This is a genomic window from Flavobacterium sp. AC274, assembly GCF_979258275.1.
In genome coordinates this window covers 922,743-1,384,115 of the sequence record NZ_OZ409852.1, presented here as the reverse complement: position 1 = coordinate 1,384,115, position 461,373 = coordinate 922,743, and the positions used below count along the sequence as shown (strand labels likewise).

Annotated in this window: 388 protein-coding genes, 5 tRNA genes, 3 rRNA genes and 26 pseudogenes (1 of these 422 cut by a window edge); 143 read left to right on the top strand and 279 right to left on the bottom strand. The window is 33.8% G+C overall.

The window, feature by feature from the left end; all coding sequences use genetic code 11:
• The 5 genes and pseudogenes from radC to ACZZZT_RS06205 all read right to left on the bottom strand — a co-directional run.
• Positions 1 to 678, bottom strand: the 5' portion of a protein-coding gene (gene radC / locus ACZZZT_RS06225) for a RadC family protein (protein WP_302093571.1). The gene continues 15 nt to the left of window position 1, outside the view; the window shows 678 of its 693 coding nt (coding positions 1–678); its start codon is at positions 676 to 678; its stop codon lies beyond the left edge, outside the window.
• A gap of 4 nt (positions 679 to 682) precedes the next feature.
• Complete coding sequence (locus ACZZZT_RS06220; RefSeq protein ID WP_463459792.1) at positions 683 to 1,144, bottom strand: GNAT family N-acetyltransferase; 462 nt, start codon at positions 1,142 to 1,144, stop codon at positions 683 to 685.
• 131 nt (positions 1,145 to 1,275) lie between these two features.
• Positions 1,276 to 2,630 (bottom strand): annotated as a pseudogene (locus ACZZZT_RS06215) (UDP-N-acetylmuramate--L-alanine ligase).
• Positions 2,631 to 2,709: 79 nt separating this feature from the next.
• Positions 2,710 to 3,396, bottom strand: coding sequence for a tetratricopeptide repeat protein (locus ACZZZT_RS06210; protein ID WP_042565860.1), 687 nt, complete (start codon positions 3,394 to 3,396; stop codon positions 2,710 to 2,712).
• A gap of 114 nt (positions 3,397 to 3,510) precedes the next feature.
• On the bottom strand, positions 3,511 to 5,655 hold the full coding sequence (locus tag ACZZZT_RS06205; RefSeq protein WP_463459791.1) for a S46 family peptidase: 2,145 nt from the start codon (positions 5,653 to 5,655) through the stop codon (positions 3,511 to 3,513).
• A gap of 311 nt (positions 5,656 to 5,966) precedes the next feature.
• Here ACZZZT_RS06205 and ACZZZT_RS06200 point away from each other — a divergent pair, with 311 nt between their 5' ends.
• The gene (locus ACZZZT_RS06200) at positions 5,967 to 6,497 is read left to right on the top strand and encodes an outer membrane beta-barrel protein (RefSeq protein ID WP_463459790.1); all 531 of its coding nucleotides are present in this window, start codon (positions 5,967 to 5,969) and stop codon (positions 6,495 to 6,497) included.
• Positions 6,498 to 6,604: 107 nt separating this feature from the next.
• Here the strand turns inward: ACZZZT_RS06200 and obgE are convergent, their stop codons facing one another.
• The 4 genes from obgE to hpt form a co-directional block, all read right to left on the bottom strand.
• Positions 6,605 to 7,606, bottom strand: coding sequence for a GTPase ObgE (gene obgE, locus ACZZZT_RS06195; protein WP_073395746.1), 1,002 nt, complete (start codon positions 7,604 to 7,606; stop codon positions 6,605 to 6,607).
• Positions 7,607 to 7,702: 96 nt separating this feature from the next.
• Entirely contained in the window at positions 7,703 to 8,977 is a 1,275-nt protein-coding gene (locus ACZZZT_RS06190; protein WP_073395744.1) for a hemolysin family protein, read from the bottom strand.
• Between the two features lie 225 nt (positions 8,978 to 9,202).
• Positions 9,203 to 9,775, bottom strand: coding sequence for an adenylate kinase (locus ACZZZT_RS06185; RefSeq protein ID WP_042565855.1), 573 nt, complete (start codon positions 9,773 to 9,775; stop codon positions 9,203 to 9,205).
• A 76-nt stretch (positions 9,776 to 9,851) separates the two neighbouring features.
• Entirely contained in the window at positions 9,852 to 10,382 is a 531-nt protein-coding gene (gene hpt, locus ACZZZT_RS06180; protein ID WP_073395742.1) for a hypoxanthine phosphoribosyltransferase, read from the bottom strand.
• Positions 10,383 to 10,568: 186 nt separating this feature from the next.
• Here hpt and ACZZZT_RS06175 point away from each other — a divergent pair, with 186 nt between their 5' ends.
• The 3 genes from ACZZZT_RS06175 to ACZZZT_RS06165 all read left to right on the top strand — a co-directional run bounded on the left by ACZZZT_RS06175 (position 10,569) and on the right by ACZZZT_RS06165 (position 14,698).
• Positions 10,569 to 11,843: a PQQ-dependent sugar dehydrogenase gene (locus ACZZZT_RS06175; RefSeq protein WP_463459789.1), complete on the top strand. Its 1,275-nt coding sequence runs from the start codon at positions 10,569 to 10,571 to the stop codon at positions 11,841 to 11,843.
• A 185-nt stretch (positions 11,844 to 12,028) separates the two neighbouring features.
• Positions 12,029 to 14,116 carry a TonB-dependent receptor gene (locus ACZZZT_RS06170; RefSeq protein WP_463459788.1) on the top strand — a complete coding sequence of 696 codons (2,088 nt, stop codon included), beginning with the start codon at positions 12,029 to 12,031 and terminating at the stop codon, positions 14,114 to 14,116.
• Positions 14,117 to 14,146: 30 nt separating this feature from the next.
• Positions 14,147 to 14,698 (top strand): hypothetical protein, encoded by a 552-nt coding sequence (locus ACZZZT_RS06165; RefSeq protein ID WP_463459787.1) that lies wholly within the window; start codon positions 14,147 to 14,149, stop codon positions 14,696 to 14,698.
• A gap of 62 nt (positions 14,699 to 14,760) precedes the next feature.
• On the opposite strand, the gene ACZZZT_RS06160 is transcribed toward ACZZZT_RS06165, so the two are convergent.
• From ACZZZT_RS06160 to ACZZZT_RS06145, 4 genes are all read right to left on the bottom strand, one after another.
• A complete protein-coding gene (locus ACZZZT_RS06160; protein WP_463459786.1) occupies positions 14,761 to 15,678 on the bottom strand; it encodes a PorP/SprF family type IX secretion system membrane protein in 918 nt (305 codons plus the stop codon).
• A 23-nt stretch (positions 15,679 to 15,701) separates the two neighbouring features.
• Positions 15,702 to 18,800 carry a T9SS type B sorting domain-containing protein gene (locus ACZZZT_RS06155; RefSeq protein ID WP_463459785.1) on the bottom strand — a complete coding sequence of 1,033 codons (3,099 nt, stop codon included), beginning with the start codon at positions 18,798 to 18,800 and terminating at the stop codon, positions 15,702 to 15,704.
• Between the two features lie 503 nt (positions 18,801 to 19,303).
• On the bottom strand, positions 19,304 to 20,365 hold the full coding sequence (locus tag ACZZZT_RS06150) for a helix-turn-helix domain-containing protein (protein WP_463459784.1): 1,062 nt from the start codon (positions 20,363 to 20,365) through the stop codon (positions 19,304 to 19,306).
• A 14-nt stretch (positions 20,366 to 20,379) separates the two neighbouring features.
• Positions 20,380 to 21,438 carry a helix-turn-helix domain-containing protein gene (locus tag ACZZZT_RS06145; RefSeq protein ID WP_463459783.1) on the bottom strand — a complete coding sequence of 353 codons (1,059 nt, stop codon included), beginning with the start codon at positions 21,436 to 21,438 and terminating at the stop codon, positions 20,380 to 20,382.
• Between the two features lie 208 nt (positions 21,439 to 21,646).
• Between ACZZZT_RS06145 and ACZZZT_RS06140 the strand changes: the two genes are divergently transcribed.
• A complete protein-coding gene (locus ACZZZT_RS06140; RefSeq protein WP_463459782.1) occupies positions 21,647 to 22,804 on the top strand; it encodes a 5-(carboxyamino)imidazole ribonucleotide synthase in 1,158 nt (385 codons plus the stop codon).
• A gap of 89 nt (positions 22,805 to 22,893) precedes the next feature.
• A complete protein-coding gene (gene purE / locus ACZZZT_RS06135; RefSeq protein WP_039117314.1) occupies positions 22,894 to 23,379 on the top strand; it encodes a 5-(carboxyamino)imidazole ribonucleotide mutase in 486 nt (161 codons plus the stop codon).
• A 178-nt stretch (positions 23,380 to 23,557) separates the two neighbouring features.
• Here the strand turns inward: purE and ACZZZT_RS06130 are convergent, their stop codons facing one another.
• Entirely contained in the window at positions 23,558 to 24,226 is a 669-nt protein-coding gene (locus ACZZZT_RS06130) for a hypothetical protein (RefSeq protein ID WP_302093588.1), read from the bottom strand.
• A gap of 218 nt (positions 24,227 to 24,444) precedes the next feature.
• On the opposite strand from ACZZZT_RS06130, the gene ACZZZT_RS06125 reads away from it, so the two are divergent.
• Both ACZZZT_RS06125 and ACZZZT_RS06120 read left to right on the top strand, forming a co-directional pair.
• Positions 24,445 to 26,472, top strand: coding sequence for a M3 family metallopeptidase (locus ACZZZT_RS06125; RefSeq protein WP_463462386.1), 2,028 nt, complete (start codon positions 24,445 to 24,447; stop codon positions 26,470 to 26,472).
• Positions 26,473 to 26,614: 142 nt separating this feature from the next.
• A complete protein-coding gene (locus tag ACZZZT_RS06120; RefSeq protein WP_463459781.1) occupies positions 26,615 to 27,274 on the top strand; it encodes a SanA/YdcF family protein in 660 nt (219 codons plus the stop codon).
• Between the two features lie 53 nt (positions 27,275 to 27,327).
• Here ACZZZT_RS06120 and ACZZZT_RS06115 read toward each other — a convergent pair whose 3' ends face one another.
• From ACZZZT_RS06115 to ACZZZT_RS06045, 15 genes are all read right to left on the bottom strand, one after another.
• Positions 27,328 to 28,722: a hypothetical protein gene (locus tag ACZZZT_RS06115; RefSeq protein ID WP_463459780.1), complete on the bottom strand. Its 1,395-nt coding sequence runs from the start codon at positions 28,720 to 28,722 to the stop codon at positions 27,328 to 27,330.
• A gap of 236 nt (positions 28,723 to 28,958) precedes the next feature.
• A complete protein-coding gene (locus ACZZZT_RS06110; RefSeq protein WP_463459779.1) occupies positions 28,959 to 29,372 on the bottom strand; it encodes a DUF1842 domain-containing protein in 414 nt (137 codons plus the stop codon).
• A 307-nt stretch (positions 29,373 to 29,679) separates the two neighbouring features.
• A complete protein-coding gene (locus tag ACZZZT_RS06105) occupies positions 29,680 to 30,876 on the bottom strand; it encodes a phenylacetate--CoA ligase family protein (protein WP_463459778.1) in 1,197 nt (398 codons plus the stop codon).
• Complete coding sequence (locus ACZZZT_RS06100; RefSeq protein WP_463459777.1) at positions 30,842 to 31,750, bottom strand: glycosyltransferase family 2 protein; 909 nt, start codon at positions 31,748 to 31,750, stop codon at positions 30,842 to 30,844. Before ACZZZT_RS06100 ends, ACZZZT_RS06105 begins: the two co-directional genes overlap by 35 nt.
• Positions 31,751 to 31,804: 54 nt before the next feature.
• Positions 31,805 to 32,638 (bottom strand): hypothetical protein, encoded by an 834-nt coding sequence (locus ACZZZT_RS06095; RefSeq protein ID WP_463459776.1) that lies wholly within the window; start codon positions 32,636 to 32,638, stop codon positions 31,805 to 31,807.
• Between the two features lie 26 nt (positions 32,639 to 32,664).
• Positions 32,665 to 33,021, bottom strand: coding sequence for a hypothetical protein (locus tag ACZZZT_RS06090; protein ID WP_463459775.1), 357 nt, complete (start codon positions 33,019 to 33,021; stop codon positions 32,665 to 32,667).
• A 38-nt stretch (positions 33,022 to 33,059) separates the two neighbouring features.
• Complete coding sequence (locus ACZZZT_RS06085) at positions 33,060 to 33,872, bottom strand: hypothetical protein (protein WP_463459774.1); 813 nt, start codon at positions 33,870 to 33,872, stop codon at positions 33,060 to 33,062.
• Positions 33,873 to 33,935: 63 nt separating this feature from the next.
• On the bottom strand, positions 33,936 to 34,508 hold the full coding sequence (locus ACZZZT_RS06080) for a class I SAM-dependent methyltransferase (protein ID WP_073395703.1): 573 nt from the start codon (positions 34,506 to 34,508) through the stop codon (positions 33,936 to 33,938).
• Between the two features lie 2 nt (positions 34,509 to 34,510).
• The gene (locus ACZZZT_RS06075) at positions 34,511 to 35,941 is read right to left on the bottom strand and encodes a radical SAM protein (protein ID WP_463459773.1); all 1,431 of its coding nucleotides are present in this window, start codon (positions 35,939 to 35,941) and stop codon (positions 34,511 to 34,513) included.
• 78 nt (positions 35,942 to 36,019) lie between these two features.
• Positions 36,020 to 36,190 carry a DUF1843 domain-containing protein gene (locus ACZZZT_RS06070; protein ID WP_073395700.1) on the bottom strand — a complete coding sequence of 57 codons (171 nt, stop codon included), beginning with the start codon at positions 36,188 to 36,190 and terminating at the stop codon, positions 36,020 to 36,022.
• An 84-nt stretch (positions 36,191 to 36,274) separates the two neighbouring features.
• Positions 36,275 to 36,451, bottom strand: a complete 177-nt coding sequence (locus ACZZZT_RS06065) for a DUF1843 domain-containing protein (protein ID WP_073395697.1) — start codon at positions 36,449 to 36,451, stop codon at positions 36,275 to 36,277.
• Between the two features lie 75 nt (positions 36,452 to 36,526).
• Positions 36,527 to 36,703 carry a DUF1843 domain-containing protein gene (locus ACZZZT_RS06060; RefSeq protein ID WP_073395694.1) on the bottom strand — a complete coding sequence of 59 codons (177 nt, stop codon included), beginning with the start codon at positions 36,701 to 36,703 and terminating at the stop codon, positions 36,527 to 36,529.
• A 36-nt stretch (positions 36,704 to 36,739) separates the two neighbouring features.
• A complete protein-coding gene (locus ACZZZT_RS06055) occupies positions 36,740 to 37,396 on the bottom strand; it encodes a hypothetical protein (protein WP_463459772.1) in 657 nt (218 codons plus the stop codon).
• 516 nt (positions 37,397 to 37,912) lie between these two features.
• The gene (locus ACZZZT_RS06050; RefSeq protein WP_463459771.1) at positions 37,913 to 38,662 is read right to left on the bottom strand and encodes a copper chaperone; all 750 of its coding nucleotides are present in this window, start codon (positions 38,660 to 38,662) and stop codon (positions 37,913 to 37,915) included.
• Between the two features lie 14 nt (positions 38,663 to 38,676).
• Positions 38,677 to 40,191: a tyrosinase family protein gene (locus tag ACZZZT_RS06045; RefSeq protein WP_463459770.1), complete on the bottom strand. Its 1,515-nt coding sequence runs from the start codon at positions 40,189 to 40,191 to the stop codon at positions 38,677 to 38,679.
• 679 nt (positions 40,192 to 40,870) lie between these two features.
• Between ACZZZT_RS06045 and ACZZZT_RS06040 the strand changes: the two genes are divergently transcribed.
• From ACZZZT_RS06040 to ACZZZT_RS06010, 7 genes are all read left to right on the top strand, one after another.
• Positions 40,871 to 41,377 carry a GbsR/MarR family transcriptional regulator gene (locus ACZZZT_RS06040; protein ID WP_042565834.1) on the top strand — a complete coding sequence of 169 codons (507 nt, stop codon included), beginning with the start codon at positions 40,871 to 40,873 and terminating at the stop codon, positions 41,375 to 41,377.
• A gap of 55 nt (positions 41,378 to 41,432) precedes the next feature.
• Complete coding sequence (locus ACZZZT_RS06035; RefSeq protein ID WP_463459769.1) at positions 41,433 to 41,771, top strand: hypothetical protein; 339 nt, start codon at positions 41,433 to 41,435, stop codon at positions 41,769 to 41,771.
• Between the two features lie 29 nt (positions 41,772 to 41,800).
• Positions 41,801 to 42,883, top strand: a complete 1,083-nt coding sequence (locus tag ACZZZT_RS06030) for a YqjF family protein (RefSeq protein ID WP_463459768.1) — start codon at positions 41,801 to 41,803, stop codon at positions 42,881 to 42,883.
• A gap of 17 nt (positions 42,884 to 42,900) precedes the next feature.
• Positions 42,901 to 43,248 carry a hypothetical protein gene (locus tag ACZZZT_RS06025; protein WP_463459767.1) on the top strand — a complete coding sequence of 116 codons (348 nt, stop codon included), beginning with the start codon at positions 42,901 to 42,903 and terminating at the stop codon, positions 43,246 to 43,248.
• An 18-nt stretch (positions 43,249 to 43,266) separates the two neighbouring features.
• Entirely contained in the window at positions 43,267 to 43,653 is a 387-nt protein-coding gene (locus ACZZZT_RS06020) for a hypothetical protein (RefSeq protein WP_042565831.1), read from the top strand.
• Between the two features lie 120 nt (positions 43,654 to 43,773).
• Complete coding sequence (locus ACZZZT_RS06015; protein ID WP_463459766.1) at positions 43,774 to 44,685, top strand: TIGR01777 family oxidoreductase; 912 nt, start codon at positions 43,774 to 43,776, stop codon at positions 44,683 to 44,685.
• A 201-nt stretch (positions 44,686 to 44,886) separates the two neighbouring features.
• A complete protein-coding gene (locus ACZZZT_RS06010) occupies positions 44,887 to 45,336 on the top strand; it encodes an SRPBCC family protein (RefSeq protein WP_463459765.1) in 450 nt (149 codons plus the stop codon).
• 273 nt (positions 45,337 to 45,609) lie between these two features.
• On the opposite strand, the pseudogene ACZZZT_RS06005 reads toward ACZZZT_RS06010, so the two are convergent.
• Positions 45,610 to 46,415: pseudogene (locus ACZZZT_RS06005) on the bottom strand (UbiA prenyltransferase family protein).
• A 217-nt stretch (positions 46,416 to 46,632) separates the two neighbouring features.
• Here ACZZZT_RS06005 and gcvP point away from each other — a divergent pair.
• The 6 genes and pseudogenes from gcvP to ACZZZT_RS05975 all read left to right on the top strand — a co-directional run bounded on the left by gcvP (position 46,633) and on the right by ACZZZT_RS05975 (position 54,526).
• Entirely contained in the window at positions 46,633 to 49,482 is a 2,850-nt protein-coding gene (gcvP, locus tag ACZZZT_RS06000; protein ID WP_463459764.1) for an aminomethyl-transferring glycine dehydrogenase, read from the top strand.
• Positions 49,483 to 50,037: 555 nt separating this feature from the next.
• Positions 50,038 to 51,098: pseudogene (locus ACZZZT_RS05995) on the top strand (3-oxoacyl-ACP synthase III family protein).
• A gap of 315 nt (positions 51,099 to 51,413) precedes the next feature.
• Positions 51,414 to 51,941, top strand: coding sequence for a methyltransferase (locus tag ACZZZT_RS05990; protein WP_463459763.1), 528 nt, complete (start codon positions 51,414 to 51,416; stop codon positions 51,939 to 51,941).
• A 144-nt stretch (positions 51,942 to 52,085) separates the two neighbouring features.
• The gene (locus tag ACZZZT_RS05985; RefSeq protein WP_463459762.1) at positions 52,086 to 52,934 is read left to right on the top strand and encodes a glycosyltransferase family 2 protein; all 849 of its coding nucleotides are present in this window, start codon (positions 52,086 to 52,088) and stop codon (positions 52,932 to 52,934) included.
• 81 nt (positions 52,935 to 53,015) lie between these two features.
• A complete protein-coding gene (locus tag ACZZZT_RS05980) occupies positions 53,016 to 53,765 on the top strand; it encodes an MlaE family ABC transporter permease (RefSeq protein ID WP_042565824.1) in 750 nt (249 codons plus the stop codon).
• A complete protein-coding gene (locus ACZZZT_RS05975; protein WP_042565823.1) occupies positions 53,762 to 54,526 on the top strand; it encodes an ABC transporter ATP-binding protein in 765 nt (254 codons plus the stop codon). Before ACZZZT_RS05980 ends, ACZZZT_RS05975 begins: the two co-directional genes overlap by 4 nt.
• Before the next feature lie 138 nt (positions 54,527 to 54,664).
• Here ACZZZT_RS05975 and ACZZZT_RS05970 read toward each other — a convergent pair whose 3' ends face one another.
• The 13 genes from ACZZZT_RS05970 to ACZZZT_RS05910 form a co-directional block, all read right to left on the bottom strand.
• Positions 54,665 to 55,267 (bottom strand): SprT-like domain-containing protein, encoded by a 603-nt coding sequence (locus tag ACZZZT_RS05970; protein ID WP_463459761.1) that lies wholly within the window; start codon positions 55,265 to 55,267, stop codon positions 54,665 to 54,667.
• Between the two features lie 89 nt (positions 55,268 to 55,356).
• Positions 55,357 to 56,034 carry an SDR family NAD(P)-dependent oxidoreductase gene (locus ACZZZT_RS05965; protein WP_463459760.1) on the bottom strand — a complete coding sequence of 226 codons (678 nt, stop codon included), beginning with the start codon at positions 56,032 to 56,034 and terminating at the stop codon, positions 55,357 to 55,359.
• A 37-nt stretch (positions 56,035 to 56,071) separates the two neighbouring features.
• Positions 56,072 to 57,043, bottom strand: a complete 972-nt coding sequence (locus ACZZZT_RS05960; protein ID WP_463459759.1) for a M20/M25/M40 family metallo-hydrolase — start codon at positions 57,041 to 57,043, stop codon at positions 56,072 to 56,074.
• Positions 57,044 to 57,068: 25 nt separating this feature from the next.
• Positions 57,069 to 57,725 carry a hypothetical protein gene (locus ACZZZT_RS05955; protein ID WP_463459758.1) on the bottom strand — a complete coding sequence of 219 codons (657 nt, stop codon included), beginning with the start codon at positions 57,723 to 57,725 and terminating at the stop codon, positions 57,069 to 57,071.
• A gap of 2 nt (positions 57,726 to 57,727) precedes the next feature.
• On the bottom strand, positions 57,728 to 58,360 hold the full coding sequence (locus tag ACZZZT_RS05950; protein ID WP_463459757.1) for a hypothetical protein: 633 nt from the start codon (positions 58,358 to 58,360) through the stop codon (positions 57,728 to 57,730).
• Positions 58,361 to 58,422: 62 nt separating this feature from the next.
• Complete coding sequence (locus tag ACZZZT_RS05945) at positions 58,423 to 58,761, bottom strand: hypothetical protein (RefSeq protein WP_463459756.1); 339 nt, start codon at positions 58,759 to 58,761, stop codon at positions 58,423 to 58,425.
• A 9-nt stretch (positions 58,762 to 58,770) separates the two neighbouring features.
• The gene (locus tag ACZZZT_RS05940) at positions 58,771 to 59,481 is read right to left on the bottom strand and encodes an NRDE family protein (protein WP_463459755.1); all 711 of its coding nucleotides are present in this window, start codon (positions 59,479 to 59,481) and stop codon (positions 58,771 to 58,773) included.
• Positions 59,469 to 59,957 carry a DinB family protein gene (locus tag ACZZZT_RS05935; protein WP_463459754.1) on the bottom strand — a complete coding sequence of 163 codons (489 nt, stop codon included), beginning with the start codon at positions 59,955 to 59,957 and terminating at the stop codon, positions 59,469 to 59,471. The genes ACZZZT_RS05940 and ACZZZT_RS05935 overlap by 13 nt, the downstream gene beginning before the upstream one ends.
• Positions 59,958 to 59,959: 2 nt before the next feature.
• The gene (locus ACZZZT_RS05930; protein ID WP_463459753.1) at positions 59,960 to 60,346 is read right to left on the bottom strand and encodes a DoxX family protein; all 387 of its coding nucleotides are present in this window, start codon (positions 60,344 to 60,346) and stop codon (positions 59,960 to 59,962) included.
• An 8-nt stretch (positions 60,347 to 60,354) separates the two neighbouring features.
• The gene (locus tag ACZZZT_RS05925; RefSeq protein WP_073395653.1) at positions 60,355 to 60,813 is read right to left on the bottom strand and encodes a YHS domain-containing (seleno)protein; all 459 of its coding nucleotides are present in this window, start codon (positions 60,811 to 60,813) and stop codon (positions 60,355 to 60,357) included.
• A 1-nt stretch (position 60,814) separates the two neighbouring features.
• Positions 60,815 to 61,417 (bottom strand): peroxiredoxin-like family protein, encoded by a 603-nt coding sequence (locus ACZZZT_RS05920; protein ID WP_463459752.1) that lies wholly within the window; start codon positions 61,415 to 61,417, stop codon positions 60,815 to 60,817.
• Positions 61,418 to 61,505: 88 nt separating this feature from the next.
• Positions 61,506 to 62,183, bottom strand: a complete 678-nt coding sequence (locus ACZZZT_RS05915) for a Crp/Fnr family transcriptional regulator (RefSeq protein ID WP_463459751.1) — start codon at positions 62,181 to 62,183, stop codon at positions 61,506 to 61,508.
• 99 nt (positions 62,184 to 62,282) lie between these two features.
• On the bottom strand, positions 62,283 to 63,425 hold the full coding sequence (locus tag ACZZZT_RS05910; protein ID WP_042565810.1) for an acyl-CoA dehydrogenase family protein: 1,143 nt from the start codon (positions 63,423 to 63,425) through the stop codon (positions 62,283 to 62,285).
• Between the two features lie 464 nt (positions 63,426 to 63,889).
• On the opposite strand from ACZZZT_RS05910, the gene ACZZZT_RS05905 reads away from it, so the two are divergent.
• From ACZZZT_RS05905 to ACZZZT_RS05895, 3 genes are all read left to right on the top strand, one after another.
• Positions 63,890 to 64,465 (top strand): chalcone isomerase family protein, encoded by a 576-nt coding sequence (locus tag ACZZZT_RS05905; protein ID WP_042565809.1) that lies wholly within the window; start codon positions 63,890 to 63,892, stop codon positions 64,463 to 64,465.
• A 146-nt stretch (positions 64,466 to 64,611) separates the two neighbouring features.
• Positions 64,612 to 65,838, top strand: a complete 1,227-nt coding sequence (locus tag ACZZZT_RS05900) for a Glu/Leu/Phe/Val dehydrogenase dimerization domain-containing protein (protein WP_463459750.1) — start codon at positions 64,612 to 64,614, stop codon at positions 65,836 to 65,838.
• Positions 65,839 to 66,181: 343 nt separating this feature from the next.
• The gene (locus tag ACZZZT_RS05895) at positions 66,182 to 67,084 is read left to right on the top strand and encodes an energy transducer TonB (protein ID WP_463459749.1); all 903 of its coding nucleotides are present in this window, start codon (positions 66,182 to 66,184) and stop codon (positions 67,082 to 67,084) included.
• Positions 67,085 to 67,467: 383 nt separating this feature from the next.
• Here the strand turns inward: ACZZZT_RS05895 and ACZZZT_RS05890 are convergent, their stop codons facing one another.
• Complete coding sequence (locus tag ACZZZT_RS05890; protein ID WP_073395636.1) at positions 67,468 to 67,863, bottom strand: ExbD/TolR family protein; 396 nt, start codon at positions 67,861 to 67,863, stop codon at positions 67,468 to 67,470.
• A 3-nt stretch (positions 67,864 to 67,866) separates the two neighbouring features.
• A complete protein-coding gene (locus ACZZZT_RS05885; protein ID WP_042565805.1) occupies positions 67,867 to 68,562 on the bottom strand; it encodes a MotA/TolQ/ExbB proton channel family protein in 696 nt (231 codons plus the stop codon).
• 130 nt (positions 68,563 to 68,692) lie between these two features.
• Between ACZZZT_RS05885 and ACZZZT_RS05880 the strand changes: the two genes are divergently transcribed.
• From ACZZZT_RS05880 to ACZZZT_RS05860, 5 genes are all read left to right on the top strand, one after another.
• Entirely contained in the window at positions 68,693 to 69,919 is a 1,227-nt protein-coding gene (locus ACZZZT_RS05880) for a bifunctional folylpolyglutamate synthase/dihydrofolate synthase (protein WP_463459748.1), read from the top strand.
• 178 nt (positions 69,920 to 70,097) lie between these two features.
• Positions 70,098 to 70,172, top strand: a tRNA-Val gene (locus ACZZZT_RS05875).
• 291 nt (positions 70,173 to 70,463) lie between these two features.
• Complete coding sequence (locus tag ACZZZT_RS05870) at positions 70,464 to 70,871, top strand: helix-turn-helix domain-containing protein (protein WP_463459747.1); 408 nt, start codon at positions 70,464 to 70,466, stop codon at positions 70,869 to 70,871.
• Between the two features lie 353 nt (positions 70,872 to 71,224).
• Entirely contained in the window at positions 71,225 to 72,124 is a 900-nt protein-coding gene (locus ACZZZT_RS05865) for an SDR family oxidoreductase (RefSeq protein WP_463459746.1), read from the top strand.
• 43 nt (positions 72,125 to 72,167) lie between these two features.
• Positions 72,168 to 73,082 carry a helix-turn-helix domain-containing protein gene (locus ACZZZT_RS05860; protein ID WP_463459745.1) on the top strand — a complete coding sequence of 305 codons (915 nt, stop codon included), beginning with the start codon at positions 72,168 to 72,170 and terminating at the stop codon, positions 73,080 to 73,082.
• 170 nt (positions 73,083 to 73,252) lie between these two features.
• Here ACZZZT_RS05860 and ACZZZT_RS05855 read toward each other — a convergent pair whose 3' ends face one another.
• Together ACZZZT_RS05855 and ACZZZT_RS05850 are read right to left on the bottom strand one after the other, a co-directional pair.
• Positions 73,253 to 73,960: a DUF6090 family protein gene (locus ACZZZT_RS05855; protein ID WP_463459744.1), complete on the bottom strand. Its 708-nt coding sequence runs from the start codon at positions 73,958 to 73,960 to the stop codon at positions 73,253 to 73,255.
• A 41-nt stretch (positions 73,961 to 74,001) separates the two neighbouring features.
• Positions 74,002 to 74,820 carry a DUF5694 domain-containing protein gene (locus ACZZZT_RS05850; protein ID WP_463459743.1) on the bottom strand — a complete coding sequence of 273 codons (819 nt, stop codon included), beginning with the start codon at positions 74,818 to 74,820 and terminating at the stop codon, positions 74,002 to 74,004.
• Positions 74,821 to 75,662: 842 nt separating this feature from the next.
• Here ACZZZT_RS05850 and ACZZZT_RS05845 point away from each other — a divergent pair.
• From ACZZZT_RS05845 to ACZZZT_RS05835, 3 genes are all read left to right on the top strand, one after another.
• On the top strand, positions 75,663 to 76,112 hold the full coding sequence (locus ACZZZT_RS05845; RefSeq protein WP_463459742.1) for a helix-turn-helix domain-containing protein: 450 nt from the start codon (positions 75,663 to 75,665) through the stop codon (positions 76,110 to 76,112).
• A gap of 73 nt (positions 76,113 to 76,185) precedes the next feature.
• Positions 76,186 to 77,058 carry an SDR family NAD(P)-dependent oxidoreductase gene (locus ACZZZT_RS05840; protein WP_463459741.1) on the top strand — a complete coding sequence of 291 codons (873 nt, stop codon included), beginning with the start codon at positions 76,186 to 76,188 and terminating at the stop codon, positions 77,056 to 77,058.
• 467 nt (positions 77,059 to 77,525) lie between these two features.
• Positions 77,526 to 78,110, top strand: coding sequence for an HD domain-containing protein (locus ACZZZT_RS05835; RefSeq protein ID WP_463459740.1), 585 nt, complete (start codon positions 77,526 to 77,528; stop codon positions 78,108 to 78,110).
• Positions 78,111 to 78,466: 356 nt separating this feature from the next.
• Here the strand turns inward: ACZZZT_RS05835 and ACZZZT_RS05830 are convergent, their stop codons facing one another.
• Together ACZZZT_RS05830 and ACZZZT_RS05825 are read right to left on the bottom strand one after the other, a co-directional pair.
• Positions 78,467 to 79,798 carry a sensor histidine kinase gene (locus ACZZZT_RS05830; protein WP_463459739.1) on the bottom strand — a complete coding sequence of 444 codons (1,332 nt, stop codon included), beginning with the start codon at positions 79,796 to 79,798 and terminating at the stop codon, positions 78,467 to 78,469.
• Positions 79,799 to 80,059: 261 nt separating this feature from the next.
• Complete coding sequence (locus ACZZZT_RS05825; protein WP_463459738.1) at positions 80,060 to 81,415, bottom strand: sigma-54-dependent transcriptional regulator; 1,356 nt, start codon at positions 81,413 to 81,415, stop codon at positions 80,060 to 80,062.
• Positions 81,416 to 81,690: 275 nt separating this feature from the next.
• Between ACZZZT_RS05825 and ACZZZT_RS05820 the strand changes: the two genes are divergently transcribed.
• The 9 genes from ACZZZT_RS05820 (at position 81,691) to ACZZZT_RS05780 (ending at position 92,110) form a co-directional block, all read left to right on the top strand.
• Positions 81,691 to 82,401 (top strand): ABC transporter ATP-binding protein, encoded by a 711-nt coding sequence (locus tag ACZZZT_RS05820; protein WP_082036973.1) that lies wholly within the window; start codon positions 81,691 to 81,693, stop codon positions 82,399 to 82,401.
• A 4-nt stretch (positions 82,402 to 82,405) separates the two neighbouring features.
• Positions 82,406 to 84,184: an ABC transporter permease gene (locus tag ACZZZT_RS05815; RefSeq protein ID WP_463459737.1), complete on the top strand. Its 1,779-nt coding sequence runs from the start codon at positions 82,406 to 82,408 to the stop codon at positions 84,182 to 84,184.
• 59 nt (positions 84,185 to 84,243) lie between these two features.
• Entirely contained in the window at positions 84,244 to 84,828 is a 585-nt protein-coding gene (locus tag ACZZZT_RS05810; protein ID WP_463459736.1) for an ABC transporter permease, read from the top strand.
• Positions 84,829 to 85,218: 390 nt separating this feature from the next.
• Positions 85,219 to 85,509 carry an ABC transporter permease gene (locus ACZZZT_RS05805; protein ID WP_463462385.1) on the top strand — a complete coding sequence of 97 codons (291 nt, stop codon included), beginning with the start codon at positions 85,219 to 85,221 and terminating at the stop codon, positions 85,507 to 85,509.
• Positions 85,466 to 87,238 carry an ABC transporter permease gene (locus tag ACZZZT_RS05800; RefSeq protein WP_463459735.1) on the top strand — a complete coding sequence of 591 codons (1,773 nt, stop codon included), beginning with the start codon at positions 85,466 to 85,468 and terminating at the stop codon, positions 87,236 to 87,238. Before ACZZZT_RS05805 ends, ACZZZT_RS05800 begins: the two co-directional genes overlap by 44 nt.
• Positions 87,239 to 87,285: 47 nt before the next feature.
• Positions 87,286 to 87,783 carry a hypothetical protein gene (locus ACZZZT_RS05795; RefSeq protein ID WP_463459734.1) on the top strand — a complete coding sequence of 166 codons (498 nt, stop codon included), beginning with the start codon at positions 87,286 to 87,288 and terminating at the stop codon, positions 87,781 to 87,783.
• Complete coding sequence (locus ACZZZT_RS05790) at positions 87,717 to 89,693, top strand: FtsX-like permease family protein (protein ID WP_463462384.1); 1,977 nt, start codon at positions 87,717 to 87,719, stop codon at positions 89,691 to 89,693. The genes ACZZZT_RS05795 and ACZZZT_RS05790 overlap by 67 nt, the downstream gene beginning before the upstream one ends.
• On the top strand, positions 89,694 to 90,107 hold the full coding sequence (locus ACZZZT_RS05785) for a hypothetical protein (RefSeq protein WP_463459733.1): 414 nt from the start codon (positions 89,694 to 89,696) through the stop codon (positions 90,105 to 90,107).
• Between the two features lie 95 nt (positions 90,108 to 90,202).
• Positions 90,203 to 92,110 carry an ABC transporter permease gene (locus tag ACZZZT_RS05780; RefSeq protein ID WP_463459732.1) on the top strand — a complete coding sequence of 636 codons (1,908 nt, stop codon included), beginning with the start codon at positions 90,203 to 90,205 and terminating at the stop codon, positions 92,108 to 92,110.
• Between the two features lie 110 nt (positions 92,111 to 92,220).
• On the opposite strand, the gene ACZZZT_RS05775 is transcribed toward ACZZZT_RS05780, so the two are convergent.
• The 4 genes from ACZZZT_RS05775 to ACZZZT_RS05760 are packed head-to-tail and all read right to left on the bottom strand — an operon-like array spanning position 92,221 to position 94,599.
• Positions 92,221 to 92,541, bottom strand: coding sequence for a MazG-like protein (locus ACZZZT_RS05775; protein ID WP_042565784.1), 321 nt, complete (start codon positions 92,539 to 92,541; stop codon positions 92,221 to 92,223).
• A gap of 3 nt (positions 92,542 to 92,544) precedes the next feature.
• Positions 92,545 to 93,459 carry a helix-turn-helix domain-containing protein gene (locus ACZZZT_RS05770; protein WP_463459731.1) on the bottom strand — a complete coding sequence of 305 codons (915 nt, stop codon included), beginning with the start codon at positions 93,457 to 93,459 and terminating at the stop codon, positions 92,545 to 92,547.
• The gene (locus ACZZZT_RS05765) at positions 93,443 to 93,781 is read right to left on the bottom strand and encodes a hypothetical protein (RefSeq protein WP_463459730.1); all 339 of its coding nucleotides are present in this window, start codon (positions 93,779 to 93,781) and stop codon (positions 93,443 to 93,445) included. The genes ACZZZT_RS05770 and ACZZZT_RS05765 overlap by 17 nt, the downstream gene beginning before the upstream one ends.
• An 11-nt stretch (positions 93,782 to 93,792) precedes the next feature.
• Positions 93,793 to 94,599 carry an SDR family oxidoreductase gene (locus ACZZZT_RS05760; protein WP_463459729.1) on the bottom strand — a complete coding sequence of 269 codons (807 nt, stop codon included), beginning with the start codon at positions 94,597 to 94,599 and terminating at the stop codon, positions 93,793 to 93,795.
• A gap of 375 nt (positions 94,600 to 94,974) precedes the next feature.
• Here ACZZZT_RS05760 and ACZZZT_RS05755 point away from each other — a divergent pair, with 375 nt between their 5' ends.
• Positions 94,975 to 96,132: an MFS transporter gene (locus tag ACZZZT_RS05755; RefSeq protein ID WP_463459728.1), complete on the top strand. Its 1,158-nt coding sequence runs from the start codon at positions 94,975 to 94,977 to the stop codon at positions 96,130 to 96,132.
• Positions 96,133 to 96,352: 220 nt separating this feature from the next.
• On the opposite strand, the gene ACZZZT_RS05750 is transcribed toward ACZZZT_RS05755, so the two are convergent.
• The 43 genes and pseudogenes from ACZZZT_RS05750 to ACZZZT_RS05540 form a co-directional block, all read right to left on the bottom strand.
• Entirely contained in the window at positions 96,353 to 96,835 is a 483-nt protein-coding gene (locus ACZZZT_RS05750) for a hypothetical protein (RefSeq protein WP_463459727.1), read from the bottom strand.
• Between the two features lie 21 nt (positions 96,836 to 96,856).
• Positions 96,857 to 97,375, bottom strand: coding sequence for a hypothetical protein (locus ACZZZT_RS05745; RefSeq protein WP_463459726.1), 519 nt, complete (start codon positions 97,373 to 97,375; stop codon positions 96,857 to 96,859).
• A 26-nt stretch (positions 97,376 to 97,401) separates the two neighbouring features.
• Positions 97,402 to 98,625, bottom strand: coding sequence for a DUF4272 domain-containing protein (locus ACZZZT_RS05740; RefSeq protein ID WP_463459725.1), 1,224 nt, complete (start codon positions 98,623 to 98,625; stop codon positions 97,402 to 97,404).
• Positions 98,626 to 99,025: 400 nt separating this feature from the next.
• On the bottom strand, positions 99,026 to 100,690 hold the full coding sequence (locus tag ACZZZT_RS05735; RefSeq protein ID WP_463462383.1) for a glycoside hydrolase family 2 TIM barrel-domain containing protein: 1,665 nt from the start codon (positions 100,688 to 100,690) through the stop codon (positions 99,026 to 99,028).
• Positions 100,672 to 101,307, bottom strand: coding sequence for a sugar-binding domain-containing protein (locus ACZZZT_RS05730; RefSeq protein ID WP_463462382.1), 636 nt, complete (start codon positions 101,305 to 101,307; stop codon positions 100,672 to 100,674). Before ACZZZT_RS05730 ends, ACZZZT_RS05735 begins: the two co-directional genes overlap by 19 nt.
• Positions 101,308 to 101,677: 370 nt before the next feature.
• Positions 101,678 to 105,151: a malectin domain-containing carbohydrate-binding protein gene (locus tag ACZZZT_RS05725; protein WP_463459724.1), complete on the bottom strand. Its 3,474-nt coding sequence runs from the start codon at positions 105,149 to 105,151 to the stop codon at positions 101,678 to 101,680.
• 351 nt (positions 105,152 to 105,502) lie between these two features.
• Positions 105,503 to 108,136, bottom strand: coding sequence for an alpha-d-galacturonidase (locus ACZZZT_RS05720; RefSeq protein WP_463459723.1), 2,634 nt, complete (start codon positions 108,134 to 108,136; stop codon positions 105,503 to 105,505).
• A gap of 267 nt (positions 108,137 to 108,403) precedes the next feature.
• Entirely contained in the window at positions 108,404 to 109,297 is an 894-nt protein-coding gene (locus ACZZZT_RS05715; RefSeq protein WP_463459722.1) for a sugar phosphate isomerase/epimerase family protein, read from the bottom strand.
• A gap of 125 nt (positions 109,298 to 109,422) precedes the next feature.
• Positions 109,423 to 110,568, bottom strand: a complete 1,146-nt coding sequence (locus ACZZZT_RS05710; protein WP_463459721.1) for a sialidase family protein — start codon at positions 110,566 to 110,568, stop codon at positions 109,423 to 109,425.
• A gap of 137 nt (positions 110,569 to 110,705) precedes the next feature.
• The gene (locus ACZZZT_RS05705) at positions 110,706 to 112,679 is read right to left on the bottom strand and encodes a family 78 glycoside hydrolase catalytic domain (RefSeq protein WP_463459720.1); all 1,974 of its coding nucleotides are present in this window, start codon (positions 112,677 to 112,679) and stop codon (positions 110,706 to 110,708) included.
• The gene (locus tag ACZZZT_RS05700; RefSeq protein ID WP_463459719.1) at positions 112,631 to 113,425 is read right to left on the bottom strand and encodes a glycoside hydrolase family 78 protein; all 795 of its coding nucleotides are present in this window, start codon (positions 113,423 to 113,425) and stop codon (positions 112,631 to 112,633) included. Before ACZZZT_RS05700 ends, ACZZZT_RS05705 begins: the two co-directional genes overlap by 49 nt.
• Positions 113,426 to 113,662: 237 nt before the next feature.
• Positions 113,663 to 115,228: an MGH1-like glycoside hydrolase domain-containing protein gene (locus tag ACZZZT_RS05695; protein WP_463459718.1), complete on the bottom strand. Its 1,566-nt coding sequence runs from the start codon at positions 115,226 to 115,228 to the stop codon at positions 113,663 to 113,665.
• Positions 115,229 to 115,569: 341 nt separating this feature from the next.
• Positions 115,570 to 118,026 carry a glycoside hydrolase family 95 protein gene (locus tag ACZZZT_RS05690; RefSeq protein WP_463459717.1) on the bottom strand — a complete coding sequence of 819 codons (2,457 nt, stop codon included), beginning with the start codon at positions 118,024 to 118,026 and terminating at the stop codon, positions 115,570 to 115,572.
• A gap of 91 nt (positions 118,027 to 118,117) precedes the next feature.
• Entirely contained in the window at positions 118,118 to 119,545 is a 1,428-nt protein-coding gene (locus ACZZZT_RS05685) for an alpha/beta hydrolase family protein (protein WP_463459716.1), read from the bottom strand.
• A gap of 118 nt (positions 119,546 to 119,663) precedes the next feature.
• Entirely contained in the window at positions 119,664 to 121,058 is a 1,395-nt protein-coding gene (locus ACZZZT_RS05680; RefSeq protein WP_463459715.1) for an alpha-L-rhamnosidase-related protein, read from the bottom strand.
• Between the two features lie 24 nt (positions 121,059 to 121,082).
• Positions 121,083 to 121,244 (bottom strand): annotated as a pseudogene (locus ACZZZT_RS05675) (family 78 glycoside hydrolase catalytic domain); the annotation flags it as partial.
• Positions 121,178 to 121,879 carry an alpha-L-rhamnosidase N-terminal domain-containing protein gene (locus ACZZZT_RS05670; protein ID WP_463459714.1) on the bottom strand — a complete coding sequence of 234 codons (702 nt, stop codon included), beginning with the start codon at positions 121,877 to 121,879 and terminating at the stop codon, positions 121,178 to 121,180. The gene ACZZZT_RS05670 and the pseudogene ACZZZT_RS05675, both read right to left, overlap by 67 nt.
• The gene (locus ACZZZT_RS05665; protein WP_463459713.1) at positions 121,842 to 122,411 is read right to left on the bottom strand and encodes a glycoside hydrolase family 78 protein; all 570 of its coding nucleotides are present in this window, start codon (positions 122,409 to 122,411) and stop codon (positions 121,842 to 121,844) included. The genes ACZZZT_RS05670 and ACZZZT_RS05665 overlap by 38 nt, the downstream gene beginning before the upstream one ends.
• Before the next feature lie 168 nt (positions 122,412 to 122,579).
• Complete coding sequence (locus ACZZZT_RS05660) at positions 122,580 to 123,239, bottom strand: hypothetical protein (protein ID WP_463459712.1); 660 nt, start codon at positions 123,237 to 123,239, stop codon at positions 122,580 to 122,582.
• Positions 123,240 to 123,268: 29 nt separating this feature from the next.
• The gene (locus ACZZZT_RS05655; protein WP_463459711.1) at positions 123,269 to 124,441 is read right to left on the bottom strand and encodes an exo-alpha-sialidase; all 1,173 of its coding nucleotides are present in this window, start codon (positions 124,439 to 124,441) and stop codon (positions 123,269 to 123,271) included.
• Positions 124,442 to 124,622: 181 nt separating this feature from the next.
• A complete protein-coding gene (locus ACZZZT_RS05650; RefSeq protein WP_463459710.1) occupies positions 124,623 to 125,540 on the bottom strand; it encodes a glycoside hydrolase family 43 protein in 918 nt (305 codons plus the stop codon).
• An 82-nt stretch (positions 125,541 to 125,622) separates the two neighbouring features.
• Positions 125,623 to 126,939 carry a glycoside hydrolase family 28 protein gene (locus ACZZZT_RS05645; RefSeq protein ID WP_463459709.1) on the bottom strand — a complete coding sequence of 439 codons (1,317 nt, stop codon included), beginning with the start codon at positions 126,937 to 126,939 and terminating at the stop codon, positions 125,623 to 125,625.
• 56 nt (positions 126,940 to 126,995) lie between these two features.
• Complete coding sequence (locus ACZZZT_RS05640; RefSeq protein ID WP_463459708.1) at positions 126,996 to 127,190, bottom strand: hypothetical protein; 195 nt, start codon at positions 127,188 to 127,190, stop codon at positions 126,996 to 126,998.
• 103 nt (positions 127,191 to 127,293) lie between these two features.
• The gene (locus ACZZZT_RS05635; RefSeq protein ID WP_463459707.1) at positions 127,294 to 128,700 is read right to left on the bottom strand and encodes a glycoside hydrolase family 140 protein; all 1,407 of its coding nucleotides are present in this window, start codon (positions 128,698 to 128,700) and stop codon (positions 127,294 to 127,296) included.
• 172 nt (positions 128,701 to 128,872) lie between these two features.
• Positions 128,873 to 132,028 carry a DUF6298 domain-containing protein gene (locus ACZZZT_RS05630; RefSeq protein WP_463459706.1) on the bottom strand — a complete coding sequence of 1,052 codons (3,156 nt, stop codon included), beginning with the start codon at positions 132,026 to 132,028 and terminating at the stop codon, positions 128,873 to 128,875.
• Positions 132,029 to 132,220: 192 nt separating this feature from the next.
• Positions 132,221 to 133,921 (bottom strand): polysaccharide lyase, encoded by a 1,701-nt coding sequence (locus tag ACZZZT_RS05625; protein WP_463459705.1) that lies wholly within the window; start codon positions 133,919 to 133,921, stop codon positions 132,221 to 132,223.
• A 61-nt stretch (positions 133,922 to 133,982) separates the two neighbouring features.
• Positions 133,983 to 134,636: a DUF3826 domain-containing protein gene (locus ACZZZT_RS05620; protein WP_463459704.1), complete on the bottom strand. Its 654-nt coding sequence runs from the start codon at positions 134,634 to 134,636 to the stop codon at positions 133,983 to 133,985.
• A 145-nt stretch (positions 134,637 to 134,781) separates the two neighbouring features.
• On the bottom strand, positions 134,782 to 136,485 hold the full coding sequence (locus ACZZZT_RS05615) for a polysaccharide lyase (RefSeq protein WP_073395538.1): 1,704 nt from the start codon (positions 136,483 to 136,485) through the stop codon (positions 134,782 to 134,784).
• 98 nt (positions 136,486 to 136,583) lie between these two features.
• Positions 136,584 to 138,581 (bottom strand): RagB/SusD family nutrient uptake outer membrane protein, encoded by a 1,998-nt coding sequence (locus ACZZZT_RS05610; RefSeq protein WP_463459703.1) that lies wholly within the window; start codon positions 138,579 to 138,581, stop codon positions 136,584 to 136,586.
• Positions 138,582 to 138,600: 19 nt separating this feature from the next.
• A complete protein-coding gene (locus ACZZZT_RS05605) occupies positions 138,601 to 141,945 on the bottom strand; it encodes a SusC/RagA family TonB-linked outer membrane protein (RefSeq protein ID WP_463459702.1) in 3,345 nt (1,114 codons plus the stop codon).
• A gap of 573 nt (positions 141,946 to 142,518) precedes the next feature.
• On the bottom strand, positions 142,519 to 144,537 hold the full coding sequence (locus tag ACZZZT_RS05600) for an aceric acid hydrolase (RefSeq protein ID WP_463459701.1): 2,019 nt from the start codon (positions 144,535 to 144,537) through the stop codon (positions 142,519 to 142,521).
• Between the two features lie 211 nt (positions 144,538 to 144,748).
• Positions 144,749 to 147,196, bottom strand: a complete 2,448-nt coding sequence (locus ACZZZT_RS05595; protein ID WP_463459700.1) for a pectate lyase family protein — start codon at positions 147,194 to 147,196, stop codon at positions 144,749 to 144,751.
• 18 nt (positions 147,197 to 147,214) lie between these two features.
• On the bottom strand, positions 147,215 to 149,548 hold the full coding sequence (locus ACZZZT_RS05590) for a DUF5703 domain-containing protein (protein ID WP_463459699.1): 2,334 nt from the start codon (positions 149,546 to 149,548) through the stop codon (positions 147,215 to 147,217).
• Positions 149,549 to 149,673: 125 nt separating this feature from the next.
• Positions 149,674 to 150,165, bottom strand: coding sequence for a hypothetical protein (locus tag ACZZZT_RS05585; protein WP_463459698.1), 492 nt, complete (start codon positions 150,163 to 150,165; stop codon positions 149,674 to 149,676).
• A 59-nt stretch (positions 150,166 to 150,224) separates the two neighbouring features.
• On the bottom strand, positions 150,225 to 151,658 hold the full coding sequence (locus ACZZZT_RS05580; RefSeq protein WP_463459697.1) for a sialate O-acetylesterase: 1,434 nt from the start codon (positions 151,656 to 151,658) through the stop codon (positions 150,225 to 150,227).
• A 25-nt stretch (positions 151,659 to 151,683) separates the two neighbouring features.
• Positions 151,684 to 152,394 (bottom strand): glycosylhydrolase-like jelly roll fold domain-containing protein, encoded by a 711-nt coding sequence (locus ACZZZT_RS05575; protein WP_463459696.1) that lies wholly within the window; start codon positions 152,392 to 152,394, stop codon positions 151,684 to 151,686.
• A gap of 17 nt (positions 152,395 to 152,411) precedes the next feature.
• On the bottom strand, positions 152,412 to 155,144 hold the full coding sequence (locus ACZZZT_RS05570) for a glycosyl hydrolase (protein ID WP_463459695.1): 2,733 nt from the start codon (positions 155,142 to 155,144) through the stop codon (positions 152,412 to 152,414).
• A gap of 331 nt (positions 155,145 to 155,475) precedes the next feature.
• Positions 155,476 to 158,757, bottom strand: coding sequence for a glycoside hydrolase family 2 TIM barrel-domain containing protein (locus tag ACZZZT_RS05565; protein ID WP_463459694.1), 3,282 nt, complete (start codon positions 158,755 to 158,757; stop codon positions 155,476 to 155,478).
• Positions 158,757 to 159,884, bottom strand: a complete 1,128-nt coding sequence (locus tag ACZZZT_RS05560) for a glycoside hydrolase family protein (RefSeq protein ID WP_463459693.1) — start codon at positions 159,882 to 159,884, stop codon at positions 158,757 to 158,759. The genes ACZZZT_RS05565 and ACZZZT_RS05560 overlap by 1 nt, the downstream gene beginning before the upstream one ends.
• 164 nt (positions 159,885 to 160,048) lie before the next feature.
• Positions 160,049 to 160,612, bottom strand: coding sequence for a hypothetical protein (locus ACZZZT_RS05555; RefSeq protein WP_463459692.1), 564 nt, complete (start codon positions 160,610 to 160,612; stop codon positions 160,049 to 160,051).
• A complete protein-coding gene (locus ACZZZT_RS05550; protein ID WP_463459691.1) occupies positions 160,567 to 161,727 on the bottom strand; it encodes a hypothetical protein in 1,161 nt (386 codons plus the stop codon). Before ACZZZT_RS05550 ends, ACZZZT_RS05555 begins: the two co-directional genes overlap by 46 nt.
• Before the next feature lie 179 nt (positions 161,728 to 161,906).
• Positions 161,907 to 164,093, bottom strand: coding sequence for an alpha-L-rhamnosidase-related protein (locus tag ACZZZT_RS05545; protein ID WP_463459690.1), 2,187 nt, complete (start codon positions 164,091 to 164,093; stop codon positions 161,907 to 161,909).
• A 356-nt stretch (positions 164,094 to 164,449) separates the two neighbouring features.
• Positions 164,450 to 165,268, bottom strand: a complete 819-nt coding sequence (locus ACZZZT_RS05540; RefSeq protein WP_463459689.1) for an AraC family transcriptional regulator — start codon at positions 165,266 to 165,268, stop codon at positions 164,450 to 164,452.
• A 99-nt stretch (positions 165,269 to 165,367) separates the two neighbouring features.
• On the opposite strand from ACZZZT_RS05540, the gene ACZZZT_RS05535 reads away from it, so the two are divergent.
• The gene (locus ACZZZT_RS05535; RefSeq protein WP_463459688.1) at positions 165,368 to 166,582 is read left to right on the top strand and encodes an MFS transporter; all 1,215 of its coding nucleotides are present in this window, start codon (positions 165,368 to 165,370) and stop codon (positions 166,580 to 166,582) included.
• 287 nt (positions 166,583 to 166,869) lie between these two features.
• On the opposite strand, the gene ACZZZT_RS05530 is transcribed toward ACZZZT_RS05535, so the two are convergent.
• Positions 166,870 to 167,073 (bottom strand): SymE family type I addiction module toxin, encoded by a 204-nt coding sequence (locus ACZZZT_RS05530; protein WP_463459687.1) that lies wholly within the window; start codon positions 167,071 to 167,073, stop codon positions 166,870 to 166,872.
• 163 nt (positions 167,074 to 167,236) lie between these two features.
• Here ACZZZT_RS05530 and ACZZZT_RS05525 point away from each other — a divergent pair, with 163 nt between their 5' ends.
• Positions 167,237 to 167,452, top strand: coding sequence for a helix-turn-helix transcriptional regulator (locus tag ACZZZT_RS05525; RefSeq protein WP_463459686.1), 216 nt, complete (start codon positions 167,237 to 167,239; stop codon positions 167,450 to 167,452).
• 65 nt (positions 167,453 to 167,517) lie between these two features.
• Here the strand turns inward: ACZZZT_RS05525 and ACZZZT_RS05520 are convergent, their stop codons facing one another.
• The 11 genes and pseudogenes from ACZZZT_RS05520 to ACZZZT_RS05470 all read right to left on the bottom strand — a co-directional run bounded on the left by ACZZZT_RS05520 (position 167,518) and on the right by ACZZZT_RS05470 (position 182,048).
• Positions 167,518 to 168,006, bottom strand: a complete 489-nt coding sequence (locus ACZZZT_RS05520) for a hypothetical protein (RefSeq protein ID WP_463459685.1) — start codon at positions 168,004 to 168,006, stop codon at positions 167,518 to 167,520.
• Positions 168,007 to 168,022: 16 nt separating this feature from the next.
• On the bottom strand, positions 168,023 to 169,012 hold the full coding sequence (locus tag ACZZZT_RS05515) for a PIN domain-containing protein (RefSeq protein ID WP_463459684.1): 990 nt from the start codon (positions 169,010 to 169,012) through the stop codon (positions 168,023 to 168,025).
• A gap of 191 nt (positions 169,013 to 169,203) precedes the next feature.
• Positions 169,204 to 170,784, bottom strand: coding sequence for a sodium:solute symporter (locus ACZZZT_RS05510; RefSeq protein WP_463459683.1), 1,581 nt, complete (start codon positions 170,782 to 170,784; stop codon positions 169,204 to 169,206).
• The gene (locus tag ACZZZT_RS05505; protein ID WP_463459682.1) at positions 170,781 to 171,845 is read right to left on the bottom strand and encodes a Gfo/Idh/MocA family protein; all 1,065 of its coding nucleotides are present in this window, start codon (positions 171,843 to 171,845) and stop codon (positions 170,781 to 170,783) included. Before ACZZZT_RS05505 ends, ACZZZT_RS05510 begins: the two co-directional genes overlap by 4 nt.
• Before the next feature lie 146 nt (positions 171,846 to 171,991).
• On the bottom strand, positions 171,992 to 174,499 hold the full coding sequence (locus ACZZZT_RS05500) for an L-rhamnose mutarotase (protein WP_463459681.1): 2,508 nt from the start codon (positions 174,497 to 174,499) through the stop codon (positions 171,992 to 171,994).
• Between the two features lie 428 nt (positions 174,500 to 174,927).
• Positions 174,928 to 177,068, bottom strand: a pseudogene (locus ACZZZT_RS05495) (bifunctional aldolase/short-chain dehydrogenase).
• A 381-nt stretch (positions 177,069 to 177,449) separates the two neighbouring features.
• The gene (locus ACZZZT_RS05490) at positions 177,450 to 178,280 is read right to left on the bottom strand and encodes an amidohydrolase family protein (RefSeq protein WP_463459680.1); all 831 of its coding nucleotides are present in this window, start codon (positions 178,278 to 178,280) and stop codon (positions 177,450 to 177,452) included.
• A gap of 6 nt (positions 178,281 to 178,286) precedes the next feature.
• On the bottom strand, positions 178,287 to 179,084 hold the full coding sequence (locus tag ACZZZT_RS05485) for an SDR family oxidoreductase (RefSeq protein ID WP_463459679.1): 798 nt from the start codon (positions 179,082 to 179,084) through the stop codon (positions 178,287 to 178,289).
• An 86-nt stretch (positions 179,085 to 179,170) separates the two neighbouring features.
• The gene (locus tag ACZZZT_RS05480) at positions 179,171 to 180,184 is read right to left on the bottom strand and encodes a zinc-binding alcohol dehydrogenase family protein (protein WP_463459678.1); all 1,014 of its coding nucleotides are present in this window, start codon (positions 180,182 to 180,184) and stop codon (positions 179,171 to 179,173) included.
• Between the two features lie 15 nt (positions 180,185 to 180,199).
• Positions 180,200 to 181,054 (bottom strand): fumarylacetoacetate hydrolase family protein, encoded by an 855-nt coding sequence (locus tag ACZZZT_RS05475; protein ID WP_463459677.1) that lies wholly within the window; start codon positions 181,052 to 181,054, stop codon positions 180,200 to 180,202.
• A 229-nt stretch (positions 181,055 to 181,283) separates the two neighbouring features.
• Positions 181,284 to 182,048, bottom strand: coding sequence for an SDR family NAD(P)-dependent oxidoreductase (locus ACZZZT_RS05470; protein ID WP_073398373.1), 765 nt, complete (start codon positions 182,046 to 182,048; stop codon positions 181,284 to 181,286).
• A 342-nt stretch (positions 182,049 to 182,390) separates the two neighbouring features.
• Between ACZZZT_RS05470 and ACZZZT_RS05465 the strand changes: the two genes are divergently transcribed.
• The 9 genes from ACZZZT_RS05465 to ACZZZT_RS05425 all read left to right on the top strand — a co-directional run bounded on the left by ACZZZT_RS05465 (position 182,391) and on the right by ACZZZT_RS05425 (position 191,411).
• The gene (locus ACZZZT_RS05465) at positions 182,391 to 183,539 is read left to right on the top strand and encodes an ABC transporter substrate-binding protein (protein ID WP_463459676.1); all 1,149 of its coding nucleotides are present in this window, start codon (positions 182,391 to 182,393) and stop codon (positions 183,537 to 183,539) included.
• Positions 183,536 to 184,681: a CaiB/BaiF CoA transferase family protein gene (locus ACZZZT_RS05460; RefSeq protein ID WP_463459675.1), complete on the top strand. Its 1,146-nt coding sequence runs from the start codon at positions 183,536 to 183,538 to the stop codon at positions 184,679 to 184,681. Before ACZZZT_RS05465 ends, ACZZZT_RS05460 begins: the two co-directional genes overlap by 4 nt.
• A gap of 5 nt (positions 184,682 to 184,686) precedes the next feature.
• The gene (locus ACZZZT_RS05455; protein ID WP_463459674.1) at positions 184,687 to 185,826 is read left to right on the top strand and encodes a CaiB/BaiF CoA transferase family protein; all 1,140 of its coding nucleotides are present in this window, start codon (positions 184,687 to 184,689) and stop codon (positions 185,824 to 185,826) included.
• Entirely contained in the window at positions 185,826 to 187,052 is a 1,227-nt protein-coding gene (locus ACZZZT_RS05450; RefSeq protein ID WP_463459673.1) for an ABC transporter substrate-binding protein, read from the top strand. Before ACZZZT_RS05455 ends, ACZZZT_RS05450 begins: the two co-directional genes overlap by 1 nt.
• 72 nt (positions 187,053 to 187,124) lie before the next feature.
• Entirely contained in the window at positions 187,125 to 187,505 is a 381-nt protein-coding gene (locus tag ACZZZT_RS05445) for a Gfo/Idh/MocA family oxidoreductase (RefSeq protein ID WP_463459672.1), read from the top strand.
• Positions 187,506 to 187,525: 20 nt separating this feature from the next.
• Positions 187,526 to 188,203: a Gfo/Idh/MocA family oxidoreductase gene (locus ACZZZT_RS05440; RefSeq protein WP_463459671.1), complete on the top strand. Its 678-nt coding sequence runs from the start codon at positions 187,526 to 187,528 to the stop codon at positions 188,201 to 188,203.
• Between the two features lie 152 nt (positions 188,204 to 188,355).
• A complete protein-coding gene (locus ACZZZT_RS05435) occupies positions 188,356 to 188,799 on the top strand; it encodes a MaoC/PaaZ C-terminal domain-containing protein (RefSeq protein WP_463459670.1) in 444 nt (147 codons plus the stop codon).
• A 121-nt stretch (positions 188,800 to 188,920) separates the two neighbouring features.
• Positions 188,921 to 190,225 carry an L-fucose:H+ symporter permease gene (fucP, locus tag ACZZZT_RS05430; protein WP_463459669.1) on the top strand — a complete coding sequence of 435 codons (1,305 nt, stop codon included), beginning with the start codon at positions 188,921 to 188,923 and terminating at the stop codon, positions 190,223 to 190,225.
• A gap of 79 nt (positions 190,226 to 190,304) precedes the next feature.
• The gene (locus ACZZZT_RS05425; RefSeq protein WP_463459668.1) at positions 190,305 to 191,411 is read left to right on the top strand and encodes a pectinesterase family protein; all 1,107 of its coding nucleotides are present in this window, start codon (positions 190,305 to 190,307) and stop codon (positions 191,409 to 191,411) included.
• Between the two features lie 4 nt (positions 191,412 to 191,415).
• Here ACZZZT_RS05425 and lpxA read toward each other — a convergent pair whose 3' ends face one another.
• The 9 genes and pseudogenes from lpxA to ACZZZT_RS05380 form a co-directional block, all read right to left on the bottom strand.
• Entirely contained in the window at positions 191,416 to 192,189 is a 774-nt protein-coding gene (lpxA, locus tag ACZZZT_RS05420) for an acyl-ACP--UDP-N-acetylglucosamine O-acyltransferase (protein WP_463459667.1), read from the bottom strand.
• A 62-nt stretch (positions 192,190 to 192,251) separates the two neighbouring features.
• Entirely contained in the window at positions 192,252 to 192,815 is a 564-nt protein-coding gene (locus ACZZZT_RS05415; RefSeq protein ID WP_463459666.1) for a Crp/Fnr family transcriptional regulator, read from the bottom strand.
• 134 nt (positions 192,816 to 192,949) lie between these two features.
• Positions 192,950 to 193,059: ribosomal RNA gene (gene rrf / locus ACZZZT_RS05410) — 5S ribosomal RNA — on the bottom strand.
• A gap of 150 nt (positions 193,060 to 193,209) precedes the next feature.
• Positions 193,210 to 196,088: ribosomal RNA gene (locus ACZZZT_RS05405) — 23S ribosomal RNA — on the bottom strand.
• Positions 196,089 to 196,235: 147 nt separating this feature from the next.
• Positions 196,236 to 196,309 (bottom strand) — tRNA-Ala (locus ACZZZT_RS05400).
• An 86-nt stretch (positions 196,310 to 196,395) separates the two neighbouring features.
• Positions 196,396 to 196,469: transfer RNA gene (locus ACZZZT_RS05395), tRNA-Ile, on the bottom strand.
• A gap of 124 nt (positions 196,470 to 196,593) precedes the next feature.
• Positions 196,594 to 198,107: ribosomal RNA gene (locus ACZZZT_RS05390) — 16S ribosomal RNA — on the bottom strand.
• Together the 16S, 23S and 5S rRNA genes with 2 tRNA genes alongside form the textbook arrangement of a ribosomal RNA operon.
• Before the next feature lie 1,034 nt (positions 198,108 to 199,141).
• Entirely contained in the window at positions 199,142 to 200,377 is a 1,236-nt protein-coding gene (locus ACZZZT_RS05385; RefSeq protein ID WP_042563699.1) for an ABC transporter permease, read from the bottom strand.
• A gap of 113 nt (positions 200,378 to 200,490) precedes the next feature.
• A pseudogene (locus tag ACZZZT_RS05380) lies at positions 200,491 to 200,984 on the bottom strand (YkgJ family cysteine cluster protein).
• A 74-nt stretch (positions 200,985 to 201,058) separates the two neighbouring features.
• Between ACZZZT_RS05380 and ACZZZT_RS05375 the strand changes: the two are divergent.
• Together ACZZZT_RS05375 and ACZZZT_RS05370 are read left to right on the top strand one after the other, a co-directional pair.
• Positions 201,059 to 201,766, top strand: coding sequence for a class I SAM-dependent methyltransferase (locus ACZZZT_RS05375; protein ID WP_463459665.1), 708 nt, complete (start codon positions 201,059 to 201,061; stop codon positions 201,764 to 201,766).
• Positions 201,767 to 201,781: 15 nt separating this feature from the next.
• Positions 201,782 to 202,327: a YfiT family bacillithiol transferase gene (locus tag ACZZZT_RS05370; RefSeq protein WP_463459664.1), complete on the top strand. Its 546-nt coding sequence runs from the start codon at positions 201,782 to 201,784 to the stop codon at positions 202,325 to 202,327.
• A gap of 98 nt (positions 202,328 to 202,425) precedes the next feature.
• Here ACZZZT_RS05370 and ACZZZT_RS05365 read toward each other — a convergent pair whose 3' ends face one another.
• The 8 genes and pseudogenes from ACZZZT_RS05365 to ACZZZT_RS05330 form a co-directional block, all read right to left on the bottom strand.
• Positions 202,426 to 203,058, bottom strand: coding sequence for a 7-carboxy-7-deazaguanine synthase QueE (locus tag ACZZZT_RS05365; protein WP_042563696.1), 633 nt, complete (start codon positions 203,056 to 203,058; stop codon positions 202,426 to 202,428).
• Positions 203,059 to 203,157: 99 nt separating this feature from the next.
• A complete protein-coding gene (locus tag ACZZZT_RS05360) occupies positions 203,158 to 204,828 on the bottom strand; it encodes a tetratricopeptide repeat protein (RefSeq protein ID WP_463459663.1) in 1,671 nt (556 codons plus the stop codon).
• Positions 204,829 to 204,844: 16 nt separating this feature from the next.
• On the bottom strand, positions 204,845 to 205,765 hold the full coding sequence (locus ACZZZT_RS05355) for a PstS family phosphate ABC transporter substrate-binding protein (protein WP_463459662.1): 921 nt from the start codon (positions 205,763 to 205,765) through the stop codon (positions 204,845 to 204,847).
• Between the two features lie 2 nt (positions 205,766 to 205,767).
• Positions 205,768 to 205,997 (bottom strand): annotated as a pseudogene (locus tag ACZZZT_RS05350) (hypothetical protein).
• On the bottom strand, positions 205,997 to 206,797 hold the full coding sequence (locus tag ACZZZT_RS05345) for an energy transducer TonB (RefSeq protein ID WP_463459661.1): 801 nt from the start codon (positions 206,795 to 206,797) through the stop codon (positions 205,997 to 205,999). Before ACZZZT_RS05345 ends, ACZZZT_RS05350 begins: the two are co-directional and overlap by 1 nt.
• 31 nt (positions 206,798 to 206,828) lie before the next feature.
• Entirely contained in the window at positions 206,829 to 207,389 is a 561-nt protein-coding gene (locus ACZZZT_RS05340; protein WP_463459660.1) for an ExbD/TolR family protein, read from the bottom strand.
• A 19-nt stretch (positions 207,390 to 207,408) separates the two neighbouring features.
• Positions 207,409 to 207,993 carry an ExbD/TolR family protein gene (locus ACZZZT_RS05335; RefSeq protein ID WP_463459659.1) on the bottom strand — a complete coding sequence of 195 codons (585 nt, stop codon included), beginning with the start codon at positions 207,991 to 207,993 and terminating at the stop codon, positions 207,409 to 207,411.
• A gap of 92 nt (positions 207,994 to 208,085) precedes the next feature.
• Complete coding sequence (locus ACZZZT_RS05330; RefSeq protein WP_042563690.1) at positions 208,086 to 208,910, bottom strand: MotA/TolQ/ExbB proton channel family protein; 825 nt, start codon at positions 208,908 to 208,910, stop codon at positions 208,086 to 208,088.
• A 380-nt stretch (positions 208,911 to 209,290) separates the two neighbouring features.
• Here ACZZZT_RS05330 and ACZZZT_RS05325 point away from each other — a divergent pair, with 380 nt between their 5' ends.
• Complete coding sequence (locus ACZZZT_RS05325) at positions 209,291 to 210,808, top strand: helicase HerA-like domain-containing protein (RefSeq protein WP_463459658.1); 1,518 nt, start codon at positions 209,291 to 209,293, stop codon at positions 210,806 to 210,808.
• Between the two features lie 91 nt (positions 210,809 to 210,899).
• Here ACZZZT_RS05325 and ACZZZT_RS05320 read toward each other — a convergent pair whose 3' ends face one another.
• Positions 210,900 to 212,240 (bottom strand): FAD-dependent oxidoreductase, encoded by a 1,341-nt coding sequence (locus tag ACZZZT_RS05320; protein ID WP_463459657.1) that lies wholly within the window; start codon positions 212,238 to 212,240, stop codon positions 210,900 to 210,902.
• A 289-nt stretch (positions 212,241 to 212,529) separates the two neighbouring features.
• Between ACZZZT_RS05320 and ACZZZT_RS05315 the strand changes: the two genes are divergently transcribed.
• From ACZZZT_RS05315 to ACZZZT_RS05285, 7 genes are all read left to right on the top strand, one after another.
• Entirely contained in the window at positions 212,530 to 213,123 is a 594-nt protein-coding gene (locus ACZZZT_RS05315) for a GNAT family N-acetyltransferase (RefSeq protein ID WP_463459656.1), read from the top strand.
• A gap of 87 nt (positions 213,124 to 213,210) precedes the next feature.
• The gene (locus ACZZZT_RS05310) at positions 213,211 to 214,044 is read left to right on the top strand and encodes an alpha/beta fold hydrolase (protein ID WP_463459655.1); all 834 of its coding nucleotides are present in this window, start codon (positions 213,211 to 213,213) and stop codon (positions 214,042 to 214,044) included.
• A 33-nt stretch (positions 214,045 to 214,077) separates the two neighbouring features.
• Positions 214,078 to 216,513, top strand: a complete 2,436-nt coding sequence (locus ACZZZT_RS05305) for a serine hydrolase (protein WP_463459654.1) — start codon at positions 214,078 to 214,080, stop codon at positions 216,511 to 216,513.
• Positions 216,514 to 216,518: 5 nt separating this feature from the next.
• A complete protein-coding gene (locus ACZZZT_RS05300; RefSeq protein ID WP_463459653.1) occupies positions 216,519 to 216,995 on the top strand; it encodes a nuclear transport factor 2 family protein in 477 nt (158 codons plus the stop codon).
• Positions 216,996 to 217,154: 159 nt separating this feature from the next.
• Complete coding sequence (locus tag ACZZZT_RS05295) at positions 217,155 to 218,606, top strand: serine hydrolase (RefSeq protein ID WP_463459652.1); 1,452 nt, start codon at positions 217,155 to 217,157, stop codon at positions 218,604 to 218,606.
• A 119-nt stretch (positions 218,607 to 218,725) separates the two neighbouring features.
• On the top strand, positions 218,726 to 219,142 hold the full coding sequence (locus ACZZZT_RS05290) for a DUF6157 family protein (protein ID WP_463459651.1): 417 nt from the start codon (positions 218,726 to 218,728) through the stop codon (positions 219,140 to 219,142).
• 214 nt (positions 219,143 to 219,356) lie between these two features.
• Positions 219,357 to 219,800: a hypothetical protein gene (locus ACZZZT_RS05285; RefSeq protein WP_463459650.1), complete on the top strand. Its 444-nt coding sequence runs from the start codon at positions 219,357 to 219,359 to the stop codon at positions 219,798 to 219,800.
• Positions 219,801 to 219,879: 79 nt separating this feature from the next.
• Here the strand turns inward: ACZZZT_RS05285 and ACZZZT_RS05280 are convergent.
• Positions 219,880 to 222,269, bottom strand: a pseudogene (locus ACZZZT_RS05280) (penicillin acylase family protein).
• A gap of 114 nt (positions 222,270 to 222,383) precedes the next feature.
• On the opposite strand from ACZZZT_RS05280, the gene ACZZZT_RS05275 reads away from it, so the two are divergent.
• Positions 222,384 to 223,940, top strand: coding sequence for a hypothetical protein (locus tag ACZZZT_RS05275; RefSeq protein ID WP_463459649.1), 1,557 nt, complete (start codon positions 222,384 to 222,386; stop codon positions 223,938 to 223,940).
• A gap of 210 nt (positions 223,941 to 224,150) precedes the next feature.
• Positions 224,151 to 225,961 (top strand): annotated as a pseudogene (locus ACZZZT_RS05270) (hypothetical protein).
• A gap of 57 nt (positions 225,962 to 226,018) precedes the next feature.
• Here the strand turns inward: ACZZZT_RS05270 and ACZZZT_RS05265 are convergent.
• From ACZZZT_RS05265 to ACZZZT_RS05140, 26 genes and pseudogenes are all read right to left on the bottom strand, one after another.
• Positions 226,019 to 226,453 (bottom strand): YMGG-like glycine zipper-containing protein, encoded by a 435-nt coding sequence (locus ACZZZT_RS05265; RefSeq protein ID WP_042563676.1) that lies wholly within the window; start codon positions 226,451 to 226,453, stop codon positions 226,019 to 226,021.
• A gap of 277 nt (positions 226,454 to 226,730) precedes the next feature.
• Positions 226,731 to 228,008 carry a kynureninase gene (kynU, locus tag ACZZZT_RS05260; RefSeq protein WP_318804581.1) on the bottom strand — a complete coding sequence of 426 codons (1,278 nt, stop codon included), beginning with the start codon at positions 228,006 to 228,008 and terminating at the stop codon, positions 226,731 to 226,733.
• Positions 228,009 to 228,191: 183 nt separating this feature from the next.
• Positions 228,192 to 229,241, bottom strand: coding sequence for a tRNA preQ1(34) S-adenosylmethionine ribosyltransferase-isomerase QueA (gene queA / locus ACZZZT_RS05255; protein ID WP_073397792.1), 1,050 nt, complete (start codon positions 229,239 to 229,241; stop codon positions 228,192 to 228,194).
• 350 nt (positions 229,242 to 229,591) lie between these two features.
• Positions 229,592 to 230,821, bottom strand: a complete 1,230-nt coding sequence (gene aroA, locus ACZZZT_RS05250) for a 3-phosphoshikimate 1-carboxyvinyltransferase (protein WP_463459648.1) — start codon at positions 230,819 to 230,821, stop codon at positions 229,592 to 229,594.
• Positions 230,822 to 230,953: 132 nt separating this feature from the next.
• Positions 230,954 to 231,280 carry a nucleotide pyrophosphohydrolase gene (locus tag ACZZZT_RS05245; protein ID WP_243231461.1) on the bottom strand — a complete coding sequence of 109 codons (327 nt, stop codon included), beginning with the start codon at positions 231,278 to 231,280 and terminating at the stop codon, positions 230,954 to 230,956.
• 43 nt (positions 231,281 to 231,323) lie between these two features.
• A complete protein-coding gene (locus tag ACZZZT_RS05240; protein ID WP_463459647.1) occupies positions 231,324 to 232,913 on the bottom strand; it encodes a transglutaminase domain-containing protein in 1,590 nt (529 codons plus the stop codon).
• On the bottom strand, positions 232,882 to 233,340 hold the full coding sequence (locus ACZZZT_RS05235; RefSeq protein ID WP_463459646.1) for a hypothetical protein: 459 nt from the start codon (positions 233,338 to 233,340) through the stop codon (positions 232,882 to 232,884). Before ACZZZT_RS05235 ends, ACZZZT_RS05240 begins: the two co-directional genes overlap by 32 nt.
• 33 nt (positions 233,341 to 233,373) lie before the next feature.
• Positions 233,374 to 234,336 (bottom strand): DUF3858 domain-containing protein, encoded by a 963-nt coding sequence (locus ACZZZT_RS05230; protein WP_463459645.1) that lies wholly within the window; start codon positions 234,334 to 234,336, stop codon positions 233,374 to 233,376.
• On the bottom strand, positions 234,309 to 234,587 hold the full coding sequence (locus tag ACZZZT_RS05225; protein ID WP_463459644.1) for a hypothetical protein: 279 nt from the start codon (positions 234,585 to 234,587) through the stop codon (positions 234,309 to 234,311). The genes ACZZZT_RS05230 and ACZZZT_RS05225 overlap by 28 nt, the downstream gene beginning before the upstream one ends.
• Entirely contained in the window at positions 234,584 to 235,279 is a 696-nt protein-coding gene (locus tag ACZZZT_RS05220) for a DUF3857 domain-containing protein (RefSeq protein ID WP_463459643.1), read from the bottom strand. Before ACZZZT_RS05220 ends, ACZZZT_RS05225 begins: the two co-directional genes overlap by 4 nt.
• Before the next feature lie 63 nt (positions 235,280 to 235,342).
• Positions 235,343 to 235,795 carry a D-aminoacyl-tRNA deacylase gene (dtd, locus tag ACZZZT_RS05215; RefSeq protein WP_463459642.1) on the bottom strand — a complete coding sequence of 151 codons (453 nt, stop codon included), beginning with the start codon at positions 235,793 to 235,795 and terminating at the stop codon, positions 235,343 to 235,345.
• Positions 235,796 to 235,925: 130 nt separating this feature from the next.
• Positions 235,926 to 236,909, bottom strand: a complete 984-nt coding sequence (gene rsgA / locus ACZZZT_RS05210) for a ribosome small subunit-dependent GTPase A (RefSeq protein WP_463459641.1) — start codon at positions 236,907 to 236,909, stop codon at positions 235,926 to 235,928.
• A 314-nt stretch (positions 236,910 to 237,223) separates the two neighbouring features.
• Positions 237,224 to 238,306, bottom strand: coding sequence for a bifunctional 3-deoxy-7-phosphoheptulonate synthase/chorismate mutase type II (locus ACZZZT_RS05205; protein WP_115847983.1), 1,083 nt, complete (start codon positions 238,304 to 238,306; stop codon positions 237,224 to 237,226).
• 12 nt (positions 238,307 to 238,318) lie between these two features.
• On the bottom strand, positions 238,319 to 239,179 hold the full coding sequence (locus ACZZZT_RS05200; protein WP_042563667.1) for a prephenate dehydrogenase: 861 nt from the start codon (positions 239,177 to 239,179) through the stop codon (positions 238,319 to 238,321).
• Between the two features lie 214 nt (positions 239,180 to 239,393).
• Positions 239,394 to 240,539: a pyridoxal phosphate-dependent aminotransferase gene (locus tag ACZZZT_RS05195; protein ID WP_463459640.1), complete on the bottom strand. Its 1,146-nt coding sequence runs from the start codon at positions 240,537 to 240,539 to the stop codon at positions 239,394 to 239,396.
• Positions 240,540 to 240,621: 82 nt separating this feature from the next.
• Entirely contained in the window at positions 240,622 to 241,458 is an 837-nt protein-coding gene (locus ACZZZT_RS05190; protein ID WP_042563665.1) for a prephenate dehydratase, read from the bottom strand.
• Between the two features lie 361 nt (positions 241,459 to 241,819).
• Complete coding sequence (locus ACZZZT_RS05185; RefSeq protein WP_463459639.1) at positions 241,820 to 242,119, bottom strand: type II toxin-antitoxin system RelE/ParE family toxin; 300 nt, start codon at positions 242,117 to 242,119, stop codon at positions 241,820 to 241,822.
• The gene (locus tag ACZZZT_RS05180; RefSeq protein WP_302093728.1) at positions 242,119 to 242,325 is read right to left on the bottom strand and encodes an addiction module protein; all 207 of its coding nucleotides are present in this window, start codon (positions 242,323 to 242,325) and stop codon (positions 242,119 to 242,121) included. The genes ACZZZT_RS05185 and ACZZZT_RS05180 overlap by 1 nt, the downstream gene beginning before the upstream one ends.
• A gap of 101 nt (positions 242,326 to 242,426) precedes the next feature.
• Positions 242,427 to 243,593 (bottom strand): DUF1501 domain-containing protein, encoded by a 1,167-nt coding sequence (locus tag ACZZZT_RS05175; RefSeq protein ID WP_463459638.1) that lies wholly within the window; start codon positions 243,591 to 243,593, stop codon positions 242,427 to 242,429.
• A gap of 10 nt (positions 243,594 to 243,603) precedes the next feature.
• Entirely contained in the window at positions 243,604 to 244,794 is a 1,191-nt protein-coding gene (locus tag ACZZZT_RS05170) for a DUF1800 family protein (protein ID WP_463459637.1), read from the bottom strand.
• Positions 244,795 to 244,798: 4 nt separating this feature from the next.
• Complete coding sequence (locus tag ACZZZT_RS05165) at positions 244,799 to 244,987, bottom strand: hypothetical protein (protein WP_463459636.1); 189 nt, start codon at positions 244,985 to 244,987, stop codon at positions 244,799 to 244,801.
• A gap of 160 nt (positions 244,988 to 245,147) precedes the next feature.
• On the bottom strand, positions 245,148 to 245,414 hold the full coding sequence (locus ACZZZT_RS05160; RefSeq protein WP_302093731.1) for a hypothetical protein: 267 nt from the start codon (positions 245,412 to 245,414) through the stop codon (positions 245,148 to 245,150).
• Between the two features lie 3 nt (positions 245,415 to 245,417).
• Entirely contained in the window at positions 245,418 to 245,642 is a 225-nt protein-coding gene (locus ACZZZT_RS05155) for a hypothetical protein (RefSeq protein ID WP_463459635.1), read from the bottom strand.
• 147 nt (positions 245,643 to 245,789) lie between these two features.
• On the bottom strand, positions 245,790 to 248,180 hold the full coding sequence (locus ACZZZT_RS05150; protein WP_463459634.1) for a ribonucleoside-diphosphate reductase subunit alpha: 2,391 nt from the start codon (positions 248,178 to 248,180) through the stop codon (positions 245,790 to 245,792).
• A 265-nt stretch (positions 248,181 to 248,445) separates the two neighbouring features.
• Positions 248,446 to 249,422: pseudogene (locus ACZZZT_RS05145) on the bottom strand (ribonucleotide-diphosphate reductase subunit beta).
• Between the two features lie 335 nt (positions 249,423 to 249,757).
• Positions 249,758 to 250,327, bottom strand: a complete 570-nt coding sequence (locus ACZZZT_RS05140) for a DUF3109 family protein (protein ID WP_042563658.1) — start codon at positions 250,325 to 250,327, stop codon at positions 249,758 to 249,760.
• Positions 250,328 to 250,789: 462 nt separating this feature from the next.
• Here ACZZZT_RS05140 and ACZZZT_RS05135 point away from each other — a divergent pair, with 462 nt between their 5' ends.
• The 3 genes from ACZZZT_RS05135 to ACZZZT_RS05125 all read left to right on the top strand — a co-directional run bounded on the left by ACZZZT_RS05135 (position 250,790) and on the right by ACZZZT_RS05125 (position 252,282).
• Positions 250,790 to 251,368: a MarC family protein gene (locus ACZZZT_RS05135; protein ID WP_042563657.1), complete on the top strand. Its 579-nt coding sequence runs from the start codon at positions 250,790 to 250,792 to the stop codon at positions 251,366 to 251,368.
• Positions 251,369 to 251,474: 106 nt separating this feature from the next.
• Positions 251,475 to 251,675 (top strand): hypothetical protein, encoded by a 201-nt coding sequence (locus ACZZZT_RS05130; protein ID WP_042563701.1) that lies wholly within the window; start codon positions 251,475 to 251,477, stop codon positions 251,673 to 251,675.
• Position 251,676: 1 nt separating this feature from the next.
• Positions 251,677 to 252,282: an FAD-dependent oxidoreductase gene (locus ACZZZT_RS05125; RefSeq protein ID WP_463459633.1), complete on the top strand. Its 606-nt coding sequence runs from the start codon at positions 251,677 to 251,679 to the stop codon at positions 252,280 to 252,282.
• Between the two features lie 193 nt (positions 252,283 to 252,475).
• Here ACZZZT_RS05125 and ACZZZT_RS05120 read toward each other — a convergent pair whose 3' ends face one another.
• From ACZZZT_RS05120 to ACZZZT_RS05100, 5 genes are all read right to left on the bottom strand, one after another.
• Positions 252,476 to 252,790, bottom strand: coding sequence for a hypothetical protein (locus tag ACZZZT_RS05120; RefSeq protein ID WP_042563655.1), 315 nt, complete (start codon positions 252,788 to 252,790; stop codon positions 252,476 to 252,478).
• 161 nt (positions 252,791 to 252,951) lie between these two features.
• The gene (locus ACZZZT_RS05115) at positions 252,952 to 253,317 is read right to left on the bottom strand and encodes a nuclear transport factor 2 family protein (protein WP_463459632.1); all 366 of its coding nucleotides are present in this window, start codon (positions 253,315 to 253,317) and stop codon (positions 252,952 to 252,954) included.
• Between the two features lie 16 nt (positions 253,318 to 253,333).
• A complete protein-coding gene (locus tag ACZZZT_RS05110; RefSeq protein ID WP_463459631.1) occupies positions 253,334 to 254,914 on the bottom strand; it encodes a S41 family peptidase in 1,581 nt (526 codons plus the stop codon).
• A complete protein-coding gene (locus ACZZZT_RS05105; RefSeq protein WP_042563652.1) occupies positions 254,915 to 255,343 on the bottom strand; it encodes a deoxycytidylate deaminase in 429 nt (142 codons plus the stop codon). It abuts the gene before it with no gap.
• A 6-nt stretch (positions 255,344 to 255,349) separates the two neighbouring features.
• Entirely contained in the window at positions 255,350 to 255,943 is a 594-nt protein-coding gene (locus ACZZZT_RS05100) for a HupE/UreJ family protein (protein WP_463459630.1), read from the bottom strand.
• A 172-nt stretch (positions 255,944 to 256,115) separates the two neighbouring features.
• Between ACZZZT_RS05100 and ACZZZT_RS05095 the strand changes: the two genes are divergently transcribed.
• Positions 256,116 to 256,547 carry a tellurite resistance TerB family protein gene (locus ACZZZT_RS05095; protein WP_042563650.1) on the top strand — a complete coding sequence of 144 codons (432 nt, stop codon included), beginning with the start codon at positions 256,116 to 256,118 and terminating at the stop codon, positions 256,545 to 256,547.
• Positions 256,548 to 256,674: 127 nt separating this feature from the next.
• On the opposite strand, the pseudogene fbp reads toward ACZZZT_RS05095, so the two are convergent.
• Positions 256,675 to 257,681: pseudogene (fbp, locus tag ACZZZT_RS05090) on the bottom strand (class 1 fructose-bisphosphatase).
• Between the two features lie 170 nt (positions 257,682 to 257,851).
• Between fbp and ACZZZT_RS05085 the strand changes: the two are divergent.
• Both ACZZZT_RS05085 and ACZZZT_RS05080 read left to right on the top strand, forming a co-directional pair.
• On the top strand, positions 257,852 to 258,340 hold the full coding sequence (locus ACZZZT_RS05085; RefSeq protein WP_463459629.1) for an N-acetyltransferase family protein: 489 nt from the start codon (positions 257,852 to 257,854) through the stop codon (positions 258,338 to 258,340).
• A 131-nt stretch (positions 258,341 to 258,471) separates the two neighbouring features.
• Positions 258,472 to 259,731 carry an aspartate kinase gene (locus ACZZZT_RS05080; protein ID WP_463459628.1) on the top strand — a complete coding sequence of 420 codons (1,260 nt, stop codon included), beginning with the start codon at positions 258,472 to 258,474 and terminating at the stop codon, positions 259,729 to 259,731.
• A 68-nt stretch (positions 259,732 to 259,799) separates the two neighbouring features.
• Here ACZZZT_RS05080 and ACZZZT_RS05075 read toward each other — a convergent pair whose 3' ends face one another.
• The 3 genes from ACZZZT_RS05075 to ACZZZT_RS05065 form a co-directional block, all read right to left on the bottom strand.
• The gene (locus tag ACZZZT_RS05075) at positions 259,800 to 261,977 is read right to left on the bottom strand and encodes a TonB-dependent receptor domain-containing protein (RefSeq protein WP_463459627.1); all 2,178 of its coding nucleotides are present in this window, start codon (positions 261,975 to 261,977) and stop codon (positions 259,800 to 259,802) included.
• Positions 261,978 to 262,092: 115 nt separating this feature from the next.
• On the bottom strand, positions 262,093 to 263,022 hold the full coding sequence (locus ACZZZT_RS05070; protein WP_463459626.1) for a helix-turn-helix domain-containing protein: 930 nt from the start codon (positions 263,020 to 263,022) through the stop codon (positions 262,093 to 262,095).
• Between the two features lie 128 nt (positions 263,023 to 263,150).
• Complete coding sequence (locus tag ACZZZT_RS05065) at positions 263,151 to 264,212, bottom strand: helix-turn-helix domain-containing protein (protein ID WP_463459625.1); 1,062 nt, start codon at positions 264,210 to 264,212, stop codon at positions 263,151 to 263,153.
• 176 nt (positions 264,213 to 264,388) lie between these two features.
• On the opposite strand from ACZZZT_RS05065, the gene ACZZZT_RS05060 reads away from it, so the two are divergent.
• From ACZZZT_RS05060 to ACZZZT_RS05045, 4 genes and pseudogenes are all read left to right on the top strand, one after another.
• The gene (locus ACZZZT_RS05060) at positions 264,389 to 264,616 is read left to right on the top strand and encodes a hypothetical protein (protein WP_302093748.1); all 228 of its coding nucleotides are present in this window, start codon (positions 264,389 to 264,391) and stop codon (positions 264,614 to 264,616) included.
• Between the two features lie 101 nt (positions 264,617 to 264,717).
• Complete coding sequence (locus tag ACZZZT_RS05055; RefSeq protein WP_463459624.1) at positions 264,718 to 268,152, top strand: hypothetical protein; 3,435 nt, start codon at positions 264,718 to 264,720, stop codon at positions 268,150 to 268,152.
• A 63-nt stretch (positions 268,153 to 268,215) separates the two neighbouring features.
• On the top strand, positions 268,216 to 268,767 hold the full coding sequence (locus ACZZZT_RS05050) for a hypothetical protein (protein WP_463459623.1): 552 nt from the start codon (positions 268,216 to 268,218) through the stop codon (positions 268,765 to 268,767).
• 175 nt (positions 268,768 to 268,942) lie between these two features.
• Positions 268,943 to 270,018 (top strand): annotated as a pseudogene (locus ACZZZT_RS05045) (glycosyltransferase).
• Here ACZZZT_RS05045 and ACZZZT_RS05040 read toward each other — a convergent pair.
• The 3 genes from ACZZZT_RS05040 to ACZZZT_RS05030 form a co-directional block, all read right to left on the bottom strand.
• A complete protein-coding gene (locus ACZZZT_RS05040; RefSeq protein WP_463459622.1) occupies positions 270,015 to 271,310 on the bottom strand; it encodes a porin in 1,296 nt (431 codons plus the stop codon). The pseudogene ACZZZT_RS05045 and the gene ACZZZT_RS05040 overlap by 4 nt on opposite strands.
• Positions 271,311 to 271,472: 162 nt before the next feature.
• Positions 271,473 to 272,558 carry a sensor histidine kinase gene (locus ACZZZT_RS05035; RefSeq protein ID WP_042564702.1) on the bottom strand — a complete coding sequence of 362 codons (1,086 nt, stop codon included), beginning with the start codon at positions 272,556 to 272,558 and terminating at the stop codon, positions 271,473 to 271,475.
• 232 nt (positions 272,559 to 272,790) lie between these two features.
• Positions 272,791 to 273,474: a response regulator transcription factor gene (locus tag ACZZZT_RS05030; RefSeq protein ID WP_042564703.1), complete on the bottom strand. Its 684-nt coding sequence runs from the start codon at positions 273,472 to 273,474 to the stop codon at positions 272,791 to 272,793.
• Positions 273,475 to 273,704: 230 nt separating this feature from the next.
• Here ACZZZT_RS05030 and ACZZZT_RS05025 point away from each other — a divergent pair, with 230 nt between their 5' ends.
• From ACZZZT_RS05025 to ACZZZT_RS05005, 5 genes and pseudogenes are all read left to right on the top strand, one after another.
• Positions 273,705 to 276,482 (top strand): TonB-dependent receptor, encoded by a 2,778-nt coding sequence (locus ACZZZT_RS05025; protein WP_463459621.1) that lies wholly within the window; start codon positions 273,705 to 273,707, stop codon positions 276,480 to 276,482.
• A 203-nt stretch (positions 276,483 to 276,685) separates the two neighbouring features.
• A complete protein-coding gene (locus ACZZZT_RS05020) occupies positions 276,686 to 277,819 on the top strand; it encodes a hypothetical protein (protein WP_463459620.1) in 1,134 nt (377 codons plus the stop codon).
• A 127-nt stretch (positions 277,820 to 277,946) separates the two neighbouring features.
• Complete coding sequence (locus tag ACZZZT_RS05015) at positions 277,947 to 278,291, top strand: T9SS type A sorting domain-containing protein (RefSeq protein WP_073397743.1); 345 nt, start codon at positions 277,947 to 277,949, stop codon at positions 278,289 to 278,291.
• 162 nt (positions 278,292 to 278,453) lie between these two features.
• Positions 278,454 to 279,433: pseudogene (locus ACZZZT_RS05010) on the top strand (LuxE/PaaK family acyltransferase).
• A 129-nt stretch (positions 279,434 to 279,562) separates the two neighbouring features.
• Positions 279,563 to 281,197 (top strand): CARDB domain-containing protein, encoded by a 1,635-nt coding sequence (locus ACZZZT_RS05005; RefSeq protein ID WP_463459619.1) that lies wholly within the window; start codon positions 279,563 to 279,565, stop codon positions 281,195 to 281,197.
• 71 nt (positions 281,198 to 281,268) lie between these two features.
• Here ACZZZT_RS05005 and tyrS read toward each other — a convergent pair whose 3' ends face one another.
• Entirely contained in the window at positions 281,269 to 282,564 is a 1,296-nt protein-coding gene (tyrS, locus tag ACZZZT_RS05000; RefSeq protein ID WP_463459618.1) for a tyrosine--tRNA ligase, read from the bottom strand.
• 152 nt (positions 282,565 to 282,716) lie between these two features.
• Between tyrS and ACZZZT_RS04995 the strand changes: the two genes are divergently transcribed.
• Entirely contained in the window at positions 282,717 to 283,718 is a 1,002-nt protein-coding gene (locus ACZZZT_RS04995; RefSeq protein ID WP_463459617.1) for an NAD-dependent epimerase/dehydratase family protein, read from the top strand.
• On the opposite strand, the gene ACZZZT_RS04990 is transcribed toward ACZZZT_RS04995, so the two are convergent.
• The 3 genes from ACZZZT_RS04990 to ACZZZT_RS04980 are packed head-to-tail and all read right to left on the bottom strand — an operon-like array spanning position 283,719 to position 286,290.
• Entirely contained in the window at positions 283,719 to 284,204 is a 486-nt protein-coding gene (locus tag ACZZZT_RS04990) for a DUF4296 domain-containing protein (protein WP_463459616.1), read from the bottom strand.
• Between the two features lie 9 nt (positions 284,205 to 284,213).
• Positions 284,214 to 285,554, bottom strand: a complete 1,341-nt coding sequence (locus ACZZZT_RS04985; protein WP_463459615.1) for a dihydroorotase — start codon at positions 285,552 to 285,554, stop codon at positions 284,214 to 284,216.
• Between the two features lie 10 nt (positions 285,555 to 285,564).
• Positions 285,565 to 286,290, bottom strand: coding sequence for a polyprenol monophosphomannose synthase (locus tag ACZZZT_RS04980; RefSeq protein ID WP_073397856.1), 726 nt, complete (start codon positions 286,288 to 286,290; stop codon positions 285,565 to 285,567).
• 105 nt (positions 286,291 to 286,395) lie between these two features.
• On the opposite strand from ACZZZT_RS04980, the gene ACZZZT_RS04975 reads away from it, so the two are divergent.
• The 3 genes from ACZZZT_RS04975 to ACZZZT_RS04965 all read left to right on the top strand — a co-directional run bounded on the left by ACZZZT_RS04975 (position 286,396) and on the right by ACZZZT_RS04965 (position 288,678).
• The gene (locus ACZZZT_RS04975) at positions 286,396 to 287,064 is read left to right on the top strand and encodes a DUF4271 domain-containing protein (protein ID WP_042564713.1); all 669 of its coding nucleotides are present in this window, start codon (positions 286,396 to 286,398) and stop codon (positions 287,062 to 287,064) included.
• 14 nt (positions 287,065 to 287,078) lie between these two features.
• Positions 287,079 to 287,828 (top strand): uroporphyrinogen-III synthase, encoded by a 750-nt coding sequence (locus tag ACZZZT_RS04970; RefSeq protein WP_073397855.1) that lies wholly within the window; start codon positions 287,079 to 287,081, stop codon positions 287,826 to 287,828.
• Positions 287,829 to 288,207: 379 nt separating this feature from the next.
• A complete protein-coding gene (locus ACZZZT_RS04965; protein WP_035681816.1) occupies positions 288,208 to 288,678 on the top strand; it encodes an Lrp/AsnC family transcriptional regulator in 471 nt (156 codons plus the stop codon).
• Positions 288,679 to 288,831: 153 nt separating this feature from the next.
• Here ACZZZT_RS04965 and ACZZZT_RS04960 read toward each other — a convergent pair whose 3' ends face one another.
• From ACZZZT_RS04960 to ACZZZT_RS04945, 4 genes are all read right to left on the bottom strand, one after another.
• A complete protein-coding gene (locus ACZZZT_RS04960) occupies positions 288,832 to 289,518 on the bottom strand; it encodes a zinc metallopeptidase (RefSeq protein WP_042564714.1) in 687 nt (228 codons plus the stop codon).
• A 96-nt stretch (positions 289,519 to 289,614) separates the two neighbouring features.
• Entirely contained in the window at positions 289,615 to 290,250 is a 636-nt protein-coding gene (locus ACZZZT_RS04955) for a response regulator (RefSeq protein ID WP_463459614.1), read from the bottom strand.
• Entirely contained in the window at positions 290,243 to 291,355 is a 1,113-nt protein-coding gene (locus tag ACZZZT_RS04950) for a sensor histidine kinase (RefSeq protein WP_463459613.1), read from the bottom strand. The genes ACZZZT_RS04955 and ACZZZT_RS04950 overlap by 8 nt, the downstream gene beginning before the upstream one ends.
• Positions 291,356 to 291,483: 128 nt before the next feature.
• Positions 291,484 to 292,245, bottom strand: a complete 762-nt coding sequence (locus tag ACZZZT_RS04945; protein ID WP_463459612.1) for a hypothetical protein — start codon at positions 292,243 to 292,245, stop codon at positions 291,484 to 291,486.
• A 167-nt stretch (positions 292,246 to 292,412) separates the two neighbouring features.
• On the opposite strand from ACZZZT_RS04945, the gene ACZZZT_RS04940 reads away from it, so the two are divergent.
• Positions 292,413 to 292,817: an MmpS family transport accessory protein gene (locus ACZZZT_RS04940; protein WP_463459611.1), complete on the top strand. Its 405-nt coding sequence runs from the start codon at positions 292,413 to 292,415 to the stop codon at positions 292,815 to 292,817.
• Between the two features lie 65 nt (positions 292,818 to 292,882).
• Here ACZZZT_RS04940 and ACZZZT_RS04935 read toward each other — a convergent pair whose 3' ends face one another.
• The 3 genes from ACZZZT_RS04935 to ACZZZT_RS04925 form a co-directional block, all read right to left on the bottom strand.
• The gene (locus ACZZZT_RS04935) at positions 292,883 to 293,479 is read right to left on the bottom strand and encodes a hypothetical protein (RefSeq protein WP_463459610.1); all 597 of its coding nucleotides are present in this window, start codon (positions 293,477 to 293,479) and stop codon (positions 292,883 to 292,885) included.
• Complete coding sequence (locus ACZZZT_RS04930) at positions 293,466 to 293,939, bottom strand: RNA polymerase sigma factor (protein ID WP_463459609.1); 474 nt, start codon at positions 293,937 to 293,939, stop codon at positions 293,466 to 293,468. The genes ACZZZT_RS04935 and ACZZZT_RS04930 overlap by 14 nt, the downstream gene beginning before the upstream one ends.
• Positions 293,940 to 294,384: 445 nt before the next feature.
• A complete protein-coding gene (locus ACZZZT_RS04925) occupies positions 294,385 to 297,468 on the bottom strand; it encodes a leucine--tRNA ligase (RefSeq protein WP_463459608.1) in 3,084 nt (1,027 codons plus the stop codon).
• 307 nt (positions 297,469 to 297,775) lie between these two features.
• Here ACZZZT_RS04925 and ACZZZT_RS04920 point away from each other — a divergent pair, with 307 nt between their 5' ends.
• The 7 genes and pseudogenes from ACZZZT_RS04920 (at position 297,776) to ACZZZT_RS04890 (ending at position 304,817) form a co-directional block, all read left to right on the top strand.
• On the top strand, positions 297,776 to 298,123 hold the full coding sequence (locus tag ACZZZT_RS04920) for a winged helix-turn-helix domain-containing protein (RefSeq protein WP_463459607.1): 348 nt from the start codon (positions 297,776 to 297,778) through the stop codon (positions 298,121 to 298,123).
• A 242-nt stretch (positions 298,124 to 298,365) separates the two neighbouring features.
• Positions 298,366 to 300,774 (top strand): TonB-dependent receptor, encoded by a 2,409-nt coding sequence (locus tag ACZZZT_RS04915; protein ID WP_463459606.1) that lies wholly within the window; start codon positions 298,366 to 298,368, stop codon positions 300,772 to 300,774.
• 684 nt (positions 300,775 to 301,458) lie between these two features.
• Positions 301,459 to 302,334, top strand: coding sequence for a cell division protein FtsX (locus ACZZZT_RS04910; protein ID WP_042564723.1), 876 nt, complete (start codon positions 301,459 to 301,461; stop codon positions 302,332 to 302,334).
• 92 nt (positions 302,335 to 302,426) lie between these two features.
• The gene (locus ACZZZT_RS04905; RefSeq protein WP_073397702.1) at positions 302,427 to 302,681 is read left to right on the top strand and encodes a DUF3098 domain-containing protein; all 255 of its coding nucleotides are present in this window, start codon (positions 302,427 to 302,429) and stop codon (positions 302,679 to 302,681) included.
• 93 nt (positions 302,682 to 302,774) lie between these two features.
• Positions 302,775 to 303,571, top strand: a pseudogene (locus tag ACZZZT_RS04900) (undecaprenyl-diphosphate phosphatase).
• Positions 303,571 to 304,266: a tRNA pseudouridine(55) synthase TruB gene (gene truB / locus ACZZZT_RS04895; protein WP_463459605.1), complete on the top strand. Its 696-nt coding sequence runs from the start codon at positions 303,571 to 303,573 to the stop codon at positions 304,264 to 304,266. The pseudogene ACZZZT_RS04900 and the gene truB overlap by 1 nt, the downstream one beginning before the upstream one ends.
• Before the next feature lie 11 nt (positions 304,267 to 304,277).
• On the top strand, positions 304,278 to 304,817 hold the full coding sequence (locus ACZZZT_RS04890) for a hypothetical protein (protein WP_463459604.1): 540 nt from the start codon (positions 304,278 to 304,280) through the stop codon (positions 304,815 to 304,817).
• A gap of 372 nt (positions 304,818 to 305,189) precedes the next feature.
• Here ACZZZT_RS04890 and ACZZZT_RS04885 read toward each other — a convergent pair whose 3' ends face one another.
• Positions 305,190 to 305,807, bottom strand: a complete 618-nt coding sequence (locus tag ACZZZT_RS04885) for a thioredoxin family protein (protein WP_463459603.1) — start codon at positions 305,805 to 305,807, stop codon at positions 305,190 to 305,192.
• Between the two features lie 183 nt (positions 305,808 to 305,990).
• Between ACZZZT_RS04885 and pyrH the strand changes: the two genes are divergently transcribed.
• The 4 genes from pyrH (at position 305,991) to ACZZZT_RS04865 (ending at position 310,028) form a co-directional block, all read left to right on the top strand.
• Positions 305,991 to 306,698 (top strand): UMP kinase, encoded by a 708-nt coding sequence (pyrH, locus tag ACZZZT_RS04880; RefSeq protein ID WP_318804473.1) that lies wholly within the window; start codon positions 305,991 to 305,993, stop codon positions 306,696 to 306,698.
• 155 nt (positions 306,699 to 306,853) lie between these two features.
• Complete coding sequence (gene frr, locus ACZZZT_RS04875; RefSeq protein WP_042564729.1) at positions 306,854 to 307,417, top strand: ribosome recycling factor; 564 nt, start codon at positions 306,854 to 306,856, stop codon at positions 307,415 to 307,417.
• Between the two features lie 117 nt (positions 307,418 to 307,534).
• Positions 307,535 to 309,697, top strand: coding sequence for a DUF5686 family protein (locus tag ACZZZT_RS04870; protein ID WP_463459602.1), 2,163 nt, complete (start codon positions 307,535 to 307,537; stop codon positions 309,695 to 309,697).
• Positions 309,698 to 309,701: 4 nt separating this feature from the next.
• Positions 309,702 to 310,028, top strand: a complete 327-nt coding sequence (locus tag ACZZZT_RS04865; protein WP_463459601.1) for a hypothetical protein — start codon at positions 309,702 to 309,704, stop codon at positions 310,026 to 310,028.
• 133 nt (positions 310,029 to 310,161) lie between these two features.
• Here ACZZZT_RS04865 and ACZZZT_RS04860 read toward each other — a convergent pair whose 3' ends face one another.
• From ACZZZT_RS04860 to ACZZZT_RS04845, 4 genes are all read right to left on the bottom strand, one after another.
• Positions 310,162 to 312,432, bottom strand: a complete 2,271-nt coding sequence (locus tag ACZZZT_RS04860) for a cation:proton antiporter (protein ID WP_463459600.1) — start codon at positions 312,430 to 312,432, stop codon at positions 310,162 to 310,164.
• Between the two features lie 113 nt (positions 312,433 to 312,545).
• Entirely contained in the window at positions 312,546 to 313,265 is a 720-nt protein-coding gene (locus ACZZZT_RS04855) for a LytR/AlgR family response regulator transcription factor (RefSeq protein ID WP_463459599.1), read from the bottom strand.
• The gene (locus ACZZZT_RS04850) at positions 313,228 to 313,989 is read right to left on the bottom strand and encodes a sensor histidine kinase (protein WP_463459598.1); all 762 of its coding nucleotides are present in this window, start codon (positions 313,987 to 313,989) and stop codon (positions 313,228 to 313,230) included. The genes ACZZZT_RS04855 and ACZZZT_RS04850 overlap by 38 nt, the downstream gene beginning before the upstream one ends.
• Before the next feature lie 219 nt (positions 313,990 to 314,208).
• A complete protein-coding gene (locus tag ACZZZT_RS04845; RefSeq protein WP_042564735.1) occupies positions 314,209 to 314,538 on the bottom strand; it encodes a DMT family transporter in 330 nt (109 codons plus the stop codon).
• Between the two features lie 181 nt (positions 314,539 to 314,719).
• Between ACZZZT_RS04845 and ACZZZT_RS04840 the strand changes: the two genes are divergently transcribed.
• The 3 genes from ACZZZT_RS04840 (at position 314,720) to rpoN (ending at position 320,448) form a co-directional block, all read left to right on the top strand.
• Positions 314,720 to 317,104 (top strand): efflux RND transporter permease subunit, encoded by a 2,385-nt coding sequence (locus ACZZZT_RS04840; protein ID WP_463459597.1) that lies wholly within the window; start codon positions 314,720 to 314,722, stop codon positions 317,102 to 317,104.
• A 344-nt stretch (positions 317,105 to 317,448) separates the two neighbouring features.
• Positions 317,449 to 318,894 (top strand): asparagine--tRNA ligase, encoded by a 1,446-nt coding sequence (gene asnS, locus ACZZZT_RS04835; RefSeq protein WP_302093775.1) that lies wholly within the window; start codon positions 317,449 to 317,451, stop codon positions 318,892 to 318,894.
• Positions 318,895 to 318,987: 93 nt separating this feature from the next.
• Positions 318,988 to 320,448 (top strand): RNA polymerase factor sigma-54, encoded by a 1,461-nt coding sequence (gene rpoN, locus ACZZZT_RS04830; RefSeq protein ID WP_042565607.1) that lies wholly within the window; start codon positions 318,988 to 318,990, stop codon positions 320,446 to 320,448.
• Between the two features lie 325 nt (positions 320,449 to 320,773).
• Here the strand turns inward: rpoN and ACZZZT_RS04825 are convergent, their stop codons facing one another.
• Both ACZZZT_RS04825 and ACZZZT_RS04820 read right to left on the bottom strand, forming a co-directional pair.
• Positions 320,774 to 321,220: a hypothetical protein gene (locus tag ACZZZT_RS04825; RefSeq protein ID WP_463459596.1), complete on the bottom strand. Its 447-nt coding sequence runs from the start codon at positions 321,218 to 321,220 to the stop codon at positions 320,774 to 320,776.
• The gene (locus ACZZZT_RS04820; RefSeq protein ID WP_463459595.1) at positions 321,169 to 321,834 is read right to left on the bottom strand and encodes a thymidine kinase; all 666 of its coding nucleotides are present in this window, start codon (positions 321,832 to 321,834) and stop codon (positions 321,169 to 321,171) included. Before ACZZZT_RS04820 ends, ACZZZT_RS04825 begins: the two co-directional genes overlap by 52 nt.
• A 250-nt stretch (positions 321,835 to 322,084) precedes the next feature.
• Here ACZZZT_RS04820 and ACZZZT_RS04815 point away from each other — a divergent pair, with 250 nt between their 5' ends.
• The 9 genes and pseudogenes from ACZZZT_RS04815 to ACZZZT_RS04775 all read left to right on the top strand — a co-directional run bounded on the left by ACZZZT_RS04815 (position 322,085) and on the right by ACZZZT_RS04775 (position 330,620).
• Entirely contained in the window at positions 322,085 to 323,116 is a 1,032-nt protein-coding gene (locus ACZZZT_RS04815) for a hypothetical protein (RefSeq protein ID WP_463459594.1), read from the top strand.
• 102 nt (positions 323,117 to 323,218) lie between these two features.
• Positions 323,219 to 323,938: a 16S rRNA (cytidine(1402)-2'-O)-methyltransferase gene (gene rsmI, locus ACZZZT_RS04810; protein WP_463459593.1), complete on the top strand. Its 720-nt coding sequence runs from the start codon at positions 323,219 to 323,221 to the stop codon at positions 323,936 to 323,938.
• Entirely contained in the window at positions 323,939 to 324,340 is a 402-nt protein-coding gene (locus ACZZZT_RS04805) for a hypothetical protein (protein ID WP_463459592.1), read from the top strand.
• A 15-nt stretch (positions 324,341 to 324,355) separates the two neighbouring features.
• Positions 324,356 to 324,700: a HopJ type III effector protein gene (locus tag ACZZZT_RS04800; protein ID WP_463459591.1), complete on the top strand. Its 345-nt coding sequence runs from the start codon at positions 324,356 to 324,358 to the stop codon at positions 324,698 to 324,700.
• A gap of 229 nt (positions 324,701 to 324,929) precedes the next feature.
• Positions 324,930 to 326,630 carry a single-stranded-DNA-specific exonuclease RecJ gene (gene recJ, locus ACZZZT_RS04795; protein WP_463459590.1) on the top strand — a complete coding sequence of 567 codons (1,701 nt, stop codon included), beginning with the start codon at positions 324,930 to 324,932 and terminating at the stop codon, positions 326,628 to 326,630.
• Positions 326,620 to 327,899: pseudogene (locus ACZZZT_RS04790) on the top strand (MFS transporter). Before recJ ends, ACZZZT_RS04790 begins: the two are co-directional and overlap by 11 nt.
• Positions 327,899 to 328,804: an alpha/beta fold hydrolase gene (locus ACZZZT_RS04785; protein WP_463459589.1), complete on the top strand. Its 906-nt coding sequence runs from the start codon at positions 327,899 to 327,901 to the stop codon at positions 328,802 to 328,804. Before ACZZZT_RS04790 ends, ACZZZT_RS04785 begins: the two are co-directional and overlap by 1 nt.
• A gap of 164 nt (positions 328,805 to 328,968) precedes the next feature.
• Complete coding sequence (locus ACZZZT_RS04780) at positions 328,969 to 329,325, top strand: hypothetical protein (protein ID WP_042565618.1); 357 nt, start codon at positions 328,969 to 328,971, stop codon at positions 329,323 to 329,325.
• 83 nt (positions 329,326 to 329,408) lie between these two features.
• On the top strand, positions 329,409 to 330,620 hold the full coding sequence (locus tag ACZZZT_RS04775) for a cytochrome c3 family protein (protein ID WP_463459588.1): 1,212 nt from the start codon (positions 329,409 to 329,411) through the stop codon (positions 330,618 to 330,620).
• Here ACZZZT_RS04775 and ACZZZT_RS04770 read toward each other — a convergent pair.
• The 3 genes and pseudogenes from ACZZZT_RS04770 to ACZZZT_RS04760 all read right to left on the bottom strand — a co-directional run.
• Positions 330,621 to 331,361 (bottom strand): annotated as a pseudogene (locus ACZZZT_RS04770) (UDP-2,3-diacylglucosamine diphosphatase); the annotation flags it as partial.
• 85 nt (positions 331,362 to 331,446) lie between these two features.
• The gene (locus ACZZZT_RS04765) at positions 331,447 to 331,899 is read right to left on the bottom strand and encodes a 6-pyruvoyl trahydropterin synthase family protein (RefSeq protein ID WP_042565621.1); all 453 of its coding nucleotides are present in this window, start codon (positions 331,897 to 331,899) and stop codon (positions 331,447 to 331,449) included.
• 129 nt (positions 331,900 to 332,028) lie between these two features.
• Positions 332,029 to 332,792: pseudogene (locus ACZZZT_RS04760) on the bottom strand (enoyl-CoA hydratase/isomerase family protein).
• Positions 332,793 to 332,982: 190 nt separating this feature from the next.
• On the opposite strand from ACZZZT_RS04760, the gene ACZZZT_RS04755 reads away from it, so the two are divergent.
• Together ACZZZT_RS04755 and ACZZZT_RS04750 are read left to right on the top strand one after the other, a co-directional pair.
• Positions 332,983 to 333,056: transfer RNA gene (locus ACZZZT_RS04755), tRNA-Ala, on the top strand.
• A 66-nt stretch (positions 333,057 to 333,122) separates the two neighbouring features.
• Positions 333,123 to 333,371, top strand: coding sequence for a GIY-YIG nuclease family protein (locus ACZZZT_RS04750; RefSeq protein ID WP_463459587.1), 249 nt, complete (start codon positions 333,123 to 333,125; stop codon positions 333,369 to 333,371).
• Positions 333,372 to 333,644: 273 nt separating this feature from the next.
• On the opposite strand, the gene ACZZZT_RS04745 is transcribed toward ACZZZT_RS04750, so the two are convergent.
• From ACZZZT_RS04745 to ACZZZT_RS04730, 4 genes are all read right to left on the bottom strand, one after another.
• Complete coding sequence (locus ACZZZT_RS04745) at positions 333,645 to 333,938, bottom strand: superinfection immunity protein (RefSeq protein WP_463459586.1); 294 nt, start codon at positions 333,936 to 333,938, stop codon at positions 333,645 to 333,647.
• A gap of 173 nt (positions 333,939 to 334,111) precedes the next feature.
• On the bottom strand, positions 334,112 to 335,062 hold the full coding sequence (locus tag ACZZZT_RS04740) for a lipid A deacylase LpxR family protein (RefSeq protein ID WP_463459585.1): 951 nt from the start codon (positions 335,060 to 335,062) through the stop codon (positions 334,112 to 334,114).
• Positions 335,049 to 335,702: a monofunctional biosynthetic peptidoglycan transglycosylase gene (gene mtgA, locus ACZZZT_RS04735; RefSeq protein ID WP_463459584.1), complete on the bottom strand. Its 654-nt coding sequence runs from the start codon at positions 335,700 to 335,702 to the stop codon at positions 335,049 to 335,051. The genes ACZZZT_RS04740 and mtgA overlap by 14 nt, the downstream gene beginning before the upstream one ends.
• Before the next feature lie 118 nt (positions 335,703 to 335,820).
• Positions 335,821 to 336,933, bottom strand: a complete 1,113-nt coding sequence (locus tag ACZZZT_RS04730; protein ID WP_073397626.1) for an NAD(P)/FAD-dependent oxidoreductase — start codon at positions 336,931 to 336,933, stop codon at positions 335,821 to 335,823.
• A 316-nt stretch (positions 336,934 to 337,249) separates the two neighbouring features.
• Here ACZZZT_RS04730 and ACZZZT_RS04725 point away from each other — a divergent pair, with 316 nt between their 5' ends.
• Both ACZZZT_RS04725 and ACZZZT_RS04720 read left to right on the top strand, forming a co-directional pair.
• Positions 337,250 to 339,151, top strand: a complete 1,902-nt coding sequence (locus ACZZZT_RS04725) for a S9 family peptidase (protein ID WP_463459583.1) — start codon at positions 337,250 to 337,252, stop codon at positions 339,149 to 339,151.
• A gap of 191 nt (positions 339,152 to 339,342) precedes the next feature.
• Positions 339,343 to 341,781, top strand: coding sequence for a hybrid sensor histidine kinase/response regulator (locus tag ACZZZT_RS04720; RefSeq protein ID WP_463459582.1), 2,439 nt, complete (start codon positions 339,343 to 339,345; stop codon positions 341,779 to 341,781).
• Here ACZZZT_RS04720 and ACZZZT_RS04715 read toward each other — a convergent pair.
• The 13 genes and pseudogenes from ACZZZT_RS04715 to pdxA form a co-directional block, all read right to left on the bottom strand.
• Positions 341,778 to 343,126 (bottom strand): annotated as a pseudogene (locus tag ACZZZT_RS04715) (sigma-54-dependent transcriptional regulator). The gene ACZZZT_RS04720 and the pseudogene ACZZZT_RS04715 overlap by 4 nt on opposite strands.
• A gap of 127 nt (positions 343,127 to 343,253) precedes the next feature.
• On the bottom strand, positions 343,254 to 343,550 hold the full coding sequence (locus tag ACZZZT_RS04710) for a PepSY-like domain-containing protein (RefSeq protein WP_073397618.1): 297 nt from the start codon (positions 343,548 to 343,550) through the stop codon (positions 343,254 to 343,256).
• A gap of 5 nt (positions 343,551 to 343,555) precedes the next feature.
• The gene (locus ACZZZT_RS04705) at positions 343,556 to 343,855 is read right to left on the bottom strand and encodes a PepSY-like domain-containing protein (protein WP_042565568.1); all 300 of its coding nucleotides are present in this window, start codon (positions 343,853 to 343,855) and stop codon (positions 343,556 to 343,558) included.
• A 33-nt stretch (positions 343,856 to 343,888) separates the two neighbouring features.
• Positions 343,889 to 344,179: a hypothetical protein gene (locus ACZZZT_RS04700; RefSeq protein ID WP_463459581.1), complete on the bottom strand. Its 291-nt coding sequence runs from the start codon at positions 344,177 to 344,179 to the stop codon at positions 343,889 to 343,891.
• A 50-nt stretch (positions 344,180 to 344,229) separates the two neighbouring features.
• Positions 344,230 to 344,526, bottom strand: coding sequence for a hypothetical protein (locus ACZZZT_RS04695; RefSeq protein ID WP_042565566.1), 297 nt, complete (start codon positions 344,524 to 344,526; stop codon positions 344,230 to 344,232).
• A 62-nt stretch (positions 344,527 to 344,588) separates the two neighbouring features.
• Entirely contained in the window at positions 344,589 to 344,885 is a 297-nt protein-coding gene (locus ACZZZT_RS04690) for a hypothetical protein (RefSeq protein WP_073397614.1), read from the bottom strand.
• Positions 344,886 to 344,957: 72 nt separating this feature from the next.
• On the bottom strand, positions 344,958 to 345,254 hold the full coding sequence (locus ACZZZT_RS04685) for a hypothetical protein (RefSeq protein ID WP_042565565.1): 297 nt from the start codon (positions 345,252 to 345,254) through the stop codon (positions 344,958 to 344,960).
• 538 nt (positions 345,255 to 345,792) lie between these two features.
• On the bottom strand, positions 345,793 to 347,142 hold the full coding sequence (gene accC, locus ACZZZT_RS04680; protein ID WP_042565563.1) for an acetyl-CoA carboxylase biotin carboxylase subunit: 1,350 nt from the start codon (positions 347,140 to 347,142) through the stop codon (positions 345,793 to 345,795).
• A 110-nt stretch (positions 347,143 to 347,252) separates the two neighbouring features.
• Positions 347,253 to 347,738, bottom strand: coding sequence for an acetyl-CoA carboxylase biotin carboxyl carrier protein (gene accB, locus ACZZZT_RS04675; RefSeq protein ID WP_042565562.1), 486 nt, complete (start codon positions 347,736 to 347,738; stop codon positions 347,253 to 347,255).
• A gap of 23 nt (positions 347,739 to 347,761) precedes the next feature.
• Positions 347,762 to 348,760: a beta-ketoacyl-ACP synthase III gene (locus tag ACZZZT_RS04670; protein ID WP_042565561.1), complete on the bottom strand. Its 999-nt coding sequence runs from the start codon at positions 348,758 to 348,760 to the stop codon at positions 347,762 to 347,764.
• A 171-nt stretch (positions 348,761 to 348,931) separates the two neighbouring features.
• Positions 348,932 to 349,126, bottom strand: a complete 195-nt coding sequence (gene rpmF / locus ACZZZT_RS04665) for a 50S ribosomal protein L32 (protein ID WP_031455170.1) — start codon at positions 349,124 to 349,126, stop codon at positions 348,932 to 348,934.
• Positions 349,127 to 349,135: 9 nt separating this feature from the next.
• A complete protein-coding gene (locus ACZZZT_RS04660) occupies positions 349,136 to 349,678 on the bottom strand; it encodes a YceD family protein (RefSeq protein WP_042565560.1) in 543 nt (180 codons plus the stop codon).
• A 104-nt stretch (positions 349,679 to 349,782) separates the two neighbouring features.
• Complete coding sequence (gene pdxA / locus ACZZZT_RS04655) at positions 349,783 to 350,832, bottom strand: 4-hydroxythreonine-4-phosphate dehydrogenase PdxA (RefSeq protein WP_463459580.1); 1,050 nt, start codon at positions 350,830 to 350,832, stop codon at positions 349,783 to 349,785.
• A 57-nt stretch (positions 350,833 to 350,889) separates the two neighbouring features.
• Here pdxA and ACZZZT_RS04650 point away from each other — a divergent pair, with 57 nt between their 5' ends.
• Entirely contained in the window at positions 350,890 to 351,480 is a 591-nt protein-coding gene (locus tag ACZZZT_RS04650; RefSeq protein WP_042565558.1) for a riboflavin synthase, read from the top strand.
• Positions 351,481 to 351,542: 62 nt separating this feature from the next.
• On the opposite strand, the gene ACZZZT_RS04645 is transcribed toward ACZZZT_RS04650, so the two are convergent.
• From ACZZZT_RS04645 to ACZZZT_RS04465, 37 genes and pseudogenes are all read right to left on the bottom strand, one after another.
• A complete protein-coding gene (locus ACZZZT_RS04645) occupies positions 351,543 to 352,394 on the bottom strand; it encodes an IS3 family transposase (RefSeq protein ID WP_463459579.1) in 852 nt (283 codons plus the stop codon).
• Positions 352,395 to 352,408: 14 nt separating this feature from the next.
• On the bottom strand, positions 352,409 to 352,837 hold the full coding sequence (locus tag ACZZZT_RS04640; protein WP_463459578.1) for a transposase: 429 nt from the start codon (positions 352,835 to 352,837) through the stop codon (positions 352,409 to 352,411).
• Positions 352,838 to 352,902: 65 nt separating this feature from the next.
• Complete coding sequence (locus tag ACZZZT_RS04635) at positions 352,903 to 353,139, bottom strand: hypothetical protein (protein ID WP_463459577.1); 237 nt, start codon at positions 353,137 to 353,139, stop codon at positions 352,903 to 352,905.
• 568 nt (positions 353,140 to 353,707) lie between these two features.
• Positions 353,708 to 354,142, bottom strand: a complete 435-nt coding sequence (locus ACZZZT_RS04630; protein WP_463459576.1) for a hypothetical protein — start codon at positions 354,140 to 354,142, stop codon at positions 353,708 to 353,710.
• Positions 354,142 to 354,576 (bottom strand): hypothetical protein, encoded by a 435-nt coding sequence (locus ACZZZT_RS04625; RefSeq protein ID WP_463459575.1) that lies wholly within the window; start codon positions 354,574 to 354,576, stop codon positions 354,142 to 354,144. The genes ACZZZT_RS04630 and ACZZZT_RS04625 overlap by 1 nt, the downstream gene beginning before the upstream one ends.
• Before the next feature lie 155 nt (positions 354,577 to 354,731).
• A complete protein-coding gene (locus ACZZZT_RS04620) occupies positions 354,732 to 355,484 on the bottom strand; it encodes a hypothetical protein (RefSeq protein WP_463459574.1) in 753 nt (250 codons plus the stop codon).
• Between the two features lie 59 nt (positions 355,485 to 355,543).
• Positions 355,544 to 355,771: a hypothetical protein gene (locus tag ACZZZT_RS04615; protein ID WP_463459573.1), complete on the bottom strand. Its 228-nt coding sequence runs from the start codon at positions 355,769 to 355,771 to the stop codon at positions 355,544 to 355,546.
• Positions 355,772 to 355,869: 98 nt separating this feature from the next.
• Positions 355,870 to 356,364, bottom strand: coding sequence for a hypothetical protein (locus tag ACZZZT_RS04610; protein ID WP_463459572.1), 495 nt, complete (start codon positions 356,362 to 356,364; stop codon positions 355,870 to 355,872).
• A 187-nt stretch (positions 356,365 to 356,551) separates the two neighbouring features.
• Entirely contained in the window at positions 356,552 to 356,737 is a 186-nt protein-coding gene (locus ACZZZT_RS04605; RefSeq protein WP_463459571.1) for a hypothetical protein, read from the bottom strand.
• A 26-nt stretch (positions 356,738 to 356,763) separates the two neighbouring features.
• Entirely contained in the window at positions 356,764 to 357,501 is a 738-nt protein-coding gene (locus ACZZZT_RS04600; protein WP_463459570.1) for a hypothetical protein, read from the bottom strand.
• A gap of 2 nt (positions 357,502 to 357,503) precedes the next feature.
• A complete protein-coding gene (locus ACZZZT_RS04595; RefSeq protein WP_463459569.1) occupies positions 357,504 to 358,451 on the bottom strand; it encodes a hypothetical protein in 948 nt (315 codons plus the stop codon).
• 2 nt (positions 358,452 to 358,453) lie between these two features.
• Positions 358,454 to 359,323 carry a hypothetical protein gene (locus tag ACZZZT_RS04590; protein ID WP_463459568.1) on the bottom strand — a complete coding sequence of 290 codons (870 nt, stop codon included), beginning with the start codon at positions 359,321 to 359,323 and terminating at the stop codon, positions 358,454 to 358,456.
• 89 nt (positions 359,324 to 359,412) lie between these two features.
• Positions 359,413 to 360,366, bottom strand: a complete 954-nt coding sequence (locus tag ACZZZT_RS04585) for a hypothetical protein (RefSeq protein WP_463459567.1) — start codon at positions 360,364 to 360,366, stop codon at positions 359,413 to 359,415.
• Positions 360,367 to 360,371: 5 nt separating this feature from the next.
• Complete coding sequence (locus tag ACZZZT_RS04580) at positions 360,372 to 361,739, bottom strand: hypothetical protein (protein ID WP_463459566.1); 1,368 nt, start codon at positions 361,737 to 361,739, stop codon at positions 360,372 to 360,374.
• 198 nt (positions 361,740 to 361,937) lie between these two features.
• The gene (locus tag ACZZZT_RS04575; RefSeq protein WP_463459565.1) at positions 361,938 to 362,420 is read right to left on the bottom strand and encodes a hypothetical protein; all 483 of its coding nucleotides are present in this window, start codon (positions 362,418 to 362,420) and stop codon (positions 361,938 to 361,940) included.
• 266 nt (positions 362,421 to 362,686) lie between these two features.
• Positions 362,687 to 363,640, bottom strand: coding sequence for a hypothetical protein (locus tag ACZZZT_RS04570; protein ID WP_463459564.1), 954 nt, complete (start codon positions 363,638 to 363,640; stop codon positions 362,687 to 362,689).
• The gene (locus ACZZZT_RS04565) at positions 363,637 to 364,239 is read right to left on the bottom strand and encodes a hypothetical protein (protein ID WP_463459563.1); all 603 of its coding nucleotides are present in this window, start codon (positions 364,237 to 364,239) and stop codon (positions 363,637 to 363,639) included. Before ACZZZT_RS04565 ends, ACZZZT_RS04570 begins: the two co-directional genes overlap by 4 nt.
• 14 nt (positions 364,240 to 364,253) lie before the next feature.
• Complete coding sequence (locus tag ACZZZT_RS04560) at positions 364,254 to 365,126, bottom strand: hypothetical protein (RefSeq protein ID WP_463459562.1); 873 nt, start codon at positions 365,124 to 365,126, stop codon at positions 364,254 to 364,256.
• A gap of 170 nt (positions 365,127 to 365,296) precedes the next feature.
• Positions 365,297 to 366,496 carry a hypothetical protein gene (locus ACZZZT_RS04555; protein ID WP_463459561.1) on the bottom strand — a complete coding sequence of 400 codons (1,200 nt, stop codon included), beginning with the start codon at positions 366,494 to 366,496 and terminating at the stop codon, positions 365,297 to 365,299.
• A gap of 9 nt (positions 366,497 to 366,505) precedes the next feature.
• Positions 366,506 to 366,994, bottom strand: a complete 489-nt coding sequence (locus ACZZZT_RS04550; RefSeq protein WP_463459560.1) for a DUF4280 domain-containing protein — start codon at positions 366,992 to 366,994, stop codon at positions 366,506 to 366,508.
• A gap of 31 nt (positions 366,995 to 367,025) precedes the next feature.
• Entirely contained in the window at positions 367,026 to 367,883 is an 858-nt protein-coding gene (locus ACZZZT_RS04545) for a hypothetical protein (RefSeq protein ID WP_463459559.1), read from the bottom strand.
• Positions 367,807 to 368,064 carry a hypothetical protein gene (locus ACZZZT_RS04540; protein WP_463459558.1) on the bottom strand — a complete coding sequence of 86 codons (258 nt, stop codon included), beginning with the start codon at positions 368,062 to 368,064 and terminating at the stop codon, positions 367,807 to 367,809. The genes ACZZZT_RS04545 and ACZZZT_RS04540 overlap by 77 nt, the downstream gene beginning before the upstream one ends.
• 87 nt (positions 368,065 to 368,151) lie before the next feature.
• Entirely contained in the window at positions 368,152 to 368,454 is a 303-nt protein-coding gene (locus ACZZZT_RS04535; RefSeq protein WP_463459557.1) for a hypothetical protein, read from the bottom strand.
• A gap of 791 nt (positions 368,455 to 369,245) precedes the next feature.
• Entirely contained in the window at positions 369,246 to 369,542 is a 297-nt protein-coding gene (locus tag ACZZZT_RS04530; protein WP_463459556.1) for a hypothetical protein, read from the bottom strand.
• A 60-nt stretch (positions 369,543 to 369,602) separates the two neighbouring features.
• On the bottom strand, positions 369,603 to 370,742 hold the full coding sequence (locus tag ACZZZT_RS04525; RefSeq protein WP_463459555.1) for a DUF2931 family protein: 1,140 nt from the start codon (positions 370,740 to 370,742) through the stop codon (positions 369,603 to 369,605).
• Positions 370,735 to 371,640, bottom strand: coding sequence for a phospholipase effector Tle1 domain-containing protein (locus ACZZZT_RS04520; protein ID WP_463459554.1), 906 nt, complete (start codon positions 371,638 to 371,640; stop codon positions 370,735 to 370,737). The genes ACZZZT_RS04525 and ACZZZT_RS04520 overlap by 8 nt, the downstream gene beginning before the upstream one ends.
• Complete coding sequence (locus ACZZZT_RS04515) at positions 371,561 to 372,004, bottom strand: hypothetical protein (protein ID WP_463459553.1); 444 nt, start codon at positions 372,002 to 372,004, stop codon at positions 371,561 to 371,563. Before ACZZZT_RS04515 ends, ACZZZT_RS04520 begins: the two co-directional genes overlap by 80 nt.
• 17 nt (positions 372,005 to 372,021) lie before the next feature.
• Positions 372,022 to 372,198, bottom strand: a complete 177-nt coding sequence (locus ACZZZT_RS04510) for a hypothetical protein (protein WP_463459552.1) — start codon at positions 372,196 to 372,198, stop codon at positions 372,022 to 372,024.
• On the bottom strand, positions 372,182 to 372,355 hold the full coding sequence (locus ACZZZT_RS04505) for a hypothetical protein (RefSeq protein ID WP_463459551.1): 174 nt from the start codon (positions 372,353 to 372,355) through the stop codon (positions 372,182 to 372,184). The genes ACZZZT_RS04510 and ACZZZT_RS04505 overlap by 17 nt, the downstream gene beginning before the upstream one ends.
• Before the next feature lie 4 nt (positions 372,356 to 372,359).
• Positions 372,360 to 373,712, bottom strand: coding sequence for a phage baseplate assembly protein V (locus ACZZZT_RS04500; RefSeq protein ID WP_463459550.1), 1,353 nt, complete (start codon positions 373,710 to 373,712; stop codon positions 372,360 to 372,362).
• Positions 373,648 to 374,223, bottom strand: coding sequence for a contractile injection system protein, VgrG/Pvc8 family (locus ACZZZT_RS04495; RefSeq protein ID WP_463459549.1), 576 nt, complete (start codon positions 374,221 to 374,223; stop codon positions 373,648 to 373,650). The genes ACZZZT_RS04500 and ACZZZT_RS04495 overlap by 65 nt, the downstream gene beginning before the upstream one ends.
• A 216-nt stretch (positions 374,224 to 374,439) precedes the next feature.
• Positions 374,440 to 374,835 (bottom strand): type VI secretion system tube protein TssD, encoded by a 396-nt coding sequence (gene tssD / locus ACZZZT_RS04490; protein ID WP_042563897.1) that lies wholly within the window; start codon positions 374,833 to 374,835, stop codon positions 374,440 to 374,442.
• A 798-nt stretch (positions 374,836 to 375,633) separates the two neighbouring features.
• A tRNA-Ile gene (locus ACZZZT_RS04485) sits at positions 375,634 to 375,707 on the bottom strand.
• Positions 375,708 to 375,853: 146 nt separating this feature from the next.
• Positions 375,854 to 376,257, bottom strand: a pseudogene (gene mce / locus ACZZZT_RS04480) (methylmalonyl-CoA epimerase).
• 9 nt (positions 376,258 to 376,266) lie between these two features.
• Positions 376,267 to 378,240 carry a hypothetical protein gene (locus ACZZZT_RS04475; RefSeq protein ID WP_463459548.1) on the bottom strand — a complete coding sequence of 658 codons (1,974 nt, stop codon included), beginning with the start codon at positions 378,238 to 378,240 and terminating at the stop codon, positions 376,267 to 376,269.
• Positions 378,237 to 378,620 carry a hypothetical protein gene (locus ACZZZT_RS04470; protein ID WP_463459547.1) on the bottom strand — a complete coding sequence of 128 codons (384 nt, stop codon included), beginning with the start codon at positions 378,618 to 378,620 and terminating at the stop codon, positions 378,237 to 378,239. The genes ACZZZT_RS04475 and ACZZZT_RS04470 overlap by 4 nt, the downstream gene beginning before the upstream one ends.
• A complete protein-coding gene (locus ACZZZT_RS04465) occupies positions 378,580 to 379,584 on the bottom strand; it encodes a hypothetical protein (RefSeq protein WP_463459546.1) in 1,005 nt (334 codons plus the stop codon). Before ACZZZT_RS04465 ends, ACZZZT_RS04470 begins: the two co-directional genes overlap by 41 nt.
• Positions 379,585 to 379,753: 169 nt before the next feature.
• Here ACZZZT_RS04465 and ACZZZT_RS04460 point away from each other — a divergent pair, with 169 nt between their 5' ends.
• Positions 379,754 to 381,442: an Ig-like domain-containing domain gene (locus tag ACZZZT_RS04460; protein WP_463459545.1), complete on the top strand. Its 1,689-nt coding sequence runs from the start codon at positions 379,754 to 379,756 to the stop codon at positions 381,440 to 381,442.
• Positions 381,443 to 381,620: 178 nt separating this feature from the next.
• Here the strand turns inward: ACZZZT_RS04460 and ACZZZT_RS04455 are convergent, their stop codons facing one another.
• The gene (locus ACZZZT_RS04455; RefSeq protein WP_463459544.1) at positions 381,621 to 382,388 is read right to left on the bottom strand and encodes a nitrilase family protein; all 768 of its coding nucleotides are present in this window, start codon (positions 382,386 to 382,388) and stop codon (positions 381,621 to 381,623) included.
• 235 nt (positions 382,389 to 382,623) lie between these two features.
• On the opposite strand from ACZZZT_RS04455, the gene ACZZZT_RS04450 reads away from it, so the two are divergent.
• From ACZZZT_RS04450 to ACZZZT_RS04410, 9 genes are all read left to right on the top strand, one after another.
• Entirely contained in the window at positions 382,624 to 385,779 is a 3,156-nt protein-coding gene (locus ACZZZT_RS04450; RefSeq protein WP_463459543.1) for a SusC/RagA family TonB-linked outer membrane protein, read from the top strand.
• 11 nt (positions 385,780 to 385,790) lie between these two features.
• Positions 385,791 to 387,320: a SusD/RagB family nutrient-binding outer membrane lipoprotein gene (locus ACZZZT_RS04445; protein ID WP_463459542.1), complete on the top strand. Its 1,530-nt coding sequence runs from the start codon at positions 385,791 to 385,793 to the stop codon at positions 387,318 to 387,320.
• 195 nt (positions 387,321 to 387,515) lie between these two features.
• Positions 387,516 to 388,835: a GntP family permease gene (locus tag ACZZZT_RS04440; RefSeq protein ID WP_463459541.1), complete on the top strand. Its 1,320-nt coding sequence runs from the start codon at positions 387,516 to 387,518 to the stop codon at positions 388,833 to 388,835.
• 4 nt (positions 388,836 to 388,839) lie between these two features.
• Positions 388,840 to 389,307 carry a RidA family protein gene (locus tag ACZZZT_RS04435; RefSeq protein WP_042565550.1) on the top strand — a complete coding sequence of 156 codons (468 nt, stop codon included), beginning with the start codon at positions 388,840 to 388,842 and terminating at the stop codon, positions 389,305 to 389,307.
• 172 nt (positions 389,308 to 389,479) lie between these two features.
• Positions 389,480 to 390,511 carry a PfkB family carbohydrate kinase gene (locus ACZZZT_RS04430; RefSeq protein WP_463459540.1) on the top strand — a complete coding sequence of 344 codons (1,032 nt, stop codon included), beginning with the start codon at positions 389,480 to 389,482 and terminating at the stop codon, positions 390,509 to 390,511.
• A 16-nt stretch (positions 390,512 to 390,527) separates the two neighbouring features.
• Complete coding sequence (locus tag ACZZZT_RS04425; protein ID WP_463459539.1) at positions 390,528 to 391,175, top strand: beta/alpha barrel domain-containing protein; 648 nt, start codon at positions 390,528 to 390,530, stop codon at positions 391,173 to 391,175.
• A 3-nt stretch (positions 391,176 to 391,178) separates the two neighbouring features.
• On the top strand, positions 391,179 to 391,538 hold the full coding sequence (locus ACZZZT_RS04420) for a hypothetical protein (protein ID WP_463459538.1): 360 nt from the start codon (positions 391,179 to 391,181) through the stop codon (positions 391,536 to 391,538).
• Complete coding sequence (locus ACZZZT_RS04415; RefSeq protein ID WP_463462381.1) at positions 391,508 to 392,293, top strand: alanine racemase; 786 nt, start codon at positions 391,508 to 391,510, stop codon at positions 392,291 to 392,293. The genes ACZZZT_RS04420 and ACZZZT_RS04415 overlap by 31 nt, the downstream gene beginning before the upstream one ends.
• 119 nt (positions 392,294 to 392,412) lie before the next feature.
• Positions 392,413 to 393,483, top strand: coding sequence for a dipeptidase (locus ACZZZT_RS04410; protein WP_463459537.1), 1,071 nt, complete (start codon positions 392,413 to 392,415; stop codon positions 393,481 to 393,483).
• A 179-nt stretch (positions 393,484 to 393,662) separates the two neighbouring features.
• Here the strand turns inward: ACZZZT_RS04410 and ACZZZT_RS04405 are convergent, their stop codons facing one another.
• On the bottom strand, positions 393,663 to 394,439 hold the full coding sequence (locus tag ACZZZT_RS04405) for a DeoR/GlpR family DNA-binding transcription regulator (protein WP_463459536.1): 777 nt from the start codon (positions 394,437 to 394,439) through the stop codon (positions 393,663 to 393,665).
• Positions 394,440 to 394,625: 186 nt separating this feature from the next.
• Here ACZZZT_RS04405 and ACZZZT_RS04400 point away from each other — a divergent pair, with 186 nt between their 5' ends.
• Positions 394,626 to 396,929, top strand: coding sequence for a family 20 glycosylhydrolase (locus tag ACZZZT_RS04400; protein ID WP_463459535.1), 2,304 nt, complete (start codon positions 394,626 to 394,628; stop codon positions 396,927 to 396,929).
• Between the two features lie 50 nt (positions 396,930 to 396,979).
• Here the strand turns inward: ACZZZT_RS04400 and ACZZZT_RS04395 are convergent, their stop codons facing one another.
• From ACZZZT_RS04395 to ACZZZT_RS04380, 4 genes and pseudogenes are all read right to left on the bottom strand, one after another.
• A complete protein-coding gene (locus ACZZZT_RS04395; protein WP_463459534.1) occupies positions 396,980 to 397,999 on the bottom strand; it encodes a hypothetical protein in 1,020 nt (339 codons plus the stop codon).
• 122 nt (positions 398,000 to 398,121) lie between these two features.
• On the bottom strand, positions 398,122 to 398,868 hold the full coding sequence (locus tag ACZZZT_RS04390) for a succinate dehydrogenase/fumarate reductase iron-sulfur subunit (protein ID WP_042565543.1): 747 nt from the start codon (positions 398,866 to 398,868) through the stop codon (positions 398,122 to 398,124).
• 52 nt (positions 398,869 to 398,920) lie between these two features.
• A pseudogene (locus ACZZZT_RS04385) lies at positions 398,921 to 400,920 on the bottom strand (fumarate reductase/succinate dehydrogenase flavoprotein subunit).
• A gap of 11 nt (positions 400,921 to 400,931) precedes the next feature.
• On the bottom strand, positions 400,932 to 401,597 hold the full coding sequence (locus tag ACZZZT_RS04380; protein ID WP_073397546.1) for a succinate dehydrogenase cytochrome b subunit: 666 nt from the start codon (positions 401,595 to 401,597) through the stop codon (positions 400,932 to 400,934).
• Between the two features lie 361 nt (positions 401,598 to 401,958).
• On the opposite strand from ACZZZT_RS04380, the gene ACZZZT_RS04375 reads away from it, so the two are divergent.
• Positions 401,959 to 403,320, top strand: a complete 1,362-nt coding sequence (locus ACZZZT_RS04375; protein ID WP_463459533.1) for a hydroxymethylglutaryl-CoA synthase family protein — start codon at positions 401,959 to 401,961, stop codon at positions 403,318 to 403,320.
• Positions 403,321 to 403,578: 258 nt separating this feature from the next.
• Here ACZZZT_RS04375 and ACZZZT_RS04370 read toward each other — a convergent pair whose 3' ends face one another.
• The 4 genes from ACZZZT_RS04370 to ACZZZT_RS04355 form a co-directional block, all read right to left on the bottom strand.
• On the bottom strand, positions 403,579 to 403,758 hold the full coding sequence (locus tag ACZZZT_RS04370; protein WP_463459532.1) for a hypothetical protein: 180 nt from the start codon (positions 403,756 to 403,758) through the stop codon (positions 403,579 to 403,581).
• 71 nt (positions 403,759 to 403,829) lie between these two features.
• On the bottom strand, positions 403,830 to 404,201 hold the full coding sequence (locus tag ACZZZT_RS04365; RefSeq protein WP_463459531.1) for a hypothetical protein: 372 nt from the start codon (positions 404,199 to 404,201) through the stop codon (positions 403,830 to 403,832).
• A gap of 70 nt (positions 404,202 to 404,271) precedes the next feature.
• Complete coding sequence (locus ACZZZT_RS04360) at positions 404,272 to 404,832, bottom strand: hypothetical protein (RefSeq protein ID WP_463459530.1); 561 nt, start codon at positions 404,830 to 404,832, stop codon at positions 404,272 to 404,274.
• 101 nt (positions 404,833 to 404,933) lie between these two features.
• Positions 404,934 to 405,674 (bottom strand): LytTR family transcriptional regulator DNA-binding domain-containing protein, encoded by a 741-nt coding sequence (locus ACZZZT_RS04355; protein ID WP_463459529.1) that lies wholly within the window; start codon positions 405,672 to 405,674, stop codon positions 404,934 to 404,936.
• A 295-nt stretch (positions 405,675 to 405,969) separates the two neighbouring features.
• On the opposite strand from ACZZZT_RS04355, the gene ACZZZT_RS04350 reads away from it, so the two are divergent.
• Entirely contained in the window at positions 405,970 to 406,170 is a 201-nt protein-coding gene (locus ACZZZT_RS04350; protein WP_042565535.1) for a hypothetical protein, read from the top strand.
• A gap of 63 nt (positions 406,171 to 406,233) precedes the next feature.
• Positions 406,234 to 406,428: a bacteriocin-like protein gene (locus ACZZZT_RS04345; RefSeq protein WP_042565534.1), complete on the top strand. Its 195-nt coding sequence runs from the start codon at positions 406,234 to 406,236 to the stop codon at positions 406,426 to 406,428.
• A gap of 82 nt (positions 406,429 to 406,510) precedes the next feature.
• On the opposite strand, the gene ACZZZT_RS04340 is transcribed toward ACZZZT_RS04345, so the two are convergent.
• The 5 genes from ACZZZT_RS04340 to ACZZZT_RS04320 form a co-directional block, all read right to left on the bottom strand.
• Positions 406,511 to 406,948, bottom strand: a complete 438-nt coding sequence (locus ACZZZT_RS04340; RefSeq protein ID WP_463459528.1) for a GNAT family N-acetyltransferase — start codon at positions 406,946 to 406,948, stop codon at positions 406,511 to 406,513.
• Positions 406,949 to 406,992: 44 nt separating this feature from the next.
• Complete coding sequence (locus tag ACZZZT_RS04335) at positions 406,993 to 407,604, bottom strand: hypothetical protein (RefSeq protein WP_463459527.1); 612 nt, start codon at positions 407,602 to 407,604, stop codon at positions 406,993 to 406,995.
• 16 nt (positions 407,605 to 407,620) lie between these two features.
• Positions 407,621 to 408,964, bottom strand: coding sequence for a polymer-forming cytoskeletal protein (locus ACZZZT_RS04330; protein ID WP_463459526.1), 1,344 nt, complete (start codon positions 408,962 to 408,964; stop codon positions 407,621 to 407,623).
• On the bottom strand, positions 408,957 to 409,385 hold the full coding sequence (locus tag ACZZZT_RS04325) for a GNAT family N-acetyltransferase (RefSeq protein ID WP_463462380.1): 429 nt from the start codon (positions 409,383 to 409,385) through the stop codon (positions 408,957 to 408,959). Before ACZZZT_RS04325 ends, ACZZZT_RS04330 begins: the two co-directional genes overlap by 8 nt.
• 91 nt (positions 409,386 to 409,476) lie before the next feature.
• Positions 409,477 to 410,400, bottom strand: a complete 924-nt coding sequence (locus ACZZZT_RS04320; protein WP_463459525.1) for a hypothetical protein — start codon at positions 410,398 to 410,400, stop codon at positions 409,477 to 409,479.
• Between the two features lie 476 nt (positions 410,401 to 410,876).
• Between ACZZZT_RS04320 and ACZZZT_RS04315 the strand changes: the two genes are divergently transcribed.
• Positions 410,877 to 412,169 (top strand): aminopeptidase P family protein, encoded by a 1,293-nt coding sequence (locus ACZZZT_RS04315; protein WP_463459524.1) that lies wholly within the window; start codon positions 410,877 to 410,879, stop codon positions 412,167 to 412,169.
• A gap of 41 nt (positions 412,170 to 412,210) precedes the next feature.
• Positions 412,211 to 413,074 carry an alpha/beta fold hydrolase gene (locus tag ACZZZT_RS04310; RefSeq protein ID WP_463459523.1) on the top strand — a complete coding sequence of 288 codons (864 nt, stop codon included), beginning with the start codon at positions 412,211 to 412,213 and terminating at the stop codon, positions 413,072 to 413,074.
• Positions 413,075 to 413,128: 54 nt separating this feature from the next.
• Here the strand turns inward: ACZZZT_RS04310 and ACZZZT_RS04305 are convergent, their stop codons facing one another.
• Positions 413,129 to 413,647 carry a ferritin gene (locus tag ACZZZT_RS04305; RefSeq protein ID WP_042565527.1) on the bottom strand — a complete coding sequence of 173 codons (519 nt, stop codon included), beginning with the start codon at positions 413,645 to 413,647 and terminating at the stop codon, positions 413,129 to 413,131.
• A gap of 88 nt (positions 413,648 to 413,735) precedes the next feature.
• A complete protein-coding gene (locus ACZZZT_RS04300; protein WP_463459522.1) occupies positions 413,736 to 414,092 on the bottom strand; it encodes a hypothetical protein in 357 nt (118 codons plus the stop codon).
• A 178-nt stretch (positions 414,093 to 414,270) separates the two neighbouring features.
• Here ACZZZT_RS04300 and ACZZZT_RS04295 point away from each other — a divergent pair, with 178 nt between their 5' ends.
• Positions 414,271 to 415,074 (top strand): TIGR00266 family protein, encoded by an 804-nt coding sequence (locus ACZZZT_RS04295; protein WP_073397516.1) that lies wholly within the window; start codon positions 414,271 to 414,273, stop codon positions 415,072 to 415,074.
• 174 nt (positions 415,075 to 415,248) lie between these two features.
• Positions 415,249 to 416,028, top strand: coding sequence for an alpha/beta fold hydrolase (locus tag ACZZZT_RS04290; RefSeq protein ID WP_463459521.1), 780 nt, complete (start codon positions 415,249 to 415,251; stop codon positions 416,026 to 416,028).
• Between the two features lie 87 nt (positions 416,029 to 416,115).
• Here the strand turns inward: ACZZZT_RS04290 and ACZZZT_RS04285 are convergent, their stop codons facing one another.
• From ACZZZT_RS04285 to gdhA, 15 genes and pseudogenes are all read right to left on the bottom strand, one after another.
• Entirely contained in the window at positions 416,116 to 418,881 is a 2,766-nt protein-coding gene (locus tag ACZZZT_RS04285; RefSeq protein ID WP_463459520.1) for a PD-(D/E)XK nuclease family protein, read from the bottom strand.
• A 63-nt stretch (positions 418,882 to 418,944) separates the two neighbouring features.
• Entirely contained in the window at positions 418,945 to 420,408 is a 1,464-nt protein-coding gene (locus tag ACZZZT_RS04280; RefSeq protein WP_463459519.1) for an OmpA family protein, read from the bottom strand.
• A gap of 111 nt (positions 420,409 to 420,519) precedes the next feature.
• Positions 420,520 to 421,712, bottom strand: a pseudogene (kbl, locus tag ACZZZT_RS04275) (glycine C-acetyltransferase).
• A 70-nt stretch (positions 421,713 to 421,782) separates the two neighbouring features.
• Positions 421,783 to 424,940: pseudogene (locus tag ACZZZT_RS04270) on the bottom strand (UvrD-helicase domain-containing protein).
• 185 nt (positions 424,941 to 425,125) lie between these two features.
• Positions 425,126 to 425,722: a lipoprotein signal peptidase gene (locus ACZZZT_RS04265; protein WP_463459518.1), complete on the bottom strand. Its 597-nt coding sequence runs from the start codon at positions 425,720 to 425,722 to the stop codon at positions 425,126 to 425,128.
• A gap of 187 nt (positions 425,723 to 425,909) precedes the next feature.
• A complete protein-coding gene (locus ACZZZT_RS04260) occupies positions 425,910 to 426,290 on the bottom strand; it encodes a TraR/DksA family transcriptional regulator (protein WP_026983623.1) in 381 nt (126 codons plus the stop codon).
• A 10-nt stretch (positions 426,291 to 426,300) separates the two neighbouring features.
• Positions 426,301 to 429,701: pseudogene (gene ileS, locus ACZZZT_RS04255) on the bottom strand (isoleucine--tRNA ligase).
• 201 nt (positions 429,702 to 429,902) lie between these two features.
• Positions 429,903 to 430,463 carry a hypothetical protein gene (locus ACZZZT_RS04250; RefSeq protein ID WP_463459517.1) on the bottom strand — a complete coding sequence of 187 codons (561 nt, stop codon included), beginning with the start codon at positions 430,461 to 430,463 and terminating at the stop codon, positions 429,903 to 429,905.
• Positions 430,391 to 430,669, bottom strand: coding sequence for a hypothetical protein (locus ACZZZT_RS04245; RefSeq protein ID WP_463459516.1), 279 nt, complete (start codon positions 430,667 to 430,669; stop codon positions 430,391 to 430,393). Before ACZZZT_RS04245 ends, ACZZZT_RS04250 begins: the two co-directional genes overlap by 73 nt.
• A gap of 11 nt (positions 430,670 to 430,680) precedes the next feature.
• The gene (locus ACZZZT_RS04240) at positions 430,681 to 431,448 is read right to left on the bottom strand and encodes a hypothetical protein (RefSeq protein ID WP_463459515.1); all 768 of its coding nucleotides are present in this window, start codon (positions 431,446 to 431,448) and stop codon (positions 430,681 to 430,683) included.
• Between the two features lie 8 nt (positions 431,449 to 431,456).
• On the bottom strand, positions 431,457 to 431,819 hold the full coding sequence (locus tag ACZZZT_RS04235; protein ID WP_463459514.1) for a hypothetical protein: 363 nt from the start codon (positions 431,817 to 431,819) through the stop codon (positions 431,457 to 431,459).
• 52 nt (positions 431,820 to 431,871) lie between these two features.
• Positions 431,872 to 433,764 carry an outer membrane protein assembly factor BamB family protein gene (locus ACZZZT_RS04230; protein WP_042565517.1) on the bottom strand — a complete coding sequence of 631 codons (1,893 nt, stop codon included), beginning with the start codon at positions 433,762 to 433,764 and terminating at the stop codon, positions 431,872 to 431,874.
• Positions 433,765 to 433,853: 89 nt separating this feature from the next.
• Positions 433,854 to 434,566, bottom strand: a pseudogene (gene recO / locus ACZZZT_RS04225) (DNA repair protein RecO).
• Positions 434,567 to 434,685: 119 nt separating this feature from the next.
• Positions 434,686 to 436,965 carry a type IX secretion system anionic LPS delivery protein PorZ gene (porZ, locus tag ACZZZT_RS04220; RefSeq protein WP_463462379.1) on the bottom strand — a complete coding sequence of 760 codons (2,280 nt, stop codon included), beginning with the start codon at positions 436,963 to 436,965 and terminating at the stop codon, positions 434,686 to 434,688.
• A gap of 202 nt (positions 436,966 to 437,167) precedes the next feature.
• A complete protein-coding gene (gdhA, locus tag ACZZZT_RS04215; RefSeq protein ID WP_042565514.1) occupies positions 437,168 to 438,511 on the bottom strand; it encodes an NADP-specific glutamate dehydrogenase in 1,344 nt (447 codons plus the stop codon).
• Between the two features lie 322 nt (positions 438,512 to 438,833).
• Between gdhA and ACZZZT_RS04210 the strand changes: the two genes are divergently transcribed.
• Positions 438,834 to 439,625 carry a THC0290_0291 family protein gene (locus ACZZZT_RS04210; RefSeq protein WP_042565574.1) on the top strand — a complete coding sequence of 264 codons (792 nt, stop codon included), beginning with the start codon at positions 438,834 to 438,836 and terminating at the stop codon, positions 439,623 to 439,625.
• 78 nt (positions 439,626 to 439,703) lie between these two features.
• Here the strand turns inward: ACZZZT_RS04210 and ACZZZT_RS04205 are convergent, their stop codons facing one another.
• Positions 439,704 to 440,846 carry a cystathionine gamma-synthase gene (locus tag ACZZZT_RS04205; protein ID WP_463459513.1) on the bottom strand — a complete coding sequence of 381 codons (1,143 nt, stop codon included), beginning with the start codon at positions 440,844 to 440,846 and terminating at the stop codon, positions 439,704 to 439,706.
• 105 nt (positions 440,847 to 440,951) lie between these two features.
• On the opposite strand from ACZZZT_RS04205, the gene ACZZZT_RS04200 reads away from it, so the two are divergent.
• Positions 440,952 to 441,695 carry a DUF3298 and DUF4163 domain-containing protein gene (locus ACZZZT_RS04200; RefSeq protein WP_463459512.1) on the top strand — a complete coding sequence of 248 codons (744 nt, stop codon included), beginning with the start codon at positions 440,952 to 440,954 and terminating at the stop codon, positions 441,693 to 441,695.
• A gap of 117 nt (positions 441,696 to 441,812) precedes the next feature.
• Here the strand turns inward: ACZZZT_RS04200 and ACZZZT_RS04195 are convergent, their stop codons facing one another.
• The 4 genes from ACZZZT_RS04195 to ACZZZT_RS04180 all read right to left on the bottom strand — a co-directional run bounded on the left by ACZZZT_RS04195 (position 441,813) and on the right by ACZZZT_RS04180 (position 445,548).
• Positions 441,813 to 442,964, bottom strand: coding sequence for a DUF5929 domain-containing protein (locus ACZZZT_RS04195; RefSeq protein ID WP_463459511.1), 1,152 nt, complete (start codon positions 442,962 to 442,964; stop codon positions 441,813 to 441,815).
• Positions 442,965 to 443,299: 335 nt separating this feature from the next.
• Entirely contained in the window at positions 443,300 to 444,055 is a 756-nt protein-coding gene (locus ACZZZT_RS04190; RefSeq protein ID WP_463459510.1) for an SDR family NAD(P)-dependent oxidoreductase, read from the bottom strand.
• Positions 444,056 to 444,147: 92 nt separating this feature from the next.
• Positions 444,148 to 444,654, bottom strand: a complete 507-nt coding sequence (locus ACZZZT_RS04185; RefSeq protein WP_463459509.1) for a GNAT family N-acetyltransferase — start codon at positions 444,652 to 444,654, stop codon at positions 444,148 to 444,150.
• Positions 444,655 to 444,672: 18 nt separating this feature from the next.
• On the bottom strand, positions 444,673 to 445,548 hold the full coding sequence (locus ACZZZT_RS04180) for an aldo/keto reductase (protein ID WP_073397486.1): 876 nt from the start codon (positions 445,546 to 445,548) through the stop codon (positions 444,673 to 444,675).
• Between the two features lie 224 nt (positions 445,549 to 445,772).
• On the opposite strand from ACZZZT_RS04180, the gene ACZZZT_RS04175 reads away from it, so the two are divergent.
• The 8 genes from ACZZZT_RS04175 (at position 445,773) to ACZZZT_RS04140 (ending at position 455,262) form a co-directional block, all read left to right on the top strand.
• Entirely contained in the window at positions 445,773 to 446,777 is a 1,005-nt protein-coding gene (locus tag ACZZZT_RS04175; protein ID WP_007807095.1) for an AAA family ATPase, read from the top strand.
• An 80-nt stretch (positions 446,778 to 446,857) separates the two neighbouring features.
• On the top strand, positions 446,858 to 447,721 hold the full coding sequence (locus ACZZZT_RS04170; protein WP_302093882.1) for a DUF58 domain-containing protein: 864 nt from the start codon (positions 446,858 to 446,860) through the stop codon (positions 447,719 to 447,721).
• A gap of 130 nt (positions 447,722 to 447,851) precedes the next feature.
• A complete protein-coding gene (locus ACZZZT_RS04165) occupies positions 447,852 to 449,486 on the top strand; it encodes a hypothetical protein (RefSeq protein ID WP_463459508.1) in 1,635 nt (544 codons plus the stop codon).
• A complete protein-coding gene (locus ACZZZT_RS04160) occupies positions 449,486 to 450,487 on the top strand; it encodes a vWA domain-containing protein (RefSeq protein WP_463459507.1) in 1,002 nt (333 codons plus the stop codon). The genes ACZZZT_RS04165 and ACZZZT_RS04160 overlap by 1 nt, the downstream gene beginning before the upstream one ends.
• 168 nt (positions 450,488 to 450,655) lie before the next feature.
• The gene (locus ACZZZT_RS04155; RefSeq protein ID WP_042565573.1) at positions 450,656 to 451,690 is read left to right on the top strand and encodes a VWA domain-containing protein; all 1,035 of its coding nucleotides are present in this window, start codon (positions 450,656 to 450,658) and stop codon (positions 451,688 to 451,690) included.
• Positions 451,691 to 451,733: 43 nt separating this feature from the next.
• Positions 451,734 to 452,510 (top strand): tetratricopeptide repeat protein, encoded by a 777-nt coding sequence (locus tag ACZZZT_RS04150; protein WP_463459506.1) that lies wholly within the window; start codon positions 451,734 to 451,736, stop codon positions 452,508 to 452,510.
• A gap of 130 nt (positions 452,511 to 452,640) precedes the next feature.
• Complete coding sequence (locus tag ACZZZT_RS04145) at positions 452,641 to 454,389, top strand: BatD family protein (RefSeq protein ID WP_463459505.1); 1,749 nt, start codon at positions 452,641 to 452,643, stop codon at positions 454,387 to 454,389.
• Positions 454,390 to 454,515: 126 nt separating this feature from the next.
• Positions 454,516 to 455,262 (top strand): tetratricopeptide repeat protein, encoded by a 747-nt coding sequence (locus ACZZZT_RS04140; RefSeq protein ID WP_463459504.1) that lies wholly within the window; start codon positions 454,516 to 454,518, stop codon positions 455,260 to 455,262.
• A 196-nt stretch (positions 455,263 to 455,458) separates the two neighbouring features.
• On the opposite strand, the gene ACZZZT_RS04135 is transcribed toward ACZZZT_RS04140, so the two are convergent.
• Positions 455,459 to 456,028 (bottom strand): 5-formyltetrahydrofolate cyclo-ligase, encoded by a 570-nt coding sequence (locus ACZZZT_RS04135; RefSeq protein ID WP_463459503.1) that lies wholly within the window; start codon positions 456,026 to 456,028, stop codon positions 455,459 to 455,461.
• Complete coding sequence (locus ACZZZT_RS04130; protein WP_463459502.1) at positions 456,015 to 457,001, bottom strand: succinylglutamate desuccinylase/aspartoacylase family protein; 987 nt, start codon at positions 456,999 to 457,001, stop codon at positions 456,015 to 456,017. Before ACZZZT_RS04130 ends, ACZZZT_RS04135 begins: the two co-directional genes overlap by 14 nt.
• A 136-nt stretch (positions 457,002 to 457,137) precedes the next feature.
• Between ACZZZT_RS04130 and uvrC the strand changes: the two are divergent.
• Positions 457,138 to 458,930, top strand: a pseudogene (uvrC, locus tag ACZZZT_RS04125) (excinuclease ABC subunit UvrC).
• Between the two features lie 9 nt (positions 458,931 to 458,939).
• Positions 458,940 to 461,215 (top strand): annotated as a pseudogene (locus tag ACZZZT_RS04120) (patatin-like phospholipase family protein).
• Positions 461,216 to 461,373 lie beyond the last annotated feature (158 nt).

Sequence of the window (461,373 nt, the reverse complement as noted above, 5' to 3'; positions counted from 1 at the left end):
ATCTACAAAACTATAATATTTTGTTTCAGTAATAATCAAATGGTCTAAAACTTTAACATCTAAACTATCACCTGCTAATTTTAATTTCATTGTAATTTCTTTATCAGCATCACTCGGATTAAGATTTCCAGAGGGATGATTATGGCACAAAATCAGGCCTGTTGCGCCACTTTCAAGTGCTAATTTAAACACCAATCGTACATCTACAATAGTTCCTGTAATTCCTCCTTTGCTTAATTGCGATTTTGAAATTACCTTATTCGAATTATTCAGAAAAAGCACCCAAAATTCTTCGTGAGGAAGTTCACCAATAATGGGCTGCATGATTTCAAAAACGACTTTACTGGATGTTATCTTATTTTTGAATTGTAACGCATCTTCACTCCTTTGCCTCCTTCCTAATTCTAAAGCCGAAACAATAGTAATTGCTTTTGCCTCTCCTATTCCTTTAAAATTCATTAATTGAGAAATTGACATTTTTCCCAACATATTAAGATTGTCTACACTTGCCAAAATCCTTTTGCTTAATGCAACTGCAGATTCATTTCGGCTTCCTGAACCAATCAAAATAGCAATTAATTCAGCATTGCTTAAAGCTTCTTTACCTTTAAGCATTAATTTTTCACGCGGACGATCATCTTCTGACCAATTTGTAATTGGAAAATGAGTTGCTTCCATAAGACTAAATTATGGATTTGCTCATGCAAATACTATTCGTTAAACCTACATAAGGTTCGTAGTTATCTACTATCTCAAATCCTACTTTTTGATACAAATTAATAGCTTCAATCTGTTTATATAAGGTTTCTAAAATCATGATTTCAAAACCTTGATTTTTCGCTTCAACTTCTAACTCTCCAATTATCATTTGCGCCAACCCCAAACCTCTGGCTTTGGGCGAAACAAACATTCTTTTTAATTCGACTGCATTTTTATTATATTTCTTAAAACAGCCACAAGCGACAGGCTCATCATCTAAATAAATAATAAAAACATTAGAATTAAATTCAATTATATTATTTCCCCAATATTCCTTCTTTAATTCCGGATAACGTTCCCACAAAAAGGTATCGAATGTTTCGATCAAAAATAAAAAATCAGGATTTTCACTAGTTGTTTTTACAACTTTTATAGTTGGATTCATTTATAAAATCTTAAAAGGCTAATATATGAAAAATAAGAAAAATCACTCAATAAAATTTAAAGAAATAAAAAAGAGAAATCATCGCTTTTTGCATTTGCAGTGATTTCTCTTTTAATATAAGTCCATTACGTTTATTCAATTAATGCTTTCACTTCGTCAAAGTTCAATCCACCATAATTACCTGAACTCATCAATAATAAAGCAGAATTTTCAAGATTTAAATTGAATAGATATTCTTTAAATTCCACAGGATTTGTGTAAATAATTAAATCTTTTCTATTAAAAGAAGTTGCAATTTGTTCGTAGGTTACTTCTTCTAATTGCTTAATTTTTACTGCATCCGGAGAGTAGAATACTACAGCTACATCAGCATATTCAAGCGCTCCTTCGTATTCTTTTAAAAACTCAGCATTTAAACTACTATACGTATGTAATTCTAAACAAGCTACCAAAGTCCTGTTCGGGTATTGTTCTTTTACAGCTTTTGTTGTTGCTGCCACTTTACTTGGCGAATGGGCAAAATCTTTATAAGCAACCTTTCCTTTGCCTTCTGCAATTTTTTCAAGTCGTTTTGATGCTCCTTTAAAACTTGCAATTGCCTCATAAAAATCTGCTTCATCGACACCCATATTTTGGCAGATCCATTTTGCTCCTGCTAAATTGTTTAAATTGTGGGCTCCAAAAACTTCAATTGGCATATCACCTTCTGGGGTTTTGAGCAAAGTTACACCATCGCTAACTGTATATTCGGGCGTATTATAAGGCAGTTTACGAATTGGATTTGTAGCTGCCTCTGAAACTCGTTTTACTTCAGGATCATTTTCATTGTAGACTAAAATTCCTCCATTTGTAATTTTACCAATGAAAATTTCAAACTGTTCTACATAATTTTCATAGGTTGGAAAAACATTAATATGATCCCAGGCAATACCTGAAATTAAAGCAATATTTGGCTGATATAAATGAAATTTCGGACGTCTGTCTATTGGAGAAGATAAATACTCATCACCTTCCAAAACCATAAAATCATTTTCTTCAGTCAGATGAACCATTGTATCAAAACCTTCTAATTGTGCACCAACCATATAATCCACTTCGATATTATGATAATGCATTACGTGCAAAATCATCGAGGTAATAGTTGTTTTTCCGTGAGAACCTCCAATTACAACACGTGTTTTATTTTTAGACTGCTCATACAAAAATTCAGGATACGAATAAATTTTCAACCCTAATTCCTGAGCTTTTAACAATTCAGGATTATCAGCTTTAGCGTGCATTCCTAAAATTACAGCATCGATATCTGATGTTATTTTTTCAGAAAACCAACCCATTTCAGCAGGTAAAATTCCTTTTTTTCTAATCTTGATTTAGATGGTTCAAAAATAGCATCATCACTGCCTGTTACCTTATATCCTTTGTTATGCAATGCTAATGCTAAATTGTGCATGGCACTTCCGCCTATAGCGATAAAATGTGTTCTCATTTAAATTCCAATTTTTATCCCGAAGCATCGGGACCAAATTCCAATTATATTTCAGAATTCAGTATTTAATATTTGCTTATTACGGTTCAAATTTTTGTTTTAATTCCCTGGCTTTTTTAGGGTCATTTAATTTATTCAAATATAAATTATATAATTTTTGAAATGTGTTTTTTGATTTACCAATTTCATGCGCTTTTATAAAGTTTTTTTCGGCTGCTGTATATCTTTTAAAATAAACATCTATTCTTCCTCTCGACAAATAACCATCAACCGGCGATAATTGTGCTAACTGATTGGAGTACGAAATCGCTTTTGATTCACTTCCGCCAAAAATTCCCGGCAATTGCAAATATATTTCGATTAATGCCCATCTGGCCGGAATATGTTTTGGATCTAAAGCAATCGCTTTTTCAAATGCTTCTTTCATATCACCCACCATTCCCAAAGCTTTAATCCTGTTCACTTCCATGGCCCGCATGGCCAGACAGCCGCCGTATTTATAAAAATAATCTGCTGTAGTAGGCTTAAGTTCTTTTAGTTTTTTAAAATAAACAGCGCCACTTTCCCAGGCCTTATGATGCGCTTCAATTTCGCCTAAATATTCAAGTGTTTTTATATCCGAGGGCTTCGTTTTTAAAATCTCTTCAAAAATAACCTGAGCTTCATCATACTTTTTTGAGTGAAATAATTTCTCTCCTTTTTCAAAATTAGTTTGTGACCAAAGTATAAGCGGTACAAACAAAAAAAGGAATAGCAGTTTTTTCATGTCTCAAAAATAAGGAAATATAACGTGCATCATTTAGTTTTAATTGCAAATTAATATTCAAAAAAATCCGTCCTGTAAAAAACAAGACGGATTTTTAAATGTTATTAAATTCGATTATTTTACAATCGTCATTTCATCAATAATATTTTTAGCACCTGCATATTTGTCAATAATCCAAAGTACATAACGAATATCCACATTGATTGTTCTTTGTAATTTAGGATCAAAAATAACATCACCGGCCATAGCTTCGATGTTACCATCAAAAGCAATTCCTATTAACTCTCCTTTTCCGTTAAGAACCGGAGAACCGGAATTTCCTCCTGTAATATCATTATCTGTTAAAAAGTTTACTGGCATATATCCTGCTTTATCAGCATATTGACCGTAATCTTTTGCTTTATTCAATTCTAACAAACGCGCTGGCAAATCAAATTCCTGATCTCCTGCTTTATACTTTTTCACCATACTTTCCATGGTTGTATAATTGTTTATTGTAGCATCATTACGAGTATCAGCAGGCAATGCGCGAACTTTTCCGTAAGTAAGTCTCAACGTTGAGTTTGCATCCGGATATTGAATCGTATTTAATTTTGATGCTCTTAAACCTTCAACCAATTCGCGGTAAGCAATTGCAAAACCATCATCAGCTTTTGCCTGATCATCTGTTTTAGAACGGTATTTTGTCAACAAATCGTTAGAAATAATATACAAAGGATCATGTACAATAGCTAATGGTTTCGGATTAGCCATAAATGCCAATACTTTCTCTTTAGTTGTAAAATAACTTATTTCAGTTGCCTTTGCTACATCTGCAGTAAAATCACCATTATTCTCTGATTTCATTTTAGCAATTTGTGTAGCTAAACCATATTCAGCAGCTTTAGAAGCATACAAATTTAATTGCGCTGTTAATATATCTTTTTCAAGAGGCGCATGAAATTCACCGTAAATATTATCAATCATCGTGTTGATTTTTGGTAACATTTCTGCTTTTTTAGCATCATTTTCGTTATAATAAGCAATCAATGCATTTCCTAAATTTGCAGGACCAGCTGCGTAAGCAGAAGTACGTAAAAGCTGCATCAAATAATTATCATGACGTGCTTTTAAATTGGTCTCTCTGTAATAATCATTGATTGTTGGAATTACATTTTCATATTTTTCGCTATTTGCTGGTTTAGTCGCCCATTCGTAGAATTTGTCTTCTTGTGCCGTTTTAGCATCTACCGTTCCTGCTTTTGTCAAAGCATCGATCATACCCTGGCGGTTTTTCCAGTAATTAGCTGTCGAAGCATATTTAGATGCATATTGCAAACGCACTGTAGCATCTTTATCCATATACTTTTTCATTTGGTCCATTCCGGTTTTTGCACCTTCAACCCATGCAGGATAAGCGTACTTAATATTTTGCTCAATTCCGCCAGCCGGCATCCAACGGTTTGTTCTTCCCGGATATCCAAGAATCATAGCAAAGTCATTTTCTTTTACACCTTTAATACTTACAGGTAAAAAATGTTTTGGTTTCAAAGGCACATTCTCTTTAGAATATGTTGCCGGATTTCCGTCTTTATCAGCATAAACTCTAAACATAGAGAAATCTCCTGTTTGACGTGGCCATTCCCAGTTATCAGTATCTCCACCAAATTTACCAACACTTTCAGGAGGTGTTCCAACTAAACGAACGTCTGTATAATCCTGGTAAACGAAATAATAATATTCATTTCCCTGAAAGAAAGGACGAACAGAAACAGTGTATTTTCCACCTTCATTATTCTCTTTTTCAATCAAAGCAATTTCTTGTTGAATAATTTTGTTTCTTTCTGTTTCCGTCATCGTATCATTTACTTTCGATAAGATTCTTTTAGAAACATCGTCCATACGAACAAAGAAACGAACGTATAATGATTTTGGTTTCATCTCGGCACTTCTCTCTTTTGCCCAAAAACCATCTTTTAGATAATTTTGTTCTGCTGTAGAAAGCTCAGCAATTGCATTATATCCACAATGGTGATTTGTTAAAACCAGACCGTCTTTAGATACAATTTCGGCAGTACAACCTCCATTAAACTGAACAACAGCATCTTTTAAACTATGATGATTGATACTGTAAATTTCTTCGGACGTTAATTGCAAGCCCATTTTTTCCATATCTCTATGGTTTAACCTTTCGATGAACATCAAAAACCACATTCCTTCATCAGCTCTTACAGGAAAAGCCATTAAGCACATGGTCAAGAATAAAACTATTTTTTTCATGTTATTTTGTTTAAGTATGCGAATATAGCGCATTTTCGCAACAATACACAAAATAAGCATCTAAATACAAAACATATTAAATATATTCCATCCTAGGATTGCGAAATTCATAATTTACAAAAGATAAAATTTAAATCAATTTTGAAGATCAAAAATCAAGTAAATTATTAAAATCTAAAAGAAAACAAAAAAAAATATCAAGAACCAAAATAATTTGTAAAAATTAACTTTCAATTAAAAATAAATAATATAAATTATTTCTTACAATTATGTTTGTCTAAATTTGCTTTAAATTTAAAACAAATACAAAAATGAAAAAATTTTTACTGGCATTAGCCTTATTAGTAGTTACTATTTCTAATGCACAAAAAGGATCAATGTTATTAGGTGGGAATGTTGGGTTTTCTTCAGAAAAACTAGGAGACAACAAATCAGAAAATTTTGAATTTTCTCCAAAAATTGGTTATCAATTTGCAGATAAATGGACTGCAGGAGTTGAAGGTTCTATTAAGACTTTTAAAAACACAGGATCAGACAGCGCAGAGAAATATAAAATTGGAGGTTTTGTACGTTATGCTACACCACTTTCTGAATTATTCTCAGTATATGCTGATTTAGGTGCAGGTTACCAAAATGCATCTGTAAATAATGCAAAAGGAATGTATGTAAATCTTACTCCTGCTTTGTTTATTAATATGAAAAGAGGATTTGGTTTAAACTTCTCTATCGGAGGTGTTAACTATGACAACATTGATGGCAAAAATGATCCAAGACAAGAACGTTTAGGTTTTGATTTTGGAAAAACATTTAACATTGGTGTATCAAAAAATTTCGGACTTTAATCTTTAAATAAAAAGATAAAACCCGAGATGCTTTTGTTATTCGCTAAAAGCAAAAACCCGACAAGCTATTAACTGTCGGGTTTTTTATTTTATTTTAAATAAAGATTTTAATCATTTAGCATTTTCCAAAGTTTATCTTTTAAATCTGTCAAACCTTGCTGTGCAACAGATGAAATAAACATATACGGAACATCTTTAAAGGCAACATCTAATTCTAGTTTTAATTCTGCTTTTAATTCGTCATCCAGCATATCACATTTTGATATTACTAACAAACGTTCTTTGTCTAACATTTCAGGATTATACTTCGTTAATTCATTAACTAAAATATCATACTCTCCTTTAATATCCGGTGTATCAACAGGAACCAAAAACAATAATGTAGAATTACGCTCAATATGACGCAGGAAATAATGTCCTAAACCTTTTCCTTCGGCGGCTCCTTCAATAATTCCAGGAATATCAGCAATTACAAAAGATTGAAAATCTCTGTAAGCTACAATTCCTAAATTTGGTTTTAAGGTTGTAAAAGGATAATCGGCAATTTTTGGTTTTGCTGAAGTTAATACAGACAATAAAGTTGATTTTCCAGCATTTGGAAAACCTACTAAACCAACATCTGCCAGAACTTTAAGTTCCAGGATTACATCCATTTCTACACCCGGTAAACCTGGCTGTGCATATCTTGGAGTTTGATTTGTTGAACTTCTAAAATGCCAGTTTCCTAATCCTCCTTTTCCTCCTTTTGAAAGGATTCTTTTTTCTCCGTCTTCCGTAATTTCGAATAAAGTTTCTCCGGTTTCCTTGTCTTTTACAACAGTTCCCAAAGGCACTTCAATAAATTTATCTTCTCCATCTGCGCCCGTACTACGATCTCCTCCTCCATCTCCACCGTGACCAGCTTTAATATGACGAGCAAATTTTAAGTGAAATAATGTCCACAAACCTTTATTTCCAACCAAATATACGTGTCCACCGCGACCACCATCACCTCCGTCAGGCCCACCTTTTTCAATAAATTTCTCTCTATGTAAATGTGTAGATCCTTTTCCTCCCTTTCCGGAAGAAACATATATCTTAACGTAATCTACAAAATTTCCTTCTGTCATTTTTCCTTGTTTATATATAGTTTCAAGTTTCAGGCTTCAGGTTAATCAACAGAACGTCAACAAACTTGAAACCTGAAACTTGAAACAAATTTTCTTTTACTCTTTAAGCGCTTTTACCAGCACTTTATCAATCTTTACACCGTCCATATCCAATACTTCAAGTACAAACTTTTGCCAGATTAATTTTTCGCCTTCTTTTGGAATATGTGAAAGCTCGGTCATAATCATTCCGCTTACAGTATTTACTTCATAATCGTTTGTTAGTTCATCTAACTCAAAATAAGTTAAAAAATCGTGCAACGAATAATGCCCGTCAACCAACCAGGAACCATCTTCTCTTTCGATTAACTGAAACTCATCTTTATAAAACTCAGATGCATCACCTACTAATGCTTCAAGAATATCATTCAGTGTAATTATTCCCTGAAAAACTCCATATTCATCTGAAACCAAAGCATAATGAACACCCGTTCTTTTAAAATTTTCCAACGCTTTATAAGCCGTTGTCTGCTCCATTAAATAAGGAGGATCTGTCATGATCGCCGACAAATCAAAATGATCGCTTTCGATATTGGCAAATATATTTTTTAGTGTTACGATACCCACAATATCATCGTAGTTATCGCTATAAACCGGGTAAACAGTGTGCAAATCCATTAAAACCAATTCTTTAATTTTGGCTCTTTCTGCATTTAATGGCAACATATCAACCGATTTACGGTGTGTCATTAACGAGTTTACTTTTCTGTCGCCAATATGAAAAACACGTTCTACAATATCTTGTTCAATTTCCTGAACTTCTCCAACTTCAGTTCCTTCTTTAATAATGGCCTTAATTTCTTCTTCGGTAACTTTTCCGTCAGCTGTTGGTTTTATCTGAAAAACATTCAATAAAAAATCTGTTGAAGATGTTAACAACCAAATAAATGGCGCTGTAATAATCGAAATTACTTTCATTGGCATTGCTACCATTTTTGCAATCGATTCCGGATAATTTAATCCGATGCGTTTTGGAAGTAATTCTCCTAAAACCAAAGAGAAAAAAGTTAAAACTACAACTACAATTCCTACTGCAACTGAATGTGCGTAAGGCTTTAAAACTTCGAATCCGTTTACAAAAGTTTCAACATCTACTGTGATTTTATCTCCACTATAAATACCTGTTAAAATACCAATTAAGGTAATTCCGATTTGTACGGTTGATAAAAACTTATTTGGAGAGTTGGCTAAATCCAAAGCTGTTCTGGCGCTTTTATTTCCTTTTTTTGCGGCCGTTTCCAATCTGTTTTTTCTAGCCGAAATCAGTGCAATCTCTGACATTGAGAAAACTCCGTTTAATAGAATTAGAAAAAATATTATTAGTATTTCCAATTTGTGGTTTATTCGTTATATAATAGTTCGTTAAATGTAATTTGTAACCTCAATGTATTTTATAGCCCAGATGAAAGAGAAAAGCCCGGAGCTAAAAAAACTAATTTTTCTTGCCAGAAAACAGCTGACTTCCGAAGCGTCGGGAGAAGCTTGTTTTGTGGTTAGAAAAATAGTTTTTTTAGCGTCCCGAAGCTTCGGGATGTAACGTACAGCCGGAAAAAGCTTCTACAAATTATCTATAACTGACGTTAATCGCTCTGTAATTTCTTCGATAGTTCCGATACCATTTACGGCATGAAACTTACCTTGTTCTTTATAATAACCAATTAATGGTGCTGTTTTTTCGTTGTATTCCTGATATCTCACACGAATTTTCTCTTCATCCTGATCATCTGCTCTGCCACTTGTTTTACCTCTTTCCAGTAAACGTGCTACTAAAATTTCGTCATCGGCTTCTAATGCTATTGTTGCCGTAACACTTGAACCAATTGTTGGTAAAAATTTATCTAAAGCTTCTGCCTGATCTAATGTTCTTGGATAACCATCAAATAAAAACCCTTCAGTATCAGGGTGTTTTTTTACTTCATCGATTAACATTGCTGTGGTAACTTCGCAAGGAACCAATTCGCCATTATCCATAAAAACTCTGGCTTTTTTTCCTAATTCGGTATCATTTTTTAAATTAAAACGAAATATATCTCCAGTTGAAAGATGTGTTAATTTATATTTTTCTTTTAAAAATTCTGCCTGAGTCCCTTTTCCTGCTCCTGGCTTTCCAAATAAAACGATGTTAATCATAATGTTAGTGTTTCTTGACTTCCTGACTGTAATTCGAGAAGTTTAAAATGAATATATAGTTGTGTTTTGTTTAAATTTATTCTGCTAATTTGTAAACTTCAGATAAATTACGCCCTAAACCATCGTAATCTAAACCGTAACCTACAATGAATTTATTTGGAATTCTGATTCCAACGTAATCAATCTTAATATCTTTTTTATACGCCTCTGGTTTAAAAAATAAAGTAGCCACTTTAAAATGTTTTACATTTTGCGCTTTAAAAAGATGTTTTAATTCTTCTATAGTATTTCCTGTATCAATAATATCTTCAATAATAACAACCGATCTGCCGGATAAATCCTGATTGATACCAATTAATTGTTTTACTTCATTGGTACTTTCTGTTCCTTCATAAGATGCCATTTTTATAAATGAAACTTCGCAGGGACTTTTGTATTTTTTCAGAAAATCGGCAACAACCATAAAAGCACCATTTAAAACGCCGATAAAAATTGGCGTATCGTCTCCAAAATCATCTTCAACCTGAGCTACTATTTTGGTTAAGGCAAAATCAATTTCTTTAGCCGAAATAAACGGAACAAATTGTTTATCGTGAAGTTGTATCATTATTTTTACTGTTTTAAAACAATGGACAAAGATACAGAATTAGAAACAAAATCTTAGTATCAAAATAAGCGGTTGATTTATTTTTTTGTTAATGTTAAATATCAGTTAATGTTTACAAAATTCAATTTAACATTATTTTTAAATTTATTAAATTGTTATAGTATAAATATTTAACTAGAGAGCGTAATGAAAACAGCGACACAATTATTTTCTATATCATTATTAATTTCAATGACAGCTTGCAACGGTCAGGTAAAAAAAGAAGAGAAAGAAGCTCTGGCAAAACAACCCGGAAATGTTGTAAAAACGGCAGTGGGAGAAATTACTTTACCACCGCCTTATGCTACAGAATCTAAAACAAAAAACAGTAAAGTGATAGGCTGGCCGGAAGGCAAAACCCCTACTGCACCGGAAGGTTTTACAGTTACAAAATTTGCTGATGGTTTTGAAAACCCCCGTTGGACTTATATTGCACCAAACAATGACATTTTTGTTGTAGAAAGCGGAACAAGAAGCAGTAAAAATCAAATTACAGTTTTACGGGACAAAGATAAAGACGGCAAATTTGAGACTCGTGAAGTTTTTATAGATGGCTTAAACAAACCTTTTGGAATGTTGGTTTTAAAAGACTTTTTCTATATCGCGAATACGGATGGTTTGTATCAATATCCATATAAAAACAATCCGTTAAAATTAGAAACAAAAGGTGTAAAAATTCTTGAACTTCCTGCCGGAGGTTACAACAATCACTGGACAAGAAATTTACTTGCCAACGCCGACGGAACAAAAATTTACGTTTCTGTTGGATCTGGAAGTAATGTAGCAGAAAACGGAATCGATAAAGAAATTCGTCGCGCTTGTATTCTGGAAATTAATCCTGACGGAACGGGTGAAAAAATCTACGCATCGGGACTTAGAAACCCGGTTGGTATGGATTGGAATCCGGCAAACAAGGAACTTTGGACAGCGGTTAATGAACGTGATGAATTGGGCGATGATTTAGTTCCGGATTATATTACAAGTGTAAAAAAAGATGGTTTTTATGGCTGGCCGTATTCTTATTTTGGTAATATTTTAGATCCAAGAATGAAAGGACAAGGTAAAGATCTTGCTGCAAAAGCAATTGTTCCCGATGTTCCGGTTGGTTCTCATACGGCATCTTTAGGATTGGCTTTTTATAATAAAAGTGCTTTTCCGGCAAAATATAAAAACGGCGCTTTTGTGGGTCAGCATGGTTCATGGAATCGCTCGAAAATATCGGGTTATAAAGTCCTTTTTGTTCCTTTTGCAAATGGAAAACCGTCTGGAAAACCGGAAGATTTTTTAACCGGTTTTATTTCAAATGATGAAAAAGCAGAAGTTTACGGGCGTCCGGTTGCGGTTACGGTTATGAATGACGGATCGCTTTTGGTAAATGACGATAGCGGAAATACGGTTTGGAAGGTTTCGGCGAATAAATAAAATTTTAAAATTCTAAACTAGAAATTCCAAATTCCAAAACTTAAAAAATTAAATTCCAAAACTTGAAATTCCAAATTCCAATTGCTTGTGAATATTAAACACATAGATTCTATCTTTAAAGAAAAGTATTGCATCCAGAATTATTTTTTAATTTTTAATTCTCAATTTTTAATTAAAAAAACTTTATGATCTTAAAAAAACATTGTCTTTTTCTTGTTACGATTTTTGTTTCTCTAAACACTTTCGCACAAGAAAAAGGCAAAACTATTGATTCTCTTAAAACAGAAAAACTGGAGGAAGTGGTTATTAGTCCGCTTCATATAAATACCAATATTTTGGATGCTCCGGCTTCGATCGGGATTTTATCCAAAAGTCAGCTTTTGCAAAATAACACCACAGATATTACAACGGTTATCAATACAATTCCCGGCGTTTTTATGCAATCGTCGAATTTTACGACTAGCCGAATTTCGATTCGCGGAATTGGTGCGCGAACTACTTATGGAACCAACAAAATCAGGGCATTTTACGGCAGTATTCCGTTAACTTCTGGGAACAGCGAAACGGTAATTGATGATATTGATCTTGAAAACCTCAACCAAATCGAAATTATAAAAGGTCCGCTTTCGAGTATTTACGGCGCAGGTTTAGGCGGTGCGATTTTAATTTCACCACAGCTTTCCAAATCAAAAGGACAAAATGCCGGTATGAGTTCAGTCTTCGGTTCTTACGGTTTATTAAAAAATAGTTTGAATTATAGTTTAAACGAAAATGAAGGCAGTTTAAACATCAGTTATCATAATTTAAAAACAGATGGCTGGCGCGAAAACAGTGCGTACAATCGGGAAGGAATTACGCTTGCGGGTGAATTGTTTCGAAAACAAAACAGCAAACTGACTTATTTTACCAATTATACGTATTTAAAAGCTTTTATTCCGAGTTCGATTAACAAAGATGCTTTTGAAAACAATCCCGAATCTGGTGCTCCAACCTGGGTGGCTTCAAAAGGATTTAAGGAATACAAATCGACTTTGGGCGGATTAGCGTATGATTTCAAAATCGGTGATAACCTTAATAATTCAACTTCTGTTTTTATTAATTATAAAGACAGTAACGAACCAAGACCTTTTGATATTTTGCGTCAATATACTTTTGCAACCGGAGCGAGAACGCAATTTTCCGGTAATTTTAAAATTAAGGAAACCGGAATTGATTTCATCGCCGGAGTTGAATATTTTACGGATACGTATAGCGGAAATACTTTCGAAAATTTATACCAGCAAAATAATGGTCAGGGAAGTCTGCAGGGAAATCAGCTTACAGAAACCGATCAAAAAAGGCACTTTTATAATATATTCTCGCAGCTTAAAGGTTCACTTTCTGAACATTTTGAAATTCAGGCGGGAATCAATTACAACAAAACTCAATTTGAATTAACTAATTATACTGAAAACTCAAATCAGAAATATAGTTATGATGGTATTTTCTCTCCGCAATTGTCTTTCCTTTTCAAACCAAATAAAGAACAAACGATTTATTTTTCTGCAAGTCGGGGATTTTCTCTTCCAGCTACCGAGGAAACCCTTACCAGCGAAGGCACAATTAATCCGGATATAAAACCTGAAAACGGTTATAATTTTGAACTTGGCGGAAAGTTCTATTTTTTCAATAAAAAACTTTATACTGAAATTGCAATTTATCGAATGGAAATTAAAGATTTACTAGTTGCAAAAAGAGTTGGCGACGATCAATATGTAGGTGCAAATGCCGGAAAAACTTTTCATGAAGGAATTGAAGTTACGCTAAATTATAATTGGCAAATTAATCGGTTTTTTGGGCTGAATTCTTATTTGGGAGCGTCTATTGGAAATTATGAGTTTAAAGAATTTATTGATAACGGAAATGATTTTTCGGGAAATAAACTAACCGGAGTTCCTGCCAATAAAATAAATGCAGGTTTGAGTTTTAATACCCGTTTGGGAATTTATTTTAATGCCGATTATCAGTTTGTAGACGAAGTTCCGATGAACGATGCTAATTCAGCTTTTTCAGATTCATATACTATTATTAATCTGAAAACGGGATATCGATTTGAGATTCTGCAAAATCTAACTTCTCATATTGCTGCGGGAATAAATAATGTAACTAATGAAAAATATGCTTCGTTAATTTTACCAAATGCGGTTGCAAATGGCAATACAGCGCCCAGATATTACTATCCTGGTTTGCCTGTAAATTATTACGGCAGTGTTTCATTAAATTACTTATTTTAGATGTTTATTTCAAATCGAAAATTAAAAAAAATGTCTTCTGAATTGCAAAAAAAACTCGACTATGTTAGTCCTTGCAGAGCAAGCCGATCGCTGCTTTCAGGTGAAATTTTAGAAAACCATTCTTTATTTGATGAGCTGGTTGCTGCCTGTTTTTTAACTTCGGATAAAAATCATCACAGAGCTTGTTGGGTTTTAGAATTTGTTTGTTACGAAGAATTACTTTGGATGCAGCCTCATGTAGATTTTTTCTGTTCGAATCTGAAACATTTGAAAGAAGAAAGCGCCATTAGACCGATTGCAAAAGTGATCCAGCTTTTAATAAAATCTCATTATAAAAAAGCCGAAAACTGCATTCTCCTTTCTGAAGAAAATCTGCAAAATTGCATCGAAGCTTCTTTCGACTGGCTGATAAATGATGTAAAAGTAGCTACAAAAGCTTATTCTATAAGAACTTTATATGTTTTGGGAAATCATTACGAGTGGATTCATCCTGAACTGCAAATTATTCTGAACAAAGATTTTTCAAATCATTCTGCAGCTTACAAAGCGGTTGCCAAAGAAGTATTGAAGAAAATAGAATAGCATTGAAGTAATCTGGATATTTGTAAAATAAATAAGGGCAGCTGTGATAGCTGCCCTTATTTCTAATATTCTGAATTTGATTTTTTTGAGTTATTAAATTTAAACCTCAAGAAAAATTCATTTGAGTTTTTGGCACTTGCCATAACTTTACCTGTATTTGTTTCATAAGCATAACCGAATGTCAAATGCTTACTAATTGTTATACCGGCCATTGCTGCGTAAGCATTGTCTACTCTGTAACTTCCTCCAATTTCTAAAAATTCTTCAATTTGAAGCATCAAATTTAGATCTACAGAAAGCGGCGCACCATTAACATAACGCATCATAAAAGATGGTTTTAAAATTAAAAGTGTTGTTGTTTCAAGATCGAAATTATAACCACTGCTTAAATAAACATGTGGTCTGTCTGTAGCAACAGCCGTGTAACCATCTTTGTTTTTTGCTCGTTCAGTATTCAAAATTCTTGGGACAGAAAGGGATACGAAATATTTGTCGCTTTTTAATAAGGCTCCAACACCAACGTTTGGATTAAACTGATTGATGTTTGCCAAAGCAGGATCTGACTGATTTGAATAGGTTTCAAGACCAGCAGCATTGACATTGTAAAAATTTCCACCGGCTTTTATTCCGAAATACAAATCAGTAAGTTCACCAACCTGCATTTTGTATGAAAGGTCAATTCCTAATTGGGTTTGTTTTTCAACGAATGTCTTATCGTAAACCATAGAAACTCCTAATCCTATGTTACCTCCAACCGGTGTACCAAAAGATACAGCTTGTGTTTCGGGAGCATTTTCAATTCCTGTCCATTGTTTACGAAATGTAGTTGCCAAAGCAGTTTCGTTATCTACACCTACATAAGCCGGGTTTACCAAATTCATGTGGTAACGGTATGTTGTAAGTATGGTTTCTTGTTGGGCAAAAAGCATACTACTAAAAAGTAGTAATGCTCCCGCCGATATATTTTTAATTATTTTCATTTCTAAAATTTTAATTTTTACAATTACCTGTTTATGTATATCCAACCTTGTCTGTCAATTGTTCCGTTACCATCTAAATCGATTTGATAGTAATAAGAACTTGCTGCAGGTAAAGTGCTTGACTGACCTTTCGCTTGTCCGTCCCAATTATTTTGGTAATTTCTTGCAGTAAATACTTCTGCTCCCCAACGATTGAAAACACGAACTACAGAAGCAGGATGATTTTCTATATTAGAAATAACCCACGTATCGTTTATACCATCTCCGTTTGGAGTGAAGGCTTCAGAAATGTTCATTTGGTCTTTATCGCAGGCATCTCCAATACCATTATTGTTACGATCTTCCTGATATGGATTTGCTGTAATTGGGCAATTGTCTTTTGGATCTAAAACTCCGTCATTGTCATCATCAGGATCGCAATTGTCTAAAATTCCATCATTGTCATTATCTCCAAATTTGTTTACAACAGTTACTTTTGCAGTTGCAGTTGCTGTGTTTCCACTTTTATCTACTACTGTTAAAACAACTGTATTGGCTCCAACATTGGTACAATCAAAAGAAGTTTTACTAAGAGTCATGGTACCGATAGCACAATTGTCTGAACTTCCGTTGTTAACCTGGTTTGCAGTAACCGAAACGTTTCCTGCCTCATCAAGTTCAACTGTTATATCCTGAGTCTGAACTATTGGTGCAATGTTTTCAAGTACGGTTACTATTGCCGTTTCTGAAGAAATTTCTCCGTTTGTACCAGTTGCAGTAAGCGTTACTGTATTGGCTCCGGCATTGGCACAAGTAAATGATGATGGAGAAACTGCTAAAGTTAGCGATCCGCCACAAACAGTTATTGAACCATTATCAACATCTGCCGCTGCGATTGAAGCATTTCCTAAAGTATCAAATTGAATTGTGATGTTTTTTGTTAAAACAATTGGCGCCGTTTTATCTTCAATTGTCACTGTTGCAGTTGCTGTATCAAAATTTCCGCTGGCATCTGTAACGGTTAAAGTCACTGTATTGGCTCCAACATTTGTACAATTAAAAGTATTTGGTGAAACTGAATACGTTAATGTTCCATTACAAACATCTGAAGATGCATTATCAACATCATTTCCTGTTATTGAAGCATTTCCTGTTACATCAAGTTGAATTGTGATATTTTTTGTTGAAACAATTGGTGCCTCAGCATCAACTACAACAACATCATAATTACAAGTCTCCGTATTTCCGGCAGCATCTGTTACTGTCCAGATTACATTTGTTGTTCCAACCGGAAATACTGCTCCGTTTAGTGTAGCTGAATTATTAAAATTATTTAAAACTGATACTGTACTACAATTATCTGCAGCAACAGGATCTAAACTATTGTCTACTACTGTAAAACTACAAACACCTAGGTCATTATTATAAGAAGCCGCAGGAACAGCGCACGTAATAGTTGGTTTTTCTGCATCAATTATAACAATATCATACGTACAAGTGGCAGTATTTCCGGCAGCATCAGTTGCTGTCCAGATTACAGTTGTTGTTCCAAGAGGAAAAATTGCTCCGCTTAATGTAGCTGAATTATTAAAATCATTTGAAACTGTTACTGAACAATTGTCTGCCACAACAGGATCTAAACTTGTGTCTGATAGTGTATAACTGCAAACACCTGCATCATTATTATAAGAAGAAGCAATAGCAGCACATGTAATAGTTGGCAGAGCTGTATCTTCAACTGTTATAGTTGCATTTACCGAAGAAACATTTCCACTATTGTCTGTAACATATAAAATCACATCATGATCACCAAGATCTGCACAAGAATAAGTTATTGATGCTGTTGCAGATGAACTTGAAGGTCCATAAGCTGCTTCAACAGCTAATCTTTTTTGTGTTCCGTTACAAGGATCTCCAAATGTAGAATTACTTGAATAAATAGTTGCACTGTTTTGCCCAAGTAAGGCCGATGATACGACACTTAAGCTATTAGCTGCATTGCAAAAACCTGAAACAAAATTTCCACAAGTTCCTGTAGAATTTCCAAAGCTAGCAAATACAATATTATTAAAAATACTTCCTGCCGGTGCAGTAAGTACTAAATAGTCCTCTTCGCCAACAACATTACAAACAGTACCTGAAATTTCAGGCGTGATTTTATAATTGTTAATTCCGCAATTATCTGTACTATTATCATCCAATTGATCTGCATTTACGATAACACTTCCAGTTGCATCTAATTGAACTGTGATGTTTTTGGCAATTGCAACGGGATTTACGTTATCTAAACCGGTTCCCTGAACAGTAAAACTATACGGATTCTCATCTGCATCATCACTTGCAATGCTAACAATAGCAGTTTGCAAACCTACAGTTGTGCAGGTTGGATTGAAACGAACTGCAAATGTTTGTGAACCTAAACCTGCAACTGTTGCAGAAGCTGGCTGGGTTTGAATTGTAAATGCAGAACTCCCACTAATACTTACAATTGGAGTACCTGATAAAGTCAAGTCGTTAGTACCTCTATTTCGGATCGTAAAAGTGTGATCTAACGCACTTTCGCTAACTACTGTTCCAAATTCTGTATCATTAGCAGCTATTGGTGTAGTATTTCCACTTGCGATAGAAAGAGATCCACCTTTAACACTGATTTCCGGATCAGGTCCGGGAGGCGGATAATTTACAGTTACTTTGGCATAAATACCTGGCTGTCCAGGAAGGTTATCAATACCTTCAGAGCTCCCTGTTGTGTTAATATTTATAGTGTTTAAACCCTCTTCATTATAATTCGAAGGATCTACGGTCCATGTGGAAATATATGGACCAGGGTAAGAACAGCTGCAATTATAAGGAACGTTAACCAACGCAGATTGATTGCCATTGTTTAGAGTTATTCCTTTTGCTGTTGAAATACAATTGATAATAAAATTTACTTCTACTGTAATACTCGTTGGAATTCCTACTCCTGTTGAGTTCCAGTGAAATTGCATATCTCTCGCATAATTGTATTTGCTTGTTGCTCCACAAGTCGAGGAAAAAGATTCAAAATCCGATAAGGGCACATCATAAACCTTAGTCTGGGCAAACGATGTAAACGTCTGCAGCAATGTGACTATTATAATTAATAAAATTTGTTTTTTCATATTCTAATATGATTTTTGTTTTTTTTGAGTTGATTATTAATCTCTTTATTTTTATTTCGAAAACAACAATAAATTTCCTGTTCCAATTGCTAAGAACAATGGAACTTTACTTGTCTCGAAGACAAATTATTTAGTAAAAGGAAAATTTAAAAACTGCCAGAAATAACGGTTTGCATTATTTATGCAAAATCGAAATAAGAAGTTTTTTGAAAATTGCGAAGCTTATTCGCATTGAAGCGTAATTTTATTATCATATTGGTTAGGTTAAAATTATCCAACAAAAATATATTGAAATAAAACCGCTCAAATAGCCCATTCGGACACATCAATAGCCCGAAACGACCAACTCAATTTTACAAAAAATTATTGTAAGGATTGGATTTCTTTGCGAAAATTAAAACATTGAAAATCAGTCAAATAAAACTTATACAGAAATAAGATAAATTATAAAAAAGTATTTATTATAAAAGAAAAAACATGAAAAAGAAAGAATTTTACAGCGCTTAAAGCCTTATTTCTGAAGGCATTTTTCCAAAACGCTTTTTAAAATTTGCTGTAAACTTGCTGGAACTTTTATAACCCGTTGCCAAAGCAATATTTTTTATCTGCATATCGGTGTTTTCAATCATCTGCATGGCAAGCAATAATTTCTTTTCTTTATGGTATTGCATCATCGAAACACCATGAACTAATTTAAAAGTTAACTTGAGTTTTGTAGGCGACATGCCGACTTTTTCTGCTATATATTCTACGCCCAAAAACGGACTTGTTATAGTGTCTAAAAGCATTTTTTCGGCTTTTGAAATTTTTCTGTAATTAGGAGTTTCCTGAAGGGTGTAACTTCCAATTCTCTGATCTAAAGAAGCATTCTTGAAAAAAGTAGAAATAAGCTGAAAAGCCTGGGTTTTTAAAAGTGCTTTGCTTAAAATATCTTGTTTATTGTCTTCTAAAATAACCAAAATTTCTTTGGACAATTGCTCGGCATTCGGAACAATGTTTTGGTAGGTAATAAATCCGTTATCTGAATTCAGGAATTTTTTAATCTGATTATCTTCAGAAAGTGTTTCAAAAGAAAAATTACGTTCGGCCCAGTCTTTACTAAACGCAAACAAATTAAATTCACATTCAGAACCTTTATAAAAATAGGCCCCAACTGGCGTTCCTGGTTTTTTGAATCCCCAATATTTGCTCGAAAAAGGCGTTTTATCTGCAAATGTGTTTTGCAGTTTTACTTCACTCTCAAAAACCGAAAATGTCAGTGTATAATAATCAATAGGATAATCTTCATCATAAATCGCTTTCAGCATTACGTTTTTCTTAAAAGTAATACTCGTTACAATAACCCACAAACCTTCTTCAATTTCGCGGTATCGCATGACACCTTTAGAAAAAGGATTATTTCTGTAAACAGCCTGCTCTTCCTCAACATGTTTTACCGATGGAGAATTGACAATACTTTTTATAATTACCTGAGGCGAATTAGACAAATAAGGCAACTCAAAAAAACCATCTCTATAAAAGTTTATGTTGTCTTTTATAAATTTAACCCATCTTCCTACGTTCATATATGAAACCCAATTTAATTTTCCCTAAAAACAGAAGGCAATTCCTTAAAACGTTTTTTAAATGCCGCTGTAAATTTACTTGCGCTTTCAAAACCTGTAATTATCGCAATTATCTGAACTTCAATTTCTGAATTTTGAAGCAATTGCTTTGCCAAAAGCATATTTTTTTCTTTATGATATTGCAACATCGAAAATCCAAAAACGGTTTTAAAATTGGCTTTTAATTTTGTTGGCGATGTATTTACTTCAAAAGCAATTTTATCAATTCCCAAAAAAGTTGATTGCAGATTGTGCAGAATCATTTTTTCGGCTTTGGCCACATTAAAATAATCCAGATTGCACAACGAAATATTATCTTCAATCCTACTGTCTTCAAAAGCATTGCTAAAAAACTCGGCAATTAACTTCATACAATGTTTGCGCAATTCAGGCGTATTTTGATGAATATTAGCTTCGTCTTCTAAAATATTTGAAAGTTTTTTGGATATTGAGTGTGCTTTTGGAGCAATATCAAGCCAGGTATAAAATCCCTTTTGTCCGTTGAAGAAATTTTCAAGAATTCCTTTTTCGCAAAATTTATCTGACTTTATATGCTTGTCAACCCATTCTTTATTCATGGCAATATTAAAAAACTTGCCTTTTGTACCTTTATAAAAATAAGTAGCCACTTCAGTATCGGGTTTGTAAAAAGTCCAGCACGTACTTAGCAGGACTATATCCTCTGAACCGGGGAATGGAAATCGATACTCAAAAACCGAAAAAGACAGAATATAATAATCCTTAATATGATCTTGAGTATAAGTTGCTTTGGCCAATATATTCTCGTTCATCGTAAGGTTGGTTTCCAGAATCCAGAACCCGTCTTCGATGGTGCGGTAGCGCATTGTACCTTTCCAAAAAGCATTATCTGTAACGATTAATTGCTTTGTTGGTGTATGTTTTGTAATAGGCAATTTGATAAGGCTGTCTAACATTACCTGAGGCGAATTAGACAGATAAGGCAATTCAAAAAAATCATCTTTTAATAAAAAAAGATATTTCTGAATATGGTTCGCCCAATTATTTGTGGTCATTATATTACGAAATGGATAATGGTTGAAAATCAGATCAAACCTAAGGAATTCAGGCATATAAAACAAAATATTTAAACCACTTCTTTAAAAAAATACATTATTTTAACAAATTATTTTTTGCTTTTGAAATTTTAAAAAACAGCAATTCCATACACAATAAATTGGCATTTCTATTTTATCAATTATCTTTGCACAAACACACTACAAAATGAATTATTTTTCTTCTGATTTTAAATTAGGAATATTAGGCGGCGGACAATTGGGTAAAATGTTATTGTCTGACACCAGAAAATTTGATATACAAACTTATGTTTTAGATCCGAGCGACGAAGCGCCGAGTAAAATTGCCTGTAACAAATTCTTTAAAGGCGATTTGATGGATTATGAAACAGTTTACAATTTTGGAAAACAAGTTGATGTTCTTACTTTTGAAATTGAATTGGTTAATCTTGAAGCTTTAACACAATTAGAAAACGAAGGCGTAAAAGTATATCCGTCTCCAAAAACATTAAAAGGAATTCAGAATAAAGGCATCCAAAAAGCTTTTTATACCGAAAGTAATATACCAACCGCAGCTTTTTTACGATTTGATTCTCCTGAACATCTTCAAAAATCGATAGGGAATAACGAAATCACAATTCCGTTTGTGTGGAAATGTACTGAATTTGGTTACGATGGAAATGGCGTAAAAGTAATTCGCCAGATTTCTGATTTGGATGATCTTCCAAATGTAGAATGTATTGCAGAAACTATGGTTCCGTTCAAGAATGAATTGGCCGTTATTGTTTGCCGAAATCCATCGGGAGAAATAAAAACGTATCCGGTTGTAGAAATGGAATTTCACCCGGAAGCCAATCAGGTAGAATATGTAATTTGTCCGGCAAGAATTGACGAAAAAGTAGCCGAAAAAGCCAGAGCAATTGCTTTGAATGTTTCAGAAAAATTTAATCACGTTGGTCTTTTAGCGGTTGAAATGTTTCAAACCAACGAAGATGAAATTCTGGTAAACGAAGTGGCTCCCCGCCCACACAATTCTGGTCATTATTCTATTGAAGCCAGTTATACATCTCAATTCGAAAATCACTTGCGAGCGATTCTCGATCTTCCTTTAGGAAATACAGACAGTAAAGTGGCCGGAGTTATGGTCAATTTAGTTGGCGCCGAAGGTTTCTCCGGAGATGTAGTTTACGAAAACATCGAAACTATTTTAGGATGGAATGGCGTTACACCCCACATTTACGGAAAAAAACAAACACGCCCTTTTAGAAAAATGGGTCACGTTACCATCGTAAATGAAGATATGACCGAAGCAAGAAAGATTGCAGAGAAAGTAAAGAATACTATTAAGGTGATTAGTATTCAATAAATTAAACAATTACAGTTTTTAGTCACAGTTCAAAACCTGAAACTTGAAACCTGAAACAAAAAAACAGTTTCCAAACAAACAAAAACCACATGAGCAAAGTAGCCATCATAATGGGAAGCATCTCAGACATGCCAGTCATGCAGGATGCCATCGACATATTAAAACAATTTAATATTGAAGTTGAAGTAGATATCGTTTCGGCACACAGAACGCCGGAAAAATTATTTGATTTCAGTAAAAATGCACACACTCGCGGAATTTCGGTTATTATTGCCGGAGCCGGAGGTGCAGCACATTTACCAGGAATGGTTGCTTCGATGTCGCCGCTTCCTGTAATTGGAGTTCCGGTAAAATCAAGCAATTCTATTGATGGCTGGGATTCAGTTTTATCTATTCTGCAAATGCCAGGTGGCGTTCCTGTTGCAACTGTTGCACTAAACGGAGCAAAAAATGCCGGAATTCTAGCAGCACAAATTATTGGAAGTCACGATAAAAAAGTGCTTGATACTATTATTGCATACAAAGAAGAATTGAAAGCAGCTGTTAATAAAGCGGCAGAAGGTTTAAAGAAATAAGAAGTTACGGTTCCTGCAAGGTTTTCAAAACCTTGTAGGTTTAATTATAGAAATCGAATTTAAAACTTCAAAATACCTACAAGGTTTTGAAAACCTTGCAGGATAAAATACAATATGGATATTTCAACACAAAGGCTTCCCATTACGGAAGCCTTTGTGTTTTTAGAATCTTTTTTAATTATGCTTCTTCTTCAATATCCTCCAGAACAGACTCAAACTCATATTCAGTTATATCTTCTTTATTTATCCAGTTTTCTGAAGTAACCAGATTATAATTTACATTATCTTCTGTTGTCAATTCCCATATAATAGCTTCGGCTTCAGGAAACGGAATGTTTTGAGATATTTGATTTTCAAACAATCTCTTAATAAGATTTCTGTCAGACAAACCATTGTTCAATAATTTCAGGACATTTTCCGCTGTCAATTTTCTTAGTTCACCATCCATTGGAGTCATTGAAAAATGAACAACCGACGCTTTTGCATTTGGAAATTTTCCGTTGTAAGCTTTAAAAAGCAATTGATTTACATTAAACAAAATTCCTTGCATGTGTATTTCTGGATATTCTTCACAAACTTTATCGATCAACATATTATTTGATATTTGCTCAATCTGCCCTTCGCTCAATTGATCTCCCAATTTATAATCCAGCACTATTGCCGCAGCTTCATTTGGCTCATAATCAGAAATGGCCATTTCTAATAATTCCGGCAAACTGCTTTTCTCCGCTGTTGCGCCATCAGGATAATTGAATTTTCCCAGTAACTGAATAAAATCCTGATCAGACCAATATCCTTCTACTTCATTAACAGTATCTATATTCTTTATTGCAATTTGATAGTTCATTGTTTTTTATTTTAATTATGATCAATTTTATAATTCTAATCGATTTTTTCAATTTACGCTTTTAAAACCGCATGCAGTAATAAATAACATATCTATAACACAATTTAAGAGGATTTTATGCTGCCAATTCATTTTGTATAGATGATTAGATTTTTATAAATTGCTATCTTTGGAATTCAAAAATATTGACTTCAATTAATAAAAATAATTACATCATAATGAACGTTTTACTTTCAAAATTTAATACCAAACATAACACAGCACCTTTTTCGCAAATTAAAATCGAAGATTATGTTCCGGCTTTCAACGAAGGAATTACTTTGGCTAAAGCCGAAATCGATGCTATCGTAAACAATACAGATGCACCAACTTTTGAAAACACTGTTGTCGCAATGGATTTTGCAGGCGATATTTTAGATCGCCTTTCAAGTGTTTTCTTCAATTTGAATTCGGCAGAAACGAATGACGAAATGCAAAAAATCGCTCAGGAAGTTTCGCCTTTATTGTCTGAATTTGGAAATGACATTACGCTAAACGCTGCTTTATTTGCAAAAATAAAATCGGTTTACGAACAAAAAGAAAATCTGAATTTAACTCCGGAGCAAACTAAGCTTTTAGACAAAAAATACAAAAGCTTTTCGAGAAACGGAGCCAATTTACCGGAAGACAAAAAAGATCAATTAAGAGAAATCGATAAAGAATTATCAAAATTGAGTTTGCAGTTTGGCGAGAATGTTTTGGCAGAAACCAATGCTTTTGAATTGCATTTGACAAATGAAAATGATTTGGCCGGATTACCGGAAGGAACAATTGAAGCAGCAAGATTATTGGCGAAAGAAAAAGGAAAAGAAGGCTGGATTTTTACACTAGATCATCCAAGTTACGTTCCGTTTTTGACTTATGCGGATAATCGCGAATTGCGTAAAAAAATGGCGATTGCTTTTGGAGCAAGATCTTTTCAGAATAATGAATTTGACAATCAGCAAAATGTTTTAAAAATTGCAAAATTACGTTTTGAAAGAGCCAATTTATTAGGATACAAAACACACGCACATTTTGTTTTAGAAGAAAGAATGGCGCAAAGCCCTGAAAAAGTTTTTTCTTTCTTAAATGATTTATTGGCAAAAGCAAAACCTGCAGCTCAAAAAGAATTTGCTGAATTAACGGCTTTTGCAAAAGAACTGGACGGAATTGAACAACTTGAAAAATGGGACGGCGCTTATTATTCTGAAAAATTAAAACAACAGCTTTTTAATTTAGATGATGAAAAACTAAAGCCTTATTTTCAGTTAGAAAAAGTTTTAGACGGCGCTTTTACAGTTGCCCAAAAATTATACGGATTAACTTTTACAGAAGTTTTTGACATTGATAAATACCACGAAGAAGTTACGACTTATGAAGTAACAGATGCTGAAAACAATTTAGTTTCGGTTTTCTATGCCGATTTCTTCCCAAGAAAAGGAAAAAGAAACGGTGCGTGGATGACTTCATTCAAATCTCAATCCATAAAAGACGGCGTAAACGAAAGACCGCATATTTCTAACGTTTGTAATTTTACAAAACCTACAGAAACAAAACCATCTTTATTGACTTTTAATGAAGTGACAACTTTATTTCACGAATTTGGTCACGGTTTACACGGAATGCTGGCAAACACAACTTATCCGAGTTTATCGGGAACTTCTGTTTACTGGGATTTTGTAGAATTACCAAGTCAGATTATGGAAAACTGGTGTTACGAGCCGGAAGCTTTGGCTTTGTTTGCCAATCATTATGAAACCGGAGAAATTATTCCGATTGAATATGTTCAAAAAATCAAGGAAAGTGCCAGTTTTCAGGAAGGAATGGCGACTTTGCGTCAGTTGAGTTTTGGATTATTGGATATGGCGTGGCACGGGCAGGATCCGACAAGCATAACCGATTTAAAAGCTTTTGAAACAGAACAATTTGCCAATACGCAATTGTATCCTGATGTTAAGGAAAATGCAATGAGTACGGCTTTTTCACATATTTTTCAAGGCGGATATTCTTCTGGATATTACAGCTACAAATGGGCAGAAGTTCTGGATGCAGATGCTTTTGAATATTTTCAGGAAAAAGGAATTTTCAATGCTGAGGTTGCTGTGAAATTCAAAGAAAATGTACTTTCAAAAGGAGGCACAGAACACCCAATGACTTTATACAAACGTTTTAGAGGTCAGGAACCAAAACCTGAAGCTTTATTGAAGAGAGCAGGATTATTGTAAATTTTAGATTTCTGATTTTAGATTTTAGATTAAGGCCGAAGATTTGCTTCGGCTTTTTTTATTTATTTTTGATGGAATTTTTTATCTATAAATTTACTTATATTCGTGTTTTTTTTAAACTTAATCTTACAAAAACTGTATTTTGAAAAAATATCTAAAACCAATTCTTTATCTTTTTATTCTTGGATTAATTTCGATTATAGCTGTAAATATATATGTGAAATCTTCGACTAAAAAACACATTTCTTATTCACTTAAAAGATTCCCGAAAAATGATGTCGGAATTATTTTTGGTGCAGGAATAAACGGAAATCAGCCAAGCAAATATTTAAAAGACCGACTTGACGCCGGAATTTTATTGTATAAAGCAAAAAGAATCAATAAAATTTTGCTTTCGGGAGATAATGGCCGTCAGGAATATGATGAACTAACTGTGATGAAAAATTACTGTTTTTCGCATGGTGTTGACACAACTAAAATATTCATCGATTATGCAGGTTTCGATACTTATTCGACAATGTATCGGGCAAAACATATTTTTAAAATTAAGAAAGCAACATTAATTTCTCAGGAATACCATTTAAACCGTGCTATTTATATCGGACAAAAACTCGGAATAAAATCGGTTGGTTACTCTGCCAACAACGGAGAATATTTGGGATACAAATATGTTACTTTTAGAGAATATCTTTCTGTTTTTAAATCCTTCTTTGATGTTTTAAGAAATCGGGAACCTCGTTTTTTAGGAAATCCAATTAATATCAATGGACCTTCAAATTATTCTAAAGAAGATAAACGATAAACAAAAAATCCGAAGTAAAAATTACTTCGGATTTTTTTGAATTAGTGAGCCTTTTATTTTTTTGAATTAATAAATTCTTCAAACTGTTTTATTTTCAATGCTTCGATTTCTTCAATACGTTTTGCTCTTGAGTTGCTTAAATTATTTGCGTTTTTAGCACTAACATTTGTTGGTGGTTTGGTAAACAATAAATAATCACCAAATAAATGGCTTAAAAACAAAGGAGATTTGCCTGGTCTGGTTGTATCAAAGTTTGCAGATGTATGGCAAGAAAGGCAATTTACCAAATTACTATTATTGATGGCATGTATATCTTTTTGAGAAGCCTGGGTGTAGGTTTCCATAGTAATGTTTGACAAATTAGCCGAGCCTCTGGCCAGTGAATCAGGAAGCGCACTTGAAATATCTCTTGTAACAATTGCTTTTACTTGATTTTCAGGAGAAACACCATCAAAATTTAACCAGATCGAGCCATTGTAGAAATAATTTCTAAAAACATCTTTCAAATTCGCCGCAACACACTTATTGATATTGTCTATGTTATTAAAATTATCAGGTTCTTTTTGGCTTGTAGCCATAAAATTTCCGGTTTTTAAATCCCTTGGCACTCCATATTCATAAAGGATAAATGCTTTATTAGGAACTACGGGTGAAGTTCCTTTTTTAATCCATGTTATACCATCTAAACCTGTAGTTGTTCCTTTTTCGTAAAATAACTTTTCATTTGCAGAAGTTACTGAATTATTTTTTTTATCGTAAACAGGTGCCATATCCTGATGTTCAAAAGTTGCCCAGATAAATTCAGGATGATTTTTTACAACTCCTACCACGTGCATGCCTAATAAGGCCATGGTTTTTTCGACATATTGTCCGTTGCTGTTTAGGACAGCGGCTTTAGTTGTAAAATAATTTTGCTGCTGCGTTTTTGCAATTGCATCTATATTAATCCAAGAAACTTTTAATTCTAAAGCCCCAACAGGAAATGTCTCGGAATTATTAACAGGCAACTTTTTACCGTTGATTAACGACGCCATTGTAACTGCTTTGTCTTTTAGCAGCGCATTAACGTGAATGGAATAATATACCGTATCTGCAGCATTATTAAATTTAGGATTAGAACGCAAAACACCGTGAGATCCTGCCTGGTTGATAGAACTCAGAGTTAGTTTCATACCCAACTGTGGTACAACATCTTCCATTTGCGGACTTACTAAATCCAGAGAATCTAAAAAGAACGGATTTCCGCTTGGTAGTGGTTTTGTAACCCATAAAAACTTTTGCCACGACCATTGATGAAAATCACAATTTGTTGTAGATGTATTATCAAACGGACTTCCATCGCCTTCTGACGGTGCCGGGGTTTGCTCGTGCGGAAACCAGCTGGTTTCACAATCACATGAATCAGTTGCTGAAGCTGTATAGCCTGAAGAAACTCCAAGCTTTTCCATTATTTTTTCCTTATTGAAAAAAACAATGTAACCGCTGCTATTATGAAAACAACTAATAAACTAATTATAATCGGTTTTCTTTTCATTTTGTTTTTGGTGATTAATTATTGAGGACTGAATAATTGTAGATGAAATAGATGTTTTTTTTAGATTTTCCAAAAGAAAATACTTAACAAAAAAGGCCGCCTAAAACAGACGAGCCTTTTAATCAGAATTGTTTTTCAGAGAAATTGGTTTTATGCCAATTGTTCTTGTAATTTTTTTGCTGCAGCCACAGGTACATTTTCAATTTGGTGTTTGAAATATGAAAATCCTCCAGTTCCGTTCCATGCATTATCGATAGCAAAATGAGCATCAAAATCAGCCAAGAAAGCACCAAGTGCCGGAGGTGGGAAAGACTGAACATATTGTCCGTGTAAACTAACTACCTGAGTAAATTGTCCAAATCCGGTTGCATATATTTTTCCTTTTACAGAAACAACTATATGACTATCAGGACCGTTTACAGCCTGTGTAATAACTACTGTACCAGATACTGTATGTTGTGATGGTACTACTACTAAACTAAATGTTGCAATTGGAGCGCCTGACATTCCAACATTTCCGATTGTGCCTTCTGCTAAATAAGCTCCTTCTAATAAATTTTCCATGGTGATAGTTTTTTGGTGTTGTTTTCTTACTCGTAAGGCTTTTCAGAAACCGCCTCGTTTATTTTAGTGGTTTCTGCTCCACTTTCATTTTATTTTTCAAAGTATATTTTTGTAACAAACCATTTTTTGGTTCAACAGTTATATATTTCTACTGTCATTTTTATTTTCATGATTAAAATTACAATGCAGATGAAATCACGAATAAAAAAATGTCATGAGACAGGTTTTTTTATCCATAAAGCGAATAATATGTGGAATGAAAATTTTTAGAAAACTTATAAAAATCAAAAATTTAGAAAAAGACCGTTTATCTTAAATCCAACAACATTGGGGTTTTAGTTGTATTGGGATCTGTGTACAATTCTGAAGCGCTAACAAGCAGAACTTCTACTTCCATAGATCTTCTATCGTAGTTTAGCAGTTTTTTTAATTCTAAAACTTTTTTCTGAATATAACCCACTCTTTTATCTGTAGAGACATACTGTACCATTAACAGCCGAACAACTTCCTTAAAACTTTCATTGGTAGATAATTGAATTTGAAAAGCATCTGCTTCAGTGGTAACAGAAAGAAATTCGTCTAAATCAAAGTGTTGTTCGCAAACGATAAAAGATTTTGTTTCCCTGGATTTTAATTCTAAAAATGATTTTCCATTTACCTCAACCCATCGTCCTAAATCGCCAATTGCATATCTAAAAACCGGAAATCTTTTGCGGAAAGTATTCGTAACAGCAATTGTACCATATCCGTCCTGATCAGGATTGATAATTTCGACGATAATACCTTTAATAACTGAAAACAAAGATAGTTTTTTAGTAAAATCTGACCACGCCCAAATTCCGGTTTCGGCAGAACCGTACATCGAATATATTTGTCGAAAACCAAATACTTTTTGTAAAAGCTTTTGAACATTCGGTCTTAAAAATTCGCCCGCATAAAACAGGTTTTCTATCGCTAGTTTTTTATTGTTCGCTTCTAAAAATTGTGCAAAACATAATAATTTTGATGGCGTTCCCATTATAAAATCAGGTTTAAAATAATGAGCCGCCTGTTCCATATCCGTATAACTTGCATGTGAACTTAACGCTAATGTTGTGGCCTGGCATTTTTCTAAAATATCATCCATTATGGCAGCTGTGCGGTACATATCTGAATAACCAAAAATATTCAAAGCGATCGTTTTAGAAGTAAAGAAATTGTTTCTGGTAAGTTCTTCTGCCAATGCAAAACGTTGTTTTTGATTTTCCTGTATATCAACCGGAAAAACCAAAGGCTTTTGCGTACTTCCGCCCGAGCGAACCAAATAAACACCTGTTTTTTCTTCCTGAAGTTTAAAATTGGTATCTAAAATCGGCATCAATTCTTTTTTACTGAGCATTGGTGCTTCGGTTGCCAGATCATTTCCTTTATAAAATTCGATGTATAAAGGATTCTTTCTGGCTAATTCAAAATATTCCTGCAATACTGAATTATCTATTTCTGAAGAAATACAAGCTGAATACATAATTGATGGGTTTATTTATTTCTTTTTTGAAATAATAGCGGTTTCTAATTAAGGTCCTGAAATGATGTAAAATAAATAACGCTTTTTGCCGCAACGAAGGCAATCGTTCCATTGCGTGCTCCAACCAGCGTTGAGACAACATTCCCATTAATTGCTGATCGTATAGATTAGCACTTTTTTGATATCGTTTTACAGAAACCGGAATTTCTAATTGTTTCCAATTCGTATAATTCTGGCGGGATAAACTTCCTTTCACTTCTCTTACTTCAATACACGCTTTATTCAGTAATCCAACCATCGCGTTTTTATTACTTTTTAAAACACGATACCAAAAATCAATGCCTTCATTTAAGGAAACATTAGTTTCATAGCGAATGTGTTTCAGATATTTTTTGCGAATGACAACATTGCTGCCAACTCCCATAATAAAATCCGGCGAACTAATGGTATGCAATACATTGGGAATCAAAAACAAGTCATCAGAAAGAGAAACCAATTCTGTCTCGAACGATTTAATTTTTGGCAGATAATATTCAGATGGAAACAATAGAATACCGAGTATTAAAACATCTATATTTTCGTTTTGCATAATGGAATCAACCTCGCTTAAACACGAAAAAGTATAACAATCATCTGCGTCCAGAAAACTAATAAGTTCTCCGGTTGCCAGTTCTATACCAATATTTCTTGCATTACCGGGACCTTTATTTTCTTTTAGTTCAATAATTTGAATATCCGTTTGCAAAAATTGCGGTGCAAAAAACGATATTGCATCTTCCAGATAAAAAAGGCTTTCATCTGTACTGCAATCATCAATGATAATAATTTGCCATGCTTTTTTTCCTGAAAAGCCAGCGAACGAATGGTGTCCCATATATATTCCTCCTTGTTATAAAGCGGTATAATAACTGTATGTTTCATAGATTTATTAGTCTAAAATTGGATAAATCAAAGCTCGCCCCTGATGCACATTTACCACCGTTTCATCTGAACCGCGAAATAAACCGGATCCATAATTTTTATCGTCTTTACACAATAACATCCCTACTAAATGAATCTGACGATTATTCTCGACATCGGTAAATTCTTGCTGGTCAACAAAGTGCTGAATCAGGTATTTATTCCAGTTTTCTCTAATAATTTTCTCCCATTCCTGAGTTGTACAATCCTTTTTAACATACGCACCAATGCCTCTTCCGCCGCTGTTTAATTTTAAAATCAAATTCTCTTCGCCATTTATAAAAATGTCGCAGCCGGAAGGTTCTGTAATCACAAAACTCGGAATGAGATACTTTTGCAAAAAGCCATAATCTTCTTTGCTTAAATAATCATTCATAATTGGAGCATCATACATGACGGCCAAAACTCTTTTATCATGAATTAAAATTAAAGTTCGAATATCATTAAAGTATGACTTTTCGTCGATGAGCTTATCCAGTACTTCAGGTCTTATTTTCTTTAATTCTTCCCGATCCATTTCTAATATAAATTGCGAAACCGGTTCTCCATTTATAGATATCGAATCATTTGAAAGAATTAAATCCTGAGGTTTTGCAGATATTAATTCGATTTCAAGTCTTGCCAATTCCTTTTGCAGATAAAAAATTTCCGTTCCTTTTTCATCATCATGAAGGAGAGCTATTTTTTGATGAGGAACAAATTGATTGTATAAATCGTCAATAAGATTTTCTAAATTATTTTCAATTCTGTCTTTATTTGTATTTGCCTGATTGTTTATTAATTGCAAATAATAACTAATCATCCAGCCGTTTAAAGGATATCGGGCGCCTATCTCGCAAATTTTGGGATGATCGTTTTTGTCATATAAAAAATCAGGGCGATAAAAACCCTGATTGTATGCTGCATTATTACTTTTTTCAATAAAGTTTCCAGGTCATCATCAAGCTGATAGTATTTCCGAATCCTCTCATCTTCAAAATAATTCAGAACAATTGCCGTACAAGCTTTATTCAAAATAGAACACAATTGATTCATTTCCTCACTATATTCTGAAGATAGAATTACAGAAGAACTGGCAAAATAATCGCCGTTTAATCCTGTCTCTTTCTGAAAATATTCTGAAAATAACTGATTCCATTTTTCTTGTTTTTCGGCTTGGTTTGGCTGCAACTTAATTTTAGACATAGTCACTTGGGAATTTCTTTCTGGTAATAATTTTATTTTTAAAAACTCAATTCTTCAACTTCTAAAAGATCTTCCATCACAGCCGATTTTTTAGCCAAATAATCTTTAATAATTACTTCTAAATCATACGCTTCGAGATTAACATTCATTGCTTTTGCATAATGAAAGATTGAGCTAACGGCAAAAAAGAAATGATTTTTTTCTGTTGGACCACAATGAACACTTATCCATGCCAATGTTTTATCACATTCTTCTTCAGAAAAACCGTAATCGTTTAACAGCCATGATTGAAATTTTGGAAGTATTAATTCTACTTCGCCATGCGTATAAATTTCATGGATCAAAGTGGTCAATAATGCGATCATAATATCTTTATTTCGTAATGAATTTTGATCTTTCCATGCTTTAAAATCACAAGCGCTTTGGTTTAAATATTTACGCGAAAGCCAGTCATCATCTGTACAAATAGTCGTTGCCATGGTATAAAACATTTGCGAATGCAGAATTCTGCCCACAACTGCCAAATCTTCATCAACAATTCTGTTTAAACTTGTGATAGAATGCAATAACGCTTTTTCGTCTGCAATGGGTTGGTTTTTATGAACCAGCATTGTCATACGGTTGCTAATTCCTGCAACGGTCATAGCGCTGTTATTGGTCTGGCTCCAACTATGAAAAAAGCGCTGCAATCTTTCCTTATCCTGAACTTTTGAAGTAAGCTGATTAAAACTTTTTTCAATTTTTGAAAATGATTCTTCCTGATTAGGCAAGAATTTTAGTAATTGATCTTTTAAATGTGATTCTTCCATTCCCTGAAGAACAGGAAGAATGATGGAACTTAAATTGGTCATGATTATTTTGGGTTTTAAATTGGTTACTATTTTATTTTCCTTTTGATATTTATTAGTCTGATCTCAAGGTTTAGAGCGATAATATTTGATTTTTCTAATCACATCAATATCCTTAAGATGGTATTGTTCTAACCAGTGGGCTTCATCAAAAAAATTGCATCGGGACTCAGCGATTACAACTATATTTTTGTTTAATGAAATCTGATATAGCTTATCTAATAATGTTTTGTATTGAAAATTAAAAAGAGGATTATAGAGGTAAAAAACAGTACCGTCAGAAATATCAGTTTTTAAAATATCGCCTGTAATTGCGGTAACATTTGGTATTTGTTCTTTTTCTATTAAATCCATACAAACCTGATTTCGTTCTTCCAGAATTTCAATTCCTATAAATTTTGCTTCCGGGTATTTTACAGCTCCGTATAAAATGATATTTCCGTAACCTGAACCCAAATCATAAAAAACCGTTTCATGAGTTATTTGAATGGGATCAAAAAGATCATCCAAAAAACTGGAAGATCCATATCTGTATGAATTAAGACCGTATTTAATGGTAATATCCGGCAGACTTAAATTGTCTTCAATAGTATTCGAATACTGATCAATTTCTGATTGGATTTTTTTAAGTAATTCCATAATTATTTCATCATTAATAATTCGAGTTTCTCCAGCGATCGTTTTGCTCTTTCCATTTTAATGGCATATTCATCATTTACTTTCTGAACATCGGCATTACAAAAAGTGCAGGTAGTTTCTTCTTCATACACATAATTATCACAGCCATTGCATAATTTTAGTGCTTTGGGAATTCTGGGAACTCTGTCTGTATTGTTTGAAACCGGAAGCAATGGAGTATCGTTAGGAGATTGTATTTCTACGATTTCTCCCTTTTCATTTTCAACAATAATTTCAAAAAGTCCCTGATCAAAAGAAAGTCCGGGCGCTTCTTGTGTTTTTCTGATACGTTCTCTAAGACCTTTCTTTTTTAATTCTAAAGCACGGTAATGACAAAACGGGTTGTTTCCTCTTTTGCCAAACAACACATGACTAGTCCAAGTGCAGCCCGCCAAACAAGAAGATTCATAGTAACAGCCTTTACAGCCTCCCCATAATTCTTCTTTATTTCTATATCTGGAAAAAACCATTTCTTCACTGTATTTCCAGATGTCTTCCAGATCCATGTCTTTTACATTTCCTCCGGTATATGCGTTTGTTGGCAATGACGGGCAGCCTTTTATTTTACCGTCGGCTTCGATACCAATTCCGGTATGTCCTGCTGAACAGCCTGTATAATATTTTTCATTGCCCTGTCTCCAAATATGTTCGTATGGACCAAAATATCCAATGTTGTTTCCTGCTTGTATCAAAACATTATTGGCTAATGCTTTTCTGTAGATTACAATAAGATTTTCGTAAAAATCATTTAATTCATAAGGTTGCAGAATCAATTCGTCTGAATTATCAACGGCATTTCCCATGGCAACGGCAAGTTGTATTTGCCAGTTTTTCACACCATTTTCAATCAGAACATCCACTAATTCATTCAGCTCATTTTTATTGGTTTTTGTAATCACTGTATTTACGCTTGACGGAATATTGTGCTTTTTTAAAAGCTGAAGACAATGAATTACATGTTCAAATGAATCTCTTCTTCCTCTGATTTTATTATGTGTATCCGGTAATCCATCAATAGAAACACCAATATTTCTTATTCCTGCTTTTTTGGCATCAATAATTCTTTCTTCATTTAAATTGTATGCTCCCGACTGCATCGAACATTCAATGCCGCTTTGGCTTATTCTTTCAATTATTTCCAGCCAGTCTTTTCTTAAAAAAGCCTCGCCGCCAATAATTGTAATTTCTCTTGTACCAAGACGTTTAAGACTATCAATAACTCCGAAACATTGTTCTGTCGTTAATTCACCAGGCCTTACTTTTCCAGCTCTTGATCCGCAATGCGAGCATTTCAAATTACAGGCTAAAGTAATTTCCCATACTACATGAACCGGCGTGGCAGTTTTATAATCGTCTCTTACTCTGTATCGTGTTGAAGTCTTAATCGTATCCATCTTAATTTTATTTAGGGTTTGGTCATTATTTAAAAAAACGGTTTAAAAAGCGAATCTTAATAAACCGTCTTTTTTAGATTACTTTCTCAATGATTCAATTGCTTCTAACAATTCTATCAATGCTGAGCTTAAGTCTCCTTGTTCTCTTACAGTTTGTTTCGCCTGTTCGGCTACTGCTTTCATTTTTTCTAAATCATTTGAAGCAATCGCTTCTCTGATTCCTGCTGCGTAAAGCATTGTTACTCCCATAATATTGTTGTTTTAAGTTATTCCTACTCTTAAGGTTTTTCGGATCCACCCTTGTTTTACTTAACAAGACAGCTCGTTATTTTTTTATCTTTTATTTTTTAAAGCATCAATTGCATCCAGCAATTCTACCAAAGCAGCACTTAAATCCCCTTGTTCCTTTACGGTTTGTTTGGCCTGTTCTGCAATAGCTTCCATTTTAGATAAATCGTTTGAAGCGATAGCATCCCGAATCGCCACTCCGTACATTGGTATAAATCCCATGATATTTGTGTTTTAAATTATTCCTACTCTTTTAGGTTTTTCGGATACACCTTTATTTCTACAAGACAACACAAACTATTTTTTAGTTTTTAGTGCAGCAATTGCTTCAATCAATTCTAAGTACGCTGCAGTAAGATCTCCTTGTTGTTTTATTGTTTGTTTTGCTTGCTCGGCAATAGCTTCCATCTTTGTTAGATCGTTCGAAGCCAAAGCTTCTCTAATGGCGGCGCCATATGGCATCATTACTCCCATAATTTTTATTTTTATGATTAATATTTGATTATTGTTTTAATTAAAAGGTCCAAACTGACGTAAGAAAATTGCCGGTTCATTTGGATTTAAACAAGTTAAATCACCCATCGTAACTGTTTTTCCGTCCTGGTTTTTTCCGGTAATAATGATGTTTTTTGCTCCTGCCGATAAATTTCCAAAACGTTTACCGCCTTTTACTTCAACTCCCATTTCGTGAGGCGTACCGGTTCTTGTTGCAATAACATTTCCCGAACCATTTTCAATAAGCAATATTTGCCCAATTGCCGGCGGTGGAAATAACTGACTAACTGTAATATCCGTAAGCGGACCAAGTGTAATATAAGGAGGCACACTTCCTACGCTATTTGCTTCAGAGTTTGGCTGATTAAGTGTAATAGTTCTTCCAAATTCCGGCTGATTACTTGCGTTTGTGCAATACATCCACGGAGTCGTAAAAGGAGTTCCGTCTTCTGTTTCGCCCATTGCTACATATCTTTGGTGAATGCCCAGTTTAGGTTTTTCGGTTACATTCAGATCAAGATTATAGAATACAGACATAATAAGTGTTCCAACAGCATAAGTTCCGCTGGCTCCTTCGATAACCGGAAGAATTACAGGTCCAACTCCTCCTCCATGCCATTCGACATAAGGATATACATTTACATTTTTAACTTTTACAGGTATTGGTTGCATAACAATTAATTTTTGTCCTACTCGTTTGGCTTTTCAGATCCGCCTTCGCATTTTACTGTGCGAAACAGTTCGTTTTTTAAGTGGTTTCTGCTCCACTTTCTAAATTTTGTTGTTTCCCTATAATTTGTCTTTCTCACCTAACAAACTTTTATAAATCATATCAACTTATTAAGGCAGACTTATGAGAAATCAATTAGAAACAAATCCTAAAAACAAATGGTGTTATTTTTTATTTTCTGTAGTAAAATTACCTCAGAAGTAAAGTCCTGAATAAAAAAATGATATAAGAGAGGGATTATTATGTATGGGAGCCTTAAAAATTAACATGAGTCATTTTTTTCATAACATACTCATTATCAGAGTTAAAAAAATACACAAAACGGAGTTCAGTGAATACCAATAGAATAGTCCCCATGAACTAATACTTCTGAATTTTAATATAAAAAGGAGTATTAGTTCTTGAAGAAAAGTCTAATTGAAGTAATAATGTGGATTCTGGGTTTAGGCTCTATAATATCAAAAGGTCATCAATCTGATTTTTGTTTGCACAACAATGATTCTTAATAATTTCATACGAGGAATAAAGAGCCACTTAGGGAATCTTGGATATTCCAGGTGCTCACTAATCATAATAAAAGTTACAACTAACATCGCTAAATTGTGCCCTTTGGGTAAAAGCATAGGAAATAGCATCAATGCCCATCCAGAACCAATGCACCAAACACCGTGGGTAAGTCCAAAAAACAATGAATCCCTAAAGGCCTTCCATCCAAAGGCTGACAGAATTCGATGATCATGACCGAGGTTTAAAAAACGCTGCTTTATTGGCGAAATCTCCCATACTAATGCAATGACAAACAATCCAAATGCAGGCATATAAGACATGGGTAGTAAAAGGTTAACTCCCATTATTATTTCTATCATAAAAACACCAACAACCATCCATACTAATATATAGCCAAACACAAATAATAAAGAACACAAGAAACGATAGCGTTTGAAGCTCTGCTGGTAAATAAACTGAATGGGCAGAATTAATTTAGGAAGCATCATTGCAACCACCATAAGCCCCCAACCAATTAATTGAGATGAAAAAAGCTTCATCTCTAGCAACATCTGAAATGATGTTGCAGAGGGACAAGAAGCAAAGACATGACAGTATTTCATTGCCATAATATGTCCAGGGTTTACCAAAAGTAATGTCCAGACAAAAATGCTGATAATTACTAAATTAATTGCAATACGCTTATTTTGTGAAAGTTTCATATATCTTTTTTGACTTATTGCCCTGAACGGTAAATGCCTATTCGCTCTACTGTGATTTCATCACCATCGAGAGGGGCATCTTTACTCTTTATTTGAACATCTAGTGAATTAATATCAATAGCACTCTCCAGATGTAATTCATCAACAATACTTGTGATATTGAATTTAAAAGTAAGTCCTGAACCGCCATGAGCAGTATTTTTAAGAGATGCACCAAGGAGTCCAAAAAGAGAAACAGACTTAATAAATGTATTATTTACATAAACTGAAAGAAAATTGGAGTCAGCGCCTCCTTTTACACCTTCTAGCTGAAGATACACCTCATCAGGGATATCAGAAACAGAAGCTTTTAAAAGACTATTCTTTACTGATTTCCATGCCGTTTTATCCAATTGAACAGTAGCTTTGGTTTCTTTATCCTTTAATGTAATTGAACCACTACTTGCTCCAACTAATTCATTATTTTGTTTACTAGCCATCTTAATTCCTGTTTCTAAATTTATCGCACTCAGTTTATTTAATCTAAGAGATAAGTTCTCTTTCAAAAAACCCGGTTGAATTGTGTCATAAGAAGTTAAAGAGAGATCGCTATATGTATAAGAATAATAAGATCCGTTATACTTCAAATTATTTGTCGTTTGAACATCTGCAGGTGTGTAATACCAGGCAGTACCCTGTGCATCCAAAGGCATAGCAAATTGTGAATTGCCATTAGCAGTTGGTCCGGCCAGCCAATTTACATCCGAAGGATTGTTATTTTGTCCTGTTACATTCCAGGCATCCCACATACGGTCAATATTAGAATGATGCAAGAAAAATATAGGATCTAGTCCTGCTGTTGCCGGCACGCCCATCAAACCTATTTGTCCCGCAGCATTTTGTCCACCTACCATACCATGAACGAAATTATGAGGATTCTGCTCAAGATCTCCTGTTTCTGAACCACTATGTGAAAATCCGGTTTCTCCGCCACCATAAAAATAGCCATTTAAATCACCTGCTCCAAGTTTTGCAGGGGCAGCCCCTTCACTGTAAATGGTATCCCATTGACATTGATCATTTGCTGAATTCTCTCCATTACCTACTTGTACATTAGGCCCATAACGCTCAGGTACGTACAAAGGGTTTGGTGTGTTATCCGGTAAAACAGCGACAGTAAATGCTGGAGGGATATGAGATTCAATATAGACAGTAGATTGGTTTAGATAATTCCAATAGGGCAATGCCCAGTCCGAAGGGCCATTTAATTGAGATATAATGGTACGAAGAATATTTTCGAGTGCTACCAAATAACCTCTGTGCCAAGGAGGGAAAAACCAGGTACCATGCTGACATTGATCCCAAAAAATAGTTGTTAATGCATTGGATGGAACCACACTTAAATTTGCAGCCGCTCCTATGTAGTTAACATTCTTCCAGTTTAGATATTGGTATGGCTTTGGATATAAAGATCCTGGCAATAGTAATTCACCATGGATTGCAGCATAAAACCACCAGCTGGTAGGATCGCTTATTGGGCGGGATTGCATTACGTTAACAGCTTTTGCATACCAATAAAGGTCGGTATAATTGCCAGACTTATCTATAAATTGACCACCGTTGTTGTCATCCCATGCATTTTTTCTTAAATAAACTAATTGTTTCCAAGTTGTCCCATTATCCCAATTTATATCAGAATTGTTATTTGACAGCGTACCTGTTTTATTTCCTCCATCATCCGTAAAGTTTACGGTAATTACTGATGGATTAGAAGCGTTTAGAGTACCTTGAAAAGGGCCGCGTCCGTTGCCGTAAGCTACACTAATGCTAGTTTTAGATCCGGTAATTGTGATTAACACATTTTGTTGATCTACCCATTTTCCAATAAATGAATTCATATCTTAATGATTTAATTATTTGTCTTACTCATAAGGCTTTTCAGATGACACCTTCGCATTTTACTGAGCGAAACAGTTCGTTTTTTAAGTGGGTTCTGCTCCACGACTTGATTATTTATTAATAATGAGGATATTAAAAAATAATTTTAAAAATTTATACCCAAAGCTATTTTAGAACTACAGATTTAATTAGGAAAATGTTACAGAAAGAAGATTCTTTGTCATAAAACACAAAAAACAATACATAAGACTATTCTTAAAAAATAATATATTTTGAAAATAAGTTTCATTTATTTTTGAAAGTTTAAAAACTTTTATTTACATTTGATCTATGGAATTCAAAGAAGCAAAAAATAAGTTTGTACAAACCTGGGGAGCATTAGGTTCTCAGTGGGGAATTAATAAAACCATGGCGCAAATCCATGCTTTATTAATGGTCTCCAACGAAGCTGTTTCGATGGAAGATATTATGGAGGAATTGCAAATTTCGCGCGGAAACGCCAGCATGAACCTAAGAGCTTTAATGGATTGGGGAATTGTTTATAAAGAATACAAAGCCGGAGAAAGAAGAGAGTTTTTTACTGCCGAAAAAGATTTGGACGAATTGGCCGTAAAAATTTCGAGAGAAAGAAGCAAAAGAGAAATCAAACCTGCCCTTAAAATTCTAAAAGAAGTTTCGACAATTGAAGCAAAAGAATCTTCTGCAGAAGAAAAACACTTTGTTGATCAGACTTCTAAATTATATGATTTTGTTTTAAAAGCAGATAATATGTTAGACAAAATAACAGAGTTCAACGAAAACTGGTTGGGACGTTTGGTTCTAAAAATCATGAAGTAAAAAAATTTAAATAAAACTTTCATTTTTTTCTGAAAGTTTAAAATACTCAATAACTATGAAAACTATAAAACAACTCAATACGTTTGCAATTGGACTTCCATTTTTGATATTGCTAACTTATCCTATTGCGAAAGATGAAGCTTTTATTAACGCTTTGGTTTCAACTAGTATAACAGGGTTCATTCAAGTGATTTTGGCAGTAAAAATGATATTTTCCGAACCTCGTAATACCTATCTTCAAATTTATATTGCTGGAGTTATCTTGTTTTTTTACATCTATCTCTTTAATCTAAATATTTATTATATCAACAACATTGGCGATGTATTATTTTGTCTTCCTCTGCTTCTTGCCATTTACCTTTCAGTAATAATCTATAAAAAAACCAGCAAATGAATTTCTCAAAATTCAAAAATAAATATATCATGACATTTACCACATTGCATAAAATCAACAAAATATTTTATTTCACAACTCTTGGACTTTATCTTCTAGTCTATTTTGGAATGCTCTTTCAAATCGTATTAGGGATTGTACAAGTAACAATAGGAATTATTTTACTCGTAAAAATGAAGGAACTCAGCAAAGAAAAAAAGAGAAAAATTCGACTTTACTGGATTTTGGTTTTGATTGATTTTTTTCTGATCCTTACCAATTCTGCATTAGGAAATGATTTCGGAAATCTTATTAGTTTTTTTCTGTTTCCAATGGTAATAGCAACTTACTTCTACTTTTTGACAGCCAATATTACTTCTGATTCATTTCTAAAAGCAGAATGGAAAAACTTAGCTCTTTTTAATTACGAGGTAGATGCTAAAATCTTAGAAAAATATATTCCTGCAGGAACAGAAATCGATAGTTGGAACAACAAATGCTATGTAAGTCTGGTTGGTTTTATGTTTAAAAACACAAAAGTTTTGGGAGTAAAAATTCCGTTTCATGTAAATTTTGAAGAAGTAAATCTTAGATTTTATGTAAAACGATTTGAAAACGGAGAATGGAAACGCGGCGTAGTTTTCATCAAAGAAATTGTTCCCAAAAAAGCGATCACATTTATTGCAAATACTTTGTATCAGGAACATTATGAAACTCAGAGAATGAAACATGAAATTATTGAAGATGATAATACGCAAACTTTCATTTATCAATGGAAAAATAAGGAACAATGGAATACAATTCAGTTAGAAACGGAAAAGAATCCAATAGAAATTGAAATCGGTTCTGAAGCTGAATTTATTACGGAACATTATTTTGGATATACTAAAATTGATAACGAAACCACTTTTGAATATGAAGTTCAACACCCGAGATGGGAACAATTTAAAATACTAAATCATAAAGTTGATATCGAGTTTCAGGAAAATTATGGTAATGATTTTGAGTTTTTAGAAACTACTATTCCAACTTCAGTTTTCCTTGCAAAAGGATCAGCAATTCAAGTAAAAAACAAACGCAAATTGGAAATTGCAGACCTTTTTACACAACGCAGTTTAAATTATGAATATTAACCCTAAAAATAATCGTCATGAATTTTAACATCATCGGCTATTTTATCTATCTCAGCATTACGGTTTTTATCATTTTAAAAGTTGGAAAAATATGCTACCGAAACGGAAATATTTATGTCGCAGAACTGATCCCCAATCATGCGGATATCTGCCAAAAAATCAATCAGGTTTTGCTTTTGGGATATTATCTTTTAAACATTGGTTATTGCGCAATGACGCTTATTTCCTGGCAAAAAATTTCATCTTCGACGCAATTAATTGAAACCATCGGAACAAAAACAGCAATCATAATTTTCATCATTTCGATATTGCATTATCTCAATATCATTATTCTAACCAAGTACATTCATAAATTAATTAAATAATACCTTAAATTAAATATCATGGAAACTACAAAAATCTTAATCGGTTACGGACTTTATTTACCAATCGCTTTATTTCTTACTTATTATGTTTCTAAAACTCTTTTTAAAAACGGAAAAATATTTATGCTGGACATTTTTAAAGGCCGCGAAGATATTGCAGAAGCCACCAACAAACTTTTTGAAACCGGATTTTATCTTCTAAATATTGGTTTCGCTTTAATGATTCTGGAAATGCAATTAAGCAACAACAGTTATCAGGAATTGATCGAAAGATTAAGCTATAAAATTGGCGGATTTTCTATTTATTTGGGAGTAATGTTATTCTTCAATTTGTATTTCTTCTTTAGAGGAAAAAGAAAAGCCAAAGAAGCGCAACAAGAAGAAAGATTGGTTTTTAAAGCGTAATTATCATTAAAAAGTTCGCCACGAATTTCACGAATTTTCACCAATTAACTTTTAGCACTAAAATTGCACATTTAAAAATTAGTGTAATTCGTGCAATTCGTGGCAAAAAAATATACTCAAATGAACAAACTTATAATCGCAGCCGGAACAGGTTTTTTAGGACAGGTTTTAATCCATCATTTCAAAGACAAATTTGATGAAATTATAATTCTGACCAGAGGAAAATCTAAAACAATTGACGGAATTAAATATATAAACTGGAACGCAAAGAGTTTTTCCGGCTGGGAAAACGAACTCGAAAATGCAACCGTTCTAATTAATCTTGCAGGAAAATCGGTTGATTGCCGTTATACGAAAGAAAACAAAAAAGAGATTTTATGGTCAAGAATTCAAAGCACAAGAATTTTAAACAAAGCGGTTTTAAATTGTGCTAATCCGCCAAAACACTGGCTGAATTCATCAACTTCTACTATTTATAGATTTTCTCTTGACAAACAAATGGATGAGGTTGATGGCGAAATTGGAAATGATTTTTCTATTAATGTTGCGCTTTCATGGGAAAAAGCATTTTTTAAAATCGAAACGCCAAATACTTTAAAAACGGCTTTGCGAACTTCGATTGTTTTGGGTAAAGATGGCGGTGCTTTTATTCCGTTAAAAACTTTGGCAAAAACCGGTTTTGGAGGAAAACAAGGAAAAGGAAATCAGTTTATAAGCTGGATTCATGAAGAAGATTTTGCCAATGCAATTGATTTTATTATTCAAAAAGAAATGAACGGAATTGTGAATGTTGTTTCTCCGGAACCAGTTCGTAATGCTAATTTTATGCAAAAACTTAGAAAAGCAGTTGGTTTTCCTTTCGGAATTCCGTTGAATACTTTTTTGTTAGAAATTGGCTCATTCATTATTCGTACTCAACCGGAGTTGGTTTTGAAAAGCAGAAATGTGATTCCGAAACGACTTTTGGATAATGAGTTTAAGTTTAAGTTTGGAGATATTGATGAGGCTTTTAAAGATTTGTTACGCAAATAATTTATTATTTTCTGATAGCTCCAGCGGAGCGTAATATTTATAGAAAACATAAAAATGCGTCGTTCTTTTAAGCTCCAGCGGAGCGATATATTTGCTTTCTGATTATTCCTAAACATTCCACCCCGCTGGGGTTCAAAAACCTTTTTTTCATGGTTCTATAAACATAACGTCCCGTTGGGACTTGTAATATGCTGATTAATTATGACAACAATAAACCTCACAACAAAAATAAAAGCACCAAAACAAATCGTTTTTGATGCTTCACGAAATATCGATATTCATCAGAAATCTGCGAGTAAAACAAGTGAAAAAGCAATTGCGGGCGTAACATCAGGATTAATAAATTTTGACGAAACCGTAACCTGGCGCGGTAAACATTTTGGTTTTTATCTCACACATAAAAGTCGAATTACCGCAATGACATTTAATGATTATTTTGTCGATGAAATGGAAAGAGGCAAATTCAAATCTTTCAAACATCAGCATTTTTTTGAAGAAGTAAATGGTTTAACAATTATGAAAGATAAATTGGAATATGAAACACCTTTCGGAATTTTTGGAGAATTATTTGATATTTTATTTCTCGAAAAACATATGACCCAATTTCTTTTGGAAAGAAATAAAGTTCTAAAAGATGTTTCTGAAAAATAGCATAATTTAAATAAAGAATATAATATTTGGCTAAAGCCACTTTTATTCTGTCATTTTTACCTCCAGCTAAAGCTGGAGGCAATTCAAATAAATCATCTAAAATTCTTTAAAAAATGAATTTTCTCGCTTTACGGTTTGCGTGAGGGATAGAAGTGGAAAGCCCACAGCCTGACGAAGGAAGTGCGAGGACTTGCAGCGGATAGCCCGACCCGGAGGGACACGCCCAAAATATTATTATTTAGAATCCGATGTTGAACGCATCGGTTTTTTTATTTACAAAAACACTATCATCAGCCACCAAAAAATGGGTACGCTTTCGACCCAAAAAGAAGTATAATATTTTGATCGATTTGTATTGGCGAATAGAATAAACAACATCAAAGTAAGAACCATTACAAGATTGATAATAAGATCATGAAGTGTAAAACTTAAAATTCCTAAAACCCAAAACGGAACTAATAATGAAAAGCCTAAAATTTTTGTACGCTTAACGCCAATTGTCTGCGGAACGGTTTGCAAATGCGGATCATCATTGGCTAAATCTAAAATCTCGAAAACCAGAATCAGCACAAAAACTAAGACAAAACGCTGAATGCATTTGATAAAAAAGTTGCCTGTAAAAGGAATTTCGGCATTTATATAAGGTAAAACCAGCGTTGCTCCTACCCAACAAAGCGCCACAATATAAATTTTTACTCCGGCCCAGTTTCTGGCATTTTTACGATTTGGAAAAAACGGAAGTGTGTAGAGCGCGGTTATGGCAAATATTCCAAAGGAGACTATTTGGGTAATCCTTTTTAACTGAAAAAAATAATAGCCAACTAAAATCAGTGAAACAAAACTCAAAACTGCTATAATTTTTAACTGATTCCCGATTGGTTTTTTTTCACCCGAACCAAAGCATCGTATTTAACAAAATTATACCCCACAATTGTTCCGAAAAAAACGAACAAAGCCATTTGTTCATCATATTGAATATGAAAGAAATAAAATGTTATATGAACTAATGCATAACACGACAAAGCCACATGAATACTACTATGGAGGTAAAAATCGAATATTTGTTTCAACACTTTCATTCCTTAAATCTAATCAATTATTAACAAATCAACTCTTTAGTTAGAAATTTCATAAAAATTGAAGTTAAAAATACCTATTAAATTATTAATAATACTTAATTTTGCGCCACAAAAAACAACACATTTACTATAAAATGTAATAAACCTTGTGTACACTGCTTAAATTGAAGTTTACGCTTTGTTAATTGCATTGCCCTTAAAAAATAGATAGCTACAAATGAGAACAGATGCTTTTGCTTTAAGACACATTGGCCCAAGAGAAACAGATCTTCAACACATGTTAAAGACTATTGGAGTGGAATCGATTGAACAACTTGTTTATGAAACTCTTCCGGATGACATTCGTTTAAAAGCGCCTTTGAATTTAGATCCTGCAATGACGGAGTACGAATTCGCAAATCACATTCAGGAATTAGGAAAGAAAAATAAGGTATTCAAATCGTATATTGGTTTGGGTTATCACCCAACTATTGTTCCTGCGCCAATTCAAAGAAATATCTTCGAAAATCCAGGATGGTATACGGCTTACACACCTTATCAGGCAGAAATTGCTCAAGGTCGTTTGGAAGCTATTTTGAATTTCCAGACTACAGTTATTGAATTAACAGGAATGGAAATTGCAAACGCATCTTTACTTGACGAAGGTACTGCAGCTGCAGAAGCTATGGCTTTGTTATTTGATGTTCGTACACGTGACCAAAAGAAAAACAATACAAATAAATTCTTCGTTTCTGAAGAAATTTTACCACAAACTTTATCTATACTTCAAACACGTTCAACTCCTATTGGAATTGAATTAGTTGTTGGAAACCACGAAACGTTTGATTTTTCAAATGAGTTCTTCGGAGCTATTTTACAATATCCGGGTAAATATGGTCAGGTAAACGATTATAGTGCTTTTGTTGCTAAAGCAAAAGAAAATGAAATCAAAGTAGCTTTTGCTGCCGATATTTTATCATTAGCTGCCTTAACTTCTCCGGGAGAAATGGGAGCTGCAGTTGTTGTTGGAACTACACAACGTTTTGGTGTACCAATGGGTTATGGTGGCCCACACGCTGCTTTTTTTGCAACTAAAGACGAATACAAACGATCTATGCCAGGTCGTATTATTGGAGTTTCTATCGACGTAAACGGAAATCGCGCTTTACGTATGGCTTTAGGAACTCGTGAGCAACACATTAAACGTGAAAAAGCAACTTCAAATATTTGTACAGCTCAGGTTTTATTAGCCGTTATGGCCGGAATGTATGCCGTTTACCACGGACCAAAAGGATTACAATATATTGCAGGTAAAGTTCACGCATCGGCAGTTACTGCTGCTGAAGCTTTAAATAAATTAGGCGTTTACCAAACTAATACGGCTTACTTTGATACTATTTTAGTAAAAGCTGATGCTCAAAAAGTAAAAGCGATTGCTGAGAAAAATGAAGTAAACTTCTACTATGTTGATGCCGATACCATTTCTATCTCATTCAACGAAACAACTTCAATTGCTGACATTAATCAAATTATTGCGATTTTTGCTGAAGCTTTAGGAAAAGAAACTTTTACTGTTTCTGAATTAACTGAGGCTAGTCAATTACCGGCTTCATTAGAAAGAACGTCGTCTTTCTTAACGCATGATGTATTTAACAATCATCATTCAGAAAGTCAGATCATGCGTTACATCAAAAAGTTAGAGCGTAAAGATTTATCATTGAATCATTCGATGATTTCATTAGGTTCTTGTACAATGAAATTAAACGCAGCTTCAGAAATGTTGCCTTTATCGATGCCTAACTGGAACAGCATTCACCCTTTTGCACCAGTTGAGCAAGCTGAAGGTTATATCACGATGCTTAAAAAATTGGAGGAGCAATTAAATGTAATTACCGGTTTTGCCGGAACAACATTGCAGCCTAACTCTGGAGCTCAGGGAGAATATGCAGGTTTAATGGCTATCCGAGCTTACCACTTGTCAAGAAACGAAGGTCACCGTAATGTATGTTTAATTCCTTCATCTGCGCACGGAACAAATCCTGCTTCTGCAGCGATGGCTGGAATGAAAATTATCGTTACTAAAACGACTCCGGAAGGAAATATTGACGTAGAAGATTTAAGAGAAAAAGCGATTGAGCATAAAGATGATTTATCTTGTTTAATGGTAACGTATCCTTCTACTCACGGAGTTTTTGAATCTTCAATTATTGAAATCACGAAATTAATCCACGATAATGGCGGATTAGTATATATGGATGGTGCTAATATGAATGCTCAGGTTGGTTTAACTAACCCGGCTACAATTGGCGCTGACGTTTGTCACTTAAACTTACACAAAACATTCGCTATTCCTCACGGTGGTGGTGGACCTGGAGTTGGACCAATTTGTGTGAACGAAAAATTAGTTCCATTTTTACCAACAAACCCAATCTTAAAAGTTGGTGGAGAACAAGCTATTACAGCCATTTCATCTGCACCTTACGGATCGGCTTTGGTATGTTTAATTTCTTACGGTTACATCACAATGATGGGTGCTGAAGGATTAAAAAGTGCTACAGAACACGCTATCTTAAATGCTAACTACATGAAAGCCCGTTTCGAAGGACACTACCCAATTCTTTATACAGGAGAATGTGGAAGAGCAGCTCACGAAATGATTTTAGATTGTCGTTCGTTTAAAGAAAACGGAATCGAAGTTGGTGATATCGCAAAACGTTTAATGGATTACGGTTTCCACGCGCCAACGGTTTCTTTCCCTGTAGCTGGAACTTTAATGATTGAACCAACTGAATCTGAAGATTTAGCAGAATTAGATCGTTTTTGTGATGCTCTTATCTCAATTAGAAAAGAGATTGAAGCTTCAACAGCCGATGATAAAAACAATGTATTGAAAAATGCACCTCACACATTGGCAATGTTAACTACTGATAATTGGGATTTCCCTTACTCAAGAGAAAAAGCGGCTTATCCATTAGAGTATATTGCTGAAAATAAATTCTGGCCATCTGTTCGTCGTGTAGACGATGCATACGGTGACAGAAACTTAATCTGCAGCTGTGCTCCTATTGAAGCTTATATGGAAAACTAAGAAATAAGTTTTCTTTTATTATAAATTCCAAACCCGACAGATTTTAAAAATCTTTCGGGTTTATTTTTTGTTTCAGGTTTAAGGTTTCAAGTTATTTGAACCTGAAACTTTCTAAACAATTATAAGTTGGGCGTGCCACCATCCCGATGAGAGGGCAAATATACTTGGGCTGCATACGCCCTCTCATCGGGGTGCTGTCGGGCTATCCGGGCTACTTCGGTAGCTTCCTTCTATCCCTCACGCGACTCGTTTTCAAAACCACTTTAATACTTCAAAGTAAAACAGGACTTTCTATTTTAACACTTTTAAAATCTTCCGTTTCATTTATAACAAAATCGAAATGACTTTAAGAATTTTGCAAAATAAAAATAAGTTCTCAAACAATTCGCAAACGTTTGAAATCTCGATAAAATCACAAAATCATTAGAAAATAAACAATATATCTATAAAAAAAATTACTATTTCATAATTATATGCATGCATAGTATTTTTTATGATAGTTATCATAAATTTATTTATAATTTAGCAATAAATTTATCGGATAATTAAGGAATAATGAAAATAAAAATAATTGGTATAGGAAGTTACATTCCTAATAAAGAAGTTAAGAATACTGACTTTGATAAACATATTTTTTTAAATGAAGACGGAACTCCTTTTGGATACCCGAATGAAGTTGTAATTAAAAAATTTAAAGGCATTACCGGAATCGAAAACCGTCGTTATGCCGAAGATCATCATACTTCATCTGATTTAGCTTTTTTTGCTGCTGAAAGAGCGCTTGAAAATGCTAATATAGATCGTGAAACTTTAGATTACATCATTTTTGCCCATAATTTTGGCGACGTAAAAACAGGTACGCATCAAACTGATATTTTACCAAGTTTGGCCACTCGTGTAAAAAACAAACTGGATATAAAAAACCCTAAATGTGTGGCTTATGACATTCTTTTTGGATGTCCGGGCTGGATCGAAGGTGTTTTGCAAGCCAATGCATTTATTAAATCCGGAATGGCAAAAAGAGTTTTGGTTATTGGAGCTGAAACTTTATCAAGAGTTGTAGACGCTCACGATCGTGATTCTATGATTTATTCTGATGGTGCCGGTGCTTCTATTTTAGAGGCTTCTGAAGATGACGAAACTGGTTTACTATCTTACGAAAGTGCTACTTATGCTAATGATGAAGCTAATTTTTTATACTTCGGAAAATCATATAATCCAGATTTAGATCCGGATATAAAATACATTAAAATGTACGGTCGTAAAATCTACGAGTTTGCATTAATTCAGGTTCCTTGCGCAATGAAAAGCTGTTTAGACAAAAGCGGAATTGGAATCGATGAGGTAAAAAAATCCTGATACATCAGGCAAATGAAAAAATGGACGAAGCTATTGTCGATCGTTTTTATAAACTATACGACAAAACTGCACCTAAAGATATTATGCCAATGAGTATTCATGATTTAGGAAACTCAAGCGTAGCAACCGTACCAACTTTGTATGATCTTTTGATACAAGGAAAATTAGAAAATCACGAAATTAATAAAGGCGATGTTGTCATTTTTGCTTCCGTTGGAGCCGGAATGAACGTTAATGCCTTTGTTTACCGATATTAATTAAGTTATATAATAAGTCCCAGTGGGACGTCACATTTATAGAACAAATAATTCATTTTGGGAAAAGCTCCATCGGAGCGATATTTTGGCAAGTGCAAAACATATCGCTCCGATGGAGCTCTAAAAATCCATTACCTAATTATCTATAAAGATTACGCTTCTACGAAGCTATTAGTAAATCACATAAAGTATAAAGTTATAGTCCGCATTTGAAAACATATTTTAAATGCGGACTTTTGATTTTCATTCTAATTAAAAAATACAAAAAAGAAGATAACTTTGTATATTTGCGCCTTTGCCGATAAAAAATAAAAAATGTACGAAAAAACGTTTCCCAATAAAAGATTCAAACTTACTTTAGAATTTTTACAAAAACATGTCAAGACATCAGAAACCATTTTTGATTTTGGTGTTCCCAATCCGTTCTCTAAAATAATGGAGGAAAATGGCTATACCGTAAAAAACACAAAAGGTGAAGATTTAGATAACGATCAAACGGCTTTGCAAACAGAAGAATATACTGTTTTTACGGCATTTGAAATTTTCGAACATTTATTAAATCCGTACACTATTTTACAAAACGTAAAATGTGACAAATTGCTAATTTCGATTCCGTTACGTTTATGGTTTTCTCCGGCATATCGCTCAAAAACAGATATGTGGGACAGACATTATCATGAATTTGAAGATTGGCAATTAGACTGGCTTTTAGAAAAAACAGGCTGGAAAATAACCGATCGCCAAAAATTCACACATCCTGTAAAAAAGTTTGGTTTTAGACCACTTTTAAGATATTTCACTCCGAGATATTATATTGTTGTTGCCGAGAAAATAAAAGCCTAAGGGCAAATTCCAAAAAATAAATTCCAAATTCCAATTTTAACCTTATCGGTAAGATTGGAATTTGGAATTTAAAAAAGATTGGAATTTATTTTTAATTGTTGGAATTTGGTCCCGAGGCTTCGGGATAAAAAAATGGAATTTAAAATGAAGTATTACATCGTTATTCCCGCGCACAACGAGCAAGACCTGATTGGTTTGACCTTACAATCTTTGGTTTCGCAAACTGTTTTACCTTCTAAAATTGTGGTTGTAAACGACAATTCAACAGATAAAACAGAAGAAATCGTGTTGGGTTTTTCAAAAGAAAATCCGTTTATTTCTGTGGTTAATAAAACTTCAGATGCGATTCACATGCCGGGAAGTAAAGTAATTCAGGCTTTTCAGAAAGGTTTTGAAACATTGGATTCAGAATATGATATTATTGTAAAAATAGACGGCGATTTAATTTTTCCTTCCAATTATTTCGAGACCATTATCAACCATTTCCAATCTGATCCTAAAATTGGAATGGTGGGCGGATTTTGTTACATTGAAAAAAATGGCGATTGGGTTTTAGAAAACCTGACAGATAAAGATCATATTCGCGGCGCATTAAAAGCCTACAGAAAAGAAACTTTTCAGCAAATTGGAGGTTTAAAACCCGCTATGGGCTGGGACACAGTAGATGAATTACTTTGTAAATACTATAACTGGAAAATAGTTACAGACACTTCTTTACATGTAAAACATCTTAAACCTACTGGCGCAAACTACAATAAAACAGCACGTTATAAACAAGGCGAAGCTTTTTATACCTTAGGATACGGTTTTTGGATTACCGCAATTGCTTCGGCAAAACTGGCGATGATGAAGAAAAAACCATTCTTGTTTTTCGATTATATCACAGGATTCTGGAAAGCAAAAAAAGCAAAAACACCTTTATTAGTTACACCCGAACAGGCTAAATTTATAAGAAAATATCGTTTTGAGAAAATGAAACAAAAGTTAATTTGATTCGAAAAACAACCGAAAATCGGTAACTCATAACCCAAAACTCATAACTTATTTTTACCTTAGCCAATATTTGTAAAACTTATGATGCTAATTCGTTACTTATCTCAGATAGGAAGATATTTTTTAATGCTAAAAGAAATTTTTAATAAACAGACAAAATGGTCTGTTATGAGAAATTTAATTTTCAAAGAAATCGATGATTTGATTATCGACTCACTAGGTATCGTTTGTTTTATCTCTTTCTTCGTAGGAGGAGTTGTTGCCATTCAGACCGCACTAAACTTAACAAATCCGTTAATTCCAAAATATTTAATTGGTTTTGCTACACGTCAATCTGTAATTTTAGAGTTTGCCCCTACTTTTATTTCGGTTATTATGGCCGGAAAAATGGGATCGTTCATCACGTCAAGTATTGGTACAATGCGGGTTACAGAGCAAATTGATGCTTTAGAAGTAATGGGTGTAAATTCATTAAACTATTTAGTTTTTCCTAAAATTATTGCTTTGCTATTATATCCTTTTGTTATTGGTATCAGTATGTTTTTAGGGATTTTTGGAGGATGGCTTGCCGGAGTTTATGGAGGTTTTACAACAAGTGCCGCTTTTATTGATGGTGCACAAATGGAATTTATTCCGTTTCATATTGTTTATGCCTTTATCAAAACGCTAATTTTCGCAATGTTATTGGCAACAATCCCATCTTTTCATGGTTATTATATGAAAGGTGGAGCACTAGAGGTTGGTAAAGCCAGTACAGTTTCATTTGTTTGGACGTCGGTTTGTATCATTCTTTTTAATTATATACTAACACAATTGTTACTAGGATCATGATAGAAGTAAAAAATTTAGAAAAATCATTTGGAGATAGCAAAGTTCTAAAAGGGGTTTCGACAGTTTTTGAAACTGGAAAAACCAACTTAATTATTGGACAAAGTGGATCCGGAAAAACAGTTTTATTAAAAAGTTTATTAGGAATTCATACTCCTGATTCTGGAACTATTGAGTTTGACGGAAGAGTTTATGCTGATTTAGATCCGGATGAAAAAAGAGAATTAAGAACTGAAATTGGAATGGTTTTTCAGGGAAGTGCCTTATTTGATTCGATGACTGTTGAAGAGAATGTTGCTTTCCCTCTAAAAATGTTTACCAACGATAATAGAGCAAAAATCAAAGAACGTGTTGATTTTGTTTTGGAAAGAGTTAATCTAGTTGATGCTCATAGAAAATTACCTTCAGAGATTTCCGGAGGAATGCAAAAACGTGTGGCTATTGCCCGTGCTATTGTAAACAATCCGAAATATTTGTTTTGTGATGAACCAAACTCTGGTTTAGATCCAAATACTTCAACTTTGATTGATAATCTGATTCAGGAAATCACTAAAGAATATAATATTACCACCGTAATTAATACGCACGATATGAACTCGGTTATGGAAATCGGCGAGAATATCGTATTCCTTAAAAAAGGTTTAAAAGCGTGGCAGGGAACCAAAGAAGAAATCTTTAGAACAGACAATAAAGATATTGTGAAGTTTGTTTATTCTTCAAACCTGTTTAAAAAAGTAAGAGAAGCGTATTTGAGAGAAGGGTAAACTTTTTCAAATTCCAAACTTGTGGAAAAATTCCAAAAAATAAATCCCAAATTCCAAAACTAAGCAAGTTGGAATTTGGGATTTATTTTTTGGAATTTTTCCACAAGTTTGGAATTTGGATTTTTTTTATTGGAATTTCTACTTGATGTTGATCAATTCAACCTCAGCATTTGGATTAAAAAGATAGGTTCTTCCTGAGCTTATTTCAATGCATTCAAAACGTTTTGTTCTCACTGCAAGTTTCTTGAATATTTTTCCGTTTTTAATTCTGAAAACACTTCCGTATGGAATCTCAAAAACATAGTTTTTATCGTTTTCCTTGTCGTATTGTTTTAAAGCCAGAGACAAAGTCGTATCTGTATCACTACTTGCTGTAGGATTCTTAAAATGCCTCGCTAACAACGGCAATAATTGCCCCGGGAAAATCTCCGGACGAATAAAGGGAACCATTAATCTTTGAAAAGTAAATTTCCATTCGTCGCCGTGCGGTTTTATATTTCGCCCAAACTTTTCAAAAGCAACCAAATGCGCAATCTCGTGAATTAACGTCATTAAAAAACGATATTTATTTAAACTTGCATTTACCGTAATTTCATGCTTGCCCGTATGTCCGCGTCTGTAATCGCCATGACGCGTTTGGCGCTCATTGACAATTTTGAGATGAACCTGATTGGCAACAATCAAATCAAATGCAGGTTTTACTGCATATTCCGGTAAATATTTAGCTAAGGTTTCGTTCAATTTTTTGAGTTAAATGTTATTCGTAAGAAGTTAAAAGTTTATTCGTTCAAAATTGGAATTTGGAATTTAAAAAATTGGAATTTATAATTTTAAGGATTCGTCGAAGAAACTTCCAAAACCTTCCCATTAAAATATTTATTTCCGTTTAAAGTAAAATCATAAATATAATTTGCCATTCCTTCGGCAGAAATTGGCGCCTGATAACCCGGGAAAGCTTCTTGCAACATTTCGGTTTGCACAGAACCTAAAGCCAGAACATTAAATGAAATTCCTTTTTCTTTATATTCTTCGGCTAATAATTCGGTTAAAGTAATTACGGCCCCTTTGCTTGAACTATAAGCTGCCAATCCGGCAAATTTAAGACTTCCCCTAACGCCGCCAATTGAACTTATGGTTACAACGTGGCTTCCGCTTTGAAGATAAGGTAAACAGATCCTCGTAAGATTTGCCACTCCAAAAACATTTACTTTATAAATACTTTCAAAATCAGCTTGCGTTGTTTCTGCAAATGGTTTTAATAATAAAGCCCCGGCATTATGCACAACGGCATCAACTTTTTTCCATGTTGACGAAAGAAAATCTTCAACAACAGCCAAAGCCGATTCGTTTGCCAAATCAACCGAAAGACAAGTTATATTTTGATGTTGTAAAAGTGCCTGAGGTGTATTTCTCGAGATAGCCAAAACCTGATGACCTGCATTGGCAAACTGCAAAGCAAGTTCATAACCAATTCCCCTGCTCGTTCCGGTAATAATAATATTTTTCATGTGGCAAAAATAAGCAATCCAACAAAAAGAGTAATTATTATTTCATTGTAATTTCCTCTGTTGGTGTATCTGCCATTTCAGTTACAGCAGGTAAAAATTCCTGTATAAAAGCAGTCATGTGTGGAATATCCATTAGTTTAAATTCATCTGAAACATGATGATAGAATTCGAAATTTTCAAAATCAAAAGTACTTATCGATTGACATGGTTTTTTGAATGCTTCATAAAAAGAGAAATTGTCAGATCTGTAAAACAATTTATACTCTGCTTCTTTTGGTAAAAACCCAATCGTATTTTTCCCTGTATATTGGTTTATTTTCTCAGCCATATTCGATTTATCAAAACCAGTTATATAAGCCAGATAATCGCGTTTCATTGGAACTCCAATCATTTCGATATTCAATTGTGCATATAAATTAAAATCCTGTGCTTTTAGTTTTTGAACTAAACTTTTAGAACCCAAAAGTCCTTTTTCTTCTCCGGCAAAAAACACAACCAAAATACTTCGTTTATTCGATTTTGTTTCTGTAAAATATTTTGCCATTTGAGCCACAGCTGTTACGCCCGAAGCATCATCATTTGCTCCATTATTTACAACATCATCTTGTTTCTTTTTCTCTAAACCAATATGATCGTAGTGTGCGCTTAAAACCACAAACTCTTTTTTAAGTACGGGATCTGTTCCTTCAATAACCCCAACGATATTAAAAGCCGGCAATTTAAAATTGGTAAGTGTATCGCGATAGGTTTTAAAATACGGTTTTACGTTATTCTTTTTTAAGAAATCTTCCAAAAATACTGCTGCTTTTTCTATTCCTCTGGTTCCGGTTTCGCGGCCTTCTAGTTCATCTGAAGAAAGATATTTTAAGAAATCCGAAACCTCAGTTTCCTGAACCTTGTATGTTATTTCAATTGGTTTGGATGCTTCTTTTGAAGATTTATCGCCTACTGTTGTATTCGATTTACATGCCAATAAAACAAATGGAAGAAGAAAGTATAGTTTTTTCATGGATGAAGAGTTTTAGCTTTAGAACCTAAATCCCTAAAGCAGATGATTTAAAATATTTTTTATACACTTTAAATACCTGAATACTCCCCAATAGAATGAAAAACAACGGAATAAAAACAGGCATTACATACTTTAAAAATGGGTTTGTTTTTTGAAATAAGGTTTGCAATGTAACTATCAAACTCAACATTCCTAAAAAAACACCAATCAAAGTTCCTGCAATATAATAATATTTTAGCTGTTTTTCGGTTGCAATATACTTTCCATTAATTAAATACAGATTCCAGCTGGTCCAGAATGGCACTTGCAAAAAATTAAAACAATTTAAAAAAACGCCAATTACAAACGGCGAATACATCAAAAATTGATTTATATGATTATTTGCAAGTGTCGTTTGATTGGAATTTGAATAAAATAAGTAAGCCAGAACAAACATAAACCCGACGGCAAAAAAATCAATAATCTTTATTAATTTCTTATTATTAACCAATTGTCTGGCAAAAAGCAGCGTAAAATAAATCACAAAAGTTTCAACGAAAACAACTCCGAATAAAAATAAAACTAAATGATGAAAGCCCGATCTTGAATAAATCTCTAATCCGGCGAGATTTAAATATCCAAGCGGAATTGAACCGATGAAACTCACCAGAAAACCAACACAGATATTTTTTAATCTTTTCATTTTTAAAAATTTATAATCTTATTATTCTGGGCAAGATGTAGTTTATATTCCCGCATTCCTACTTTATAATCTAAATACGGAACGCCCATTTTATGATTCACAACGCTTATTTCATACATATATGTAATATGTCTGGCGAGTTCTTTCCAGGCAAACCAAACGGAATGTTTGGGATCATAAATATGTGTTGGTTCGCTCGCGGCGCCATTAAGTTCTACAATTAAAAAGTTTTCTCCTCTTTCTAATTCTTCAAAAGTGTTGTACATAATATCAAAACGCCCGAAATAAAATTCCGGAATTTGAGTCGCAATATGATCTATCATTGCGGTTAGTTTTGGTGTAATTAAATCACTTCCATCCAAAAATTTAGCGCCGCGTGCATGATTACCAAACGGAACTAAGTTTATGCTTTCATCCTTTCTTAAAACTCGTTTCAATTGATCTCCATATTGTTCTTTTAAAGTTTCAAACTGAAATTTAAACCGTGGTGTTTTATGAATTAAATCTTCAATTGATGAAACGCCGTCGCCTTTTACAATTAAGAATTCTTTTGAAACTATTCCCGTAATTTTTCCATTCTTTTGATGTGGATGGCGTACGTAAAAAACGCCAACTTCATTTTTAAAGGGAATCAAATCCTGTAATAAAAAATCAAAATTTGCTTTTTCTGCGTAGTTTTTTAATTCAGAAACTGTTTTTATTTTTTTACACCAGAACCTCGCAAACCAATATCCGGTTTTGCGATTAATGGAAAATAGATTCCTTTCTCGACAACGGTTTCTATTATCTTTTTCAAATCTGTATTTTCCTTAATCAAAATAGTTTTAGGATAATATTTTTTGGGCAGTAAATCGTAAATCTGTTTTTTGCTTTCCATCATAAATCCTCCATTTTTAATTTTCGGATTTGAGGCATTAAAGAAAAAAATAGATCTTGCTTTGATGGCATAATAAGCCCAAAGAAAATAAATCGGAATGTACAAAACCTGAAATGGCCAATATTCCCAATTGGTGATTTTATGAAAAAATAGCTTCATGATACTTTATTAAATACTAATAAATGTTGTTGAAAAATCTTCTGCATTAATCAAATCATAATGCCTCATAATCCCTTTGTTTTGTTCTATTGTAACTTGTGTAATACTTAATGTTTTTAAAACATTCTGTCTGTTGATTACTAAACCATTTTCGGTATCGTCATCTTGTGTATTTCGATGAAAACGGAACATATCCTGTGGTGAAATTTCACTTTTGTCCTTTAAAAACTGCGTGAACCAATCAGAACGTTTTTTCCTTATTTCGTCTGGATATAAAGTAACCGACGACCAAATATGATTTTTATTTTGGTCTAACTTCGTCATCCTTTTTCCAAAACCGTTCCAGATAAGTTCATATAGTTTTTCTTCCTGATACAAAACCAATGTAAATGGCTCGATGTTTTCAAGGTTAATCTGAGTCCAAAAATCTTTGGGAGACTTACTGTACATAACATCCAGGGCAATTAATCCGCGGCTTTTTCTATAGGAGAAAGCCGCTTCATGTTTTTCCAAACCTCCATTTAAAAGCACTAAAACCGTCTTATCCGCATCAACAGCAAACCAGGTTCCTCCCGCTTTTGGATCTTTTGGATATATAACATTCTTACCGTTTTGATTGTAATTTTTTGGTGCGATTGCACCTGGCCGAACAACTTGTTCATCACGGTTCGAAGTAATCATTACAACTCCATTATTATTTACAAAACTTACTGTACACATTGTTTTCTATATTCTATTGTAGAGCGTGCAACTCCAAAATTCTCGTGTACCATAACATTTTTATATTGTAGAACAGCCACTTTTATCAAAGCCTGATGGTGAACGCAATGTTCCAGATTATATAATAACTCTCTATAATAATTGGTCTGAATTCGCATGGTAAGTCCATCAATAAACTGCTCCAGATAAAGTATTTTATTTTCGGTTTTCAAACTTCTTTTTATTTCAAAAATGCATTGTTTTGCGTAATCTGTCTCGGTTTGAATTTGTATATTTCTTTCTCTTTGATCATAATTTAAAACTCCTGAATCATAGCTTTTATCAAGACATTGAAACATTTCAAGAATATGTCTGGTGTGTTCTCCAATACTTGAATTGCTTAAAGCTTCGCATGGTTTTGAATAATCATGATCTGATAGCTGACCTAATAAATTAATTAGCTCATCTAAACTGCGATGTATCGATTTTATCAACATAATTATTTCGCTTTTAAAAGGTTAAAAAAATTATTTCTACTCATATTAATTAATTCTATGCAACTCAATAACACGATCAACGCCAATACAAAAAGTAATCCTCCGTCGTTTTCAACCGCTATTCCTAAAACAAATAAATGCGAGAGAATAGCACCAGTCATAATTCCGCAGGCTAATAAAGCGCCCATCCAGGTTGTTTTTGGTATTAAGATTAAAATGACGGCAATTAATTCGGCAATTCCCGAACCAATTCTTCCGTAAGGTTCCATTCCTAATTTGGAGAAAATATAGACACTTTCTTCGGCTCCGCTGAATTTAAAAAATAGTGTCTGCAATAAAATAGCTGCGGCAACTATTCTTAAAAACCAAACTAATTTTTTCCTTTTCATGATTTCTTTCATTTATAAAATTTCTTCCAGTTATTATCTGCTTTCGATTTTAAATTACTCTCATCTTTATTCCAGCTTTTCAATGTATTATTTAAATAAGCGTTGTAATACAAATAGAGTTTTCCGTCAATAATTTTAAAAGTCTCGGGGTTTATTTCGACTTTTTCTCCGGCGCTTCCCATTGCGTAAGCGCACCAACCTCCATATTGAGGTTCATATTTGGAAGGATTTTTTACAAAAGCATCTTTGTTTTCGTTAGATGAAAATTTATAAATCACTCCCTGATAGTTGGCTGCTATTTCTTTTTTGCCTTTTACAGCTTTTCCCACATTAAAATAGGCAACGGGATCGTAACCCAGAATAGCAACTTTGTTTTCTAAATTATATTGGGCAATGCGTTTCGAATCGTTTTGAGCAAATGAAGCAATTGAAACAAATAGTAATACGAATAATGTTAGCTTTTTCATCTTAGTTTATTTTTAAATTTTTTAATACAGAAATCAATAATTCAGATGAAATCCGATGTTTAAAATCTGGTGAAATATATTCGAATAAAATGTCACTATCAGCATTTACCACAAAAACAGAAGGAACAGGTAAAAAACTCGTATTCACTCCATTAGAATATACGTTAATTGTTGATTTATAGTTTTCAGGAGCTTCAAAAGCAATTCCTGCCGCTTTTATCAAATCTCCTTTTGAGTCAGAAAGCAAAGTGTATTTTACTTTATCTTTTTCTGCTGTAATTTTTAAGTTTTCGGGAGTATCAGTACTTATCGCAATAATTTGATATCCTAAATCAAGAATTTGTTTTTCGGCTTCAGCCAAAGCAGAAAGATGCATATTGCAATACGGACACCAGCCACCGCGATAAAAAACCAAAACGGTCTTTTTGTTTTTAAATAAATCAGAAAGCTGAACAGCTGCATTTTTAGCTGTCTTTAAAGTAATATCCGGAATTTTTTCTCCTATTAACAGTGGAGCAATATCATTCGCAGTTTTAGGCACTGCGGTTTGAGCATTAGCAACGAAACTTATTGTTGCCAAAAGCATAAAGAGTAGTTTTTTCATAGTTTTACATTTATCATTATTGATGATGTAAAACTACTTTACTATGAAAAAACAAAATGTCAGCTAATTTACACTTAGCTTAAAATAATTATAATTTGGTAATATCCTGAATCACAATCTCACTTCTGCTATAATGCAAAAGATTATTATTTTCCATTTCATTTAATAACTGAGTGGCGGTTTGCCGTGAAGTACAAATAATTTGCGCGATATCTGTTTGGGTTAGATAATTTTCGATGGCCACCATATTTCCTTTTCGAACACCTTCTTTCTCGGCCCAGTCTTTTAGAAATTGGTACATTCTGGTTTTGGCATCTTTAGAAATTAAATTAGCATAGCTATTTTTGATACGCTTCATTTTTAAACCAACAAATTTGGTATATGAAAGTGCCAACGAGGGATTTCGAAGCAATAAATCTTCAAAGTCTGACATCAAAAAACTGCAAATCGCCACGTCGTCAGAAAGTACTTTGGCATATTCTTCGACTTTATCATCGGTTTCCAGAGTCAATTCGCCAAACAAATCTCCTTTTTGAATAATATCTTTTATAGTTTCATTGCCAACTTCGTCAATAGCCACAATTTTGATGTTTCCTTTTTTCAATAAAAATATACGCGGAACATCCGAAGAGGAAAAATAAATAATCTCGCCTTTTGATGCTTTTTTAAAACCTGTAATAATGCACAATTGTTTAATTTGAGAAAAACTCAACGTTCTAAACAATTTGTGATCACGCAAATACCAATATTTTAAATCTTCGTACATAAAAATACTTTTTGTAAATGTAGCAAAATTAAAAAGCAAACAAAAAAACCCTTTCGAAGCCAAAGCCTGAAAGGGTTTATAATATATTTTGAAGGAAATTTATCCCGCAATAACCGATCTTGAAATTACAATTTTCTGAATTTCAGAAGTTCCTTCGTAAATCTGAGTGATTTTTGCGTCACGCATAAAACGTTCAACGTGATATTCTTTTACATAGCCATTCCCACCATGAATCTGAACAGCCTCAACAGCTGTATCCATTGCAACCTGTGAAGCAAATAATTTTGCCATTGCACCACTTACATCATAGTTTTTGTGCTGATCTTTATCCCAGGCCGCTTTCATACATAAATGACGCGCCGCTTCGATATTTACTGCCATGTCTGCCAATTTAAAAGCAATTGCCTGATGGTTGCAGATTTCAGTTCCAAAAGCTTTTCTTTCTTTCGAATATTTTAATGCCAGTTCGTAAGCTCCAGATGCAATCCCTAAAGCCTGAGAAGCAATTCCGATACGTCCTCCGGCAAGGGTTTTCATTGCAAATTTAAATCCGAAACCATCTTCGCCAATTCTATTTTCTTTTGGAACTTTTACATCATTAAACATTAAAGAGTGTGTATCAGAACCGCGAATTCCCATTTTTTGTTCTTTTGGACCAACCGAAAAACCAGGCATATCTTTGGTCATAATCAACGCATTGATTCCTTTGTGTTTTTTCTCAGCATGTGTTTGGGCAATTACTAAATAAACAGATGCCGTGTTACCGTTAGTAATCCAGTTTTTTGTTCCGTTTACCAAATAATGGTCGCCCATATCAATGGCAGTTGTTTTTTGCGAAGTGGCATCACTACCCGCTTCCGGCTCGCTTAAACAGAAAGCTCCGTGTATTTCACCTGAAGCTAATCCCGGTAAATATTTTTGTTTTTGCTCTTCGGTTCCAAATTCCTGTAAACCCCAGCAAACTAATGAATTATTAACAGACATTACTACAGAAGCCGAAGCATCAACTTTTGAAATTTCTTCCATTGCAATTACGTACGAAATTGTATCTAAACCGCTTCCGCCGTATTTAGGATCAACCATCATTCCCATGAATCCCAGTTGTCCCATTTTTTTTACTTGTTCTGTTGGAAAAATTTGTTTTTCATCGCGTTCGATAACTCCCGCCAACAATTCGTTTTGGGCAAAATCTCTCGCAGCTTGTTGAATCATTAAATGTTCTTCGGTAAGATTGAAATCCATAGTGTCGTTTATTTTTTGTTTTTGCTAAACCAAAATTAAAAATAGTAGTTCAGCTAGTGGTTTTTTTGTGTTTTTGAATTGCTTTTTCTTCACCTGAATAAAGGCTTCCAAAGATAATTTTTAAAGTCGAATTAACAATGCGTGCATATAATTTTAAGATATTAGCAAGAATCACGATAACGTTTTCGTGATTATGTTGAATTTTAGTCTCTATAACGTGAAATTTGCAACATTTTCTTCAAAATTTAAGAATTAAGTTATCGATAAAAAAGTACTATTTATAAAGGTTTAAATAATTCAGGACGCAAAAAAACCAAAAGCCATAAAACCACGTATATGTACGTAAAACAAGTCTTACTAATTTGATTATGAATAAACTAGATCAAAAAAAATAATTTCAATATGTTAAAAAATCGGAAAATTAACATTAATTTTGCCTAAAAAAAATAAACTATCGATAGAGTATGAAAAAGATTTTACTATTATTTGCATTCATTTTAAGCCTTCAGTTTTCAACAGTTTCTGCACAAACCCACCTTGAGGTAAACGGTGTTACTGTACCTAGAAAAATTGAATTTCAAAACAAAACTTTACAGCTTAATGGCGCGGGCGGAAGATCTAAAATGTGGTTAGAAGTTTATGTTCAGGCTTTATATTTATCTCAATTAAGCCAGGATCCAAAATTTATTATTGACAGCGATACTGAAATGGCGATTCGAATTGAAATTACCTCATCAATGGTTTCTTCAAACAAACTAACAAAAGCAATGAATGCAGGTTTTGAAAAATCTGCCGGAAGCAATTTTGAGGAATTAAAACCGAGAATTGAAGATTTTAAAAAATTATTAAGTGATGTAATTACAGAAAAAGATGTTTTTGTTTTGGCATACAATCCTTTTGATCAAACGATCAACGTAATTAAAAATGATGTTGTAAAAGGAAAAATTCCTGGGTTTGATTTCAAAAAAGCATTATTCGGAATCTGGTTATCTGACAAACCGGTTGACGATACATTAAAAAAACATTTATTGGGGCAATAATTTAATTACCTGAATTATATAAATTTCAAAGCCGAAAACTATTACGTTTTCGGCTTTTTCATTTTGTTGAATAAAATTGCCTTGAAATACATTATTCGCATTATTCTATTTTATACTTTTACGCAAAATAAACATATCTTAACAAAATGAAAGATTTATTACAGCAATTTGAAAATAAGGAACCTGAAATTGTTTTTAACTGGAAAGATTCTGAAACAGAAGCCGAAGGTTGGACAGTAATTAATTCACTTCGTGGAGGAGCTGCGGGTGGTGGAACAAGAATGAGAAAAGGCTTGGATATGAACGAAGTTTTATCACTGGCCAAAACTATGGAAGTAAAATTCTCGGTTTCAGGTCCTGCAATTGGCGGTGCTAAATCCGGAATTAATTTTGACCCGAACGATCCTCGTAAAAAAGGTGTTTTACAACGTTGGTACAAAGCGGTTTCGCCTTTATTAAAAAGTTATTACGGAACTGGTGGAGATTTGAACGTGGATGAAATTCACGAAGTGATCCCGATGACAGAAGAATGTGGTGTATGGCATCCGCAGGAAGGTGTTTTTAACGGACATTTTAAACCAACAGAAGCTGATAAAATCAATAGAATTGGTCAATTACGTCAGGGTGTAATTAAGGTAATCGAAAATCCTAAATTTTCACCGGATGTAACCAGAAAATATACTGTTGCCGATATGATTACAGGTTACGGTGTTGCCGAAGCTGTTCGTCATTTCTACGCAACTTACGGCGGAGACATTAAAGGTAAAAAAGCAATTGTACAGGGATTTGGAAACGTAGGTTCTGCAGCTGCTTTCTATTTAGCCGAAATGGGCGCAAAAGTGATCGGAATTATTGATCGCGATGGAGGTTTAATTAAAGAAGAAGGTTTTTCGTTTGAAGAAATCAGAACTTTATTTTTAAACAAAGACGGAAACAAATTAGTTGCCGATAATATGATTCCGTTTGAGGAAATCAACTCAAAAATATGGACTATTGGTGCTGAAATTTTCACACCTTGCGCTGCTTCAAGACTGGTACAACAAACGCAAATTGACAGTTTAATTGCAAACGGATTAGAAGTTATTTCATGTGGGGCGAATGTTCCTTTTGCTGACAAAGAAATTTTCTTCGGATCGATCATGGAAGAAGTGGATCGTAAAGTCAGCTTGATTCCTGATTTTATTTCAAACTGCGGAATGGCAAGGGTTTTTGCTTATTTCATGGAGAAAAAAGTGCAAATGACAGATGAAGCGATCTTTAATGATACTTCAGACATTATAAAAAATGCGATTGTTAAGGCTCACGCTTTAAATCCATCGAAAACAAATATTAGTGCAACTGCTTTTGAGATTGCATTGAAACAATTAGTATAATTTTTTATACTTTATTTCTAAAACGGATCAAATACTTTTTGGTTCGTTTTTTTTTACCGCAGAGTTCGCAAAGGTTTTTCGCAAAGTTCGCAAAGGTTAATTTGAGTTGATTCTCAAGGGAAGTTCGCAAAGCTGTTTGTTTTAATATCGCGCAAAGGCGCAGAGTGGCAAAGAAAAACTTAAAAAAGAAAAACTTTGCGACTCTGCGCCTTTGCGAGAAATTAATTAGCGTTCCTTGCGTAAATCCTTGCGGACTTTGCGGTTAAATTCTCTCCCATATTCTAAACAATTTTTAGTACTTTTAAACGTTTTTATTAAATACATTATAAAATTCAGAATCAAAATGAGTTCCACAGATTCTTCAGATAAAAAGAAATCATTATTACTCACCACTGCGATATATGCGGTAATAATACTATTGCTGTTTTTTATACGTTTTTGGCCTCCATATAATCCGGAGAACAACGCAGCGCTTGCAGAAGGCGGTGGCGGTGGCGGCGTGACTATAAACTTTGGAGACAGCGATGTAGGATCTGGGGCAAATTATAAAAGTGAAGTTTTAAACGTTAAAAACGAAGCAAAAGCGACGCCTGCAAAAGCAACTCCTGAAGAAGCAATTATTACTCAGGAAAATACAGCAGATGACGATAATGACGTCGTTATTCCCGTAAAGGAAAAACCTAAAAAACCTGTTCCTGTTGAAAAACCGGAAACAAAACCTGTACCTCAAAAACCAAAAGTTTCGAATTCTACAAACGATGCTTTATCAAGTATTTTAAAAGGATCAAACAAAGGCGGAGACGGAGACGATAAAGCTGCAGGAAACAAAGGAAAAGCAAACGGAAGTTTAGGCTCAAACGGCTATTATGGAACCGGAGGTTCTGGTGGCGGAACTGGCGGAGGAAACGGAACCGGAAATGGGATTGGTACCGGAAGCGGTTACGGAGCCGGAAGCGGCGGAGGTTCTGGTGGCGGATCAGGATATTCGTTAGGAAACCGAAAAGCATTATCGAAACCTGCACCAAAATATACGTGTAACGAAGAAGGAAAAGTTGTTGTTGAAGTTACAGTTGACCAAAACGGAAAGACAATAAGCGCAACGGCAGGAATAAAAGGAACAACCAATACAGCAAGTTGTTTATTAGAACAAGCTAAAATTGCTGCCATGAATACAAAATGGTCGCCTGATGATAATGCGGCAGCCAAACAGGTTGGTAAGATTGTTTATAATTTTAGTTTAAATTAAAACACGAATTGCACTAATTTTCACGAATTATATTGATAATAAAAAGGCTTTCTGAAATATTTCAGAAAGCCTTTTTTGTGTGTTTTTATTTCACCAGTATGTCATTTCGAGGAACGAGAAATCACATACAGAGAGCGACGTACTGTGTGTCTTCTCTTTATGTGATTTCTCGTTCCTCGAAATGACATACTTTATAGCTACTTTTTCTTTCCTCTTTAATCTTTCCTCTATACTCTATACTCTATACTCTCTTTTTTCCGCGTGAGGGATAGGAGCTGGCTACCGAAGTAGCGCGGATAGCCCGACCGCAATAAAAAAATGGGCGAATCAACGCAATGCTGATTGGCCCATTTTTTTATTGTGGTCACGCCCTAATGATAAATCTATTTCGGACTCGTAGCAATTACAAACTTCAAATTGTTCTTCACTCCTATTTGCAATACATCAACTAAATCCTGAACCTGCAAATTAAACGGAATTCTTACTACAACGGTTTGTTGTTTGTCTGCTCCTATTTTCGCCATCAAACTCGTTTCCAGTTCTTCAAATTCAACGGGCTGTTTGTCGATGTAGAATTTTTTATCTTCTGTAACCGATAAACTGATTAATTGTTTATTGGTTTTTTCATTTGATTTCGCTTTTGGCAATGTCATTTTAATAACATTAGGATTTGCAAGCGTTGATATAATTAAGAAAAACAACAGCAAGAAAAACATAATATCACTAAGTGAGGAAGTCGCCACTTCGGCATGAAATCTTCTTTTTCTTTTAATAGACATACTTTATGCTCTTTGAATTATATTGACAAATTCTAATATTTGTTTCTGAATTTTCAAGGCAAAATCATCAATTTTTCCGTTCAATAAGTGGTAAGCGCTATAAGCAATAATACCCACAATTAATCCGGAACCTGAACTGATCATTTTTTCGTATAAACCTCCTGAGATATTTCCGATACTAATATTTTCGGTTACAGAAATACTGTAGAAAATCTTGATAACCCCAGAAATAGTTCCGATGAAACCTAACGTTGGCGCGATACCGGCAATAAGTCCCAAGTGACCTAAATGTCTTTCCATTTCGCCAATTTCGATATCGGCTGCACGGTCCATGTTTGATTCGATTTCAGCAATTGGTCTTCCAATTACCAAAACTCCTTCTTTTAAAATATTTCCTGCAGCTGTATTGCTTCTTTCTACAATTGTTCTCGCTAATTCTATGTTTCCTGCATTTAATTTATCGGCAACATCCTGCATTAATCTTGCATCAATTTTCGATGCTTTGCTGATATACATATAACGTTCAAAAATGACATAAATCGTGTAAAAAAGTAAAATGGCAATTGGTATTAAGAAAAAACCTCCTTTTAAGATAAATCCTAAAACAGAGATTTCGGTATTTGGTGCAATTTTTTCGATAACTACGTTAGATGCAGCGTTTGCGATAGTATCTGCTTGTAATTGAATGAAGCTAAACATATTTTAATTCTTGTTTTTAATAATTAATTCTAAAAAATATTTCAATTTTGCATTAAAGATAATTTCACTGTAATATTAAACTAAAAAAACCGGAAATTATTTCAATCGACAACTATTTTATCCAAATATAATGAACTATCAGGAAACAACAAATTGGATGTTTAACCAATTGCCCATGTATCAACTTCAGGGTGCTTCGGCTTATAAAGAAGATTTAACCAACATTAAGTTGCTTGCGGCGCATCTTGATAATCCACAAAATCAACTAAAGTGTATTCATGTTGCGGGAACAAATGGCAAAGGTTCTACGTCGCACATGCTGGCTTCGGTTTTGCAGGAAGCGGGATATAAGGTTGGATTGTACACTTCACCACATTTAAAAGATTTTAGAGAAAGAATAAAAATCAACGGCCAGGACATTTCTGAAGATTTTGTGATTGAATTTGTTGCAAAACACAAAGACTTTTTTGAAGCAAATGACATGAGTTTCTTCGAAATGTCTGTTGGTTTGGCATTTGATTATTTTGCTGCAGAAAAAACAGATATTGCGATTATAGAAGTTGGTCTGGGCGGAAGACTGGACGCTACAAATATTATTACGCCATTAGTTTCGGTTATTACCAATATCGATCTGGATCATATGCAATTTTTAGGAAATACAACTACTGAAATTGCCGGAGAAAAGGCCGGAATTATTAAACCGAATGTTCCCGTTGTAATTGGAGAATATACGGAGGAAACGGAGGCTGTATTTTTAGCCAAAGCAAAAGAAAACGATGCGCCAATTTATTTTGCTGCCGATTTAATTTCGGGAGTTTTTCCTTCTGATTTATTGGGCGATTATCAGTTTCACAATAAAAAAACGGTTCAGCAGGTTGTTGTTGTTTTAAACTCACAAACCGATTTTAAAGTTTCGATTGATAATCTAAAAAGCGGTTTGTTAAATACCGTAAAAAATACAGGTTTACAAGGAAGATGGCAACAGTTGGGAGAAAACCCAAAAATAATCTGCGATACGGCGCACAATAAACATGGTTTGGCGGTTGTAATGAATCAGATTCAGAAAGAAACTTTTGAGAATCTTCATATTGTTTTGGGAGTTGTAAATGACAAAGACCTCGATTCTATCTTGCCACTTTTTCCTCAGAAAGCGCAATATTATTTCTGCAGACCCAATTCGTCTAGAGGATTAAGTACTGAAATTCTCCAGGATGCAGCCAAAAAGTATAATTTGTTTGGAGAAAAATACGAATCGGTTGAGCTCGCTTTCGCGGAAGCAAAGAAAAATGCCTCATCAAATGATTTTATTTATGTTGGAGGAAGCACTTTTGTTGTTGCTGAATTGCCTTTGAACTAAGGAAAAGGAAATTTGCAGAAAAAAGTTTAAAAAAATCATTTTAATAACAAATTCATAAACAGCAAGATATAATGAATTTAAAAAAAAGTTTTCTTTTTTATTCTATTTTCTTTGCAGAACTCAAAAACTAGCGTATATTTGCACTCGCAATCACAAACGATAGCAACCTAGTAAAATAGGGCGATTAGCTCAGCTGGTTCAGAGCACCTCGTTTACACCGAGGGGGTCGGGGGTTCGAACCCCTCATCGCCCACAAAAAAACTCCTTAAGAAATTAAGGAGTTTTTTTATGTCGTTTTTTGCCACAAGTCTTTCTATTGATTTAAATAAACACAAAGTATTTGTCATTTCAACCAAAGGGAGAAATCACACAAGAATCTCTACAAAGATTGGCGATTTTCGTTGCGGAGTTACTTGTGAAGATTTCTCGTTCCTCGAAATGACAAGATTGTGTACATATCTTTGTCTAAGATTTATCTGTGAAATTCAGCATTTTTAATACAAATGGTTTTATCTTTGAGCCTGTAGAAAAATTGATATTCATTATGGAACAGAAAATACATCAGGGAAGAAACGTAAAACGCTTCAGAGAAATGTTAGGCATCAAACAAGAAGCATTGGCTTTTGATCTGGGAAATGATTGGAATCAGAAGAAAATTTCTATGCTGGAACAAAAAGATGTAATTGAAGATAATATTCTTAATCAAATCTCGCACGCATTAAAAATTCCAGTGGAAGCTTTTCAGAATTTTGATGAAGAGCAAGCAGTAAATATTATTTCTAATACTTTTTCAGATTTTAAAGAGGGGGCTTCTGCAATCAACATTCATCCAACATTTAGCCCTGTAAAAGAGGTTTTAAAACTTCACGAAGAAAAGATTGCTTTATACGAGCGTATGTTGAAAGAGAAAGATGAAATAATGGCAAGGCTTGAAAAATTATTGAATAAATAACCACAATTAAACGAATATATTAAAACAAAAAAGAGACTCGAAAGTCTCTTTTTTGTTTTACGAAGAAAAGATAAAGTTGAATATCTCGAAAAAATAATAAAAGGGAAATAAACTTTTCAAAAAACAAAAACTCCTTAAGAAATTAAGGAGTTTTTGTTATGTCTTGTTTCTCGTAGATTTTGCGTTCACAAGCGAAACACTCACACCAGCAGGCGAAAGATTATCCATTTTTTTTGATATATAAGACATCCTTTTTCCTCATTTAATTAAATTTTTCGGCTACAAGAAAATACTTTTCGGCTACAAGAATACATAAACGAAATCTGAACTTTGCTTCATTAAATTATATCAAAATGAAAGTATTTGTTACAGGCGCTACAGGTTTTATAGGAACTGCCGTAGTAGAGGAATTATTAGCCAATGGACACCAGGTTTTGGGATTGGCTCGTTCGGAAAAATCAGCAAACAAATTGATTGCCGCCGGCGCAGAAGTACAGCGCGGAGATTTAAACGATTTTGAAAGTTTGAAATCAGGAACTATCGCTTCAGATGCAGTGGTTCACTTAGGATTTGTTCACGATTTTACAAGATTTGAAGAAATGTGTGTACTTGATGGAAAAGTGATTGAAACAATAGGCGAAGCTTTATTGGGAACAAACAAACCTTTTCTCATTACTTCAGGAACGGCACTTTTTTCAAAAGACGGAATCACAACTGAAAAAGATCTTTCCGCAAACAATCCACATCCCAGAATTGCAACAGAAAATGCAGCTGATGCCGTAGCCGCAAAAGGCGTGAAAGTTGCCGTTGTAAGACTCTCTCCATCTGTTCACGGCAAGGGAGATATAATTGGTTTTGTTCCAACCTCTATTAATATTGCAAAAGAAAAAAGAAAAGCTGCGATTATTAATGGTGGCAGTAATTTATGGCCTGCTGTTCACAGATTAGATGCAGCAAAATTGTACCGATTAGCTTTGGAAAAACCTTTCGTAAGCGGAACAAGATATCACGCAGTTGCAGAACAGGGAATTCCGTTTAAAGACATTGCAGCTTTTATTGCTGAAAAATTGCAGATTCAGGTTGTTTCGCTAACAAACGATGAAGCAGCAGAACATTTCGGCTGGTTTGCACATTTTGCAAAGCTTAATAATCCTACTTCAAGCGAAGAAACTAAGAAGGCATTAGGCTGGGATCCTCAACACCCAACTTTGATGGAAGATTTGCAAAATGTTTATTTCTCTGAGGTAGAATAGTCTGTACCCTTATATTCACTAAATTTGATTAAATACTAAAACGATGTCTGATTCGCCGATAAGAATAAAAACAATCTCTCAATTCCATACTTTGCGTGGTTTGCCAAAGCCGAAACATCCGCTCATCAGTGTGATAAATTTTGAAGATATGGCGGTGGCTTTGGAAAGTGGAAAGCAGAGTTTGATATTTGATTTTTATATGATTTCTGTCAAAAGAGATATGAATCATAAATATAGATACGGACAGCAGGATTACGATTTTGATGAAGGCGTGATGTTTTGTATGGCTCCAAATCAGATTCTGAGCATCGTCCGGGAAGAACACGGCAAAAATCCGTCTGGATGGATGATGATGATTCATCCGGATTTTCTTTGGAATACGCCAATGGCAAGCACAATCAAGAAATGTGAATTCTTTGATTATTCTGTTAATGAAGCATTATTTTTATCTGAAGATGAGGAAATAAAAATCCAGCAAATCACTGATAATATCAAGCAGGAATATCAAACCAACATTGACAAATTCAGTCAGAACATTATTATTTCTCAGCTGGAAACGCTTTTGAATTATTCTGAAAGATTTTATCAGCGACAGTTTATTACACGACACAAAGCGCATCATCAATTTTTAGAAAAATTAGAAATCCTGCTTAATGATTATTACGAAAGAGATGATTTCAAAACAAAAGGATTGCCGAGCGTACAATATCTCGCTGATGAATTCAATATGTCGCCTCATTATATGCGAGGTCTTTTGAAAACTTTGACCGGAAAAACAACTCAGCAACACATCCACGAAAAACTGATTGAAAAAGCCAAGGAAAAACTTTCCACAACAGAACTTTCTGTAAGTGAAATTGCTTATGAATTGGGATTTGAACATTCTCAGTCTTTCAGTAAATTATTTAAAGCTAAAACTGATATTTCGCCCCTGGAATTCAGGAAGTCGTTTAATTAAAATTTCGAAAGTTATTTTTAAGTCTTCTTTATTTCAGTAAGTTTTATTTACAAGAACAAAAAAACTCCTTAAGAAATTAAGGAGTTTTTTTGTTCTTGTAAATTCTCTTTGTGTTCACGAGGGGATACGCTCGCGCCAACAGGCAAAACCACGAACGGTGTGTGCCGTTTTTATTTATTCAACTCTTTTTCAATATCTTTAATAAGTTCAACTGCTAGTGGTTTTGTGTTTTCATTATAAACCCTTATGTTATTCTTACCTAGTTTGACAAGAAATTCGATTGTCTTTTTAAATTTTGGGTCTGAATACATTTCCGCTTCTGGTTTATCTGCATTTTCTATCATTTTGTCAAAACACTTAAACAGAAAATCATTGTACATTTTATCAACTTCGTCTTGTGCCGGTACAAATATTTGGTAATAACTTAACATTTTCTGTTTTAATTTTTCGTCTTCAATGTAGCCAATTTTACCACTTGATTTAAAACCTTCATAATTACCAATATTCATTGTATGACCATGTGAATGAATTGGAAAATTAACCTTATTTTTAGACTTGTAAATACTGTCAAGTTGAAGAGGCGTTAATGCTAAAATTTTTTCATAGGCTATGTTTGACTTTTGGTAGGCTTCCTTTTCATTCTCGATGTTTTGTATGTCAATCTTTAAATCATTCTTTAAATTAACTAGAAACACGGATACCTCTTCTTGTTGATGCCTGTGTTCACTCCAGCCGTGTAACCCTATTGATAGTGTTACTGCAAAAACGATTATGCATATTTCTATAATGATTTCTTTTACTTTCTCTCCCAATGTGTGTTCTGAATTTTTCACAGTTTTATAAATTTTTTCTGAATGTTTGGTTATTTCTTCTTGCATATTATAGTTTTGTAATTTTGACTCTGATGGTTGGTGGCAGTTTATTTTAGTACGCTATTTACTTCAACGACTTCAAAATCGTCATTGTTTTGTAACAGGTGTTTTAATATCGGAATATGTCCTTGTCCAAATATTAGTATAACGTATTTGTCATTTGCATTTATTTGAGTTATTACATTAGAATAAATTGCTAAATTCCTCAAATACCAATCAGACACTGCTTCTGCACCAATATAATTTTCTCCTGCTCCAACTTTTGCAATATATTTTAAGTACAATGATAAATTTTTCTGCAAAAGTTCTTTTTTGTTTATATATTTTAGTACTTCGGTTATTGAATTTCGTTTTACTATATTATCAAATTCAAGTTTTAAGTTATTTGCATTAGTACCTAATTCTTTTAATAAATACAACTGATTTTTTTCTTTAGCAGTTACAGAAAGTAAACTGTCATGTTTCATTCCATAAAAAATATCTACACAATTTATCTCTTTTAAATTTAATTTTTTAGCTAATCTAAAACCAATTTGCTCTCGCTCAGAAACGGTTAACTTATACTTATTTTGTAAATACGCCTTATACAAACTATCAATTTGCTTTTGTTGATTAAATGGTTTTTCTATCATCACTTTATCAGCATTTGTTTGTTTTAAAATTCCAGTCAATTCTTCCAGTTCTTGTTGTCTTTTGGGAGCTAAAAAATCGTCTGTTTTTAATTCATGTGCATCTAAATGAGGCGTTTCGAAGTGAATTGTCCCGATTAATAAAATTTTGGTTTTATGTTTAGATTTTTGCGCAAAAGTATTGGTTACTAATAAAAGTGTAATTAAAAATGTAGAAATTGTTTTAATGAAAGTCATTTTTTAAATTTATTTTTTATCGTTGTCGCTCTCGCTAGAAAGCGATACACAACTTTCTATATAAGCCATAAAACGGCTTCAATGAGATTAATTACGGCTGGATTTATACCGTAAACTGGATTTTTATTTAAAAGCGAATATAAGACTATTTGTACAACGTTTTATTAATTTTTTAAATACTATATAAAAAAAATTAACATTTCTATTAGAAAGTTTCTTCAAATCCTACATGAAATGGTTTCGTAAATAGTTCTGTAAGAACCACCAGAAACCCCTTAAGAAAATTAAGGTTTTTTGATGGCTATATTTTTTGTCAAACTTAGGGCACGGATTGAAAATCTGCTCTATCAGATTTATTTTTTGAGTAATATTGTAAAAACTTAACGGGCACATCATAATGTAAATACACTTTTATAAAGTTAACGGCAACCTTGACAAAGCATAGTATGAAAAAAACATTCCGACAATTTCTTTAAATGAGTTTACAAATCAGGAAACAAGTGTTTTTCATTTTGTTGCTACAGAAGATAATAGTGCTTTATATCAAAAAATACCACATCGAAGAGATGACCATTTCTTGTTCATTCTTCAAAAAAAGGATATAGCAAAATTGTGATTGATTTTAAAGAAATTACCTTAACAGAAAATTCCATAATCTGTATTTTACCAGGACAAGTTCATTACGTTACTTTGGTTGATTCTGGTACGCAAGCATCTTTATTGATTGTTGATTCAAAGCTAATAAGCAAAAAAACAGAGGTATCTTTGAAGAAAACTACTTTGATTACCTGTCTGTTAGCATAAATTCAACCACCAGCCATTTTTTAAATTCTTGTATAGAATTGGTAAAAGCTTCTCAAAAATTAAGTACAAGTTCTGAAGTAATTTATTCGCTGACAAATACTTGTGTTTGCCTATTTGCAGATGCTTATGAGCAAATAAAAGTTAGTGAAACTGCTATTTCACGAAAGCATATCATTACAAAACAATTTAAGAGTTTGTTATTAAAGGATTTTAGAACTCATAAAAGTGCGGTAAACTATGCAAATGAATTAAATATTTCTTCTGCTTACCTGAATGAGGCTGTTAAATTAACGACCGGTTTAACTGTTAGCTATTGGATACAACAAATGATATTAACAGAAGCTAAACGATTACTCTACGCTACAGATAATACAGTAAAGGAAATTGCTTATGAACTTGGTTATGATGATCACGCCTATTTTAATCGTTTTTTCTCTAATTTAGAAAAGATGACTCCGCTGCAATTTAGGGTAAGTTACCGCAAATAGTCCAATCATTGCCATTGTATTTCCATTGCTTTTACAAGAGAGCTCAAATAGTTTTGTATCAAAAATAAAAACTATGATAAATCAGCTTATTTGGAGTTTTGGAATTCTCACATTGACAGTATTATTTTTTCAACTTTTTAAATTCATAATACTCTATTTACGTCCCTCCCAACTACTTAAATATAAAACAGGCGGTGCCTACGCTTTAATAACAGGAGCAACTGACGGTATTGGCAAAGCAATTGCATTAGAACTTGCCAATAATGGGTTTAATGTGATAATTCACGGAAGAAACGTGGAAAAATTAAAACTGGCAGAAAACGAGATTATAACAAAAAACCCAACTTGTAACGTTATAAATTTGGCACATGATGGAAGTAAAAGCAGTAAAATGGATCTATCATCTATTTCCCATTTACCGATCACCATTTTAGTCAACAATGTTGGTGTTGGCCCCATTTCTGAATTTACTGAAATGAGTAATCAGGAAATTGACGAAACAATTATGCTAAACACTACATTTCCTTCACAACTGACACATGATTTAATCCCTTTTTTCAAAAAGCCCGCTTTAATACTCAATGTATCTTCTTATGCCGGACTTTTACCTCCGCCATATTTAGCCGTATATGCCGGAACAAAAGCCTATAATAATGCTTTCTCTATTTCTTTGGCTCGTGAACTTGAAAATATAGAAGTGATTTCATTGCTCACGGGAAGTGTAAATACCGGAAGTAACAGAAAGCCCGTTTCCTTTATGCGCCCAAGTGCCGAAACTTATGCAAAATGTGTTTTAAACAGAATAGGCTGCGGCAGGCAAAGTATAATGCCTTACTGGCAACATGCAATACAGACTTTTTTGATTTCACTATTACCACAGAAATTTATAGATAAAGCTACCAAAAATGCATTAAGAAAAGAACTTACAACAATGAGAAATAGCTAAGTATTATTTCAGTGTAGAAAGCAGTTGAACACAAAACTTAGAAGCATTTTAAAAATAACGAGTACTCATAATCAGAGATTTTGAAAAAAATTGAGTAAATTTAAACCGCATTTCAAAAACATTAAATCATGATAAAATTTTGGTTAATTACAATTTTGATCTTTATCATTTCAACATTTATACTTGCGAAATTAACTTTAAAATCAAACCGGGAAGAAACTGGCGAAAGGATTTGGCGATTTGGATATGGAAGATCTACTTATTGGCGCATTCTAACTTTGTGCAGTATTGGAATAACTATTGCACTAATTTTTATATTTCATTGGATAGGAGTTCCTATTGTATAGAAGAACCGGAAAACAACTTATTAAAGGATACATATTTCGAAAACTACACAATTACTTAATAATAATTCCAAATATTTTTGTATTTTACCATAAACATACAAGCCTTAATTTATTATACATATGGAAAAACAAAAATATTGGTCAATAGATGAAATCCAGGAAATTTGGCAGCTAGCTTCGAAATTACATAATGGACAAAAATATGGTGGCCTTAAGGATGGAGAACAAGTTGAATACATAAATCATATTGGAAGTGTTGTCTTTGAAATTCTAAATGCTATTCAATCAACAGAAAATATGAATTCTGGTTTAGCTATTAAATGCGCAATTCTACACGATACCATTGAAGATACTGCAGCGACCTATGAAAAAATAAATGAACTTTTTGGTCATGAAGTTGCCAGTGGAGTTCTCGCTCTTACAAAAAATGATAAAATCGAGGGACAAATTGAAAAAATGCTTGACAGCCTTAAAAGAATCAAAGAGCAACCTATAGAGATTTGGGCTGTTAAAATGGCCGATCGAATTTCAAATTTGTATCAACCTCCATATTATTGGGAAGACGAAAAAAAGTTAAAATACATAGAAGAAGCCGAAATTATATTCAATGAATTAAAAGACGGAAACAAGTATTTGGCTGAAAGACTAAAAACTAAAATTAAAGAATATTATCGTTTTCTAAGTACTTCTGAAATTAACTCGTGAGGATAAAAAAGTAGATTTAATCATTTATTTCAAACCTCGTTCCTTCAAAAGATTTTCTAATTCTTCTTTCTCGTATTTTGAATTGTTAATCAATTTATAAGCAAGAAACAAAGGAATCAGCGTAAGAAATCCCCATGTATTTTTTACAACACTATAAAATACAACTCCAATCAAAAAACCAATTAAAAATGCATTGGTAATTGAAGCTGATTTTCTTTTTTTGCTTCTTGTAATAATTCCTGGTCTGTTAAATCTGATAGTGGTTTTTTATCCATTGGTTATTTGTTTATCATAAATAGCTTTTAATCAATCTAATATAATAAAAAAATTACTACAATTAATTGAAATTAAAATACTTATTCTACCAAACAAATCTCAAAAACAGTTCTCCCCTCTTCCGTTTTAAACGAAATATAACCACCGTGCGCTTCGATAATATTTTTAGATAAAGTCAAACCAATTCCGGCACCTTCATTTCTGGTGGTAAAAAACGGAAGGAAAATTTTGTTTTCGATTTCCTTTTCGATTCCGTTTCCGCTATCTGAGATTCTGATGAAAATTCGATTTTCTTTGGCTTCCGCCGAAATGATAATCTGTTTTAATTCGGCATTTTTTACAGCGTAAATACAATTTGTCAGCAAATTGATCAAAACTTGTTCTACTTGCTGTGAATCGACATTTATCCAACGTTTAAACGCTATATTACTTAAAACTTCAATCTGATTTTCCTTAAATAACGGATTCATGATTTGTAAACAATTATCTATCAAGTCTTGTAATTCTATTTCTTCCTTTTTAGGCGAAGGCAGCATGGCGAGTTTTCGATATCCTTCTACAAATTTTTGCAAATGGTCACTTCTTCTCAACATCGTTTCAACACTGTTTTTAATATCTTCTAAATCTTCTGCAGACAAAGAATCCTGCTCTACCAAATCCTGCAAATTCTGGCAAATAGAACGAATTGGTGTTATCGAATTCAAAAGTTCATGCGAAATCACTTTCATCAAATTTACCCAGGCGTCTTTCTCTTTTTTCTCGACCACATTCTGAATCGAATCTAGCAAAACAATAAAATAATCTTTCTCAAAAATTTCTGTTCGCGAAGCCTGCAAAACAAACGTTTGCTTATTTTGTTCATTGATACTGATCTCTATAGATGTTTTTATTTCCTGAAAATTATCTTCTTCAATAATTTCACATAACGAAGGCAATTGATTTTTGAGGTATTTCCATTTTGAAACTTTCGGAACATTAAATTGTTTCGAAAAATATTCGTTCATTAAAAAAATATTCCAATCTGAATCTTGTTTTTGCAAAATGATGATTCCTGTTTCAATATTATTTAGAATCGAGCGGTAAATTATATCTTTTGAAACCTCTTCGTTTTGCTTGTTTTTTAAGGTGTCGTATAAATGAAATAAATCATTATAACTTCTATTGAATTTATGTTTGGTAAAATCGGATGTAAAATCATTTTGCAAGATCGAAGAGATGGTTTTATCGTAAAGCAAAACAAAATTTCGAACATAAAAATACATTTCGCGAATAAGCAGAAAAACAATAAAAAGACCAAATATGCCCGTAAAAATCAAATCGATTTTAAAAAAATAAATCGAAATTTCTATCGCTGCAATAATTAGAATTAATCGTACAAACAAAAGTTTATAGGTTTGAAATGTTTTAAACATATTTTTAAAATTAAAAATTTGGAATTAAAAATTAAAAATCCTGAACTGTAATTTTTCTCATAGCTATGCTACCATCTGGAAACAAATATTATAAATCAATTTTAAACACAAATTTACTTCGTCCGTTCGCTATCGCTCGGGTCACGAATTTGCACAAATTTTAATAGTCAGTTTAGTTGTGAAATTAATTTCACAAACTAAAATTAGTGTCAATTCGTGAAATTCGTGTTTGTTTTTATACTTATGTGATTTATTTTTAAATTACAACTCATCTGTTTTGATATTATATTTCTCTAAACGTCGATACAAAGAACCACGTGACAATCCTAATTCATCGGCGGTTTTGCTGATATTACTATTGTGTTTCAACAATGCTTTTTCGATTGTCGCTTTTTCTATAGAAGAAAGCTGAATATCATCCGGATTTTCATCGTAAAGAGTTACGGTTTCGAGATCTAAATCAGAAACTGTTATTTTGTTGTTTTCGCAAAGAATAACGGCGCGTTCAATTTTATTTTCCATTTCGCGGATGTTTCCGTTCCAGGCATGTTTCTCGATTTGTTCCAATACTTTTTTATCGAAAGTAATTTCATCCCTGCCGTATTTTTCGATCATTTTTCCCAGAAGATATTCGGCCAACGGAATTTTATCCGCGTTTCTTTCTCGCAACGGCGGCAGAATAATTTCCATCGTATTAATACGATAATATAAATCTTCCCTGAAGTTTTTATCGGCAACTTCCAGTTTTAAATTCAAATTCGTTGCCGTAATAATGCGCACATTCAAAGCTCTGGGTTTAGTTTCTCCCAATCTTGTTACGGTTTTGGTTTGAATAACCTGCAATAGTTTAGATTGCAAATGCAGCGGAACATTTCCTATTTCATCCAGAAAAATAGTTCCGTTTTGCGCCATTTCAAAACGGCCGGGAGTATCAACTTTTGCATCTGTAAAAGCGCCTTTTGCATAACCGAATAATTCGCTTTCGAAAATATTAGAATTTAGAGATCCTAAATCAACCGCAATAAATGGATTATTTTTTCTTTCAGATTGAGAATAAATATGATGCGCGAGAACAAATTTTCCGGTTCCGTTTTCTCCGAGAATTAAAACATTAGCATCGGTTTTTGCTACTTTATCTGCCAGAGAATATGCTTTTTTTATATTTTCAGAAGTTCCTATAAAAAAGTCATTCTGTATTTCAACATTCTTATCTTTTTTCTGTTCTTTTCTGGATTTATCAACGGCTTGTTTTACAGATTCGAGTAGTTTTTTGTTTTCCCACGGTTTCAGGATATAATCAAAAGCGCCCGATTTTAAACCTTCAACAGCCGTTTCAACTTTTCCAAAAGCGGTCATTAAAATCACAACAGTTTTTGGCGAAAGCGTTTTTATTTCTTTCAATAAATACAAACCTTCCCTTCCGTCTTCAAAACCTATTCTGTAATTCATGTCTAACAAAACAACATCGATGGTGTTTTTCGACAATAATTCGATAACATTTTTGGGATTATTAAGTGTATAAATGTTTTCAAAATACTTTTTCAGAAACACTTTCGATGCAAAAAGGATGTCTTCCTGATCGTCGATGATTAATATTGAAGCATTTGTCTTTTTCATATTTGTTCGGTTTTGGACGAAAGCTGTCCAATAATGGACACTTCTGGTTTTTTATAAAAAATAAAAACGTAAAAATAAGGCAGTTACAATCTTTAAGTTTTTGGCACGAAAATCACATTTAGACTATCAAATCATCAAATATGTGAACCATTATTGCTGGTAAAAGTAACAAAATTTGATAGCTAACAACTATATTGTTAATTATCTTAATTTCGGGCCTGTTTCTATTACTTCGGCAATAAAAAAATTAAAAACATCAATCTAAAACAACAATTATGATCAACATTAACAAACTTTCAAAAATTTTCAGAACCGAAGAAGTAGAAACAAATGCATTAAGTGAAATCTCATTAACCATAAACGAAGGCGATTTTGTCTCAATTATGGGACCATCCGGAAGCGGAAAATCAACTTTATTAAATATTATCGGATTGCTGGACAGCGCTTCGGGAGGAAGTTATCAATTGTTAGGTCAGGAAATGATTGGCTTAAAAGAGAATCTAAAATCAAAAGCCAGAAAAGAGAACATAGGTTTCATTTTTCAGAATTTCAACCTGATTGATGAACTTTCTGTTTTTGATAATATAGAATTGCCCCTTATTTACAATGACGTCCCGGCTTCTGAAAGAAAGAAAAAAGTACAGAATATCGCCAATATATTAGGTATTTCGCATCGACTAAAACATTATCCGCAACAACTTTCCGGAGGTCAGCAACAACGTGTGGCGGTTGCAAGAGCTTTAATTAACGATCCAAAAATTATTCTTGCCGATGAACCAACAGGAAATCTGGATAGTAAAAATGGTAATGAAGTAATGGAATTATTGACGGATCTTCATGCTGGCGGCGCCACAATTTTAATGGTGACGCACTCAGATTACGATGCTTCATTCTCTCAAAAAACTATTTTAATGAAAGACGGAATTATTCTTTCTGAAAAAATAAACAATAGAAATGTTGATGTTTTGGTAACTTCTAAAAACTAGAATAATGCTAAAAAACTGGACAAACATATTTATATACCACATCAAAAACAACAAGCTCTTTACGGCTTTGAATGTTTTGGGTTTGAGTATTGGAATTGCAGGATTGATTTTTGCAATTTTATATTGGAATGACGAGCAAAGTTACGATCAATGGAATCCAAACAAAGACAACGTATTTTTAGTAGCCAATCAAATGGATGCAACGACATATTGGGCTTCAAGTTCATCGCCAATAGGATCTGCTATAAAAACAGCAAGCCCTCAAGTCGAATCATATTGCTATTTAAGCGGCGATTATAATAATGATATTATTCGTTTTAATAATAAAAAAGTACAGTCAGACAAGATAGTTTCGGCTCAAAAGAACTTTTTTGATTATTTCCCTTATTCTTTTATCGAAGGAAATGCAAAAACAGCATTGCCGGATGTAAACAGTATTTGTTTATCGCAGGATTTAGCCGTTCAGCTTTTTGGAAACCAAAGCGCTTTGGGAAAACAGGTGGTTTTACAAAATAAAAATCTGATTGTAAGAGGTGTTTATAAACTGGACAAAAAATCAGTTTACAACCCGTCATGCGTAGTTAATTTTATGGATGCAAGAATAAATAAAACGATTCAGGAATGGGGAAATTTTCATTCTGTTCTTTTATTAAAACTTAAAAATGCAAACAGTCAAAAACAAGTAACGGATAATCTTAAGAATTTGTATTATGAAAATATGTCCGTTCGCTTTGCACAACAACAAGGTATCACGCCAGAAGAATTTATCAAAAAATTTGGCGAGATAAAACCTTCTTTAGAGCCATTAGCATCGCTTCGTTTACACTCAAAAACCGGCAGTTTGATTGAAGCAAAAGGCAATTTTCAATTTTTACTGATCATGGTTGGATTATCTATTTTAATTCTAACCCTGTCCATTGTCAATTATGTCAATTCTGCTACGGCAAATGCTATAAAGAGAGCCAAAGAAGTTGGGGTTCGAAAAATTATCGGAGCTTCAAAGTCGGCTATAATTAAGCAATTCATCTTTGAAACCGCAATAATTTCATTGCTTTCTATTTTGATATCCCTTGTTATTGTAGAACTTTCTTTGCCTTTTTATAATGCCTTTTTAGAGAAAACACTCGCTTTGCAAAGTGGTCAGTTCTTTTTGCAGCTTGTCGTGATATTTATTGTAACTGTAGTTATCGCAGGAATATTTCCGGCGGTTTATGTTTCAAATTTTGAATCCTTAAAAGTATTAAAAGGAAATTTTGGCAGAAGTAAAAGCGGTGTCTGGCTTAGAAACGGAATGTTGATTTTTCAGTTTGCTGTTGCCTCTTTTTTTATTGTTGGATCTTATATTGTTTACGAGCAGATAGATCTTATGAATTCTAAAGAATTAGGTTTTAACGGAAATCAAATTCTAAACATTTCATACAGAAATATCTATGGAGAAGGAATTACAGACAAACATCGCCTTGAACGATACAACATTATTAAAAATCAATTACAGCACATAAAAGGAGTAAAACAAGTAGCAGGCGCAGGTTTTGTTTTTGGACATGGTGCAAAATCTGTAATAGCCTATCATTATAAAGATATAAATGTTGATGGCAGTAATATGCCAATCGATTTTGGACTATTGGAAATGATGAAAATAAAAATGGTGAAAGGACGTTATTTTAACCCAAAATTCGCACAGGACACTATAAGTTCGATGTTAATTAATGAAACCGCCCTAAAATTATTGAATGAAAAAGATCCGATAGGAAAAAAATCGACTGGAACGGAATTAATGTAATTATTGTTGGAGTTGTCAAAGATTTTAATTTAGGAAATCCCGGAGAACCAATACCTCCTATGACTTTTTTACATTTTAAAACCGCTCCCTGGTTTACCTCACTTATGAATAATATTTACATTCAAGCTGATCCAAAAACGATGCAGCAAACTCTGGCTGACGTGGAAAATCTGTGGACAAAAAAAGTAGATCCTGAATATCCATTTGCATACAATTTTGTAGATAAAGAATATAAAAAATCGTATAGCAGTTATGTAAAACAAAAGAATCTTTTCTCGTTGCTGAATATTATTGTAATTACAATTGCTCTTTTCGGGTTATTTGCTCTTGCTTCTTATTCTATCGAAAGACGCATGAAAGAAATCGCGATTCGTAAAACTCTGGGAGCCGACACCAATGTTTTATTAAAAGAACTTTGTAAACAATATGTCGTTTTCAGTATCATTGGATTTTTAATCGCTTTGTTTCCGGCGTATTATTTACTGGACAAATGGCTGGAGAATTTTGCGTACCGAATTACCATTTCTCTTTATCCCTTTTTAATAGGATTTAGTGCTTTACTGTTTTTAACGCTTTCGGTTGTACTAACCAGAGCTTATCAGGCAACAAAAGTTGATGTTTTAAAATACCTTAAATACGAGTAAAATGCTAAAAAACTGGACAAACATATTTATATATCATATCAAAAACAACAAGCTTTTTACAGCTTTGAATGTTTTGGGTTTGAGTATTGGAATTGCAGCATTAATTTTTGCGATTTTATACTGGAATGATGAACACTCATACGATCAGTGGAATCCCGAAAAAGATAAAATCTATTCGGTTATGAGTAATCTTGGAGGAGGAAATATCTGGGCTGTATCGTCTGCAATTCCTGCTCCTATTTTAAAATCGACCACATCTTACTTAGATGAATATTGCTATTTTAGAACCAATTACTCGAAGCAAACGATACAATATCATGGAAAAATAGAATTAGTTGATAAGATTTTAACCGCACAAAGCAGTTTCTTTTCTTTTTTCCTTTTGAATTTATTCGTGGTAATGCAAAAAGTGCTATTCACGATCGCAACAGCATTGCTCTTTCTGAAGAAACAGCTTCACGTCTGTTTAAAGACGAAAATCCGATGGGAAAACAAATCCGTTATGCTGAACGAATTTTCGTGGTTCGTGGAGTATATCGATTAAACGAAAAATCTTCGGTGATGCCATCTGCAGTTACAACGGTAATAGAAGATGATTTAGAAAAAACAGGGAAAGCTGGGGTTGAATTATGGATTAATGCTAAAGCTAAAAAACGCAAGAGATACAATCGCTGTCATTAAAAAACTGGATCAAATCTTTCTTGAAGAAAACTATAAAAAACAGGCAAAGGCAGAAGGTTTAGACCTTGAGTCGTTCATAAAAAGATACGGAGAACCTATTAAAGCACAGTTATTACCGCTTACGAGTGCAAGATTATATAACGGAAACACGGCATTTGCGGAAGGAAATGCTAATGTGATTTTTTTGCGAATATTGATAGGTTTATCCATACTTATTTTGTTATTATCGATTGCCAATTATATTAATCTGGCAACTGCAAATGCTGTAAAACGAGCTAAAGAAGTTGGAATAAGAAAAGTTGTTGGCGCCTCAAAATGGCAAATCATTATGCAATTTGTATTTGAAACGATATTAATTACACTGTTTTCTGTATTGATTTCATTGGTAATTGTAGAACTTTCATTGCCTTTTTATAACGCTTTATTAAACAAAAATCTCATTCTTTTAGGAAATCAATTTTATCTTCAATTAATATTGATTTTCATTATTGTTGTTTTTGTTTCTGGTGTTATTCCTGCCATCTACATCTCAAATTTTGAAGTGCTGAAAGTTTTAAAAGGAAATTTTTCGAGAAGCAAAAGCGGGATTTGGCTTCGTAACGGAATGTTGGTTTTACAATTTGCTATTGCCACATTTTTTATCATTGGTTCTTTTATTGTGTACCAACAGGTAAATTTTATGGCCGAAAAAGATTTAGGTTTTAAAGGAGCGCAGGTTATAGACATTTCATTTAAGTCTAAAAAAGGAAAAGGGCAGTTTGACCGCTATAAAGCAGTTCAACAGGAACTTCAAAAAATTACCGGTGTTGAAGCTGTTTCTGCAGCATCATTTTCTATTGGAGGTATAGAAAATTCATGGGCTGGTTTACATTATAAAACACATCAGGAAGTTATAACACAGCAAATGGGTGTTGATTTTGGAATACTGAAGCTTCTGGGTATTCAAGTGATAAAAGGCCGTGATTTAACAGAACAAATTGCCTCAGATACGATTTCAAATGTTTTATTAAATGAAACTGCAGCAAAAACATTATTAGAAAAAGACCCCTTGAATAAGGTAGTAAATTGGCAAGATGGCAATTACAGGGTAGTTGGAATTGTAAAAGACTTTAATTTTTTTGGTCTTGAAAACAAAATTGGCCCAATGATTTTCTATCACATTAAAACACAATCATGGTCTCAAAGTGAAATGCATACAATCTCAGTCAAAATTTCACCAAATGAAATGCCTCAAACCATTGATAATATTGGAAAGTTTTGGAAAACAAAAGTCGATTCCGAATATCCGTTTGAGTATACTTTTGTAGATAAAAACTTTGCCAGATCGTATAAAAAATATGAAAACCAAAGAGATTTATTTGCTTTATTAAACATTGTAGTAATCTTAATCGCCATTTTCGGACTGTTTGCTTTGGCATCTTTTTCTATGGAAAGAAGATTACGGGAAATTGCCATCAGAAAAACGCTTGGCGCGGAAACCAATACTTTACTGAAAGGATTATCCAAACAATATGTGATTTTCTGCATTATCGGATTTTTAATCGGAATACTGCCGGCTTACCTTTTATTGCAAAAATGGCTGGAGAATTTTGCCTTTAGAATCGATATTCCTTTGCTTCCATTTTTTGCTGCATTTGTTTGTTTGATGGTTTTGACCCTAACTATTGTTTTGGCAAAAGCGTATCAGGTGACTAAAATTGATGTTTTGAGATATCTGAAATATGAATAAAAAAAGACAATTCTCTTCTTTTTATTCTTAACGCTACAACTAAAACTATGATACTTAACTGGATAAACATATTTATATACCACATTAAAAACAATAAGCTTTTTACAGCTTTGAATATTCTGGGCCTGAGTATAGGAATTGCCGCATTAATTTTTTCAATTTTGTATTGGAACGATGAACATTCTTATGATAAATGGAATGCTTCAAATGATAAATCCTATATCATAATGAATGAGGTGGGAGATGGAACTATATTTGCTACAAATTCTGCCATCACCGCGCCAGCAATAAAATCAACGACTTCATATTTAGAAAATTATTGCTACTTCAATTCCTATTACACAAAAGAAACGATACAATATAATGGCAAAACAGAGTTGGTCGATAAACTATTTTCGGCCCAAAATAGTTTCTTTTCTTTTTTCCATTTGAATTCAAATACGGTGATGCAAATAGTGCACTTCACGATCCGCAAAGCATTGTTTTTTCTGAAGAAACTGCCTTTCGTTTATTTAAGAATGAAAACCCTGTTGGCAAACAGGTAAAATATGCTGACAAATTATTTGTCGTTCGCGGTGTCTATCGAATACCCGGAAAATCTGTTGTAATGCCAAATGCAGTCACCAACATTATTGAAGAAGAACTGGAACATCTTAAAGACCATTGGGGTTTTAATTTTGGTTTAATCTTAAAACTAAAAGAGAAAAACGATGCAGGACTTGTCATTAAAAGTATGGAACAACTGTTTATCGAAAAAAACTACAAAAGGCAGGCAAGAAAAGAAGGCATGACCCTTGAAGCGTTTATAAAAAAGTACGGTGAACCCTTGAAGGTTAAATTACTCCCATTTGAAAATTCAAGACTTTACAAAGGGAATTATCCGTTTCCGGAAGGAACAGGAAACCTTCAGTTTTTACAAATATTAATGGCGCTGTCTATTTTAATTTTAATATTATCGATTGTAAACTATATCAACTTAGCCACGGCGAATGCCATAAAACGCGCAAAAGAAGTAGGTGTTAGAAAAATTATTGGCGCTACAAAATTGCAAATCATATTTCAGTTTGTATTTGAAACTGCGTTAATTACCTTATTTTCCGTATTACTAGCACTCGTAATTGTTGAAATTTCGCTGCCTTTTTACAATCAATTTTTAAACAAAGAATTAATTCTCGCCGGATCACAATTTTACCTACAGCTCGTTTTAATCTTCATCGTCGTGATTTTTGTTTGTGGAGTCTTTCCGGCAGTTTACATTTCAAATTTTGCTGTTTTGAATGTTTTAAAAGGAAATTTTTCCCGCAGTAAAAGTGGAATATGGATTAGAAACAGCATGCTTGTTATACAATTTTCTATTGCTGCTTTTTTTATTATCGGTTCTTTTATCGTCTACCAACAGGTCAATTTTATGGTAGAAAAAGATTTAGGTTTTAAAGGATCTCAAATCATGAATATTGCTTTTAGGGAACAAAAAGGCAAAGGTAAATTTGAGCAATATAAAAGTATCCAACAAGAAATTCAAAAAATTAACGGTGTCGAAGCCGTTTCTGCCGGGGCATTTTCTATTGGAGAAAATGAAAGTTCAAGAGGTGGTTTATTTTATAACAATAAAGTGACAGTAATTCAGCAAATCGGGTTTGATTTTGGAATGCTGGAAATGTTGGAAATAAAAGTTATAAAAGGAAGATCGCTCACAGATAAACTGGCATCCGATACTATTTCTAATGTTTTACTGAATGAAGTGGCAGCCAAAACTTTGCAGGAAAAAAATCCTTTGGATAAAATAATCGGCTGGAATGGCGAAAAATATAAAGTTGTGGGAATCGTTAAAAACTTCCACTATTCTGGTTTAGACAATGAAATTAATCCCATGATTTTATTTCATATAAATACTCAGAAATGGACGCAAGGCAATATAGAATACGTTTCTGTAAAGATTTCACCAAAAGACATTTCCAAAACTATTGCTTCCCTAAAGACTTTTTGGTTCAAAAAAGTGGATGCAGAATATCCTTTCGAATACAATTTTGTGGATAAAAATTTCGCCAAAACCTACAAAAAGTATGAAGACCAAAGAAATTTATTTGCTCTGTTGAATGTGGTTGTAATTCTAATTGCCGTTTTCGGATTGTTTGCCTTGGCATCGTTTTCTATGGAAAGAAGATTTAAAGAAATCGCTATTAGAAAAACCCTTGGCGCTGAGACCAATATTTTACTCAAAGAACTTTCTAAACAATATGTGGTTTTCTGCATTATCGGATTTTTAATCGGAATTATTCCGGCTTATATTTTATTAAAAAACTGGCTCGAAGATTTTGCTTTTCGCATCAATATTCCAATTTTACCATTTATTCTTGCCTTTGTGTCTTTATTATTCCTGACACTTGCCGTTGTTTTGGCAAAAGCATACCAAGTAACAAAAGTTGATATCTTAAAATATTTAAAATACGAATAAATGATACTAAACTATATCAATATATTTATTTACCGATTAAAGCACAACAAACTTTTCTCATTCTTAAACATGTTAGGATTGTCAATTGGTATATCCGGATTAATTTTCGCGTTGCTTTATTGGAACGACGAACAAAATTACAACGACTGGAATCCTGAAAAAGACAATGTTTATCAGGTTTTGATTCAACTAAGCGATATGCCGGCATGGTCAGATTGTGCCTTATTCCTGAAACCTGCGTTGGATGAAGATCCAAATATCGAAACTATAATGTATGCGGACAGTTGGTATCAAAAGGATAAAATTATTTATAACGGAAAGAAGCAATTTGTAGATAAAATTATCAATGTCGAACAAAATTTCTTTTCTTTTTTCCTTTCAAAATTATTCTGGGCGATGCAATTTCAGCTATAAAAGATGATTCCAGCATTGCTATTTCAGATATTACGGCTAAAAGAATTTTTGGAAATGAAAATCCCATTGGAAAACAAATAAAATGCTTTGACAAGTTGTTTTCTGTACGGGCGGTTTATCATATTCCCGGCAATTCTTCGATTGCGCCAAATGCCATCATCAATAAAATGAAGGAACTGACAACTTCCGGACACATAAATCCGTTTATTTTAAAGTTATTATTAAAAGTAAAAGACCCGTCAAAAGTTGATCTTACAAGACAGAAACTCGAAAGAATTTACAACCACGATTTTATTACGCGACTTTCCAAAGAAGCAGGTTTTACGCCCGAAGAAATGGCTAAAAAAGTAGGTTATTTTAACGTTGTTCTTGAGCCATTGTCAAAAGCCAGATTACATTCGATTGCAGACGGATATCCTGAAACACGGGGAAATTATCAGTTTTTAATGATCATGATGGGGTTATCCGTTTTAATTCTCATTTTATCAATTGTTAATTACATCAATCTCGCAACTGCAAATGCCGTAAAGCGGGCGAAAGAAGTTGGAGTACGTAAAATTTCGGGTGCATCTAAAAGTAATATTATTGTACAATTTCTTTTTGAAACGGTTTTAACCACGAGTTTTTCTATTTTACTGGCATTAGTAATTGTAGAACTGACTTTGCCGTATTACAACAACTTTTTAAACAAAAACATTGTACTTCTTGCCAGTCAGTTTTACATACAATTGATATTGATTTTTATCATTACAATTTTGACAGCAGGATTATTTCCGGCCATTTATGTGTCCAATTTCGAAACTTTTAAAGTTCTGAAAGGAAATTTCGAAAGAAGCAAAAACGGAATCTGGCTCCGTAACGGAATGCTTATTTTTCAATTTGCAATTGCGGCCTTTTTTATAATTGGTTCTAATATCGTTTATCAGCAAATTCAATATTTGCAAAATAAAGATCTCGGTTTTAAAGGTGATCAGGTTCTTACAATTCCATTAAATATTCCGTTGGCAGAATATACATCCGAAAATGCAGAACAAACCATTTCTGCTAAATACAATACTTTAAAACAGGAATTGGGCAAAATTAAAGGTGTTGAACAAATTTCAACCGGACTTATTTGTTTTGATGGATCTGATAACTCGATTTCACCCGTTCTTTATAACAATGAACTTTTTAAAGAAAGAGGTATCGCTTTAGACTATGGTTTACTTGAAATGCTGAATGTTAAAATGAAAGAAGGCAGAAATTTCGATAGAAAATTAGCTTCGGATACGGTTAATTCGGTTATAATAAATGAAAGTGCTTTAAATTTAATGAAGCTTAAAAATCCTATTGGGAAAGAACTTCTGATACGCGATCAGAAATTAAAAATCATTGGTATTGTTAAAGACTTTAATTTACTGAGCCCGGAATTAAAAGTGCCGCCAATTGTTTTCTATCACATTAAAACCTTTAATATGGCGCACAACATCAACAGGGTTTACATAAAAGTAAAATCTGATAATCTGGAAACTACGATTAAAAGTATTGAAAAATTATGGGCAAAAGTGGATACCGAATATCCTTTTCGGTATGATTTTGTTGACAAAGAATATGCGAGAACTTACGAATCTTATATTAAGCAAAAGAACTTGTTTTCATTACTGAATATCGTCGTAATCCTAATTGCACTTTTTGGTTTATTTGCGGTTGCCTCTTATTCGATACAAAGACGAATGAAAGAAATTGCCATCAGAAAAACACTTGGCGCCGAAACAAATGTGCTGTTGAAAGAACTGTCGAAACAATATGTTTTGTACTGCATTGTTGGTTTTTTAATTGCGCTGTTTCCTGTTTATTATTTGTTGAATAAATGGCTGGAGAATTTTGCTTTTAGAATCGACATTAGCATAATTCCTTTTATTTTAGGATTTGTTGTGTTATTAATTCTAACTTTAATCATTGTGCTTTCAAGAGCTTATGCGGCAACAAAAACTGATATCTTAAAATATTTAAAATACGAATAAAAATCATCTTACTATTTATAATCTTAATTTATTAAAAACAAAAAACTCCATTATTACTAATGGAGTTTTTTGTTTTGTTTATGTAAATCGAAGAAAATCAATCAAACGTATTACTCAAATAATTCTTCTGTTTTGGTTAAAAACTCTTGAGTTGCTTCTTCAATATTAATGTTCATTCTTTCTGCCAAAACGGTAAGCCACCAAATAGACTCTCCTAATTTATGTTTCAGTTCTTCTTCTGTATTTGCTTTTGGCCATCTTCCTTGCTGCGACATTACGTGACGCCCAACTAAACCTGCATCGGTTAAAAAAGCCAATGCATCTTCTTCAACCGTCCATTCGCTACCGTGATGTGTAAGTTCCAATTCTCGGTATTTTGCTCTTATTTTTAAAGAACGTTCTTTTAATTGTTCAAAATTTATTGATGCCATAATTTAATTTTTATTGAATAATTCCTGAAACGCTACCGGACTTACATTCGTTTTTTTCTTGAATAATTTATTGAACGATTGCGGATGTTCAAACCCAAGTTTATATGCAATTTCAGAAATGGATAAAGTTCCTTTTGCAATGTATTCTTTTGCTTTTTCGATCAGTTTATCATGAATAAACTGCTGGGTATTTTGTCCAGAAACACTTCGCAATAAATCGCTCAAATATCTTGATGACAATTGCAATTCATCTGCCACAAATTGTACCGTTGGCAAACCATTTTCAAGCGGTTTTTCGGTATTAAAATAATCTTCGAGCAGGTTTTCTAGTTTCGAAAGCACATCGTTATTAACCGCTTTTCGGGTAATAAACTGTCTGTTGTAAAACCGATTGCTGTAATTAAGCAACAATTCTAATTGCGAGATAATTACATCCTGACTAAAATTGTCAATTCGCTGATCGAGTTCGTCCTGAATATTGGCAAAAACCGCCAGAATTGTTTCCTTTTCTTTCTCTGACAAATACAAAGCTTCGGCAGCAGAATACGAGAAAAAACCATACTTTTTAATATTTTCATTTAAAGTATAAGGCCGAATAAAATCAGGGTGAATATTAAGTGACATTCCGCTATAATCCGCTTCTTCTTCTTGCATCTTTAAAATTTGTCCGGGAGCAACAAACGACATTCCGCCTTCTTCAAAATCATAAAATCCATGTCCATATCGTAATTTTCCGGAGAAATTTGTCTTGAAAGATATCTTGTAAAAATCTAAAATGATTCCCTGTTCAAAATCCTTGGGGTCAAAAATCGCTTTGCCATAATCCAAAACACTAATCAGCGGATGCATTGGTTTTGGCTGTCCCATCGCTTTATGTAGTTCTGATATGGACTGGAATATTTTAGGCTGATTTTTCATTTTTAGCAATACTATTGTACAAATTTACAAAATGTTCTACTGGTGCAATATTCCAGCTTACAGAACTTTGATCGATCATATCATGTACGTCCGAATCGCTCAATTCTGTCATTAATTTATGCATTGCATTTGTGCCGTCTTCGGTGCTGTCCCAAACGAGCATATCATAAACAACACCTTTTTTTAATTCGAAAATAGTTCTCGAACAAAATCCATTTTGAAGTTTTAAAAATGCATCAATTTCTGCATTGGCCTCAATAAATTGTTGTGTTGTAAAACCATTTAGTTTAAAAGTAGTCAATTCTATCGCTTTATTTTTCATCTGTTTCGAAATTAAAAAGTAAACATTGTTTTGATATTTTGCACCTGAGTTTCGGCACCCAATTTCAAACGTTCATCGTATAAAGCGTTTGCGTCGTTTCCGGCAACATATCTCAATTGAGTTTTATTATCGGTCGCTGCTTCGTAAATAATTTGGGCAACATCTTCGGCTTTTGTATAATTGCTAATTTGCTCTTCACTATAGCCTTTACTTACTTCCTGAGTTAGTTTTTCATACGCTTCATGTTGCCCACCATCCATAGATCTTGTCGTAAAATCGGTTTGCATTCCGCCCGGTGCGACTACTTTTACCTGAATTCCGAATTGCACTAATTCAGAAGCCAAACTTTCAGAGAAACCATCAACCGCAAATTTGGTAGCGCTGTAAATAGAGCAAGTCGGAAAACCCATTAATCCAAAAGTCGACGTTATATTAATAAACGTTCCACTTTTCTTTTCACGAAAGTGAGATACAAAAGCCTTAGAAACTTTAATAACGCCCAATAAATTGGTCTCGATTTGCCGTTCGATTTGTTCTTCATTCAAAGATTCTAAAGCGCCAATTAAACCATATCCGGCATTGTTCAGCACAACATCTACCGAATATTTCTCTGTAACATTTTTGATAGTAGATTTTATTTGTTCCGAATTTGAAACATCAAGCGGAAGTAGAATTACGTTTTTTAATTGATTTAATTCGGTTTCCTTTTCAGGATTTCGCATTGTGGCAATTACCTGCCAGCCTTTGCTGTGAAATAATTTTGCTGTTGATTTTCCTAATCCTGATGAAGCTCCTGTAATAAAAATTGTCTTTTGCATTTTTAATTTGTTTTAAAATTATAATGCAAAGATCAGCCGAAGTATAAAGTTGGAATTAGCCATTTTGGAGTTTGCATTAGCTAAAATGACGAGCATAAAAAAACTCCATTATTGCTAATGGAGTTTTTGTATTACTGTATTAGAATAGATTATTGTGAATGAGACAACAATTAAATTTATTTACTTTTAATTTATGTAGCACAGATGCAAAAACAATTATTTCCTGTTGCGTTTGAATTCGTATATTCGGCCATTATTTTGAAAAAAGAAAATGATTGCAAAATTGAATGAAAAAAATCCTATCCATGGATTGTTGTTGGCTTGTTGTGGTTTGTAGCTTTATTGAATTATTTAGACAGACAAATGCTTTCTACTATGAAATCAGCGATGATGGATGACATTCCTGAATTGGCTAAAGCTGAAAATTTCGGTCTCTTAATGGCTATTTTCCTTTGGATATATGCTCTAATGAGCCCTGTTTCCGGAATTATAGCCGATAGATTTAACCGAAAAAGAATAATCATAGGAAGTCTTTTTATTTGGTCTGGGGTTACAATGGCCATGGGGTATGCCACAACTTTCAATCAAATTTATATTTTACGTGGAATTATGGGTTTTAGTGAAGCTTTTTATATTCCGGCTGCATTATCCTTAATTGCAGATTACCATCAGGAAAAAACACGCTCTTTTGCTATTGCAATTCATACCACGGGGATTTATTTAGGACAGGCGCTGGGTGGTTTTGGAGCTACTATTTCTAAGCATTTTTCCTGGCATTTCAGCTTTCACTCCGTAGGTTTACTAGGTGTACTTTATAGTTTAGTACTGCTGTTTTTTCTACAGGAAAAGAAAACTTACTTTTTTGATCCTACAAAAAAGTCATCTGTCAGTTATGAATTCAGACAAATGTTCAAAGGGTTGGGAATATTATTCGGTAATATCTCCTTTTGGGTTTTACTCTTTTATTTCTCTGCACCTAGTTTACCGGGTTGGGCGGCCAAAAACTGGTTACCCACCTTATTTACTGAAACTTTACATTTAGACATGTCTATAGCGGGACCAATTGCAACCGTAACGATTTCGATGTCTTCCTTTTTTGGCGTTTTAATTGGCGGTGCCATTTCAGATAAATGGGTGATGAAACATCTTAAAGGAAGAATTTACACCAGCGCTATTGGATTGTTTCTTACCATTCCGGCATTGTTTTTATTTGGCTACTGTTGTGACATAGAAGCTATTATTTTTGGTGCGATCCTTTTTGGAATTGGATTTGGAATATACGACACCAACAACATGCCTATTCTTTGTCAGTTTGTTGCGCCTCGTTACAGGGCTACCGGATACGGAATTATGAATTTTGTTGGTATTTCGGCCGGGGCTATTATCACCGAATTTTTAGGAAAAGCTGCTGATAATGGCGGAATGAGGCACGTTTTTGTACTTCTATTATTTGTAGTTGTTACTGCCATCGTTTTACAACTAGCTACCCTAAATCCAAAAACTATAGATATGACCGAGGAAAATGAGTTTTAAGGGTTGGTGTTATTTGTTATTTTATATTAGGAATGGTTTTACTTCACATCAAATTTTGTAACGTAATCGTAACCCAATATTCCTTTTCGCAAAGTCAAAACTATTTCATTATCATCTCTAATCGCTTCATACAATTCTTTTTTGACATCCAATCGTTCGTTGCTGTCATATTGCGTTTTGATGAAAAGTTCATAGTTTCTTACTCCTTTACTACTTTTACTTATTTTTTGTGGTTAATTATATTGGTCTGCTGCTTTTCGATTTCATTAGAAATCTTGGTGTTTATAAAGATTCCAACACTGGGAATCAACATAAAAGTACACAGACAAATGCAAAATATATTATTTGACTTTGATCCATCATTAGAATTAAGGTAGTTATTCAAAATCACAACAAACAAACCATTGAAAATCAAACTCAAAAACACAAGTTTCCAAAACAAATTATATCCGCCAATTGTGTTTTCAAAATATCTGAAAACAAATACAGATGGAATTAAACCAATAAAAAGGATGTATTGAAAATTTTTATTCAGTTCTCGTTTAGGCTGGCCTTTTTTATGAATAATTTTTAAAATTAAATCAGATAAATTATACGATAAAATGACAAAAGACGGAATAGACATAAACAAATATCCAAACTCATTAATTGTAAAGGAAAGAACAATACTGCATAAAACTATTATGATAATATTCTGTTTCATTGTTTCTTATTTAAGATGAAATTATTGCGTTACTTTCATTCGGTCAGCATAATTCATAATTGTTGTGAATTTTCTAATGACAGCTAAAACATATTCTTTAGGCTGATCAATTTCACTTAGTTCTATTTTATTTGTTTTTGAACTTTCTTTTCTATGAATTACCAGGAAAAAAGATCTTCCTCTTTTTTCTTTTACCGAATCGTATTCAACATGCTTAATATCATTCCATTTTATCAGTTCAAGAGCAGAAAATGGAAGAATTGTTTTTCTGACCCAAAAACCATCTTTCTTGATAATAAATTTTGGCTGAGTATCCAAAAGCCATAACCATGACAAAACACACAATATTGAAATCGCTAAAAAAGCAATTGTAAAAATGCCATTAGGATTAAACTTTTCCCACTGAAGAAGTTCTTTAGGCAATTTATAAATCATTAAAACTGCGATTGCCGTAAAAACTACAACCAAAAAAGACTTTACCGAGGAATCTGTCTTAACTTCTATTTCTTCTAAAATTGCAGAATTTTTGAATGTTTCCAAATTAGTTTATGTTTTTGATTTTGCTTTTAGGTATCACAACTAATAGAATCCCAATCCTGATCCATATAATTTATAAGCCAATTTAATGCATATTGTCTTTCATAAACAATTCCCGGATTTATGCCTTCGATTTGTCTGCCATTAATTCTTTCGTCAACACAAGCCCAATTGTATCTGTAATACAAATCATCGGCATCTAAAATTTCACTTTTAGATCTTGTCGAAACTATGGCATCTATAAAATCATTTGGATCTTTGTCTGGACCTACGGGATAATCCTCGGGGCTTATATTTTCGAGATTGCAAAACACATCCGGAAAATCCAGGTTCTCCACCTTTTTCAAAGCCCACATTAAAGTCCAGATTCCTTCACATTTCCAGCTTTCCTGTGCTTTTTTGTCATCTGTTGGATCTGCCAGAAACTCTTTTTCGTTTTCTGTAACAAAATCCCAAAGATTATAACTTTGTAAATAATCAATCGCTACGTCTGGATCAATACTATTAAAAGCCACTAAATTTGTCATGGCCAAAACACTTACTCTTTGTGCAATTTCTTTTGGTGTTCTTATAGTCGTTTCGGCTTCAGATTCTATACAAGGCAGATTTTTGTTGATTTTTATGCCTTTTGCTTCCAGAATTTTTTCGTTATTCTCTTTTCTGTTTTTTTGATCTTCTTCCAGTTCATTTTGATCCCCATCAAAATAAACTGAATTGATTTTGACATCTAGTTCATCAATTTCACAATTGCCTTCACCGTCAATGATCAGATTTAAATTCTTGTCTAAAAAATGCTGTCCGCTAGATTTACTGATAGCCGTATCAGGCTGAACAAATAAAACCGCATCAAGTTCGTTTGCTATATTTTCGATTGCTGTTTTTAACTCTTTTACTTCACCTTTTTCCTGAATAATCGAAAATTCGCAATTCAGGGTTTGTATTTTATGAAGAAACAAATCTTTTACTTTTTCATTTACTGTTGGCAATGAATCTACATAGCCATAAAGTCCCTTTAAATTTGCTGTTAAATCAGAATCATCGATTTCAGGAATTTGATAAGAAGGTTTAAGTCTTTCGCGATAAGCAATTTTTATTTTTTTTGAAGAACCCAGAATTCCTCCTTTTATTTCAAGATTGATGATATCAAATTCATCCTGATTGCTAATGACAGCATTACCTTTTGGGAAGCTGGACAAGATTAATTCTTTAATAGTATCAAATCCAACATTGTGTGAATAAATGGTACAAATCATTTTATTATTTCTGTTTGAAGTTAAAAATTCAGGCTTATATAATTTGTTTGCTTATGCTAATATAAATTTATTTATTACAAACCGAAAACTTAATTAACCTGAATTTTAGTAATTAATTCAAGTTGCGGGTTTAACTATTCAACAAATAAGTTGGTTGTAAAAAAATATAATCCCTACGGGATATTTCTACGGTGTGTCTTTCATTATTTCTACCAATATTTAACTCCTAACGGAGTAATAAAAAATATCTCGGAGAGATTACATATCGGTAGAAATCAATTTATTTGTGCCATTTTTTGTCCCGTAGGGACTACACCTATTAACTGGAAACTTTATTAATTATAAACATAAAAAAACTCCATTATTGTTAATGGAGTTTTATAGTATTTAAAGATTTTATTTAATCAACTTTCAATTCAAGAACAGCATCCGGAATCCCATTTCCAGTCGAAGCTTTAATTTTTATTGTTTCCCTCTTTCCAATCGACTGAATAATCGCAATACATTTTCCATTAAATAATTTACACGAACTCGCTTTAAAAGAATCCAGATTGGCCTGATAACCGTTATCAACGCCAACTAATTTTCCTCCGCCCGAAACTTCAAAATTAATTAAATCATTTGCTGTTGGAAGTGAATTCCCAACGGCATCTGTAATAGAAACCGTAATATAAACCAAATCATAACCATCATTTTTGATGACTTGTTTGTCTGCTTTTAAATCAATTTTTGCAGCATCTCCGGCAGTATGAATTTCTTTTTCTAAAACTACTTTTCCGTTTTTTCTCGAAATAGCTTTTAGAGTTCCAGGTTCAAATTTTATACGCCATGAAATATGCAAATCATCATTTTGTTTTGATTTTTTACCAAGAGATTTTCCGTTAAGGAATAATTCAACTTCATCGGCATTATTGTAGTATGCCCAAACATCAACTTCCTGATCTTTTGCCCAATTCCAATGCGGAAAAATATGCAAAACAGGTTTTATTGTCCATTCGCTTTGGTACATATAATACACATCTTTTGGGAAACCGGCCAAATCTACAATCCCGAAATAAGAACTTCTTGCCGGATACGGATAAGGATCAGGTTCTCCGATATAATCAAAGCCCGTCCAGATAAAAGTTCCCGCCATGAAATCCTGTTTCTTGATGGTTTTCCAGTTCTCTTCGTGCGTTGCGCCCCAATACGATTTGACCTGATCGAAAGCCGAAACAGTCCAATCTGCATTTCCATCAAACGGAGCGCCATGTTTTGGAGGCCACGCTTTAATTCCATCCGCAGGAAAATCATAATGGCCACGCGTTTCCAAAGCCGAAACACTTTCTGAAGCAATTATTTTTTGCCCTTTAAATCGCGTTGGAAAATCTTTATAATCTTCGTGTTTGTAATTAAAACCCAAAAGATCTAAAGCACCGGATTGATAAATAAAATTTTTCTCAATTACATTCTCCGTCAAAGCAGAAGTTACCGGACGTGTTATATCTAACGATTTTACGATTTTTGCCAATTCTTTCGTAATCGCAATTCCCGTACTATCAAATTGTTCACGGATTTCGTTACCAATACTCCACATCATAACCGATGGATGATTACGGTCTCTTTTGATAAAATCCTCTAAATCTTTTTTATGCCACGCATCCCAATCTTTATGATAATCGTTGGTTACTTTTTTCTTTTTCCAAACATCAAAAGCCTCATCCTGAACAATAAAACCCATTTCGTCGCACAATTGCATCATTTCTAACGAATGCGGATTATGTGACATTCTAATGGCATTTACGCCCATTTCTTTCATTAAAACTAACTTTCTTTTTAACGCATGAATATTTTCAACCGCACCCAAAGCTCCGTTATCATGATGCAGGCAAACGCCTAAAATTTTTGTTGGTTTTCCGTTTAATGAAAATCCTTTTTCTGCATCAAAATCAAAAAAACGAACTCCAAGCGGTGTTTCGTAATTATCAGCCAATTCCCCTTTCTCATAAATTTTAGTGATGATTTTATACAAATATGGATTTTCCGTATCCCATAGTTTTGGTTTTTTTAAAGTAAAATCCTGAATCTTTTTGAAGATGAATTTGCTGCAATTTTTCCTGTTGCTTGTACCTCGGCAACGTCATCATTATTTTTATCCAAAATGGTAGAAACCAATATAAATTCCTTTTCTCTATCCGAATCATTTTTAACCTCAACTTCTAAATGAACCAAAGCTTTTTCTTTATAAATTTCCGGCGTTGTTACAAAAGTTCCCCATTCGGCAACATGCAATTTTTCGGCGATTACCAAACGCACGTTTCTGTAAATTCCAGATCCTGTATACCATCTCGAATTAGGCTGAGCATCATTATCAACTTTTACAGCGATAATATTGGGCTGACCAAAATTTAAAAATTGAGACAAATCATAAGAAAATGAAATATAGCCGTTAGGACGAATTCCTAAAGAATGTCCGTTAATGAATACCTCGCTGTTTTTAAAAACACCATCAAATTCTACCGAAATAGTTTTGCTTTTAAAGCTTGCAGGAACGGTAAACGTTTTACGATACCAGCCTTTTCCAGCCGGTAAAAATCCTTGCGCTTGTTTTGTTTTACTGTCTTTGTCAAAAGCGCCTTCAATACTCCAATCGTGTGGTAATTGCAAAGTTCTCCAATCGGCAGTACTAAAATTTGCCTGAATTGCATCTGGATGATCTCCTAATTTGAAATTCCAGTTTTTATTGAAATCTTCGATTATTCTGGCTTTTTCCCTTGTGCAAAAGATGTCGTGGTAAGCAATATTATTGCTAAAACGATTGTTGTCTTTTGTAGAATTTTTTTATTCATAAACTTATTTTTATAATCTAATTACGTCCTATTTGTCAGACTGAGCGGAGTCGAAGTCCTCGCAAGAAGCTCTATAAAGATTGTCGACATTCTGTGCAGAGTTTCTAGTGTGATCCCTCGTTCCTCGGGATGACAATATTGTGGTTACGTTAGACGCACTGCTGCCTCTACAATCACCTTTGTCCCTTTGAACCTCTGCCTCTTTGCACCTCAAAAAAACCTCGTTATTGAAATTCAAAAGAATCAAACATCAACCCTTTCAAATCCTCACCTTCCAAAGTAATTTTATACGTTCCGGCATTAATATATCCTCCCGAAGTAGTATTCAAAACTTTCCATTTTTCTGGCGAAGGAAAAAATTCGATTGTATCGTTTCGCATTAAAATTCCGTAGGCATCTTCCATTTTAAATTTTACTTTTAATGGTGTTTCGTTTCTGTTCATGAATTTAAAACGCATTAAATAAATTCCGGCAACTCCAGGTTTTACTTCAAACTCAATGCTGTTTTTTGTTTTTTTGGTGAACTCGATATAATCGGCTTTTTTAAAATTTCCTTTTACAATATCGGTTCCGGTTGTTTTTGCATTTTCTGCTTCCAGAACCAAAGTCTGACGCGAATCGTCTTTTTCGCCCATATCATAAGTAGGAACGACAATAATAGAATTCACAATTTCTGAATTATCAAATGTAACTTTATCTCCTTTTTTTACTTTTTTCGAAAAAATACCAAATTCAATAGTACTACTATTTTTTGCCATTTCTTCTGATTTTTTATAATCAGCTAACCAGACAAATTGTGTTTTGATTGTATTGTCAATCAAAAAATAAACATCCGAATCTTCTTTAACCGTAAACGAACCTGAAACTTTTGATTTGGAAGAAAACTGCAAATAATCTGCTCCAAAAACCTCCGAAGGCAATTGGGTAAAAACAAGATCAGCATCAGAATATTGTTTGGAATTTATACCCAACCAGGACGCAACTCGATTAATCGTTTTATCATAAGAACTTAAAACAAGATTCTGAATGTTTTTTGGTGATGTATCTGCCGGTTTCTCAAATCTCTTTTTTGTACCGATTGCAATGGCAGAAATGATCGCCTGGCCAGATTTTACATTTGGAAAATTAATGCTGATTTTTCCATTTTTGCTTTTTACCAAAAAAGTTTTCTTTAAGGCTTTATGATGTCCGGCTTCTGCCCAAATATCAAAATCTTTTAGAACAACATTCTCGTTTATAGCAACATCAAACATACGCCAGCCTTTGCAATTTAAACCGCCGCCGGTTCCGTACCACGGTTCTGTAAAATACAATTCGACCAAATATTCTCCATCGGCAACAGGAAATTCGTAACTCAGTTTATCAACTCCGTATCTAAAACTTTGAAATAATTCAGGATCTTTTGTTCCCGAAATTGGATCGAAAGTAGTTCTTTGGCTCGCATAAAAATCGGGTAATTTCTCAAATTTATCTGTCCATGACAAAGATCCCCAAGTATATTGTCCGTTTTTGTGTGTATCGGTAAACCATGTATTTCCAGATGAATCTGTAAATTCAGAACCTCCACAATTTACTCTGTAAATATAATTGTATCCTTTTTTTGATTTAGTAATATCAGCCTGATCTTTATATAATGCGTTTAAATTTGGTGCTTTCGAAAGTGTGTTCAAAACCACATAATCTTTTGCAACCGCTTTTCCGTTTACATAACCCACGGCGTACAAAACATTATATTGAATATTGACATTATTAAACTGAAAATGTTGCCCAATTCCCGGGTTTTTCAATTTCCCTAATGATAATTTATTGGCATCATTAAACAATTCAACCTCATCGCAATTGGAGTAAATATCGATTCCATTTTTGATACCTGCCGAATCCCAACGACTTGGCCAGGAATGCGAAACAATATAAACCATCGGGTTTGTTTTGTTCGAAACATAATTGGCGCGGTACATATAATACGCATCCAGAGGTTCGCCCCAAACAGTAAAAAGTCCTTTGTAATTTATGGGTCCAACTTTATCAATATCACGAAATCCTTCGCCATTTTGAGAACGTCCCGGATTTTCGTGCGAAGCAAAAAGCCAGTTAAATTGTCCCGCAATTTTATCTTTTACCGATTCGGCTTCGCGGACTTTGATTTCCATTAGTTGCGAAAATCTGTTTTCGCTCAAAATTCCTTTCTGATCAAATTCTCCTTCGGTGTGTAAATCTGCCGTTCGCCATGCGCCGTATTCTCCGTTTAATAACTGAGTTGTCATTTCGAGGTGGTATTTTAGAGGATCACCGCCGTAAGTTCCAGACCAGTTTTGTACCACATTCCAGTCTGTTCCTTCACCGCCGTTGCAAGTGGTTACAATTCTTTGAGAAGCAGATAACGGATCCATTTCGCGAATTATTTTCGTGCATTCTTCTGCAAATTCCTTCGGAATTGTACTTTCATTCTGCAATCCCCACATTACGATTGATGGACTGTTTCTGCGTTCCTTAATCCATTCTCGCAATAAGGTTTTAAAATTCTCTTTAAACTCCGGAGTATCATACCAAATATGTGCCGAAAACTGACTCCAAAACAGGATTCCGTTTTCGTCTAATTCTTTTTGATAAAGTAAATTATGTGGTTGATGCGCTTCTCTAAAAGCATTAAATCCGGCTGCTTTTATCTGTTCGATTCTGGCGTGAATTTGTTCGTTTGAGAACGAATGGCTGTTTCCAATCATGTGTTCGTATTCGCAAATTCCGTTAATGAATAAAGGCTCATCATTAATATAAAAACGATTGTCTTTTCCGTCACGGCTAACTGGCCAACTTACCCAACGAATTCCGTAAGATGTTTTTACTTGGTCTATTTTCTTTCCGTTTTCGAAAATGGAAGTCACCAACTCGTATAAATAAGGGCTTGACGGAGACCACAATTTTGGATTTATAATTTCCGGAAGTGTGTGTGTTATTTCTTTTGTTTCTCCGGAAATATTTCTGATGTCACTTTTACTTATGGCAACTTTATTTCCTGCAGCATCAAAAAGTACATTTTCGATCGTTAAGTTCCGATTTGATTTTCCATAATTTTTGATTTCTGTTGTCGTATGCAAAATCGCTTTTTCTTTAGAAATTGATTTGTCATTCCAGATATGAACACCAAAAGGCTCGATACGAACCTCATCTGTAATTACTAAAGAAACTGGTCTGAAAATACCAAGCGGCTGAGAACCTTCAGAAAATCCCCATTCGCCGGAACAGCCACCGCAAACCCACGGAAGATCTGCAATGAAGGATGGATGATCTGCTTTGACCATTATTTTATTCTCCCCATCAAAAGAAACGGCGTTTGTAATATCGATTGTAAAAGTGGTTCTTCCTCCTTTATGGGAGCCGACTTTTTTCCCGTTTACCCAAACTGTAGCGTATGAACCAACTCCTTCAAAATACAAAAAAAGGCGTTTGCCTTTGTCTTTTTTATCAGCTTTAAAAGTTTTATGGTACCAGGCACTCCCGTGCAAATTGCCATGTTTCATTCGGCGGTAACCGTAATATTGATCCCAGTTATGAGGCACATTTACGTTTTGCCATTGCGAATCAATTTTGGGGTTGCTCACAAAACTTTCATCTTGCTGAACGGGATTATTTAAGATTATAGTTTCCCAAGATGAATTCAGCGAAATTTCTCTACGTAATTCCGCTGACGCATGTTTCACCTGGCTCTGGAGAGAGCAAAAAACTAAAAAAAAATAAATAAAAAAAAATGTTTTCTTCATGCTTTTTTGATCCTGCGAGGTTTCCAAAACCTCGTAGGTTTAATTTTTATAAGGTTGACTTTGAATACTTACAAGGTTTTAAAAACTTGCAGGAAAGTGTATTTCTCGTTTATTTGTTATTTTACTTCTTCAATTAGACCTGACAGGTTTTAAAAACCTGTCAGGTCTAAATTAACTGAGAGTTCGCGTGAGGGATGGCAGTGGAGCTCTTTTTTGAGGCGATTTTTCATCGCCTCAAAAAAAGCGGGAACGTACAGCCCGACCCGGAGGGACACGCCCAACTTATTCTAATTAATAAAACAACCAGTCAATCGCCCCTTTTTCTCCGGTATCAATATAACCCACATCGCGCGGTGTTATGGTTTGGTTAGCGTCGATAAAACCTAAAATCAACACTCTTCCTTTTCCTAAATTCAATTCATTTTCACCCGGCTGAAACGTGTAGGTATGAATGTTTACACGAGGTAATTCTTTTAAATTCATGGCGCTTGCTAAAATCACTTCGGCCTGACCATAAGCGTTTCCGGCTGCATCTGTTTCTAAACTTGGCGGAAACAAAAATCGCTTTTGATCTGAATTGAAATACCCAACAACTAATTTTACAGGTTTTGTATTTTTAAATTTCAGATGTGTTCCTTTCTCATTTTGTGCTGTTTCCTCAAATGCAATTCCTTTCAGGTTTTGTAATTCAGGAGCTATTTTCGTCAATTCAGAAATTGGCGTCCCGTACACTTTTGTACCGTTTTTTACAGCATACGTTCCTTTGTTTTCACTTAGTAAAGTTACTTCTGCAGTTTGCCACGGCTTTCCTTCTTTGGTTGCAATTTTACCATCTTTTGATGATTTTAGCAACTCTAAATTTCTTTTAAAATTAACCAATTCACGTTCATAATGCGGTAATAATTCTGCCCATGTTTTGTTGTTTCCGTCATCGCCCCCAATAGGAATTCGGCGTTGTGCGGTTTGCATGCTGTTGGCGTATAGATAACTATCTTTCGTTAAATTTACTAATGTTTCGTAATATTCGATGCTTTTCTCTAAATGTGGAAGTGCTTTATCCAAATCTGAAATATCATTTGAATAACTGTATCTCAACACCAATAAGGCTGCTTTTACTTTTTCTGAAAAGAAATCGGCAAAAGCTTTGTAAGCATGCATATCGTTTTTAAGACGTAGAAATTCTTCTTTGTCTTTGGTTACACTTTTTTCTGCTTTGTCAATTGCTTCAACGGCTAATTTCCCGTGTTGGGTAATTTCGGCAATAATCTGAGTTGGAAGTTCTCCAGAATGCGGTTCTTTATTCCACTCTTTTTTAGCATATTCTAAAAGCAATTCTCCCGCTGGGCCACAAGATTCATGGAAACCTGGGTAAACACGCCATTTTGCCGGATTAACCAATTGGCTTTCGAACATTCCTAATAATAAAGTCTGACGGTTTCCTTCTGTAATTCCGAAACGTCTTAATGTTTTTGGAGCAATTTCTCCAGATTCGTCGTATGCTTTTTGAATGTTGTTTGCTGCTTCTAAATCGGTTCCGTATTTCGCAGCCAGATCTTTATCCCAAAATTGAACTTCTTCTTTTCTGTCTCTTTTACTGTCCCACGCATATCTTGCCCATGCTTTGTACCAAATCCAGTCACGATCCATTTCCAGTAAACGTTCGCCTGTTTTTGTTTTATCTGCAGAATACGGCCAATCCCAATACGAAGCCTGCGGATATAAATGCAATGCATTTGCGCCGTGAACGCTGTGCATGGCTTTTACCGTTTTCTGGATAAAGTCCGGCGAACCGTATCTAAATGGTTCCAAATTTGCCAAAATATGAACATTTTCTATATGAATTGATTGCAAAGCGCTTAATTGTTTATGCGTTTCGCCCCAAGGTCCGCCCGGCGTATAAGTCGTTAAAGATTCTCCGGTATATTTACTTTCTGTGTATAGATTTTTGTATAACGGAAGTGATTTTTCCATCACCAAAGGCCCATCGGTATCATGCGAACGCAAAATAATTGGCGGTTCCTCTGTTTTACCTAAAGCCTCTAAGCCATCACGAACGCCTGGAATAATGGTTTTCGTAAACCATTCTACATCATCATCAACTGTATTGATTGCTTCTCCTAAACAAACCATTAACCCAACATTTGGATATTTTTCGATAAAAGCAGCGATAGATTTTCTGGTATAATCTGAAAGTAAGGGCGTAATTGGTCTTGAACGATCTTGTGTTTTTATGTTATAATGTTCTGCAAAAGGCTTAGAAACAATAATATTGTAAAACATCTGAATTACCCAGATGCCTCTTTTGTTGGCTTCTTCGGTTAGGAATTTATAGATTTCTTCGTTCTTTTTAAAATCTTCGTCGCTAACTTCTACAGCAAACGGATATTCCTTCAATTTTACTAAAGAAGCAAACGGATGTCCGTTCCATAAATACAAGGAGTTCATTCTGTTCTCGACCAGCATATCCAAATACTTTACCCATAGTTTTTTATCATAAAACCAAGGGAAAGTTTCAGGCGTATACGGATACTCGTAAACATCACGTCCCGGAAGGTAAACAGGTTTCTGCATTCCGATACAAGCGCCTCTTAAAACCATTTCGGGACTGTCAGCGATATTAATTTCTGTTGGAAGTTTTCCTGAATCTTTAATACGGTCTGTTAATTCTAATGCTCCATATAAAGCTCCAGAAGCATCTGTTCCTTCGATGTAAATGATATTTTTTTGAGTGCGAATTTGAAAACCTTCTTTCTTGCTTAATTGGCTATCGTCGATTTTAGCCGATTTTGCATTTTGTTTCCAAAAATCAGTTCCTTTTTCGCCAATAACAATGACTTTATCTTTCTTATTTATTTTATCAGAAGCAATTACTTTGAATCCTTTTTGAGATAAAGTTTCAGATAATTTCTCCACTCCAAACTGCACTCTTGGCGATTTTGAATCACTAACAATGGTGATGTTTTGCGCTGTTGCGAAAGTGGTATAGACGGTTAAAAAAGTAAAGTAAAGTATTTCATTGTATTATAATTTTTATTCTTTGCGTGAAAATTAATCTGCCAAATCTGCTTAAATCTGCCCGATCTGCGTGAAATAATGGCACGCAGATCGGGCAGATTTAAGCAGATAAACGCAGATTAAAAGTGTGAACTTGTAATGTTTAACTTTTACATAATCAGCACTTTTACAAGCTTATTAATTCTGAAAAATCTTTTTCAAATAGGCCACGTTTGCACCATAATTGGCTTTTACGTTATGCACTTGTGTTACGTCACGAGAGCGCTCTACAATTAGCCAGCCGCTCCATTTCATTTCGTCCAGCGTTTTTTTGATTTCCGGCATATTGATCATCGTATCATTTTCAAGCCAGACTTTATCTGTATTCGAAGCATGAATTTGAGCCAAATGTTTTTTGCCTAATATTTTTAATTCCGATGGAATATCTCTTCCGTTGTCTGCGGCATTGGCAAAATTGAAAGAACTTTTAATGTATTTAGAATCTATTTCTTCCAATAATTTTTTCTCTTCTGTAGCATTTAGCGAAGTTTCAATCGCGATTACACCGCCAATTTTGCCGACTTGTTTTCCTGCCCATTTTAATCTTTCAACAATTATTGGGCGCAGTTCCGGATTTTTAACCAAATCACTTTCTGTTCCTAACGGAAGATAAGCGACTTTTACTTTCATGTCTTTCATTGCTTTTACACAATCATTAATCATAGGTTCGATAGTTTCTCTTTTGGCAAAAGACTGTGCATAGAATCCGGACATGGCAATAGAACTGATTCCCACATGCAATTCTTTAGATTTATCAAGAAACTTTTGTCTTTCAACGGGATCTCCCAATTTGCTGTCAAAAGTTGGTCTTTTTCCTAAACCGCCCATGTCCAGTTCTATTCCGTCGGCTTTGATTTCGCTTGCCAAACCAAAAGCGCCTAATTTTTGTCTTTTTAAAATCATCCAGTCGCAAACCGCAACTTTGTATTTTTGTTTGTTTGATGACTGAGCTGTTGCGCAACTATTGAAAGAGCAGGATAAAACTGCTAAGATTACGATAATACTGTTTTTCTTAAAATAAGCTAAATTCATAAATATTAGTTTTTTACCATTAAGATATTAAGAAAGTTAAGTGTGCTGCTTAATAAACTTACTTTATGATCTAAGAAAATTAAGCTTAATGCAACTTAATATCTTAATGGTTAAATTTTAAAATCTTATTCTTCTTCAGCCTTAACAGCGGTTACGACTTTGTTTTCGTCTCCAGGCCAGATTCCGTTTTTGATTGGAAGTGCTTTTAATTTACTTGGATCAACTTTTACATATTTCAGTTTTTCTCTTCTCCAAGTGTACACAATATGCACCATTCCGTCAGAACTCTGAATCATAGAAGGATATGAATATTGACTGATTTTTGAATCTTCTAAAACCAAAGCAGCTTTCCAGTTAATTCCATCATCAGAAATAGAAACATTCAACGGCGTTCTTGGTCCTTTTGCTTCTGTTCCCGGAGGTAAAACGTGATTGTAAACTAATAGATGTTTTCCGTTTTTAAGCGTTACGGCATCTGTTCCTGAATTGTTATTTGGCAATCCTATCAATTCTACGTCTGACCATGTTTTTCCATTATCCTTAGAAAATGTACTAAAAATAGCTCTGTTTCTGGTTCTTCCAATGGCTTGGATACTGCCATCTTTGTGGAATAATATACTTGGCTGAATAGCGTTGATTTTTTGTTTTCCTCTTGGCAGCGTATCACCCATTATCCATGTTTTGCCGAAATCCGGAGTAGATTCCATACGAAGTCTCCAACCGTCGCCTTCAATGCTTGACGGACATAATAAAGTTCCGTCGCTTAATAAAACAGGCTTATTTTTGATTGGTCCTAAAAATCCATCTGGCATTTTTTTAGCCTCAGACCATGTTTTTCCGCCATCAGATGAAGTTCTGATTACGCCCCACCATTCTGATGGTTTTGGTCCTATTTTGTAGAAAAGCATTAAATCGCCACCCGGAATTTGATACAGAACCGGATTCCATGTTGGCAATCTCGGACCTTCTTTCATCACGCCATCGGCAACTTTAACGCCTTCGCCCCATTTATCACTTCCTTTCGGCTTGATGCTTACATAGATACAAACATCAGGATGTCTTTCGTGCGTTCCTCCAAACCAGGATGAAACTAAATCACCATTTGTTGCTTCGACAATTGTAACCGCGTGGCAAGACGGATAAGGCGCTTTATCATAAATAAATTCATCTACCAAAATACCTTCTTTCCAAGTCTTTTTTTCTAAAGCCGATTTACAACTTCCTAAAAGGAAAAGTCCAAACAAGACAAATGCTAATTTTGTTATCTTCATTCTTAATTTAATTATGAATTAAAATTTTCAACTATAAATACATTCCTACTATTTTTTTAGGTAAAAATATTTATTAAGTGTAAAAATAACACTAAAAAATTAACAATGTATCCTGTACTGTCCCGAATTGTCTAAAATTAACGCTTTACGACGATAGCGTAAGAACCGGATGATAAATTGAGAACCAAATTGTTGTTTTCAATTTTATAGTAAGATGAAAAAGCAGCAGTTAATTTTTGATTATTAACCATTACAGCTGAAATATCCGAAGTTGGTAAATAAACGATTGCCGAACTATTTGCCGGAATATTTATTTTCCATTCGAGTTTATTTTTAGCCTTTTTCCAGTCACTTTTAATCAATCCGTAAATAGATTCATAAGATGCGTTTACGAAAGTTAATCCGGTTTCAAAATCAGGTTTCATGATGATTTGTTTGAAACCCGGAGTTTCAGGATTACTCTTTATTCCAGCTATATTTTCGTAATACCAAATCAATAAATCGCCCAAAAGCATTACGTGATTTTGTGAATTCATTTTAGGATCTGCGGTATTTCCATTCCATAATTCCCAAATCGTAGTGGCACCGTTTTTAGCCATATAACCCCAACTCGGATAAGTATTATTTGAAGCCAGTTTATAACTTAAATCCGGTCTTCCAAATTGAGATAACGTTCGCATTAAAAATTGAGTTCCAATAACGCCCGTACTTATATGACTTTTGTACGTTACCTCAACTTCATGCACAATATTGTCAAATACTTTTGACTGAAGATTTTCAGGAACCATTCCAAAAGTCAACGGAAGCAAGTTTGCCGTTACCGTATTATTTGCATATTTATTTGTTTTTGAATCGAAAAACTTAACATTAAAAGCCGTTTTTATTCTTTCAGAAAGTGAATCGTAATATTGAATATCATCAGAATTTGTCCCATTAATTGTTGCAAATTTTTTCATTTTTTGCAGTAAATGATAATAAAAAGCGCTCGCAATTAATTCACCATTCGTAGTTCTGGTCGAATCTTTGGAATGAATTAATTCTAAAGATTCCGGCGGAACACACCAGTCTCCGTATTTGTCTTTGGTCATTAAATCTTTAACCAGATAATTTTCTTCCATATAAACAATCCATTTTTTCATCGATGGATAATGTTTTTCGATTACTTTTTTATCTCCAAATTGCTGATACAACATATCAGCAACCGTAATATAGGTTCCCGGCCAGGTTACATTGTCTCCGTAATAACGCCAAAATGCCGGCGCAACATCCGGAATTCCGCCATCTGCAGTTTGTGCATTTTTAATATCTTCAAGCCATTTGGCATATAATGTTTGGTTATCGAATAAAAAACTTTCGCCATAAGCTCCCGTCGTTCTGTCGCCCAACCAAGGCTGGCGCTCATTTCGCTGCGGACAATCGATTGGCATTCCTTTATAATTTCCTCTAATTCCCCAATAGGCATTCTTGAAAATCTGGTTCATCACAGCATCCGAAGATTCAAAAGTTCCAATTGTTTTGATGTCATCGTAAACCACTTTTCCAACAAAATTATCCAAAGTTGGTTTTGTCGAAAATCCTGAAACTTCTACAAAACGGAATCCGTGAAATATAAAAGTCGGTTCCCAAATTTCTTCTCCTTCGCCTTTTAAAGTATAAACATCTGTTGTTCTGGCATCACGTAAATTGTCGATATATAAAGATCCATCGGCTTGTAATGATTCAGCAAATTTCAACGTGATTTTATCGCCACTTTTTCCTTTTACTTTCAATTGCAGCCAGCCGACCATATTTTGACCCATATCGAGAATATAAGTTCCTCTTGGCGTTTGCTTGATTGAACTTGGTTTTACTTCGCCCATTATTTTCATATTCGGCGTCATTTGTGCTTCATAAAAACCACCCGGTTCCTGAACATATTCTGCTGTTAACCAAGTTTTATCATCAAAATTGGTGGTGTTCCAATTTTTCATTTCTTTTCTGGCGTCGTATTCTTCGCCGTCGTATTCGTTGTTCGATAAAATGGGTCCGTTTGTGGTTACTTTCCAGGTATCATCGGTTCTAATTACGTCTTTTGCTCCATCCGTATATTCAACAAAAAGCTGCAAAGCCATTTTCGGGTAACCAAAAGTTTTGATTTTATACGGCTTATAATCCTGACGCATGGTAAAAAACGTCCGTTTCCTAAAATCGTTCCTAACATATTTTTGCCTTCTTTCAATTGCGAAGTCACATCAAAAACATTGTATTTTACATTTTTTGTATAATCCGTAGGAGCCGGCGCCAAAACCTGATCGCCAATTTTATTTCCATTAATATACAACTCATAAAGTCCTAAGCCCATGATATAGACTTTAGCATTTTTAATTTCTTTTTTTAAATTAATTTCTTTTCGAAGATATCTCGCCGACAATTTTGAATATTGAGAAATACTATCTCCGGCAGAAGCTTTTTCATAACCAATCCAGCGTGTTGATTTCCAATCGGCATAATTCAAAATTCCCATACTAAAATTCGCCTTTTCTTTCGATTGAATTTCCCCTTTATTCGTCCAAACGGTTACTTTCCAAAACGCATTTTGTCTGTCGTCAAGTTTTTTTCCTTTATAAATAATATTGACAGATTCGTTACTTTCGATTTTTCCGCTATCCCATAAATCCGCCTTATTTGAATTTAAGTTTTCCAAAGTCGAAGCTACCAAAATTTGATAAGAAGTTTGTTTTACATCATTTACATCTGCATTTATTTGCCAGCTCAATCTTGGTTTTACAACATCAATTCCTTCCGGATTGTTCAGCATTTCGCATTGCAAATTGGTAACGCTGATTTTGTTTTGGGCTTTCGCCGAAAAAGAAATCAATGTTATGATGATGAATGTTGTATGTAAAAAAACTTTTTCATGTGTTGTGTTTTAATGGTATGCTGATAGTATTTTTTTGCCCGCAGATTTGACGGATTAAACGGATTCGCACTGATTTATTTTTGATCTCTAATTATGAAATTCCATCAAGTGTGTAACTTCCAAAGGGAGAAATCACAAAAACAAGAATAAAATCTGCGCCAATCCGTTTTACCTGCGTCATCCGCGTGCCAATTCTCACTCCGAAACCAATTTCTCCAATCTTTCAGAAACCGCAATTTCCTTACCATTTTTAAAAATCCTGAATCCTTTTCCTTTATGATATTTTTCTCCCGTTTTATCCCAAAGAATCGTAATAATATTGCCGTGATACAAAACATTGTCCAAACAAAACCAATCCCATTTTTCCTGTGGAATCAACGGATTCACTTCTATTTTTTCATCCGCTCTCGGGCGTAAACCCACCAAACCTGTAATCATCAAATCATTAAAAGTCGAATGATTATAGTAACGGCTTCTTTCTCTGTCACCCATTAACCAATATCCTGTTGTTTCGTCCAGATATTCACCTAAATAAGGTCTTCCGCGATAGTATTGCGATTCTACATATAAGTTCATTTGTTTGAAATAATCAGTTTTCGCAACAAAATTCTGATCGTAATTATTTAAAACATTCGCCAAAGCCGTTAAAGTTTGCGAACTGGCAAAAGGCCAAATAGCGCCGTCCCATTCGCAGGTTCCGGTTCCGTGCGTTCTAAAACGAGGGCTTCTTCTTTCGGCCGTCGTCAAACCAAATGGCGCCGAAAATCCTTTTTCATCTTTAATTTGTTCCCACGCTTTCTCAAAACCTTTATTTTTCTGTGGTAAATTAAAATACCACGGAATAAATCCGATTGCTTCACGAACCTGAGCTAAGGTATCTTTTTCTGTAAAGGTCTCAAAGAATTCACTTTTAGGGTTCCACAGTTTGGTTTCTACTAATTTTTGAAGCGTATCTGCTTTCGCTTCAAAATAACTTTCTTGTTTGGCATCGCCTTTTAGCTTTGCAATTTTCGCCAAAGCAGTTGCATTTCCAAACATATAACTATTAATTGTTGGGCGCGCATTTCTAAATTTTCTGGCACCGCTTAACGATTCTTCCATTCCGTCTTTTACATCAAACTGCCAGAATAAGCCGTCTTTTCGTTTTCTGTCTCCTTCCCAAGCTGCATATTCTGCAACCAAATCAGGATACATATCCAATAAAAATTTGTCGTCTTTATTTACTAAATACCTGTTGTACAAAGCATCTGCAGTCCAACTGCTAAAAGTTCGAAGCTTTTTCATCGGTTTGCCATCATTTCCTCTAAACCACAAATGAACATCCTGCTCCAAATATTGCGGATCATGAACCCATCGAAATTCATTAATATGATGTCCCAACGCACAACTAATCATATTGTATTTATCGGCATAAGAACGATCTACCAAAAACTCTGTAATCGCAAATCCCTGCGGAGTTTTCTTAATATGTTTGCGCGCGCTCCACCAACGGAAATAATAAATCTCCTCAAAATTTTGCTGCGGACATTCAAACAACGGAATATTCTTTTCCATCCAAACCCAGGCAGAATCATTCGGAATCGCAAATTTTAAATTCTCATCTTCCATCGTGTTGAAATAATCAACATAATGTTTAAAGTTTTTTTCTTTTAAAATGACTGCTTTTCCTTTTTGAGAATAATCCGCACTAGATTTACAGCTGTTTAAAGTTGCAATCAGGATTATAAAAACTATTATTTTGTATTTAAAATGATGTAACATATTCAAATTATTATTAAAATTCTTTGGGCTTGTTCGCCGCGGCGAATCGTACTGTCCGTTCCCGCTTCCCGATGAAAATCGGGAGAGCTCCACTACCATCACTCACGCAAGAGACCTTTAGTTTTTTCACACCTTTTTGTCATTTCGAGGAACGAGAAATCACATCCAGAGAGCGACGAACTGTGTGTCTTAACTTTATGTGATTTCTCGTTCCTCGAAATGACAAACTGGACTTGCTAATTCATACATACCTACAAGGTTTTGTCCCGAAGCTTCGGGATTGCAGGAAACGTAACCAGACCTGACAGGTTTTAAAAACCTGTCAGGTCTAAACTTTTAGATTAATTCCCATAAAAAACATTAGTCTGTCCAGCTTTCATCTGAACATCATATTCATTATACTTTGGCAACATAACTTTCTTCAAATTCGCTTTTTCAGATATGATTGGTTTCTTCACTTCCACATCATAAAACAACGAATTCGGATTTTTTCCTTTTGCTTTTTTAAGCGACGATCCTTTTAAAGTATTCTCTACTTTTAATCTACAGTTTCCTCCTATTTTAGAATAAATTTTCAACTCCGAAACTTTATTGTTTTTCCAGGTCAAATCAATTACAAAACCGCCACGAGCGACCAAACCTTTTATACTTCCATCTTTCCAAACGTCTGGTAAGGCCGGCAATAAATGAATGGCATCTTCCTGACTTTGCATCAGCATTTCGGCAATTCCGGCAGTACAGCCAAAATTCCCATCAATTTGAAACGGCTGGTGCGCATCTAACATATTTGGGTAAGTTCCACCACCTTTTCTTTGGTCGGACGTTACCAAATGCAGTTGATCCTGAATCAGTTTATAAGCATGGTTTCCGTCTAATAATCTGGCCCATAAATTTACTTTCCAGCCCATCGACCATCCTGTCGATTCGTCTGTTCTGTATATCAAAGATTGTTTTGCTGCCTCAAATAATTCAGGAGTTTTCACTGCCGAAATCTGATTACTTGGATACAATCCGTACAAGTGCGAAACGTGTCGGTGATTGTCTTTCGGATTATCCCAATCATCCTGCCATTCTTGTAACTGACTGTGTTTTCCCACTTTCATTGGAGGCATTTTTGCCAGCGCTTCACTTACTTTTTTAGTATAAGCCTCATCTGGTGAAACCAATTTGGAAGCTTCAATAACATGCGTAAACAAATCAAAAACCAACTGATTATCCATTGTCGTTCCGGAAGCAATTGTCGCTTTTCCGGTTCCACCCGCATGTGTGTTCTCAGGTGAACTTGAAGGAACTACAACTAAATATTTTGTATTTGGATCGATAACCATAAAGTCAAGGAAGAAATCTGCTGCTCCTTTCATGATCGGATAAATTTCTTCCAGATATTTTTTATCTCCCGTATATAAATATCTTTCCCATAAATCCTGACAAACCCAAGCACCGCCAGTTGGCCACATTCCAGATGCAGCAGAATCAACCGGAGCGGTAACGCGCCAAATATCGGTATTGTGGTGTAAAACCCAACCGCTCGCATTGTACATCATTCTGGCTGTTTCGGCACCCGTAACGCTTAATTCTTTTGCCATTTGAACAAAAGGTTCATGCATTTCCTGAAGATTGGTTACCTGTGCAGGCCAATAATTCATTTCGGCATTAATGTTTGTGGTGTATTTACTGTCCCAGGGCGGTGTCACCATATCATTCCAAATTCCTTGCAAATTCGCAGGTTGTCCGCCCGGCTGTGAACTCGAAATTAAAAGATAACGCCCAAATTGAAAATACAAACTCGCCAATTGCGGATCGAATTGTTTCGAGAAATCTCTGATTCTTTCGTTGGTTGGTTTCTTAGCCGCGTCGTTTGTTCCCAAATCAAAAGAAACTCTGTTGAAGAATTTTTGATAATAATCGACATGTGCTTTTTTTATCGTTTCAAAATCTTTGGTTTCGGCTTTCGCCAAATATCCTTTGCTTTTCGCAATTTCATCTTCTGAAATATCCTGATAATTTTTGAAATTCGTTGCGATCGAAATGTATAAAGTTACTTCATCTGCTTTATTAATACTTAAGACACCGTTGCTCGCGTCAATTTCGCCACCTTTATTTTTAGCCGTTAACCTTCCCTGAAATTTCACTTTTCCTTTTACCCCTTCAAAATTTGTCCCCAAACCAGAAAGTATAATTTGGTTTCCTTCAGTTGAAGCAACCGTTTTATCAATTGGACTATTCATAAAAACATTACACGTAATTTGTCCTGGTTGACTTGCCGAAAGTTTCACCGCAATAACCTGATCTGAAAAAGCCGTCAGAATTTCTCTTGTAAATTCAACGCCGTTTACGGTATATTTTATCTTTGCTGTAGCATTGGCAATATCTAAATCTCTGTAATAATTGGTGTATTTTTGATGTCCCGGAAATGAAATATAAACGCTCCCAAAAGTTTGATATGGCATTCCGTCATTGGTTTGCGACATAATATCCTGCGTAGCCAATTCCTGAGCTTCATCAAATTTTCCATCAAAAATTAATTGACGAACAATTGGCAAAGCTTTTATCGATTTGGTATGTGCATTGCTGTTTGGTGAACCCGCCCAAATGGTTTCTTCATTCAACTGTAAACGCTCCACCGCCGGATCTCCAAAAACCATCGCACCCAAACGACCATTTCCCAAAGGCAAAGCTTCGTTCCAGATTGCAGCTGGTTTATCGTACCAAAGTTTTAAATCACTATTACTTTGCGCTGTTGCAGCACACGAAAAAATTCCAACACAAATCGCAGCTATTTTATTTTTTAATTTCATAGAGTATATTTTTTTCGCCACGAATTCACGAATTTTTAATTATTAAAATTGGCTTAAAATAATTCGTGAATTCGTGGCTATCTTTTACATCTTACTTCTTAACTTCATAAATCTTATTATTTTTCTCGCCAAACATTTCATATAATTTGTCGATATCTTTCAAAGCATTTTTAGGTAAATTTTCGGCTTTATTTCCAAAAACATATAATTTATCATAAGGTTCAATCACACAAGTTGACTCGTCAATTTCTCCTTTTTCATTTTTGACTTTATTCAAATCTAAACCTAAATATTTCGCCATAAACGGATACAAAGCCATACGTTTTGAAACTCCGAAATCATGTCCTTCTTTTGCAAAATGAGCGTTTTCTACCAAATCTTTTTTACTGTACAATTCATATGTTCTTTGGATAAAAGGAAATTCCAATTCAGGAACCATCAAAGTCCAGTCTTTTCCATCAGAAACTATTAATTGTGGTTTTGGTGCCATCATCGCTGAAATTTCGGCATTGTTTGTTCCGTTTCCGCAAAGGTGAATTCCGCGACCGCTTTCGCAAGGACATCCCCCAGAAAAATGAGACGAAACCATTACAACCGGAGCAGAAACCGTAATTCTGTCATCGATTGCCGCCAAAAACATAGTGTGAGATCCACCGCCCGATCCGCCTGTAACGCCAACACGTGACATATCAACATTTTTTTGAGTCGATAAATAATCCAATAAACGGATTCCGCTTAAAACCTGAACCGTTGATGCAATACTATTCCTATGAGTTTGTTCCGGAAACTGAAGCAAAGATTCTCCCCACGCAAACAAATCATAACTCACAACAATTGCGCCCATTTTAGCCAGAATTGCACAACGATATTGTTCGTCTTTTCTATATCTTCCGTCTCCAAAATGTCCGTCAGGAGTTAGAATTACCGGAGCTTTTTTATTGAAAGGATACGGTTTATAAATTGAACCGGTTACATAAACGCCCGGCAAAATTTCCAATCCGATATTTTCAACACTGTAATCTTTATAAATTCTTTTTGGAGTTAAAAGTGGCTTAGACTTTGGTGTTGGGGGCGCCTTGTCTAAACCAAATGATGTAATCATACAAGCTTTTAACTCCGTTTTACGTTTTTCCCATTCTTCTTTAGTTGAGTAAAGGCTTTCCAGATAAAACAATCGTTCTTTTCCTTTATCAACTGAAACTTTATGGTTTTCATATTTTCTAATGATGTAAGTTCCGTCCGGTTGTTTAAAATACATTAATTCAAACGGCGCTAAAATATTCGTCAATGAGATTGGTAAATTTCCTGGCTCAATTCTCCAATCAGCATAATCGAGTTCTTTTCCTTTTAGTAAGCCTCGGTCATCGTTTATCGTTACGTTAAAAACCGTTTCAATCTTTTTTAAGGTTTCTGAAACGGGTTTTCTGTAATTTTCATCAGACGTTATTTGCGCATTTGCAAAACTCACTGCAAAAATTGAAAGTAATATTGCCTTTCTTATGTTTTTTAATTTCTTCATTTCTTGTTGTTGACATTGGCACGCGGATGACGCGGGTTGAGCGGATTTTATTTTGATAGTTTAAAAAAAATCTGTGCTCATCTGTTGAAATCCGTTTGATCTGTGTGCCAATTTATTTTTATATTTTACATTCAATTGTATATTTTCCTGATCCAAATCTCAGGTATTTAGTTACTTTTCCGTTTACTTTTACTTCTGTACCCGCTGCTATTGGCAATTTTATAGTTGCCGATGTATTCACCGGAATCTCCACTTTCAGAATTAATTTCCCATCTTTCTTTTCCCATTCCGAAGCAATATTTCCATAAACAGATTTGTAAGTTGCTTTTACAAAAGTCATATCGCCAACAACTTCCGGCTGAATAAAAAAATGTTTGAAACCCGGATTTTCAGGATCAGGAACAATTCCGGCCAAACTTTGGTAGAACCATTCTTCAATTTGTCCCATCATAAAGTGATTCCATGAATTTCCTTTTCTCGGATCCCATTGTTCGGTTAAAGTGGTCAGACCAAATTTAATCTGAAAACCATAACCCGGCGCATCGTAATGATTGTTCATTTTGTACATCATTTCGTTTTCGCCATTTTGTGCCAAAGCCTGAAACAAATAACGATTTCCAACATCGCCCGTTGTTAATCGGTCACCTTTTGCTTTTATATCTGCTAATAAATTCTGCATTACAGCCGCTTTATATTGCGGCTCTACAATATCCATATAAACGGGAACGGCATTACTAAACTGGCTGTTTGTACCATATTGTTTGGTTTCGGGATTGAAAAATTCCTTGTTAAAAGCATTTTTTATATCTGAAGTCAAAGTTTCATATATCGAAATATCTTCTGTTTTGTTCAACAATTTTGCCGCTTTTGCCACCAAACTTGCGCCATAAAAATAATGAGAAGTCGCCGAAAGTGCAATCGGACTATTTTTTGAATATCCCGCCGCGTGCGTTCCGTAATCGTACCAATCGCCCAAACCGTGCAACACAATATGATCTTTTGCTTTTGTACCTAAATAATCCACGTACTTTTTCATTACCGGATAATATTTCTCTAATAAAGAAGCGTCGCCATAATATTCATAATACATCCAGGGCAGAATTACTCCGGTTACACCCCATTCCGGTGAATCGGTAAAATCGCCTCCAAAAACCACATATTCAGGAACAATTGTCGGTATTAAACCGTCTTCTCGTTGCGAATCTGAGATGTTTTGCATCGTTGCGGGAATAAAACTTTCGAGATTATAATTGAACATTAAACCCGGTCCGTTTAAGTGAATTTCTTCCAGCCAACCCAATTTTTCACGTTGCGGACAATCGGTAAAAACACTTTGAAAATTACTTTTTATGGAGTTATTGATCAGTTCATGCGCTTTATTAAAAATTGTATTTGAAGATTCAAAAGTTCCTGCTTCGCCAGCGGAATTATAAATGAAATTTGATTTTAAATCTAGCAGCGTTGGCAAGTTTTTATCTTTGTTTTCTTTATAATTGATGTTCTCAATCTGCACATATTGAAAACCGTAGTAACTGAATTTCGGCTGCCATTCTTCTACACCATCTCCTTTTAAAGTATAGTCATAATAATAAGGTTTTCCCGATCTTCCCTGACCAACGGTTCCGTCATCATTTAAACCTTCGCCAACCCAAACGCGAACGGTTTGTCCTTTTTCCCTTTTACTTTTATAGTCGTAAATCCCGAAAGATTTTGTCCCATATTAAAAACAAAAAAGTTAGGTTTAAGTTCCTTAAATGCCACAACATCATATTGTTTCTGAACCGTAATCGGCGGCGCAATCTGAGCTCTTAAAACTCCTTTTGGTGCTTCCTGAACAACAATTTTTTTCCAGTTTGAATCTTTAAATCCTTTTTCATTCCAGCCTTTTTGTTCTAAGTTGGCGTTGTAATCTTCGCCTCCAAAAATGCTGTTGTAGGTAATTGGACTTTTGCTGTATTTCCAGCTTTCATCCGATTTTATGATTTCTTCAGAGCCATCTTTGTAAACCACTTTCATTTTGAAAAATAAAGTTGGCGGACCAAAACTCACAAAAAACTTGGTATATCTTTCAGCCAGCGTATTGTACATTCCGTTTCCTAAAAGTACACCAATTACATTTTCTCCTTTTTGCAATTCTTTTGCCGATAATTCATAAGTATTGTAATTGACCGTTTTGTCATAATCTGTCCATAAAGGCGCAAATTCACTGTTGCCAATTTTATTTCCGTTGATGGTTAACTCATAATGTCCCAATCCGGAAATATAAACTACAGCTTCTTTAAATTCTTTCTTAAGATTAAAAGGTTTTCGAAGCATAATACTTCTGCGCGACAAAGAATCTGAAGCATTTATTATGGCATCTTTTTTCTCTTTTATAAGTTGCCGAATGGTAATTTCTTCCTTCCGGCAAATTGCTATCGGCTTTTGTAATAGCACCAATCCAGATTGGATTTAAATCGGATTCGTTGGGAGCCATTCTGAAAAAAGCGGTTTTACTCCATTTTGAAATTTCACCTTCCTGATTCCAGACTTTAACCTTCCAGAAATATTTGGTTTCGGGTTTTAAAGGGCTTCCGCCAAAAGCGATATGCAAATTTTGATAAGAGTTTACTCTTAAGCTGTTCCAGATATCACCTTCGTCATTTTTTAGTTTTTCTTCGGATGACGCAACCAAAATCTGATACCCAATTTGTGATGTATTTGATTCTTTTGCGATTAATTGCCAGCTAAATCTTGGTTGATTCTGAACGACTGCTAATGGATTATCAGCCATTTCTGTGGTTAGATGTACGGGCAAAATTTGTCCTTTAGAAACGAGAGTTACTAAAAGACAAATTGCTAATAATATGTTTTTGAAATTCTTCATTTCTTATTGTTGAAATTTTTGAACACGGATGAAACGGATTTACTTCGTAAAAACGCGGATAAAAACGGATTTTTTAAAATTGATTTTTTATTCTCATTAAAATAAAAAAATCCGTTTTTATCCGCGTCTTCGCTTTAGCGAATCCGTGTCATCCGCGTTCTATATTTTTTACAACTTTTTCGTCATCAACGACTGAATATTAAAAACTGCTTCGGGAATTAATTTTCCGGTTTGAGGCAAATCATCATAATCATCCGTGTCCGGTGCTGTATCAGGATTTGGAGAATATCTTTGTTCACCTGTGCGGAACATAATTCTTTCAAAACCATCTATCGGCGCATAAAAAATTCTTGTTGATTCTTTTTCGTCGTTTACTTTTATCGTGTACGAACGTGTTTTCACATTCAGTTTCACATTTACTTTATATTCTTTTCCGGCTTCGTATTTGGCAATTGTATTAAAACGCGCACCGGTTTTTGTCTTCAATTGTCCGTCTGAATCAAAAGTTAATCTAACGGCTGGTAAACCTTGTTCATTTTGAAATTCAACCTGCAATAAACCGTGATTATTTTGTTCTGGCTTAACGGTAAAAGTTACTTCCATTTTCTCTGCAAACGGAATTACACGTTCAGCACGAGCGTAATCAAAATTATCCTGATCTCTTAAAGTTAGCCATTTTTTGCCCTCTTTCTTTTCGATTTTGGTTGAAGCCCAAGACAAATCATACGTATTCCATAACTTTAATTCTTGTCCGTCTGGAAGTTCGTTAAAAATATCATTTGCATTTTCAGTAACGATACTTACAACCGGAACGGGAATCGACGCCACCCAAATATCTTCTTTATTAACGCTGTAACTTACCCAAAGTTTTCCGTCAGGCGGAATGCCGTCACCTTCAGAAATTCCGCGAACATATTGCGGCCCTGCCGATTTATAATTCCCCCATAACGCATGGGACTAATCTCGCCGTGAACCAATAATAAATCTTTATAATTCAAACCATCATCACTTGTCGAAATCGCTAATGGCCAGCGATATTCTGATGGATTATAAACAGTCGCATAACGGTTATCAGATGTTTTCTGTCCCCAGATTTTGGCGTTGCTATTTACAAAACCAGGCGCACGAACGGGCATATATTCCCATGATTTTCCGCCATCTTTACTTATTGAAGTTAGAGCGTGTTTCCATAAACCCACTACATCGCCGTTTGGTAAATGATACGAACTAAGCGCTTTATAAGGCTTTTTCAACGGAATTAATTCGTCATCGCGATCGGCTTCTTCAACCCATTGCTGTAAAACCAAAGGATCTGAAAGAATTTCTTCGCAGGCTTTTTTCAAATCTTTGTCTTTTGCCTGAGTATAAAATGGAAAAGCGGATTTCGATTTATCCCATGATTTGTTGTATCTGATGAAATAAATTTCGCCAAAACTTCCGTCTTTTTTAATTTCTCGAATTACGCGCCCAATTCCTTTTCCGTCATTCGGATCGTCTTTTTCATCCATCGCAATTCCGTAATACGCCAAAGCAAAAAGTCGTTTGTCTTTTGAAGTATAAAAACCCATTCTTTGGTGCATAATCGCATCCAGATTTTTGGCAATGCCTTCTACGCCTTCTTTCTTCCATCCGTCTGGAATATGATAAATAGGAAAAATTACTTTTGGCATTTTCCAAGTCACACCATCTTTTGAAGTCATAATCAATGTCTGACTTGGCGGAATATGTTCTCCCGCAGGATCGCTTAAATATTGGAGATAAAAAGAATCATTCCAATACGCCATTGTTGGCTGGTGATTGTATGTCCATCCGAAACCATCTGCTTTTTCCGGATGTTCACGGCTTGCGCGCATTATCTGAGTAGCGTGAACTCCAACCGCCGGACTTAATTGCCCGTGATGGTAATCGACATTTGAAAGTGTTTTACCAACATAACGCACGGTGTCATTCTGCGCATTTACAGCTGTACCAATCAAAAGAATTGCGGCTGTAGTTATGATGTTGGTTTTTATGTTTTGGAAAGTAATCATTGTGTTGTGTTTTTTGATATGTTCTCGTTAAACCCGACAGGTTTTAAAAACCTGTCGGGTTTGCGTTGAAAACAAATTCAATACTATTTATTTTTTGCCACTCCCGATGGCTATCGGGATTCACCGATTGAAATGATTTTTTTTACATTTTTAATTCGTGAAAATTTGTGAAATTTGTGTTTTATTTCTTTTCAATTAATCCTTTTAAAACTTCATCAGAAATTGTTGTAATCGTTCCGTGTTTGTGTCCTTCCGGAAGACTTATTCTTGAAGAAACATCTTCAAAATGAACAAAATCTGAAGTACTTAAAGCTTTATAATTTTTTGAACCGTAATTGTCATAATATAAAAGCCAATTTTTATCAATTTTAACGACAGTTGGTCCTTCTGATAAATATTCGGTCAATGGCTCAGAAATTTTTCCGAATGGCCCTAAAGGTGATTTTCCAAAAGCGACTTTTATATTCCGCATAGGTCTTGTGTTGTCTTTCAAAACCAAAACATAATCTTTTTTGCTTTTTTTGACAATCACACAATCGATCACACTAAAACCCGGATTGTAATATAATTTTGTATCCGAGAATGTTTTAAAATCCTTGGTCGTTATATAATACATTCTATGATTATTTTTTTCTTCTTCAACTCCTTTTTCAAATCGAAACGGAATTGTCGATGCCCAAATAATAATATATTCTTTTTTGACATCATCATAAAAAATTTCCGGCGCCCAAACGTTTACCACTTCCGGTTCGTTCTTCATTACCGGAATATATTCTTGTTTTGACCAATGAATCAAATCTTTAGAACTGGCATATCCAAAACCATTTCCGCCTTTCCAATCGGTTGTCCAAACCATGTGGTACGTTCCGTCGGCTCCTTTTGTGATAGATGGGTCGCGCATGATTTTGCTGGCTCCGATTTCTGGTTTCAAAAATGATCCTTCGAGACCTTTCCAATTATAACCGTCTTCGCTGTAAGCCAGATACAAACCTTCTGTTGCCGGTTCTCTAAACGACGTAAAAAGATATAGTTCTTTCTTTTTCTGCGAATAACTAATCGCAAAAAGACAGAAAGCCAGTATGATGAAGATTTTTTTCATGTTGTTTAATTGAACACTAATTTCACAAATTAACACGAATTAAATTGGTGTTAATTCGTGAAATTAGTGTTGTATTATTATGCTATTCTGCAATTGCTTTTTTATCTAAATCTTTTCCTTTTTTAACTACCGTTGTTACATTATTAAAAACATTATTCTTCAGGAAAATACTTTTCGTTTCTTTTCCATCCGCTTCGATGAAAACATCGGTTGCATTAAATGGAAAATTATTATTAATCATCATATTCGAAACATTATCCAACTTAATAACCGGAACTCCTTTTATTGGTGTTGATGAACCAACATTATCTAAAATGATATTTTTTGAATCTGATATTTTGAAAGAAGAACCCACTGTTGCGTTTACTTTTACATCGTGAAATTCAACATCAGTTGCTGTACTTACCGTAAAACCTTCTTTTCCGTCCATATTAATATTCGAGAACGTTATGTTTTGAATTGGCATTTCGGTAATTCCTAAAATTTGTCCCGCTTTGTTTACATTCGAACCTGTAATATTGCTCATGTGAATGTTTCTGAAAATCGGTGTTTTTTCTGTTACAGGTTCAACTTTGGTGTCTTTATCGTAAAAAAGGCTTAATACAATTGCTTCTTCTTTGATGTTTTTCATTACAATATTATCGACGCGAATATCTTCTACAACGCCGCCTCTTCCTCGCGCTGCTTTGATACGAATTCCGCGATCTGTTCCGTCAAAAACACAGTTTGAAATTGTAATTTTTTTGATTCCTCCCGACATTTCACTTCCGATTACAACGCCACCATGACCGCTTAACATCGTGCAATTTGTAATAGTTACATTTTCTGTTGCTTTACCATATTTACGTCCGTCTTCATCTCTTCCTGATTTTATGGTGATACAATCATCTCCAACGCTGATATGGCAATTCGAAATATGAACATTGGTACAAGATGAAGGGTTAATTCCGTCTGTATTTGGCGAATGCGGATTAAAAATTGAAATTCCGGTTACGGTCACATTATCACAAAACTCAGGATTTATCGTCCAAAAAGGTGAATTTTGAAAAGTAACGCCTTCGATTAAAATATTTTTGCAGCCATAAGCCTGAAAGAAAGAAGGTCTGAAAAACTTTTTGTCAATCGTTCTTTTATAATAATCAGAATATACGATTCCTTTGTTTTGTTCTTCCCACATTTTTTGGTATTTAGTTTGAGGAATTGGTCCTTTGGCACTTTCAATTCTATATACTTCATTCCACCACGCTTTTCCTTGTCCGTCGATTACGCCTCTTCCTTTTATGGTGATATTTTCTGCATCCTTCGCATAAAATAATGGCGAAAAAGATTTCATTACCAAACCTTCGTAACGCATTTCTACATAAGGCAAATAATCATCAAAATTGTCTGAGAATTTCAAAAGTGCACCTGAATCTAAATGAATCGTGATGTTGCTTTTTAGTTTTAAAGCGCCTGTTAAATATTCCCCAGAAGGAAAAAAATTGTTCCACCTCCATTTTTTGATGCTTTTTCAATAGCATTTTGAATGGCTTCAGTGCATTTTATTGCTTTGTTATTTCCACCTTCGTTTAGGATATTCAGCCAGCCGTCGTTTGCGAAAGCAGTGTTGAAAGTGGTTATGAAACAAAGAATGATTAATATATTTTTCATGTTTGTGTGTTTTGTTTCACGCAGATTTTGCAGATTGCGCAGATCTTTATTCTCGTTTTTTGTCATTTCGAAGGAGGAGAAATGACAAGATTGGAGTTATTCTTTATTTTGTTTTCAAAATCAAAACCCAGTCATTTCCATCTTTTTTATCTCCCAATGGTTGAAATTCCTTTGTTCCTTTATTTTCTATAATTCCAATTTTTGTTTCTTTTCCATTTCTTGGATTGTACCAACTTGCGGTTACTTTGTCTCCGGCAATTTTTCCCATATTCAGAATAATTTTTCTACCGTTGTAAGTGTAAATCAAAGCGTATTTTTCTCCTTTTGTAGCCACTAAATAATCGTATTTTTCTCCTTGATTGGCGATTAAGGTTTGATCCGGAATTCTTTCTAAATATGGAAAACTTAACATCAATTTTTTAATGTACACCATTTGTCCGGCTCCTGGTGCGTTGATGGCAGAACTCCATAATTCTTTGTTTCCGTACGCTGGTTTATCGCCTTTTCTAAATATTTGCATTACAGCATTATGGCCGTATGTATAACCTGCAGCTCCGGCAAAAACCGACCAATATCCGTAACGACGAACGTCATTGTCTGTCCATTTTGGCTGTAAAGTATCGTGCAAACCATGCGGAATTCCTTCGTAAGATGGTTCTCCGTCAAGCGTAGGTTTTGTTGGTTTTAAAGTTAAATCTCGCTGTACAAATTTGTAATTGTCTTCTTTGAAATTCGTTTTAATTGAATCCTGATCGTATCTTCTGTGCCCTGACTGAAACATATTAAAATCCAGCCAGCTTGCATTATGATAATTTTCAGAAGAATCAGTTCTTCCAAAAGGGTGAAAAGTCACCAACTGATCGGGATTATTTGTTTTTAATGTGTTTCCGATGGCGTTCCAGATATCCATAAACTCGTTTCCGTGTGTGTCTCCGCCGTTTAACCAAATTACATTTGTTCTGTTTTTATATCTGTCGGCTAAAAACTTCGCATATTTTTCAGCCTGTTCTTTGCTGACCTTATTTCCTTTTGAAACATTTGTTCCCCAAACGGGAACCATTGCAACGTAGATTCCATTTTTCTGAGCAACATCCAAAGTGAAATCTACGTGATCCCAATAATCGTATTCATCCTTATTATTGAAATTATTTCCTGCAGTGGTTAAAGGTTTAGAAACGTCTTCGTTTATCAGGGCGGCATCTCCATAAACATTTACCGCGTTTATATTATGCAAAACCATCACCTGAACAACATTGAATCCTTTTGCTTTTCGATCCTGAAAATATTTATTTATGCTTTCTCTGTCTAATTTTCCAAATGCCAGCCAGCCGGTATCACCCAACCAAAAGAATGGTTTTTCGTCTTCGGTTACGAAATAATGCTGGTTTTTTGACACTTTAATTTTTGGTAAAGCGCCTTTTGTTTTTTCTGCAGATTGAGAATATCCGCTTTGCGCTGTCAGCAAAAAGCTTATACAAATTGTGTATAGATATTTAATTTTCAGATTCATTTTGGTTTATTTTGAAATTATGTTTTTTCGGCCACGGGTTTTGACGGATTGAACTGGTTTGCACTGGTTTTTTTTTATTTCACGCAGATCTGGCAGATTGCGCAGATTTCATTTTATTCTTTAATTTTTAATTATATCTGCGCTAATCCGTTTAATCTGTGTCATCCGTGGGCTAATTTTTCTTTACTATAAAAAGTACTTTTTCTTTTATCTCTGATTGTGGAATTACAACTGTTTTTCCTCCTTTGATATTTGCTTTTTTGGTTAAATTTCCGGTTGCAGCGTTGATTGCGTACACTTCAAAATCTCCTTTGTATGCTGATAGATCAATTGAAATTTCTTTTTCATTTTTGATGTAAAAAAGATAACTTTTTCCTGTATTTTCTAATGTCCATATATTGTCTGAAAATGTATTTCCGGCAACTAATTTCATTTCGCTTAAAGCGGAATAAAACTCAGGAAGCGCAATTTTAGGAATGTTTGATAATGAAGCTCCCGCCATTAAAGCCGGCCATCCAAATCTTGACGAACCATCTGTTGAATATAAAATGACTTTTTCAGGATATTTTTCGCGATATTCCCGAACGGCGCGATATACCTGATCGTCTGTTTCTTTTCCGGTTTTGAGTTTTCTTGCGTGTTGTCTTGGTGCTAAATTTTTCCCTCCTTCTGGCGCATAAGCCGATCCGTCTTCTTTATAATACCAGTAACGAATATCAATTGCATCAACTGTTTTGATTCTTTGGGCATCATTCAAAATAGCATCCTGAACATCTTTTGTAGCGCTTAAACCTATAATTGCTTTTTTACCCGTTTCGTTTTTCCATTTTTGAACTTCATCCAGCCAGAATTCCATAAAGTGAAGCGGACCTGTATATTCGGCACTTGTTAACTGAATTACGTTGCTGTTTTCCTGAAAATTTTCTAATGATTTACGAATAAATCCCTCATGTAATTTTCTTCTTGCAGGATTTGTAACATCATAAAATTGTTCTGCCATAAAGATACGTTTATCGCCTGCATATGGCGGAGGCTCTGGAAATCCTGTACTGTTTATATTGTTTGCCGAACGCCAAGGCGAGCTCGACCAATGCGCTCCGGCTTCGATAATATTATGTTGAAAATATTGCTGATTGATTAATAATTGTCCTTTGGTTTCGGCCAAATCAGCAAAAAGTGACAAGCGCTCCCAATACCAATCATTGAATTTTGTCAGGTCATATTTACTTAATTGATCCCAGGCAAAATCCTGTCCGCTTCTGGCAAATGGCTGTTCGTAAAACGGAGGCCAGACATCAGCATCAAAACGGCGAACGCGTTCGTGATCGTCCATTCTTCTTTCGTACCATAAACCGTAATTATGTTCTAAAGCGATCATATTTTTGGTTGTCAAATAATCGGAAACTTCGTCGATATTATCTGTAAATCCGGTTCCGGTTCTTCCCGGAACAAATCTGGTAATATCCGGCAATGACTTCGAAATATCACTATCTCTCAAACTTCCTCGCCACCACGGCACGCTTAATCGATTTCCGGCGATTATTTTATTATCGTAAGTAAGCCAACCATTTTTTACGATTACTTTTGTATTTGAAATTGTATTTTGTGCCGAATTTATCTTTAAATCATTCGCATTTTTAAGACCTGAATTGTTTGTATCAATTGGATTTAATTTCGAAACTTCGGCTATCCATTCGATTAGACTTTCTTTTGGAGCAACTGAATTTTTAGTTAATTCCTGAGCGACTTCAACAGCCGGACTTGATGAAGGTTCTGAGCCTAAATCATAAATGAATGGTTTAACAGGAAGTTCTCCTAAACGAGTTTCTAGCTGTGCATAAAACAAACTTCTCGGATTGATATGACCATTTACTTCTTTCCAATGACCGTCGCCAGCCATGATGCCGCCCCAAACCCCAAAAGCCCAGTTTTGTGCCGTTGGCGGATTGTAACATTCTATTTTTGATGCCGAAGTTTCCCAAATAACACTATTTGCGGCCGTCCAGCCTGCGCCTCGTCCGTTTTGTTCTCTGTTATTGTAACTTAAAGCGTGCCCGTCGATATAAGAAACTTCAAATAAAACTCCGGTTGCCCAACTGCCAATCGCACCGCTGTTATTAAAAGGTAAATACGATTCGCATTGAATAAAGACATTTGGACCCGTTGTTCCAAATCCGCCTACGGCAAAATCGTGATAACCGTATTCTGAATAACAACGTTGAAATAAAGTTTGCTGGCCTTCGGTATAAAAAGTATGTCTTCTAAAACCTGCGATTTCAGAAACTGGTTCTGTTGCAATACAATCTTCAACTGTAATTTGCTGTGCCGATTTTAAAAGCGAAACTGCTCCTCCAGAAAAATGCTTGAAACTGACTTGTTTTACCCAGGCATTTTTTGTGTTTTCGATGGTAATTCCAAACCATCTGTGTTCTTCGTCTTTTGGTTTTGAAGTATCATAAGCTGATTTCAAAAGGATATTTTCGATTCCGATTTGCTCAATTCTTCCTGACCATGAATAGGCTGTTACTTTTGCAGTTCCGTAAACGTCATCCAAAGTCATGGTTAACGGAGCGTTTAGTGTTACTTCATTTCCATTAATTTTGGTTACCACTCTGTTCCATGAAATATCCCAATCGTCTTTTTTCCAACCAATCCAACCGGTTTCTGCTCCAAAATCATCCATTTTTAGTTCTTTAATCCAATTTGCGGTTAAAGGTTTTGTAATGACAATTTCATCAGATGGTTTTAATTTTGATGCGTTTTTTAATTGAATTATTTTTGTTCCGAGCGGTGTATATGTTGTATTGAATTCGAAAGTTTCAATTAGTTTTTTATCATCAACTCCTAAAATTCTAATTACGGCTTCTCTTTTTAATCCGGTTCCTAATAAAATTGTTCCGTTTTCATTGTTTCCGCTTCCGCGTAAAACCACTCCGGATTTTCTGATGAATAAAGTTCCGTTGATTTTAAAAATTCCTTTGTCTAAAAGTACAGCACCTCGAAAACCTGATTTGTTCGGTTTTAGATTACTTACATAATCAATCGCCGCCTGAATTCTTTGGGTTGCATCTTCTTCTTGTTTCGGAACAAAAATTTTATTCTCCACATTCGGAATCGCTTTTTCTGAAGCCATGTAGCCTGCATACGAAAAATCAGGAATTTGATTTCCTTTTGCGTCTGCGGTGAAAGAAAGTTTGCCTTCTTTGGTTTTTACGATATCTGGGAATGTGTTTTGTGCTGTGATATTTTCACCAAAAGACAAAGCAAAACACATTAAAAGTAATGTGTTTTTAAAAGAAGCAATATTTTTTAACTGATTAAAATTCAATTCAATACTATTTTAAAATTTACATTTTCGAAAATCTTGTCATTTCGACGGAGGAGAAATCACACTAGAAGCTAAAAAAAGATTTGCGAATTACTATGTGTAGAATGGATTAAAATCCATCCCTACAATATGATCCGTTCCTCCGGAACTCTTATTATCTTTTCTCTATATTCTTTATTCTATCTTCTAAATTTACTGCAATAATACTTTTGATAACGTATCGGTATTATTTTCAAATTTTGTCCAATCCGTTTTTCCTTTTGGATCTATATTATTAAAATATTTTTCAATATTGGTATAACCGTCTCCGTTTGCATCTTTATTTGCATCTGATGGATCATTTGGATTTAAACCAAATTTCTTTTCCCAGGCATCTGCAATTCCATCATTATCAGAATCTTTATATACTTTTCCTTTATATTCCGGATAACCTCCAACCTGATTTGGGTTCGTGATGATTCCTTTTTTATACGAATCTGCGGGTAATCTTCTTTTAATAAATTCTGCACCAATCGCATTTTCCAAACCATCTTTTGCTTCAATTTTTCCGGTGCGAACTTGTTTGATTATTCTTTCGTCGACTGCATCTCTTTTTGGCAAGGTTGCCCCAACATTTTTCAATACAAATTCATACGCTTCTTCTGCTTTCATAATTGTAATGTTTGGCATTGAAAACGGTTTTGGCTGTTTAATTAACTCTAAATAATTTTTAGTTTCAGCTTCTGAGTGATCCTCCAATTGTACGCCACCGTTCCAGTTGTCTTTTGTAACTTCTGGAGAACCAACGATATAATTTCCATCAACATAGGCTCTTCCGTATGTTTGTGGTTTCATATATCCAGATTCAGGTTTTAAAATTCTGTAACGAATTGGCTGATCTGTTGGTGTAATTGGTCCCGGCTTGAAATAATTATTGATGATGTTGAACATCGAACGATAATCTCCTCCGTCAAGAGAACGATTCCACCAATTGAAAATCACATTATTCACAAAATTAAAATCACCATACATTCCGATAGACGCATTTCTTGAAATATTATCAGCCCACAAGTTACGCATAAATGTGCTGTTTAATCCACCAATTGTACTTCCGAAAGCATGATTATATGTATCTAAACCTTCTGATGAAATGGTGTTTTGAATGGTAATATTACAAGCGGGTAATTTTTCTAATTTTGATTTATCATTGGCCTGAAACTGATGTCTGTATAAGGAAATGTTTTCGTCTAATCCCCAGCTTACAGAGCAATGGTCTACGATAATATTCCCGATTGGATTTCCGCCAAGTGCATCATCTCTACGGGTAACTTCTGTAGCGCCTCTGCGAAAACGCATGTATCTGATGATAACGTCATGTGTATCAATTTCTAACGTTTCTCCGGCAATACAGATTCCATCACCGGGAGCAGTCTGACCTGCAATGGTAACGTACGGAGCACGCATGCTGATTCTCTTTTTTAACTTAATAATTCCTGAAACATTAAATACGATTGTTCTTGCTCCAACGGCTTCACATGCTTCACGAAAAGTTCCTTTTCCACTGTCTTCCAGACTTGTTACTACAAATATTTTTCCGCCTCTTCCGCCTGGGGTAAAAGCGCCGCCGCCCTCAGCTCCGGGAAAAGCAGGAATATCGGCATGAACAAAATCTTTAGGATAAGAGGCCCACGGTAAATACGGGCGTCCCAATTTTGCTTCGGCCTGAATAATATTATAATTGCTTGTCCAGATTTCAGCCAATCTTTTTTCTTCATCGGCTAAAATCGCATCGGTTTTATCCTGAAGCGGTTTTGGAATTTCGGGATATTGCGCATACGCGGAAGAAAAGAAAGAACAGAATGAAATAATCATCATTGTTCGTTTCAGAGTGTTTTTGGGAAAGGTGGTTTGCATGAGAAATAGGATCTGAAATTTATACTTCAATTTATACGTCGGCGAAAGCCTAAAACTTAAATTATTCTTTTGAAGTCGTGTCTTTTACTTTGTTTTTTTCTCGTTCTTCCAAACGTTTATGCCAATCGGCACTTTCTTTATTTAGGTCGTAACCTTCTTTTGATAAATAATTGTTGATTCTTCCTTTGTACTTTCCAAACCAGCCATGTTTTTCTTTGGATGATCCTCCATCCATTGCAAATTCTCTGGCTTCGACTAAAGCTTTGTAGATATAATCTTTTTGTTCTGCGGTTAAATTTGGCAGCATATCGTTGTAACCTGCAACGGTAATTGGCAATACGCCATAGGTCATTCCGTCTTTTACTGCTATTATTTTATCTTCTGATAATTGCGTTCCTAATTTTTTTAAATAAGATTTGTGCAGTTTTTCAATTTCTTTATCTGCAGTTCCTTTTAATTTATCAACTTTTTCATTTTGTATTTCTTTAGACAAACTGCTGTCTTCTTTTATTTTTTTAATTTCAGCATCTCTTCCATCCTGAATTTCGCTTAAGTCTCTAAATTGCTGTGCGATAATTTCTGTAACTGTTTTTTCTTTTTCAGGATTTGACAAAGCAAGTTTGGTTACAATTTTAGCGGCTCTTTCGTTGGTAACGTTGATATATACCGGATCTAAGTTTTTTTGTGCGATGCTATTAAAGAATACCAATAACATTAATAGTACACTTATTTTTTTATTGATTTCATTTTTAATAAATTATAAATTACAATCACTATAAATCATCTGCGTGATCTGCTAAATCTGCTTGCTAATTTTTTCTCACGCAGATTTGGCAGATTTAGCTGATTTTTCTTTTAGGTTAATCTTGTAAAGACTTTGTTAGTGTTTCCTGATTATTGCTTAAATCTTTCCAGTCTACTTTTTTAGTTGGATCGATTCCGTTAATGTAATCTTCGATGTTTGTATATCCGTCGTTGTTTGAATCTAGTTTGGCATCAGCTGGATCATTTGGATTTAATCCGTGTTTTTTCTCCCATTTATCAGGGATACCATCTTTGTCTGTATCAACATAAGGTTTTCCTTTATATTCCGGATATCCTCCAACCTGAGAAATATCTGTAATAATTCCTTTTTTATAAGAATCCATCGGCAAACGTCTGTGTTCGAACTGATAAAATTCTTTTTTCTCTAATCCTTTTGCATATTCAGGAACTCCGGTTTTTACGGTTCTTACGATTCTTTCGTCTACTTTATCTCTGATTGGCAACGTTGCTCCAACATTTTTCAATACATATTCATACGCTTCGTCGGCTTTCATGAATGGACGAAACCACGGCATTGGAAAAGGTTTGTCACTTTTCATTTTATCAAAATAAACTTTGGCTTCATCATAAGTCATTAATTCACCTTTTTTATTTTCGATTTGAATTCCGCCGTCCCAGTTGTCTTTGGTTACTTTTTCATTTCCGTTTACAATGTTTCCATTTACATAAGCTCTTCCAAAAACCATATAAGGCAATTTACTTCTTCCTGATTCCGGTTTTAAGATTCTGTAGCTAATTGGCTCGGCCAAATTAGTTACCGGACCTGGTTTGTAAAAGTTGTTCATGATGTTGTAGTTTGCTGTATAATCACCACCATCTGTAGATCTGTTATACCAGTTGAAAACTACATTGTTTGCAAAATTGAAAATACCATTCCATCCAATTGAAGGATTTCTTCCGGCATTATTTGCCCACATGTTTCTAATAAAAGCACAATTTTCTCCGCCTAAAGTACTTCCGAAAGCATGGTTGTAAGTATCTAAAGCTTCTCCGAATAAACTGTTTTGAATTGTAATATTTACTGTACCTACTTTTACATCCGGATAACCCGCACCCGGACTGTACATATGTCTGTACATTGACATGTTTTCATCCAATCCCCAAGTTGCAGAAACGTGATCGATCATGATATTTCCAACTGGATTTCCTCCAATGGCATCGTCACGACGACCTACGAAAGTTTCTCCTCTGCGGAAACGCATATGTCTGATTATTACGTCATGAGTATTGATCCAAACTGATTCTCCTGCCACGCAAATCCCATCGCCAGGAGCAGTTTGTCCTGCAATAGTAATATATGGTGCACGAATGATTAGCGGACTTTTGATTCTGATAATTCCTGAAACATTAAAAACTATTATTCTTGCTCCACCTTTTTCGCACGCTTCACGTAAAGTTCCAGGTCCGCTGTCTTCAAGACTTGTAACGGTGTAAATATTTCCGCCACGTCCTCCAAAAGTGTACATTCCGCCTCCTTCTGCACCAGGAAAAGCAGGAATTTCTGCCTGTGGTAAATCATTTGGTCTAGATGCCCACGGAATAAATGGTTTGCCGTGTTTGGCTTCTTCCTCAATAATTACAAGCGCTTTTTCCCAGGCTTCATCTGAACGTTTTTCAGCTTCATCCATAATAACTTTGGATTGTGCCTGAACTTCAGGACTTATTTTGGGATACTGCGCAAAACATTGGAAACTTCCTAAAAACAATAGGAAAAGAGCCGATAAAGTGAAATTTTTCATACTAATTTTTAATTATGGTAATTCTTTTTAAACAAATCACCTGTATTTTTAGAAATACAGGTGAGAAGTTTTATATAATTCTTTTCAATATAATTTATTTATTCTTGGAAGTTATAAGTACCTGCAGCGCCATTACCATCTTTCCATCCAATAGTTTGTGTTAACCAAGGATTACCAACCAAAGCACTCTGATTAAGTCCCATTACATAATAATTTGATCTCCATGAAATAGGAGTAGCTACACTACTTACATTATCCATCGGTGTTGGAGGAGAACGCAATTCAAAATTATTAGTATAAAAAGTTGATAAAGCAGTAATTTGAGTCTGAAAGTTTGCTGCATCCGGATCAACAGAAATAGAAGCGCGGGCAGCAGCTAAAGGATCTGTACCTGCAGCACTAATTCCGTTTTTATAATGTAAGTAATTTCCAATACGCTGAGTGCCGTTTATTACCGGAATACCAAGTTTAGAATTTGTTGCATCATTAATAGAGGCGTCGTCACTATAAAGCATCCATCTTTGGACATCCCAGAAACGTTTTCCTTCATAAGCTAATTCAACTCTACGCTCGTATAGACAAGCTTCAAGAGCTGAATATTTGTCTGCCAATAAACCAATTCCGTAATTATCTAACGGATTAATACCAACACGTTTACGAATTCTTTCTAAATAAGCAATGGTATTACCAATGTCACCTTTAGCAGCATAACATTCTGCAATGTTCAATACTAACTCAGCAAAACGATATTCCATAATATCTGTTCCTGAAATTTGAAAGTTAGATGCATTACTTACTGTAGGACTTGACATTTTACGAATAAAAGCCGGACTCGCTACATCATTGCCCATACTAAAAGCAAAACCGTTAGTTGCATTAGTTGACCAACGATAAGCCCAAACAGTAGGTGCTGCAGCTGCAGGCAAACTATTATTGTAAGGCCAGTAACTTCCTGAAAAACCAAAAGTTCTATAAAAACGTGGATCACGATCTTTAAAAAACAAGAATGGGTCATAATTATTACCAGAAGTAGGTCTTTTTCCACTGGCCATAGGAAATAAGTCAATCATACCTTTTGGAGCATCAACTCCTCCGCTTCCTTGTCCGCCTTGGCTCGCCAATCTAATCGATCTTTCCCAAGAGTTATTTGACTGTAAAGAAGTAGTAACTGTAGTACTGCTTGCCAAAAGTTTAACAACTATAGCTTCAGATATGAATGCATTATCATTAATATAAAACATTCTTTCCCAATCTTTTGCAGTTGAACCATATAAACCGTGGCCTGCTGAAGTTAATTCTGCTTCTGCTGCTAATCCCGCTGCTAAAGCAGCATCCCAACGCTCAGTTGATGAATCCCAGTTTTTATTAAATAATGGGCTGGCATAGGTTAATAAAACACGTGATTTTTGAGCTAATGCTGCACCTTTAGTAAATCGACCGTAATCACTAGCTGGCCATTTACTTGGCAATAAACCAGCAGCTAAATCAAGATCTGCATTAATTTGTTTAACCAATTCAGTTACTGTTGCTCTCGGTATTTTTATTGAAGGATCATCTTTAGAAGGAGTCTGAACAGTTGTTATTATTGGAACGCCTCCATAAGTACGCATTAAATCAAAATATTGAATAGCACGTAAATAATACATTTGCCCTTTAATCTGATTACGAAATGTTTCACTCAAATTAGCTCCATCTACATCAATTCTTTCCAACATCACATTGCAATCTCTAATTCTGTTATATGGATCATTAGAAGGGTTTTCAACTAATGTTTTTCCGAAATAACCCGATCCATTCGCCGCGTTTTCTAAAGTTATATTTGGATTAATCATATCCGAAATACCGCCTATTTCTTCTGTATAAGAAGTTTGAGTGGTAGTAAAAGATCCAACAAGCGCTGCTGTAGGTGTTTTATACCCATCATAAAAATCGAAATATAAATTGTTTACGTACCAATTAACACGTTCTTCACTTTTAAAGAATTCTTCATCGTAATACTTGTATTGCTTTTTATCTTCTAAAAAGTCATCACTGCATGAAACTCCTAATACCATTAAAAGAATCATCATTATATATGTACAAAATTTTGCTTTCATAATTGTTTTTTAATTAAAATTAGAATGATACATTCAAATTAATTGACCATGTTCTAAGAGTTGGATATCTGGAAGCTGAATCATCATACATATTTCTATAATTATCCGGATAAGGATTATATAAATCCCAAAGGTTGTTACCTGTAATTCCTAAAGTAGCTTTTTGGATACTTAGCTGTTTCATTGCTTCTCTTGGAAGTTCAAATCCTACAGTCACATTTCTAACTACACATCTAAAAGTATCTAATTGCCAAAAATCAGATGGGGCAAAAATATAGTCCTGTTGTCCCATATTAGGATATTTACCATTAGGATTATTAGTAGCATCATACATGTCTGTCCAAAAAGATTCGTGAGCCCAATCATTATGTGTAGAACCAGTACCTTGTTTTACTAAATCAATAGCCCTGTAGCCTCCCCAAGAAGTTTGAATCTGCGTTCTGAAATAAAACGTTTTATATTTGAATCCCATATTGGTTGTAAAACCATAAGTTCTATTACTATTAGCCAGCTTAACATAATCCTCGTTCGTCATAATTCTACCATCGGCCCCAGCCTGAGTTCCTGTTGATGCATTATAAACTCCTGCCGTATCTTCATAAGCTAACATTCCTTTTCGCATAGAAGCTACATTGCTAATATTCATATAGTTAGGCACTCCTCCTACAGCTGTAGCTCTCTCTGTTAAATAATTCCAATAATTAGCTACATCCTCGTCTGTTCTTAAGATACCATCACCTGTTGAAGTTCCTTTCCATGTTTTGAATCCCCATGTTGGGAAAAAATTAGAAGCACCAACCTCTATTACATTAGTATTTGCATCAGTTCTTGCAATTGTAGGGTATTGTTTAACTTCATTATCGTTAAATGCGAAGTTTATCCCAACATTATAACTAAAGTTTTCTTTAATCTTATCGTTCCAGTTTAAACTAAATTCAGTTCCCCAAGCATCAATCGCTGCATAATTCACCTCTGCAAAACCACCTCCAACTGTAATTGGAGTACCTGCTTCACCAGCCAATCCAATCAAAGCATCTGTTGTTCTATCATAATAGTAATCTGCTGAAACTTGTAATCTATTTCTAAGAAAAGCAAGATCTATACCTATATTGTTTTTGATTGTAGTATCCCAATGTACATTTTCATTTGGATTTGGACGTGGTGTAATTCCACCTCCTAAAAGACCTCCATTAGATCCAAATTGAGCTCCTTTGTCTGGCAATGGCTCATAAAACTGCAGCCATCTCCAATAATCAATATTATCTTTACCCGTTTTTCCAATTGAGTAACGCAATTTCAAATTATTGATCCAGGAAACATTCTCCGTAAACCAATCTTCTTTAGATACAACCCAACCCAACTGCGCACCTGGGAAAGAGCCCCAGTAATTGTTTGGTGCAAATTTAGTAGAAGCATCAGTTCTAAATACAAACTCAACAAGATATCTGTCTTTAAAACTATAATTTACACGTCCTAAGTAAGACTGTGTTCCAGACTCCACTTTTACAGCTTGTGAGTTTGTGCTTATTGGTCCGGCAGTAGTACTATTTCCTAAAAAGTCTTTTGAAGTTCCTTCGTAAGCTAAACGAACTTGTTTGTTCCACGCTTCTGATTGTTCGTAACCAAACATAGCTGAAACATTATGATTTCCAAATGTTCTGGCGTATGTAGCAAAAAAGTTGGCTTGCACTAATTTATCCAAATCTGTAGTATAATAAGCTCTTGAACCACGAATATTGGTATCTGGAACTCCATTATTTGCAAAAATAGAATTTGGATTTAAGAGGTGATTATCCTGTGTGTGATGATTAGAAATTCTAAGTAAATCATAAGGTAATTGATACTGCTCTGTGTAACTACTTGATTGGCTTCTGGCAAAGCTTCCTTTTACACTTAAACCTTTTACAGCTGGTATTTTATATTCCAGAGACAAATTCACATTATATGAAAACTGCTCTTCTATTTGTTTTCCAGCATCTAAACCCGCAAAATAGTTCCATCCTGCAATAGTAGTATTGGAGTTTGCACTTCCTAAGTTATTATCTGTTCGTGCGAACGGAGACATCCAATACGTTTTACCATTTAAAGTAGTTTCCCACGGAATATATTTAGGCATGTGTAATAAGTAAGCATAATCTGCTTGCTCTCCACCTCCTGCTGAACCAAAACTACTATCGTTTAAGCTCGCTGAAGCCTTAGAAAATGATTTAGTCACATCAGTTGTAATAGCAGAAACGGAAGCAGAAAATTCTAAATCCTTAGAGATTTTTATATTAGTTCCTGTTCTGAAATTCCATTTTTTATAATCTTGTTCTCCTAAGTTAGGTCCTTGATCAAAGTACGTAATACCTGCAAAATAAGTCGCTTTTTCAGTTCCTCCACTTGCAGAAAGAGACTGTCTTTGCTGAATACCAGGTTTCCATGCTTTTTTAAGCCAATCATAATCCAAACCTTTCATTTGTTCAAGCTCAGCATCAGAGAAATATTTAGATTTATCTGCATCCAATTTAGAATTCAAAAATCTATTTTTCCAAATTCCATGTTCATAAGCATTCATTGTTTTACTATGACTTACTGCATCATTCATTGAATATTGACTATAATAGGTAAACTTTGGTTTTCCAGATTTTCCTCTTTTAGTCTTTACTATAATAGCTCCTTGTGAAGCTCTAGATCCGTAAATCGCCGCAGAACCATCTTTTAAGACTGTCATACTTTCAATTTCTGAAGGATCCAATTGATTAAATGTTTCCAATGTAGGTTTCCCGTTTTGAGGATCAATTTGCACCATATCATCAATAACTACCAATGGAATAGATGAATTACCATCCTTTGAAAACCCAAAAGTTTGACGTATTTGAAGATTTGCAGCCTCTCCAGGACGAGTCGAACCTCCTGACACATTTAAGCCTGGGGTCAAACCTCTCAACGCTTCAGATAAATTTGAAACAGGCAGATCCTGAAAATCATCTGGCTTTAAAGTAACAATAGCTCCAGTAACATTATTCTTTTTCTGGGTACCGTATGCAATAACTACAATATCATTCAACTCATTAGAATCTTCTGCTAGTTTAGCATTTACTATTGTACGACCTCCAATGGCTATTTCTTGTTTTCTCATTCCGATGAAAGAAAAAACTAAAGTTGCATTTGGCTTAACTTTAATTGAATATGAACCATTAAAATCAGTCGTAACCGAATTCTTTGTAGATTTCTCTGTTACGTTGACCCCTGGAAGCAATCCTGATACATTATCAGTAACTGTTCCTGTTACGGTTACAGTGTTTGAAGTTTGAGCATAACTCACTATGCTCATTAGTGCAAACAAAAGAAAACTACATCTCTTTAAAAGTGCTTGTTTCATAAATGTTTTTGTTTTGGTTAGGTTATTAGTTTAGTCAGTTTTTCAAATAAAAGAAATATTGTATTTTGATTGTTTTAACATTAAAAGGTTAAATGTTAAAAATACATTTATTTATTTGTGATCCAAAAATATAACGATTGCGTATTACAAGTGTCCTGTGCTATCCTGTTTCAATAGTATTATCTGAAAAAAAACTATCTAAAAAAACAATATTAATAAAAAAAAGAAAGAAAAAATGTACGTAAAGAAAAAAACAACAAAAAGGTTTGAACATTATTGAATACCCAAACCTTTTTTGAGTAGAAAATCGAAAAATAATCATCAAAATTAATTGTAAGCTATTTATTCATTAAAAATCAGTTCATCTGTCACTGACTTTAAGTGCGTTACATTTAATATTTTTATAAGAAAGAATTAAAATAAACAATACAAATCTGAATAAAAAACCTACAGAAATTAAAAAAACGCTAGTATAACACTAAATGTTAATTTTTATTGAAGTTTATCAAGCTTTTTTAACTTTTAAACGTAAATTCTTATTAATAGCATTTTGTAATCGTTTAATATAAACTTTTAATATGGCAGCCAAACCGTCATTTCACCTTTCCCGTCATTTCCCCACGCAAAATATGGAATCAATTTTAAGTTATATTCCTTAGTTTTTTTCGCAGATAATGGCTGATAAAGCTTTTTATTCCAATCTGAGTTCTGATCTGTAAGTGAAGTTGCGTTTATAGTAAGCAGTTTTCTATTGTTTAATTCTATAAAACTTGTTGTAAATTGAGAATTAGCATTTAAAACAACCTCATTAATACTGGTATTTGCAGGAAGCTGATTTGACTCTAAACAATAAACAATAGGGCCTCTTTTTACGGCAATTTGATTTTTTATTTCTTCCACCAGCGGATTTGCCTGCATTAATTCAACTGGCATTGGAATATTCAATTCGATAATATCTCCTTTTTTCCATTTTTGATTTATTTTAGAATAAGTTCCCGAAACAACCGCAGTATTTATTTTTTTATTATTTATTGAAATTTCGGCATTTTGACTCCAACCCGGAATTCTCAATAAAAAATCATATGCTGAATTTGGTGCTTTTACAATTTTCAAAGTAATTTTTCCATCCCAGGGATAATTCGTTTGCTGTTCTATTTCTATTTTCTCGCCGTTTGGCAAAGTTGTTTTTAAAGAATTACTTCCGTATAAATTCACATACAATCCTTCTTTTGAAAAACTATAAGCATAATTACTAACCTCAGCAATAGTTCTGGTCACGTTTGGTGCGCAACAATTAGAAAGCGCAATATAACCTTCGCGTTCTTTGCTCCATCTTTGTTTAAAAGGCAAATCTTTAGAAACATTCAGTGGATTATTATAACAGAATTTTGTTCCTTCTAAACTCATTCCTGATAAAACACTATTATAAAGTGCCAACTCTACAATATCTGCATATTTAGCATCGCCCGTAATTTGAAGCATTCTCCAATTCCATAAAACATTTCCAATATTGGCGCAGGTTTCTGTGTGAGCCGTAGCGTTTGGCAATTGAAAAGGTCTGCCGTAAGCCTGATGGATTTTCTGCACATCTGTTGGGTTGTAAGATGTTCCGTCTGGAGAAACACCATCATACAAAGCCCCGCAAGCTCCGGTAATGTACATTTTTCTATAGGTTACATCATCCCAAATAGATTCCAGATTGTCTAGTAATTTCTTTTCTCCGGTTTCTGCATACAAATCTGCAACGCCAGCATAAAGATAATTTGCCCTTACGGCGTGACCCATTGCGGTGGTTTGCTGTCTAAACGGAATCCTGTCCTGATTATCATCGGTTCCGTCATTTGTGGTTCCGCGAATATCAATTAGATTATTCGCCAATTCGAGATATTTGGGATTCTTTGTTGTGCGATACATTTCGACAATTCCCATATAATGTGAAGGACAAATGGCATTTCGCGCCAATTCTGGTGAAGCTTTTTTGTAGAAATCATATAAATAATCTGCAACGCCTTTTGCTATTTCGAGAAAATTGGTTTTTCCCGTGGCTCGATAATGAATACAAGCTGCGGTCATTAAATGCCCCATATTGTATTTCTCAAAACCCAATTGCTTTTTTACTTCTTCCGGACCCAAAGTTCCCCAGCGTTCATCAATTAAAACCGGAGTATGAATATAACCGTCTTTGCGCTGTACTTTCGCAAAAAGCGCAATGGCTTTATCCATTTCCGCATCTAATTTTTTGTCTTTTGTTACAGCATATGTTGCTGCCATTCCTTCAAAAATTTTATAAAAATCGCCGTCATGAAAAGAAGGCCCTTTAAAAGTTCCTTTACTTTCTCCGGCTGCAATTTCAAAATTTTTATAAGCGTGAGAAATCGAATCGTTATGATACAAATCCCACATATAAGGCAATGTATTTTTGGTTTCAACATCAAATTGCTCTTTCCAAAAACCGTCTGTCCATTTTACATCTTCTAAACTCACACTTTGCAATTTAGAATACGGGCTGTTTGAATTGGCAACCAAACCTTTATTCTGAGCAAAGAATGAAGTTGAAATTAAAAACGTTGATATGATGATATTCTTTTTCATTTTTGATTTTTTTGTGATGAATTGGAACGCGGATGACACGGATTGCTAAAAACGCGGATTATCGCGGATTTTTTTATCTGCTTGATCTGCTAAATCTGTGTGCTACTATTTTTCACGCAGATTTAAAAAGATTTAAGCAAATTTTTCATTTGAATTAATTAAAAAAATCCGCGGCAATCCGTTTAATCCGTGTCATCCGTGTTCCATTTTTTTATTTTACAAAGAAATTTATAGTACGACTCATCGAATCTCCTTCAGCATCTTTAACCGTAATTACAACAGATGCAAATCCTTTTTCTATTGCCGTAAACTGAATGTCTTTTCCTTTTAAAACTACTTTTCCATTTTTAAGATCTGAGAAAGTATAAACCGGTTTGTTCTCATATCCTCTAAAATAATCAGCCGCTGAAAGTGCTGCCTTTTCACCAGAATTAATAAAGAAATGTGGTTGTGCCATCCAGTCTAAATATTCGTCAAGTTGTGTAAAACCATCTTTATCCGCATCCAGATTTGTATCTGTAAAATCGTCTGCTTTAGAATTTTCGTTTAAACCTTTTGCCATTTCCCACCAATTTGGCAATCCGTCATGATCTGTATCCCAATTTTCTGGACGCTTTTCACTTGCATATTCTCCCAAATCTCCTAAATCTTTTTCAGAATCAATCATTCCGCCCAAACCGCTTTTGCTTCCTTTATAAGTAAAAGTTCCTTTTAAAGTTTCCTCAATAATTCTATTATCGTGTTTATCAAAAAACGGTTCACTCGCTCCAACATCCGAAAGAACATTTTTGTAAGCGCCTTTGGCAGTTTCTGTTTTTACATAAGATTCGAAGAAAGGTTTATCCACAAAAGTTTCATACTTCACAATTTCATTATGTGAAATAGTAGATGTTCTGCCTTTTTCCTGATTTTTTTCATCAAAATGACCCTGCATAATATTTCCATCAAAATAATAACGCTGCATTCCTTTCCCAACACCTTCATGCTGTGCATTCAAAGCATAAAAATATTTAGTTGAAGCGCCTGGTTTGTAATAATTGTTTACAAAATTTACTTCGTTTGCGCCTCCGTCAGTCGTTCTTTGTCCCCAGTTGTAAACCACATTATTTCTAATATCCAGTCTTCCTGTATAATATCCGTCTCCGTTTAAACCGCCGCCAATACTCCAGTTTCTTCCGTAATTATGAGCCAGTAAATTGTGGTGAAAACTACCAATGTCACCGCCAATTGTTGCTGCAAAACCGTGCATTTTTCCCACTTCATATTTATCATGTCCCGCAACATTCAATGCTTCAGAAATTAAGGTTCGCTGTAAAGTAATATTGTGCGCACTACGCGAACTGAACGATTCGTCGATGGTCCAGCTGATAGAACAGTGATCTATAATACTGTGATTGGCACCTGTAAGTCCCATTCCGTCGTAGGTTTTTCCGCTTCCAATTCTTACTTTCAAAAATCGGATAACACCATCATTTCCGGTTAACCCAACTGGTGCTTTGCTAATTGTAATACCTTCGCCCGGCGCCGTTTGTCCTGCAATTGTGATGTACGGATTATTGACAACCAAACGATCTTCTAATTTTATATTTCCCGAAACATTAAAAACAATTGTTTTAGGACCAGTTCCTTCATTTACCGCGGCACGGAAACTTCCAGGACCGTTGTCATTTAAATTCGTAACCTCAACGACTCTTCCGCCTCTTCCTCCCACGGCAAAACGACCGTAACCTTCAGCGCCCGGAAAAGCCAATTGTGCAGGCTTGAAAGACCAAACGGTTCCCAAAGTTGTATTTCCTCTTGCATCAATTTCATCAACGCGCCAGTAATAGGTTGTCATGCTGTATAAATCTGAAATCGCAAATTTAGTATCGGTTTGTTTTCCTTTAAATTCCGGTGATTTTTCAGTTGCATTTGTAACTGCTTTTTGATCTGTTCCAAAAAATAAATGATGTGAAACAGCATCTCCTGAAGCTTTCCAACTCAACAAAAATTTATCGCCCAAAACAACATGTTCGTCTCGGTTTTCGGGTTTTGGCGTATGTGCTTGTTTTTTAAGATTTGGCGTATCAATTTCAAATCCGTTAATGACCATTTGCTGAATTAAATCAGGTGCTTTCGAATCTAATTCAAAACGAATCACCACATTTTTTCCTGCCTGAGCCTTAAATTCAATGTAGGCCGTAGCAGAATTAATAGTCGAAGTTTCTCTGTTAGTCGGAATTATAGTTTCCACCAATTTATTGTCTACATAAATTTTTATCGGAGCAAATGTTTTTCCTTCGATTTTGTCGAAAGTATTATGAAAAGTCAGTAGCGAATGCTGTCCGGTTTTTAATCCGCCGATTGTAAGTTCCAGACTTTTATCGGTAACCAAACCGTCGCTTGTTAACCTACTGTAAAATGGTGCGCTCATTCCAACTTTGAACCATTTCGACGAAAAATTTCCTTTTAATTTGAATGTTACATTATTAAAAGATTTCTCCGCTTCGGTTTGTTCTGTTATGGGCCATGAACTGTAATTCGGATCGCCTACTTCTTCAACTCTTCTTCCCGAAAAATCAAAATCGACTTTTACAATTTGTTTTTCAGAGGATTGCGCTTGTACGTTTGTGGCAAAAAGCATGCACAAAACTCCGGCGCTTATTATTTTTTTGATCATTGTGGTTGGTGCTACTAGTTAGTTTAATTTTTTCTTTTCTTCTATCGAAATCCCTAAGAGATTTATAATATCTTTTTCTCTTTCTTTCGGGCTTACATTTATAATTTTTGTGTTTCCGTTTTGAAGTTCAACTTCAATAATTGTATTTTGAGTTGCATGTAACTTAAAATGAACATTCCAGTTTTTGGGCCATGCCGGAAAAAGATAAATTTTTCCATTAGCTTCCTGCAAAAGCATTTCCTGCATGCCAATCATTCCTGCGCCTCCCCAATTATGATCCGGAACCCAGTCAAAACCCGGTCCCCAAAATGCCGGAAATCTTCTCTCGGAATCACTCATTTTTAAGAGATTGTATCTTGCAGCTTCTTCGGTTAAACCGAATCTTGCAGCAAAAATATTATCTTGTTTCCATCCAATATGACTTCTAAATTTTATTACATCTGTATCATATTTCCAGGTATTCAAAGCAGTTTCTAAATCTGATTTTCCAATGCCGTAAATTCCCCAAGGATAAACGGGATACAATTGTGGCACTTCAGAATTATTAACTCTTTCCCACGATTTTGCCGGAACTAAAACTTTGTGATTGTCAATTGTACCAAAATTCAAAGGCGGAATTCTGCTTTGAAAACCTTTTAAATATTCCACTTCTTCTTTAGATAATTGTTTCGCGGAAAGGTTTAAAAGCTTTTCCGTAATTACCTGCAAAGCGGCAATTGTGCTGTTTGAATTATTCGCCATTTTATACGTTTCGGCTCCAGAACCGGGAAATAAAATCAGTTTTCCATTTCCGTCCAATGCTTTTCTACCTCTTTGTTTCGCTAGATATTGATAATGTTCGTCAAAAAAACGAAGACAACTTATGATAAATGAATTGTACTTTTGAATATCTTCTTTTGCAAATTCTTTTTGCTGTAACATCATTTGGCAGAATTCAAAAACCGTGTCCCATTCATATTCCAGCCACGCATTATATTCCATTCCCGGATCGTAATCTGCAGGACGTTTCCATTCGTATTCGGCAGGATTTGGTAAACCGAAATTTTCTAATTGTTCTGTAAAAGCTGCTCCGCCGTGTTTCCAATAAACCTGAGAACGCAATTCGGCATTTTTTTGCAAGCTCAGATAATAATCCAATTGCGATTTCATCATATCAAAATCACCACTTTTTACCATCGGAAAATAAACCAGTCTTTGATTTTGAGCTGTCATCGTTCCGCCACCCCAATTTCTGAAATCGGGTGTAAAATTTAAATCCGCATTGGTAAAAACAGGATCAACAGTAAACAATCCGCCGTTGAATTTTGTTGGATATTTTCCGTACGCGTTGCATCCCAACATGTATCGAAACAATTGATAATTTTTTCCAATTTGATAAACCGAATCTTTTTCAGCAGTATTATTTTTTTGAGTATAAATAAAACTGCGGTTCCAGAAATTATTCCACCAATTGATGGTGTTTTTTTCTGCCTTTTGGGCGTTGAATTTATATTCCGAGATTTGATTTTTCAAACCGTTTTCCCAAGAAGATTGTTCCGAAGATTGATTCGTAAACAAATGAATTTGAAGTTCTTGTTTCTTCGAAGGTTTTATACTCGAAAGTGAATAGCCTTTAAAATCGGTATCCTGATATTTTCCCGAATAAGTTCCGTCAGACTTCAAATTAGTTCCCGTCATGAATCCTCCAAAAGTTAGATTCCCCAACGGATTCAGCATTTGATCTTTTACCGATTCCATTTTTTGCTGTTTTACAGCAACATCAAAAACGGTTTGTTCTCTATTTCTGTGATAAAATTTTACACCATTATTTTCAAATGAAACCGAATCTTTAAATGTGAAAATTTCGCCTTGCGGTGCCCATTTATATGAATTGGCATTATTTGCTTTTCCTTTTGAAGGACGATTGAAATGGCGCCAAGTTTCATAAGAAGCCGTCATTTTCAACGGAGTTTTACTTTCTAAATCCAGATGAATTACGGGTTTAAAAACATCAACCCAAAGTTTGATTTTAGTATTATTTTGAGCAACTAAAACATAGCCATCTTTCAAAACTAATTCCTGACGAAAACCTTCATTATCCTTAAACGGATTTGGCGTTAAACTCACTTTTACCCGACCTAATTTCAATAATGTATTATGTTCATCAAAAGTTCCGCTTCGCGAAAAATAAAAATACAAATCCCCTTTTTCTACCCAAACATTCATCCCAATATCGCCGCCGCCCAAAGGCATTGATTCTGATGCATTATTGCTTTGCGTATTCCAGACTTGATTGTAATTTTCGAGCACAGGAATTTGCGCTTTGATGCAAAGCGTTGTAAAAATAAAAAATAAAACCGCAGTATTTTTCACACCTATTGTTTGGACTAAACTTTCTTCAAAATGGGATAACCACTTATTCTTGTTTTCGAAATTAATTTTCATAAATATTTAAAATCACCAACTTATTCTGGTAATTATTACAGATTTATTATCATTCAAAAAGCCAACTGAATAATATTTGCCTTTCTTAATATCTTTATTATATTCGAACGAGTATTTCTTGCCCCCTTTTTGTTTTCTATATGATCAAGCACAGCTGTACTCATTCTGTTTTCTTTTTTAGTAAATCCATTACTTTTTAAATTCATCTCAAGTTTATCAATATAATCTTTGTCAAACTCAACTAGAAATGATGAACTGTAATCTCCAAATTGATCTGGAAATGAAGTATCCCTATATATTATTTTACCATTTTCAGGAAATTCCATTTCTGTAACTTCTTTAAAGTCGGTTTTATAAAAATCTTCATTTGGATAAATAGCATCGTAAATAAAATATCCAACAATAATTAATGGAATCAAAGACAACAACCTGTACCATTTATTAAATTCCCTTTTCTTAATCCATCGATAAATCAAATAAGAAAGTCCAATTGGTATTCCAATTAAAAAAATGACAACGAGAAATAATAAAATAAGTAATTCCATTTAGTTTTTAGATAGGAAGCAAAATTGCTTGTTAAAAATTTATTTTTTCACCAAATGGTTTACCATTCATCTGTTCTAAAAGACGAAACAGGCAAACCTCCGCCACTAAACAATTCTGCTTTTGCAAAATCTTTCCATAAATAGCGAATTGCAACTGGTTTCTTTACTTTATCCGAAGTCAAAACCACCGATTTTCTTCGTACAACCGTTTTAGCGGGATAAAATATTTTGTCTTCTCCGGCCAATTCAAAGCCCGTAACTTCTTTATCATAAGAGGTAATTCCGTTCGAAACATCATCAAAAGAAACCGTAACCGAACCGTCTTTTATTTCCATCGATTTGTATTTCGGACTCTCAAATTCGAAACCTTCAATTCCGTAAGTTTTCGCCAAAGCCTGAAAAGCCAATCGGTTTCCGCCTTTTTCTTTATCCATCGGGTGAATGTTATTTTCTTCTCCAACATCCATCAAAACTGCCATTCCCGAATTCGGAATTTCTTTTGAAGCTTTCAATTGTGCTTCTCTCAAATAAGCCGAATTGTATTTTTCTACATAATCTTTTGGATGAAATTGCGTATAATTAAAAGGCGCAATCTGAGCGTAATAAAACGGAAAATCGCCTTGTTTCCATAACGCTCTCCAACTGCTTACCATTTTTTTCATCAGCTCTTTGTATTCAGAAGCTCGTTCGTAATTTGATTCGCCCTGATACCAAATACAGCCTTTGATTCCGTAACCAATTACAGGCGAAAGCATTCCGTTAAATAAAGTCGTCGGAACACGATTTGGATCTTTTGCCAATTCTTCTTTTGTGGTTGGAATTTTAGCGCTTGCAAAATCTTTCAGCATTTCCTGATTCATCCACGCTTCCATACTTGAACCTCCGTACGAAACATGAATTAATCCCACCGGAACATCTAAAACTTCCTGTAAAAGCGAACCAAAATACCAGGCCGTCGCGCTAAAATTTGAAGTTGATTTTGGAGAAGCCACTTCCCATTTTCCTTCAAAATCTTGCAAAGGTTCTAAAACTGTCGCACGCGGAATCGTAATTAATCGGATATTTTTATTGGTTGATGTTACAATGATTTCGTTTCCATTTTTCACGGGCTGACCCTGAAAACCTTTCAAAGGCATTTCCATGTTCGATTGCCCTGAACACAACCAAACTTCACCGATTAATACATTTTTTACAATAACTTTTTCTGTTCCCTCCGTAACTTCAATTGTAAAAGGTCCTCCGGCAACTGGCGTTTGTAATTCAACTTTCCATTTTCCTGAATTATCAGCTTTTGCTTTATAGATTTTAGAATTCCATGAAGTTTTGATCGAAATATTTCCATTCTTTTCTGCCCAGCCCCACATTGGTGCATTTGATTTTTGCTGCAAGATCATATTGTCGGTAAATAATGCCGGCAATTTGATTTTTGCATTGATTTGGAAACTTCCTAAAAACAATGTTATTATTACAAGAGTGCTTTTAATATTCTTCATTTCAATCTTTTTTTTCGCCTCTAATTCACGAATTTTTAAATACTTTATCCACAATCATTCGTGAATTCGTGGCTATTTTTCTTTTATTTTTTTCCTTCACAATCGTAACAGGTCCCAACAATCCGGCTTTCAATAAAATGCCTTCCTGCAATCTAAAAGGCGCTGTTGTCCAGGTTAATCGTTGTTCTTTTGGTAATTTTTCATCACCTATTAATCGGTTTGCCCAAGTATTGGTGATTTTAATTTCTATCGTGTTTTTTCCTTTTTTTAAAGCTTCAGAAATATCTGTTTTATATGGAAATGTCCAGATTGTTCCGCAGTCTTTTCCGTTTATGGTTACCTCAGCAAGATTTGCAATTGTTCCCAAATCAAGCCAGAATTTCTCGTTGGTTTTCCCTTTCCAGGCAAACTCTTTTTTATAAACTGCTGTTCCTGAATAATATTTAATCTGATCATTTGTTGAAGTACTCCAATCAAAAAGCTTGTTTGTCTTAATAATTTCTTTTGGTCCTTTAAATTCAGGATCGAATTGCAATTCCCAATTTTCATCTAAGATTTGAACCGTTTCCAGTTCAGGATAATTTTGCTTTTTATTTGAAGAAGTTTCTTTGGTTTCTTCTTTAAAAATGATAAAACAAGATTCATTTGCTTCTAATACAATTGGAATACTAGTTCTTCCTTTTTCAATTTTCCAATCAGACAAAACAGTTGTTTTATCCGTTACAGGATTATACAATACCGGAATTTTTCCGCTTAAGCGAAAAGACGCTTCAAAACTTCTTTTTCTGCTTTTTGATTGGATAAAAAATAAATTTCTTCTTCATTCGATTTTCTGTGTGTCCAGGCAATAGTTTCTGAATCCGCTCTGTTTAATTTCGGAAAATAAACATCTTGTTCAATTCCGATTGACGCAAAATCATTTCCTAAGTACGGCAATTTAATAATGGTTCCTTTTCCGATTTTCCAAGTTGATGAATTCGAGTTATTCGTCCATATTTCATCAATCACATTCTGCCATTTTTTATGATCTGCTTCTGATTGCATTCCTGGTTGTAAATCTGGTTTTTCATCCACAAAAATTGTTACACCCTCTTTTACTAACTGCAATATTTTTTCGGCTGCAGCCAAAGAAATCATTTTATTCGGAGCCATTTTATGACTTCCTGGAAACAATAAAGCACCGTATTCGATTCCGCCATTAAAAGAGATTTTTCCGTTTACAACTTTCGCATTGTTGATTAAAACATCAGCATTAAAAGAATCGTATTGATAACCGTTTAACGGATTTACCCATTGCGATAAATCGGTAATATTTTTAGAATACGTAACTTCTTTTGGCATTTTTGCAGTTGGCTGTCCTTCATTTTCTAAACGTATCTTTTCGCTTTCGAGTCTTTCTTTTCCGAAAACATTCGGAATAAAAGGCACTAAACGATCTGGTACAAAAGAACGAGAAGGAAAATCTTCGCCAATAAAAACTGCTAAATCAATAACCGGTTTTCCTTTTTGTAATTGAAACTGTACTCTTTGACAATACTCAAACCATGCTTTTCCGGGTTTCCACCAAGTTTGATCTCTCTGGAAAAAAGTTCCGATATCATCTAAAGTCATTCCGGGTTTTCGATCTGTCCACGGATTATGAACAAAAACGTGGTAAAAAAATCGGTTAATTCCTAAAGCGTAATTTCTATCGGCAAGTGTTTTTAAATTTCCGGGATGTTCGTCCCAATCCATTCTCAAAGCAGTAAAAGATTCTGCCTGAATAATATCTTTTCCATAAATATGTCCGCCAGAAATGGCGTCAATCATATCAAAAGGTTTATCGTGTGTCGGGCTTTTTAGCCAAAATTCACCTCCTGGGTAATCAACATATTTATAATGCAACAAAGCATCACTCATCATTGTTGGCGCTACATTTTCTGAACTTAATTTTACATTATTTTCTTTGGCAATTTGAGCCACGGTTCCGTAGAAATTATCAGCTACTAATTCGGCAATTGTTTTGCGGACATCATATAAAACTTTCTCTGAAACATCAGCACTTTCAATTGGAATTCCGGCCATAACAGGTAGATAATCAACCAAATTATAACCGCGTCTTTTTTGAAATTCCTCTCGAAAAACAGCAGACCAGTTTTGGCTTCCACATTCCCAACTATCAAAATGTAAAATTTCTAAAGTTTTTGCAGCCAAATCAGGTCCAATAGTGCGAACCATTTCGCCAAACCAATGATCGAGTTGAAAACGAATTAATTCTGGATTAAATTTGTCGACTTCTAAACCTTTTCCGGCTCCTCCCGTTGCATTTTCATGTCCGGTAGAAGTATGTCCCATTCGGATAATTTTCCATTTCCCTTTTGGTGCTTTCCAGTTTAGATTTCCGTTTACATCAACAAAAGTTGAAATGTTAATGATTTCAGATTTTTTGAAAGATTCCGTATTCGGAATTTGTTTTGCAGAAGTTTCCGGACTCAAACGCCAAACGGCTCCCGATTTTCCTTCGTAATTATCGATCAACGCCTGATTCAAAAGTGTAATTTTACTGACTTTCAGATTCTGTTTCCATTTCGCAAAATCCAAATCTTCTGCGCCGGGTTCAGTTTCAACAGGATCATAAACAAATCTGAAATATTTTGCTGTAACGGGTGTAATCGTATGCGTGTGCGAAAAATCCATGTCCTGCCAGCCGTGACGTGGGGCAATCATTCTTTCGTGGAATTTAAAATTTACTCCGTCATCGCTTACCTCAACGATTAAACGCTGCGCCTGAAAATCCCTGCCTTTTGTTTCAATTACAATTGATTTGCAGGCAAATGGTTTTTCAAATTCATATTGAATCCAGCCTTTATCTGCAAATTTAAAATTATCATCCTTTTTAGGATCAGCCAAAAACGAGGCATCTGTATTATTTGAAGTGGTAACTTTTGGCAGTTGTATTTGCGAGTTGGTTTGATATTCTTTTATAGGAATTGCAAAAGTCGCGATATCTTTATAATAGTCTTTGTAATGTTCTGGAACTGGTAATTTTGCATTAATCGATTTCCCTCCTTCAATTTCTGTTATTGACCAAACTACTTTTTGCATTGACATTTCGGGAGTAATCCATGGGCCGCCTGCAACGGCAAAACCATCAGCTCCGTGAAAAGCCATTTTTAGTCCTAACCTATTTGCTTCTTGAAAAGCCCAATGTATCATATCCCAAAATTCCGGTGTCAATTGCAAAACCGGCGGATCGATTAATGGTGGATTTACAGGACCTTTAATTGTCATTAAATAGGCACCTGCAATTCCGGCTTGTTTCATGGCTTCTAAATCTGCTGTAATTCCCACTTTAGAATATGCCGATTTCATCCAATACCAATACACCCAGGGTTTTGAGGATTCGATTGTAGGTTGAAACTGGGTTGTTTCTTTTTTATGAATTTCCTGTGCGGAAACGAATCCCACAAAAAGTAACATTAAAAAGAGGTGTTTTTTTTGAAACATTGTTATTGTTTTTTTATTCGGCTGTTTTGTCATTCCGACGAAGGAGGAATCCCCGCAAGTAGCTCCGCAACGGAAATCCAATCTTTGTCGAGCTTCTCGCGGGGATTCCTCCTTCGTCGGAATGACAAACTATACTTATTATTAGTAAAGACCTAACAGGTTTTACAAACCTTTCTGGTTTAAATTTGTCATTATAAAACATACCCAATGGTTTCAACCATTGGGACGCAACGTGATTTCACAATACGTTTCCCGAGGTTGAAACCTCGGGCTATGTTTGATAATTTGTGTCGAATTTCTTATGTCATTTAATTTTTAAAATGATCAATTACTAATATTTAAACTTTTTTAAACTCTCCTCCAATCCATTTTTTGTTGCTGAAAAAGGAATCAGATAAAAACTATATTGATAATCGCCGGATTTAATTTGATATTTTTCTAACGGCTGTGCTACTGCCGTCCAGCTATCATTTCCTCCCACTCCCATTTGAATCAAGTCGATGTTTACGGTTAAAAATCCCGGATCTTTTAGGTCGAATGTATGCTTGGCAGCGCTTAAATTTTCTTGTGTATACGGCCACGCACTCATGCTTAAAACTTTTGCATCGTCCACCACCAATAAACCTTTGTTTTTTTGTGGTGTTGTAAAAGCCATCCATCTTACTTCGGTTCTGTTGGCATTTTCCTGAGGTTTTACGTAGTGTTCCAGAAAATCATTAATTGGTAATGAATATTTCCCTACGAAAGAACCAAAACTTCTGTCGATATAGTTTTCTAATTCGCCTTTTCCGTACCAAGAAATCTGATCAAACTTTCTCTGAACTCCCATTTGCATTCCGATTTTTGGAATGTTTGGTAATTTGTTTGTGGCTTTTAAACTATAGTCGACTTTAATGATTCCGTTTTTGCTGATGTTATAAATTACCTGCACTTGCGCGCTGTCTTTTATCACTTCATAATCGCTAGTAATTATGGTTCCGGTAATTGTTGTTTCCATTTTGGTTTTGACCAATTTTGGTTTTGCCTGGTACCACGGTTTCAAAACTTTATGCGATTTCCATCCTCTTTTGTCGTTATCCGTAAGTGGTCTCACAAAATTAGGAAGCAATGGAGCAAAAACTTGTTCTTCACCATTAAAGACATAAGAATTCAATGCACCGTTTGCTTTGCTTATATTAATGTCAAATGTTTTTCCTTTGATTTTAAAATCTGAATCAGTTTCAGAAGTTTTTACCTCAACAATATCTTTCGTAAAATCTAAAACTGCTTCTGATTTTTTTAGCAAAAATTGATCTTCCGCGACAGCGTAACCTTTAGAAGCCCACAATTCATCTTTTGAAAGTTGAAATTCGATATTCAGAAAATATTCAGCATCCTTTTTCAATTTTGGTAAATATTGTTTTACATCTAAAACTGTAGATTGTCCAGCTTCTAAATTGAAAGGTTTTAAAATTTGAGTTTTGATCACATTTCCGTTTTCTAAAATTTTCAAAACCGGAACGTAGTCCGCTAAAGATTTTACCGCCTGACGATTTTTTATTTCTAATTGAAAATTGTCTTTTAAGGTAGTTGTCGCTGGCTGATAAATCCATTTATTTTCATAAATCGATCCTTTTGGTTTTCCGTTAGAATCGACAATTCCTTTTGTATTGAAATTCCCATCGTGGTATTTTTCGCCAAAATCTCCTCCGTGAGCAAAAAATTCCTGACCCGTTGCCGGATCTTTTTTAACTAATCCCTGATCTTTAAATTCCCAAATACAACCTCCGATAACTCTTGGAAGCGAACGGAATTCATCCCATAATTCTTTTAAATTTCCAACTGAATTTCCCATCGCATGAGAATATTCTACAAAAATAATGGGACGTGTATCTTTCTTTTGATCGACTAAAAATTTAGGTGTAAAAACACCCGGATAAAAACGGCTTACCATATCAACATAAGGTTCGTCTTGCGGATTTTCAAATCGATACGCGTGATCGATCGTTTTAGGATATCTCGGATCAAGAGGATCAATATAACCGTCTAATCTCGGATTTCCCTGCGCTGGTTCGTAATGTACCGGACGCGTGATATCAAAATCATGAACCCAACCCGACATTGCCGCATGGTTTGGTCCTTTTCCACCTTCGTTTCCTAAACTCCAGAAAACTACGGATGGATGATTTTTATCTCTTTCGACCATTCGGGTCATGCGCTCTAAATAAGCATTTGTCCATTTTGGATCGTTGCTTAATTTTCCGCCAATTCCGTGTGTTTCCTGATTGGCTTCATCCATAACCATTATTCCGTATTGATCGCATAATTCATAAAAATAAGGATCATTTGGATAATGGCTGGTTCTGATAAAATTGAAATTGAATTTTTTAATCGTCGTAATATCTTGTTTGATATCGTCTCGGTTTACGGCTTTCCCTTTTGTTGGATGCTGATCGTGACGGTTTACGCCGTATACATAAGTTTCTTTTCCATTGATGAGCATTTTTCCATTTTCCTTGGCGAATTCGATGGATCGGAAACCAACTTTACAGCTTTTTGCTTCTGTAATATTTCCGTTGGCGTCTTTTATCGACATGACCAAAGTGTACAAGTTTGGCTCTTCTGAACTCCATTTTTTTGGATTAGCGATGTTTTCTTTAAACATTCCAAAACGTACATTATCCAGACGGGGATAACTTTCGTTGATCATATCGATCACCGGTTTTTGAAGCGGTTCTTTAAATAATGCCACATTATTGGCATCGTATAATTGTGCCTGAAAAGTATAATCTTTGATTTTTTCGCCTGTTAAATTTTCAACTTTTGGACGTAATTGAAAAGAAGCGTCTTTGTATTCTTTGTCTAATTTGGTTTGATAAAAGAAATCCTGAATACGTAATTTTGGTTCGGCCATGATGAAAACTTCACGCTGGATTCCGCTTACTCGCCAGTGATCCTGATCTTCAAGATATGAACCGTCTGTCCAACGAATTACCTGTACTGAAACTACATTTTCTCCTTCTTTTAAATAAGGTGTAATATCAAATTCTGACGGAAGAAAACTGTCTTCTCCATAACCCAGAAACTCTCCGTTTAACCAAACCTGAAAACCTGAACTTACGCTACCAAAATGCAAAGTCACCGTCATATCTTTCCAATTTTCGGGAACGGTAAAAGTGCGTTGGTATGAACCAACTCCGTTATAATCTTTGGGAATAAAAGGTGGATTTATGGGCCTAAAAGGATAAACGGCGCTTTTATAAATCGGAATATCGTAACCTTTTAATTCCCAGTTGGATGGTACTTCGATTTTATCCCAACCGGCAACTTTTCCTTTATAAAAATCTTTTGAAGCTTCTTTTAGATTTGATGCGTATTTGAAATCCCAATCGCCGGTTAGCATTTTTAATCGGCTTTTTGTTCGGTCTCCTTTTAGGGCATCTTCAACATTTGCATACGAATACGCGGTTGCTCTTGACGGTTGTCTGTTGATACTCGTTATTGTTGGATCTTCCCAAGGAGCAAATTCGTATTTTTTTGGGGCTTCAGGAATTCCCGCAGGTTCGCCGGTTACGGATTGTGCTTGGGCAATTATTCCAAACAGGATAAAAAATAGTACTTTAAAATTATTCATTATTTCTTCTCTTTTTTCTCTGGCGGTGCCACAAAATTCATTTCACTTTTTCCTATATCTTTAGACGTCGCAATGGCAATTCCTCTTTGCTCTGCTTTATTTACAGCACAATAGAAATGATACACCACGCCATTATGTTTTACGACAAATGATTTGTGCGCAAACATATCATCATAAGTTTCTGATGATTTGATAAGATCTTCGCCTTTCCAGTCGGTCCAGTTTACTAAATCGTTCGAAACGGCAAAACGGTTAAATGCACCCTGATTCCAACCCGTCCAAAAAGCTCCAAAATAGAACATTACCCAAGTATCATTAATGCGCTGAATATAGGCATCTCCTGAGATTCCTTTATGATGATTGATTAAAGGTTTATCGCCATAACGTTCCCAATTTTTCATATCGTTTGACACAGCCATAGCAATACGCTCTGCACCTTTAGCAGGATTTAAACTATCACCTCGCGCATTGTAATACATGATAAAATTGTGTCCTGTAACTTTGTCCTTATCACGAATAACACTATTTTTATACATCGTACTATTATCCCACCATCTGGAGTCTTTGTCTTTTGGGCTTAAAACCGGATTTTCTAATCTTTGAAATTCATGTGGTTTTGTAGGTGCTTCTTTTGTATACGCCATTCCGATTGATAAAACTCCAGCTTCGTAGCCTTTGCTGTCTCCGCCAAAATAACTCATCCAATATTTGTCATCGTATTTTTCCCATTCGTAGCTTCCGCCCCAAGTTGGATCCTGTAACGATATATATCCCGCTTTTTGGTTAACATCCCAATGTTTTTCGTTTTCTGAGAAAGACATTACTTTTCCTAAATGTTTCCAGTGTAATAAATCATCACTTTCTGCCAGCCAGGTTTCGTAACCTCTTCCATCGTAAATTAAATACGTCATGAACCATTTACCATCTTTTCTATACACACTTGGGCAATCCATTTTATATGAGTTGTCTGTTGGCACCATTACCAAACCGTATTTATAAGGCGTTTTGATTTCGTTGTAAATCTCCTGCATTACAGTTTCGTTGATTTCTCTTTTCTTGTATTTAGTCGTTGCGCAACTAGTTATAAAAAGTGATGTAATGGCAATGATTAGATATTTGACTTTCATTTTCTTAATGTGTGTTTATGGCACGCGGATGAAGCGGATTAAACAGATTTACACTGATTCTATTTTTGTTTCACGCAGATTTAAAATGATTTCGGCAGATTAACACATATTTTTAAATAAAATAATCTGCGTAAATCCGTTTAATCCGTACAATCTGTGGGCTATTATTTCAACTCTTTCAATCTAGATTCCATAACTTCTTTATTCAATTTTACTTTTACCATTCCCATTGGGTGAAATCTCTTTTTTAGATCTATCGCGGCGTAAATAATTGTATAAACGTCATTTCCTTCGGGGATTAGGCAAAGTGGTGTTCGCATGATATCCCACCATTTATCGACTTTTGTTTCTATGGGAAGATATCTTGCTTCACCCCAATTTTTCCCATCTTTGGATAATGAATACGCCATCATATTCGGTAAATGATGTCCCCAACCGTCTGGGCCTCCATCAAAAACGGCGATATATAAACCGTTTGGCAACTGACTCACAATTGGATTTTCTACAAAAAAAGGATGCATTGATTTTATAGGATTGCTTCCGTCTTTTATTCTTGACCACGGACCTTCTAAACTTTTTGATTCAGCCAAAGCTACAAACCAGCCTTTTCCGGTTTTCTTCGGATAATCGGCCCATGAATTAAAAGGGTATGCTCCGCTGTAAAATCCAAAATATTTATCGCCTACTTTGTATGGAAAAAAGAAGCTACGCCTTGACGGCCTTCCCACGGTTCTGAGTCTAATCCCGGTTCCATGATGATTCCCATATCTTTGTACGGACCGCCAATTCCGTCAATTCCATCAACGGTTGATTCGCAACGCCAGATTCTTCCGAAAGAGTGATTGGGTTCTATGGTTTTACTAACTGTGTAAGCTAAATAATAGCCGTACCATTTGTTTGCCTTTTCGTTAAAAACCGGCATATACGACCAAATTGCGGCACGGCGATCATTCATTGGGTTATCGTCTTCGGTTATGGCGTAAGTTCCGCTTGCCTGGTAAATCGTTGATTCTCTTTTCCAGTGAATGGCGTCTTTACTTGTCCAGTGACCAATTCGGGTTTTTACACGATCGTAATAATAATCTACTCCTATTTCTCCGGCTCTTTCTGTTGGAAACATGTGATACGTATCGCCAACTTTTACTACACGTCCGCCTTCAAAACCTCCCTGAATTCCTTCAGTTCCTGGCATTCCTTCGTCTACAACGGCTTTATTTTCTCCACCAATAATTTCAAAAAGTGGTTTTTCATCTGAAAATCCTTCAACTATAAATGTCGGATTCCAAAGTTTTCCGTCTGGAAGTTCAGCATTTCTAAAGCTTAATTTTTGAGTATCTTTTATAACTCCTAAGATTGCAAATAATCCATTTCCGGGGTTTATTGTTTGTTTTCCTTTTGGGAATGAAAGCGCATATACATTCACCGAAGGTAATCCTGTAATGGTTAATCCGTTTTTTAAAACCAATTTTGCATTTTCAAGTTTATTTGACTGAAGATATTCTGGATTATTTTCCTGAAAAATACCAACTATAACCTTAACCGGTTCTTTAAACCTTAACTGCAAAGGAGTATTTGTACCGCTTTTATATTTTTCTAAAGGAAGTTGAATCCCTTGTAAACCCTGTAAATCTGGTGCTAAACGAACAATATTATTTTTGCTTCCTGAAAAAACATGAGCGTATTGTGTTGTTTTGAATGTTTTGTAATTTGATTTTACAATTTCAAAAGAAGATGGTGTCCAACCTGAATTTTGTGCCAAAGCTGAAAATTGAAAGCATACCAAACTCATCAGTAAAAAAACTTTTCTTAGAGTCAAATTGTATTTTATTTTTTTTGAAAACATTGTATTTTATTTTTAATGGCAACTGAATTTCTACAATCTTGTCATTTCGAGGAACGAGAAATCACATAATGTGACCACGTAGTACGTCGCTCTCTGGATGTGATTTATCGTTCCTCGAAATGACAAAACTAGCGTTACAAACTATGGACTAATTACTAACTACTAAGGACTAAAAAAACTTAAATTGCTTTATAACTCACTTTGTACTCAACATTCGGTTGCACAATTAATTGATATTTATTTTTAGCCAATGTTGTAATCGTTCCTGAATTTGTTTTCGGCTTGCTTGAACTTTCGAAAATCAATTTTCCTTCGCCTTCCGCTGCTTTTACTTTTATTTCTTTGGTGCTGCAGTACAACTCTACTTCGCCATTTGGTGTTGGTACTTTACCTTCCATCCATTGTAAACCTCCTAAATTGGGTTTGATTTCATATTCGGCATAACCGGGTTGCAATGGTTTTACGCCTAAATAATATTTCCCTAGTAGATAAATCGGACTAGAACCCCAGGCATGGCAAAGACTTTTCCCGTAAGGGCGTCCGTACATCGCTAAATGTTCTGTTCCTTTTTTATTTGGATTGTATTCTTCCCAGAAAGAAGTTGCGCCTTCTTTTAACATTCCGCCCCAATAGTCTTTCATTTCTTTTAGAACATAATTTTGTTCGCCCATCGCACACAATGCTTCCAACTCGTAAAAACGCATGTAGGGTGTTGTGATTTTAAGAACATTATCATTCAGCAGCACCTTCTTTTTTATGCTTTGTTTTTGTTGTTCATTAAAATAATTGAAAAAAATACCGAACATATTAGCGTATCTGGTTACAATATCCTGCATTTTACCGTCTATACGCTGATGCTTCATAACGTTTTCTTTTTTATCCCAAAACACATCAAATAATTTTGTTTTTAAGTCGTCAGCCAATTTTTGATACTGTTTTTGGTCTTCATTTTCACCTGCAATTTTAGCACTAACTGCCATGGCTTCTAAACTTCTGGCTAAAAGCATTTGCTCAAAACTAACCTCTCCTTTTTTTGGTAATCCGTCTGCCCAATCAATAAAAACCCAATCGCCTTCTAATGGTTCCAAGAATCCGTTTGTGTTTCTTCTTTTTAAGCAGAATTCCATAAGCGATTTCATTCGTGGATAAAAAGTCTTGATGAATTTCGTATCGCCAGTGTGTAAATAGTAATCGTAAACACCCACAAACCAATACAGTGAATAATCCATTATGATATTTATATGAGCCGTCACAGGTTCTTTACCACGCAGCGCCAACAGCGTTCGTTCTACCGAAGCCGAATCAAAGAATAAATAATAATTCATTAAATAACTTTGATAAGCATCGCCAGACCAAACCCAACGGTCGCGTTTAATACCGTCTATAAAAAATTCGCGAGTTGTTAAATGCATCGTGTAAGCTGACACATCCCAAATTTTATTTAATTCTTGGTCTGAAGATTTGAATGCACCACGATAGTCTAATGGCAAATATTCATAAAGCATCGAAATAGAATCATATTTTACCATTGCATCTGCTTGTACCTGAACATAGCGAAATGCTTTCGAGCCATCGTGTGTGTAGGTTTCAGGGTGATTTCCATCAAAAGATAAATGGTCTAGTGTTTCACATTTGGCAGAATCCAGTGCTTCTTCACGAGATTCACCATAATAAAGAGCTACTTTACCTTTTCCTTTTAAACCGTGAATTTTAATATAACCAAAAGTTTCTTTACCAAAATCTACCAACTCACCAGCTCCAATTTTTTCTGTTTTTTTTGCGCTTAAAGGTTTGGTTGTTAGTTTAAATCCGGAAGGTTTATTTTCTGGTGAATTAAAATTCCAGGAACCAACAGGCATCCATGGTGTACCAGATTGTTGTGCTTTCCCAGTTTCATCAATCCAAAGTTTATCTTCATTGGTCACTTTCCAGGATGCATCAGATTTAACATATTTACCATCAATATAAATAGCCGGCAGCACTTCCTGATTGTATACTTTAAATGAAATTTTGTGTTTCCCGGCAGGAATTTTTAATGATTTTGGCTGCCCGTAAACCTGAACGCCATCTAAAAGTAATTGAAAAGATCCTTCCGTGTAGATTTTTACCTCGTCTGGCTGTGGAATCTCTACTTCTGTTTGAAAAGTTACCAGAGCATAAGGACTGTAATATTGCCAAAGCGGTGGAAATACTGCTTCGCGTTCTGTACGTCTTACCTGCATTTTATTGCTTAACAAAACTTCAAAATCACCTGGATACCAGATCCATGTCGCTTCTTTTGTTTTTTCCTGAGCCAACAAAAAAGTCACAGGAAATAAAATAACACAAACAAACAAAAATCTAAATATGGAAAATCGGCTTTGCATTTATCTTTTTTTGGAGCTAAAGATAAGTGTTATTTCCACATTTGCCAACCTGTAGTGTCCTGTTATTTCATAACAAACAGTAATCTTTGATAATTTTTTAAGGGAAAAATTATCAGTTATCACTTTTTTAGTACTAAAAAAAACGATGTTGGAATTTTTTGGGACGCTGATGAAACGGATTTACTTCGTAAAGACGCTGATTTACACAGATTTTAATTATAGCAAACCTGCGAGCTTTGTCAAAGTTTTAAACTTTGACAAAGCTATTAAGAGAACCGGAAGAAAAAATCCGTTTCAATCTGCGTCTTCGCAAAAGCGAATCCGTTTTATCGGCGTTCTGATTTTAGGATTATGATTTAAGCAATCATCTTTTCCGAATCGTTTTGATCTTCTAAAATGTAATTGGAAGGTGTTTTCCCTAAATGCTTTTTAAACATATAAATAAAAGCGCTTGTAGTTTCATAACCCAAATTAAAAGCGATTTCTTTTATGGATTGTTTTTCGCCCAAACGTTTTATGGCTTCTAATAATTTTAATCGGGTTCGCCAGTCACTAAAGTTCATTCCCAATTCTTTAATAAATAATCGGGATAAAGTTCTGGTGCTCATAAACGAGATTTCGGCATAATAATCAATCGTGTTTTTACTCGCTACATCGTTCAGTAAAAGCTCGACTACTTTTTGTAATCTTTCATGATTGGTTGTTGGCAAAAAAGTGGCACTTGGTTCAATTAATGCTAATTCATCCAGAAAAACATCGCTGATTCTTCTTTGCGAAGGGGTAAGATTTCCATTCGTTCCAAAAGAAATAATTTTAAAAATCAACTGTTTAAGGAACATCGGAATATCAAAGGAAAAACTGTTTATGGGTAAGCCTTTCATTGCCGACGGATCAATAAAAACGCTGTAATAATTAACGTCTTTTTGAAAGGTAACCTGATGTTCTACACCACCCGGCAGCCACAAGCCTTGCAACGGATTCACAACCCAGATATTATTGCCTACTACAACATTCATTACACCACGTGTAGCATAAATAAGCTGGCCTCTGGGATGTGAATGCGAGATACATATTTCATTGGTTACCATTTCACTATAGCCAATAACTGGCCTTGAAGAATCAATTTGGTATCCGTAATCCTGCGCTAATCGATATGTCCGAATTTGGTTATTCATTGTCCAAATATAGCAATTCTGACATTATTATTCTTTTAACCTTTGTAAAAAATAATACAGCTGTTGTTTTTAACTTATTTAAAAATCAAAAAATAACTCATGGACACTATTAAAGCAAATCCTGATATACTTAAAAAAACTACTTATTCGATCTTATTTATCATTAGTTTTTCTCACTTAATTAATGATCTTTTACAGGCTGTTGTTCCTTCTATTTATCCGCTTTTAAAGGAAAATTTTAATTTAAGCTTTTCCCAAATCGGAATTATCACTTTTACGTACCAAATTGTTGCCTCGATTTTACAGCCTTTTGTGGGAATGTATACTGATAAAAATTCAAAACCTTTTTCTTTAATAATTGGAATGTGTTTTACAATGGTTGGACTTTTTCTGGTTTCGATTGCTACAAACTTTACTTATTTGTTAATGTCTGTTAGTTTAATTGGTATTGGATCTTCGATTTTTCATCCGGAATCTTCGAGAGTTGCGCATTTGGCTTCGGGCGGAAAAAAAGGATTGGCGCAGTCTATTTTTCAATTGGGCGGAAATGCGGGAAGTGCTATCGGACCTTTGTTGGCGGCATTTATCGTTATTCCTCATGGACAATCTTACGTGGCTTGGTTTTGTATTATCGCTATTGTCGGAATTTTTGCCTTGTATAAAATTGCACTTTGGTACAGTGAACATTTGTCATTAAGAAATGCTAATAAATCATCTCATCAAATCGAAACGCATCATTTATCGAAAAGAACAGTAACTACTTCACTAATCATTTTATTGGTTTTAATTTTCTCAAAATACTTCTATATGAGCAGTATTACAAGTTATTATACTTTTTTTCTTATTGATAAATTCCACATTAGCATTCAACAATCTCAGGTTTATTTATTTTTATTTTCGGGTGCTGTTGCCGCAGGAACTTTAATTGGGGGACCTATCGGTGATCGATTTGGAAGAAAATATGTAATCTGGGTTTCAATTTTAGGCGTTGCTCCTTTTACAATGTTATTACCTTATGTATCTTTATTTTGGGTTGGAACTTTGTCTGTAATTATCGGGTTAATTCTTTCTTCGGCATTCTCTGCCATTTTAGTTTATGCAACTGAATTAATGCCTGGAAAAGTCGGACTTGTTGCCGGTCTTTTCTTCGGATTTGCTTTTGGAATGGGTGGTTTAGGTTCTGCCATTTTAGGAAAAATTGCCGATGCAACGAGTATTGAATATGTATTTAAGATTTGTGCATTTCTGCCTTTGATTGGAATAATTACTGGATTTTTGCCTAATTTGGAGAAGAGGAAGGCTGTTGAGAAATAATTGTAAACACATAAAAACATAGTATCTCGATTGTCTGAAAAAGGCATTTCATTTAAATAAAAAACACATAGCGTTCTGTTGAAATGCTATGTGTTTTTTATTTAATGATTTGTTCAAAACATAGCCAGTGGTTTCAACCACTGGGACGCAAGATATATAAAATTGCGTTTATGATATTACGTTTCCCGTGGTTGAAATCATTGGGACGCAAGATATATAAAATTACATTTATCAATATTACGTTTCCCCGTGGTTGAAACCACGGGCTATGTTTGAATAGATGATTTTTATTTCGTTTCAATTTCATTATTGGCTGTAATAATGATTTTATTTTGCTGATGTCCAATCGTTACGAAATTCCCGTAATTAAAACCGATTTTCTGAAGCCATTTTCCACAAAGTCGGATTTCAGGAAATATTACATAACGATGATATGGCCTTGTAATATGCTTTTTATGTATTTTTAATTGTCGTTTTCTTGATTGTTTCATTAAATTTTTCTTTTTACGAAACAAAAATAGTAATAATTATACTACAAATTATAATTATATATTATCAAATTATAATTTCATGATGCTTTTGAGCAATATTATTATGTTTTTTATTATATTTAAAATGCATCATATTTGCATAATATAGCAATAAATCATCATTGTGTCGAAACTTAAGTTAAATAGAATAAAAGTTGTTTTAGTTGAAAACAACCGAACTAGCAAGGAATTAGCCAATCATTTAGGTAAAACTGTAGCGACTGTTTCTCGTTGGTGTACTAATGAATATCAGCCTTCTATTGAAACGCTTTATGAGGTTGCTAAATATTTGAAGGTTGATATTCGGGAGTTGTTGGTTTCTACTGGGAACAAATACTGAAGATTAAAAAATTTCTATAATAAAAAAACCACTCCGAAGAGTGGCTTAAATTATAATATTACATTTTAATAAAGTTCAGTTTTATCAAAAGGTTTTGTTATTCTTCCAGCTTCAACCGGATATTCCATTGGTTTTAGAATTGTATCCCAAAATGGTTTATCAAATAAATGATTTAGAAAAAAATAACGTAAACAATTTATCAGGTCTGATCTTAAATCATTTCCACTCCAACTATTTCTATAATGACTTTCTAATTCATAAAAAGTAAAATATTTTTGCTGTTGCCAATTTGTATCTACATAATCAGCAAAGTTTGAAATAGTGTTTTCAGCTACGTCATAAGTTTCGTAAAATGGCAATTTCAGTTTGTAAATTTCCTCATCAGTTTCCATATATCTTTCTTCGTGAAAAATTGGATATATTGATTTGCAAACGGCAAATGCATAAGCATCTTCATATACGTTTTCAGTTTCAATAGAAAATTTTGTTAGAAAAATTTGTCTAGCGCGAACATCTGCTAAACCCTTTAATAAAATATTCAAATCTGTTTTCATATTCCTTAATAATTAATTATATACCTATTCCAAAATCTCTTAATTTCAAGCCTATTTTTGTATCTTTTAAGCCTTTAACCATATTATCCTGTCCCCTAACCATTACATATAATCCGGCAGCTATTTTTAAATTAAAATCAATATTAAAATCAATTTTTGAGTAGTTAAAATCATTATTGTAAAATAGTAATATTATAGAAATCACACCAACTAAGAATTCAAAAACTCCATAGCCCAATCTTTGTTTTTCACGGACTATAAAAATAAAAATACCTAACAATAATGTCAATGCTATTGTCCCCCAAACATTTATTGTTTCAGTTATTACATGTAAATTGAAATAGATTAAAACAGAAAGTAAAGTACACAATATTCCAATTATAATACCCACAATTAGACTTGTATTTTGCTTACGTTCAAAAAGTTGAATCTTACCTTGTATAGAAGGTAATTCGGAATCTTTCAATTTATCAAATATAGGATTCAAAAGACTTCCTATAATTGGTGTAAATGAAAATATTTCTCTTATTGTCTCAATTAGGATGTTAAAAAATATTTTTAACCAAGAAGGATGTTCAACTTTAGTAAATAGCTTTATAAATTCTTCCAATTGGGTACTTGTTAATACTTCTATTCCGAGTTCTATAGCAGAATTTCGTATATTCATATCCAAAGAAGCAATTTTCACTTGTTCTGCTTTTTCTCGAAAGGTCATTGCTGTAGCAATTACAGATGAACTAGCCCTAGAATTTTTACCTGGATTTAAAAATTCATCATATTTCATAAAAGCTGGAAAATCTGAATTTACTATTGACACTGTGCCCGCTAAGGAACCTTTCTCTATCAAATTTACTATATCTTCAAATTTTGTTCCTTTATCATTTCTCTTTTCATTCAATTCAGATATTACTTCTAATGGCACAACAAAACGTGTGTTTTCAATTGATAATCCTAAAAGTTTAGGATAAGTTATTATAACATTTGTGTCAAGAATTATGTGAGTCATTGTTGTATTAAGTTGTTGAATTTTGTCTGATTTTTGTTGTATTGTCAACTAACTTCACTAATAAAATATATAAAACTTATAAACCTAATTTGATTAGTTTAACATGACAAACCTACTATATATTTTCATCAAATTCATACAAATTTACATACATCTTCAATCTCCTTTATTTTTTAATATTTAGAAAACTCCTAATTCCCATTAAAAAACAAATACAAACTCAAAATCACCAATCCCAATAACCCAAACAACAACTTCACTTTCTTACTAGTTTTAGGAATATCAGTTTCATCAGAAAAATTAATCTCAGGATTTTTATCAGCTAAAGAAATAATAATTGCTGATACTAATAATGTAGCAAAAATGTAAAATGAGATTAATAAAAAGTGTGGCCAAACTGGATATTTATCAGCAGGGAAAATCCATAAATATAAAACTCCCACAAATAAACTAAAAGCTGAACCCCAGGATAATGTTACGTTTACAGCTTTTTTTGTGGTACGTTTCCAAAAAATACTCAACAAGAAAACAACTGATAATGAAGGTGCCAAAAATCCTAAAACAGCCTGAAAAATATTAAATAAATTTTGTCCTTTTATATTGTCAATGGCAACGGCAATCAAAATGGCGAATAAACATCCGGCTGCAATGGTGATACGACCAATTTTAATTTGTTCTTTGATAGTCGCCGTCGGGTTTATTTTCTTTACATAAATATCATTGGTAAAAACGGTACTTAATGCGTTTAATGATGAACCAATTGTTCCCACCAAAACCGCGATCATAACACAAATAACCAAACCGTTCATTCCACTTGGGAATAAATTAGTCACCATTGTCATATAAGCCAAATCAGAATTTTTACCTAGTTCGGGATACAAAACATAACACAGAATTCCCGGTAAAATAAACAAAGGCAAAGCCAATACTTTCAGCCAGCCAATGAAATTTACGCCCAATTGTCCGTGCTCTAAATTCTTCGCTCCCAAAACACTCTGAACCATCGATTGATCGGTACAGAAAAAAGCAACCGCCGCAACCGGATATCCCAACAAAATAGCCGGCCACGGATAATGTGCGTCGCTTGCGGGCTGTACTAAATTCCAAAAATTTGAAGGCGTTTTGGCAATTAAGGCACTAATACCTCCTACTTTTTGCAATCCTAAATAGGACAATGTCAATGAAACAATAATTAATAAAATCATCTGAAAAACATTCACTTTTGCAATAGCTTTCAAACCTCCTGCGAAGGTGAAAATTCCAGAAAAAATGACTAAAACGGTAACGCTCTGCCACATCGGAATTCCGAGAATCTGACGTACCAAAATACCCCCGCTAAATAATCCTAACGATAACCAACTTACCAAGATTTTCACCAAAGCGTACCAGGCCAAAATATTTTGTGTGCTGTCGCCGTAACGTTTTCCCATATATTCCGGCATGGTACTCACTTTGCTCGCAATATAACGCGGTGCAAAAACCATGGCCAAAAGCAGTAAGAAAACAAAAGCATACCACTCAAAATTTCCTGCTACAATTCCGGTTGCATAACCAATACTTGCAAAAGCCAATAATGACGATGGACCAACATTGGTTCCCCACATATTAAACCCGATGCTGTACCATTTTAACGAATTTCCAGCCAGAAAAAGCGTTTCGTTTTTCTTGCTTTGTTTGACACTTACTACATAACCAATAATTAATAGGGCTACTAAATAAACGGCAACAATGATAAAATCTAAGGTTGTTAACTTATCATAGATACTGTTCATAGCTCATATTCTTTTAAAACATCAGCTATTTTAACTGGTATTCCGGTTTGTAAAGACTTGTCCATTGCCTGTAATAAAGCCACAGTTCCGATACCTTCTTTCATGTCTGGATAAGCGGTGAAATTTTGTTCGATACTGTCTACAAAATATTCCAGATAATTTTGATATTCTCCTGCGTGGTGACTTTGTCCTTCAAAACGGAAATAATGTTTTAAGGTTGCATCACCCCACGTTATTATTTTTTCTTCTCCATCTTTTGTTGTAACGGCGTAACGCAATTCGTGATAATCCGCCTGACTTGCTCCTTCGGTTGCTCTTAGAATTGTACTCATTCCGCTATCACGTTGTGCCGGTTGTGTTGGTGATGTATACACACCACTTACTCTGGCAATTCTCCCGTCGGTTGCTTTGAAGATGAAGTGCATGGTATCTTCGTTTTTTAATCCGGCGGCACTTCCGTTACTGCTGATCATTCCATAACCCATAACTTCCTCAATGTTTGGCAAATACCATCTGATAAAATCTACAGGATGACTTAAACCTCCGTAAAGCCATTTGAAAGATTGCAATAATGACCATTCTTTTTCTAAAAACCATCTGTGGTCTGCGTGATAATGCGCTTCGATTGTAATTAAATCACCTATTAATCCTGCTTCAAAATCATTTCTTTGTCTTTTTGCGGGCTCAAAAAATCTTGAACTCTGACCAATAAATACTTTCTTTCCCGTTTTCTCGCTCAATGCCAATAACTCTTTTGCATCTGCCAAATTATCAATAAAAGGTTTGGTACAAACTACATGTTTTCCGTGAAGCAAAGCCTGTTTCACATGATCGGCATGAAGATGATCTGGTGTGTAAATGGCAATGATATCAATTGCTGTATCATTCAATAAATCATCGTAATTTGTGGTGTACGAATGAAAATCAAATTCTCTTGCTCTTTGTTTACACAAGTCTTCATTTCTGTCGCATACTTTTACAAGCTCTAATTTTGAGCTTTTTAAAGCTGCGGACATTGTGCTGCGACCTTCTCCAAGTCCTAAAATGGCAATTTTTAACATTGGTTTTATTTTAGTTTTTGATAGTTATTTTTATAGCCACGAATTCACGAATTATATTTTTTATATACTTTTTATATTTTTCGAATAATTCGAATTAATATTTAGTTAGATAGTAAAAGAATAATTCGTGAATTCGTGGCTATCTCTTATTTTGTTTCTACTTTGTTTAAGAAAATCCAGGTTTCATCTGGTTTTGCGCCTTCGATTCCGGTTTGGTATTTTTTCATTAAGGCGTTCCAATCGTCTACACGCGGATTATTTTCTGTTGTTTTCGGATTCAGTTTGTCCAGATTTTCTCCTTTCGGAATACTGATTACCAACATTAATTGTCTTTCGTTTTTAAAAACCTGCAATTGTTGAAAATCAGCGTTACAGAAACCTTTTGCTATTTCCGGCCACTTTTCAAATTGTGTGGTATGATAATCTACATACTCTTTTTGCAGTTTTTCGTCATCCACCAAATTGGCAGTTAAAACTATATTTTCCCATTCAGATGATGTTTTAGAATCTTTACATCTTTCAAAATTCTGGAAATTGTAAATTGGGTTTTCGTAAATTTTTATTTGTGCCGATGGATAAGCGAGCGCCAACTTCTTTTTCGTTCTTTCGGGCTGATTCATTTTTCCGTAAATAACGAAATGATTTTTCCATTGGTACAAAGATTCCCCAACAATTCTGAAACCTTTTATGGTTGATTTTACTTTTTCGATATCAAAATCAGCACCTACCATTTCGATTACTACCGCTTTTGGCAATTCTTGTAATCCCCAGTTTTTATCAATTACAACTTCCTTGGTTAAGTCGGTGTAAGGTGCTCTGATTCCTGAAGCCTCTTTAATTTTTGTGCTTACGTATGGATTATTATTTTCCCAAATATTTCCTTCCGGACCGTTATTGTTTTTCAGGATTTTTTCGGTTGCAATCCAGTTATTTTTGATTGTAAATCCCTGACTTCCTTCATCTGTATACAAATACAACCATAAAAACGGATCGTGCGCGTATGGACTATTGTATACTTTATCAATATAATTTTCTTCAATTCGGCTGTTGGGCTGTGACGAAAGTGTGTAAATTCCGGAAACATCATGCAAATGTTTGGCATAATGATGAATTTTGTTTCCGATGATTTTGTTATTTTCCATCACATTTTTGGTATGTGTCCAACCCCATCCCATTGAAATTCCGCTGTAAGCAACATCCGAAATTTCGTTGTGTTCTATCATAAGATTTTTTACAAAACCAGCCGCAATTCCCAAACATCCCCAATCTTCGTTGGCAACATTTGTGATCAGGTTATCTGCAATTAATTCATTCGAACAAATTTCTCTTTCATCTTTGATTACTAATGGCAAATGTGCTTCGAAAGCTTCTTCGGAAAAAACACCCACATTGATAGCGTTTCCGCCAATATCTTTAAATAAATTTCCTTTGATGATATTGTGATTTGTGCCTTTATTGAAATCTAATCCGGTTGAAGATAAATGTTCAAAACGACACGATTCGAATTGATTATTATGTGCATAATTTACTTCAACGGCTGCTCTTGGTCTTCCAACCCAACCCTGATTTTCTAAATTCGCCTGATTTGGCGTTCCGGGAGTTTTCAATTTATAAGCATCCAATAAATACATTCCGGCCTGCAACGGAACATGACCTTGTTGCGAAGGACGAAGCCAATTGCTGTATTGAAATGAAATTCCTTTAAAATTAAAATGATGAACCGGAGAATCGATAGTTCCTTTGATTTCGACTAAATTCTCTAAAACGGGAACGGTAACTTTTGCAGAAGTTAAATCTTCGCCTTCTCTTGGAATATAATAGATTTTAGCATTTTTTTTATCCAAATACCATTCTCCCGCTTCGTTCAACATGGAGATTCCGTTGTTTAAGAAGAATGCCGAATTTCCGTTGTTTTTTGAAATCCACGGTGCTGGCCACGGATGTTCACTTTGAATTCGGCTTTCCGGCTGTTCAAATGAAAGTCGTGCGCTGTCTTTTTGAACTTCAATATTTTTGATACGAAGATTCGCCGTTGACCACCACTGAATAATAAACATTTCCATTCCCGGTTCGTACTTTATGGATTTATCTTTGAATGGAATCCAACAAGTTTCTGTTGCGGCATCCCAGGAAAGAATTCTGTCCATTTGATTTCCGGAGGTACTTTTGGCTCTAACGGCTTTTTTTCCGTTTACCCAAAGTTGTCTGTAATTGATAATTTCGCCTGCTTTTTGAGGTGCATAGGCTACCCAGATATTTGCTTTTTTTACTCCGTTTATAGTGGCACCTTTTTTCCAGTTTTTAATTTCAAATCCACCGCTGATTATTGGTCTTGCATTTGCATCGGCTTCAATTGTGGTTGGACTTTCGGCTGTTCCGGAATCTTCGGGTCTTATAAACAAGGATTCATTTAAATAATATGTTCCGTTTTGTATTATAATATGAATACCGTCTTTTATGGAAGGATCTTTTAAGCGACGTAATTCTCTGGCTTTTCTCATTGCCATATGCACGGTTGCCAAAGGATTTGCTTTGGTACCATCATTTGTATCTTTTCCGGTTGTTGAAACCCAAATCTCAGCAGCCGAAACTGAAGAAACAGAAAATGTCATTAAAAAAGCTAGAAATACTTTATGTAGGATCGTTAAACGCATTTTATCTTTTTGATTTTTATAATGCTTAAAAATAATTCAAACTATAAATTTTATGAATCAAAAACTTATAATCTCGACAATTTTAACATTTTTACCATTAATTGGCACCAATTTAAAGTAAGGCTAAAACATAAGTGTCCTGTACCTTCCTGCAAATTGTTAAAATAAGTGTGTTTTTTACACATTATACATTTTTACCGCAAAGAACGGAAAGATTTTTATCCAAGAATGCTTTTGAAAAGCACAAAGTTCGCAAAGCTAAATCAATACAAGCTTTGCGAACTTTCCTTTGTCATGAAAGCTAAGAGTAAAAAAACTTTGCGCTATTTGCGGTAAAATAAATAGATATAAAAAATAACGTCCGACAATGTCGGACGCTAGATCACAAAAAACCACTTTTGCTTAAACAAACTTAAAAAAAACTATTTTTATCTATAGAAACCCATTGATACTCCACCGTCTACGTTTAGTGCGTTTCCTGTTGATTTACTCAACAATCCTCCTGTAAACGCAAAACATGCATTGGCAATATCATCCGGTAATATGATTTCGTTTAATAATGTGCGTTTGGCATAATACGCCGGTAATTCTTCTACCGTAATACCATACGCTTTTGCACGTCCTTCTGCCCATCCTCCTGACCAAATATTGGAATCTGAAATTACAGCGTCAGGATTTACCGTATTCACACGGATTTTATCTGCTCCGAGTTCTGCTGCCATAAGGCGCGTTAAATGTGCCTGGGCTGCTTTTGCCGATCCATAACCCGGATTGTTTGGGCCTGCTACAACGGCATTTTTAGAAACAATGTTTACAATGTCTCCGCCAAATCCTTGTTTTCGCATTACTTCGATTCCGGCTTTAGAAACTATAAATTGTCCTTTTACCAGAATGTCGTACAATCTGTCCCATTCTTCAAGCGTATGTTCTGCGATAGATTTTGAAATGCTGATTCCGGCATTGTTTACCACAATATCCACTCCGCCAAAAGCAAGACAGGCTTCGTCTAATGCTTTTTCTGTACTGCTTTCGTTGGTTACATTTAATAATGTGCTTGAAACAGCATCTTTTCCGAAGGTTTTTATAAAATCTGCTGTAGCTTCACTTAATCTTTCTTCGTTAATATCGTTAATGATAACACAAGCGCCTTCCTGAGCAAATTTCTTGGCAATTGCTTTTCCTATTCCTCCGGCTGATCCGGTGATAAGTGCAACTCTTCCAGAAAGTGCTTTTGGTTTTGGCATTCTTTGCAATTTTGCTTCTTCCAGTAACCAATATTCGATATCAAAAGCTTCCTGATGCGGAAGTGAAGTATATTCTGAAACTGCTTCTGCGCCTTTCATGACATTTACCGCATTCACATAATATTCTGATGCCAAACGTGCCATCGTTTTATCTTTGGCAAAAGTGAACATTCCAACTCCAGGGTATAAAATTACAACAGGATTTGGGTCACGCATTGCCGGTGAATTATCTTTTTTGCAGGCATTGTAATAATCTTTGTACATTGCTCTGTACGCTTCAAAAGCAGGCTGTAATTTTGCTTTGATGGCATTTACATCTGATAAATCTTCGTTTGGATCCAGTTCCAAAACAAGCGGACTGATTTTGGTTCTTAAAAAGTGATCCGGACAAGAAGTTCCAAGCGGAGCCAATTTTTCCAAATCATTTGAGTTGATGAATTCCAAAACTCTTGCATCATCCGTATAATGTCCAATCATTTGGCGTTCTGATGAGCAGAATCCTCTTAAAATTGGGGCTACTTTTGCTGCTTTTAGTTTTCTTGATGCTTCATCAAGACTTTGTATTTTTTGTCCTCCAAAAACCGGACGTTTTTTTCCGTAATTATTTTCTAAATAAGTTGCGCATTTCTCGATTACTTCAAGCGTGTTGATGTAACTTTCGTATGAAGTTTCGCCCCAGGTAAAAAGTCCGTGAGAACCCAACATGATTCCTCTTAGTTTTTTTCCTTTTTCTCTGCTTCTTCAAGGCAAGATCTTAGTTGTAATCCAAGATCAAAACCCGGACGCTGCCAGCCTACCCAGCCAATTTCTCCGTCGAATAATTCTTCGGTGATTTTTGCGCCGTCTTTGGCCGCCGCGATGGCAATAGCTGCATCGGGATGCAAATGGTCGATATGTTTGAAGGGTAAAAATCCGTGTAAAGGCGTATCGATTGACGGAGCTTTTGAAGCCAGATCAAAAATACAATGATTGAAAAGCTCTACCATTTCGTCTTCGAATTCGATGCCTCTATAAACATTCTCTAAATTACGAAGTCTTTCTAAATACAATGCTGCACAGCCCGATTTGGTCAGAGTTCCGATATCGCCGCCTGAACCTTTGATCCACATTACTTCTGAGCTTGCTCCTGTTAACGGATCTTTGTCCGTGATTTTAACAGAAGTATTTCCTCCTCCGTAATTGGTCAATCGTAAATCGGCTCCAAGTAAATTAGAACGATAAATGAAAAGCGCTACTTCATCCCCTGCCAAGGCCACTGCTTTGGTTTCATCCCAAAGGTAGCTCACGTGCTTAAAATTCATATGTTTGGTATTTGTATTCGACATCTATATTGTTTTTGGTTGTAATCTTGTTGTGTAAAATAAGAGAATGTAAAAAACATAACTATCCTGTACTATCCTTTATAAAAAAGAACCTATTCAACTGAAAACTAAATATTAACAACAAAATATCGCACAAAGAAGGAGGAAAGTATTTTAAAAAAGCAATCCAAAAAAGACTCGTAATTACATGAAAATTAGGCAGAAACTATAAAGTTTTACCATTCAAAAAACAAATAAAAGTCATTAGAAAAAGTGTTTTTTGAAATGAATTTAAAATAGACTTCATCTATCGAAATTCTAAAAAATTAATTGCTAAAAACAAAAAAAGAGCTTTCAAATCCATCAATTTGAAAGCTCTTTTTCTTTTAAATTATCTCTTTTGAATTAAAGTCTATAAAATGATACTGCATTTTGAAACCAGATTTTATTCTGATTTTCGACAGATAACTGAGCCATATAATCTTCCAAAGTTTTTACAACTTCTGCATAATCTGAAGCTACATTGAGAACCGGCCAATCTGATCCGAACATTAATTTTTCGGCAGCAAAATTTTCGAAAATAACATCTAAATAAGGTTTTAAATCATCAGTTTTCCAGTTTTTCCAATCGGCTTCTGTCACCATTCCTGAAATTTTGCAAGAGACATTTTCTGCTTTTGAAATTTCCTGAATTCCTTTTTTCCAGGACAAAATATCGCCTGATTTAATATCAGGTTTTGCAATATGATCAATCACAAAAGGCTGATCCGGAAACTGATTTGCCAATTCTATCGCAGCCGGTAATTGCCGATGAAAAATAAGAATATCGTAGGTGAAATTAAATTGTTTTAAAGCCGAGATTCCATTTTGAAAATCTTTTCTCAACATAAAATCATCAGATTCACCCTGAACAACATGTCGAAATCCTTTAATTATTTTATTCGAAGAAAAATGATGTAATCGTTCTTCGATTGTTACACCGCGCAAATCGACCCAACCGACAACTCCTTTTATGAAATCATTTTTTGCTGCCAGATTTACTAAAAAATTAGTTTCGTCTTCGGACTGATTTGCCTGAACGGCGACGCAACCTGAAAACTGATTTTCGTGAAGCAACGGCAAAAGATCTTCGGGCAAAAAATCCCTTTGAATTTTCTGCATCGATTCATCTATCCAACTATCTCTTACGGGATCGAATTTCCAAAAATGCTGATGTGCATCAATTCGGTTATTCATGCTTTTTTAATTTACATCGTTGATTAATGCGCGATCTAAATGCACGTATCCGCCATCAACAAAAACAAATTGTCCTGTTGTGTGTGACGAACGATTTGAGATTATGAAAAGTGCCGTGTCTGCAATTTCCTCAGTTTTGGTCATTCTTCCCTCAAACGGAATACTTTTATTGATTTTTTTCAAAACAGCTTCGCCGTCAGGTAATGTCTCAATCCAGTCTTCGTAGGCTGGCGTATAACTTTCAGCAATAATAATGGCGTTCGAACGAATTCCGAATTGAATTAAATCTACCGCCCATTCTCTGGTTAGTCCTAAAACTCCACCTTTCGCAGCAGCGTAACCAGAAGTTCCGCCTTGCCCGGTCAAAGCTACTTTTGAACCAATATTCAGAATATTTCCTTTTGATTCTTTTAGGTATGGAAGTGCATATTTTACCAATAAAAAATAACTTACTACATTCAGTTTCAAAGAATCCATGAACTGTTCGTAAGTAGCATCTAAACCTGCGCCGTCATTTACACCAACGTTATTGATAACTGCGTCGATTTTTCCGTATTTTTCAATGATTTTCTTTACGGCATTTTCAACTTCATCAGGATTGGTAACATCTGTTTGTACAAATAATGCATCAATTCCTTTTTTCTGAATTGTTTCTGCGTAAGCAAAACCTCTGCTGTTTCTGTCCACTATTACCGGAATTCCACCTTCATCAGCAATTCGGTTGAGGATCGTTTCTCCAATACTTCCCTGCTTTCCGGCAGAACCGGAAACAACAATTATCTTGTTTTTTAAATTTAAATCCATTTTTTGTGGTTATTACGGTTATCTAGCTAAACCTGACAGTCCCGAAATCTCGGAATAAAAATCTGTCAGGTTTCTTTGAGTGTGAGTTATTCTATCTCAATCAACGCCTTAATTACATTATTTTTCGGATCAATTAATTGTCCAAAATCAGTAATCATTTCTGAGAAATTGGTTCGGTGTGTAATGTATTTTTTCGGATCAATTTTTCCTGATTTCAAGCAATCCATTACATATTCAAAATCTTCAATAGTCGCATTTCTGCTGCTCATTAAAGTCGATTCTCTTTTATGAAAATCAGGATGACTGAAACTCAATTCTCCTTTTTGAAGTCCAACCAAAACAAATCTACCGCCGTGAGAAATATAATTAAAAGCACTATTCATCACATTTCTGTTTCCGGTTGCATCAATCACCACATTGGCCATATCGCCGTTTGTAATTTCTGCCAGTTTTTGGGCAACATCATCATGCAGCGGATTTATAGTTTCATCGGCATTCAATTCCTCTTTACAGAAATTCAATCTGTATTCGTTGATATCCATTACGATAACTTTGGCTCCGGCAATTTTAGCAAACTGAATCAGTCCGATACCAATTGGTCCGGCGCCCATTACTAAAACAGTGTCTGTTGGTTTTACTGCTGCTCTTCGAACTCCGTGAGCAGCAATTGCTAATGGTTCAACCAATGCCAATTGATCATAATCAAGACCTTGACCGTGAAGTAAATATTGCTCCGGAATAGTTACATATTCTGCCATTCCTCCATCAATATGAACTCCGAAAACTTTAATATTTACGCAGCAATTCGTCAATCCGTTTCTGCAGGCAACACATTTTCCACAGTTGAAATACGGAATAAAAGTTACTTTATCGCCAGGTTCAAAACCTTTGGCATTTCCTTTCACATATTCTGCAGCAAGTTCATGACCCAAAATTCTTGGATATTCAAAATAAGGCTGTGTTCCGCCAAAAGCGTGAATATCGGTACCACAAATTCCTATTCTTTTTATCTTCAGTAAAACTTCTCCTCCTTTTGGTTCCGGAATTGGTTTTTCTTTCAGAATAAATTCCTGTGGTTTTTCACATACTATAAATTTCATTTTTAATCTTTTAAATTACTTTTTGTATGCTACTGCTGTTTGTTTGCTTGTTCCCAAACCTTCAATTCCTAATTCTACAACATCGCCTGCTTTTAGATAAATTGGATCTGGTTTAATTCCCAAACCAACTCCCGGAGGCGTTCCCGTACTAATGATGTCGCCAGGAAGCAAGGTCATAAACTGACTTAAATAGTGAACCAAAAACGGAATTTTAAAAACTAAATTCAACGTGTTACTGTCTTGGTATTTTTTACCATTCACACTAAGCCACATTGATAAATTATCAACATCTTTTACTTCATCTTTTGTTGCCAAAAAGGGTCCAAGTGGTGCAAAAGTGTCGCAACCTTTTCCTTTTGCCCATTGTCCGCCACGCTCAATTTGAAATTCTCTTTCGCTGTAATCGTTCAATAAAGCGTAACCTGCAACATAATCTAAAGCTTCTGCTTCTTCAACATAACTTGCTTTTTTCCCTACAACAAATGCAAGCTCTACTTCCCAATCTGTTTTTACACTGTTTTTTGGAATAATTACATCATCGTCAGGACCGCATAATGAAGTCGTCGATTTAAAAAAGATGATCGGTTCTGTTGGAATTGGCGCGCCAGTTTCTTTACAGTGATCTACATAATTTAAACCGATACAGATTATTTTTGAAGGTCTCGCCACCGGAGAACCTAAACGTACATTTGCATCAACTTCTGGTAAAGTCGGATTACTTTCTAATGTTTTCTGCAATTTTTCTAAACCGTTTTCTTCAAAAAAACTTTCGTTAAAATCTGTTACAATTGACGAAACATCATATCTTTTTTCATCAATTAAAACTCCTGGTTTTTCTTTTCCGATTTCTCCAAAACGTATTAATTTCATATCTTTTAAAGTTGCTAAGTTGCTAAGGTTCTGAGATACTAAGTTTTTTAGCTACTTGAACCATAGTAACTTTAAATTAATTATTTATTTATTTTTAAGACTCTAAGTTGCTAAGGTTCTGAGGTTCTAAGTTTTTTTAGAATTTAGACCTGACAGGTTTTAAAAACCTGTCAGGTCTACGAGCCGCTAAATCTTAGCAACTTAGAACCTTAGCCTCTTAGCAACTTTGTTAATTATTTAATTTGATAAATCCTCCGTCGATTGGGTAATCGCAGCCTGTGATAAATCCGGCTTCGTCGCTGCATAGGTATAATGCGAGAGCTGCGATTTCGTCTGGTTTTCCCATTCTGCCGATTGGTTGCGATTGTGATAATTTTTCAAACATTTCTGCTTCTTTACCTGCATAGTTTTTCGAAATAAAACCATCAACAAATGGCGTATGAACTCTTGCCGGAGAAATAGAATTGCAACGAATATTTTCTCCTATATAATCTTTTGCCACAGATAATGTCATGGCCATAACGGCGCCTTTTGCTGTAGAATAAGCAAAGCGATCGGGAATACCAACCCACGCCGCGATAGATGCCATGTTGATAATCACACCACCATTTGAAAGTCTGAATTGCGGAATCGCCGCAAACAAACAGTTGTAAACTCCTTTTACATTGACATCCATAACGCGATCAAAATCAACTGCTGGCGTTGTATCGACTTTTCCAACATGTGCAATTCCGGCATTGTTTATCAGAATATTAATGTTGCCAATTTTTTCGAATGTTGCTACTACTTCTTCCTGATTTGCCACATTACAGGCATAAGAAAAAGCTTTGCCTCCAGAATTTAAAATTTCGTCTAATGCCTCTTTCGCACTTTCGATTGTTAAATCTATAATGTGAACTTCTGCACCTTGTTTGGCGAACAAAGTTGCAATTGCTCTTCCTATTCCGCTGCCTCCTCCGGTTACGACTGCTTTTTTATTTTTTAATGAAAACATGTTATAATTATTAAGTCATTTAGTATTTGATGTCGCTCTAACATTCAAAAAATCATTTCAATTTAATAAATGTGAAAACCACAATTACAAAAGTATATTTTAATATTAATATTTGAGATATAATTTCATATGAATGCCCTAAAATGAGTAAACTTTAATAAATTATAACATTTTTTACACCGTTTGTAAAAAAATTACCATTAAGATTAACATACTTCAAAAAATGAGTGTTAATAAAGTCATCAACTGTTGTTCAATTCAATCTTATTTCTATTTTTGTAATTGTGTTTTTTACATTTATTATTTTTCGAATAAAATCCATCCATATAAATTTTACCAAAAATGACGATATTAAAAGGGATAACCTGGAATCATACAAGAGGTTTATTGCCAATGGTTGCTACGGCTCAGCGATTTACAGAATTAAATCCGGGAGTTGAAATTACCTGGGAGAAAAGAAGTTTACAGGAATTTGCAGATGCTTCGATCGAAGATTTAGCCAAAAGATTTGATCTGCTTGTAATCGACCACCCGTGGACAGGTTTTGGCGCGCACTCAAAATCCATTTTACCATTATCAGATTATTTACCATCAGAATATATAAAAGATCAGGAATTAAATACCGTTGGACGTTCTTACGGAAGTTATGTTTTTAACGACAAATTATGGGCATTGCCTATTGATGCAGCGACTCCGGTTGCGGCGGCTCGCTTGGATATTTTAGAAAAAGAAGGCTTAAAAGTGCCGCAAACTTATGATGATTTATTGGCTCTGGCCAAAAAAGGATTAGTTGCTTTTGCAGGAATTCCGGTAGACGTTTTAATGAGTTTTTATATGTTTTGCTGTAGTTTGGGCGAAGATCCTTTTTTATCTACAGAAAAAGTTATTTCTCCCGAAACAGGAAAAAAAGCATTGCAAATGTTTAGAGAATTATCGCAATTAATTGATCCGGCAAATTTTAATCGAAACCCGATTCAGGTTTATGAAGCGATGGTAAATTCTGACGAAATTGCCTACTGCCCTTTTGCTTACGGATATTCTAATTATTCGAGAACCGGATACGGTAGAAAATTGCTTCATTTTTATGATTTGGTTCGTTTGAATAATAATCCAATGATTAGCTCGTTGGGCGGAACCGGATTGGCAGTTTCTTCTTTCAGCAAACATATTCCCGAAGCAATTAAATATGCTGAATTTACAGGATCATCTCATACACAACAAAATATTTTTGCAGATAATGGCGGACAACCCGGACATCTTCAGGCATGGAAAAGTGAGAGAATCAACTCATTAACTCATGATTATTTTAAAAATACATTGCCCACTTTAGAAAGAGCTTTTCTTCGCCCAAGATATTCCGGACATATGTATTTTCAGGATCATGCGGGCGATGTAGTTCGTGATTATTTGATGAAAGGCGGCGATGAAGATTTGGTTTTAGAAGCAATGAATTCGCTTTATGCGAAATCTCTAAATTTAATAACGGCATGAAACCACTAGAAGGATTAATCGTTTTAGAGTTTTGCCAGTTTTTGGCAGGGCCTTCTGCGGGATTAAAATTAGCCGATTTAGGCGCGCGCGTTATTAAAATTGAACGACCAATAAAAGGCGAAGCTTGTAGACAATTGAGTATTAAAGATCTTTTTGTTGACGATAGCAGTTTATTATTTCATACGATTAACAGAAATAAAGAATCTTTTGCGGCGGATCTTAAAAACCCGGAAGATTTAATTCTGATTAAAAAATTAATTGCCAAAGCTGATATTATGACGCATAATTTCAGACCGGGCGTGATGGAAAAAATAGGATTGGATTTTAATGAAACCCTGACTATTAATCCAAAAATAATTTACGGAACTATTACAGGTTACGGCAATATTGGTCCGTGGGCAAAGAAACCCGGACAGGATTTATTGTTGCAATCTCTTTCCGGATTAAGCTGGTTGAGCGGTAGAAAAAGTCAGGGACCGGTTCCGTTTGGTTTGGCTGTAGCCGATTTAATGTGCGGCAATCATTTTGTTCAGGGAATTTTAGCGGCTTTATTAAAAAGAGCCAAAACCGGAAAAGGCGTTTTGGTAGAAGTTAGCTTATTAGAATCTGTTTTGGATGTACAATTTGAAGCGATTACTTCTTTCTTAAATGATGGTGGACAATTACCGGAAAGAGGCGATGTAAAAGGGAGTGCGCATGCTTTTTTGAGCGCGCCTTACGGCGTTTATCAAACTCAGGACGGTTATATTTCGCTGGCAATGGGCGATTTACTTTTCATTGGAAAAACTTTGGGAGTCGATCTAACCAAATATGCAGATAAACAGGATTGGTTTACTTTTAGAGACGAAATCAGAAATTTATTAGCTGAAAAAATAATAACGCAAACAGCCGATTATTGGTTGAATTTGCTTCAGAAAGAAGGAATCTGGTGTGGAAAAGTTCTCAATTATGAAGAATTGGACAATCAATCTTTTGTGAGTGAATTACAATTGAAACAAACGATTCAAAATTCTGCCGGAGAAAAATTGGTTACGACAAGAAGTCCCATTCAGCTTGACGGAAAAATTTTAACTAGTAAAAAAGCAGCTCCATCTGTTGGGGAAGATAATATAAAAATACACGAACAATTTTTAAGCGAATAAAAGAAATGAAACCTTTAGAAGATTATTTAATAGTAGATTTTAGCCAGTTTCTTTCTGGTCCGTCGGCGAGTTTACGTTTGGCTGATCTGGGCGCGCGCGTTATAAAAATTGAGAAACCGGGAACGGGAGATATCTGCAGAACTTTATATACTTCTGATTTAATTATGAACGGAGAATCTTCTGTTTTTCATACGATTAACAGAAATAAGGAATCATTTGCCATTGATTTTAAACAACCCGAAGAACTCGAAAAATTAAAAAAATTATTGGCTAAAGCCGATGTTGTCATGCATAATTTCAGACCGGGCGTTATGGAACGCGTTGGATTGAGTTATGAAGATGTCAAAGAAATAAATCCAAATGTAATTTATGGATCGATTTCAGGTTTTGGTACTCATCCGGATTTAAAAGATTTACCGGGACAGGATTTATTATTGCAATCTCTTACTGCTTTAACGTGGTTGAGTGGAAATCAGGAAGATGGCCCTGTACCAATGGGATTATCGATTGTAGATATGTTGGCGGGAGCACATTTGGCACAAGGAATTTTAGCAGCTTTATATCGAAAAGCTACCCATAATATTGGAGGTTCTGTTCAGGTAAGTATGCTGGAATCTGCTTTTGATTTTCAATTTGAAACCATTACTACTTTTTTTAATGATGGCGGGGAATTACCCGTTCGTACCAAAACCAATAATGCGCATGCTTATTTGGGCGCGCCTTACGGAATTTATAAAACTAAGAATGGTTATTTGGCTTTGGCAATGGGCTCGATTCCTGTTTTGGCTTCGCTTTTACAATGTGATGGATTATTACAATTTCCTGAAAATAAATTTCATTTACGAGATGAAATCAAAAATATTCTGGCAGAACATTTACAAACTCAGAATACTGATTTTTGGCTGAATATTTTAGAACCTGCAGATATTTGGTGTGCAGGAGTTTTGAACTATCAACAGCTTTTTGCCGAAGAAGGATTTAAAGTTTTAGACTTTACTCAGAAGGTTGAAATGCTGGATGGATATTCGTACCAAACTACAAGATGTCCGATAAAAATTGACGGCGAATATTTGACTTCGGAAAAAGGTTCACCGAAATTAGGACAGGATAATGAAAAGATTATTAAAGAATTTATAACTGTATAATGAAGAAAATAAGAATTGCAGTTAGAAAATTTGATCCTTTTGAAAGTACGCTTCAAAAGTTATGGGATTTGTTTTGCCCGGAGAATAATATTCAGGCTGAAGCCGAAATGATTCCTCTAGAATTGCATGACCTTTATGAACAAACCATAACTAATAAAGGTTTAAAAAATGGAACATGGGATATTGCCCACATTAATACCGACTGGATTTTTGATGCTGTAAATGAAAAAGCGGTTCTGGATTTAACATCCTTTATCGATCAAAATCCTCCGCAGGATTATCCTGAAGGATGGCATGAATCGTTATTAAAATTGCAGAAAATAAAAAATAGTATTTACGGACTTCCTTTTCATGATGGACCGGAATGTTTGATTTTTAGAAAAGATTTATTTGAAGATTTTACTGAAAAGCAAAACTTCAAAAATCAATTTGGCTACGAATTAAATCCTCCAAAAACATGGAAACAATTTGTTCAGATAGCAGAGTTTTTTAATCGTCCAGAAGAGAATTTATACGGTTGTGTTTTTGCCAATTATCCAGATGGTCACAATATGGTTTTTGATTTTTGCCTGCAATTATGGACACGAGGCGGATCGTTATTAGATCATCAAAATAAAATCAACATTAATCAATCTGCGGCAATTGAAGCTTTAGATTTTTATAGAAATATTGTAAACAATAAAAATGCCGTTCATCCAAAATCGAAAAGTTTTGGTTCTGTAGAAGCGGGTTTGGCTTTCGCCGAAGGACAAGCTGCGATGGCAATTAACTGGTTTGGATTTGCTTCGATGTGCGAAGTAATTGAAGAATCGAAGGTAAAAGGCAAAGTTGATATTGCTGAACTTCCCTCCGATCCGAATCACAAAACTGCTTCTTTGAATGTTTATTGGTTGTATACGATTGGTATTGGAAGTAAACAGAAAGAACTTGCTTATGATTTTTTACGATTTGCGACTTCGCCAAAAAGCGATAAATTATTGACAAATGAAGGCGGAATTGGCTGTAGAAAATCAACCTGGAATGATGAGGATATCAATAAAATTATTCCGTTTTATCATAAACTCGAAATGCTTCATGAAAATGCTTTGACTTTACCGCAAACTCCGGTTTGGCCAAAAGTTGCGGAGTTAATAGATCAAATGGTTTTGAAGGCAATTGAAAGTGATATTGCATCAGAAAAATTATTAGAAGAAACTCAGAACAATATTGAAAAAATAGCGAATTAATCGCGTTGTGACATCTTTGTCAAAGTTTAAAACTTTGACAAAGATTACCAAGCGAACTTAAAAATATTAAATATGAATATTCCATATAAACCTAAATTACCTGAAACGAATCAGCCCATTATTATTATTGGCGCAAGCGGAATTGTGAAAGATGCCCATTTGCCTGCTTATGAAATGGCGGGTTTTACCGTTTTTGGCATTACAAACAGAACTATTTCTAAAGCACACGATTTGGCAAAACAATTTAAAATTGAACATGTTTTTGAAAATGTTGCAGAGGCTGTTAAACATGCGCCGTCAAATGCTGTTTATGACATTACCGTTCTTCCTGATCAATACATCGAAATTTTAGAACAACTTCCAGATGGTGCAGCTGTGCTTATTCAAAAACCTATGGGGAATGATTTGGCGCAAGCCCGAGAAATTGTTGCCGTTTGTGAAAGAAAAAATTAGTTGCCGGAATCAATTTTCAATTGCGTTTTGCTTCTTTTGTAAGCGCTGCAAGGCATTTAGTCAATGAGGGAATTATCGGAGATTTGTATGATTTAGAATTTAAAGTTACCGTGAATACACCTTGGGAGTTGTTTCCGCTTATTAAAGAACATCCAAGATTAGAAATTCTTTTTCACAGTGTTCACTATATCGATTGCATTCGTTCTTTTTTAGGAAATCCTAAAAGTGTGATGGCAAAAACAGCTAAACATCCGTTAAAAAAGCTATCCTCAAGTCGATCGACTATTATTTTAGATTATGGAGAAGATAAACATGTTGTAATTAATACGAATCACGACCATCATTTTGGACCAAAACACGAAGAAAGTTATATTAAGTGGGAAGGTACAAAAGGCGCCATTAAAGCAAAAATGGGTTTATTGATGAATTATCCGGATGGTTTACCTGACGAATTTGAATATTCAGTACAAAATAAAAATGGTGAATATGAATGGAAAAAAATCGAACTGGAAGGTTCGTGGTTCCCGGAAGCTTTTATCGGAACTATGTCAAATTTAATGCGCTTCAAAGAAGGTTCTGATACCAAATTATTAGCAAGCGTTCAAGATGTGCTCGATACGATGAAAGTAGTTGAAGCCTGTTACATCAGTAACGAAAGCGGCGGAGTGTCTCTGAATGAATTATATTTTACCATATAAGTTATATAAGTTCATTTAAATCAGTTTGCGCATAAAAAATAAATCCTATAAGAAAGTTTAAATAAACCATAAAATTTAAATAGGCTCCTTTAAGCTTCACACAAAGTATTAAATGAACTTATATAACTTATATGGTGAAAAAATAAAAAACTATGTATTTCAAATCAACATTTTTTGAAGATTATCAAATTGGCGACAAGCGCGTCACTTTTGGCAGAACTATTACGGAAACCGATTTTGTGGTTCACGCGGGACACACAGGCGATTTTTTTCCGCATCACATGGATGAAGAATGGTGCAAAACGCAGCCTTTCGGACAACGCATTGCGCACGGAACTATGGTTTTCAGCATCGGGATCGGCCTGACCGCATCAGAAATAAATCCTGAAGCTTTTTCTAAGGGATACGATCGAATGCGATTTGTAAAACCAGTTCATATTGGTGATACTATCCATTCTGAAATTACAATTTCTGAAAAAGGAGAAGCCAAAAAACCAGATATGGGAACTGTTACAGAACATGTAGAAATTATTAATCAACGTGGTGAAGTGGTTCTTGTATGTGATCATTTATTATTAGTTAAAAAAAGTAACTAAGTTGCTGAGCTTCTAAGATACTAAGCCAGCACATTAAAACAATCTCACAAAGACACAAAACGCAAAGAAAAATTCTAATAAAACTTTGTGACTTTGTGCCTTCGTGGCAAAAAAACTAACTATGCAAATAACCAACCAAATTGGCGATCAACATGAAGTCGCTACAGAGAAAGGAACAGGAAATAAATATCTTTTGCCTTTTATTTTAATTACCAGCTTATTTTTCCTTTGGGGAATGGCACATAATCTGGATTCTATTTTAATTCCGCATTTGAAAAAAGCCTGTGAATTAAACAATCGTCAATCTACTTTAATTGACACTGCTGTATTTTTTGCTTATTTTATAATGGCGATTCCCGCAGGAATGCTGATTAAAAGATTTGGTTATAAAAACAGCATTATTACCGGATTATTAGTTTTTGCTACCGGTGCTTTTCTATTTGTTCCTGCTGCAAATACCAGAACTTACGAATTATTTTTGTTTGCCTTATTTGTAATTGGCTGCGGATTGACCATTTTAGAAACAAGTGCAAATCCATACGCTGCCATTTTAGGACCTGCGGAATCGTCTTCAAAAAGATTAAATTTAGCAGCTTCATTTAACGGTTTGGCGGCAATGGTTGCACCAATTGTTGGTTCGTTATTTATCTTGTCCGGAAAAACACATACGCCAGAACAAATGGCAGCAATGCCCGATGCTACAAAAGCAGCTTACTTATTAGAAGAAGCTTCTGCTGTAAAGTTACCTTATATCATTTTGGGAAGTGTGTTGGTTTTAGTAGCTATATTATTCTACTTTATGCATTTGCCTTCTATGAAACCACAACACACAGAAGTTGAAGTTAAACCTGGTTTTTTCTCTGTTTTAAAATTTTCGCATTTAAGTTGGGCGGTTGTTGCACAATTTTTTTATGTAGGTGCACAAGTTTGTATTACCAGTTTTTTTATTAGAATTGCGCAGCAAGGAGCAGGATTAGATGAAAAAACAGCCGGATATTATTTAGGTATCTATGGTTTCCTTTTTATGGCTGGTCGTTTTATTGGAACTTTCTTTTTGAAGTTTATCAAAGATTACGTTCTGCTTTCGATTTATTGTGTTATTAGTATTTTTCTTTGTTTGGTAGCAATTTACGGAACAGGAATTTATGTCATTTACGCTCTTGGCGGAATTGGATTTTTTATGTCAATTATGTTTCCAACTATTTTTTCACTAGGATTGGTTGGCTTAAAATCAAATACAGAAACTGGTTCTTCATGGCTGGTTATGTCAATTGTAGGTGGTGCAATCCTGCCATATGGAATGGGAACTTTAATTGACATGAAGCACGATGACATTCAATCCGGCTATATTATTCCACTGTTGTGCTTTGTTATCATTCTTTATTTTGGAGTGTTTGGGCATAAAGTAAAAAATGTCGTTTCTTAATAATTATTTTTTGATTTTCTATAATTCCCAAGTTAGATCAGCTTGGGAATTCTTTTATAATTAAATTCTTGTACCCAAAATGAAAAAGATAATTAAAACCACTTCTATACTTCTACTTGTTTTGAGCAGTACATTATTTGCACAAAAAAACAAACAGATTTACAACATTATTGTTGCTAAAGATGGGAGTGGAAATTTTACTAAAGTGCAAGATGCATTTGATGCTGTTCCTGATAATAGCTTGAAACGGACTATCATTTATGTGAAAGCTGGAGTTTATAAAGAAAAAATAAAGCTAAATTCTGCCAAGCAAAATGTAATGTTACTTGGAGAATCTTATAAAAACACTATTCTTACTTATGATGATTATGCAGAAATTGCAGGAGGTACGAGCAAATCATTCAGTACTCTGATCGAAGCAAATGATTTCTTTGCCGAAAATATCACTTTCGAAAATACAATAGACAGTAATTTACCGCAATATAAAAAAGGTGGTCAGGCAGTTGCTTTAATGGTAAATGGTGACCGATCAATTTTTCACAATTGCAAAATAAGCGGTTTTCAGGACACTTTTTATCTTAAGGCAAACAAAAGGACATATATTAAGGATTGTATCATTGACGGTACTACAGATTTTATTTTTGGCTCAGGTATCGCTTTATTCGAAAACTGCTTTATTCAAAGCAAAAGAGATTCATACATTACAGCCAGTAATCAGGATGTTGGGAAAAACAAGTATGGTTTTGTATTTAAAGATTGTGTTATAATGCCATATTCGAAAGACGCAGCTACAAAAGTTTCTTTAGGAAGACCATGGGGAGCTGGCGCAAATGTAGTTTTCATTCATTGTTTTGAAGAATCACATATTGTACCTGAAGGTTGGTCAGTATGGTCTAAAGATCCTGAACACAAAGCATACAACAATTGGAAAACTACTTTTTATGCCGAGTACAATTGTTACGGTCCGGGTTATAATCCTAATAATCGTATTTCATGGTCACATCAATTAAATAACACTGAAGCCACTGAATACACAAAAGAAAAAATATTTGCAGCAAATACAACTACAGCCAACAAACTTGAAGAAGATTGGAATCCCATAATCGAAAACGATCCATGTCATTCTATTTTACCTTCCAAAAAAGTTAAGAATAGAGATTCAGTTTTTAAAAAAGGATTTGAATAAAATATCAATGATTAAAACCTTTTATAATTCCTCTTTTTGAAGATTTCACGAAATCAATAATTTTGTCACGTTCAACCGTTTTCTCAAATGAATTTTCAATAAACTCTAAAGCAAAAGTTGTATTTCTTTTCTCCTGAAAAAGAACTCTATAAATATCTTGCAACTCATTTATCTTTTCTAAGCTAAAGCCTCTCCTTTTCAAACCGACAAGATTTAAACCCACATAACTTAAAGGCTCACGTCCGGCAGTTATGTATGGCGGAATATCTTTTACAACGCGACTTAACCCACTTATCATGGAATGTTCTCCAATAATAGAAAATTGATGAATGGCAGTTAAACCACTAATGTTTACCCAGTCGCCAACAATAACTTCACTAGCCATTCCAACACTAAATCCGATAATACAATTATTACCAATGGCACAATCATGACCAATATGCGCATTAGACATTATTAAGTTCTTCTCTCCAATAATTGTTTTCCCTTTTGAAGAAGTCCCTTTATTTATCGTTACAAATTCCCGTATAATAGTATTGTTTCCAATTTCTAACAAAGTGTACTCACCATTATATTTCAAATCTTGTGGAACACCTGCTAGTACGGCACCAGAATGTATTTGACAATTCTCTCCAATTCTTGCTCCATTAAGAATAGACACGTTATTCCCGATCCAAGTATTATCTCCAATTATCACATCGTCATCGATTGTAGTAAAGTTTCCGATATGAACATTTTTACCAATTACTGCTTTTTTACCAATTATAGTCTTTTTCAATTTCCAATTATTTAATAAAGGCAAATATTGAAAATAAGTAAATGAGTTTTATTGACCTAAGATCAATTAATTGAAGATCTAATTCTGCTTAAGGTTTCCTGGCTAACTCCAATAAGTGAAGCAATATGTTTTAATTTGGCTTTTAAAATAATTTGAGGAAACGATTCTAATAGATAAATATATTTTTCCTGAGCATTCATTACTCTGAATAAATGATGAAACTCATTTATTTTAGAAAGGTATAAACGAAGTTGTTTGATATGAAACTTAGAAAATAAAGGATATTCCAATAAAATTAATTCATCAGAATATGACAAAGAATAAACAATAGTTTCTTCACAAGTTTGAAAACTTTCAAATGAAGGTTTTTGCTCAAAAAAACTACTCAACGAAGTAACAAACTGATTATCGGTATAAATCCATTTTGTAACTTCTATCCCATCTTCCAAAGAAAATCTACGGATTGCCCCAGATTTAATAAAATATATTTTTTTGCATATTTTACCTTCTCCGATAATGAATTCATCTTTTCTAAACTTCTCTAAAATGAAATATTTCTTTACAGCTTCTTCAGTTTCATAATCTAATTCCTTAAAACTATTGATTACATTAATTAACTCTGTCATTATCTTAAATAATTAAAGTAACAAATTTATCAATATTAGCACAACAAGAAAGTAATATTGATATTAAAAGAAAAACCAAAAAATGTATAAACACAAAAAAATCCCCATCAAATAAATGATGAGGATTCTTCAAAGAAAGGCGACGACATACTCTCCCACATAACTGCAGTACCATCTGCGCAGGCGGGCTTAACTACTCTGTTCGGGATGGGAAGAGGTGAGCCCCGCCGCAATAACCACCTTAAGGTCGTTGTTACTTGAGGTAACTTTTAATTATTAATTATCAATTATAAATTGTTAATTATCAATTAAACAATATCTTAACATACTGAGATAAAGAAAAAAGTGTTTTTTAGAAAGTTTCTTCTCCCGACCGTAGTCGGGAGAAAAGGGTGTACATAAGCTTACGGATTATTAGTACTACTCGACTATGACATTACTGCCTTTACATCTATAGCCTATCAACGTGGTCATCTTCCACGATCCTTAAAAGAAATCTCATCTTGTGGTGGGTTTCGCGCTTATATGCTTTCAGCGCTTATCCCTTCCAAACGTAGCTACTCTGCGGTGCCCCTGGCGGGACAACAGATACACTAGAGGTTTGTCCAATTCGGTCCTCTCGTACTAGAATCAGATCCACTCAAATTTCTAACGCCCACAGTAGATAGAGACCGAACTGTCTCACGACGTTCTGAACCCAGCTCGCGTGCCACTTTAATGGGCGAACAGCCCAACCCTTGGGACCTTCTCCAGCCCCAGGATGTGACGAGCCGACATCGAGGTGCCAAACCCCCCGTCGATATGAGCTCTTGGGGGAGATCAGCCTGTTATCCCCGGCGTACCTTTTATCCTTTGAGCGATGGCCCTTCCATGCGGAACCACCGGATCACTATGCTCTACTTTCGTACCTGATCGACCTGTATGTCTCTCAGTCAAGCTCCCTTATGCCATTGCACTCTACGCACGGTTACCAAGCGTACTGAGGGAACCTTTAGAAGCCTCCGTTACTCTTTTGGAGGCGACCACCCCAGTCAAACTACCCACCAAGCAATGTCCCCCGCAAAACGGGGTTAGGCCTCAGATAAACAAAGGGTTGTATTTCAACAATGACTCCACAACGCCTGGCGACGCCACTTCACAGTCTCCAACCTATCCTACACATCATTTATCCAAGGTCAATACTAAGCTATAGTAAAGGTGCACAGGGTCTTTTCGTCCCACTGCGGGTAAACGGCATCTTCACCGTTACTACAATTTCACCGAGCTCATGGCTGAGACAGTGTCCAGATCGTTACACCATTCGTGCAGGTCGGAACTTACCCGACAAGGAATTTCGCTACCTTAGGACCGTTATAGTTACGGCCGCCGTTTACTGGGGCTTCAATTCAATGCTTCTCCGAAGATAACATCTCCTCTTAACCTTCCAGCACCGGGCAGGTGTCAGGCCCTATACTTCATCTTACGATTTTGCAGAGCCCTGTGTTTTTGATAAACAGTCGCCTGGACCTCTTCACTGCGGCCAGCTTGCGCTGGCGACCTTTCTCCCGAAGTTACAGGTCTATTTTGCCTAATTCCTTAGCCATGAATCTCTCGAGCACCTTAGGATTCTCTCCTCAACTACCTGTGTCGGTTTACGGTACTGGTACTAATTACCTGAAGTTTAGAGGTTTTTCTTGGAAGCCCTTAGGCGCACTATCTCTTTGTCCGAAGACTCCGAGTACTATCGTATTTCCCCAAGATCTGTGGATTTGCCTGCAGATCTTATAGGTAGGTACTTCAACGAACTATTCCGTCAGTTCGCGGCGCTTTCATCACTCCGTCACCCCATCACAGTAATTAGTAGTACGGGAATATTAACCCGTTGGCCATCGACTGTCCCTTTCGGGTTCGCCTTAGGACCAGACTAACCCACAGCTGATTAGCATAGCTGTGGAAACCTTAGTTTTTCGGTGTGCGGGTTTCTCGCCCGCATTATCGTTACTTATGCCTACATTTTCTTTTCCAGCCAGTCCAGCATACCTTACGATACACCTTCAACCCTGCTGGAATGCTCCCCTACCACTTAGAGTAAACTCTAAATCCATAGCTTCGGTAATACACTTATGCCCGATTATTATCCATGCTCGTCCGCTCGACTAGTGAGCTGTTACGCACTCTTTAAATGAATGGCTGCTTCCAAGCCAACATCCTAGCTGTCTGGGCAGACAAACCTCGTTCTTTCAACTTAGTGTATATTTGGGGACCTTAGCTGATGGTCTGGGTTCTTTCCCTCTCGGACTTGGACCTTAGCACCCAAGCCCTCACTGCTGAGAAACATTATATAGCATTCGGAGTTTGTCAGGAATTGGTAGGCGGTGAAGCCCCCGCATCCAATCAGTAGCTCTACCTCTATATAACTTAATTCAGCGCTGCACCTAAATGCATTTCGGGGAGTACGAGCTATTTCCGAGTTTGATTGGCCTTTCACCCCTACCCACAGGTCATCCGAAGACTTTTCAACGTCAACCGGTTCGGACCTCCACACTGTGTTACCAGCGCTTCATCCTGCCCATGGGTAGATCACACGGTTTCGCGTCTAACACTACTGACTAAAGCGCCCTATTCAGACTCGCTTTCGCTACGGATCCGTGGCTTAACCACTTAACCTTGCCAGCAACGTTAACTCGTAGGCTCATTATGCAAAAGGCACGCCGTCACCCCACGAAAGGGCTCCGACCGCTTGTAAGCGTATGGTTTCAGGATCTATTTCACTCCGTTATTCACGGTTCTTTTCACCTTTCCCTCACGGTACTGGTTCACTATCGGTCTCTCAGGAGTATTTAGCCTTAGCGGATGGTCCCGCCAAATTCAGACAGGGTTTCACGTGCCCCGCCCTACTCAGGATACCACTATCTATTACACTTGTTACCCATACGGGGCTATCACCCTCTATGGCGTCACTTTCCAGCAACTTCCGGTTCCTTGTGCATAAAATGTCGTGGTCCTACAACCCCAGCACTGCCGTAACAGCACTGGTTTGGGCTAATCCGCGTTCGCTCGCCACTACTTACGGAATCACTTTTGTTTTCTTCTCCTCCGCCTACTTAGATGTTTCAGTTCAGCGGGTTTGCCCACCTATCGGTGTACTATGTCTTCAACATAGTGGGTTGCCCCATTCAGGTATCTGCGGATCAATCGGTGTGTGCCCGTCCCCGCAGCTTTTCGCAGCTTATCACGCCTTTCATCGCCTCTGAGAGCCAAGGCATCCCCCATACGCCCTTATTTTGCTTATTGTACCAATCTTAAAATTAATTAAGACCGTTTTTTTTTGTCTTTTGTTATTTGTATTGCTACTATAACAAAAAACGCTTTCTACTTTTTATTATTTTCTTATCTCAATATGTCAATGAACTTTTATTGCCTATCTTTACAGACAATCAGTGGAGAATAACGGAGTCGAACCGTTGACCTCCTGCGTGCAAGGCAGGCGCTCTAGCCAGCTGAGCTAATCCCCCATTTTTAAATGATGAGTTATGAATTATGAGTTATGAATACTCATAAATGCTCAACTTCTAAAATTTCCTTTTTTTAAGTTAAATAGTAGTCCCGGGCAGACTCGAACTGCCGACCCCTACATTATCAGTGTAGTACTCTAACCAGCTGAGCTACGAGACTCTGTTTTACTTAAAATTTATTATTTGAACTAACAGCAAGAGTAATTGAACTTCGTGATTCAGAACCTTCTAAATTATCATCTTTTTTCCCCATCGTGCATTACTGCTAACAATTGGGGCTCTAGAAAGGAGGTGTTCCAGCCGCACCTTCCGGTACGGCTACCTTGTTACGACTTAGCCCTAGTTACCAGTTTTACCCTAGGCAGCTCCTTGCGGTCACCGACTTCAGGCACCCCCAGCTTCCATGGCTTGACGGGCGGTGTGTACAAGGCCCGGGAACGTATTCACCGGATCATGGCTGATATCCGATTACTAGCGATTCCAGCTTCACGGAGTCGAGTTGCAGACTCCGATCCGAACTGTGACCGGTTTTATAGATTCGCTCCTGGTCGCCCAGTGGCTGCTCTCTGTACCGGCCATTGTAGCACGTGTGTAGCCCAAGGCGTAAGGGCCGTGATGATTTGACGTCATCCCCACCTTCCTCACAGTTTGCACTGGCAGTCTTGTTAGAGTTCCCGACATGACTCGCTGGCAACTAACAACAGGGGTTGCGCTCGTTATAGGACTTAACCTGACACCTCACGGCACGAGCTGACGACAACCATGCAGCACCTTGTAAATTGTCTTGCGAAAGATCTGTTTCCAAACCGGTCAATCTACATTTAAGCCTTGGTAAGGTTCCTCGCGTATCATCGAATTAAACCACATGCTCCACCGCTTGTGCGGGCCCCCGTCAATTCCTTTGAGTTTCATTCTTGCGAACGTACTCCCCAGGTGGGATACTTATCACTTTCGCTTAGCCACTGAGATTGCTCCCAACAGCTAGTATCCATCGTTTACGGCGTGGACTACCAGGGTATCTAATCCTGTTCGCTACCCACGCTTTCGTCCATCAGCGTCAATCAATTAGTAGTAACCTGCCTTCGCAATTGGTATTCCATGTAATCTCTAAGCATTTCACCGCTACACTACATATTCTAGTTACTTCCTAATAATTCAAGTCTGGCAGTATCAATGGCCGTTCCACCGTTGAGCGATGGGCTTTCACCACTGACTTACCAAACCGCCTACGGACCCTTTAAACCCAATGATTCCGGATAACGCTTGGATCCTCCGTATTACCGCGGCTGCTGGCACGGAGTTAGCCGATCCTTATTCTTACGATACCGTCAAGCTCCTTCACGAAGGAGTGTTTCTTCTCGTATAAAAGCAGTTTACAATCCATAGGACCGTCATCCTGCACGCGGCATGGCTGGATCAGGCTTGCGCCCATTGTCCAATATTCCTCACTGCTGCCTCCCGTAGGAGTCTGGTCCGTGTCTCAGTACCAGTGTGGGGGATCTCCCTCTCAGGACCCCTACCCATCGTAGCCTTGGTAAGCCGTTACCTTACCAACTAGCTAATGGGACGCATGCTCATCTTTTACCGTTGTGACTTTAATAGTGGCTTCATGCGAAGCTGCTATACTATGAGGTATTAATCCAAATTTCTCTGGGCTATCCCTCTGTAAAAGGTAGATTGCATACGCGTTACGCACCCGTGCGCCGGTCTCTGGTTCCGAAGAACCATACCCCTCGACTTGCATGTGTTAAGCCTGCCGCTAGCGTTCATCCTGAGCCAGGATCAAACTCTTCATCGTATATTGTTTGTCTTAATTAAATCAAGACTAATTATTATGCGACGATTCTCTATCGGTTCTTTTCAAATCTCTCGATTCCATTACTCTTATTCTTTTGTTTTGAAATCTCTCTCAAAACGGCTGTCAATTCAATATGTCTACGAACGTGTTTCAATTTTGTTTCGCTTGTGTTTCAAAGCGGGTGCAAAAGTAGAAAACTTATTTCTAACTGGCAAATGTTTTTTGAAGTTTTTTTAAAGAAATTTTAATTTCCTTTTTCCTCATCTTACCTGCCAATCTGTCAATGAACTTTCCGTGTTTTGCGGGGTGCAAATGTAACTTCTGTTTTTAAATCTCACAAGCTTTTTTGAATCTTTTTTTGAAAAAAATTTTCTTTCCAAAATCCGTATGCTTGTCAGTATTTCTTAGAACGTCTGTCGCTGTTGCGGGTGCAAAAGTAGCACCTTTATTTACATTTACAAGCCTTTTTTTATATAATTTTAATCTTTTGCAAAAGTTTTTCTTAACACTCTGATAACGCAAAACTTACGATTTGATATTTTTTATCGTTTCTAGGAATTTTCTGTAGTGTTTGTGTTTATCTCAATTCTTTTGTTTCCTGAACTAGCGTTTTTATGGACTTTACATACTAATACATTCTTTTCTGAGAACTCTACAACATTTGCTTTCTGCTTCGTTTCCGGGATTTTTATCCTTTTGGATGCCTTTTTTGGCTTTTTGCAACAAAGACATTAAGACACAAAGTCTTTTTTCCCTGCTTTCTCCTTATATAAGTAACAGTTCTCCTGAAAACAACTCCCCTAGCCCCGATGGGAAGGAAAATCCTTTTGTGGTGGGGTTCACCACAAAAGATTGGAAGGAACAGCGGGAAACAGCTCCTTATTAATACTAATCCAATAAAAGAACTTCAACTTCGATAAGCATGACAAAACTACTCTTATATATTATAGTAGCGCAATATTCTACTTATATAAAAAACAAATCCGACAGTTATTAAAAACTTGCCGGATTGTAAATGTGAATTCTTAATTATACTAATCGAATCGAATAGCTTTAACTGGAGAAATCTTGGTTATGATATAGGAAGGAATCAGCAATACCAGAAAGCAAATTGTAATAGTCAACAGATTCAATAAAATCACATACCCCCAATTTATATAAACCGGCGCCTGGTTGACATAATAATTTTCGGGATTTAACTGAACAATCCCAAATTGCTGCTGAATGAGTAATATAGAAATACCTATTACATTCCCCCAAAAGAGTCCTCGTATAATGAGATAGAAAGCATTATACAAAAATATTTTGCGAACTGTCCAATTATTAGCTCCTAATGCTTTTAGAATTCCAATCATTTGTGTGCGTTCTAAAATAAGAACCAATAAAGCTACAACCATGTTTATAGTGGCTACTAAAATCATAACCGCCAAAATAACGATGATATTGAAATCGAAGAGCTGTAACCAATCGAATATATAACTGTATTTTTCGACTATAGTTTTTGTATCTAAACTTGAAGATGTCTGCTCGTAAATTTGATCACCGGTTGTTTTAATATTCTTAAAATCTTTTACAAAAACTTCAAAAGCGCCAACCTGATCCGGATTCCATTTATTGATTCGTTGTATATGGCGAATATCTCCTATTATATAAGTTGCATCGAAATCCTGGAATCCTGAATTAAAAATACCCGTAATTTTGAATCGACGGCTATTGGGCATCTTGCCTTGTTCTTCTTTAATAAAAAAGGTATTAAAATTATCTCCAACTTTTAAGTCTAAGCGATTTGCCAGAAATTTGGAAATAATTACTTCTTCGTTTAAGTTTTTAGAAAAATCCGGTAATTTACCTTCTACTAAATATTCTTTTATATTATTCCAGTCATAATCTCCTCCTACTCCTTTGAAAATAATTCCTTCAAATGAATTTTCAGTTCTAATTATTCCCGCTTTACTTGCGATTGCCTGAATATGACTTACCTCTGGAACTGACTTAAAATTGGGATAAAAATCTTGTTTTTTAGAAATTGGAACCAATGTTACATCTGAATTATTATTATCGTAATTCGAAATAATAATTTGACCATTGAAAGCTGAAACTTTTTCGCGTATTTTTTGTTGTAATCCAATTCCGGTTGCAACTGAAACCAACATCATTATAATGCCAATGGCAATAGCCGAAATGGCAATTTTGATGATCGGGGCCGAAATACTGCTTTTGTAATCTTTGGCAGTAATGAGTCTTTTTGCTATAAAATATTCCAGATTCAATTTATAAGGGTCTTATTGATTTATTAAGTTGGTTAAGTTTATCTTATTCAAAAATACATTTAAAAAAACAAAAACGAATTGTAACTAAAAACAATTACAAAATATTTAAATTATTAAAGTGGTAGTTTCTTTTTCATTTCTTCAACAATATTATATGCTGCTGGACAAATTGCAACATTTTTCAATGTAAGATCTGCAATTTGATGAAACTTTTTCTGTCAGTATGAGGAAATTCTCTACACGCTTTCGGCCGAACATCATAAATCATACAATAGTTTTCATTATCAAGAAAAGTACAGGGCACACTTTTTAAAACATAATCTTTATCTTCATCTATTCGAAGATATTGATCAATAAATTGCTGTGGTTTTTGTCTAAAAGATTTTGAAATTCTTTCAATGTCAGCCAAAGTAAATAATGGCCCGGTTGTTTTACAACAATTGGCGCATTGTAAACAATCTGTCTTTTTAAATTCGGCATCATGCAAATCCTGCATAACATAATCTAAATTTTTAGGTTGTTTCTTTTTTAGCTTATCAAAATACTTTTTGTTTTCGATATGCTTATCTTTGGCTAACTTATTTAAGTTATTTAAAATCTGTTTCAAGTTTACTATTTAAAGTTGATGTGCAAAATTAAACAACTTTAAACTTGAAACCTTAAACTTTGAACTAAATTACCATGAAAGATCTTTTTGGAAAAGCGATGTTTGATTTTCAGACCAATAATTCGCCTGAAGATATTATTACCGAAACTACAATTTCTGAAGAAGATGAAATGAGTGTAGATTATTTATTCCGTTCTTATAATGAAATGCCAAAAATTGAGCAAAAGGCACTACAATTAACAACTGGAAAAACACTTGATGTAGGTTGCGGAGCCGGAAGCCATAGCTTGTCCTTACAAAATGATCGAAATCTAGAGGTTACTTCTATAGATATTTCTGAAAAAGCAATAGAAACCTGTAAACTTAGAGGTGTGAAAAATGCCAAAGTTCAGAATATTTTAGATTTTGAGGGAGAAAAATTCGATACTATTATATTATTGATGAATGGTGTTGGCATTTTTGGAAAATTAGACAATTGCAATAAATACTTATCGAAACTAAAATCACTTTTAAATGAAAGCGGACAAATTTTATTAGATAGTTCTGATATAATATATATGTTTGACGAAGATGAAGACGGCGGAAAGTGGATTCCATCAAATAATGATTATTATGGTGAACTTGTTTTTAATATTTCTTATAAAGGAGAAAAAGAAGAGCCTTTTAATTGGTTGTACTTAGATTATAACACACTTCAAAATGCTGCTATTGCAAATGGATTAAAATGTGAACTTGTTTTAGAAGGAGAACATTATGATTATTTGGCCAGACTTTCAATTTAAATCATACTCGAATTCATGGAAAATTTAGATTTAGAAAAATTAAAATACCCGATTGGAAAATTCATTGCTCCTAAAACGTATTCATCAGATTACATATTAGCCAAGATTGAAGAAATTGAATCTTTTCCAGAAAGGCTGAAAAAAGAAACAGGAAATTTAAATAATGATCAGCTTAATACTCCATACCGTCCTGGTGGATGGACAGTTCGCCAAGTAATCCATCATTGTACCGAAAGCCATATGAATTGTTTTATTCGAATAAAATGGACATTAACAGAAAATAATCCGGTTATAAAACCATATGACGAGAATCTTTGGTCGGCTTTGCCAGATAATTTACTTATGCCAATAGAGTCAAGTTTAACTTTGTTGGAAGGTTTACATGCGCGGCTGGCATTTTTAATGAAAAGTTTATCCAAAACTGAACTTGAAAAATCATTTATTCATCCGGAAAATAACTCAGAATATAAGATAAAAGAAATTATTGGTCTGTATGCCTGGCATGGAAATCATCATCTAGCGCATATTACTTCGTTAAAAAAATATAAAAACTGGAAATAAAACATTGTATCCTTTCTATACATTTTTATACATTGTTGTATACTATTTACTTAAAACAAAAAAACTCTTCACATGAAGAGTTTTTTTGTTTAAGTCGTTTATGGAATATTTAAATATTTATGTGTTTGTAATGAAACTCTCCATTTTGGGTTGTTCATTACATAATCAACAATTAAAGGCGTCATTTCTTCTTTTTTACTCCACTCAGGCTGAAGAAATAAAATTGCACCATCATTTACAAGTTCAGCTTGTTCTTCTGCAAAGATAAAATCGTGTTTATTATAAATAATCACTTTTAACTCGTGCGCATTGTCATAAACTGTTTGGGTTGGTAATTTGTTTTTTTTAGGAGAAAGGCAAATCCAATCCCAAAATCCTGTAAGCGGATAAGCGCCTGAGGTTTCTATATGAACTTTTAAATTTTTATTTTTTAATTCCTGAGTTAATAAAGTCATATCCCATGTTAATGGTTCTCCTCCTGTTATTACAACTGTATCAGCATAAGTTGCAGCGTTCTTTACAATTAAATCAACACTTGTTGGCGGATGTAATTCTGCATTCCAACTTTCCTTTACGTCACACCAATGGCAACCTACGTCACAACCTCCAATTCGTATAAAGTAAGCAGCTGTTCCTGTATGAAAACCTTCGCCCTGAATGGTATAAAATTCTTCCATCAAAGGCAACATCGCTCCTTTATTTACTTCTAATTGTATTTCTTTTGATAACATTATTTTATTTTAAAGTGCAAAGATAGTCAATTAAATACGGAACAAAAAAACCGATAGTCTTGCGAGCTATCGGTTTTGTATTTAATTAGAAAACTATAATTATTTTAAAGCTTTCACAGATTGTTGAGCGTAAGTATTAGCAGGATCTAAAACTAAAGTTTTATTGAAATATTCAACCGCTTTAGCTTTATCTGTATTAGCATAACTAGCACCAATGCTATTGTAAGCTTCTACAATTTTCTTAACTGTCGCAGGTTTCGCTAATTCTTCAGCACCTTTTGCAGTTATTTTAGTAATATACTCTTCGTAGTTTTTGATAATTTGATCATCTTTCTCTAACAAGTTATTGATTCTACCCTTGTATAAGTAAGCTTCATCATAAGTAGGAGAAGCAACCAAAACTCTGTCAAAAGCAGCATCAGCTTTACCTAAATCAGCAACAACTTCAGGAGCAGTAGCCGTTTTATTAACATTTGCGTAATAAAGAGAGATTCCATAATACACGTTATCAGTTAAGTAATTTTTTGATTCTGTATTAGCAGAACTCAATTCATAAAGAGCAGCAGCCTGAGCAAATTGTTTTTTACCAAATAATTCTTTTCCAAAATCACCTAGTTCTTCAACAGCTAGAGGATCCATAGCAACTCCTTTTTTAATTTCGGCTAAACCAGCATTAAAAACTGCAGGATCAACAACACCTTCGGCATTAGTTCCTTTTTTAATCTTTGCGTAACCTAAATACAAATAATCTCTTCCGATTATTTTATTTGTTGGTACTTTGATATAATCTTCAATAGATTTAATAGCTACATCATAATTTCCATTTTCGTAAGCAGCATATCCTAAATATCTAAAGATTCTCGGATTAACTTTATCTTCTGCAATCATTTTGTTTGCAACAACTTCAAGATTTTTATAATCTTTAACTAAGATCAGGAAATCTGCATGACGCATTTTTGAATCTAAAGAATAATCTGTAAGGCTTAAATACTTCTCGTAATTCGTAATTGCTTTTTGTAAGTTAGCAGTAGAAGTCGATGGTTTATTTCTTGCCCATTTGTAATATGTTTCAGCTAATTCTCTGTAAACTGGTCCATAATTAGCATTTAAAGCAATAACTTCATTGAAAGATTTAATAGCTTCCTCATAAGATTTTGCTCCTTTTAATAAAACTCCTAATTGCATTTTAGCTCTCAAAAGTGTTGGATCTGCAGTAAAAGCATCACGATATGCTTTGTAAGCATCATTTTGATTATTTGCTCCATAATATGCATCACCAATTGCTAAAAGCGCCTGAGCATTTTGTGGTTCAATAGCCAAAGCTTTTTTCAAAGAGGCAACAGCATTTGTATAATCAGGATTTACTGAATTCATGTATGCTTTACCGATGTAAATAAATTCATCTACATCTTTACGTTTTATGTCTTTTGTTGCTAATCCAAAATTAGCAGTAGCTGAAGCAGTGTTTTTATTATCAAGATCAATTTGAGCTAAACCTATATAGTTTAAGTGTTTCTTTTCAGATGCTTCTAATCCATTTAAGTAATAAATTTTAGCAGAATCAATAATAGATTGATTTAAATAAACATTACCTAAAACAAAATTAGCTTCTCCATCAGATGGTTTTGCTTTAATAATTGATTTCAGCAATGATTTTGCTTTTTGAAATTGCTCTGCATCGATTGCTTTTTTAGCTTCTTTGATATCTTGCGCTTTTACTACAGAAGCTGAAGCAACTAAGGCAAGACTAAAAATTTTAAATTTATTCATCTTTATTGTAATTAATTTATTCTTTATCGTTTATAATTTGACTTCTAATTTGTAGTTTTCTTCCGGGAGTTCTAACAGGGAGCAATCCAGATTTTAAAACTATACGTTGTCCAATATCTCCGGCGATGAATGAAGCAAACCCCATTCCTAATCCAGAATATCCCTGACAATTTATAATAAACAAATCACGTGCCAAAGGATATTTTAATTCAGCAAGATCATTTTGTGTTGGATTATAATAATTATTATCTTTTAATCCTTTTACGCTCAAAACATTAATTTTCTTTACAATGTCAACCATATTTGGAGAAGGCTGTGATAACCAATTTACGCCAACAACACCAATCATTCCGTCATTTTCTGAAACAAACTTAATAACTTCATCATTTGTTTTGAAAGAAAAAACACCATTTACCGGAATTTCTTTAACCTTTGCCAAATCCTTCATATAACGTACGGTACTTGAATTTGGATTATCAAAAACTAACCCTTTAATTCTTGCATCTGATTTACCTTGCATAAAATCTATTACTGACTTCAACGCAATTAATGTATCATTATTGCTTTTGTTTGAAATTAAAGCAATTGCATCAATTGCGAAAGGAGTTACTCTTGGATTAATTTTACTCTTTTCAAATTTTTGCAATTCCTCTTTAGTCAAATTACGAGCCGTCACTGCTACTTTAGCTTTCTGACTTAACAAATCATTTATAAGCTCACCTTCTGACTTAGGTTTTACTGTAATTTTAGCATCATAGTAGGTTCCTTCAAAAACAGCGACTTGATCATCTACAATTGGTTTTATCGTTTCATCAGTAACAATATCAATTGATCCTTTTAAAATTGTTTCTTTCGATTCGTTTTTGCTTTTTTGGTTACACATGGCAAACAAAAAGACAAAAACTACTAAACCGAAAATTTTACCATATTTCAACATAATTATTCTGCATTTGAATTAATTAACCTTAAAAAACGGATTGCTGAATAAACAATCAGTAAACCACCAAAAGCATATCTATACTTAGGTTCCATATCTAATGGAAGTTTTTCCCAGAACATAATCATTAAACCCAGCACAAGATATATTAAAAAAAGAGTATTCCTAAAACAAGAAGAAATCGCTCTTTGAGCGATTTCTTCTGAATATTATTAAGCATATCTTTTAACATTATTCTGCAGATTGAATAGTAATAGGAAGAGAGTAAAGTACTCTGACTTTTTTACCATTTTGCTCGCCGGGAGTCCATTTTGGACATTTTTTAAGAACACGAATTGCTTCAGCTCCTGTACCGTAACCGATATCCCTTAAAACTTTAATGTCGGTTAATGAACCGTCTTTTTCAACTACAAAAGTAACATAAACTTTACCTTTTAAACCTTCTTCTTCCGGAGTCTTGTAATTGTTTCCTACGAATTTGTAGAATTTTTCAATTCCTCCTGGGAAATCCGGTTTTACTTCGATACCAGCCGTATTATATACGTTGTTATCTTCTTCTACCACTTGAGAAACAGGTCCTGTTCCAACTGGCTCATCTACAGTAAGTACTGCATTTGGATCTCCTTTGATAGTTTCAGAACCTACTTTTTTATCTTTAAGTTCTTCAATTTTTGGTGGATCCTCAGTAACTTCATTTGCTTTAGCCACAACCGGTTTCACAAACTTCACCTGATCCACTTTTGGTGGTGGCGGTGGTGGTGGTGGTTGGTTTGGCTTAATTTCCTCTTTTTTCGGAGGTAATTTTACTGTAGCAATCTTAATATCGTTATTTACTTCTTCTTCCGTAGAATCAGGTAAAAAACTAGCGATAAGAGGAGCTGCAACAGCAAAGCTAAAAATAACCGAACCTATGATAAGTGCTTTTATAGTAGTACTTCGATTCGATTTTCTTAACTCATATGCACCATATATCTTATTACGACCTTCGAATACGATATCAAGCCACTGATTTTTTATAATATCTAATTTCATTTTTCTCGATTATTAGGATGTTAAAACAAGATTACTCAGGTGTTTTATCTATCAATTTTGTTTCCTCTGGTGTAAACTCAGGAACAATCGCATACGTCTCAACTCCAGAAATAGCCATCTCATCCAACATATCAACTAAATTGCGATAAGTTGATTTTTTAGTTGGCTTAATAATCACAATAATCCCATTTTTAGGTTTTCCTAAAGCTGCAGAATATTCTAAAACTGTTTTCTTTCTTTTAAGTACTTCTCTACGAATTCCGTCTTTACCATATGCAATATCCTTAGGCCCAGCAATTGGACTTGCAAGTAATCCCATATAATAAACAACTTTATTATTTTCACCTAACATTATTGTCATTGTACGATTTTCATCAACCTTTACAGGAGGAGTATCGTCTTTCGGATCTTTATCTGGCAATGACAAATCCATCGATTGAGGTTTTGACAACGATGTGGTTAACATAAAGAATGTGATCAATAAGAATGCCAAATCCACCATTGCCGTTAAATCGACTTTTGAATTTTGCTTTTTACTTCTTACTTTACCACCTTTTCCGCCACCACCGTCGCCGGTATTTAATTCAGCCATTTTAGTGTATCTTTTTTAATTAAAAGTCTTTTCCTCTCATACCAGTAACTAAGTTAAAGGAATTGATTTTCTGATCTTGTAAAATATCCATAATCTTTTTGATTTGTGGATATTGTTCTTTAGCATCTCCTTTTATTGCAATCTGCAATTCTTTATCATCAATGTCAATTGAAGCTCTTCTTGCTACCAAAAGCCACTCTTTTAATTGATTATCTAAAGAATCTAATGGAATTCCAGGTTGATTTGCTTTTGTTCTATCAGCCGCCTTCATATCGATGATTTGTTTCAAATTTGTTACCGGAACACCAAAGTCATCCATCAAAGCAAATTTAGTTTTATCATCTTCTGAAAAAGTCACACCGTATTTTGCACCCATTCCTTCAAGAGTTCTTTTACGAATCTCTCTTCCTTTGATGTCAAAAAACACTTTGCTTTTCCCGTCTGCTCCTTTACCAATTGTAATAATCGCCAAATCTGAATCTGGTAATTTACTTTGAACAGTAGAAGAAGGCATATCAACAGGAAGTGCTTCTGGCACTTTAGCAGTAGCGGTCAAAATAAAGAACGTAAGCAAAAGGAACGCAACATCACACATGGCAGTCATATCTGTCGATGTTGACTTTTTTTCATTTTTATTTTAGCCATTCTCTTTTATTTTTATTTTGATATAATTAATTGTAATTATTCAAAAATTAATTATTGTTTCAAACTTCCTCTGAATCTTCTGTAAGTATTCACGATTGTAGTACCAGCCTCATCGATAGAGTAAGTTAAATCGTCAATTTTAGCAGTAAAGAAGTTGTAAGAAACGATAGCTAAGATTGAAGTAGAGATACCTGTTGCAGTGTTGATAAGTGCTTCAGAGATACCTGTTGCAAGAGCAGCCTGGTCTGGAGTTCCAGCAGAAGCTAACGCACCAAACGCTTTAATCATACCAGATACAGTTCCTAATAATCCTCCTAAAGTTCCTAATGATACTAAAGTAGAGATAATAGTCATATTTTTTTCTAACATTGGCATTTCTAATGAAGTTGCCTCTTCGATTTCTTTGTGGATTACTTCTGAAGCTTCTTCACTGTTGAAACCTTCTTTTTTAACGTCTTGATATTTAATCAAAGCAGATTTAATTGCGTTTGCAACTGAACCTTGTTGTTTGTCACATGCAGCGATAGCAGCCTCGATGTTACCTTCTTTAATACTTCCTTGAACGCTTTTCATGAATTTGTCTAAGTTAGCTTTTCCAGCCGCTTTTCCAATAACGATAAATCTTTCAATAGAAAACACAACAACCATTAAAAACATACCTAATAATACTGGTACAATAAATCCTCCTTTATATACTTGCCCTAATGTATTAATTGGGTGACCTGTTTCAGGATTACCTCCTTCGAAGTTAGCAGCATCTCCCATGATTACTTTCCAAATAAACACCCCAACCAAAATACACGCAACAATAATGATTCCAGTGATCATTCCTCCCCCATTCGAAGTGCTTTCTTTTTTAACTTTAACGTTTGCCATTTTTTTTAAATTTTAATAGTTTTAAATAATTTTTATTTTTTAGTTATATTTAACTTGTAGAGGAGCAAATTTATACGTTTAGTTTAAATAAAAAAACTTTTTTTAATTTTATTCAAGCAAATTTAACGTCAATTTAAAAAATATCTCATTAAATTGCGAACCTCAGGTTTTCGATAAAACAAAAAATAGCATGATTTCTGGGAAAATTACAACGTTTTAGTAAATATTCAAAGATTCCATTGATATCTTCTTAAAAAGATGCGAAATAATTTTTTATTATATTTTTAACCCGAAAAAGCTTTTTCTTACTAAAAAAAAGTAATCAAATTGTTAAAAAACAAAGCAATACTCTTATAATCATCTAAATTACAAACAAAAAAATGAATAAAAAAGACAATTTCATTCAAGATATAAACAATGGTTATTTATCTAAGGGTGACAGCATCATTCTTGGGGGTGCAATTCTTGACGGCGAGCCAATTGCGGAGGCGCACGTAAAAATTCCGCTAAAAACTTTAAACCGTCACGGATTAATTGCCGGAGCAACCGGAACGGGAAAAACTAAAACTATTCAGGTTTTTTCAGAGCAATTATCAAGTGCCGGAATTCCTGTCCTGATGATGGACATAAAAGGTGATTTTAGTGGTATTGCCAAAGAAGGGAAAGAAGAAGGTTTTATTACAGAGCGTCATGTCAAAATAAACATACCTTATAATGTAACTGCATTTCCGGTTGAATTGATGTCTTTGTCCAAACAAAATGGAGTTCGCTTACGCGCTACAGTTTCTGAATTTGGCCCTGTATTGTTTTCCAGAATTTTAGATTTAAATGATACGCAGGCCGGAGTTGTTGCGGTAATTTTTAAATATTGTGATGACAAACAAATGCCTTTACTAGATTTGAAAGACATTAAAAAGGTCATTAATTATATTACCGAAGAAGGAAAAGACGAAATTACACAAAGTTACGGCAAGATTTCGACTGCAACAACGGGAACAATTTTGAGAAAAATAATCGAATTAGAACAACAAGGCGGAGATTTGTTTTTTGGTGAATTGTCTTTTGAAATTGATGATTTAATGCGAATTGATGAAAATGGAAAAGGATATGTAAACATTATCCGCTTGACCGACATTCAGGACAAACCCAAATTATTCTCGACTTTTATGTTGAGTTTATTGGCCGAAATTTACCAAAAGATGCCTGAAAAGGGAGATGCTGAACAACCAGAATTGGTTATTTTTATTGACGAAGCCCATTTAATTTTTAACGAAGCAAGCAAGGCATTGTTAGAGCAAATTGAAACTATTGTAAAATTAATTCGTTCTAAAGGAATTGGCGTCTATTTCGTAACACAAAACCCAATGGATGTTCCTAGTGGTGTTTTGGCTCAGTTAGGATTAAAGATTCAGCATGCCCTTAGAGCTTTTACTGCAAATGACAGACAGGCAATTAAAAAAACAGCTGATAATTACCCTACATCTCAATATTACAAAACAGACGAATTACTTACTAATTTAGGAATTGGAGAGGCTTTAGTGACTGCTTTGAATGAAAAAGGAGTTCCAACACCACTTGTTGCTACTATGATGCGTGCACCAATGAGCCGTATGGACATTTTGACTTCTGATGAAATCGAAGCCATCAACAGCAAATCTAAATTAGTAAAGAAATATAGTGAAGAAATAGACCGTGAAAGTGCTTACGAAATTCTAAATAAGAAAATTGAAGAAGCAACTCAAGCTGCGGCAGAGCAAGAAGAACAAGCACCGGCAAGATCTTCAAAATCTGAACCTAGCACTGCAAGTGTTGTTGGAAAATCTGTTTTGAAAGTCGTAACGAGTGCTACTTTTATCAGAGGGGTTTTTGGTGTTCTAACCAAAATCTTCAAAAAATAAAAGAATCAATGGCAATATCAAAAATCAATTACAATATCAATCCAAATTCTTAATTGATTTTTGATATTGTAATTGTTATTGACATTGAAAATTATTTATTAAGCAACTCGAGAATTTTATTATCGATTTCAGGCGTGTTCCAAATATTTTCGATGTTGTCTGTTTTTAGAATTTCTTCCATAATTCCGTTTTGAAAATCACCAATCGCCAAAGCTTCTGCATATGGGCGATCGCTAAAAGTTACACGGCTGTACAGCGGAATCCACTTATCAGGATGTTTATCAGAAAAAGCTTTTTCGATTTTCTTTTGAAGCAAGAATTTCTCATCGGCCGTTTTTGTACTCATTTCCATAAAATTACGGTACGAAAGTTCTGCGATTGCATCGGCATTAGGTTTACGTGAAATTTGATATTCAGAAAAAATCTTCTTCCAATCGTCACCGTATTTCTCAATCATTTCGTTTAAAATCGTAATATCTTCAAAACCGGCATTCATTCCTTGTCCGTAAAACGGAACAATAGCATGGCATGCGTCACCAATTAAGGCAATTTTATCTTCATAAGTCCACGGAAAACATTTCATGGTTACCAAAGTACTTGTCGGGTTTTTAAAGAAATCTTCAGCCAGTTTTGGAATAACCTCTATCGAATCCGGGAAGTTTTTCTCAAAGAAATCCTCCACCATTTTGCGATCCGTTAATGAAGCAAAAGAGTTTTCTCCTTCAAAAGGCATGAATAGCGTACAGGTAAAACTTCCGTCAAGATTAGGAAGCGCAATTAACATGTATTCGCCTCTTGGCCAAATATGAAATGAGTTTTTATCTAATTTATGAGTTGCATCAGGATTTGCCGGAATATTCAATTCTTTGTATCCCATATTCAAAAATTCCTGAGAATAATTGAACATGCTTTGGCGTTGCATTCTATGACGAATTCGCGAAAAAGCACCATCTGCACCAAAAACCATATCGTATTTTCGCTCTTCCCACTCGCCTCTTTCGGTTTCACCAATGTGCAAAGTAGCATCGCTTAGCGTTACATCCCAGATTTTTTCTTCAAAATGAAACTCTGCTCCTGCTTGTTCGGCGAGATCAATCATTTTTCTGTTTAAAGTTCCTCTGGAAATCGAAAAAATCGATTCGCCTTCCTGACCGTAATTCTGAAAATTGAGTTTATCAACCAAATGAATAGCGCGTTTGTCCATCGGAATTGCAATTTCCCGCACCGAATCACCAACACCAACGCCGTCAAGCGCTTTCCAGCCTCTATTTGACATCGCCAGATTGATGGAACGTCCAGAAAAATTTATTTTGCGAATATCAGGACTACGATCATAAACATGAACGGTGTGACCTGCTTTTTTAAGATAAATTGCCAATAATGATCCTACCAATCCAGAACCTACAACGGCAATTTTTAGTGAAGTTTGCATCAAGAAAAATCTAAATATAAGATCGTAAAAATAAGTAATAATTCTACAAGACCTTAAAAATAAAGGAAATATTTATGATTTATATAGCATGCAAATCCCGTTTTCATAACAAAATCCTGTTTTTATGGATTTATTAGAAATCCGAAAAGGATTATTTTCGCTGAAGAATAATCTCGCAAAGGCGCAAAGACGCAAAGTTTTTTCTCATTTATTGTCATTTCGAAATGACAAGATTGCGCAAAAACTTTGCGCCTTTGTGACTTCGTGGCAAACAATTAAAACAAATCCTATGAAAAGCGAACTATTACAATCAAATATAATCTTAGAAAACGAACGTGTTTTATTACTCCCATTTGAAAACGAAAGAAACATCGAACTCAAAGAAATCATTTTTGATGACGAAATCTGGAAATATATGGGGATGTACGTGCAAACCGAAACGGACTTCGAAAACTACATCAAAAACACCTTAAAACAAAAAGCCGAAGGAATTTGTTATCCATTCTTAATTATAGACAAAGCAACCAACAAAGTCGCCGGAAGCACAAGATACGGTTATCTAAACCACGCTAGCCAAAAATGCGAAATTGGATGGACCTGGTATGGAAAACAATTTCAGGGAACCGGTTTAAACAAAGCCTGCAAATACGAATTACTGAATTTTGGTTTCGAAAACATTCAATTCAAAAGAATACAATTTAGTGCTGATTTGGAGAACACAAAATCTCAAAAAGCAATTGAGAAATTAGGTGCTGTAAAAGAAGGAATCTTTAGAAATAATTATGTGGATTCTGAAGGAAAAAGTAAAGATGATGTTTATTATAGTATTATTTTGGAGGAATGGAAAAATACAAAACGAGAATATTTTGCGGAATTTATATAGAAAATGAATCAAAACTTGAAACAAAAACAAAATTTTGACGTCTAATAATTATTAGACGTCATCATCAATCAAAATCAATCAAATCAAATGAAAAAATCAATCATTCTATTTTCAATTCTCTTATTAACATTTGGAACTCTTTCTGCGCAGACAGAAATCAAAATTCCGTACGGAAACAATCCTGAAGCGGGACATTACAAACAAATTAACGGCATCAAAATGTACTATGAAGTTTACGGAAGCGGTCAGCCTCTGGTTTTACTTCATGGAAATGGCGGATCAATAAAAGGTCACACTCGCAGAATTGAATATTTCAAACAATACTTTCAGATTATCGCAATTGACAGCAGAGGTCATGGAAAATCTGTAGATGATTCAAAAAAACAATTGAATTATGTGCAAATGGCAGATGATGTAAGCGTTTTATTAGATTCCCTTAAAATTAAGAATGCTAATATTTGGGGACAAAGCGATGGTGGAATTCTAGGTCTTTTATTGGCTATAAATCATCCGGATAAAACTGCGAAAGTAGCCACTTTTGGTGCGAATATATTTCCGGGAAAAAAAGCCATTTTTAACGAAATTGATCAAATGGTTCTGGATACTTTAAAAGTAACTAAAGATCCTCGTACCAAAAATCTCTACACTTTATTAGCGCATCAGCCTAATATCACCGAGAAAGATTTGCAGAAAATAAAATGTCCCGTGCTAATTATGTCGGGCGACAGAGATGTGATACGATTAGAGCATTCGATTAAAATTTTTGACAATATCGAAAATTCGAACTTTTTCGTAATGCCAGGTGCAACTCATTTTGGTGCTTACGAAAAACCGGAACTCTTTAATATGGTTTTATTGAGTTTATTTAATGATCCGTTTAAGAAAACATCAAGTGTAGAATTATTTACAGGGAAAAAATAAATCTGAGACAGTCAACAACATAATAATCTAAAAATGAACTTATATTCAGAATATTATGTGAGCAAAAATTGCGAACGATTTGTCAATAAAATTTGGTGTCTCGATAACAGCATCGGCGAAAGCCTGATCGAAAACAAACTCGTTTTACCAAACGGCTGTTTTAATCTCGCCATTGTGAGCGGAAATGCTATCGAAGTTCATACAAGCAAACAAAAACATGAAATGCCAGAAGGTTTTTATTTTTGTTCGCAAATGACGAATAAAGTTTTGGTTCATATTCAGCCGAAAACAAAAGTCACCATAATTCAATTGCATACCTGGACACTTTCGATGTTTCCTAATTATGATTTAAGCAATTTTACCGATTCAATTATCAGGATTAATAAAAATGAATTGCCATTTAAACACGAAATTAATTGTGGTTTAAATGGCAATATTTTAGTTTTACTCGATATAATCAATACGTATTTTGAAGGCTTAAATACTTCACATTCAAACAAAAATCTTGTCGAAAGAATCTGTGAAATCATTAAAATTCATAACGAAGAAATTACGGTTTCGGAAATTGGAAACATTTTAAATGTCTCTCAAAGATTATTGCAAATTAAATTTAAAACCGCAACCGGACTTACAATCAAAAAATACATTCAGATTCTGAAATTCAGGAAATCAATCGATCAAATGGTAAATATCGGTCTGGAAAAATTAAACCTGACAGAGATTGCCCTTTATAATAAATATTTTGACCAGTCACATTTTATAAAACAATTTAAAGATGTGATGAAAACGACTCCAAAAACATTCAATTCAAATTCTTATTTTCTTTCAAAAAAAGAGAATAATTCGCATTTGTACAATTTTAAAAATTTTCATTGTACTAATATTGCAAATCATCAATCAATCAATCAATCAATCAATCAATCAATCAATCATAAAATGAAAATCAATCCGTCATTTTTCCCATTAAAAGCAATTTTAATGGGAACATTCCTCTTTCAATTCCATTTTGGATATTCTCAGGAAGAAAAAACCTCAACATTGTACAAAACCATCATGTCAAAAGACAGTCTCCTGTTTAATGTTGGCTTTAACACATGCGATATTTCACAGTTTGAAAACCTTGTAAGTGATAATTTTGAATTTTATCACGACAAAGACAGTATTTCTGACAAGACTTTATTTCTGAAAAACCTTAAAAAAGGTCTTTGTGGTTCTATAAGTAAATTTCAATCCCGAAGATATCTAATCCCCAACAGTACCGAAATTTATCCTTTATACAAAAAAGGTGTTTTGTATGGCGCTATTCAAATAGGCATTCATCAATTTTATGAAAAGTTTGCAAAGAATAATGAATCTCTGGCGACCGCTAAAGAAAATTTTGGCAGTACAGCCAAATTTACGCATCTGTGGATATTAGAAAACGGAATCTGGAAATTGCGCAGATCCCTTAGCTATGATCATCAGTCTTCTCAAATGGCCGAAACAAAGTCTGATATTTTTGATAATGATGAAGAAATTGAAAAATGGCTATCACAAAATAATGTTCCAACATTGGGAATTGGCGTAATTAACAACGGAAAACTGCAACAAGTAAAAGTGTTTGGCGAACTTCAAAAAGGTATTTCAGCTCCTTATAATACCATTTGGAATGTCGCTTCATTGACAAAACCGATAACGGCGATCGTAACGCTAAAACTCGTAAGTCAGGGAAAATGGAATCTTGACGAGCCACTGTATAAATATTGGACAGATCCGGATATCGCAAACGATCCAAATACAAAATTGCTGACGACAAGAATTATTCTGAGTCACCAAACCGGTTTTCCGAATTGGAGATTTATGAACGAATCCGGGAAATTAGATTTTAAGTTTAAACCGGGAACAAAATATCAATATTCCGGAGAAGGATTCGAATATTTGAGAAAAGCATTAGAAAAGAAATTTCATAAAACATTAGATCAACTAGCAAATGAATTGGTTTTTGATCCGTTAAAAATGAGCGATACACAACTAATCTGGAATGATAAAATCGATCTTTCAAGATATGCTATTAATTATAGCAACAAAAGAGTTGCCTACGAACCAACCAAAAACAAAACCGCAAACGCTGCCGATGATTTATTAACTTCAATTGAAGATTACGGAACTTTTTTATGCAGCGTAATGAACAGCGATGATTTGAGCGAAAAAGTTTTTAACGACATGATTTCGCATCAAATTGAGACAAAGAAAAACAAATATTTCGGATTGGGTTTTGAAATTTACGACTTAGGAAATAGCAATTATGCACTTTCGCATGGTGGCGCAGACAAAGGCGTTCAGACGATTTTTTTATTGCTTCCAAAAACAAAACAGGGCTTACTTATTTTTACCAATGTTGATGACGGCTATAAGGTTTACGAAAAAATTGTCAACCATTATTTAGGCGAAAACGGAAGAAAAATAATTGAAATAGAAACCAAAATATAGAAGCTATGACACGAATGATAAACACATTAGCCTTTTTTATATTGTTTTTGAGCAGAGAAGCAAAAGGCCAAACCAGTAATGATACGGTAAAAATGGATCTTCTGAAAAATGAAATCCTAAAAATGGACAGTTTACTTTTTGATGTTGCCTTTAATCAATGTGATGCTGCAATTTTTAAAAAAATAATAGCCGATGATGTCGAGTTTTACGACGATCGTTTCGGATTAAATACTTCTAAGGGAAACGAAATAAAATCGTTGGCCGAAAAATGCGCCGGAACCGAAAAACTTACCCGAAAATTAAATTCCACTACAATCGATAAATTGGGCGATTTTGGTGCGGTACAATTGGGCGAACATACTTTTCTAGTCAATAATATTCCGGTTGGAACTGGAAAATTTATTCACATTTGGGAAAGAAAAGATGAAAATTGGATATTGAAACGAATTGTTAGTTATGAGCATAAACCGATAAAAAAGTAATGCTATTTTTTTGTGGTATTTATAAGTTATTAAGACAAATACCAAAAAAATGATTGATATTTGAAACAAAATGAAAGAATAGTCGTCTAATAAATTAGAAGAGTTTCATTCATCATTTCACAATCAAAAAACCGCTCATTAACCTAACTAATTAATCAAATGAAAAAACCAATCAAACTTATTGCAGTTTGCTTTCTTGTATTATCTGCTTTGAATATTTCTGCGCAGGACAAAGCAAAACAAATTGAAGAATTATTAAACAAATACAATCAATACGGATTATTTAACGGCTCTGCACTTGTATCAGAAAACGGAAAAGTTATTTTGCAAAAAGGATACGGTTCTGCTAATATGGAGTGGAATATTCCAAATCAGTCGGACACAAAATTTAGATTAGGTTCTATAAGTAAACAATTTACGGCTCTGTTAATTGTGAAATTGGCAGAAGAAGGCAAAATAAAATTAGATGTTCCAATCACAACCTATTTACCGGATTATCCAAAAGAAACGGGTGACAAAATTACAATTCATAATTTATTGACACATACATCCGGAATTCCAAATTATACCAGCGCACCCAACTTCATGAATGAAAAGGCCCGAAATGCATATTCACCTGCAGATTTCGTGAAGACATTTTCGAATTTACCGCTTGAATTTAAACCTGGTGAAAAATTCGCTTATAGTAACTCGGGTTATTTTTTGTTGGGATACATTATTGAAAAAATTACCGGTAAAACCTATGAGCAGTATTTACAGGAAACTATTTTTACTCCTTTAAAGATGGTCAATTCTGGCTATGATCACAGCGATGTTATATTAAAAAACAGAGCCGCTGGTTACGAAAAACAAGGTAAAAAAATCGTAAACTCTTCTTATATCGACATGAGTATTCCGTATGCTGCGGGTTCTTTATATTCAACAGTAGAAGATTTATATTTATGGGATCAGGCGCTTTATACCAACAAATTGCTTTCAGAAAAATCAATGGAATCTTTGTTTAAGCCTTATATCGCACAAGGAGATGAAGCTTATGGTTACGGATGGTTTCTTAGAGATATAACAAACGGAACTAAAGGAAAAGTAAAAATTATTGAACATGGCGGAGGAATTAATGGTTTTAATACCAATATCTCCCGCGTTCCATCTGACAAGATTCTTATTGTTTTATTAAATAATACAGGAAGAACTGTTTTGGGTGAAATGACAGAATCTATTAGAAATATTTTATACAATCAGCCTTTTAATCAGCCAAAAAAATCAATGGCATTTGAATTATTAGATGTATTAACCGAAAAAGGCGCAGCCACAGGAGCAGAAACTTATAAAAAACTAAAAGCAGATGCAACTTATGGCATTAAGGAAGATGATATGAATAATGTTGGATATCAATTATTAATGACCGGAAAAAAGAAAGAAGCTCTTGAAGTTTTTAAAATTAATGTAGAAGCTTTTCCTAAATCCGGAAATGCGTATGATAGTTTAGGCGAAGCTTATCTTGCAGATGGAGACACAAAATTAGCAATTGCGAATTACAAAAAATCGATAGAACTTGATCCTAAAAACGAACATGGAAAAGAAGTTTTAGCAGAAATTTTGAACAAGAAATAATCAGAAACGAAGAATAAATTATTCGAATTAACTCTAATAATTCAGTTTAAAACTGGATTGTTAGAGTTTTTTTTATTGAAAATGATTATTTTAGCTCAGCTATTTAATCAATAAATGATATGAAAGTTCACACTACAAATTATCAAAATACTTTTATTGAAGTTGCAGAAGATTGTCCGATTGTAAAAGGCGAAATTCCGCAGCAAAAAGGCGACAAAAAAACTGTTGCCAATATTGAGTTTGACATGATCAGCAAAAATCCTTATAAATATTCTTCTGATGATGTTTTGTTTCAGGTTTTTGCAGATAAAAATGATTTAACCAAATCAGAATATGAAAAATCCAGAGAACAATTTTTCTCAAAAGGTCAGGCGTGTTTTCGCGCTTCGCCTTTAACCAAAAGATACGGTTGGGGAATTCATAATGATGAAAATGGGAAAATTGCCTTATACGGAATTGAAACTCCGGAATACCAAAAATTATCAAAAGATAAAAACCTAAAAGTCGTAAAAGCGATGCGAACTTCGAGAAAATAAAGGATTGAAAATGCTATTCTTCACTATTACTTTACAAATCTCCGACAGCAGAAATTTTAAAATTTGCTATCGGAGATTTTTTATTTAAAAGTCATTTTTTCCATTGAATATTCAGAACAAAAAAACTATTTTAGCCAAGCCCAAAAAATAATATTTAAAATCTAAATCAACCTGATTTACAGCTTAAAAAGTGTAATCAATTTTAAGATAACCTATGAAAAAAAACTACTTTCTGTTTCTTGTATTATTGATGTTTGTTCCTGCTGTTTGTATTTCTCAAACTTCGGTTGCTAAGGCTCCAATGCCAACCCAGCAAAATACTATTATAGTGAACAAAATTATTGATGTAACCAATTACAAAACCTATTTTGTTGATTATTGCTTGACCAAAATAAACGAAACGGCCTATAAAGAAAAATGGAACGAGCAAAAAACGGTTCAAATAACTGAAACCATCAACTTTAAAAACTTCAGAGATGCAGTTTATAATATGTTTGCCTTTTACAACGAAGTAGAACTGGAAACATTATTAAAAGAATATCAAAAAAATACGGCTTACCAAACTACAAACGCAATGACAACCAACAAAGTCCTGCTTAACAATCTGGATATTTATGCCAAAGATGTTGTTGAAGGGAAGTATTTATTGGCTAAGTAAGGCACAAAGGTTCAGAGTTGCAAAGGTTCAAAGGTTTTTTCTAACCTTTGAACTAACTTGAAACCTGAAACAAATCAAACTATTTTTTTTCTGGTTTGAAAACTAATTTTGTCGAAGTTTTTATAATTTCTTCTTTATTCAACTTCATTTTTCTGAATTTTCCATGAACAAACATATCAGCCTGATCGTTGTAATGTTTGCTGAAAGGATTTCCGGATTGTCCGGTTGGTAAAATGCTCCAGCTGTTTTCAATATCAGCAAAATCTACAATTCTTCTGGTTGAAGGTCCGCCTTTTACATAATATTTCCCTTCTTCATTATATCCAAAAAACTGATTGTTGATCACTTCATTGGATCCTGGATCTGCAAATGGACCAACATTAAATAATTTACGTAAAGCCGCTACTTTTCCAAGCGGATGTTCATGTTCTACGGTATGAACTTTTCCCCAATTCCAATCCGGAACATTATTTCCTAATTGTTTTTTAAGTGCTGTAATCGCTTCGTGAAATGATTTTGATACGATTTCACTTCTGGTTTCTTTTACGTTTTTGGTTTTTATATTATCCCACCAAACCGAATTTTCATTTACAATCTGTCTGGCTATAATTTGTTTTCCTAAACTCACCCCAAGAAATAAATTAAAATTATCAGATCCCATTTCGTCTTCAAAAGTATTTTTCAAGTACAAATAAATCCATTTGTTGTATATAGTTGGCGCAATATCTTCTAAATTATTAGTTCCTTTCCAGGCTTTTAAAACTCCAATTGCCTGTCTTTCTTCTATCGAAAGAGATTTTTTATTTAAATTCGAAATTAAATTTTGAGCAACTCCCATCGAGATATCAGAAGTATTATCATAAATCATTTTACTAATTTCTTCCTTATCCCAATTTGATTTTGCATCCATTAAACCCGAAATTCTTTTGCGCGATCTTCAGGCAAATAATATCCCGGATATAAATAGCCATCAATAGCTTCCGGCTGATTATTGGCGGAATACACGTAACCCCATTCAGGATTTTCTGCAGATGGATTTTTGGAGAAATCCAGATATTCTGCAATATCATCTTTTCCGCAGGCACCGTCTAAAATAAAGTACGTACTCACGCCTTTATTATGTTTATATAATTTTCCCGTTGCCCACCAAGCTACATTTCCTTTGGCATCGCCGTACATTACGTTCAATCCCGGCGCGGCAACTAATTGTACTGCTTTTTTAAAATCATCTTTGCTTTTAGCGTGCGAAAGCCCATAAACAGCATCCAAAATCTGAATCGGCTGTTGGGTATAAGTCCACGTCATTGCAATTGGATTTTTACGATCTAAACGTTCCAGCAAATCATTCATAATAGGTCCGTGTCGACTTGATTTTACAGTTAAAACTACATCAGAACTATCTTTTACTTTAATCGTTTTTTTGATCAATTGATATTTTGCAAAACCATCAGGCGTTTGGTATTGAGTTGAATCTCCGGCTTTATTCTTTTCCTGATAAAAATCGATGTCATCATTTTCAAACATCGTTAATCCGTAAGCATAATCGCGATTGTGCGCCAATAACGGAAACGGCGTTCCGGCCAAATAACAACCGTACAATTCATGATTTGGCGTTACCAAATGCGCTTCGTACCAAGTCCCAGGCTGTGAAAACCCAATATGCGGATCATTCGCAAAAATTACTTTTCCGCTTTTGGTTTTATTTGGTCCTGCAACCCAGCTGTTACTGCCCACGAATGGTGGAATCGGCGATTTATCCAGCAAAGCCGCAACCGACTTTGAAATTGCTGTATATTCTTCAATATTTTCTTTTGAACTTTTGATTTGTGTCGTATTAAATTCGCCTTCAATTCCTAAATCTTTCAAATAGGCAGAACCGTATTTATTTCGAATATCTGTTAATAAAGGATCTGTTTTTTGCGCCATTGCGAAACTAAAAGACATGTATCCAAAAATATTATAAACATCTTCTATTGTGAATTTTTTCTTTTTTACACCAACCAAAGTAAATTCAATTGGCGTTACGCCTTCATCCAAATATTGGTTAATTCCGTCTAAATACGCCATGGTTAATTGATAACTCTGACTGTTTTTATCCAGTTTTGCTATGGCTTTCGCCGAAGCGTCTTCGATACCAATACCCGAGAAAAACATATCGTTTTTAAGTGCAACAGATCCAAAAATCTCTGATAATTTTCCTGGAGCAATTCGGCGTAATAATTCCATTTGCCATAATCTTTCCTGCGCATGTACATAACCTAAAGCTGTCATTGCATCTTTTTCAGAATTGGCATAAATATGGGGAACACCAAAATCATCAAAATAAACGATGGTTTCTTTTTGGATGTTTTTAAGCTCTAATTCACCTTCATATTTAGGCTTTAAATGAAAAATGTAAGCGCACAAACCTATTCCAATTACAACTATAAGTACGAATAAAACCAGCAGAAATTTTTTAAATCTTCTCATATTTTGAAATAAGTAAATAATAAGGTTTGTAAAATCATGTAACCAATAAAGAGAATAATGTAATAATCCTTTTTTTAAAAGCCTAAATTTATGTATTTAAAACCAATCCTATAAATGTCAGTATATAAAAAAATAGCAATCGGTGTAATTTCCCTTTTTTTACTTGTGATTTTTGCCAATATTGGTCTGAATTACTGGATCAAAAAACAACTTCCGATTATTATTCACGAAAAAAACAATACGCCGTATAACATCAATTACGAAAAAATTGAAGTATCGCTTTTTTCCAGAAATATCTACGCCGAGACATTATTAGTAAGCCCGAAAAATGAACCTAAAGACAGCAAAAACGGGCTTTTTTCGAAAATCGAATCTATTACCATTCAGCATTTTAATATTTGGGATTTGGCTTTTCGCGACGTTATTCAGGCCGAGAGCATTATAATCAATAAACCCAGAGTCATTTTATATAAAAAAGGTGAAAAACTTTTGAATAACAGCAAAAGCATTAAGAATGAAATTATCGCACCCTTTCGTAAAATAATTGCTGTTTCAAACATTTATTTAAATGACGCATCTGTGGATGTTGTTTCTTTAGATTCTCAAAAACCAATTTTCAGTATTAAAAAAATGATTTTAAAACTGGAAGGTATTTTAATCACCGATGCAACCTTAAACGAAAAAATTCCGCTTCGATATGAAAGTTACGCTTTAGTAATTGATAGCTTATTTTACAAACCAAGTGCTTTTTATCATATTAACATTGGCAAAATAAGTACCGAAAAAAACTTTATAAAAATCAATAATTTTTCTAATCTCCCTCAATTTAACCGACGAGATTTTATTAAGCATTTAGATAAGGAAAAGGATATTTATACGCTAAAATTCGATTCAGCCCAAGTAGCAAAAATGGATTGGGGTTTTAAAAATGATCGTTTTTTCTTTAAAGCAAATTCACTTGTAATCAATCATTTTGATGCCAATATCTATCGTGGAAAAATGCCAAAAGATGATTTAAGCAAAAAATATCTTTACAATCATTTATTACGAAATATTAAATTTCCGCTACAAATTGATACTTTGCAAGTCTTGAAATCAAAACTGGTTTACGAAGAAGAAATTGATTTTTCGAAAGGCCCGGGGGTTTTAAACTTTGATCATTTTAATCTGCAGGCAACAAATTTGAGAAGTGGTTTTGGGTTGAAAAAAACTGCCGACGTAAAAATCAAAGTGAATTGTGTATTTATGAAAACATCGCCTTTGGATGTCAATTGGAGCTTTAATGTTTTAGATAAAAAAGACAGTTTTCATATTCAGGGCGTTATTTCAAATTTTGATGTAGCAGCGATGGGCAGATTCAGTAAGCCTTATATGAATGCTTCATTTACAGGTGTTTTTAATAAATACCGTTTTAACTTTTATGGAAATGATGATATTTCAAAAGGAAATGCCTCTTTAGATTATGACGATCTGAAGATGAAATTATTCAAAAAGAAAAACCCGGAAAAAGAAGCAAAATTAAAATCTGCAATCGTTAATTTATTAGTGAAAAACGACTCAAAAGACAAAGCAAAAACCGCCGAGGTTGAACTTGAAAGAATTCAGGAAAAATCATTCTATAATTTTTTATGGCGAAGCATTGCAGAATCTTTGAAGAAGATTTTGATTTAGTATTTTTTAGCCACGAATTACACGAATTTCCGCAAATTTTTTATTTGTTGACATAGCCAACGGTTTTAACCGTTGGAACACAATGTATTTTACGCCCCGTCTCCCACGGTTGAAACCGTGGGCTATGTAAAGAAACCTCGAACCTGATAATTATCAGGTTTTCAGTAATTATTTTTCTTCACATTTGTTTTTATTTTAATTTGAAAACAAATGACAAAAAGGCCTTTACATACCTTTCATATTCCGGTAATGGGACTCGCTTATACTATTGACAGCCCGATACGAGTGGCGCAATACGGGATTTCGTCTGTAATTTCTATAGCTGATGATGATTTAATTGAAAAGATGCGTGATTTTTACAGCACCAAATTCAATTTTCCATATGAAGAAATAAATCAGAAATTCCATGATTATCGCGCCGAAAGAATCACTTCGTATCTAAACTTAGTAGATAAAATCGTAAAACAGAAGTTTGAAAGTTTTAAAACAGAATTAGCTGAAAGTAAAACCGCTTTAGAGAATTTTATAGCAACATTACCCAATACTTCTGACATTAAAAAAGGTTTTCAAAATTTACTGGAAGATGGAATTTTATTCAAAGAAAACATTCAAAACTACATCGAATCCAATCTTTTTCCAGGTGAAATTGATGTAAATATCATGACGAAACTCGACAAAGATAATTTTGTCAAAAATGAACAGCTCCCTATTGAGTTTAATGACGCCCATGCTGCTTTAAGAGGTTTTGCAAAGAGTAATCTTGAATCTTCAGTGGTACTTTCTGCAGGAATGAATCCAAGACTTTACAGTTACTTTGAAAATTTTTCAGATTTTTTCCAAATCAAAAAAGCGAACTTAAAAAGAAAATTATTCTAAAGGTTAGTGATTTTAGATCTGCAATGATTCAGGGAAATTTTTTAGCTAAAAAAGGGCTTTGGGTTTCTGAATATCGTATAGAATCTGGTTTAAATTGCGGCGGACACGCTTTTGCCACTGATGGCCTTTTATTAGGAACTATCTTGGAAGAATTTAAACTAAAAAAAGAACAATTAATTCAATCTGCCCATGAATTGATGGTCAAAGTACTACAACAAAAAAATGCTCCTACTCCTAATCAGCCCCTGCCTTTAAAAATTACCGTTCAGGGCGGCGTTGGAACTGCGGAAGAACATGAATTTTTATTAGAAAAATACGAGGTCGATTCTGTTGGCTGGGGCTCTCCTTTTTTATTAGTACCCGAAGCAACATCTGTAGACCAGACAACCCGTAACTTATTGATAAATGCGAAAGAAAAAGATTTGTATTTGAGTCATATTTCACCATTGGGAGTTCCTTTTAATACTGTGAGAGGCACATCAAATGAAATTTTAAAACAAAAACGAATCCACGAGAATAAAGCAGGAAGCTCTTGTCCTAAAAAATTTCTGGCATTGAGTAAAGAATATGATCCACACGGAATTTGTACAGCCTCAAAAAAATATCAGGACATAAAATTAGCCGAATTAGATAGTATCAAAAACACTCTTTCGATTAATGCTTTTGAGAATGCTAAAACTAAAATCACAGAAAAATCATGTTTGTGTGTTGGTTTAGCCAATTCCTCCTATTTAGAAAATGATATTAAAATAAAAGGACAAGCCCAGGGTGTTGTTATTTGTCCTGGCCCTAATATGGCGTATTTTGATCAAGAAGTTTCACTGACTGATATGTTGCAGCATATTTATGGAAATAAATCTGTTTTAAGGGCTAAAAATCGTCCTAATTTATTTGTGAAAGAGTTAAAGATGTATATCGATTATTTTAGAAACGAGATTGAAACTATTTCCGGCGAAGTTACTGCCAACCAACTTAAAAAATGGAACAGTTTTAAAGCTAATCTTCTGGAAGGTATTGATTATTATCAGAATTTATTTGAATCCGGTTTCTATTTTAGAAGCGATGCAGAAAAAATCAAATATCAGTTCGATTTTTATAAACTGGAATTAGCAGCAATAAAAATTCCAACACCAGAATTAGTATAAAAACAAAACCCCGATCTGGAAATCCAGATCGGGGTTTTATATATAGCGCTATTTAGCTTACTCTTTTTTATTTTTACTGTCAATAACGGCACCTGTCCCAGTTCCTAAAGCGGCGCCGGCCAGACCACCAATAATTGCACCCTCACCTTTTTTCTTACTTACAATTGCTCCGGTTGCAGCACCAACTCCGGCACCAATTACGGCACCTTTAGCAGTAGCACTCCAGCCTTTCTTTTTAGTTGTAGTTGTCGTAGTTGCAGTATTTCCGTTTGCAGCCTGTTGATGTACCACTACCACTTTTTGAGATTCTACTCGTTGCTCTTCTTTTATTTTTGCCATCTCCGTTTTCATCGAGTCCATTACTCTTTGTTGTTCAATTGCAACTTTCATGGAATCTATACTTGCCTGTTTCGCTTTTTTCATATCCGCATTTGATTGATTCTGACAAGAAACAATTGATAGGGCTACTAGTAATATATATACAGTTTTCATGATTGTAGTTTTAAGTTATTATACACTACAAATTAACGAAGATAGCTTTTGTTAAAGTTACAGGATTTTGAGGAAAGGTTATAGAATTTGAAGATTGCCCTGTAGATTAGAACGCGGATGAGGCGAATTGCTAAAGCAAAACACGGATTAAAAACGGATTTTTTTATTTGCTGATTTTTTTTCACGCAGATTTAAAATGGATTTTAGCAGATTCTTTTTGAAAAATATTTTAAAATCTGCTTAAATCTGCGTGAAACAAAAACTTCGCAAGATTCTTTTATTTCTCTAAAATTCCCTTTTTCAGAATTTGTCCAAAATCATACATATCTTCATAAGAACAATACAATGGAACTGGTGCAAGACGAATTACATTAGGTTCACGCCAATCTGTAATAACTCCGTTTTTCATTAAATAATCGAATAAACTTCTTCCTTCTCCGTGTAAAAAAACAGACAATTGAGAAGCTCTTTCTTCGGGATTTGAAGGTGTAATAATTTCAAAATTACCTTTTACTTCCTTATCAATTTCATGCAGAATAAATTCTAAATAAGAAGTAATATGATCTCTTTTTGCAATTAAAGCATCCATTCCAACCTCAGCAAACATTTCAACTGAAGCCAGGTAAGGCGCTAATGAAAGAACAGGTAAATTACTAATTTGCCATCCTCCTGCTCCATGAACGGGATCGAAAGTTGGTTCCATTTTAAAACGACGTTCTTTATTATGTCCCCACCAGCCTGCAAATCTTGGTAAATCAGCATCATTGTGATGTTTTTCATGTACAAAACAACCAGAAGCATTTCCCGGACCTGAATTCATATATTTATAACTGCACCATGCAGCGAAATCTACATTCCAATCGTGCAATTCAAGTTTGATATTTCCGGCGGCGTGTGCCAGATCCCAACCCACTTTTGCTCCAGCTTTGTGTCCCGCAGCGGTGATGGTTTTAATATCAAAAACTTGTCCTGTATAGTAATTTACACCGCCAATTAAAACAAGAGCAAGTTCATCTCCAACTTCTTCAATTTTTGCCAGAACATCTTCCAGGCGAATATTATGTTCACCCTCACGACGTTTGATTTCTACAATTGCATCTTCTGTTTTATATCCATGAAAATGAACCTGACTCTGAAACATATATTGATCTGATGGAAAAGCTTTTTCTTCGCAGATAATTTTATAACGTTTGCCTTTTGGCTGGTAAAATGAAACCATCAACAAATGAAGATTTACTGTCAAAGTGTTCATCACCGTAACTTCTGATGGTAAAGCACCAACAATTTTACTCAATGGTTCTGCAAATCTTTCCTGATAATCCCACCATGGTTTTTGAGCATAAAAATGACCTTCAACGGCTAGTTCTGCCCAGTCATTCATTACTTCATCGATATAAGCTTTGGTGCGTTTGGGCTGTAAACCTAAAGAGTTTCCCGTAAAATAAATTACGCGTTTATCATTTACTTTAGGAAATATAAATTGATCCTGATAATGGTTTAAAGTATCTTGTGAGTCAAGTTGTTTCGCGAATTCGCGTGTATTTTGAAAAGTCATTGTATAATTTTTGAAAGGTAAAAATAACAAAAAATGCTATAATAGTTAGTTAATTTTGTTTCAGGTTTCAAGTTTCAGGTTAGCTCAACGATGCGTTCAACTTGAAACCTGAAACCTGAAACTTTTAAACCATAAAAAAACCCGTCATTTCTGACAGGTTTTATATTTGATTTGACTTGCAAATTATAGAATCAACATTGCATCTCCGTAAGAATAGAATTTGTATCCTTCTTTGATTGCTTCTTCGTATGCTTTTTTCATTAAATCATGTCCACAGAAAGCAGAAATCATCATTAATAATGTTGATTTTGGTGTGTGGAAATTTGTAATCATACAGTTTGCAATACTAAAATCGTGAGGAGGAAAAATGAATTTATTTGTCCATCCTTCGTAAGGATTTAAAGTATTTTGAGATGAAACTGAACTTTCAATAGCACGCATTGAAGTTGTTCCAACAGCACAGATACGTTTTTTAGCCACTTTTGCAGCATTTACAATATCGCAAGCTTCTTGTTTAATGATCAATTCCTCAGAATCCATTTTATGTTTTGATAAATCTTCAACCTCAACCGGATTAAAAGTTCCTAAACCTACGTGAAGTGTTACTTCTGCAAAGTTTACTCCTTTAATTTCCAGTTTTTTCAAAAGGTGTTTTGAGAAGTGTAAACCAGCAGTTGGTGCCGCTACAGCTCCTTCTTCTTTTGCGTAGATTGTTTGGTATCTTTCAGCATCTTCAGCTGTTACTTCTCTGTTGATGTATTTAGGAATTGGAGTTTCCCCAAGTTCTGTCAATTTGTTTCTAAACTCTTCGTAAGAACCGTCATATAAAAAACGTAATGTTCTACCACGAGAAGTCGTATTGTCAATTACCTCAGCAACTAACGAATCATCGTCACCAAAATAAAGTTTGTTACCGATACGGATTTTTCTGGCCGGATCTACCAAAACGTCCCAAAGACGTTGCTCTGAATTTAATTCTCTTAATAAGAAAACTTCAATTCTTGCCCCTGTTTTTTCTTTGTTTCCGTACAAACGTGCAGGGAAAACTTTAGTATTATTAAGAATTAAAACGTCTCCGTCATCAAAATAGTTGATAACATCTTTAAACATTTTATGTTCTATAGTTTGTTTTTGACGATCGATTACCATTAAACGAGACTCATCTCTGTTTTCTGCTGGAAATTCCGCTAAAAGTTCTTTTGGTAAGTTAAATTGAAAATGTGATAATTTCATATTGGCATTGTGATTTTTAGAGTGTAGATTTTAGATTTTTTATCTAAAATTATAAATCGTGTGCAAATATACGATTGTGAGATAGGCGTTGTCAAGTGTTTTGCTGTTTATTTTCAAAAGTCGTTGATTTAGTGGTGTTTCGAGTTGATTAAAAAAGATTTTTTTTAACATATAAGTGGTATAAGCTCATTTAATCCGGATTCTTGTAAAATGTCAATAATTTTATTTGGCTAAAGCCGAAAACAATAATCATAAAAAAACCTCCAGTTAAAACTGGAAGCTATGCATTTTTTGCCACGAATTCACGAATTATTATTTAAAATTCGTGAATTCGTGGCGAATATTTTTATTTACAATTCTGATACTTCGAAATTTAATGCTTTAAGATCATTCCAGAAATCTGGATATGATTTTGAAACTACTTCGGCATCTTCGATAATAATTGGAACTTTCAGGGCTAAAGGAGCAAAAGCCATTGCCATACGGTGATCATTGTAAGTGCCGATTTTTACATTATGATTAATATTATGCGAAGGCAATAAAGTCAAAGAATCATTAGTAACAGAAATATTGGCTCCCAATTTTGTCAATTCAATTCTAAGCGCTTCCAATCTGTCTGTTTCTTTAATTTTTAAAGTATGGAGACCTGTTAAATGACAGCCAATTCCCAGACCTAAACAAGTTACAACAATTGTTTGTGCGATATCCGGAGTATTATTTAATTCAAAATTTACATCTTCAAACTCAAAATTCTTTTGTTTTACCAAAGTCATTTTATTGTTTTCAAACGTAGTCTGAACACCCATTTTTTCATAAAGTGACACCAACTCTGAATCGCCTTGCAAACTGTCTTTTTTATAACTGCTTAATGTAAGTGAAGCTGAATCAGACAAAGCAACCAGACTAAAAAAGTAAGATGCCGAACTCCAATCAGATTCTACAACCATTTCTTTAGCTGCAACTTCTGTTTTTGGATATACTTTTATAACATTTCCTTCAAAACTGGTTTGAATATCTAAATCATTTAGCAAAGCCAAAGTCATTTTGATGTAAGGAATTGAAGTGATTTCACCTTCCAATGTCAACTCTAAACCGTTATCTAATTTTGAAGCGACTAGTAATAAAGCTGAAATATACTGACTGCTCACATTTGCAGCCAAAGTTACTTTTGAAGCTGTAACTTTTTTTCCTTTAATTCGTATTGGCGGATATCCTTCTTCTTTTTCATAAGAGATCTCAACACCCAATTGTGCCAAAGCTTCTACTAAAATTTTTATCGGGCGTTCCTGCATTCTGCTTGAACCTGTCATTACGACTTCTCTGCCTTCGTTTACAGCAAAATAAGCTGTTAAAAAACGCATTGCAGTTCCTGCATGATGAATATCTACAATTTCGTCATTTCCAATTAAAGCTTTTTGCATTACTTCGCTATCATCAGAATTTGATGTATTGGCTAATGTAATGTTTGGAAATAATGCTTTCAGTAATAATAAACGATTGGTTTCGCTTTTTGATCCGGTTATATTTAATTGAGAATTATCAATGGTGAATGGTGAATTCGTGCTTAATTTTAAATTCATTTTTTTATTGTAAGTGGTGAATTTGAATTATGATGGATTAGAAACCTAATTCAGGCATGCAATTTACCACTCCCCATTCATAATTCAAAATTCAAAACTCATAATTCAAAGTTTATAACTGATATTTCACAATTATTTCAATTTATCGTTGTTTTTGTGACGATCTTTATCTCTAACCGATTTTAAATCCATTTTTTTATCAAAAGCAGCTTGTAAATCTATTCCCGTTTGATTCGCTAAACATAAAACCACAAAAACAACATCGGCCAGCTCTTCGCCTAAATCTTTATTTTTATCGCTTTCTTTTTCTGACTGCTCGCCATATCTGCGGGCAATAATTCGGGCAACTTCACCAACTTCTTCGGTAAGCTGCGCCATATTTGTTAATTCATTAAAATAGCGAACTCCGTGTTCTTTTATCCAGGTATCAACCTCTAGTTGTGCATTTTTCAAATCCATGATTATATTTTTAAAACAAAATTAACCTAATCTTTTGATGATGTTATATTCTTTTTAAAACTATTTTCTCTGTTTCTTTTGCAATCATTGCCTTGTAATATTCTTTTAGCATTTCATACTTGTCAGTTCCTACAATAGCTTCATTAATCTGATGTGCAACAACTAATTGTAAAGAATTTCCGCTTACTGCAATATTATATTTGAAAGTACCTAAATTATCCTCCATTGTCATAACTGCAGGCGCCGGCAGACTCTCTACTGAAAAACCTTCCGGGATTTGAATAGTAATATTATACTTATCTGCAAATGGAAAACCAAAATCAACCGGATATTCTCTAAGCTCCTGCTTGAAAGGATTTTTTTCATTTGTAAAAAACAACATCGGATTAATATAGATTTTACCCCCAATTTGTTCGCATAAATTATTTCCTGTAAAAGAATAAGTTTCAACAATTGGCAATAAAATTTCCTTTTCGTTTGTTCTGGAATATTCGCTTATTTCTATTTTATTATTTTCGTTCTCCAGTTTCTCCAGATATTCTTCTTCTTTCAAACCAGAAATATTATCCCTCGTTATCATTGCATTATAATCTGTACATTGTCTTCTGGTTTTTCCGGTAACTTTACCTTCGTTGTCAATAGTATAATTGATAAAAACATTATCACCTGATGGCTTGCTGGGCATTAAATTAACATCTTCTGACGTTCCGTCTTTTCTAATTAATCTTCCCTGCCAGTTTAGTGTTCTTAATGGCAAGATATTAGGTGTCGAAAATTTATCGGTTGCGTCTAGTAAAATATTTCCATTTGGAGTTTCAACTGCGGCAATAACATAATTAAAAGCTGTTCTGTTTGGGAACAAAGGAATCCCGTTTGAACGTGTGCTCACCAAAACCGGATTTGCTGTTAAACCAGCATAACGTAACATTGCAGTAAGCATTAAATTGATGTCACCAACATTTCCTGATTTTCCTTTATATGATTTTCGTACCCCGTTATCACAATCATAACCGTAATATCCATTCCATTTTACACTCGATTTTACATGATTTAAGATTGTCATAATTTTTTCTTCGTCAGAATTTTTATTGGCTAAAATCACTTTTAAATCATCTTCAAAATAACCGGTTCTATTTAATTCAGGTCCAAAAGTTTCATAATCGTAAATTGTTTTTACGACCGAATTCCAATCTGTTGAATAAGGTTTTAAGGGCTCATTTGGAAATTTTACCATAGACAATTCATGCTGAATACTTGATGTGTAGTTATCAATGTTATTTACAAAAGCCTCATCTTTCATCGCTGGAAAATTTTCTCCAACATAAGTAGTTTTTGTTTCTATATAATCAAACTTGTCCTGAGAAAATTCTGTTCTTGTAGCTGTAAACCCGCCTGAATTAACCCTTTCTTTAGAAGATATAATTATCGACTTATTGTTTTTTTCAACTGTCATTTTAGGAAAAACATATCCTTTTTGTCTTGAATTAAAAGTATAATATTCTGGAACAAATGTTACAAATTCAGAATAATTTACAGGAATGCTGGTTTGAAAATCCCATTCTCTAATCATTCTGGCAGGACTTCTAATGGTATATTTAAATTCAACAATTGAGCCTTCTTTTACATTGGGCATTGTTATTTTTTTGTCCACTAAATTTATTGCGAACTTCATCAAATATTCCTTCGCTCTTTAACTTTGTTTTCTCGATTTTGCCATCTACTAAATTATAAGTAATCGCATCACTAAAAGAAACTTTCTCAGATATATTACTGTTGTTATAATACCAAACCTTATGAGTAACCCAACTATAACCTTCTTTTTTATAGATTTTAATTCTGGTCTCAACATCAGTTACCGTAACAAATCCATCATTTTGATTGTACTCGATTCTTGAACTTCCTTTTTTATATAATATCGCTGCTGCAGCTGCTGTATCTTTCGGATGCGCTTTCTCTTGCAATTCAGCAATAGACACTTTTCCTAATTTAAATTCCTGCGCATTTACATTTGAAATCAATAACAAAAGAATTGAAATACAAAAAGGTTTAATAAGTTTCATATTATGGTTGGTTTAGTTATTTCAGATATTTGGTTAGTTCTTGGCTAAAATAATTTTGGCATTATCGTTTTTGGACACTTGTTCCATAAAAAGCCTATATTCATCATATTCTTTATTCGAATATTTTCCCTTATTTAAAAACATCGAACGTTTGTAAACGAGTTTGTTATTTTCTTTTTTGATGATTTCGGTTTTGTATTCCCCAAATTTTCCTTTCAATTCATAGTTTGCAGGCAAAAATTCGATCGTAAAACCATTTGGTAAATTGATTTCTATTTCATCAGAATCTAAATATCCACGTTGAATTTGAAATGGATTTTTTCTGTTTCGAATTCGTTTAATTGTATTTGCATTTTGATTAAAAGCATCAACAGGAAAAATTAATTTGTTGGCAGCAATTACACCATAATTTATAGCACTTACCTGAATGTTTTCTGTAAACCGAATATTTTCTTTATCGTTAGTAAAAACTATTTTATCAAGTTTTAAATTATTGATATTGTCCCAATATTCTTTATAATGTTTTTCTTTTTCTGTAGGTTGCAAATGTTCTATTCTTGATTTTGAACTGTATTGTGATCCTTCTGAAACAATTGAAAGTGATCCCGAAAAATTCCCGTTTTCATCTATAGTGTAATTTCCTTTGTCTGTTTGAGTATTGTCTTTGTCTTCATATATTTTAGTACGAACAATTTCTCCTCCTTCGGGCTTAATTATCAAAACATCTCTGTCATCTGTAAAAGTTCCCTGATAACCAAAAGGATCATCCTGACTTGTGCATTCCAGCCATGTATAATGATTTCCGTTTGGGATACACAAAATCATGTGATTTCCCTGCATGGCAACAAAATCAGCTTCTATATTGGTTTTATAACTATCTCCATATAAAACCGTATTGTACGAAGGAACATCAACAGCTTGCAAAAGTGCTTTGGTATAGTTTGTTAAAGCTTTACAATCACCGTAACCTAATCGATCGACATCTGTAGCCAACATGGGTTTCCAACCGCCAATTCCAACCTGGATACTAACATAGCGGGATTTTTTTGTACAAAATCATAAACTAATTTTGCTTTTTTAATCGGATCTTTTTCATCTCCAACAACAGCTTTAATTTTTGCTTTTGTTTCTTCAGGCAAATCTGTTGTTCCGGATAATATTTTTTCAGAATACCATTTGCCAAAATCAACCCAATTTGTGGCTGTTCCATCAACACCTTCTAAGTGAAAATGCTCTAAACCCATCATGACTTTAGGAAATAAATCTCTGTACGACGGACTGTAATCTTCCTTTTTTGAGCCAAAATATTGCTGGCATTATACGACAGTTGTGTATTGGTATCTGTTATTTTTTTTATATTAAATCCTAAAAACTGAATTTCTTTCTTTTTAAAGCCCAAATCTGCCGGGTAAATTACATTTAAAAAAGACTTTTCGATACTAACACCATAACTTCTCAAAGGCATCCATTTTGGAATAAAAGCTGTTGAAGAAGTTTGAACTTCACTATTAAACTCAATTGTAAAAGGATATGAAATTGGGGTATAATCCAGAGAGATATACCTATTGTCTGAAAACAAAGTTCCACCACCAACAACGCTTTGATCTTTGAAATCTTTTCTTTTTATTTTCTTAATTTCTTTTCCGAAAGCATCGTAAATTATAGCTTCAATATTTTTAATCGATGTTGATTTATCATAAAATTCATAAGCATCGATATCATCAAAACCTTTTTCGTTAAAAACAGTTACAACGCGATGATTTTTGGTATTCATGCTTCGCTGCGACAAAATTGTAATATCGGTTTGATCTAAGCGAACTACCGCATTGGCATTTTGTTTAAGACTATCTGAAATTGTAATTGCTAGAAATTCGCTCTTTTGAGCGGAAGAAATAACGGTAAATAGAAGAAAAAATAATGCAAAAACGGGGCTTTTCATCAGTAAGGAATTTCGCCAAATATATATTATTTTTAGAAATCCTTAACATTTGTTTATGATTTTTTACTCTCTGTTTTTACTGTCTATCAAAATAGTAACGGGACCATCATTTAACAAACTAACTTTCATATCTGCACCAAAAATTCCGGTTTGTACTTTTTTCTGAAAGTCTTTTTCTAAAGATTTTACAAAATTCTCATACATCGGAATGGCAAACTCAGGCTTTGAAGCTTTTATGTACGAAGGTCGATTTCCTTTTTTTGTAGAAGCGTGAAGTGTAAACTGACTAACCACAATAATATCCCCATCGATATCCTGAACAGAACAATTCATAACGTCATTTTCATCACCAAAAATTCTCATTTTAATGATTTTTCCAACAAGCCAGTCAATATCTTCCTGAGTGTCGGAATCTTCAATTCCAACTAAAACCAATAATCCCTTTTGAATATCAGCAACAATTTTAGATTCGACAGTTACGGATGCTTGTGATACTCTTTGAAGAACAATTTTCATATTAATGGTGAATTGTGAATGGTTAATTATAAATGTATTTTGAGGGAAAGTTTGGACGTAAAGCAAAATTAAGTTTAATTAAAAAAGATCTAAAAAACATCCTTCTTAATTAACAATTTACAATTCACAATTACTTTTGGTTTCTGGTTTCATCGCTAATTTTACGATCTTCATCATACGAATCTGTACGGTAATTTTCTTCATCACCTTCCAGAATCTTCAAATAACTATTGTAACGCGACCAAGCGATCTCGTCTCTTTCTAAAGCTGCTTTAATGGCGCAATGCGGCTCTTCTTTATGTAAACAATTGTTAAACTTACATTGATCTTTTAATTTGAAAAATTCAGGAAAATAACCGCTGATTTCTTCTTTTTCCATATCAACGATTCCAAAACCTTTAATTCCCGGCGTATCAATGATTTTTGCATTAAAAGACAAATCATACATTTCGGCAAAAGTAGTTGTATGCTGACCTTGTTTGCTGGCCTCAGAAATAGTTTTGGTTTTAAGATGCAAAGATGGTTCCATAGCGTTTACCAAAGTAGATTTTCCAACACCGGAATGTCCTGAAAACATGCTTACTTTACCAATCATCATATCTTTTAATTCATCAATACCTTTCATTTCTGTAGAAGAAACACGCAGGCATTTATAACCAATTTGCTGATACACATATTGCATATACAATTGATCTTCTAGCGTTGGCTCATCAAAAGTGTCAATTTTATTAAAAACCAAAATTGTTTCGATATTATAAGCTTCCGCAGTTACCAAAAAACGATCTATAAAGTTGAATGTTGTTGGCGGATTATTAATTGTTATCAATAAAAATACCCGATCAATATTCGAGGCAATAATATGCATTTGATGCGAAAGATTAACCGATTTACGAACGATGTAATTCTTTCTTTCATGAATATTAAAAATCGTTCCCGTTACCGCATCCGAAGTTTCTTCGAGTTCATAATCGACAATATCGCCTACAGCAATAGGATTTGTACTTTTAATACCTTTCATCCTAAACTTCCCTTTCATACGGCATTCAATAAAATCGCCTTGTTCCGATTTTACGGTGTACCAACTTCCTGTAGATTTATATACGAGTCCTGTCATTCTTTTATTTTAGATTGTTGTCCCGAAACTTCGGGATTAGATTTCAGATTGAAAATCTAAATCTTTGCAAAGATAAATGAATAATTTTAAACATAGCCCGCGGTTTCAATCCTGGCGATAAAGATTATGATTATCGATACGTTCCCACGGTTGAAACCGTAGGCTATGTAATAAAAACAAAAAATCTCCAAATCTTCTTTCGAAGAAATGGAGACTTAAAAAACAATTTAATCTTAATTATGATATAAGAAAACTTAAATTAATGAAAACAAAAAGCTTAAAAAACTTATATCACTTATATGGTTTAAAAAATATTATGCGTTGAATATTTTTTCCTGGTGACCAATACTTTCCTGGTGAATTGCTTTGAACATTCTCAAAACAAACTCCTCAGTAAGACCTTTTTTCTCACCTTCAAGAATCATTTTACCTAAGATTTCGTTCCAACGATTGTTTTGAAGAATCGCAACGTTTGCATCTTTTTTCACCTGACCAATTTCGTCAGCAACTTTCATACGTTTTCCTAATAACTCTAATAAATTAGCATCAAGAACGTCGATATTTGCTCTTAGTTTTGTCATTTTTTGAGTGTACTGATCTGTAGTATCATCCGTTTTTCTGATAGTCAAATCTTTAATGATTTGTTTCAAAGCATCTGGAGTAACTTGTTGAGCAGCATCAGACCAAGCGTTGTCCGGATCGTAGTGCGTTTCGATAATCATACCATCGTAATTCAAATCTAAAGCCTCTTGTGTTACTTCGAAAATCATTTTACGATCTCCTGTAATGTGAGATGGATCGATGATTAATGGTAAATCAGGAAATTTATTTTGCAATTCGATAGCAATTTGCCATTCTGGAATGTTTCTGTATTTTGTTTTTTCGTAAGTAGAAAAACCTCTGTGAATAACTCCTAATTTCTCGATTCCGGCCATGTGTAAACGCTCAACACCACCTAACCATAAAGCTAAATCTGGGTTTACAGGGTTTTTAACCAAAACGATTTTATCAGTTCCTTTCAAAGTATCAGCAATTTCCTGAACAGCAAAAGGGTTTGCAGTTGTACGAGCACCAACCCATAAAACGTCGATATCATGTTCTAAAGCTAATTTACAATGAGCTGCAGTTGCAACTTCAGTACCCATTAATAAACCAGTTTCTTTTTTTGCTTTTTGCAACCATTTTAAACCAATTTCTCCAACACCTTCAAATCCTCCCGGACGCGTTCTTGGTTTCCAGATTCCTGCTCTGAATACACTAACTTTTGAATCTTTTAATTCGTGAGCAATTTTCAATACTTGATCTTCTGTTTCTGCACTACATGGTCCAGCTATCACAAGTGGGTGATTTAAATTGAAATCTTCTAACCACTTTCTCATTTCTTTCTTATTTTCCATCTTAATTCTAATTTACTTTTTAGTTGTTGTTAATCCGTTTAGTATTTCTTTTATTTTATTCGTGCTTTCCATTTCTTCAAAAATGGCATTGTAATTTTCTTCTTTTAACAAATCCCTAAACCGACTCAGGTTTGAGATATATTCTTCCAATGTTTCAATAACATGTTCTTTGTTTTGCTTAAAAATTGGTGTCCACATTGCGGGAGAACTTTTTGCTAAACGAACGGTACTTTCAAATCCACTTCCCGCCATGTCAAAAATATCCTGTTCGTCTTTTTCTTTGTTCATTACTGTTTTTCCGAGCATAAACGAACTAATGTGCGACAAATGCGAAACGTAAGCAATGTGTTTGTCGTGCGAAATCGGGTCCATATATCGAATTCTCATTCCTATTTCTGCAAAAAGCTTCAAAGCCTTTTCCTGCAATTTAAAAGTGGTTTTTTCCACCTCGCAAATAATATTCGTTTTTCCCTGAAACAAACCTTTTATTGCCGCCGAAGGTCCTGAAAACTCTGTTCCTGCAATTGGATGCGTGGCAATAAAGTTTCTTCTTTTCGGATGACTTGCTACTGCTTCACAAATTGGCTTTTTAGTCGATCCCACTTCAAAAACAATTGTTTTATCTCCAACCAAATCCAGTACTTTAGGTAAAACCGTCAGCGCGACATCAACAGGAACTGAAACAATTACAAAATCGGCTTCAGCCAAATCTTCAAAACTTCCTGCTTTCTCGATAACACCCAAATCAATTGCTTCCTGCAAATGTTTTTCGTTATTATCTATTCCAAAAATAGTTGCGTTTGGATGCTTTTCTTTGATGTCCAGCACCATCGAACCGCCAATTAGCCCTATTCCTATTACGTATACTTTCATAATTATTTTTATTTGAAGCTAATTCCTGCTATCCGCTGTATCTTTTGTGGTGAACCCCACCACAAAAGGATGCTACTTCTATCAGGGCTAGGGCTTCTCGTTTTCATAAGAGCTTTACATCTCCTGCAAGGTTTTCAAAACCTTGTAGGTGTATCATTAAGACTTTCAAACTCATACCTACAAGGTTTTGAAAACCTTGCAGGAAATCTTAATACTAAAATCGATCTATCGCTTCTTGTACTTTTTCTTCTTTTACACATAACGAGAATCTTATGTATCCTTCACCATTGCTTCCGAAGATTGTTCCCGGTGTTATGAAAATATGTTTCTCATATAATATCTCGTCAATGAACTTTTCTGCTGATTCAATTCCTTCCGGAAGTTTTGCCCAGACAAAAAGCCCAACTCCTTCTTTATAAACTTTGCAACCTAATTTTTCTGCTAGTTTTTCTGTTAATTCTCTGCGGCGTCTGTAAATTTTGTTTTGATCTTCGAACCAGGATTTATCACAATTCAACGCTGCAATAGCTCCTTTCTGAATTCCGTAATACATTCCGCTGTCCATATTGCTTTTTACTTTGAGAACTGCATCAATAATTTCAGGATTTCCTAAAACCATCCCAACTCTCCATCCGGCCATGTTGAAGGTTTTACTCAATGAATTTAATTCCAGAGCCACATCTTTCGCTCCTTCAATTTGCAATAAACTCATCGGATTATCATTCAAAACAAAACTATACGGATTATCATTAACCAATAATATGTTGTGTTTTTTAGCAAAAGCAACCAATTTTTCAAATAACGCTAAACTTCCTCTCGCTCCTGTTGGCATGTGCGGATATCCCAGCCACATAATTTTTACTTTCGAAAGATCTAATTTTTCTAAAGCTTCAAAATCCGGTTCCCACGCATTCGCTTCTTTCAAATCATAATAAACCGGAACAGCTCCTACCAAATTAGTTACCGAAGTATACGTTGGATAACCCGGATTTGGAATTAAAACATGATCGCCTTCATTTAAAAATGCTAACGAAATATGCATAATCCCTTCTTTCGAACCCATCAAAGGCAAAATCTCATTATTGGGATTTAATGCAACACCAAATTGATTCTGATAAAAATCTGCCATTCCTTTTCTCAATTCCGGTAATCCCTGATAGCTCTGATAACCATGCCCATTCTCATCTTGAATTGCTGCGGCAACCGCTTCAATTACTGCTTTCGACGGACTCAAATCAGGGCTTCCGATTCCCATATTGATGATAGATTTTCCTTCAGACTGCAGTTGTCGAACTTCTCTCAATTTTGATGAGAAGTAGTATTCTTCAACTGTATCTAATCTTTTTGCTGTTGTAATCATTTTTTTTGCTTTACGCTTTAAGCTGTAAGCTTTAGGCTCTTTAACTAATAACTTTTAACTAATAACTTTTAACTAATAACTTCTAACCTATAAAAGGTTTAGTGTTTTTATATTCTCCCAAAACCTTTAAATATTCTGCCATTATATTTAGTAACGATTTGGCTTTTGCAAAATCTTCATATTTCTCAAATGTTACATCTACGAAAAACGAATATTTCCAGGGAGTTTCAATTTTGGGAAGTGACTGAATTTTCGTTAAATTCAATTTGCAATCGCTCATTACATTTAAAACCGCTGCAAGGCTTCCTCTTTTGTGATCTAATTCAAATTTAATTGAAGCTCTGTTAATTTCGCTTTCCGGTAAAAATGAATTCTGCTTTTTGATAATCACAAAACGAGTCATATTGTTTTTGATGGTTTGAATTTCCGGTGCGATGATTTCCAAATCATACATTTCAGAAGCTACTTTACTCCCTATAGCTGCAATTCCTGTTAATTGTTTTTCCTGAATTCTTCTTGCTGTTTCAGCCGTATCTTTATCTTCAACCAATTTGATATTTGGATATTGTTTCAGGAAATCCATGCATTGCAAAAGTGCCATTGGATGAGAATGAACTTCTTTTATATCTTCAATTTTCTGACCTTTTAATGTCATTAAATTTTGGTGAATGCTTAAATAATGTTCTCCAATTATGTGTAAATTATTCTTGTCAATCAAAGCATAATTAGGAATAATTGGCCCTGCGATCGAATTTTCAATTGCCATCACTGCCTGATCAGATTTTCCGGAAAGCAGGCTGTCAACTAATTCTTCAAAAGACAAACATTCATCAATAGCCACATTTTCAGAGAAATACTCCTTCACAACCTGATGATGAAAAGAACCTTTTATACCTTGTATTGCAATTTTAGTTGTCATATATTCAAAAAAAATCCTGATTTGCATCAGGATTGTATATTAGTTTTATTTGTATTTTTATATTTTTCAAATAACCATAGCACAATCCTCACTTCTACTAAAGAAGAAATAAAAAGAGTTGCTAAAATAAAAACGGTTATTAGACATTTTGTTTGTGTTTTTCAATAAATTCTCTGCGAATGTATAAATTATTTTCACTGCACCAAAAAAAATATTGCATTTTATGAAACAAAAGAGGATTTCTTAACAAATTATATTCCTTTTGTATGATATTATAAAAAATATGGCTTAAAATGAGATTATTGCAGTGGGGTTTTTAAAAGTTTACGAACTTCTAAGTCCGTGAGCTATTAAGATTCATTTATAAATTTAATCTTTTTGACCAATTTTTGGGAGAACGAGAGGTATGAAATACGCCTATAACGACAATTTCATCTTTTTCAAATCGATAGTGAATTCCATAAGGAAATCTTGAAATAAATCTAATTTGAATGTTTTTATATTTTTTTTGAAAAGCATTTGGGTTTCTTGAAATTTCATCAAGCCCAGCTTCTAAGCAAAGTTCGAAATCATAAGAAAGACCTATTCTTTGTTTTTCATACCAAATAACAATATCTTCAACATCAAATAATGCTTCTTTAACAAACCTAATTCTATGCATTATCTAATCGATCTTAAATGAGCCTTAACCTCATCCCAAGTATATAATTCAGTTTTTCCCTCTTCTAAATTTTGAATACGAATATCTAATTCCCTCTTAACATCATCAGAAACTTCTAAATTCTCTTTAGAAACACTATCCCACAGTTGTTCAGCTAAAACAATTTTTTCAGCATTACTATATTTAGATAAATTTTTGATTTCCATATTTTCAATATTACTAATATTATCAATGTTACAAATTTAATCAAATTACCATGAAATAAATTCAATCAAAAACAAACTAACAAATTTATTTTTTTCTGTTTTTAAAACAACCCGGAAACCGGCATATTCTTAATCCCAATTTTAGAATAATCAAAACTCATTTTTTCCTTTAATAAAGAAGCATAAACACTTCTGAAATCAATTTCATATTTTAAATCACCACCATCTAAATCTGCTAAATTTGGATTTTTTCCTAAAATTGTTCCTTTATTATTTCCTCCAATGATAAACATTGGCGCTGCTGTTCCGTGATCTGTTCCATTTCCGTTGTCTTTTACACGTCTTCCAAATTCTGAAAACACGACAATTGTTACATTTTGAAGCAATTGAGCCTGTTTTAAATCCTGATAAAAACTAAATAGTGCATCATTTAATTCAGTTAATTTTCGTTCGTGCATAGAAAGTTGATTGTCATGTGTATCAAATCCGTTTAGTGAAGTATAATACACTTTCGAATTTAAATTTCCTTTTACCAATCGTGCAATCCATTCCAGATTTTTAGACAATCCGGTTTTTGGATAACTGACTTCTGTTTTTGATTGTTTCAATGCATTTTGAATTTCATCCGATCCTTCTATAAGTGAATTGGCAATTTTTCGAACAAAATCCAATTGCGGATTGTTTGATAATTTTACATTTTCATCATTACCTGGTTTTATCTTAAATCGATCCGGATCTTTTAATGTTATCGAATTTGGTTCAGCGCCTTTTAATGCCAGATTATCTATCGAGTCCAAATTTATTCCCGCTGTTGGCTGATGACCATGACATTGCAAATCCAAATAACGTCCTAACCAGCCTTCATTTAGATATTTATTGGAATCTACTGCCGTTTGCCAAATTTCCTGACTTCTAAAATGTGAACGAATAGGCTCAGGGTAACCTACATTTTGAATCACAGTTAAATCTCCATTTTGCTGCATTTGGGCAAAATCTTTTAAAGATGGATGAAATGCCATTCCATTATTTTTTCCAATTACAATATTTTTATTTAAGGCAATTTTAGTTCTTAAATCATAATATAATGGATTATCGTATGGAATATAGGTATTCAAACCATCGTTTCCTCCATTTAGCTGTACAAATACCAAACATTGTTCGTCAACAACCAAACTATTTTGAGAACCAAAAGCATGTAAAAATTCAGGAAGAACAAGTAGCCCTCCGGTAAACGTTCCTGTAAGCGTTAGAAAATTTCTTCTGTTCATAGCTTTAGTTTTAAATCAATTGATATTCTGGCAATTTCGTAATATAATTAAACAATCGAACTACCGCAAAATTCGAATTAGGTCCTTTAGGGTCAAAGTCATATTTGAGTAAATTTTCCATATCTTTTTGCATGGAATCATTTACAGAAAACAACAGTCTGTTTGATAATTCAGTAATGATAGTTTTATTATTGCCGCTGGAATCATATTCTATCTTAACTACTTCTTTCGGTTTCTGAGTTTCATTACTCATCATATCTGGTGTTTTCTTTGCAAGATTTCCACCTTTACAAAGAAAATCGGCAGTATTGTTTCGCTGTAAGTAGAGTTGAGAAGTCAACCACGAATTTCCTCCGTCCCAGCCTTTTACATTTGTCTGACTGTACAAATCCATTCCCTGCTGCCTTAAAAAGGCAACAATCCTAGTTTGATCATATATTTCCTTAAGATGCAATTCAGAAATAAGCTGAGAAATATAAACTAATGGATCTTTGATTTTTTCTCCGGAATTATCTTTAAGGTATTCTTCTGTGAAGATTTTAGTAAGTAACGGCGCTATTTCAAAATTTACTTTTCTGAAATAATTCCCATAATAAGTAACTAATTCTTCTGATGGGGAATCATAAATAAACCACTTTAATATTTTTCGTGTAATTAAATATGGGATATTTTTTTGTTCAAAAATAATATCGACTAAATCATCGTCTTTCCAGTTTCCTGTTTTTCCGAAATAGGTTTTGTCGCTATTATCTTCAAAATTTTGTCTGTAAACCGCTTGTTCATCTCCAAGACTTAATCCTGCCAAAGCCCGTGCACCATTTTTGATATCATCTTCAGTATAATTTCCTATTCCAATAGTAAATAATTCAAGCAATTCGCGACTTAAATTTTCGTTGAATTTACCTTTTTTATTATCTACATTATCCAGGTATTTAACCATTGAATTAGATTTTAGGATTTTCTTTGTCAGTTCCTTGAAATTCCCAAAAGCATTCTCACGTAAAATCATATTGTGTTGATAAATCCAATAATTGGTTTTCACTTTTTGAGAAGTTATTACAAAATGATTGTGCCAGAAACAAACCATTTTTTCACGCAATGGAAATTCTTCGGTTTGCATTTTAGCAACCCACCATTCCTTAAGTTTTGTTGTAGTAGAATTTTCTTCTATTAGAATTTTCCTCTTTTCCTCCTTATCCAAATTTCTAATTATCTCGCTTCTTTTTTTGCTCTTCAATTGTTTTGGGATCATCTTGCAAAAAAGCAGGAAGTTCTTTGTCAAACTTTGATTCATAAGAACGCTTTAGGAATTTTTCTAATCCTAGTTTTTCAATTTCATTGGCTTGCTCGCCGGAAAAACCCAATCGTAACGACCAAAGATTACTTTTTTTCATAATTCGGGGATTATTGCAATATGACTTAATTTTTCTATAAAGGTTTAAAATAGAAGGCGCTAAGTTTCTTAATTATTAAGAAACCTAGTTTTTGAAAAAGGTCTTTGGTAATAATTACAACGAAGATTTTTTGGGGATATTGTTATTTAGAACTAGAAATCTACACAAGAAATTCATCGACAAAGTCTTTTCTTTCATCAATGTATAAAAAGTAATGACCAATGTTCTTTTGATAATCCTGATCTATAAGTTCTAATTTAATTTCAACACAAGGAGTTGTAATAAATTGATGATCAATCAATATGGAAATCGATTTTGGAGTAATTAAACATTCTTTCCGATGTTTTTTATCAATATTATTATAATACTCAATTGCTAGATTATAAAATTCTTCTTTGTTTTCAATAATCTCTTTCTGTAGATCCATTTGCTATTCTAAAAATTTACAATTTACTCCAAGTTTTTCTGCTTGTTCGAAAAACTCGCGCGCAATAATTTTGTCTTTAATTTCCAAAACTATAATCTGATCTTCTAAAAGCATGTCAGTATTTGTTTTAGAATCAATTAAAGACATACCAAGTTTTTTGTTTTGCAATCTAGTAAGAGACACTTTCAGCAATCCTTCTCTCCAACTTTCTAATATTACTTTTGCCATAAACATCTTCTTTTGATTATTTCCGAATCCTTGATTAAAGTGGGAATAGATATAAAAAAAGCAGCTATCATTACAATAACTGCTTTCTATTATTTAAGAGAATAAAATCTTTCCTCTTTATTCTATCTTCTTTCTTCTTAAAAAAAATTAAGACCCACACATTTCACAATCCTCAGGATCTGCGGCTTGAGCTTTCAAAAGCATTGCTTTATAATCTTCAACGTTGATTTCTTCTGTTTCTGCAACAAGAGTTGGAACTTCTTCTTTTTTATCGTTGTTTAATGTGAATTTAATCGCATCAACAGCAGATTTCGTTCTCAAGTAATACATTCCAGTTTTTAAACCTGATTGCCAAGCGTAAAAGTGCATTGACGTAAGTTTAGAATAGTTTGCATCTTGCATGAACAAGTTTAACGATTGAGATTGGTCAATAAAATACCCTCTTTGACGAGACATATCGATAATATCTTTCATCGACATTTCCCAAACAGTTTTATAAAGTTCTTTAAGGTCTTGCGGGATAATATCAATATTTTGAACAGATCCGTTATGACGCATGATTTCTTGTTTCAATGTCTCGTTCCACAAACCTAATTTTACTAAATCTTCCAGCAAATGTTTGTTTACTACAATAAATTCTCCAGACAATACACGACGTGTGTAAATGTTTGATGTATATGGTTCGAAAGCTTCATTATTTCCTAAAATTTGTGAAGTTGAAGCTGTTGGCATTGGTGCAACCAATAATGAGTTACGAACTCCATGCTCCATTACTTCTTTTCTTAATGAAGCCCAATCCCAACGACCAGATAATTCTTCATCTTTCATTCCCCACATATTGTATTGGAATTCTCCTTTAGACATTGGAGATCCTTCAAATGTAGAATATGGTCCTTCTTCTTTAGCCATTTCCATAGAAGCGGTTACGGCTGCAAAATATAATGTTTCGAAAATTTCCTGATTCAAAGCTTTAGCTTCGTCACTTGTAAACGGCATACGCAACATGATAAAAGCATCTGCTAAACCTTGTACGCCCAATCCAACAGGACGGTGACGCATGTTTGAGTTTTCAGCTTCTTTTACTGGATAGTAGTTTCTGTCGATTACTTTGTTCAGGTTACGGGTTACACGTTTTGTAACGTTGTAAAGCGCTTCGTGATCAAATTTTCCGTTATCGATAAACATTGGCAACGAAATAGAAGCCAAGTTACAAACCGCGATTTCATCTTTAGAGGTGTACTCCATAATCTCTGTACACAAGTTTGATGAACGAATTGTTCCTAAATTCTTGTGGTTCGATTTACGGTTTGCCGCATCTTTATACAACATATAAGGCGTTCCTGTTTCGATTTGAGATTCAAGGATTTTCTCCCATAATTCACGTGCACGAATGGTTTTTCTACCTTTTCCTCTAAATTCATAATCCAAATACATGGCTTCGAATTCTTCTCCGTAAACATCATATAATCCAGGGCATTCGTTCGGGCACATTAAAGTCCATGATGCATCTTCCTGTACACGTTTCATAAACAAATCTGATGTCCACATGGCGAAGAATAAATCTCTTGCACGCATTTCTTCTTTTCCTGTATTTTTCTTTAAATCCAAAAATTCGAAGATATCAGCATGCCATGTTTCGATGTAAATCGCAAAACTTCCTTTACGTTTTCCACCACCCTGATCTACGTAACGAGCCGTATCGTTGAAAACTCTCAACATTGGCACAATCCCGTTTGATGTTCCGTTTGTACCACGAATGTAAGATCCCGTCGCACGAACGTTATGAATAGAAAGACCAATTCCTCCCGCTGATTGCGAGATTTTAGCCGTTTGTTTTAAGGTATCGTAAATACCATCAATACTATCATCCTGCATTGCCAAAAGGAAACAAGAAGACATTTGTGGTTTTGGAGTTCCAGCATTAAACAACGTTGGCGTTGCATGCGTGAAAAACTTTTTAGACATTAAATCGTAAGTTTCAATTACCGATTTTAAATCATCTAAGTGAATACCCACAGAAACACGCATCAACATATGTTGCGGTCTTTCAACGATTTTTCCGTTGATTTTTAACAAATACGAACGCTCTAAAGTTTTAAATCCGAAGTAATCGTAATTGAAATCTCTTGTATAAATGATATGAGAATCAAGGAAAGCAGAGTTTTCCTGAATCACTTTAAATACTTCATCCGAAAGTAGCGGTGCTTCCTGACCATTTCTTGGATTTACGTAGTTGTACATATCCTTCATCGTTTCTGAAAACGACTTTTTTGTATTCGAATGTAGGTTTGAAATCGCCACACGAGCTGCCAATTGTGCATAATCAGGATGCGCAATAGTCATAGATGCCGCCGTTTCTGCTGCAAGATTATCAAGTTCAGATGTAGAAACTCCGTCATACAATCCTTCGATAACTCTCATGGCTACCTTAACAGGATCTACAAGCTCATTTAGCCCGTAACACAATTTTTTAATTCTTTCTGTAATCTTATCAAACATTACGGGCTCTTTGTGGCCATCTCTTTTTACTACATACATAAGCTTACTTTTTTTAGTTTATTGAAAAAATGAAAGTCACTAGAAAACGAATTCCGGGACTTAAACATTGTGTGTTTTTAAATTATTTTTTGAGAATTACGGCATTCTCAATAGCCACCCTATTCCAATCTGAAATCAGACCGAAAATGCGTTGAAAATTATTGAATCTTCGATTTGGGAAAAGAGATTCTAAAAATGTTTTGTTATAAAATTTTAATCGTAATCAGTGTTTATTTGGGGAAAACACTAAAATATTTTTTGTTGTCTAAAAATCTGCATCGAATGAAATTTTCTGAGCATCACTATCTGTGTTCATCACACCAGATTTTTGATATTCTGCAACACGTTTTTCAAAGAAATTAGTTTTTCCCTGAAGAGAAATCATATCCATGAAATCAAACGGATTTGCTGATCCATAAACACGTTCGCAACCTAATTCTACTAAAAGCCTGTCAGCAACAAACTCTAGATATTGTGTCATTAAAGCTGCATTCATACCAATTAAACTCACCGGAAGAGATTCTGTAACGAACTCTCTTTCAATATCTAAAGCATCAACAATAATTTCTTTAATTCTGTCTTTTGGTACTTTATTAATCAAATGATGATTATGAAGGTGAACTGCAAAATCACAATGTACGCCTTCGTCACGAGAAATCAACTCGTTAGAAAAAGTTAAGCCTGGCATTAAACCACGTTTTTTCAACCAGTAAATAGAACAAAAAGCTCCCGAAAAGAAAATACCTTCAACTGCTGCAAAAGCAATTAGTCTTTCAGCAAACGAATCAGATTCAATCCACTTTAAAGCCCAGTCTGCTTTTTTCTGATAGCCGGAAAAACTTCCAAAGCATTAAATAATTCTGCTTTTTCTGCTTCATCTTTCACGTAAGTGTCAATCAATAAAGAATAAGTTTCACTGTGAATATTTTCCATCATGATTTGAAATCCGTAGAAAAACTTCGCTTCAGCATATTGCACTTCGTTTACAAAGTTCTCAGCAAGATTTTCATTTACAATTCCATCAGATGCGGCAAAAAACGCAAGAATGTGTTTAATGAAATATCTTTCTTCATCATTTAACTTATTATTCCAGTCAGTAAGATCCTGATGCAAATCGATTTCCTCTGCAGTCCAAAAACTAGCTTCCATTTTCTTATACCATTCCCAAATATCATGATGCTTGATAGGAAAAATAACGAAACGGTTCTTGTTTTCTTGTAAAATTGGTTCGACTTGCGACATGGCTTTTATGTTTAATTTTTTTACTGATTTTTTGCTTTTTCAGAGTAGTACAAAGATTGTCATTTATCGCTAAAAATGAAAGCCAAACTTATTCACAATTTGGCGTAGTTTTTAACAACGGCAAAAAAGTAGTCTATTTTTCAGACAATATTTAAATTATTGAAAATGAGTATATTAAAATCACCTATTTAACCTTAAGTGCCGTAAAATATAGACTTTTTACAATAAAAAGCAAGAAAATTTTAATTGTTTTTAAAAGTTTTTTTAGAGTTAAAACTTTAATTCATTGAGTTAAAAAATACTACATGAAAAGCGTATTTTTTACAGTTATTTTTTTAAGAATTTTTAAGTTCCTGAGCTACTTTTTCAAGCTCCATATACCAATCTTCACCAAAGCGACGAATCAGGGCTTCTTTTACAAACTTATAAACCGGAACTTCTAATTCTTTACCTAAAGAACAGGCATCATCGCAAATATCCCATTTGTCATAATTAACCGCAGCAAATTCTGTGAAGTCTTTTACACGAATTGGATACAAATGACAAGAAACTGGTTTTTTCCAGTCAACTATTCCCTGGTTGTACGCTTGCTCGATTCCGCATAGTGCAGTTTTTCCATCGAAAATTACGTAAGCACAATCTTTTTCATCTATTAACGGAGTTTCAAGATCTCCGTCGGTTCCTTTTACCCAGGTTCCTTGCGCTTCGATTGCAGCAATTCCTTCTTTTCTTAAAAAAGGTTTTACTTTAGGATAAATCTCTTCCATTATTTTGGTTTCAGCTTCGCTCAAAGGCGCGCCGGCATCTCCGTCAACACAGCAAGCTCCTTTACAAGCTGACAAGTTGCACACAAATTCTTTTTCAAGAATATCCTCTGAAATAATGGTTTTACCTAATTGAAACATGATATTGAAATACTGAAATTTATAAAGTGCAAAGATAGGCAAAGAAAGCAGATGATGTGAGATTAAATTTTACAGTACAAATTAGCGGAATTTTACCACAGAGATACACAAAGTTATTCGCAAAGATTCGCAGACTTTTACTTTTTGGCTGTTTTTTATTAAGTTCACAAAGCTTCGAAATTTAACTTTCGCAAAGCTTAATAAAAACTTTGTGTAACTCTGTGAAAAACTTTGTGCATCTCTGCGGTAAAACTCACAAGATTTATAAGCTCTAAAAATTAAACTTTGTGAAACTCTGTGAAAATCTTTGTGAATCTCTGTGGCAAAGCTACTAATTGTTATAAATATCACTTTTTTAATCAACAAAACGTGTTTTTATAACAAAAATACATCATATCGAAAAAACACCTACCTTTATTATCTACCTTTGCAAAAATTTTAAACGCTTAAAATCAAAGTAATATGTTAGAAATCGACTTTAAAGAAATAATTACTGTTGGGATGGTACTTTTTGCTGTAATTGACATTGTGGGTTCTATTCCGATTATTGTAAATTTAAGAGCAAAGGTTGGTCATATCGAATCTGAGAAAGCTACTATCGTTGCAGGAACAATTATGATAGTTTTTCTTTTTGTTGGAGAAGGCTTTCTTAACCTAATAGGTATCGATGTTCATTCGTTTGCCGTTGCAGGTTCTTTTGTCTTATTTTTTCTTGCTTTAGAAATGATTTTAGGACTTAGAATTTTTCGCGATGAAGAACCCGGATCTGCCTCTATCGTTCCTTTGGCTTTTCCGTTAATTGCCGGAGCCGGAACAATGACTACTTTATTATCACTTAGGTCACAGTTTCATACCATAAATATTGTCATAGCGATTTTACTAAATATCATCCTTGTTTATATAGTTTTAAAATCTTCTAAAAAAATCGAAGATTTATTAGGAGAAAACGGACTTGGCGTGGTTCGCAAGACATTTGGAGTGATACTTTTAGCGATTGCTGTTAAATTATTCGCTGCTAATGTTAAAGGTTTGTTTGTCTAACGTTTATTTTTATAAATTTACCCCCATTAAAATTTCTAAATAGAACTTTAAGACAATTTTACGTCAAAAGGCTTTACTTATTATTTTAGACAAACAAAATAGCCATATGAAAATTTTCACTTCCATATTAGTACTTTTAGCTTTAGCTTTAATCGTTTTTAACATTACATTGTTAGACTTTAAAAATCCTTTCCAAGGAGATAGTGCCGTTGCTTTTATTGGAATAGCCGCTTCTTTTTGTGCCGTTTTGATTCTTTTGATTTTTAGAATTTCAAAAAGAATTGAAGAAAAAATGAACGGTAGATAATATGTTTGATGTTTTAATTATCGGCGGAGGCGTTTCTGGCATGTCCTGTGCTCTCGTATTGGGGTCTGCCAAAAACAAAGCTTTTGTTACCGATAAAAAAATCGGGATTTTTACACATCAAAAAAATTCTTCTTTACAGGAAGCAATTTTCTACAATGCTTACGGAATTACACCAGGTAAATTAGGATCTGATTTACTTATTGAAAGCACACAGGATTTGGCTCTGACTTATCCTCATATTACTCAGATTGCAAATGAAAAAGTAATTAAAGTTGAGGGATCTTTTCCTGAGTTCACTATAATTACGAATAAAAACTCATACAAAACTAAAAATATCGTAATCGGAATTGGTTCTGCCAATACTTTTGATATTGAAGGTTTAATGCAATATGTAGAACCTCACAAAAAAGCATTACCCGAAAAACAACGTATTCAGCTAAAAAACGACGATCATAAAGTCGCTGATGGCCTTTATGTTATTGGAACTCTTGCAGGCTGGAGAAGCCAACTGGCTATTGCCGCAGGAAGTGGTGCCGCTGTTGCAACCGATATTCTGACTTTCTGGAATAACGGTATACAAACTCACGCCCACGATAGCATTCGATAAAATTTCAAACCATAAGTTTTTATATTTACCATTAAGATATTAAGTTTATTAAGCTCTAGTAATCAATTATTATTGGCAAAACATATATTTCATTAAAAAATTAAACCACATAAGTTATATAAGTTCATATAAAATGCTTTGCGCATAGATTATATGAACTTAACTTATATGGTTTAAAAATAAATTTATGTTGTTATTTCACTGAAACAATCTCCTGTACTTTCATGTGTTTTTCGTCGTCTGTTTTCCAGATTTCTCCTTTTAGTGAAACCTGATCTCCAATTTTAACTTGTTTGTAGTTTTGAGGCCCGCCAACGTTTACAATGCTGATTGTTGCAAAATAAACTTCTTTTGTATCAGTTATAACTTTTGCTGTGTAACCATCTTTTCCTGATTCTACCGATTCTACTTTTCCTGAGATGGCCTTATTGGTATCTTTCATAGCTGTACAAGAAATTACAAAAGCCATTAAAATTACTAATGCACTTATTCTTTTTAGATTTTTCATATTTGTATTGTGTGTATTAAAATTTAACCGCAAAGCTCGCAAAGTTTTACGAATCCCGAAGCTTTGGGACGCAAATTTTTTAAATTATTTATCTGGTAAAGTTCGCTAAGACTGCGACTTTAAATATTATATTATACTTTAAAAAATTATTATTATTTGAATTATTGCAAAACGACACAGCTTCCGGCAATTACCTGAAGATCTTCATTAAACTGTTTCCAAACTCTGATATAACGGTAAGCACCACCTAACGGATTACCATCATAAGTCCCCCTTAATGAAACGGTTACCGCAACAACTGCAACATCATCTATAATATTAATAAGTTGGTCTGAAGCTTCCAGCGTTTCGACCTTCATTTTACCCAAGCGATAAGATTCCAAATCAAATTCTTTGGTAATGGTATTTCCGTCAGGCAAATTGAATAACAAATCGTCATGAAGCATTCTTTCTAAAACTGGAACATCTGCTTTTTTGATTGCCGTTAAAAGTTCGATTTCTGCATTAACAACTTCTTCTGTTTTCATATCAAAAAAAATTAAATTATTTTTTCTTCGGATTTAAAACTGTTTTAATCATTGCATCTTCTTTCAAAATCACATCATAATAATACAGTTCTCCGTATAATTGTCGGGCGAATTCTGCTGTAATGTAGCGATTTACCAATGCTTTTGTTTTATCTAATTTTAAATCTAAACCAGTCATTAAAATATAGTTTTGAAACTTTTTGAAATAGGTATCAGAACCTTTCATTTTGTTTAGGAACTCATTAAAATGAAGTCCTGCAAATGCATTTCTGTTTTTATCTAATTCTTCAAAAACAAAATGCCCTACTATTCCCGTTTGCAATAAATAAGCGACATTTTCATTTCCGTGTTCAGCTTCCATCGGTACAAAAACATCCGGAACGATTCCGCCGCCGCCGTAAACAATTTTACCTTTTGGTGTTTTAAACCTTAAGGAATCGGCTACTTTTATACTGTCTTTTGCATAAAGTTCTCCAGATTTTATACGATCTTCAGATTCCTTATAATATTCTTCGTTTCCTTTTTTATAAGGTTTTTGAATCGATCTTCCGGTTGGCGTGTAATATCTTGCCACGGTTAATCGAACTGCAGATCCGTCGTTGAAATCCATTTCACGTTGTACCAATCCTTTCCCGAAAGAACGTCGTCCAACAATAGTTCCGCGATCATTATCCTGAATCGCGCCGGCTAAAATTTCACTTGCCGAGGCACTATTTTCATTAATTAAAATATATACTTTTCCAGTTTCGAAACTGCCGGCTTGTGTAGCATATGTGTTTTCGGTTGTTCCGTTTTTGTTTTTGGTAAAAACAATCATTTGTTTATCTTTCAAAAACTCATCGGCAATAGCCACGGCTTCTTCCATATAACCGCCTCCATTATCGCGAAGATCAATTACGAGTGACTGAATCCCGTTTTGCTTTAATCTTGTTAATCCGGTTTTGAATTCTTTATAAGTAGTTTCGGCAAAACGATTGATTTTAATATAACCTGTTTTATTATCCAATAATAAGGAAGCGTCGACACTTTTGAGCGGAATAATATCCCTCTTAATTTTAAACTTGAGTTTCTTTTTTTCCGATTTTCTAAAAACGGTCAATTCAATCTCAGAACCTTTTATGCCTTTCAATTTCGAAAACAAACTGTCAGAAGGTAATTTTCGTCCAAATAATTTCGTTTTTCCGGCAAATAAAATTCGGTCTCCAGATTTTAGTCCGGCTTTCGCCGAAGGTCCATTTTCAACCGGCCTGATAATCGCTACAGAATCCCGGTACATATAAAAATTGATTCCTATTCCCACAAAGTCGCCTTTCATACTTTCGGCAACTTCTGCCTGTTCGCTTGGCGGAATGTAAACAGAATGCGGATCTAATTTTGATAAAATATTATCTACGGTAAGATTCACAATAGAGTCTGTGTTCACTTTATCAACATATTCATTATTGATAAAATCAATCAGTTTATTCAGCTTGGTTTTTGAACTGGTTTTAGCCAAAAGCTGGTCATCGGCAGGAGCACTGGTCATGCTTCCGACAATTGTACCAAGAGCGAAAGTAGCTCCTATAACGATGGGTAAGTATGTTGGATTAAATTTCATTTATTCTTCTAAAACAGGAATATGTTCAACTTCGATACCTGCTTTTATTAAAAACTGAATTCCTGAATCGTCACGATAACCATCCTGATAAACGACTCTTTTTATCCCTGACTGATGTATTAATTTACTGCATTCTTTGCAGGGCGAAAGTGTAATATACAATGTCGCTCCTTCGCAGGATTGTGTCGATCGTGCTACTTTTAAAATTGCATTTGCTTCGGCATGCAAAACATCCCAGCGCGTTAATCCGTCTTCGTCTTCGCAGCAATTTTCAAATCCCGATGGTGTACCGTTGTAACCATCAGAGATAATCATTCGATCTTTTACGATAATCGCGCCTACTTGTTTACGCTTGCAATAAGATAGCAAACTCCATTCTTTGGCAATTCGAAGATACGCTTTATCGTATTTATTTAATTTTATTTCCATTTAATTTTATCTGTTCCAAATTGGGCTTTCTACAATCATCGGAATTACAACTCCGATAATAAAAGCCGACATTACAAGTGCCCAATCGCGTTTTGAAAAACGAAATACGGTTTGCACTATATATGATAATAACAAAACTACAAAAACAACAACTAGTTGTGCAGTTTCGATACCCAACGCAAATTCCCCTAAAGGTAGTAATTTTGATATTGCGGTACCTCCTAAAATTGTTTTAAAATAATTGGAAAATCCAAGTCCGTGAATTATTCCAAAAAACAATGTTACAAAAAATATCAAGTTCAGTCCGTCATTTTTAGTTGCTTTTCCTGCTGTAAAAAGATGGAAAAAAGCGGTTATGAGAATTGTAATAGGAATTAAAAACTCAACCAGGCTTACTTTTACGGCTATGATTCCAAAAACAGAAAGCACCAGAGCTAAGGTATGACCAACTGTGAAAACTGTAACCAAAAGTAAAATTCTTTTCCAGTCTTTAAAGGTATAAGGAACTGTTAATGCGATTAAAAAAAGAACGTGATCATAAGCGTGAATATCTAAAACGTGCTTCAATCCTATCTGAAAATAAATCCAAAATTCTGACATAGGTATAATGGTATTAATTGATTAAGGGGTGGTAAACTTACGATTTATTTTGAAAAAACTGAGAAACCCCGATATTAAATCAACGTAGAAAATAAAGTTAAATTTTATGAGAAAATTAAAATTATTAATTTAAAATAAGATTTATATTTGCGTGATATAAAACTCCATAATTATGTCATTTTCAGATTTATTCGATAGCGAATTCAAACAAAGAAATAAAGGTCACTTTTCAGCTATTGTTCGTGTAGCATTAGCAGATGGAATTGTTCATCCTGAAGAAAAAAATTTCTTGGATAAATTAGCTTCACGTTTAGAAATTTCAGAAACTGAATACGAAGAAATTCTAAACGACCCATTAAAATACCCAATCAATCCTCCTTATTTACATGTTCAGCGATTAGAGCGTTTATACGATTTAACAAGAATGGTGCATGTTGATCATCATCTTGAAGACCAACAAGAGGTAATGTTAAGAAAGTTAGGAATTGCTTTAGGTTTTACGCCAAGCAACGTAAATTATATCATTGCAAAAGCATTGTCATTAGTAGACAAAAAAGTAGATGCTGACACTTTTGTTTACGAAATGCAGCACATGCATAAATAGTATTCAGTTTACAGCCTCAGTTTACAGTTTTAAATTGAGTCCAAAACTAAGATCGAAATTAAAGTATAAACCCGACAGATTTTAAAAATCTGTCGGGTTTGCTGTAACTGAAAACTGAGACTGTAAACTATTCAGCTTCTGCCATAAATTGCTCAGCTTTTTCTACCATATTTTGACTTCCGCAGAAAAAGGAACTCTTTGATGCAATTCCGTTGGCTGGATTTCCATAATTCTTCCAAAACCGTCTGTTGCTTTTCCTCCTGCCTGTTCGGCAATAAATGCCATTGGATTACATTCATATAATAAACGTAACTTTCCTTTTGGTGCTTTTGAACTTGTTGGATAAATATAAATCCCGCCTTTGATCATATTTCGATGAAAATCAGAAACCAGACTTCCAATATATCTTGAAGTATAAGGTCTGTCATCTTCTTCACGCTGGCAATATTTAATGTAGTTTTTTACGCCCTGCGGAAAATGCACATAGTTTCCTTCGTTTACCGAATAAATATGTCCATCTTTTGGAAATTTCATATTTGGATGTGACAAATAAAACGTTCCAATTGCCGGATTCAGTGTAAAACCATTTACTCCAAAACCTGTTGTGTAAACCAACATAGTCGATGTTCCGTAAATTACATATCCTGCCGCCACCTGATTTACTCCCGGTTGTAAAAAATCCTCGCTTGTAACCGGAGTACCAATTGGTGTGATTCTTCTAAAAACCGAAAAAATAGTTCCCAGAGAAACATTGACATCAATATTTGAAGATCCGTCAAGCGGATCCATTAAGATAACGTACTTATTATTATGACAGTTGTCGCTCCCCTGAACTGTAATAAAATCGTCGTTTTCTTCTGAAGCAATACCACAGACAATCTCACGGTTTATTAACGTCTGAATAAATACTTCGTTTGCATACACATCTAATTTTTGCTGCTCTTCTCCCTGAATATTTTGTTCGCCCACGGCGCCAATAATATCCACTAACCCGGCTTTGTTAACTTTATAGTTGACGACCTTTGCCGCCAAACGTATCGAGTTGAGTATTCGGGAAAGTTCTCCCGACGAATACTGAAATGCTTTTTGGTTCTCAATAATAAACTCTCCCAGTGTTTTATTGCGTTCTTCCATTGCTATATCGTTATAGTTTTAATTTTAAGTCACAAATATCGCTTATTTTGTGAGAATGATTTAAAAATTATTTTGTTAGTTTGCTACTATTGTATATTTGCTAATTAAAGGCAAAAAGAATACAGTAAAAGCATATTTTTTGGCTTTATAAATAATTAATAATAAGAATAATGAATATTAGAAAGGGAAATCCTGAAGACATGAAAGCGGTTTTGGAACTGATACAGGAGTTGGCAATATTCGAAAAAGAGCCTGAAGCTGTTGTTATAACCGAAGAAGATTTAATACGTGACGGTTTTGGCGAAAAACCATTATTTAATGTTTTTGTAGCCGAAATTGAAAGTGAGAAACAGCAAAAAGAAATTGTTGGAATCGCATTATACTACTACCGTTACTCTACCTGGAAAGGAAAAACAATTCACCTTGAAGACTTAATTGTGAAGGAAAAAATGCGTGGTACCGGTTTGGGATCTGCACTTTATGCTGAAATTATGAAACAGGGGAAAAAAGATAATGTGAGAAGAGTTGAATGGAATGTTTTGGACTGGAATACACCGGCTGTAAATTTTTACAAGAATTCTGGCGCAAGAATTCTTGACGGATGGCAGGTTGTTCAAATGGATGAAGCGGGAATTAATTCTTTCTTAGAGAAAAATTAAAAAAATATTAGCCACGAATTTCACGAATCTACACGAATTAATTTGTGCTAATTCTTGAAATTCGTGGCAACCATAAAAAAATAGCAGATTTCATTTATCTGAAATCTAAAATTAAAAATCTAAAATTAATAATGAGAGTATTTAAATTTGGTGGTGCATCGGTAAAAGATGCTGCGGGAATTAAAAACGTATACGACGTTTTACAAAAAGTGGGTTATGAAGATGTGATTTTGGTAGTTTCGGCTATGGGAAAAACCACAAATGCTCTTGAAGTTGTTATCAAGAATTATTTTGATCAATCACCAGAGTTGAATTCATCTGTACAGGAAATTAAAAATTATCACAATCAAATAGTATTAGATTTATTTGAAAATGAAAAACATGAAGTTTTTACTGCCGTAGATGCTCAGTTTACTGAACTGGAATATTTTTTGGCACATAATAAATCTCCAAATTACAATTTCGTTTATGACCAGATTGTGAGTTTTGGAGAATTGATTTCGACTACAATTTTAAGTCATTTCATGAATTTTATGGGTATCCAGACAAATTGGCTTGACGTTCGTAATTTCATCAAAACAAATGCAAACTATAGAGATGCCGAAGTAGACTGGGAAGCAACAGAAGAGCTTATCAGCAAAAATGTGCCAAGAAAAACTTTAAATATTACACAAGGATTTTTAGGTGCCGATGAAAACAACTTCACTACAACTCTTGGTCGTGAAGGTTCTGATTACACTGCCGGAATTTTTGCTTATTGCCTTGGAGCCGAAAGCGTAACAATTTGGAAAGACGTTCCCGGAGTTATGAATGCAGATCCACGTTATTTTGAAAATGCGAGTTTGTTAAACCAAATTTCGTATCGTGAAGCAATCGAATTGGCTTTTTACGGAGCGACGGTTATTCACCCAAAAACATTACAGCCTTTACAGAAAAAAGAGATTCCATTATATGTAAAATCTTTCATCAACCCATTATTAAAAGGAACTTGTGTTTCTAAAGGCGTTGATCTTGAACCGCAATATCCTTGTTTTATTGTAAAAAGAGAACAGCTTTTGATTTCTCTTTCATCAATAGATTTTTCTTTTATCATGGAAGAAAATATTAGCGAGATTTTTGGTTTATTCCACGAATTCAAAATCAAAGTAAACTTAATTCAGAACTCTGCGATTAGTTTTTCTGTTTGTGTAGAAGATAAATTTGGAAATTTTAATGATTTGAATGCCATTCTTTCGAAAAAATTCAAAGTTGATTATAGCGAAAACGTAACTTTATATACAATTCGTCACTTTACAGAAAACGCTGCACAAACTGTTGAAGAAAATAAAGCTGTTTTATTGAAACAAGTGAGTAGAGAAACAATGCAAATTGTTACTAAAGAACTTAATTAAAGAGTTTAAAAAGGTATTATTAATTCAATATATTAAAAAGGTTTCACGTTTGTGAAACCTTTTTGCTTTTACCTCGCCCTATTATTCTCCGTCTCCCCAATCTCAGATTTCTTATAATTTGTCTTTTTAGAATTCCCGAAACTATAAGTTGCGATCAATTTAAAGTAATTTGAGGTATAAGTTCTGTGATAATAAATCTCAGTTTGCCCGACTGTATAATTTCCTGAAACCATGAAATCGTGAAAAATATCATTTGCCGTGAAATTGAGTTTTAAGGCATCTTTAAAAAAGTTTCTTTCAATACCTAAGGTAACTGTCGATCTGCTATTATCACTTCGTAAACCATAACTTTTATCGCCCAAATACCAGGCAAGCAATTGAATTTTAAACCAATCCGGAATTGTAAACGTATTATTCGAATACAAATATATTTGTGGCTTTACCGGACCTAAAGCGTAGGCATATGCATTATCAACCGCTTTGGTTAAATTCATACTTACGGTATTGGTAGAAGTCCACCATTTTGAAGTAAACGATCTTGAAATTGAAGCAAAATAAGAATGCTCTTTCTCGAGATTTAAAGATCTTAAAATATAACTGTTTGGTGTATCGCCACGTAAAGCTGCGGCAGAAATAGGATCTGTTTTATAGGTATATCCCATTTTAAAATCAAACTTTTTGTACATCGCTCCAATTTCAAAAGCATGAATTTTTTCGGGCAATAAATTTGGATTTCCTTCTATTGTAGTAAACGGATCCTGATAAATAACATAAGGATTTAACGCCTGATATCTTGGTCTTGTAATTCTGGAAACATACGAAGCGTGAGCTTTTAAATCATCCGAGAAATCGAAATTTAAAAGCAGGTTCGGAAAAATATTTCCGTAACTTTTACTGAATTTTCTGTTTCCATTTGCGTTTGTAAATAATTCGTAATTTGTATACTCACCTCGTGCACCAACCGAAAAATTAAACTTTTCGCCCCAGGAATTTCCATAATTAAAATACGCTGCACCAATTTTTTCTTTATAAGAGAAATCACTTGAGAGTTCACTATCCAACTCAAAAACTTCGTCTTCCGGATTTGCAATCAAAAAATCTGTGCCCGAATTTATAGTCGCATGACTAAACTTTGCTCCTGTTTCCAGCTTTGTGTTTTTATTGTTTTTTTTAGAATAATCTACTTGTGCCATTATTATATTTATACCATTAGCAACATTATTCTTTAAATATTTTTCGGTATTAACCTCATTTTCAACACTGTTCTCGTCAATAAAGTCATGTATGGTTCCATTATAATTTGAATATTGAGTTCCTATAAATAATGATGAACCTTTAGCATCCGTGATCACATTGTAATTTAAATTGATGAACTGATTTAGTAAAACATCATTTTTAGCAATATCCGTTGCATAAAAATTAGTTCCTGTATTATCTTCAATTGAATTTCGGCTTTCAACAACTCCGCCTAAATCTTCAATGTTTCCGCTATAAGCCAGAGAAATATAATCCTTGTCAGAAAAAGCATATTGCAATCCAAAACCAAAATTGGAGTAATTATTAAACTGACGTTTCCAGTCTGTGGTTAGTTGAGATCGCATAAATTCATCAGGATTTGGTCGTGTTCTTGTTGTGTATAAAAGTTCTCTGCCTTTTCCTAATTGCAATCCATAATTGGTTATAAATGAAAATTTTCCTTTTGTATAATTAAAATCTAAAAGTGTATTAGTGCTTGTTCCAGCAAATTCTGAAACTGTAACTTGCTGGGTTGCCGTTCCCATTATTCCGTTTTCGATATTTCTTTTGGTAATAATATTGATCACCGCTTTTCCTTCGGCATCATATTTTGAAGATGGATTGGAGATTACTTCTATTTTTAAAATTTGTGAAACCGGAATCGCGGCAAAACGTTCGTAATTAATCAAAATTCCGTTCAGGTAAATAATGGCTTCGCCTTTTCCCAGAACACTAATTTGTCCTTCGGCAACGACAACGTTTGGAACTCTGCTTAATACTTCATTTACAGAACTGCTTGTGGCCAATAAGGTGTTGGCAACGTTTACATCAATATTGCCGTTTGCTCCGTACTTTATTAAGGAAGCCTGTCTTTTTACTACAACTTCGTTTAACTCATTATTTTGAGGTTCGACTTTCGGCTGAATCGTTGGTTTAGTTTGTGCATTTGCATTTGTCGAGGCAAAAACAAAACAATAAATAAGAATGAAAACTGAGATTAAAAACTTCATAAATTTTGCGATTGAGGATTTGACTTTTTGTAGTGACAAAAGTCAGCTCAAAACCGCGAAACGAGGTAATGGAAAGAGATTTCAGGAGTACGAATTTATAAATTAATACTCTGTTTTAGGCTTGAAATCTCTGAATTTGAAAGTTTAAAGGTGTTGTTCCGGTATGTTTTTTAAAGGCGGCAAAAAAGGTTGATTTCGAATTAAAACCAACATCATAGCCGATAGATTCTAATGTCAGTTTATCATTTGAAACTATGGTTTTGCAGGCCTCGTTTATTCTAAATTCATTTACAAAACTTGTAAAATTCTTGCCCAGATTATTGTTTAAAAATTGTGATAATTGATGGCTTGAAATATTTATTTCATTGGATAAATCCTGTAAACTCAAATTCGGGTTTTTGTATAAACTCTTTTCCAGCATTATTTTTTGTAATTTTTCTGCTAAAATTGATGCTTCTTTTGGATCTGGTTTTTTGTCTTTTGAGATATTCAACAGAAACAAATCGTCGGTTTTTTTTCGGTATAAAAGAATCGAAAAAGCCAGATATAAAATAAATGTAAAGGATAAACAACCTGTAACGCACGAAATAAACGGAACTCTGGCAAAGCCCAGAAAATAAAAAAGAAAAATAATTGTATTGCCAAAGAAAATCATTCCGAACCATTTTTCTGCCGGAGTCGTATTATTATAGTGTTGAATCATTTTTTGAAGCAATATTCGACTTTCAAAACCTGATATAAAAAGGTAACTAAACCATTGCAGAAAAATTAATGCTACAAAATAATCGTTCCATAAAACCGGATAATTTTGATATGGAAATAAAAATCCAATGCCAAAAATCGCAATGAACCAAATCATCAAATGATATTTCCATGTTTTAGGAATTTTATTAATAGAATAAATTCCCGCTTTTAAAAAATAATATAAAAACGGGCCAATTAACAAACAAGACGAAAGTCCGATTTGAAGATACGTTTTTGGCAACGCATTATTAAAATAAACAAAAACAGTAACTGTAATTCTTATGCTTAATGCCAGCAACATTGCTCCCAGAAAAAAATTCGTGAGGTATTTTTTTTGGTAAAAAAGAAAAAGTACGCACTCAGAATAAATCCGTTGAATGCACCCAAAGCACCAAAAAAGAATAATATTTCTTTACCAATATTCATAATCTAAGTTTGTAAAGCCTGAAGCTGATAATTTAATGGCGTTGTTCCGGTATGTTTTTTAAACGCTGCAAAAAATGTCGATTTAGAATTAAAACCTACGTCGTAACCAATCGATTCCAAAGTCAGTTTATCATTCGAAGCAATAATTGAGCAGGCTTCTTTTATTCTGAATTCGTTTATAAAACTGGTAAAGTTCTTTCCTAAATTATTATTTAAAAACTGTGATAATTGATGACTCGAAATAGTAAGTTCCTGTGATAAATCTTGTAAACTCAGGTTCGGGTTTTTGTATAAACTTTTGTCGCTCATTATCTTTTCTAATTTTTCAGATAAAATTTTGGCTTCTGCCGAATCTATTTTCCTGCCTGAATACTTTTGATTGTTCAGCAGAAATAAATCGTCGGTTTTTTTTCGGTATAAAAGAATCGAAATTATTAAATATAAGATGAAAGAAAAAACTACTGCGCCACTTATATATGTTGCTCCTGGAGCGCCCATAATTGAAAGGAAATAAAAAAGAAACAAAAGAAAATTACCCATAAAAAGCATTCCGAACCACACTTCTGCAGGATTTGTTTTTTGTCTTGGATCTATTGTTTTCTTCAGAATTGTTCGAATGGTATATCCTGAAAAAACAATATAAACGAACCATTGAAAATAAATTATTTTTATAATCGAACGTCCCCAAAGTTTTGGATAATCTTCATATGGATATAAAACGCCAACAACGACAATCAAAATTCCCCAAAATAGTAATGCAAATTTCCATGATTTTGGCATCACATTTATTTCTTCAACCGCCGATCTTAAAAAGTAATACAAACACGGCCCAATAAAAAAACAAGCCGTTAACCCAAATTGCAAATACATTTTAGGCAAAGTGGGATCAAAATATACAAATACTGATTTCCCTATTCGAATACTTAATGCAAACAATAGTGCACCCAAGAAATAATTAGTCAGGTATTTTTTCTTTGTAAAGAAGAAAAAGTAAACCCCAAGAATAATTCCGTTGAAAGCTCCCAAAGCACTAAAAAAGAATAAAAGTTCTTTACCAGTATCCATAATTGAAGTTTTATATCTGACAAAGCTAAAAAAATTGATTCCTGTCAGAATAATTTTGAAAAAGTTTATTTTTATTTTTTTTACAAAAAATAAGATTATTCCTTAATTAAAAATATTTGACTAAATTTACTTTGCACCAAAAAAAGTAAGCCTATAAATATCAATACTTTACGATTATGCGAAATAATAACGAACCTAGCGAAGAAACTAAAAATGAATGGGAAAACGATCCGGATAACTGGATATGGGGAATGTTTTATTATAATCCAAAAGACAAGAGATCTTATTTTCCAAAAAGAATAAAAGAATTTGGCTGGCATGCTAATTATGCAGATCCTAATTACATTGTTATTATCTTATTGTTAGTTGCAGTAATAGTTGTTTTTATAAAATATCCCAGATAATCAGGATTAATCCATCATAATTACTGCTAAAACTAAAATATCCTCCATATCATTTCCCAATTATAAATACTACTTTTGGCTTTTTTAGAGTTAAAGTGTTTATGTTGAAAAAATTACTGTTTTTTACGGTGCTTATTTGGTTTTCTGGTCTTCGGGCGCAGGAAACGGAATCTTCGTACCAGACAAAAAAAGTAACTGTTACACGAGACACAATTCACTTAGAAAAATTCAGCATTAATTCGAGCTTTTTCGAACTTTTAAATACTAAAAATGAACCTATTGATTCGACATTTTACAAAATCGATTTTCAAAAAGGAACTTTACTTTTAAACGAAAAATTCACTTCAGATTCAGATACTTTAGTTGTCAATTATTTAAAATATCCTGATTTTTTAACCAAAGAATATTCGCTTTACAAAGACAGCCAGGTTGTGAGTAACGATGTTGGCTCAGAGAAATTATACAAACTTGAAAATACAAACGCCAAAAAAGTTACTCCGTTTGACGGATTGAATACTTCCGGAAGTATAACGCGTGGCGTAACAATTGGAAACAATCAAAATACGGTTTTGAATTCGAATCTTGATCTTCAGATTACCGGAAAAATATCCGATAAAGTTAGTTTAAGAGCTTCGCTTCAGGATAGCAATATTCCGCTGCAGGATGGCGGATATTCTCAAAAACTGGATCAATTTGATAATATTTTCATGGAACTTTTTAGCGATGACTGGAATATTCGCGCAGGCGATGTTTTCTTAGAAAATAGAAAAACACAATTTCTTAGTTTTAATAAAAAAGTTCAGGGGCTTGCAACCAGTTTTGATTTTGGCGACGAGGATAATAAAACCAATGTTTTTGCATCGGTTGCTTTTGTAAAAGGGCAATATGCCAAAAGTACTTTTACCGGACAGGAAGGTAATCAGGGACCTTATAAATTAAAGGGACAAAATGGAGAATTGTACGTTTTGGTTATTTCGGGTTCTGAGCGTGTTTATGTAAATGGTGTTTTGCTGAAACGTGGCGAAAACAACGATTACACTATTGATTATAATGCAGGCGAAATTGTGTTTACGTCGCTTTTTACGATTACCTCTGAAATGCGTATTAGCATTGAATACCAATACTCTGAACGAAATTATAACCGACTTGTTACGTATGCCGGTGCAACCCATCAAAATAAAAGCTGGAGTTTTGGCGGTTATCTGTATTCTGAAAATGATATGAAAAATCAGCCTTTGCAGCAAAACCTTTCTCCGGAACAAGTTCAAATTTTGAGTCAGGCGGGAGATGATCAAAACCGAATGGTGGCGCCATCTGCTTACGAAGATGTTTATGCTGATAATAAAATTTTGTATAAAAAAACGATCCTTAATTCTGTAGAAGTTTATGAATATTCGAACAATGCGAGTGATGTTTTGTATAATGTAAAATTTAGCCTTGTTGGCAATAATCTTGGAAATTACATTATTCAAAACAATAACTCTGTTGAGCGTATTTACGAATATGTTGCGCCTGTAAATGGTGTTTTACAGGGAAATTACGAACCAATTGTTAAGCTTGTGGCGCCTATGAAAATTCAGGTTGCGACTTTTTTAGGAAAATATAATCCTGACGAAAAAACGTTGGCTGATTTTGAAATTGCCGTGAGCAATAATGATCAAAATTTATTTTCGAATATTGATGATGCCAACGATGATGGAATTGCTTTTAAAGCCAATATCAAAAAACGTCTTTTTACCAGAGACTGGACTTTGGATGCTTTTGCCAATTATCAATTTGTTCAGGAAGATTTTAGATCTGTAGAACGTTTGTATAATATTGAGTTTAACAGGGACTGGAATTTAAGTACAACAACACTTTTGGGAAATCAAAGTTTGCTGGTTACTGGGTTAAATTTTGATTTATTTTCGAAAAAGGAAACTACAAACATTGGTTTATTTACATATCAATTTGAAAAACTGGATTATACCGAAAGTTATTCGGGAGCACGACATACGGCAACTGCATTTTTTAAATTAAATAAATGGACAATTGAAAACCAGGGAAGTTTCCTGAATTCTGATGCCACGGCTTCTACTTCAAAATTCATTCGAAATCTTACCAAAACCAAATATCATTTCGGTAAAAACTGGGTTGGAGGAAGTGTTCAGATTGAAGATAATCAGGAAAAAGATAAAGTTACTAATGAATTTTCGGCACTGAGCCAAAGGTTTTCAGAATATGGTGTTTTTGTTGGGCGTGGAGACAGTACAAAAGTTTTTGTTGAAGTGGGATATTTGCAACGTCGCAACGATAGTTTGCAAAATGGCTTATTGCAACATGTTAACGATTCTAGAATGTATGTTTTGAAATCGAAATTGATTCAGAACAAAAAAACAGATTTAGCCGTTTATGCCAGTTATAGAACTCTGAATTTTACGGATGTTTCCCGAAAAAATGAACCTTCATTAAATTCGAGAATTCTATACAACGATCGTTTTTTTAATCAGTTTATGCAAATTGGTACGGCTTATGAAACGAGTTCGGGAACTATTGCACAACAGGAATTTACGTATGTCGAAGTTCCAACGGGTCAGGGCGTTTATACCTGGAATGATTATAATGGCAACGGAATTCAGGAACTCGAAGAGTTTGAAATTGCCCCTTTTCCAGATCAGGCCAAGTTTGTGCGTATCTTTTTACCCAATCAGGTTTATATAAAAACAAATCAAAATAAGTTTTCGCAATCTGTAACTTTAAATCCGTTGCAATGGCAAAACGAAACGGGTTTCAAAAAACTGGCTTCTTATTTTTACAATCAGACATCTTTTATTATGGATCGCAAGGTAAAAAGTGATGGCGATCGTTTAGAGCTGAATCCGTTTAGTTCGTCAGATGAAAATATGCTGGGATTAAATTCGAGTTTTAGAAACAGTTTTTATTATAACAGGGGCAAACAAAAACATTCTGTAACGTATTCTTACCTTATTAATAAAGGAAAAAACCTGCTTTCGATTGGTTCTCAAAACGTAACCAATAATTCGCATCAATTGCAATACACACATTTGCTGCAAAAAAGCTGGCTGTTTAATTTCTTTACTAAAACCATAAAAACCAATTTAGTTTCTGAAGATTTTACTGAAAAAAATTATGATCTGGATGGCTATCAAGTTGCTCCTAAAATCAGTTATTTATTCTCGAAAAACACAAGTCTGGATTTCTTTTATGAATTGCAAAACAAGGAAAATAAAATGGGGAATTTTGAAACACTGCGTCAAAATAGACTGGGAACTTCTTTTTCTTATGCCGGCGAGAAAAAGATAACAGTAAATGGCGAGTTTTCTTTTTATGAAAATAAATTTGAAGGAAATGAATTTTCATCTGTAGGTTTTCAGATGCTTGAAGGGCTTCAGGCAGGTCAAAACCTGGTTTGGAAGCTTCTTTTACAAAAAAACATTACACAGTTTTTAGATATCAACTTAAATTATCAAGGCAGAAAAAGTGAAACCGGAAAAACAATTCACACCGGAAATGTACAGCTTCGCGCTTATTTTTAACACTTTGAGAACAACATTATCATAAATTGATTATTTTTAATCGAAATTTTAATCTCTCAACTTATGAAAAAATTCTTATTAATCTGTTTTGTACTTATGCTTTCCGGCAATTTCTACGCTCAGGAAACTACAACAACTACGAAGTCTAAAACTGAAACTAAAGCAAAAAAAGCAAAGTCAGAAGCAGACAAAGCTGCTGCAGACGCTAAAAAGGAATCTGCGAAAGCCAAAAAAACAGCTGATGCAAAATCGGATGCTGACAAAGCTGCTGCCGCTGCCAAAAAGGAATCGGCGAAAGCTAAAAAAGATGCAACTAAAGCAAAATCTGATTCTGATAAAGCAACTGCAGATGCCAAAAAAGCAAAATCTGACGCTGCCAAAGCAAAAAGCGATGCCACCAAAGCAAAAGCTGAAGGCATAAAATCGGACACAAAAGCTAAAACAACGGCAACTAAAAAAACCGGTACCAAAACTGTAAAAGAAACAACTGAAAAAGCACCAAAAGTTGCAGACAAAGTGACCGGAGAATACAATGGTAAAAAAGTATATACCGGGCCTAAAGGTGGTAAATACTACATAAACTCAAACGGTAACAAAACGTATATTCAGGATTAAGAAATAATTCAATAACTAATAATCAAGAGGCTAATTTTTTTAGTCTCTTTTTTTATACATTAACTTTTATGTTAATATATAAACAAAGCCTTACAATAGAGTTAATAATTTAGTAATATGCGCTAAATAACAGAAATCACTTATTTATATATCTTCGTCAAAAAGCAAACTTAATATGAGTATTGAATATTCGGCAAACAAAACTATTTTAGTCGCACCGTTAAACTGGGGCTTGGGCCACGCCACAAGATGTATCCCGATTATAAAAGCATTACAGGAAAATAATTTTATTCCGATAATCGCTTCTGACGGAATTGCACTGGCTTTGTTAAGAAAAGAATTTCCATATGTGCAAACTCTTGAATTGCCATCTTATCATATTGAATATGCTAAAAATGGTAAAAATTTTAAGTGGAAACTGATTAAAAACTTGCCTAAAATGATTACAGCCATTCGTGATGAGAAAAAAATGGTAAAATCGTGGGTTAAAAAACACGGCATTGATGGTATTATTTCAGATAACAGATTAGGGGTTTTTAGCAAAAAAATTCCATCGGTATTTATTACGCATCAATTGAATGTGATGACTGGAAATACAACATGGTTTACAAGTAAATGTCATCAGCATGTTATAAAAAAATACACGGAATGCTGGGTTCCTGATACGGATGAAAAGGTAAATCTTACCGGTGATTTAGGGCATCTTGAAACTAATGAACTAAACTTAAAATATATTGGACCTTTGAGCAGAATGCGTAAAAAGGAAACTCCAAAGGTTTATGATTTGATGATTATTCTTTCGGGACCGGAACCTCAACGTACTTATCTGGAAGAAAAATTAAAGGAAGAAGTTCTTAATTATGAAGGAAAAGTTGTGTTTGTAAAAGGTGTAGTCGAAAAAGACCAAACCAAACTAGAATCCGGAAATGTTACTTATTACAATTTCATGAATTCAAAACAGTTGGAACAAACCTTCAATGAAAGTGATTTGGTTTTGTGCCGTTCCGGTTATACTACCGTTATGGATTTGGCAAAATTGGGTAAAAAAGCTTTTTTATTCCAACTCCGGGGCAATATGAGCAGGAATATTTAGCGATAAAACTTCAGGATGAAAATTTGGTACCGTATGCATTGCAAGACGACTTTACCATTGAAGATTTATCAAGAGTAAAGTCGTTTACAGGTTTTTCTCAGTTTCAGGATAATATCGACTGGGATTCTCTATTTTCTATATTTGAAGATAAAGCTTAGAAGTTAAACTGCGCTTGCAATCGCAATAAGTTTCCTTGTTGTCTGTTGATTGGGAGCGCACTGTCTTCAAAAGTTCTGTCGGCAATAACATATTCTGCCGTAAGTTCGAATGCTTTAAATGGCTGCCATTCTACACCAATTTCGTAATCACGTACAACATAACTTCTGGCATCTTTCTCATATTTTTTTCCTCCATCATAATACTGAAATTTGGCGAAAGGGTAAATATGCTGTTTTTTTATGTCTAATTTATAATTCAATATTACATAACCACCATTTAAATCTGTTTCATCAACAGTGTTTGTAAGTGTGTTATAGCGAGGTCCGGTTCCAATATTATATTCCGTTTGAATTCCGAATGGCTTTGGATACAAAACAAAAGTTGCCCCAATTCTCTGGTCTTTTACATATTGAGGATCATTAACTATTACGCCTGAAGAAATCTCTCCGGTAAAAGCCCATTTTCCGGTATATGCCTGAATTCCAGGCTCGATAATCTGATTTCCAATTACAAACGGATAAGTTGCTCTTGCTACGACATTTATCGCTCTGTTTCCGTCTAATTTATTGGCTATTTGTCCGTTATAAACTCCAAAAGCAAAAACTCCAAAATCGCCGGAACCTTTATAACCATCTTTTACTAACATCGAGAAACGCTCTCTGATTTCGGCCGGAGCCCAATAAAAGAATAACCCTAAATCACGTTCGTTTAATATAGCACTGTTCATGGCGTCGTTTCTGTCTAAAGCCAATCGCTGCGAGCTGGATTGCATGTTTTCAAAACCATACGGAATTTTACTTTGTCCGACACGCACACGGTATTCCTTTTTCTTATCAAAAGAAAGATCAAAATACAGGTCACGAATTTGAACGAAATTTTGAATTCCGCTACTTGGTGAACTGGCAAAATCTGGCTGGAAGTAAAAAAACACATTTGGATGCACTTGCCCTGAAAATACTAGACGTGCACGTCTGATAAAAAGTCCGTTGTTTGCTTTTGCATCCGGAGCTGTAGAAGTTGTCCCCCATGATTTATCGCATTGGTCACAGGAAACTTTATCGTTTGTAGAAAACAAACCATTGTATCGTATTTGTGCATAACCTCTTAGGGAGATTCTGTCGTACCAGTGTTCGTCGTTACTAACGCCCGATTTGGTATCCGGAAGTTTGGCTTTATTGATAGAATCAAGAAGACGAACTACTTCTTTTTTTACATCTTCTTTGGTTAACTCTTGCGCATTTGCAACACAAGTAATTAGCAATAAAATTGCAATTATTTTTCTTTTTATCATTTTCTTCTAATGCACTAAAATTCAAGGTGCAAAGATGTATCACCAATGTTAAGAAATCATTAACACCGTGTTATCATAATAAGAAGATTTGTTTAGAAATAGTTACGCAAATATTATTGGCCTTGCCAAACCTTATTCTTCGGCACTTAATAGCTCTAAAGCTTACAATTTTTTAACCTCAACTTTCTGCGCTTTATATGCTTTTTCGAGTGTAAAAGAGAATTCAGAACCAATTCCGAATTCACTTTCTACATATACTTTCTCTTTATGTGCTTCAATAATATGTTTTACGATGGCCAATCCTAAACCAGAACCACCTTCAGATCGGGTTCCGCTTTTATCGACACGGTAAAAACGTTCAAAAAGTCTTGGGATATTTTGTTTTTCAACTCCTTCTCCATTATCACTAATTCTGATTAAGACTTTTTTCTTGGTTAAATTAACTACTCCAACTTCGGTTAAACCACCTTCTTTTCCGTATTTAATTGAGTTTACAATTAAATTCTCCAAAACCTGCTGAATTCTGTCCTGATCTCCGCGAACAATAACCGATTTTACATTTCTGCTTTCAAAAGCCAATTTGATTTTTTTCTTTTCGGCTTTCATTTCCAATAAATCAAAAACATTCTGAATCAGCTCAACGATATCAAAATCAGTCATATTCAAATCCAGATCACCAGACTCAAGTTTGGTAATCATGTCGAGATCTTCCACTATATATATAAGTCTCTCTACTCCTTTTTCGGCACGTTTTAAATATTTTTTTCTGATGTGTTTATCATCCATCGCACCATCAAGCAAAGTCGAAACATAGCCCTGAACAGTAAACAAAGGTGTTTTAAGTTCGTGTGAAACGTTTCCTAAAAACTCCCTGCGGTATTCTTCACGAATTTCGAGCATTTCGATTTCGAGTTTTTTATCTGTAGCAAACTTTTTTACTTCACGCGAAAGCGTTTCCATATCTGTTGTTATGGGCTGATTGATAAGTGTTGTCGATTCTAATAACGAAACCTCATCGTATATTTTTTTTACTCTTCTGTATATAAAACGTTCTACACGATATTGCAAAACCAGGAAAGAAAAAATGTAAATCGATAAGAGAAAAACTAATCCAAACCCTATTTGATGTTTCAGTTGATTTTTATAAAACAACGACATCAAAATCAGCACAAATCCTGTTGCAAAAAGACTTATATATAATGCCGACTTTACAGCAAATTTGTATGTTTTCTTAAAATTAATTTTCATTGAATATTTTTAACCATTAAGGGATTTTTTCACCATATAAGTGATATAAGTTCATTTAAAAGTAAAACTTATTTTCTATGTATTGAGTAAAAATTTGAAAAAGTCAATCTTTATCAAATTAAACTTTGACAAAGATTGACTTTGATTTCAAAAGTATGGACTATAATTGAATGTTAGATCACAATCAAATACTTAGCAACTTAGTATCTTAGAAACTTAGCAGCTTAAAAAATTAAACTTCAAATTTATAACCTACTCCTTTTATTGTTTTAAAAAGATCTTCTCCAATCTTTTCACGTAATTTCCTGATGTGAACATCGATTGTTCTTCCGCCAACTACTACTTCGTTACCCCAAACTTTATCAAGTATTTCATCTCTTTTGAAAACTTTTCCAGGTTTTGAAGCCAGTAGGTAAAACAATTCAAATTCTTTTCTTGGTAATGCAATTTCTACATTCCCTTTTATGATCTTATATTCTTCGCGGTTAATTTCGATTCCGCCAACATTTAAGGTATCACTAACAACTTCTTGTTCTTTTAACCTTCTTAACAAAGCCTTTACTTTACTTACCAGTAATTTTGGCTTAATCGGTTTTGTGATATAATCATCAGCACCTGCATCGAAACCAGCTACTTGCGAATAATCTTCGCTTCTTGCTGTTAAAAATGTTATGATAACATTATTTAATTCTGGTATTTTTCTGATGTTTTCACAAGCTTCCATACCGTCCATTTCTGCCATCATCACATCCATAATAATCAGGTCTGGTAATTCTTTCTGAGCTTTTGCAATTGCATCTTTTCCGTTTGAAGCTGTTACAATTTGATAGCCTTCCTGAGCAAGGTTATAGCCTACGATTTCTAAGATATCCGGTTCATCGTCGACCAATAAAATCTTGGTTTGAGTTTTTTTCATAAAATAGCAAAAATTGAGTTTTCTCATCAAATTTGATTCTAATAAATCTGATGGTTTTTAATTGCGATGGTAAATATAATAATAAATCGACGGTTAAAAATCGCAGTTAACGGTAATTTAATCTCGTAACAATTTGATAATCTACAGAACACAAAAACATAACAAGTGCGTAACATGAACTTTACAGGGCGGTTCTTTCTTTGCAAAAAAATAAATTAAACACAACTAAAATGAAATTCAATCTAAAATTTCTATTATTTACATTATTTATCTGCACGATTTCGATCGCTCAAAACAAAGGTACAATTTCTGGTGTATTAACCGACAAAGAAATGAACAATCAATCGCTTCCTTTTGCGAATGTCTTAATAAAAGGAACCAACATTAGCGCAAACACTGACATTGACGGAAAATATTCTATATCTGTAAATCCGGGAAGCTATACTTTAATTTTCAGCTTTTTAGGATACCAAACTATAGAAGCGCCGGTTACAGTTAAAGCAAACGAAACTGTAACAATCAACAAAACACTTACTTCTGGAGAAGGTTATGCTTTGAAGGATGTTGTTGTGCAATCATCTGCCGGAAACAAACAAAAAGAATCAGCTCTATTATTAGACCAAAAAAATGCAGTTTCTTTTAAAGCTGCAATTGGTGCCGAAGAAATAGCTCGAAAAGGAGTTAACGATGTAGCAAATGCTGTATCTAAAGTTAGTGGGGTTTCTAAAAACGACGATTCAGGAAATGTTTTCGTAAGAGGATTAGGAGATCGTTATAATGTTACAACATTAAACGGACTTCCATTACCATCAAACAACCCTGCAAATAAAAATATACTTTTAGATATTTTCACGACAAATATTGTAGATAATATTGGAGTAAGCAAAACATTTGAAGCTCAAAACTATGCCGATTTCGGAGGAGCAAACATAGATATTGCTGCAAAAAAATTCAGCGGTAAACCTTTTGTAAGTTTTTCAATTGGAACAGGGGCTAACACAAATGTTTTAGGCCAAGATCATTTTTATCTACAAGATGGTCCTACTTATACTGGATTTAAAAAAGTTGGAGTTCCAGACTCTCCATTACAACCATATAGCTATGCAACAAGCTGGGACAGACAGGAAAACAAAAACATATTAAATGCTTTCTATACTTTATCTGCTGGTAAAAGATTCAATATAAATGATGAAAGTTCAATTGGTACTTTTGTTACCGGTTCATTTAGTGCAAAAAATAAATACACAGAAGGATACAGTAGAGGGGGAATTACTTCTGACGGAGATATCTTTTCTGATTTTTACAGAACGGCGTACAAACATAGTACTACTACAACTGTGATGGGTACAGCTGATTATAAAATCAACAACAAAAACTCGATCTTCTTTACTTCTTTATTCTTGAATTCAAGTGAGCAAGATTACAGTGAGTACGAAGGAACAAACCAGAATTTTGACGGTGGTGGAGATGCTCTTCAACAAATATCTGGATTTATTAAACGTGGAACTTTTGAAAGAACTCAATTAATTGTAAATCAATTAACAGGGAAAAATAAGTTTAACGATCAGTGGAATTTAAATTGGGGTGTAGGATACAGCATGTCTAACAGCGCAACTCCAGATCGTATGCAAAACTCTTTTGTGTATGCTCCAAATGCTATAGACTATACATTTTTCACCAATTCAAACATCAATAATCACAGGTTTTTTCAGGACTTAAAAGAAAATGAAATCGCTGCAAATGTTGCTCTTTCTTATAACTTCAAAAAAGGCAGTGATGATACTTACAAAGGAAAAGTAACTGTTGGTTATTCAGGAAAGTTCAAGAGTGTAGATTACAACATGGAACAATATTCATTTTTCCCGAACAGAACTACAATTTCTTTTCCTAAAGAAGACATACACCATGTAGATAATTATTTAGATCCTGCACACTGGGGTTCATCTTACTCAAACAGAATTAACCAATTGTATAATGGAAATTTAGATATTAATGCTGCATTCGTTAATGTTCAATACTCTTTAACGGATAGATTGAGTGTGATATTAGGGGCTAGACTGGAACAATTGAATCAAAGTGTTTTCTATATCACAACAACAGTTCCGGGTGGCGGCAATTCTGATGATTCAAAGTTTAACATTTTACCAAGTTTAATTTCAAAATATACTTTAACAGACAAACAGAACTTAAAGTTTTCTGCGAGCAAAACATATACACTTCCTCAGTTTAAAGAAAAAGTGCCAATTATTTATGAAGATGTCGCACAAGCATACGAAGGAAACCCTAATTTATATGCTTCAACAAATTACAACTTCGATTTAGGATGGGAATTTTTCCCGAAAGCAGGGGAATTAATTTCTGTAACTGCATTCGGAAAAATTATTCAAAACCCAATCAACGAAATGTTCCTTAACTCTTCTTCAAATGATATCTCTTACGCAAATACAGGAGATAAGGGAACAGTAGCAGGAGTTGAAGTAGAATTCAGAAAAGATATTTTTGAAATTGAAAATAATGACAACCTAAAGACAAAACTTTCTTTTGACGCAAACGGATCTTATTTATACACCAACCAAGATCTAAGCAACGATAAAGTAAACAACGAAAATGATTTTGGAGCAAACTTTACTTTTTCAGAAAGTAAATTAACAGGAGCTTCTAATTTCCTTGCCAATGCTAACTTATCATTTTTAAATGAATTCAGAGAAGGACAGGATTTCAGTGCAACGGTATCTTACTCTTATTTTTCAGATAAATTAGCTGTTATTGGAACCTCAAGAGTAGGAAACCTGGTTGATAAAGCTGTAAATAAATTAGACTTTATCGCTAATACAAGTTTAACTAAAAACTTAAAATTAGGTCTTATTTACAATAACATCCTGAATCCAACTTTTAAACGTGTACAAGAGCAAGGAAAAGTACCAGGAAAAGAATCTGTTGGTGATATTACCGCAGTTTCATACAAAGCAGGTTCAGATTTCAGACTTACTTTAAATTATACATTCTAAGAAACTGTTCTAAATAAATACAAAAGGTGATTAGGTAACTCTAATCACCTTTTGTAATTTAAAACGGCAATGTAAATTTTATATTAAGTCGAGTCTTATTTATACCACTATACTTAATACATTGTTAATACGGTCTTAACTCAACAAAAACATATGTTCATTTACTTTGCCTTGAATAAATAAAACAATAAAACACAACAAAAATGAAAAAAAGTTTATTTGCAATGGCTGCAATATTAGGACTTGCTTTAACAAGCTGTAGTTCTGATGATAATAACAACAACAATACGAACAACAGTTCTTTTGTTTTAAAAGTTGACGATTTAAAGGGAGAGATTAAAGATGGTACTGTAACTTTGGACCCAACTCAAACTTATACTTTAACAGGTGGTCTTGTTGTTAAAGGTGGAGCTACTTTAGTTATTCCTGCTGGAACAGTAATCAAAAGTTCTGCTACTGCAGAAGCTACTTCTTTATATATTGCTGTAGAGAGAAATGCTAAAATTAACATCAATGGTACTGCTGCTAAGCCAGTTATCATGACTTCTGGAAAAGCAACTCCAGCTCAAAGTGACTGGGGTGGATTAATTATCGCTGGTAATGGTAAAGTGAACACAGGAGACAATGGTACTTCTGAAGTAGGTTCTTTAAGCTATGGCGGTAATGACAATGCAGATTCTTCTGGAAATATCAACTTTTTAAGAATTTCTTACACAGGTTCTAAATATACTGCTGAAAAAGAATACAATGGAGTTTCTTTCTTCGGAGTAGGTTCAGGAACAGTAGTATCTGACATATACACTTTCGAAAGTGGTGATGATGGAATTGAATTCTTCGGAGGAGCTGTAAACGCTTCTAACTTAGTAATTGTAAACTCTTATGATGATTCTTTAGATTTTGCTGACGGATGGCAAGGTACTGCTACAAACGTATACATTAAAGGTGTTACTAAAGCAGGTGTTGAAGGATCTACAAACGCAAAAGATCCAAGTGGAGCTGTTCCAATGACAAACGCTAAAATCACTAACATCTCTATTATTAAAGGTGATGCTGCTTTCTTAGCTGACGAAAAAGCAATCAATTACAAAGAAGGTGGAGGAAAACAAGCTTACACAAACTTATATGTTGCTGACGGAATGCCTAAAGATCTTGCTAAATTATCTACAGATGCTGGTGCAGTTGCAAATATCGCTGCTGGTAACTTTACTATCACAAACTATACTTTTGGAGCTTCTGTTACTGCATTTGATGGTCCTAAATTATCTGGAACAACTACTGGTGCTTTAGGTGCTGGTGCTGGTGCTGACTTACCAACTTGGGCTAACTGGACTAAGTAATTAAACTAAGTTGATTTTCTAATCACTTCACACATAAAATGTTAAAAACATCCTAATTTTTTAGGATGTTTTTTTTGGCGTAGTTTTTGTAATTTTTTTGTATATTTACAATAATCAAAATATAGCGATGGCAAAAAACTACTTTTATATTACATTTTTATTGGCTTTTTTCTTTACTACTATAACGGCGTCAGCGCAGGATAATAGTAAGCAATTACCAAAACCTCAGGACGGAAGTACCATTGAGGGCCTAAGCTTGTACCCTAACCCTGTTACAAACGGCAAAGTCTATATAACATCAAAAAACGATTTAGAAAAAGAAATTGTTGTTTTTGATCTGTTAGGAAAAAAAGTAATTCAGGCACATTTAACGACCAGAGAATTAAATGTTAGTGATTTAACTCCCGGAGTTTATATTATTAAAATAAGCGAAGAAAATGCTTCAGCTACCAGAAAGCTTATCATTCGGTAAAACATAAAATACATCAAAAGCCCCAATGTTTATTTGGGGCTTTTTTATTACCGTTTTTTTTAGTTTCCAGTCACAGTCTGGGTTTTGAGACTCTGTACAGGAAAACTGTGACCAAAAACTGAAAACTATTTACATTTATACTTACCTTTGCACAAAAAAGTTTTGATTACAGCCAGCGATATATTTACCATTTCGAGTCAGAAACAATTTGAAAAAATAGCATTAAAAGTGTTTCGTTTTCAACATGAAAACAATCAGGTATATCGTGACTTTTGCGACTTTCTAAAAGTAAATCCGCAACAGGTAAAATCACTGGAGCAAATTCCGTTTTTACCAATACAGTTTTTCAAGAGCCATAATGTAGTTTCCAATTCAAATCCTGTTCAGGTTACCTTTACCAGCAGCGGAACAACGGGCATGATTACGAGCAAACATTTAGTGACCGATATTTCCCTATATGAGGAAAGTTACCGCAAGGGATTTTCTCAGTTTTATGGCAATATCGAAGATTACGTTGTTTTAGCTCTTTTGCCGTCTTATCTCGAAAGAGATGGATCTTCGCTTATTTATATGGTCGAAGACTTAATAAAACTATCCAATCAGCCCGAAAGCGGCTTTTATTTACACAATCACGACGACCTAATTAAAAAACTGACCGCTTTAGACGAATCGGGACAAAATGTGATTTTAATTGGTGTTACTTATGCTTTATTAGATTTAATAGAAAAACATCAATTCAACCTTCAAAATACCATCATTATGGAAACCGGAGGAATGAAAGGAAAACGCAAAGAAATGATTCGCGAAGAACTTCATGAACAGCTTTGCAAAGGCTTTGGAGTTTCGGCAATTCATTCAGAATACGGAATGACCGAACTTCTGGCGCAAGCCTATTCTTTAGGCGAAGGCGTTTTCGAATGTCCGTCATGGATGCATATTTTAGTTCGCGATCCCGAAGATGCGCTTACTTACGTAAATAATGGAAAAACAGGTGGAATTAACGTTATTGATTTGGCCAACATCAATTCATGCTCTTTTATTGCCACTCAGGATTTAGGCAAAAAAATCCCAACAACTCTTTTGAGGTATTGGGACGTTTTGATAATTCTGATATTCGTGGATGTAATTTGATGGTTTTGTAATAAACCATTCTCTCTTCTGTTTTTTTTCGTAAGAATATACACGATTTATTAACTTATAAATAATATACGAAAAATACTGCATTTATATTTAAAACATACTTTTAAAGTAAATATTTAAATATAAAAATTATGAAAAAAATTACTTTATTATTGTTTATTTTTTTAAGCTTTACAGGCTGGTCTCAGGGCTACAAATTTCACACATTACAAGATTTAGGGCCTAATATCGAAACTGCTATTTCTGTTGAATGTGCTAAAAGTGCTACAGTTGGACCAAATAGAGATGTAAATTTAAATCAAACCTTTAAATTAGAAGTTGGGAAAATTTACAAATCTGATTTAGTTTCAGGATCAACTTCCGGTTCAAGGTACTACAAAGTACTTTATGCGGTTGATTATTATCTTGATAAAGGAGCAGAAATAGATGAACCTGCAGATTTTGAACTAATTCCAGATTTATGTAATTCTTTGTCATGGAAATATATCAGACCAATATCATTAGGATCAACATTAGAAGAAGCACAAAGTAATTATTGCTCCAATTTAACAGCTAATACCACAAGAGAAAAGGTAAATCTTAAAATAACTAGGCCTTTAAATATAGGAGATGTATATTTAATGGATTTTGGGAAAGGCTCAAATTATTATTTAATTGATGGGTCAAGTGTAGAAGCAGGAGATAGCGAATATCAACTGGATACCACAACCAGTAACGCTGTTTTTTCCCTTGTTACATTAAATTGTCCAAAACCTGATTTGCAAGCTACAGGTGTAAGTTTTGGATCTGGCACAATGAATACTGGCGCAACTGCTACCGCAACATATGCATTAAAAAACAATGGTGGTCGAGCATTTAATACATCTCGCTGCCTAATTTATTTTTCTAAAGGTGATTCTACTCTAAGTAGCGATGATGTATTAATTAAAGATATTCTAATAGATCCGTTAAACGCTAATGAAACCAAATCCGGATATCCATCTATAACTATTCCAGCCAATCTCACTAATGGCACATATTACACCATTATGCAGTTAATTAATAGTGAAGATATAAATATCAGTAATAATGTAATTTCGTCTTCGTCATCATTTACTATCAATCAAACAACAACACCAGCAGGAAAACCAGATTTAGTTATTGATCCAAATAACACAATTATCTTTAGTAATTGTTTTGATTGTAGTGCAGCACTAAGTGATTTAGGAGGCAAAAGACACACCATAAGCAATCAATCCGGAAGTATCAATTTGCAGGTAATAACCATTAAAAATACCGGAAGCGCTGCATCAACTCCTACAACACTTCAGTTTTATTTATCTACTGACGGTATTATTGATACAGCCGATTTAAAATCTACAGCAAGTAGTGTAGCAATAAGTGCAATAAATGCAGGAGCTTCAATTACAGTAACAAAAACAATTTTTTCTTCTAATTTTGGTAATATCGGTACAACATTTACAGGAAACAGAAACATCCTTATTTCAGTTGACGACTCTAAAACAATTACGGAATCAAACGAAAATAATAATGTAACTGCCATACCTGTAACTTTCTATAACCCCTTTGGAAAAATAGTTCAATCAAAATTAGAAGCTGAAGAGGTTACACAACCTTATTCAATAAATGTCTACAATCTTGAAGGTAAAAAAGTTTTAACCAAGGAAGTTACCTCTAAAGAAGAAGAAAACAAATCATTAGATTCATTAAAAAGCGGCATTTACATCATTAAATCTAAAAATAAAACTCGCAAAGTCATTAAATAATAACATATAATAATGCAAAAAAGCATCCGCGTTGGCGGATGCTTTTTTTATAGTTAAAACTTAAATGTGAATTAAACCACTCTAATCACAAAATAATTTCTCCTTCCGCTTTGCAATAACACAAACTGATTATTAATCAAATCATTTGAAGTCAAAACAAAATCTTCTTTAATTTTTTCTCTGTTTACAGAAATTGAATTTGCCGTTAAAGCTCTTCTCGCTTCTCCGTTTGATTTAAAGAAACCTGTTTTTTCGTTTAAAACAGAAACAATGTCCAATCCGTTTTCAAGATCTGCTTTTGCAATTTCAGCTTGAGGAACTCCGTCAAAAACTTCTAAGAAAGTCGTTTCATCCAATTGTTTCAAATCCTCTGAAGTAGAATTTCCAAATAAAATATTCGAAGCCTGAATTGCTTTTTCTAATTCTTCTTTACTATGAACAAAAATCGTAATTTCTTCAGCCAGTTTCTTTTGTAAAACTCTTAAATGCGGAGCTGCTTTATGCTCTTCGATTAAAGCATCAATAGTTTCTTTGTCTAAAAATGTAAAGATTTTAATATATTTCTCAGCATCTACATCCGTTGCATTTACCCAAAACTGGTAAAATTTATACACTGAAGTTTTATCAGCATCCAGCCAAACATTTCCACCTTCAGATTTTCCAAATTTAGATCCGTCTGCTTTTGTAATCAATGGCGTTGTTAAAGCAAAAGCTTTTGCATTTTCGCCTCCCATTCTGCGCACTAATTCTGTACCTGTGGTAATATTCCCCCATTGGTCTGAACCTCCCATTTGCAAAAGGCAGTTGTTGTTTTTATATAAATGATAAAAATCGTATCCCTGAATTAATTGATATGTAAATTCTGTGAAAGACATTCCTTCGCCTTCTCCGTTAATTCTCTTTTTAACAGAATCCTTCGCCATCATATAGTTTACCGTAATACGTTTTCCAACTTCACGGGCAAAATCAATAAACGAGAATTCTTTCATCCAATCATAGTTATTTACCATAATTGGAGCGTTTGGTTCTTTTGAATTAAAGTCTAAGAAACGAGACAGAACACTTTTGATTCCGGCAACGTTTTTAGCCAAAGTTTCTTCGTTCAACAAATTTCTTTCGTCAGATTTTCCGGAAGGATCACCAATCATTCCGGTTGCACCACCAACCAAAGCAACCGGCTGATGACCAAAATTCTTTAAATGAACCAATAAAATAATCTGAACCATACTGCCAATATGCAGTGAATCTGCCGTTGGATCAAAACCAATATATGCCGCCGTTACCTCTTTTAGCAATTGTTCTTCCGTTCCTGGCATGCTATCATGGTATAAACCGCGCCATTTTAATTCTTCAACTAGATTCTTCATTTTTAAAATATTTTGCGCAAATATAATCAATGGTAATGGCAATGGCAAAAACTTATGCCACTAAGGCACAAAGGCGCAAATATTATTAAAAACAAAAAAACTTTGTGGCTTTGAGCCTTTGTGGCAAAAAAGCAAAAACTTATCTTTACAAAATGGTATTAGTAACTGGAGGAACAGGTTTAGTTGGCGCGCATTTATTGCTTCATTTAATTGAAAATGGAGAAAATGTCCGGGCTATTTACAGAAACCAGAACAACATTCAAAAAACAAAATCGGTTTTTGAATTGTATAAAAAAGGTGATTTATTCGAAAAAATTAATTGGCTTGAAGCCGATATTTTAGATGTTCCTTCTCTTGAAATTACTTTTATCGACATTCAATACGTTTACCATTGTGCCGCTTTAATTTCTTTTGATCCTAAAGACGAAGATGCACTTCGAAAAACCAATATCGAAGGAACTGCCAATATGGTTAATTTTTCGTTGGCCAAAGGAATCAAAAAATTCTGCTTTGTAAGCTCAATTGCCTCTTTGGGAGATTTACCACCACATGAAACCTATATTACAGAAGAAACCGACTGGAATCCTGAAAAACCTCACAGCGATTATGCTATTTCAAAATATGGCGCCGAAATGGAAGTCTGGAGAGGCGTTCAGGAAGGCCTGGATATTATCATTATTAATCCGGGCGTGATTTTAGGACCAATCCCAAAAACAAAAAAATGCGAACAAGGAAGCGCTGAGCTATACGTAAAAGTGGCAAACGGACTTTCGTTTTATACTCTTGGAAATACAGGATTTGTTGCTATAAATGATGTAGTGAGAATTGTTTACGAATTAATGAAAAGCACAATCAAAAATGAACGTTTTACCTTAATTGCAGACAATATTGTTTTTAGGGATATTCTAAACACAATTGCAGAAGTCTTAAAAGTAAAAAAACCAAGCATTCATGCAACTCCGTTTTTCATGAATTTTCTTTGGATTGCAGACAAAATATTCTCGACTTTATTTTTCCAAAAAAGACGTTTAACAAAAGCAACAGCGAAAGCCTCTTATTCGAAAAATTTGTATTCAAATGAAAAAATAAAAACCGCTCTGGGAACGGTTTTTTTAGATGTACATCAATACATTAAAGAAGTATCGAAGTTATAATTATCTTTTTGTCTGTCTTATTGCTCGTCGTATCGAATCAACATTAATTTTTCGGGCAGGCTGAGTTTCATTAAGTTTAGGAGCTGGTCCAGTTGTTTTGCTCTTCTTATTTTTGTTTGCTTTTGCCGCTTTCTTCTCTTCGATCTTAAAAAGTGAATCTGCTTTTTTCTGATTCTTTTCTAATCGTTTCGCAATTTGATCAAACATATCTTTATAGCTCTCATAATCTGATGCATAGTACATATTACTTTGCGCAAATTGTAGACTGTCTACTTTATATTTTTGAAGAATAAATCGCTTCGGGCTAGCATCAAGTGAATCTAAGGATAATGGATTGTGATATTTTATGGCATCCAAAACAGATAAATCATACATAATATCAATCATTTTTCCTTTCTCAATAAGTCGTTTAGGCTCTTTTACAAGCTCTTTTTTACAACTTACAGCAAAAAATAAAACCAATATTACAACTACAAAATTCTTCATCTTCCTATTTTATCTGTCAAACAATAATCTTTTTCCGTTGCGAACGTCTTTCACTTTAAAATTGTTATAAACCAATTCGCCGTTTACAAACGTATGGGTAATCCTCGATTTAAAAGTAAAGTTTTCAAAAGGAGACCAGCCACATTTTGATAATATATTTTCTGATTTTACACTCCACGGCAAACTCGGGTTTACAATTACCAAATCAGCAAAATAACCTTCTTTTACAAAACCTCTTTTTTCGATTTTGAAAATTTTAGCCGGATTATGGCACATTTTCTCTACGATTTTTTCAATAGAAATCTTCCCTTGGTGATGCGCTTCAAACATTGCGACAACAGCATGCTGCACTAATGGCCCACCTGAAGGAGCATTTAAATACGATTGACTTTTTTCTTCTTTTGTATGCGGAGCGTGATCTGTTGCAATAACATCAATTCGACCGTCATTCAAAGCTTTCCAAAGTTCTTTTCTGTCTTCGGCAGTTTTTACAGCAGGATTCCATTTAATGAAATTTCCTTTTGTTTTGTAATCTTCATCAGTAAACCAAAGATGATGTACACAAACCTCAGCCGTGATTTTTTTATCTTCTAATGCAATTTTATTCGTAAACAATTCCATTTCCTTCGCTGTCGAAAGATGGAAAATATGCAAACGCGCTCCGGTTTTTTTCGCCAAAGCCACTGCTTTTGAAGACGAAATATAACAAGCTTCTGCACTACGAATTAAGTGGTGTGCCGTTACCGGAACATCATCACCGTATTGTTCTTTAAAAAGGGCAAGATTATTTTTAATTGTCGTTTCATCTTCACAATGAACTGCAATCAACATTGGCGTGCTGGAAAATATTTTTTCTAAAGTTGCTTCGTTGTCTACGAGCATATTCCCTGTTGAAGAACCCAAAAAGATTTTGATTCCGGCAACGTTTCTTGGATTCGTTTTTAAAACTTCTTCCAGATTATCATTGGTTGCGCCCATCATAAACGAATAATTCGCAAATGATTTTACGGCAGCAATTTGATATTTTTCTTCTAAAATTTCCTGAGTAACTGCATTAGGAACCGTATTTGGCTGTTCGATAAAAGAAGTGATTCCGCCCGCAACCGCAGCTCTTGATTCTGATTCTATATCTCCTTTATGAGTTAATCCCGGTTCTCTAAAATGTACCTGATCATCAATTGCACCCGGCATTAAATAATTTCCTTCGGCATCTATCACAATACAATCTGAAGTTTTTAGGCTGATACTATCTGCAACTTCAACAATTAAGTCGTTCTCGATCAAGACATCACCTTCAAAAATAGACCCTTCGTTTACAATTTTAGCATTCTTTATTAAAATCCTATTCATGATCGTGGTATTATAATGTATTGATTAATTTTTTTAATCGAAGTGAAATTACCCCAAGAATAGCTTCTTTAATAATGGCATTGCTCATTTTAGAAACTCCTTTTGTTCTGTCTGTAAAAATAATAGGAACTTCGGTAATTTCAAATTTAGCACAATAGGTTCTGTACTTCATTTCAATCTGAAACGCATAACCAACAAATTTTATTTTATTGAGATTTATTTTCTCTAAAACTTCTCTTTTATAACAAACAAAACCAGCTGTGGCATCATGAATTTTCATTCCAGTAATAAATTTCACATATACCGAAGCAAAGTAAGACATTAATACACGACTTAAAGGCCAGTTTACCACATTTACACCTGTTACATAACGAGAACCAATTGATAAATCGGCACCACCAAAATGGCAGGCATCATACAATTTTTCAAGATCATTCGGGTTATGCGAAAAATCGGCATCCATCTCAAAAATGTAATCATATTTGCGTTCCAAAGCCCATTTAAAACCATGAACATAAGCTGTTCCTAAACCTGATTTTTTGGCTCTTTGTTCTAAAAATAATCTGCCCGGAAATTCTTCCTGCAATGCAATCACCTTGTTTGCAGTATGATCGGGAGAATTATCATCAATAATTAAAAGATGAAAAGGTTTATGTTGCGAAAGTACGGCTCTTATTATACTTTCTATGTTTTCAATTTCGTTATAAGTGGGAATTATGACAATACTATCATTCATTTTTCTTGGCAATTTCATGGCAAAAGTAAACTTTTTATGCCATTTCATTCATAATAAATTTATAATAAAAGTATTGATACAAAAAATTACTAATTTTGTAACGCTATGATTGAACATCTTCAACCCAGAATTCTAGAGAACAAAGATTGGGCAACACTTTTATTTGTGGTGGCCTTTGCTCTCGTTGCTATAACTAAATCGACTTACGAAACAAGATTTAGTGAGTTTAGCAAACTTATTTTTTCTGATAAATATGCAAAAATTTATCGCGACACCAGCAACCTGAAAGGCAGCTTTATTGTTGGGCTGTTTTTTGTTCAAATTCTGTCGTTTTCATTTTTCATTTTGCTTACGCTGCATATTTTTGGATATGCTTCAAAAACAGATTGGATCTTGTACATTCAGATCGCTACATTTTTACTTTATTTTATTCTGGGGAAATTTTTAATCGAAAAAATCGTTGCAACTTCTTTCAATATTGATGATTTTGTAAGCCTTTTCAACCTACAAAAAGCGACTTACAGGACTTACATAGGTGTTTTAATACTGCCTTTTAACGCAGTTTTATTCTATTATGACAATATTCCGAAGATTGTCCCGCTAGTAATAATAGGCGTTTCGCTATGTATAAGTCTATTTTCCTACTTTATTTCAATTAAAACGTATCAAAATATAATAATCGGTAAGTTATTTTATTTTATTTTATATCTTTGCGCTCTTGAAATAGCCCCTTATTATTTCATGTATTATTGGATAACAAAAGAGGTGGCTTAGTAAATGTTTATAATATGAAAGTGAAAACAATTTTGGTGTCACAGCCTGAACCTAAAGTGGAAAATTCTCCTTACTTTGAGCTCCAACAAAAACACAAAATAAAAATTGATTTCAGACCATTTATTCATGTGGAAGGGGTTAACGCAAAAGAGATTCGATTACAAAAAATCGACCTTAATCATTACACTGCGATTATTTTGACAAGCAGAAATGCTGTAGATCATTTTTTCAGAGTAGCAGACGAAATGCGCTACAAAGTTCCTGAAGGATTGAAATATTTTTGTCAATCTGAGGCAGTTGCGTTTTACCTGCAGAAATATGTAGTGTACAGAAAGCGAAAAATTTATGTAGGTGCTAAAGATTTTGCTGATTTATCTCCACTAATTAAAAAATACAAAGACGAAAAATTCCTGCTTCCAGCATCAGATCAGTTAAATGCTGACGCGCCTATTACCTTAAATGGTTTAAAAGTAGACTGGACGCAAGCTGTTTTTTACAAAACAGTAATGAGTGATTTATCTGATTTGGCAGATGTTTATTATGATGTTTTAGCATTTTTTAGTCCAACCGGAATTAAATCATTGTTTAAAAACTTCCCTGATTTTAAACAAAACAATACCAGAATTGCTGTTTTTGGAAGCACAACTCAAAAAGAAGCTTTAGATTATGGTTTAAGAATCGATATTCTTGCTCCAACTCCTGAAACGCCTTCTATGACAATGGCTTTAGAAAAATACATTAGCGAAGCAAACAAAGGGAAATAATCCTTTTTAAATAAAAATTCCAAATTATAAATTCCAAATTCCAACCTTCTTGTTGGGATTTGGAATTTTTTGTTTTTAGACTATTTTGAGTGTTTCGGACTAAGATTTAAACACAATTTTGTCATCCCGAGGAACGAGGGATCTCCGCAAGAAACTCCGTAAAGTAAGTTGCTAATCTTTGTCGAGCTACTCGTGGAGATCCCTCGTTCCTCGGGATGACAAAAAATGTGGATATACACTTTGCGCGCATCTTTGTCAAAGTTTAAAACTTTGACAAAGATTTAAAACAACAATTTTCTATTCAATTAAAACTTTAATCCTTAAATTTGATTTCTATTTAAAACCAAAAAACCAATATTAGTTTCAAACCACAACTCTCATGAAAATCAATTCTCTTTTAATCGAAATTGACGGTATTGACAAAGAAATACTTCGCTATTTAATGGATGATGCCCGAAAACCTATTTTACAAATTGCTAATAAAATTGGGATTTCTGGAGCGGCGATTCATCAGCGTTTAAAAAAACTGGAACAATCGGGTGTAATTTCAGGATCGAAATTTACTGTTAACCCAAAAGTTTTAGGTTACAACACAATGGCATTTGTTGGCGTGTATCTGGATAAAGCTTCCCGAAACTCAGAAGCTGTAAAAGATTTAAAAAAAATCCCCGAAGTTTTAGAATGTCATTATACCACCGGAAACTGGTCGGTTTTGATCAAAATAATTTGTCGTGACAACGAACATTTAATGCAGCTTTTAAACACAAAAATTCAGGCTATTGAAGGAGTTTCAAGAACAGAAACATTTATTTCACTCGATCAGCAGATTGATAGACAGATTCAACTTTAAAATGTACCCATTAGATAATTAGTCAATTAGATAATTCTTAAAATGCTTAATAAACAATTGTCTATTGTTTCAAAATAACAAAAACCCGATTAGTTTAAACTAATCAGGTTTTTGTTATTAATTATCTAATTGACTAATTATCTCATTACCACATTAATTTCTCCTGCTTCCGGAATAAATAGAGATATAGTACAACAACGTTGCGATTGATCCGATAGCGGCTACTACATACGTTCTTGCAGCCCATTTTAAGGCATCTTTTGCTCCTGCCTGCTCTTCTTGTGTCAGCATGTGTTTATTTTCTAACCAGGCAAGCGCTCTGTTACTTGCATCGTACTCTACAGGCAAAGTAATAATCGAAAACAAAGTTGTTGCCGCAAAAATGATTATTCCTATCAATAACAATTGAGGAAAAGTTCTAATCATCAGGATTCCTGCAATCAAAATCCATTGTACATAATTTGAGGCGACGCTTACAATTGGCACTAATTTCGAACGCATGGTTAACCATTCGTATCCAATAGAATGCTGCACGGCATGACCACATTCATGTGCCGCAACAGCCGCTGCAGCTGCATTACGATGATTATAAACTGCTTCGCTTAGATTAACAGTTTTATCACTCGGATTATAATGATCTGTTAACTGTCCAGGAGTCGAGATAACACGAACGTCTCTAATACCATTATCTGCCAACATTTTCTCGGCAATTTCTGCACCGCTCATTCCATTTCGAAGTTGCAGTTTAGAGTATAATTCGAACTTGCTTTTTAATTTTGAACTAACCAACCAGCTGAATAACATAATTGCCCCAGCAATAATTAAATATCCACTTCCCATTTTTTTTGATTTTTTGATTGAAATTTAAAGTTACAAAACAAACAGCAATTTACGAACCAATTTCAAAAATGTCATTTTGGCATTCAGAAGATTTTGTTAATTTAAAAGATTGTTCTTCAGGAGGAAAGTAATTAATTCGGCCACATTTTTTACTTTATATTTTTGAAGAATATTACGTCGATGTGTTTGTACGGTCAAAAAACTCAGAAACAATTCATCGGCAATTTCCTGGGTCGATTTGCCTTTTGAGAGCAATAAAGTAATGTCTTTTTCCCGACGGCTAAGACTCGGGATTCGATCTAAATCTTCAGATTGTGGCTGACTTATAACTGCCCGAACCTCATCGCTAAACACAATTTCGCCATCTATTGCTTTATAAATGCAATTTTTAAATTCATCAAAAGAAGCACTTTTTAAAATATAACCATTCCCCCCATTTTGAACAAATTGCATAACCAGACTTCTCTCTGACTGACTGCTCATCCCGATAATAATTATTTTAGGATATTTTTGTTTGATGGTTTTACAAAGATCAATTCCGTTTATTACCGGCAAAAAAATATCCATTAAAATCAGGTCCACTTCATTTGTTTCGATATAATCTAAAAGCGCAACGCCTGACTGCAATTTCTCCACGACCTCAACAATCTGAAAATCTGACAGTAAACCCGAAATTCCGGAAATCACAATCGGATGGTCATCTACAATTACTGTTTTATATTTTCTAGTCATTTAGCATTTCGTTTTTTACCTTCAGCTCAATATAGGCCGAAGTTCCTTTATTAATTATGCTTTCAATTTCTAATTTCCCGTTTAAAAATTCTACACGGTTTTTTATATTTCTTAAGCCCATTCCGGTATTACTTTTTTCCGAAACATTAAATCCAACTCCGTTATCTTCGACTGTTATAAAAAAAGTTTCCTTATTTTGAGAACATGAAACCAGGATTTCTGATGCATTTGCATACTTTAAAGCGTTATTCAATAATTCCTGAATAATACGATAAATAAAAATTTGATGGTTTTTAGACAAGTTCGATTTGCTAATCAAATACTGAAATTCAACATTTGTTATTGTGTTTGAATTTGCCATGCACAAATCACGCAAAGCATGTTCTAAACTTAGTTTCAGCAAACTTTCGGGCATTAAGTTTTGAGAAATATTGCGGAGTTCTTTGATCGAATTATCTAGTAAAGTAGTCACTTCTGTTGTGCTTACATTATCTTTTTCTGCCAATTTTAAATGAATTTTCAATCCCGAAAGCATACTTCCAAGTCCGTCATGCAAATCTCGTGCAATTCGTTTTCTCTCTACTTCTTCACCTTCAATCAAAGCATTTGAAACAGATAATTTCTGCTGATTTTCAAGTGCCGCCAATTCCTGCTGGTGATTAATTTCTTTTTGAAAACTCAACTTCTTTTGGTTTTTATTCAAAATCCACAAAAACAAAACAATCAGAAATAATAAAACCGACAATACAGCAAACAGAAAAGAGTTCAACCGATTGTTATATACCAACAGTGCTGCTTTTTCATTTTGCGATTGAAGAGCCGTTATCTTTTTCTCATTTTCGGCTTTTTTGTATTTTGCTTCGAGTTCTACAATTTCTTTTTGAAATTTTGTATTGTTTAAACTATCGTTTACAACATTATATTTATTGGCATAAAAATAAGCTTTGTCATAATTTTTAACAGCGTTGTAAACTTTTGACAATTCGTTGTAATAGTTCTTTTTATCTACAATAAATGGTGTATTCTCTAAAAGATATTCCAGGTTGTTTTTAGCTTTTTCATATTCTTTTAACTTAAAAAGTATTTCATATTCTGCAAATTTCAACCTGTTTAAGGCAATTGCATTCTGATGTGTTTTGGCAGATTTTATTCCTTTTTCATAACTCGTTAAAGCTTGCTTGTATTTATTTTGTTTGGCATAATATATTCCTTCAGAATAAAAATAAGAATCGTTTAAATTGGATTCAGGGAATTTTTTGAGTGTAAAAAAGCTTTGTCAAGTACTTTTTTAGCATCATAAAAATGTTTTAATTCTACTAAATTTTCGGCATTGATGATATAAGTTTCCATTTTAGATTCTGCCAGGGTAGGAGATCGTTTGGTTGCTTTTTCGATATAATTCTGTGCTTCATCTAAATATTCGCTTGCTTTTTGGCGTTCGTTATTATTCATAAAAATAATAGCAACCGCTTTATACAAGCCGCTTATCAGTTCATAATCGCCGCTCTTTTTTGCAAGGGGAATGGCTTCATTGACCAATAATTTCATATAGCCTTTTTCGTTGTTTTTTCGCTGTTGCATAATGCCATAATTCTGCAATAGGATTGCGCGGAGCCTAAAAGCTTCTGTATTATCGTATTGTTTTAACTTGGCATTGGCTTCTAATAATGTTTTTTCGAAACCTACGATATCGCCTTTTTCAATGAAACTATAGGAATTATAATAAATCGAAGCATCCTTCAAAAAGGGAAATCCTGATTTTAGTCTATTGGCCTGATTTAAGTATTCTTTGGATTTTTCAACATTCTGAACCATCAAAAACAATCTTGATAATTTAAAACTGTAAAGACATTTTATACTATCAGATTTTGTGTTTCTGGTCACTTTTGCAATACTGTCTATGTAAACGGTATCATCATCTAAAGAAAGAATAACTTGTGAATGTGCAAAGGCAGATAAAAATAAAAAAAGCGTCAAAAAGCAGATTTTCTTCATAAAGTGGTATTTATTCAAATTTATTAAATTAAAAAGTGTTTCAAAAAACATTCAGTTGCTTTTACCTGATATCAGGTAATAAAAAATACATTTTATCAGGTATTGCCAACTGTTTTTCAAGCCTGTAATTTTGTTTTAAATGAATATTAATTATTAAAGAATTTATTATGAAATCAATTTTTAAAACAGCAGTGCTTGTATTAACACTTGCTTTTACAGCAGTTTCATGCAGCAGCGACGATGATAACAACTCTGGACCAGTAACAGCATCAAGAGATGTAAAATATGAAATAACAGGAAATTTTACGGGTGAACTTGATGTAACTTATATGGAAAAAAGTGGTGCTCCGCTTATTGAAGATGTTCTGGCATTACCATGGACAAAAGAATTTACGGCTAATGCAGATTCTGACGGGGCTTTAGTACACACAAGCGGTCTTGGCGGTGTTGCAGGACAAACGGTAACGGCTAAAATTTATGTGGGAGGAAAAGTGGTTTCTGAATTAACCGGAACGGCAAATTCAGACGGAATTATTGTAGTACATCCAAACACTTATGTATTTCCGAGATAAGAATCAGAGGTTAGAAATTTAATTTGATAAAAAAAGCGGTTTGTAAAATTTACAAACCGCTTTTTTTATTCATTTTCTAATTGTTTATTGACTTCTTCAAATTTTTCTATCAGACTATTTAATTTGGTTTCTTGTTTTTTGATTTCCTTTGGCCTCAAATAAAACCAGGCAAATCCTATCCATAAAAACAACATCACATATGTTAAAACACTAAAAAACGAACTCATTTTTGATGCGTATTCATACATATATAAACTTATTCCTATACTTAATAGAATAAAGTATAAGCTTAAAATTCGGGATTGCAAAAATTGTTGTTTTCTTTTAATTAAAATGAGTTTCTGCAAATATTGCTGGTTGGTTTGGTTTGCGTCTATATTTTTATAAGTGGATAGTAACCTGTTATAAACAATCAGATAAATAAGCATTGCTAAAACCGTTAGAACAATTCCAATTTTAGTCGAGATCAAATCAGGCTGATAAAAATACCAGATAAAAATAATAAAAGTACATGTTGCAAAAAGCAGGATATTAGTAATCCATAAACTGCGCAAAGCTGTTTTTTTTAACTGTTTTAATCTTGCCAGTAAATCTTCTATGTTCGGTTGATTTACGGTTTGTTTTTTCCATAAATCTTTAAAATCTATATTATTGCTGTCCATTTTCTTTGAATTTTTGAGTCAGTTTTTCTTTAATTCTATGAATTTTCACTCTTGTGTTGGTTTCCGAAAGTCCGACGATTTTAGCTATTTCTGATTGTTTTACATCTTCAAGTTCAAGTGAAATAATAATACGGTCGGTTTCGGGCAATTCAGCAATGCATTTATATAAAAACTGAATTTGTGGTTCTAATGAATATTGCTTTTCCTCAGTAAGATGAAGTGGTAATTCCGATTTTGGAAAACGTTTCTGCCTCTCAATCTGCCTCAAACAATTATTAGAAGCAATCCTGAAAATCCAGGTTCCTATGCACGATTCGTTTCTAAAAGTTTCGAGTTTTTGCCAAACAATGATAAAGGTTTCCTGAGCCAGATCCTGCGCAATATCATAATCGTTAACAAACCCCATACAAAGCCTGAATATTCGATCCCAATATGTTTTATAGATATCTTCGAATTTCATTTTACGCTTTTATAAAATTGCTTAATTGGTTTAAATACAATTTCGGAAATAAAAGGGCGATAATTAAAATATAATTTTTCATTTCAAATAATTTTAAGTTGATAAATAATCGGATCCGTCCTTTTGATACGAGAAGTTATGAAATGTTACAGCTTAAATTAAATTCCAATATTAATCCCGAGGCTTCGGGACCAAATTCCAATTGAAGCATGGTGAAGTTTTGCCACGAATTACACGAATTAACACAAATAAAATTCGCGAAAATTCGTGTAATTCGTGGCAAAAAGAGCCAAATTTCCGCTTAACATATTATTTCCGCCACGAATTCACGAATTGATTTAAAAAATTCGTGAATTCGTGGCGGAAAAAAACTACGCAAAAAAATCCCAAACCCCAATCTTAAAATTGGAATTTGGAATTTAAAATATTTATAAATTGATTTTATTTAGATCACAAAGTTGATAACTCTTCCCGGAACAACAATAATTTTGTTTGGAGCTTTACCGTCTAATTGTTTTAAGGTTCTTTCGTCTTTCATAACAACTTCTTCGATTTGTTCTTTGGTTAAATCCAAAGGCAATTCGATTGTGAAACGCATTTTTCCGTTGAAAGAAACCGGATATTCCTTATTTGTTTCAACCAAATGTTTGGCATCAAAAACAGGAAAAGCAACCGTTGAAATTGATTCCTTATTTCCTAATTGCGACCATAATTCTTCAGCAATATGCGGTGCGTAAGGCGAAACCAAAATGGCTAATGGTTCTAAGATCGCTCTTGAATGACAATTTTGAGTTGACAATTCATTTACACAAATCATAAATTGAGAAACTGAAGTATTGAAAGAGAAACTCTCGATATCTTCTGCTACTTTTTTGATGGTTTTATGTAACGATTTTAAATTGTCTTTTGTTGGTTCGTCGTTATTTACGATTAAACCGTTATTTTCACCAAAATACAATCTCCATAATTTTTTAAGGAAACCGAATACTCCCGAAATCCCGGCAGTATTCCAAGGTTTTGCCTGCTCTAACGGGCCTAAAAACATTTCGTACAAACGTAATGTATCTGCTCCGTATTCAGCACAAATATCATCCGGAGTTACTACATTGTATTTTGATTTTGACATTTTTTCGACTTCGCGGCCAACGATGTATTTTCCGTTTTCATCAGTGATAAATTCAGCATCGGCATAATCTTCTCTCCATGCTTTGAATTTTTGAACATCTAATTCATCAGAAGAATTAACCAAAGAAACATCTGCGTGAGTTTTAATAATATTTACAAAAATGCCATCAAATATTCCCACAGTTTCAGGAAAAAATCCCTCTAACGCTTTATCTAATTTAGGAAAAGCTGAAGAAATTATAAGCTCTCCTGTACCAAAATTTGCAGAAGGAAACATTTGATTCTCTAAAAATGCTTTAGAAACATATATCTTATTATTATACTTTTCAATAAAATTTCTAATTTTTTTAACCTCATCAGAACTAAACTCTCTACCAGTAAATGCATTACTAAGGCCGTCACTCCAATCTTTTAAATCCAATCTATAAACAAAAGCACTAGTTCCCAAAATCATTCCCTGATTAATCAGTTTTTTGAATGGTTCTTCGGTTGGGGCGAAACCTTTGTCTTTTAAGAATTTATTCCAAAAACGAGAGTATAATAAGTGTCCGGTTGCGTGTTCGCTTCCGCCAATGTATAAATCTACGCTTTCCCAATAAGCCAAAGCTTCTTTGCTTGCAAATTCTTTTTCATTATGTGCATCCATATAACGCATCCAATACCAAGAACTTCCTGCCCAACCTGGCATGGTGTTCAATTCAAGAGGGAAAATTTCGAAATTATCAACCAAATCAGTATTAACAACTTCATTGTTTTTTGTATCCCAAGCCCAAATTGTTGCGTTTCCTAATGGAGGCAAACCATCTTCGGTTGGTAAATATTTCTCTACTTCCGGCAAAATAATCGGCAAATGTTCTACAGCGATCATTTTCGGCAATCCGTTTACATAATAAACAGGAAAAGGTTCTCCCCAATAACGCTGACGAGAGAAAACGGCATCACGCAAACGGTAATTTGTTTTTCCTGTTCCCTGCTCTATTTTTTCTAAAGCAGCAATTACTTTTTGAGTTCCTGTTTTGTAATCTAATCCGTTTAAGAAATCAGAATCTACTAATTGAAAACCTTCTTTGGCTCCAAAAGCAGCCTCAGAAATATCTTTATCAAAAATATTCTTGATTTCCGGCATTCCGTTTTGACCTTTAAAGAAATTAGCAAAAGCGTAATCTCTTTCGTCTCCACAAGGAACCGCCATTACAGCACCAGTTCCGTAACCTGCCAAAACATAATCTCCAATCCAAACCGGAATTGGTTCTTTCGTAAAAGGATGTTCTGCATAAGCTCCGGTAAATACTCCCGAAATGGTTTTTACATCGGCCATACGCTCACGCTCAGAACGTTTTGCCGTTTTTTCGATATAGGCATCAACGGCATTTTTTTGATCTGCAGTTACAATTTTAGCTACCAAATCGTGTTCTGGTGCCAAAGTCATAAAAGTTACGCCGAAAATGGTATCAGGTCTTGTGGTAAATACATCAATTACTTCATCATGATTTTTTACATTGAAAGAAACCATTGCACCAACCGATTTTCCGATCCAGTTTCTTTGTGATTCTTTGATAGATTCGCTCCAGTCGATATCATTTAAACCTTGCAACAAACGTTCTGCATAAGCAGAAATTCGCATGCTCCATTGGGTCATTTTTTTACGGATAACCGGAAATCCGCCACGCTCAGAAACTCCGTTTACAATTTCGTCGTTTGCTAAAACAGTTCCTAAACCAGGACACCAGTTTACTTCTGTTTCTGCCAAATAGGTTAATCGGTATTGCAATAATATTTTTTCCTGCTCATCTGCTGAAAATGCTTTCCATTCGCTTGACGAAAAACTTTGAATGTTATCATCAGATACGGCATTTACTTCTGCATTTCCTTCTTTTTCGAAAATAGCTGTCAAAGTCGAAATATCTTCGGCTCTGTTTGTTTCTTTATTGTACCATGAATTAAATAACTGAATAAAAATCCATTGTGTATGTTTGTAATAATCAGGATTTGAGGTACGTACTTCACGCGCCCAGTCAAATGAAAACCCGATTTTATCTAATTGTTTTCTGTATCCGGCAATTTGTTTTCCTTCTTTATCCACTCCACCGTCAATATTTACGCGTGTTGTATCTTCGGGACGCTGTCCTGTCTGAATCGCATATTGCTCTGCCGGCAAACCAAAACTGTCATAACCCATTGGGTGCAAAACATTGAAACCCTGATGTCTTTTGAAACGAGAATATACATCTGAAGCAATGTAACCCAGCGGATGCCCAACGTGTAATCCCGCTCCAGATGGATAAGGAAACATGTCTAACACGTAATGCTTCGGTTTTTCAGAATTGTTTGATGCAGCAAAAGTTTGGTTTTTAGCCCAATATTTTTGCCATTTTTCTTCGATTTCGTTTGGATTGTATTTCATTCTCTTTAAGGTTCAAAGGTTCAGAGTGACAAAGGTTCAAAGGTTTGTCACCGAATTAAGATCGCAAATTTACATTTATTGTAGATTGTACCAAAGCTATTTCGTTGACAAACAAATAAAAAAACACATTACTTATTTTTAATTACGTAAATATACTTATATTCGTGTTTTTATACTTAGATAAATTGCGTTTTCTGAATCATGAAGAAAAGTTCCGGAGGAACGACCAATATTGTAGGGCTGGATTTCAATCCAGCACAAATAAAGAATAATAGTGCTATTTTTGTAAGATCACTAAAAGAATAAAATGAGTAATAGCAAAAAATATTCTGTTGAAGTTCGCCTTTGGATTGAAGAAACTGAAGGTCCATTTCTGGGAATTGGGAAAATCTGGCTTTTAGAGAATATTCGAAAAACAGGATCTATTACCAATGCGGCAAAAGAAATGAAAATGTCCTATCGCCAGGCGTGGCAATTGGTTGAAGAAATGAATCAGCGTGCCGAAAGTCCGCTGGTAGAAAAACTTCTTGGCGGAAAAGGCGGTGGTGGCGCAAAACTGACTGAAGCCGGAGAAAAAGCGATTATTGTTTTTTATGAAGTCGAAAAACGCATTAAAGATTTTGCTTTAAAAGAAACCCAAAATTTAAAATTTTAAAACACCTTAATTTCATTTTAAAAAAACAAATAACCAAAACCATTTTTTATAACCATCAGTGTTCATTTTAAAACATACTGAAATTTATATTCTCTTATGAAACTAAACCTTTACACATTTCTGCTTTTGATAAGTTTAAAAAGCTTTTCTCAAACTCAAAATTCAAAAAAGAGCAGGACAGCATCAAAAAAGAAGATTTAAACGAAGTTGTGATTACGGCTTCCCGTCGATCTGAAAATATTATGCGTTCGCCGATAAGTATCGAGCAGTTAAAATCGGCGGAAGCCAAAAAAATGGGTTCTCCAAGTATTTATGAGGCATTAGAAAATGTAAAAGGAGTTCAGATTATTACGCCAAGTTTGGGTTTTAAAGTAATAAACACAAGAGGTTTTGCGAATTCGACCAACGTAAGATTTGCACAATTGGTTGACGGAATCGATAATCAGGCACCCCATTTAGGCGCGCCAATTGCAAATGCACTCGGCGCAAATGATTTGGATATTGATAAAATCGAAATTATTCCGGGAACGGCTGCGGCTTTGTACGGAATGAACGCTATTAACGGTTTAGCAAATATTCAAACCAAAAATCCTTTTGAATATCAGGGCGTAAGTATTCAGCAATTAACAGGCGTAAATCATGTTGGCAATGTTGATCGGTTTTCACCGAAAATTTATTCTCAGTTTAATTTAAGATTTGCAAAAGCTTTCAATGAAAAATTCGCATTCAAAATAAATGCTTCAACTACAGGCGGAACAGATTGGGTTGCTGATGACAGAACCGATTTGGCTCCAAATGCCAATGCTTCGACCAATTTATCCGGCGCAGATAATCCTGCTTATGACGAAGTTAATGGTTACGGAAATGAATCGGCAAACCGAAAAACTTTAAACTTAAACGGTAAAAATTATGTTGTTGCCAGAACCGGTTATCGCGAAACGGACATTACTGATTACGACATTAAAAATTATAAAGCCGATGTTGGTTTTTACTTTCGTCCGAAAAAAGGAAACGAACTTTCTGTTACTTATAAAACCGCATTGATTAATACTATCTATCAGCGTTCGAACAGATTTAGACTGGATGATTATACGTTGAACCAATTTGCGGTTGATTATCACACGCCTATTTTTCAGGTAAAAGCATACGCCACAACCGAAAATACCGGAAACTCATACAACCTTCGTTCTTTGGCAGAAAATATGGATCGCGCTTATAAATCAGATGATAAATGGTTTGCAGATTATTCAACCTCTTATAAAAATGCTATTACAGGCGGAGCAAGTATTGCCGACGCTCATAAAATCGCCAGATCACAATCTGATCAGGGACGTTTTGAACCGGGAACTCCGGCGTATGAAGCAAAAGAAAAAGAATTAATCGATATCAATAATTGGGATATTGGTGCGGCTTTGCGCGTAAAATCGACTTTGGTTCATGGTGAAGGTTTGATTAATTGGGACAAGGCTTTTGTTTCTTTCTTCGAAAAAATTGATGCTAAATTATTAAGCGGTTTCGATTACAGAAATTATATTATTGTTCCCGACGGAAATTATTTTATCAACCCAAAAAGTGCTACTGAAAATTTAACGTATCAAAAAACTGGGGCTTTTACACAGTTAACGAAAGACTTTTTCAATAGCAAATTACGTTTGGGCGCTACAGTAAGAATGGACAAATCTGATTATTTTGATGCAAAATTCACCCCTCAGTTTACAGCGGTTTATTCTCCAAAAGAAACGATCAATTTTAGGGCATCATATCAAAACGGATATCGCTTTCCGAGTATTTTTGAAGGATTTTCGAATGTAAATTCTGGCGGTGTAAAACGCGTTGGCGGTTTGAGGATTATGTCTGATGGTGTTTTTGAAAATTCGTATACCAAAGCATCGATTGATAAATTTCAGGCGCAGGTTAACACCGATGTAAACACAAATGGTTTAACTCAGGCACAAGCTATTGAAAAGAACAAAAACATGATTCAGAAAAACCCGTACACTTATCTGGAACCTGAATTTGTAAAATCTTTTGAATTTGGTTTTAGGGGAATAGCATTAAACAAAGATCTTTTTATTGATGCCGATTTTTATTACAACTCTTATAAAAACTTTATTGCTCAGGTGGAAGCCAGTACTGTTAATACAACAGATCAAACACAAATTCCAACGCTTTTATATTCGAGAACAACCCAAAATCGTTACCGTTTATGGACAAATTCTAAAAGTAAAATTTACAATTACGGCGGAAGTTTAGGTTTGAAATATAGAATTGATGAAACTTTTACGGCTTTAACAAATCTAACCTACACAAAATTGGACAGAACAGATGATAAAGACGGTCTTGAAGATGGTTTTAATACTCCTGAATTTAACGTAAACGGAACTTTAATTGCCAATAATATCTGGCGAAATCTTGGTGCGAGCGCGACGGCACGTTATCAAAACAATTTTGATTATGTTTCTTTTTTAGTTTCCGGAACTGTACCCGCTTATTGGTCTATGGATGCGCAAATCAATTATTATTTTCAAAAATCCGGTATTACTGCAAAATTGGGCGGAACTAATATTTTGAATAAACCCTATACTTCTATTCTTGGTGGCCCATCGATTGGGGGATTGTATTATTTGTCTCTCGTTTGGGAAACTTTTTAAGGTTCTTTCTAAGGTTCTAAGACGCTAAGATTCTAAGTTGCTAAGTTTTTTATCTGACTTTCAAAATACGTCTCCCAAGATTAAAACCTCGGGCTATGCTGAATAAAAAAATACAACATTAAAACATAGCCTGCGGTTTCAACCGCCGGAACACAACGCAAAATTCATCAAAATACGTCTCCCAAGATTAAAACCTCGGGCTATATTGAATAAAAAAATACAACATTAAAACATAGCCTGCGGTTTCAACTGCTGGAACACAACGCAAAATTCATCAAAATACGTCTACCGAGGTTAAAACCTCGGGCTATATTGAATAAAAAAATACAACATTAAAACATAGCCTGCAGTTTCAACCGCTGGAACACAACGCAAAATTCACCAAAATACGTCTCCCAAGATTAAAACCTCGAGCTATGCTGAATAGATAGATAAAAATTATAACATTAAAACATAGCCAACGGTTAAAACCGTTGGAGACGTACAAACAATCAAACTAACTTTACGATTTTGCCGAGATTAAACAGAAACAACTTTACGGTTAAATCGGCTTGCAAGATTTTTAATTCTTGATTTATTAAATCCTGAATCGTATCTTTATTGTACAAAAGTTAAAACTTTGGTCGTTATTAACTTTAAATAAAGAAATACTTTATTATTTTTACCACATAATTTAAGCATACTATGAGTTCTAACTTTGATAAATTTCAAAAGCGCAGGTTAATTTCCTCTTATTTTTCGGTTGTATTAAGTGTATTTCTGGTTTTATTCCTTTTGGGAGTACTGGGATTATTCATTATCAATTCTAAAAAACTGGCTGATGACTTTAAGGAAAAAATCGCGATGACGGTTTTCTTAAAAAACGAGGCCAATGATAGTGTAATAAAAGCTTTTAATACTGAATTGAAAAGAGCTCCTTTTGCAAGATCATATGTGTATGTAACCAAAGAAAAAGCTGCAAAAGAACATACTGATATTATCGGAGAAGATTTCCTTACTTTCTTAGGAGAAAACCCATTATTGAATTCTTTTGATATTCATTTAAAAGCAGATTATGTTGAAAGAGACAGTATCTTAAAAATTGAAAGCAAATTACGTCAAAACACCATGATTGAAGATATTGTTTATGACAAACAATTGGTAAATCTGGTAAACGATAATATCAAAAAAGTAAGTATGTGGATTTTGATTATCAGCGGTTTCCTTACTGTAATTGCTGTTTTATTAATCAATAGTTCATTACGTTTATCGATTCACTCTAATCGTTTTATTATTAAAACGATGCAAATGGTGGGCGCTACAAAATCGTTTATTCGTAAGCCATTTGTTATGCGAAGCGTAAAATTAGGAATCCTTGGCGCTGGATTAGCCATTGTTGCCTTGATTGCACTTTTACTTTATGTAGAAACAAATTTCCCTGGATTAGGAATTTTAGAAGACAAAATCTTAATAGGATTGGTTTTATTGGCCGTTTTCGGTTTAGGAATCTTAATTACATGGGTAAGCACGCACTTTGCAACACAACGTTTTCTAAATTTAAGAACAGACGATCTTTATTAATTTTAGATTTCTGACTTTAGATTTTAGATTTTTTAAAATAAAAACGCCTTCTCCCGAAGCTTCGGGACGCTCAGGCTGACAAAAAAATAGCAATGAAAAACAACAATAATACAGAACAACAACCACAAAAACAGGAATTTCTTTTTGACGGTATCAATTATAAAATTCTATTGATCGGAATTGGCGTTATCGCATTAGGATTTATTTTAATGTCTGGCGGAGGAAGCGATAATCCGAATGTTTTTAATGAAGATGTTTTTAGTTTTAGACGTATCCGTTTAGCTCCAACAACTGTTTTAATTGGTTTTGGAATCACGATTTATTCTATTTTCAAAAAATCTAAATAGACTTTCTTAGACTGCTTAGACAACTTAGATTTTTAGATCTTCTCTTCAAAAATCTGACATCTAAGAAGTCTAATAATCTAACAATCTAAATTAATGAATACATTACAAGCTATCATTCTTGCCATTATTGAAGGAATTACAGAATTCTTACCTGTTTCTTCAACTGGACACATGATTATTGCCTCTTCTTTTTCGGAATTGCACACGACGATTTTACCAAACTTTTTACGATTGTTATTCAGCTTGGCGCGATACTTTCGGTAGTTGTTTTATACTTCAAACGTTTTTTTCAAACACTTGATTTTTATTTTAAACTTTTGGTTGCGTTTATTCCGGCCGTAGTTTTAGGATTGTTATTAAGTGATTTTATTGATGGCTTATTAGAAAATCCGGTTACTGTTGCTGTTTCACTTTTAATTGGAGGATTAATTTTATTAAAAGTAGACGAATGGTTTAACAACCCAAATACAGCAGAAACATCTCAGGAAATTACTTATTTACAGGCATTAAAAATTGGATTATTTCAATGTCTTGCCATGATTCCCGGAGTTTCAAGAAGTGGTGCAAGTATTGTGGGCGGAATGTCGCAAAAATTATCAAGAACTACAGCAGCTGAATTTTCATTCTTTTTAGCAGTTCCTACAATGTTAGGAGCAACAGTAAAAAAATGCTACGACTATTATAAAGACGGATTCGAATTATCGCACGATCAGGTTAATTTGTTGATTATAGGAAATGTTGTTGCTTTTATTGTAGCGCTTTTAGCCATTAAAACCTTTATTGGTTTTTTAACTAAAAACGGTTTTAAAGTTTTTGGTTATTACCGAATTATCGCCGGAATCATTTTGTTATTGATTCACTTTTTCATTCATCCACTTACAATTATATAATGACACCTGAAGAATATTTAGACGGACAAGTTTTATTGATTGACAAACCTTTAAAATGGAGTTCGTTTCAAGCTGTCAATAAATTAAAATACCTTTTAATCAATAAAGTCGGGCTTCCTAAAAAGTTTAAAATTGGCCATGCGGGAACACTTGATCCTTTGGCAACTGGTTTATTATTGATTTGTACCGGAAAATTCACCAAAAGAATTTCTGAACTTCAGGGTCAGGCCAAAGAATATACCGGAACTTTTTATATCGGGGCCACTACTCCATCGTATGATTTAGAAACCGAAATCGACCAGACTTTTCCAACTTCGCATATCGACGAAGCTTTGATTCACGAAACGGTAAAACAGTTTTTGGGTGAAATTGACCAGAAACCACCCATTTTTTCAGCTATTAAAAAAGATGGTGTTCGTTTATACGAGCACGCACGCGCAGGAGAAACGATAGAAATTGAAAGCAGAAAAACCACAATTCATGAATTTGAAATTACAAGAATTGCACTTCCTGAAATAGATTTTAGAGTCGTTTGCAGCAAAGGTACTTATATTCGTTCACTGGCTTTTGATTTTGGAAAAGCCATGAATTCAGGATCACACTTAACTGTTTTACGCCGAACTAAAATTGGTGATTACGACGTTAAAAATGCGATTGATATTACTTTATTCGAAGAAAGCCTACAGCAAAACTAATCGTAAATCGTATGAAGAGATTTTTATTTGTGTTTATCATGATTTTACTAGCTAGTTTATCTGTTAATGCACAAAATAAAAAATTTACTTATCTTCAATTTGATATTTCTGCATCTTTGGCCGGAAATAATGAAAGATATGAATCAGAAGATTATCCCAACCAAAACAATAAAGATTGGTTTGTTCCTGATGGTTTGGGATCAAAAATTGGATATGGAATTCATTACAAAAAATGGATTATTTTAGGAATTCATAGTGGTATAGACTGGAAATGGGAAGATAAACTTGTGGCAGTTCCTGTATATTTAAATTTTGGTTTAAGTCCGAAAGTAGGCGAAAACACCATAATTACAGCGCAAGCCGGTTACGGAAAAGGATTTGCATTAGGGCGTGGAAATCTTAATGGAGAATATAGAAAGTTAAGAATTGGAATAGGTTCTGATGATTTTATTATTTTCATTGAAACTGCCCAATACGATATTATACTCCATAATCAAAAAAGCATAAACAGCATCAACTTAGGAATATCTGTCGTGAATTTTGATTTGTAAGTTTTCTTAAATGGAATTGAAATTTATTTAGAGAAACTCCAATAAATTAGAAACACATTACAAAAGGTAGTGCTATTGTAATGTGCCAACTCCTAAATTAATTGTTTTGGAAATTAATAGTGTGGTACATTTTTTCCGTCAAACAATAATCTCGAAAAAAAATCGTAAAATTTTTCGAATAACTTTTTCATAATAGTGGATTTTTAATAGTTCAACATTAAATAAACACCAATAAGAGTAAATCAAAAAATAATAATAGAAGTGGGTTTTCTTATTACTAAGATACAAAATTTTATATTAAAACCAAATATTTTAATAAATTTTATGATGGTACGACATTAACTATCAATATTCTACCTAAAACAGACAGTTTTACAGCCTATTGTATTTTATATTTTCCATAATCTGAACCAGTTCTTCCTGCACAGAAATTCCTTTATCTGCCAAATACCACAATTGCAAATCGGTTTTTATTTTTTCATCAATTACGCCAAATTCCTTTTTATAATTAATCATTAATTCGGAGGCGCCTTTTGGTCTTGGTCCCCAATCAGCACGAACAATTCCGGCTTCTTTACAAATTACAATTACTTTCGGGATTGCTCTACCGCCATTGGTTAGATACTGACTCATTAATTCGTCATTTTCATCTCTTAAAACAATCTTGAGGTCTATTTTTTTATCAGATGCCAAAGCCATTTTATTAAGTATCGGAAGTATTTGTGCCGCATCGCCACACCAGCCTTCAGAAATTACAAGCCAGATATAATGATTGTTTAAGTTTTGCAGCTTCGAAATAACGTCTTCAGAAATTTTAATGGTTTTTTCCAGTCGGTTCATTCTCGCTTCATTTAAACTGGTATAATGAGTGAGACTTTCTGATTGGTCGTTACCTGTTGATTTCCCTTGTGATAATAAATCTGTGACTAATTTTCGGTACTCAGGATAAGAATGACTGTTGAATAATCCTTTGGCTACAATACTTTTCATATTTCTTTCGTTTTGATACGATAAAAATACAAATTTTAAAAAGATGCAAGAATGACTTTTATCAGATTGAAGAGAAATAAATGTTCTTAAACTTAAAACTCAAAAGAACAAATTAATTTTTTTAAAACATTATTTTTAAAAATCAGAATATGTCTATATTTGCACAAATTAACGCAACAACACATGAAATATAAAAGAATTCTTCTAAAACTAAGTGGCGAAGCCTTAATGGGTGATTTACAATACGGAATCGACCCAAAAAGATTAGCCGAATATGCTGAAGAAATTAAGCAAATTCACAATAAAGGAGTAGAGATTGCTATTGTTATAGGAGGAGGAAATATTTTTAGAGGCGTTGCAGGTGCAAGTGCCGGTATGGATAGAGTACAAGGCGATTATATGGGTATGCTGGCTACTGTTATTAACGGAATGGCTTTGCAGGGTGCTCTTGAAGACAAAGGAATGAAGACACGTTTGCAAACTGCTTTAAAAATGGAATCTATTGCAGAGCCATATATTAAAAGAAGAGCAGATCGTCACCTTGAAAAAGGAAGAATCGTAATTTTTGGTGCCGGAACCGGAAATCCATATTTTACAACTGATACCGCAGCCGTTTTAAGAGGAATCGAAATTAATGCAGATGTTATCTTAAAAGGAACACGTGTTGATGGTGTTTATGATTCTGATCCCGAAAAAAATGCATCAGCAGTGAAATTTGATACTATTTCGTTTGATGATGTTTTGAAAAAAGGATTAAACGTAATGGATACAACTGCTTTTACATTAAGCCAGGAAAACAAATTGCCAATCGTTGTTTTTGATATGAACAAAATTGGAAACCTTTTGAAAATCTGCGACGGTGAAAATATCGGAACTGTAGTGAATATTTAGACTACTTGGATATTAGATTATTAGAATTTTTTAAATTCTGGTAATCTTTTTAAGAAAAAATAAAAAAAACAAAAACATATTAGTTAGTAAATTAGACGAAGCCTTTTTTAGAAACCTAAAAATCTAATCGTCTAGAAATCTAAAAATCTAAAAAAATGAGTGAAGAAATAGATTTTATTTTAGAAAGTACTGAAGAATCAATGAACGGTTCGATTGCGCATTTAGAAAAAGAATTCTTAAACATTCGTGCTGGAAAAGCTTCTCCGGCAATGTTGGGAAGCGTTTTCGTAGATTATTACGGATCTGCAACACCGCTTTCGCAAGTATCTAAAATTAGTGTTCCTGATGCCAGAACAATCACTTTACAGCCTTTTGAAAAAAACATGCTGCAAGTTATTGAAAAAGCGATTATGGTTGCCAATATTGGCTTTAATCCAATGAACAATGGTGACGTAATTATCATCAGCGTACCGCCGTTGACGGAAGAGCGCCGTAGAGATTTGGCTAAACAAGCAAAAGCTGAAGCTGAAGATGCTAAAATTGGTATTCGTAACTCTCGTAAAGATGCTAATACTGATATCAAAAAATTAGAAAAAGAAGGAACTTCAGAAGATGTTTGTAAATCTGCAGAAGAAGAAGTTCAAACCTTAACAAATAGTTTTATCAAAAAAATTGACGAATTATTGGCTGCTAAAGAAGCAGAAATCATGAAAGTTTAATTTTATTTGACATAAATTAAAATCCGTTTAGTTAAAATTGTACTAGACGGATTTTTTTATTGCTATTTTTGCATACCAAAATTTAATTGTTTTCGTTTTGCAACTATAATTCTCTGTATGAAGCTATTCTGTTTACTGACTTTGTTTTTCACGCTTACTATTCAGGCGCAATTTCAAATAAACGGAATTGTAAATGACTCGAAAAACAAACCGCTTCCTTTCGCTACAATTACTACTTCAGACAATAACAATACTATTACAGACGTCGATGGGAAATTCGTTCTTCATTCCCTAACAAATATTCCTTCTTTTACTGTTTCTTATGTTGGTTTTACTACCAAAACGATTACAGTATTAAACAATAAAAAGTTCTATTCGGTTTCGCTTTCTGAAAAAACAGATAATTTAAAAGAAGTTGTAATTGCTAACGAAAACCCGGCTTTGGCTATTTTAAGAAAAGTAATTGCAAATAAAAACAATAACAATCCGCAAAAAAAGCTGAATAACTTTGAATATAAAACCTATAATAAACTTATTGTAACGGCAAATCCGGATTCTATTGACGGCAGGATCGATTCTTCTGCAGCTTATAAAGATTTCAATAAAAAAGAAATTAACATAGATTCATCTGATTATAAGTTTAAGGAAATAATAAGCAAACAGCATTTGTTTCAAACCGAAAAAGTATCGCAATATCAGTTTGCAAATAATAAACTTAAAGAAACTATTCTGGGTTCTAAAATGGCAGGTTTTAAACAGCCAATTTATGAAATCATTGCTTTCAATTTGCAGTCTATTTCTATTTACGATACCAAATATGAATTGTTTGAAACTAAGCATGAAAGCCCGATTTCAAACAATGCGCTTGCCGATTACAACTACAAACTCCTTGATACTGTAGCTATCAAAGGAAGAAACACCTATATGATTTACTTTAAAAACAAGAAAAGAAGATCAAACAGACTTGAAGGCGTTTTGTATATCGATCAGGAAAATTTTGCTGTAGCAAAAGCAGTAATGCGAATAAAAGGCGTTTTGGATATTAGCGGAATTCATGAATTTGAATATGTTCCAAGTGAAAAATTATGGTTTCAAAGCAATACAACTTTTAAAATCGTAAAAGGAAAAAACGATGAGGATATAAAAATCTTAGGCGGAACTATTCAGTTTGATGCAGATGCCGAAGAAGATTATGAACCGAGAAAAAAAGTAGCTTCAGACTTCACTTATGTCCTTTCTGAAAGCAACAATTTTGACATTCACTACAACAATAATCCATCAGTAAAAAATCCAGCGCTTTATATTGAAATTAAGGATGATGCCAGCAAACAGCCCGAAACTTTCTGGAACAAATACCGAAAAGACAGTCTCGATTTAAAGGGGCAAAAAACATATCAATTATTAGACAGTCTTTCTATCAGTAAAAGAATAGAAAAACGACTGGGATCGGGAAGAAAAATCATCAATGGTTATTTTCCAATTGGCCCTGTTGATCTTGATTTAAAGAAAATAATAAGCTACAATAATTACGAAGGTTTTAGATTGGGTATTGGCGGAATCACTAATGATCGCTTTTCTAAAGGTTTTAGAATTGAAGGTTACACCGCTTACGGAACAAAAGATGGCGTTGTAAAATACAGTCTAGGCGGAGGAGCTTTATTGGACAAAAACACAAATACCTGGATAAACGGCTATTATACCGATGATATTAGAGAAATTGCAAGTACTGTTTTTGCAGTTGATAAACGTGTTTTTAAAATTTATGATCCGCGGCCAATTAACATTAGTACGTTTTATCACTACACGACCTGGAAAACAAATCTTCAAACCAAAATAATTCCTAAAACTGAAGCTGTTCTGGAATTATCAAGAAATTATGTTGAGCCAAAGTTTGATTATCTTTTTAATTTAAACGGAAAATTATATTCAAGTTATATTATGACAACGGCGATGTTGTCTATTGTTTGGGCACCTTTTAGCGATTTTATGCAAACTCCAACAGGCAGAAATGAATCTGATAAAAGATTTCCGAGATTTACTTTTCAGTACACACAATCATTGCCAAATGTATTAGGAAACGATTTTACCTTTGGAAAAATAGATTTTAAAACAGAATACGAAAAAGAATTACCTGAACGGCCAAAAAACAAGCTTGTTACTGCAGGGAGGTTATGCAATGGGCGACGTTCCAATAACACATTTATACAATACTGCTCCAAACAACTTAACAAAAGAAACGGTTATACAGCGTATTACTTTTGCCGGAAGAAACAGTTTTGAAACCATGTATTTTAATGAGTTCTTCTCTAGTCAATATATTATGTTTCAGGTAAAACATGGCTTTGATAGAATTAGATTATTAAGAAAAGTTCGTCCGTCATTGGTATTAGTGACCAGAATGGCATGGGGAAATATGGATCATCTGGAACAACAGGTTGGACCAACATATAAAACACTTAACAAAGGTTTTTTTGAATCCGGAATTGAGTTAAACAAAATCTACAAAGGGTTTGGTTTAGGCGGATTTTACCGCTACGGACCAAATCAATTAATGAGATTTGAAGATAATATAGCAGCTAAGATTTCATATGTTCTTGATTTGGGACTTTAGATTTTAAATTTCAATCTTTTTTAAATTCCAAATACCAATCTTTTTAAACTTTGACAAAGATGAAAAAGAAAAATCCCAAACCCCAATCATAAAATTGGAATTTGGGATTTTTTATTTGAAATTTCCTTCGCTATTATGGTCTCAAAATCAAAACCGAAGGTGTATTATTTAGCCACGTACTTTGAGATTCTATTAATTTTTTCCAGCTGTCTAAACTAATAATCATTAAGTTTTGGCTTTCTAAAAACTCCTTCTTAATTGTTCTGTCGTGCATAATCATAATATGATTTGGTGCAATTTGTTCGATCGAGCGAATACTTTCCTGAATGTCGCGGGTATTTTTTACTTCACCACTGGCATCCAGAACCGTAATTTGCGAGCCATTATTATTGATTAACTTCTTGGCATAATCTATCAAAAATGAATCTTCTTTGCTAAAAATCGGCATAAAAATCTGATTCACATCTTCGAGATCTTTATCAATAAAAATTCCAACCGGCATTTTTGTTTTAGCAATAATATGACGTGTTCTTTCATCAAAAGGAGAATTTTCGAACAAACCTTCTTTTCCGGTAAACTTATCAATTAAACGATCCGGATTTACAATTCTGGTTGTAAAACCAAGAATCTTACCAAGCAAAGTTCCATCAAAAATAGATTGTCCTAAACCAACCAGTAATAAATCATATTCTCCCTGATTTGCCGTATCGATAATTTCTGTATCAATATCATTTGTTACTTTAAAAACACTAACCATATTTTGATTCAAACGTTCAGATTCTGCTATAACCGGAAGCAGCATTTTGCGTTCATGATCTTTTACGTCAAACGAGTGAACTTCTGTACTTAAAGACAAATGCATTGCTGCAATAATAGAATTATCAGGTTGTTTTTTAACCAAACTATTTGCAATTTTCAAAAGCTTCTTTCCTCTTTCCGGAGTTGCAAATGAAAGCAGAATCTTGTACTTACTCTTATTTCCAATTTCTTCAGGAATTGCCGTTACTTTATCTTTAAAAATATAACCAATAAAATCTAACGCAGGTCCTGTCATAAAAGTAGTGACCAAAGCCATAATTACCATCATGGTAAAAATTTCTGTAGAAAGAACGCCTAAATCATAACCAATATTTAAAACTACCAATTCCATTAAACCACGAGTGTTCATCAAAGCGCCAATTGCCAGACTGTCTTTCCAGTTTTGACCAACGAATTTGGCAGCCAAAGCACTTCCAAAGAATTTTCCCGCCACAGCCACAGCAATGATTACTGCAGTAACTTTCCATAAATAAGGATCGTTTAACAACCCAATTTGTGTACGCAACCCTGTAAATACAAAAAACAATGGCAGTAAAACAATTATGGCAACGTCTTCAACTTTTTCAATAAAAATATTTCTGAATTTATTGTTTTCCGGCATGATTGCTCCTGCTAAAAATGCTCCGAACAAAGCATGAATTCCAATTAATTCAGATACATAAGAAGAGAACAAAAGTGTTATAAAAAAGATAGCAACTACGGGTTTATTCAAACTTTCGCGAGTCGAATTTAAATCTCCGACACGTTTCAGGAACGGACGAACTATTTTCAACATTACGATTACGTATAAAATTGCCAAACCAATTACGTATAAAGCACTTGTAAATGAACCTGCTTTTACAATGGCAATTACTACTGCCAGAATACACCAGGCAGTAATATCATCTGCAGCGGCACAGGTTATGGCAATGGTTCCGAGTTTTGTTTTTTGCATTCCGCGTTCCTGAACAATTCTGGCCAAAACCGGAAAAGCAGTAATACTCATGGCAATTCCCATAAATAATCCGAAAGATGCAAACTCTACCCCAACCGGAGCAAAAGTATGATAGATAAAATAAGCCAAAGTCAATCCCAATGCAAATGGAATAACAATACTTGCGTGGCTAATTACAACAGCATCGTGAGCCTTGTTTTTAAGCACTTTTAAATCCAGTTCCATACCAATAACAAACATGAAGAGTATTAAACCAATTTGGCTTAAAAACTGTAAGTTTCCTAATGATTCTTTTGGAAATAAAAGAGCTGAAAATTCAGGAAAATACATCCCGACCAAAGATGGTCCTAAAACAATTCCCGCAATCATCTCACCAATTACAGATGGCTGCCCTATTTTTCTAAAAATCCATCCAAACAAACGTGCTACCAAAATAATAGTGACAATTTGTGCCAGTAAAATAGCCAGCGGATGCTGCAGGTTTTCAATCATAGAATGCAGGAAATCATTCCAGTGATTACTTTCTATTTTTTTCTGAACTATTCCTCGCCCTACTTCAAGCGAAGCTCCTTTTGAAATTACCCAATATATTAAAGCTGTGAAACCACCAATAACAGTAACGTAAAATAAAGAGTTTTTAATATTATTCATAACTCGTTTTTTTAATTTATTGGTGCAAATATCAGAAGTGAAAATTACCTGAAAAAGTAAATTTAAGGCTAATTTTCAATGTATGTAATAAGTCCGAAAAACTTTGTAATAAGTTAGATTTTGACCTTTTTCAAAAAGTCAGATCGATAGGTTTCGCTCAAAATTAAGGTACTGTTTTTATCATTTTTATCTAAATGATGCAAAACAATTTCGTTATGATTGAAGAATTTTATGGCTTTTACAGCAACAATTTCCTTTTTGTTTACGCGACAGAAATCAGCATCGGGCAATTCATGCAAAAGGGTATCAAATTTAACGTTTTTCAGATTCATAAAACTGCCATCTGTTAAAAGAACCGTTTTATCACGGCTATCACTAACCGCAGTTTTGACATATTGAATTTGATTAAAATATAACAAAGTTTTCCCCTTGTCTGTATTGAGCTGCATAAATTTCTTTGCTGTCTCGGGTTTATGAAAACGTTCAAAAGCTTTGGAGATTGCTTTTTGCAAACGTTCTAATTTTACGGGTTTAGTAATATAATCTACAGCATCAATATTAAATGCCTCGGCAGCATACTCTTTATATGCCGTGCAAAAAATAACCAATTTATCCTGAATCATTTCCGCCAAATGCAAGCCATCAATTCCAGGCATTTCGATATCTGAAATTAACAAATCAAAATCGAGATCGGGAATTTCGGCCAATAGTTTCTCGGGATTATTAAATGTTTTTACGATTTCTATTTCATGAATTTGTTCGCAAAGCATTTTGAGATACGTTAAACCCGGCAACTCATCGTCCAGTAGCAAGCATTTCAGTTTTGTATTCAAGTAAATCTATTTTTAGATGAGCAATATAAATGTCGTTTTCAACAAATTTTTCAAGTTTGAAATTATTCTTATAAATAATTCTCAAACGATGTTCTAAGGTAGCATTTCCTAAACCGCCCCGTTCTTTTTTTAATACTTTTTTATCTGATATTTTATTCGAAACTGTCATAAAAAAAGCATTGTCTTTGAACTCAAAAACTACCGAAATAAAAGCATCGGCACTTTGCAGATCAGCATGTTTAAAAGCATTTTCAATTAAATCAATCGAAATTAGCGGCGCGAGTAAAGGCTGTTCATATAATTTATCTTCTTTGTTGATGTTGGTTTTTATCTTCAACTCAAAAAGCGGACTGATTTTAATTTTATTGATTTCGATAAGATTCAACGCAAAATCAATTTCTTCTTTTGCCGTGACAAATTTCTTTTTGCTTTCGTATAAAATATAATCCAAAACATTGGCCAATTTATCCAGGGCAAAATAAGTTTGATAAGCATGAGATTGAATCGAGTTTAAAATATTCTTAAACAAATGCGGATTTAGTTTCGACTCTAATGTTTCTAACTGCAAATCATTTACCTTCATTTCGAGTGCATAAAAACTTTTTTCAGCATCCTCTTTTGCTTTTTTAGACTGCATTAGTTGATACACCATAAAACAAATGATGATAATTAGCAGTAAAATAATCGCTAAAAAAATAAAAGTGGTGGTATTGTTTTCCTGCATTAAAACCTATTTTTTATAATATCTTGTAAAAGTAGCTAAATATTTTTTGCCCGCGGATTTTACGGATGAAACGGATTTACGCCGATTTCTTTTTTATAGTATTTTTCTATTTTCAATAAATAAAATCATCTGCTTAAATCTGCGTGTTTTTTTGCCACGAATTCACGAATTAATTAATCTGCGTAAATCCGTTTCATCCGCGTCATCCGCGTTCCAAAATTAATGACTAGAAACAAATTTCAACCCAATAATTGAAGCAATTAATGTTGAAAGAAAGAAAATTCTCCAGAAAGTCGCAGGTTCTTTAAAGATAAAAATTCCAACCAAAACAGTTCCAACAGCGCCTATTCCCGTCCAAACAGCATAAGCAGTTCCTATTGGCAAAACCTGTGTTGCTTTATACAATAAAACCATGCTTATAGTAAGACAAACAAAAAAACCTGCCATCCAATACGTTGACAAAATTCCGGTTGTTTCTTTGGCTTTTCCCAAACAAGATGCAAATCCAACTTCAAAAAGTCCGGCAATAATTAATAAAATCCAGTTCATTTTCTTTTCATATTTAAATTAATTGCAAATATGAGAAAAGCTAACGAGGAAATCATTCAATTGTAAGTAAATTATCATAAAAATTACGCTGTTAATTTGTGTTAACATTACGTAAAATACAAGTGATTATTTATCATTTTGAGGTCTTTTCACTACATTTGCATCCATTTTTAAAGAATTTATGAAAAACGCTATTCAAGTTGGATTTTGGGAAAAAATTGCCCGAATTATACTTAAAAACAGAATAACAATTTTGGTTTTGGTTGCGGCCCTGACAATTTTCCTTGGTTTTCAATGGAGAAACCTTTCCATGACTTATACCGAAGCTAATTTACTTCCTAAAGATCATATTGCAAATAAAGATTATCAAAAATTCCTGGACAAGTTTGGAGAAGAAGGAAACCTTATTGTAATTGGTTTTCAGGACAAAAGTTTCTTTACACCCAAAAATTACGCTGCATGGAATGAATTAATGACCGGTCTGAAAAACTCAAAAGAAGTAGATTTGGTTGTTTCTTTAAATGATTTAAAAAAATTAGAAAAAGATACTATCAACGAGAAATTTGTTCTGGCTCCGTTTATCGATCAAAGCAAAACAGTTGATCCGGAATACTTAAAAAAAGTACAATTTGATTTATTTCACAATTTACCTTTTTATGAAGGATTATTGTTTAACAAAGAAAGCGGCAGTGTACGCTCGGCCATTTACATGAAAAAAGCGCTTGTAAATACTGCTGAAAGAAAGACTTTTATTCTTGAAAATTTAGTTCCGAAGATCGATAAATTCGAAAAAACAACCGGAATCGATTTGAAAGTTTCGGGAATGCCATACATCAGAACGATCAATGCTGACAATATGAAAGGCGAAATTGGTCTTTTTATTGGTGCGGCTTTATTTACGGTTTCTCTGATTTTCTTTTTCTTTTTCCGTTCGTTCCGAGCAACATTTATTTCAATTTGTATTCTAATTGTTGGTGTAATCTGGTCGTTTGGAACACTTGGATTATTTCATTACAAAATCACGATTTTAACGGCTATCATTCCGCCATTGATTATCGTAATCGGAATCACGAATTGTATTTTCCTGATTAATAAATACCAGCAGGAAATTAAATTACATAATAATCAGGCAAAAGCTTTACAGCGTATTATTTCGAAAATTGGAGTTTCGACTTTAATGACAAATTTAACAACTGCCATAGGTTTTGCAACCTTTATGATTACAGGAAACGACCTGCTTTTTGAGTTTGGTTTAGTAACTTCTATCAACGTGATTTCTGTTTATTTATTGACGCTTTTAATTGTGCCAATTGTTTACAGTTTTATGCCGGTTCCGGGAGAAAAACACTTGTATCATTTAACAAAAACCTATATTTCGACTTTATTGAATTTTGTAGAAAATGTGGTAAGAAACAAACGAAAAGTAATTTATACCATTTACGGTTTGCTTTTGGTATTTAGTATTATTGGGGTTTCGCAAATGAAAGTTTCCGGAAGTTTGATTGGAGAAATGCCAAAAAGCGCTTCCTTCTTTAAAGATATTTTATTCTACGAAAAAGAATTTAACGGTGTAATGCCGCTTGAGATTATGATTGACACCAAAAAGAAAAAAGGTGTTATGAAAGCGTCAACAATTCGTAAAATGGACGAATTGCAAAACACAATTGCCGAAATGCCGGAATTGGCAAAACCGGTTTCTGTGGTGAATTTGGTTAAATATTCGAAACAGGCTTTTTACAACGGAAATCCTGAATATTACCAATTACCAACTTCGCAAGAGCAGACGTTTATTTTGGCATACGCCAAAAACGCAACCAAAAACAGCAAAGAAAACTTAATGAAAAGTTATGTTGATTCTACTGGGCAATATGCCAGAATCACAACTTTTATGAAAGATATTGGTACCGATGAAATGGCGAAAGTCGAGAAAAAATTACATTCTAAAATAGATGAAATTTTCCCGAAAGATCGTTTTGAAGTTACCGTTACCGGAAAAGCATTGGTTTTCCAGAAAGGAACATCATATTTGGTTGACAACTTAATTGAATCGTTGATTTTCGCAATTTTGGTGATCGCGATTTTGATGTTGTATTTATTCCGTTCGTTCAAAATGGTTTTTGCATCAGTAATTACGAATGTTTTACCACTTTGCATTACATCTGGATTGATGGGGTATTTCGGAATTCCATTAAAACCTTCAACGATTTTGGTATTCAGTATTGCGTTTGGAATCTCGGTAGATAATGCAATTCAGTTTATGGCGAAGTACAAACATGATTTAATACAAAGTAACGGAAAAGTCAAAAAATCTGTTTTTAGTGCTTTAAGAGAAACTGGAATCAGTACATTCTATACATCAGTAGTTTTGATTTTAGGATTTGCTACTTTCACGCTTTCTAGTTTTAGCGGAACAATCGCTCTTGGTGGATTAATTTCTTGTACATTGGCCTTTGCGATGTTTGCAAATTTATTGGTTTTACCGGCTTTGGTTTTGACTTTTGAAAAGAAGAAAGCTAAGAAAGAGGATTTGGAGGGATTGGAAGGAAACACGAATTTCACGAATTAGCACGGATTAAATATCACGAATCTTTGTCAAAGTTTTAAACTTTGACAAAGATAAATACGCAAACTTGTCATTTCGACGGAGGAGAAATCACACACGTAATTCTACAAAGATTGGCGATTTTGTTTACGGAATTCCTTGTGTGATTTCTCCTCCGTCGAAATGACAAACGGCTCTTTTGAAAACGATTGCCCTAGCCCTGATAGAAGCGGTATCCTTTTTCTGGCTTCTTTAGACAGAAAAAGATACAAGCGGATAGCAGGAAATAGCTTCTAATTTTAATTATTATCGTTTATATTTGCAGTTATTACACAACAAATAATTTAATTTCAACATTATATACAAAAATGAGACACACAAAAGTTAAAGACTTATTAAACAGTACGACGACGCTACAGGAAGTAAATGCAAAAGGATGGGTGAGAACTTTTAGAAATAATCAGTTCATCGCGCTTAATGACGGTTCTACCATTAATAATATACAATGTGTTGTTGATTTTGAAAATACCCCGGAAGAAACTTTAAAAAGAATCACAACCGGAGCTGCTGTTTCTGTAATTGGAACTTTGGTTGAAAGTAAAGGTGCAGGTCAGAAATACGAAATCCAGGTTACAAAATTGGAGATTCTTGGAGATTCTGATGCGGAGAAATTCCCAATGCAGCCGAAAAAACACTCATTAGAATTTTTAAGAGAAAATGCACATTTACGTGTTCGTACCAATGCTTTTGGAGCGATTATGCGTGTGCGTTCGGTATTGTCGTTTGCGGTTCACAACTATTTTCAACAAAAAGGTTTTGTGTATGTAAACACGCCAATTATTACCGGAGCTGATGCTGAAGGTGCCGGAGAAATGTTTCAGGTAACTTCATTGCCTTTGGATAATTTACCAAAAAATGAAGAAGGAAACATTGATTTCAAAAAAGATTTCTTCGGAAAACACACCAACTTAACGGTTTCGGGACAATTAGAAGGCGAAACTTTCGCAATGGCTTTGGGTCAGATTTATACATTTGGACCAACGTTTAGAGCAGAAAATTCAAATACTTCCCGTCACCTTGCAGAATTTTGGATGATTGAACCTGAAGTTGCTTTCAACGACCTTGATGACAATATGGATTTGGCTGAAGATTTTATTCAGTACGTTATTAAATATGCTTTAGACAACTGTAAAGATGATTTGAAATTTTTAGAAGGAAGACTTTTAGAAGAAGAAAAATCAAAACCTCAGGCAGAAAGAAGCGAAATGGCTTTGTTAGAGAAATTGAACTTCGTTTTAGAAAACAACTTCAAACGTGTTTCTTATACTGAAGCAATTGATATTTTAAGAGATTCAACTCCCAATAAAAAGAAAAAATTCAGCTATATCATCGAAGAATGGGGAGCTGATTTACAATCAGAACACGAACGTTATTTGGTTGAAAAACACTTTAAATGTCCTGTAATTTTATACGATTATCCAGCAAACATTAAAGCGTTTTACATGCGTTTGAACGATAACACTGAGCCTGGAAGAGAAACTGTTCGTGCAATGGACATCCTTTTCCCTGGAATTGGAGAAATTGTTGGTGGTTCTGAAAGAGAAGAGCGTTATGATGTTTTGGTGGAGAAAATGAAAGCTTTAAACATCGATGAAGAAGAATTATACTGGTATTTAGACACCAGAAGATTTGGTTCTGCAACTCACGCAGGTTTTGGTTTAGGATTTGAGCGTTTGGTATTGTTTGTAACCGGAATGACAAACATTAGAGACGTAATTCCTTTCCCAAGAACTCCTGGAAGTGCGGAATTTTAGAAATAGTTTAATCGGTTAATCGTTCATTCGGTTAACCGATTTTCACGAAGAAACGAATTGACGATTAAACAAATAAACGATTAAACATTATAAATGCTAAAGCAATTTTTAAATTTAAAATTATCACAAAAATTATCTCCACAGCAAATTCAGCTGATGAAGTTAATTCAATTGCCTACGCAAGCTTTTGAGCAACGTTTATTAGAAGAAATGAACGAAAATCCGGCTCTGGAAGCTGGAAAAGAAGATGAATACGAAGCAGATGAATTCGCAAATGAAGACTACGACGATTATGATGATGCCGAATCTGACAGAATTGAAGCAGACGACATTAACATAGACGAATATCTAAGTGACGATGATACTCCGGATTATAAAACCCAGGTTAACAATTATAGTGAAGACGAAGAACGCGAAACGCCTTTTGCTTCGCCTATTAGTTTTCATCAGGACTTAATCAATCAGTTGAATACTTTTATTTTGAATGATGAAGAGCGTGAAATCGCTGAATTTCTTGTTGGAAGTATCGATGATATGGGTTACATCCGCAGAAGCGTTTCTGACATGGTTGATGATATGGCTTTTACCCAAGGTATTTATACCGATGAAGTTATGGTCGAAAAAATGCTGCATGTTATTCATGAACTCGAGCCTTCGGGCGTTGGAGCGCGAGATTTGCAGGAATGTTTATTATTGCAGTTGAAGCATAAAACACCAACAGAATATGTTGATTTAGCAATTGATATTATCGAAAATCAGTTTGATGCTTTTACCAAAAAACACTACGATAAATTATTGCAAAAATACGGCGTTTCAAACGAACAGCTGAAAAAAGCCATTCACGAAATCGAAAGACTAAACCCAAAACCGGGTGGATCTTTTACCGGAAATAATAAAGTTACGGAAAATGTGGTTCCGGATTTCGCTATCAGAATTGTTGACGGCGAACTTGAACTAACCTTAAACGGACGAAATGCCCCTTCCCTGCACGTTTCTAAAGATTATCAGGAAATGATGCAGACATACAAGGATTCTCGTGATAAATCATCAGCTCAAAAAGACGCAGTTCAGTTTATTAAACAAAAACTGGATTCGGCAAAATGGTTTATTGATGCGATCAGACAGCGTCAGGAAACGCTTTTTGTAACGATGAATGCCATTATGCATTATCAGGAAGAATTTTTCTTAGACGGCGACGAAACCAAACTAAAACCAATGATCTTAAAAGACATTGCCGATATGGTTGGTTTGGATATTTCGACGATTTCGCGTGTTGCTAACAGCAAATATGTAGAAACACCCTACGGAACAAAGCTTATTAAGGAGTTTTTCTCTGAAGCGATGAAAAATGATCAGGGCGAAGATGTTTCGACTTTAGAAATCAAAAAGATTCTTAAAAATACAATTGAGGAAGAAGATAAAAAGAAACCTTTACCAGACGATCAATTGGCAGAAATCTTAAAAGAAAAAGGATACCCGATTGCGAGAAGAACTATTGCAAAATACCGTGAGCAGCTTGATATTCCGGTAGCAAGAATGAGAAAGAAAATTTAGATTTTTTGAATTTAATATATTCGTAATTCATATTAAACCGGATTAAAATCCGGCCCTAGAATATGGTTCGAGCCGAAGGCTCTTTCAAGTTCCGGAGGAACATATTATATTGTAGATCTGGACTTTAGCCCAATAACCCATATTAAACCGGATTAAAATCCGGCCCTACAATATGATTCGAGCCGAAGGCTCTTTAAAGTTCCGGAGGAACATATTATATTGTAGAGCTGGACTTCAGTCCAGTTTAAACAAAGGAACATACAAAATAACAAAACCCGACAGATTCAAAATCTATCGGGTTTTATTTTATATCAGAATTTCTAAATTATTTATACTGATCCGGTAATATTTTCACATCAAACAAAAACACTTTCTTCTTGTCATAGTAGCTATAAATCAACGTATAATCATTATCTCTAAAAACCTGAAGACCCGGATTTGCTTTCGCTGTACTCAAGAGGCTTTTTTCAATTTCAGTATGTATTACATTAATTTCTGCAGTTTCTTTTTCTACATTCATCAATGTCAAATTATACTGAACGGCTCTTTCGTCAGACAGTTTAGGCAAACTGACACTGTCCAGACGAATTCCCTGCTGAATTGTTAACGGGCAATTCTTATTATATTTTGTAACCAGCTCTGTAATTTCAGTCTTTACTTCATCTGCACTTTCAGAAAGAAAGAACTGAAAATAAACAGCTAAAGCCAGTGCGGTTCCAATTACGAGTAATAATAAAATATTCTGCTTTCTTTTATTTTTCTTGTCTTGCATTGTTGCTTAAATAGAATTAAAAACCTATTTCTCCTGATTTTTTTCATTGCATTATAATATGCTGCACGGCTTAACGGCTCATATTCTTCGGTTTCGCCAAGCATTACCAATTTATCGTTATCTGTTTTACGAAAACTGTAGTTGGCAAGATTTCCTGTTCTGGTGCAAACCGCGTGAACTTTGGTTACATATTCTGCTGTTGCCATAAGTGCCGGCATTGGCCCAAAGGGATTTCCTTTAAAGTCCATATCAAGTCCTGCAACTATTACACGAATTCCCTGATTAGCAAGATCATTACAAACAGTAACAATTTCATCATCAAAAAACTGGGCTTCATCAATTCCTATAACATCGCAGCCTTGTGCTAAAATAGCAATATTGGCAGCAGCAGGAACCGGAGTAGAGCGAATTTCGTTGGCATCGTGCGATACCACCATTTCGTCATGATAGCGGGTATCAATAGCAGGTTTAAAAATTTCGACTTTTTGTTTGGCAAATTGGGCGCGTTTTAGTCTGCGGATTAACTCCTCGGTTTTACCCGAAAACATTGATCCACAAATAACTTCAATCCAACCAAATTGTTCTTTGTGATTTACTGTATTTTCGAGAAACATTTTGTATTTTTCTACCTTTTAAAATGAATAGTTTTTATTACTTTGTACTGGTAATAATTTGACGCAAAATTTTGATGATTTTACATTTTTTCAAAAGTAGAAAATTTTTATCAAATCGAAGATTCGCAAATGCTTATTAACAGAAATAAAAAATAGTTCTGCGTATTTTCCTTCACAAATAAAGACATTCAAAACACAGAATATATTAAAATATCCTATTCACTATAATTTCAACAGTTATGAAAAAAAATTGGAAGCCGATTTAATCAGCATTGCACATCGAATTTTAAAGCTTAAAAATAAATCCGATATCAATCAATTATATCTTGAGACTCAGAAATTATATGAGAAATTAGCTGTTTTAAAATTTGTAGATGAAAATTTTGACGATGTAAAACCTACTATCGGACGTGGTGAAATAGAATCTAAGCTAGAAACCATTTTTGATCAGGAAGAAAATCAGGAAGCAACACTTCCTGCAGAAATTAAAGCTGAAGAAACACTTCCCGTTGCTGTTGAAGAAACTGTAATTGAAGCTGAAGTGACTCCTGAAGCTGAAATTATTGAAGAAACGCCACAAGAAATAATTGCTAAAATTCCTGAAGAAATAATCCCGGAAACTATTGTTGAAACTATTCCGGAACCAATTGCTGAAAAAGTTGAGGAACCTGTAGTTGAAAAAACAGAAGAACCAGTTGCTGAGGAGAAAAAAGAAACTGCAACGGAGTCATATTTCAGAACCGTTAGCGAATCAAAACCGATTCCTGATTTCAAACCTTCTTTTGAATTGGATAAGGAAGAAATAAAAGAGGAAGTAAAAGAAGAACCAAAAACTGAAACTTCAACAAAGTCAAATCCGGTCCATATTTCGTTTGAGGATATTCTGGGCGTTAATTATGCTGACGCGCAATTTGTAAAAGTAGATAGTTTTGATAATGTTCCTCCTACTCCAACGCCGTCAATAAACGAATATAAAGAAACCAAGACTGTTGCAGAAACGGCAACTATAGAATCTGCAAAACCAAAAGCCGTTCCTTTAAACGAAAAACTTGCCAAAGGTTTCCATATTGATTTGAATGACAGAATTGCTTTCACTAAAAACCTTTTTGGAAATAGTACAGAAGATTACAGTCGTGTTTTAAATCAACTATTGACTTTTGATACTTTTAGTGAAGCAAAAGATTTTATCGAAAACATGGTAAAACCAGATTACAATAACTGGGAAGGAAAAGATGATTATGCAGAACGTTTTCTGGGAATTGTCGAGAAAAAATTCTCCTAAACACGAATTTCACAGATTGACACTAATTTGTTTTCGTGAAATTTTTAGCACTTAATTATTCGTGCTAATTCGTGAAATCTGTGTTTAATATTAAAATTAATTATGTCCAAATTATATATAGTTCCCACGCCTATTGGCAATCTTGAAGACATGACTTTTCGTGCCATTCGCATTCTAAAAGAAGTCGATTTGATTTTGGCCGAAGACACCAGAACGAGTGGGAAACTGCTGAAGCATTTTGAAATTGGCACGCACATGCACAGCCATCACATGCACAACGAACACAAAACTACCGAAAATTTAATTGCACGTTTGAAAGCCGGCGAAACTATTGCCTTAATTTCAGATGCTGGAACTCCGGCAATTTCAGATCCCGGATTTTTATTGACACGCGCTTGTGTGGAAAATAAAATTGAAGTAGAATGTTTACCTGGTGCAACCGCTTTTGTTCCGGCTTTGGTAAATAGCGGACTGCCAAATGATAAATTTGTTTTTGAAGGTTTCCTTCCTGACAAAAAAGGCCGTCAGACTCGATTTTTGGCTTTAGCCGAAGAAACAAGAACGATGATTTTGTACGTTTCACCACATAAACTCGTTAAAACTTTAGCTGAGTTTATACAGTATTTTGGAGAAGACAGACAAGTTTGTGTATCGCGTGAATTATCAAAAATGCACGAAGAAAACGTACGCGGAACCGCAAAAGAAGTTTTAACTCATTTTGAAAAAACAGCACCGCGCGGTGAAATTGTCGTAGTCGTTGCCGGAAAAACAATAATTAAAGAACCTAAGAAAAGTAAGTTTTCGAAGGATGATGATGAATAAATGAGAAAAAAATCTTTTAGTAAAATAGCAGTTTTAATTATATTTCTTCTAATAACATTTTCGTGTAAATCTAATCTTGACAAACAATTTTCTTTAGAAAATGAGAAATTAAAAGAAGAATGGAAATCTGAAAATAAAAAATTTATCAAAGAAAATTCTGAAAAACTATCTGACACAGAAATGCTAAAATCTTTAGACAGCATAGTAATAGAATATACCATCAATAAAAATAAAAAATTAGCAGTTAAATTTATAAAATCAGAAAGAGGAGTAAAAAGGTTGAACTTTTTAAAGAAAAATTTCAACAAAGAAGAAATTAAAGTTCTTCTGAAAAAAGTCCCGGAATCAATAAAAACAGACACTAACTATATCGCTTTAAAAAAATATATAAGTTCAGAATAAAAAATAATACAAATCATGAGCATTCAAGCCTTTTTAGAAAAAGTAAAACAAACTCCAAACGAAATAACATTCCCGGAAACTATTGCAGTAATTGAGGAAAATTACAACTTTACACCAACTGCTTTTCAAAACGGAACACAACATAATGCAGCCGGAGAAAACTCTGGTTCCTGTAAATTATTTTCTTTCGCAAAATTGCAAAACTTAACTAGAGAAGAAACTTTAGTGTGCTTTGGTGCCTTTTATTTTGAAGAAGTTTTAGGAGATCCAAACGGAACAAATCACCAAAATATTAGGAATTTCATCAACTTAGGTTGGGACGGAATTAAGTTTGAAGGAAATGCTTTAGAGCAAAAATAATTTTAGATTTTAGAGTGTAGATTTTAGATTATTTAAAGTCTGCTTTCTGAAATTTGAAGTCTAAAAACTTTGACAAAGTTAAAAACGGAATATTTCTGCCAGAGATTAAATGATTAACAGATTAAAAAAATCTTTTAAAATCATTTAATCTGTGGCAAAAAAAAATTACATACCACATTAAACGATTTCAAAAATCTGAAATCTAAGATCTAAAATCTACAATTAAAAAATGCGTTGGACATTAAAACCAAAACCTTCTGAAGATAAAATCAAACATTTGGTGCAAGCCCTGAATGTAGAAGATTTTGTAGCAACCCTTTTGATTCAGCGTGGCATTGAAACTTTTGATGATGCCAAAAATTTCTTTCGTCCTTCATTAGAACATCTTCACGATCCGTTCCTGATGAAGGACATGGACAAAGCAGTTGCCCGAATTGAACTGGCGATCGAAAATCAGGAAAACATTCTGGTTTTTGGCGATTATGATGTCGACGGAACAACGGCTGTTTCTTTGGTTTCTGCGTATTTAAAATCTCATTATCCAAATATTGCTACTTATATTCCGGATCGTTATGACGAAGGTTACGGAATTTCTTTTAAAGGAATTGACTTTGCCGATGATAACGGATTCTCTCTAATTATCGCGCTCGATTGCGGCATAAAATCCATAGATCATATCGCCTACGCGAAAGAAAAAAACATCGATTTTATTATTTGCGATCACCACAGACCGGGAAATATTCTTCCTGATGCGGTTGCGATTCTAGATCCCAAGAGAGAAGATTGCGATTATCCGTATGATGAGTTGTGCGGTTGCGGTGTTGGTTTTAAACTAATTCAGGCTTTAGGGAAAAACCGAAATGAAACTATTGAAGATCTGGTTCCGTATCTGGATTTGGTTGCCACGGCAATTGCTGCAGATATTGTTCCGATTACGGGAGAAAATCGCGTTTTGGCTTATTTCGGATTACAGGTTATTAACTCAGATCCAAGACCGGGAATTAAAGCTTTGGTTCATCAGGTAAAAAAGAAAACTTTAGATATTACTGATGTTGTTTTTATCATTTCGCCAAGAATAAATGCTGCCGGAAGAATTAAACACGGTAATCATGCGGTTGAATTGCTAACTGAATTTAATTTTGAACAAGCGCAGCAATTTGCTTCAGAAATAGAACAATACAACTCAGACCGAAAAGATTTAGACAAAAGAATTACGAAAGAAGCGTTTCAGCAAATTCTGGAAAATCAGGAAGAAGAACGATTCTCTACTGTTGTTTTTCAGGAAGATTGGCACAAAGGCGTGATCGGAATCGTGGCTTCACGATTAATAGAAACCTATTATCGCCCGACATTGGTTTTTACCAAAAGCGGTGATAAATATGCAGCTTCGGCACGATCTGTAAAAGGCTTTGATGTTTACAATGCCTTAGATGCGTGCGCTGAACATTTGGAACAATTTGGAGGCCATATGTATGCTGCCGGAATGACTTTGAAAGCCGAGAATTATACAATTTTTAAAGAGGCTTTTGAAAAACAGGTTTCGGCAACTATTTTACCTGAAATGCGAACTCCTGAAATCGAAATTGATGCAGAGATTAATTTCTCTGACATAACACCAAAACTCATTCGGATTTTAAAACAATTTGAACCTTTTGGACCGCAAAACATGACACCTGTTTTTATGACAACAAATATAAAAGACACAGGTTATGCCAAAACTCTGGGAGCAGACGAAGAACATTTAAGGCTTTTTGTTAAGCAGAATAATTCGGAAGGAATTGCTGCAATAGGTTTTGGCCTTGGGAAAAAAATAGACATCACAAAAAATCAAAATACATTTCAGTTAGCTTATTCTCTGGCCGAAAATGAATGGAACGGGAACGTTTCGACTCAACTAATGCTTAAAGATATTAGAACAAATGACAAATAAAGAAAAGAAAAACGACCCGTATCAAGCGTTGCGTTTTAGAGAATTTAATATGTTTTTATTATTGCGTTTTGCTATGGTTTTTGCCTGGTCGATGCAGTTTATTGTCATTGAATGGGAAGTTTACAGCATTACCAAGAACCCGCTTTCACTTGGAATAATTGGTTTGATGGAAGTAATTCCAGCCGTTTCAATGGCACTATTTGCCGGACATATCGTTGATCAAAGAGAGAAAAAAGAATGTTGGTATGGTGTATTTTAGGATTTTCGATCATTAGCTTCGGATTATTTTTATTAACATGGCCTGCGGTTGTTGGGGATGCATCATCTGCCATTATTTTATATTCGATTTACTTTTTGGTATTTCTGGGCGGATTGGTGCGTGCATTTTTAGGACCAACAATTTTCTCGCTTTTATCTTTAATTGTACCTAAAAAGGCCTATCCAAATGCTGCTACCTGGAGTAGTTCGGTTTGGCAGATTGGTGCCGTTTTAGGACCAGCGGTTGCAGGGTTTTCTATCAATTGGATAGGAGTTCATTGGTCAATGTGCCTTGTGGTTGGCTTCTCTGTTTCTGCCTTAATTGCTTTAACTCAAATCGAGAAAAAACCAATTCTGAATCCGAAGATTGGTGAGCCGGTTATGGAAAGTTTAAAAGAAGGAATCAAATTCGTTTTCAATAATAAAACTATTTTAGGAGTACTTTCTCTTGACATGGTGGCCGTACTTTTTGGAGGAGCCGTTGCTTTATTACCTGTTTTTGCACAGGATATTTTAAAAGTTGGCCCGGAAGGATTTGGTGTTTTAAGAGCTGCACCAGCAATTGGTGCATTTATTACGATGCTGATTTCAGCTTATGTTCCGTTGTATAAAAAAGCCGGAATGAAACTTTTGATCGCCATTTTCATTTTCGGACTGTGCATTATTGTTTTTGGAGTTTCTACCATTTTCTGGATTTCAGTCGTCGCGCTATTCTTAAGCGGTGTTGCTGACGGAATTTCAGTAGTAATTCGTCAAACTATTTTACAGCTTAAAACACCCGATCATATGCGCGGACGTGTTGCTGCGGTAAATTCTATGTTTGTTGGATCATCTAACGAATTAGGCGCCTTTGAAAGTGGTTTAACAGCTAAACTAATGGGAACGGTAACTTCTGTAGTTTTTGGAGGAAGTATGACTTTATTGACCGTTTTAGGTTTCGGAATAGCATCCCCTACTTTTAGAAATTTAGATCTTCAGAAAGATATGGAAGATCATCAAAATATGGAGTAATGAAAAAACTATTATTGGTTTTCATTTTTACAATTTCCATTTTTGCAAACGGACAAAGTCTCTACATTAAAACATACGGAAATAAAGAAAATAAAGCCATTCTTTTTATTCATGGCGGTCCAAGCGGAAACTCGACTTTATTTGAAGGTACAACAGCACAAAAATTAGCTAACAAAGGATTCTATGTACTTGTTTACGACCGAAGAGGCGAAGGAAGATCATCAGATCCTCATGCAAAATTTACTTATCAGGAAGCTTTTCAGGATTTGAATTCAATTTTAAAAAAATACGGTCTAAAGAAAGTTACTCTTATTGGTCATAGTTTTGGCGGTTTGGTTGCGACACTTTACACAGCAAAATATCCTCAGAATGTTAGTAATCTCATTTTGGCCGGAGCTCTATTTTCGCAGCAGGAAACTTACGATCATATTTTAAATTCGGTTTCAAAAACTGATTCGGCACAATTAGCAAAAATAAAGTCAACTGAAAAACTAAATAAAAATTCTGCTGAGTACCGAAAAGCGTGTTTTGATATAGCGGGCGAAAATAATTATTTTAAGATGCCTAATCCAACTTCTGAATCAAAAAAATTATACAGCGATTACGAAGCAAGTAAATTCTTTAAAACCAACATTCGAAATAAAAATGCTCCATTACTTTTTTATAAAAATGAAAAGCAAAATAACATCGATAGCCGACCTTTTTTGAAGGAAATAAAAGCAAAAGAAATTCCTGTTTATGCAATTTATGGACAAGATGATAGAATTTTTTCTCCGTCTCAAATTAAATCCATTAAAAATATAGCCGGAGAGAATCATTTTGCATTATTAGAAAACTGTTCTCATTATCTATTTGTAGATCAGCAAAATAAATTTCTTTCAAAAATAAAAATGTGGCTTAAATAAAAATATAAATCAATAAGTGCTATAAGCTAATTTAAGCCTTACTACAATTTCTTCTAAACAAAACTTATATCACTATTATATCTTTTGAAAACATCTTTTTTATGATTTTTTATTTAGAACTAATATAAATAATATTTATATTTGTTGAAACAAAAGGATTCATAATGAGAGAAATTGAACAATTATACCACAACAATTTTGGAATTGCTTTTTACTGGAAAAAGGAAAACGAAACCATAACCGACAAAGTTCAATTGGTTTTTAAAGAAACCGGTTTTTATTTTACAATTCAGGAGCTAAATCATTTCTGTGATTTGATAGAAGACAGCATGATTGAAAATGCATGTTGCGAAGCTTGTGAATTAAAATATTCCTGTCATAAATTTTTATTAAAAACTCCTTGTACTGCAATTGATTTGGCTGTTTCTATGACCGAATTAAAATCAATAAAAGATTTAGTTGAAGGTTCTTTATTTAGAATTGACCTTGATGAATATGTTTATGGAGCAGGAATGAATTAAGAATTAATCTAAACAATTTAACAGCATTTTTTCATATTTGAAATATATTTTGAATTTATTCAGAAAAAAGTATATTTACAATAATGAAAAAAACAGCTATTCTTTTTTCCATTTTTGCTTTGGTCTTGTTATTAATGGGCTGCAAAAATGAATCTGATAATTACATAGACCCACGCGGAACCGATTATGCCGGTTCTGAAAGCTGTATTCAATGTCATCAGGCACAATATGAAACAGCTTTTCACAGTTCGCATTTTAAAGCAAGCTCTCCTCCTACCAAAGAAAATATTTTAGGACATTTTACAAATGGCCGCAATACTTTTGTTTATGATAAAGATACTAAACTTGTTATGGAAGAACGTAACGATAGTCTTTATCAGGTACTTTATAAAAATGGAAAAGAAGTAGAAGCCCATTCTTTTGATGTTCTTTTTGGAACGAAACACGCACAAACAAGTGCATATTGGAAAAACCACTATACATTTGAGTTACCTCTTTCTTATTACAAATCCTTAAACAGTTGGGCCACCAGTCCGGGTTATTCTGCCACTAAAGTAAATTTTGAAAGACAAATTGATAAGGAATGTTATGGCTGTCACAGCTCTAATATTGCCAGCAGATATGTTGAAACCAGCTCTGACAGTATTACTTTTATGACTATTGAAGTAGAGGATTTCATGAACAAAAATACTTTACTATACGGTATTGATTGTGAGCGCTGTCATGGACCTGCCAAACAGCACGTTCAGAAGCATTTAAAATTTCCTGATTTAAAAATTGCTCAAAATATTGTTTCATTCAAAAAACTAACAAGACAGCAAAAAATAGATGCCTGTGCACTTTGCCACTCAGGGAATGATAAAGCAAAGATAAAATCACGTTTTCAGTTTAAACCAGGAGACAAACTTTCTGATTATTTTAGAGCAATTCCGGGATCGAATGACAGTATTCATTATGATGTTCACGGAAATCAATTAGGGCTGCTTGCCCAAAGTAAATGTTTCAAGAAAAGTGAAAGAATGGATTGCATGACGTGTCATAATCCACATGAAAATTCGTCGCAAAACATGGTTGTTTATTCTAAAATCTGCATGAGTTGTCATCAGCAAACAAAACACACCGAAATGACTTTGGCTACAATATCAAAAAGAGCATTACAAAATAATTGTGTAGAATGTCATATGCCAAAACAAATGTCGAATGCGATTACTTTTCAGGCATCCAACAGCAAAAAGAAATCGAATTATATGCTGCGAACACACAAAATTGCGGTTTATCCAACTAATAAAAAGTAACTATTGTTCGAATTTTTGAAGCTCAAAGGTTTCACCATCAAAAACTCCATAAGTAAAATAACCAATCCAGTCACCAAGATTTACATAATTGGATTCTTCACCAACGGGAATAATCATTGGCAAATGACGGTGTCCGAAAATGAAGTAATTATAATGTTTGGTTTCGAGTTTACGTTTGGCATACAAAACAAGCCATTCATTTTCTTCGCCTAAAAATTTAACATCTTCGTCGCCGGAAATCAATTTATTTTTAACTGATAAATATTGTGCTAAACTTACGCCAACATCCGGATGTAACCAACGAAAAAGCCATTTTGAAAACGGATTTGTAAATACCTTTTTCATTCGTTTATAACCTTTATCGCCAGGACCTTTTCCGTCTCCGTGACCAATTAAGAATATTTTACCATTAAAGGTAAATTCCTTATTATCATGATATACCGGAATATTCAATTCGGTTTCAAAATAATCATTCATCCATAAATCATGGTTTCCAACAAAAAAATAGATCGGGATTCCGCTGTCGCGAATTTCTGCCAGTTTACCTAAAACCCGTACAAAACCTTTTGGTACAACAGTTTTATATTCAAACCAAAAATCGAATAAATCACCTAATAAAAAAATAGCTTCTGCATCTTGTTTAACAACATCCAGCCAGGCAACAAATTTTTGTTCGCGCGGCAAACTCAACTCAGGAGTTGGAGCGCCAAAATGCTGATCAGAAGCAAAATATACTTTTTCATTCCGTGAAAGTTATGAGTTATTGATTATGAGTTATGAGTTGGACTCACAATTGGGATTTGGAATTTTAAAAAATTGGGATTTCTTATTGATTATCACTTGCATACCATTCTGCAAACGAAGATTCTGTTTCCTGAAGTTTAAGCGAATGGAGTGAAATTCCTGCAGGTAAACGAGAAATAATTCTTTTCGAAAAATCAACCACCATGTTTTCACTTGTTGGCTGATAGTCAACTAAAATTACGTGATGACCACGATTTTTCAATTCATTTGCCAATTCGATATGCGGCGTAGTTTCGTTAAAAACAGTTGCATGATCAAATTGATCGACGATTTCTTCTTTTACAATTTTCTTTAGATCCGAAAAGTCAATCACCATTCCGAATTTCACATTCGATCGATCCGTAATTGGCGAACCAATAACTGTTACCGATAATTTATAACTGTGCCCGTGAACGTTTTTGCATTTTCCGTCGTAACCGTATAAAGCATGCCCGGTTTCGAAATTAAATTGCTTTGTAATTCTGATATTACTCATCGATTTGAATTTTAGGTTGCAAATTTACAAATTAATAACCGTTTAAATAATAAATTCCAAATAAAGAAAAATTCCAAATTCCAAGTATCGAGTTCTATTGGAATTTAAATATTGGGATTTCGCTTTTATTTATTTTTTAAATTGTGTCAAAGCATTTTTGGTAAAATCAGACAAAACCAATTTTCCTGTAATAGCGGCACGTTCAAAAAGTATAGATTCCCATTGTTCTGTTCCTTCCCAAATAATTTTCTTCATTTCAAACAAAGCTTCAGGATTATAGGAACTTAATTTTTGGGCAAATTTTTCAACTTCGATATCCAACTGATCTGAATTGTGAATCTCCGAAAAAGTCCTTTTTCTAAAGCCCATTCAGCCGATTTCCAGTTTTGCGCCGCCAAGGTCATTTCGGTCATCGCTGTTTTACCAATTTTTCTGGAAACGGCTGGCTCAATCACAAAAGGTCCAATTCCGATTGCCAACTCCGAAAGTTTTACAGCGCTTTCCGGTGTAGCCAAAACATAATCACAAGTGGCAATAATTCCAACTCCACCGCCAACGGCTTTTCCCTGAACGCGGCCAATGATAATTTTAGAACAGTTGCGCATTGCGTTTAACAAATGAGCAAAGCCAGAGAAAAATTCTGTCCCCTGTTCTTCATTTTCTACTGCCAAAAGTTCATCAAACGAAGCTCCGGAACAAAAAGTTTTCGAACCTTCGCTTTGTAAAACAATAACTGAAACGGTTTCATTTCGGCTCAACGAATTAATTTCGGCAGTTAAACGATTTAATAACTCACGAGGAAAAGAATTACTCGCCGGATGGCCAAATTGCACAATTGCAACAGCATTTTGAAAAGCGGTTTGTAAAGTACCGTTTTGATTTTCTGAACTCATAAAAATAGTTTTGAACGTAAAGTTACGGTTTTGGTAATTATTTTCGCTCTAAGCGATTTGAAATTTGTTTTTTGAAAATTAATTGACTTTATTTGCTATCGCTTTGGGGGATTAGCTCATTTGGCTAGAGTATCCCGATCTGATCGGGAGGGCTGCCGATTCGATTTTCAAAAGCAAACAAAACAAAAAAGGGGGATTAGCTCATTTGGCTAGAGTACTTGCCTGGCAGGCAAGGGGTGACCGGTTCGAATCCGGTATTCTCCACAAATATTTCACAAAAATACCCAAATAGTTAAAACAACTGTTTGGGTATTTTTATTTATAATAGTTATGTTTTACACTTATATTCTATACTCTAATACAATTAACAAATACTATGTTGGTTCATGTCAAGATATTGAACAGCGTTTACAAGATCATTTGAATAGCAGAAGTAAATACACAAAAGTGGCTAAAGATTGGGAATTAAAATATTTTGAAACTTTCCTTACCCGAAGTGAAGCATGTCAAAGGGAATTAGAAATCAAAAAAATGAAAAGCAGAAAATATATCGAAAACTTAATTAAAACAAAAGACTAGAGTATCCCGATGCATCGGGAAGGTGACCGGTTCTCCCGATGTCTCGGGACGGTATTCTCCACAAAAACCGTATTACTTTATTGTGATACGGTTTTTTTTATTTTTTAGAAGCAGAAGATTTCGTTTTTTCATCACTCTTAGTCCCGCTAGCCCCTACAATCTTTTGCGCCGAACCCCGGCACAAAAGGATTTCCAGTTCTATCGTGGCTATATTAGTCGTTTTGGTTTTATAATATCTTTTTAAGCAGATTCTGAATTCACTTTTTGAAACAATTACAAATCAACAGATTTAAGTTTATCCCTCTTCATCTTTTTTCTCTTCTTTTTCTCTTCAGCCAAAACAACTTTATGCTGTCTGTTAATATTTAATGCCCATACAAAAGCAATTAACAAACCCAGAATAGTCCAAGCGGTGATTATATTAAAAGCAATAACAAATTTACTGTTCTTTTTATTCCATGAAATTATAGTTGGTATAAAATAGACAAACAACAGCATAATTCCAGCCATTACTTTTTCAATCGTAATTTCGTTATTCTCGAAAGGAAGGCTACTTAATATCATCATTTCTTCTTTGATATATTTGTGAGTAAAACAATTTCATTACTCTCTATAATATAAAAAACTTTATCGAGTTACTTGCGAAAATTTCTCCTTCGTCGAAATTGACAATAATTATGAAAACAAGCTAAAAAAAACTCAGAATCTTAGCATCTCAGTCCCTTAGCAACTTAAAAAACCTACTTCAACAAATACCCCAAACGAATACTCCCGTAAAAAGATCCCGTCATATCATGACTTTCCAATTCTTTCCCATGATAAATAAAAGAGTAAGACATATTGAAGCTATTATGGCGGTATTTTAAACCAAATTCAGCATTAAAACGCCACGGAATCAACTCAAAAGTCACCGGACTTGTATTGCTAAACATGCTTCCTTCGATTGTAGCATCATAAAATTGGTAATTGATACTTGGAATAGCGTAAAAGTAAAATTCGCGAACATTGTATTGCGTTTGCGAACTTACAGACGCATCGTGCAAATTAGAATCGTAAATTGGGAGTAATTTTTTGAAACCTAGTCGGGTTAAAAATCCTGCGGAAACTCCCGTGAAAATTGTTCCAACGTTTGCTTCTGTCTGAAAGTAAAGATCGGCAAATTCATTGGGTTCATTTTTAAGTAATTTCTTCGAATACAAAGCATGCGCCTGAATGCCTAATGCGTTGTGAACCTGATTTTCCCAACCAAAAACTTCTTTGTATCCAATAGTATGATGAAAAGCTTCCTGCATTTGTCTTCCAAAGGCATTTGGCCCCATATAACCCAACTGAAAATCGGTTTTTAAAACTGACTCAGATTGGTAAAAAAAGCTTCTGCCCGCTTCGGCAAAAAGATAACCGGCAAACGGACGGTTGTTACGGTTACGAGCTTCAATATTAATATATCTCGGATTATAAATATATTGACCAACACGAAACTCAGTTATTTTCTTGTTGATTTTTTCATTTTCATTCTTCGATAAAAATCGGTAAAAAAGCTCCAAACCATTAGTATAATACATGTCATTTTTAGACGATGTATATAAATCATTATCTGTGATAAAACCTATTTCTTTAGTTTTTCCTTGTCCAAAAGTCAACGTAGTTGTTACTATCAGGAATGCAAAAACAATCTTTTTACTTCCCATCATAATTTATTTTTCCTACTGCTCGCATTTCACGAACAATTCTTTCTTTACGTCTGTTTATATAACTGGAAGATCCTGTCGCTTTAAATTTTCTTGGGTTCGGCAATATCGCGGCAATCCCGGCAGCCTGCATTGGTGTTAAACTCGAAGCATCGCGACGATACCAGTGTTCTGTTGCCGCATAGGCTCCATAAACACCATCACCCATTTCGATACTGTTCAGGTACACTTCCATAATGCGTTCTTTGCCCCAGATAATTTCTATTAAAACGGTAAAATAAGCTTCTAAGCCTTTACGGAAATAACTTTTTCCCTGCCATAAAAACACATTTTTGGCCGTTTGTTGTGAGATCGTACTTCCGCCACGAATTCGGCGTCCGCGTTCGTTGCTTTTATATGCTTTTTGGAGTGCCTTGAAATCGAAACCATTATGAGATAAAAAAGTTCCGTCTTCACTTGCGATAACGGCTTTTTGCAAATTCATCGAAATTTTATCAATTGGTTCCCAATCGTGATCAAAATAAACCTCTTTACCTCCGAGTTTATTTTCTATCGCCCTTATTAACATTAATGGCGTAAAAGGAACGGGTATATATTTAAAAAATATCACGGATCCAATTGAGAGTCCGAAAAACCATAACATCAGTTTAATAAAAAACCATTTTACTTTTTCGCCAAAAGAACGATTTCCCTTTTTCTTAGCTGTTGGTTTTGGTTTACTTGCGGTTGTTGTTTTTTTGGTGCGGGTTTTTTAACTGCCATTATATTAAATCTGCTAATTCTGTTCCTATTAAACTTCCTATTGCAACGCCCATCCCGCCCAAACGTACTCCACAAAACACGTTTTCAGACAGTTGCGAAACAACAGGTTTTTTACTGTTTCCGATTCCCATAATACCACTCCAACGATGCGCAATTTGAAAATCCTGATTTGGTAAAATTACATTTTTAAGTAAATCTTCCAACTTATTTTGTACAATTTTGGTCTGCCCAAATTCAGTTGTGTTTTCTGCTTCAAAATCGAGGTTTCTTCCTCCGCCAAGTAAAATTCTGTCACCAATATTTCTGAAATAATAATAACCGCGATCCAAATGAAAAGTTCCTTTTATATCCAGATTTTTAATCGGTTCGGTAATTAAAACCTGAGCTCTGGCTGGCTGTACTTCTCCTTTGGTCAAAGCATTGGCAAAACCATTTGTGGCAAAAAATATTTTTTGAGATTTAAAACTAAAATCGCCAAGTGCAATTTCAACCTGATTTCCTAAATCGGCATAACCGGTTACGTTTTGTTGATTCAAAATTAGAATATCTGCAGCAACGGCTTGTTTCAGCAATTCCTGCATCATATTTCCAGTATCAATTTGGGCTTCAAACGGATTAAAAATCAAATATTCGTGAATGTTTTCAAATCCAAATCGGTCGACTTCTTTGGCAAAAACATCACTCTTGAAAATGGGTTTTAAAATTTCGTTGATAAATGGCAAACGCATTACAGCTTCATTAAAAACTCTTTCATCTTCTTTTAGAAACAATTCATATCCGCCATGAGGTTTAAAATCTATTGCCGTGTCTCCGAGTCTTTTTCGAAGTAATTGCAAACCTTGCCAGCGTTTCTCTATCAATTGCACAACATCTTCTTCTGAGTGCGTGTTTAAATCTTCTAAAATTTCAGAAAGACTACCAAAACAGGCAAAACCGGCATTTTTCGTACTCGCGCCTTGTGGTAATGCTCCTTTTTCTAAAACGAGAATTTTAGCTGCCGGAAATCTTTCGCGTAAGCGTAAAGCTGCATGCAATCCTACAATTCCACTTCCAACAATTGTATAATCAACGTTGGTGAACCAATTTTTCAGTTCCCAGTAACTTAAATCCATTTTGGCAATTTTTTATAAAAATAATGATTTTTTGTACCAAAAAATAAATTTCAATTTTAAAAATTCCAAATTCCAAATTCCAATTATGGGAGTCAAACTCGATTTAAGGTTTATTTCTGACTATGTCAGGCTGAGCGTCCCGAGACTTCGGGAGAAGCCCTTTTCATACACTTAAGCCTTCTCCCGAAGTCTCGGGACGCTTAGGGTGACAATAAGGTGTGCAAGATGGTAAGTTTAACATTAAATTGGAATTTGGAATTTAAAAGTTGGAATTTAAAATCCGTACTTTTAGCCCCACAAAAATTAGAATTTTATTATGAAAAAAGTATTATTTACAACCTTAATAATGATGAGTTTAAATGCTATCGGACAGAATGTAATGTCACCGGAATTGTTATGGAAGTTAGGAAGAGTCTCTGCACTTGGGCTTTCGAAAGATGAAAAAAATGTTGTTTTTAAGGTTTCAACTCCTTCTGTTGAAGAAAACAAATCGCATTCTAAATTTTACACGATTCCTGTAAATGGTGGAAATGCAACTGAAATTAAAGATACTAAAGAGGTTTTGAAAGACAAAAATATTTCGCCTGACGGAAAATTTTTAGTGTATAATGAAGAGGTGAAAATTGACAAGGTTTTAGGTAAAGATTATTATCCTAACCTGACAAAATCTGACGTTCAGATTTATAATGGTTTAGATTATCGTCATTGGGATACGTGGAATGAAGGAAAATTTAACCACGTTTTTTATAAAGAAAATAAAGAAGGCGCAGCAGGAATTGATATTTTAAAAGGTGAAACTTTTGATTCTCCGCAAAAACCTTTTGGCGGTGACGAAGATTATATCTGGTCTCCTGACGGAAAAAGTATTTTGTATGTGTGCAAGAAAAAAGCAGGAACTGAATATGCGATTTCGACCAATACCAATATTTATGAGTACAATTTAGAAACTCAAAAAACTACTAACAGAACCGAAGATAACTTGGGTTACGATACGGCTCCGCAATTTTCTCCAACAGGAAATTTAACGTGGCTGCAAATGAAACGTGACGGTTACGAGGCTGACAAAAATGATATTATTGTTGAGTTTAAAGGAATCAAAACCAACTTAACGGCAAATTGGGATGGAACTGTAGATAATTTTATCTGGAGCAAAGATGGTAAAAACGTTTATTTTGTTGCTCCGGTTGATGGTACAAAACAACTTTTTGTTGTCAATTTTCCGGGTTTAACAAGAATTGCAATTCAGGTTCGTCAAATTACAAATGGTGATTTTGATGTAAATGATTTAGTAGGATTTTCTGGCGATGATATCATCGTAACAAGAAATGATATGAATCACGCTCCGGAAATTTTTTCTTTTAATTTGAAGAAAAACACCTGGAAACAACTTTCAAATGTAAATACCGAAACGTATAAAACATTGACGTTAGGCAAAACCGAAAGACGTTATGTTACAACAACTGATGGCAAAAAAATGTTGGTTTGGGTAATTTTGCCTCCAAATTTTGATGCTTCAAAAAAATATCCAACTTTATTATTCTGTCAGGGCGGACCACAAAGTGCGTTGACACAATCGTATTCTTACCGTTGGAATTTCTCTTTAATGGCGGCAAAAGGGTATATTGTTGTAGCGCCAAATCGTCGCGGAATGCCAGGTCACGGTGTTGAATGGAACGAACAAATTAGTAAAGACTGGGGCGGACAGGTTATGGATGATTACCTTTCTGCGATTGATGATGTTGCCAAAGAAAATTATGTAGACAAAAGCCGTTTAGGTTGTGTTGGTGCAAGTTATGGCGGATATTCGGTATTTTATTTAGCCGGAATTCATAACAATCGTTTTAAAACTTTTATAGCTCACGATGGCGTTTTCAATACGGTAAGTATGTTGGGAACAACCGAAGAAGTTTTCTTTAACAATTGGGATTTTGGCGGTGCTTATTGGGAAAAAGACAATGCTGTGGCTCAAAAAGCTTATACTACTTTTAATCCGGCAACTTTGGTACAAAACTGGAATAAACCGATTTTAATTTTTCAGGGAGGAAAAGATTTCCGTGTACCAATTGGGCAGGGACAAGAAGCTTTTCAGGCTGCACAACTTCGCGGAATTAAAAGCAGATTGGTTTATTTTCCAGAAGAAAATCACTGGGTTTTACAGCCACAAAATGCTCAGGTTTGGCAGGGAGAATTTTTTAAATGGCTAAGCGAAACGCTTTAATCTATTAAATAAATAAATTAAGCCATCTATTTTTGCAGATTCAACTTTGTTAGTCGGCAAAAATAGATGGCTTTTTTGTAAATTCATATTACAATTATATAACATATTGATATGATTTTATACTTGAAAATCAGAAAATTTTAAATAAATTGCAATACTTTCAATTTTAAAAATACCAGCAATTACAGCCTATGGAGAGCAAAAGAAGTTACACTGCAATAAAAGTCCTCTTCAGTTATATTGCCTTATTGGGATTAGTTGTTACTGTTGGATGGTTTTTGTATTCAGAGAATGTGGTGTACAATAAACTTGAAGGCAAGATTGCTTTCGAAAAAACAAAAATCCTAAGAGTCAGCAAACTTTTTTCGAATGTTTACAAAACCGAAAGTCTCGCCAGAAAAACAATTCAAACCAATTCAGAAAGTGATTTTAAAAGCTATCTTACCGAAACAGATTCGTTGCGATGCAGGATTGATACTTTAAAACAAATTGTTACTACAGAATATCAAAAGGTTTTATTGGATAGTGTAAATTATTTACTATCTGAAAAAACAGAAAACATCCGGCAATTAAAAACGATAAAAAATAAAGCAGAAGACGAAGTTTCGGTAAATACGGCGATTGACGAGATTACCAAAATGGAGTTTAAACTGCGTAAATTAGAACTTCAGGATTTTACCAAAAACCCAAATGATCTTGGCAATTATCAGCGAAATGTATTGCAGAAATATGTTGATTATCTTAATCAAAATATTCCCGATGACAGCACCAATACGTTGAGTAAGCAAGCCTCGGATTCTATTTTGGCCAATTCAAAAAAACTGCTTAGCAATGTAAAACTAAAAGCAGAAAAGAAAAAAGAGTCTTTGAATTTTGAAGAAAATAAACTCTTGAAAAATGAGATTGCAATTTCGGAACAACTTCGAAAAGTGCTTCGAATTATCGAAAGGGAAATCATCATTAACTCTATTAAAAACAATTCACTAAAAGAAAAATCACTTAAAAAGGTCAATGAAATTGTTACGGCTTCGGCTATAATTGGTTTGATTTTAACGCTGTTTTTCTCGGTTTTAATTGTTAGTGATTATTCAAAATCGCAATTGTATAAAAAGCAGCTTGAGATTGCGAATTTCAAAACCAAAAATCTGCTGAAAAGCCGCGAACAGTTGATTTCGACAGTAAGTCACGATTTAAAAACGCCATTAAGTACAATTGTTGGTTACACAGAACTTTTAGGGAATTCTGATGTAAACTCGAAGCAATCCTATTTTGTAAAAAACATTAAAAATTCATCTGAATATATTTCGCAATTGGTTCAGGATTTATTGGATTTCTCTCAAATCGAGGCTGGAAAAATCACAATCGAAAAGGTACCGTTTTACTTACCTGAAATTATTGAAGATGTTGCCAAAAATATCCAGACGGTTTATAAACAAAAAGATATTGAACTGATTATTAATGTTGATGAAAAGCTAAACACAAAAGTAGTAGGAGACCCATTTCGTTTAAAACAAATTTTGAGCAACATTATTGGAAATGCTTATAAATTTACTGAAGAAGGTTTTATAAAAATAAGTGCTTTTGCAGATATTGAAGATCCTTTTTTTATTATAACAATTGAAGATTCAGGAATAGGAATTGAAAAAGGAAATCAGAAACTGGTTTTTGAAGAATTTGCTCAGGCGAATGAAAACATCGAAAAGAAATATGGCGGAACTGGCCTGGGTCTGGCAATTTGCCAAAAAATAATATCGATTCTGGGCGGAACTTTAAATCTTGAAAGCACTTTTGGAAAAGGAAGTACTTTTGAAATTAAACTGCCATTATTGTTTGACACCAGTCAGAATGCAATTCCTGAAATTAAAAAACCTGCTTTTATAAATAATAAAAAATTTACTTTTATTGTTATCGACGACGACATCAATTTACTGAATTTAACGAGTGGAGTTTTAAAACAGGAAAAACATAAAGTTTTATCTTTTGACAGAGCTACAAAAGCATTAGAAGCTGTTTCAAACACGAATTTCGATTTTATTATTACTGATATTCAAATGCCGGAAATGGATGGCTTTACGTTTATTAAAAAATTGAGAAACTACAATTTTTCAACCTATAAAAACCAGCCAATAATTGCACTTACAGGGCGAACTGATTTGGATTTATCCGTTTACACCGAAGCAGGATTTACGACAGTAATTAAAAAACCCTATTCGCCAAAAGTATTACTACAAACGATTCAGCATATTTTAGAGAACAAAGAGATTCCAACTAATGAAGGTAATGAAGTTGAACCAAATTCAGCTCAATTCTATTCATTAGAAACTTTAAAAGAATTTTTAGGAAATGACGATGAAGCACTAAAAGATGTCATTCTATCGTTTGTTGAAAGTACCGATGAAAATATGGTCTTTTTAGAAAAAGCAATAGCCCAACAAAATATAACAGAAATCAATACAATTGCTCACAGAATTGCTCCAATGTTCAGGCAAATTCAGGCAAATGAAATTGGGAATATTCTTAAAAACCTGGAAAGAAAAGATTTAGAAAGTGAAGGTTTAGAAAATATTTTCGAAAGCTTAAAAATCAAGACCGAAACTCTTTTCACATCTTTAAAACAAGAAATTGTTTAATCGATGTTGTATTGCTTCAATTTATTGTAAAGTGTTTTTCTGGTAATTTTAAGCAATTTTGCTGCTTCAGATTTATTATTTTGCGCTTTTGATAAGGCATAGATAATGGCTTCTTTTTCATTTTCAGACAATGAAAAATTACCTGTATTTGAACTTTGTTTTTGAATTTGAAAAAACTCTGCAGGCAAAACATCGCTTTCTATAAAATCACCACGAGATAATAATGTGGCGCGTTTTACACAGTTTTGTAATTCGCGTAAATTTCCGGGCCAGCTGTATTTTTGAAAAATATCAACCACTTCCGGCGAAAATCCGATAATTTCCTTGTTCAGTTGTTGATTGGCTTTCTCCAAAAAATAATCGGCAAAAACCATTAGATCTTCTCCCCTGTCCGTTAATGATGGAGACTGAATTGAAAATTCGTTTATTCTATGGTATAAATCTTCACGGAAATCACCGTTTTTAACGGCTTCGCGTAAATCTTCATTTGTTGCAGTAATGATTCGAATATCAACATTAATTTCTTTATTGCTACCAACAGGTTTGATTTTACGTTCCTGAAGCGCTCTTAAAAGCTGTATTTGATTTTCGTAGGATAGATTCCCTATTTCATCTAAAAAAAGAGTTCCTCCATTAGCAGCCTCAAAATAGCCCATTTTATCGCTAATAGCTCCGGTGAAAGATCCTTTCAAGTGACCGAAGAATTCACTTGCAGCTAATTCTTTTGGAATTGCTCCACAATCGACTGCTATGAAATTATTATTTTTTCTATTGCTTTGCTGATGAATGCTTTTGGCAATGATTTCTTTTCCTGTTCCGCTTTCGCCAATAATTAAAACAGACATATCCGTTGGGCTTACCAATTGAATGTGATCGAGCAATTTTTTTGAAGCAACAGAAATTCCTTTTACGAATTCATTTTCAGAAGAAGTTGTTTGTTTTTTTGGTGCTTTTTTTCTTTTGACGGAGTTTCTTCTGTTGTCGTTTCGCTTTGTAGAGCATTTGTAATTACTAATAAAACCTCATCAGGATTAAAAGGTTTTGAGATATAATCGGCAGCACCATTTTTGATTGCTTTTACCGCTGTATTAACATCTGAATATCCGGTCATTAAAATTACAGGAATATCGGGGTAAGAATCTTTAAATTCTTTCATAAGTCCAATACCGTCAGAATCAGGCAAACGAAGATCTGTCAAAATCAAATCGAAAGATTCTTTTTTGATCGCTAATCGTGCTTCTTCTGCTGAGAATGCAATAGTTACATCATATGCTTTTTTTAATAGAAATCGTTCTAATAATTTGCAAAATGAAATGTCATCTTCTATTAATAATATCTTTGGCATCTGTTTTTAGGGACTTTTCTGCTAAAATAACACTATTAAACTTGTATTTTCATAAAATTTTGCAAAAAAAAGAGATTGTTTCCCAACAATCTCTTTTTCACCAAAAACATAAATCTAATTCACCTAATTATATTTTTAACCAGTTACCATTGACATCTGAAAAAACAGTAGCCTTTTGGTCTTTTACCGATATTTCTAGTTTGTATTCTTTTTTATCGTTTACATATGCTTTTACCAATTTTGCTCCCGGATAAGCAGTTTCCAAGGCTGTTTTAACAGCCGTAGGAACCGCATCGGCACTGATTTCTGTATATTCGGCTTGTATAGCAACTTCACTTTTCACTATTTCAGATTGTAAAGTTGTGGTTGCGTAAATAGATAAACTTGCTAAAACGATCGCTACTGAAAGGACAATCTTTTTCATGATAATTATTTTTTAATGATGTTTCCTTCAGCATCTGCAAATACAGTATACTTTTGATCTCCTTTTGAGATTTCAAGTTTATATTCTTTCTTTTCGTTTACATATGCTTTTTCAAGTTTTGTTCCCGGAAAAGATTTTTCAACCGTAGACTTTACTGCGGCAGGCACAGCATCAGCACTAACTTCAGTAAATTCATCCTGAATAGTTACTGATTGATTCATTGAATTTGTTATTAACGGAACGGTAGCTGCATTTACAGTTAAACTTCCTAAAACGATTGCTGTGGATAATAGTAACTTTTTCATAGTGATTGTTGTTTGGGTTGATGTTAATTTATATTATTTTTTAAGGATTGTTCCTTTTTCGTCTGTATAAACAATAGACTTAACATCTCTAACGCTAATTTCGATTTTATACTCTTTCTTTGCGTTTACATATGCTTTTTCTAGCTTTACGCCTGGATAAGCATTATCTAAAGATGTTTTAACTGCTGCCGGAACAGCGTCGATTTCTTTATATTCGTCTTGAAAATTTACTATTTTAATATTTGAATTTAAAACGACAGTATTTCCTGCTTGCATCGACAATGTTCCCAGAACAATTGCCGCTGATAATATTAACTTTTTCATAATAATAGTTTTTTAGTGTAATTTATAACCTAAGTCGTTGGTTAGTCGACTTATTTTTTAATCCAAGATCCGTCTGCATTAGCATAAAGAGAACCTACTTTGTCTCCCACAGTGACATCTAATTTGTACTCAGATTTTGTGTTTTTATATGCTTTCGAAAGCACTGCATCCGGATAAGCTTTTTTCAGAGCTTCTGTTATAGGAGCCGGCACTTCTTCAAGTTTAATTTCAGTATAATCATCCTGAATTGAAATTGTTTTAACGATTGTATTTGAAATTGGAGAAGTTGAAGCAAATGATGTTAAACCTCCCAAAACGATTGCAGCTGATAAAAATAAATTTTTCATAATAATATATTTTAAGTAATAACGTTAATTTTTAGTAATCTGTTGTAAATCAGATATTATTTTTATTTTTTAATCCAAGTTCCGTCTGCATTAGCATAAAGAGAACCTACTTTATCTCCTACGGTAACTTCTAATTTGTATTCAGATTTTGTATTTTTGTATGCTTTTGTAAGTACTGCATCCGGGTATGCTTTTTTAAGTGCATCCGTAACTGCAACTGGTACTTCTACTACTTTAATCTCAGTATAATCATCCTGAATAGTTACTGTTTTTACGATTGTATTTGAAATTGGAGAAGTTGAAGCAAATGATGTTAAACCTCCCAAAACGATTGCGGCTGATAAAAATAGATTTTTCATAATAGTCATATTTTAATATTTGTAATTTTATTTTAGTATTCTTAATTTGAATAAACATAAAAGTCTATTAAATTATTTTTTAATCCATGTTCCGTCTGCATTAGCATAAAGAGAACCAACTTTGTCACCTACTGTAACATCTAATTTATATTCTGATTTTGCATTTTTGTATGCTTTTGAAAGTACTGCGTCCGGATAAGCTTTTTTCAAAGCATCTGTAATTGCAGCAGGAACTTCTTCTACCTTAATTTCTGTGTATTCATCCTGAATAGAAATTGTTTTTACGATTGTATTTGAAATTGGTGAAGTTGAAGCGAATGATGTTAAACTTCCCAAAACGATTGCGGCTGATAAAAATAAATTTTTCATAATGTGTATATATTTAAATAGTTAATAGTTGTTTACGCTTTAGATAATGAAATAACTATGCCGTAACAAAATGATAATCGCTTAATCTCTGCAAAAGCCTGTTTTTAAAGACATTTAGGCGAATGTGCCAAAAATCAGTAAATTAAAAAAGTGTGTAATTCACTGATATTGTGTGTAAAAAGTATACACAAAATGTGTTTACCATATAAAAAGTAACCCCGACAGGTTTTTAAAACCTGTTGGGGTTGATATGAAAAATGATTATCAAAATCAATAGCTCTTTACACAATGCTATAAACATAGCCAACGGTTTCAACCGTTGGAACGCAATAATGATCACCATTATTATTTCCAACGCATCTCCCGTGGTTTCAACCACGGGCTATAATTAAAATGCGATATAATTGAGGAATTTAGAAACGTCGGATTTTATATGCTAGATTTCATTACACAAAACCCGACAGGTTTTAAAAACCCATCGGGTTTGCGACATGATGTAAAACAAAAAAAGGCTGCCAAATCTGACAGCCTTTTTATATTATTCTTCTATGGGTTTCATTTTAAAAGTATCCATAAATGCAGTTGTATAATCTCCTGCAATATATCTCGGATCATCCATTAATTGTCTGTGGAAAGGTATTGTAGTTTTAACACCTTCGATAACAAACTCATCCAAAGCTCTGCGCATTTTGCTGATAGCCTCTTCACGAGATTGTGCCGTAGTAATTAATTTAGCGATCATCGAATCGTAATTTGGCGGAATAGTGTAACCAGAATACACGTGAGTATCTAAACGAACTCCGTGACCTCCTGGCATATGAAGCGTAGTAATTTTTCCTGGTGAAGGACGAAAATCATTATAAGGATCTTCAGCATTAATACGACATTCGATAGCATGTAATTCCGGTAAGTAGTTTCTACCTGAAATCGGAATTCCGGCAGCCACCATAATTTGCTCACGAATCAAATCATAATCAATAACTTGTTCTGTGATTGGGTGTTCTACCTGGATACGCGTATTCATTTCCATGAAGTAGAAGTTTCTGTGTTTATCAACCAAAAATTCTACAGTTCCTGCACCTTCGTATTTAATGAACTCAGCGGCTTTTACAGCAGCCTCACCCATTGCAGTACGCAATTCATCTGTCATGAATGGCGAAGGAGTTTCTTCAGTTAGTTTTTGGTGACGACGTTGTACTGAACAGTCTCTTTCAGAAAGATGACATGCTTTTCCGTATGAATCTCCAACCACCTGAATTTCGATATGACGTGGTTCTTCAATAAGTTTCTCCATGTACATACCATCATTTCCAAATGCTGCAGCAGCTTCCTGACGTGCACTTTCCCAAGCTTTTAAAAGCTCTTCTTCTTTCCAGACAGCACGCATTCCTTTTCCACCACCACCAGCAGTTGCTTTAAGCATCACCGGGTAACCAAATTCTTTAGCTAATTTTTGTGTTTGTTCGAAAGATTCTAACAATCCTTCAGAACCTGGTACACATGGAACTCCTGCAGCTTTCATTGTTGCTTTAGCAGAAGCTTTATCTCCCATTCTGTCAATCATTTCAGGAGCAGCACCAATAAATTTGATTCCGTGTTCCTGACAAATTTTTGAGAATTTAGCATTCTCAGAAAGAAATCCATATCCTGGATGTATTGCATCTGCGTTTGTAATTTCGGCAGCGGCAATGATATTTGACATTTTCAAATACGATAAGTTACTTGGAGGAGGACCAATACAAACCGCTTCATCAGCAAACTTTACATGTAGACTTTCTGCATCGGCTGTAGAGTAAACTGCTACAGTTTTGATTCCCATTTCTTTACATGTACGAATTACACGAAGTGCAATTTCTCCTCTATTCGCAATTAATATTTTTTTAAACATCTTACTTTAATTAGATAATTAGACAATTCGATCATTAGATAATTTTAGATGATTAACAAAATTTCTATTGCGAACCAGTCTAAAATCTAAAATCTAAAATCTAAATTTATTTATGATGGATCAACTAAGAATAAAGGTTGGTCAAATTCTACAGGAGACATATCATCTACAAGAATTTTTACAATTTTACCTGAAACTTCTGATTCGATTTCGTTGAATAATTTCATTGCTTCAATTACACAAAGAACATCACCTTTTGCAATAGTGCTTCCTACTTCAGTGAAAACTGGTTTGTCCGGAGATGGTTTTCTATAAAAAGTACCAATGATTGGTGATTTTATAGTAATATATTTCGAATCTTCAGCCGGAGCAGATACTTCGCTAGTTACATTTACAACAGCTGGAGCTTGTTGAGGAGCAACTGCTTGTGGTAATTGCGCTTGAGCAGGCAATTGTTGTACATAAGTAGTTTCAGTAACATTTCCTTCTAAAGTTGTTCTAATAGTGATTTTCACATCATCCATTTCCAACTTTACTTCTGCAACTCCCGAATTTGCTACAAATTTGATTAGGTTTTGAATTTCTTTTAAATCCATAATGATTCGTTTTTAGTTTTAATTTATTTTTTATCGTAAGCCCATTTCAAATAGATAGATCCCCAAGTGAATCCTCCACCAAAAGCGGCAAAAATAATATTATCTCCTTTTTTCAATAAGTGTTCAAAGTCGTGTAGTACTAATGGCAAAGTAGCTGAAGTTGTATTACCATATCTTTCGATATTCATTAACACTTTAGAATCATCAAGATTCATTCTTCCTGCAGTTGCATCAATAATACGTTTGTTTGCCTGATGAGGCACTAACCAATTTACATCTTCATTAGTCAAATTGTTTCTTTTTACGATCAATTCGCTTGCATCAGCCATATTGGTAACAGCAAATTTAAAAACGGTTTTCCCGTCCTGAATAATATTGTGCTGTCTGTTTTTTACGGTTTCTTCTGTAGTAGGTATTAAAGAACCACCGGCAGGGATTTTAAGATAGTCGCGTCCTTGCCCATCGCTTCGTAGGTATTCATCTTGCAAGCCTAAGCCTTCATAATTTGGTTCGAATAAAACAGCTCCTGCTCCATCTCCAAAAATAATACAAGTTGATCTGTCTGTATAATCTACAATTGATGACATTTTATCGGCACCAATTAATAGTACTTTTTTGTATCGACCTGACTGCACATATGCTGCAGCAGTTGACATTCCGTATAAGAAACTTGAGCATGCGGCTTGCAAATCATATGCAAATGCATTTGTAGCTCCAATTTGTGTAGCAACATAAACTCCTGTAGAGGCTACTGGCATATCTGCTGTAGCTGTTGCCATGATTACCATATCTATCTCTAGCGGATCGATATTAGCTTTCGCGATTAAATCTTGTGCTGCTTTTATAGCAAGAAACGATGTTCCTTTGTCAGCATCTTTAAGAATTCTTCTTTCTTTAATTCCGGTACGAGTGGTAATCCATTCGTCATTGGTATCTACCATTGTTTCTAACACTTTGTTCGAAAGAACAAAGTCTGGAACATAGCCTCCAACAGCGGTAATTGCGGCTGTGATTGTATTCATTATATTCTATTATTTCCTTCCAAATATTATTATTTGAAAAATTTTTAAAAGACTTGAAAAGTACAAAAAAAACGAAGCGAATTTGTATCTATTTTCTTAAAAACCGAAAATTATAACCAACAAAAAAAACTCTCACTATGTGAGAGTTCTAGTATAATTTACAAAAACGTATTAAGCAACCGCTTCAGATTTATCGATAACAACTTGCCCTCTGTAATACATTTTACCTTCATGCCAGTAAGCTCTGTGGTATAAATGTGCTTCTCCAGTAATAGGACATGTAGCGATTTGAGCTACAGTAGCTTTATAATGTGTTCTTCTCTTATCTCTTCTTGTTTTCGAGATTTTTCTCTTAGGATGTGCCATTTTACTATATTATTTATCCGTTAATAGTTTCTTTAGTTTGTCCCAACGCGGGTCAATATCTTCTTCTTGTTTACTCTCTTCTTTTTGTTCTTTTACTTTTAATTCATTCAGTTTGGTTAAAGCTTCACTTTGTAAAGTTCCGTCTTTAACTCCAGGATGAACTCGTTTTAGTGGTACCGAAAGCGCAATCATTTCATAAATGTATTGTTCAACATCTATTTCATGTTCACCATGCGGCAGAATTAACAGCTCTTCGTTATCATTATTGAATTCATCTCCAAAGCGAACAATCAATTTCATTTTTCCTTTTATAGGAAGATCAAAATCTTCGCCTGTTAGATCACAAGGTACATTTACAGTTCCTTTGTGTTTGAATTCCAACTCTAACATGTTGCTTTTCTTATCTAAAACTAAACTCACTTTGATATCCGAACTTTGAAATTCGTCGTAATCAAAGTTCTCAAAGAACGCATTACTTATTTGATACTCAAAATGGTGTTTTCCCAGCTTTAATCCAATAAATGGAATTAAAAATTCTTTTGTTTTGCTCATTTCAACATCAATTTGTCCTCTTCATATCTAAACTAGATATCCGAATTGGGGTGCAAAGATATAAAATTATTGTAAAACTAATAATCTTATTCACCTTTTTTTGTTTATAACTGTTTTTCTTTTATTTTAAGAGGTTTTTCGCTAATCTCCTCATACTGATTACGCGAGCGAAAAATATCAATCGCGAGATAAACTGCTTCCTTAAACGAATTGTAATCTGCCATATCTTTTCCTGCAATATCATAGGCTGTGCCATGATCTGGCGAGGTTCTTACTTTATTTAATCCCGCAGTATAATTAACTCCTTTTCCAAATGACAATGTCTTAAACGGGATCAATCCCTGATCGTGATATGTTGCCACAATAGCATCATATTTCTCATATTGACCGCTTCCAAAAAAACCATCTGCAGGAAAAGGACCAAAAACCATTGTTCCCGAATCAAATATTTTCTTTAAGGTAGGCTTTAAAACCAAATCATCTTCTTTCCCAATCACTCCGCCATCACCAGCATGCGGATTTAATCCTAAAACAGCAATCTTTGGCTTTACAATACTAAAATCCTGAATCAACGATTTTCTTACTGTTTCGATTTTTCTTATAATCAGTTCTTCTGTTAAATGCGAAGAAACTTCACTTAAAGGAACATGATCTGTTAACAACCCTACTCTAAGATTATCCTGAACCATCATCATCAAGGCATTTCCTTCTAATTCCTGACCTAAATAATCTGTATGTCCCGGAAATTTAAATTCTTCGGACTGAATATTGTATTTGTTGATGGGAGCTGTAACTAAAACATCAATTAAATCTTCTTTTAACGCTTTGGTAGCTGCAACAAATGACTTTATGGCGTAGGTTCCTATTTTCTCATCATTTGCCCCTAAATTAATATCAACTCCTTCTTTCCATAAATTATACACATTTACTTTTCCCGGTAAGACCTGATCTAATTTATCTACACCGTGAAATTGAACCGTTGAAGTAAAACTTTTTTTAACGAAAGAAAGAATTTTGGCATTTGCAAAAATAACCGGCGTACACAGTTCTAACATACGAGAATCTTCGAATGTTTTTAATATAACTTCGCTTCCAATACCGTTTAAATCTCCTATTGAAATTCCAACAATTATATTTTCTGCTTTTTTATTCATGAGCTCAGATTATTTATTACTAATTTTGATGTGCAAATTTAGTAAAATAAAACAACAATGTTTACAGGAATTATAGAAACCCTAGGAAGGATTCACGAAATACAAAAAGACCAAAACAATCTTCACATAACAGTCGACTCTTCAATTACACATGAATTGAAAATTGACCAAAGCGTTTCGCACAACGGAATTTGTCTGACGGTCGTTGCCATAAAAGACTCTTTTTATACTGTAACCGCTATAGATGAAACGATTTTAAAAACAAATATTGGAGAATGGCAGGTAAACGATATTGTAAATCTTGAAAGAGGCATGAAACTCGGCGATCGCCTTGACGGACATATTGTTCAGGGCCACGTCGACCAAACAGGAACATGCGTTAAAATTGAAGAAGCAAACGGAAGTTGGAATTATACTTTTGAATACGATAAAAACCTCAACAACATTACGATCGAAAAAGGCTCGATCACTGTAAACGGAGTTAGTTTAACAGTTGTAAATTCTAAAACCAACGAATTTAGTGTTTCGATCATACCTTATACTTTTGAAAATACAAATTTCAAAAACTTTAAGGTTGGGACAAAAATAAATCTGGAATTCGACGTCGTAGGAAAATATATTTCAAGGCTTTACGCTATAAACAAATAAAATTTCAAATATTTTGTCTTGTCCTAAAAAAACGATACTGATTATTAGATAAAAATAATTAATTAAACAGTTGCAAGAACGTTCTTGCAACTGTTTTTGTTTTTATAGGTTCTTATTTGCATTTGATTTTGACAATGCATTTGATTTGGTGTTAGCATATGATTAGAATAATGTGGTCTTTGTTCATTGTAAATACTTATCGATTCCTTTATAATTTGTTTTTTAATTTTAATTTTTTGATGATATTTATCGATCATAAATTCTTGTTTTAAAATTCCATTAATTCTTTCAGCTACAGCATTTTCATACGGGTCTGAGTTTTGGGTCATACTGCATAAAACTTTATTTTTGATTAGTTCCCTTTGATATTCGTTGGCGCAATATTGCAAACCTCTGTCTGAATGATGGATTAAGGTCAATATATTGGTTTTTCTGTATTTAAGGGCCATTTTCAATGCCTTTAAACTACTTTGTGTATTAAGGTTTTCTGCGACATAATATCCCATTATCTTCTTTGAGTAAGCATCTGTGACCAAACTTAAATAACATGGATGATCTCTTTTTCCGATGTAAGTGATATCGCAGACCCAAACTTGTTCAGGACGATTTATCTCCAAATCTAAAATTCGATTTTTATGTTTTCTAAAACGATGATGTGAGTTTGTTGTTATATGATAGCGCCGTTTTGGCTCAATTAATAAATGATTTGCTCTAAGTATATCAAAGAATTTATCTCTGCCGACTTTTAATTCCTGCAGCTCTCCTGACAAAAGGTAATATAATTTTCTAGTGCCAATCCTAGGCATCTTTTTTCTAATATCCTCCACTAGTAAAACAACCTCTTGAGCTTTGGTTTGCCTGGAGTTTTTTCTTCTAATTCTTCGATAATAAACCTGTCTGTCTATCCCGAACAAATAACAGGTAAATGCTATTGTTTGTTGCTCTTTTTGTTTGAAGTAGTCGATTGTTCGGGTGCAGAGTTTTTTCGGATATCAATTCGATATTCCTTTTCAGCCAAATCAATCATCATATCAAAAAGAATAGCTTTTTTGTCTGCAACAAAAGCCTGTCTTTCCAATAATGCTTTTTGCTTTTCCAATAATTTCACTTGGGCTTCGAGTTCCATTATCTTCTGTTCAGGTGTTTTTGCCATTTGGGTTGGGGTTTGGTTCTCCCAATCAAAGTTACCAAATTTTCTTAACCAATTTAAAACTGTTCCATAACTCTGAATACCATATTGTTTTCTTGTTTGAGTAATAGAAATATTTCCCTTTTCAATCTCACTAACAATCTGAAGTTTTAGTGACATACTGTAATCTCGTTGACTACGCTTTACATAATTTATTTGATCTTCCATAACGATGGCTTTTTGTGTATCGCTATTTCAGGACGAGACATTTCATAAAATAAAAAAGCTTCAATTTATATTGAAGCTTTTTTATTTAAATTATATCTGTATATCGTATGTATTCCAAAAGACAAACCACATATTAACAAAACTATTAAATATTCATTAATAGGCCCATCGACAGGTGGTGGTGGAATTGCCGAGGTTCTATTAGTACTAGTTGGCGCAGGCGGAGTTCCATCTGCCAGAACACTTGATACATTTATCAAGGTTATTAAAAATGCTAATAAAACAGTCTTTGTTATTTTCATAAATCTTAACGTATTGAAAAACAATAGCATATATTATTAAATTCAACTTTATTTATTATAATTCGCACAAAAACAATCTTTTACGCTTTATTACAGCGGCAAATGTAGAAGATTTTGTCTTAAATCCAAGGTTTTTAAGCAAAAAAACTTTGTAATTTTTTGTGTTCTTTTTCCAAATGTCAACAAATCATGCATTATAACATACCCTATTGCTGTTTTATACATTTACGAATATTTTTTACTTTTGGTTTTACGATAATCTATTTATAAATATAATAAGACAATAATTTATTCGTTCAGGTTTTAAAATTCATAAATACTATTTATTCCATAAAATAAATTTCAAATTTTCATTGACAGCTCTTTTCAAAGATCAAATTCAGAGTTACGAGTTTTTAAACTCATTTTGTATTAATTAATGTCTTTTTTATGGAATAAAATCATGTATTCATCTTTATTTATGGATTCAAAAACAAATTCACGTGGTTGATCTTTAGCTTGTAACGAAATGAGTTTCCATCTTCCATAAAAGACTAGCTTGTAAAGATTTTTATTGATTATATTTTTTTCAATATTTTTTCTCTCGATGAATAAAATACTTATAAAAAAACATACCGAGTATTATCAAAATTATAAAAGGAATTGCTAAAATTATAAAATAAACATTTTGATTTTCAGAATCATAAAAGCCGTATTTTTCATCATAATAAAGTTTTATACTATCATTATTTTTTAGTTTACTATCAAAACCATAATGTTCTATAATTTCATTGCCTACTTTGTTTTTAAATTTTATTTTGCCAAAATAGTGGTATGTATTATTGTTTTTATGAGATTTAATACTATCAACATTTATTACCAAAGCATTTATTCTATAACCATAAATTCTAGGTTGAAATACAGTTAACATAATATACAAAGAATAAATACTAATTATAAACATAACAGCAAAGATAATCATCTCCAAAGGAGAAGTTTCTTTTATTGGAAGACCTCTTTTCATCAATATGTTTTTAATTCATTACTTCCCTTAGGTCTATATAAATAAACTGATATATAAGTAGTCGTAACAACATCTTTATCTTTTCTTTTAAATCCTCCCCACAATGCTGATTTTTTATTGTTTATTTTCTCTAAACAAATAATTTTCCCTTCGGCATAAAACTTCATTTCATACTTTTCAATAGGTTTCAAATCAAAAAAATCAAGATTTGCATCAGTTCTAAATTGATAGTCATTATCCCATCCATCTTTTATTTCTGCTTCATTGAGATACATTTGTTGTGCTAATCTTTTTTCTTTATTGTAATATAGATTGGCGAGTTCATTTTTTGTACCAGTCATGTAGATATCTCTTATCTCATTGTATTTTGCTAAAACTTCTTTTCCCAATTGTTTTAGTTTTTCAGAATCTATTATAAATAGTAATAGAACCATTATTTTTTTATGATATTAAATATGTTTCCGTTTTCCTCTAAGTTTTACTTATAGAATGAACAAGTTTACAATTTAAGTAAATTCCAATTTTCTTATGGTAAAAAAACGTGTGTACTCCAATTTTTGATTATTATAAACAGCTTCTATACTAACATTTACTGTTTCAAAATATGTTCAATTACTATATTTTCTGACATTGAATAATTGAAATTTAAAATTTTATTCATCTCTTCAATAGAAATAAGCTTATTATTTTCATATAAATATATATCTGAATAAATAAAAACATGAGAATTGTCTACTTTATAATATTTTAAGCAAAACAAAGAGTTTATAATTGCTTTTTCTATATTAGAATCATAGCTAAGCTTGTATCCAATAACGCTATTGCCTTCTTTTTTTAATATAACATTATTAGTGCTCTTATTTAGATAATCTTCAATTTTAAAATTACCTTGATCAGTAGAAACCCAAATTGTAACTTGTCTTAATCCGTATTCATTTTTAGGATCCTTAAGATCGTAAATCTTAGAATTTTCTTTAAAAGTTCCAATTTTAATAGCATCGAACACATTATTTTTTATACTCCCTGATTCCTTTAATTCTGTCTGTTCAGGTATTTTTAAAACAATATTTTGTTCTTTATCATTTTGTATTGTATATTTTTTTAAAGGAAATTTCACAACTTCATTTAATTCTATTTGTGGTTTTAATGCTAATTCATTTTTTAAAACATTTATTTTTTGTTTGATTTTCTCCACATAAGCAATTTCTTCTTGAATATCGCTTTCAAATTTCTCTTTGGAAATTTGACTAAATTCTATAATAGTATTTTTTGAATTGGAAAATGTTGCATTATCTTTAAACTTTATTATAAATGTTTTACCGGTAAAGGCAAAATCATACATCTCAAAATAACCGTTCTCCTCTATTTTTATTTGTTTTAGCCTCTTAAAATTATTTAGATCTACAATAAATTTTTCAGGTAATTCAAAATAAAGACTGTCATTTTTTTGATAAAATGAAAATTATTATCAAATATTTTTTGCATATAATAACCAGTCAAACCTTTAAATTCTTCTTTGTCTTCTCTATAAATATTAGATATTTCCCAGTATGTTTCTTTGTTTTGTGAATTACAACTTATAATAGATAAATTAAACAATAGCATTAAAATTAATTGTTTGGTTTTCATGACTTATAATTTTTATTTTCCCTCATTTATAACTGATTATTCTTTTTCCTCTAAGTGTAATTCTCCTTTTTCTACTAAATAATAATTATAAAGCAAACTCACATTAAAAAAAGCACAAAAGCTATTTTTAGCTTATTTTCGAAATCAAGTGAGTCTGCATCCATAAAAAATCCATTGAGCACTGTGAACAATAAACTAAATCCTGCAGCAGGTATACAACTACGCAGATACAAATAGAACTTTAAATTATATGTTCCGAAAGATTTTTCAGGATTTAAGAGAATGTATCCAACGTTTAGAAATAAGAAAACATAAATTCCATAATACAATTCAGATTGATTTATATTTTTCATTAAATCAAATGGGAACTTTAAAATATCAATTATTGCAGGGCTTATAAAATATAGAATTAATACAAATATGGATACAGCAATAAAACTAACGAAAAAAATCATGCATGAAATTAGAAATACAGCCATACTATTATCTAGCTCTATGATATTAATACCCAAATAATCATAATACTTTTGGTTTAGCTTTTTTCTTTGCTCAATACCTTCTTTAGCACTAAAAAAAACATTTACTGGATTCAAGAATGAAAAAAGATGAGTATAAATGTGCCGATTACTTGGAACCAGAGTAGATCCATTATATCTAATTCATTTCCTACATTAATTTTTTCGGAATAAAACATAATTAAATACAAGATACTATAACTAACACTGTAAATAAAAGTGGTGATAAAATAAAAACTGTATTTCTTTAATGAAAAGGTTATCATTATCTAATAATTTCAAGTTTTGCTCCTGGGCTTGGGCGATAAAAAAATAATCCATAAAATCTTAATTTTTCACCAGTGGTTCCATAAACAACAGGAAAATTTTTTAGTTTACCTTCATTCTTCAATAAACATACAACTTTCCCATTACCTAATATTTTCATAGAGTAATTATCTATTGGCTTCATTTCAATTAGAGCATTACATTTTTCTTCTAATTCTTTCCAACCATTGTTATAATTACCATTACTTTCTGAATCGAAAAAAAAGCTTGAGCTATTTCTTTTTCTCTCTTATATATCATTGTTGCAATTGTATTAACATCTTTATTATTAAATGCATCTCTAACATTATTGCATTTTTCTAACACTTCTTCTTCTAGTTTTTTAGGCTCTTCTTTGCTTAAATCTACTCCTTTACTCCAGCCTTCTAATTCATATGGAACTTTTGCTGTAAAATTCTCTTCTACTTTTATGTATGGAACATCATCATCTATTTTAGGTAATTTTGCACGATAATCTTCGATGAAATCTTTAAATTTTGTTTTATAGTATTCTCCATGTACAATTCGCAAACTAAATTCAGTATCATGATCTACAAATTTCTCTAAGATTCCATTTTTTATAGCTTTTGGATAAACAACGTAACGTACTGATTGAATTCCACTCTTAAGAATATATTGGGGTATATCAATATTTTGTTCACCAGCCGTTCTTCCTGTTGTAAAAGAAAAATCGACCAACATATCATTAATGTAAATTTCGTAAGTACAAAGATTAGTATTTACTTTAAGTTGATAAGTTGGGTTATGATCGTATTTTTTTACTTCTTTGGATATACTGTTGTATTGTTCTTTGGTTATCATCGTTTCCTTTTCTTTGGTGTTTTGTGCGCAACTGTTTTGCAACAACAATACACTAAAAAACAAGAAAAATTTACAAATCGATTTCATATTTATCTAATAATTTCGAGTTTTGCTCCTGGGCTTGGGCGATAAAAATATTGAGGATAAACATTATAAGTATCTTTTGTCTCGCTTCTTATTACTGCTTTATTGTAAAAAGGGCCTTTATCAATTAAAATTGTCACTAATCTTCCTTCTCCCATTATTTTCATTTTACCTTCTACAACTTCAACACCTATTGATTGATTAAAATCATCTTTTAATTCTATTTCCCATTCTTCTGAATTTTCTTTGGTAGTAAAATAAAAAGCTTGATCTATTTCTTTTACTCTATTATATTGCTCTCTTGCCAATCCTTCAATGTCTTCATTTCGGTACAAATCGGCAATTTCGTTCATTTTAACTATCACTTCTTCTTCTAATTTTTCAGGATTTTCTTTACTTAAATCAACGCCCTGACTCCAACCCTCTAAAACATATGGCACCACTGCTTTAAATTTGCCTTCTAATTCTATAAATGGTAAATCTTTGTCTATTAAGGGTAATTCAGCTTTAATAACTTCAGTATATTTCCCATTTTTCTCTCTTTCGTAATCTTGATACGTTACTCTTAATTTTAGTTCTACATCTCTAGAAACAAATTTTTCGAAATTTTTATTTTTATCTAACAAAGGATAAATTTTCACTCTAAAACTTTGTATTCCACTTTTAAGAATATAATTAGGTACTTGTACAATTTGCTCACCTGCAGATCTACCTCCACCTGCTAAATAAACAACCAAAACATCATTAATATAAATTTCCATGGGACAATTATAACTTTGATAACGTAATTGATATATAGGATTATAATCGTACGATTTTACATTTTTATAATTGTTTTTTATTCTATCTTGGTATTCAGTACTCATAATTTCTTGTTTTTTAGCAGTTTGTGCGCAACTGTTTTGTAACAACAACACACTAAAAAACAAGAAAAATTTATAAATTGATTTCATATTTATCTAATAATTTCGAGTTTTGCTCCTGGGCTAGGGCGATAAAAATATTGAGGATAAACAACATAACCTTCTTTAAGTTTATCTCTAATTATTGCTTTATTAAAAAACGGACCACTATTAATTAACACTGTAACCAACTTCCCTTCTGCCATTAATTTCATTTTACCTTCTAGTACTTCAGTTTTTATTGATTCCTTTAACCCATCTTGCAATTCAGTTATTAATTCTTCTGACTTTTCCTTTTTATTAAGATAAAAAGATTGTTCAATTTCTCTTGATCTATTATATTGCTCTCTTGCTAATCCTTCAATGTCCTTATTTCGGTACAAATCGGCAATTTCGTTTATTCTGCCTTTTACTTCTACTTCTAGTTTATCGGGATCTTCTTTGCTTAAATCTACACCTTTGCTCCAACCCTCTAATGTATAAGGAACTGTAGCTGTAAATTTACCTTCAAGTTCTACAAATGGTAAATCTGTGTCTATTTTCGGTAGTTCGAATTTCATAACTTCTGTAGAATTAAATACACCACCTTTTAAATCTTTTCTATAATCTCCATAAACCACTCTTAGTTTTAATTTTGCATCTCTAGAAACAAATTTTTCAAAATTTTTACTTTTATCTAATAATGGATAAATTTTTACTTTTATACTTTGCAAACCACTTTTTAGAATGTATTGTGGAATTTCAACATGTTGCTCTCCTGCAGATTTACCACTGCCGGGTAAATAGATAACCAATATGTCGTTTACATAAATTTCAAGAGGACAATCTAATTTATCATAACGAACTTGATATATAGGATTATAATCGTATGATTTAACATCTTTATAAATATTTTTCACTTTGGTTATATAATCTGTATTCATAATTTCTTGTTTTTTAGTGTTTTGTGCGCAACTGTTTTGCAACAATAACACACTAAAAAACAAGAAAAATTTATAAATCGATTTCATATTTATCTAATAATTTCGAGTTTTGCGCCAGGGCTTGGGCGATAAAAATATTGAGGATAAAAGTCAGAATAACCTCCTTCAACTCTACTACGAATTATGGATTGATTTCTAAAAGAACCATCAGTTATCAACACAGTAACTAATTTTCCATCGCCCATAATTTTCATTTTTCCGTTTAGTAATTCTACACTCTTTGACTCATTTAGAGCTTCTTGCAATTCGCTCTCCCATTCCGCAGAATTTTCTTTGGTATTAAAATAAAAAGCTTGATCTATTTCTTTTACTCTATTGTATTGCTCTCTTGCCAATCCTTCAATATCTTTATTTCGGTACAAATCCGCAATTTCTTTCATTCTTCCTTTTACTTCTTCTTCTAGCTTTTCAGGATCTTCTTTGCTTAAATCTACGCCTTTGCTCCAGCCTTCTAAAGTATAAGGAACTGTTGCCGTAAATTTTCCTTCAATTTCTATAAAAGGTAAATCTTTGTTTATTTTCAAGGATGTTGAATGATAATCTTCAGTAAAATCTTCAAATTTTGTTTTATAATATTCACCATGTACAATTCGAATAGTAAGCTCTGCATCTGGATTTACAAACTTTTCTAAAACTCCATTTTTTATTGCCTTTGGGTAGATTACATATCGAATTGATTGTATCCCGCTTTTAAGAATATATTCTGGTATATCAATATTTTGTTCTCCTGCAGTTCTTCCTGTTGTAAAATCATAATCCACTAATATATTGTTTATATAAATTTCATAAGTACAAAGATTAGTATTTACTTTAAGTTGATAAGTTGGGTTATAACCGTATTTTTTTACACTTTTATAAATGTTTTTTATCTTGTCTCTGTATTCTGTACTCATATTTTCTTGTTTTTTACTAGTTTGTGCACAACTGTTTAAGGTTATCAAAATGGTTGCTATTGCTATTATTTTTATAATGTATTTGTTCATATTCTTTATTTTAAATAAAATTTGTCAGACTCAAAAGTGTGTTCTAACATGGTGATTTCTATTTCTACTTTTGATTCTCCTCCAACTATTTCTGTTTCTTCTACAGTTCCATCCTCTTTGATTCTATTTTTTTTAATTTTAGCTCCAATCACAGCTGTAAAAGTCAGTTTAATACCATCAAAAGCCAGGCTTGACTGCATCCAGATTCCTTGGTCATCTACGCCTAAAGTGCCAACAATACCCAAGCCAACTTCTCCTTTGGCACCAACACCCGCTTCTGCTACTGCTTCATACTTTCCTTTTATTACTTTAGCAATTATTTTTATAGAAATTTCAACTCCTGCTGTAATATGTGCATCACCTTTGGCTGTTATTATTTGGGGTCCTGCCAGTGTGTTGCCTTTATAGCTTAGATCAGTACTTATTTGCCCTTGTACCCAAAAATCTACTACTATACCATCAGGGTTATCTCCTAAAGCAGCGAGTAAAGTTTTTACAGCTGCCAGTACAGCATAAGCAATGGGGTGTCTGCGGCAAAGCAAATCAAGAATATGCCACGTAATTTTCATTCCTATTAATGGGCTTGCCATGAAAACAACATTGTAGCCCAATCCTGAGCGTCCTGCCAACTCAGGGTATTTTTGGCCATCGACAAGCTCAAATTGCCAATCAGCTCCAATTTTAAATTCAGGAAACAAGATCTCTACTTCTTGTGTAGATCGAGTGAGTGATTCTTCGAGACCTTTGATTCTTGATCTTGCTTGTGCATCACTTAAGAGACCATTTATCTCTTTGTCTCCCTCAGCTTTATTTTTGGGTGTATCATTTTTACCTTTGATGGTTTCAGATACCCATTTTACCATCTCAAAAAGGTCTTTGTACTGTTTTGCTAAAGCAGCTGTGTTTTCCAAAAAATCTCTTGTAAGCTCTAGCTCAGTGTCTTTATATATTTGTGCTTTTATGGACACATCTACATCTTTCATGATTTTGAGTAAAGTCGATAGTTTTCCTTTCTTGGTTGTGGGGCTATCTATAGTAGGAGCGGCTTTTGCTTCACCATATACTTTTTTATAAGTATCAAGTGTTTTTTGATTTATCTTGTCTAAAGTTTCTTTTTTATTCTTCTCATTATCTATTTTTTGCTGTATTTCTCTCTTGGTATCTTCATTAGTCTCAGTATTGAGTTTTGCCTGAAGTTTATCTGTAAACTTGTTGCCATCCCAACTGTATTTTTCAATTGTTTTTTTCTGATCCCAAGAAGGAATAAGTGTTTTTAGTTGATCTTCTTTAACATTAAATCCAAAAATAAGACTCCATTTTATATCTGGATAAATAGATATATTTACATTTTGCTGAAATGCACAAGTGCGCAAGTGCTTCTATTTTGAAAGTTTGCCTCTTTTTTCGAGATTACCAAGCCAAAAATATTTTGCAACATCAATATATCTAGCGGGACTATCCATAGAAATATTATAATTATAAAACGCATCAAACTCTATTTGATTTTGTTTTACGGTTATTATTCCTTTTTCTTTGTTTACCTCTTCTTTTTGTGTTATTTTTCTATTTGGTCATTTTTCTATCTTTAAATACCTCTTTTCAACTAAATAACTATTTGCTATAAAAGCTACATTAAAAAACATTGCATATGCAATTTTTGCTTTATCTGTAAATATGTCATTATTTATATCGTTTCCTGAAAAATAAAAAATCATATTAAATAAAATAAAAAATGCACATAAACAAAATGCTATAATTCCAGAGTTGACATAAACTTTGAATTTTAATAAATATGATTCTACAGATTTTTGTGGATTGTAAAGAATATAACCTATGTTTAAAAATAAAAAACTATAAACACCATAATACAATTCAGATTGATTTACATTCCGCGCAAATCTAAATGGAAATTTTAGTACTTCTAAAAATGGAAGTCCCAAATAGTTAATAATTAATACAAATCCAATTAGAATTAAGGAGAAGAAAAAAATAAATAAAATGGTAATTAAATATGGTGTTAACGCATTGTCTAATGATATAATGCTATAGCTCATAATATCAAAATATTTTTTATTTTGTTTTTTTCTATTATCTATTCCTCTTTTTGCACTAATAAATATTTTTAAAGGATTTAATATTGAAAAAAAATAAGTAAAATAATAGATGATACTTGAAAAAATAATAAATTTATAATATCAGCCCCTTCATCTGCATAAAAATCTTTAGAATAAAATTTAAATAAATAAAGAGTGGAATAACTTAAATTAAAAATGAAAGTTGTAATAAAAAAAGCTGAATTTATTTGTAATTGAATTCATAGCTATCTAATCACTTCTAATGGAGCTCCAGCTTTGGGACGGTAAAGATACATTGCATAAGTTTGAAAGTTACCTTCTGCATCTTCCCGTATTAAGTTTGAAAAATTAAAATAATATTTATCTGTTCTTACTAAAGCAACCATTTTTCCGTTTCCATAAAATCGCATGGCGTAATCCTCAAACACAAATGGCTTAATATCGTTTACATGTTTTACCCATCCATCTATCAGCATTTGAGAATCTTCGGGCTGATTTCTGTATCCCACTTTATCTAATTCTAATTGTCTTTTGTAATATTTTCCTGCTATAGCATTTACATCCTTGGCATCATAATATCCTATCATTTCTTTGTAGAAGTTCTCTACTTCTTTCAAAAGTTTGTCTTTGTCTTCTTTGGTTAAATCAACACCATTTTTCCATCCTTCTACATCATTCTCATAAGGAACTATTGGAGCATCAAATTCTAGATGTACTTCATAATAAGGTAATTTACCTTTTTGCTTTGGTAATTCATATCTTAGAGCTTCTTTAAAATCTTTTACTTTTTCTTTTCCATAATCTCCATAATTAATACTAAGCTTCAATGCTATATTTTCCATGTCAATTTCCTTTGCCATAATAAAATCATCATCTTTTAAAGGGGTCATCCGGATTGTTAGTTTTTGTTTTCCAGAATGTAGCAATGCTTCATTAATTGGCATAGAACCTGTAAAATTCTTTGAATTATAATTTTTTATCAATTGTTCATCATTTACCAAGGCTTCGAAAGTAAAATTGGAAACCTTTTCAATATGCAGTGTATAACTAGGGTTGTAATCGTACTTTTTTACTTCTTTATAAATATTTGCTACTTTTTCTATATTTTCCTGATTCATTATGTCTTCTTTTTTTATTTCTTTTTGTGCACAACCTGCAATACTGTAATTAATTAATAATAGAATAATTATTTTTTTCATGATATTAAATATATTTTGTCTGTTTCAAATTTGCAATTTAAAAAAGTTATCTCTCCTTCTATAGATCCTCCTATTTCAAATAACGGCTTATTCTTTTTTAAATTTCCACTATCCTGTTCTTTTAATTGTACAATTCCCGTTGCAGAAAATGAAAGTTTAATTCCTTCAAATTCTAATTCTTTTTTAACGAATAATCCTTTACTGTCAATTCCGTAAAAATCAGTTAAACCAATTCCTGCTTCTGCTCCGGCTCCAAATCCTAGTTGCAAAATAGCTTCATAACCAAGTGTTTTATATGTATTTGCAATATTTATTTTAAACTCCAGAGCTGTTTTTATACTGGTTTTTCCTTTAGCTTTAATTTCTTTAAAACCTGCCAGCGTGTTATATTGAAAATCAACAGTGTTATCTATTTGTCCAGATACTGAAAACTCACAAGTTATAGCGCTTGGATCATCTGCTAATATATACAATAAGGCATCAATAGCTTTTAATACTGCATAAGCAATAGGGTGTCTTCTGCATAAAAGCTCTAATATATCCCATTTTATGGAGACACCTAAAAGTGGTGCAGCTTTTAATATTAAATCTATACCCAATCCTTGCCTTCCTGCTAATGTTGGATTTTTTTAGCGTCTATTTGTTCATAATACCATGAACCTGCACCTGATACTTTAGGGTATAATATTTCATATTCAACAGTTTTTCTTTTGAGTTTCTCCATTAAACCATCAATACTTTTGTCTTCTTGAGAAGAAAACCCTTTTTTATCATATTCACCTTCTATTAACCCAACTCCTTTTCCAGCTAATATAATAACTTGTCCTAACTGTCGGTAAAGTTGTTTTACAAACTCGTCAGTTAATTCATTTTTAATGTCTCCTCCATAATGTTCTTCTTCTAAAGAAACTGTTATTCTTTTTAATATCTCCAGAAGCTTCTTAAAACTTGTTCCTTTGTCTACAGGTGCTACTTCAGTTGCTTTGGGTTTTAGATCGTATTTTTGAGTAAAGTACTTTTCAGCATTCTCTAATGTTTCTTTTCGTCTTAGATTAGCCTCATTATTTTTTTTGCCTTTCTCAGTTGTGTCGTTTTCATTAGCTCTAAAGTTAGCCTCATCCTTCTCTTTGGCATTATCTTCAAAGGTTTTTAAAGGTGCAAAAGTTCCTCCTTTTTTATTTAATTTTTCAATATCTTCTTTTTTTACATTAAACCCAAATTTTAATGTCCATTTAATGTCTGGATATATTGCAATATTTATATTTTGTTGAAAAGCACAACTCTTTGCAGTTGCTGTGATAGTATTTATTTTTTCTGCGCCTAAATTGGGAAGCCAGAAATACTTCATTGCCTTATAAAAAGTAGTTACAGCATTAGCATCCTGCGGAATATCATAATTATAAAATGTATCAAACTCTATTTGTTTTTGTCTAACTGTTACAATACCTTTTTCGGAAACAACACTTTCTTTTTGCGTTGTCTTCATACCCATCGTCGAAGTTTTATTACTCGATTCAGATTGTATTAATTTTTTTTCTTCTTTATCAACTTTATGCTCAGCTTTAGAACTGGAATCAATTTTTAATTCATAATCTTTTGGAATGCTAAGTACTGTAAGTTCTTTGTTAATGTGTTTGACAGGTTTATTTTCGCATTCTACAGTTTGAAAATCAAAATCCAGAAAGCGAGTTTTTTCTTTCCTGCAATAACTTCTACATCGATTGTCGTTTTTATTCGTTGATAAATATTGTTAGAATCAAAAACAGAGGTACCATCGAGTTTAATACTATCATACCTGCAATGCTGAAAATGCGCCACATTAGTCTCAACATCCCCTACAATCAAAGGCATATTGGTAGCCGGAATTGGCTCCTGATCTGGTGTTATACTTTTTTTCTCGTCACTGACGTGTATACAACTCCTGCTAAACTCCTTAAAAAAAGTTCCTGTTTTTATAGATTTTACGACAGCATATATTTGTAAATTGGCTCCTGCCGTTTTTATCCACGCATTATCAAGGACTACTTCTATTTCTATTTTTTGTGCATAATCTACCTGGGCGTTATCTACTGTTAGAATACCAGAGACGCCTTTTTTATTAATATCGTTAGGTTTTAGTTTATGAACTTTTACCTCACGGGTAAAAAAATCTTCTCCGGCAATTTTTAGTTTATCATTAGGCGTAAATATATCACTATCTGCCAAATGCACCTCAACTTCCTGACCATAAAGTCCGGCAGTGTAAATATGCAATATAACCTTAGATCCAAAAGCTACTGTTGTACCCTGATTAATTGTATTGTATCTTAAATCAGTCCATTCTGCACGAACAATTTGGGCAACACCTTCTGCCTGCACATACATCCCGAAGGGAGATATTCCTTTGGGTTTTTCATTTTCATGCCAGGCCTCGAGCCACGCAATACCTCCTCCTTCTAATAATTTAGGAAATGAGATACGCTCATGAATGCCTTTTATAAAAGCAGCATAATGTGTTATTTTATTGGGATCTAATCCGTTATATACTAATTGCCAGGTCCAGTTTAAGTCTTCGAATTTTTTAAAATTTTCATTATATACCTTTAGTTCTTCACTGTATTTTTTTACATCAATATTATATTGTTTTACATTAACAGTATAATTCCATTTTCCTCTTTCGCTTAGTAAATTATAATTCTCCTTAGATAATTCGGTTAAGAGTTTTGGAGGTACAGGCTTTTGTTTTCTTAGCTCCTCTAATTCTTTTATTGCTATATTAAAAGGTCCAGCTTTTTTTAATACTAAACTGTTTAGTTTAGGATCGTATTTTTGTCCTTCTTCGACCTTTTTAGGTATGATGTGTACTTGTTTTTCCATCTAATTTGATTATAAATTATTAGGTATTTTTAAAATATCATTTTCTGAATCATCCAAATCGAAGCCGGGAAATAACTCGGTTGCAACTTCAGGACTGGTATTTTTTATATTTTGCTTGCTTAGTTCTGCAACTTGTCCGTGATTTTTTATAATTATGCAATCCGTTCCTCCTATTGGACAGGTGGCTTTACTGTCTTCAAGCAAAATTTTACCCTGGTTTGAGAGGGTAACTTCCTGATAAAAACCACTCCACTCTGTAATTACGGCCTGGCAAGGTTTGTAACTAGAACCCATGGGCTGCTTTTTGCATTTGCCAAAGGTGTTTGCCTCCAGGGTCTGCCCAATTTCTTTAGTAGTAGCAATAAGTTTTTTAGACCCATCTTTATCATTGCCATAATGTTTGGAGTGTGTTTTGACCTGTAAAATATCGGTTTTAGGAGTTTCGCTAAACTTGCATTCGCAAGTAGCCCCATGAACAACTACGTGTTTTTCTGCCATAATTTTTTATTTTTTCAATTCAAACAAAAATCTATTGTTGATATATTTCTATCTGAACTTTGTTGATTTTATCGTTGCTCATTTTGGTATTGAAAGTTCCTATTATAGAAAACATGCTATTATCAGCACTATTGAGTTTATATTGTACATTTCCCTCAGATTGTATGTATTGAATATTTGGGCGCTCTTTTTCCAATACCGTTTTGTTTTGCAAAACTTCATCAATAGTTCGGTGATCTGTTATTTTTCCTATATGATTGATAATTACTTTACCGCTCTTGGTATAAACATCATCCAGGGTTTGTTTTATTTCATATTCTACTAATCTCTTCGACAAGAAGGGTATTTTGGTTGTATATTGAATTTCAGGAGAATTACGATATATAGGTTTAAAAAACAGATTGAAAAACCAGTTATTTGACAGCATTCCCATCAATTGTTTTTCGTTATTAAAGTACAAGTCTGCTTTGTTTATGATCGCATCTGACTGTTCTTTTTTATAATACTGCATTAGTTCCTCTTTACTAGCAAGCCAGCGTTTTTTTATTTCTTTATGGTTTGCAATTGCTATTATTACTCCGCTATCATTAATTTCCAGCGCGATAGGAAACATGTTTTGGGCAATTTTATCTAAGAGTTGTTCTATTGCAACGTCAGGCATTTTATGGTTTATATAAACTTGTTTGCGATTTATTTCTATAATTTTTAAATTATAGTCATTTTCTTTATAAACCGTATCTATCTCATAATGAATCTTATTTTTTAGACGATCTCCCTCATAATTTTCAAGCGTATAACCATACGTTTTTAGGTTATAAAAAGGAATAGGAATCAGGTTTATCCCTATTTCTTTTTTCTCTTTTTTCAGGCGATTGTTCTGTAAATACATCCGAATAAACATAAATCTCAGTCAGGTGTTTAGGAAACCTGCTTCTAATTTTATCCCAAAATCCAGCCTTAGCATTGTGTACCTCTTTTAAGTATTCTGTGTCAATATTTAATTTTTCGGCAACACTCTCTAGTGTTTCTCCTTCTTTTATTGGATATTTTGTTAGATAAATTATGCTCATTCTTTATTGTATTTATGGCTTCTTATTGTCGTAATTTTTATGTTCAGGAGCGATACGCTCACGCAGCAGATGATTTCTAAATTTTTATTAATTTAATAAATGATTTAAGTATAGTTCTATAATATATAAAGCTGTAATAAGTAATATTATTCCAATATTAGAAACTGCGTGTTTTATTTTGGCATTATAAAATAATTTAAACATTTCAAACAATAGAAAAGCTCCAAATAGTATCAATAAAGTAAATGCGAAAAAGAGAGGCACATTTATTCCAATTCCACTATTCACACTTTGTTTTTTAGGTAAAAAAATTAAATTAGCAAGAATTCCAATTGGAATAAGTCCAAATACAATTCTAAATAAAATGTGTTTCTTTAAATCTTGTTTCATTTTTGACGACTTCGTTTATACCGCTCATAAAATTATCACTAACGGAGTTCTCTTGCGACAAGAGGTTTAGAATTAAATCACGACTCATTTCGGATTTGCCCAAACATTCTGAATACAAAACCAACTTCCTCATTAAGTATATTGCCCAAATATGCTGTAGTAGCTAAGTTAATATGTCCGGTAAATCATTTTCTTAATATTTTTTTATCTTCTTATTAAAACACTGGCTTAAAATTTTATAACTAGGCAAATTAGCTACTACAATACCTCAAAAAATAGAATTCTAGCGTAGGATCTTTATCTTAATTTTTGTGCTACCACATATTCTCAAAATCTATTCTCCTGATAGGATTTTATTGTTTTGCAGGTTAAAAATTAGGCTACAATTCTGAAAAAAAGATAGACATTCTATAAAATAAGAACAATAAAAGTATAGTTCCCATGATATAGATCTCAATTTTGTTAATTTTCCTTACTCCAAATATCCTCACACAAATTCTGTCTATTATTACTACTGTAATTATAAACGGAACCCATAGGAGATTTATCCAACCTTGCATTTATTGGTCGACACTATAAAGGGTTATCATAATTGTTGAGGAAACAATTATTCCCAACAAAGCAATTAGACTTATTGCAAAAAATAGTGTTAATGTTTTTAAATATCGTGTCATAAAATTTTTAGTTTTATATATTCTATTTAATTACACTGTATAAAATTCCTATTAACAGCACAAAGGCTATTATTATAAGTGCTTTATTGATAAAATTAAATTTCATTTTTCAGGTTTTTAAGGACGAAATGATTTCGAAGAAATCCATAGTGCACTATAGCACAACACATTAAATATTGAAAGTAAAATAAAAAACACTTTCCCAAGTTGGTATTTTTTTCCATGATAACTAAATGCATAAAAACCCAATAAAACATTCACGCTCATACTAAGCCAGAGAAATTTTCCCTCTGATGTTAGCTCATCTTTTAAATTACCTACATTCATATAAATAATAAGCAATGTTATATTAGCTATAATAAGCAGAATACTCCAATCGCTATTTCTTTCTTTGAGAAATTCTTTTTGATTCATTTATATATTGTATTAGTTTTTATAGGTTTTACCTGAATTTTATAGCTGGCAACCCTACAATTAATCTTTAAAAACCCTGACAATTATTTTAGTGAGTATAATTTCTCTATTTTCCTGTTTCACTATTACTTTAACCTCTTTATTTGAGCTGTTAACTTTAAACAAAATCTCAACTGGTTTGCTTTTATCCAGGCACTTGAATGCTTTAAATATTTCTTCTTCCTGAAAATCTTGTGGGTTTTTACCTGTAATTATTTCAGAATGATATCTATTTAAATAATATATAATATCTTCTCGCAACATAACTCTAGCAACATATTTTTGTCCTGATGCATCTTGCCATCTTAGCTCTAAATTTTGAGGAATAGCCCTAGGCTGAGGAGGATCACTATTCAATAAAGGATTGTTACTATAGACACTTTCTTCTTCAGCATTGATCATTTTAAAATAAATCTCATTTAATTTCTCTCCATTTGTACCTATCAACTTAAATGACCAATTGTATTTTTCTTTATAGGTTTGCCATAATTTATAGGGCAATGTTTTACTTTTTATTTCTTGTTTTACTTTTTCTGAAAGCCCCTTATCCATATTATACTTGATTCTTTCTTCACGGGTACCGTATTCATACATATCTTGCCATTTTACATTTGCCATTTCTTTTGCATAGTAGGTGGCTATTAGTTTTTGCTCTCTCATGCCTGACATCCAAACTGTAACTTCTCCTCCTAAAGAAACACTTGCAATGATCTTATCATACTTCATATATTTTAATTCTCTACCAGATTGTGAGTCATCAAAGGTTTTACCTTGATTAGACGGGTCTGTACTTTCTTCTTGTAACATTTTCTCTATTTCCTGATAAGGCAAATCAAATTGACCTTCATAAAACTTATCCTCAGTGTCTGAATAAAAATAAATTCCTAAATTTTTAGCTAATTCATTAAAACCATCTCCTTTTACATCATTACCTCCTGCACCCCAAGGTCCCATTAAACTAGGACTAGCATCAACTAAGGGTAGAAAATCATTATCGGTATGAAAAGAGCTTGAAAATATATCAATGGGGTATTGTTTATCGCAACTGGCATAAGCGTCGTATTTATATTCTTTCATGGTAAAATATTGACAAGAAGTTAGGTTTATACTCCAGGTAAGCAGGAGTATAATTTTGATTAATTGTTTTCCAGGATTATCCATCTATTATTTTTCTTATTTTATTCGCTCTTGGCGCATGGCCTGTTTTATCTGTGGCTGACCAATGCAGGTTGGTGTTAATTAATGTTTTTTCATTGGCAAAATCAAGGTATTGTTTATAAGATATAGTAGAACTGTAATCCTTGGTGTTTTTTACGACTTCTATATACTTTTCTAATTTCTTTTTTACATAACCCAAAATGTGCTCTTTATCTCCTGCTTTTTCTGGTATTTTAAATTTTTCTTTTAAGCCATCCATATCAAAACCTGCACCTTTTTCTATGGCAAACTCACACATAAAGTGTAAGGAAAGAAAGCTGTACCTCTGGTCTATGTAACGAGTACCCTTGTATATAATATAATGATTGTCTGTGATCATTATATATTTTAACTGATCTGGTTTGTACCAGCCGCTATCTACCAGCTCTTTTTTGTGTTTTTCCTTAAAAGGTTCAAATTGCTTACTTGCAGAGCCGTATTTTAGTAGTGCACCTTCGCCTTCTTTATCTAATTTAACTAAATGCTCCTGCTCAAAATATCCGCTTTCATATGCCCCTCCAATGTCACAGTGACAGCCGGGTAATATGTATTGAATACCTTTACTTCCAGCACTATTAATATTGGTAAGATTAAAGTTTTTGCGCCATTCATGACCAGCACCTATTTGCACTACATTTTCAACAGCCCTATCGCTTATTGCTTTTAAATTTATTTCCCGAACATCAGATTTACCTGTCGTATCGTCTTCAAAATTAACACCATAAGACGAAACAGTATCATATAACCCAACAAACCGAATTTTTACGGTATTGATTTCGATTTTATTTTTCTCGAACAACAAGCCCAAATGACCTCGTTTGGGCAACTGTTCTTTCTCGACTGCCTTTTGAATCCAGGTCATAGTATTTGTATTTTTCTCCCTCCGCATCCCATACCTTGCTGGCGGTGTATGCCCCTTTGGTGACTTCATTAACAAAAGCTCTTGCCGCTGCCGAGCCACGGCTAAAACCAAAGACGTCTAACACTAAATTTACTTTTTTGCTCTTAAGTGTGTTTACCTCGTTAAAAACTTTTTCGCAGCCGGAACGCACTTTTGCTCTTATGCCTGTTTCTCCTGTCCCTGTAAGATAACCCGCAACAGTATCAGTATCGCCATCCAGAGTACCTATGCCTTCAACGTATAATGCTTTATCTATTCCTAATGAATAATATTTTTGCATTTTGGCTACATTAGAATAATCATTTTCATAACTGCCTTTATCCATACCCCAAGGATCATCTTTTACCGCTTGTTTATCATAAACAACTCCTTTTTTCTTTTTTCTTTTTCTTTTCTAATGTAGGTATTACGCTGGTTGTTTAAGGTACCGTCAAATAGCACTGCGAAAGTAAATTCATCTATCTTATTTTCCGTTTTATCTGGTGGCGTATAATTGCCAAAACTAACGTTTGTTGCCATCTGATATTATCTTTTTATTTGAAATTAAAATCAGGTTCTCCTGAGTAGCTTCCACATTAAATTGATTGGCGATTTTTTTTAATTCACCACCAACCACCAAATTATACTCCTGATTTACAGTCACTTTTCTGTTTTTAGAAATTTTGTTGATTCCCATAATTTTAAAACATTTTAGATTTCTCTGCACTATTAACCTCAACGGTTTTACCACTTTGCAGGGTTAAGTTTTCTTTATTGCTAAAAATAGTAACTCCGGAAGCTATTACATTTGAGGTATCTGCCTGACGTAAAAAATCCTTATCAACCAATTCTCTTCTATTGTCTGAGCTTTCAGTAATATCTCCAGTTGCTCTTTGTGTTAAATCATTACCGGCAGTTTGAGAAATGTTGTTTCCTGCATCACAATCCATATTTTCTCCCGCACCAATTTTTACATTTTTACCTGCGTTGATAGTAAAATCCTCGCCTGCCTGCATTGTAATATTCTTTGGTGCAGTAACATTAATATTTCCTTTACCATCCATAAACCAGGTATTGCCTGATGGGTCTTTTACCAGAATACTCGAATTCCCTTCGTCAAAAGTAATTGTGCTTCCTGTACGGGTATAAATACTTTTGATGTTGTTTTTAAGGTCACCGCCAGTTCCCGTTTTACCATTAAATAAACTACCTATTACAAATGGTCTGTTGGGATCGTTATAGCGAAACCCCAGCATAACCTGATCGCCCACTTCGGGGATAAAAACCATACCGCGATTGGTGCTCACCTCACCACTGGTTCCTGCATCAGGTGTCATTACGCGTAACCATGGTGTAGATTGTTGTTTGGTGGATTGCCATAGCATTTTTACACGTATCCTGCCTTGTCCTCTTGGGTCGTCGTTATCTACTACTTCAGCTTGTTGCATTTGGGCTACAGGAAAAGCGATGTTTGGTTCAGGCAACTTGCGTATTTTGGCCGGCAGTGCTTTAAAACTGTTTTCGTATTCGCCAATGTCGCTGGCTTTATGAGTTATTTCGGTGATAATATAAATACCTACTTCGTTGGTTTCGTAGTTGATTTTATTAATGTCTTGTCCGCTGGTATATGCAGCCAATTTGTCTTTTACCTGCATGGCATCTATACTAATGCTCATGCCTATTCGCAAGCTTCTGTTTCGACTTGTTGCAGTTATAAAATTAGATTCTGCTGCTGCACTTTGCTGTCTGTTTTGCAGTATGGTTTGCAAATACATATCGTCACCAGCAGCAATTCTGCCATATTCTAATGATGATGTAGCATATAGTTTTTGAGAAGCGGTTATGGCATCAGTACCTAATTTTGGAAATCCTTCTATTTGGTCTCTCGTCTTGGCCTGATACAGTTTGCCCGCATCTTCGTTATAAGTAAATGCTCCAAACTGGTTGGGAATCGCCTGAACAGAAATGTTTAGGTTATAAAGATCTTTGTTATAAATCAGTTTTGTAAACTCTGTAGCTGTATTTGGCTTGCCAAAAAAGTTTTTCTCCATCATAATACAACCATTCGTTGTATTGTTTGGCTAAGCGTTGTATAAATTGAAAATCAGTTTCGAGGTATTGGGTTTGGTATTCCAAATTGTTGCCAAACTCAGGTTTGATGTCGTTTTGTAATTGTTCTCCTGCAGCTGTTTTTATCACTCCCTCAATGATATCCTGCAAGTTGGTATCTTCCCAGGAATTGAGTTTTGGTCCTGATTCAAGAAGTATGGTTTTAGAATAACCCGAAATAATAATTTGGCTTCCCACATGTCCTAATTCCTGGGCATATTGAATATTGGTTACTATTCCCAAAAAATTATTATTGTTTTCAAAAACAATGTGCAAAACGCCTCCCAACCATTTTTGTGCACTCTGCATCGTATATGCTCTTGGTTGTTCTATCACAGAATGCGGAACACTAATTTTAAAATGATGGTGGTTATTTATGGTTTGGTGTAGTTCGATAGTGGTGAAATGTGAGATTTCTTTTCTATCAATACCAAATATTATTTTAGGAATGACCATAATATGTTTAGTTATAAGTTTGATTTTTAATTTTTAACTTAAATAGATTATAGTCTAAAATTCTTATTTCTAAAGTTCTTATACCGAATTCGATTCTAAGCTAAAAATATCATGTTCTGAAAATATAGAAGTGATACTAATCAATGTTTTGTTCAATAAATTGCATAAAAAAACAAGAAGCGACATAACCGCTTCTTGTTTGTCAATAGGGAAAAATTAAATTTTAGCCCAATTGTTATCTAATGTTGCATTTCCTAATGTGATTTTTTCTGCAGAGAAAGTAATCTCAGTAGTCATTGGAGTTTCTGCCATAGCATCAAGCTGCTCGCTGAAGAATACAATAAATGCATTTTCAAAAGAAAGCTCTTTCATTACTTGTTCAGAATCTGCCTTGAAAAATTTTACTTTTCCGCTTACAGGTTTGTGCTGACTGTTTACTGCCTGTTCGATAACAGTAGTATTGTCTGTAGATTTTAATTTTAGGTTTAATCTACCTCCTTTAATTTCAGATGAAACTGCTCCTTTACCATCAGTATGTCTTAACATATCAACTTTTGAGAATAATACTTGGTACTCGTTTCCTTCGAATTCTAAAATTGCTTTAAATGCCATAATAAAAATAATTAATTTGTGAAATTGTTAAAAATTGTTTTTAGAACCCTCTCTCTGTTGCCTGACTAGTATAAACAAAAAAAGAGGTATTCTATATGATTTTAGAATACCTCTTTTTTGTACTTAAAGTACTTTTTTGATTTGCTTCTTGTAGGAAGATGAAGAGGATTCGCAATCAATTTGTTTGTACGAATATACAACTACAAATAACATAAGCAAGCCAATTTGTAAATTTTTTCATCAAAAAAATAAAAAAGGATTAATAGAATAATTCTAATATGTAAGAATCCAGTATTTACTTGGTGTGGCAGAGAATTTGTCTGTTTTTTATATTTAAAAAAACTACTGAATTTCAAAAAAATACAAATTTCTATTATTGAAAAATTATTATTGCTTCATTTGTTATGAGTTATTTAGTGACATTTAAAATACAACTCCATAAACAACTAACAATCAACAGCTATCAGTTACAAAAGATGACCATGATAGGATCATCATTTATATTTTTTAAATTGTAATTAGCCAAAAAGTCTTTGCAGATTAAACCAATGATTCGTTGAAATTATTCAATTATTCAAGAGTTATGAAAAATATCTAAAGCAGATATATACGGGAACAAGATTCTCGCAAAAATCAGAAGAAATGACAAGATTTAGAATAAATGGTCGTATTATAATAAATTATGTTATATAAAGTAAACAAAACTAATTAATTATAAAACAATTGATGTTCTTCAAATGCTTGTCATAAGAAAACAAAAAAGCCTCTACATTTCTGTAAAGGCTTATTCTAAAAATGTGGTCCCACCTGGGCTCGAACCAGGGACCACCTGATTATGAGTCAGGTGCTCTAACCAGCTGAGCTATAGGACCGGTTTGAGGATGCAATATTACTACTATTTTTCGTTCACTCCAAATATTTTAAGGCTTGATTTGCATTTAATTTAAAATCATATCCACTCATGTTAAAAACACAATTGATTTTCAATATCTTATTTAAAAACCAAAACCAAGTTTTTTTATTTAATTTCCTGACAAAGCTCTACCAAAATGCCATTTGTATTCTTCGGATGCAAAAAAACAACCAATTTATTATCGGCACCTTTTTTAGGAACTTCATTAATCAGCACAAATCCTTCACTTTTTAACCGTTCTATTTCTGCAGAAATATCATCAACATCAAAAGCAATATGATGAATTCCTTCTCCTTTTTTTCCAAAAACTTCGCAATCGGACTTTCTGGATTTGTCGCCATCAAAAGTTCAATTTTATTCGTTCCCGTTTGAAAAAATGAAGTTAAAACACCTTCACTTTGTACTTCTTCTGATTTATAAGAAGAAACCCCTAATAATTTTTCGAACAAGATATTTGACTCCTCAATATTTTTTACTGCAATTCCTATATGTTCAATCTTATTTACCATTTGCTTTTATTATTGATTAATATAAGTATTAAAATAACCACATTCTGCAATTACATCCTGATAATATTTAGTGTCAGAATAATCCTTTTTCAAGGTTTTAAATCCATTCCAGGCGATAAAATTAACTTTGTCATCCTGAATTTCCCACCAGCTGTTTACGCTATTGTATTTAGTGTTGTAATATTCGTTGCGCTCGCATTTTGCCAGCATATAAATACATTTTGCTTTTTGTTCTTTTGTCGTAGCCGCTTCTAATGCTTTTTGATAATACATTTTCGGCACATCACAATTTGTAATCATTTTTTTCATCGAATCTCTAAATGAATACGGACTTGAACCGTAACCTACAATGCTTATTTCATAGAAAGTTCTTCCATTTCCAAAATGTGTGATATTATAAAAAGCATTTCCTAACAATAAACTATTTGTATAAACATCTTCTTTTTGAGCCAGTTTATCCTGCATTTCTTTTATTGTGGTTAGAAAATCCAATTGAGAATATTTCTTTTTTTGATAAGCCGAATGATCACAATCATGACAATCTTTTATATTTCCGTTAAACGGATTTCCCAAAAATTGATAATACTGAACAGAATCTGTTTGCTGAATAAAACCAATTGCTTCCGGGATTTTATTTTTAAAAGTTGCCTGAACTGCCTGAAAGTTGCTAATATCTTTTACTTTCAAACTATAAATTCCTGCTGCTATTTTTTCGATTTCGGTTTTATCTGTTTTAGCCAAAAACGCTTTCATATCCAGTAAGTTCTTTTCATTGTCGTAAAAAGAATTTCCACGACCCCAATAATTATCCGGAGTATCACCAAATAATTCTGCCATAACCGGATTTGATTTTGCTCTGTAAAGCGATGCTAAATAATTTTTACTCCACTGCGCAGCATTTTGATAACGAAATTCCTGCCCTTTATATGTTTTTGGAAGTTCCTGATATAACCAATTCAAATCTACAAGGATTGTTTTTTCATTTTTATCTGTAAGCTTGTCAATCTTGCTCATATTGTTTACAAAACGAAGCAGCCTTAACTGAAGTTTTGCCAACTCTGTTTTAGGCATTGTTTTTTCGGCTTTGTCAAAGTTAGTTTCTGCTGTTGCATAATCGCCTTTTAACGTTTGTAAATATCCTAACGAGATATCCCATAAATAAGGTTTATTGGTATTTCCTGCCGCAGCAATTTTAGCAACTACATCAAATGCAGCCTTATCGATTTTACTTTTATTCAGCTCCTTGTTTTCGGCGACAGTTTGTTTTTTTGCCGGAAGATTATCTTTGGCATTTTCTTCAAACGAATTATTAATGCTTTGCTCCTGCCCGTTTACCAATCGGGTTAATAAATAATTCAAATGTTCACTTTTGGGATCAAGTTCATAAATTTTAGCGATCGCTTTCTTTTCGTCTTTATAAAATCCATGAATTGCCCAAAGCGCTGCTTTTTCACTATTATTTTTAGCCAAAAACAATGATTTATTCCAATCGGCATCATTTTGAGGGTGAAAACTGTAAGCCGTAACAATTCTCAATTCCGGACATTTATCAAATACTTGTGCATACAGACAATTAGATTCTGAATATTTTTTCTGTTTATGTTTTATTCCCGCAACGTATGAAAGCCCACGATAATACAATACATTTTTAGGAACTGATTTTTCTGTTTTATTAAAAAAATCAATCGCTTTTTGTTTGTTACTGCTATAGAAATAGGCTTTCATGGCAAGAAACCAATACCTGTTTTGCAAAAACATATCTTTACTTGTATTGTAAACATTTTCAATAGACTGAATCATTTTAAAATCATTGAAAGTTTTGGCCACAACCGGATCATAACTCCAGTAATCTTCTCCAATGGAAACGGTTTCTATTTTTTGCGCCAAATACAAAAATTCGATAAAGCTCTTCACTTTATCATCTTTCAAATTGATTTTCTTTCCCCATTTTAAAGAAGTCGGATTGTCTTTTTTAGTTTTCAAAAAACATGAAGCTGCGTGATATCAGTTTTATTCTGAGGCGTTTTTTTCTCAGATGAATACATTGGCGTTTCTTCACCAATCAAAAAATAGCTTACCGTTGAAGCATCTGCTTTTCCCTTTAAATAATTTTCCCAGTCTGATTTTATATCTTCATTAAATCTCGAATTATGCTGTGTATCAAAACCAATTCCGTAAAAAATATCTCCCGATAAAAAAAGTGGCGTATATGATTTATCCGTAAAAGTTTCAGGCGTAAAATTGGAGTTGTAACTAAAAAAATCCCAGTCGTCTCCACCAGCGCAGGCATAAATTATTCCGTAAACAAAAAGGAAAGAAGCACTAGAAATAAGAAACAACTTGTTTAAAAATATTCTTTTCATAGGTATTTATATTGAATTCATCTAAATCGTAAAAAATAATTTCGTTTGGTGTCTGAGCTAAATTTTCATCCAACTCTTGTGCCATTTCTTTTAAATCTTCTGCAGAAATGGCTTCTATTTTGAGTTTATCGTTTTCTTCATAAAAAACTCCATTTTTATAATTTGATTTTTTTACTTTAAAGAATATCGCATCAATTTGCTCGAAGTTTTTATCTTTTTTAAGTTCGCTTACATTTAATTTGGAACGTAAACCTATCACTTTTCCATCTCGAATATGAACTCCCCAGGAATATATTGGCAAAGCAAAATCAAGATGTAACGGATATTTCTTTAAACTTTTAAGATACTTTTCGGCAATTTTAGAACTGTAAATAGAATTTTCCACATCGGGGGCAATTGAACCCATATTATAGTACATTAAAACTCCGGAATCTACATTTGGAATTTTGGTTTTTTTGAAATATTTAACCTGATGCAATCGTATTGTTGCGGAGAGTTTTTTATGCGAAAGTTTCTTAAACCGCTCAATAAACTTCAAATAATTGCCTTTACTTTCAAGCGTCCAGTCGCAATCAATTTGAATTTCCTGAGATGCAATTTTGTTTTTTGCATTTATTTCTTCAACCAAACGAAAAGTTTTTTGAGATAAATCTTCAATATCAAGATTGGTTTGCAGCATGACTTTGTTTTTGATAAAAACAACCGGAACAACTTCAAAGCCGCCCATATTTTCCTGAAAATGTATCGGACTTATCGGAATTGGTTCTTTAGATTCGGGATGTAAACCAATATCAAAATAACGGATATAAAGCTTCGTGACGTTATTTTCTCTTAAAACTTCTTTCTCGGTTTCAGACAATTTGAAGATAGTTTTCCAATAATAAAAAGATACAATTGGCTCTTTTGTTTTGCTACAGGAAACAAGCAGTAAAAACACAAAACCAATTAAAATATTATTTTTCAAACCAATTAAATTAAATGCAGATTCAAAAGTAAGAAATTATAATCCGGTTTCTGAATCGAACTTCAAAAAAACAAGAAAAACTGAAAGGTGGAATTCCTAATAAATAGATAAAAAATTTCGATTAAAGCAAATATAATCGTTATTTTGTGCAATCAAATTTAAAACAGTTATGTTGAAAAACAACTTCAAATATATTCCATTTCTATTCGTATTGTTAATGATGAGCTGTGCCAAAAGAGGCAGCATTACCGGCGGATTAAAAGACACTTTGGCACCTGTGTTAAGCTCAAGTTCGCCTAAAAACTTCAATACTGATTTTAAAGGAGATCAAATCGTCTTAAATTTTGATGAATATGTTAAGCTTAAAAACCTTAACAAACAGCTTGTTATTTCGCCACCAATGAAACACGAGCCTCTTATTACGCCAACAAATGTCAGCAAAGTTTTAACGATAAAAATCAAAGACACCTTACAACCTAATACAACATACAGTTTTAATTTTGGGCAAAGTATTACAGACAATAATGAAGGTAATGCGATGAACCAATTTAAATACATTTTTTCAACCGGCCCTTATATCGATTCACTTTCTATTGGCGGTATTGTTAAAGATGCTTACGAAAAAAATGTCGATAATTTTGTTTCTGTGATGCTATATGAAGTAAATGACAAATACAAAGATTCTGTAGTTTATAAAGATCTTCCCAGATATATTACGAATACTTTAGACAGTTTGAGAACCTTTAAACTTGAAAATTTAAAAGCAGGAAAATATCTTTTGGTAGCCATGAAAGATAAAGGCAGCAACAATAAATTTAATCCTAAAGATGATAAAATTGGGTTTATAAAACATTTTATTACTGTACCAAATGACACGCTGTTTGAATTAGAATTATTTAAAGAAACATTACCTCTAAAAACTTTAAAACCAATACAAGCTTCTGGAAACAGGTTGTTTTTACCGTATGAAGGAAAACAAAATTTCAAACTTTCCCAGCCAAAAATTGTTCTTAAAAACAATGATGAAATACTGGAAACTATTGTAACACAATTTCCTAAAAAAGATTCTTTGCAAGTTTGGTATAAACCTTTAAAAGCAGATTCCTTACAGCTGGAAGTAACAAAAGAGAATTACAATAAAAAATTCACTTTTAAAATTAAGGATCAAAAGAAAGACACTTTAAATATAACAGCAGTACAAAACGGGGTTATTAATTTTAGAGACAGATTTACTTTAGAAACTGCAACGCCATTAGTAAAATTTGATAAGTCGAAAATTAAATTAATCAATAAAGATTCGCTTGATGTAGATTTTACGACAGAATACAATGAACTGGAGCAAAAATTATATGTTGATTTTAAAAAAGAACCTTTAGAAAAATACAAGTTTACTTTTCTTCCTGGTGCTCTGACTGATTTTTACGATAACATAAACGACACTTTATCGTATAAATTGAATACCAAAGAATATGCAGATTACGGGAATTTAGTATTGAATTTGAAAAACGTAAAAAGGTTTCCAATCATTGTTGAAATAACCAATAAAAAAGGCGATGTTGTACTGGCGAGCGATTATTCTGAAGGCAATACAAAAATTCAATTTGACTTATTGCAGCCGGAATCATTTACGTTGCGAATCACTTATGATGATAATAAAAACAAAATATACGATTCAGGTAATTTCTTAAATAAAACCTATGCCGAGGAAGTATTTTATTATCAAAAAGAAATCGATGTTCGAACCAATTGGGACGTTGATGAAACTATCGATTTAAGTATTCCGTATAATCCTGAAGTCGAGAAAAAAGAAACCGACAAGAAGAAAAAAGAAGAACAGAAAAAGAAAAAAGCGTTCTAGATTAAACTATTCAGCCCAGCAGAAATTTGACACGGATTTCACGAATTAGCACAAATTACAAAATAAACTGATTTTAATTTCACCCAAAACATTCACAATGTAATTTGTGTAAATTTGTGTAATTCGTGTTTATTTTTATTTAAATCCTGTATTAATTTACTCAAGCTTAAATCGTTAGCTAAATTTTAATTTCGAAAGTATCTTTATCACTTAGAAAATCTAGTTTTTTTCTAGTTTCCACCATAACATTTTTATCCAATTCGACCACAAAAACACCTTCAGTTTCTTGTGGTTCGAGGATATAATTTCCTAAAAAATCAACAGCTTGCGAATGCCCAATATGTTCATAATTATTGGCATCCAAACCTATTCTGTTTACGCCAACAACATAACTCAGGTTTTCTACGGCGCGTGCTTTTAGCAAAATATCCCAGGCATTTGTACGCACTTTTGGCCAGTTGGCCACATATATAAGTAAATCGTAGTTTTCTACATTTCGGGCAAAAACTGGAAATCTTAAATCGTAACAAACCTGCAGGCAAATTTTCCAGCCCAAATAATCAACAATCACTTTTTCGGTTCCGGCAGTATAGGTTTTGTCTTCTCCGGCGAGTGTAAACAAATGTCTTTTATTGTAATATTGAATTTCTCCGGAAGGAAAAACAAAGAACATTCTGTTATAAAACTGTTCATTTTCGGTGATTACCAAACTTCCTGTAATCGTGCAATTTTTCTGTTTTGCCATTGTCTGCATCCACAAAATAGTTTCTCCCTGCATTGTTTCGGCTACAGCCAAAGCATTCATAGTGAATCCGGTAGAAAACATTTCGGGCAAAACAATCAAATTAACTTCTGAATCAATTTGATTTATTTTCGATTCGAAGTTATTTCTGTTTTTAGAAACATCTTCCCAATAAAGATCTGATTGTATAAGTGCGATTTTCATAATTCAAAAATACGAATTTTAATATGAAAATTATTTTTTGCAAAAAAAGTCTATTCTGCAAAAATTTCTCAAAACACCGCTAAAAATCATGCTTCTTTTGGAAATTAAAAATACTTCAGAAAATAATATTGCAAAAAATATGCATTTTATGCAAAAAATATGCAACAATGAAAGATATTTATATATATTTGAACATCAATGCAAAACCAAAAAAAACAACTAACCAAAAAAAATTATGAAAACAAGGCTAATTTCATTAGTGTTTATCGGAGGAATCATCTTCTCCGCAAACGCCAAAGAGATTGCAATAAAAAAGCATCTTTTTGAACAACAAAGCAATCAGGTTGAAATCTCGGGTCAGATTTTAGGCCAGGATGACGGTCTGCCAATTGCCGGAGCTACTATTTATGCAGAAAGCAATAATAAAATTGCAACAATATCAGACGAGAACGGAAAATTTAAATTAACCGTTCCGGAAAACGAAGCCCATATTATTGTAACGTACATGGGTTATGAAACTTTATCATTTGCTTTAATTAAAACGACAAGTTTAGTAATCCGACTAAAACCTGCAGAAAATGTTCTGGAACAAGTTTTAGTAACCGCGCTTGGAGTTAAAAAAAGCAGCAAATCAGTCGCATATGCTGTAACAGAACTTAAAGGGACAGAATTTACAAAAGCAAAAGAAACTAATATAGCCAACGCATTAGTTGGAAAAATTGCCGGTGTAAACGTAAGCAGCACCGCAACGGGACCAAACGGATCGAGCAGAGTTGTGATTCGTGGAAACGGTTCCTTAAACGGAAACAACCAGCCGATGTATGTGGTAAATGATTTGCCGATTGATAATACGCAATTGAATTTACCGGGAATTGGAAACGGTGCCGGATCAACAAGAATAAATGTGGACCGAGGCGACGGAACTTCGGTTATAAATCCGGATGATATTAAAACTATTACGGTTCTTAAAGGTGGAACGGCTGCGGCTCTTTATGGCGCAAATGCTGCAAATGGTGTCATTTTGATTCAGACAAAAAGAGGTGCTGCACAACAAGGAATTGGCGTTGAGTACAATAGTTCTTTTACTTTTGAAACTCCATCTATTACTCCGGATTGGCAATATGAATATGGTTCCGGAGCAAATGGTCTAAAGCCAACAACTCAAGCCGAAGCCATTGCTGCCGGACGCTGGTCATGGGGTGCAAAAATGGACGGAAGTAATGTTATTCAGTTTGATGGTGTTGCGAGACCTTATGTAGCACAAAAAGATAATATTAAAAATTTCTATAAAACGGGAACAACTTTTATCAATTCGATTGCTTTATCTGGTGGAAATGAAAAAGCTACAGGACGTCTTTCGTTTTCGAATATGGACAATGAAAGTGTTTTACCAAATTCAGGTTTTAACCGCAAAACGCTGAACATTGCCGGGAATGTTAACTTAACAGACTGGTTAAAGTTTGATGTTGTAACACAATATAATTTAGAAAAATCAGAAAACAGACCTACCGTTTCTGATGCTGAAGCAAATGCCAACTGGGGAACTTACATGATTGCAAACACTGTCGACATTAGAAATCTTGCCCCGGGCTATGATGCAAATGGTGTTGAAGAAGCATGGAACCCGGTTGCCGTTGCTACAAACCCTTATTTTGTGGTAAATAAAATTAAAAACCATGATACTAAAAACCGTTTCATCGGAATGGTAAACGTAAAATTAAATTTTACCCGTGATTTATTCCTTCAGGGTAGAATTGGCCAGGATTATACCGATTATGATTTCTTCGGATACATCCCAAAAACAACTTTAAACAATCCGGTTGGATATGCGCAGGGTTCACGAATGAAATTATCCAACTTAAATTCAGAAGCAATTCTTAATTATACCAAGAAAAACATTTATAAAGAATTCTCGTTAAACGCATTAGTTGGGGTTAACTCAAGAACAACGCTTAGAGATGAAACTAAAGTAGAAGGATCAAATTTTGTACTGGATGATTTTTATGCTTTGAGCAATTTATCGACTTTGGCTTATAGTTATCCTTACGGAAAAACCAAAACAAACTCTGTTTATGGCGCTGTCGATTTAGATTATAAAAACATCGTTTTCTTAAACTTTACAGGTCGTCAGGATTGGTTTTCTACTTTATCTGCAGAAAATAATACGGTGTTTTATCCGTCTGTGGGAACAAGTATCATTGTTTCGGATATTATTACAATGCCTGAATTTGTTTCATTTGCAAAACTTAGATCTTCCTGGGCCGAGGTTGGTGGCGCAACTCCTGATCCGTATGCATTAAATCAATCCTACTCCATGATTCAGGGAGGACACAACGGTCAACAATTGCAAGGCCCGACAAGTTCAAGAGTTCCAAATTCGACTTTAAGCCCGTTGACTTCTACAACATTTGAGATTGGAACTGATTTAGGTTTTTTTAATAATCGCTTAAATGTAGATTTTGCATGGTACAATCGTGCCACTACAAATGATATTGTCGAAACTACAATTTCTACAGCTTCAGGAGCAAATACAGCTTTGTTGAATCTTGGAAAAATGAGAAATAAAGGTGTTGAACTTTTACTTACTGGAAAAATCATCAACAATAAAAACTTTTCGTGGGATGCTACTTTCAACGGATCATACAATAAAAATACTGTTGAAGCCCTTACAGATCAGCTAAACTCGATTACAATGGCAACTTCTGTAAACGGTTACGTAACAATTGCAAGTGATGTTGGTCGTCCATACAGTATCATAAAAGGATACAAACCTCGTGTTGATGCAGATGGAAATACAGTTTATAACGTAAGTGGCGGTTCTGCAACTATAGCACAAGGTCCGCTTGAAGAATTAGGTCAGGGAGTTCATCCTTGGGGAGCGGGAATCAGCAATGAATTTAAATACAAAAATGTCTCTTTCAGCTTTTTAATTGATGGGAAATTCGGCGGAAGTTTATACTCTGGAACTGATTTGTACGGAACTCGTATGGGTTTAACCAAATTAACACTTGAAGGTCGTGAATCAGGTTTGCCAATTTCCGGAGTTGACACAAACGGAAACCCGGTAAATATGGTTATTGCTCCTGAAAATTTGAGAACCTATTATGACGGTTTAAGAAACATCTCGTCCACTTTTGTTTACGATGCAAGTTTCATCAAACTGAGACAAATTATTTTGGGTTATTCGTTGCCAATTGAAAAAATAAAAGGTTTGTCTAAACTTCAGGGCGCTTCTCTTTCATTCGTAGCAAGAAACTTATTCATTCTTTACAAGAAAACACCAAATGTAGATCCCGAATCTGTATTTAGTGCAGGAAATGCTCAGGGTGTTGAACAATTTGGAGTGCCAAAAACAAGAAGTTTCGGTTTAAGTTTAAACGTTAAATTCTAAAATTAAAAGACATGAAAAAGATAACCATTTTATATATCACAGGCGTACTTTTAGCAAGTATGACAAGCTGTACCAAAGATTTTGAAGAAATAAATACGAACCCGAATGTTGTTGAAAAACCAAACCCGAATTTCATTTTCAGCAAATCTATTTTAGACGGTTTAAACAATAATTATTTTGCTACGAATATTTTGGAGTGCGGCGGAATGTTACAGCATTATGCCACTTATAAAGAAGCATCCGGAGTTGGAGATAAATATTTGAGCAATGAAGTTTATTTTTCGGCTTATTTCAATCAGGTTTATCCAACGGCCTTAAATGAAACCGAAATTGTAATTGATGCCGTAAAAGGCAATGAAAACGACAGCAATAAACTGAATGTTGCCAGAATCTGGAAAGCATATTTATATCACAGAATTACAGATTTATATGGAGATATTCCGTACACAGAAGCTGCAAAAGCAAACAGCACGCAAATATTTCTGCCAAAATACGATACGCAGGAATTTATCTATAAAGATTTATTGAAAGAATTAGACGAAGCTGCTTTGGCATTAGATCCTGCAAAACCAACTTTTGGCAATGCCGATTTTATCTACAACGGCGATGTCGCAAAATGGAAAAAATTCTCGTATTCGTTAATGCTTCGTTTGGCAATGCGATTAACAAAAGTTGATCCGGCATTGGCACAAACCTGGTCAAATAAAGCAATTGCAGGCGGTGTAATTTTGAATACTGCCGACAATGCCATTATGAAATATACAGACGGACCGAATGATATCAACAGAAATCCGGTTGGCTTTGATTCGAGAAAACAAGATTTTACCGCAGGATCTTTTGGTCAGAAAAATGTGGAAGGCGGAAAATTAGCCAAAACTTTTATTGATGTTTTACAGGCTACTGCCGACCCTAGAATTAGTGTTTATGCAGGCGTTTGGGAAGGAACGGTTCAAAACACAAGTCTTGCGGTTCAAAAAGGTTTTCCGAACGGAACAAAAATAGCACCAACGCCTACAGAACAAGCCACTTATTCTGAACCAAATCAAAGTACGGTTTTTAAATATGATGCGCCAATTATGATTTTAAGCAATGCCGAAACTCATTTCCTTTTAGCCGAAGCTGCTGCAAGAGGCTGGTACACTGGAGAAACCGATCAGGCTTTATATGAAAAAGGAGTAAAAGCTTCTTTTTTAAACATGGGAATTTACGGAACAGCGTACACAATTGCAGATGCAACGCCTTATTTAACTGCAAATCCATTCAACGCCGCCGGATCTTTTGAAGATAAAATGAATCAGATTCATACTCAAATCTGGATTGCACTTTTTGTAGACGAACAGGAAGTTTATGCCAATTGGAGAAGAACAGGATATCCGGTTTTAGTTCCGGTAAACTTTCCCGGAAATGTTACAAACGGCACAATTCCAAGACGTTTCAAATACCCAACCAGCGAATATTCAGTCAATTCCGCTAACTTAGCAGAAGCGGTTAAACGCCAAGGCGAAGATAATTTCACGACAAGAATTTGGTGGGATAAATAATAGAAGAAAATCGCGTAGTTCATTTAAACACATAGAAACATAGTTTAAAAATGTGCAAAAGTCGTTTCACTTGCATTAACACACATAGTTACTATGTGTTAAAAGCTAGCTTTTTTTAACTCCTAATTCAAGTAAAAAATCTATGTTTCTATGTGTTTAAATTTTTTGCGATAAGCTAATAATACAAAAAAATAAATGAGCATATTAATTCTTACGGCATGTATTGCGTTTTTAATCATTCAAATTGCCTGGTTTAAAATCAATCCGTTTATTGCCTTTATCATAACAGCTTTACTGGCAGGTTTATTTTTAGGTCTGCCAATAAACACCTTATCGCAAACGGTACAAAAAGGTCTGGGCGAAATGTTAGGTTCAATTACACTGATTATCGTTTTCGGAACCTGCATTGGTAAACTTACCGTTTCATCGGGCGCAGCCAATGTTATTGCCAAAACAGTTATGGGATGGACAGGCGAAAAATATGTCCGCTTAGGCTTAATGATTACCGGATTTATTGTTGGGATACCACTGTTTTATAGTGTTGGATTTGTTTTGTTAGTACCTTTAATCTTTTCAGTAGCCCACCAATTTAAACTGTCAAAAGTATATCTGGGAATCCCTATGCTTGCGTCGCTTTCAGTTGCGCACGGTTTTTTGCCTCCACATCCGTCTCCAATGGCACTAAGCAGTATTTTAAATGCTGATATTGGTCTTGTTTTAGTTTACGGAATCATCATTGCCGTTCCAACAATATTTATTGCGGGATTATTGTTTTCGAATTTATTAAAAAACATCAAAACAGAATCTGATCATGAAATTTTAAATGTTGAAGAAGTGGTAAACGCAGGAAAACAACCGAGCTTTTCTGTTAGTTTATTTTCTGCCTTATTTCCCGTTTTCGGATTAACGATAACTTCAATATTGCCATTAATTTCAGATAATGAAACACTACTAAATATTTGCAAAACAGTTGGCGAACCCAGTATAATCATGCTGATTTCCTTGCTTATTTGTACTTATACTTTAGGAATCAGAATGAACCGAAGTCTAACTTCTGTAATGGATGATTACGCCATTGCCATAAAAGATGTTGCCCTAATTGTTTTAATTGTAGGTGGCGCCGGAAGTCTGAAAGAAGTAATGATCGTAAGCGGTGTCAACGAAACTATTGTTTCAACATTAACCCAAATCAATATTCATCCCTATTTACTGGCCTGGATTATGGCGGCAATTATCAGGATTTGTGTAGGTTCTGCAACCGCAGCGGGATTAATGACTGCCAGCGTTTTATTACCTTTATTACAAACTAATAATCTCGACCCCAACTTATTAGTTTTATCTGTTGGAGCTGGAAGTTTGATGTGCTCGCACGTAAACGATCCGGGTTTCTGGATGTTCAAAGAATATTTTAATATCAGCCTGAAAGATACTTTTAAATCATGGACCGTAATGGAATCCTTAGTATCTGTTTTGGGAATTGTTTTCGTTTTTATTTTAAACTCTATAATACATTAATATCATGAATTTATTGCCTCAGGAAAAATTTGAAACCCTTGGCTTATCATTACCGCCAGCGCCTCAACCTCTTGGTATATATAAACCTTATTTAGTCGACGGAAAGTATTTGTATCTTTCTGGTCACGGTCCGGTTCGCGACGACAAATCTTTAATTATCGGAAGAATTGGCGACGATATGGATATTGAAGAAGGAAAACTGGCCGCGAGACAAGTTGGCTTAACAATGCTTTCGACAATTGTAACCAATTTTGGAAGTCTGAACAAAGTAAAAAGAGTTATAAAAGTATTGGGAATGGTGAATTGCAACGGCGATTTCCTTAGACATCCCTACGTAATAAACGGCTGCAGCGAATTATTCGCCGAAGTTTGGGGACAAGAAAACGGAATTGGCGTAAGAAGCGCCGTAGGAATGGGATCTTTACCAGACAACATTCCTGTTGAAGTTGAAGCTGTTTTCGAATTATATTAGATTTAAAGAATTTAGCCCACAGATTTTACGGATTAAACAGATTCGCACAGATTCAATATTTTTTCGCCACGAATTCACTAATTATTACTAATTATTGCGCTTAAACTAATTCGTGAATTCGTGGCGAAAAAAATCATTTTAATCAATACAATCTGTGGCAAAAACAAAAAATATGAATATCAACATACCACAAACAAGAATTGCAACTTTCGGAGAATTATTACTTCGGATGAATGTTGCAGATGGAAATCGTTTTACGCAAGCCAGTGATATAAAAGTTCATGTGGGCGGAGCCGAAGCTAATGTTTGTGTATTACTTTCTCAACTCGGCATTCAAACCGATTATATTACGAGATTACCGGAGAATGATTTGGCACAACTGGCCTTAAACGAATTGCAGAAATACAAAGTAAACACTTCAAAATGTGTTTATGGCGGAGAACGTTTGGGATTGTATTTTGTCGAAGCCGGAAATCAAATCAGACAATCGCAGGTTATTTACGACCGAAGCAATTCGTCTTTTGCAACCATTCAGAAAGATCAGATTAACTGGGATTTGGCTTTCGCCGATGTAACCCATTTTCACTGGTCAGGAATAAGTCCGGGCGTTTCAAACGAAGCTGGTTTGGTTTGTAAAGAAGCCATTCTTTCGGCACATAAAAAAGGATTGCCGATTTCTTCTGATTTTAATTACCGATCCAAATTATGGCAATACGGAAAACATCCGTCTGAAATTATGCCCGATTTGCTTCAATACAGTACGATAACCGTTGCAGATTTAGATGCGATTGAAATTTACTTCGGAATAAAAACCGATAAAAACGAATCCGATGCCAATCGTTTCAGGAAAACATTTGAGTTATTAAAAGAAAAAATGCCTTATCTGAAAACCCTCGCCATGAGTTTTAGAAAATCAGACGGACTGGCGCATTTATACAAAGGAATGTTGTTTCACGAAGACAAATTTTACGAAACAAAAGAATACAAAATACATTTGGTAACCGATCAAATTGGTTCCGGAGATGCCTTCAACGCAGGATTATTATATGGATTATCCAATAAATTATCGGCACAGGAATGTATCGACTGGGCAACGGCCTGCGGCGTAATCAAACAAAGTATTCACGGAGATTTTGCCATGAGCAATCCAACAGAAATAAGCCATTTTATTGCAAATGGCGCGAGTAACAGAATCAATAGATAAAATTATATTTAAGCATATGTACAGCATTTTAAAAGCACAAGGCGTACTTCCGTTAGTAACACAAATCAATATTGAAACAGCCAAAATTGTGCTGCAATCTGCCAGTGATGCCGGCATAAAAATTATCGAATTTGCCGCTCGTGCAGATAATGCTAAAGAGGTTTTCACTCAAATGGTTGCCTTTAAAAAAGCAAATAATTTAAAGGTTAAAATCGCTGTTGGTTCTATTTTAAGCGTTGACGATGCTGAAACATTTCATCAATTAGGCGCAGATTGTATCGTTTGTCCGCATACCGATCCTGAAATTGGCAATTATTGTTTAAAAAATAATATTTACTGGATTCCCGGCGCAGCAACTTTAAACGAAATATTGCACGCCAATAAATTAGGTGCCGATGTTGTCAAACTTTTTCCTGCCGATAAAATTGGCGGACCAGGTTATGTAAAAGCGATTAGAGCGCCGTTTCCGAATTTAAGAATAATGCCAACCGGAGGTGTAACTCTAGAAGAAAGCAATCTGAAATCATGGTTCAAATCCGGCGTTGTTTGTGTTGGAATTGGTTCTAATTTATTTTCGAAAGAAATGCTTTTGAGTTTAACGTATGAAGAATCGCTTCAGGCTTTTCAAAATTTAATTGAAGTGGTAGAAAAAACAAGAAACTAGATTATGCAAAAAAATTGGTGGAAAATTAATTCCGAAACTCCTCCCGATACTCCATTTTTGGCTGTTTACGAAGATCGTATCCGGTTTAATCTCGAACGCCTTATTGGGGCAGTAAACGGCGACACTCAAAAACTAAGGCCACACATCAAAACACATAAAATTGGCGAAATTTTGGAGTTGTTTAAAATTTACAACATCAAAAAAGTAAAATGCGCCACGATTGCCGAAGCCGAACTTTCTGCCATACATGAAATTCCGGACGTGCTTCTCGCCTATCAGCCTGTTGGTGCAAAAAAGAAAGATGGGTTTCGTTACTTCAAAAATATCCAAATATTCAATTTTCGACTATTGTCGACAATTTAGAATCGGCGAAAGCCTTAAATCAAATTGCTGAAAAAAATAACCTGATTCTAAATATTTTTCTCGATCTAAATACGGGAATGAACAGAACGGGAATTTCAATTTCTGATAAATGGATTGATTTAGCTTCTGAAATTATTGCATTAAAAAACATTCATTTTGAAGGTTTTCATATTTACGACGGTCATATAAAAGGAACTGTTGAAGAACGAAATATTCAAGCTTCAAACTCCTTTTCAATTATTAAAAAAGAGATTGAAATACTTCAGCAAAAAACAGATTACGAATTAAAAATCGTTGCCGGAGGATCGAATACATTTCCGTTTTATGCGACTCAGGAAAATGTAGAATCCAGTCCGGGAACTTTTGTTTTTTGGGATTCTAATTATCAAACCAATTTACCCGAACAGGAATTTAAACCCGCTTTGGTTATTGTAGGAACGGTGATTTCAAAACCAACAAATACAACGCTTTGTGTTGATATTGGATACAAAGCCGTTTCATCAGAAAATCCGATCGATAAAAGATTAGTGATTTTAAGTGATGAAAATCTAATTCCGATTTCGCATTCAGAAGAACATTTGATTGTAGAAAATCGGGGGAAAAATCAATATAAAATTGGCGATACCGTTTATGCCCAGCCGTATCATGTTTGCCCAACCTGCGCGCTTTACGATTCTGTTCAGGTCATCAACAAAGAACATCAAATTTGCGATCAATGGCTGGTTGTCGCGCGAAGCAGAAAAATTAATATCTAGCAGCAGAAAAAGGAGAATAAAGATAAAAAGAATAGAAAATAGAGCAAAGAAGAAAGAGAATAGACCTCATAATAACATTTGTAGAGAACCTCTGAGCCTTTGTGCCTTAAAAAAATACTATGTTTATAATAGACGCCCATTTAGACCTGAGCATGAATGCGATGGAATGGAATCGAGATTTAAGAAATGACGTACCAACCTTGCGCCATCTCGAAAAAGGAATGACGGATAAACCGGATCGCGAACGCGCCACGGTTTCGTTTCCGGATTTGCGACGAGGCAATATCGGAATTGTTGTCGCCACTCAAATTGCAAGATTTGTAAAACCCGACAGTATTATTCCGGGTTGGAATTCTCCCGAACAAGCCTGGGCACAAACACAAGGCCAATTGGCGTGGTACAAAGCGATGGAAGAAGCTGGAGAAATTACAGCGATTACCGATAAAAAGTCACTTCAAAAACAAATTGATTTATGGAACGACGGAACTCCAAACGATAAAAAACCCATTGGTTATATTTTGAGTTTGGAAGGCGCGGATTCTATTATTGATATTTCGTATTTAGAAAAAGCATACCATTACGGATTACGCGCCATTGGTCCGGCACATTACGGCCTGGGACGCTACGCAAACGGAACAGATGCAACGGGAAAAATGAATCAAAACGGTCTTGATTTATTGAAAGAAATGGAACGTTTGAATATTATTCTGGATGCAACGCATTTATGCGATGATGCTTTCTGGCAGGCTCTCGATCATTATAACGGACCGGTTTGGGCAAGTCATAACAATTGCAGAAGTCTGGTTGATCACAATCGTCAATATAGCGACGAAATGATCAAAGCTTTGATTTCGAGAGGGGCCGTTATTGGTGGCGCTTTAGATGCGTGGATGTTGGTTCCGAATTGGGAACGAGGCGTTTCGACTCCAAAAGGTACCAATTGCGATCTTGAAAGTGTTTTTAAACATATGGATCACATTTGTCAATTGGCCGGAAATGCCAATCATATTGGTGTTGGCTCAGATTTGGATGGCGCTTTTGGCACAGAACAATCTCCATATGATTTAAATACGATTGCCGATTTGCAGAAATTGGTTTTGATTTTTAAAAACAAAGGATATTCTGATGAAGATTTAAATAAAATTTTTCATCAAAACTGGATTAATTTTTTAATGAAAAATTGGGATTAGATAATATTCGGCAAGGAATATGAAAATTGTTTTTTTGCCACGAATTTCTCTAATTTTCTCTAATTTTTTATTTTGAAATTGCTTAGAAATTAGCCACAGATTTATACAGATTTTTTAATCTGTACAATCAAAATAATTCGTGGTAATTAGAGAAATTCGTGGCAAACTTTTTTATATTATTAGATAAAAACTAAACTTGGAACTGCCTTTTTATACGACTGTAATTTTGCGTCATTAGGATCAACTTCCGTGACAACGTAATCAACCTCAGATAAATTGGCAATTTTCATTTTGAGAACCGTATCGAGTTTTTCGGAAATAGTCAGAATCGCTGTTTTTTCAGAAGCCTGAATCATTGCTTTTTTTACCTGAACGGTTTCCCAGTCAGAATCTGAGAATCCACCTTCAATATCCAAAGCATTGGTTCCTAATATTAGTAAATCGACTTTAATATTCGCCAACTGATTATAAACATCGCCGCTCACACACATTTGACTGTAAGACGAAATGCTGCCTCCAATCATGATAATTTTCACATTGGGTTTGTCCAGAAGTTCAACCGCAGACAAAACGGTAACGGTAAAAATAGTAAGATTTAAATCATTAGGAATTAAGCGGATGAATTCACGAATTGTAGTTCCGCCGCCAATTAATAAAACCATGCCGTCATGAAGTAAGCCTAACGTTTTTTGCGCAATAATTTGTTTTGATTCGCCTGCATACGTTTGATTGGATGAAGAATGATGGTACGCTTTTGTCATCGCACCGCCTTTGACTTTAATCAATAACGATTCTGATTCGAGTTCATTAATATCGCGTCTAACGGTATCTTCTGAAACAAATAATTTAGCCGAAAGCGTTTCAAAACTTACGCGGGTATGCAAGTTAATCTCTTTTAAAATAAGATTTTTACGTTCTTCCTTGCTATAGTTTACCACTTCATTATCGTTGTTCATGCGAATTCTTTTTTTGAACAAATGTAAACAATAAATGCAATATTCTTGCGAATCAAATTATAACACAACGTAATAAAAAAGTTAACAAGCCTAATTTAAAGACTTTTATAACAAATTAAGAACTGCAAAAAAAATGCAACTTTATGTAACAAACCTTAAATTTGTTTAACCACCAAAAAAGTAACCATGCAAAAAAGTATATTTCTCTTTTTGATATTCTGTTATTCCTTCGGAAATGCTCAAATTGCTTCTAATAACAATTCGATAATTCCTGCTCCAAATTTCTATAAAGCAACCGGAGATAGTATTTTTTTAAACGGACAAATAAAAGTTGTTTTTGAAAAGAACAAGTTTAGTGCGAAAGAATTAAAAACAGCACAGATTTTTGAATCGGCCATCAACAAAAATGTGTCTTCAAAAAAGAGTACTATTGAAGTTTTGTTTGTGGCTCAAAATCCGTCTTCATCTTTAAAAAAAGAGGCTTATAAAATCAATATTTCGACTAAAAAGATCATCGTTACCGGAAGTGAAGAAGGATTATTTTATGCTGTTCAGAGTTTATTACAGCTTTTTCCAAACCAACTCAAAAATCAGGGAATAAAATTGCCTTGCGTAACCATCCAAGACGAGCCCAGATACTACTACCGCGGGCTTCACCTTGATGTGTGTCGTCATTTTTTCTCGGTTGATGTTATAAAGGATTTTATAGCACAAATGTCCCGTTATAAGATAAATAACTTTCATTGGCATTTAACTGACGATCAGGGCTGGAGAATTGAGATAAAAAAGTATCCAAAATTAACCGAAGTCGGATCTAAAAGATCTCAGACTTTAGTTGGGAATAAATTTGAAAGATCGCCCTATTTTTTTGACGGAAATCCGTACGGAGGATTTTACACGCACGAAGAAATTAAAGATGTTGTAAAGTTTGCCGAAGAACATTATGTGAATATAATTCCGGAAATTGAAATGCCGGGTCATGCAACTGCCGCTGTAACGGCTTATCCAAATTTATCGTGTTTTCCAGACAGAAATTATAAAGTGGTTGAATATTGGGGTGTTTTTGAAGATATTTTCTGTGCGGGAAAAGAAGAAACTTTTGTTTTTCTGGAAGATGTTTTGACAGAAGTTATGGCTTTGTTTCCGAGTAAATACATCCATATTGGTGGAGATGAATGTCCGAAAACAAGATGGAAAGAATGTCCGAATTGCCAAAAGCGAATTGCAGCTTTAGGTTTGAAAAATGAACATGAATTACAAAGCTATTTAACCACGCGAATAGAGAAATTCCTAAACGCAAACGGAAGACAAATTCTCGGCTGGGATGAAATGCTCGAAGGCGGACTTGCACCAAACGCCGCCGTAATGTCCTGGCGAGGAGAAGCGGGCGGAATTGCCGCTGCAAGACAAAAACACAACGTAATTATGAATCCGGAACAGGTGGTATATCTGGATTACAATCAGGGATATTCACCAAACGAACCTTTAACGATTGGAAGATTAACGACAGTTGAGAAAATTTATAATTACAATCCAACTCCGGTTGATAGTTTAACTGTTGAGGAGCAAAAATACATTCTGGGCGTTCAGTCGAATCTTTGGTCGGAATATTTAACAAGCCCGGCTAAATTAAATTATATGCTTTATCCGAGAATATTTGCTTTGGCAGAAATTGCCTGGACAGAACCACGAAACAAAAACTATAATAATTTTGTTTTATATAGAATTCCGCATCATTTGGAAAAACTGGAATTACAAAAAAGATTGTATAAAGTTCCATCGCCTTTCGGCTCGACCGAAACCGCTTTAATCGCATCAAAATATGTTCTGGATTTAAAACCAACTATCAAAAACGGACAAATTTTCTACACAATTGATGGTTATAATCCAGACGAAACAGCAGAACTTTATACGAAACCCGTAACGATAAATATTCCGAAAGGAGAATATCGAATTATAAAAACGGTTCAAATTAGCGAAAGCGGAAGAAGAAGTTCTATCAATAAAATATTGGTTCGAAATCCGGATCTGAAATCGGCTTTAGCCATAAAACCAACTAAAAAAGGTTTAAAGTTTGATTATTTTACGGGAACATTATTTCAGCAAACTCAGGATCTAGAATTGGTAAAACCTGTTAATTCAGGCATTTTTGAAGGCGTAATTAGCAGCGAAAAATGGAAGTCAAAAACAGAGCGTTATATCGGCTTAAAATTCGACGGATACATCTATATTGCGGAAACGGCAAATTATACAATTTCAACGCTTTCAGATGACGGATCGAAGCTTTTTATCGACAATGAATTAGTTGTGAATAATGATGGTATTCATTGGCTCAATGAAGCGTATGGCGCTGTAAAACTCGAAAAGGGTTTTCATAAAATAAACATTAGCTATTTTGATCAAATTGGCGGAACTACTTTAAGCTGTTTTATGCAGCAGGAAGGAAAAGAAAAACAGGAAATTAGTGCTTCGCAGTTGTATTATGAGTAAAAGCTAAAAAAACGCATGAGCTGCAGCTCATGCGTTTTTAGTATCATAATCTATTTAGAAATCGCTTTGCTAATATTTTCAAAATCGTCATCTTTTAAATTATAGGCAAAACCCGCACCGTAAAAATAGTAGACTGGATTTCCCGTTTTGGCATTAACAACATCTAAATATTTGTTACCATTCATACTTACGTATCGTAAATAGAGTATATCTTCATTATTCATAATCTTCTTTTCCAGATCTTCATCTCTAATAAACTGATATTTGTATTTGTAATCTTCTACCAGTTTTTTAAGATCCTTTTCATCTCTAAGTTTTTCAGTTCCTTTCCATGGATTATATTCCATCATATAAGCTTCCGGAATATAAAGTGTATTTTCTTTTAGATTCTTAACTTCAGGAGTTACAAAATCATCATAAAGTCCGGTATGTTCACCTTTGCTGATAATTTGGTTTATCTGCTGAAAATAGTTTTTCAACATTCCTAAATTAGTATTTGTAAAACTTTGGTCTGTATACATTCTATCATAAAGGCTGCCAATTTTTTCATCTGATCTGGCTCCTGCCATTGCGTCTACTAAAAATTTATTATTAACACTAAGCGGGAATCTTGCTATATAAGTTAGATTTTCTCTGAAAAGTTCACTCAATTTTCTATTATATTTTTTGTCATCTGCTTTTAGCTTAGCAAATCCTTTATCGAATTTTTCTTTATCCAAAATTCGTATTGCAAAATTGGTATGAATATAAACAGTGCCTTTTCCGCTTGTAGTAATATCTCCAATGAATTTTGCAATTGAATATTTACCATCAGCATAATCTGTCATTTTAAAATCTTTAAAATCAACAACCTTATAAGGAGTAACTGTCCAAACTTCTTTCAAAATTTTTTCGTAATCTTCTTTCTTGTTTAATTGTGGTAAAACAAAAATCGTAGTTGTAGCTTTAAATTTTTCAAGTTCGCCTTTTTCAAATGGTTCATTTGCTCCTCTGTAAGATGCCGTTATAGCAACTTGTGAATAATTTTTAATGCTCAGAATAAGCATTGCAATAAGTAAAATTCTTTTCATTAATTTGTTTTTGGTTTGATTTCGGGACTAAAGATAATATTATTAACATTGAAACAACTGCATAAAAAAACGCATTCAACTTAATGAATGCGCTTTTTATTATTTAAAACTATTTCTTAAAATTATCCTTTTAAGCTTGCAGATAAATATTCACGGTTCATACGCGCGATATTTTCAAGAGAAATTCCTTTAGGACATTCTACTTCACAAGCTCCAGTGTTGGTACAGTTACCAAAACCTTCGTGATCCATTTGGTGTACCATGTTTAATACACGATCAACAGCTTCAATTTTACCTTGTGGCAATAAAGCATATTGAGATACTTTTGCAGCAACGAACAACATTGCCGATGAGTTCTTACAAGTTGCAACACAAGCTCCACAACCAATACAAGCAGCAGCATCAAATGATTTATCTGCATCGTGTTTGTTAATCGGAATTGTATTTGCATCGATTGTATTTCCTGAAGTATTTACCGAAATAAATCCACCAGCATGTTGAATTCTGTCAAAAGAACTTCTGTCAACAACTAAATCTTTAATTACCGGAAAAGCTTTTGCTCTAAATGGCTCGATAAAAATCGTGTCGCCATCTTTAAACATACGCATGTGTAATTGACAAGTTGTAACTCCTCTGTCTGGTCCGTGTGCTTCTCCATTGATGAATAAAGAACACATTCCGCAAATTCCTTCACGACAATCGTGGTCAAATGCTACTGGTTCTTCTCCTTTGTTGATTAATTGTTCGTTAAGAACATCAAGCATTTCAAGGAAAGACATATCTGGTTCGATTCCGTCGATTGGATATTCAACGATTCCCCCTTTATCCTGGGCGTTTTTCTGACGCCATATTTTTAATGTAAGTTTCATTTTCTATAAGTTTTAAGTATTAAGAAATAAGTATTTAGACTTTTTCAGAATACTATTTATAACTACGCTGTACTAATTTAATGTTTTCGTAAACCAGAGGTTCTTTGTGTAATACGGCATCGCTTGGTTTTCCTTTGTATTCCCAGGCTGCAACATATGCAAAGTTTTCGTCATCACGAAGTGCTTCTCCTTCTTCTGTTTGGTATTCTTCACGGAAGTGACCTCCACAAGATTCATTACGGTGCAATGCATCTTTTGCGAACAATTCTCCTAACTCTAAGAAATCGGCAACACGAGTCGCTTTCTCTAATTCCTGATTAAATTCGTTTGCGCTTCCAGGAACTTTTACATCTTTATAAAACTCTTCACGTAAAGCGGCAATTTCTTCGATAGCTTCGGCTAAACCTTTAGCATTACGAGCCATACCAACTTTATCCCACATGATTTTTCCTAATTTTTTGTGGAAATAATCTACAGAATGAGTTCCTTTATTATTGATAAATCTGTCGATTTGATCTTTTACTTCTTTTTCTGCTGCTACGAATTCTGGTAAATCTGTAGAAATTTCTCCCATTTTAATATCCGGAGCTAAATAATCTCCAATAGTATAAGGAAGAACGAAATATCCATCAGCTAAACCTTGCATCAAAGCAGAAGCTCCAAGTCTGTTTGCTCCGTGATCAGAGAAGTTAGATTCTCCAATTGAGAAACATCCCGGAATTGTAGTCATTAAGTTATAATCAACCCATGTTCCACCCATTGTGTAGTGAACCGCTGGGTAAATCATCATTGGTGTTGTATAAGGATCTTCGTCAACGATTTTGTAATACATCTGGAATAAATTTCCGTATTTACTTTTCACGATTTCAGCTCCTAATTTTGTTACCAAAGCAGCATCATTAGCATCTAAACCTTTTACGAAAGCTTCTTCAGTTCCGTAACGTTTGATTGCCGCAGCGAAGTCTAAGTAAACAGCTTCTCCTGTTTTGTTAACTCCAAAACCGGCATCACATCTTTCTTTTGCAGCACGAGATGCCACATCACGAGGCACTAAGTTTCCAAAAGCCGGATATCTTCTTTCTAAGAAATAATCTCTTTCAGCTTCAGATAAATCCGTTGCTTTTTTCTTTCCTTCACGGATAGCTTTTGCATCTTCTAGTTTTGCAGGAACCCAAATACGACCGTCATTACGTAACGATTCAGACATCAAAGTCAATTTTGACTGGTGATCTCCAGAAACCGGAATACAAGTTGGGTGAATTTGTGTATAACAAGGATTTGCGAAAAATGCTCCTTTTTTATGAATTTTCCAAGCTGCTGTTGCGTTACTTCCCATAGCATTTGTTGACAAGAAAAATACGTTTCCGTATCCTCCAGAACCAACTACTACTGCGTGAGCAGAATGTCTTTCTATTTCTCCTGTAATTAAGTTACGAGCAATAATACCTCTCGCTTTTCCGTTCACGATTACTATGTCCAGCATTTCGTGACGGTTGTACATTTTTATTTTTCCACGACCAATCTGACGGTTCATTGCAGAATAAGCTCCTAACAATAACTGTTGTCCGGTTTGTCCTTGTGCATAAAAAGTACGAGAAACCAAAGTTCCTCCAAAAGAACGGTTATCTAATAATCCACCATATTCACGAGCCAATGGAACTCCTTGAGCCACACACTGGTCAATAATATTAGCAGAAACTTCAGCCAAACGGTGAACGTTTGCTTCACGTGCACGGTAGTCACCCCTTTTACAGTATCGTAGAACAATCTGTAAACAGAGTCACCATCCCCTTTATAATTTTTTGCTGCATTGATTCCCCCTTGTGCTGCAATAGAGTGTGCACGTCTTGGTGAATCCTGAAAGCAGAAAGCTTTTACGTTATATCCCTGCTCAGCCAAAGTAGCCGCAGCCGAACCTCCAGCCAAACCTGTACCAACAATGATAATATCTAAATTACGTTTGTTAGCAGGGTTTACTAAATTAATATGATCTTTATAATCTGTCCATTTGTCCGATATTGGGCCGTGTGGAATTTTTGAATCTAATGCCATTATAATTTATATTAATTATTGAAATGATGAAATAATGCGATAATTACGAAAGCAGCCGGTACTACAACAGCGAACCAGTAACCTACTTTTGCTAAAAATCTTGAGTATTTGTTGTGCATTCCCACTGATTGAAGAGAAGATGCAAATCCATGCCAAAGGTGAAAACCTAATAACACAAAAGAAATACAATACAATCCTGTGCGAATTGGATCATGAAATTTATGAACTAACTCTCCATAATATCTTGTAGCATCAGGTGCCGTTCCGTTTACATATTTATAAGCAACTTCAGGAAACCAAAAATCATAAAAATGCAATCCTAAGAAAGCTAAAATAACCAATCCGGAAATAATCATATTTCTAGAACTCCATGAAGCATTTGCAGCTCCGTTGTAATTTGCATAAGCAATTGGTCTAGCAGCTCTATTTTGAGCAGTAAGTACAAATCCCATAACAAAATGGAAAATTACTCCGAATGCCAAAACAGGTTGCATTACATATTGAATTAGCGGATTGTAACCCATAAAGTGAGAAGCTTCGTTAAAAACATCTTCACTAAGAATAGAAATGAAATTTAAGGTAACATGCAGCGCTAAAAACGTGATTAAGAATATTCCCGAAAGAGCCATAGCCACTTTCTTTAAGATGGAAGCATTCAATAGTGCAGATTGTGCCATAAGTGTTTAAGTAGTTTGTTTTAAAAAATTAGACAAAAATAAGTCAATTAACAAAGAACTACAACCATTTCGTTGTTATTTATAATGATTTTAAAATAGACTACGTATTACGTATTTTTACGTATAAAAAATACTTAATATCAAATAATTTTATTATAAAAATCTAAAAACGCACGCTTTACAGAAATTATTTAACAGTAATAGCCGTTACCTGACTCTCATAAAACTTTATGAAATTACTATTTTAATCAAACATTTAATTTATTTTCTTCAAAAGTGTTCCATCATCGTAATTTTGTAGTCGAAAAAAATGGTCATTCCATTGCATAATTTTACCTTTATCAGCTTCAAAAAAATCAGAATGAAAACAGGAATAGACGCTATATCATTTGATGTAGCCAACATACATTTACCCATAAAAACTTTGGCTGTTGCCAGAAATATTGAACCGGAAAAACTAGAAAAAGGTCTTGGATTAATTAAAATGACTTTACCGGACATCCATCAGGATGCGGTTGTTTTTGGAGCAAATGCTTTAACTAAACTTATTTTTGAACACAAAATAAACCTTAACGAGATTAGCCGGATATATGTTGGTACCGAAAGCGCTATCGATAGTTCAAAACCTATCAGTTCTTATTTAATTAATTTAATGGAACAAAAATTTGGCGAAGATTCTCTTGCCGAATGCGATGTTGTCGATTTTACTTTTGCCTGTATTGGCGGTATAGACGCTTTGCAAAATTGCATTGATTTTGTAAAACTGAATCCGACAAAAAAAGCAATTGTAGTTACGACTGATTTTGCAAAATATGATTTAAACTCGACCGGAGAATATACACAAGGTGCCGGAGCATTGGCAATGCTAGTAACTTCGAACCCAAGAATTATTGCTTTTGATGAAAATTGGGCAACAAGTACAAAAGGAGTTTTTGACTTTTTCAAACCTTACAGAACTATATCAAAAGAAACGATTACAAAAAACGGAAATAACGATCCGTGGTTTGATAATTTAGAAGCTGAAATTGAAGTTCATAAAGACCAGCCTGTTTTTGACGGTCAATATTCGAATCAATGTTATATGGACCGTACGCGAAATGCTTACTTTTCATTTAAGAAATTAAAAAATACAACAGAAACTTTATACAATACCTGGAATAGTATTATCATGCACTTGCCATATTCTTTTCAGGGACGCAGAATGTTGTCTGAAATTTATGCTTTAGATCATGCTGACAAAATCATTGCAGAAGATATTGATCCTGCAGATTATCAGAATAAAATTAAAGAAGTGGGAAAATCGGATGAATACAAAAAATTTGTAACAGAGAAACTACAGCCTGCAGAATTGGCTTCATCGCTAATTGGAAATCTTTATACTGGTTCCATTTTCATGGGATTATTGTCGACTCTGGCACATTATTACGACACTAAAAAAGAAGTTGCCGGAACAAAATTCGGGTTTCTGGCTTATGGAAGCGGATCTAAATCGAAGGTTTTTGAAGGAACAATTCAACCGGAATGGCAATCGGCTTTAGCCAAAACCAAACTTTTTGAAAATCTTGAAGAAAGTGTAGAAATTGGTTTTGAAACTTATGAAAGTCTTCATAAAAAAGAGCAACAACAAAGTGTTCGAACTCCTGAAAACGAATGGGTTTTGGATCGTATCGAAAAAGAAATTCCTAATTTAATTGGGGCGAGATATTATAAATGGGTTGATTAAGAAATTTCAATTTTTTAATCCCGATAGCTATCGGGACCAAATTCCAATTTAATAAATGAGCAAAACCTTTGTCAAAGTTTAAAACTTTGACAAAGGTTTTTTATGCGCAATATAATTACGCACAAGCTTGTCATTTCGACCGAAGGGAGAAATCGCACAAGTAATTCCGCAAACAAAGTCGCCAATCTTTATCGAGTTTCTAGTGCGATTTCTCCCTTCGGTCGAAATGACAAAAATGCGTTAGAACCTCAAAGAAGACTAATCCTTCTTATGCTGTTCGGTATAATTTTGATTTCCTTTCAGAACTTCGTCATTCACGTTCATTCCGTTTGACATTCCGAGCATAAAAGCGGTTACTATAACAATAAATTTTCTTTTTATCCAATGAAGCGGTCGCTTAGATTGCTCTAAACGTGTTTTATTTTTGTGTTTATACATTTTGAAAATGATAAATGATTAGACATTATTTTATCATCACATGCGTTGAAGCGCATGAATACTTAGAAAAACTAAGCGCTGTATAAACTTTTATATAAATTATTGCAAGTAATAAGTTCGTTTACAAAAACGGATTGTCTTATAAATGAACTTATATTTTGATGAAGAAGATTTTGAGTTTTTTGGATAATCCCAACTTGAAAACTACTAAGTTGTTTAAATTCCAGATACGTTACAGGAATCGAAAACGCGGTTTTTATTCGGGAAACAAATTGATTGAAAACATATAAACGAGAATTTCTACCCTCTAATTCTCTTCTTAAAATCACAACAGAAGATTGATAATAATCTGCTGATTTTGATTGAGAATCTAAAGTACAATCGCTTGCAATCATGACAAAAGCCAGAAAGAGTGAGATTAGGTATTTTAGAGTTTTATTCAATTTATTTAAATTCAGTTATTCCCTTCAAACAAAAATACAAATTAAAAACAGAGATTCTGTTTTGAGTTTTTTATTTATCAAATTGTTCGTTTTGGTTTTCTTTTCTATTAAGTAAAAAACCCAATCCTAAAACAAAAACTACACAACTCAACAACATATAAATTCCATTTTTTAATATAAAAAAAGAGAAACCTATTGCTAACGAAGAAAGAAAAACCATTAAAAAACTTATCACATTAGTTTTTATAAAATTCAACGCGTGAAGAGACAGACCAATAAAAAGCAAAGACGGACCAACAATTACAAAAGGGTATAAAATTGATGGGGCATTACTAATATGCCGGCTTAATTCTTTCGCGAGATCATTTGTTCCATAACTCGACATTATGAAATCGATTGTACAAAGTCCGATATGCGCAACAACCCCTAAAGCCGTGACAAACGAAGCTATAGAATTTAATCTGTTTTTAGGAAATACATGATTAAACGACAGCAAAAAACAGGCTCCAATTAAATTGAACCAATGTGCAAAATCAATTGGGCTTTGAAAATCAGGTAAAACTTTGGAAAACAGCAAATAACTTATTACAAAAAATAGTAATCCTAGCATACAAAAGTATTTTGTTTTCATAATTTATTTTTAAAATTGATGAAACAAAACTAGAATGAAAAACTTCTGCAAATGCCAATATTATTGACTTTGGTACGAAACGTATTGTTTTAGGTACGAAATTACAAAGTCAACAAACTTTCTTTATAATTTTTAGAAACCGGAAGTTCCATTTGAGTCAGAATAACAGTATTTGAATTTCTCCAGGACTTAAAATGAATTGGATTTATTAAATGAGAACGATGAATTTGGATTAAAAAAGTAAAATCTTCGAGAATTTTTTTGAGTGAAGAACGAATTAGTTTTGAATGCAGCTTCCCATTTTCCAGATAAAAAATCTCCACATAATTTTGGGCATTAGAAATACAAACTAAATCAGCTTTTTGGATTTTTAAAATGTCTAATTTATTTTCCCCAATAAAAGTAAGCATGTCATCTTTTACAGGAATGAGTTTGATTAAATATCTTCTTGCCAGAATAACTACGGGAGTTAAAATCAAAGCTACTTTAATAAAAATAATCGAGAAAAAATCATAAAAACTATAACCTCCTTTTAAAATCGGGCTTTTATAAAAGGCATAAATTCCAAACAGATAAATAAGAAAAAACAAAACAATACTTCCAATTTCTAAACTAAGATTCCATTTTGAGATTTTCTTGTAAATCCTATTTTGAAGAACAGCAAGAATACCATAACATAAAAACGCCATTATACTAAAACCAAAACTTATTAGAAACCAAGCTCTTAGATTTATAGTTCCATCGTCAAAAGGTTTTATGATGAAAGCAAAAACAAATAACCAGAGACCAATTAGCGAACCAACTATTAAATGATGTTTTATTTTCGGATTTAATTCTTTCATCTTTTCCTGAAGCAATTATTAGTTTACAATATTAAACTTTAATCCAATTTGCTTCAAGTAAGATTCACAAGTTTTTTCACTTATTTTCAAAATCAACAATTGCATTAAAAACACAAAAAAGAAAGAATTTACTGTGGTTTTAAGTTAAAAAAAGAAAAATATTGAAGATTTTTGAAAAATCAATCAGAATCTAAATGTTTCTTTTTGTAAGTATTTATTTAGAATAAATAATTAGTATTTTTATCAAGTAGTATCCAAAAACTTATAGAACAGAAAAATCCAAAAAACCTTATTTATGAAAAACTTACAAAAATTGTCGACACAAAAATTATCAAAAGAAGAATTGAAATCAATTAACGCCGGTAATAATGCACCCTGTATACCATGGCCACTATGTAACGGTCAGGAAGCCACTTTTTATGTAATAAATTCATGTGGCTGGTATTTATACAAAACACCAACAGGTAGTACTTGTATGGAATATGGAGCAGTATAACAACATAATTATCCATTTTTATTCAAATAATATCTAGGACAGAAAAATCCAAAAACCTTATTTATGAAAAACTTACAAAAATTGTCGACACAAAAATTATCAAAAGAAGAATTGAAATCAATTAATGGCGGAGTTGTAAACTGCGTGCCATATCCGTTATGCAACGGTGACGAAGTTTCTTATTATGGAAGAAACATATGTGGCTGGTATTTGTACAGAACAGCAACAAATAGTATCTGTATGGAATACCTACCATGATAACAACATAATTATCTATTTATTAAAACTGCTACCAACAAAATAGCAGTTTTTTTATGTTCAAACTTTCATAGCTGGAAAGCTATTTATAAATAGTGAATTTATTATGCGATAAGATAAAACCAAGATTTTCATAAATCAACACGTTCTCAACTCTTCGGCGATTTGTGGTAACTTCGATACTTTTGAGACTATTTTGATTAGCAAACTGCATTAACTTATCTATTAATTGTCTTCCAATTCCTTTTCCACGATGGCTTTTATGAATAAAAAATTCTTGAATTTCTCCAACTCGCCCGCAGTGATGCAAAAGGTTTTGCGTATGAAAACTAATAAAACCCAAACCTTCATTCTCATTTTCGGCTATTAAATACAAATTGTTTGGGTTTGAAATATTCTCATTGAATATTTCTTTGAAGACTTTGAAATCTAATTCTTCATTTTCAAGTTCGCAAATTGATTTGTAAACAAAATCCAGATCTTGTTCTTCGACTTTTCTGATTTCAACTTTTTGTTTCATAATTTAGTATTGGACAATTAATTGCAAATCTTGCTTGTCATTTTCTACAAGTTAACGTAAACAACTATATAATCAGCATACGTTAATTTGTCGTCTAGCCAGTTTGTTACTTCTTTCAAGAAAAACTGAACTTTTTCATCATCGTTTTTTATATGAGATATCTTTTCTACGATAATTTTACAGGTTTTATTATCGAAAAAATTATTGCCAACAGGATCAAATTCATCTTCAATATCATTATTCCAAGGATTTTTTAATGGAAAAACAGATTGAAACTCTTTTAGGATAATGTCAAAATCTTCAGTATGAATAAAGGCATCATTTCTTTTGGCTGTTTTATAGAATTCTCCTGCAGCGTTTTCGGGCCATAAAACAAAACCAATTTTAGAATCTGTTGTATTTCCGGTTGTAATTATTACTTGTTTTTGATTAATCCTTTCAATCGCTTTTACTATATCGTAATTGCATAACGCATAACTTTCGTTCGCCGTTTTGTAATCACATTCTGCTTTCTGAGAAATTGTTTGGATATTAATCTCATGAAATTCCTGCTCACATAACAAAACATCATTATTATTCTTTTTAAGAAGCTCAACAGCAACATTTAAAGAAACAGCAATTTTACTTCTTAGTATTTTTATCTTTTCATTGTCCATTTTTCAAATACTATGATTACAAACCAATACGTTCAAGCTTATGTTTGTATTTTTCAACATATTTATTCCACTCTGCTTCGTTTTGAACATTATCATAAACAGATGCCGCGTATTCAAAAACTTCTTTGCTAAAATGATTTCCAAAAACCGCGTCAAGATTTATTATTCCAGAAGCAATAACACGTTTTAAAATCGATATTTTATCTTTTCCATTTTCTTTACAAGCTTTATCGAGCCATAATCCTTTTCCAATTTTTATATATTCTTCCAGCAAACTTTCAGTAATAAATTCAGAAGGAACATCGTTAATATCAGGTTGGTGTTTACCATTTTTGAAAGTCGTCAGAATCAGTTCTTCCGAATAAAAATCATGTGGAATCAACGAAATCAATGTTCCGCTTTCAGCGGCTTTCAAACAAAGTTCCTGGGTTATAAACTGACTTGGTATTTTCTGAATTGCAAAACCATCTTTCTCTACTAATTTTTCACAAACTTTAGCCGTAATAAATTCCTCATTTACAAATGGTAAAGCATAAAATGTATTATTTAAAGCCAACTCACATAATTCTTTAGTTTTAAATTGAGGCGGAACCACTTTTAAATCTCTGTAATTTGACTTTACTCTATTTTGCCAATATTCATAAGTTTTCGGCTGCGGATTACTTTGCCTTAAAACCAATTCACCTCTTTCTAATTCGCGCTTTAATTCTTCAAAAGTTGCAATTAAAGGATTTTCAAGATGTCTGCGTAATTCAATTGAAATACTATCTTCATCAAATTCTTCATCGTATTCACAATCGTTTTTAGAATCATAATCATTTGCTTTGTCGTTGTAATAAAACAAATCATTTTTTCGTTCTCCGAAAGTTGTATAATGATCTTCGACTATAAAAACCGGAGCTTCGACAATGCCCGAACATTTAAAATTACCATGATTATACGAAGTCATTACCATTTCTTTGGTTTTTACATCGCCCATTATTTCGACATACGAACCTCCTAACAGCAAACTTTGACAAGTAACATTTCCGTTTATAAAAATATATGGTCCATAATCGCCTTCAGCATTTATAATTGTTTCGTTTGTTGAAAAATTTCCGTTTATTAAAACGCCTTCAATTCGTATTTTTTCAATTTCTTTTAATGGAAGATTTAATAGATTCGAAAGCCATTTTTTCTCTTTGTCTTCATAAAGATCTAAATAGAAATCACCTTCATAATTTACGTCTTCATTTGAAACTAAAAAGAAATCCTGATCTTCCCATTCATCAAAATAATCAAAACCTTCATGATCCAATAGAAATGGATATTGTGATTTGACTTCTTTGATTGTTATTAATTTAAAAGCTGAATTATGCATTTTCTATTTCTCCTATTCTATTAATTTTTAACTCCATTATCGGCAAATATCGATCTTTAATGGAAGTTTCCATTTCCCCTACTTTTACAAATCCGAATTTAAGATAAAAATCCTCAGCGTTTGGTTCAGAATTTAAAATTACTTTCTGAGCATCGCTGTTTTTCATTCGATCAAGAAAATCATTCATTAAAATTTTTCCAAATCCTTTACCAATAAAATCAGGCAAAACAAATAAATTATCCAGTTTTATAGTGTTTTCACTTTCGTGGAAGAATGAATAATAACCAATAATTTTATCGTCAACAATTAAATTGTACACCGATTTAGTTTCGACATATTCTTTTGAAACCGTTAGAAATTGCGACCATATTTCAATTTGTTCTTCAGAATACCCCCAATATGCTTTTGACTTTTTGGTGATTTCTGTTAGGATTTTATGGTCGTTTGGGTTTGCTTTTTTATGGTCATAATTTTTAAATTATTCATCATTACATCTTAAAAATACGGATAATCTAATTATAAATCACACTTTCTAATTTATGTATATTGAGTAAAATAACAAGCGACTTTAGATATTGGTTCAAAAAAACATAAAGATCTCCTCCGCAAAAATTTAGTTTATCAAAATAATCTTTATTCCAATCGCTTTCAGCAATAATGTTAGAACTTTTCATTTTTGAACCATTATTCAATTGACATAAAAACTTCATTTTTCTTCCAGATTTTGGACACGTAGGAATATATTGTCCTTGCATCCAATTTGGTATACCTGAATCTATATTGCCTGAGTATTCGACACTTTGTTTAAAATCAAATCTTAGTTCTTCAAAAATTATCATTGAATCTTTATTAACTTCATTAAAAGATGTATCATAAACTTCAACATCTTCTAAATTTAAAATTACCGGGAATGAACTGTCTGAATAGTCAAGGAAAATTTCTTCAAAATTTAAATAAATGGGACAAGTTAAATGAAGTTTAAATGGTAACCAATTAAACTTAACATCTTCATTATTAATAAATCCTAAATATTGAAAAGGAACACAGCAATTATTAATTGGATATTTAAATTCATTCGAAAAATCACCTCCTAATTGATGAAATCCATTTGGGTTTTCCTGAAATTTCAGAATATAATTAACTTTAAAAGCTGGAAATTTATACTCGATTTCATCAGATTGTAGCTGTCGCTCTTTAACACGAGAATAAACAGCCAATCCTTTCATTTCTTCATAATATTGATATGCTTTTAAAGGTTTTTCATTTTCAAAAACTAATTCGATTCCTCTTCCCAACCCTATCAATGTTTCTTTATCAGTGATTTGGGTCTCAATTATATCTTCATAATATTTCTCTCCATTAAAACGAATTAATGTTTCTGCAATGTAAATCGATTTTCGTTTATTTAGAATTCTATTTATTATTTTTTGAATCATTAATTTAAATTTTATTCATTTTTCTTAAGACGACAATATACAAATTCCCACAATTCAAAACTCATTTCATAAACAACAAACTTCTTATAAAACCCAGGTTTGCGTGAGGGATTGAGGCGGTATCCTTTTATGAAGTGAAACGGAATAAAAGATATAGCCGAAAGCCCGGCCCGGAGGGACACGCCCATATTAAGATTCTAAGGTTTTGAGAGGCTAAGTTGCTGAGTTTTTTTTCACTCGCGAATCGGCAAAGATTGGCTATATTGTTTGCGGAGTTTCTAGTGTGATTTCTCCTCCGTCGAAATGACAAGACTTTGCGCTTATAAATTTTTGTTTAAAAAATTGGTAAAAAACTTTGTGCCTTAGTGCCTTCGCGGCAAAACCAAAAACAAATAAGAAAACTTTAATAATTCAATTTTGCGATACATCTTCAAAAATCACTAATTTTGAATTTCGAAGTTCAAAAATCAATTTTTATGAAATATCATCAAATAAACAGCGCTCTTTTTGTAAAAAATCGCAGAAAATTTACGGCAGAAATGAAACCTAACAGTGTTGCCGTTTTCAACTCAAATGACATTTACCCGGTTAGTGCTGATAGTACTTTGCCATTTGCGCAACACAGAGATATTTTTTATCTAAGCGGTGTTGATCAGGAAGAAAGTATTTTGCTTTTGTTTCCGGATGCACCTTATGAAAACCAAAAAGAGATTCTTTTCCTAAAAGAAACCAGCGAACATATCGCAATTTGGGAAGGTGAAAAACTGACTAAGGAACGTGCTTTTCAGGTTTCTGGAATCAGAACTGTTTATTGGTTACAGGATTTTCATAAAGTTTTGAACGAAATGATGACGTATGCCGACACAATGTACATTAACACTAACGAACATTACCGCGCAACTGTTGAAACAGAAACACGCGAAGCTCGTTTTGTAAAATGGTGGAAAGAACGTTATCCTGCACATAATGTTGCAAAAAGCAACCCAATTTTGCAGCGTATTCGTTCTGTAAAAGAAAGCGAAGAAATCGATTTGATTCAGCAAGCTTGTGATATTACCGAGAAAGGTTTCCGCAGATTGCTTTCGTTTGTGAAACCAAATGTTACAGAATATGAAATTGAAGCTGAATTGGCTCACGAATTCATCCGCAACCGTTCTAAAGGTTTTGCTTATACGCCAATTATTGCTTCTGGAAATAATGCAAATGTTTTACATTACATCGAAAACAATCAGCAATGTAAAGCCGGAGATTTAATTTTGCTGGATGTTGCTGCAGAATATGCAAATTATTCTAGTGACATGACAAGAACGATTCCGGTTTCGGGAAGATTTTCTGATCGTCAAAAAGCGGTTTACAATGCGGTTTTGAGAGTTAAAAATGAAGCTACAAAAATGCTGGCTCCAGGAACTCTTTGGAAACAATATCATATTGAAGTAGGTAAAATCATGACTTCAGAATTACTTGGTTTGGGTTTAATTGACAAAGCCGATGTTCAGAACGAAAACCCTGATTGGCCAGCTTACAAAAAATATTTCATGCACGGAACTTCTCATCACATGGGTCTTGACACGCACGATTACGGATTACTTCATGAACCAATGAAAGCCAATATGGTTTTTACGGTTGAACCGGGAATTTATATTCCGGCTGAAGGTTTCGGAATTCGTTTGGAGGATAATCTTGTGGTTCAGGAAAAAGGAGAACCTTTTAACCTTATGCGTAATATTCCGGTTGAAGTGGATGAAATCGAGAGCTTGATGAATTCTTAATTCATAATGAAAAAGATTTTTTACTTGGTTTTTTATTCTTTTTGGGAAACATTTTTTCTCAAACAGAAGGCTATGCAGTTAACGCTGATGGAACCAAAACCTTTTACAAAACTTTCGGGAAAGGCAAACCGCTTTTAATTATAAACGGCGGTCCGGGAATGAACAGCAATGGTTTTGAAGATATGGCGAAAACTTTGGGCGAAAATCAGCAAACAATTATTTACGATCAAAGGGGTACCGGAAAATCGAAACTTTCAAAATTAGATTCTAAAAGTATTTCGATGAAAATAATGGCTGATGATGTTGAGTCGTTAAGAAAGCATCTTAAAATTAAAAAATGGAATATTCTGGGGCATTCTTTCGGCGGAATGTTAGGTTCTTATTATGCTACTGTTTACCCAAATAGTATCGATAAATTGATTTTATCATCATCTGGCGGCGTAGATTTGACTTTATTAAAAAGTCCGAATTTAATTGAAGCCGGTTTAAGTAAAGCTGAAAAGGATTCTCTGGATTACTGGAATGATAAAATCGAAAAAGGCGACACATCTTACAAAGCAAGACTCGGCCGCGGAAAAGCGATGGCTCCGGCTTATGTTTACGATCGGAAATTTGTTTCCATAATTGCCGAAAGATTAACACAAGGAAATTCTACAATAAATGGCTTGTTATGGTCTGATATGCAGAAAATGAATTTTGACTGCAAAGACAAGCTAAAAAGCTTCAAAAATCCGGTTTTAATTATTCAGGGAAAAGAAGATATCATTAGCAATGAAATTGGAGAAATTGGTCATAAAGCGTATCCAAATTCGAAACTTATTTTATTGGAGCATTCTAAACATTACGGATGGCTCGATGCAAGAGATAAATATTTCTCGGATATTAATTCATTTTTAAAATCATAAAAATCAAAAAGCCCTTAATAAATATTAAGGGCTTTTAATTTTATAACTGTTTATTTATCCGATTTTTGAAATTTGAAGATCCAATTGAAATTTGCCGTCAGCTTCGTTTCCGTTAATCAATTCAAAAAGCTCTAAAGCTCTTCTTGCGTTCTTCTCTTCTTCTCTTTGCTCAGCTACATACCACATCATAAAATCTTCTGTAGCATAATCATTCTCAGCTCTACATTTTGCAATTACTTTATTGATTGCCTGAGTAACTGCAATTTCGTTTTGCAAAGCAATTTCAAATACTTCCCTAAAAGAAGCAAATTCTTGCTGTACTTCTGGAACAGATGGCGTAATTGCAATCCCTCCCATATCTGTAATGAATTTAAAAATTTTTAGAAAATGTTCTCTCTCTTCTTCAGCCTGCTTATACAAGTACGATGCTGTATTGGCATAACCATTTCTATCCAGCCATGCAGCCATAGCTAAATATTTATTAGAAGCGTCACTTTCTATTTTTGCTTGTAAATTCAATATATTTTCTATTCCTTCAACTAATGAAGTACTTGTTCTTAGTAAATCTTTCATAATCTTCAATTTTTATAGATGTAAAATTACAAAATTAAAGACGACAACTGTAAATACCTGAAAATTTGGATTTAATCTAAGTAAGAATCTAAATAAGCTCGACGTTGACAGTTTTACAAAGCAACGAATGTAAAGTAAGGGTAAATTTAGTTCCGTTTAATAAATCTCTTAACTGCACTATTTCGCAGATCGTAAGATTTCTGGAAAAATTTCTTTTGGTAGTTTCAATCAATTGTGCATCTGACTGATCAGACAAGTCATAAAGCATATTGAGAATGTCAACGCTATTAACCTTTCTTTGAAAAATCAAAAAATCATGAATTTTATAGCTTGACACTGTATCAACAAAATTGATAATTATACTATTAGTCAAATCACATTGATAACTGTATCCTTTTTCGGTTTCAAATAATACTTTGGTGGTCAAATCACTAACTAATCCCATTCTGATAAAATATAATAATGGTGCAAAAATATAGAATTTAAAGCAATAAAAAATATAATTAAGACTAATTTAAAATAACAAAATCATTTAATGTACTTAAAAACAGCTGAAGTCTCTCAAATATTGTAACATTCTACAGTATTATTAGTCTAATTTTAAAAACAAAAAATTAGAAATTATGCAAGCGCACGAAATAGATTATCAGATTTTTGGAGAAGAAATGCAGTACGTCGAAATTGAACTAGACCCGCAGGAAATTGTAATTGCCGAGGCTGGGAGCTTTATGATGATGGAAAACAATATCCAGATGGAAACTATATTTGGAGACGGTTCTCAACAACAAGGTTCAGGTTTGTTTGGCAAACTTTTAAACGCAGGTAAAAGAGTTCTTACTGGTGAAAGTTTGTTTATGACGGCTTTTTTAAATCAAGGAAATAGCAAAAGCAAAGTTTCGTTTGCATCCCCATATCCCGGAAAAATCCTTCCGATTGATTTAACTCAATTTCAAGGTAAATTTATCTGTCAAAAAAGTTCCTTTTTATGTGCTGCCAAAGGTGTTTCTGTCGGAATAGAATTCTCTCAGAAATTAGGACGCGGATTATTTGGTGGAGAAGGTTTCATTATGCAAAAAATAGAAGGAGACGGAATGGCTTTTGTCCATTCTGGCGGAACAATGGCAAAAAAAGAACTAGCGGCAGGTGAAGTCTTAAAAGTGGATACGGGTTGTATTATTGGTTTTACCAAAGATGTCGATTATGACATTGAATTTATAGGCGGAATCAAAAACTCTATCTTTGGAGGAGAAGGTTTGTTTTATGCAACCTTAAAAGGCCCTGGTGTTGTTTACATCCAATCTTTACCATTTAGCAGATTAGCTGACAGAATCATTGCATCGGCACCGAGATCAGGTGGAAATGACCGTGACGAAGGAAGCTTGCTAGGCGGACTCGGAAATCTTTTGGATGGCGATAATCGCTTTTAAATTAATACGATTTACAAACGGCTTTCAGAAATGAAAGCCGTTTTTTTATTTCAAACCATTTATACTATAATAAAAATGATATCACTATCGAATAAATATTAACTCAATAGCATATATGTTTCTTACACAGCCTGTGCTTTCTTATATTTGTACTTTAAAATTTAAATTATCATTTTGAAAAATATCCTATATAAAAATACCAAAATATCCTTTACTGATTCTGGCGAAGGAACAGCAATTATATTTCTTCACGGCTTTTTGGAAAACAAAAAAATGTGGCAGGATTATGTTACTCTTTTCTCAAAAAAATATCGTGCAATTACCATCGATTTATTAGGTCACGGCGAAACAGAGTGTCTGGGCTATGTACATGAAATGGAAGAAAATGCAAATGCTGTTAACCAGATTTTAGAGCATTTAAATATTGAAAAAGCGATTATTGTTGGTCATTCTATGGGAGGTTATGTTGCTTTGGCTTTCGCTGAATTATACCCGGAAAAGATCCAGAAATTGGTTTTATTGAATTCTACTTCGAAAGAAGACAGCGCCGAGAAAAAACTAAACAGAACGCGGGCCATTAAAGCGGTAAAACAGAATTATGTAAATTTTGTTAGCCTTGCAATTGCAAATTTATTCAGTGAAAACAACAGAACGCGTTTTGCTTCTGAAATTGAAAAAGCAAAAGTACAAGCTTTAAAAACGCCTTTGCAAGGAATTGTAGCTTCGCTTGAAGGAATGAAAATAAGAAAAGACAGAGAGACTCTTTTACAAAAAAATCTTTTTCCGGTTTTACTCGTTTTAGGCAAGAAAGATCCCGTTCTAAATTATGAGGAAAGCCTTGCCCAAATCGAAGATACAACCGTAGAACTTGTTTCTTTTGAAGACGGGCACATGAGTCATATTGAAAATAAGGAAGAACTGGAAATTGTACTCGCTGATTTTTTTAATAAATAAAAATCAAGAAAAGCTGTTTCAATAGTATTGGAACAGCTTTTTCTTATTAGTACAGCTTAAAATCAAATCAATAATTTCAAAAACTGTTTAAGGGATTTTTTCTTCGAAAGGAATATTAATATCAAAAATCTTATTTAAAAGTAAAGCTATTTCTTCTAAATAATTATTGAGAATTTCCGGAGTTATTGTAATTGTAAGTTCTTTATCTTCCTTAAAACCAAAAGGAAGAAATCCGGATTTTAGATTTTTAAACGAAATAATTCCAACTTCAATCGGAATATCTTTCATTTCATTTTCAAACATAAACGCATAAGCCAAAACCTGGATAATTTTGTCGTTTTTAAGCTCTTCTGTCAATCCATTCCACGATTTCAGTATAACGTTTGTTTTTTCTACTTTTCCGGTCTTATAATCAATAATTCGTATTTTTCCGTTACGCAATTCAATTCTATCGACATTTCCTTTAATTAAAACCGGGAAAGGCAAACTCGGATGATTGAATTCACGACCAAAAGTTTGTTCTAAAGCAATAATCTGAACAGCATCTCCATTTTGAATTGATTCTAATTCCATTCTCAGAAAATTAGAAACATTTCGTTTTGCAACTTCAAAAGCCAGAAGATTACGGCCTTTTTTAATTTCACCTTCTTTATAAACTAATTTGAATTGCTTTAAAACTTCATTATCCAATAATTTAAAGCAATTTGAAATATCGCTCTCTGAAATAAATTTACCAATAAATGGCTCATACAATGTTTTTAAAGTCTCGTGAATTATAGTTCCAAGAGTATTTAGAGCAATATTTTCTTCAACTTCTTCGACTTCCCGAATCCGCAGAATTTTTTGAAAATAGAAATCAATCGGATTTCGAATATAACTTGTTAAAGCCGAAGGAGAAAAACCCGTCAATGCAATTTCTTTTAAACGCTCCATCACTGCCTCAGACTTCGGAACCACCATCGGTTGATATGCCGTTGTGGGCAAAGCCGGATTATAAATATCAAAAGTAAGATTGTGCTTCGGTTGTTTTTCAACTTCCAATTGCGTGATAAAACGACTGCGTTCACCGGCATCCAAACCGTCGTTTTCGGTATTATATATAAGATAAATGTTTTTGGACCTTTGCAATAAATGGTAAAAATGATAGGTATAAATAGCGTCTTTTTCTTTAAATGTTGGCAAACCTAACTCTTTCTTGACATCATAAGGAATAAATGAATTCTGGGATTTCCCGGCAGGAAATTTCCCTTCGTTCATAGAAGTTACGATAACTGTATCGAAATCTAAAACACGACTTTCCAGAACCCCCATAATCTGCAGTCCCCGAAGCGGTTCTCCTTCAAAAGAAACTTCGGCAACGTCTATAACTTGTTTGTAAATGGCATACAAAGTATCAATATTATCAATATGGTGATGTTTAGAATAATAATTAATCAATTTGTTGATTACCTTAAAGATTGCATAAACAAAAGCTTTAGCAATTTTCTCTTCTTCATTATCGTTGCTAAAATTTTCTTTTATCAAAAGCAAAAGTGCCGAAATATTCTCCAAAACAGCAACTGCACCACTTTCCCATTTTTGAAACAATAGCTGAAATAAAGCCGTAGGGTTAGATCCAAGTTCAATAAGTCTGCTATGGGTTATAAAAGTGTAATTATTCTCTTTAATAATCTTTACTAAATTGTTTGCATTTGCATAAGGCTCAACTAATGGATGTGTTAAAACATCAAGTACATCTTTATAATAAAACACATAGCTCTCCCCTTTTCTGGAAAGCGCATTAGTATGCATCTTAAACAATTTTGCGATTAATATTTGCGATGGATTATTTTTACCCGAATAACCCATTGTTATATTTAATGCTCCAACCGAAGATGGCAAAGCATACAAAACCGGCATTAATAAATTTTCTTCACCTAAAACAATTGCAACTTTATCAAGAGATGTTTCTGGCATTTCCTTTATTATGCTATCTATAATATTACCAGCCAATTTAGCCTGCCCAATAGTCTTGGGAGTTCCAATTACCTGAATGTTTTTAGATTGAGAAAAATCATCTACAATCCACTCAAAAGGATTTGATTTATAATATTTCCAGTTCTCTTTAAAACGTCTTACAAATAAACCAGCATCATGATATGGATCATTTAAAAAAGTTTGATCAGCATCCCAATAAATTTTAGCCTGATCAAGAGCCAAAAGATGCTGTACAATTTTTTCTTCAGCTGCATTCAAAGCATTAAAACCCGCAAATACAAAAACACGATTTGAAATAGTATTCGAAAAATGATTTAGATTATTAACTGCTTCGCGGTAAATTAAACCTTGATAACCAATTGCTTTATTTAATAAATGATCATACAATGAATTGTAATAAAGCGGAAGAAGTTTCCAGAAATCAATGTAATTTTCTAAAAGCTTAGTTTTATTTTCAACTTCGATTCCCCATTTTTTAATGTCTTCAATATCTTTCAGATAAGATAAAACATGAGATGGCTCTAATAAATAACGATCGATTTCATTAAAATCCTGCAAAAGAGTTTTGGCCCAGTTAGCAAACAATTCAAACGACTGTTGATTTTGTTTTTCTGTTACAGAAAGATAAACTTCATAAAACTCAAACAGAAGTTCGATAGAGTCAACAGATCTGATTGAAGCCACATCCTGAACAAATTCTTCAATACTAATAATTTCCGGAGAAAGAATAGTTTGTTTAGTTTCTTTTTTCAGAGCTTCTATTAAAAAAACTTTTGCTCTTTTATTTGGGAGAATAATAGTAGTTTCCGCCAATTTAGCCGAATAATTCTGAATTATAACATTAGCTATTTTTTCGAGAAAAGAAGAATTTATCATTTGATAAAAATAAAAAAAGCCATTCAATTAAGAATGGCTTTTCTGTATTATTTACAAAGTAAATTATAGTTTACCTTGGTATTTAGAACCAATATGTTTGATTTCAGTTCTTCTGTTTTGTGCTTTACCTGCAGCAGTTTTGTTACTTGCAACTGGTTGAGACTCACCAAAACCTTTAGATACTAAGTTATCAGCGTTAACTCCTCTTTCAATTAAAGCATTCATTACAGCAGCAGCTCTATCTTCAGAAAGTTTTTGATTCAATTTATCAGAACCATCGCTATCTGTATGCCCTTCAACACTGAATTTTGCATTTGGATAGTTTTTAAGGATTTCTTTAATTGCATCTAATCTAGCTGGAGTTTCTTTGTCTCCTGTTTTGAAAGTAGCTTTTCCTGAGTTAAAGTAAACCGCTCTAGCTTGAACTTTAAGATCTTCTAAAGCCTCAGAAGTTACTTCTGGACATCCTCTGTTTGAAGCAGGACCTGCAACTGTAGGACAATCATCATCTTTGTCTAAAACACCATCTTTGTCAGCGTCTAAGAAAGGACAACCACCATTTTCTTTAGGACCAGCAACTGTAGGACATTTGTCATCTTTGTCAGCGATACCATCACCGTCAGCATCTGGACAACCTTTTAAAGCAGCTAAACCAGCAACATCTGGACAAGCATCATCTTTATCAGCAATTCCGTCTCCGTCAGTATCAGGACATCCGTTTAATGCAGCTAAACCAAATACATCTGGACAAGCATCACTAGCGTCAACAATTCCGTCTCCGTCAGTATCAGGACATCCGTTGAATTGTTTTAAACCTGCAACATCTGGACAAGCATCATCTTTGTCGTAGATTCCGTCTCCGTCAGTATCTTTACCTCCGAATTTGAAGATAAGACCTGCAGTGTGTTGGAAATGAGATGGAGCATCTGGAACACCAGCAGCATCTTGTCTATCTCCACTAACTGCCCATTTGTATTTTGAAGCAAGTTCAAGACCAATAGCATCTGTAAACCAGAAAGTAATTCCAGCACCTGGATTTACTGTTCCGTAGCTACTATCACCAAAGAAAGTATAACCTCCACCAACAGATAACGAAGGATCAACTACTTTAGATTTGATTAATTCCTGGAAGCTATATTTAATAGTAGCATCAATTCCATAATACATCAAATCACCAGGATTAGTAACAACATTACCTCTACTGTCATGCCCTGGAGCAGTTGGAGCAAAAGTAACATATTTGTCAATTTTGTTTACTGACCCTTGTAAACCTACAGAGAAACCACTCCCTACGTATCTAGACACACCAATGTAAGATAAAGAAGGAAGAATATTCCAGTTGTCTTTTACAGCAAATGGCTGCGAAAAATGTTGATCAAAGAATCCACTTCCAGCACCAGAACTGGTTCTAGTGTCTACGGCATTAACTCCAAAAGAGATAGCCCATGGATTGTTACTGTCTTGCGCGTGAGAAGTTAACCCCATCACCATCATCACAGCAACTAAAAGTTTGTTAAGATGTTTCATACTTAATTTTTTTAATTACAATTTAGTTAATTACAGACAAAAGTAACACCAAATTTTTTAAATACAAAATGAAATGTTAAAAAAACCTACAAAAATTATTTAAAATGGGAATTATATAACTTTTAACATTTTTCCTACTGATATAAAAGCATTTATTGCTTTATCCAAATGTTCTTTAGTATGAGCGGCCGATAATTGAACTCTAATTCTCGCTTTATCTTTAGGAACAACCGGAAAGAAAAACCCAATTACATAAATTCCTTCTTTCAAAAGCTCATTAGCCATTGTCTGTGACAACTTTGCATCATATAGCATAACAGGTACTATGGCAGAATCACCATCTATAATATCAAAACCGGCTTTCTTCATACCTTCTTTGAAATAATTGGTATTCCATTCTAATTTATCTCTTAAGGAAGTATCTTTCTCTAGTAACTCAAAAACTTTAATGGAAGCTCCAACAATTGCCGGAGCAAGTGAATTTGAAAACAAATAAGGACGCGAACGTTGGCGCAACAATTCGATAATTTCTTTTTTCGCAGTAGTGTATCCTCCCATCGCACCACCTAATGCTTTACCCAGAGTTCCAGTGATAATATCGACTCTACCCATTACACCTTTTGCTTCAAGAGTTCCTTTTCCTGTTGCACCAATAAATCCGGCAGCGTGGCATTCGTCAACCATTACCATTGCATCATATTTATCTGCCAAATCGCAAATTTTATCCAAAGGCGCCACAAGACCATCCATTGAGAAAACACCGTCGGTAACAATTAATTTAAAACGGGCACCAGCTTCATTGGCTTTAATTAATTGTTGTTCCAAATCTCCCATATTGCTATTTTCATAACGATATCGGGCTGCTTTACACAAGCGTACACCATCTATAATAGAAGCATGATTTAAACTATCAGAAATAATGGCATCATTTTCTCCCAATAAAGGTTCAAAAACCCCACCGTTAGCATCAAATGCTGCTGCATATAGAATCGTATCTTCGGTACCATAAAATTCTGCAATCTTTTTTTCCAATGTTTTATGAATATCCTGTGTACCGCATATAAAACGTACAGACGACATTCCAAATCCATGCGTATCCATCGCATCTTTTGCAGCCTGAACAACATCCGGATGCGAAGAAAGTCCTAAATAATTATTGGCACAAAAGTTCAAAACTTTTTCTCCTGTCGAAATTGTAATTTCTGCATCTTGTGCAGATGTTATAATTCTTTCTTTTTGAAAATCCCGTTTTCTTCAATTGTCTGCAGCTCACTTTGCAGATACTCTTTAATTTTACCGTACATTTTAATATATTTAATATGTTAAAAATTAACAAGTTAACCTCATTAAACTCTTAACACCTGATTAATTTTATCACAAATTTACCACATCGATTTCGGTTCCGATGTACACTAATGCCCTTTTTAACACTTTGTATCCTAAATCCTCAATTGCATCCTGGTATTCTTGAATTTGCTGTGTGTATTTTGAATTTATTGCTCCGGTTTTATAATCCAACAAATATGCTTCTTTGTTTTGGGTTAAAACGATTCGGTCCGGCTTTAAAATCTTCCCTTCCTTTTGCACGATTGTCTGTTCGTTCAGAATGTTATTTTTTCCATCAAAACAAATATTCAATTCAGGATGATTTACTATTTCCAGAAGTGTCTGCAAAACCTTTTCGGACTGATCAAAATTTATCAAACCATTTTCTAATGCTTTTGTCACCGCCAAATCAACATCTGATTTATCTTTTATAAAAGCTAAAATCTCATGAACTATATTCCCATAAGATATAGCCTCCTGTTGATGTGTTCCCCACATTAAGGATTCTCTTTGTGCAATTTTTATATTTTTAGGATTTAAAACTTCTGAAACAACAGGAATAGTTTTAACCAAATTCAATACTTCACCTGAAATAGAAAGTCTTTTTCTATCTCCAAATTTGTATTCTAATTTTTCTGAGTCATAAATTCCTTTATGCATCAAATATTTAATAAAGAAAGAAGCCATATTATTTGGAAATTCTCCATCTTTTTTCTCGTTTAAGGATTGGGATATTACATATAGTTGCTCCTCGGCACGAGTTAATGCTACATACAAGACATTAATATTATCCAGTAATTCTTCTTGTTTTTTCAGATTAAAAACTGCCGAAGCACTTTCGCCAAAACCTTCAACTGCACTGCTATTATCTATCAAAGCTTTTGGAACGCCTAAATCAGCATCTTCGGCATCAAGCCATAATTTATCTTTGGGTTTTCTACTATAATCTTCTTCTGCAAAGGGCATAATTACGACAGGAAACTCCAAACCTTTTGATTTATGAATAGTCATAATTCGAACAGCATTATTTCCTTCCGGAGATGGGATACTGAATTTATGCGCATTTTTATCCCAATAACTCAGAAAATCAGCAATTCCGGCTTGGTTTCGAATATCACGTTCCAAAACAATATCCAGAAAATATTGCACATAAGCATTTCCTTCTGAAGGAAGAACAAATTTAGAAATGATAATCTCTACAGCTTCGTACAGTGATTTTTTTCGAATATCTTCAAATGAAAGCGAAACATCAAATGACAAAAGCCATTTTTCGAAATCATTTTCAAATCTTTGAGCCATTCCCTGTGCGATAAAATCATGAATTGGCATTTCAATTTCTTTTGTATTTCCTAAAAATGCAGGAAGTTAGCTTTTGCCTCCAGATCGATACTATTGTTAAGATATTTTAGCAGATGAACAATCAAACGAACTTCTGTCGCATTTTGAATCATCAACGTTTCTGATGACAAAAGCGGAATATTTTGTTCTGTTAAATAATTTGCAATCGCAATTCCCTGATCTCTTTTTCGAGTCAAAATCACAATATCCCGATATTCAAAACCTTCACGAAGAACATTCTGAATAGTGTTTAAAGTTCCCAGAACATACAAATCTGATTTTTCAACAACATCTTCGTCATCTCCAAAATCACTTTTCTCAATTATTGGAAGAAAAGAAATATTTACGTAACCGCCTTTTTTAGAATTTGAATTCTGAAAACTATGATTCTCGTACAAATCCTTATAATCTTCATTAGAAAATTCAGTCGAAATCAATTTAAAAAAAGCATTATTAAAATCAATTACTTCACTATAACTTCGGTAATTCGTATCTAAATGTTTGATTAACTTATCCGGGTTATTGAAGGGATTTACATCTTTACTTAATTCAATAAACTGCTCTGCTTTTCCTCCGCGCCAGCGATAAATTGATTGTTTAGGATCTCCCACAATCATCAACGTTCCCTTATTTCCTAAATCATCCTGGCCAGAAAGTGCATTGTCAATTAACGGAATTAAATTTTGCCATTGCATCTCTGAAGTATCCTGAAATTCATCTATAAAAAAATGACGATAACGCTCCCCCAAACGCTCATAAATAAAAGGCGCTGGCTGATTTTGTATTTCGCGATGAATTATGGCATTGAATTCTGAAATTGATAAAATATTTTGTTCTGATTGTATTTTGGCCAGTTCATTACTAACGGTATTTAGCAATGAAAGTGGCGTAATATTTTTTAAGAATGCTTTATAAAAATCTCTTTTTTCGAAGTTTTTATAAACCTTATCCAGAGTTTGAAGCAGCTCAGGAATTATATTTTCAATTAATGTTCTGTCTTTGGCTGTTTTATTAATTGCAATATCATCAAATTCATGAAATGTTTTATTTCTCGGATTGAATTTTCCATCGCGTATACTTTCTAAATGATTTGGAAAAGTTCCTCTTGAAAATGATTTCAAATCAATTCCATTTTTTTCAATTAACGAAAGAAGCTCTAAAGCATAATCAGCATTTTCTTTTTCTAAATCGCCACATAAAACCGACATTTTCTTTTTGATGGCGACAAATTCTTCAATTGAAGTATCGTGAAAATGAGAAATTTCATTTCGATTATTTTCATTGAGAACTAATCTTCCTGTTTCAAGAATTTCACGCGAAACATCCCAACTTTTATCATCGTCGGTTTTTTCCATCGTAAAATCGATCAATAATTTTGTCAGTGTTTCATCCTGGCCGGCTTGAGCAATAATTGCATCTACAGCTTCAACCAATAAATTTTCGGTATCCAAAGTAACCTCAAAAGTCATTGGCAAATTTAGATCATGCGCAAAAGCACGAATTACCTTATGCGTAAATTTATCTATGGTAGAAATATCAAAAGCAGCATAATTATGAATTAAGTGCTTTATAATATTTTGAGATTTTGTTTTGATTTTAATTATCGAAAGTCCAGTTTCACGAGACAAATCTTCCATTAAATCCATGGCTTTCGCCGAAGGTGTATCTTTTGTAAATTCAGACAAACTGCCAACAATACGGCTTTTCATTTCGTGAACCGCCTTATTCGTAAAAGTTATTGCCAGAATATTACGATAAGCGTCATTTTTTGGGGATGAAAGGATAATTTTCAGATATTCTCTAACCAAAGTATAGGTCTTTCCCGAACCGGCAGATGCATCATATATAGAGAAAGACGGACTTTGCATAAGTTTGGTTTTAATATTGTAAAAATAGGACATTAATATTAAAAACAAATCCCAAAAAAATCAAATTCCAAATTCCAACAACTATGTAGTAAACACAAAATCCAATAATAAAAATTCCAAATCCCAATATTTGTATGTAATTAATACTTCAAATTTTGGAATTTGGAATTTGATTTTTTTGAAATTTAATTCTTCGGAAATGCTCTTTTATTGAAAACAAGCAAAATACCAACTCCTGTAGAAATCGCCATATCGGCAACATTAAAAATAGCATTAAAAAACATAAAGTGCTTACCTCCAAAAAATGGCAGCCAGGCTGGAAGATTTCCTTCCCAGATAGGAAAATAAAACATATCGACTACTAAACCATGAAACCATGTTCCATATGGTTGTGGAGAAAAAAGTGTTGCTAAATTATTTGTGCTGTCATCAAAAATAACTCCGTAAAAAACAGAATCTAAAATGTTTCCGGCAGCTCCGGCAAAAATCAATGCGATGGAAACGATCAAATAAGTGGAGTGACGTTTTTTAATAGAATCTGCCAGCCAATACCCGATTCCAAAAACTGCAAAAATTCTGAAAACAGTTAAAATTAGCTTTCCGTATTCGCCAGGAATTTTTGTTCCCCATGCCATTCCTTCGTTTTCAATGAAATGGATTCTAAACCAATTAAAAACTTCAACTTCTTCGCCTAAAATAAAATTGGTTTTTACATAGATTTTCGAGATCTGATCAACAAGTAAAACTAAAAATATGAGGAAATACGCTTTTCGTAATGACATTTTATGATTTTTTGATGCGCAAAAGTAACAATTTAATCAAAAAAACCCTCATTACGAAACGTTAATTCTTTCATATTAAAACGAATTAAACAAAGTCTGATCTCTTTTTTCAAGGCAGACTTCTCCCAAAAGCAATTTTACTTTATATAATAACAAAAAACGCCCCTAAAAGGAGCGTTCTTATATATTATCGTTGTAGATTTTTTGCTTCGATACTCATTGTTGCATGAGGTACGATTTTCAGCCTTTCTTTGCTGATCAGTTTACCTGTTACTTTACAAATACCGTATGTTTTATTTTCTACACGGAATAAAGCATTTTTAAGGTCACGGATGAATTTTTCCTGTCTGATAGCCAACTGCGAGTTCGCTTCTTTGGACATTGTTTCACTTCCTTCTTCAAATGCTTTAAAAGTTGGTGAAGTATCATCTGTTCCGTTATTCAAATCATTCATGTAAGCACTTTTTATTAAATCCAGATCGGCTTGTGCTTTTTGTATTTTATTTTGAATTATTTCTTTGAACTCTGCTAAATCAGCGTCAGAGTATCTTGTAATTTCATCTATCATGGTATTTCTATTATTTTGAAATTAATATCACTGTTTTAATATCATCAAACTCAATTTCTGTGCCGTTTTCTAAAGCGTTAACAAAAACCAAGTCATCTGTTAATGTCTCAGACTTAATATAGTCTTCATTTTTAAGAATTGCTTCTTCTAAAAGACCGCTTCTTTGTATTTGAACTTTAATTTTATCAGTAACTTCAAATCCTGAATCTTTACGGATATTCTGAATTCTGTTTACCAATTCTCTCGCGATTCCTTCATTTTTCAATTCTTCAGAGATTGTAATATCAAGCGCAACTGTAATTCCGTTTGAATTTGCAACCAGCCAACCTTCAATATCCTGAGATGTTATTTCGACATCTTCTAATGATAAAGTTACGTTATTTCCAGCAATAACAATATCTAGCGTTCCCTGCTTGTCCAATTCATTGATCTGATCTGCAGAAAAAGCTTGTATCTCCTTAGAAATCAATCCCATATCTTTTCCAAAACGAGGCCCTAAAGCTTTAAAATTAGGTTTAATCTGTTTTACCAGGATTCCTGAATCATCATCCAAAAGCAGGATTTCTTTTACATTTACCTCTGCCTTTACCAAGTCAGAAATAGCTAGAATTTCAGCTCTTTGATTCTCGTCAAGTACCGGAATCATTACCTTTTGCAAAGGTTGACGCACTTTTATCATTTCCTTTTTACGCAATGAAAGAACCAAAGATGAGATGGTTTGTGCTTTCTGCATTTTGCTTTCCAACGTTTTATTAACAAAGTTTTCGACAAATTTTGGGAATTCAGCCAAGTGAACACTGCTATATTGCTCAGTTTGCGTTGAACTCGTTAAATCGCGGTACAATTTGTCCATGAAAAAAGGAGCGATTGGAGCGCTTAACTTACTTATAGTTAACAAACAAGTATAAAGCGTTTGATAAGCTGCGATTTTATCGTGTGCGTATTCACCTTTCCAGAAGCGACGACGACATAAACGAACGTACCAGTTACTTAAGTTTTCCTGAACAAAGTCAGAAATGGCTCTTGCTGCTTTTGTTGGCTCATAATCTTCATAACATTCGTCAACAAATTTTATTAACGTATGCAATTCAGATATAATCCACTGATCGATTTCAGGTCTTTCGTTTAACGGAATTTCCGCCTCTGCGTATTTAAACCCATCAATATTGGCATATAACGAAAAGAATGAATAAGTGTTGTATAATGTTCCGAAGAATTTACGACGCACCTCAGCGATTCCTTCAATATCAAATTTTAAATTATCCCACGGATTTGCGTTTGAGATCATGTACCAACGTGTGGCATCAGGACCATATTCTGCAATTGTTTCAAAAGGATCTGTCGCGTTTCCTAAACGTTTCGACATTTTTTGTCCGTTTTTATCCAGAACCAAACCATTCGAAACTACATTTTTATAAGCTACTTTATCAAAAACCAAAGTTCCGATAGCGTGCAGCGTATAAAACCATCCACGAGTCTGATCGACACCTTCTGCAATGAAATTTGCAGGAAAATCTTTGTTCTCGTCGATTTTGTCTTTGTTTTCAAAAGGATAATGCCATTGTGCATAAGGCATTGCTCCAGAATCGAACCAAACATCAATTAAATCACTTTCGCGTTTCATTGGTTTTCCTGAAGCCGAAACTAACGTAATTTCATCAACTACATTTTTGTGTAAATCGATTAAATCATAGTTTGACTCAGACATGTTTCCGATTTCAAAACCTTTAAACGGATTTTCTTTTTGAAAACCTGCTTCGATAGATTTCTCGATCGCATTGTATAATTCTTCAACAGAACCAATAAGAACTTCTTCTTTTTTATCTTCAGTTCTCCAAATTGGCAACGGAATACCCCAATATCTAGAACGAGATAAGTTCCAGTCGTTGGCATTTTTTAACCAATTTCCAAAACGTCCTTCACCAGTAGACTTAGGTTTCCAGTTGATAGTTTCGTTCAGGTCGAACATTCTATCTTTTACATCGGTTACTTTAATAAACCATGAATCTAGTGGATAATATAACAACGGTTCATCAGTTCTCCAACTGTGTGGATAACTATGTACGTATTTTTCAACCTTAAAGGCTTTATTTTCTTCTTTTAATCGAATCGCAATCTCAACATCCACAGAACGCTCTGGGGCTTGACCCGCATCATAATATTCGTTTTTAACGTATTTACCGGCCAATTCTCCTAAATGCGAAGTGAATTTTCCTTGTAAATCTACTAAAGGAACTGCAGTTCCGTTTTCGTCTAAAACTAACATTGGCGGTACTTCCGGAGTTGCTTCTTTTGCAACTTTAGCATCATCAGCACCAAAAGTTGGAGCTGTATGTACAATTCCTGTTCCGTCTTCTGTAGTTACAAAATCTCCGGCGATTACTCTAAATGCATTTTCAGCATTTTGATAAGGTAATACGTAAGGTAATAATTGCTCGTAACGAATTTCAACTAAATCAATTCCTTTCGCTTCCGCTAAAATTTTATACGGAAGTTGTTTGTCGCCATTTTTTACTTTTTCGAAATCAGCATCGTCTTCGCTTGCAAAAAATCCTTTCGCAAATTGTTTTCCAACTAAATTTTTAGCCAAAACAACATTTACAGGTTCAAAAGTATATTGATTGAAAGTTTTTACTAAAACATAATCGATTTTTGGACCAACTGTTAAAGCAGTATTCGAAGGCAATGTCCAAGGCGTTGTCGTCCAAGCCAAAATGTGAATATCTCCAAAACCTTGTAAAAAGCCTGGCAATGTTTCTGGCAAAGTTTTGAATTGTGCTACAATCGTAGTATCTGTAACGTCTCTGTAAGCTCCAGGCTGGTTTACTTCGTGAGAAGATAATCCTGTTCCGGCTTTTGGAGAATAAGGCTGAATGGTGTATCCTTTGTACAACAAACCTTTATCGTAGATTTGTTTTAAAAGCCACCAAACCGATTCCATGTATTTTGGTTTATAAGTTACATACGGATCTTCCATATCTACCCAATACCCCATTTTTTCGGTCAAATCATTCCATACGTCGGTATAACGCATTACGGTTTTCTTACACGCTTCGTTATATTCTTCGATAGAAATTGTTTTACCAATATCTTCTTTTGTAATTCCTAATTCTTTCTCGGTACCCAATTCTACTGGTAATCCGTGTGTATCCCAACCTGCTTTTCTTTTTACCTGAAAACCTTTTTGAGTTTTATATCTGCAAAAATATCCTTAATTGCACGTGCCATCACGTGGTGAATTCCCGGTAATCCGTTTGCTGAAGGCGGACCTTCAAAAAACACATAAGGCTCTGCGCCTTCGCGGGTTGTTACACTTTTTTCAAATATATTTTCTTTCTTCCAAAAATCAAGAACTTCTGACGCTACTGTTGGCAAGTCAAGTCCTTTGTATTCAGTAAATTTTGTACTCATTTTATCCTTTTCTTAAACGAGGTGCGAAAGTAAGAAATTTTGAATTATTGACCGCCAATTTCTTGAAATTTCACAAACTTTTGTTGAGATAATAAATACAAAAACAAAAGAATCGATTAGTTTCTGGTATTATTCTCAAAACTTTGAGCAAATAAACCAAAAACTAATCGATTCTAAATATCCGTAACAGGATAGTAACAATTATTTAAATCCGCCGAAATATACTTCTTTCATAAAGATTCGATTTCCAAAAACAGGATTAATTTCAATTTTCTCCCTTTGTTCCTGAAAAATCGTTTCTCCGTTAAAATCTTCAATTTCATAATTGATTTTGTACGGAATTTTTCCAGAATTTAATGCTGCAACCGGACGATAATCTCCAAAAAGTTTTTTCTCAAAAAAGCTCTTGTTTCCGTTATCAAATTCAGTTTTTTCGGTAGAAACGATATTGAAATTTTCTTTATCAATAAAAACGTGATAATCTGTTTTAGGAATTGTTCTGTTGCCCGTACTTAACGTTTTTTCAAAATAATTCAAATGATAACACATTCTTCCTTCGTACATTTCATCTTGCAGAACTTCAAAATTATTCCACAAATCAAGTCTTAGATCTGTAAGGAAATTTATTAAGTCTACATTTTTAGACAAATTGCCAAAATCATACGGTGTTAATTTTGTCCATTTTGCATTTAATCCGCTTTCGCGATCGTCATGGCTCCAGGCTTCGGCTCCATTAACGATTTCATAATAGCTTTCGGGCATTTTTTTCTAAGAAGATAATTCGAGTTGGTTGCCCATTTTTCTTCTGTTTGAGATACATTATTTCCTTCAATTTTTAATTTCGAAAACAAATGTGCTTTTTCGACTTTTTTTAAGGCTTCACTTCCTCCTAAATTAGCAACCACTTTTGACAGTAAATTAGCATTTAGCTGATACGGAATCGAATCAAGCATATTAAATCTTTGCATTCTTGCTTTCTCTACGCTTGCTTCTCTGGCCGCCTTTTCAACTTCCCATTCTGCTTCTTGTTGCGATATTTTTTCAAAAAAGCTAATCTTTTTTCTTCTTTTTCCTCGGCAATTTTAACACCTAATTTTTTAAGATCGGCAAAACGGGTGGTATGGCTTCTTATTTTTTTATCCGCAAAATAACCATTATTTACTTTTTTAATAATCGAAGATCCTCGTGAATCCTGTTTGTCATTCTCGACAAGTAAATTGGCATACGTTAATGCTTTTTCTTTGTTTTCAAGTAAAAAATAAGTCTCAGCCAAATTGTTGGTTACAATAAAGCGGATGTTTTCATTTACAGGCGAAGGAGGGTATTTAACCAGCAAGCTTTCCAGATATTGCAAATGTGGTGTCAGCAATTTTTCATCTAAACCTTTTTCCAGGGTCACTTTTTCCATCTGAGCCGTTATTTCGTTCTCAAATGCCAACATTTGGTTGTATTCAGAATGCCCTTTAGAAGTTACAAATTCAAATTTTATTTTGGCTTCGTCTACATAATAAGCCAATTTATAATTTAGAAAATTCTGAATTCTGTCGACAGAACTAAAAATGATATGATCTATCCCTAATTCTTCTGCTGTATAATCACCGTCTTTTTCAGCTTGTGCACTTCTTTTATTACTTAGCTCAACAGCAAGTTTCACCTTACCTTTTTCGTACATACCTCCAACTATATGTGATTCCGTACTATTAAAATCCTGAGTAAATAAAATTTTATCTCCACACTTAGCATCCACTTTTATTCTTACATCATAATTAGAATAAACCTGAAATTCCCAGCTGTTTCTTTTTTATCAAACGTACTATCTACTTTCGTTGCATTGAACTTAGGCAACGCAACGGTCAAGAAAATTTTTAGTTTTCCGTTTGCAGGATCTTTTATAAAACCATCTATGTGAAAATATTTTTTCTTTAAAATAATCTCCTCTTGAATCAACTCTTTATCCATTTGATAAAAAGTGGTTTGCGTTAGAGCATTATCAAGAACAGGAAATTCTGAATATTTTATTACGGGTATATAAAATTTCTTCTTTTTTGAATTTATTTTTTCTTGTGCCTGAATTGAGGTAATTACAAGCAGAATAATAAAGAGTAAAGTTTTTTTCATAGGCAAAAAAAGCCATCAGAAGTAAATCCTGATGGCTTTTATATGTTTATTATTATTTTTTGTTGAAGATTTGAATAGACTTGTCTGAAACATAAAAAATGTTTTGTGTCGCAGGATCTATTTCATAAAGTGGTTTGTTGTTGTTGAAGATAATTTTGTCAACTTCAACTCCGTCAGCTTTATTCACTTTAACTAATATTTTTTCTCCTGTATCTGCTTTTGCAAAAATATAAGAGTAATCTCTGTTTTGTTTCATTGCGTTGAAACGTTTGTCAAATTTAGCCGCTACCAATCCCAAAGCTGCTGAACCAGCTGCCATATCTCTTGATTGTTTCATTTTTGATGAATTCTCTTCTCTAACAACAGTAGATCTCATGTTTCCGTTAGAATCACGATATGTCATTGTTAATTCAGAACCTTGTATAGCACTTACTCCAGAACCAATTCCTAAACCAATACTTCCTGCAATGGCAGCACTTTTAAGTAAACGTCTTGTTCCTTCGCCTGGTTGTGTGTATACGTGGTGGTATTTTACAGTTCCGTCCAGATTAACTCCCATTACTTCAACTGGGCCGGAAAGAACAACTCCCCAAGGGAATAATTCGATACTGTTTAATTCTTTTTCTTTTTTTATGTTTACTTTAGCAAACGGCTCTGGCTTATCGCTGATGCTTGGGTCAAATTTGTATAATTTTTCGTCGTTGTAAACTAAGTAAGAGTTTGTTGCTTCGTCGTAAGTTGGTAAAACCGGACGGCTTTTATCAAAATTGATGTTACGTTTCCAAAGTTTAATTCCGGTTTTGTAATCAACCATGTTTCCGTAAGTACCAGTTAAGTACATTACTTTTTCACCTACTTTACCTAAGTAATAAATTGGATCTTCTTTGTCATCAGAAATTTCGATGAATTTTTTCCAAAGTTTTTCTCCGTCTTTATTGATCAGCATCATTTCATTTTCTGCAACATACAAGAAATCCTGATCGATAGGAATTACTCTTTTCAATCCATCTCCACGTGCATCTTTTTTCCAGATTTTTTCTCCTGTTTTTAAATCAAAAAAGTTAAAACCACTATTGTGAGCCACCAATAATTTTGTTCCCCAATCTTCTAAATAAACAACTTGTTTTGTTTTGATAGATTCTTTCCAGATACTTTTTCCGTCATCTGTACTTAAAACATTTAAATATTGTTTGTTAGAAAATAAACCTGCAGCGTTCACTACAACAATATTTTTGTCATTTTGAGTTTCATAGAATTTTGTATATTCTTCAGCTGCTTTCCAGTTTAATTTTCCCGTTTCTTTATCAAAAGAATACAAATTACCGTAAAGTAAATAATAAACAGTATTTCCGTGAATTTTTGCTTTGTTGGTATTAGCAGATAATTTCAAAGAAAAACTAATCATTGCTTTTGCTTTGTCAACAGTTGTAGTCCATTTAAGTTCCCCTGTAGCCATATCCAATAAAGCAATTGCCATATCTCCGTCTTTTTTCAAAGTAAGAAGATATTCATTAGTTTCAGGAATAAAATCTGATTGAAATACCCAGAAAGATTCTTTAGAAGAATTGTAAACAACTTTTCCTGTATCTGTATTAATAATTAAATACTTTGAATTGATATAAGCTTCAACATAAGGACTTCCCGAAACGGTTGTTAAGTCTCTTTTGTCTTTGAACATGTTTCCAAAATCTGGATCAGTTAATATATCTTTAGACGTAATTGTTCCAAAATCTTCTTTCGTTAAAGTCCAGACAACTTTTTTTGTTTCAGGATCTAAACCTTTTACAGTTCCACCTTCTTTAAAAACAACAATTCCTGTTATTTCGTTTTGAACAATATCCTGTACACTGTTCTCTGTTGTGATTATTTCATCGTATTTTCTTTGAGCAGTCGCCGAAAAGGCAACTAAGAAAAGCAAAATAATCGAAAAAGTAATTTTCTTCATAGTTGTTAGCTTATAAAATTAATAAATTAAGTATGGGCAAATTTTTGATCTCACTAATCGTTTGCGAATATATATAAATTATAGTTTAATTAAGAAAAAATTTCCCTCAAAACATCTAGCGATTTTGGCCTCTTAAATCCCTCTAAATGAAAACTATAATAGTCAATTAGAACTTTTAGTAAGACTTGTCTTTCAACCACATGAAATACCCTTTGATCGTTGTCAAATTTTAGGTCAATTAATTTTTTAAACAGATTTGTTTCATGCTCCGTTAAGGCATTTATTCCATGAAAAAGTGTAAAAATGCCATCGTTCATTTCAAAAAAAGGCAAATCAATTTCGGAAACATCCGGATAAAAACCCAAATATTTTGTTGCCTCTAAAAGTAGGATTAAATGAAAATTGGAAACTTCGTCGTGATGGTCAAACCAGATTAAGGCGCTTTCTAAAAATTCAAAAAGTGATTCGTTTTTTCTTCTTCCTGAATAGAATGATGCAGCATTTCTGAAAGAAACATTACAATAGTACTTTTTACAATGTCGGTATGAATGGTTTGAAAAGGAACTGCCGTTTTTATTTCTTTTAAATTTTCAAGCGTGCCTTTGTTCTTATGAACAGCTTCAATTTCTAAAATCGAAAATGGCTGGAAATAAGCAATCTTCTGACTGGTTTTTCGATTTGAAAAAGCGTCACGCACAAAATAAGATTTCAGTCCGCTTGAAAGTGTAAAACATTTTACGATCAAACTTTTTTCCTGAAATTTTAATGCTGAAATAACAATTGCTTTGGTTTTGACTAACAATTTAGATTTTAGATTTTAGATTTTAGATTATTAGACTTCTTAATATATTAGACTTTTGATTGTAGTCATTAATTAGATTATTTAATCCAAATAATTATCTAATTATCTCCATTTCCACATTATCTAATTATCATTACTTTCTTCACTTTCGTTTCGCCACCGTCCTGAGCAGAAATAAAAATCATATACACGCCAGAAGCCACTTTATATCTTCCAAAAGCTGTTGTATCCCACTCAATTGTTCCTCCTGCCGAAGTTGCTTCGTAAACTAAACTTCCGGTAATATCGGTAATTTTTACATTGGCTTTATCCAGCAAACCTGCAATTTTTACAGTTCCCGTAAACTCCGGACGTACCGGATTTGGGTATACATATACACTATTCAGATCTTCGTTGGCACCTGTTGCAATACCGCCAAAAGAAATTAATCCTTTATTGGTTGCAATAAAAACTTCTCCGGTTGTACTGTTGATTTTTATATCGTTGATGGTATTACTTGGTAAAGGTGAATTATTTATAGTAAAATGATATTTCGTTTCCTGGCCGTTTGGTGAAACCATAAAAACTCCCGAATCTGAAGTTCCAATCCATTTATTATTGGCTCCGTCGACCACAATCGAAGTAATGAATTGCTCATACAATAATTCCTGAGCCAGATTATCATCTATAATAATGATTGCATTTGCCGTTAACTGACTTTCTGTTTGAAAACTGCTTACGTTTGACAAAACCCGTAATCCTTTTGTGGTTCCAATCCACAACTGGTTTTTAGTATCAACAGCCAATGCACGAACATCTACAGAAGGTAAATTCCCAACATCGGTACCAAAAGTCATTTTTTTTAAGGTATTGGTAGTTTCGTTAAAACCCACTATTCCTTCTCTGTAAGTAGCGATCCATTTTGTATTATTTTTATCTACAACAAGCCCGCCGTAAGAATTGTTTTCAACATTATTAAGAATCGTTGCCAGCGAGTAACTGCCCCATTGTCCGTTTGTTTTTAAAACTTTTAAACCATTTTTAACCCGGCTATTTGTTATCCATAAATTTCCTGATTTATCAAAAGCTGTTGCGTTGGCACGAATGTCTACAACATTATAATTATCAACTTTTAAACTTTCCAGACTGCTGTTTTTTTCATTATATAAAATAGTCGGAGTATCGTTTTCTAATTTTAATAGACCTGAGAAAAAGGAACTTGCATAAACCTGATTGTCATTATTCGGATTAATAATAACACGAGACATTGATTTTGCATCAAAAACATCTTCGTAAGGAATATTTAACCAGCCTGAAGTATTGTATTTACTAATACCGTAACTATCTAAAGGATAAGGATTATAACTCAAATCATAATCTCCATAAACAGCCCAAACACTGTTTGGACTAACATCTAATGAGAAAATACTGTTTCGTACCGGCCCAATTGGTGTTATATTTTCGAAAGCTGAATTTCCGGAAAGAGTTGAAGAAAATAATCCACTTTCTTTTGTCCCGATATAAATCACATCTCCAACAGCTGTTGCACAAGTAAAACTTAAGGCATTATCTAAAACCTGAGTATTGGTTATTTGACGATTTAAAACCATTTTATTGTTATAAACATAAACCGAATTTGCTGTTGTAATAAACAAATTATGATTTTCTGCTTTCATATCCGCAGAAGGCTGCGAAAGCTGTAAAAACCCAATAAATGTATTTGAATTAAATCGATGAATATATCCAACTGAATTAATTGCAATAAGTTCTGTATCCAGCGCTTCAACGCTTGACCAGTCGCCGGAATTTACAATGCCCCATTGATTAAAGTCAATTAAGTTAGGACTTGTACTATTTGCTCTTCGAATACCGCTGGAAGTTGCTGCGTAAATAAATCCGTTAAAAAATGCGGTTTGTTTTACACTAATTTCGGCTCCGTTATCGCCTATAAAATAAGTATCACCAAACTGAGAAGTAGTTAAATTAAATTGTACAATACCAAAATCACATGAAACATAAATCAAGCCATTATATTCCATAAAATGATTGACTTTTTTAATATTGGCGGCCAATTGTTTATTAATGATATCGACTTTTTTTATTATACTTCCGTCAGTTTCATTGATTACAATGATCATCCCGTTTTCGTAACCTATAATTGTCTTTTTGAAAGTTTCACTATGATATATTGCCGAAATTGTTTGTCCCGAAAGTCCATCAATTGTAGTGGTTGTTTTAACAGTATTTGAAATATTGCTTTTAGAGAACAAAGCATTTTCTGAAGCAGCAAAAACAGTTGTTGAACTTTCTGAAATATCTTTTATTTCATTAAATGAAAAATAACCTTGCCACGATAAAGTATTCTGTGCAAAACTTAATTGCATAAAAATAAAAAACAAAATATACAGAAACCTTCTCATCATATTAAATATATTCGGATAGGCAAATATACTACAAACCAAAGTATTTGAATTTTGTTCTGTATAAAATGATTTTCCTTATAATTATCCACCACGATTTCACGAATTTTTTCATTATTTAATTCGTGAATTCGTGGCTAAAATAAAAAAGCCCTCATTTATCATAAAGAAAATGAGGGCTTTTGAAAATTATATTTAAAAATTAAACTACACCTTGCGCAAGCATAGCATCGGCAACTTTAACAAATCCGGCAATGTTTGCTCCTTTTACGTAGTTTACATAGCCATCTTCGCCCATTCCGTATTTTTTACATTGGTTATGAATTCCAACCATAATATCTTTTAATCTCAAATCTACTTCTTCGCTTGTCCAGTTTAAACGAATTGAGTTTTGTGTCATTTCAAGACCAGATGCAGCAACTCCACCGGCATTTGCAGCTTTTCCTGGCGCGAATAAAACTTTATTATCCAGGAATAATTTTATAGCGTCTAATGTTGAAGGCATATTTGCAGCTTCGGTTACACATAAAACACCATTATCGATCAATTTTTTAGCATCTTCGCCTGTCAATTCGTTTTGAGTAGCACACGGAATAGCGATATCAACTTTTACTTCCCATGGACTTTTCCCTTTATGAAAAACAGCGTTTGGATATTTCTTAGTATAAACTTCGGCTCTGTTATCACCAGTTGCTCTCATCTCTACCATATGCTCGATTTTTTCTCCAGAGATTCCTTCTTCATCATAAATGTATCCATCAGGTCCGGAAATAGTAACTACTTTTCCACCTAATTCATTTATTTTTAAAGCAACTCCCCAAGCCACATTTCCAAATCCGGAAATTGCTACCCTTTTACCTTTAATTTCATGTCCGATAGTACGCAACATTTGATCTGTAAAATAAACAACTCCATATCCTGTAGCTTCAGGACGAATTAATGAACCACCATATGCAAGTCCTTTACCGGTTAGAACACCTGTAAATTCATTTCTTATTCTTTTATATTGACCAAATAAATAACCAATTTCTCTTGCACCAACACCAATATCTCCGGCAGGCACATCTAAATCAGGACCAATATGGCGACATAATTCTGTCATGAATGATTGACAGAAACGCATGATTTCACCATCAGATTTTCCTTCAGGGTCAAAATCAGAACCACCTTTTCCACCACCCATAGGAAGTGTTGTCAAACTATTTTTGAAAACTTGTTCGAAAGCTAGGAATTTCAAAACTGATAGGTTTACAGTGTGATGAAATCTGATTCCGCCTTTGTATGGTCCAATTGCAGAGTTCATTTGAATTCTAAAACCTCTGTTTACAATTATTTCTCCTTTGTCATCTACCCATGGAACTCTAAAAATTATAGAACGTTCTGGCTCAGCAATTCTAAGAAGTAAGTTTTTTCCATCATATTTTTTTCGCTCTGCAATAAATGGAATTACCGTTTCTGCAAATTCTCTAACGGCTTGAAGAAATTCTGGCTCGTTTGGATTTTTTGACTCGACTAGAGCCATAAACTCATTAATTTTTTGTTCCATTTTGAAATAAATTATTCAAGTAAATATTTAAATTTTAGCACAATAAACAAGAAAATACGTTTAAGAAAACGTTTTCGTTTTAACAAACAAAGATATAACAAAATGCTAACCGAATGTTATTTTTTTTAATTCTAAAGAGTGAATTATATAATTTTCAAACATTCCTAAATATAGCATTTACCACATCTCTATTTAATTCAAATCATCACAATTAAAGTTAACAAATTAAGTATTTTGTTACTTATTTTTTAATACGTTAATTTTATATTTTGAATCGTACATGTTTTTTATATATTTGCCAAGATTTGAAAGCCCAAACAACATGCTTAAACCAATAGTACTCACATTATTCGCCTTTTTAGGAATCACTACAACTGCCTTTGCTCAATCTGATTTAGCACAAGAAGTAGGAATAATATTCGGACCTGTATCTTTTCAATCTGATTTTGGAGAACGCCACGATATGAAAACCAATGTTGGTAACTCAGGTTTTGGTGTAGGATTAGTTCACTTTATTAACTTTTCTGCAAATAATAACAGAGAAAGTTTCTTTACAGAACATTTTAAAGTTAGATCTGAATTATCTTTTAACAAAACCAATCTTGAGCATTATGGTCAATGGGTGGATAGAGAAGAACAAAAGGGACTTGTCCAACATCTAAGAGCGATGAAAGGAAGCACAACTTTAGTAAACCTTGGATCTCAATTAGAATTTTCTTTTATAAAAATTCATGACTTCGAAAACTCAGTTGGCAGCTTTAGTCCTTATTTAAGTTTAGGATTTCAGGCAAGTTATTATTCTACAAAAGTAGGATCAAGATTGGGTCAATTAGGACTTCCTTCAACAACTTTTGCAAAATACCTTACTCCTTCGGATGGTCGCCCTTATGGTTTTTCTAGCGAAAACGGCGTTGTACTATCTGTAGTTACCGGAGTTGGGGTTCATTATAAACTAACCGAAATGAGCGATTTAATGTTTGATATTCGTTATCAAGGATTCAATTCTGACTGGGTTGATGGTTTAAATCCAAACAAAGATATTTATAAAGAAAATAAATCAAACGATTCTCAGGTTTGGTTCAACGTAGGATACATTATGTATTTAGAATTTTAAAGAAATCTCAAAATAAAAAAATCCCAAATTCCAAAATGATTAACATTGGAATTTGGGATTTTTTATTTGTGATAATTTTTATGCTAAAGCCTGCTCTATATCAGCAATTAAATCTTCTGCATCTTCAATACCAACACTCAATCGAACCAGGTCGTCGGTAATGCCAACTTCGGCTCTCTTATCTGCAGGAATAGAAGCGTGTGTCATCAAAGCCGGGTGATTGGCCAAAGATTCAACTCCACCTAAAGATTCTGCCAGAGTAAACACTTTCAATTTCTCTAAAAACGCAATCGAATCTTCTTTTTTACCAGAAACAAATGTAAAAGAAACCATTCCTCCAAAAGCTTTCATTTGCTTCTTTGCAATTTCATGAAACGGATGACTCGGTAATCCAGGATAATAAACTGTTTTGATTTTTGGATGGTTACTTAAAAATTCAACCACTTTTTCTCCATTTTCACAATGTCTTTGAACTCTTAATGAAAGCGTTTTAATTCCTCTTAAAACCAAAAAACTATCCATTGGACCAAGAGTTGCACCGGTTGCAAATTGCTGAAAATGCAATTGTTCTCCTAAAGCTTCATCTTTTACAATTAAAGCTCCCGCTATTACATCAGAATGTCCTCCTAAATACTTTGTAGCAGAGTGCATTACAATATCGGCTCCCAAATCAAGAGGTTTTTGTAAATAAGGCGTTGCAAAAGTATTATCAACAGCAAGCCAAATTTTCTTCTCTTTTGTGATTTTTGAAATTTCTTCAATATCAGCCAGTTTCATTAAAGGATTTGTTGGTGTTTCAACCCAAATCAATTTTGTGTTCTCATTAATTAATGATTTCAATTTTGCAATATCAGTCATATCAACAAAATGAAATTTAATTCCTGAATCTTTATAAATTCTCGAAAACATTCTATAAGTTCCACCATATAAATCATCCATTGCAATGACTTCATCTCCGGCTTTAAATCCTCTTAAAATACAATCTGTTGCTGCCAATCCAGATGAAAAAGCCAATCCGCGAGTACCATTTTCAATACTTGCCAAAGCATTCTCTAATGCTGTACGAGTTGGGTTCGATGCACGGCTATATTCATAATCACCCAAGGGTTGTCCCGGACTTGTTTGAATATAAGTTGAAGTTTGATATACCGGAGGCATAACAGCTCCTGTACTTGGATCATGATGTTGACCACCATGTATTACTTTAGTATTGAATTTCATATAGTTACGTATTTTAAACTCTGTTTTAGATTACAAATTTACCGTTTAATTTATTTTAATCCTGATACAACTTCTTACCTTTGTATATAATTAACACTTTTAGATATGAAACAGTATAGTTTTTTAGTCTTTTTGTTTCTATTATTCACTAGTTGTAACAAGGGGCTTTCATTTGAAAATGAAACATTTGAAAAAAAATCTACCATACCATGTAAAATCGATTGTCCACAAATTACGATTGACATTCCTATTGCAAAAAATATTCCTGTTGTTGCAGACAGCATAAATAAAAAACTCTTTTTGGTAATAAAAGAAATTGTTTATTTTGGAGAAGAACCTCTAAAACTAAATGATTACAACACATTGGCCGCTTCATTTATTGCTTCTTACGAAGAAATGCATGAAAAATTCCCCAACGAAACATTTGGATGGGAAGGAAAAATTAAAGGAAACATAGAATTTGAATCCGACCAGATTATAAATATTAAACTAGATCATTACACTTTTACCGGAGGCGCTCACGGATATCAGGGATATCGCTCTTTATTATTTAATCCGAAAACTGGAAAAACCATTTTTAATGATCAGATTTTTAAAAATGAAAAGGAATTTAAGGCTTTCGCCGAAAAGGAATTCCGCAAGAAATATAAAATTCCATCAAAGTCAAATATTAATGCAACTGGCTTAATGTTCGAAAATGATAAATTTCACCTCCCCCAAAATATTTTTTATACAGAAGAAGGTTTGCTTTTATATTACAACTCTTACGAAGCCGCTTCGTATGCTGATGGTCCAAAAGAAATACTTTTCCCTTATGACAAAGTCAGTAAATATTTGAAATATCTATAATTGAAGAAAACAAATTTGGCTAAATCTGGATGTAATTCAAAAAATAATCACTTTGAGTTAGACGCACTGCTGTGCGTCTCTACGAGAAAACCTTTGTAACTTTGCACCTCTGAACCTTTATTTCGAACCTTCCTGAAAATCATATTTCATCTTCCTCAAAATCCTCAATGCTTCTTTAAAAGATAAATAAACTTGCGAAAAAGGCTTTAAAAGCAATTTCGAATCGATTAATTTTTGTTTTGCATCATCAAATCCATTCAAATAACAAATCATAAAAGTCGAAGGAAGATTCTCTAAGTCTTTTTCTTCCCGTTCAGATAAAACAGAACCTTTTTGCAGTTTTTGAAGCAAAGCCATATTCGAATTATAAATATGAAAAAGCATTGGTCTGTTGAATTCCGGAGGCTGAAAAAGCATTTTCCGATCGATTTTATAATAACCGTTATCAAAAAACCGAATCGTTTGCTCTTCAAGAGGATAATAACTCGTTTTATCATTTAATCCTAACGGAACATATTCGGTTATTGTAAAACTATCATCATCAAAAACAATTGTAACAACATCCTGAGCGGAATAAAAAAGTTTAATTTGTTCGTTGATTAATTCGATATCTACGCGGGAAAGAAAAGTTTTATCACGGGACTTTTTAGGAACTCCTGCCCAGCAAATCACAAATAATTCCTTAAAAACATAATATTTGGGCGACATGTCTTTATGCCTGAAATTCATAAAATCGATAACGCCGTCAAGAGTATATTGAATACTGTTGCGCGAACTATTTTCGATTCCAATAACAGTTTCTGTATTTTGGTAATTTTTCTCTACTTCACCTTCAAACGGAATAGAATTACTGCCTCGCCTAATAAAAACACTATTGGGGAGAATGGTATGAATTCCTTTTTTGAAATAAGAAACTTTGTTTTTAGGTTTAATAGTTACCAATCCAATTACTCTGTCTTTTGGAAGATTTGGGAATGGGACGTTTTCGTATTGAATTTTTGGTGGATTTTCTAAAAAGGCATTAACGAGATTCTGAATTCGGCTATCGTCAAAGAAATCGTCGCCAACTATTTCATTGTCCTGATCTTCTACACCAACCACGATATAAGAATTATTGGTTGGGTTTGAATTTGATAGCGCACAAATGTGTTTCAAAAATTTTCCTTTTCCTTCGCGTGTATGCAAATTCAACTGTCTTTTTTTATCATAAAAACTGCTCTCGTCATTATGAGCGAGTAAGTTTTTGATTAAAAGACGTTTGTTGATCATTCTTTTTAGATTGTTAGACTGGCTTAGATTTTTAGACTTCTTAGAATATTGACTTTCAGATTTCTAAATTAATCTAATTTTCTAAGAAGTCTAAAATTCCAGATTATTTTATTGACAATAATAATGCTCCAGCGGAGCATTATATTTATAGCTAATTAACACCCCCTATAAAAAGCTCCAGAGAAGCGATATTAGACTTTCTATATAATCATTCAAATATTTCACCCCGCTGGGGTTCTATCGGATAAATTTATAAATATCTATAAATATGATGTCCCTCTGGGACTTGGATATTGTAACTTTCTTTAATTAATCTTAAAATCAGAAAATATAACTTAAATATTTTTCTTAACAATCGTCGACGATGCCTGTGCCGTACTCATTACCATCAAATCGGCAATATTTACGTGATACGGTCTTGAAACCACAAAATGAATAATATCTGCAATATCTTCTGCCTGCAACGGATCAAATCCTTTATATACATTCGAAGCTCTTTCTGCATCGCCTTTAAAACGCACTTCACTAAATTCTGTCGCCACCATTCCCGGATGAATTGCGCCTACGCGAATGCCATACGGATTCAAATCTATTCGCATTCCTGCCGTGATTGCGTCAACAGCATGTTTTGTTCCGCAATACACATTTCCGTTCGGATAAACTTCTTTTGCGGCTGTTGAACCAATATTGATAATATGTCCCGATTTTCTAGCCGTCATTTGTGGAATCACAGCTTTTGAAATATACAAAAGACCTTTTACATTAATATCAATCATCGCGTCCCAATCGTCAAGATCTCCGGTTTGAATCGGATCTAAACCATGAGCATTTCCGGCATTATTAATTAAAATATCAATTTGTGAAAATTCTGCCGGTAATGAATTGATGTTTTCAAAAACAGCCTCTTTATCACGAACATCAAAAGAAAGCGAATGTACTTCTGTAAATTCAGAAAGTTCTTTTTCAAGTTCTGTTAAACGTTCTTTACGTCTTCCGCAAAGGATAATTTTATAGTTATTTTTTGCCATTATTTGCGCAGTTGCTTTTCCAATTCCGCTTGTGGCACCAGTAATTAAAACTGTTTTTTTCATTTTATTTATTGTTTTTTGCCACAGATTAAAGGATTCTCACAGATGAAAAAATCATTTTTATCTTGTAATCTGTGGCAAATATTTCTTAGTTCTCAATTTTTATTATTCCATTCCTCTAAATTCAACACCATATTCACCGCCGTCCAGGTTTCACCATCAACTTCTCTTAATAGTTTTTTATCAGGATTCATTTTGAAACCGACTTTTTCATAACACTTTATTGCGCCAATATTAAAATCAAAAACGTTCAATTCAATGTATCTTTCTTTTCTATTTTCAAGAATGAATTTCACTAATAAGATTATCATTTGCTCTCCAATTCCTTTTCCCCTTTGGTTTTGATCAATAATCAGGATTCGACCCAGCTTTGCAGAATCGTTATTAAAATAAATTTGACCATGTCCAATAGTACTTCCATCCGAAGAATTGGCAACTCTAAAAGCAATTCTGTTTTTATCAGAAAGTGTTTTATTAATTTGCTCTTCCGTTAAGGGAAAAGTAAATTCCGGGCCGCCAAACTGCATTAAATCCTTTGCATTTTTTACCGAATCTATCAATTCAGTATAGTGTTTTTTATCAAATTTTTCTAAGTGTATCATTTTTCAGAAATGCATTATTTAAGGCACATCGTCGCCCATACTTTCTGTCCAGATTGCAAACCAGTCTTCTTTATCCATTTCTAATTCAACTGCTTTCATCAAAGATTGAATTCTGGCAACATTAACAGTTCCTGCAATTGGAACAACTTTAGCAGGATGTTTTAAAATCCAGGCCAATAAAAGTGTATCAGAACCAAAACTATATTTTTGAACCAATTCTGAAAGTAATTTTTTTAAACGACGTGTTTTCTTGGTGTCTTCTCTAAAAACAGTTCCAAGCGGATTCCACGACAACGGACAAATCTTGTGCGTTTGCATATAATCTAAACTTCCGTCAGTCATTGCTTCATAATGAGTTGCAGAAAACTGCACCTGATTATAGCTCACTTCTGTTTTCTGGCGAATTAATTCGGTTTGAGAACTCGTAAAATTTGAAAGTCCAAAATCAATAATTTTTCCTTCCGATTTTAATTTCTCAACAGCCTCTGCAATTTCATCTGCCTGCATTAACGGACTTGGCCTATGTAATAAAAATACATCAATAAAATCTGTTTTTAATTTCTTCAGAGATTCTTCAACAGACCAAATAATATACTCTTTCGAATATTCATAATGTTTGATTTTGTTCTCCGGACGTTTTTCGGCAATCATCTGAATTCCGCACTTGGTAATTAACTGTAATTTTTCGCGTGAAATCTTGCTGGCGTGAAATGCTTTTCCAAAATCTGCTTCGGTGGTATAATCTCCGTAAATATCGGCGTGATCAAAAGTAGTAATTTTGTTTTCGATACAAATTTGTATCATGTTTTCCATTTCTTTAGTGGTAAGGTTTTTATCCCATACCCCCCAATTCATAGTACCCGAAATTATGGGTGATAATGCTGTTTTGCTCATGGTTTTATTGCGTTATTTTTGGTAATAAATATGCTTTAATAAAACATATCGACCAAAGTTCTTAAAAATATAAAAATAGATTCACAATTCGTCCTTAAAATTAGGTCTTTGGTCGAAGTTTTAACCATTCTTTAACATCTTACTTCTCAAAAAATATTCAATTTGCACTCTCAAAAGTTAGACATAAAAATCAGCGTTTTAAAATAGGTTTTAAAAATATTTATATGGAAGAAAATACAACGACTTTAGACATTAGAGCGATAAATGAAAAAATTGAAAGAGAAAGTGCTTTTATAGACCTTCTTACAATGGAAATGAACAAAGTTATTGTGGGCCAGAAACATATGGTCGAGCGTCTATTAATCGGACTTTTAGGGCAAGGGCATATTTTATTAGAAGGTGTTCCCGGACTAGCCAAAACTTTAGCGATAAATACATTGTCTCAAGCGGTACAAGGTTCTTTCAGCCGTATCCAGTTTACTCCCGATTTATTACCTGCCGACGTTGTCGGAACGATGATTTACAACATCAAGGCAAATGAATTTTCTATTAAAAAAGGACCAATTTTTGCCAATTTCGTACTTGCAGATGAGATTAACCGTGCTCCGGCGAAGGTTCAATCTGCCCTATTAGAGGCGATGCAGGAAAAACAAGTTACTATTGGCGACACCACTTTCAAGCTAGATCGTCCGTTTTTAGTATTGGCAACTCAAAACCCTGTTGAGCAAGAAGGAACATACCAGCTTCCTGAAGCACAAGTTGACCGTTTTATGTTGAAAACCGTAATTGATTATCCAAAAATTGATGAAGAGCGTTTTGTAATTCGCCAAAACTTAAAAGGATCTTACGAAAAAGTAAATCCTGTAGTTTCTGTAGAACAAATTTTGCGTGCGCAAGAAGCGGTTCGTGAAGTTTACATGGACGAAAAAATCGAAAAATACATCTTAGATATCATCTTTGCTACTCGTTACCCAGAGAAATACAAACTGGCAGACTTAAAACCTCTTATTAGTTTTGGAGCATCTCCACGTGGAAGTATCAACCTTGCCAATGCGGCAAAATGTTACGCTTTTATCAAACGTCGTGGATATGTAATTCCAGAAGATGTTCGTGCCGTTGTACATGATGTTTTACGTCACAGAGTTGGGATAACGTATGAGGCTGAAGCCGAAAACATTACTTCTGTAGACATTATCAACAAAATCGTAAACGAGATTGAAGTACCTTAAAAATTTGTTTAATGTTTCACGTTTCAGGTTGTTGTAAAGCAAACTTGAAACTTGAAACTTTTAAACTTTAAACAAATCAAATGGATACAAAAGAGCTTTTAAAAAAAGTACGGAAAATAGAAATCAAAACCAAAAGACTGAGCAATCATATCTTTTCCGGTGAATACCATTCTTCATTTAAAGGGCGCGGGATGACTTTTAGCGAAGTGCGTCAATACCAATATGGCGATGATATTCGTAACATAGATTGGAATGTAACCGCACGCTATAACGAAGCACACGTAAAAGTTTTTGAAGAAGAACGCGAATTAACCATGATGTTAATGGTTGATATCTCGGGTTCTGAAGGGTTTGGTTCAAAAAGTCAGTTTAAAAAAGACATCGTCACCGAAATTGCGGCAACGATGGCTTTTTCGGCTACGCAAAACAATGACAAAATTGGTTTAATATTATTTTCTGATAATGTTGAATTGTACATTCCGCCAAAAAAAGGACGTTCGCACGTTTTGAGAATCATTCGTGAATTGATCGAATTTGAACCAAAAAGTAACAAAACCGATGTTGGCGCTGCTTTAAAGTTTTTATCAGGAACCCAGAAAAAGAAAGCGATCGTTTTTGTTATTTCCGATTTCATGTCTGAAAATTATGAGCAAACATTAAAAATTGCTTCAAAAAAACACGATATTACAGGAGTTCGCGTTTATGATATCCGCGAAGAAAAAATCCCAAATTTAGGAATGGTCAGCATGCTTGACGCCGAAACCGGAAAAGTTCAATTAGTTGACACGGGCTCGAAATCAGTGCGAATGAATTACGAAAAACACTATCAGGAAAGAGTAAATTATTTCAAGGATATTTTTAGTAAATCCGGAGCCGGTGTTGTAAACACAAGAGTCGACGAAAATTACGTGACAAAATTATTGGGTTATTTTAAGTCTCGTTAATTAGAGACATCTAAGGTTATAGATTATTAGGTTTTAATAAATTTCCAAAAATAAAATCCGCTTAAATCAGCGTCATCCGCGTTCCATATTTAAGCATTCGTTTTAGACTAAAATCTGAAAACAAAATCAAATGAAATTAAAGTTTTACATATTTTTATTTTTACTTTCCTCCTCTATTTTTGCGCAGCAAAAGCAGATTGAGACAAGCATTGATACTACAAAAAATAAAATTGGCGCCGAATTTAAGTTGACACTTAAAACGGTTGTGAGTTCAAAATCGAAAGTTGTTTTTCCTAAACTAAAAAACATTGGTCCGCTTGAAGTGATTCAATCCTATCCAATTGATACGGTTAAGAAAAATGATACTTATGAATTGATCAAAAAATATGGTTTAACGCAATTTGATTCGGGAAAATATACCATTCCGAGCATTAAAATTTTAATTGATAAAAAACCTTTTTCGACCGATTCAATTCGAGTTGAAGTTAATAACATTAAAGTAGATACATTACAACAAAAAATGTACGACATCAAAGACATTACTGCTGTTGATAATGGTATTGGCGATTGGTGGATTTATGTTTTACTTGTAGTTGTTATTATCGGAATTGGTGTTTTTGTTTATTGGTTCGTCAAAAAACGCCAACAGAAAAAAATCGAAGAAGAAGTTTATAAAACACCAATTGAAAAAGCGACAAGTTTGCTAAACAATCTGGAGCAAAAAGAGCTTGTTCAAAAAGGTGAAATTAAAGAATATTATAGTGAATTGACGGATATTGCCCGTAATTATATTGAAGAAGCAATTCATATTCCGGCAATGGAAAGCACAACATCTGAATTAATTCAGGCAATAAGACTTGCTTCTACCAAGAAGAAAATGACTTTAACGCCAGAAACAGTTGAGAATCTGGAACGTGTTTTACGTCAGGCCGATTTAGTAAAATTTGCTAAATCTAAACCGCTTGATTTTGAAATTACAGATGACAGAAACAAAATACAGAAAGTAATTTTAACGCTGGATAACGCAATTCCAACTGAAGTACCTGAGGAAATAGAAGATCAGTTATTGAATGAAGCACAAAGACAAAAGCAAATTAAACTGCAATTACAGAAAAAGCGCAACAAACGTATTGCAATTGCCGTTGGTACAGTTGTCTTTTTATTGGCTGCAACAACAACTTTTTTCATTACGACCAAAGGTTTTAAATATGTAAAAGATAATGTAATTGGTCATAAAACCAAAGAATTACTAGAAGGAGAATGGGTAAAAAGTGAATACGGAAATCCAGGTGTTTTGATTGAAACTCCAAAAGTTTTAAAACGTATGGATACTCAAAAAGTACTTCCAAAAGAGGCAATGGCCCTTATTAAGGAAATGCAGCTTTTTGCATACGGAAGCATGATTGATAATTTTTATATCACGGTTTCAACAAGTAAATTTAAAACTCCAACTGATATTGATTTAGCAAAAGCGCTGGAAGGAAGTTTAAAAATAATTGAAGCTCAGGGCGGTCATAATATCATTGTAAAACAAGAAGATTTTCAGACTAATGAAGGTGTTCAGGGAGTAAAAGGATATGGAACAATGACACTTTTAAATCCGGTTGATAAAACAAGTGCAAAAGCATATTACGAGATTTTATTATTCAAACAAGATCAGGGATTGCAACAAATCATGATTTTGCACGAAGAAGGCGATACTTATGCAAACGATATTACAACCCGAATTTTAAATTCTGTTGAACTTAGAAAAGCGACCAACTAATGAATAAAATAACTTTTTTAAATCCGGAATTTTTTTGGTTGTTTCTTTTAATTCCAATTGCAATTGCTTGGTTTTTCTGGAAACGCAACCAGCAATCGGCTACGTTAAAAATGAGTTCAACTCAGGGCTTTAAAAACAGCGAGTCATTTTGGACAAAAGCAAAACCTTGTCTATACGTTTTTAGAATTATTGCTTTATGTTCTTTGATAATTGCATTAGCAAGACCAAGAACGGTAGACATCAGTAATCAAACGAAAACTACAAAAGGAATTGATATTGTAATAGCAATTGACGTTTCAGGAAGTATGCTTGCCAAAGATTTAAAGCCAAACCGCATGGAAGCTTTAAAAAGAGTAGCTGCAGATTTTGTTGAAGAAAGACCAAATGACAGAATCGGGTTGGTTTTATACGCTTCTGAAGCCTACACAAAAACTCCGGTAACGAGCGATAAACCAATTATTCTGGAGGCGATAAAAGAAATCAAATATGATAATCTTTTGCAGGACGGTACAGGAATTGGAATGGGATTGGCAACTGCAGTAAATCGCCTTAAAGACAGTAAAGCAAAAAGCAGAGTAGTCATTTTAATGACCGATGGTGTTAATAATGCCGGTTTTATCGAGCCGGAAACGGCTGCTGATATCGCTAAACAATATGGAATAAAAGTATACACAATTGGTTTGGGAAGTAACGGAATGGCATTGTCTCCATATGCATACGCTCCAAATGGCGGATTTTTATTCAAAAATCAAAAAGTAGAAATCGACGAGCAATTGATGAAAAGTATTGCCCGTAAAACTGACGGAACTTATTTTAGAGCCACAAGCAACGACAGGTTAGCGCAGATTTACAGCGCAATTAATAAATTAGAAACAACTGAAATCCAGGAATTAAAATTCTACGATTACGACGAAAAATACAGACCTTTTGTTTTACTCGCAGCATTTTTATTATTATTAGAAGTTGGTTTAAGAAATACAGTTTACAGAAGCTTTATTTGATTTTTCCAAAATCAAAAAATTCCAATTTTTAAATTCCAAATAACAAAATGGAACTTCGAAAAAGGGATCAAAAAAGCAGAAACAACAAAAAAATGAAATTTAAAGATTAAAATTTCAGACACAGTAAAATTGGAATTTGGAATTTAATTTTTGGAATTTAAAAATTATATGGAATTAGACGAAAAAAAATATTTATACCTTTTATTCTTACTGCCAATTGTGGTGTGTATTTTCTTTTTCAATTTGTATTGGAAAAGAAAAAAACAACGTGAATTTGGTGATATTGAAATGGTGAAAAAACTGAGCCCGGAAAGTTCTGTTTTTAAACCTGTATTGAAATTATCCGTTTTACTTTTGGCACTTGCTTGTATCATTATCGGATTGGTAAATCCGAAGATTGGAACTAAAATGGAAACCGTAAAACGTGAAGGTATTGATATTGTTTTTGCAGTTGACGTTTCTAAAAGTATGCTTGCAGAAGATGTTGCACCAAGCCGTTTAGAGAAAAGTAAACAATTGGTTTCGCAAATTATCAATAATCTTGGAAGCGACAGAATTGGAATCGTGGCTTATGCAGGAAGTGCATTCCCGGTTTTACCCATTACATCAGATTATAGCGTTGCCAAAATGTTCCTGCAAAGTATGACTCCGGATATGGTTTCATCGCAAGGAACTTCGCTTGACGAGGCCATCAGATTATCATCTACTTATTTCGATGAAAAAAGCAAAACCAGTAAATTATTGATTTTGATTTCTGATGGAGAAGATCATTCCGAAGGCGCTTCTGCTGCTGCGGAAGAAGCCAATAAATTAGGAATGAAAATCATTACGATTGGTATTGGAACTGAAAAAGGAGGAACTATTCCGTTAAGAGAAAATGGGATAATAAGAAATTATCAAAAAGATCAAAACGGGCAAACTGTTATCACTAAACTGAATCAGGAAGGCTTAAAATCAATCGCTAAAGCAACAAAAGGCGGTTATGTTTATGGCGGAAACACTAAAGAGGTTTTAGAATATATCAAAAACGCTTTAAATAACATCCAGAAAACAGAATTTGAAGCTACGCAAATGGCCGATTTTCAATCGCAGTTTCAATGGTTTCTTGGTTTAGGATTCTTATTGTTATTTGTAGACATTTTCCTTTTGGAAAGAAAAACAAACTGGATTAAAGAGTTGAATTTATTTAACGAAAAGAAATAATTGTTTCTAATAAAATTTGGAACAAAAAAATAAAAACATTAGAATGAAAAATTTACTTCTTTATATTTTACTAACGGTTTCCTTCGCGGTTTCGGCTCAGGAAAAAGATAAAACATTGCCTGAAGGTAATGAAGAATATAAGCAGAATAAATTTGTTGATGCTGAGGCAAATTATAGAATTTCGGAATCAAAATTCGCAAAACGCGGTGTTGCTTCTTATAACTTAGGAAATACAATTTACAGACAAAATCAGGCGTCTGAAGCTAAATTGGCTTACGCGAAAGCAATTAAAAATTCCAAATCAAAATCTGACAAACATAAAGCCTATCATAACTTAGGAAATGTTTTTATGAAAGAGAAAGATTATACGCAGGCAGTGGAAGCTTACAAACAAGCATTGCGTAATGATCCTACGGATGATGAAACGCGTTACAACTATGCGTACGCCAAACAAAAACTAAAAGAAAATCCTCCGAAAAACGATAAAAACAAAGACAAGAATAAGGATAAGGACAAAGACAAGGATAAAAATAAAGATAAGGATAAGGACAAAGACAAAAATAAAGACAAGGATAAAGATAAAGACAAAAAAGACGACAAAGGAGATAAAGACAAGGACAAAAAAGATGGCAAAGATGATCCGAAAAAAGATGATAAATCTAATAACAACGGAGAACCAAAACCACAACCTGGCGGAATTTCAAAAGATCGTGTTCAAAATTTGTTAGATGCCGTAAATAACGAAGAAAAGAAAATTCAGGATAAAGTAAATGCTCAAAAAGTAAAAGGAAATCCTAGAAAAACAGAAAAAGACTGGTAAAACAAAGTTGAATCGTTTAATCGTTGATTTGTTTAACTGTTAATTCGATTAAACAATAAAACGGTAAAAAAAACGATTAAACATATTAACAATTAAACGATTAAACCCCAAAAACGATTAAACAATTTTAATGAAAAGATATTTAATTCTATTACTATTCACTTTTCAGGGGCTTATGGCTCAAGTTCAATTTGAAGCCAAAGTAAGCAAAAACACGCTTGGACTTAACGAAAGACTTCGTATTGACTTTATTATGAATGTTGATGGAGATAACTTTGACCAGCCAAATTTTGAAGGATTTAGAGTGGTTGCAGGTCCGAGTCAGCAAGTGAGTCAATCGTGGATAAACGGCCGAAGTTCTTTTCAAAAAATTTACTCTTATATTTTACAGCCTGCACAAAAAGGGACTGTGACTATTAAACAAGCCACAATTGAGTTTAATGGGCAAATCTACAAAACAGCACCTATAAAAATTGTGGTTACCAATGCTGTTGCCGAGGAAAGAGATCCGAATGACAGACCACAAGGTTCCGGAAGCGAAACCTTAAATCTTGTTGCCGAAATTTCGAAAACAAGTCCGTATTTGAACGAACCTATTACGGTAGTTTATAAATTGTACTTTAATAATATTGGTGTTACCGGTTTTAAAGAACTGGCAAAACCAAAGTACAATGATTTCTGGAATCAAAATATTGACATCAAACAATTAAAGATCGAAGAAGGAACTTATCAAGGTCAGAGATGTTATTTTGTAGTCTTGAAAAAAACGATCTTATATCCACAAAAATCAGGCAGATTAACAATAGAACCGCTTTCGTTAGATATTGGTGTTCAATTGCCAACAAATCGCCGCGATATGTTTGGGCAAATGATTTTATCTGATGATAATAAAATCGTTTCGGCCGGAGCAAAAACCATTAATGTAAGACCTCTTCCTGAAGCTACTAAACCGGAAGGATTTAGCGGAGCAGTTGGAAAATTCAACTTTACGGTTACACCTTCAAGAACAACTTTAAAAAGTGGCGAAAGTATTGATTTATATGTAAGTGCCAGTGGAAGTGGAAACATGAAACTGTTTACTTTACCAAAACCGGTGGTGCCAAATGCACTTGAAATGTATGATCCTGTTCATGACGAAAAAGTAACCACTACATTGTCTGGAATGTCTGGAAAAATCTCAGACAAGTACACCATTATTCCTCAATACAAAGGAAAATATGCCATAAAAGCAATGCAGTTTTCTTATTTTGATTTGAATTCGGGTTCTTATAAAACCATAAATTCTCCGGAAATTATGATTGATGTTCTCGACGGACCAATGCAGGCGGAAGCAAATGCAACAGCAAGCGCGTCTAAAAATGTGATTTCGAAAACAGAACAATTTAAATACATAAAATCAAAAACCAATCTGGTTTCGATTGCTAAAGATGATTTTTACGGTTCGAATTTATATTACACATTATTGTTCCTGCCTTTCGTGATTTTACCGATTATTATCTTAGCTAAGAAGAAAAAAGAAGCTATTGATAGTGACGTTACCGGAAACAGAATCAAAATGAACAATAAACTGGCGAAGAAATATTTATCTGAAGCCAAGAAACAGCTTAACAATAAAGAGCCTTTTTATATCGCATTGGAAAAAGCAATGCACAATTTCCTGAAAGCGAAATTACATATTGAAACCTCGGAAATGAGCAAAGACAATATTCGCGAATTATTATTGTCAAGAAATGCAAATCCGGAAACGGTTCAAAGTTTTATTGTTTTGACAGAAAACTGCGAATTTGCGCGTTATGCTCCGGCTTCTAGCGCTTCGATTCAGCAGGATTATGATAAGGCTGTTTTGATTATTTCGGAATTGGAAAAGCAAATCGTTTAGGTTTTTAACCGCAAATTTAGTTTTTAACCGCGACGTTAATTTTACCGCAAAGTGCGCTAAGAAAAGTGATTTTGATTGCGTTGATTTTAAGTTCGCAAAGTTTAAAATCTTTTACATATTTAGAAAATGAAAAATATATTATATCTCTTTTTATTAATCTCTCAGGTTTTCTTTGCTCAAAACGGCTTTGAAAAAGGGAATGCTTTTTACCAAAAAGCGCAATATAAGGAAGCGGTTCAGGAGTACGAAAGCGTTATTAAAGAAGACAAACAGCAATCTGCAGAGTTATATTTTAATTTGGCTAATTCTTATTATAAACTGAACAAAGTAGCGCCTTCTATTTACAATTATGAGAAAGCTTTGGTTTTAAAACCGAATGATGCTGAAATTTTAAACAACTTAAAATTTGCAAAAAAACTAACTATTGACGAAATAAAAGAAGTTCCAAAAGTAGGTTTCGCTAAACTGATTCAGAATTTTACAGGCATTTTTACCTATAATACCTGGGCGGTAATTTCGGTTGGAATTGCTTTTGCTTTCCTGCTAAGTTTTATTGGTTATTATTTTTCTCAGCTTACGGTTTCAAAAAGAATTTATTTCATCGGAATGTTTGTTCTTTTGGTTGCTTTACTATTAAGCGTTGCTGCCGGAATGGCGGAAAAAGATCATTATGATAACGATCGTCCGGCAATTGTTTTTGCAGAAGTTAGCGAAGTAAGAAGCGAACCTCAAAAAGCAGGATCGGCTATTTTCTTATTACACGAAGGTGCAAAAGTGTACGTTATTGAAACTTTAGGACAATGGAAAAAGATAGAATTAACGGACGGAACTGAAGGCTGGATTGATTCTTTGACAATTAAAGAAGTAAAATAAAAAAATTTAAAATTCAATAAAAAAATCCCAAATTCCAAGTTAGTAACAATTGGAATTTGGGAATTTTTTATTTTTTGATTCTTTATTAGACCATCTATATCGTAGAGACGCACAGCAGTGCGTCTACACCCAGTATATCGACAAAGATTGCGTACACGCACTGCTGTGCGTCTCTACGATTTTGCAGGTGGGGAATTTAAAATGTATATATTTTCTCAGGCGTAACACAATAATCCAATTTTACATCCGATTCAAAAACATCATCGATTTGGTTTACGGCTTCAAAAAATGAAAGACCAATTTTGATGGTTTCCGATTTGCATTCTGCTAAAAATTTATCGTAAAAACCTTTTCCGTAGCCAATTCGGTTTCCAAAAATATCAAAAGCTAAAAGTGGTACAAAAACTACTTCAATAGTTTCAGACGGAACCGGCAAACCATTTACGGGTTCGGGAATATTGTATTCGTTTTTTTTGATTTTGGTATTATCTGTCAATAAAAAGTGAGACATCTTTCTGGTTTCAAAATCACTTTTTGAGATCACGATTTCTTTATCTTTTCCGGAAAGCAAATGCAAAACATATTCTGTATTGACTTCTTTTTGTTCTTCTATCGGAAGAAAAACGTGATAATAGGTTTTATCCCAAATTGGCAATTGCAGTAATTCATTGGCTACAGCCAGACTTTTTTCTTCAATTTCGTCAAGCGAAAGTGCTGCCCGAAGACTTTTATAATGTAATCGTAATTCTTTTTTATTCGTCGGCATCTTCTTCTCCTGGATTATTTTTAGAAATATGATAAATCGCATCGCCTTCGTAGACAATTGGCGAATGATTGGCGTTGATGACATATCCTTCGTGCGGTGCTTTTACTTTTTGCTCGAATTTACCAAACGGATCTGTAATAATTGCCAAAATGGTTCCTTTGGTCACAAACTTGCCAATCAAATTATAATCATGCAATAAACCGGAACATTTAGCGCGAAGCCAAACTGAGTTTTTAATAAAAATAGAAGGGTTTTCTGGTTCTTCTACAATCTGAATTGGATCAAGCATGCCCAAATAATTCAGCAAACGCTTCACTCCCATCACACCTTCGTTGGCAATAACATTATTGATATCTAATGATTTTCCACCTTCAAAAAGTAACATTTTTACATTGGCTTTTTCTGATGTATTCCTGAAAGAACCACCAATATTTTTAGAATAAAGGGTAAAAGGCGCATTAAAAACATCTGCCAAAAGTTTTAATTCCTTGTTATTTTCTGTAATTCTGATTTGCGGAGCATTAAATCTGCTTGCGCCGCCGGCATGAAAATCGACTGCGTAATCTATAATCGGTAAAATTTCGGCTACGATATGAAACGCAAAACGGCTCGCCAAAGATCCTTTTTTACTTCCCGGAAAAACACGATTTAAATCACGTCCATCAGGAAACTCACGGGATTTATTTACAAAACCATAAATATTAATAATCGGAATACAAATTATGGTACCCCGAATTGGTCGATTTATTTTCTTGCTAATAATCTGGCGCACAATTTCGACACCATTTATTTCGTCGCCGTGAATTCCTGCAGAGAATAAAACCACAGGGCCATCAAGCTTTGAGCGACGTACAATAATAGGAATATTCAGTTTTGTAGTCGTGTGTAATCGGGCAATTTCAACGTTGATTGTTTTATGTTCTCCTGGCAAAACCGGTTCGCCAAAAATAATCATGGGCTTGTTATTTTTCATATGAATTATAAAATCTAAATATAGAAATTATTCTTTTGATTTCGTAAATTTGGAACTAAATCAATGTTAAGCTTCAAATGAAAATCGGAATGGTTTTTGGAACGCTTTTCAGACATCTTCAGAAACAAAAAACAGAATGCAAAAACCGTCTTTAGAACTTCAAATACAAACCCTGCCGGATAATCCCGGCGTGTATCAATATTATGATAAAGACGATAAAATATTGTATGTTGGCAAAGCCAAAAATCTAAAAAAAGGGTTTCTTCTTATTTTAATAAAATTCATGATACCCGAAAAACAAATGTTCTGGTTAAAAAAATTGTAACCATAAAACATATTGTTGTTCCTACCGAAACCGATGCACTTTTATTAGAAAATAACCTGATCAAAACATTGCAGCCACGCTATAATGTGTTGTTGCGCGATGACAAAAGTTACCCGTGGATTTGCATCAAAAAAGAACCTTTTTCGAGAATATTTTTAACCCGAAGAATGGTCAAAGACGGGTCTGAATATTTTGGACCGTACACGAATTTCAAAATGGTGCATACAATTCTGGATTTAATCAAAGAATTGTATCCGTTAAGAACCTGCAATTACGATTTAAGTCAATCAAATATCAATTCGGGTAAATTTAAAGTTTGTCTTGAATATCATATTGGCAATTGCAAAGGTCCTTGCGAGGGTCATGAATCGTTTGAAGATTATCAAAGACAAATTGATGCTATTCGCGAAATTCTGAAAGGAAATTTTAAAGAAAGCATGAAAGATTTTAAGCGTTTGATGAACGATTATGCGCAGAATCTACATTTTGAAGAAGCACACAAAATCAAAGAAAAAATAGAAATTCTTGAGAATTACCAGTCGAGGTCAACAATTGTAAATCCGAAAATTACCAATGTCGACGTATTTTCGATTGTATCAGATGAAAGTGCGGCTTATGTGAATTTTTTACAAATTTCGCATGGATCAATCATTCGTTCGCACACGATGGAAATCAAGAAAAAACTGGACGAAACCGATGAAGAATTATTAGAACTGGCGATTATAGAAATGCGCGAACGTTTTAATTTATTATCAAAAGAAGTAATTGTTCCGTTTGAAATTGATTTGGGAGAAAAAATAAAAACAACGGTTCCGCAGCTTGGTGACAAAAAACAAATTCTGGATTTATCAATCAGAAATGCTAAGTTTTACAGGATTGAACAACTGAAACAATTGCAAATTGTAGATCCTGACCGACATGTAAATCGTATCATGGCACAAATGCAAAAAGATTTACGTTTGCCAGTAGAACCACGACATATTGAATGTTTTGATAACTCAAATATCCAGGGAACAAATCCCGTTGCGGCCTGCGTAGTTTTTAAAGACGGGAAAGCCAGCAAAAAAGATTATCGCCATTTTAACGTAAAAACCGTTGAAGGCCCTGACGATTTTGCGTCGATGACCGAAATTGTATATCGCCGTTACAAAAGATTACTGGATGAAAATGAACCGCTTCCGCAATTGATTATTATTGATGGAGGAAAAGGACAATTATCTGCTGCTTTAAAAAGTATTGACGATTTAGGTTTAAGAGGAAAAATTGCCATTATCGGGATTGCAAAACGTCTCGAAGAATTATTTTACCCGGGAGATTCCATTCCGTTATATTTAGATAAAAAGTCTGAAACGTTAAAAGTAATTCAGCAGTTAAGAAACGAAGCGCACCGTTTCGGAATCACGTTTCATCGTGACAAACGAAGCAAAGCCGCGCTCAATTCTTCTGTAGAAAGCATACCGGGCATTGGCGAAAAAACGATGCTTACGTTAATACAACATTTCAAAAGTGTTAAAAGATTAAAATTGGCTACCGAAAAAGAAATATCTGACGTTGTAGGAGTATCAAAAGCCAAAAAAATTGTCGACTTTTACAAAACCAACTAGTTATTTCTTATGCGCCCAATTCAGCTGTACATTACGAATACTTGTTCAAAACAATTTTTTTCCATTTCCAACTGGTTTGTTCAGTTGGTAGTTCTCGTATTTTTATTTTTTAATTCGCAACAAACATTTTCGCAGGAACAACAAGACAGCGTAAAAAGACCCAAAATAGGTTTGGTTTTAAGTGGCGGCGGTGCCAAAGGATTTGCACATATTGGAGTTTTAAAAGTTTTGGAAGAAGCCGGAATCAAAATCGATTATATTGGCGGAACCAGTATGGGATCTATAATTGGCGGACTTTATGCTTCTGGCTACAACGCCTCTCAAATTGATTCTATTTTCAAAAAAACCAATTTTGACGAATTGATAAACGATTATATTCCGCGCTCGTCTAAAAACTTTTATGGCAAAAAAAATGATGAATTGTATGCCATTGTTTTGCCTTTCAGTAATTTCAGAGTCGGTATTCCCGAAGCACTTTCAAAGGGAATGTACAATTATAATTTATTAAGCAGTTTAACACGCAATGTTAGACATGTTCGCGATTTTAACAAATTACCAACTCCGTTTTTATGTATTGGTACAAACATCGAAACGGGTGAAGAAGTTTTATTAAACAAAGGAAATCTTGTTCAGGCAATGATGGCGAGTGCGGCTTTTCCTTCCCTTTTTACTCCGGTAGAAATCGACGGAAAATTATTGGTTGACGGTGGAGTCGTTAATAATTATCCTATAAAAGAAGTTCGTAATCTTGGTGCAGACATTATAATTGGTGTTGATGTTCAGGATGATTTATTGAACCGAAAAAGCCTGAAAAATGCAACGAGAATTTTGGTACAAATCACCAATCTTCAGTCGATTGACAAAATGAAAAAGAAAATCAAAGACACAGATGTTTACATAAAACCCGACATTCGTGATTATGGCGTAATTTCATTTGATAAAGGTGAAGAAATAATAAGAAAAGGTGAAGAAGCTGCTTTTGCTGTTTACGAAAAAATCAAAGCTCTGACAAACGAAACTACTTTTTATAAAAAACCAAAGCTAAAAATAAGCTCTGACACTATTCAAATTAAAAAAATAAACAGCGATAAATTAGACAATTATACTAAAGAATATATTCGCGGGAAACTTCGTTTTAAACCCGAAAGTACTATTACTTATGATGATTTAAAAGCCGGAATGAACAATTTGGATGCAACACAAAACTTTAGTGCGATTTCTTATTGTTTACAACCAAATGGAAATGAGGATGATTTAGATTTAGTATTAAGAGAAAATCCAACGCAAACGTATTTGAAATTGGGCTTGCATTATGATGGACTTTATAAAAGCGGAATTTTATTAAATCTTACACATAAAAAAACATTCTTAAAAAATGATGTAACTTCTCTAGACATTATTTTAGGAGATAATTTTAGATATGATCTTAATTATTATGTTGAAAATGGTTTTAATATAAGTTTTGGATTTCGTTCGAGATTAAATCAATTTAATCGAAATGTGACCAATAGTTTCAGCAGTTTAATTACTGAAAGTCCGGGAAATCTAATTAACGTTGACTTTATGGATGTTACGAATCAGGCTTATTTTCAAACTATTTTTGTGCAAAAATTTTTAATGGGCGGCGGGTTTGAATATAAATACTTGAAAATAAATTCGCCAACACTTTCTAATGAAGATAACATCATCGAAAAAAGCAGTTATTTTAGTGTTTTCGGGTATTTAAAATACGATTCTTTAGATAATAAAAGTTTCCCTCACTCGGGAATATATTTTTCTACAGACGTACAAACCTATTTGGCTTCTTCAGATTATACACGAAAATTCAAACCATTTTCTACAGCAAAGGCAGAAATAGCTTTTGTTGACAGATTATTTAAAAAAGCTACTTTTAAAATCGAAGCCGATGCCGGATTTAATATTGGCAGTGACAGCGTTCCTTTTTTTGATTATATTTTGGGTGGATATGGATATAATAAGATCAACAATTTTAATTATTTCTACGGTTATGATTTTTTAAGTATTGCCGGAAACAGTTATATAAAAACAGCATTGACGCTTGATTATGAAATATTGAAAAAAATCACGTTAATATTTCTGCTAATTATGCCAATCTTGGTGATGATATTTTTACGACTGTTGATTGGGTTTCTATGCCAAAATATTCTGGTTATGCTATAGGCTACGGACTTGAAACAATTATAGGACCAATCGAAATTAAGCATTCGTGGTCGCCGGAAATGTCAAAAAGTTTTACCTGGTTTAGTATCGGATTTTTGTTCTAATCTCAATTCTTTAAATGTTGTGGAAAAACGTAATTATTTAACCGCAAAGTCCGCAAAGTTTTTTAAAATATTTTAAGTTTTGTCAAAATGCAAAGCTCGCAAAGCTAAATCAATACAAAGCTTTGCGAGCTTTCCCTTCTTTATAAAATCTAATAGTA

What these genes read in the sequence shown, in the direction of transcription:
- ACZZZT_RS06220 (WP_463459792.1), bottom strand. Translation starts at nt 1,144, where the DNA reads ATGAATCCAACTATAAAAGTTGTAAAAACAACTAGTGAAAATCCTGAT.
- ACZZZT_RS06210 (WP_042565860.1), bottom strand. Translation starts at nt 3,396, where the DNA reads ATGAAAAAACTGCTATTCCTTTTTTTGTTTGTACCGCTTATACTTTGG.
- ACZZZT_RS06205 (WP_463459791.1), bottom strand. Translation starts at nt 5,655, where the DNA reads ATGAAAAAAATAGTTTTATTCTTGACCATGTGCTTAATGGCTTTTCCT.
- ACZZZT_RS06200 (WP_463459790.1), top strand. Translation starts at nt 5,967, where the DNA reads ATGAAAAAATTTTTACTGGCATTAGCCTTATTAGTAGTTACTATTTCT.
- obgE (WP_073395746.1), bottom strand. Translation starts at nt 7,606, where the DNA reads ATGACAGAAGGAAATTTTGTAGATTACGTTAAGATATATGTTTCTTCC.
- ACZZZT_RS06185 (WP_042565855.1), bottom strand. Translation starts at nt 9,775, where the DNA reads ATGATTAACATCGTTTTATTTGGAAAGCCAGGAGCAGGAAAAGGGACT.
- hpt (WP_073395742.1), bottom strand. Translation starts at nt 10,382, where the DNA reads ATGATACAACTTCACGATAAACAATTTGTTCCGTTTATTTCGGCTAAA.
- ACZZZT_RS06175 (WP_463459789.1), top strand. Translation starts at nt 10,569, where the DNA reads ATGAAAACAGCGACACAATTATTTTCTATATCATTATTAATTTCAATG.
- ACZZZT_RS06170 (WP_463459788.1), top strand. Translation starts at nt 12,029, where the DNA reads ATGATCTTAAAAAAACATTGTCTTTTTCTTGTTACGATTTTTGTTTCT.
- ACZZZT_RS06165 (WP_463459787.1), top strand. Translation starts at nt 14,147, where the DNA reads ATGTCTTCTGAATTGCAAAAAAAACTCGACTATGTTAGTCCTTGCAGA.
- ACZZZT_RS06160 (WP_463459786.1), bottom strand. Translation starts at nt 15,678, where the DNA reads ATGAAAATAATTAAAAATATATCGGCGGGAGCATTACTACTTTTTAGT.
- ACZZZT_RS06155 (WP_463459785.1), bottom strand. Translation starts at nt 18,800, where the DNA reads ATGAAAAAACAAATTTTATTAATTATAATAGTCACATTGCTGCAGACG.
- ACZZZT_RS06150 (WP_463459784.1), bottom strand. Translation starts at nt 20,365, where the DNA reads ATGAACGTAGGAAGATGGGTTAAATTTATAAAAGACAACATAAACTTT.
- ACZZZT_RS06145 (WP_463459783.1), bottom strand. Translation starts at nt 21,438, where the DNA reads ATGACCACAAATAATTGGGCGAACCATATTCAGAAATATCTTTTTTTA.
- ACZZZT_RS06140 (WP_463459782.1), top strand. Translation starts at nt 21,647, where the DNA reads ATGAATTATTTTTCTTCTGATTTTAAATTAGGAATATTAGGCGGCGGA.
- purE (WP_039117314.1), top strand. Translation starts at nt 22,894, where the DNA reads ATGAGCAAAGTAGCCATCATAATGGGAAGCATCTCAGACATGCCAGTC.
- ACZZZT_RS06130 (WP_302093588.1), bottom strand. Translation starts at nt 24,226, where the DNA reads ATGAACTATCAAATTGCAATAAAGAATATAGATACTGTTAATGAAGTA.
- ACZZZT_RS06125 (WP_463462386.1), top strand. Translation starts at nt 24,445, where the DNA reads ATGAACGTTTTACTTTCAAAATTTAATACCAAACATAACACAGCACCT.
- ACZZZT_RS06115 (WP_463459780.1), bottom strand. Translation starts at nt 28,722, where the DNA reads ATGGAAAAGCTTGGAGTTTCTTCAGGCTATACAGCTTCAGCAACTGAT.
- ACZZZT_RS06110 (WP_463459779.1), bottom strand. Translation starts at nt 29,372, where the DNA reads ATGGAAAATTTATTAGAAGGAGCTTATTTAGCAGAAGGCACAATCGGA.
- ACZZZT_RS06105 (WP_463459778.1), bottom strand. Translation starts at nt 30,876, where the DNA reads ATGTATTCAGCTTGTATTTCTTCAGAAATAGATAATTCAGTATTGCAG.
- ACZZZT_RS06100 (WP_463459777.1), bottom strand. Translation starts at nt 31,750, where the DNA reads ATGGGACACCATTCGTTCGCTGGCTTTTCAGGAAAAAAAGCATGGCAA.
- ACZZZT_RS06095 (WP_463459776.1), bottom strand. Translation starts at nt 32,638, where the DNA reads ATGATTAGTTATTATTTGCAATTAATAAACAATCAGGCAAATACAAAT.
- ACZZZT_RS06090 (WP_463459775.1), bottom strand. Translation starts at nt 33,021, where the DNA reads ATGTCTAAAATTAAGTTGCAGCCAAACCAAGCCGAAAAACAAGAAAAA.
- ACZZZT_RS06085 (WP_463459774.1), bottom strand. Translation starts at nt 33,872, where the DNA reads ATGACCAATTTAAGTTCCATCATTCTTCCTGTTCTTCAGGGAATGGAA.
- ACZZZT_RS06080 (WP_073395703.1), bottom strand. Translation starts at nt 34,508, where the DNA reads ATGGAATTACTTAAAAAAATCCAATCAGAAATTGATCAGTATTCGAAT.
- ACZZZT_RS06075 (WP_463459773.1), bottom strand. Translation starts at nt 35,941, where the DNA reads ATGGATACGATTAAGACTTCAACACGATACAGAGTAAGAGACGATTAT.
- ACZZZT_RS06070 (WP_073395700.1), bottom strand. Translation starts at nt 36,190, where the DNA reads ATGGGAGTAACAATGCTTTACGCAGCAGGAATCAGAGAAGCGATTGCT.
- ACZZZT_RS06065 (WP_073395697.1), bottom strand. Translation starts at nt 36,451, where the DNA reads ATGGGATTTATACCAATGTACGGAGTGGCGATTCGGGATGCTATCGCT.
- ACZZZT_RS06060 (WP_073395694.1), bottom strand. Translation starts at nt 36,703, where the DNA reads ATGGGAGTAATGATGCCATATGGCGCCGCCATTAGAGAAGCTTTGGCT.
- ACZZZT_RS06055 (WP_463459772.1), bottom strand. Translation starts at nt 37,396, where the DNA reads ATGCAACCAATACCTGTAAAAGTTAAAAATGTAAATGTATATCCTTAT.
- ACZZZT_RS06050 (WP_463459771.1), bottom strand. Translation starts at nt 38,662, where the DNA reads ATGAAACTTTCACAAAATAAGCGTATTGCAATTAATTTAGTAATTATC.
- ACZZZT_RS06045 (WP_463459770.1), bottom strand. Translation starts at nt 40,191, where the DNA reads ATGCAATCCCGCCCAATAAGCGATCCTACCAGCTGGTGGTTTTATGCT.
- ACZZZT_RS06040 (WP_042565834.1), top strand. Translation starts at nt 40,871, where the DNA reads ATGGAATTCAAAGAAGCAAAAAATAAGTTTGTACAAACCTGGGGAGCA.
- ACZZZT_RS06035 (WP_463459769.1), top strand. Translation starts at nt 41,433, where the DNA reads ATGAAAACTATAAAACAACTCAATACGTTTGCAATTGGACTTCCATTT.
- ACZZZT_RS06030 (WP_463459768.1), top strand. Translation starts at nt 41,801, where the DNA reads ATGACATTTACCACATTGCATAAAATCAACAAAATATTTTATTTCACA.
- ACZZZT_RS06025 (WP_463459767.1), top strand. Translation starts at nt 42,901, where the DNA reads ATGAATTTTAACATCATCGGCTATTTTATCTATCTCAGCATTACGGTT.
- ACZZZT_RS06020 (WP_042565831.1), top strand. Translation starts at nt 43,267, where the DNA reads ATGGAAACTACAAAAATCTTAATCGGTTACGGACTTTATTTACCAATC.
- ACZZZT_RS06015 (WP_463459766.1), top strand. Translation starts at nt 43,774, where the DNA reads ATGAACAAACTTATAATCGCAGCCGGAACAGGTTTTTTAGGACAGGTT.
- ACZZZT_RS06010 (WP_463459765.1), top strand. Translation starts at nt 44,887, where the DNA reads ATGACAACAATAAACCTCACAACAAAAATAAAAGCACCAAAACAAATC.
- gcvP (WP_463459764.1), top strand. Translation starts at nt 46,633, where the DNA reads ATGAGAACAGATGCTTTTGCTTTAAGACACATTGGCCCAAGAGAAACA.
- ACZZZT_RS05990 (WP_463459763.1), top strand. Translation starts at nt 51,414, where the DNA reads ATGTACGAAAAAACGTTTCCCAATAAAAGATTCAAACTTACTTTAGAA.
- ACZZZT_RS05985 (WP_463459762.1), top strand. Translation starts at nt 52,086, where the DNA reads ATGAAGTATTACATCGTTATTCCCGCGCACAACGAGCAAGACCTGATT.
- ACZZZT_RS05980 (WP_042565824.1), top strand. Translation starts at nt 53,016, where the DNA reads ATGATGCTAATTCGTTACTTATCTCAGATAGGAAGATATTTTTTAATG.
- ACZZZT_RS05975 (WP_042565823.1), top strand. Translation starts at nt 53,762, where the DNA reads ATGATAGAAGTAAAAAATTTAGAAAAATCATTTGGAGATAGCAAAGTT.
- ACZZZT_RS05965 (WP_463459760.1), bottom strand. Translation starts at nt 56,034, where the DNA reads ATGAAAAATATTATTATTACCGGAACGAGCAGGGGAATTGGTTATGAA.
- ACZZZT_RS05960 (WP_463459759.1), bottom strand. Translation starts at nt 57,043, where the DNA reads ATGAAAAAACTATACTTTCTTCTTCCATTTGTTTTATTGGCATGTAAA.
- ACZZZT_RS05955 (WP_463459758.1), bottom strand. Translation starts at nt 57,725, where the DNA reads ATGAAAAGATTAAAAAATATCTGTGTTGGTTTTCTGGTGAGTTTCATC.
- ACZZZT_RS05945 (WP_463459756.1), bottom strand. Translation starts at nt 58,761, where the DNA reads ATGAAGCTATTTTTTCATAAAATCACCAATTGGGAATATTGGCCATTT.
- ACZZZT_RS05940 (WP_463459755.1), bottom strand. Translation starts at nt 59,481, where the DNA reads ATGTGTACAGTAAGTTTTGTAAATAATAATGGAGTTGTAATGATTACT.
- ACZZZT_RS05935 (WP_463459754.1), bottom strand. Translation starts at nt 59,957, where the DNA reads ATGTTGATAAAATCGATACATCGCAGTTTAGATGAGCTAATTAATTTA.
- ACZZZT_RS05930 (WP_463459753.1), bottom strand. Translation starts at nt 60,346, where the DNA reads ATGAAAAGGAAAAAATTAGTTTGGTTTTTAAGAATAGTTGCCGCAGCT.
- ACZZZT_RS05925 (WP_073395653.1), bottom strand. Translation starts at nt 60,813, where the DNA reads ATGAAAAAGCTAACATTATTCGTATTACTATTTGTTTCAATTGCTTCA.
- ACZZZT_RS05920 (WP_463459752.1), bottom strand. Translation starts at nt 61,417, where the DNA reads ATGAAAAAACTACTCTTTATGCTTTTGGCAACAATAAGTTTCGTTGCT.
- ACZZZT_RS05915 (WP_463459751.1), bottom strand. Translation starts at nt 62,183, where the DNA reads ATGTACGAAGATTTAAAATATTGGTATTTGCGTGATCACAAATTGTTT.
- ACZZZT_RS05910 (WP_042565810.1), bottom strand. Translation starts at nt 63,425, where the DNA reads ATGGATTTCAATCTTACCGAAGAACATTTAATGATTCAACAAGCTGCG.
- ACZZZT_RS05905 (WP_042565809.1), top strand. Translation starts at nt 63,890, where the DNA reads ATGAAAAAGATTTTACTATTATTTGCATTCATTTTAAGCCTTCAGTTT.
- ACZZZT_RS05900 (WP_463459750.1), top strand. Translation starts at nt 64,612, where the DNA reads ATGAAAGATTTATTACAGCAATTTGAAAATAAGGAACCTGAAATTGTT.
- ACZZZT_RS05895 (WP_463459749.1), top strand. Translation starts at nt 66,182, where the DNA reads ATGAGTTCCACAGATTCTTCAGATAAAAAGAAATCATTATTACTCACC.
- ACZZZT_RS05890 (WP_073395636.1), bottom strand. Translation starts at nt 67,863, where the DNA reads ATGTCTATTAAAAGAAAAAGAAGATTTCATGCCGAAGTGGCGACTTCC.
- ACZZZT_RS05885 (WP_042565805.1), bottom strand. Translation starts at nt 68,562, where the DNA reads ATGTTTAGCTTCATTCAATTACAAGCAGATACTATCGCAAACGCTGCA.
- ACZZZT_RS05880 (WP_463459748.1), top strand. Translation starts at nt 68,693, where the DNA reads ATGAACTATCAGGAAACAACAAATTGGATGTTTAACCAATTGCCCATG.
- ACZZZT_RS05870 (WP_463459747.1), top strand. Translation starts at nt 70,464, where the DNA reads ATGGAACAGAAAATACATCAGGGAAGAAACGTAAAACGCTTCAGAGAA.
- ACZZZT_RS05865 (WP_463459746.1), top strand. Translation starts at nt 71,225, where the DNA reads ATGAAAGTATTTGTTACAGGCGCTACAGGTTTTATAGGAACTGCCGTA.
- ACZZZT_RS05860 (WP_463459745.1), top strand. Translation starts at nt 72,168, where the DNA reads ATGTCTGATTCGCCGATAAGAATAAAAACAATCTCTCAATTCCATACT.
- ACZZZT_RS05855 (WP_463459744.1), bottom strand. Translation starts at nt 73,960, where the DNA reads ATGCAAGAAGAAATAACCAAACATTCAGAAAAAATTTATAAAACTGTG.
- ACZZZT_RS05850 (WP_463459743.1), bottom strand. Translation starts at nt 74,820, where the DNA reads ATGACTTTCATTAAAACAATTTCTACATTTTTAATTACACTTTTATTA.
- ACZZZT_RS05840 (WP_463459741.1), top strand. Translation starts at nt 76,186, where the DNA reads ATGATAAATCAGCTTATTTGGAGTTTTGGAATTCTCACATTGACAGTA.
- ACZZZT_RS05835 (WP_463459740.1), top strand. Translation starts at nt 77,526, where the DNA reads ATGGAAAAACAAAAATATTGGTCAATAGATGAAATCCAGGAAATTTGG.
- ACZZZT_RS05830 (WP_463459739.1), bottom strand. Translation starts at nt 79,798, where the DNA reads ATGTTTAAAACATTTCAAACCTATAAACTTTTGTTTGTACGATTAATT.
- ACZZZT_RS05825 (WP_463459738.1), bottom strand. Translation starts at nt 81,415, where the DNA reads ATGAAAAAGACAAATGCTTCAATATTAATCATCGACGATCAGGAAGAC.
- ACZZZT_RS05820 (WP_082036973.1), top strand. Translation starts at nt 81,691, where the DNA reads ATGATCAACATTAACAAACTTTCAAAAATTTTCAGAACCGAAGAAGTA.
- ACZZZT_RS05815 (WP_463459737.1), top strand. Translation starts at nt 82,406, where the DNA reads ATGCTAAAAAACTGGACAAACATATTTATATACCACATCAAAAACAAC.
- ACZZZT_RS05810 (WP_463459736.1), top strand. Translation starts at nt 84,244, where the DNA reads ATGACTTTTTTACATTTTAAAACCGCTCCCTGGTTTACCTCACTTATG.
- ACZZZT_RS05800 (WP_463459735.1), top strand. Translation starts at nt 85,466, where the DNA reads ATGCTAAAGCTAAAAAACGCAAGAGATACAATCGCTGTCATTAAAAAA.
- ACZZZT_RS05795 (WP_463459734.1), top strand. Translation starts at nt 87,286, where the DNA reads ATGATACTTAACTGGATAAACATATTTATATACCACATTAAAAACAAT.
- ACZZZT_RS05785 (WP_463459733.1), top strand. Translation starts at nt 89,694, where the DNA reads ATGATACTAAACTATATCAATATATTTATTTACCGATTAAAGCACAAC.
- ACZZZT_RS05775 (WP_042565784.1), bottom strand. Translation starts at nt 92,541, where the DNA reads ATGGCATCAATAAATTTTGAACAATTAAAAGAACGTTCTTTAAAAATA.
- ACZZZT_RS05770 (WP_463459731.1), bottom strand. Translation starts at nt 93,459, where the DNA reads ATGAAAAATCAGCCTAAAATATTCCAGTCCATATCAGAACTACATAAA.
- ACZZZT_RS05765 (WP_463459730.1), bottom strand. Translation starts at nt 93,781, where the DNA reads ATGAAAAATAAAGCGATAGAATTGACTACTTTTAAACTAAATGGTTTT.
- ACZZZT_RS05760 (WP_463459729.1), bottom strand. Translation starts at nt 94,599, where the DNA reads ATGCAAAAGACAATTTTTATTACAGGAGCTTCATCAGGATTAGGAAAA.
- ACZZZT_RS05755 (WP_463459728.1), top strand. Translation starts at nt 94,975, where the DNA reads ATGAAATCAGCGATGATGGATGACATTCCTGAATTGGCTAAAGCTGAA.
- ACZZZT_RS05750 (WP_463459727.1), bottom strand. Translation starts at nt 96,835, where the DNA reads ATGAAACAGAATATTATCATAATAGTTTTATGCAGTATTGTTCTTTCC.
- ACZZZT_RS05740 (WP_463459725.1), bottom strand. Translation starts at nt 98,625, where the DNA reads ATGATTTGTACCATTTATTCACACAATGTTGGATTTGATACTATTAAA.
- ACZZZT_RS05715 (WP_463459722.1), bottom strand. Translation starts at nt 109,297, where the DNA reads ATGAATTTAGCTTATTTTAAGAAAAACAGTATTATCGTAATCTTAGCA.
- ACZZZT_RS05710 (WP_463459721.1), bottom strand. Translation starts at nt 110,568, where the DNA reads ATGAAGATAACAAAATTAGCATTTGTCTTGTTTGGACTTTTCCTTTTA.
- ACZZZT_RS05705 (WP_463459720.1), bottom strand. Translation starts at nt 112,679, where the DNA reads ATGGCTTTGCAGCTTTTTGTTGAATATACGGATGGAGCAAAAGACGTA.
- ACZZZT_RS05695 (WP_463459718.1), bottom strand. Translation starts at nt 115,228, where the DNA reads ATGTTACATCATTTTAAATACAAAATAATAGTTTTTATAATCCTGATT.
- ACZZZT_RS05690 (WP_463459717.1), bottom strand. Translation starts at nt 118,026, where the DNA reads ATGAAATTAAAAAATAAAATAGCTGCGATTTGTGTTGGAATTTTTTCG.
- ACZZZT_RS05685 (WP_463459716.1), bottom strand. Translation starts at nt 119,545, where the DNA reads ATGAAGAAATTAAAAAACATAAGAAAGGCAATATTACTTTCAATTTTT.
- ACZZZT_RS05665 (WP_463459713.1), bottom strand. Translation starts at nt 122,411, where the DNA reads ATGAAGAATTTCAAAAACATATTATTAGCAATTTGTCTTTTAGTAACT.
- ACZZZT_RS05655 (WP_463459711.1), bottom strand. Translation starts at nt 124,441, where the DNA reads ATGATTACTTTCCAAAACATAAAAACCAACATCATAACTACAGCCGCA.
- ACZZZT_RS05650 (WP_463459710.1), bottom strand. Translation starts at nt 125,540, where the DNA reads ATGAAAAAAATCTTCATCATACTGGCTTTCTGTCTTTTTGCGATTAGT.
- ACZZZT_RS05640 (WP_463459708.1), bottom strand. Translation starts at nt 127,190, where the DNA reads ATGAAAAATATATTAATCATTCTTTGTTTCATAACCACTTTCAACACT.
- ACZZZT_RS05635 (WP_463459707.1), bottom strand. Translation starts at nt 128,700, where the DNA reads ATGAATCTGAAAATTAAATATCTATACACAATTTGTATAAGCTTTTTG.
- ACZZZT_RS05625 (WP_463459705.1), bottom strand. Translation starts at nt 133,921, where the DNA reads ATGCAAACCACCTTTCCCAAAAACACTCTGAAACGAACAATGATGATT.
- ACZZZT_RS05620 (WP_463459704.1), bottom strand. Translation starts at nt 134,636, where the DNA reads ATGTTATTGGTATTCTTTAATAGCATCGCACAAAAAAACTTAGATCCG.
- ACZZZT_RS05615 (WP_073395538.1), bottom strand. Translation starts at nt 136,485, where the DNA reads ATGAAAAATTTCACTTTATCGGCTCTTTTCCTATTGTTTTTAGGAAGT.
- ACZZZT_RS05610 (WP_463459703.1), bottom strand. Translation starts at nt 138,581, where the DNA reads ATGAAAGCAAAATTTTGTACATATATAATGATGATTCTTTTAATGGTA.
- ACZZZT_RS05605 (WP_463459702.1), bottom strand. Translation starts at nt 141,945, where the DNA reads ATGAAACAAGCACTTTTAAAGAGATGTAGTTTTCTTTTGTTTGCACTA.
- ACZZZT_RS05600 (WP_463459701.1), bottom strand. Translation starts at nt 144,537, where the DNA reads ATGAAAAAGAATATCATCATATCAACGTTTTTAATTTCAACTTCATTC.
- ACZZZT_RS05595 (WP_463459700.1), bottom strand. Translation starts at nt 147,196, where the DNA reads ATGATCAAAAAAATAATAAGCGCCGGAGTTTTGTGCATGCTTTTTGCC.
- ACZZZT_RS05585 (WP_463459698.1), bottom strand. Translation starts at nt 150,165, where the DNA reads ATGGAATTACTTATTTTATTATTTCTCGTTGTCATTTTTTTAATTGGA.
- ACZZZT_RS05580 (WP_463459697.1), bottom strand. Translation starts at nt 151,658, where the DNA reads ATGAAGAATATTAAAAGCACTCTTGTAATAATAACATTGTTTTTAGGA.
- ACZZZT_RS05570 (WP_463459695.1), bottom strand. Translation starts at nt 155,144, where the DNA reads ATGTTTCAAAAAAAACACCTCTTTTTAATGTTACTTTTTGTGGGATTC.
- ACZZZT_RS05565 (WP_463459694.1), bottom strand. Translation starts at nt 158,757, where the DNA reads ATGAATAATTTTAAAGTACTATTTTTTATCCTGTTTGGAATAATTGCC.
- ACZZZT_RS05560 (WP_463459693.1), bottom strand. Translation starts at nt 159,884, where the DNA reads ATGAAAGTCAAATATCTAATCATTGCCATTACATCACTTTTTATAACT.
- ACZZZT_RS05550 (WP_463459691.1), bottom strand. Translation starts at nt 161,727, where the DNA reads ATGTTTTCAAAAAAAATAAAATACAATTTGACTCTAAGAAAAGTTTTT.
- ACZZZT_RS05545 (WP_463459690.1), bottom strand. Translation starts at nt 164,093, where the DNA reads ATGCAAAGCCGATTTTCCATATTTAGATTTTTGTTTGTTTGTGTTATT.
- ACZZZT_RS05540 (WP_463459689.1), bottom strand. Translation starts at nt 165,268, where the DNA reads ATGAATAACCAAATTCGGACATATCGATTAGCGCAGGATTACGGATAC.
- ACZZZT_RS05535 (WP_463459688.1), top strand. Translation starts at nt 165,368, where the DNA reads ATGGACACTATTAAAGCAAATCCTGATATACTTAAAAAAACTACTTAT.
- ACZZZT_RS05530 (WP_463459687.1), bottom strand. Translation starts at nt 167,073, where the DNA reads ATGAAACAATCAAGAAAACGACAATTAAAAATACATAAAAAGCATATT.
- ACZZZT_RS05520 (WP_463459685.1), bottom strand. Translation starts at nt 168,006, where the DNA reads ATGAAAACAGATTTGAATATTTTATTAAAGGGTTTAGCAGATGTTCGC.
- ACZZZT_RS05515 (WP_463459684.1), bottom strand. Translation starts at nt 169,012, where the DNA reads ATGACTCACATAATTCTTGACACAAATGTTATAATAACTTATCCTAAA.
- ACZZZT_RS05510 (WP_463459683.1), bottom strand. Translation starts at nt 170,784, where the DNA reads ATGAACAGTATCTATGATAAGTTAACAACCTTAGATTTTATCATTGTT.
- ACZZZT_RS05505 (WP_463459682.1), bottom strand. Translation starts at nt 171,845, where the DNA reads ATGTTAAAAATTGCCATTTTAGGACTTGGAGAAGGTCGCAGCACAATG.
- ACZZZT_RS05500 (WP_463459681.1), bottom strand. Translation starts at nt 174,499, where the DNA reads ATGCGTTTAACGATCCTACATAAAGTATTTCTAGCTTTTTTAATGACA.
- ACZZZT_RS05490 (WP_463459680.1), bottom strand. Translation starts at nt 178,280, where the DNA reads ATGAATAACCGAATTGATGCACATCAGCATTTTTGGAAATTCGATCCC.
- ACZZZT_RS05485 (WP_463459679.1), bottom strand. Translation starts at nt 179,084, where the DNA reads ATGGATTTAAATTTAAAAAACAAGATAATTGTTGTTTCCGGTTCTGCC.
- ACZZZT_RS05480 (WP_463459678.1), bottom strand. Translation starts at nt 180,184, where the DNA reads ATGAAATTTATAGTATGTGAAAAACCACAGGAATTTATTCTGAAAGAA.
- ACZZZT_RS05475 (WP_463459677.1), bottom strand. Translation starts at nt 181,054, where the DNA reads ATGAAATTAATACGTTTTGGAGAAATCGGAAAAGAAAAACCAGGAGTT.
- ACZZZT_RS05470 (WP_073398373.1), bottom strand. Translation starts at nt 182,048, where the DNA reads ATGTTTTCATTAAAAAATAAAAAAGCAGTCGTAACCGGAGGAGGCAGC.
- ACZZZT_RS05465 (WP_463459676.1), top strand. Translation starts at nt 182,391, where the DNA reads ATGACGATATTAAAAGGGATAACCTGGAATCATACAAGAGGTTTATTG.
- ACZZZT_RS05460 (WP_463459675.1), top strand. Translation starts at nt 183,536, where the DNA reads ATGAAACCACTAGAAGGATTAATCGTTTTAGAGTTTTGCCAGTTTTTG.
- ACZZZT_RS05455 (WP_463459674.1), top strand. Translation starts at nt 184,687, where the DNA reads ATGAAACCTTTAGAAGATTATTTAATAGTAGATTTTAGCCAGTTTCTT.
- ACZZZT_RS05450 (WP_463459673.1), top strand. Translation starts at nt 185,826, where the DNA reads ATGAAGAAAATAAGAATTGCAGTTAGAAAATTTGATCCTTTTGAAAGT.
- ACZZZT_RS05445 (WP_463459672.1), top strand. Translation starts at nt 187,125, where the DNA reads ATGAATATTCCATATAAACCTAAATTACCTGAAACGAATCAGCCCATT.
- ACZZZT_RS05435 (WP_463459670.1), top strand. Translation starts at nt 188,356, where the DNA reads ATGTATTTCAAATCAACATTTTTTGAAGATTATCAAATTGGCGACAAG.
- fucP (WP_463459669.1), top strand. Translation starts at nt 188,921, where the DNA reads ATGCAAATAACCAACCAAATTGGCGATCAACATGAAGTCGCTACAGAG.
- ACZZZT_RS05425 (WP_463459668.1), top strand. Translation starts at nt 190,305, where the DNA reads ATGAAAAAGATAATTAAAACCACTTCTATACTTCTACTTGTTTTGAGC.
- ACZZZT_RS05415 (WP_463459666.1), bottom strand. Translation starts at nt 192,815, where the DNA reads ATGACAGAGTTAATTAATGTAATCAATAGTTTTAAGGAATTAGATTAT.
- ACZZZT_RS05375 (WP_463459665.1), top strand. Translation starts at nt 201,059, where the DNA reads ATGAAAGATCTTTTTGGAAAAGCGATGTTTGATTTTCAGACCAATAAT.
- ACZZZT_RS05370 (WP_463459664.1), top strand. Translation starts at nt 201,782, where the DNA reads ATGGAAAATTTAGATTTAGAAAAATTAAAATACCCGATTGGAAAATTC.
- ACZZZT_RS05365 (WP_042563696.1), bottom strand. Translation starts at nt 203,058, where the DNA reads ATGTTATCAAAAGAAATACAATTAGAAGTAAATAAAGGAGCGATGTTG.
- ACZZZT_RS05360 (WP_463459663.1), bottom strand. Translation starts at nt 204,828, where the DNA reads ATGAATAAATTTAAAATTTTTAGTCTTGCCTTAGTTGCTTCAGCTTCT.
- ACZZZT_RS05355 (WP_463459662.1), bottom strand. Translation starts at nt 205,765, where the DNA reads ATGTTGAAATATGGTAAAATTTTCGGTTTAGTAGTTTTTGTCTTTTTG.
- ACZZZT_RS05345 (WP_463459661.1), bottom strand. Translation starts at nt 206,797, where the DNA reads ATGAAATTAGATATTATAAAAAATCAGTGGCTTGATATCGTATTCGAA.
- ACZZZT_RS05340 (WP_463459660.1), bottom strand. Translation starts at nt 207,389, where the DNA reads ATGGCTGAATTAAATACCGGCGACGGTGGTGGCGGAAAAGGTGGTAAA.
- ACZZZT_RS05335 (WP_463459659.1), bottom strand. Translation starts at nt 207,993, where the DNA reads ATGACTGCCATGTGTGATGTTGCGTTCCTTTTGCTTACGTTCTTTATT.
- ACZZZT_RS05330 (WP_042563690.1), bottom strand. Translation starts at nt 208,910, where the DNA reads ATGGCAAACGTTAAAGTTAAAAAAGAAAGCACTTCGAATGGGGGAGGA.
- ACZZZT_RS05325 (WP_463459658.1), top strand. Translation starts at nt 209,291, where the DNA reads ATGAATAAAAAAGACAATTTCATTCAAGATATAAACAATGGTTATTTA.
- ACZZZT_RS05320 (WP_463459657.1), bottom strand. Translation starts at nt 212,240, where the DNA reads ATGCAAACTTCACTAAAAATTGCCGTTGTAGGTTCTGGATTGGTAGGA.
- ACZZZT_RS05315 (WP_463459656.1), top strand. Translation starts at nt 212,530, where the DNA reads ATGAAAAGCGAACTATTACAATCAAATATAATCTTAGAAAACGAACGT.
- ACZZZT_RS05310 (WP_463459655.1), top strand. Translation starts at nt 213,211, where the DNA reads ATGAAAAAATCAATCATTCTATTTTCAATTCTCTTATTAACATTTGGA.
- ACZZZT_RS05305 (WP_463459654.1), top strand. Translation starts at nt 214,078, where the DNA reads ATGAACTTATATTCAGAATATTATGTGAGCAAAAATTGCGAACGATTT.
- ACZZZT_RS05300 (WP_463459653.1), top strand. Translation starts at nt 216,519, where the DNA reads ATGACACGAATGATAAACACATTAGCCTTTTTTATATTGTTTTTGAGC.
- ACZZZT_RS05295 (WP_463459652.1), top strand. Translation starts at nt 217,155, where the DNA reads ATGAAAAAACCAATCAAACTTATTGCAGTTTGCTTTCTTGTATTATCT.
- ACZZZT_RS05290 (WP_463459651.1), top strand. Translation starts at nt 218,726, where the DNA reads ATGAAAGTTCACACTACAAATTATCAAAATACTTTTATTGAAGTTGCA.
- ACZZZT_RS05285 (WP_463459650.1), top strand. Translation starts at nt 219,357, where the DNA reads ATGAAAAAAAACTACTTTCTGTTTCTTGTATTATTGATGTTTGTTCCT.
- ACZZZT_RS05275 (WP_463459649.1), top strand. Translation starts at nt 222,384, where the DNA reads ATGTCAGTATATAAAAAAATAGCAATCGGTGTAATTTCCCTTTTTTTA.
- ACZZZT_RS05265 (WP_042563676.1), bottom strand. Translation starts at nt 226,453, where the DNA reads ATGAAAACTGTATATATATTACTAGTAGCCCTATCAATTGTTTCTTGT.
- kynU (WP_318804581.1), bottom strand. Translation starts at nt 228,008, where the DNA reads ATGACTTTTCAAAATACACGCGAATTCGCGAAACAACTTGACTCACAA.
- queA (WP_073397792.1), bottom strand. Translation starts at nt 229,241, where the DNA reads ATGAAATTATCACATTTTCAATTTAACTTACCAAAAGAACTTTTAGCG.
- aroA (WP_463459648.1), bottom strand. Translation starts at nt 230,821, where the DNA reads ATGAATTTAAAATTAAGCACGAATTCACCATTCACCATTGATAATTCT.
- ACZZZT_RS05245 (WP_243231461.1), bottom strand. Translation starts at nt 231,280, where the DNA reads ATGGATTTGAAAAATGCACAACTAGAGGTTGATACCTGGATAAAAGAA.
- ACZZZT_RS05240 (WP_463459647.1), bottom strand. Translation starts at nt 232,913, where the DNA reads ATGCCCAATGTAAAAGAAGGCTCAATTGTTGAATTTAAATATACCATT.
- ACZZZT_RS05235 (WP_463459646.1), bottom strand. Translation starts at nt 233,340, where the DNA reads ATGAAACTTATTAAACCTTTTTGTATTTCAATTCTTTTGTTATTGATT.
- ACZZZT_RS05230 (WP_463459645.1), bottom strand. Translation starts at nt 234,336, where the DNA reads ATGTTGGCTACAGATGTCGATCGATTAGGTTACGGTGATTGTAAAGCT.
- ACZZZT_RS05225 (WP_463459644.1), bottom strand. Translation starts at nt 234,587, where the DNA reads ATGATGGGTTTAGAGCATTTTCACTTAGAAGGTGTTGATGGAACAGCC.
- ACZZZT_RS05220 (WP_463459643.1), bottom strand. Translation starts at nt 235,279, where the DNA reads ATGAAAAGCCCCGTTTTTGCATTATTTTTTCTTCTATTTACCGTTATT.
- dtd (WP_463459642.1), bottom strand. Translation starts at nt 235,795, where the DNA reads ATGAAAATTGTTCTTCAAAGAGTATCACAAGCATCCGTAACTGTCGAA.
- rsgA (WP_463459641.1), bottom strand. Translation starts at nt 236,909, where the DNA reads ATGACAGGACTCGTATATAAATCTACAGGAAGTTGGTACACCGTAAAA.
- ACZZZT_RS05205 (WP_115847983.1), bottom strand. Translation starts at nt 238,306, where the DNA reads ATGGAAAATAAGAAAGAAATGAGAAAGTGGTTAGAAGATTTCAATTTA.
- ACZZZT_RS05200 (WP_042563667.1), bottom strand. Translation starts at nt 239,179, where the DNA reads ATGAAAGTATACGTAATAGGAATAGGGCTAATTGGCGGTTCGATGGTG.
- ACZZZT_RS05195 (WP_463459640.1), bottom strand. Translation starts at nt 240,539, where the DNA reads ATGATTACAACAGCAAAAAGATTAGATACAGTTGAAGAATACTACTTC.
- ACZZZT_RS05190 (WP_042563665.1), bottom strand. Translation starts at nt 241,458, where the DNA reads ATGACAACTAAAATTGCAATACAAGGTATAAAAGGTTCTTTTCATCAT.
- ACZZZT_RS05185 (WP_463459639.1), bottom strand. Translation starts at nt 242,119, where the DNA reads ATGCATAGAATTAGGTTTGTTAAAGAAGCATTATTTGATGTTGAAGAT.
- ACZZZT_RS05180 (WP_302093728.1), bottom strand. Translation starts at nt 242,325, where the DNA reads ATGGAAATCAAAAATTTATCTAAATATAGTAATGCTGAAAAAATTGTT.
- ACZZZT_RS05175 (WP_463459638.1), bottom strand. Translation starts at nt 243,593, where the DNA reads ATGAACAGAAGAAATTTTCTAACGCTTACAGGAACGTTTACCGGAGGG.
- ACZZZT_RS05165 (WP_463459636.1), bottom strand. Translation starts at nt 244,987, where the DNA reads ATGAAAAAAAGTAATCTTTGGTCGTTACGATTGGGTTTTTCCGGCGAG.
- ACZZZT_RS05160 (WP_302093731.1), bottom strand. Translation starts at nt 245,414, where the DNA reads ATGGATCTACAGAAAGAGATTATTGAAAACAAAGAAGAATTTTATAAT.
- ACZZZT_RS05155 (WP_463459635.1), bottom strand. Translation starts at nt 245,642, where the DNA reads ATGGCAAAAGTAATATTAGAAAGTTGGAGAGAAGGATTGCTGAAAGTG.
- ACZZZT_RS05150 (WP_463459634.1), bottom strand. Translation starts at nt 248,180, where the DNA reads ATGTATGTAGTAAAAAGAGATGGCCACAAAGAGCCCGTAATGTTTGAT.
- ACZZZT_RS05140 (WP_042563658.1), bottom strand. Translation starts at nt 250,327, where the DNA reads ATGTTTCAATTAGGTAAAACCATTATTTCAGAGGATATTCTTGAAAAA.
- ACZZZT_RS05135 (WP_042563657.1), top strand. Translation starts at nt 250,790, where the DNA reads ATGTTAGAAATCGACTTTAAAGAAATAATTACTGTTGGGATGGTACTT.
- ACZZZT_RS05130 (WP_042563701.1), top strand. Translation starts at nt 251,475, where the DNA reads ATGAAAATTTTCACTTCCATATTAGTACTTTTAGCTTTAGCTTTAATC.
- ACZZZT_RS05125 (WP_463459633.1), top strand. Translation starts at nt 251,677, where the DNA reads ATGTTTGATGTTTTAATTATCGGCGGAGGCGTTTCTGGCATGTCCTGT.
- ACZZZT_RS05120 (WP_042563655.1), bottom strand. Translation starts at nt 252,790, where the DNA reads ATGAAAAATCTAAAAAGAATAAGTGCATTAGTAATTTTAATGGCTTTT.
- ACZZZT_RS05115 (WP_463459632.1), bottom strand. Translation starts at nt 253,317, where the DNA reads ATGAAAACAGAAGAAGTTGTTAATGCAGAAATCGAACTTTTAACGGCA.
- ACZZZT_RS05110 (WP_463459631.1), bottom strand. Translation starts at nt 254,914, where the DNA reads ATGAAATTTAATCCAACATACTTACCCATCGTTATAGGAGCTACTTTC.
- ACZZZT_RS05105 (WP_042563652.1), bottom strand. Translation starts at nt 255,343, where the DNA reads ATGGAAATAAAATTAAATAAATACGATAAAGCGTATCTTCGAATTGCC.
- ACZZZT_RS05100 (WP_463459630.1), bottom strand. Translation starts at nt 255,943, where the DNA reads ATGTCAGAATTTTGGATTTATTTTCAGATAGGATTGAAGCACGTTTTA.
- ACZZZT_RS05095 (WP_042563650.1), top strand. Translation starts at nt 256,116, where the DNA reads ATGTCATTTTCAGATTTATTCGATAGCGAATTCAAACAAAGAAATAAA.
- ACZZZT_RS05085 (WP_463459629.1), top strand. Translation starts at nt 257,852, where the DNA reads ATGAATATTAGAAAGGGAAATCCTGAAGACATGAAAGCGGTTTTGGAA.
- ACZZZT_RS05080 (WP_463459628.1), top strand. Translation starts at nt 258,472, where the DNA reads ATGAGAGTATTTAAATTTGGTGGTGCATCGGTAAAAGATGCTGCGGGA.
- ACZZZT_RS05075 (WP_463459627.1), bottom strand. Translation starts at nt 261,977, where the DNA reads ATGAAGTTTTTAATCTCAGTTTTCATTCTTATTTATTGTTTTGTTTTT.
- ACZZZT_RS05070 (WP_463459626.1), bottom strand. Translation starts at nt 263,022, where the DNA reads ATGTTGCTGGCATTAAGCATAAGAATTACAGTTACTGTTTTTGTTTAT.
- ACZZZT_RS05065 (WP_463459625.1), bottom strand. Translation starts at nt 264,212, where the DNA reads ATGGATACTGGTAAAGAACTTTTATTCTTTTTTAGTGCTTTGGGAGCT.
- ACZZZT_RS05060 (WP_302093748.1), top strand. Translation starts at nt 264,389, where the DNA reads ATGCGAAATAATAACGAACCTAGCGAAGAAACTAAAAATGAATGGGAA.
- ACZZZT_RS05055 (WP_463459624.1), top strand. Translation starts at nt 264,718, where the DNA reads ATGTTGAAAAAATTACTGTTTTTTACGGTGCTTATTTGGTTTTCTGGT.
- ACZZZT_RS05050 (WP_463459623.1), top strand. Translation starts at nt 268,216, where the DNA reads ATGAAAAAATTCTTATTAATCTGTTTTGTACTTATGCTTTCCGGCAAT.
- ACZZZT_RS05040 (WP_463459622.1), bottom strand. Translation starts at nt 271,310, where the DNA reads ATGATAAAAAGAAAAATAATTGCAATTTTATTGCTAATTACTTGTGTT.
- ACZZZT_RS05035 (WP_042564702.1), bottom strand. Translation starts at nt 272,558, where the DNA reads ATGAAAATTAATTTTAAGAAAACATACAAATTTGCTGTAAAGTCGGCA.
- ACZZZT_RS05030 (WP_042564703.1), bottom strand. Translation starts at nt 273,474, where the DNA reads ATGAAAAAAACTCAAACCAAGATTTTATTGGTCGACGATGAACCGGAT.
- ACZZZT_RS05025 (WP_463459621.1), top strand. Translation starts at nt 273,705, where the DNA reads ATGAAATTCAATCTAAAATTTCTATTATTTACATTATTTATCTGCACG.
- ACZZZT_RS05020 (WP_463459620.1), top strand. Translation starts at nt 276,686, where the DNA reads ATGAAAAAAAGTTTATTTGCAATGGCTGCAATATTAGGACTTGCTTTA.
- ACZZZT_RS05015 (WP_073397743.1), top strand. Translation starts at nt 277,947, where the DNA reads ATGGCAAAAAACTACTTTTATATTACATTTTTATTGGCTTTTTTCTTT.
- ACZZZT_RS05005 (WP_463459619.1), top strand. Translation starts at nt 279,563, where the DNA reads ATGAAAAAAATTACTTTATTATTGTTTATTTTTTTAAGCTTTACAGGC.
- tyrS (WP_463459618.1), bottom strand. Translation starts at nt 282,564, where the DNA reads ATGAAGAATCTAGTTGAAGAATTAAAATGGCGCGGTTTATACCATGAT.
- ACZZZT_RS04995 (WP_463459617.1), top strand. Translation starts at nt 282,717, where the DNA reads ATGGTATTAGTAACTGGAGGAACAGGTTTAGTTGGCGCGCATTTATTG.
- ACZZZT_RS04990 (WP_463459616.1), bottom strand. Translation starts at nt 284,204, where the DNA reads ATGAAGAATTTTGTAGTTGTAATATTGGTTTTATTTTTTGCTGTAAGT.
- ACZZZT_RS04985 (WP_463459615.1), bottom strand. Translation starts at nt 285,554, where the DNA reads ATGAATAGGATTTTAATAAAGAATGCTAAAATTGTAAACGAAGGGTCT.
- ACZZZT_RS04980 (WP_073397856.1), bottom strand. Translation starts at nt 286,290, where the DNA reads ATGAATGATAGTATTGTCATAATTCCCACTTATAACGAAATTGAAAAC.
- ACZZZT_RS04975 (WP_042564713.1), top strand. Translation starts at nt 286,396, where the DNA reads ATGATTGAACATCTTCAACCCAGAATTCTAGAGAACAAAGATTGGGCA.
- ACZZZT_RS04970 (WP_073397855.1), top strand. Translation starts at nt 287,079, where the DNA reads ATGAAAGTGAAAACAATTTTGGTGTCACAGCCTGAACCTAAAGTGGAA.
- ACZZZT_RS04965 (WP_035681816.1), top strand. Translation starts at nt 288,208, where the DNA reads ATGAAAATCAATTCTCTTTTAATCGAAATTGACGGTATTGACAAAGAA.
- ACZZZT_RS04960 (WP_042564714.1), bottom strand. Translation starts at nt 289,518, where the DNA reads ATGGGAAGTGGATATTTAATTATTGCTGGGGCAATTATGTTATTCAGC.
- ACZZZT_RS04955 (WP_463459614.1), bottom strand. Translation starts at nt 290,250, where the DNA reads ATGACTAGAAAATATAAAACAGTAATTGTAGATGACCATCCGATTGTG.
- ACZZZT_RS04945 (WP_463459612.1), bottom strand. Translation starts at nt 292,245, where the DNA reads ATGAAGAAAATCTGCTTTTTGACGCTTTTTTTATTTTTATCTGCCTTT.
- ACZZZT_RS04940 (WP_463459611.1), top strand. Translation starts at nt 292,413, where the DNA reads ATGAAATCAATTTTTAAAACAGCAGTGCTTGTATTAACACTTGCTTTT.
- ACZZZT_RS04935 (WP_463459610.1), bottom strand. Translation starts at nt 293,479, where the DNA reads ATGGACAGCAATAATATAGATTTTAAAGATTTATGGAAAAAACAAACC.
- ACZZZT_RS04930 (WP_463459609.1), bottom strand. Translation starts at nt 293,939, where the DNA reads ATGAAATTCGAAGATATCTATAAAACATATTGGGATCGAATATTCAGG.
- ACZZZT_RS04925 (WP_463459608.1), bottom strand. Translation starts at nt 297,468, where the DNA reads ATGAAATACAATCCAAACGAAATCGAAGAAAAATGGCAAAAATATTGG.
- ACZZZT_RS04920 (WP_463459607.1), top strand. Translation starts at nt 297,776, where the DNA reads ATGAGTAATAGCAAAAAATATTCTGTTGAAGTTCGCCTTTGGATTGAA.
- ACZZZT_RS04915 (WP_463459606.1), top strand. Translation starts at nt 298,366, where the DNA reads ATGCGTTCGCCGATAAGTATCGAGCAGTTAAAATCGGCGGAAGCCAAA.
- ACZZZT_RS04910 (WP_042564723.1), top strand. Translation starts at nt 301,459, where the DNA reads ATGAGTTCTAACTTTGATAAATTTCAAAAGCGCAGGTTAATTTCCTCT.
- ACZZZT_RS04905 (WP_073397702.1), top strand. Translation starts at nt 302,427, where the DNA reads ATGAAAAACAACAATAATACAGAACAACAACCACAAAAACAGGAATTT.
- truB (WP_463459605.1), top strand. Translation starts at nt 303,571, where the DNA reads ATGACACCTGAAGAATATTTAGACGGACAAGTTTTATTGATTGACAAA.
- ACZZZT_RS04890 (WP_463459604.1), top strand. Translation starts at nt 304,278, where the DNA reads ATGAAGAGATTTTTATTTGTGTTTATCATGATTTTACTAGCTAGTTTA.
- ACZZZT_RS04885 (WP_463459603.1), bottom strand. Translation starts at nt 305,807, where the DNA reads ATGAAAAGTATTGTAGCCAAAGGATTATTCAACAGTCATTCTTATCCT.
- pyrH (WP_318804473.1), top strand. Translation starts at nt 305,991, where the DNA reads ATGAAATATAAAAGAATTCTTCTAAAACTAAGTGGCGAAGCCTTAATG.
- frr (WP_042564729.1), top strand. Translation starts at nt 306,854, where the DNA reads ATGAGTGAAGAAATAGATTTTATTTTAGAAAGTACTGAAGAATCAATG.
- ACZZZT_RS04870 (WP_463459602.1), top strand. Translation starts at nt 307,535, where the DNA reads ATGAAGCTATTCTGTTTACTGACTTTGTTTTTCACGCTTACTATTCAG.
- ACZZZT_RS04865 (WP_463459601.1), top strand. Translation starts at nt 309,702, where the DNA reads ATGTATTTTAATGAGTTCTTCTCTAGTCAATATATTATGTTTCAGGTA.
- ACZZZT_RS04860 (WP_463459600.1), bottom strand. Translation starts at nt 312,432, where the DNA reads ATGAATAATATTAAAAACTCTTTATTTTACGTTACTGTTATTGGTGGT.
- ACZZZT_RS04850 (WP_463459598.1), bottom strand. Translation starts at nt 313,989, where the DNA reads ATGCAGGAAAACAATACCACCACTTTTATTTTTTTAGCGATTATTTTA.
- ACZZZT_RS04845 (WP_042564735.1), bottom strand. Translation starts at nt 314,538, where the DNA reads ATGAACTGGATTTTATTAATTATTGCCGGACTTTTTGAAGTTGGATTT.
- ACZZZT_RS04840 (WP_463459597.1), top strand. Translation starts at nt 314,720, where the DNA reads ATGAAAAACGCTATTCAAGTTGGATTTTGGGAAAAAATTGCCCGAATT.
- asnS (WP_302093775.1), top strand. Translation starts at nt 317,449, where the DNA reads ATGAGACACACAAAAGTTAAAGACTTATTAAACAGTACGACGACGCTA.
- rpoN (WP_042565607.1), top strand. Translation starts at nt 318,988, where the DNA reads ATGCTAAAGCAATTTTTAAATTTAAAATTATCACAAAAATTATCTCCA.
- ACZZZT_RS04825 (WP_463459596.1), bottom strand. Translation starts at nt 321,220, where the DNA reads ATGCAAGACAAGAAAAATAAAAGAAAGCAGAATATTTTATTATTACTC.
- ACZZZT_RS04820 (WP_463459595.1), bottom strand. Translation starts at nt 321,834, where the DNA reads ATGTTTCTCGAAAATACAGTAAATCACAAAGAACAATTTGGTTGGATT.
- rsmI (WP_463459593.1), top strand. Translation starts at nt 323,219, where the DNA reads ATGTCCAAATTATATATAGTTCCCACGCCTATTGGCAATCTTGAAGAC.
- ACZZZT_RS04805 (WP_463459592.1), top strand. Translation starts at nt 323,939, where the DNA reads ATGAGAAAAAAATCTTTTAGTAAAATAGCAGTTTTAATTATATTTCTT.
- ACZZZT_RS04800 (WP_463459591.1), top strand. Translation starts at nt 324,356, where the DNA reads ATGAGCATTCAAGCCTTTTTAGAAAAAGTAAAACAAACTCCAAACGAA.
- recJ (WP_463459590.1), top strand. Translation starts at nt 324,930, where the DNA reads ATGCGTTGGACATTAAAACCAAAACCTTCTGAAGATAAAATCAAACAT.
- ACZZZT_RS04785 (WP_463459589.1), top strand. Translation starts at nt 327,899, where the DNA reads ATGAAAAAACTATTATTGGTTTTCATTTTTACAATTTCCATTTTTGCA.
- ACZZZT_RS04780 (WP_042565618.1), top strand. Translation starts at nt 328,969, where the DNA reads ATGAGAGAAATTGAACAATTATACCACAACAATTTTGGAATTGCTTTT.
- ACZZZT_RS04775 (WP_463459588.1), top strand. Translation starts at nt 329,409, where the DNA reads ATGAAAAAAACAGCTATTCTTTTTTCCATTTTTGCTTTGGTCTTGTTA.
- ACZZZT_RS04765 (WP_042565621.1), bottom strand. Translation starts at nt 331,899, where the DNA reads ATGAGTAATATCAGAATTACAAAGCAATTTAATTTCGAAACCGGGCAT.
- ACZZZT_RS04750 (WP_463459587.1), top strand. Translation starts at nt 333,123, where the DNA reads ATGTTTTACACTTATATTCTATACTCTAATACAATTAACAAATACTAT.
- ACZZZT_RS04745 (WP_463459586.1), bottom strand. Translation starts at nt 333,938, where the DNA reads ATGATGATATTAAGTAGCCTTCCTTTCGAGAATAACGAAATTACGATT.
- ACZZZT_RS04740 (WP_463459585.1), bottom strand. Translation starts at nt 335,062, where the DNA reads ATGATGGGAAGTAAAAAGATTGTTTTTGCATTCCTGATAGTAACAACT.
- mtgA (WP_463459584.1), bottom strand. Translation starts at nt 335,702, where the DNA reads ATGTTATGGTTTTTCGGACTCTCAATTGGATCCGTGATATTTTTTAAA.
- ACZZZT_RS04730 (WP_073397626.1), bottom strand. Translation starts at nt 336,933, where the DNA reads ATGGATTTAAGTTACTGGGAACTGAAAAATTGGTTCACCAACGTTGAT.
- ACZZZT_RS04725 (WP_463459583.1), top strand. Translation starts at nt 337,250, where the DNA reads ATGAAAAAAGTATTATTTACAACCTTAATAATGATGAGTTTAAATGCT.
- ACZZZT_RS04720 (WP_463459582.1), top strand. Translation starts at nt 339,343, where the DNA reads ATGGAGAGCAAAAGAAGTTACACTGCAATAAAAGTCCTCTTCAGTTAT.
- ACZZZT_RS04710 (WP_073397618.1), bottom strand. Translation starts at nt 343,550, where the DNA reads ATGAAAAAGATTGTCCTTTCAGTAGCGATCGTTTTAGCAAGTTTATCT.
- ACZZZT_RS04705 (WP_042565568.1), bottom strand. Translation starts at nt 343,855, where the DNA reads ATGAAAAAGTTACTATTATCCACAGCAATCGTTTTAGGAAGTTTAACT.
- ACZZZT_RS04700 (WP_463459581.1), bottom strand. Translation starts at nt 344,179, where the DNA reads ATGAAAAAGTTAATATTATCAGCGGCAATTGTTCTGGGAACATTGTCG.
- ACZZZT_RS04695 (WP_042565566.1), bottom strand. Translation starts at nt 344,526, where the DNA reads ATGAAAAATTTATTTTTATCAGCTGCAATCGTTTTGGGAGGTTTAACA.
- ACZZZT_RS04690 (WP_073397614.1), bottom strand. Translation starts at nt 344,885, where the DNA reads ATGAAAAATCTATTTTTATCAGCCGCAATCGTTTTGGGAGGTTTAACA.
- ACZZZT_RS04685 (WP_042565565.1), bottom strand. Translation starts at nt 345,254, where the DNA reads ATGAAAAATTTATTTTTATCAGCCGCAATCGTTTTGGGAAGTTTAACA.
- accC (WP_042565563.1), bottom strand. Translation starts at nt 347,142, where the DNA reads ATGTTTAAAAAAATATTAATTGCGAATAGAGGAGAAATTGCACTTCGT.
- accB (WP_042565562.1), bottom strand. Translation starts at nt 347,738, where the DNA reads ATGGATTTAAAAGAAATTCAAAACCTAATCAAATTTGTAGCAAATTCG.
- ACZZZT_RS04670 (WP_042565561.1), bottom strand. Translation starts at nt 348,760, where the DNA reads ATGAATACAATCACAGCCGCAATTACCGCTGTTGGAGGCTATGTTCCA.
- rpmF (WP_031455170.1), bottom strand. Translation starts at nt 349,126, where the DNA reads ATGGCACATCCTAAGAGAAAAATCTCGAAAACAAGAAGAGATAAGAGA.
- ACZZZT_RS04660 (WP_042565560.1), bottom strand. Translation starts at nt 349,678, where the DNA reads ATGAGCAAAACAAAAGAATTTTTAATTCCATTTATTGGATTAAAGCTG.
- pdxA (WP_463459580.1), bottom strand. Translation starts at nt 350,832, where the DNA reads ATGAATAAAAAAGCAGAAAATATAATTGTTGGAATTTCAATAGGAGAT.
- ACZZZT_RS04650 (WP_042565558.1), top strand. Translation starts at nt 350,890, where the DNA reads ATGTTTACAGGAATTATAGAAACCCTAGGAAGGATTCACGAAATACAA.
- ACZZZT_RS04640 (WP_463459578.1), bottom strand. Translation starts at nt 352,837, where the DNA reads ATGGAAGATCAAATAAATTATGTAAAGCGTAGTCAACGAGATTACAGT.
- ACZZZT_RS04635 (WP_463459577.1), bottom strand. Translation starts at nt 353,139, where the DNA reads ATGAAAATAACAAAGACTGTTTTATTAGCATTTTTAATAACCTTGATA.
- ACZZZT_RS04630 (WP_463459576.1), bottom strand. Translation starts at nt 354,142, where the DNA reads ATGAAAAGAGGTCTTCCAATAAAAGAAACTTCTCCTTTGGAGATGATT.
- ACZZZT_RS04625 (WP_463459575.1), bottom strand. Translation starts at nt 354,576, where the DNA reads ATGGTTCTATTACTATTTATAATAGATTCTGAAAAACTAAAACAATTG.
- ACZZZT_RS04620 (WP_463459574.1), bottom strand. Translation starts at nt 355,484, where the DNA reads ATGTATGATTTTGCCTTTACCGGTAAAACATTTATAATAAAGTTTAAA.
- ACZZZT_RS04615 (WP_463459573.1), bottom strand. Translation starts at nt 355,771, where the DNA reads ATGAAAACCAAACAATTAATTTTAATGCTATTGTTTAATTTATCTATT.
- ACZZZT_RS04605 (WP_463459571.1), bottom strand. Translation starts at nt 356,737, where the DNA reads ATGAAGCCAATAGATAATTACTCTATGAAAATATTAGGTAATGGGAAA.
- ACZZZT_RS04600 (WP_463459570.1), bottom strand. Translation starts at nt 357,501, where the DNA reads ATGAAATCGATTTGTAAATTTTTCTTGTTTTTTAGTGTATTGTTGTTG.
- ACZZZT_RS04595 (WP_463459569.1), bottom strand. Translation starts at nt 358,451, where the DNA reads ATGAAATCAATTTATAAATTTTTCTTGTTTTTTAGTGTGTTGTTGTTA.
- ACZZZT_RS04590 (WP_463459568.1), bottom strand. Translation starts at nt 359,323, where the DNA reads ATGAATACAGATTATATAACCAAAGTGAAAAATATTTATAAAGATGTT.
- ACZZZT_RS04585 (WP_463459567.1), bottom strand. Translation starts at nt 360,366, where the DNA reads ATGAACAAATACATTATAAAAATAATAGCAATAGCAACCATTTTGATA.
- ACZZZT_RS04575 (WP_463459565.1), bottom strand. Translation starts at nt 362,420, where the DNA reads ATGAGCTATAGCATTATATCATTAGACAATGCGTTAACACCATATTTA.
- ACZZZT_RS04570 (WP_463459564.1), bottom strand. Translation starts at nt 363,640, where the DNA reads ATGAAAAAAATAATTATTCTATTATTAATTAATTACAGTATTGCAGGT.
- ACZZZT_RS04560 (WP_463459562.1), bottom strand. Translation starts at nt 365,126, where the DNA reads ATGAAGACAACGCAAAAAGAAAGTGTTGTTTCCGAAAAAGGTATTGTA.
- ACZZZT_RS04555 (WP_463459561.1), bottom strand. Translation starts at nt 366,496, where the DNA reads ATGGAAAAACAAGTACACATCATACCTAAAAAGGTCGAAGAAGGACAA.
- ACZZZT_RS04550 (WP_463459560.1), bottom strand. Translation starts at nt 366,994, where the DNA reads ATGGCAGAAAAACACGTAGTTGTTCATGGGGCTACTTGCGAATGCAAG.
- ACZZZT_RS04545 (WP_463459559.1), bottom strand. Translation starts at nt 367,883, where the DNA reads ATGTATTTACAGAACAATCGCCTGAAAAAAGAGAAAAAAGAAATAGGG.
- ACZZZT_RS04540 (WP_463459558.1), bottom strand. Translation starts at nt 368,064, where the DNA reads ATGAGCATAATTTATCTAACAAAATATCCAATAAAAGAAGGAGAAACA.
- ACZZZT_RS04535 (WP_463459557.1), bottom strand. Translation starts at nt 368,454, where the DNA reads ATGAAACAAGATTTAAAGAAACACATTTTATTTAGAATTGTATTTGGA.
- ACZZZT_RS04530 (WP_463459556.1), bottom strand. Translation starts at nt 369,542, where the DNA reads ATGAATCAAAAAGAATTTCTCAAAGAAAGAAATAGCGATTGGAGTATT.
- ACZZZT_RS04525 (WP_463459555.1), bottom strand. Translation starts at nt 370,742, where the DNA reads ATGGATAATCCTGGAAAACAATTAATCAAAATTATACTCCTGCTTACC.
- ACZZZT_RS04520 (WP_463459554.1), bottom strand. Translation starts at nt 371,640, where the DNA reads ATGACCTGGATTCAAAAGGCAGTCGAGAAAGAACAGTTGCCCAAACGA.
- ACZZZT_RS04515 (WP_463459553.1), bottom strand. Translation starts at nt 372,004, where the DNA reads ATGGATAAAGGCAGTTATGAAAATGATTATTCTAATGTAGCCAAAATG.
- ACZZZT_RS04510 (WP_463459552.1), bottom strand. Translation starts at nt 372,198, where the DNA reads ATGGCAACAAACGTTAGTTTTGGCAATTATACGCCACCAGATAAAACG.
- ACZZZT_RS04505 (WP_463459551.1), bottom strand. Translation starts at nt 372,355, where the DNA reads ATGGGAATCAACAAAATTTCTAAAAACAGAAAAGTGACTGTAAATCAG.
- ACZZZT_RS04500 (WP_463459550.1), bottom strand. Translation starts at nt 373,712, where the DNA reads ATGATGGAGAAAAACTTTTTTGGCAAGCCAAATACAGCTACAGAGTTT.
- ACZZZT_RS04495 (WP_463459549.1), bottom strand. Translation starts at nt 374,223, where the DNA reads ATGGTCATTCCTAAAATAATATTTGGTATTGATAGAAAAGAAATCTCA.
- tssD (WP_042563897.1), bottom strand. Translation starts at nt 374,835, where the DNA reads ATGGCATTTAAAGCAATTTTAGAATTCGAAGGAAACGAGTACCAAGTA.
- ACZZZT_RS04470 (WP_463459547.1), bottom strand. Translation starts at nt 378,620, where the DNA reads ATGAAAAGAATATTTTTAAACAAGTTGTTTCTTATTTCTAGTGCTTCT.
- ACZZZT_RS04460 (WP_463459545.1), top strand. Translation starts at nt 379,754, where the DNA reads ATGTTGAAAAACAACTTCAAATATATTCCATTTCTATTCGTATTGTTA.
- ACZZZT_RS04455 (WP_463459544.1), bottom strand. Translation starts at nt 382,388, where the DNA reads ATGAAAATCGCACTTATACAATCAGATCTTTATTGGGAAGATGTTTCT.
- ACZZZT_RS04450 (WP_463459543.1), top strand. Translation starts at nt 382,624, where the DNA reads ATGAAAACAAGGCTAATTTCATTAGTGTTTATCGGAGGAATCATCTTC.
- ACZZZT_RS04445 (WP_463459542.1), top strand. Translation starts at nt 385,791, where the DNA reads ATGAAAAAGATAACCATTTTATATATCACAGGCGTACTTTTAGCAAGT.
- ACZZZT_RS04440 (WP_463459541.1), top strand. Translation starts at nt 387,516, where the DNA reads ATGAGCATATTAATTCTTACGGCATGTATTGCGTTTTTAATCATTCAA.
- ACZZZT_RS04435 (WP_042565550.1), top strand. Translation starts at nt 388,840, where the DNA reads ATGAATTTATTGCCTCAGGAAAAATTTGAAACCCTTGGCTTATCATTA.
- ACZZZT_RS04430 (WP_463459540.1), top strand. Translation starts at nt 389,480, where the DNA reads ATGAATATCAACATACCACAAACAAGAATTGCAACTTTCGGAGAATTA.
- ACZZZT_RS04425 (WP_463459539.1), top strand. Translation starts at nt 390,528, where the DNA reads ATGTACAGCATTTTAAAAGCACAAGGCGTACTTCCGTTAGTAACACAA.
- ACZZZT_RS04420 (WP_463459538.1), top strand. Translation starts at nt 391,179, where the DNA reads ATGCAAAAAAATTGGTGGAAAATTAATTCCGAAACTCCTCCCGATACT.
- ACZZZT_RS04410 (WP_463459537.1), top strand. Translation starts at nt 392,413, where the DNA reads ATGTTTATAATAGACGCCCATTTAGACCTGAGCATGAATGCGATGGAA.
- ACZZZT_RS04405 (WP_463459536.1), bottom strand. Translation starts at nt 394,439, where the DNA reads ATGAACAACGATAATGAAGTGGTAAACTATAGCAAGGAAGAACGTAAA.
- ACZZZT_RS04400 (WP_463459535.1), top strand. Translation starts at nt 394,626, where the DNA reads ATGCAAAAAAGTATATTTCTCTTTTTGATATTCTGTTATTCCTTCGGA.
- ACZZZT_RS04395 (WP_463459534.1), bottom strand. Translation starts at nt 397,999, where the DNA reads ATGAAAAGAATTTTACTTATTGCAATGCTTATTCTGAGCATTAAAAAT.
- ACZZZT_RS04390 (WP_042565543.1), bottom strand. Translation starts at nt 398,868, where the DNA reads ATGAAACTTACATTAAAAATATGGCGTCAGAAAAACGCCCAGGATAAA.
- ACZZZT_RS04380 (WP_073397546.1), bottom strand. Translation starts at nt 401,597, where the DNA reads ATGGCACAATCTGCACTATTGAATGCTTCCATCTTAAAGAAAGTGGCT.
- ACZZZT_RS04375 (WP_463459533.1), top strand. Translation starts at nt 401,959, where the DNA reads ATGAAAACAGGAATAGACGCTATATCATTTGATGTAGCCAACATACAT.
- ACZZZT_RS04370 (WP_463459532.1), bottom strand. Translation starts at nt 403,758, where the DNA reads ATGTATAAACACAAAAATAAAACACGTTTAGAGCAATCTAAGCGACCG.
- ACZZZT_RS04360 (WP_463459530.1), bottom strand. Translation starts at nt 404,832, where the DNA reads ATGAAAACAAAATACTTTTGTATGCTAGGATTACTATTTTTTGTAATA.
- ACZZZT_RS04355 (WP_463459529.1), bottom strand. Translation starts at nt 405,674, where the DNA reads ATGAAAGAATTAAATCCGAAAATAAAACATCATTTAATAGTTGGTTCG.
- ACZZZT_RS04350 (WP_042565535.1), top strand. Translation starts at nt 405,970, where the DNA reads ATGAAAAACTTACAAAAATTGTCGACACAAAAATTATCAAAAGAAGAA.
- ACZZZT_RS04345 (WP_042565534.1), top strand. Translation starts at nt 406,234, where the DNA reads ATGAAAAACTTACAAAAATTGTCGACACAAAAATTATCAAAAGAAGAA.
- ACZZZT_RS04340 (WP_463459528.1), bottom strand. Translation starts at nt 406,948, where the DNA reads ATGAAACAAAAAGTTGAAATCAGAAAAGTCGAAGAACAAGATCTGGAT.
- ACZZZT_RS04335 (WP_463459527.1), bottom strand. Translation starts at nt 407,604, where the DNA reads ATGGACAATGAAAAGATAAAAATACTAAGAAGTAAAATTGCTGTTTCT.
- ACZZZT_RS04330 (WP_463459526.1), bottom strand. Translation starts at nt 408,964, where the DNA reads ATGCATAATTCAGCTTTTAAATTAATAACAATCAAAGAAGTCAAATCA.
- ACZZZT_RS04320 (WP_463459525.1), bottom strand. Translation starts at nt 410,400, where the DNA reads ATGATTCAAAAAATAATAAATAGAATTCTAAATAAACGAAAATCGATT.
- ACZZZT_RS04315 (WP_463459524.1), top strand. Translation starts at nt 410,877, where the DNA reads ATGAAATATCATCAAATAAACAGCGCTCTTTTTGTAAAAAATCGCAGA.
- ACZZZT_RS04305 (WP_042565527.1), bottom strand. Translation starts at nt 413,647, where the DNA reads ATGAAAGATTTACTAAGAACAAGTACTTCATTAGTTGAAGGAATAGAA.
- ACZZZT_RS04300 (WP_463459522.1), bottom strand. Translation starts at nt 414,092, where the DNA reads ATGGGATTAGTTAGTGATTTGACCACCAAAGTATTATTTGAAACCGAA.
- ACZZZT_RS04295 (WP_073397516.1), top strand. Translation starts at nt 414,271, where the DNA reads ATGCAAGCGCACGAAATAGATTATCAGATTTTTGGAGAAGAAATGCAG.
- ACZZZT_RS04285 (WP_463459520.1), bottom strand. Translation starts at nt 418,881, where the DNA reads ATGATAAATTCTTCTTTTCTCGAAAAAATAGCTAATGTTATAATTCAG.
- ACZZZT_RS04280 (WP_463459519.1), bottom strand. Translation starts at nt 420,408, where the DNA reads ATGAAACATCTTAACAAACTTTTAGTTGCTGTGATGATGGTGATGGGG.
- ACZZZT_RS04265 (WP_463459518.1), bottom strand. Translation starts at nt 425,722, where the DNA reads ATGTCATTACGAAAAGCGTATTTCCTCATATTTTTAGTTTTACTTGTT.
- ACZZZT_RS04260 (WP_026983623.1), bottom strand. Translation starts at nt 426,290, where the DNA reads ATGATAGATGAAATTACAAGATACTCTGACGCTGATTTAGCAGAGTTC.
- ACZZZT_RS04250 (WP_463459517.1), bottom strand. Translation starts at nt 430,463, where the DNA reads ATGCCCGAAAGCTATTATGAAATCGTTAATGGAGCCGAAGCCTGGAGC.
- ACZZZT_RS04245 (WP_463459516.1), bottom strand. Translation starts at nt 430,669, where the DNA reads ATGCAAAGATTTAATATGCTTGATTCGATTCCGTATCAGCTAAATGCT.
- ACZZZT_RS04235 (WP_463459514.1), bottom strand. Translation starts at nt 431,819, where the DNA reads ATGAAAAAAACTTTACTCTTTATTATTCTGCTTGTAATTACCTCAATT.
- ACZZZT_RS04230 (WP_042565517.1), bottom strand. Translation starts at nt 433,764, where the DNA reads ATGAAGAAAATTACTTTTTCGATTATTTTGCTTTTCTTAGTTGCCTTT.
- porZ (WP_463462379.1), bottom strand. Translation starts at nt 436,965, where the DNA reads ATGAGAAGGTTTCTGTATATTTTGTTTTTTATTTTTATGCAATTAAGT.
- gdhA (WP_042565514.1), bottom strand. Translation starts at nt 438,511, where the DNA reads ATGGAACAAAAAATTAATGAGTTTATGGCTCTAGTCGAGTCAAAAAAT.
- ACZZZT_RS04210 (WP_042565574.1), top strand. Translation starts at nt 438,834, where the DNA reads ATGCTTAAACCAATAGTACTCACATTATTCGCCTTTTTAGGAATCACT.
- ACZZZT_RS04205 (WP_463459513.1), bottom strand. Translation starts at nt 440,846, where the DNA reads ATGAAATTCAATACTAAAGTAATACATGGTGGTCAACATCATGATCCA.
- ACZZZT_RS04200 (WP_463459512.1), top strand. Translation starts at nt 440,952, where the DNA reads ATGAAACAGTATAGTTTTTTAGTCTTTTTGTTTCTATTATTCACTAGT.
- ACZZZT_RS04195 (WP_463459511.1), bottom strand. Translation starts at nt 442,964, where the DNA reads ATGATCAACAAACGTCTTTTAATCAAAAACTTACTCGCTCATAATGAC.
- ACZZZT_RS04190 (WP_463459510.1), bottom strand. Translation starts at nt 444,055, where the DNA reads ATGAAAAAAACAGTTTTAATTACTGGTGCCACAAGCGGAATTGGAAAA.
- ACZZZT_RS04185 (WP_463459509.1), bottom strand. Translation starts at nt 444,654, where the DNA reads ATGATACACTTAGAAAAATTTGATAAAAAACACTATACTGAATTGATA.
- ACZZZT_RS04180 (WP_073397486.1), bottom strand. Translation starts at nt 445,548, where the DNA reads ATGAGCAAAACAGCATTATCACCCATAATTTCGGGTACTATGAATTGG.
- ACZZZT_RS04175 (WP_007807095.1), top strand. Translation starts at nt 445,773, where the DNA reads ATGGAAGAAAATACAACGACTTTAGACATTAGAGCGATAAATGAAAAA.
- ACZZZT_RS04170 (WP_302093882.1), top strand. Translation starts at nt 446,858, where the DNA reads ATGGATACAAAAGAGCTTTTAAAAAAAGTACGGAAAATAGAAATCAAA.
- ACZZZT_RS04165 (WP_463459508.1), top strand. Translation starts at nt 447,852, where the DNA reads ATGAAATTAAAGTTTTACATATTTTTATTTTTACTTTCCTCCTCTATT.
- ACZZZT_RS04160 (WP_463459507.1), top strand. Translation starts at nt 449,486, where the DNA reads ATGAATAAAATAACTTTTTTAAATCCGGAATTTTTTTGGTTGTTTCTT.
- ACZZZT_RS04155 (WP_042565573.1), top strand. Translation starts at nt 450,656, where the DNA reads ATGGAATTAGACGAAAAAAAATATTTATACCTTTTATTCTTACTGCCA.
- ACZZZT_RS04150 (WP_463459506.1), top strand. Translation starts at nt 451,734, where the DNA reads ATGAAAAATTTACTTCTTTATATTTTACTAACGGTTTCCTTCGCGGTT.
- ACZZZT_RS04145 (WP_463459505.1), top strand. Translation starts at nt 452,641, where the DNA reads ATGAAAAGATATTTAATTCTATTACTATTCACTTTTCAGGGGCTTATG.
- ACZZZT_RS04140 (WP_463459504.1), top strand. Translation starts at nt 454,516, where the DNA reads ATGAAAAATATATTATATCTCTTTTTATTAATCTCTCAGGTTTTCTTT.
- ACZZZT_RS04135 (WP_463459503.1), bottom strand. Translation starts at nt 456,028, where the DNA reads ATGCCGACGAATAAAAAAGAATTACGATTACATTATAAAAGTCTTCGG.
- ACZZZT_RS04130 (WP_463459502.1), bottom strand. Translation starts at nt 457,001, where the DNA reads ATGAAAAATAACAAGCCCATGATTATTTTTGGCGAACCGGTTTTGCCA.